The organism is Engelhardtia mirabilis (assembly GCF_007748095.1).
Taxonomy (GTDB): Bacteria; Planctomycetota; UBA1135; order UBA1135.
The window spans coordinates 288,358-749,730 of sequence record NZ_CP036287.1; the positions used below are offsets into that span (position 1 = coordinate 288,358).

Sequence of the window (461,373 nt, forward strand, 5' to 3'; positions counted from 1 at the left end):
AGTTCCATGTCGCGAAGTACCTCGGCGACGCCGTCGACAAGGTCAGACGAGAGGAGCAGCGCAGCCAGTTCGCTGAGGGTGATCGCTCGCTGGTAAGGACCAAGCATAGATGGCTACGCAATCCTGAGAGCATGGAGAAGGACGAGAGCACCTTCTTCGTACGGATGAAACGAATCGCTGTGCGGACATCCCGAGCGTGGGCTCTGAAGGAGCACGCCATGTTTCTCTGGCACTACTCCTCCCGCGCCCGGGCTCGGAAGGGCTGGCGAGCCCGGATCTCCTGGGCCAGACGATCTCGGCTGGAACCGATGAAGCGCGTCGCCGCGACCATCGCCAAGCACCTGGAAGGGATCATCAACGCCGTCGTCCTCGGTGCCACCAACGCCGCCTCGGAGTCGATCAACGCGCGGATCCAGCGCGTGAAGCGGATGGCCTCCGGCTTTCGCAACCGTGAACGCTTCCGCAACGCCATCTACTTCCACCTTGGCGGGCTCGACCTCGATCCCGCTACCCACACGAGATCCTGAAGCACCCATGACGAAGAGTACAGACGAAATGGCTGACCCGGAAGCCACAGGCATGGAGGCTCTCTTCTCCTCGAGGTTCCATGGAGCGGCCAACATCCGTGGAATCCGCTATCAGATCATCTACTCGGTTCTCCGTGCTCTGAATCTCAGAGAAGAGCGCAATGCTTCGGTTCGCCTAGAAGGCATCGAGGATGTCGATCTGATCGGATTCTATGCTTCAAACGAGTATGTCCAGGTGAAGAGCGCCAGCACGCCCTGGTCGTGGGCGCGACTGAAAGGGCCCGTGGAGGGATTCTTGAAGGCGCTCCGCACGAATCAGGACTGTCGCTTTCGCCTGGCTGTCAACTTCGAGCTTCAAAAGGACATCGGCCGCCTTGCTTCGCACTCGGACCTCAAGGCGCAAGAGAAGAAGCGTATTGCTAAAAAGTTTCGAAAGCTCTGCACTTCGGTCGGCGGGTCAGAGCAGGAAGCCGATGTCTTGATCGAAAGGATTTCGATTGAGTCCATCCCTATCGATCAAGTGGAGCAGGATGCGCGCGCTGCGATCACCGATGCATTCGGCCTTGGGGGAGCGGGCGTAAGCACCTACATGTACGTTCTCGTCTCTAGGTTCCTCGAGTGGGCAGGCGATCGAGAGGAGGTCTCCTGGCAACGGATCGAGCAAGTCAGAAGCGAAACCGGGGAAGCGCTAGCCAGGGAAGAGCAATTCCAGGCGTATGGCTCAACATTGATCGACTTGCCCTCCTGGGAGCCGGATGCCTTGGCGTCGGACTTCTTCGAGGCGAAGCAAACAAGGCCGGGTCACGTCGCGGCTGGACTGGACGTGAGGCGCCCAATCTGGCTTGAACGTATGGGCAAAGCGTTGGCAGCTTCGAAGGTCTGCGTCCTTCGGGCTTCTAGCGGGCAAGGAAAGTCGACTCTGCTGTATCGCTTCGCAATTGAGAACTGGCCCCGAAGGCACACGTTCATCGTGCAGTCCGCGGAGACGGAAGAGCAGGCGGGTCAAATCGTTGCCTTCGTGCGACATCGCGTAGATGTAGGCCTCCCGGTCTTCTTGTTCCTCGACAATGCAGGGTGGTCGACCCGTTGCTGGCCCACGATCGCAAGAGCCTGTTCCAGCCTCGGTGCGCCACTGCTTGTCTCAACTAGAACCGAGGACTGGCACCGATTCGCGCGAGAGACAGCAACCGTTTACGAAATCCTCGAACCGGGGCTCGCGGTGGACGAGGCAATAGCGATCCATGGTGTGTTCGGCCAACAGGGTCGACTCCACCCGAGCGTTGTATCGGCGGAGTGGGCGGTTGAAAGGACAGGCGAGCCACTGCTCCTCATTGAGTTTGTCTACCTGCTGACACACGGCCAGATGCTCGAAGACAGGCTGCGTGAGCAGATCAGGGAGATCACTAGGCAGAACGAAGATCGAGCGAAGGTGGAGGTTGTCAGGCGGGTAGCAGTCGCCAGTGTGCTGGGGGCGCCTGTACGCACGAAGGAGCTACTCTCGACGATCCCCCTGAGGGATGATCCCCAACAGGTATTGACGTCGCTATCGGAGGAGTACCTGACGATCAACGAGGGGCACCTGGTGGGCCTCCATTGGGTCAGATCCAATCACCTAGTGACAATTCTCCATGAAGGTGGGTTGTCTACTGACGATACGGTTCTGTCTGTTCTGGACGCGGTCCCTGACGAAGCGGTTCGGGACTTTGTGGCCAATGCGCTGTCGCGGGCTGATGCTGACCACAAGAAGCTTCTGGCCCATCTATCTGATGCATGCGAGGCAAGCTCGCTGTGGCGCGTACTTCGGTACGTTAGGGGAGCATTTGATGCGGGAGAACGCTCCTTCTTCGAGTCGCACCGGGGCTTGTTCTTGGAGGCGTACGATGCGCTCGGAAACGCGGGACCAATGCTCCTCAGCACGAAGGTGCTCCCGTCGCTACATCTTGACACCGTCGACAGGATGGCCGCACTACTTGGCGAGAAAGCACCCGGGTTTGAGAAGCTAAGAGAGATCGCCGCCAAGTTCACAGGCAAGCCTCGAGGAAGGGAGTACTGCAGTGCGCTCCTCACGAACGGCAAGATCAATCGCAAGGAAATCACCGAGATGTCCATTGCGGAGGTTGGGGAGCTCCTCGACTGGATAACGTTCTGCCGCTTGCAATTCGAGCAGTGGGATGAGTTTCGTCGACACGTTATAGACAGCGACCGGTTGTGGTCGCTCCCGTTTAAGGATGTTTGCCGAATCCTCCAGGGCATCTATCGCTACGACCGGAGTGCATACGAGCGGATCGTGGACGAGGCGGGGCAAGAGCTGATTGGATACCTGCAACTACATACGGACAGCATTTCAATCGAAATCGACACGGATAATGTCCTAACTTCGGTTTACATAGTCGATCCGGAGGATGCATCCGACGGAGGTAACGAGCAGGCAGTGTCCCGCCTCACCGCACTACGCACCGCACTCCCCGACTGCAGTCGTTATGACGCCCAAGGCATCTGGTTGCTACCGATGGGGCTTGAGCCGAGCGTTCGCAACTCTGACAAGCAGATTCCTCCAGAGAGCCTGCCGGCTCGCAGCGATGTCCTCAGAAACTCGGCGTGGCGTAAGACGGTTGAAGGCGCATTCCTGCCAGACAGCTTTTATGTCTTTCAACAGCGCTGGTCGTATCTCAGGCGAGAATCGCTCCGGTTCTTATCTGTGATCGTCTCAGGCCTTGAGCGGGCGCTCACAGGTCGGCCCGAAGACGCCACGGGACTCGAGGGAGGCGCCCTCTCAGCCCGGGTAGTTAGGGGCCTATCACGCCTGCCGGATCCTCCACCTCAAGCTCCGGCCTCCATTGGGACCGCTGTGGGCGAGGGGCCGCGAAAGTGGGCAGCGTCTCTGCAGAACTTCACCTCTCAGGTGGGAACGTTCACCAACAACCCGACGAAGAAGGAGATTGGACGGCTAGCAGCGCACAACTTCCGCGACGCGATGGAACACCTACCTGCGATGCAGGCAGCCTTTGATCAAGTATTTGCGATCTCGCCTGACTACTTCGATGCAAGGGAATTGAATCACGAAGAGAGCCGTATCTACGGGCTCATGGAAGAACTCCTTGACCCATGGCTGCTAGACCCCCTCACCGTCGCTCAGCGTGATATCTATAAGTACGTCCGGCGAAAGCGTGCAGACTCTCTGCGTAGCGAGTTGAGCAAGCTGAAAGAGGCGGTCGGTGCTCTGCCGCAGGAGGGAATCGAGGTTACTTTGCCCTCGAAGTTCTGCTGTCGGCACCCGCTTGTCTACGTTCCGCTTGGGTTCAGCGTAGCTGAGCCCCTTGCGATGGAGGCTGAGCTGGAAGCCGTCCTTCAAAGGCTGATCGGGGTCAGCGACCTTGGGGACTTCTTCTGTCTTTTACCTCTGGTCGACGGGAATCGGTTCCTTGCAGAGGGCTTCGTTCTTCCGACGTCGGATCTACCGGATATCGCTGCCGGTAGCTTTGACCGTTGGGAGATCTTGGTGCCACGTGAGCTTCCAGTGGGGGTGCTGGAGTGTCTTCCCGTGTTGGACGTCGTTCCCGACCCCCGCGTTCAGTTTCGGGATTCCAGCATAGGGTTGATCTGCTCAATCGAAGTTGCTTGTAGGTATGCCGAGCTTGTTGACGGCATTGGAGACACAACTGAAGCAGAGCGGGAGCTTCGGGAGCGGCATCTGCAACGAGTTTTCAGCCACAGAGACGCAGCCAAGACGTCGGCGAGATCCACAAAGGAGATGTTGATTTCCGGGCCTTTGTCGGAGTCTTCGCCCGCTTACCGGGATCTCATCGCTCAGCTAGATCTGATCGCGGACGGATCCTGGAGCGACGCAGAACGACTACTGGACGACGCTGGGGAGTCATTCGCACAACTAGTCAAGGCAGCCCTTGACGAGTCGCCCCGTCAATAGGGGCTGACCCTGGCATCCCATTGGCGCCCAGCTCATCGCGTTCCGAAGTCACGACGAGGCTGCTGGTTGTGCCTATAGCGTCGCGGGCTTGACAGCCGCAGCGCTGGGGGCTTCAGGATCTCGTGTGGGTGTCACAGACCGGGGTATCAGGACCACCACGAGTTCGGCCATCCGGGACCACCCGCGGTTCGGCCAAGCAGGACAGAGGTGGTCGGATCTTCGGAGCCAGCTGAGGGCCGGGATTAGCTATGCCGAGGATGCCCGGAGGCTTGGGGACTTGGCTTGGGTCGGTGGGGTCGTGATTGTCGTTGTACTGACAGCGTGCGGAGGCGGTAGGCGGGATCGGGTCCGCGGCTCTGCAACCACCCACGACCCAACCAGCTAGTCCAACCCCCGTTCCCAAGCCTCCCGACGTCCTCGGCATGGCAGATCCAGGCCCTCAGCTGGCTCCGAAGACCCGACCACCTCTCACGGCCGCTCCGGGATCAGGCGACTCCAGGGTCCCGTGGTTGGATTCTTACATGGCCCGGAGGGGTCCCCGCGGGCCTGTCGGCCCTCCCCGGCCCGCCTAACAGCGTTGTCATCTGCGTCCGGCGGGGGCGGCCTACGGTCGAGCACGGTCCACATCTCCCTACCTGGAGGTCCCCGTGTCTCTTTCGATCCCCCGCACGCTCGCTCAGCGCACGGCCGGCGGCCTGACGGTCGCCGCCCTCGGCGCTTTCGGCGTCTACCTGGCTGCCGGCCCCGCGTCCTCTTCCCCGCCCGCCCCCCCGGCCCCCGCCCAAGCCGGCGGCCCCAATCGGATCGTCGCCTGGAACGACCTGGGGATGCACTGCATCGACCCGGACTTCTCGGTCTTCGTGATCCTGCCGCCCTACAACAACATCCACACCCAGCTGATGTCCGGCGGCCAGCTCGTGACCAGCGGCATCGGCATCTCGATCACCTACGAGGCCATCGCCGACCCCCAGGGTTCGATCAACAGCACGTCGATCGGCAAGACGAACTTCTGGGACTACGAAGAGGCCGTCTTCGGCGTCGACCTGCCCCTGGACGAGGGCCTCGCGGGCTACTCGATGCCCGGGCCGAACAACGTGCCCCAGGGCATGGACTACGACCCGACCTGGGAGTGGCACGCGGCCGAGGGCATTCCGCTCACGCCCTTCGACGACGCGGGCCAGAAGAACCCCTACCCGCTGTTCCGGATCGTCGCGCGCAACACCCAGGGCCAGGTGTTGGCCTCGACGGTGACGACGGTGCCCAACTCCGAAGAGCTGAGCTGCAACCAGTGCCACGCTTCGGCCGCCAATCCCCTGGCGCGGCCCGCCGCGGGCTGGGCCTACGATCCTGACCCGCTGGTCGACGATCGCCTGAACATCATCGCCCTGCACGACGACCTGAACGCCGCCAGCGCGCTGTTCCAGTCCGCTTCGGCGGCGGTCGGCTACGACCCGGGCGGACTGCAGGCGACCTTGGCCGGGGGCACGCCGATCCTGTGTGCCTCCTGCCACGGGTCGAACGCCCTGCCCGGCACCGGCGTCGCGGGCATCACGCCCATGACCCAGGCCATGCACAACGGGCACGCCAGCGTGATGACACCTGATAGCGTGACCCTGAACGAGGTCGTCAAGCGCGACGCCTGCTACAGCTGTCACCCGGGCTTCGAGACCCAGTGTCTGCGCGGCGCGATGGGCAAGGCGGTCGGCGACGACGCCGACTTCCGCATGTCCTGCCAGAGTTGCCACGGCTCGATGGAGCTGGTCGGTGACCCCGATCGCATCGGCTGGTTCGAAGAGCCCAACTGCCAGCAGTGCCACTCGGGCACCGCGACGGACAACCTGGGCGAGATTCGCTTCGACTCGGTCTTCGACGCCATGGGCAATGTCCACGTGCCGACGAACCAGACCTTCGCGACGACGCCCGACACGCCCGCGGAAGGCTTCTCGCTGTACCGCTTCTCGACCGGCCACGGTGGGCTGCAGTGCTCGGCGTGCCACGGTTCGCCGCACGCGATCTTCCCGACGTCGGAGGCCAACGACGACATCCAGCCGACCCTGATCCAGGGCCACGGTGGGACGATCAACGAGTGCTCGTCGTGCCACGCCAGCCTGGAGGACAACCAGTTGGTCGGTCCCCACGGGATGCACCCCGCGACCGCCAGTTGGGCCAATGGCAAGCACGGCGACATCGTCGAGCAGCAGGGCTCGTCGTCCTGCAAGGCTTGTCACGGCGCGGACTCGCGTAGCACGGTGCTCTCGCAGACCCATGCCCCGCGTAGCTTCAACACCAAGTTCGGGCCGATCTCGTACTTCGACGGCGCCAACGTGACCTGCTACGGCTGCCACAACGGCCCGAACAGCGAATCCACCAACAACAACCACGCGCCCGTGGTTCCCAACCTGAACGCCGCCGGACCCACGGACCAGCCGATCACGATCGCGCTGGGAGGTTCGGATGCCGACGGGGACTCCCTGGTCGGTCGCATCGTCGACCAGCCCGACGGTGGCAAGGTCGGCCTGATCGGAACCACGGCGACCTTCATCGCCGACAAGGGCTTCCAGGGCATCACGTCGTTCACCTACGCGGCCTTCGACGGCGACGAGGACTCGAACCTCGGCACCGTCACGGTGCAGGTCGGCGCGCCGGCCTGTGCGGGCGTGATCGAGCTCGAGGGCTTCGGTTGCCCGGGTAGCGGCGGGTTCATGCCGTACCTGCAGGCGAGCGGCTGCCCGACGCCGGGCGGCTCGGTGGACCTGACCCTGTCGAACGCCGTCGGTGGCGGGCAGACCCTGTTCGCGATCGGAACCGGCCTCGGCATCTCCGAGCTGATCCCCGGTTGCATCCTGCGTACCGACCCGCTGCTGCTGCTCTCGTCGGCCTTCGGGCTCGGCGGGGCGGCGCCCGGCGACGGCTCGCTGCAGGTGACCCTGCCCTTCGGCCCGGCCGCGCCGGTCGCGACCTGGACGATCCAGGCCTGGGTCATCGACCCGGGGGCCCCGGGCTTCCTGTCGAGCTCCAACGCCGTGGTCCTGGACGTGCAGTAGGGCCGGTGGCCGGCCGCGGGAGCTGTAGGGCAGCCCGCGGCCGGCGCCGATCCCGCCTCGAGCGGTTGGCCTCGCGGCCCGCCGCGGCGCAGGTCCCGATGGGGCCACGCCGCCGCGGGCCGCGCTCGCTCAGGGCCTCGGCCCGCGCGCGGGGGGTGTGCTAGCCTTCGGCCCGGGAGGATGCCTACCGTCCGTTCGGGGCTCTCGTGAACTCTCCTTCCATGTCCAACAGCCCCGCTCGAGGAGCGGTCGGCGGCCCCGGTCGCCTGAGTCGATGGTGCCTGCGGGCAGTGCTCGTCGCCGTCTCCACGGCGGCCGGCCTGGTCGCCGTGGAGGCCTCCGCGCGCCAGATCGGCGCGCCCCCGACCCAGCTCGCGGGCCCGGACAAGACCCTGTGCCGCCCGCTCAAGGACCGCAGTGGCCTGCGCTACGAGCTGGTCCCCGCCCAACGCGCCAAGCAGGTGCTCTCCGCCTGGGGCGATCGGCCCCAGTCGACGGTGACCTACTCGGTCAACCGCTACGGCTACCGCGGCCAGGCCGTGGCGCAGCCCAAGCCCGAAGGCGAGTTTCGCATCGTGGTCATCGGCGACTCCTTCGTCTTCGGGTCGCTGGTGGACGACGACGACACCCTGCCGCAGCAGCTGGAGTGGGAGCTGGCCCGGCGTCTGGGCCACGAGCGCGTGCGCGTGGTCAACCTGGGCGTGCCCGGCTATCAGATCCGGCAGGTGCGCGAGACCCTCGAGCGGCGCACCCTGCAGCTCGAGCCGGACCTGGTCCTGATGAACCTGTTCGTCAACGACGCGGTCGACACGCCCGTCACCTACAAGGGCGAGGTCGAGGACACGGATCCGCTGCCCGAGATCCCCGAGCTGAACTGGATCGTGCGGCTGGGCCTGACCGGCGGGCAGTGGGGCGCAGAGGGCCGCACCGTCCAGGAGCGGCTGACCGGATGGTTGCGCCAGCGCTCGGTGGTGGTCGACACCCTGGCCAATCGCCTCTACCAGTCGCTGTTCGAGAGCGGGAACATCAAGCAGCACCAGCACCGCTGGCGCGAGGGCGGCGACGGCTACGGGCGCGTGCTGGCGACCATCGACCGCGGACGCGAGCTTGGCGACCAGACGGGCTTCGAGTTCCACGTCAGCATGTACCCGATCCTCGCGCACCTGGACGACTACCCCATGGCGGAGCTGCACGAGCGGCTGCGCGGCGCCTGCGAGGCGCGTGGCCTGCGCTTCCACGACTTCCTGCCGACGCTCGTGCCCTACGCGCCGCAGACACTGTGGGCTCACGAGCAGGACCACCATCCCAGCGGCTTCTGCCACGGGCTCACGGCGCGGCAGCTGGCGGACGAGCTCGCGCCGAGGATCGAGGCGCGGCTGGCCGGCGAGGGCTGAACTCGGGCGCGACGCGCGTCGCCGATCGCGCGCCGCGACCGGTGGTGGGCGGATTCGCGGGACTCAGGGTCTCGACGCGGCGGGTCCCCCGCCAACGGGGCGAGCCAAAAGGCTACTCTCCCGCGCTGTGAGGCCAGACCGCCCCGACCGCGCGCAGCCGATCGCGCCATGACCAGCGACGTCGCGCTCCTGCTGGGAGTCCTCGCGCTCACGATCTTCCTGATCGTGAGTGAACGCCTGCGGGTCGACGTGGTCGCCATGCTGGTGATGGTCACCCTGCCGTGGCTCGGGCTGCTCGAGCCCGAACAGGCCTTCAGCGGCTTCTCCCGCGGAGCGGTGGTCTCGATCATCGCGGTCATGATCATGGGCCACGGCCTGGAGCGGACCGGGATGACCAGCCTGCTCGCCGGCCCGATCCTGGACCTGGGCGGCCGCAGTCCGCGCCGGCTCCTCGCCACGCTCCTCGCCTCGATCAGTGGTGTGAGTGCGTTCATGCAGAACATCGGCGCGGCGGCCCTGTTCCTGCCGGTCGGGGTCCGCATCGGCCGCGAGGGCGCCCTGCGCACCAGCCAGCTGCTGATGCCCATGGGCTTCGCCGCGATCCTCGGCGGGACCCTGTCGATGGTCGGCTCGAGCCCGCTGATCGTCGTCAACGACCTGGTCTCGGCCAACGGTCTGGAGCGCTTCGACCTGTTCGCGGTGACGCCCATCGGTCTGGCGCTGGTGGTCGCCGGCATCGCCTTCTTCGTCGCCTTCGGCAGCGGCGTGCTGCCCGAGCGGGTGGACGCGGCCGAAGCTCGGGCACACCCGGCGCGCAGCGACGTGCTCGCCTCCTGGTCGCTGCTGGACCACGTCGAGGAGGCGATGGTGCCGGCCGACAGCTCCCTGGTGGGGCTCACGCGCAAAGAGGCGTCGCTGCTGTCGCGCTTCGGCGTGCACGTCCTGGCGGTGCGCCAGCTCGGCCGCACCGTCTTCGCGCCCGACCTGCAGACGGTCTTCGCCGCCGGTCAGCGCCTGGCCCTGATGGGCAGGCCGGCGGACATCGAGCGGATGGTCCAGGAGTGCGGCGTGCGTCCGAGGCGACACGTAGAGCGCTTCCCCGAGCTGCGCCGGAGCGACCGCGCGGGGCTCGCGGAGCTGCTCGTGGCGCCGCGTTCGGAGCTGGTCGGCAAGTCCGTGCGCGAGATCGGCATGCGCCGCAACTGGGGCGTCGAGCCCCTCTCGCTCCTGGCAGGTGGACAGAAGCTCGACCGGGACTTCGGGCAACGGCCGCTCGAGGCCGGGGATCTGCTCCTGGTCCAAGGACCCGCGCGACGGATCCGCGAGGTCCAGGAGCAGCGCGGGTTCGTGCTGCTCACGCCCCTGGGCGATGAGAGCGTCGACCATGGGCGGGGGCGGCGGGCGATCGTCTGCTTCGTGGGCGCGATCGCGCTCGGCCTGGCCGGGGTCTCGCTCCCGGTGGCCCTGTTCACCGGCGCCGTGGCGACGATCGTGCTCGGCGTCGTGACGGTCGACCAGGCCTACCAGGCCGTGAGCTGGCGGACCGTGTTCTTGCTGGCCGGGCTGATTCCCCTGGGCATCGCGATGCGCTCGACCGGTGCCGCCGACTACCTGGCCGGGCTGATGTTCCACGGCCTCGAGGGCGCGCCCGTGCTCATGGTCCTGGGCGCCGTGGCCCTCTTGGCCAGCGTCCTGTCGCTGTTCATGTCCAGTGTCGCCGCGACGATCGTCGTCGCGCCCCTGGCCATGAACCTGGGCGTGCTGTGCGGCATCGATCAACGTGCGATGGCCCTCTTGGTCGGCATCTGCGCCCAGAACTCGTTCCTGCTCCCGACCCACCAGGTCAACGCGCTGCTGATGGCCCCGGGCGGCTACCGCAACTCGGACTACCTCCGCGCGGGCGGCGCGCTGACGGTGCTGTTCCTGCCGATCGCGGTGGGCGGTGTGTGGCTGCTGTGGACTTGACGGCGACCGGGCGCCGGCGTTGCCGAGGCACGCCGGCGCCGCGATTCAGCCCATGACGTCCGCGATGGCCCGCTCGCGCCAGGCGGCGTCCGGCAGGGGGCCCACGCCGGCGGCCATGTTGTCGAGCAGGTGGTGGGGCTTGGACGTCGCGGGGATCGGGCAGGTCACCGCCGGGTGGCCGAGCAGGAACTTCAGGAAGACCTGGGCCCAACTGCGGCAACCGAGCTCGGTGGCCCAGTCCGGGACCGCGCGCTCGCCGACCTTCTCGAACAGGCCGCCGCGCTGGAACGGGCGCATGACCAGCACCGCGACCCCGTGGTCGAGGGCGGCGGGCAGCACCCGCGCCTCCACCTCGCGCTCGGCCAGGGAATAGGGGATCTGCACGAAGTCGATCTCGCCCCCGGCGATCAGCTTCTCGACCTGCTCGAAGTCGCGCATCTCGGTCACGCCGATGTAGCGCACGCGGCCCGATGCCTTCCACTCGCGCAGGGTCGCGAGCTGGACCTCGAGGTCGACCAGGTTGTGGACCTGCAGGAGGTCGAAGCGCTCCGTGCCCATGCGCTGCTCGGAGGTCTCCATCTGTTCGATCCCCGCCTCGCGCCCCTTGTCGGTCCAGACCTTGGTGGCGTGGAAGGCGTCGTCGCGACCCACGCGGCGCAAGAGCTCGCCGACGACCGACTCGGCCTGGCCGTACATGGGCGAGGAGTCGATCAGGCTGCCGCCCAGGTCGAGGAAGTCGCCCATGACCGTGACCAAGTCGGCGCTGACCGTGGCCGGGTCGACGTCGAAGGTGCGCGAGGTGCCCAGGCCGATCATCGGCAAGAGCTCGCCGCTGCGCGGGATGCGCTTGCGGCGGATCGCGACGCGGGTCGCGCTGGCTTCTTGGGCCCCGCGGCTCGAAGCGGCCAGGGCGGGCACGGCGATGGCCCCCGCGGCGAGGCCCCCCAACAGTCGTCGGCGATCGGTGTTCATGGGCGGAGGCTATCCGGCCGGGGCGACTTTGCGCGCGCTCGTCCTCGTCCGCCGAAGTCCGCCGCGCGGCGCGGGGACTCCCCGTGCCCTCTCCACGTGCGCCGTGCACCCGGCCGGGAGCCCAGACGCCGACCGGGTCTTGTTGCGGCGAGTCCCGTCCGAGCCGCGGGCGAGCTCCGCTCAGGCGCGGTCGGCCAAGCGCTGGTCGATGCGGACGAGGATGTCGCGGATCTCGTCCAGGGTCCCGCTCTCCCGCATGGGGACCGCAGGGACCGCGGCCGCGCGCTCGCTCGAATCGTCGCGCAGGGTCACGCGATCGCGCTGTTCCAGGACGCGATCGCGAAACTCCTCGGCATTGGCGACGCCGGGCAGGACCGCCTGTCCCGTGGCCGCGCCCTGCCCACCCCCGGCGGTCTCGATCGTCAGGCTGCACAGGCCCAGGTAGCGCAGGATCGGCCCTTCGTTCAGGGCCAGGTCCGTGATCTTGTCGAGCGGGATGCTCTTCTGGACCTTGAACAGCACCCCGCGTCGAACCTTGAGCGTGCGCGGCGTCAGCTCGCAGACCAAGTTCTTGTACTGCTGCTGGTGAATGCCCCGCCCCAGGATCAGCCAGAAGGGAATCAGCGGGATCATGACGAAGCTGAAGAGCATCCCGGCCAGCGCCTGCAGCATGAAGTAGCGCGGCAGGCGCGGGTCGAACTCGGCTCGGGCGAGGATCACGTCGTTCTGGGCCATGGCCTGATCCTAGTGTCCTGGATCAGAAATTCGGCGTCACTGCCCGGAGGTCCGATCGATGCTGGCTAGGCGCGTCGACGACGCGTATCCGCTGCGATACTCGGAGGAGGCGCTGGTGACGCCAGCGGCGATCGGAGCCCGGGAAGTGACGCCGAATTTCCGATCCAGGACACTAGCCCGCTTCGATCACCAGGATCCGTGGCCAGTGCGTCCAACTCGTCCGCTTCACGCCAACACAGGTGTCCGCGTCGTCAATCCACGTGCTGGTCGATCAGGATCGGGTTGCCGTCCGGATCGGTCAGCACGAAGTGGGCCGGGCCGGTGGATTCGGGATCGGCGGCCGTGGTGAGCTCGAGGCCGCGCTCCTGGGCCAGGCGCTGCAGTTCGCGCACGTCCGTGAACTCCTCCGGGTGCTGGCCGGACCTCGCCCAGCCGGGGTTGAAGGTCAAGAGGTTGCGCTCGAACATTCCCTGGAACAGGCCGACCACCGCCTCGCCGTTGCGCAGCACGATCCAGTTGTGCTCGGGGTTGCCGCCGATCTGGGCGAAGCCGAGCTTCTCGTAGAAGGCGCGGGACGCGGACAGGTCCTTGACGGCGAGGCTGACGGAGAAGGATCCGAGTTCCATGGGTTGTTCCGGTCGAGGGGTGGGCAGTTGGTCGGTGGGGGCGGCGTCCTGGCCGCCGACGAGCGGCGCGAGGGCCAGTGCCACTAGGGCGGCGTTCGCGGTTATCTTCATGCCCGAGGTGTAAGGCAGCGGCGGCGGGGCCGCTCTACGGATCTTGCGAACTGACAGCGAAACCGACCCCTCGCTCGACTACGTCCAGCGCGTCAACCGGGCCATCGACCACGTCCTGGCCCACCTGGACCAGCCCCTCTCTCTCGAGGTCGTGGCGCGGGCGGCGAGCTTCTCGCCCTTCCACTTCCACCGCGTCTTCAAGTCCCTCACCGGCGAGACCCTGAACGCCTTCATCAAGCGCGTGCGCCTCGAGCGCGCCGTCTCGATGCTCGGTCGGACCCAAGGCCGCTCGCTGACCGAGATCGCCCTGGCCTGCGGCTTCGGCTCCTCCTCCGACTTCTCGCGCAGCTTCAAGCAGCGCTTCGGCGTCCCGCCCAGCGCCTTCGACGTGCAGGCCTACCGCCGCGATCGGCGCGAGCGTTGGCAGTCGACGGTCGCCGATCCCGAGTACCGCCATCTGCTCCAACGCCTGCCACCCGGCGAGAACCCCGACGGCTTCGAGGTCGAGCTGTTGCGGCTACCCCCGCGCCGGGTGGCCTACATCCGCGTGCCCGATCCCTTCAGCAGCCTGGGCGCGGTGACCGGCGCCGCCGAGCGGCTGGTGGAGTGGGCCGAGGCGCGCGGCGTCGCGGGCGGCACCTGGTACGGCTACATGTGGGACGACCCGGAGGTCGTGGCCCACGAGGACTGCCGTTACGACGTGGCGGTCGAGGTCGACGAGGTGCGTCCCGAGGGCGAGGTGGGCCGCTTCGACTTCCCGGCCATGACCGTGGCGAAGCTCGAGATCAAAGGCGCCATCGACCTGGAGCAGCGCGCCCTCGATTGGATCTACGCCACCTGGCTGCCGCGCTCGGGAATGGTGCCGACCGATCAGCCGTGCTTCGAGGTCTGGCACGGGCGCCCCTTCGCCCACGGCTACGAGCACTTCGAGCTGGACCTGCACCTGCCGATCCGCAGCCTCCTCGCCGTCGGCACCGATCGCGGGTAGAGGCCGCTGCCGTCGAGGGACGCGGCGCCGCCCGGAATCGGTCCGCCGCCAACCGGTCCAAGCCCGCGGAGCCGGAGGGGACCGGTTGCCCGCGTCGTGCTGGTACTGCACGACGTCCGCAGGGTCGGGGTCGTTCCGGGTGGGTGTCGGCGAGCGACGAGCTTCTTCCACGTGCCAGACGATTCGGCTGGCTCCGAGCGGGTCACAGAGCACGAGCCGGGGCGTGCGAGTGCAGCGACCCGTGCTCGATCGATCTGGTCAGAGGATCTCGGCAGGCCATCGCGAGTTGATCGTGGAAGCCGAACGCCTCCGCCTTGCCGAGCAACGGGAGTGCTGCTGACCGACCGCTGACTCGCTCCAGCGGAAATCGGAGAAGGACCGGTGGAACCCGCGACGACGCACGCCGTTTCCAGGCAGAGCGGGGGATTGGCCTTCGCTTCGCGTCGCCTCCGAATCCTCGGAGCCGACCTGTACTTCCATCGGGAAACTCCCGTCCTCACGAAAGGCCAGTATGAAATCGTCGATCATCAAGCTTGGCGCTCTTGCGCTCATCTCGCTCGCCGCCACCTCGGCCACCGCCGAAACCGACAGCGACTGGGCCGGCCCGGCATGCGGCAAGCTCGTACCGGTTGACGGCGACACGGAGCTGCTCTCGGCTCAGTCCTGCCAGTGCTCGGGCGCAGTCAGCCTCACCGTCGTCGCTGGATCGCTGACGATTCAACCGACCGGACTCGTGTGCTACACGCACAAGATCTCGCCCGACTACCAGACCTTCCAATCGGGCGGCGACACGCTCCTCGACCGCGACAAGTGGGTGAGCGAGCAACTGGTCAGCCAGAACTGCAACACCAGCGACTGCAGCTGGTTCTTCGGTTGGTGGGGAACGCCCACCTGTGACCAGACGGTCCAGGACCTCAACGGCGGCGGATACGTCTATGTCGCGGTGGGCAACTGCAAGGACGGCGTGCCTATCGGGACCGACAGCGACGGCGACGGCGGCGAAGGGTGACCCGCCCGAGTGCGGATACTCGCCGGCCCCACCCTCGAGCGCGCCAACGGGCCCGAGGGTGGGGCCGGCTTCCAGGGACGCTCGGGAACGAGACCGATCTCGCTCAGACATTCGACTCCGAGACATCGACATGAAGACCGCCATCGCATCGATCATCACCGCCCTCCTCGCCTCGAGCCCTGTTCCCGCCTCCGCCTCGTGTGCCCCTCAAGACGTCACTCGCGAGCTGGTCACGGCCCACTCGGAGTACCTGTCGCCGCGAGTCCACGCCGCCTTGGTCAAGGTGCTCGCGGCCGAGGAAGAGCTCGCGCAGTTGACCTATCCCTACGACGAGGACGGCCGTCCGATCACGTATGCCGAGCAGGAGCGGCGGCTCCAGGACCCGGATTCGCCCCTGAAGCAGTACTTGGACCACCACCGTTCGCGGTTCGACTCGGGCAGCATCGAGATGGACCTCCGCAGCCTGCACGAGTGCATCCTGTTCGACGCCGCCTTCAGGGTGGCCTCGGAGCTCGTGTGGGAGCACCCCGACCTTGATCCGGCGGAGCTGCTGCGCGGATTCGACTCGGCGGTCGTCGAGGGGTCGCCGGTCTCGACCTCCGAGCTGGCGCTCGAATGCTTCGAGCGCTTCCGGGCGACGCTGAAGATCGGCCCCCTCAACAACGGCACGGCGCTGGCGAGACTGACCTGGGGAGTGCTGCAGCAGAAGGACTGGTGGCGCCAGAGCGGCCACGACCGTGGGCAATTGATCGAGGACTTGCTCGGCGTCGGGCTCACCTCTCAGAATCTGGCCTGGACCGTCGACCTGGCGCTCATGAACCCGATGCGCCCCTCGCCGGATCCAGCCCAGGACGGGCGCGGTGTCTGCGGGCCCAAGCTGCCGATCTCGCTGGACGTGGGCTACGAACACCGACACGAGGAGGTCCTGGAGGGCGGCCTCGAGCTGGTGACCTATCTGTCGGCGCTCGACGACCCGACTCACGCCCTCGATCTCGAGCCGTACAAGGTCACCTCCGAGGACGGCGGGAAGACGATCATGGTCCCCAACGACCTGGGTCACCTGCGTCGATGGGTGCCGCTGAAGCTCGAGCAGGTGCGCGACGAGCTCTACGACGGGGGCTATCGCGAGGAGCTCTACTTGGCCATGCGCCGCAGCTCGAGCCTCGAGCAGCGCTACCTCTTCTGGCAGACGCTCGCCGAGCGGTCGAGCTTCGCGGCCTTCCGGGTGCAGATGCTCGAAGAGCTCGGGGCGATCGTGGCCGGGACTGCAGACTTCCCGGAACCGCCGCGAGTGGAAGAGCTCCTGCTCCAGGCCCAGGTGCGCGCCCTCTCCCCGGACGAGGCCCGAGAGCTGCGAGCATTGCAGTTCGAGGCGCGGCGCAACGAGGATCGCTTCATTCAGACCTTGACCGAGCTGATGGTCGATCTCGGAGTCTTCGGGCAGATCGACGCCGTCGTGGCGACCCTGCGTGACGACCTGGCCGGCGTGCTCGAGCCCCTCGCGGCGGACGGCAACTCCGGAGGGGACCGCTACGAGTCCCTCCTCAACGACGGCTGGTTCCGCTTGGCCTTCTCCAAGACTCACGAGCTCAATCGAATCCTTGGACAGGCGCTCGAGGGCTCCGAGGCCGGAGTTGCCGAGCTCCCCGACGTGGCCCGCGGCAACCTGATCTGGGCCGCGACGTGCGACGGCAGCCCCGAGGCGCGCGTGAACCTCGAGCGGGTCGTGTTCGAAGGCAGCGCAACCGACCTTTCGTCCGCCGTGCTGAACCCCGCCTGGGCGGAGGATGCGATCTACTCGATCGCCATGGGCTCACTGATCGACAAGGCCTGGTCGAGCGATACCGCCAGGTCGGACCGCCTCAAGGCCGAGGCCGCGTTCAGTACCAGCCTCGCGAAGCGCCCGGTCAACGAGGTCTCGAAGCAGATCCTGCTCGACACCCTGCACGACGAGGACTGGTCGTCGCGCAAGAAGGACTCCTACTGGGGTCGCGCTTGGCAGAACCCGGCCGGCTACGTCGAGCGCCTCGACCTCGTGCGTCGGCTCTTGACCGGAGGGGAGATCGACCTGCTGACTGCCCAGGGCGTCTTGCCCGAAGGCCTCTTCTGAGAGGGGCGTGCGCCCGCAGATCGGCACGCTGCGAGAGGTGCCGCGCGCCGGTCGGAGAGTCTCCGGCCGGCGCGCGGCACCGCCTTACCGACGCGACCTCGGCCCCGCCAGCGCGTGGGCCGGACGGCCGCATCACCGCGGACGCGCGCCGGCGATCCTGTTCGAGACCGCGGACGAGGAGCTCCCGTCCCGACTCCGCTTCCGATCGACCGGCGGCCCCCACGGCCCCCCCGGCCCCCCCGGCCCCCCCGGCCCCCTCAGTCGCCTCCCGAGCCGAACGACAGGCCCAAGGTCAGGCCGGCGTAGTAGTCACCGTCCTGCTCGGCGAGCACCAGGCCCGTGCGCCAGCCGCCGTCCCAGGCGTAGTCGACCAGGTGGTGCAGGTTCTCGCCGTCCCACAGGTGCGTGCTCGTGACGCGCTCGGCCCAGCGGATGCCCAGTCCGCCGATCAGCTCCCATTCGTCCTCGAACTCGCCGAAGGCCGTGCCCACGTAGGGCGCGATCGGCAGGCCGGTCCAGTGGTCGAGGCTCTTCGAGAGGGTCGCGTAGTAGGCCCGGCCATCGGGCGTGCCGATACGGTCCGAGCTGGTGCCGACGATCATCGCCGGGCGGCGCTCGGTCTCGTCGAAGACCCGGTAGTTGACCAGCGGCCCCACGTCCCAGCCGTCGGGGTCGAGGCTGCCGTCCTCGTAGGGGTTGAGCTCGATTCCCACGCGCAGTCGCTCGGTCACCGCGTAGGTCGCGGTCAGCCGCGTGCGCGCTCGGTCGACGGGGATGCCCTCGAGCAGGCGCAGGCCGATGCTCCAGGGGCGCGATACTGTTCCGCCGGTCCCACGGACCGGCTGACCCTCACCGGGTCACAAGGGTCAGCTCGGGACGAGCGACGGGAACAGGTCGCTCGGCAGGGGCTCGCCCTCGATCTGCGCGGCGGGCGCGTCGTGAGGCTCCGCCCCGTCCTGGAAGGGGGCGGTGAGGAGCAGGCCGGAGAGGAAGCAGAGACCGGAGAGCATGGGGGCAGCATCGACCCTCGGGCCGGCCAACTCAACCGTTGATCGCGTTCGCGGCCACGACCGCGCCGAACGACAGCGAGCGGTCGGGGCCAGGGCTCGACCGCTCGCCGCGAAGTCGGACAGCGCGCCCTACTGGATCGTCAGGGTCGCCGCCGGCGTCATCGCCAGCCAGCCGGGGGCGCCGGCGTCGGGCAGGAAGGCCTGGCAGTGCAGGGTCGCTCCCACGAGGCCGGAGAGGTCGCCGCCCACGGGCAGGGTCGCCGAGCCGACTCCGGGCACGCCAGCCGTCCCACCCAGCACCATGGGCGGCAAGAGCACCATCGTGGCCGGGTTCAGGTAGATCGTTCCGCCGAGCATCGGCACCTCGGCCGGGACCAGGCTCAGGCCCAGGTAGGCCAGACCGCCCCCGATGCCGGCGCCCACGGTCAGCTCCGGCCCCCAGGCCAGGCACAGGCCGTCCTCGGCCTTCAAGGTCGGCACGATCCCGAAGGTGCCCGCCGTGCCCTGACCGTAGCTGTCGCCCAGGACGCGGCAGTCCTCTTGGCAGAGCATGTAGTCGAAGAAGGGCGCGGTGACCGGCGTGGTGTGCAGGTTCGCGCTGCCGTGGGGATAGGGCTGGTAGGTGAAGTCCTGATCGGTCTTCTGCACGATCAGCGCAGTGGTGTAGGCGTTCACGTAGGCCTGGGGCACGCAGTCGCCGACGTCACCCTGGCTGTTGCCGCGCAGGGTCCGCAGGCCGTTGTTGTTGCGCGACGTGGCCAGGAAGAAGCCGCCCTCGGGGGTCGCCTCGACGCTGGGGGACTTCTCGAAGCCACCGATCGAGTAGCGGCGCACCCACTCGACGTTGCCACTGGCGTCGAGGGCCATCACGCCGGCCGCCGGGTACGGACTGGGAAGGGAGCTGTGGAGCTGCAGGCCGATCAGCGGCCGTCCGTCCGCGCGCAGGTCGAGGCTGGAGACCGCCACCGCCTGATCGACGGTGTCGGCGATCTCGTAGCGATGGGACCACTCGATTCCGCCGGAGCCGTCGAGGCGCATCGTGAAGACCTTGGGCACTCCGTTCTGGATCCACCAGCCGCAGATCAGCAGACCGTCGTCCGCCGTGGCCTCGATCTGCATCGACGCGGCGCCGCTTCCGTTGGCGGTGTAGCGCGCGCTCCAGATCGTGTGGCCCCACTCCGTCGTGCGCACGACGACGGTGCCGGCGCTCGAGGTGTAGAGCATGAAGAGGTCGCCGTTGGCGGCCGTCGCGATGTCTCCGACGAAGTTGTTGCCGACCTCCACGCCGTAGTCGCGGAACCAGTGCAGGGTGCCCGTCGAGCCAACGGCCATGACCACCACATCGTAGGAGGGACCGTTGGTGTAATCGCCCATGGCGATGTACTGACCCAGGTGGTTGCGGGTCAACTCCGTGAGCTTGCCGCTGCCCACGAGCGAGCGTTCCCAGGTCGGGAGGCCGGTCGCGACGTTGATCGCGGCCATGTAGGGCTGGCCCTCGACCGATCCGCACACGACCAGGGTCTGCTCGTCGACGAACATTGAGTCGTAGAACGTCGCCTGGCCGCCATCGAACGACGACAGGGCGACGTGGTGGGACACCTGACCGTCCGCCTCGTAGGTCGTCAGCCCGCAGTAGCGATCGCCCGCATCGGTGCGGTAGGGGTAGATCGAGGCGAAGCGGCCTCCCTCCGAGACTGCGGCGCAGGCATTGCCGTCCATCGTGGAGATCTGAACGCCAATGTCGACGGTCCAGATCTGCGCCTGGGCGGAGGGAGCGAGTGTTGCGTGGGCGACTGCGGCGGCGCCGGCGAGCAGCAGTGAGCGGAGGACTTGCACGGTTGGTTCCTGGATGAGCGAGCGGTGTCGGAACGGGAAGGCCGGTCGTCCGGCACCCACCCGTGGCGCGAAGGGCGTCCGCCAACTGCCAGGGGCCGGGGGGATTCCTCCCTCCGGCCCCTGGTCCGTCGCCCACGAGGTCCGCGTCAGTCCACGCTGCAAAGGCGCCGCTCGGTCGCGGCCGAGACGCGCAGGCTGCCCGCGCCGTCCACGGCCAAGCCCTGCAGGGACACCACGAGGTTCACCAGCGCGGGATCGTCGGCGATCGGCGCCCGGAACCGGGCGGAGCCATCGGCGCCCGTGGCCCCCGAGAACAGCAGTTGCGCCGAGGCCACGTCGAGCAGGATCGGCTGGCCCAGGACGGGCAAGAAGCCCGCGCTCGCGGCCAGGTAGACCGCGCAGGGGCTCGAGGCGGGCCCGCCCAGGTCCACCAGCAGCTCGGTCCCCAGGCGGGTCGCGCCGACCACCAGCTCGAGGGGCTCACCCGCGATCGACGGCGCGTCCGCGTCGGCGATCGTCGCGCGGCGAGTGCGCGTCTCGGTGGACGTGTGCCCAGGCGTCGCGGCCAGGGTCAGGTCCAGGAACTCGGCGCCCTCGGGCAGTCCGTCGGCCACGGCGCCCAGGGTCACGCGGGTGAAGGACTGGCCCTGTGCGAAGCTCGCACTGGCGGGCACGCCGGAGAGATCCAGCAGCGGCGAGGCGCTGCCGCTGGTCAACAGGCCGACGTTCAGGGGCGAGCTCGCGCTGCCGGTGCGCGTCAGCACGAAGACGAGATCCTGCCCCGCCTCTACGCCGAGGGACGACTCCGAGATCAGCCCGAGCAGCGGCTGCCCGGCAACACGGTCGTCGTCGTCGATGCGGCCACTGGCCACGTGCACCGGATCGAGGGCGTAGGCATTCCCGGCCAAGAGCTCCACGACCCAAACCTCGGTCGGCTCGGCCAGGTCGTCGTCGAGGGCCGCCAGGGGCAGGTCGATCGAGGCTTGGCCGGGGGCGAGCAGCGCTTCGCCCGAGACGCGATCGTGGTCGACACCGGGCACCGCCGAACCGCGCACGCGGTAGCGCACGGTCAAGGGCGCCGCGAGCCCACCGCTGCGCGTGATCCGCGCCAGGGCTCCGTCGACCGAGCCCTCGGTCGCCACGCCGTCGACCGTGCTCACCGTCACCGTCGGGAGCAGCGGCCCGCCGTCGTCGTCGGCGATGACGAGCTCGATCGCCGTCGCCGCATGGTCGATCAGGTAGTCGGCGGAGGGCGCGATGGTCACGGTCAGGGACTCGTCGCCCTCGACCAGCCCGTCCTGAATGGGGAAGACCGGCACCGAGCGCGACGCCGAACCGGCGGGGATCACCACGCGCTGGGGCAGGGGCAGGTAGTCGCGCGCGGGCTCGGCGCTGCCGGCGGCGAAGAGCAGCACGGCCAGGTCCGCGGTGGTCGGCCCGGCCCGCTCGATCCGCAGGGCGCCGGGGCCCGCACCCTCGCCGGGCGATGAGAGCAGCTCGATGCCGACCGTCGTGTCCCGCGGAGCCAGGTGCACATCGAACCAGGCCGCCGCGTGCCCGATCCCGAAGCCCGGTCCGCCGTGCCCGCCGTCGGGGATCGCCACGAGCTCCCAATCGAGGCCGTGCACCTCGCGCGCCGTACGCCACAGGTGCTCGGACTGGTCGAAGGGCACCGAGTTGTCGGCGGTGCCGTGGATCAGCTTGAAGGGCGGATCGTCGCGGGACAGCAACTGCGTCGGGTCGGCTGTCAACGTCAACTCGGGGGCGGCTTGGATCGGCGCGCCGATCAACTTGCTCTCCGGCGAATCGAACAGGTCGTGGTCGATCATCGACGGCAGCATCGACATCCGCAGGAAGTCGGTGGGGCCGTAGTAGTCGGCCACCGCCTGCACGCGACTCGACTCGCCCAGGTGATCGCCGACCGTGCCCTCCACGTCGACGCTGACGCCGCCGACCCCGAGGGTGTCCACGCCCCCGCTGGTGCCGAGAAAGGCCGCCAAGTGCCCGCCGGCCGAGGACCCCGACGCGCCGAACCGATCGGGGTCGAGGCCGTAGGTCGCCGCATTCGCGCGCAGCCAACGCACCGCCGCCTTGCAGTCGTGCATCTGCGCCGGCCAGGGCGCAATCCCACTGACGCGGTAGTCGATGCTCGCCACCGCGTAGCCGGCCAGCACCAACGGCGCCGCCGTGCTCGGGAACTTCGAGCCCCCGGCCCAACCGCCCCCGTGGATCCAGATCACCGTCGGCAGGGGCCCGCTCGGGCTCGGCGGCAGGTAGAGGTCCAACTTCAGATCCAACTGCGCGCCGCCGACGCCGGGAACGGTGGCGTAGACCAGATCGGAGTGGGTCGGCCCGAGCTGCGTGCGCGCCGTCGTGGGTGAAGACGTGCAGCAGACGAGCGCGAGCGCGGCGACGAGGCCGCGAGGGGAAGAGTGCATGGGGAAGAGGGATCGAGGACTTCGTGGAGCGGGCGTCGGCAACATCAACGGGTCCGCGCCCGCCGGGTTCCGCGTCAAGTCGTGGCTAGGACTTCGAGGCCCCTTGTCGTGCCCCGCGGCCAGACCTCCGGCAACCCCATTCGACGTCGGGCGGGAGCTGGCCCTGAGCGGTCTCAGGATCCGGTAGCAATCCCCGCGGCCCACCGACCTCGAAGCGGACACCCGCTGACCGCCTGTCTTCGCGCGCCGGCTCGTGCTCGACGCCTCTGCGGACGGTCACGGGGATCTCTCGCAGCTCGACGGCAACCTGGACCGTGCACCCGGACCGCGGCCTCGGACCGGACCCCACTCTGCGCGGAGGGTCGGGATGCGCGGGCGATCAGGACGGCCTCGCGCCCTGGGCGATCGCGGCTCGAGATCGCTCCAACTGATCGTGTCGCCCCCGTCGATCGGCGCGAGCGATTGTTCCTCGGTCCCGTTCGCGATCCCGCGCGCGACGCTCGGAGGCCGAGCATCCGGTCACGCGGCCCCGCGCCGCCCCCCGGGCAGCGCCGCCCCTGTCCACCCGCAGGCCCCCGCGGTACCTTCTTCCCCCGTGTCCACCGACCAAGATCTCGTCGCACGCTGGGCCGTGGAGCCGGCCCCGCTGCTGCCCCTCCTGCACGCCTTCCACAACCGCGACGGCTACCTCTCCGAGGCGGCCCTGCGCGCGGTGTCCGAGGGGCTGCGGATCCCCCTGGCGGACCTCTACGGGACGGTGACCTTCTACCACCACTTCGCGCGCGAAGAGGGCGGGCACAGCCGGCCGCGGGTGTGCGACGGGCCGATCTGCAAGCTGCGCGGCTCCGACGAGTTGATGGCCGAGCTGGACGGCGCCACGCCGATGCCCTGCGCCGGGCGCTGCGACGATCCGATCCCGGTGCTGGTCGAGAACCGCTACCTGGCCGGGCGGCCCGGCGCGAAGTTGCGCGAGACCCCGGCACCCATGCCGGACGACAACCCGGGCGAGCTCGAGGAGTGCTGCTTCGCAGGCATCCGCGAGGACGGCCGCGCGACGCTGATGGGCTACTGCTCCGACGGCGGCTACGGGGCCCTGACCCGCGCGGTGCGCGAGGGCTCGCCTGCGGGTGTGATCGAGGTGGTCGAGGCCAGTGGCCTGGCCGGGCGCGGCGGCGCCGGCTTCCCCACCGGGCGCAAGTGGCGCGCGGTGGCCGAGGCGCCGGGGGGACCCAAGACGATCGTCTGCAACGCCGACGAGGGCGAGCCGGGCTGCTTCAAGGATCGAGTCCTGATGGACTACGACCCCCACGCGGTGATCGAGGGCATGGCCCTGGCGGCCTTCGCCACCGGCGCGACGCGCGGCTTCATCTACCTGCGCTACGAGTACCCGCACACCGAGCGCATCCTCGAGGACGCCATCCTCGACGCGCGCGACGCGGGGCTCCTGGGCCAGCGCATTCTCGGCAGCGACTTCAGCTTCGAGCTGTACGTGCGCCGCGGGGCGGGGGCCTACATCTGCGGCGAGGAGACCTCGCTGCTCAACAGCCTGGAGGGCAAGCACCCCTTCCCGCGCAACAAGCCGCCCTACCCGGTGACCCACGGCTTCGAGGACCTGCCCACGGTCGTCAACAACGTCGAGACCCTGGCGTCGGTGCCGCCGATCCTGGCCAAGGGCGCCGACTGGTACCGCGGCCTGGGCCTGGGCGACCACGCGGGCACCAAGATCATCAGCCTGTCGGGCGACGTGCAGCGGCCGGGCAACTACGAGGTGCCGATCGGTCTGCCGCTCGACACGTTGCTGAACGACTGGGCCGGCGGGCCGCTCGAGGGGCGCACCTTTCAGGCGGTGACCATGGCCGGCCTGTCCGGCGGGTTCCTCGGCAAGTTCGACGACGTGACCCTCGACGAGCCCTGCCTGCGCGCGCGCGGCTCGTTCCTCGGCGCCGGCGGGATCATGGTCTTCGACGACCGTCGCGACATGGTTGACCTGGCGCGCCAAGCCATGGCCTTCTTCGCCCACGAGTCCTGCGGCAAGTGCTTCCCCTGCCGCATCGGCACCCAGCGCCTGACCGAGCGCCTGGCCGGCGAGGCCGGGCCCGCGGACGCCGACGAGTGGAAGCGCGAGGTAGCCGACATCGGCACCACCATGGCCGCGGTCAGCGCCTGCGGCCTCGGCATCGCCGCCCCCCTGATCACCCAGAGTCTGTTGCGCGACTTCCCCGATGCGGTCGACGCGAACCTGGAGGCCCGCAAGTCATGAGCACGATCACCATCGACGGCCAGAGCGTCCCCTTCGAGGACGGCGAGACGATCTACGAGGTCTCGCGCCGGTTGGAGCGCGACGTCCCGACCCTGTGCTACGACGACCGGCTGGAGGCCTTCGGGGCCTGCCGCCTGTGCGTGGTCGAGCTCGAGGGCGCGCGCAACCCGGTGGCCTCCTGCACCACCATGGCCGCGGACGGCATGGTCGTGCGCACGGCGACCGAAGCCATCGAGCGCCACCGCAAGACCCTGATGGACCTGGTCGTGTCCGAGAACCCCAAGGGCGCGCGGATCGACCCCCTGCGCGGCCTGGCCAGCCAGGAGCTCGCGCACCTCGCCGTGCGCTACGAGTCGGACGGCTCGCGCTTCGTCGGCAAGCAGTCGGGGACCTCGCGGCCCGACGACACGAACCCGATGATCCTGCGCGACTACGACAACTGCATCAGTTGCTACCGCTGCGTGCGGGTCTGCGCCGAGCGCGAGGGCGACTACGCGATCAGCGTGGCGAACCGCGGCTTCGAGACCCAGATCACGACCGAGTTCGCGGGGCTGCTCGAGGACTCCGACTGCACCTTCTGCGGCCAGTGCGTGCAGACCTGCCCGACCGGCGCCCTGGGCGACCTGCGCTCGATGGAGGCCCAGGACCAGCCCGGCGAGTTTGAGAAGACGCGCTCGATCTGCCCCTACTGCGGCGTCGGTTGCAGCGTCGACATCCTGACCAAGAACGAGAAGATCGTCGGCGTGCAGCCGGCCATGGACGGCCCCGCGAACCTGGGCGCCCTGTGCGTCAAGGGGCAGTTCGGCTGGGACTGGGTCGACTCCGACGAGCGCCTGACCCAGCCCCTGGTCCGCAAGGACGGCAAGCTCGTCCCGGCCTCCTGGGAAGAGGCCTGGGAGCGCGCCGCCAAGGGCTTCAAGAGCGTCGTCGAGAAGCACGGCCGCCACGCGGTCTACGCCGTGGCCTCGGGCCGCGCGCCCCACGAATCGGCTTACAGCGTTCAGAAGTTCGTGCGCTACGGCTTCGGCACCAACTACGTGGATAACTGTAGCCGTGCCTGACACGCTCCCACGGTAGCCGGTCTGGCTGCCACCCTCGGTCGTGGTGCGATGAGCAACCCGCTCGTCGACATGGAGAAGCCCGACGTCATCTTCTGCATCGGTACGAACATGACGGAGACGCATCCCGTGGCGGCGACGCGTCTGAAGACGGCGATCCGCAACGGCGCCACGCTGATCTGCGCCGACCCGCGCAAGATCCCCCTGGCGCGCATGGCGGACCTGCACCTGCCCCTGCGGGTCGGATCCGACGTGGCGCTCCTCGGCGCCATGGCTCACGTGATCGTGCGCGACGGCCTGACCGACGAGGCCTTCATCGCCGAGCGCACCGAGGGCTACGACGCGTTGGTCAAGCACCTCGAGACGATGACGCCCGAGTGGGCCGAGGGCATCTGCGGCGTGCCCGCCGCCGACATCGAGCGCGCGGCGCACCTCTACGCGGGGGCCGAGCGCGGCGCGATCTACTACACCCTCGGCATCACCGAGCACATCTGCGGCGTGGACAACGTCCAGAGCCTCTCGAACCTGGTGCTCTTGACCGGGAACATCGGGCGCGAGGGCACGGGCATCAACCCGATGCGCGGCCAGAACAACATCCAGGGCGCCGGCGACGCGGGGGCCCTGCCCAACAACTACCCGGGCTTCCAGCCGGTCACCAACCCGGCCAACCAAGCGAAGTTCGCCCAGGCCTGGGGCCGCGAGGTCGACCTCGAGCTGGGCATCACCAAGGTGCGCGCCCTGGAGCAGTGCGGCGAGTCGATCTTCGCCATGCTGATCTGCGGCGAGAACACGGTGGTCTCCGACCCCGACCGCGCCCACTGCGAGCACGCCCTCGACGCCCTCGAGCACCTGGTCGTGATCGACATGTTCCTGACCGAGACGGCCGAGCGCGCCGACGTGGTCTTCCCCGCCGCCGGCTGGGGCGAGGTCGACGGCGTCTTCACCAACACCGAGCGCCGCGTCCAGCGCGTGCGCAAGGCGGTCGAGCCCCCCGGCTCGGCCAAGCCCGACTGGGAGATCATCGCCGGCATCGCGCGGGCCATGGGCCTGGGCGACGGCTTCCCCTACCAGTCGGCCAAGGACGTGTTCAACGAGCTGTGCCAGCTCTCCACGACCTATGCCGGCCTCGACTGGGACCGCATCGACAAGGGCGAGTACCACTGGCCGGTGCCCGACCGCGAGCACCCCGGCACGCCGATCCTGCACCTGGGCGAGTTCCCCCGCGGCCGCGGCCTGTTCGTCACGCCCGGCTACCGCGACCCGGCCGAGACGGTCAGCGACGACTACCCGATCTGGCTCACCACCGGCCGCCGCCTCGCGCACTACCACACGCGCACCATGACCGGCCGCGCCAAGGGACCGGACTGGCTGGTGCCCGAGGAGCTGCTCGAAGTCCACCCCGACGACGTCCAGCGCCTGAGCCTGGTCGACGGCGGCGTGGCCCTGATGAAGAGCCCCCGCGGCGAGGTCCTGATCAAGGTCAAGGCCACCGACCAGTCCCCGCGCGGAACGGTCTTCTGCTCCTTCAGCTTCGGCGACGTGCGCGTCAACGACCTGACCGGCGCCGGCTACGACCCGATCACCGACACGGCCGAGCTGAAGGTCTGCCCGGTGAGCGTCGAGCCGGCGGGCGCGCGGGTCTGACGCGGCGAGAGCCAGTCGCACGACAAAGCCCGCCGGTTCCGAATCGGTTGGGCCTCGGTCGGCCCCGCGGCGTACGGGACACTAGGAAGCGGCGTCCGGGAACAGAGGCTCGTCCGCCGCCAGCGTCTCGAGCGGGACGACATCCACGCGATCATCGATCGGGTAGCGCTTGCGACCGGGGTAGACGACCGCAACCCGCTCGAGCGCGAGGTCGGCGATCGCGATCCGAATGGACTTGGTCATCGTCGGCGCGTCGGCGCGCTTGCACTCGACCCCGAGAAGTCGCGACCCGCGTCGCAGAACGAGGTCGATCTCCGCACCCTGGTGTGTCGCCCAGAACCACGCGTCGTCATGCGGCACTCGGGCCAGGATCTGCTCGATCGCGAAGCCCTCCCAAGACGCGCCCAGCTTCGGGTGTTCGAGCAGTGCCATCTCCGAATCGAGCCCCAAGAGGGTGTGGAGTAGTCCGCTGTCACGGACGTAGACCTTCGGCGACTTGACCTGGCGCTTCTTCAAGTTGGCATGCCACGGCTGGAGCTGTCGGACCACGAGCGCGTCGGTCAGCAGGTCGAGGTAGCGCCTGCACGTGGCCTCGCTCACGCCCAGCGCACGCGCGGGTTCGGCGGCATTCCAGGTCTGGCCGTGGTAGTGCGCGACCATGGTCCAGAAGCGACGCAGGGCGGTCGACGGCACACGTACACCCCAGTCCGGGAGGTCGCGCTCCAGGAGCGTCCGCACGAACTGGCGCCGCCACTGGGCGCTATCCTCCTCAGTCGCCGCGAGGAAAGAACGCGGGAATCCGCCGCGTAACCAGAGCGGCCGCTGACTCTTCGGGCCCACCTCATTCAGGTCGAAGCCGCCAAGCTCTACATGCTCCGCACGACCGGCGAGGCTCTCCGAGCTCTGGCGCAAGAGCGCGCCCGACGCGCTGCCGAGGATCAGAAAGCGTGCCTCGGATCCGCGGCGATCCGCCAGCACCCGCAGGGCGGGGAAGAGGTCCGGACGGCGCTGGACCTCGTCGATGACCACCAGGCCCTCGAGCGGCCGCAGCGCGGTCATGGGCTCGTCAAGTCGTGCCAAGGAGACCGGGTCCTCGAGGTCGAAGTAGTTGACGGAATCGGGATCGGCGAACTCCCGGGCTAGAGTCGTCTTTCCGGACTGCCTGGGGCCGGTGAGTACGGTGACCGGACTCCGTCTCAGCGCCTCTTCGACCGAGCCTCGAGCCCGGGAGCGGGGGATCTGCATCGCGGCCGTGTCTACCATGAAAATACTTCATGCCGTGAGGGATTTTCATGGATGGATTGGCCCTGGCTAGGCCCAGGGCCGTCCGGCATCGTCAGGATGACCTGCCGGAGCCGCGCCGGAATCAGCCCATCCCGGGGGGGCCCCGACCCGTGCCACGGTCGAATGGTCGAGGTCTACGCGTGCGCGTAGGTCGCGACGCCCCTCGACACAGGCTAGTTCCCGCCATGCCCACCGACCCCTTCGCCCACGACCGCTACACGATCCGCCGCAAGCTGCTCAAGCTCTTCGGCGCTGGCTTCTACGTGCTCGACGTTCGCGGCGACGTGGTCGCCTACTCCGAACAGAGGGCTTTCCGGCTGAAGGAGGACATCCGTGTCTTCGCAGGCGAGGCCCAGTCCGAGCCGTTGCTGCGGATCAGGGCGCGGCAGGTGATCGACTTCGCCGCCTGTTACGACGTGGTCGACGAGCGCGACGGCAGGGTGGTCGGCGCGGCGCGGCGCCGGGGGTTGTCGTCGATCGTGCGGGACTCCTGGGAGCTGCTCGACGCCGAGGGAGGGCTGGTCGCGCGGTTGCAAGAGGACTCCCTGGGCATGGCCCTCTTGCGGCGGTTGCTGGTCAACCTGGTGCCCCAACGCTTCACCCTCGGCGAGGGCCCCGGCGCCGTCCAGTTGACCCAGCGCTTCAACCCGTTCGTCTACAAGCTCGAGGTCGCGATCCCGTCCTCGTCGACCATCGACCGCCGCCTCGTGCTGGCCCTGGCGATCCTGATCGCGGCGATCGAGGGCCGCCAGGACTGACCGGGCCCTTGCCGACGACGAGAGAGCACGGATGAAGGGAACGCTACTCACCCTGGCCTTGGTCGCCCTGGGCGCACTCCTCTACTCGGTCGCTCGAAGCGGCCGAGGGGCCGACGATCGACGCGCAGCGACGGGCGCGTCTCCAGCCGTCGAGGCGTCCGCAGAGGCGCAGGGGCCAAGGTCCTTGGCGACCGAGGTCGTTCGCGAGCGCGCTGGAGGAGACGTCTCCACGCTCGATCTGCCCCCTGCGGCGCAAGCGGCCTCGCCCTCGTCGGTGGTCGTCATTCGCGTCGTGGGCCCCGACGGATCGCCGTCCGTGGCGGAGGTCGGTGTCGTGGGTCTCTCGGCCACAGGTTTCATGACCGAGGTCGAGTTGGGCCGGACCGACGCCGACGGCATCGCTCTCACCACCCGCGAGGCGCTGACTGGCGGCGTCGAAGTCTTCGCGGGGACGGACTCACTCGTCGGTTGGACACGCATCCTCGCGGGTGAGGAGATCGCGGACGAGACCTTGGTGCAGCTTCGTGCGGCGTCCGAGCTCTCGGGCAGGGTCGTCGACCTGCGGGGCTCGCCGGTCGGCGGGGCCGAAGTCGTCGGCTACCAGTCGAACGCGCCGGCGCCCACGACGGCGGCGATCCTCGCCCAGGAGGCCGACGGCTGGGGCAACCCGCGTCGGACCACGACCGACCCCGACGGGCGCTTCCGCTTCGGCGCGGTCGACGGGCACTCGCGGTGGTGGGTTCACGGGGTGATCCGGGGTTCCCTCAGCGGCCCGTTGGCGGAGCCGGCACGACCGGGAGTCCCCGTCGAGCTCGTCCTCCGACCCCTTGCGGCGGCGATGGTGTCGGCGACGACGGACGAGGGTGCTGCACTCGCGCTCCGCGGCGGGCTGCAGGTGAAGGGTGGATGCCAAGTCGCCATCCGCCGCGGCGCGCGGGGAATGGTCGCGTCGAACCACCCGCTCCTGCCCCTGGCGGGGATCGATCCGCTCGAGGTCGATCCGACCGGGACCGGCGGCTGGCCGATCGTGTTGGAGTTCGAGGAACTCCGCGCCGACTTCGCCGCCGAGGTCGCCCTGGAGCTCGAGCTGCCGGGAACGGAGCGCGTCGAGTCCTCCCTGCGCCTCGCGCCGTTCGCCCAGGTGGGTTGGGAGCTGCTCGACGTGGTCCTGCCGACGAAGGGCGCAACACAAGAGCAGGGTTCGGTTCGTGTGCAGCTCGCTGGCGCGCGGTCGATCGTGGCTGGGCGGGCCGCCTGCTCCGACGACTGGGCGTTCACGCTCGAGGGGCTGGGCGGCGCGTCCGATCTGCTCTACGAGCTGACGGCGCTGGACGACGACCAGCTCGTCCAGCGGGTCCCCGCCGGCCGCTACCGGGCCGCCTTGCTCTCGGCGCGCGGCATCGAGATCCCGCCGACGGGCCCGCGCGAGATTCGAGTCAGGCCGGGCCCGGCCGCGCTGGTCCGCTTTGACCCGGGAGTCCTCGGCACCCTCGAGATCGAGCTCGGACCCGACTTCGTCCTCGCGGGCACCCCCGTGCTCGAGCTCGAGACGGCCCAGGGACTGACCCACTGCTCCTGGTCCGGCGCCAGCACCTGCGTCGACGGACTGCCGCTCGGCCCGTGCACGGTCCGTTGGTTCGGGTCGCCACCCGACGCGCGCCTTCTCGTGCTCGACGGCGAGCTCCCCATCGCCGAGGGAACGGGCTCCGTCTCCTTCGACATCTCGGCCGACCGACCGGTCACGTCCGTGCGGCTGACCGGGCCCGCGAAGTGACGAACACGAGAGCCGACGTCGTGCCGCAGCGGGCCGCGCGTCCGCTCACTTCAACAGGATCTGCGCGGAGTTCGTGACGAACGAGCCGCCGCCCGCGAGGGCCACCAGGGCCTGCACGTCGACCTCGATGCCGACGACGGAGGGTCCGGTTGGCGGCGTCACGATCGCGGTGGCGGGGACGTTCTGCCCCTGCAGGACGAGCAGCTCCAGCAGGAGTAGCTGGCCGAGGTCCACACGCAGGTTCTCACCCAGGTAGCTCGTCGGGAGGCTGGTGCTGGACCCGGCCGCGACCGCGACGACGGCGACGTCGCCCGGTGCACCGAACACGGTCAGCTCGCGGTCCAGATACGGATTGAGCGGGCTGGCGGGGATGGTGGGGCCGACCTGCAGGTAGGGCTCGGCGGTCGTCAACGGGGGGGTCGGCGCGTCCGAGAAGTCGACTCCGCTCCACGTGAGGTCGAGGGTTCCGCCGAGGACCTGCACCGACGGCACCTGAGTCAGCGCCGGGGCGAGCGGCGAGGAGGGATCGTAACCTCCGGCGATCTCGTGGTTCGACGAGCCACGAACCGTCAAGCTCGCCGCCCCGTCGAGGACGCGGATCGCAGGGCCCGGAGTACCGGATCCGAAGAAGAGGTCGCCGGCGTTCCCCCCGATGATCCGGGTACCCACGGCACTGACCTCCGACTCGCCCGACAGGGCCAGGCCGGCCGTGCCGTTCTTGGTTTCGGGCGCGATGCCACCGGCGATCCCGCTGCTCACCAAGCTGACCTTGGAGTCGGTCACGGTGAGCGCGGCCAACGACGATGAGAAAGCCCCGAAGCCGGCGCGTGTGAGCACGACGTCCGCGCAGCCCTCGATCTCGACGTTGTAGCAGCTCGTCGCGTCCAGCCGTACGCGCCCGGGTAGGTTGCGCAGCACGAGGTGTTCGACCTGGAGGTCGAGCAGGGTGATGGTCGTCGGCCCGCCCCCGCTGCCATCGACGACCAGACCCGGATGGACGATCTTCACGCTCTCGAAGAAACCGACCACGTAGCCGAACAGCTTCAGGTCCTTGGTGATCGTCGTACCCGTGTAGTCGCCGGGCATGAGTTGCAGGATGTCCCCGTCGCTCGCCGCTGCGACGGCGGCCGGGAGGTCGGCGAAGTCCGCGGGACCGTCGTCGTCGATGGTCCAGATCTGAGGAGCGAGGGCGAGGGATGCGAGGGCGAGCAGCATGTGAAATGGGGGTGGTCGTAGGTCGGGCTGGACCCGTGGTTGGCAGATCTGGTGTCGCACACTCTCCTGCCGATTCGCTCCGCGATGTCGGCGACACCGGCGAATCGATCTACTTCAACACGATCTGCGAGGCGTTCGTGACGAAGGATGTGCCGCCCGAGAGCGCGACCAGTGCTTGGACATCGAGCTCGATCCCGGAGAGGCTGGGGCCGGTGGGCTGGGCCACGGTCACGAAGGCCGGGACGTCCTGCCCCTGCAGGGCGAGGAGCTCGAGCACGACGAGCTGGTCGAGGTTCACCCGCAGGCTCTCACCCGAGAAGCCCGTCGGGAGACTCGTGCTGGAGCCCACTGCGATAGCGACGGCGGCGACGTCGCCGGGCGCGCCGAAGACCCTCAGGTCGCGAGTCGGATCAGGACCGAACAGCGGCGCCCCGACTGGGCCGACCTCCAGGTAGGGCTCTGCCGGACTCACCGCGGGCACCGGCGCGTCCGGGAAGTCCACCGCGCTCCACGAGAGGTCCAGGGTTCCACCGAGGATCTCCACCGATGGGGCTTGGGTGAGGACCGAGTCGAGCGACGAGAACGGATCGTGGCCCCCGTCGATGGGGTGATAGGAGGACCCGTGAACCGTCACGCTCGCCGCACCGTCGACGACCTGAATCGCCGGGCCGGGAATCAGGCTGGAGAAGACGGCATCGCCGACGTTGCCCCCGGTGAGCACACAGCCCGCGAGCCGCACGTCGGAATCGCCCCAGAGGGCCAGACCGGCCTTGCCGTCCAGGGTCGAGGCCTCCGTTCCACCTGTGATGTTGCAGGTCGTCAAGCGGACCGCGGAGTCGGTCACTTCGATCGATGCCGAGGGCAGGGCTCCGTCGCTGACGTAGGACCGCGTGACGACGACGTCCGTGCAGCTCTCGACCTGAAGTCCGGCGACGGTGGCCGTGTCCACCCGAGTTCGGGCAGTCAGGTTACGCAGCACCAAGTCGTCGACCCGCAGATCGGTCAGGGTGAAGGTCGTCGCACCGCCACCGCTGCCGTCGACGATCAGTCCCGGTGCACCGATCTTCGGAATCTCGAAGGAGGAGGGCGGGTAGCCGAGGAGCTTCAGGTTCTTGGTGATCGTCGTGCCCGTGTAGCTCCCGGGCATGAGCTGCAGGATGTCTCCGTCGCTCGCGGCGGCGACGGCTGCCGGCAGATCGGCGAAGTCCGCCGGGCCATCGTCGTCGATGGTCCAGCTCTGCTGAGCGAGGGCGAGGGTCACAAGGGTGAGCAGCATGTCAGACCGTCCAATCGTGGGCCGCGCGGCGGAGTCGGCGGTTGGCATCCCCGGGGTCGGAGAGCTAGGGGCAAGCCTACGGCGGACCGACGAGCTGTGGCGCTCGGGCGGCGGGAGAGACTCGCGTACCGGGGCGCTGGGCCCGCGGCACTGGTGCCATGCCACCGACCACGCCCCCGGGGCAGGATCTCGAGCCCGCAAGACGCCGGCCAGTCGGCCGCAGGTCCGCTCGTCGACGGCGCGCCCCGCGCCGGCCGTAGCGTGCTCGCCATGGCGACCGCGGCGGGGCGTGTCCGCGCGGTCGGCCGGACCTCGTCGCTGACGGTCGAGGCATGCGGAACGAGGTCCCAGCGACGGTTCGCGCCCTGATCGAGGTCGACAGGGACTTCGACCTCTCGTTCGTGCCCGGCGCCGGTCACGACGTGGAGGTACTGTCGACCGTCGAGCGGCGTTGCCGGGACTTCCTGGTGCGGTCGCTCATGGGTGTCGAGCCGCGTCATGGAGTCCGTCGTGGCCTGTCGAGTCGTCACTCGACCGGTAGGGAGCTCGCAAGTTCTCGATTGCTCCACCAGGAAACACGGACTGCGCGGCACATTCTCTTCGGCGCTTCCGTCGCCGCCCTGCGCACACATCGGATCGGCGTCCTCCTCCAGCCAGGTCTCAGACCAACCCTCCCATGGTTCTCCTCACCTCGTTCCTGATTGCCACTGCCCCCCTCGTCCAGGCCAAGGTCTGGGTCGTCGATCCCGGCGGCGGAGGCGACTTCGTCCAGATCCCCCAGGCCATCGCCGCCGCTGCTGACGGCGACACGATCCTCGTGCGCGGCAGCGAGGGCATGGACTTCGTCGTCGACGGCAAGGGCCTTGCGATCGTGGCCGACACCGGCCTGACTGTTCCCACGGGCGCGATCACGGTTCGCAACCTCGCCGCCGGCCAGCGCGCCGTGCTTCGGGGCCTGTCCGCATCCGCTGGCGCCGGAGCCTTCGTGCCCAGCGAGGGGCTGACCATCGAGAACTGCACCGGCAGCGTCTGGGTCGAAGACTGCGACTTCAGCGGCGACACGCCGGTCTCGCCGTTCCTCACGGCTGTCGCGGACGGCGGCTCCGTGTCCGGGTCCGACCAGGTGTCGCTCGTCGACTGCACCTTCGTCGGCAACGTCGGCGCGATCCCGACCGTGAGCACCGGCGGCGCAGGCCTGGTGGTCGAGAACTCCTCCGTGCAGGTCTACGGCGGCAGCGTGCAGGCCGGCGGCGGCTGGAACCAGTCCGCCTTCTCCGCCGACAACATCAGCGGTGGTCAGGGCGGCCAGGGTCTGGTCGCTGTCGGCAGCTTCGTGCTCTTGGATGGCGCTGTGGTGCTCGGAGGCAACGGCGGAATCGGCGCGGATGCCGGGTTCTTCCTGACCAACTGCACTGCCGGCGGCGATGGTGGGACGGCATTGGTCGCGAACGCCTCGACGGTCGTGCGCCGAGCGGTCACCCTCGCCGGTGGCGCCGGGGGCGCGGGTGGAGCGTCCGGCGCGACGAACTGCGCCGACGGGCAAGCGGGCGCGAGCGAGGACCTGACCCTCGTGCAGCGGACCGACCTGGCCGGCATCTCGCACACGATCGAAGTGAGCCCCAACCCGGTGCGCGAAGGTCAGTCGGCGACGGTCACCTTCGACGGTCAGCCCGGCGATCTGGTGCTGCTCCTGATCTCGCCGGCGCCGGCCGGCCTCTACCTGCCGAGCCTCGGCGGCTCCCTGCTGGTGGGATCGCCCCTGTTCCAGCTCGCGGGCTTCGGCGCGACCCCCGCGAGCGGGCAACTGGTGGTGCCCTTCACCCTCTCGAGCTTCGGCCCGGGCATCGAGGTGATCGGCCTCTACGAGCAGCCCCTGGTGCTCACCGTCGGCGGCCAGCTCGTGCTCGGCTCGGGTGAGTACGTGACTCACCTCGACGCCGCCTTCTGAGCTGAAGGTCAAGGCCCCGATCGCCGGCTCCTGTCGGCGGTCGGGGTCGGACGGACCCACGGCGCGGCGGCGCGAGCCGCATGGCCGGATCGCTCGCGCGGGAGCCTCGGCAGGGCAGATCGGCGCGCTATCCTTGCGCGCCCCCGATCGCCGCAGCGCCCCCGCTCTCGATGTCCGCCGTCCCGACCCCAGCCCGTTCGATCGCTCTCGCCCTCATCGCGCCGGCCCTGGCGACGGCTGCCCAGGGAGCGGGGCCGGACCAGGGCCAAGCGCCGCCGGTCACTGCGACGGTCGTGACCAGCGACGGCTCCGACTGGTTGCGCCTGGTCTCCGGCGAGTGGCTCAAGGGCGAGCTGATCGTCCTCGACCGCGGCACCGTGCAGTTCGACAGCGCGGAGCTCGACGACCTGGAGATCGACTGGGCGGACGTGGTCGAGCTGCGCACGGCGCGGGAGTTCACCCTGCTGCTGGAGGGGCGCGAGCAGCTCATCGGGCGGGTGCAGTTGCTCGATGGACGCCTGCTCGTCGAGCAGGGCGAGCGCCTGCGCGACCTGCCCCGCGAGGCCGTGGTCCGCATCGTCCCCGGCGAGCCGCGCGAGTCGAACTTCTGGTCGGGCAAGCTCACCCTGGGCTCCACCGTGCGGCGCGGCAACACCGATCAGCTCGACTTGACCACCGGCCTCTCGCTCCTGCGCCGCACCGCGCGCAGCCGGCTGACGATCGACTGGGACAGCGCCTACTCCGAGCTCGACGGAGAGAGCAACTCCGACAACCAACGCCTGCGCTCGCGCTACGACTGGTTCCTGAACTCGCGACTGTTCCTGACGCCGCTGGGGTTCGAGCTGTACCGCGACGAGTTCCAGAACATCGAGCTGCGCGCCTCGCCCTACACGGGCCTGGGCTACGCGGTCGTCGATCGGTCGACCGTGGAGTGGGACCTCTCCGCCGCCCTCGGCTATCGGGTCACCCGCTACGCCTCGGTCGAGACGGGCTCCAGCGCCCAGGACGAGAGCGCCACGGGCATCCTCGGCACGACCCTGTCCTGGAGAGCCAGCTCCACGGTCGACGTGGACTTCGCCTACTCGGCCGAGATCGGCCTGGAGGACGTGCAGGACACGAACCAGTTGGCATCGGCCGAGCTCTCGGTCGACCTGTGGTGGGACTTCGACCTGGACCTGCGCCTGCAGTGGAACCGCGTGGGCCAGCCCGCGCCGGACTCGGACGGGCAGGTGCCCAAGAAGGACGACCTGCTGCTCGCCGTCGGCCTGTCCTGGAGCTTCTGACGCCCCGCGGCCGCTTGGCCGGGAAGAAGTTCGACGCATGGGTCGTCCCACCCCGCCGTTGAAGAGTGGTCCACCTGCCCCCGAGAACCCCCGAACCATGAACTACGCAACTCGCCTCGCCCTCCTCGTGCCCGCCCTCTGCCTGCCCCTCGCCTGCCAGGGCCCTGCCGAGAGTTCCGGTGCCGGCGACGCGCCTCAGGGCGGCGGGTCCGCGGACTCGCGCGGTGATTGGACGGTGCACTGGGAGTACACCTTCGAGCACCTCGACTTCCCGAACTACGACGCCCGGCACCTGGCCAACTCCGTGCGGGTCTTCCTGGGGGACACCCAGGTTCGGATCGAGGTGCTCGACGAGCGGACCTGGAAGGTCGTGGGCACCCCTGACGAGGTCGAGCTGGCGCGCTTCCTGGCGGTGTCCTTCGACCAGCAGGTGATGAGTCGCCAGCACCGGGGCAGCGTCTACGACTTCCAGCAGGCGGACGCGCGCCAGGCCCTGGTCCGCGCACGCGGGATGCAGGGCTGGGGCGAGAACTGGATCGTCGGCGCCAAGGACTCCGCGCGCGTCTACGCGATGATCCCGCGCGAGGAGACGGACGCCTTCGACGCGATCCTGAGCGAGCTCGACGCGCCGCGTTGACGGCTCCCGCTGACGGCTCCCGCTGACGGTTACCGTCAGTCGGAAGACCTTCCCCATCGAGAATCAAGTCAGGATCGACCTGTAGACTCGCCTCCAACCGCTTGAAGAGGGAGGGCGTCTCGCAATACGTCGCGACGATTCTGCTGCTCAACTCTTCGCTCTTGATCGGCAGCCGGATGTTCCCCGCGACTTCCGGGCGTCTGGATCTCTACCGCGAAGAGGACATCGAGCGCAGATACAGCGGTCTTGGTCGAGGCGATGCGCGGATGCCAGGCGAGTGGGTCGCGTGTGTCGAGAGGCGGGTCAAGTGCTCGGCCTCGTGTCAGCTTCCGGTGGATTGCACGTCCTTCGAAGAGGGTTGGGTCTACATGTCGCCGTCGTCATCGATTACTCCAGTCGCGCCATGAGCGACCCGCACCAATCGGCGGCGGATTCCGCCGCGGAGTTCGAGATCTTCCAGGGCGCCAGGCGATTTCACTGTCGCATCAGGTCACCTGAAGGGCGCCCTGAGGGTCGCGTGCTGCTGGTGCATGGGCTGGGGGAGCACTCCGGCCGCTACGGGGGCCTGATCGAGCGCTTCACCGGGCGCAGCTTGGAGGTCGTGTCGTTCGACCTCGAAGGACACGGGCTCAGCGCCGGTCGGCGCGGTCACACGTCCTTCGAAGCGACCTATGACGCGATCGAAGAGCTGGACGGCATCGCCGTCGCGCGTCGAGGACCCTGCCCCACGTTCGTCTACGGCCACAGCCTCGGTGGTGCCATCGCCCTCGGCTTCGCCCGGGATCGTCGGCCGGAGCTCGTCGGCATGATCGCAGCCTCACCGGGTCTGGAGCCAGCGACCGCGGTTCCCGAGGCGCGCCTGTGGTTCGGTCGGCTGGCCGCGAGCGTTGCGCCGTGGTTGACCGTGAGCAACGGGCTCGATCTCGAGGGGCTCTCTCGCGATCCTGCGATCGTCGCCGCCTATCGGACCGATCGCCTGAATCACGGTCGGATCAGCGTCGGCCTGGGACTCGAGACCTTGCGTCGAGGCAAGGAGCTGCTGCGCGGCGCAGCGGCGATCGAGGTCCCGCTCCTGCTGATGCACGGATCAGCCGACGTGCTGACCAGCGCCGCCGCATCGCAGTCCTTCGCCACCACCGCTGGCTGCGACTTCAAGCTCTGGGGCGGTCTCTTCCATGAGTTGCACCACGAGCCCGAGCGGGACGAGGTGCTGACGTTCGTCTTGGAGTGGATCGAGCGTCGGATCTCGAGCGCTGTCGACCCCTGACAACCGAGGCCGTTCAGCCGGTCTCGGGATTTGCCCGTCGCTTCCGGTCAGCAGTCTCTGCCCTCACGTTCCGTGGGGTTCGCGCCCCTCGCTCCCGCGCGGCGGAGCGAGCTCCGCCGCGCGGGACAGAACGCAAGGCTGCCGACTGGACCGATCACCTGATCTTCCCGTTCGGCCTCAGTACGCGATCCGCTTCTGCCAGTCCGGGAACAGGTCGTTCAGGTCCTTGTGGGGCGACTCGACCGGGTTGCCCTCGGCGTCACTCCACGGGAAGCGCTCGACCGAGGTCCTGATGAAGGCGATGCCATCGTCCGGGCGGTCGCTGCCCAATGGGTCGTCGAGCATGTTCGTCATCCGGCATTGATCGAAGACCACCGTGGCCGGGAATGAGAGGGTCGAGAGGTTGGAGTCGACTAGGTCGAACTCGCAGCGCTCGAAGCGCGCGACGATTCCGCCTGTTCCGATGCTGAACAGCGTTCCGTAGCGGGGATGGCGCCCATAGCCACCCTCGAAGACGCTGTCGCGGGCATAGACGGCCAGCTCCTCGGTCCCGAACAGGCAGGAGGCGCCCGCACCCATGTCGAAGCCGATCGCTCGCACGTGGTCGAAGTAGACCGAGGCCGGCTCGCTGCGTAGGGCCAGCAAGTAGGCGTTGTCGGTGAAGACGGTCAGGTCCCTGAACGCGAGGTTCGACAGAGGGGCCTTGGTGCTGAGACTTCCCGCGATCAGCAAGGTTGCGCCCATGCCAGCACCTCGAATTGTCACGTCGCGGGGGAAGGGTTCGAGCTCTCGCATGAGTGCCTGGAGTTGGAAGACGCCCGCGGGCAGCATCAGGGTGGCTCCGTCGGAGAGCAGGCGGTCGGGATGCCTGATGTCGTCGAGCACGCTTACGTTCGGACCCTGCGCCAGCGGCTCGAAGAGCTGGGCGAAAGCCGTCGCGTCCGATACCAGGTCCAACTGAGCGCCGGTCATGCCCAGGTCCATCAGGGCCAAGAGCGAGAGTACCTCGCCCGACTCGGCGAGCCGATCGATGCGGTCCTGGTCCTCCGCTCGACCGCGGCCGATGTGGCCGGGCGCCACGAGTACGACTCCCTTGAAGTGCTCGATGAGCGCTTCAAGCCGTTCCGGGTCGATCTCCTCGCCCCGAACATCGCGCCAGGCCTCGGTCAGCTCTTCACGGGCATAGGCCAAGAGTGCCTCGGAGAAGAGCTCGTCGGAGTCCGTGGCCAGGGCCGCTGCTGCGCGCCGATACGTCTCTGCGTCGCCCGCGACTTCGTCCTCTTGACCCGACGGCGCCGGGGCCTCGACGGAGCCGCGGCTGACCATACCGACGGCTCCGAGCACCGCGCCCGGCTCGGACTCGGGCCACAGGATTGCGAGGGCGACCAACGGGACGGCGAGGGCGAAGAGCTTCATGGCAGGGCTGAGTGTGAGCACGGTTTGCAGGAGCGAGGCGGAAGTGGTGGTGGAGACCAGGGAGCTCTCGGTTGCGAGCAGCGGCGCGAGGCAGCGTGCCCAGGCCAGGCGCTCGCCGCCGTGGCGGGCGTCGAGTCGCTCGCGCAGGCGGTCGAGCCCGACCTTCAAGCGCCAGCGCACGGTGCCCGCCGGCGTCTGGGTGTGGGCCGCGATCTGCGCCGGGCTGCGATCCTCGAAGAAGCGCAGCAGGAGCGTCGAGCGGTAGGGCTCGTCCAACTCACGCACCAGCTCGCAAACCAACGCCCGCAGCTCGTGGCGCTCGCTGAGCTCCTCGGCCGAGGGCATCGCTGCCTCCGGCCGGGCAGCCGCTCGGTCGCGCTCGGACGTCGCGCGGTTGCGGTCGCGTTCGATGCGCTTCCAGGCCACGTTGCGAACCACCGCCCGCAGCCAGGGCCGCAGGGGGCGGTCGCTGGCCGGCGGCCGGCGCAGGGCCGCGAGGACCGCGTCCTGAACCACGTCGTCGGCGACCTGGGCGTCGCGCAGGAGCGCGAGCGCCAGGGAGCGCATCCAGCCCTGCTCCGCGAGCAGGGTCTCGATCGGAATCGTGTCGGTGGCAGCGTGCATGGGGTCTCCACGGACCGACTCCGCCCATGGGCCCGACCGTTGGGGGAATTCTCCGCGAAACCCGCAATGGCCAGGCACCCGCACGGTGCGCGCTGGCGCGCCGCGTGGGCCCCGGATCGGGAGTCGCCCCCGCTGCGGTCGGGCTCTGAGGTGTTGTGCGTCGGGTGCCGAGCCTCCGGCGGGGGGCCCGCGCCGACCTGGACCGGTCCCGGCGCGGCGCCCGATCGGCCCGATCGAGCCGCGCGCGACTACTCCAGGAGCCGGTTGAAGTAGATGACGACGCCAGCGCCTGTCGAGTTGCCCCGCGCCGAGGTCGCCACGTCGCGCGTCCCATCCCCGTCGAGGTCGTCGATCGCGATCCCGGTCAAGTCATGGGCGGAGCTGAACTTCACCGCCGGAGCGAACCCGCCGTCGCCCTCGCCAAGCAGCACCGCGATCCCGTCCCCGGTGTACGAGATGATGGCCAGGTCCGGCACCCCATCCCCATCGAGGTCGTCGACGGCCAATGCCTTGAGGTTCTCGTTCACCGCCTGGGTCTGCGCAAGAGCGAAGGTCCCGTCCCCCGCGCCCAGGTAGATCGACACTCCAGAATCTTGCAACGCGACCAGGTCCAGGTCGCCGTCTGCGTCGACGTCGTCGATTGCGACCGCGACAAGGTACTTGCCCGTATCGATCGTCAGCGCCTGCTTGAAGGAGCCGTTGCCCCACCCGAGGAGCACCGACAGGCTGCCGAGTTGGGCGCTGGCCGTCACCAGATCGAGCGCGCCGTCCCCGTTCAGGTCGCCGATCGCCACGGACCGGGGCTTGGCTCCCACGCCGTAGCCCTTCCGGGGTCCGAAGGTGCCGTCACCCACTCCCAGGAGCACCGAAACGACGCCCCAGGAGTAGTTCGCGATGGCCAAGTCGGGCGCTCCGTCCCCGTTCAGGTCACCGATTGCGACCGACTGAGCCCCGCCGCCGCCCTCGAGGACCAGCTTCGGTGCGAAGGTCCCGTCGCCCGCGCCCAGCAGCACCGACGCCGAGCTGACGGCGGGGCCGCCAGTCGTGACGGCGAGGTCCGGGATCCCGTCCCCGTTCAGGTCACCGGTCGCGATCGAGTTGGGCTTGTACCCCGCAACCCATTCCTGCGATGGCCCGAAGCTCCCATCGCCCGTTCCCAGGCGCACGTAGATGCTATTGGAGACGTCGTTAGCGACCGCGAGGTCACGGACCCCGTCCCCGTCGAAGTCGTCGATCGCGACCGCTCGGGGGTTGGGGCCCGCCGCCAAGAGCGGCGTCACGGTGAAGGTGCCGCCGCCCGCGCCGAGCAGGACCGTGACGGAAGTAGAGCCGTGGAATTTGGCGATGGCGAGATCGCGGACCCCATCGCCGTCCAGGTCGTCGACGGCGAACGCGCCGGGGTATTGGTGGACCGCCGAGACCTGCGCGGGAGCGAACGCTCCGCCACCCGCACCCAGCAGGACGGACACGTTCGACGCGTCGCGGTTCGCGAGCGCCAGGTCCGGCAGCCCGTCGCCGTTCAGGTCGTCGACCACCAGCGCGCGGGGATCGCCACCCGCCGGCAGGTTCTGGGCCGGCGAGAAGGTGCCGTCCCCCGCGCCGAACAGGACCGACACGTCTTCGGAACTCGCGTTCCCGACGGCCAGGTCCGTCGCGCCATCCCCGTCGAGGTCCGCCGCCGCGATGGCATAGGGACCATCGCCCGCCGCGCTGAACAGCGCCGGAGCGAAGGTCCCGTCGCCCGCGCCCAACAAGAGGGCGACGTCGCCCGAGAGCTCGTTGGCGACCACGAGGTCGAGCCGGCCGTCGCCGTTCAGGTCGTCGATCGTCAGCGCGCGTGGAAATCCGCCCGCCGGGAAGCTCTGCGCCGGACCGAACGTGCCATCCCCGAGCCCCAGCAGCACCGACACGTCGTCGGACGGACCGTTGGCGACGGCCAAGTCGAGCGCGCCGTCCCCGTTCAGGTCACCGACGGCCATGTCGAAGGGCGTGCTCCCGGTCGTGAAGCCGAGATGCGGACCGAACGTCCCGTCGCCCGCACCGAGGAGGACCGAGACGGTGTCGGTGCTCACGTTGGTGACGGCGACGTCGAGCGCGCCGTCCCCGTTCAGGTCCGCGAGCGCCAGGGAATCGGGTCCAAGCCCGGCCGGAAAGTTCTGGGCCGCGCCGAACGACCCGTCACCCACGCCCAAGAGCACCGACACGTCGCCCGAGCCGTAGTTGGACACGACCAGGTCGGGCACGCCGTCACCGTCCAGGTCGTCGAGGGCGACCTCCTTCGGAGACACCCCCGCCGAGTATTGCGCGAGGGGGAAGAGGGGGCCGTCGGCGCTCCCGAAGACGACGCGGAGCGCCTGGGTGAACGCGACGCCGCCCTGCGCCGCGGGGTCGGCGACGGCCGCCTGGAAGACCAGTTGCAGTCCGCACCAGGAGGGCGGCACCGCGGCCAACTGGGCGATCGGCGGCGAGTCGCCTTGGCCGTCGAGGAAGAACGCGGCCAACAACGACGGCTGCCCCGGATAGGCGGTCGCGCCGAAGGCCGGGAGCGCGAGGGCGCCCGCGACCGGGCTGAAGAAGAGCGCCCCGAAGGCGTTCGGCGCGCCGCTCGTCACCTCGAGGAGGATGGGCCCACCGAGCACCGGTAGCCCCTGCGCCTTCAGGGCCGGAACGCCGGCGGAGCCGGGGGTGCCCTGGCCCAGGGCCTCGAGGGTCGGGCCAGCGCCGCAGCCCGACTGGGCGGAGGCCAGGGCGGGGAGGGTCGCGAGCAGGGCGGCGGCGAGCGGAGTGCGGATGGTCATCGGTGCCATGGGGCGAAGGTGTCGGACGAAGCGAAAGGTGTGGACAAAGGTGTCGAGTGGACTCCCACACCATGGCAGGCCCGTCGCGCGAGCGGGGCTGGTTTCCGCACGACTTCGCCGCTCCCCGCGGGTGCGGGGCACGTTCGAGCTGTGTACGGATCCGGCGGTCGCCGCCGTCGGTGACCGACCGGCTAGGGTGTCGGAACGGGCGACCGCGAAGCGAGCGCTCGCCCCACACCCGTGACCTGCATCGACGCGATTCGGACCCTGTCGGTCCTGTTGCCCTTGGCCGCCTGCCAGCTCGGCGGTTCGGCAACCGAACCGCCGCCGCGGGAGCACACCCGGTCGGCCCACCTGTTCGGAACGCGGTTCGAGTTGCGGCTCGCCGGGCCGGATGCGGCGGCCCTCGACGCGGCGGCGAGCGCGGCCCTGGCCGAAGGCGAGCGCCTCGAGGCGCTCGTCAGTGGCTGGGTCGAGGGATCGGGGCTGATGCGGTTCAATGACTCCGCTCGGGTAGCCGGGCGCTTCGAGGTGACTCCCGAGCTGGCGCGCCTGGTCGAGCAGGCGCAGTCCTGGTGCCACGCGAGCGGTGGCGCCGTGGACCCGACGGTCGGCGCGCTGCTCGAGCTCTACGGCTACTACGACGGCGGCGGCGCGGCACCCTTGCCTGAGGAATTGGCCACGACCCTCGAGCGGGTGGGTTGCGACGCGCTGCGAGTGGAAGGGCACGCCCTCGTCACCACCGTGGACGGCGTGCGCCTGGACCTGGGTGCGGTGGCCAAGGGCTTCACCGTCGACCGCATGGCCGCGCTGCTGCGCGCGGCGGGCGTCGAGGACGCGGTGATCAGCGCCGGCGGCAGCTCGGTCTTGGCCTTTGGTGGCGAGCCCGGCGGCGTCGGCTGGCCGCTCGTGGTGGACCCCGGCGCGGGGCCCGAGATCTGGCGCCTGCGCGACGAGGCGGTGGGCATCTCCGGCCAGCTCTCCGAGCCGGTCTTCGTGGACGGCCGCCTGGTCAGCCACCTGATCGACCCGCGCAGCGGCCTGCCGGTGGACCACGACACCCTGCAGGTCGCCGTGCGCGCCGCCAACGCGACCGACGCCGACCTGGCCTCGACCGCGCTCCTCGTGCTCGGCACCGAGGCCGCCGCCGCCTGGCTGGCCGATCCCGCGGCCTGCCCATCGATCCTCGCCGTCACGCTCACCGACGTGGCACGGGCCGATCGGACTGCGCGAGAGATCGCCCGTCTGCGCGCCCGCTGACGGGGGGTCTCAGCCCCCGGTCGGCTCGGGCGCGAAGCCGACGTCCTCGAGCGTCACGCGCCGGCCCGTGCGGTAGGACTCGGCGCTCATGATCGCGGCGATGGTCGACGTGCGCGCCACCTCGAGCGGCGCCGTCGGCGTGGAGCGCTCGCGCACGCTCGTGAAGAAGTTCTCGAGGTGCAGGCGCGTGGTGTCGAAGGTGCCGTCGCTGCGGGTCGTCCCGCCGGCCCCGCGACCGGCCAGCCACAGCTCGCTGGCCTTGCCCTCCATGGCCTTGGCCGCGGCCGGATCCTTCAGGTGGATCATCGGCCTGCGCGGGTCGAGCTTGCCCTCCTCCAAGGAGTCGGCGTAGCGCTCGGAGAAGCGGTCCGGGTAGACCTCCAGCTCCCACGAAACGTGCATCGTTCCCTCGCTGCCGTAGAGCCAGGTCCCGGGCACGCCGAAGGAGTTGGAGTCGGTCTGCATGTAGTTGACGCTGATCCCGGCGTCGGGGTACTCGACGTTGGCGGACAGCACGTCCGGCGTCTCGCGCGCGCCGCCCCAGTGGTAGACGCCGCCCGAGGCCGTGGCGCTGGCGGGCAGGCCCAGACCCACCACGAACTCGATCGCGTCGACCGAGTGCGACTGGTTGTCGCCGCAGACGCCGTTGCCGTAGTCCCAGAACTTGCGCCACTCGAAGTAGCGCTCGGCGTCGTACTCGCGCTCCGGCGCGATGCCGGCCAGGAACAGCTCCCACTCCACGTCTGCGCGCTCGGGCGCCGGGCCGTACTCCAAGAGCGGATGCCGCAGCGCGCCGTTGGAGCCGTGGCGGTGGACTTCCATGCGCGCCAGGCGCACCTCGCCGATCCAGCCCCGCTCGACGATCGCCTTGGCCTGGCGGTAGAGCTCGTTCTCGCGCAGCTGGTAGCCGACCTGGACGATGCGACCGTGCTTGGCGACCGCCGCCTCGAGCGAGCGCAGCTGGTCGGCCGTGTTCGCGGCGCACTTCTCGACGTACACGTCGCAGCCGGCCTCGACCGCCGCCTGGGCGATCGGCGCGTGGGAGAAGTCGGGCGTGGCGACCACCACGGCGTCGAGATCCTCGCGCTCGAGCATCAGGCGGTAGTCGCGATACTCGGTGGGGCGGTCGTGGACCTTCGAGACCGCGTCGCTCGCGGTGCGCAGGTTGCCGAGGAAAGTGTCGCAGACGGCGACCAACTCGACCCCGCTGATGGTCTGGTCGGTGGCGTTGGCCAGCTCGCTCGGATAGCCCATGCGAGCCATCAGGTTGCTGCCCCGACGGCCGGGTCCGACGATCCCGACCCGCAGGGCGTCGTCGATGCGCCAGCGGCCGAGCTTGGGCCTCGATCCGGTCAGGACGCTCGGGAGGAACGCCGCACCGGCCAAGGAGAGACCCGCGTCGCGCAGGACGTCGCGGCGGGTGGGGGAGGGTTTCGACATCGAGGGGAGCGCGATTCGAAGTTGGATTGGGCGAGCGGTGCCGAGTCTAGCACGGCCTGGCGTCGCACCCGGCGCGACCCGCGCGGAGCCGGCTCAGTCCAGCGCGGCCGCCGCCTCACGCAGGACCGCCTCGAGGTCGGCCAGGCGGAAGGGCTTCTCGAGGAAGCCGCTCATGCCGGCGGCGCGGCAGTCGGCAGCGCCCTGCTCGGACACGTCGGCCGAGAGGGCCACGATCCGCGGGCAGTGGCAGCCGAGGCGTTCGGTCAGCTCGACCGTGGCTTCGAGCCCGTCCATCTCGGGCATGTGGATGTCCATCAGGACCAGGTCGAAGGGGCTCTCGACACAGGCGCGCAGGGCCTCGCGCCCGTTCTCGACCATGGTCGCGGTCAAGCCCAGGCGCCGCAGCATGCCGCTCGCCACCCGTTGGTTGATGGGGTTGTCTTCCGCGACGAGGACACGCAGGTGGGCGATGGCCGCGTCCAACGCCGGCTCGACCGACGCGGCTTCCGGGCCGGTGGTCGCCGCGGCCTCGGCCGGCAGACGCAGCTCGAAGGTCGAGCCGCGGCCCACGACGCTGCTGACCTCGATCGTGCCACCGAGCAGGACCGCGAGCTGGCGACTGATCGTCAGCCCCAGGCCAGTTCCGCCGTGGGTGCGCGAGATCGTCGCATCCTCCTGGCGGAAGCCGTCCCAGATGGCCGCGGTGTCGAGGATGCCCTTGCCGCTGTCGACGACGGTGAAGACCAGCTGGGCCGCTTCCCCGTCGTCGCCCAAACGAGCCCGGAGCTCGACCCGGCCCTGGTCCGTGAACTTGACCGCGTTGGAGACGAGGTTGACCAAGATCTGTCGCAGGCGGTGGGGATCGGTGACGAACCGGCGCCCGTCGTCGATTGAACTCTCGGCCACCAGGTCGACGCCCTTGTTCCGCGCCAGCTCCGTGAACAGGCTCGCGGTGGACTCGATCAACGGGCCGACGTCCGTCGGCTGCCAGTCGAGTGCCAGCTCCCCGGCTTCGATCTTGGTCAGGTCGAGGATGTCGTTGATCAACACCAGCAGGTGCTCGCCCGAGTGGGTGATCATCGACAGCAACTCGCGCTGCTCGGTGCTGAGCTCGGTGCCCTCGAGCACCTGCAACAGACCCAGCACGCCATTGAGCGGCGTGCGGATCTCGTGCGACATCGTGGCCAGGAACATGCTCTTGGCCCGCGTCGCCTCCTTGGCCTCGAGCTCGGCTCGCTTCTGCGCGGTGATGTCGGTATGCGTTCCGGTGAAGCGCACCGCGTTGCCATCGCCATCGCGGCGCACCACCTTGCCGCGGTCGAGGATGTAGACCCACGATCCGTCCTTGTGCCGCATCCGGTGGACGTTCTCGTACGCCGGGGTGCGCTCCTCGATGTGCGCCTGGATGTCGGCGAAGCAGGCATCCAGATCGTCCGGGTGCACACGGCTCTGCCACGAGCCGAGGTTGAAGGGGATCTCCGAGAGATCGTGCCCCAGCATCTGGGCCCAACGCTCGTTGAACTGGACGGCTCCGGTCTGAGGGTTCCAGTCCCACATTCCGAGCTGCGTGCCCTCCAGCACCAGCTCGAGTCGCTCGGTCTTCTGGGCCAGGGCGTACTCGGCATTGAGGGCCGCGCCCAGATCGACCGCTGTGGCGGTGCAGGTGGCCGGCCCGTCGCCGTCCGGCACGACGTGCACCGAGAGATCGAACCAGCGCGAGTCGCGCAACTCCAGGGTCAGGTCCACTTGACCGACCTGCACGGTGAACTCGGAACTGTCGCCGCCCCGGGCCAGGGCCTCGTCGACCTGTCGGCGGCCCGCGGGGGTCAACAGGTCGTCGAGCCGTAGCTCCTCGGTCTCCAGGGAGTCCGGGTCCCCGCCCAGGTGCCGCAACAGTGACGCGGCCCCCGCGGTCAAGGGTCGACCGGGAACCTCGACCCAGGCGATCCGCTCGATCGGCGGCGGCGACGTGGGGCCGGGTTCCAGGGGAAAGGGAGAGGTGCGGGACATGGAGCCGAGTCGTCGCTATCGAGCGCCGCTCCGGGCCTTCCGTAGTCCGTCCGCGGCTCGACCCCCGCGAATCTCAGCTCCGCAACAGCTGTCGCAGCAGTTCGGGGGGTTGCGCGCCCGAGAGCCCCCTCGACCCGTCGACCACGAAAGTCGGGACCGAGCCGATACCGAGCGACACCGCCCGGGCCTCGTCCCCGCGGACCTGTTCGGCGAAGGCGTCGCCGGCGAGGAGCTGCGCGACGGGCTCGGGCTCGAGGCCGACCTCCTCGGCCAGCCGCGCGAGCTCGGCGGTCTCGCCGATGGCCACGCCCTCGGTCATGTAGGCCGCCATCAGGCGCTCCTGCATCGCGCCGGCCAGGTCGCTCAGACGCGCGAGGGCCACCAGGCGGTGGGCGTCGAAGGTGTTGCCCGGCTGGATCGCGTCGAAGTCGAAGGCCAGACCCTCGGCGGCCGCGGTGTCGACCATGCGATCGATCATGCCCTGGGCCTCTTGAAGGGAGGTGTCGTACTTGCGGGCCAAGCGCTCGGCGTAGGTCCGATCGGCAGTGATCCGTCGCGGGGCCGAGGGGTCGAGCTCGAAGGCGCGCCACTGGACTTCAGGTGGCTGGTCGAGGCCGGCCAGGGCGGCTTCCAGCCGCCGTTTGCCTACGTAGCACCAGGGGCAGGCGATGTCGGACCAGACCTCGAGGGTGGGGGACTGCATGGCGCGCGGGGTTGCGGTGGCGGGGCGTCGGTGGCGCGGGGCGTACGGTGGCGCGGGACGTACGGTGGCGGGACCCTTTGTCCCACCGGCGCGCAACATCGTCGGCAAAGCCGACGGTGTTGCGCGCCGGTGGGACAAAGGGTCCCGCCACCGTACGTCCCGCGCCACCGTACGTCCCGCGCCACCGACTGCTCACAAACCACCGCGGCGCAGGGGCTTGGGCCACCACATCGGATCGCCGGCGACTCCCTTCGGGAATACTCGGTATGCATACGCGGTAATCGTCGCGGAGCAGCCCATGACGATCCGCAACAGCCTCCTGGCCCTGTTGGCCGAGCAGCCCGCCCACGGCTACGGGCTCAAGTCCGCCTTCGAGCAGCGCACGGCCGGGACCTGGTCCCTGAACGTGGGCCAGGTCTATACCACCCTCACGCGGCTCGAGCGCGACGGCCTGGTCGAGCCCGCGGCGGGCGGCGAGGGCCAGAAGCAGACCTGGCGCATCACCGACGCCGGCCGCACGGTCCTGCGCGACTGGCTCGACGCGCCGGTCCTGGCCGACCCGCCGCCGCGGGACGAGTTGGTGCTGAAGGTGCTCCTGGCCACGGCCACCGACTCGATCGACCTGGGGCCGATCCTGCACTCCCAGCGCGTCGCGACCCTCGAGCGGTTGCAGCGGCTGACGCGGCTCAAGGCCAAGGCCGATCCCGACCAGGAGCTGGCTTGGACCCTCCTGCTCGACGCGTTGGTGCTCGACGCCCAGGCCCAGATCCAGTGGCTCGACCTGTGCGAGGCGCGCATCGCGGAGCGCGACCGATGAGCGCGTCGGACGAGCCCGTGCTCGCGCTCGAGGCCCTCGAGCGCGTCCATGGCAGCGGCGAGCAGGCGGTCCGTGCGCTGGGGCCGATCGACCTGACGGTCGCGCGCGGTGAGTTCGTCGCCGTGATGGGGCCGTCGGGGTCGGGCAAGTCGACGCTCTTGGCCCTCGCCGGCGCCCTCGACGATCCCACCGGCGGCCGCGTGTGCGTGCACGGTCACGACCTTGCGCGCCTCTCGGCTCGGGACCTCGCCGCCCTGCGACGGCGCAGCATCGGCTACGTGTTCCAGGACCTGAACCTGCTGCCGGGCCTGTCCGCCCTCGAGAACGTGGCCCTGCCGCTCGAGCTCGACGGCGTGCGCCAACGGCACGCGCGCGCCGAGGCCCTCGCGACCCTGCAGCGGGTGCGCATCGACCACCTCGCCGCCCGCTTCCCCGACGACCTCTCCGGCGGCGAGCGCCAGCGGGTCGCCATCGCCCGCGCGATCGTCGGTCCGCGCACGTTGATGCTGGCTGACGAGCCCACCGGCGCCCTCGACTCGGTCACCGGCGAACGGGTCATGCGCCTGTTGCGCGGGGCCTGCGACGACGGGCGCTCGGTGGTCCTGGTGACCCACGACGCGTCCCACGCGGCCTGGGCCGACCGGGTGCTGCACCTGCGCGACGGCCTGTGGTTCGAGCCCGCCGTCGCCGACGCCGCAGCCCGCTTCGACGGAGTCGGCAGTTGAAGGCCCTGCGAGCCCTGCGCGCCCTGGCGCGGGTGGAGCTGCGCGACCTGGGCCGCCACCGCGGTCGATCGCTGCTGGTGATCCTGCTCGTGGCCGTGCCGGTCGCGGCCCTGACCGGGGCCGGCGCCCTGGTGCGGACCATGTCGCCCACCTTGGAGGAGCAGCGCGCCGCGCGCTTCGGGAGCGCCGACCTGCGCGTCGAGTACGGCTCGCCTGAACAGGCGGCCGCGATGCGAGCGAGCCTGGGACCTGGCGCGCGCACCACGACGCTCGGCTACGGCGTGCTGGCCGCCGGCCAGCGCGGGGCGAAGGTCGATGCCCTGGCTGTCGAGGCCGACCTGAACGACGGTGACCTGGGCCTGTTGACGGGGCTACTGCGGATCACCGCCGGGCGTGCGCCCGCGGCGCCGGACGAGCTGGCCCTGTCGCCCAACGTGGCGACGGCCCTGGGCGTGGCCCCCGGCGACAGCGTGGACATCGACGGCCATCGGGGACGAGTCAGTGGTCTGGTGGTCAGTCCGGAGCGCTTGGGCGACCCCATCGTCCTGCGCCCACTGCAGTCGGGTCGTGGCGGAGCGGGGACGCTCCTGGCCGCCGCGCCCGCGGCCGAACTCGACCGCGCCGTGCGCGGCCTGACCGAACTCGGTGCAAGGCCCGAGCTGCGCGGGGAGCTCGATCCCGCCGACGGCTTCGAGGCCGCCGTGCTGTTCGTCGTCGGCGGGCTCGGCTTCGTCGAAGCGGCGCTCGTGGTGGCCGCTGCCTTCGCGGTGGGTCTGCGCCGGCGTCAGCGCGAACTCGGACTGTTGGCGGCCAGCGGTGCCCCCGGTCGACTGCTCGGGCCGGGCCTGCTCGCCGCGCCGTTGGTGCTGGCCCTGCTCGGCTCGGCTGCAGGGGTCGCCGTGGGCCTCGCCGCGGCGTGGCTCGCCCATCCACTGCTCGACGGCTGGAACCAGCGCCTGAACGGTCCCTTCGAGGTATCGCTCGCGCACCTGCTGGGCGGCGTGGCGCTCGGCCTGGTGGCCGCGAGCCTGGCGGCGCTGCTCCCGATCTGGACGGCCCTGCGCGTGCCCGTGCGCACGGCCCTCTCCGGCCGTCGCCCCCCGGCCGGTCGCGCGCGGGGTTGGCTGGCCCTCGGCCTGGCGTTGGTCGTCTCGGGCGTGCTCGTGCTCGCCATCGGGCTGCGCCTCGAGGGCGCGATCAACGTTGTCGCGATCCTGGCCGGATCCGTCCTGGGGGTGCTCGGCCTGGGCTCGGCGAGTCCGTGGCTGCTCGAGGCCCTGAGCCGCAGAGCCACGCGCCTGACGCCCGCTTGGCGCCTCGCCGTACGCGACGCCGGCCGCTTCCGCGCGCGCAACGCGCCTGTGGTGACCGCGGTGCTGGCGGGCCTCTCGGCGAGCCTGTTGCTCGCGGCCCTCTCGTCGAGCGTCGAGGCCTTCGTCGGTCAGGTCGTGCCGACCCTGCGCGCGGACCAGTTGCTGGTCGAGGGCCCGGGCGCCGGTCGCGTGGCCGCCGAGCTGGCCGCGGAGCTGAACGGCGAGGCCGCGGCGCTGCAAGCAGTGGTGAGCGGCGGGCAACCGGTCATGGCGCGTCCCTCCGGCGACGGCGGTGGCGCCGGGACCTGGTTGGCCGTCGGCGACGCCGATCTGCTGCGGGCCATGGCGATCGAGGTCGCCGACTTCGCCGCTAGCGGCGTCGTGTGGCTCCGGCGTCCCGCGGGCGCAGTCGATCACCTGCCCGCCGAGCTCGAGCTGCTGGGCGGGGTCGAAGTCATCGCGCGCCTGCCCACTCGCACCCTCGACGAAGCGCAGCCGTCGCGCACGCCGCTCGCCCTCTTGCCGGTGGCGATGGTCGAGCAGCTCGGTCTGGAAGTCGGCGCGGCGCAGCGCGGGCGGCCGGCGCCCTGGATCGTGCGCGCGAGGGGGCCCGTCGACGCGGCCCGCTTCGAGCGGGCGCGCCAGCTCGCGGCCCAGGTGCCGGGCACCACCGTCGACGCCGAGCTGCTGCGCACGAACCCCACCCTCTCGACCCTCGCGATCGCCCTGGCCCTGTCCATGGCCACGGGGCTGCTGGTGATCTTCATCGCCACGGCCCTCTCCGCCGTGGAGTCCGCCGACGACGCGCGCACCCTCCAAGCGGTCGGCGCGCCGCCGGCGCTGCTGCACGGCACCCAGGCCGCGCGCGCCGCTTACCTGGCGTTGTTGGGCTCCGCCCTGGCGATCCCGGGCGGATTGCTGCCGGGATTCGGCCTGGTCGAGCTGGCCGAAGTGCCGCTCGAGTTCGCCCTGCCCTGGCGCGTGATGGCCATCGTCCTGATCGGCATGCCGACCCTCGCCTGGCTGGGCGCTTGGTCGGCGAGTCGAGTGCGTCCGCTGTTCACCGATCGTCGGCCACTCGTGGCCGCCGAGTAGCCCCGATCGAAAGTTACAGACCCATGATCGCGCCCAACCTCACGCTCCTGGCCGCCGCGGCCCTTTCAGCCTCGCCCCAGGCGTCGAATTCCTTCGGTCTCGAGCTCGAGCCCTACACGGCCTTCGGACCCGGTGGCGTCGAGCTGGTCGGGGAACGTGGACACTTCGACGTGCCCCTCGACCACGGCGACCCGGACGGCCCGACGCTCGAGCTGGCCTTCGTGCGCTTCCCCAGCACCAATCCGGATCCCGGTCCGCCGATCGTGTTCCTGGCCGGCGGCCCGGGCGCGTCGGGGATCGACTACTGCGTCGGCCCGGCCGCGGGGCGCACCCTGCGGCTCTTGGACCACGGTGACGTGATCGGCCTCGACCAGCGCGGCACCGGGCAGAGCGAGCCCGACTTCGACGCCGGACCGCAGTTCGTGGTCGAGCTGGATCCCGGGCGGGTCTACACCCGCGACGAGATCGGCGTGGCCTACGCCGAGCTCGTCGGGCGCGCCGCCGACCACTGGCGCGAAGCCGGCTTCGACCTGGCGCACTTCAACACCACCCAGAACGCCGCCGACGTGGACGCCCTGCGCCGGGCGCTGGGGCTGGAGCAGATCGTGCTCTACGGCTCGAGCTACGGCTCGCACCTGGGTCTCGAAGTCCTGCGCCGTCACCCCGACGGCGTGGCCCGCGCGCTGCTCGGCAAGGTCGAGGGTCCGGACCAGACCTACAAGCTGCCGAGCACGACCCAGCGCTTCCTGGAGCAGCTCGGTGAGCTGGTGCGCGCGGACCCGGGCGTCGCGGAGCAGATGCCGGACCTGGTGGGGACGGTCGCGAAGCTGTTGACGCAGCTAGAAGAAGAGCCGGCCCTGGTCGAGGTGGAGCGCAATGGCGAGGCGCTGCGCGTGCTGGTCAGCGCCTTGGACCTGCGCACGATGATCGCCGAGAGCCTGGGCCTGGCCTTCAGCATCGTCGAGCTGCCGGCCCAGATCGCCGCCCTGGCCGCCGGGGACTGGAGTTCGATGGGGGACTACACCCTGTCCAATCGGCGCCTCGAAGTTTGGTCACCGATGGCGATCGCCATGGACTGCGCCTCGGGCGCTTCCAAGCGCCGCGCGGCACAGATCCGGCGCGAGCGCCGCGACCCCGCCAACCTCTTGAGTGACGCGGTCAACGGTCCCTATCCGGACCTGTGTGAGTCCTGCGGTGCCGGCGACGTGGGAGACGACTTTCGCAAGGGCGCGCGGTGTGAAGTGCCGGTGCTGTTCGTCAGCGGGACCATCGACGCGCGCACGCCGCCAGCGAACGTGGAAGAGATCCTCGAGCACTTCCCCGCTGCCGTGCACGTGATCTGTCAGAACGCCGGCCACGAGCCGATCGAGATCCTCTCGCGCGAGTACGTGGACCTGGCGCGGGCGTTTCTGGACGGCGAGGCGGTCGAGAGCGTCACGCTGGAGCTACCCCAGCCGCGCTTCAAGCCGATCGAGGTCGTGCGAGAAGAGCCGTAGCGTGTCGTGGGACGTACGGTGGCTGGACGTACGGTTGGACGTACGGTGGCGGGACCATTTGTCCCACCGGGCGCAGTATCGCCGGCAAAGCCGGCGATACTGCGCGCCGGTGGGACAAATGGTCCCGCCACCGTACGTCCAACCGTACGTCCCACCACCGTGTCCCGCTGCGCTCGCTCGCCATGTCCAACCTCCTCGTGTTGGCGTCCCTCCTTACGCCGCTTGCCATTCCTTCCCCCGTTGCTCCGCCCGGCCAGGCCACGACCCTCGGTGGCGGCTGCCAATCCCAATTCACCTCGTCCGAGTACAACGGCTCGGGAGTCAACCCGGACATCCTGGACAGCGCCTTTGGGCCGTTCATCGTGCCGGGTTTCACCGGTTCTTGGGATACCTGCACCGACTTCTCAGCCTTCACGCCTGGCAGCCTGGCGATTCTCGCCGTCGGCTTCGGCGCGACTAGCGGCATCGTCCTCGACGGCGGCGAGATCCTCGTCGACCCGACGCTCCCGACGATCAATTACTTCTACTTCATCGGCGGTGCGGAGCTCGAGTGCCTGTCGCCCGGGATCACCTACGATCCCGTGCTCTGTGGGCTCGACGTCTATGCCCAGTGGGTCATCTTCGACGGGTTGCCGGCCGGCTACACGCTGACCAACGCGATTCACGGCACGATCGGCTCGGTCTGAGTCGACTTGCTATCGGGACGTACGGTGGCGTGGGACGTACGGTTGGACGTACGGTGGCGGGATCATTTGTCCCACCGGCGCGCAGTATCGCCGGCTTTGCCGGCGATACTGCGCCCGGTGGGACAAATGATCCCGCCACCGTACGTCCAACCGTACGTCCCACGCCACCGCACACGCCATGCACCTTCGGCCCTCTCCCTCGCTGCTGATCCTCTCGCTCATCGCGACCGGTTGTGCCGGCACCACTCCGGCCACCACGCCCCTCGCGCCCGAAGCCAGCGTCAAGCCGGGCATCAACACGAGCTACCTCGACCCGGACCTCGACGTGGACGCCATGGTGGCGCGCTTCGAGGTCGAGTCGCGTGAGATCGCGGCCTCGCGCGACGCGATCGCGGCGGCGGTGGGGATCGAGCCGGGCGACGCCGTGGCCGACATCGGCGCGGGCACCGGCCTGTTCCTGGCGCCCTTCGCGACCGCGGTCGGCCCACGCGGGGAGCTGTTCGCGGTCGACATCGCGGCTCCCTTCGTCGAGCACCTGACCCAGCGGGCCCGCGACGAGGGCTTCGCCAACGTGCGGGCCGTGCTCTGCACCGAGGACTCGGTCGAGCTCCCGCCGGACTCGATCGACATCGCCTTCGTGTGCGACACCTACCACCACTTCGAGTTCCCGCGCTCGACCACCACGTCGATCCACACGGCCCTGCGTCCGGGTGGCGAGTTGTTCATCGTGGACTTCGAGCGCATCCCCGGCGTTTCACGCGATTGGCTGCTCGAGCACGTGCGCGCGGGCAAGCAGACGGTGATCGAGGAGATCACCTCGTTCGGCTTCGAACTCGTCGAGGAGGTCGACGTAGCGGGGCTCGAGGAGAACTACGCCCTGCGCTTCCGGCGCCGGTGAGGCATCGCGGTCTGGGTGTAGCCTACGCCGCCGACCGGCGCGCGGATGCTCCCTGGGTCAGGGCGTAGGCGATCGGGATGACCAGCAGGGTGAACGCCGTGCTGGCGACGATGCCGAACACGAAGGACCAGGCCAGCCCTGAGAAGATCGGGTCGAACACGATCACCCAGGCGCCCATGACCGCGGCGCCGGCGGTCAGCACGATCGGGCGCAGGCGCACGGCGCCGGCTTCGATGCAGGCGTCGACGGTGGACAGGCCCAGGGCGCGGTGGGTCTCGATGAAGTCGATCAGGATGATCGAGTTGCGCACGACGATGCCGGCCAGGGCGATCACTCCGATCATGCCGGTGGCGGTGAAGAAGATCGGGTTCTCGAAGGGCCCCACCGGGTCGCCGGCGATCAGGTTGAGGATCCAGAAGCCGGGGAAGACGCCGATCATGGTCAGTGGGATGGCCAGCATCATCAGCGCGGAGAGGCCGAACGAGCGCGTCTGGGCCACGAGCAGCACGTAGATCCCGGCCAGCGCTGCGGCGAAGGCCAGGCCCAGGTCGCGGAACACGTCGACGGTCACCTGCCACTCGCCCTCGCCGGCCAGGTCGACCTCGTAGCCCTCGGGCAGGGGGCGCTCGCGCAGGTCCGCCATGAGGGCGAAGATCGCGTCGACGGGGCTCTTGCCCACGGCCTCGCCGACCACGTACTGCATGTCGCGCAGGTCCTTGCGGTAGAGCGCGCGGTCGTCCGGCCCCTCGACCCGCCGCACCAGCTCCCCCAGGGGCACCGGCGCGCCGCTGGCGGAGGGCACGGTCAGGGCCAAGAGGTCGGCCTCGGTGGAGCGCTCGGCGCGCGGCAGCTCGAGGCGGATCTCCAGGGGCAAGCGTTCGCCCGCAGCACGCAGCACGCCGGCGGAGGTCCCCGACAGGGCCACTGCGAGGGTGCGGGCCACCTCTTGCGGAGCGACCCCGCGCGCGGCGGCCTCGAGGCGATCCACCTGGAACGAGAGGCGCGGGCGCGACGCTTCGACGAAGGTGTCCACGTCGTGCAAGAAGGGCACGCGACCGAAGCGCTCGGCCACGTCGGCGGTCACGCTCGCCAGCTCGTCGGCGCTGCCGTCCAGGGGGCCGTAGACCTCCGCCACGACGCCGGCCAGGACCGGCGGGCCCGGCGGGGCCTCGACGATCGAGATCCGCACGCCGTGCTGGGCCGCCGTCGCCTCGAGCGCTGGCCGCGCGGCCAACACGATCTCGTGGGCCTGACGCCCGCGGTTGTGGCGCGGAACCAGGTTCACCCGCAGATCGGCCACCTGTGGGCCGCGGCGCAGGAAGTAGTGGCGCACCATCCCGTTGAAGTCGTGGGGCGAGGCGTGGCCCGTGTAGCCGGTCACGTCGGTGACCTCGCCGATCGCCAGGCAGTCGCGCATCAGGTCGGTCACGGCGCGGTCCATGGTCTCGAGCCCAGTGCCCTCGGGCGCGTCGACGATGACCTGGAACTCCGACTTGTTGTCGAAGGGCAGCATCTTGAGCGGCACGAAGCCGAGCGCCGCGAGGCCGATCGAGCCCAGGAACGACAGGCCCACGACGCCCAGGAGCACCAGGCTGCGCCGGCGGCTGGTCAGGAAGAAGCTGGCCAGGCGGCGGTAGCTACGGATCACCACGCCCTCGGACACCTCGTGTCCGTCACCCGGACGCACGTGGTTCTTGAGCAGGTGGTAGGTGGCCCAGGGCGTGACCGTGAACGCCACGACCAGCGACAGCAGCATCGCCACCGGGACGTTGAAGGGCATCGGCCGCATGTACGGCCCCATCATCCCCGTCACGAAGAACAGGGGCAGGAACGACACGATCACTGCCAGGGTCGCGAGGATCACCGGCGGTCGCACCTCGTCCACCGCGAACACCGTCGCCTGGCGCGGGGGCAGCTTGCCCAGAGACAGGTGGCGGTGGATGTTCTCCACGTCCACGATCGGATCGTCGACCAATAGACCCAGCGAAAGGATCAACGCGAACAGCGTCACGCGGTTGATCGAGTAGCCCACCAAGAGGTCGGCGAAGAGCGTCACCGCCAGGGTCAAGGGCACGGCCAGGGCCACGATCAACGCCGCACGCCAGCCGAGGCTCGCGCCCACCAGCACCACGATCGTCCCGACGGCGATCAACAGGTGCCCGACCAGCTCGTTGACCTTCTCGTCCGCCGTCTCGCCGTAGTTGCGCGTGACCAGCCAGTGCACGTCGTCCGGCAGCAGTTCGCCGGCCAGCTCGTCGAAGCGCGCCAGGGTCTGCTCCGCGACGACCACGGCGTTGGTGCCCTTGCGCTTGGCGACCGAGAGGGTCACCGCGGGGCGCGGGTTCCCGTCGACCCAGGCCGGCGGCACGCCCGCGCCGTGCTCGAGGGCGGCGGCGGAGGGGCCGAAGGCGAGCCGGGTGTAGGTGGTGGGCTCGGCGGGACCGTCGACGACCCGCGCCACGTCGCCCAGCAGCACCGCTCGCCCGTCGGCCATGGCCACCACGACCGACTCGAGCTCGGCGGCCGAGCTCAGGAAGGGGCCGACCTCGACCTCGCGGCTACCCTCCGGTCCGACCAGGGCTCCGACCCGCGCGTTCACGTTGTCGGCGCCCAGGGCGTCCATCACGTGGCTCGCGGTGATCCCGCGCGCGGCCAGGCGCGGCGCGTCGAGCTGCACCCGCACCGTGCGCCGATGGCCGCCGACGACCGCCACGCGCGACACGTCGGCGACCGTCTGCAGGCGCGCCGCCAGCTCGTCGGCGTAGCGCACCAGGTCGGGCGTTCCCGCGCCCTCGCCGAACAGGGTCAGGGTCAGGATCGGAACGTCGTCGAGCTCCACCGGTCGCACGATCCAGCTCGAGACCTGGGTCGGCACGCGATCCTGGTTGGACTGGATCTTGTTGTAGACGTTGACGAGGGCCTTCTCACGGTCCTCGCCGACCTCGAAGCGCACCGTGACCAGGGCCTGACCCGGCGCCGACATGGAGTAGACGTGCTCCACGCCGGAGATCTCCAGCAGCAGCCGCTCCAGGGGCTCGGCCGCCAGGGTCTTGGTCTCCTGCGCGCTGGCGCCCGGCGCCTCGATCGCCACGTCGATGAAGGGCACCACGATCTGCGGGTCCTCCTCGCGCGGCGTCGCCGTCAGGGCCACGGCGCCCATGCCCAGGCAGAGCAGGATCAGCAGGATCGAGAAGTTGCTGCCGAGGAAGGACTCGACGATGCGCGAGGTCAGGGACGCGTGCTCGGCGGGTGCGCGGTCACTCACGGGAGCACCACCTGCTCGCCCGCCGCGAGGCCGTCCAGGACCTCGACGCGCTCGCCGATGCGCTTGCCGATCCGCACCGTGACCGACTGGATGCGACCCTCGCGCACCAGGCCCACGCGCTGCACCTGCCCGATGCGCTCGACCGCGGCGGCGGGGATCAGGAGCGCCTCGCGTTCACCCACCGCCAGGCCCACTCGGCCCATGGCGCCGGGGCGCAGGTCGCCGCTGGGTTCGAGGTCCAGGTGAACGATCACCGTTCCGGTCATCGCATCGGCCGGCGGCAGGATCCGCGCCAGGCGCGCGGAGCGGCTCGGCAGGCCGTCGAAGTCCACATGCAGGTCCGCGCCGGGCTCCAGGCCCGCCACGAGTTGTTCGGGCACCGCCAGCCGCAGGCGCAGTCGATCGCCGCGATAGAGCGTCAAGAGCGCGCGACCGGGCAGCGCCAAGTCCCCGGCCTCCGCCTGTCGCTCGAGCACGCGACCGTCGAAGGGCGCCGCGAGCTGGAACCAGGTCAGCGCCGTCTCCGCCTCCGCCACAGCCTGCTCGGCGGCGACCTCCTGGGCGCGTCCCGCATCCCGCGCCGCCTGGGCACCCTCCAGATCCTGGGCGGTGATCGCGTCGCTCTCGCCCAGGGCCACGATGCGATCCAGGGCGAGTTGGGACTGGAGCGCGCGGGCCCCCGCGGCGTCGAGGGCCGCTCGGGCCTGGGCGAGCTGGGCCCTGGCGTCGCGGTCGTCGAGCGTCGCGACGATCTCGCCCGCCGCGACCCGGTCGCCCTCGCGCGCGCGCAGCTCGACCACCGTGCCCATGACCCGCGCCGCCAGCGTCGCCGGATCGACCGCCTCCACGAAGCCCGGGTAGACGCGCAGGTCGGTGATCCGCTCGCGCTGCACCGTTTGCGTGCGCGTGGTCGCGGCGACCGCCTGGCCCGCGGGAATCGAAGCCTGGACGTACTCGTGGCGCCCGATGATCCCCTGGAACCACAGCAGGGCCAGGACCAGCCCCCCGAGCAGGGCCAGGACGACGATTCTCTGGGGCCAGGACTTCATGGGGTTCGTTCTTGCGCTGTACCGAGTTGCGGCCGTTGGCGGCTCCGAGGGCTTGCGCCGCCGAGGAACCTCGACACCAGGGGGGGCGGTGCCGCATGGCCCGCACTCACGCCTGTTGGAGCCACGCTTCCGGTGGTGGTTCCCGAGCCCTCGCCGAAAGACGCGAGCCGATGCCCGACGTCCAGAGCGTGCCGCCGAGGGGCAGCAGGACCCGGCCGACGCTTGCGCCTGCGCCGGCCTGCCGGCTGCGAGGACGATCAGCGCGGCGCCAGTTTGCAGCTCAGGCGGGCCGTGGCCGGGACCGGCGGGTGGTCGAGGGACAGTCGCCAGCCGCGGAAACCCTCCGGTGCCCAACCGACCCGCTCGAAGGCTAGCTCCAGCAGCGATCGGTAGCGGTCGACATGGGGCGTCGCCGCGCCGGTCAGACCGCGGCCCAGGTCGACGACGGTCTCGTTGATCGTGATCGGGTGCGGAGGCAGACCTCCCTCGGTCGGATCGCCCCAGCCGCCGTGCAGCCGGCTGATCACCGAGGGTTCGGGCCGCTTGGGCCATCCGAGGTCGTCGGCGATGAACAGGTCGAGCTGCAGGCGCCGCACCGGGGCGAACTGGTTGCTCGTCAACTCGCAGACGTCGTCCTCGGCGGAGCCCGACGCGGGTCCGACCTGGCGCACGACCATGCCGTAGGTGCAGTCGATCGCCCCCTGTTGACCGATCGCGCCACCCTTCAATAGGAACTGAAGTCCGTTGCCGGCCTGGACGACGTCGACCTCCGGCAGGGGCGTGGAGCAGTGGGCGCGGATCAGCGCGGCGTCGGGCGGACTTCCGTCGACCGGAACCAGCGGCGCCACCACGACTCGCTCTGCGCTCGCCTCGCCCCAGCGGGCGATCCGGAACAACGGCCAGCGAATGCCCTCACGAAGGTGCTGGAAGCCGATCAGCGAGCAGATCTGCACCAGGTCGACGACTTCCGGGCGCTCGCGGTTGCGCGCCGCGATGTAGGTCGTGAGTTGGGTCTCCGCCTGGACGCCCAGCATCGAGCTCTGGGCCCGGAAGGCCTGGCGGCGGGACTCGAGCAGGACCTTGGGCTGGGCCGCGGGGTCCAGGCCCGCGACCATCGCGTGCAGGGTTCCGCGGTCGCCGGTGTGTCGCTCGACCATGGCGTCGAAGTCGTCCAGGGCGCGATCGATGCGCTGGATGGCCTGGCTCGGGGCGCCCCGCCGGCGCAGGGCGCGGGTCACCTTGGCCAGGGCGGCCCGGCCCGGGACCGAGTCGACCCACTGGTAGGGGTCCTCGCCCGAGACCACCTGGAACAGGCGCCAGGCCAGCATCTTGTCCACCTCCAGGCGGCGGGCGAGCTCCTGGGGCTGGGCCGCGAGGCTGTCGCCGGCGACCAGGCCCTCGCTGAGAGCCTCGCGCAGGGCCCGGGCCGTGCGCCCGAAGTCCTCCTGGAACTCGGCCGCGGGGGATTGACCGACCTGATCGAGCCGCATCGGCCCAGGGTGCTCCTGGAGCGGGGTGATGTCGAGGGAGAATCTCTCTTGTGGCTTCTCATGAGAACGGCCCTAATGGTCTCCGCGAGCGCGGGGAGAGCCCCGCGCCGGCCTCCTCCCAAGCGGCCCCGACCGCCGGTCGCCTAGCCAAGTCGTTCCCCAGAGCCCCCGATGAAGCCCCTTCTCGCAGCCACGCTCGCCCTGACCCTCGTCGCCCCGGCCTTCCCCCAGGCAACCGTGAACGAGCTCCAGAAGCTGTTCCCCCCCGGCGGCGCGTTCCTCGACAGTTTCGGTCGCGACGTGGCCGTGCTCGGCGACACGGCGGTGGTCGGCGCCCATGGCGACGACGGCAAGGGCAGCGTCGCCGTCCTGAAGCGTGTCGCGGGGTCCTGGACGCCCGCCGGCAAGCTCAGCGTCGCGGGCGGCAACCCCGGCGACTCCTTCGGCTGGCGCGTGGAGCTGCTCGAGGACGTGCTCTACGTGGCGGCGACCGGCACCGACGGCGGCGCCACCAACTCGGGCTCGGTGTACCGCTTCGACCGCGTGGGCGACTCCTTCGTCCCGGCCGGACAGCTGCAGTCGCCGGACCCGGGTGACTTCGGCGCCTTCGGCTTCGACATGGACGCGGCCGCTGACCTGCTGGTGGTCGGTGCGCCCGACCAGGCCGAGGTTCAGGTCCTGGCCGGCGCCGTCTACGTCTTCCGCAAGGTCGGCGCGAGCCTGGTCCTGGAGCAGAAGCTGACCGCGCCCGTGCCTTCCCTGGCGTCGGAGTTCGGCTTCGCCGTCGCCACCGACGGGCAGCGCATCGTGGTCGGCTCCGTCGGCGAGGACGCGGTCGCGAACGACGCCGGGGCGGCGTTCGTCTACGCCTGGAACGGCTCCAGTTGGCAGCTCGAGGACAGCCTGTTCGCGGCCGACGGCGGTGACAGCGACTACTTCGGCGCCGCCCTCGACATCGACGGCGACCAACTCGTCGTCGGTGCCTACAACCACGACCTCCCGACGGTCGGCGCCGGCGCTGTGTACGTCTATGGCCTGCAAGGCGGTCAATGGTCGGCCGACGCGAAGCTCGGCACCCTCACCGGCTTCAACAACGAGGCCTTCGGCTGGTCGGTCGAGCTCGACGGCCCGCGCCTGATGATCGGCGCCACCGGTCACTTCAGCGGCGCCGGCGGCGTCTTCCAGTACCACCACGACGGCAACCAGTGGGTCCAGGTCCACCGCTGGCTCGCCGCCGACCCCTTCGCCGGTGGCGGCCTCAAGCCCGGCCTCGGCTTCTGCCTGGCGCTCGACGGCGAGACGCTGTTCGCCGGCGCGCCCTTCGCCGGCGGAGCCGTGAGCAACTCGGGCGCCGCGTTCGTGTTCGAGGCCACGGACCTGGCCCTCGACGCCCTGCCGGACGACGTGGTCGGCGGGCAGGTGCTCGAGCTGCGCACCCACGGCGGTCTGGCCGGCGCGCCCATGGGCCTGGCCCTGACCGGCGTCAGCGGCCTGCCCTTCTTCGACGTGCTGTACCTCGGCAGCTTCGATCCGGCCGGGCAGGTGAGCTTCTTGCCCGTGGTCCCGCCGGCGCTCGTCGGACTCGAGCTGGACTTCCTCGCCGGCGGCTTCTGGAACCCGGCCGAGCTGGGCTTCTCGAACACGGTGACCGTGACCGTGCTCTGAGCCCCGAGCGGCTCGAGGACGAACGGCGCCGCCCCGCAGCCCACCGGCCGCGGGGCGGCGCTCTCGCTTCAGCCCTCCCAGACGTCGCTCGCCAGGACCTCGGGCGTCAGGTCCGCCTGGTCGTAGAGCGAGCGGAACAGCTCCACCTCGGGCGTCTCGTAGCGGAACAGCTCCGCGGCCCAGCGGGCGTTCAGGGTCTGGTACAGCAGGCTGGCCTCGATCGTGAGCCGCCCGGGGACGACGAGGTCCAGCTCGAAGTGGACCCGATCGCCGTCGGCCTTGAAGTCCTCGTCGCCGTCGACCCCCACCGGCGCGGTGCGGGCGGCCTCGGGGTGGTTCGGATCCCAACCGGCCGGCAGCAGGCGGTCGTCCACGTACCACTTCGCCCCGCGCATCAGGGTGTGGGTCGGCTCGCCATTCGAATCCGCCATCACGGCCTGGTAGGTGGCGACCTCGTCACCCGTACGGATCGAGTCGCGGTGGGGCTCGATCGGACCGCCCGCGAGCTCCGACCCCAGGGGCTGGCCATCGGCGCCGAGGATGCGCCCACGCGAGTCGACGTCGCCGCTGGCGAACAGCACCTGGCCGGACTCGTCGCGCACGACCACGCGCAGCCAGGCGCGGCGGGTCGGGTGCGCGCTGGGCAGCTTGTGTCCGGTCAAGTTCTGGACCGAGACGGCGAAGCTCAGCTTGTCGTCGCTGTCGCGGAGGTCGCCGATCCGCACCCGCGCGGTGCGCTCGCGGAGCTGCGCGCGGGTCGCCGCCACGCTCGCCTCGAAGGCCTCGGCCGGCGCCTCGACGCCGAGCGCCTCGGGGTGGTCGCGCAGCATCGACAGCACCAGGGTGTTGCCGCCCACGAACAGGTGCCGCCCGAACGGCTCGCGCGGCTCGATCTGCGGGAAGTCGCGGCCCATGGGGTTGCGCACGATGCGCGTGGTCAGGGGCTCGCCGTCCTCGTCGCGGGTGGGCGCGTGGCAGTCCTGGCAGCTCGCGGCGAGGGGACCGGGCTCGTCCAGCTCGTCGTTGAAGAAGGAGTTGCGCCACTCGAGATACGGCGCCTGCTCCAGGAAGACCCCGCCCACGTCGTGGCCCTGCGCGTCGAGCACCGGGGTCTCGAGGGTGTGGCAGGTGCCGCACAGGGCCGAGTCGGAGATGTGCTCGCCGTGGGTCGGTGTGAAGCCCGTGAAGCGCTGCATCGGCATCGTGAAGGGCGCCTCGTGGGGCCCGTAGAGACGCCGCTCGGGATTCAGCCGGTAGCCGGCGCTGTAGCTCTCCTGGGTCCCCAGACCCTCGGGCGAGATCCCGTGGCAGATCGTGCAGGACACGCCGTCGCGAGCCAGCTCGCCCAGGGCCGAGTCGCAGTCGAGCACGTGCATCAACGAGCCCGTGCCGTGGTCGTCGAGCCCGACCTGCTCCGCCATGGGCGAGTGGCAGCCCAGGCAGGTGGCCTCGATCTCGGCCTGGCGCGTGGGCAGCGCGGCGACCTCGGCCGAGACCACCGCGCGCCACAGGGGATCGCGCGCGGAGTTGGCCATCATCGTCCCGCGCCACAGGTCGAAGGGCGCGATCGGGCGCTGCTTCGCGTCGCGCATGGCCGTGGCCGCCGGCGCGTTCGAATGGCAGCGCGCGCAGGAGGACGAGGGCTGCACCCCCGGTCCCGGCGCGGGGGGCTCGTCGACCTGGCGCAACAGGGGCAGGGCGAAGAGGGCCAGGGGCGTCCAGACGGCGGCTCGCATCTGTGGATGTTAGTGGCGTGCAGGTGGTGAGCGGCGGAGCCGGCCGGGCAATCCCGGGCGGGCTGTCGTGGCGGAGGGGGGGCCGCGATCTGAGAGTCCTCGGGCCCACGGGGGTTCCCGCGCCATCGGACGAATCGTGGCCGCATCCGCAGCCCGCCGCGGCGCGAAGACCCCCGCACCATGCTGCAGCCCCTCGCCGCCCTCCTGACCCTCGCCGCCGTGTCCCACTTCAACGAACTCGAGACCCTGCCCCTGATGGCGTTCGACGAGTCCCCCGCAGCCGCGCTCTGGCGGCCGGTGCACGACAGCGTCATGGGTGGCGTCTCCGACGGGCAGGTGCGCGCGATCGAGGGCGCGGTCCGCATGGCGGGCGACATGTCGCTCGACAACAACGGCGGTTTCGCCTCCTTCCGGGCGGGCGTCGAGCTGCCCGACCTCGCCGCCTACCACGGCCTCGCCCTGCGGGTGCGCGGCGACGGCCAGACCTACAAGCTCAGCCTGCGGACCGACAACCGCTGGGACGGGGTCAGTTGGCAGACCTCGTTTGCGACCACCGCTGACACCTGGACCACGGTCTACCTGGCCTTCGAGCACCTCACGCCCTCCTGGCGCGGACGGCTGGTCGCCAATGCGGGGGTCTTCGATGCCTCGAGCATCGATCAAGTCGGGATCTTGATCGCCGACAAGCAACCCGGGCCCTACCAGATCGACGTGGCGGCGATCGACGCCTGGCGCGCCGCCCCTTCCGCGCAGGAGGGAGCCCCCGAAGCCCCCGCCCAGGGCACGCGACTCGCCGCCAGTGTTCGCACCTGCGTCCTCGCGGGGAGCCTGGACGCGGGGCTCGATGCGAGCGGCCTGGTCGACGCGCTGCGCTGGAGTGAGCGTGTGCTGGTGATCGCCGCGCCCGACCAGTTGGGCGCTCCGGCGTCGATCCAGATCGGCAGCCTGCTCGCCCGCGACGGCGAGCTCGCCAACCGCGAGCTGCGGATCGTGCACCTGATGGGTTCGAACGGCGGTCGCGTCGCCGGCCGCACCCTGGGGAGCGATCAGGTTCGGGGCCTGCGCGAGCAGTGGGACCTGCCCGCTGGCGAGTGGTCCGCGGTCCTGGTGGGCAAGGACGGCGGCGTCAAGGCGCGCTGGTCGGAGCCCGTCGTACCGAACGACCTCTTCGAGCTGATCGACGCCATGCCGATGCGGACCCGCGAGGTCGACACGCGGCGGCCGATCTAGAGCTTCCGCCGGATCGCGTCCGACCGCTCGGCCGATGCGATCCGGGAGCCGCCCTCGCATACTCGCCCCTTCAAGTGGTTCGAGATCGAGGCAAGGCGACTGGCGATGGCTGACACGCAGGGTGGGTTCGGTTGGCGACGGGAGGTCGGCGCACTGGGCGCGGCGCTGATGGCGTTCCTGGGGCTGTCCTCGTGCACGGCCACCGGGAGCGCGGGACCCGGCGAGGTCCGCGTCCTGACCTGGAACATCTGGCACGGGGGGCGCGAAGACGGCGCGGCCGTCGGTCCGGTGCGGGTGGCGGAGGTGATCGCGGACAGCGGCGCCGACATCGTCGCCATGCAGGAGACCTACGGCTCGGGGCCGCGCATCGCCACAGCGCTCGGATTCCACCTGCAGCTGCGCGGCACCAACGTCTCGATCCACAGTCGCTACCCGATCCTCGAGGACATCTCGGTCTTCGAGGAGTTCAAGTGCGCCGGCGCGCTGATCGAGCTGCCGGATCGCTCGCGCCTGGCCCTCTATTCGATCTGGCTGCCCTACGACGCCGAGATCTGGGAAGAGGGCACGCGCGACAGCTCCGATCCGCAGACCCTGCTCGCGGCCTGTCAGTCCTCGGCGCGCGACCTGGAGGCGATGCGGCTGGCGATCGAGGAGCGCCTCGCGGGGCCCGACTTCGCGGGCGTGCCGATCGTGATCGCGGGCGACTTCAACTCGATGTCGCACCTGGACTACGGCGAGGTGGGCTTCGACCAGTACGGGGTCGCCCTGGACTGGCCCACCAGCCGGGTCTTGACCGAGGCTGGCTTCCTCGACGCCTACCGCGAGTGCAACCCCTCCATCGACCGCGCGGCGGACAGCACCTGGACGCCGCGCTTCCCCGAGCAGGAACAGGACCGCATCGACTTCGTCTACTACCGCGCCGACGGTTGGCGTGCGGTGCAGTCGCGCATCATCCGCGAGCACCGCGAGGGCTTTCCCTCGGACCACGCCGCGTTGTTGACGGTCTTTCAGCCCACGCCGGTGCCGCTGGAGACCGACGAGCCCCTGCGCGTCGTCAGCTACAACATCCGCCACGGCGTCGGGCTGGACGACCAGCTCGATCTGGAGCGCACGGCCGGCGTCCTGCGCGACCTCGCGCCCGACTTCGTGGGCCTGCAAGAGGTCGATCTGGATTGCGAGCGCAGTGGGGGCGTGAACCAGGTCCATCAGCTCGCCGCGGAGCTCGCGATGCATCCGGCCTTCGGTGGCTTCATGGACTACCAGGGCGGGCGCTACGGGATGGGGATCCTCTCGCGCCATCCGATCGTCGACGCCTACAGCCTGCGCCTGCCCGACGGCAACGAGCCGCGCGTGGCCCTGGTCGTCGAGGCCCAGTTGCCCGGCGGGGAGCGGGTGCTCGTGGTAAGCGTCCACTTCGACTGGGTCGAGGACGACGCCTTTCGCTTCGCCCAGGCGACGGCCCTCGCCGAGTTCCTGGCTGACCTCGGCCAGCCCTACATCCTGCTCGGCGACTTCAACGACGGCCCGAACTCGCGAACCCTGGGCTTGTTCCGAGCACTCGCGACGGAGGCGGCGAAGCCCCCGAGCGACCCGCTGACCTTCCCGGCGGACGGCGCGCTGAAGGAGATCGACTTCGTCTTCTGCTCGCCGCCCGCGGACTGGTCGGTCGAGAGCGTGGACGTCATCGACGAGCCCCTGGCCTCGGATCACCGGCCCGTGCTGGCCGAGCTGCGCCTGCTGACACGCTGAGGCGCGCCACCCTCCGGTGCGGTCTATTGCAGCCAGCCGCGAATCTGCGCCAGGGTCGGCACGCCGCCCGCGTGCACGAGCTTGTCGTCGATCACGACCCCGGGGGTCGAGAGCGCGCCGAAGGCCATGATCGTGGCGATGTCGGTCTCCTTCTGGACCTCGACCTCGAGGCCGAGCTCCTGGGCCGCCTGGTTGATCAACTTCGCGGTCTGGACGCAGTTCTTGCAGCCGGGCCCGAGCACTTTGATGACGGTCATGGGTTCTCGTTGCTCCCCGTTCGAGGGGGCGAAGGTTCAAGTGAGGGCGTTGAAGGTCCAGCCGACCAGGGTCAGCGCGACCGTCAAGATCGCGGCGTACAGGGCCAACGCCGGCCAGCGGACGACCTTGCGCAGGATCAGCATCTCGGGCAGCGAGAGGGCGGCGATGCTCATCATCAGCGCCAGCACCGTCCCGATCGGCACGCCCTTGCCCAAGAGCGCCTCGGCCACCGGGACGATCCCGGTGGCGTTGGAATACAGCGGCACGCCGATCAGCACCGCGGCGGGAACCGAAAGCAGGCTGCTGTCCCGGCCGAGGTTCTCGGCGACCCAGGTTTCGGGCACGAAGCCGTGGAACAGGGCGCCGACGCCGACGCCGATCAGGATCCACAGCCAGATGCGGCCCAGGATCTCGCGCACCTCGCCCAGGGCGAAGCGGTGCCTGTCCGCGAAGCCGCGGGGCCGGGCGGGCAGGGCCGCGTCGCCGACCTGGATCTTCCAGACGTAGCCCTCGACCCAGCGCTCGGCGTGCAAGAGCTCCATCAGAACGCCGCCGACCCAGGCCACCGCGAGGCCCGCGGCGACGTAGAGCGCGGTCAGCTTCCAGCCGATGGTCCCCGCCAACACCAGCACCGCGACCTCGTTGATCATCGGGCTGGCGATCAGGAACGAGAAGGTCACCCCGACAGGGATGCCGGCCTCGACGAAGCCGATGAACAGGGGCACGGACGAACAGGAGCAGAAAGGCGTGACCGCACCGAGGGCGATGGCCAGGGCGCGCGCCAGCCAGCGCGGCTTCCCGCGCACGTAGTCGCGCACGCGCTCGGGCGACAAGAGGGCCCGCAGGAAGCCCATCGCGTACATCACCATCACCAGCAGCGCGAAGATCTTCGTCACGTCCATGACGAAGAAGTGCACCGCGCTCTCGAGGTGGCTGCCGGCCTCGAGCAGGCCGAGCTGCTCCAACTGGTGGACGCAGAAGCTGGCGAATCGATCGAACATGGTGGCGACTACCGGGGGGGCAGCACGCAGGCCGCGCGCGGCGCGAGCAGTCTGGAGGGGGTGAGCCGTTGGATGCGGCCCGAAGCAGTTTGCGCTTGTACAGTCGAGGGGGCGTCCCAAAAGGGACTTGTGGGCCCGCAGGACAATTTCGATCGGAGCGACAGGGGGAAGCCCCAGCGGGTTCGAGCGCCGCTCGCACGCTGACGGCACCTTCCGATCCACCCGTACGCCGGCAGGGCGTGAAGCCCCGTCTGCGGCGGGACGGCCCACGAGACGCCAACAGCGATCGAGCTCCGCGCCCAACAGGTGCGGGTCGACGGACCCCTCTGCCCCGCTGACGGGCCAGGCGCGGCGAGTCGCTTCAGCCGGGAGTGAAGGCCCGCAGCCCGTAGCAAGGTTACGGATCGCACGGCGGCGCCAGCGACCGATTGGCACGAGCTCGCCGCGGATGCGGGCGACCGCTGGGAGCTCCCCCAGGCCGCTGCGGGCCGCGGATCAGCTCAGCAGGTCGTCCTCGTCGTTGCTTGCCAGCTCGTGCGCGACCTGGTCGTCGATGTCGCTCTCGGGCGAGACGTCGATGGCCTCCGGTTGCGGGCCGACCTCGCGACTCTTCGGCACACCGACCGGGGTCGAGGCCGGCTCGGACGGCTGGCCTGCGCCCTGGCGATCGAGCAGGACCCGGTACTCGGGCGACGGCATCTCGATGCCCGCGGTATCGAGGGCCTCCTTGACCAGGCGGTGGGCCTCGCTGGCGACCTTGGCGAAGCTCGCGCTGCGTTGATCCACCCAGCCGTAGAACTCCAGGTTCACCGTCGAATCGCCCAGGGCCAGCACCAGCGCCGACGGCTTGGGGTCGTCGACCACGCCCTTCATCCGGTCGAGGGTGGCAATGCCGCAGGCCTGGGCCTCGTCCACGTCGACGCCGGTCCCGAGGCCGACGGCCACGACGAAGCGCCGCAGGGGGTTGCGCGTGTAATTCACGACCGTGCCGTTGAAGACCGTGGCGTTGGGCAGCCGCAGGTGGTTGCCGTCGGCATCCATCAGCGTGGTCTCACTGGTGGTCATGCGCAGAACGGTCCCCGACTGGCCGCCGACGCTGACCACGTCGCGGGCTCGGAAGGGCTGACGGATGGCCAGCAGCACACCGGCGAGGTAGTTCTCGACGATGTTCCGAAAGGCGAAGCCAAGGGCCAGTCCCAGGACGCCCGCGGCTCCGAGGATCGTGCCGATCACGGCGCCGGCATCCAGGAAGCGCAGGGCTCCCACCAACCCTGCTCCGAGGATGGCCACGAAGATGGTCTGCCGGACCAGGGCTTGCAGCAGGGTGCGTTCGCCCAGCCAGCGGTCGAGCAGGGTCGTGTCGCGCACCAGTCGAGCGAGCAGCCAGGCCGCGATCACGATCGCCAGGGCGAATCCGAACAGCGGCAGGGAGGAAACGGCGGTGCGCCCGGAGTCGATGATCTCGGCCCAGGAGTCGGCGGTGCGTGCGCGCAGGCTGCGCTCCACCCGCACCCCGTCGACCACCAGCAGGACTCCGTCCAGCTTCTCGAGCGTGCTCACCGCCAGGTCGGCGCTCCCGCGGTTGGTCGCGGTTCCCGAGAGCACCACGATGCCGGCCTCGACCTCGGCACGGACATCTTCCAGCCCGTCGATGGCAGCCAGCACGGCACGGGACCGCTGACTGAGCTTGGCCTCCTCGGAGAGGATCTCCTTGACCTCCGACTGGCCGGCCTCGTCCACCAGCCGCTGGTTCTCGGGCGATTGGATCTGCGCCGATGGGTTGTCCGTCGGCTGGGTCTCGACCGGCCCGCCGGCATCGACGTCGGCGGAGTTCACTGAATCGCCAGCGGCGGCGGGCGCGTCGTCCTGGGCCAGCGCGGCGGTCGGCGCCGAGAGAGAGAGCGCCAGAACGACCAGCGCGGTCAGCCACCGGGAGTGAGGGAAGGTCATGGGGCTCAAAGTACGCCCCCGGCACCCCGCGGCAACAGCTTCGGAGCGTCGGACTCGGCTATCATCCGCCCCCCATGAATGGCGACGACGACACCGTGACCAGCGCTCCGGGCAAGGACCCCGAGTTGCTCGAAGGTTGGGTCCGCGAGGTGCTCGAGGAGGAGCTCGACCGCGAGTACCTGGTCGAGCTCGCCCGCCTGCAGGTGGAGCTGCTCAAGCTGCAGACGCACCTCGTAGCAACCTCGCGGCGGGTGGCGATCCTGTTCGAGGGTCGCGACACGGCCGGCAAGGGCGGCACGATCCAGCGCTTCTCCCAGCGCATGATGCCGCGCCACCAACGGGTCGTGGCCCTGCCCAAGCCGACCGAGATGGAGATGGGCCAGTGGTACTTCGGGCGCTACATCGCGCAGCTACCGAACCCGGGTGAGATCGTGTTCTTCGACCGCAGTTGGTACAACCGCGCGGTCGTCGAGCCGGTGATGGGCTTTTGCACCGCGGCCCAGTACGAACGCTTCATGGAGCAGGTGGTGGTCTTCGAGCAGATGCTGCTCGAGGACGGGCTGCTGCTGGTCAAGCTGTGGTTCTCGATCGACCGGGTCGAGCAGCACGACCGGCTGGCGCGGCGCCAGACCAACCCGCTCAAGCGCTGGAAGTTGTCGACCGTGGACCTGCAGGCGCAGCAGAAGTGGGAGGCCTTCACCCGCTACAAGGAGGCCATGTTCGCGCGCACCAGCACGGCGTCCTCGCCCTGGTACGTGATCGAGGGCAACGACAAGAAGCAGGCGCGGCTGGAGAGCATCCGCCACGTGCTGGGTTGCATCGACTACCCCGACCGCGGCCAACGGGGGCTGCGGTTGGAACCGCGACCCGAGGTGGTACGGCGAGTTTGAGCCGAGCGGCGGGAGGGTTCAGCGCATGGGTCTCGAGATAGGAGTTGCGACGCCGGCGCAGCGGGCCGATTGGCTGCGCCTGCGCGGGGCCCTGTGGCCCGGCCCCGAGGACGAGCACGCGCGGGAAGTGGACAGTCTGATCGCCGGAGGCGAGGGGGATTGGCCCCAGGTCGCGCTCCTGGCCCAGGTTGGCGGCGCCGTAGTCGGGCTGGCCGAGGTCTCGGTGCGCCCCTGCGCGGAGGGCTGCGAGACGACCGACGTGGGCTACCTCGAGGGCTGGTTCGTGGTGCCTGAGTTGCGCGGCACCGGGGTCGGTCGCGCCCTGCTGGAGGCCGCCCAGGACTGGGCCCGCGAGCGTGGCTGCGCCGAATTCGCCTCCGACACCGAGCACGACAACGACCTGTCCCGCCGCGCCCATCTGGCCTGCGGCTTCGAGGACGCCGGTCTGGTGCGGTGCTTCGTCAAGTCGCTCGAGCGCCGACCGGGGTCAGTGAGAAACGTTCAACCAGGGGGTTGACGATTGGTCCGGGGCGGGAAAGCATCAACCAAATGGTTGTGGAATCTTCCGACGAGCTCGACGCCGCTTTCGGCGCCCTAGCCCACCCTACGCGGCGGGCGATGCTCGCCATGCTCGCCCAGGGCCAGCGCACCGTGGGTGAGCTGGCCGAGCCCTTCGACGTCTCCCTGGCGGCCTCATCCAAGCACCTCCAGGTGCTCGAGCGCGCCGGCTTGGTCGAGCGGGAGGTGGTCGGTCGCCGGCACACCTGCCACCTGCGCCCGGCGCGGCTCGCGGCGGTGGTCGATTGGACCGAGCGCTGCCGCGCGACCTGGGACGCGAACTTCGCGCGGCTGGACGCCGTGCTGGGCGAGTTGAAGGCGGGCACGAAGAGCTCCGCTCGTCGTCCCAAGGGCCGCAAGCGCTGAGGTCAGGTCCACACCGACCCCTGAGAATCCCCATGCAAGACTTCACCTCCACCCTCTCGATCGTCGCCCGCGGCGAGCGCGAACTCCTGATCACCCGCCAGTTCAGCGCCCCCCGCGAGCTGGTCTTCCGCGCCATGACCGATGCCGAGCTGGTCGCCCGCTGGATGACCGGCCCCGCTGGTTGGCAGATGGTGGACTCGAAGGCGAAGGTCGCGCCCGGCGGCGCCTTCCGCCACGCCTGGCGTCACGACGACGGCCGCGAGATGGCCATGGTCGGCGAGTACCGGGAGGTCGATCGGCCGGCGCGGATCGTGCGCACCGAGTGCTTCGAGTTCGGCTGCGAGGCCCAGGCGGGCGAGCAGCTCGCGACCATGACCCTGGTCCAGGTCGACGGTGTGACCGAGGTCTGCGTGGTCGTGCTCTACCCCTCGGCGGAGGCCCGCGACGGAGCCCTGGCCTCGGGTATGGAAGATGGCTTGGCCGAGAGCTACCGGATGCTCGACCTCCAACTCGCCACCGCGGCCCTGGGCTGATGGCTACGCGCCGTTCCGCGGGCGCGGGTTCCGCCGGAGCCGACGGGCTCGCCCAGGCGCTCGCTTGGCTCGAGCGCCAGGGCACCAAGGCCGAGATCGCGAAACTCGAGCGCTACGGGATCGATGCCCACCGGCCCTTCGGCGTCGCGGTCGGCGAGCTGAAGCGCTACGCCAAGTCCGTCGGGCGCGACCACGACCTGGCCCTGGGCCTGTGGGCGAGCGACCGCTACGAGGCAGGCTCCTGGCCTCGATGGTGGGCGAGCCCGAGGGCCTGGCCGCTGCCGACGACTCCACCGCGAGCTGGATCGGGCGGCACGCGGCGCGCGAGCTCGGCGGTGCTGCGGTGCGCGCGCGACTGAAGCGCTGAGGGGCGTCGTTCGCCGCCCACGAATGCGAACCGGCCCCGGGGTCCCATCGGATCCCGGGGCCGGACGATCGCGCTCGAGGCTCAGGGCGTGGTCGCCGTCACCGCGTTGGTGGCCGCGAGGCCCAGCGGACCCTGGGGATCGAGGATCCAGGCCTGGGCGACGAGCTCGGTCCCCGTCGGCACGCCGGGGGTCAGGGCGAAGCCGAGGCTCGCGCTGCCGCCGGCGTCACACTGCACGGGCACCGACCACAGAGGATTCGGAACCAGGGTCCCGCCGGCGATGGGCAGGTTCAGTTGGGACGTGCCCGCGATGATCCAGGCCGGAGCAAGGGGGCGCGCCGACGAGATGGCGAGGGTCGTCGTGACACCGGCCGCCAGGCTGCCGCTGCCGCCGAGGCCGGGCGTTCCGACCGTGCCGGCCAGGCCCTGTCCGATGTTGACCCACTGGGCGTGCATCGAGAAGGACAGGTCGTGGGGCCAGTTCTGGAACAGGGTCGTTCCAGTGCTGTAGCGGAAGTGCGAGCCGTTGCCGCCCAGGCCGGTGACGGGGCCCCAGTCGGGATAGATCGGCTGCTCGCCGACGACGCGGAACCAGTACTTCACGCCGCCCTGTAGGGTCACCGGGGTCGGCAGGGTGTAGTGGTAGTCGTAGTTGAGTTTGCCGCCGACCGACCCAACGAAGGTCTCGCCGGCGTTGCCCGAGACGTGGAAGGTGGCGATGACCGTCTCGAGCTCTTCCTTCTCGGGCAGGGCCGTGATCACCGGCTGGAAGCCCCCCGGGACCGAGTCGAAGAACGACACGCGGAAGCCGGTGACCTTGCCGTACTGGGCGTTCAGCGAGTAGCCGCCGCGCCAGCGCACCTCGGTGATCGTCTGCGTCTCGGCCAGGGTGAACTCGTCCCACGAGTAGGTGTCGGAGTCCGACCCGTCCTCCGGCACCCAGGCCGAGTTGTTGATGTCGCTGGTGCCGGCCGGCGGCTTGACGAAGACCTCACCGGCGAGGGCCGGGGCGGCCGTGCCCGCGACGACGGCGAGCAGGAGCGGGAGGCTGGAGAGCGACGCGATTCGTGTGGTGTAGCGCATGGGGATGCTCTGGTTGGCTCAGGGGTGAAAGGTGGGGTCGACGCGCAGTGGCGTCGATCGCCGTCAGGGCACGGCCTCGAAGCGCAGGCCGTCGGTCAGGGCGGCGAGGGTCCCGTCGGTCTGCAGCGGGTCGAGGGCGAAGACCTGGACGAAGAGGTCCGTGCCCACGCCGAGTCCGGCCAGGGCGGCCACTGGCACGGGGATCTGCACGGCGCCGTCGGCCAACAGCGGGTTGCCGGAGCCCGCGTCGGTCACGGTGGCGACCAACTGGAACGGCAGGCCGACCAGCAGGCTGCCGCCCAGGAAGGGCAGGTCGCCCGCGGTGGTACCCACGGCGACCCAGGCGGGCTGGTTGATCGGCAGCTCGTCAGCCAGCACCACGAAACCCGCGGCGGTCGCACTCGGAACGCCGCTCGAGCCCATGGCCGGCAGGCCACCGGCGCCGTTGACCTTGGCCAGGCCATAGCGCTCGACGATGCAGTGGGTCGCGGCGCCGTGGACCTCACCGGTGACGGCGTCGCCGGCCCAGGCGTCCAAGCGGCCGTCGGCATTGGTGTCACCCAGACCGACGCTGTAGCTCTGCACGCTGGTCGGCAGGCTGTCGGTCAAGGCGAACTGGCCGTTGCCGTCGTTGGTCAGCATCTGGATCGCCTGCGAACCGCCGCTGCACGCCACCAGGTCCAGGTCGCCGTCACCGTCGAGGTCACCACTGGCCAGGCTCTTGATGTAGTAGCCGAAGTTGGTGGAGGTCCACGGGGTCAGTGTCCCGGCGCCGTCGGACTGGAAGGTCGCGACCCAGTACTCGGAGCCGATCGCGACGTCGACGTCTCCGTTCCCGTCCCAGTCGCCGACGACCAGGCTCGAGGGGAAGGAGCCGGCGGGCAGGGTGCCCGGCGCCGGTGTGAAGACTCCGTTGCCGTCTCCGAAGGCCAGCGCCAGGGCGTTGGGGGTGGGGCCGGTCTGGAGCGCGGCCACGTCGATGTGACCGTCGCCGTTGAAGTCGCCCATGCCAGCGTCGAGGGCGACGCCCGAGAGGCTCTGGATCGGCTGGGCGGTGAGGTTCATCTGCCCGTCGCCCAGGGCCACGGCCAGGGCGCCGGTGTTGCCGATGCCGGGCACCGGGTGGCGCGCGAGGACGACCACGGCGTCGAGCAGGCCGTCGTCGTTGACGTCCTCGAGGAAGGCCGCCACGGGGTTGTCGTCGTGGGGCGGGAAGAACAGCAGCGGCTCGAAGGTCCAGCTGCCGCCACCGTTGTTGCGGTACAGGCGCAGACCGTCGCTCTGGTAGGTCCCGAGCACCAGCTTGCCTTGCAGGGCCACCAGGAGGTCCTGATCCCCGTCACCGTCAACGTCGCCGAAAGCGATCGCGGTGGGGCCGGTGCCAACGGCCAGGGTCGCTTCGCCGGCGGTGCCGCTCGGCGAGCCGAGCAGGATCCGCAGGTAGTTCGCCGACGGGCTGGCGATCCAGGTGTCGTCGATGCCGTCGCCGTTGAAGTCGGCGCAGGCGATGTCGCCCACCGGCCCCTCGGCCGACGCGGACGTGGGCTGGTAGTTGAAGGCCAGGCACTCCTGCGCAGCGCTCGCAGGATTGGCCGCGGACAACAGGCACGTGAGTCCGAGGCCGAGAGAGAGGGCAGCGGGAGAGTTGATTCGAGCAGGCATGGGACGGACCTTCGGTCGTGGGTCGGTCGCCTCAGGCTCCCCGGCGACGTCGAGCGCTGTCGTCCGAGTGGGGTCCGCTGGGACCCGTCGGGCGCGCCCGATCCATGAGTCGCGGAAGACTCGCCCAGGGCGATCTGATTGCACCCTACGCGTGAGCCTGCGAAGCCAGCGATGAAGCGTCGTTCATCCGGCGCAAGTCGAAGTGAGCCCGATCGAAGTCGACGAGCCGCTGGCTTTGGCAGCTCACGCGAGCTGCCGAATCGAAGCCTTCCGGGTCTGAATCAAGGACGCGCGCGCGCTGCCGCGGCAAAGCGCCGCACGATCTCTCCCGCCGGCTCCACCGCGTCGATCCCGGCCACGCTCTTGCCCGCCTGCCAGAAGTCCTTGGAGCCGCTTTCGTCGAGGGAGGCCCGCTTGAGCTGCCAGATCGACTTGAGGGCGTAGATGGTGCGCATCCAGTGCTTGGTTCGGCGACCGCGCAGCATCCAGCGGGCGAGCGGCCCGGCCTTCAGGCCGACGCTCTGGATGTAGGGCGTGTTGATGACCGAGACGGGGATGCCGGACAGGCGCTCGGACAGCACGATGTCGTCCGCGTCGGCCTCGACGATCGCGCGTTTGTAGGGCTCCGCCGCGCGGCACTCGTCGGTGGCGATGAAGCGCGTGCCCATCTGCACGCCCGCGTAGCCAGCGTCGAGGGCCTCGACGAAGCGCTGCTCGCTGCCCACGCCCCCGGCGCAGACGATCGGCAGGCCCAGGTCGGCGAGCTCCGCGTGCAACGCCTCCAGGGACTTCGCTCCGGCGTGGCCCCCGGCGCGGTTGTTGACGGCGATCAGCCCGTCCACGCCGCCGTCGCGGCCCTTCTGCGCCCACTTGCGCTCGGTCACGTCGTGGTAGACCACGCCGCCCACCGCATGGACCTTTTCGACCACCCAGCGGGGATTGCCGAGGGACGTGATGAAGAAGCGCACGCCCTCCTCGAGGGCGATGTCGATCCACTCCTGCATGCGCGCGTGGTAGCGCTTCGAGGACTGCTCGATCAGCGCGTTCATGCCGATCGGCTTCGACGTGAGCCGCCGCATCAGGCGAAGCCCAGCGCGGTACTCGTGCCCGTGGACGTAGGTCAACGAGATGGGCTGGAAGACGCCCAGGCCGCCGGCCTCCGAAACCGCAGCCACCAGCTCGGGATTCGAGCAGGGGTACATGGGCCCGCAGATCAGCGGCACCTCGACGCCCGCGTGGCGGGTGAAGGGCGTCGCGAGGGGGGACTGGGCACCGGCCGTCGATGTGCTTTCCACGCCGCGACGGTAGCGCACGGCGCTCGCGCGATCCTCGCCGGATGTGAGGATCAACCTCTGGTGCGCATGAGGTTCAACCTCCGGTTCGCGGCCCGGACCGCGCTCTCGGGCCCGCGAGGCGGCCGGCATGGTCCTTGCTTGAAGCCCCTTGCACCACGAGCGGGCCCTCGACGCGAAGTCCGATGGCCCGCGACGCCCCGACCCCCGACCCAGGAGGCCCCATGCTTCTTCGCACCCTATTCACCTGCGCCGCCCTCGCCCCCGCGCTGGCGGCGCAGTCTGCACCGATCCAGTTGCAAGGCCAGGACGCCGACGACCGCTTCGGTGAGTCGATCGCGTTCGTCGGCGACCTCGACGGCGATGGCCTGTCCGAGTTGGCGGTGGGCGCCCCTGGCAAGCAGTCGTCGAGCACGCAGACCGTCGGCACCGTGTCGCTCTTCTCCGGCGCCAACGGACGCGAGTTGGGCGTGGCCTTCGGCGCCCTGGCCGGCACCGGCTTCGGCGCGAGGATCGCGCCTTCCCGCGACCTCTCCGGGGACGGCGTGCCCGACCTGCTCGTCGGCGCGCCCGATGCCGATCGCGTGGTCGCCATCGACGGCGCGAGCTTCGCGGCCGGCAACCCCGCGCCCCTGTGGAGCAATGACGGCGAGCCCAACGGGCAGTTCGGTCGCGCCCTGGACTCGATCGGCGACCAGACCGGCGACGGCGTCCCGGACCTCGCGGTCGGCGCACCCTTCGGCGGCGGCGACATCGCGGGCTTCGGACCGGGCCAGGTCTGGCTCTTGTCCGGCGCGACCGGCCGCTCCTTCGGCGTGCTCTCGGCACCCGGGGCCGACAACGGCTCGTTCGGTTGGAGCCTGGCCAATGTCGGTGACGTGAACGGCGACGGTCGTGACGACTTGGCTGTCGGCGCACCGCTCGACGACGGCGTGGCTACGGCAGTGGGAGCCGTCTACCTCTTCTCGCCGGCGACCGATGCACCCCTGACCTCTTGGTTCGGGCGCAGGGCCGGCGATGACTTCGGCCACGCCCTCGAGCGCGGGCCGGACGTGAGCGGCGACGGCGTCGCGTCCCTCTTCATCGGCGCGCCCGCCAGCACGATCGCGCCCCCGACGGCGGGTTCGGTGTTGTGGCTCGAGCTGAGCAACGGTCAACGCCTGGCGCAGTTCAGCGCTCCGACCGTCGGCGGCCGCTTCGGTTGGGCCCTGGCCAGCGACGGTGCCGGCCAACTCGCGGTGGGTGAGCCCCTCGCTCCCGCGAGCATCGAATCGATCGGCATGGTCCACACCTTCGACCTTCGAACGGCCTCGAGCTCCGTGGTCGCAGGCAGCCAGGGTGAAGCCGAGTTCGGCGCGACCCTGGCCTGGAATCCCGCCGCGGACGTCTCCAGTTCCGACGTGCTCGCCATCGGTGCGCCCTTCTTCGACGTCGAGTTCGGCTCCGACGAGGGCCAGGTCGACCTCTACCTGAACTGACCGCGACGGCATCCCTCGGCCCAGGCGACCCGTCCACCCTTGAAGGTGGGCGGGTCGCCGCCGTCTCGGGCCGCAGCTACTTCAACTCGAAGCTGCCCTCGGGGACGTCCACGCCCAGCTCGGTCTGCCCGATCACGACGCGGATCTCGCCGATGATCGGATTGGCCAGCTCGATCTTGGTGGCGAAGGGCAGTTGCATGCCGGACACGTCGCGGAAGTCGCCGAACTCGGCGGACTGGCCCATGCGCCCCATGCCTGGGATCAACGCGAAGCTGTCCACCCGGCGCACCAGGCCGGTTTCGGCCTCGATGTAGAGGGTCGTGGCCGGGCCCGACGTGTCGCCGGCGCGCACGATCAGGACGTCCACGCCGTCGTCCGACAGGCGTTGGATCACGCGCAAGCTCGAGTGCCAGCGCGACAGGTCGCCGAAGTGGGCCAGGAGGTGGTCCGTGCGCGCCCATGCGGCACGTTCGCCCTCGAGCACCTCGAACTCCGTGGCCGAGGTCTCGGAGCGCAGAACCTCGCCGTCGAAGGCGACGCGTTCGAAGCTCTCGCCGGTGATGCTGTCGACCCGAAAGCGGTCGGGCCAGGCGGTCAGGGTCGTGAGTTCGCCCTCCATGTTCACGCTGGCGATCTCGATCGTCCCCGTGCGCCGCATGGGCCCCAGGTCGGCGAGCAGGTCGAGCCGGTGGGCCGCCAGCACCTTGGCAACGACCTCCTCGGCCCCCGGCAGGTCCGCGTCGGGCTCGAAGCGGTACTCGCGGTGGTCGCCAATGGCGTAGCCCGTGACCTCCCCCGCTTCGCCGCGCTGGAAGGCCAGCACCGTGCCCGGGTTCATGCGGATCTTCCACTGATCCTCACCGGCGTAGTCGAGGGCGACCACCCCGCGGCCGAGGACCTCCAGGGCCAGCTCGTCTCCGTCCTCGATGATGCCCCGGTACAGGTCCTCGTCGTTCTCGCGGTAGTAGCCCAGGTAGTCGTCGTGGGGCGGGGCCAGCTGGTTGGGATCGAAGGGCGCGCCCAGGAACAGCTCGCCCAGGGCCTCCTCCACCTGCACGCCGGTCATGGTCCCGCGCGACTGGGTGAAGTAGAGCACCATCGCGCGGCTGTCGGGGAAGACCCAGGCGTGGGTGCCGTCGGAGCCGTTGTGGCCGAAGGCGACGACCTCGCGCTCCGCTTCCGCAGCGCCCTCCGCGGCGCCCTCTTCGGGCCGCGTCCACAGCTCCATCAGGTGCCCGTAGTCGACGCGCGCGCCCGGCAGGCCGGTGCCGGCCGGCAGGGGGAAGGGCCCCGGTCGCAGGGCCTTGCGCACGTAGGCCGGCCGGATCAAGCGCTCGCGCCCCGCGCGGCCCTTGTCCAGCCACAGCTGCATGAACAGGGCGTAGTCGTCGAGGGTCGCGTAGAGACCCTGGGAGCCGAGGAAGAAGGGAAACAGGGGCGGGTCCTGCGGACTCCAGAAGCGCTTCCATTCGCCGGGCGCGCCCGCGTACTTGCTACAGGCGCGAGCCCGTAGGGCGTTGCCCTCGGTCATCAACAGCGTCGACTCCTCCATGCCCAGGGGCTCGAGGATGCGCGCGCGCACGAAGTCCGCGGCGCTGCCGCCGCTCGCCACTTCGATCACGGCGGTCAGGGTGTCGGTGCCCTGGTCGCTGTACTGGAAGGCGCTGCCGGGCTCGAAGTCGAGGGTGTAGTCGGCACCCAGGGCGGCCACGGCCTGGATGTCGCCCAGGCTGGCCAGGTCCCGTCCCACCAAGAGGGAGTAGGGAAAGCCGCCGGTGTGCGTCATCAGGTGCTCGATCGTCACGTCGCGCAGGCCCTCGGCGTCGAAGTAGGGCAGGTACTTCGAGACCGGGTCGTCGAGCTCGACCAGGTCGTCACCGATCAGCATCCACAGGGCTGTGCCGATCAACGGCTTGGTCATCGAGCGCACGCAGAACACGCTGCCGGGCTCCATGGGCGTCTCGCTCTCGCGGTCGCGCCAGCCGTAGGCCCCGTGCAGGATCGAGCGACCGTTCACGATCACCTGCAGCTCGGCGCCGACCACCTGGCCCTGGTCGACGAAGCCCCGGACCAGCGCTTCGAGTCGCGCCAGAGCTTCGGGCGACACGCCCTCGGCGATGGCCGTCGAGGCCGGGAAGGGCGACTCGTCGATCGGCTGGGCGGCGGCGACACCTCCGTCGACCTGCGGGTCCTGCGCGGCGCCGGCTTGGAGGGCGACGGTCAGGGCGACCGCGAAGGTTGCGAAGGATCTGCGATGGAGGTGCGGGGTCGGCATCTGGGGGCTCGCGGACTCGGAGTCGGAAGGTTCGGGAGACAGGGGCTCAACCGCCGACGTCGGCGGAGGGTGTTCCTTCGACCACGGCCTCGACCTCGCGCAGCAGCGCGGCGGCCTCCGTATCGAGGGCGCGATCGGCGTAGGTGGCGCGTAGCAGGGTGAGCTGCGCGGCAGCGACCTCGTCGTGGCCCAGACGCGCGTGGGCCATGGCGCGAAAGGCGTGGTCGGCGGGCGCCATCTCGGCGGCCAGGCCACCTTGGATCGAGGTGAGCGACCCGGGCAGGCGGTCGAGGAGCTCCGCGGCCGCGGCGTTGTCACCCAGGCGATAGCGCGCCACGGCCTTGGCCGTCAGCATCGCCGGGTGCGTCGGCTCTTCGACGAGCGCGCGCTCGACCGCGCCCGCGGCCAGGTCGTAGGACGCCCGCTCGAGGCCGGGCCGCAGCGCGAGCCGGTAGGCGATCACCACCAGGTTGTCGCGCAGGCTCTCGCGCTCGCCGATCGAGCGCCCCGCGTCGAGCAGCACCTGGTGGGCCTCGGCCAGGGCCTCGAGGGCGTCTTCGAGCAGGCCCCGCTCGGACATGCGCGAGGCGTAGTACTTCAGGTTCGAGGCCAGGGCGTCGGCACCCCAGATCGGCCGCGCCAACTCGATCATCTCGCGCAGCATCCGGTCCGCCTCGACGATGCTGGCCCGGTCCTTGCGCGTGCGCACGATCTGGAACAGGGCGTCGTTGGCGGCGAGGTAGTAGGTGCCGCGCGCGTGGCCGCAGGCGCGGAAGCGCTCGATCGCCTCGCGCAGGTAGGGCTCGGCCTGCTCGGCCGCGCCGCGCTGGGCCAGGTAGGACCCCAGGCTCATGGCGGAGACCGCGACGATCGGACCCTGGTCCCCATAGAAGTCGCGCGTCTCGTCGTAGATCTGGCGCAGGGTCTCGATGGCGGACGAAGAGCCGCTGTTGACCTGCACGATCAGGCGCTGCTCGAGGGTGGTCAGGATGCGCGAGCCCGAGGGCGAGGAGCCGGCGCGCAACTGCTCCAGGGCCTCGCCGAAAAGGGCGTCGGCCTCCGCGAAGTCGCCGCGGTTCGCCAACAGGTCCGCCAGCTCGATGCGCGCTTCGTAGCCGGCCAGGCCCGGCGCGTCCGAGGCGCCCTCCAGCAGGGCCAGGGACCGGCGCAGGGACTGCTCGGCCTCGTCGTCTTCGCCTTGCAGGCGCAGCAGCTGGCCCAGGTGACCGAGCCCGATCGCGACGTTGGGGTGGTCCTCGCCGTGGACGCGCTGCCAGACGCCGAGGGACTCGCGGCACAGCTCCGTGGCGCGCGTGAAGTCGCCGGCGTCGTGCAACCGCTCGACCAGGGTGTCGAGCACGGCGGCGTAGGTCGCGTCCTCTTCGCCGAAGACCGCGCGCACGGTCGCCAGGACCGCCTCGACCTCCGCCGGGTCGGAGGCGCGCGCGGCGTCGGTCATGGCCAGCACGTCCTGCAGCGAGTCGCTGATCGCCTTCGAGCGGGCCACCTCGGCGCGCGCCTCGAGGTAGCCCGAGATGGTCCCGAACAAGCCCAGGCCCACGACCGCCAGCAGCACCAGCGCCGCCGCCGCCGCCCGCCTGTGGCGCCCGGTGAACTTCCGCAGGCGGTAGAACGAGCCCGGCGGCCCGGCCTCGACCGGCTTGTGCTCCAGGTGGCGCACCACGTCCTGGGCGAAGGAGGCCGCGGTCTCGTAACGCCGCGTGCGGTCCTTCTCCAGCGCCTTCATCACGATCCAGTCGAGGTCGCCGCGGAACAGGCGCGAGAGGCTGCCCGCGTCGCTGGCGCGGCTCTTGGCGATGCCGTCCGCGTCGGCGCCGAGTTTGCTGACGCGCGTGGACGGCGCGGGCGGCTCGTCCTCGCGGATCATGCGCGTCATCTCCTCGAACCCGGCCGTGCGCAGCTCGGTGGGGTCGACCGGCGTGGTGCCCGTCAGGAGTTGGTAGAGCAGCACGCCCAGGGCGTAGATGTCGCTGCGCGTGTCCACGTCCAGGCCGCTCATCTCGGCCTGCTCGGGGCTCATGTACTCGGGCGTGCCGATGACCTGGTGGAACTCGGTGAACAGGGTGCGCTCGGTCAGGCGCTGGTTGGTGGCCTTGGCCACGCCGAAGTCGATGATCTTGGGCACCGGCTGCCCGTCGTGGGAGGTCACCAGCACGTTGGCCGGCTTGAGGTCGCGGTGGATCACGCCCTTCTGGTGGGCGTGCTGCACCGCGCGGCAGACGTCGACGAACAGGCGCAGGCGTTCGTCGGTGGGCAGCTTGTGGGTGTCGCAGTACTTGTGGATCGCGACGCCGCGCACCAGCTCCATCACGAAGTAGGGCCGCCCGGCCTCGGTGGCGCCGGCGTCGAGCACCCGCGCGATGCAGGGGTGGTCCATCATCGCCAGGGCCTGGCGCTCGGCCTCGAAGCGGGCGATCACCTGCTTGGTGTCCATGCCCAGCTTGATCACCTTGAGCGCCACCTTGCGGGTCACCGGCGAGGTCTGCTCGGCCATGTAGACCACGCCCATGCCCCCCTCGCCGATCTGCTGCAGCAGCTTGTAGGGCCCGATCCAGGCACCGGGGCCCTCGAAGCCGGGCTCCACGGCCGGGCTCTCGAGGAACTCGGCCGAGGCGTCGTGGGCCGCCAGCAGGGCGTCGACGCGGTCGCGCAGCTCGCGATCCTCGCCGCAGGCGCCGTCCAGGAAGGCCTCACGCTCGGGACCCGCCGCGCGCTCGCGGGAGGCGTGGAAGAGGGTCTCGAGGCGTTCTCGCTGTGCGGGGTCCATGGGGGTCAGCGTAGGTGCTGCGCGAACTCCTGCGCCGACCGGGGCTCGGCGGCCTCACGCATTCGGCGACAAATCTCGCGTCGGGTCCGCCCGCGCGACGGGAACGATCTGGACCTTCGCTGCTCGCCACCGCGGCTGCGGCGCCCGCTGTCGATCGTGGGGTCCCCCTCGCGCCAATCGCGGCCTACGATCGCCCCGCCGGCGCGACTCCACCCCGCGCCCGTCGCCGCAAATCCCCATGACTTTCGACCACGCTTGGACTCCCACCGCGCCGCCCTGGGGCCAGACGGAGTCGGGCGACGAGCGCCGCGTGGGCGTCGAGATCGAGTTCATCGGCCCCGATGTGGCCCAGACCAGCTCGGCATTGCTGCCGGTCCTCGGGGGCCGTCTGGACGTCGTCAGTCGCTACGAGCACGTGATCCGCGGCGACGAGGCGGGGCCCTGGAGGGTGGAGCTCGACTTCGCCTATCTCCGCGATCGGGCGCGCGACCAGGCCGCGGCCGAGCAGGCGCCGTCCCTGGCGGAGGAGTGGGCCGACGCAGCCCTACGCGCCGGCGCCGAGGCCATGGTGCCGGTCGAAGTGGTCAGCCCGCCCCTCCCCATGTCGCGCCTGGGAGAGGTCCAGGCGGTACTCGCGGCCCTGCGCGGCGCGGGCGCGGTCGGCACGCGGGCGGGGTGGACCTACGCCTTCGGGATGCAGCTCAACCCCGAGATTCCCCGCGCGGACGCCGCGACGGTGCTGGCCTACCTGCGCGCCTTCCTGTGCTTGCAGGACTGGCTGCGGCGGGAGAGCCGCGTCGACCTCACGCGACGTCTGACCGGCTACACGGCCCCCTTTCCCGACGAGTACATCCAAAGGGTCGTCGCCCCGGGCTACGCCCCGACCCTGGCCGGGCTGATGGACGACTACTTGGCGTCCAATCCCACCCGCAACCGTCCGCTCGACTTCCTGCCACTGTTCGCCGAGATCGACGAGGAACGGCTGCGCCGCGTGGTCTCCGACGAGCGCGTCAAGGCGCGCCCGGCGCTGCACTACCGACTCCCGAACTGCGAACTGGACGAGCCCGGCTGGGGCGTCCAGGTGCCGTGGGGGCAGTGGCTCGAGGTCGAGCACCTGGCCGCCGACGGGCCGCGACTCGACGAGGTCGGTCGGCACTACGCCGCGTTCCTGGATCGGCCCTTCGAGCGGCTGGTCGGAGACTGGGCCGAGGAGGTCGAGCGTTGGCTGTCGCCGCGTCCAGGCCGCTGATCGGCGTGACGGGCCCCCGCGCCGGGGCCGTCGGAGCGCGTGCGTGCATCCAACTGGGCCTGCGCTTCGCCGGCGCCAGGGTCGTGCAGTTGCGCCCCGGCGACCGGTTTGCGCACGAGGACTTCGCCGGGATCGTGATCAGCGGCGGCGACGACGTCGAACCCACCCTGTATCGCGCCGAGCGCCAGCCGCGGCGTCGCTACGACCCCGAGCGCGACGCGTTCGAAGCGGACGTGATCGATGCGGCGCTGGAGGGCGGCCGGCCGATCCTGGCCATCTGCCGCGGGATGCAACTGCTGAACGTGCGGCTGGGCGGCGACCTGATCTGGGACCTGCGACCGCACCGCAAACTGACCTCGAACCGCAGCACCCTGCTTCCGCTCAAGACCCTGGTCGTCACCGAGCCATCGCTCCTGCACCGCACCCTCGGCCGCGGTCGGACCTCGATCAACTCCCTGCACACCCAGGCGGTGGGGGCCCTGGGCCTGGGGCTGCGGAGCGTCGGACACGACCTGGACCGCATCGTCCAAGCCGTCGAGCTCGACGGTCGGGAGTTCGTGCTCGGCGTCCAGTGGCACCCGGAGTACCTGCTCTATGCGGCGGCACAGCGCCGACTCTTCGCCCGCCTGGTAGCCGTCGCTGCAGGGGAGGCCTGAGCTGGCAGCCCTCGTGACTCTCTTCGCCGTGTCCTTCCTGGCCGCGACGATCCTGCCCTTCTACTCCGAAATCGCCCTGGTCGTGCTCGCGGTCGAGGGCTACGACCCGGTGCTGTTGTGGCTCGCCGCGACCGCCGGCAACACCCTCGGCGCCGTGTTCAACTGGGCCCTGGCGCGCTACCTGCTGCGCTTCCAGGACCGCCGCTGGTTCCCCTTCGGAGCGGACCGCTTGGGGCGCGCCCAGGCCTGGTTCGAGCGCTACGGGACCTGGTCGTTGCTGCTGGCCTGGGCGCCGATCGGCGGCGATGCCCTGACGTTCGTCGCCGGGCTGATGAAGACGCCGATCGTGCGCTTCCTGATCCTGGTCGGGATCGGCAAGGGCTGCCGCTACGCGGTCGTCCTGGCGTTCATGGAGCGTCTGACCTGACCCGGCGCTCGCCGCCGCCTCACGATCCCGGGTCGCTGCCCCGCCCCTGGATCTCGTGGAACAGGAAGGCCCGCGCGAAGGCCCAGTGGCGGTCGACGGTCGCCGGGGACAGGCCCAGGGTTTGTGCGACCTGATCGAGGGTCAGCCCGGCGAAGAAGCGCAACTGCACCAACTCGGCCTTGAGCGGGTCCTCGGCGGCGAGCTTGACCAGAGCCTCGTCCAGGGCCAACAGGTCGATCGCCGCCTCGGCGTCGACGGTCTCGGCCTGCAGGGCCAGGTCGTCGAGCTCGACCCGCTGGCGGTCGCCCCCGTGCTTCAAGCGGCCCCTGCGCCGCGCCCTTTCGATCAGGATGCGCCGCATGGCCTCGGCGCAGGCCCCGAAGAAGTAACGCCGGCTCTTCCAATCGGCGCGCTCGTCGCCCACCAGACGGAGCCAGGCCTCGTGCACCAGGGCCGTGGGTTGCAGGGTGTGGCCGGGGGCTTCCTGGGCCAGCTTCGCCGCGGCCAAGGCCCGCAGCTCCGCGTAGACCACCTCCAGCAGCCGCTCCGCGGCGTGCTCGTCGCCAAGGGAGAGGCGCTCGAGGAAGTGGGTGACGTCGGTCTCGGGCATCGATCGGACCGGTCGGGGTGCGCTCGGGCTAACCTCTCATCGACCCGTTCAACCCAAGGCCAAGGCCCGTGTCCAACCGTACTCGAAACCTCCACGCCTGGAAGACCCGCACCGCCGACAACCGCAAGCGCGAGGTGCGGGCCCAGCTCTTCGGCGCCAAGTGGACGATCACCTCGCGCTGCGTCGGCGAGGACGATTGGACCACCCACGATCCGCCGGAGCTGGAGGACCTGGAGGAGCTCTACGACCTCCTGTTCCGCAAGTACCAGCGCAAGCACCTGTCCTGGGACCACCTGGTCACGGTGCAGAAGCTGATCGACGCGCGGCGGGGTTGAGGGCGCGCGCGAATCACCCCGGCCGCGGCGCGGTGCCGCGGTCGGGGTGAGCGCCGGGGTCAGAACGTCGCCAACAGGCCGTTCGACAGGACCAGGCCAAGCGGGCCCAGGGGGTCGACGGCCACCGCTTGCAGCACGAGCTTGAAGCCGGGCGGCAGGGCGGTCGGGAGCGGGCCGAGGGACAGGGCCAGGTGTCCCGCCGCGTCGGTGGCGAAGGGGAAGGTCAGGCCCACCGGGAAGGCGTGGAAGGTGCCGCCGGCGAAGGGCAGGGGGTGGTGTTCGAAGGCCACAAACAGGCTCCCGAAGGCCACGGGCGGCGCGCTCGTCAGCTCCAGGCTCAAGGGCTGGCCGACCACGGCGCCGGCGGGCACCGCGAGCTGCGGCGCGACGCCTTGGACGTCAGGCACTTGGCCGCCGAGGTCCACCACGGCGCCGAACTGCACGTCGATGCTGTCCTGGATGAACTTCACCGAGCCGTCGCCCATCAGGATCTGCATCGAGCCCTGGCCCTTGCCCTCGAACCCGAGAGCCGCGGCCAGCTCGGCGGCGCCGAGGTCGATCTCGATCACGGCCACTCCGTTCTCGGTGTAGACGTCCCGTTGGAAGGGCGGCTGGAGCAGCTCGCCGTCCGGTCCGATCGAGCTGTGACCCAGCACCAGCGAGACCAGGGCGCCGTCGACCGGGTTGCCGTCCGGGTCTCCGATGCGGACGTGCGCAGTGCCCCCGGCCGCACCGACGACGATGACGCTGTCGTAGTTCTCCGCGGTGATGAGCTTGCCGTCGATCCAGACGTCGTCCTCGAGCGAGGTGTTGGCGACGGGTGCGACCATCGCGGGATCGCCGAGCAAGAGGAAGCGCTCGCTCACCGGGCCGCCGCTGGTGTGCTGGTAGGTCTGCTCGGCCGACAGCTCGCTGGCGGTCAGGAGCTTGCCGTGGGCCAGGGCCACCGGCTGCGCGGGATACAGGCCGAGCCAGTGCCCGACCTCGTGCACCAACACGCTCTCCGTGGCGCCCACGGCGCCAAAGACGGCCACGGCGCCGCCGGCCGCGCTCATCCAGGCTTCGGCCAGGGAGTCGCTGGAGATGTCCGCCGTCGACGGCGCGAGGGCCCAGTGGATCGGGGCCAGATCGTTGTCGAGCTGCGCCAGGTCGAGCGCGGTCAGGTCGGCGCCGTTCGACGCCCAGTCGATCCAACCGGCGCTGGAGCCCTGGCCGCGGTACAGCAGGTAGCCCAGGCCCTTCTCGACGAGGTCGAGCAGTTTGGCCGTCGCATCGGGGTCCGCGCCGCCGACGACCTGGGGCACGACTTGCGAGCCGGTCGCCGCGATCTGCGCGGCGAGTTCGTTCGCCCAGGCCAGGTAGTCGACGTGGGCGTCGTGGTAGGTGTGGCAGGCGAGCCCGAGCTGCTTGAAGTTGTTCTTGGTCGAGCCGCTGCGCTCGGTCTCGACGATCTTCGCGATCTGCAGGGCCAGGTCGGCGTCGTCGTCCACCGAGAGTCGCCCGACGTGTACCCGCACTCCCGGCGCACCGGGAAGTGCCGTCCCGTAGCCCGCGTCGCTCGGCAGACCCTGGGGCGAGAGGGGCGGATGCAGGGGCAGGGTCTGCACGTCACCGACCAACAGGGCGAAGGAGCTGACCCCCGGCGCCGCGGTTGAGGCCCAGGCACCGATCGCGCTGCGGATCGACTCCGGGCTGACGTTCGGCAGGTCCGACAGGGCGCGGAACTCCACGTCGTAGCCGCAGAGCTGGCGTTGCGCGATCAGTGGCAAGAGCTCGTCGGCTTGGGCCTTCGGCGCGACGATCAAGAGCCGGTCGGGATTGCCGAGGCTCGGCGGGATGGCCGGGTAGTAGTGGTGTTCGATCTTGGTGTAGTTCAACGCCAGCTCTTCGACGAACTGGGCCGTGCCCGGCGTGACCGGAACCAGCACCGACGGCACCGGGGCCGGATGTTCGAAGGTCGCCTGGAAGTCGGCGCGGACGAGCAGGTCACCACCGTGCGGATCGAGGCTCAGCGGCCGCAGCTCGACCAGCGCAGCCTCGACGCCACCGATCAGCGGCTCGACGGGAATCTGGGCGTCCACGAGGCTGGCCGGGAAGACCTGCGAGCCGAAGTAGATCGTGGGGTTGAAGTGGAAGGCCGGCGGCACGCCCGCGGGTGTGCCGGCGTCCGGGTCGCCGTCCCAGGCGGGCTCGTGCACCGGGTAGACGAGCGGCAGGGCCGACCCGCCCGGACCCGCCTGGTCCAGATCGACCAGTACGACGGGCTCGCCCGGCGCGTCGCCGGCCTGGACCTGCGCCCCCGGCGGGACGGCCAGGCGGAAGCGCAGCACCGGCAGCTCCGGCGCGCCCAGCAGCTCCAGGGTCGAGGCCCGGCCGGGCAGGGCGAGGCGCGTGTAGGCCTGACCGTCCCCGCCCGCGACCGTCTCGGCCCAGATGCCGGGAATGCGAACGTGGACGACGGTGCGGTCGGGGCCCGAGAGTTCGTCCACGACCTCGACGGTCGGCGCGGCCCCAGCCGGGCCGGAGCCGGCCAGGGGGATCCAGGTCTTCGGGTTCTCGGTGGTCGCCGCGAGGGCGACGGCAGCAGTCAGCAGGTGCAACATCGGATGGTCTCCAGGGGTTCGAGGGCCACGGGACATCCGTCGCCTACCCCTCACGCCGAGTTGGCCCGTCCGAACCGACACCTGATTTGACACTTTTGCGGGAGTTGCCGACGGGGCCCGGCGCAGAGGCCCCCGAGAGAATCTCGAGCTTGCCGCGACGTTCTTGGCCCTGGCGGTGTCCTCCCCTGCGATGTCCGACTCGAGCGCGACGATCGACGAACTCCTGGCCCACGCGGGCTGGCTGCACGGCCTGGCCCGACGGCTGGCGGGCGAGGCGGGGGCCGACGACCTGGTCCAGGAGGTCTGGCTCAAGGCCACCCGGCGCCCGCCGCAGAACCTGGAATCGCCCCGTGGCTGGCTCCAGTCGGCCCTGCGGAGCGTGCACCTGCGTCGGCTCGATCGGGCCTCCGCGCGGCACCTGCGAGAGCGTGAGGTCGCGCCCGATGGCGAGCTGCCCTCGTCAGCCGAGCTGGCCGGTCGAGCCGAGGCCCAGCGCCTCTTGGTCGAGGCCGTGCTCGCCCTCGACGACCCCAACCGCCGTGCCTTGCTCCTGCACTTCTTCGAAGGGCACTCGGCGGCGGAGATCGCCCGGCGCGACGGCGAGCCCGCCTCGACGGTTCGCAATCGCATCGCCCGGGGCTTGGAGCAACTGCGCGAACGACTTGACCGCCGTCCGGGCGGTCGTGAGTCGTGGCTATCCGGAATGGTCCTACTCGCAACGCCGGAGCGTGGCGCCGCCAGCGTCGCCGCCGTCTCTCTCGCCACTATCGAAAGCCTCGCCGTGTGGAAGTTCGCCGTCGCCGCCGTGTCCGTGGGTCTGCTCGTTTGGTTCGGCCGCGGGCTGGTGCTGCAGGGGGCCGTGGCACCGTCCGACGAGGGCCTCGTCACCGCCGAGGTCGACGGAGCGGCGAGCAGCGAACGCCCCGGCCACACCGTCTCCGAGCCCAGGGCAGCTTCCGAGGACCAACGCCTAGCCCTCGTGAACATGCCCGTCGAGCCATCCGCTGCGCCGCTCGGACCCGTGCCGACTGGCGGGCCGGCCGTGTCCGGCCGAGTGCTCGATCCAGCCGGGCAGCCGGTGGTCGGCGCGGAGGTCTTCGAGGGCAGCCTGTCCGAGGTCTCCCTCAGCCTGCGCCGGCCCGAGACCCCGCGGCGCGCGCGCGCCGTGACGGACGCGGAGGGTCGCTATCGATTGGAGTTCGAGATTCCGTCCACCGTCATCCTCAGCGCCCGCAGCGCGGGCTTCGCCGCGAGTCCGGAGCGGCCGGTGGAGCTCGTCGCGGGCGAGCGGATCGAAGGTATCGACCACACCCTGCGAGTCGGGGCCACGGTGACCGGCGTCGCCTACGGCATCGACGGTCAGCCGGTGGCCGGGCGATCGGTGCAGGTCTCGAGTCCCGACCTGGGGGAGTTCCGCGAGCTGGTCACCGATGCGCTCGGACGCTTCGAACTCCACGCGTTGATCCCCGGCCCCTGGCGCGCAGCGACCTTTCCCGGCGACGACGAGCTGATCGCAGCGGGCGAGCCCACGGGCGGCTTGGGCGGCATGGCCTTCTTGCACCAAGCTGTGTTCGTCCTCGCCGACGGCGGCAGCGAGCACCTCGAGCTCGGCCTGGTCGACGGCGACTCCCCGCGGGTGCACGGCCGCCTGCTGCACGACGGCGAACCGATCAGCGGCCTGATGCAGTGGTACCCGGCCGCGCGCCCGACCCAGGTCAACGTGGTCCGCGCGGACGACGGGGGCGCCTTCTCGATCGAGCTGCCCGAAGCCGGCGCCTGGGTCGCCCACGCCAACGTGATGGGGCTCGCCAGCCGCGGGCAGCGCTTCGGCTTCGACCTGGCCCCGGGCGCGGTGGAGGAGATCGTGCTCGACCTGCGCGGCGCCACCCTCGCCGGCCGGGTCGTGGACGACGCCGGCGCACCGGTCGAGGACGCGCGGGTCGAGTTGCGCAGCGTGGCCGGCGCGCCGCACCAACCGGCCCCGACCCTCGGCGGCGACTCGGTCCACACCGGCGCCGACGGGCGCTTCACCTTCCACCTGCTCGCGCCCGGCAGCTACGTGGCGGTGGTCCACGGGAGCGCGCCGGACGGGACTGGCCTGCCCCAGGCGGGCACCGTGTCCGACGCGGCGACGGTGCAGGGGCCAGCGGCCGTCGACCTCGGCGACCTGGCCGTGGTCGGCGGCGCGACGGTCGAGCTGCACGCGCTCGACGCCCTCGGCCGCCCCGCGTCAGGCGCGAGCCTGTTCGTCCACGACGCCGAAGGCCGCCCCCTGAATCCCTGCACGGTGACCCGCACCTCGAGCGACGGATCGGCCGTGGCGCCCGTGCTGCCCCTGGGTCCCCTGTGGGTCACTGCTGTTCGCAACGACGGTGTGAGCGCAGCCACGGTGGTGGAAGTGGGTTCGGACGACCGGGTGGAGCTGACCCTGGGCCCCGACCGCTGGCTCGAGGTCGCATTGGAAGACGGCACCGTCGATGCGACCCGCACTCACATCGCGATCACCGACGACCGTGGCCTGCAGTGGGGCGGCCTGGTCGATATCCGCAGCCACTTCGCCGCCAAGCCCGAGCGTGAACACCCCGAGCGCCCGCTGTTCGGGCCGCTGCCCCAGGGCTTCTACACCGTCCGCGTGGAGTCTGCGGACGGTGCGCTCAAAGGCGCGGTCGAGCTGGGGCCAATCTCAACTCAGGTCTCGACGGTGGTGGTGCACTGACTCCGATCGAGATCGTCGGACCCTGGTGGGCCGTCGAGACGCGAACCCTGAGTCGTCGCGATGTCCGCGCCGAGGGTCGACGGGCAACCGACCCTGAAGGGCAGTCACCCCGGCACGCTCGGCCGTCCAGTTCTCGGTGATCGGCCCGATGTTCGACGAGACGGACGCGCGGTGCAGGTTGGCAGGTGACGGAAGCGAGAGGTCCGCAGGGGTTGCGGGTGAGCGCCGACGAGCCCCGTGGTCCATGGAGTAGGCTTGGTGTCCCGCCCAAGGCGGACCAACCGAGGCCTCCAATGAGCACGCAAGTCGCGCAGCCCCTGCGGCTGCGACGGGTGGCGATCGACACCTATCGAGAGAACGTCGCGTTCCTTCACCGCGATTGTCCCGCCTACCGAACCGAGGGCTTCCAGGCCCTGGCGAAGGTCCGCGTGTCGTCGGCGAACGGCGAGGGGCGGCGCATCGTCGCGCTGCTCAACATCGTCGACGACGCGTCCATCGTCGGCACCGGTGAGATCGGCCTCGGCGAGCAGGCCTTCGACCAGCTCGCGGCAGTCGAGGGCGCCGAGTGCAGCGTCGACCACGCCGAGCCACCGCGATCCCTCGACGCGGTCCACCGCAAGATCGCCGGGGAGCGCCTGGACTATCCCGACTTCCGCGCGATCGCGAACGACATCGTCTCGAACCGCTATTCGAAGGTGGAAATGGCCGCCTTCCTCGTGTCCTGCGGCCAAACGGGCCTGGAGCGGGAGGAGGTCCTGCACCTGACTCGAGCCATGGTCGAGACCGGCGAGCGGCTCGACTGGGGCGAGGCGCTGGTCGCCGACAAGCACTGCATCGGCGGCATTCCCGGCAACCGGACGTCGATGCTGGTGGTCCCGATCGTCGCCGCCCACGGGATGCTGATCCCCAAGACGTCCAGCCGCGCGATCACGTCGCCCGCCGGAACGGCCGACACGATGAGCGTTCTGGCGCGGGTCGACCTCCCCATGGACGAGATTCAGGCCATCGTCCGGCGCGAGCGGGGCTGCCTGGCCTGGGGCGGGACCGCGCGCCTGGCGCCCGTCGACGACTTCTTGATCTCGGTCGAACGCCCCCTGTCGATCGACTCGCCGGGCCAGATGGTGGCCTCGATCCTGTCCAAGAAGATCGCCGCGGGGGCGACCCATCTGCTGGTGGACATCCCGATGGGACCATCGGCCAAGGTCCGCGACATGGGCGCCGCCCTGCGGCTGCGCAAGCTGTTCGAGTTCGTCGGCGACCGGCTGGGTCTGCACATCGAGGTCGTCATGACCGACGGCTCGGAGCCCATCGGACGCGGCATCGGTCCCGTACTGGAGGCCCGCGACGTGATGCAGGTGCTGCAGAACGACGCCGTCGCGCCCCAGGACCTGCGCCAGAAGGCCTTGCGACTCGCTGGGCGGGTGCTCGAGTTCGACCCGGACGTGCGCGGGGGTCAGGGCTTCGCCCTGGCGCGGGACATCCTGGACTCCGGTCGCGCCCTGTCGAAGATGCGGGACATCATCGTCGCCCAGGGCGAAGTCGACGGTCCGCCCCGGCAGCCCGGGCGCCTGCGACAGGAGGTGCGCAGCGAGCGCGAAGGTGTGGTGACCGCGATCGACAATCACCAGTTGGCCCGTATCGCTCGTCTGGCCGGAGCGCCGATGGATCTCGGCGCGGGGGTCGACCTCCACAAGAAGCTCGGCGACCAAGTCGACGCCGGCGAGCTGCTCTACACCGTCTACGCCGACTTCCCCTCGGACGCGCGCTTCGCCGAAGAGCGCGTCAAGCAGAGCGTCGGCTACACCATCGAGGCGGCGAGTGCCCAGGTGGGCGCGCGTGCGGGCGGGTCGGCGCTGACGCAGGAGCTGTCGTGAGCGCGAAGGACGGGCCGACGCGGATGCTCTTCTTCGACGAGTACGCCGCGCCCGCGCGGCGCCTGGCGCGGGCCGCTGGGCTCGAAGGCTCGCAGGTCGAGGTGCACCGCTTTCCGGACGGAGAGTCGCGGCTCCGCTTGCCGGCGTCGCTGCCGAAGTCGGTCGTGCTGGTGCGTAGCCTGGACCATCCGAACGCGAAGTTGATCGAGCTGCTGCTCGCGGCTCAGACCGCACGAGAGCTCGGCGCGGAGCACCTGACCCTGGTCGCGCCGTACCTGTGCTACATGCGCCAGGACAAGGCCTTCAGGCCGGGTGAGGCGGTCAGCCAGCGGGTCATCACGCGCTTCCTGGCGGGTCAGTTCGATCGTCTGCTGACGGTCGATCCCCACCTGCACCGGACCAAGAACCTGGACCTGCTCGCCCCGGGCCTGACCACCGTGGTGCTGTCCGCGACCGGACCCATCGCGGCGTTCCTGGAGGCCCGGGTCGACCGGCCCCTGCTGGTCGGACCCGACGAGGAGTCCGAGCAGTGGGTCGCGGCGATCGCGGAGTGCTCGGGTCTCGACTACGCCGTGGGGACCAAGCGACGCCGCGGGGACGCCGACGTGGAGGTGTCCCTTCCCGCTCGGAGCTTCGCCGATCGGAACGTGGTCTTGGTCGACGACATCGCCAGCACCGGGCGATCCCTGGTCGCGGTGGCAAAGGCGGTGGCGAAGGACGGGCCGCGCAGCATCAGCGCCGTCGTCACCCACGGGATCTTCGCCGACGATGCGCTGGCCAAGCTGGCCGCGGCGGGAATCGCGAACGTCTGGACCACGGACAGCGTGTCCGGGTGTCAGGGCGAGATCGAGTTGGCGGGACTGATCGCCGACGCGCTCTGAGCGCTTCGAGCAGCGCGCGGGGGCCCGAGCGAATCAGGCGATTCGAGCGACCCAGGCAACTCGGCCGCCTGGTGCCGCCGCGCAGCGTTGCGAAGGACTCGGGCGATCGAACTCAAATCGCCTCGAAGTCGATGAAGCCCCGTCTCACGTCGGTTCGGACGAGCTCGACGCGCAGCGCGTGGCCCACGCCCAGGTGACCCCTGTGATTCACGAGCATGCCCTCCACCGGCGGGTTGGCGATGCGGACCCAGGTGCCGTGCTCGGAGTCCCCGGTGACGATCGCGTCGAACCTCTCACCCGTGCGGCCGCGCAGGAACAGGGCCGCGGCGGACTTGCGTACCCGGCGTTCGACCTTCTCGGCGTCGGCCTCCTTCTCGGTGCAGCGCTCGGCGATCCGGGAGAGCTCGCGGGGATCGTAGGGGGGCTCGTTCCCGGCCAGGGCGGCCAGCAGGATGCGCTGGTTGACCAGGTCGGGAAAGCGGCGATTGGGAGCCGTCGAGTGGGAGTAGTCGCGAACGCCGAGGGCGAAGTGACCGGACTCGCCGCCGGCCACGTACTCGCCTCGACCCAGGAGCTTGATCACCACCAGCGACAGGTCCTGGAAGGCCTCGGGTGCCGCCTGGCGCCGATTCACGAGGAACCGTGCCAGGGCGGGGCCGTCCGGCTGGCTCGGGAGCTGTTCGCCGAAGCCCGCCGCGATCTCGCGCAGGCGGGGCCAGTTCTTCGGCCGTCGCACCACCCGCTGGATCCCGGAGCTGCGTGCCGCGAGATAGCGGCCGATGACGCCGTTGGCGCCGACCATGAAGTGCTCGATCAACTTCGTCGCGTGATTCTTGTGCCCCTCGACGAAGCCGGTCACCTGGCCCTCGACGTAGACCGCGCGCGGCGCACGGGTGTCGAATTCCAGCGCGCCCTCCTCCCGGCGACGGGCTTCGAGCAGCTGCGCGGCGGCGTCCTGTAGGCGTAGTTGCTCCGCCAGGGCGGGCTCGTCGGCCAGCGGGCCGGGAGCCTCCCCCGCGCCCTCGAGCCAGGCACCGACGCCCGGGTAGGCGAGTTGCGCGCGATTGCGGACCAACGCCCGGTAGACGTCGCTGGCACCCAGGCCGCCGCGCGGGTCGACCACGAACTCGACGACCACCGCGTCGCGCTCGCAGCCCCGGTTGAGGGAGGTCCGATCCGTGCTGAGCTCGAGGGGCAGCATCGGGAACACCATCGGAGCCGTGTACACCGACGTGGTGTTGTGTCGGGCGTGCCGGTCGATGGCAGAGTCGCGAGCGACGGTGTCGGCGACGCCGGCGATTGCCACCAGAATCCGCGTCGCGCCGTCGGCCGTGCGCTCGCCGGCAGTCAACTGATCGATGTCGCGCGAGTCGTCGTTGTCGATCGAGACCCAGGGCAGGTCGCGCAGATCGCGCGCCTCGCCCGCGTGGTCGGTGCGCGAGGTGGGCGCCGCCAGCTCACCCATGACCGCGGTCGAGAAGCCGGGCAGGAAGCCCCGCTCGACCATCGCGGTCTTGGCGATGTCCTCGAGTTCGGTGCGGTGGTCGGACCGGGGTTCGCTGCGTTGGTGGCTCATGCGCGGGGATTCGAGGTTGCCGCGATCAACGCCGCAGCCGCTCGAGCATGGCGGCTTCTTGCTCGGCGGTAGGCCAGCGGCGGGCGCCTGCGCGGCGCTCCTCGGGCTGGGCCAGCCACCAGGCCTGGGTGTCCCGCGCGGTGTCCGCCAGGGAATGGTAGGTCAAGCCCGCCGCGACGGCCGCGCTGGCGTCGGTGTGCCGGTCCATGCGACCCCAGTCGAACATCGGCGTGGGGAACTTCAGCTCGTCGACGAGGTCGGCGCTGGGCCAGTGCAGGCGCGTGGGCGCGGCGCTGAAGGCGCGCAGGCCCCACATCAGCTGCTCGTTGGTCAGCTTCGAGGCGGGTCCGACGCCGTTGAACACGCCGGGCGTGTCGTTCTCCACCAGGCGGATCAGCCACGGGCACAGGTCGCGCGCGTCGATCCACTGCACCTCGTTGCCCGGCAGCGCGGGGCAGACCACGTCACCGCCGCGGTGCAACCGGTCGACCCAGTAGGTGAAGCGGTCGGTGGTGTCGCCCGGGCCGACGATGTAGCAGGGACGCACGACCGTGGCGCGCTCGCCGTAGACCGCGCGCACGATGCGATCACCCTCGGCCTTGAGCGGGCCGTAGGTCTCTCCTGTGACCGTCTCCACGTCCGGATCCGGCGCCGGCAGCAGCGGGCCGTCGCGATCGACGCTCGGCTGGGCCTCGTAGTCGTAGACGGCGACCGTGGACGTGAATAGATAGCGACCGACGCGCCCCTCGAGCAGCACCGCCGAGGCGCGCACGTGACGCGGCACGTAGCCGGAGTTGTCGATCACCGCGTCCCAGCGGCGCTCGCCCGCCAGCGCCGCGAGCCCGTCGCCCTTGTTCGGGTCGCGGTCGCCGGTCAGCTCCTCGACGCGGTCGCCGTAGAGCCCCGACTTGCTGCCGCGGTTGAACATCGTCACGCGGTGTCCGCGCTGGAGCGCGTACTCGATCTGGTGCGGACCGATGAAGCCGGTGCCGCCCAGGAAGAGCAGGTCGAGGGGCTTTCCCGACCGCGGCGCGGCCGCCAGGGGGCGCGAGAGCGCGGCCGGACCCAGGGTCGCACCAGCCAGGAGGGCGGCGCCGGCGCCCAGGAAGGATCTGCGTGTAGTCATGGTCACGGTCGAGTGTGGGGGGGCGGAGTCGCGTTCAGATCCTAGCCGGCGATCTTCGCCGGGTCTGCGTAGCGCGGAGGGCCAGGTGCTCGAGACCCCCTCGAGGGGGGCGACGGGCCCTCCGCCTGCGGGATCGACTACGGAGCGGCATGACTCAGCCACGCGCGTGGGCTGTATCGTGTTCGCCCTTGCGCCGGATCGGGGCTCGCCGCGCCCCGGTGGATCCCCTCCCGCCTCGGCCATGGTCCTCCCACCGACCCCCTCCCCATGCACCGCGAGATCCGCAGGCGACGCACCTTCGCCATCATCTCCCACCCGGACGCGGGCAAGACCACGCTGACCGAGAAGCTGCTCCTTTACGGCGGCGCCCTCGGTCTGGCCGGGTCGGTCACGGCGCGCAAGAACCAGCGCTCGACGGCCTCGGACTGGATGGAGCTCGAGCGCCAGCGCGGCATCTCGGTCAGCTCCACGGTGCTGCAGTTCGACTTCCGCGACCACGTCCTCAACCTGCTCGACACGCCGGGGCACAAGGACTTCTCCGAGGACACCTACCGCGTGCTGACCGCGGTGGACTCGGCGGTGATGGTGATCGACGCCAGCAAGGGCATCGAGGCCCAGACGCGCAAGCTGTTCGAGGTCTGCCGCCAGAGCGGCGTGCCGATCCTGACCTTCATCAACAAGCTCGACCGGCCGGCGCGGGACCCGCTGGAGCTGATGGACGAGTTGGAAGAGGTGCTCGGCATCAGCGCTTTTGCGGCCAACTGGCCGATCGGCAGCGGCGCGGCCTTCAGCGGAGTGTTGGACCGGCGCTCGGGCCTGTTGCACCACTTCGAGCGCACGCCCGGCGGGGCGTTCCGCGCACCGGTCGCCGTGGGCAGCCTCGAGGATCCTCAGGTGCGCGCCGCCTTCGCGCCGGACGTCATCGACCGTGCCATCGGTGAGCTCGAGCTGCTCGACGGCGCGTCGGCGCCCTTCGACCCCGAGCGCATCCTCGCCGGCGAGTTGACACCGGTCTACTTCGGCAGCGCCGTGCGCAACTTCGGGGTCGAGCTCCTGCTCGATGCCCTGGTCGAGCTGGCCCCGCCGCCCAAGGCGCGCCGCGCCGGCGAGCGCGTGGTCAAGCCCGACGACCCCGGCTTCTCCGCGTTCGTGTTCAAGATCCAGGCCAACATGGACCCGCGCCACCGCGACCGCCTGGCCTTCGCGCGCATCTGCTCCGGGCGCTTCGAGCGCGGCATGCCGGTGTTCCACACGCGCACCGGCGATCGCGTGCGCCTGACGAGCTCGCACCGCGTCTTCGGCCGCGAACGCGAGACGGTGGACGAGGCCTTCGCCGGGGACGTGGTCGGCATCGTCGGCCGCTCCGACTTCCAGATCGGCGACACCCTGGCCGAGGACGCCTCGCTCACCATCGACCGCATCCCGGCCTTCGCGCCGGAGCACTTCGCCTTCCTCCACGGCGACGGCGCCGCGGAGCAGAAGCGCTTCTCCAAGGGCCTGACCCAGCTACTGCAAGAGGGCGTGGTGCAGTCCTTCCTACTCGAGCGCAGCGGCCAGCGCATCCCCGTCCTGGGCGCCGTCGGCCCCCTGCAGTTCGACGTGGTGCGCCACCGCCTCGAGAGCGAGTACGGCGCGACCACGCGCCTGGAGCAATCGCCCTGGTCGGCCATGGCCTGGATCGAAGGCGATCCCCTCGACGGCTCCGTCGACCGCCAAGCCCTCGACGACCTGGCCCTGCCCACCGGCGCCGCCCTGTGTCGCGACCGCGTCGGCCGCTACGCGATCCTGTTCGAAGGCGCCTGGAGCCGCGACTTCTTCATGCAGCGCAAGTCGAGCGTGACCCTGTCCAGCACGCCGACGCGCGTCCCCGCCCACGGGTAGCACGGTTCTGAAAGTTGGGGTTTTCTGCCTGGGGTCGAGGCCGATGAACCAAAGTCCAATGGCGGGACAGAGTTGGCTGCGGATCGCCTTTGAGGTTCATCGGCGCGGCAATCCGACGCGCGGAATCTTCTGTCGCCCGATCGACCTCGGCCGGTGGACAGCGCCTTGGCAGTGGCTAGGCTGGGTGCTCGAGGTCGCGACTTTGCCTCTCCCGCGCCCTCGTCCCTTTCCGAAACTTCTACGAGGCAAAACGACATGCAGAACCTTCTTACGAGTCGATTCGCGAGGACCATGGTCCTCATCACCCTCACCACCGCCGGGATCACCGCCGGGATCACCACCGCCGGCAACGCGACTCCCGCGTTCGACCAGTCGGTCGAAACACAGGCCTGTGCGGCAGCCGTTGCTGAGTTCGCCGGACTGGCAACGATTACCACGACCGACATCCCGTCGCTGTACGGGCTCGAGTTTCCGGCCTTTTGGAGCGACGTCGAGGACGTCCTGATTCTGGTTGGTCCCTCCGGGGGCCTGATCGTCCTGCAGGACGGCGGGAACGTCGATGTCGAGGTCGATGCGGGCTCCGCGACCGTCACCAGCGGTGACCCGGCTCAGACGATCGGCTTCACGCTGACCGCCTCTTGATCTGAGGCCTGCGCGCCGGCCACTGCGGTGACCGGCGCCAGCAGTACGGAGTCGCAACAGTACGGAGTCGCAACAGTTCGTGGTTGCCGAACAGCTAGCAGGCGCCGCACATCATGTGCGGCGCCTGCTTGTTGTTCGGCAACCACGAAGTGTGCGACTCCGCATTGTTGGTCGGAATTGCCGGATGCTTGCAACGATCCGCCCATCCGCGGAATGCTGCTCTGCATGGGCTCCCGCGGATCCACGCCGGTCGCGATCGACGAACTCCTGGCGGAGGTCGGTTGGCTGCGTGCCTTGGCTCGGCGGTTGGCGCGGGACAGTGCGGCGGCTGATGACCTGACCCAGGGGACCCTCGTGGCCGCGCTCGAGCACCCGCCGAGCAGGGGCGAGCCCCTGCGGCCTTGGCTCTCGACGGTGCTGCGGAACCTGTTGCGCGCGGGTCACCGCAGCGACGATCGCCGCCGGCGACGCGAGACCGACGCCGCGCGCGCGGAAGCACTGCCGGCGCAGGTCGACGTCCTGGCGCAGTTCGAGGAGCAGCGCCGGCTGGCGGAGTTGGTCGCGGCGTTGGGCGAGCCCTACCGGTCCGTCCTGTTGCGGCACTTCTACCGGGGTGAGTCGGCCGCGCAGATCGCCCGCGTGACGGGACGCCCCGCGGCCACGGTGCGCTCGCAGCTCGCCCGCGCTCTGACGCGGTTGCGCGAGCTGCACCGCATCCAGCAGGGCGGCTCGAGCCACCGCTCGATCGCCGCCCTGGGGCTCGCCGCAGGGATCGCGCGGCCTGCCGGGCCGGCCCTGTGGATCGCCGCCTGCATCACTGGAGTAGTTGCCATGAAGACCTCGACCAAGCTCGTCGCCGCGGCCGTCGCCGCAGTCCTGGCTGTGATCGGTGCGAACCGGTTCCCTGGAGCCGAAGAAGCCGCTGGCGTCGGTGCGCCGGCGGCTCGACCGGAGACGGGGAACGTGACCGCGGCCGCGTCGCGCACCGCAACGGGGCGACGGGCCGAGGGGGCTCTCAGCGCGGGTGAAAGGAAGTCCTTGCCCGCAGTCGCCGTCGGGGCACCGGACGGATCCCAGACCGCCGCCGCCGTCGAAACGCGATCGGGCTTCACCCTGCGGGCGGTGGATCCCCAGGGCTTGCCGATCGCGGGCGCACGGCTGACGTTGGTGGGCCACGACGGCCGAACCGAGGGCCGAGCGCCCTCCGCGCCCAGCGGGGCCGACGGGCGCATCACGGCCGAGATCGACATGGCCGCCACCTACCGCTACGGGGCGGCCCCGGAGCGGCACGCGGCCCTGCGCTTGGATGCTCCACGCCACGCGGCGCGCCTGTCGATCGAGTCCGCGGTGGAAGGCTCGCTGGTCGAGCTCGGGGACCTGACCCTCGAGCTCGGCGCGGATCTTCGCGGTCGTGTGGTCGACGCGCTCGGGATCGAAGCGGCCGGGGTCGAGGTCGTGGCTGCGGCGTTGCTGTCGCAGCGTCCTTCGACGCTGATCGGCAGCGGGGCCTGGGAGCCCCATGACGGCGAGCTGTTGCTGCGGACCGAGACCGACGCTCGCGGCGAGTTCGCCCTGGACGGGCTGGAACTTCGTCCCCTGCGACTGTGGTTTCGGTTGCCCGGGCTGGGCTGGAACCTGAGCGAGCCGATCGAACTCGACGCCGGCGAGGTCCGCTCGGGCGTCGAGTTGGTGCTGCCTCCGCTCGACCGCAGCCAGTTGATAGCGGGGCGCGTCGTGCATCCGGACGGTTCCCCAGCGCCCGAAGCGCTGCTGCGCTATGGCGAGCACGGCTACTTCGGCAGCCGGGCGATCGAGCTGGACGAGGCCGGCCGCTTCCAGTTCCAGCCGCCCGTCGAGGCGCCCACCAAGTTGTTGGCGCAGGACCCGAGCGGTGCCTACTCCGCCTCCCTGGTGGCCGTCGCGAGCCCCGGTGGGGACGAGGTCGTGCTGCGGCTGACGCCCCTGCGCCGTTGTGAGGTCGCGGTGCAGAGCGAAGAGGGGGAACCGCTCGCGGGCGCCTGGATGATGATCCATGTGGGCGACGAGGGCTTTGGCTTCGTCCGCAGCCGTACCGACGACGACGGACGCTGCTCGCTGGTGCTGCCGAACGAGGTCTTCGGCTTGGAGCTTGGCTCGGACGGCTACGAGGCCCGTCGGATCGAGCCGCTTGATCCGATCGGCCTTGGCGACGAACTCGTCGTGACCTTGCTTCGCAAGCCGCACCTCGCGGGCGTGGTAATGGCCGGCGGCGACCCGGTGGCCGGCGCGACGCTGCACCTGGTCCAGGCGGTCGATGCGCGCTCGCGGGTGGTCTACAAGGGCTTCCAGTCGCGCCTGCTCGGGAACCAGACGCCGATCGAGACCGGCGCCGACGGGCGCTTCCAGGTTCCACTCTCGGAACCGGGGGATGAGTTCTGGTCCCTGCTGGTCGAGAAGCCGGGTCTGGCCCGCGCGGAGTACGCCATCGGGCAGGTCTTCGAGGCCGCCCGGGTCCCGGAGATCGTGATCGAGATGACTGCCGGTGGGACGCTCGAGGGGCGCGTGTTGCGCCCGGCGGGTCGCTCGGTCGCGGGTGTCGTGGTTGCCATCTCGCGTGCGGACGGCCGGCCCCTGGTGACGCGCACGGACGAAGACGGCGCCTTCCGATTCGAGCACCTCACGCCCGGCGGATGGTTGGTCGAGGACCGCGACGAGGTTCCCGATGGACGCATGCTGTCCATGGTTCCGGCGAGCGAGGCGCGCCTCGAGCCCAACGTAGTGATCGTCGAGGGACGCACGACGGCCTTCGAGCTCGATACCCGTTGGAAGGAAGGCTTGTCCCTGCGCGGGCACCTGCGGTTCGACGGGCGAGGTGCTGCCGGCTGGAGCGCCCACGTCTCCCACGGTGACCCGTTCGAACGTCCGGAGTCCCTGGAGCCGGTGGTGCTGACGGACGACGGTAGCTTCGAGGCACCCGCGCTCCCCGGCACGGCGACTCTGATCCTGCGCTCGCCCGAGGGCGGCGAGGTCGAGCGCTCGATCGAGGTCGAGGTGACCATCGGCCCGCGGACCGCGGAGGTGGAGCTGGACCTGGCCACCGGCGCTGTGCGGGGCTCGGCCGGGAAGCGCGGTGCAGTCCTGCAGCTGGTGCAGGAGCTGGGCGACGGAATCATCGCCCGGGCGAGGCTCACCGCCGGTGAAGGTGAAGGTGACGAGTTCGAGTTCACGGGGATTCCCGTCGGCGACCTGACCCTGATGCGCCGCGGCGAGGGCGACTGGGCGGTCGTCGCCCACCATCGGCTGGAGCCCGGCGAGCTGTGGATCGTCGACTAGTGTCCTGGATCAGGATTTCGGCGTCACTTCCCGGAGGTCCGATCGATGCTGGCCAGGCGCGCCGACGACGCGTATCCGCTGCGATACTCGGAGGAGGCGCTGGCGACGCCAGCGGCGATCGGAGCCCGGGAGGTGACGCCCAAATCCTGATCCAGGACACTAGCGATACGGGGCGCGCGACTCCGCAGCGCTCGAGGTCACTCTCGAGATGTCGGCGGGCGTGAGAAGTCGACGGTCAGCTTGGGCCGCACGACCGCGATCGCGATGACCAGCAGCAGGGTCGGAACGACGATGAGCGCCAGGGCGTAGAGGAACGCACGGCCGAGGATTCGCTCGCCGGTGCGCGCTGTGGCGTCGGAGGCGTAGTCGATCGATGCGTTGCGCTCGCTGGCGAACCATTCGAGGGTCTGTTCGCGTTCCGACTTCAGGTGCGCGAGGGTCGCCTCGCGCTGGCGGTCGATGTCCTCCAGGACGGCGACCCGTTCGGCGGAGAGGGCCTCGAGGGTCGCTAGCCGCTGGTCGTCGAGGCTGGCGATCGAAGCCTCGCGCTCGCCGCGCGCGAACTCGAGGGTGTCCAGGCGTTGGGCGTCGGCTGCCTCGACCATGGCCGCCCGCTCGGCGCTCAGGGCCGCGAGGATCACGCCGCGCTCGGCCGCGACCAGGGTCGGAACCTGCTTAGCCAGGCCGGTCAGGGCGGCGACCTCGGGGCGCCCGAGGAGCTGCTCGCCGAGCAACTCCGCCTGCCACCGCGCCTGGCGCGGCAGGGAGGCGGCGTAGATGGTGATGCGGTCCTGGGCCTCCGCCAGGCGCTCGTCGGCGGTGGCCGCGACCTCCAAGAGCCCGTCGGTCGAGGCCCGTTCTGCCAGGTCGTACACCGGCAGCTCGGCCGGCCGCACGAAGACCGGGGCGTCCAGGGGGTGCTCGCCCGCGAAGGAGCGCACCGCGGCACCCATGGCCGCCGCGCCCTCGGCGCCCTGGAGGTCCACGCCGATCGACTCGACCTCGCGCTCGAGCTGCACGGCCACCCGGCGCGCGACCGCCACCAGATCGCCGAAGTCCGCCGCCCCCTCGTCGCCCTCGAAGTAGTCGCCCATCTGGGCGACGAGGGTCCACACGTCGACGAAGCCCACCAGCGGGTCCGCGTCGAAGGCCGCGCTCTCGCAGGCCGGCACCGCGCCGGTCTTCCACAACAGGGCCCGCTCGCGCACGGCGTGGGACTCGGTCCGCGCGACGATCTCGTCCGCTGCCGTCTCGACGGCACTGGAGAAGCGCACGACGAAGTCGTAGAGGCGAATGCGAAGCTCGCGCTGGCTCAGGTGTTGGCCCTCGACCTTGGAGGACAGGCGCTGGCCCTCGGGGACGGAGACGCAGCTCGCCGCCGCAAGCGAGACCCAAAGCAGAACGGTGGTGGATGCTCGTCGTCTCATGGTGGCTGCAATCGTTGGAGCGGGTCTCCGTCCTCCGGGCACGCGGACGGTCAGCTTGGCAGGTGCGCTGATCGAGTCCCCCGCGTCCCGCATCTCCTTGATTGGAACGCCTTCCATATCCACAACGAACCCCCCGGTGCATCAAAGAAGCGCGCATTCGCCCGCACAGATTGCGGTCGCCCGGCGTTCGGGTACTGCGGCGCGGGCGTCGTCGTCGGCGTTCGCCCCTCGGTCCCGGTCGGCGACCGTCGCGATTCGAGTGCCGAGCCAGTTTCCACGCCGCGTCTGCGCGCTAACCTCGACCTCATGCAACCTCGCCTCGCCAAGGACCTGGCCGACGCCGCCATGGAGCTGCATCGGCGTCGACTGTGGGAGCCTCTACCGCTCGATGCCGTGTTCCAAGTGCGGCTCGAGGGTGACGAGCAGCCCCTCGTGGCGCAGATCCTGGGGGCCGAGGGGGGCGAGTACGGCTTGATTCTGGCGCGTGGCGAACGGGCGCTGGAGCTGTACGTGGGCGACCTGCTCGGGGTCCGGCGGGTCGCGAGCGAGATCATCGGGCGCACCAGCTTGGTGGGGGTCGCGCGCTGGTCGTCCCTCGACGCACGCCAGCGCGAGTTTCTGCGGGTCGCCGGCGTCCAGGCGCGGCGGGAGAAGCTGGTGCCCTACATCGCGGTCGACGTGCCCGAGGGCGACCCCCGGCCGCCCAACAGTGGCGAGGCCAAGCGCCTCTTGGCCGTGACCCGCGCGGTGCTCGCGGCCGCGGAGGCCGGCGAGCTCACTCCGGGGTCCGTGGACACAGCGAACAAGCTCTTGGAGCTGCAGGTGGAGGGCAGCCCGCGCGCGCCGCGCTGGCAGGTGCGCTACCTGCCGCGGCCGACGGTCCTGGACGAATTGGTGAACAACGCCCTGACGGAATCGGACTCGGACCACGACGAACTCCCCACCCTGGAAGGAGTCTTCGGCAAGCTCGAGCCGCGTCCGGACTCGACCTGGTTCGTGGCCGTGCGCCCGTTGGCGGAGATCGAGTTCGACGACGGCGGACCCGCCGACCTGTTGGTCGTGGCCGACCTGGACGAGGAGGAGCCCCTGTACGCGGACCTCGTTCCGCGCGGCAGTGCCGGCGACGTGATCATCGCCTTCCAAGCGGTCGTCGATGGGCAGCTGGAGGCCGACGAGGCGTTCGGGATCGCGGGCTGCGTCCAGTTCGACGACCCGTTCGTCGAGGCGCTGTTCGAGGAAGAGCTGGTCGGCTTCGGCGTCAGGGTCGAGTTGGTCGAGGCACCCTCGATCGTGGAGGAGATCGCGTTGGTGGCCCTGGGCATCCTCGAGCAAGAGATCGAGACGACGAGCGGCGAGATACCGCAGGACATCGACGGCTGGAAGCGGGTCGAGGGGGCCGTGATCGCGCGCTACGTCGCGCCGCTGGTGGACGAGCTCACGGATCGCGAGGCCGCGCGCTTCTTCGGTCGCCGCGACCTCGCCGAGGAGCTGCTCGAGGAGGCCGAACTCGACGAGGGGAACCCGATCCCCTTGATCGCGGTCCTGGGCTGGCTGTTCCTGGACCACCGGCCGGGCCGCCACCGCCGCACCCGCTGCGAGGCGCTTCTGGAGCGTGAGGAACTGGATCCCCGCGACCGCATCGTCCTCGAGGCCTATCGGGATGCCGTGCTATCGATCTTTCGGGTGGACGCAACCGAGCCGGGTGAGTCGATCGAGGTCGAGGACGTGCTGACCGGCGAGCGCTACGTGGTGCAGGACGAGGTCATGTCCGGCGCGGCGATCCTCGGGATCTTCATCCCCATGCGCGTGGTGCGGCTGGGCGACTGGTACGTGCCGAGCCTCGCCGGTCCTCCGCTCGGCCCGGTCCAGGTCGCGGCCTTCACCGAGACCCTCGCCAACGCGGGTCACGATCGGGACCAGGCCAGCCTGCGGGCCGGCGGGCACCTGTTCGGGACGTTGTGGCAGAGCCAGGAAGAAGAGCCACCGGTGTTGATGAACACCGACGGCGAGTTGCTCGATCCTGTCACGGCCCTGTTCCGGGTGGCCGATGGGATGGGGCTCGAGCGATCCCTGGATGCGCAGGGGGACCTCGAGCGCGATGAGAGCGGCGGCTGGTTGTGGGTCAAGCCCGCCAAGCTGCGAGGCGAGTTCGGCGAGCTGACTGTGCTCGGCCGGTTCGAGGTCTTCGGCGACGAGCTCTTGCTCGAGGTCAACTCGGCCGAACGTCTACGGGAAGCTCGCACCTGGTTGGACGAGGTCGAGGGCTTGGTCTTCGAGCGCCTGGTCGAGCCCGTCCGCGAACCCGCGACCGACGACCTGCTTCCGCAGCGACCCGAGCCGGTGTCGGAGGAGCTGGCGGCCTCGCTCCGGGCCAGCATCGAGGCCCTGTTCATGGCGAAGCTCGACGAGCAGGTGCCCATGTTCGGAGGCCAGACCCCGCGCGAGCACTGCACGACTGAGCGCGGCCGGCGGACCGTCGCCCGCTGGATTCGCACGATGATCCCGGTGAGCTCGCCCATGGGCCCGATCCACCCGCCCCGCGAGCGAATGATGGAACAGTTGGGGCTGTCAGGCTGAAGCGCGCGAGGGTGATCGCCGCTCGGCGTGGGTCCTGGGAGCGGCGGGGCGCGCGGGCATTCCCCGAGGATCGAAGGTCGGACCGAATGGAGCGGGCGCAAGCGCGTAGGTTCGCGCCGTGCTCTCACCGCCGACCGTACCCCACCCTCGCGATGCCTGGGGCGACCCCGCTCTCAACTGCGACTCACCTTCAGCTCAGGAATGACTGCCTACGAATCGAAGTCGACTGGATGGTGGCTGTTCGGGATCGCGGGCTTCTTGGTCGTGCTCGGCCTCGTACTCGCGGTCATCTTCGCCATCGGCGCCAGGCCCGAGGCCCTGATCGGCGTGGCGCTGGTTGCCCTCGGCCTGTTGGTCGCCAATTTCGGCGTCCTGACGGTGCGGGTGACCGGCGCCGTCGTGAGCTGGCATTTCGGTCGGGGACCGATTGGATGGACCGTCCCCCTGGAGCGCGTCGTGGGCGTCGAGGCACGGCGTTCGCCCTGGTACTGGGGTTGGGGCATCCGCTGGACGACCCACGGCTGGCTGTGGCGGGCCCACGGACTCGACGCGGTGTGGATCGAGCTGGACAGCGGACGGTCGGTCGGGGTCGGGACCCAGGACCCGGATGGGCTCGTGCGAGCGCTGCGGCGGGCCGTTGAATCAAGACCGTGAGCCCTCGGCGCGGGACCGAGCCCGCGCGTCCTGATCCAGGGCACCTACGGCACCAGGCGCACCGGGCACGGATTGCTGACGAAGGGTTGCGACAGCAAGGTGAAGGCGTGGTGCACGGTCAACCCCGCGAGGGCGCCGCTGATTCCGGTGGGCAGGGTCAGGCCCGCCGTCGCCGTCCCCGCGCCGTCGAGGAAGCCGATCTGACTCGAGAGGAAGGCCCCGTTGGGGTCGACCAGCGTGAGGTTGAAGTAGGGGTCGGGGTTGAGGGGCAGCGTGACCTGACCCAGGTCGAGGCCCGGCTGGGTGCCGGTGATCGTGCCCAGCAGGAAGTAGATCGCGCCGGCGTGGCTCGGGCCTGCGTCGAGGCTCAGGACCTGCGTCCCGCCGCTCCCCAGGGAGATGTCCACCAGGTCCGGCGCCAGCGACAGGGGGCAGGGTCCGGCCACGGTGTCCAGCCGCACGCGCCGGTCCGCCACCAAGGCCAGCTCGAGGTCGGTGCCGTCGGCCGAGTGCAGGATCCAATCGAAGACTCCCTGGATGACCGGGGTCGATGAGCTGCCGTTGACGTCGGTGAAGGCGATCACGAGTTCCCACGGGCCCTCCAGGTCACCGAGCACGAGTCCGTCCGTGCAGCAACCGCTCCAGTTCCAGCGCGCGGTGAACGTACTCTCGCCGGCCACGCCCGTGAAGGTGTCCGATTGGTTCGGATCGTCGAGCAGCACCAGGGCTGCCCCGTCGGCGTCGCCCGTCAGGTCGAAGCGCATCTCGGCGCGACCGCCGTCGCCGTCCCCGGGCACGTCATGCACGACGAACAGAGCCAGGCCCTCGTCGCCGGTCTGGATCAAGGCCAGGTTGGTATCGTTCTTGTCGAGAGCCAGCAATGTGCCGTTGTAGGAATCCGACGCGGGGAAGTCGTAGGAGTACAGCGAGTCGACCGCAGAGCTGGTCGGGAAGATCTCGATGTAGCCGAGGATGTTGGCGTCGAAGTCGCCGGCGCCGGGGCTCGACTCCTGGGCGACGCGCACCAGTCCGTTGCAGCCGGCGGTGGTGCTGGGGCGCTCGAAACTGAGGTCGTCGATGGCGAATCCCGGGTTCTGATTGGTGAACTCGATCTCGACCCGCGAGATGCCATCCGCGATGAGCTGGATGTAGGTCCCGACGCCGTTCCCAGTGCCTTCGTCTCCGTCGGCCACGCCAGTGCTGGCGAGCAGGCTCGAACCGCTGTCGTAGGCACGCACCTCGAGCACGTCGCCCGCGTCGATGTCGATCGCGAACATCGCCACGTTCGAGACCGGCGGGTCGAACAGGACCTCGATCGGGTGGTACTGCCCGTCGTTGGGGTCGGTGAGGGCGGAGAGGCCCGCCACTGGCGCATCGTTGCCGACGCCCTGGAACCCGACCTGGGGGCTCCCCTCGGTGCAGATGATCGGCGCCCCGACCTCGCCGAGCAGACCGAACGTGACACCGGCCGCCGCGTACTGCGTGTTGATCGCGGTCGATTCCGGGAAGCCCTCGAAGTCGATCAGCGTGATCTCGCCGGTGCACGTGTCGCACTCGTCGGGGACACCGTTCTTGTTGCAGTCGAAGCTGGTCCCGAGAACCAGATCAATGGCGTCGTCGACGCCATTCATGTTGCAGTCCTGGGCAGTCGTCGGAACCAGGGTCGCGAGAAGCAGCAGGCTCGAGGGGGAGAGCATTGGAGGGCTGTCGTAGGGTGAATGCGGGATCACGCAGGCTCTCACGACGACACGGATCAGGGCCGTCGGATCCCCCATGAATCCTGCCGCAGACATCCAGAGGCGCCACAAGTTCCGCAAATGCGAACCCTTAGGACATGGCGCCGCGGATCGGCCAGGGCCGCCGGCCCGCGGGCATCAGCTCCTTCGGTCGCCGGCCGCCGGGATGGGTCACCGCTCCGAGCGACTTCCGGATCTGCTCGGACGAGCCCCTGGAGAGGGGCGTCATCGACTGGGGATCGAGCCGTCCGCGGCGCACCGCGAGAGGGCCTCGGCCGCAATCGCCGATCGTCAGCGCGAGCCCCTCGGACTGGGCGGTGTGGAGCGGCTCGCTGCTGACGTTCCAGGGACAGCCCACCTGGCCGAGCTGACTGACGACCGGCAACTGGATCGGGCCCAGGGGATTGACCGGCAGCAGCCCGTCATCGAACCGCACCGCTGCCGGCGCGAGGCACCAGGCGATGATCGGCACGGTGCCGACGGCGGCATGGCCGAGCCCCATCAGGTCCGTCTCACCGAGAACCGGCCCAGTCTTGCAGCTGAAGACCGGCAGGCCCAGCGACCCGGGCTTGCCCGGCCCGTAGCTCAGCACGGTCGCCAGGACGTCCGCGGGAGCGAAGCCCCCAGGAAGCGAATTCGGCGTGAGCGAGAAGAACTGATCCGCGCCGGCCAGACCGAGCGCATGGGGTGCCCCGGCGAGCAAGTAGTCGCCGTCGATGGCGACGTCGGGGCGGTAGGCGTAGACCGCTCCCGGGGCCTCGGTGGGGCCGTGGGAGAACTGGGACGCACCCACGGCGCGTCGCCCGCCGTCCAGATCGAGCTGGTATTCGAACTGAGAGTCCACCTGGGTCGGATCCGGGTAGACCGTGATCGCGTGGTCTTCGGTCTACCGATCACAGTCGAGCACGGTGGCTCCCGCCTCCTCTGGCGCGATCAGAAGATTGCAACCTCCTTCGGGACGAAGCCGGTCTTCGGTCGTCGCGGCACCTCGATCCGGCGCAAGCGACGACGCAGGAGCGCGAGGCACGCGAGCACCAGGCCGAGCAGCAGGGCGGTCCAGGCAATCGGGCTCGAGGCCAAGGCCCCGTCCAGCCATCGATGGATTCGCGCGCCGAGGACCAGAAGCGCGGTCCGATCGGAGAGCGCCAGTGAGCTGATGGCGATCAGGGCAGAGATCGCCAGGGTGCCGAGTCCGTAGGTTCGCAGGCGGCGCCGCCATCGCGGGCACGTGGATGCAAGCGGTCGTGGATCACGCAGCGCGAACCAGCAGGCGCCGAACCACAGCAGGACGCCAAACAGGAACCAGCCGCCGGTGCGATTGTGGTCGCGATCGGGTAGGGGACCCCAGGGAGCGCCCTTCGGGATCCGCCAGCTCTCTTCGCCGATCGAGTCCCCGGGGTTGCACTCGGACAGGTAACGGGCGAGGACCTCGTCAGCCGAGAGCTCCAGGCCGTGGACGTCGCGCAACGCGCGCGAGAGCTGCCAGGACAGGAAGCGGACGGTGTTGTCAGGTGCGACGTCGTAGGGGTTGTAGACGAAGCTCGACACGCCCCAGAAGAGCCGGTGTCGCAGGGGCTCGCAGGTCTCGCCCCAGGGGGCGGTGACCCCGCCATCCCGTGGGTCGAGGCCGAGCGCCCACGCACGGGGCGGCACCTCGACGTGCAACCGATACTCTTCCTCCTCGACGCCGTTGGCACGCTCTATGCCGTTGTCCAACTGCACGGACGCAGCGAGGACGTCGTAGGAGAGGAAAGGGGTCGGAAAGAAGAGCCCTCGGACACCAGTTCCGAGCGCGACCGCAATCAGGGACGGGAGCATCAAGAACGGCAGCATCCGGTCCCGGGAAATCGGGAGCGCATGGAGGCCATGCAGTGGGCTCAGCCCGTGCTTCACTGAGACCATCACCATCCAGAACGGGTACCCGATCAGGAACCAGGGATTGCTGTACCCTGGGATGAACGCGCTCAGGAGAGCGACTGCCAGCATGAGCATGGGAAGTGGCCGCAGGGCGACACTGCGAAGCATCACGAAGACCAGCGGGGACAGGCCAAGTCGGGTGCCTGTTCCGGCTGGCGATCCATGGTCGACGCGCCTGGTGTCCGGTGCCGAGGGCGGATCGTCGGCTGGGATCTCCAACGGCGCGCGTCGCCGGAGATCCACGAGTACGACGGCGGCGAGCAGCCCATAGGGAATCGCGAGAAGCGGCTGGTTGAAGCCAGCTGGGAGCGCAGCGATCGCGACGCCCACGCATCCGGCCGTGATCGTGTCGGTCAGGGGCAGCCTGCGGACCGTGGGCTTCCAGCGAAAGATCAGGATGAGCGCGAGCGCGGCGCTCATCAGCAGGTTTCCACCTGCAAGGAGCAATACGCTGCGGTAGCGGGACGGGGCATCGACGGCCAAGACGGCGGTCATCACGGCGATCGGAACACCAAGTGCGAAGAGGCCCAGGCCCAGCCGCGTGAGCACCAGCTCGCGCATCGTCACCGGCAGCGCGCGCTCGAACTCACGCACTCGGGTGCGGATCGGAAGTAGCGTCGTGAACACGACGAGGCCGAGAAGGAGCGGCATTCCGATCAGCGAATAGATCTCACCGAAGTGGTCACTCGACGACCAAACGGGGCTGCCGTTGACGTCGCGCTCAGTGAGCACTGAAAGGGCTACTCTGGATTCAAACAACGCGTAGGCCGCGGCGAGGGCCGCGACGAGGGGCAGCATTCGCAGCGCCGGCTCCCGTCGCACGAGTGCAAGCCTCACCGTCGACCCTCCGCGATCTCGATGAACAGGTCCTCGAGGGAGATGGGTGTGATCCGCGCGTGTTGCGCGCCGCTCAGCCCGCCGATCTGTCCGCGCACGGACTCGGCTCCTTCGATGAAGACGCCGCGAAGTTCGCCGCCGACGACTCGTGAGGCCAGACATCCGGTGAGGCCGCGCAGGTCGTCGGCGCCACTCGCGGAAGGCAGGCTCGCTAGCACCGTCGTCTCCCGAAGCTCGTCCAGGTCGCGATCGATCAAGACCCCGCGGTCATGCAGCAGGCAGACGCGGCTGGCGATGCGCTCGACGTCTTCCATCTGGTGCGACGAGAACAGGATCGTGCTGCCCTCCGCGGCCAGGAACTGGACCGCGGTCTCCAGGAACTCGCGCCGCGCGGCCGGGTCGAGGCCGCCCGCGGGTTCGTCGAGCAACAGCAGCTCCGGACGATGGGCGATCGCACACAGCACCGCCACGCGACGCGCCTGACCCTTGCTGAGCTTGCCGACCTTCTCGCGCCCGCCGATGTCGAAGCGTTCGGCGAGCTGAGCCTCGAGGGCGCGATCCCAGGTCGGGAAGAGCGCGCGGTGCATCTCGAGTACGCCCTCGACCGTCAGGTAGGGCGGCAGGACCTGGTCCTCGGAAACGTAGCCGAGGCGGCGCTTGACCCTGACCGGGAACGCCTGTGGATCGAACCCGAAGAGCCGAACCTTGCCCGCTTGGGGCGTCAGCATCCCCAACGCGATCTGGATCAGGGTGGTCTTGCCCGCGCCGTTCTCGCCCAAGAGGCCGACCACCTCGCCAGGATCGAGGGTCAGGCTGACGTCGACCAGGACGTCGATTCCGGCCTCGTAGCAGCGGGTCACCCGTGAGAGTTCGAGTACGTGGGTCATCGGTCGTTTCCGGATTCGTTTCGGGTCCCGCGGCTCGTCCGCTGGGCCGCTCGCTCGGCCTCGAGGACCGCGCGCTCCGCTTCGATCAACGTGTTCAGCGCGGCCGGCTCGAGCCCCGCGAGCTCGGCCTCGACCAAGAGGCGCCGCAGGTGCGGCCGCAGGCGCTCGGCGCTGTCCTGCTTCGACCGCGCCGCGTCGGCCCGCACGAACGTCCCCTGCCCGCGCCGGGTCTCGATCAGGCCCTGGGCCTCGAGCTCGTCGTAGGCCTTCTTCACCGTCAGCGGCGCGACCACCAGGCGCGCGGCCAGCTCTCGCAGGGAAGGCAGTCGCTCTCCGGCGATCAGCGAGCCCGTTGCGATGCCGGACGCCACCTGCCGCACGAGCTGCCGGTACAGCGGCGCGTCGTCGCCAGGGGTCAGGTGCAGGTGGACGGGAGGGGCCATGGTTGGGGGGCGAGGGCCGCCGAGTGTTATAGAGGACTAGAACACTATTGCGGTGGGAAGGTCGGCCAAGGAATCGGAAGCCGTCCGCAAGCCGCGGAATAGCAACGCCTTGGACCACCGCTCGCTCAAACCACCTAGGGCTGAGTACCGGCAGCCGAGCCCGCCAACCGTGACTTGGCTCCCCACCAGCGGCTTCGATCCGTGGCGAGGCGCTCCAGCCCTCGCCGCGCGGCGAACCGGGGGGACCCTCGGTCTCCTTCGCCAACCCCCATCCCTGTCGTGCCCGCCCAGTGCGCCTAGAGTCTCGGCATGGCTTCTGATAGCCGAACGCACCACGAGCCCTGCCCTTGCGGCCGACCGCACGCCCTCGCTGAATGCTGCGGACCGTACCTGACCGGCGCTCGTCCCGCGCCCGACCCCGAGTCCCTGATGCGCTCGCGCTACACGGCCTTCGCGCTCGGGACTGCCGAGGCGATCGAGTACCTCGTCGCCACCCAACATCCGGACCACCGCGAGGCGAACCTGCGAGAAGGCCTGCGCGCGAGCATCGCCGGAATCGACGCTTGGGAGCGACTTCGCGTGCTCTCAGCCGAGATCGACGGCGAGCGGGGGATCGTGGAATTCGTCGCCACCTATCGAGTCGGGACGAAGCGTGGTCAGCTGCACGAGCGATCGGAGTTCGAGCGCGAGAGGGGCCATTGGCTCTACACGCGCGGCGCGATTCGCTGAGGACCTCTCGGCTGCCGATCGACCACCAGGAAGCGGCCGCGAGCGCGCGATGGAGTGGCTGGGGAATCGCCCGTCGCTCCGCGTCCGAATCGGACCGCCGTCGCTCGATCGTCGAAACGACAGGTCGCATTGAGCGGAAACCCGCCGGCACGACGAGTGCACCGTGGACGAGCCTGCTTCGACGTCCATCGAAGAGATCCCGGACCATCGGATTCGACTCCAAGAGCCCAACCTCGAGAACTCGGATCGACCCGGTCGGAGGCACCCGGCTGTGGCGTTCGGGCGCTGGTTGGCTCCAGTGGGCGTCGTCGGTATTGGCGAGAATCGAGCGGGCGCACACGCCAGCAAGTCCGACCTCGGTGCGGGCTTCCGGCTGGTAAGGGCCATCCAGAGGGAGTTTGGAGGCCATTCTGGGGACATTTGAGGGCCATAGCGCCAGACCATCAGGCGGGATCGAGCCCGCCTCTCCCGACCGCCGATTTTGCAACTTCATTGCCAGGGCTTTCTGGGCGGCGGACGATCCTCAACGCCCTCCGCCCGCTGAGCTCGGTTCGCCGCTCGAGCCTTGCCCGCTCGCCATGACGACGCCCCCTCCGTCCGGCATGCAACCCACAGCCCAATCCGCGTTCCAGCCGAGCGCGGACGCGTCCTGGGTATGGTCGCTCGCCGAGCGAGACGCGGGGCAGGTGAGGGAGCGACTCGTCGAACACGATTCGATCCACTTGCAGGCTGGGACGGCCATTCGATTGCGCGAGACGTTCCTCCTGCTCGACCCCGAACGGGTGTTCCGCCGCACCTGCGGCCGGGTCGCCATCGCCGCCGAGCGAGCCAAGGGCGACGCGCCACCCGAAGAGCAGCTCCTGGCCTGGTTCAACGCTCGGATCGACGAGGCCGCGAAAGACTGCCTGAACAAGGACGAACTCGCCCTGCGTGACGGCTTGACCTTCGCCGACGACCTCGTCCACTACGACTTCTTCGTCAAGACCTGCATGGTCATCCCCGAGAACGGCCTCTTCGTCTCGGTCAACTTCAACGGCCTGCCCGCCGACTGCCGGCAGACCTTCTTCGCCCTGTTCATCGACCACCGCTCGATCGCCGAGGCCCTCGAGATGGGACTCGGGCCCGAAGAGCGCCTGCGTCACAACGCCCAGCGCGCCCTCGATGCCGCCGCTGGCATCTCCCCTCGCTCACCAAGCTGGCGCGAAGTCCAAGACGATACGATCGGCCCCTGGTGGGCGCAGGACGACGCCTTCGACGAGCCCGCCAAGGACCAGTCATGACACCCAGCGCACAAGGCCTCAGCCCCGAGCTGCGCGAACTGCTCGGCGACATCGGTAAACAACGCGAGAGCGTCCTGCTCAACGTGTCGCGCGCAGACCTGACCAAGCTCGTCGAACGCCCCGACGAAAGAGGCATCGACCGAAGCATCGGCCGCCTGTCGAACGCGGAGAAGGAGCTACTGGACTGCCGAAAGTTCGAACTGGCATCAGCGATTCACGCGAGAGTCGTTGCGTCGGCCATGGAGGCGCCAGAGCTCTGGAGCCGAGGCTATGTCGAGTCGCGAGTTCGGAGTGCTAACGCGGCGCGTCCGATCCAGACGGAGGAGTTTCAGCTGCCCTCGGTGGTTTCGTCGGATGCACGCGCCTACGACTCGCTCGCAGAGAGCGGCCCGTTGACTCCGCAAGCGGCCAGTCGCGTGCAGTCCCTTGCAGTCAAGCTGGTCCCCACGGTCACCAATCGCGTACTCCTCGGGTATGCGCTCTGGCACGGTGGGTCGGCTGATGCGGCGCAGAGGGTTGGCCGTGGTTCTGCGGCCGACGCCGGAACGATATCCGTGGGCTCCTACGCAGCCGACCTCTTGGCGATGATCGCGTCCGAGAAGTTTGACACCGGTCGCGCTCTGGGTCTCTATCGCCGGTCGAGCATGCTGGATCCGTCCAGAACGGCGCCGCCGCTGGAGTGGATTGCGCAATCCATCTACGTCGGCGATGGCGACGAGGCTGAATCGGCAACCCGTGCAGTCCTGGAGACGGCTAGCGATGAGGTCGTGCTGGAATCCATCTCGGCAGGTCGCACTGCCGCGAAGTCCGACTCGCGTTGGGTGCTCTCCAGCGCTGCTCGCGCCGTCGCCACAAAGCTGGCCGACCATGAAGACAGCCGGATCGCGAGGGTGGCCCATGTCTTCCTTTGAACGACTGAGCGCGGCGACTGTGCTGGCGGTTCTGCTCCTTCTCGGGATGAACTTGCAGCCTCTCGCTCAGGGCGGTGGAGGCGGCCTGCCCCCCAACCTCCAAGGCATCCAACGCAGCAAGATCAAGACGATCCCCGCCGCGTCGCGTTCCAAGAGCGCGCCTCCTCCGCCGACCGTGACGACGCCGGTCGGCACTCCGAACGGCATTCCGGCTCAGCCGGGCGTTCCCTTTGGCTGACCGACGAAGCCGGTGTATGGGACCCGAGCTTGACGATCGGAGCCTTCGCGAGATATGACCGACGTTGGGCCAACTGCTGGAGCCTAGGGACGACTCCACAGGGTGGGCTGAGCAAGGTGGACATCGAGTAGCAGAGGCACGTCATGACATCTCGTGAACGCAGCGTCACGCAGACAGCATTTCTGGTAGCGACTGTTCTTGGTGCGGCGGCGCAGGCCGTCGCTCAAGGGGGCGGTGGGGAGCTCCCCCCCAACCTCGTCGGCATCCAACGCAGCAAGATCAAGACGATCCCCGCCGCGTCGCGTTCCAAGACTCCGCCGCCGCCGCCGACCGTGACGACGCCGGTGAACACGCCGAACGGCATTCCGGCCAAGCCGGGCGTTCGCTTTGGCTGATCGACGGACTTCGGTTCGGCGCGTAGGCTCTCAGGATGAGTCGCCGTGTCCTTTGGCCGGTCGTGGTCATCGTGGTTGCCGTCGTCTTGGCGGTGGTCTCTTCGCAGGGGCTCGATCGGGCCGGTGAGACGGCGGGGGGGATGGCGGCGGAAGGCTCGGGCCAGGGCGCCGCGGCCTCGAGTCTTGGAGCCTCGCCGGTCAAGGTTGGTCCAGCCTCCGCGGAGTCGTCTAGCGCGCGACAGGTGGTGGGCGCGAGTGGCGGCGACGACGTCGCGTCGGCCGTCGACGACGAGGGCTCGCCGCTCGCTGGAGCTCGGTTCGTCTTCACCGCCTGGCGGCTGTCCCATTGGGCCCACGGGCTGTACCCGACGCCCGCTTCGGTCGAGTCCCTGACCGTCGACTCCCAGTTCGCGGCGACGGGCCCCGACGGAGTGATCGAAATGGAGCCCGACCTCGCGCTGCTCTCCGAGGGTGACTACGGAGCGGCGGTCTGGGTCACGCGGCCGGGTTCGCGGGCGGTGGGGCTGGCGGCCAAGGAGGGGCAGGAGGCCTCGCTCCTGGGGCCCAAGGTCGTGCTCGAGGACGCGCCGGTTGGCACGGCCCTCGTCGTCGACGAGAGCGGCGCTCCCGTCGCGGGCGCCGGCGTCATCGCCCGAGCCCACGCCCTGCCCATCGGGTCCGCACTGGAGGTCACGCGGACGACCCACGCGCGGGCGCTCTTCTGGCTCCAGGCGATCACCGACCCCGCCGGAGAGGCTGTTCTGCCCGCTGGTCCCGGGCCGATCGCGGGGCTACCGGATGCGCTGCGAGTCTGCGCGACCACGGCTGACCGGGTCTCCTCCTGGTCCGAGCTCCCGACCGGCGGCGCGGCGCGGCTCGTGCTGCACCCCGCCTTCGAGGTGGCCGGGACGGTCACCGACTACGAGCAGCTCAGCCCGCCCGGATCGATGACCGATGCAGTAGCGATCGAGTGGCGACGGGGTCGCGAATGGGAGCGCTGCGCCGAGGGCATCCTTCGGCCGGAGGGCGGGTTCGGGCCGATCCGCGTGCCCTTCGTGGTCGACGCCGACTACCGCGCGCGCATCGACAGCCAGGCGCTCGAGCCCCGGCCGACGCCGATCGCGGAGGCCGCGCCCGGTGCGTCGATTCAGATCGAGATGCCAGGCATCGTGGGCTGGTGGCTGCGGGTCGACCCGCGCGCGGAGGGTACGGACGAGCTGCTCACGGGCGCGGTCGTCTCCGCGTCCTGGGTCGAGCAGGGCAGTCGCGTTCGCCAGCTCGCCAACGTCGACGGGCGGCTCGACGACGATGGCAAGGGCCCCTTCGCCCTGGTCTGCCTGCCCGACGTCGGGGTGGTCGACCTGCACGTCGAAGCCGAGGGCTTCGCGCCGGTCGAGGTCGCTGGCATCCGCCTTCCGGACCGGGCCTGTGAGACGTTGCGGATCGAGCTGCGGCAGTCCAGCACCTTGGAGGGTCGGGTCCTCGGCCTGGACGGCGAGGCGGACTTTGCCGTCCTGTTGATTCGATCGGCACTGGGGGGGAGGCTGGCTCGAGTCGGAGTCGACCTCGATCGCGAAGGGCGCTTCGTCACCGATCGAGCGACGGTGGGCGCGATCAAGGTCATGGCCGTGGTCGACGGCGCGTGTAGCGACGTCTCCGCCAGCGACGGCGTCGAGCCACGTTCGGTCGAACTCGTCTTCGGGCCGCCGCAAAGCCTGGTCGGCACCGCCGTCGATTCCGACTCCCGCGAGCCCGTGCCCGGGGCGACCCTGTCGCCGGTGGCCTGGTTGGGCGGAGAGGAGTTCAGCGCCGACGACAGCGTCGTCACAGCGGACGCTGCGGGACGCTTCGAGGTCCCGCATCGTCGGCCCGCCGGCAGCTCGCTCGACCTCAGGGTCGATGCGCCCGGCTATCGCGCGGCGACGGTGGCCATTCCCGTCGACAGCGGCTCCGGCGGCGAGCCCGTCGAGTTGGCCCTCGAGCGCGAAGTGAGCGGCGCGATCGTGCTCCTCTCGACGACAGGGATCGACTTCGAAGCGACCTCGTTCAGAGCTTCCGGCCCGACCGAAGTGCCCGCAGGTTGGGTCCCGGCCGACGGCATCATTGCGACCGCCGGCCTCGCGCGGGGGCAGTACGAGGGCACGTTCCACGAGATCGACGACGATCGGGTTCACACGATCTGGTTCTCGGTCGCGACCTCGGACGAACGCATCGACGTGCCGGTGGACGGACCGGGCACGATCCACTTCGCGCTCTCGGCGGAACCAGCCGACCTCGACGGGGCGCGGATCCTGATCGACGGAACGCCGGGCGCGTGCACCCAGCGGCTCAACGTCGACGTCCCCGGCACGACCGTGACGGTCCCTCGGCTGCCCCTCGGCACCTGGACGGCGACCCTCTACGACCGCAACTTCGACAAGCTCGGCGCGGCGACCGTGAGCTTGACCGCGGACGAGCCCGCGCTGCAGGTCAACCTCGCAGTCGAGCCGGCGACCTTCGTGGTCCGGGTTGTCGACGGAGCGGGAGACCCGGTCTCCGCAGCCACGGTCGTCGCCTACACCTGGCAGGGCAAGGAACGCCGCGCCTGGTCGACGACGGGGGAGAGTGGCCAGTTCACCTATCGAGGCGAGGCCGCCGACGAGATCGTCTTCGACGCCTACGCACCCGGACGTGGAGCGGTGCTCGGCGTGCCTTCGACCCGTGCGGTCGATGGCGTGCTCGAGTTGGCGCTGGCGGGCGGCGCCACCGCGGTGGTTCGTCTGGTTGACTCCAATGGCCCCGTCGCTTCGGTGGCGGTGTCCCTGGCCAACCTCAACGGCGACCTCGAGTTCCAAAGTGGCGTGCTCACGGACGCGGACGGGCGCGCCACCTTCGCCGGCCTGGCGCCGGGAAGCGTTCAGGCCACTGTCAGCGATCCGCGCTGGATGCCGACCACGATCCGGGCCGAAGCGGCGGACCCGCCCGCCGAGACCGAGGGCCGTCTCTATCGCCGAGCATCGGCGCGGATCACCGTCGTCGACGCGAGCGGCGCAGCGGTCGAGGGCGCGCGGATCGGTATCCGCAAGGACGCCATCGGCGACTTCGAGCTGCAGCTCTACGCCGCCTTCTACGGCCTCTCGTCGGTGCCCTCGGGGTTCGTGACCGGGCCCGACGGCCACCTCGTCGTCTCCGGTCTGCCGGAAGGGAAGGTCGTGGTGGGGGCCGCCGACGACACGGCTGCCGGCTCGTCGGTCGCCGAACTGGAAGCTCAGGGCGAAGTCGAAGTTCGAGTCGTCCTGGGCAGCTGAACCGGCGAGGGCGAAGGGGCTCCTCCCGCGTCGGTCTCCGGCCGGCTCGGCTCGCGCGACGTGCACGCCCGCGCGCGACGGGCCGAGGGCCCGCCCTGCGACGGTGCTCACGAGTGCGAGCCGGCTTGCCGCTCCTTCGGGGCCCCGCGCCTCAGGTCAGCAGTTGTTGCAAGTCTTCGCGGGTGAGGTCGCGCAGGCCGACGCGATTCTGGCCCAACACGGCATCGGCCAGGTCGCGCTTGGCGGCCTGCAGCTCGACGACTTTCTCCTCGACCGTGTCGCGCGCGATCAGGCGGTAGGCGATCACGGGCTTGGTGCGGCCGATGCGATGGACGCGATCGATGGCCTGGGCCTCGACGGCCGGGTTCCACCAGGGATCGAGCAGGAACACGTAGTCAGCCGCGGTCAGGTTGAGCCCTGCGCCGCCAGCCTTGATGCTGATCAGGAACAAGGGGCAATCGGGGTCGGTCTGGAAGCGTGCGACCTTCTCCTCGCGCTTGCGAGTGCGACCGTCCAGGTACTCGTAGACGATCCCCCGGCCTTGCAACCGATCGCGCACGATCGACAGCAGGCTGGTGAACTGCGAGAAGATCAGGGCCTTGTGACCCTCGGCCAGGACGTTCTCGACGTTCTCCATCAGGAGGTCGACCTTGGCCGAGCTCTCCGCCTTGCGAGCTCGGTCGATCAAGCCCGGATGGCAGGCCGCCTGGCGCAGTCGCAAGAGTGCCTCGAGAACCTGGATGCCCGCTCGCTCGATCCCGAGGTCTTCGATCTTGTCCGTGAGCGCGGCGCGGTAGTAGTCCCGCAGCTTGACGTACTCGCGGCGCTCGGCGCCGGTCAGGTCGCAGTGCAGGACCTGCTCCGTCTTCTCGGGCAGGTCGTCGAGCACTTCGGCCTTGGTGCGGCGCAGGAAGAACGGTGCGATGGCCGACGACAACCGCGCGAGGTCCGGCGCCTCGGCGCCGCGCGCTCCCTGGCCGCGGGTGAACTGCTTGAAGCCGCGCGAGCGCCCGAGCATCCCCGGGTTGAGGAACTCGAAGATCGACCAGAGTTCGCCCAGGTGGTTCTCGATCGGAGTCCCGGACAGGGCCAGGCGCTGTTCGGCGCGCAGCAGGCGCGCGGCCTTGGCCGACTGACTCTGCGGGTTCTTGATGGCCTGGGCTTCGTCCAGTACGACGTAGTCGAACTCGCGCTCGACGAGCTCCGCCGCATCCCGGCGCAGGGTGCCGTAGGTCGTCACCCACAGGTCGGCGTCGTCGGCGTCCTCCGCCCGGTCGAAACGGTCCTTGCCGGTGTAGTCGAGCACGCGCAGCTTGGGGGCGAAGCGCTCGGCCTCGGCGATCCAGTTGAAGACCACCGAGCGCGGCGCGACCACCATCGACGGGCGATCCACGCCGCCCTTGCGCCGACGACCGGCTCGGCGTGCTTCGAGCAGCGCCAGGACCTGGACCGTCTTGCCGAGGCCCATGTCGTCCGCCAGGCAGCCGCCCAGGCCCAGCTCGCGCAGGAAGGCGAACCAGCCCAGTCCCTCGCGCTGGTAGGTCCGCAGCTCGCCGCGGAAACCGCGCGGCTCGCGCTTGGGCGCTACGCCTCGGAAGCCGGCCAGCTTGCGGCGCAGTTGCGCGAAGCCCGCGTCGACGCGAACGCCCTCGCGTTCGGCGAGCAGGGCGTCCAGCAGCCAGCCCTGGTTCCGCGAGAAGCGCAGCTTGTCGCCCTTGGTCTCGCCAGCCAACTCGAGCAGGCCCCAGCTCTCGAGCCAACGCTCGGGCAGGATGCCCACCGAACCGTCGCCCAGCTCCACGGTCTGCGCGCCCTCCCGCGCAGCGGCCAGCAGGGCGGGCAGACTGACGGTGACGCCATCGCCGAAGTCGACGCCACCCTCCAGCTCGAACCAGTCGATGCCGCTCGTCACGGACACGCGGGTCCCGCTGGGCTGGCGCCATTGGTGCCCGCGCGCGTTGACGGTCCAACCCTGGCCGAGCAGGGCCAGGACCAGTTGCTGGAGCTTCGTGCCAGGGACGATGCAGCCATCGGGCTCGTCGTAGTCACCGACGGAGCGGCGGCCGCCCGCGTGCAGGAAGGCGGCGCAGGCCTCGCCCTCGGCCCCGAGGTCCCGCGGCACGAGGCGCCCGGCGCCGTCCGTGGCGAACGCCCCCGGGTGAGTCGCCGCCACGCGCGCTCCGCCATAGTCGAAGCTGATCGCGCATTGGAGATCGGCCGTGCGGCCGAAGCGCTGCTGGGCGGGCTCGACGAACAGGTGTGGGATCGGCGGGGTCTGCGGCGCGAGCTCCAGCCCTTCGATGCGCTCCGGGTCGAAGCCCGGAACCCGGGCCAGGAACTCGATCGCTGCCTTGCGCGCAGCCCACGGAACCAACACCGGTCCCTTCTGGCGCAAGCTCCGCGCGAACTCGACGGCCGCGAGCGGCTCGACGTGGGCCATGCAGCCGCGGGCGAAGAGGAAGCCACCGGGCGTCAACGCTTCGACCGCGCCCAGGTCCAACTCCTCGCCTGCGCGCACGAGCCTGCCAGCGATCTGCAGCTCCTTCCCGTCGGGCAAGGGTTCGAGGGTCGGCGTGAAGTGCCAGGTGGGCTGTTCGTCGTAGCAGTAGGGGCCCAGGCGTTTCCCCTTGCCGTCCCCGCCAGCCACGATCCAAAGCCGGCCCGTACGGGCCAACGCGGGCATCAAGGTGAGGGCGAGCTCCACACTGACCGCGTACTGTCCAGTGCTTTTGGGGGAGGACCAGTAGCGATAGACGTCGCCTCGAGAGCCTGTCAACATGCCGTGGATCCGAGCGTCGACCGGGTCGTCGAACCCTGGGTCCCGCGGCCCGCCCACCGTCGCCGGGCGACCGCCGTCCCACTCCCCGTTCCGCAATCGACGGTGTCGGAAGACAAGGACGATGAGCTCGTCATCCGCGGCTCCAACGGCCGAGACCACGTACCGGATCGTGTGCTCCTGAGCGCCTGCGGCGGTCCAGGGGTCGCGGTACGAGATCAAGGTCCGCGCCAGGGCCGGAGCCAGGGCGAGCTGTCGCGGCGCCGCCGAGCCACGGCTGCCTTCGCCGTCGGCGTCATCGGTCTCGGGTGAACCGACGGAGCCCTCGATCTCTTCCTGGGAGAGCCCGAAGTACTCCAACCACTCGAAGTCGTCATCGTCGAGCTCTTCAAGGGTCGACAAGGACTCGTAGAGAACTTCGATGCCGTCGGGCAGTGCAGGGCCTCGCCGGCGCGACTCGATCAAGAGCAACAGGGCCCAGAGGTGCTTGCACGAACCCGCACGCTCGAACGCGGGGCAGCTGCAAAAGCCGCCGATCGCACAGACCTCGGTCCCTACGATCCAGCGAAAGCCGAGTTCGTACCAGTCTGTCCCCACCATCTCGGTGCGGGCGCCGTCCGTCGAGAAGTCCAGATACTTCTCAGCGGTTCCCGAAAGGTAGTCGCTGGCCCGCTTCCTCGAGCGCGCGTTGAAGTGGTGCGCCAACTCCGATGTGAGCCGGCCCTCGACAACGTCGCTCCGCAGGGTTGGAATCTTGCGTCGACCCACAGCCATGCGGGGGAGTCTAGCGCCGACGTTGCTTCACGCGAATCCCGTACCCGAAGTCCAGAGTCGGCGCCTCCGGCGGACGTCGAGTGTCCTGCAAGTGACGAGGGCAAGCCGGGCGATCCCAGCGCGCCTGCGCGCTCGGGATGACCGCCGAGTCCTCGCAGCGGCCCTCGGGTTCCCAAGCTCGTTGCACTTCTGCCAGGAGAGCGCCCGCGACCCCGCGGGCATCAATCCGACATCGCCTCGAAGCCCGAGACGACGTCGAACAGTTCTTCATCGATGCCGCCCTGACGAAGGCGGTGGAACTCCTCGACGAACTGCTCCAAGAGCCCGTCGATGTTGCGGTCCGCTCGCTCCATGGCGGCCAGGCGACTCGCGTTCTCGCTGGCCAGGGACTCGGCGCAGGCGCGGAAGAGGGAGATGAAGAGGAACTCGTGGAACAGGGCGTGGAGGGTGACGTCGCCTCCTCCGATGACTTCCGCCAGCCCCTGGGTCGGCCACGAGACTGCGGTGCGCGCGCGGAGCCATCGTTCGTCGAGTGGCAGGAGTCGCTGGCTGACGGGTGCGTAGCCGGTCTTGGACGTCGGGCGGTTGTAGAACAGGTGCAGCTCGGCGATGGCGCCGCTGTCGTGGAGCTGCTCCGTTTGGGCCAGGATCGCGCCCACGAGGGGCACGATCGCCTGCACGGATGCGGGGACCGCAAGGTGCTCCTCGGCCGCAATGCCGGCGTCCGCGAGGCGGGCCTGGGCGCGTTCACCGACGCACCAGACCCGGGTTCGCCCAGGGAGGTCGGCGAGGGTCTGCGCGGCGAAGTCGACGACCACTTCGTTGAACTGTCCCACGAGGCCTTGGTCGGAGCCGAAGACGACGGCGCCGATCACCGCGGCGCCGCCGGGCGCCAGAGGCTCGCCGCGAGCGGACGTCGTCCCCGGCTGTCGGAAGCACACACCGAGGGCCAACTCCACCGTCCGATAGTAGTTCGCCAGTGCGACCACCGACTGCTCGTACTGTCCGATGCTCGACGCGGCCAGAGCCTTCATGGTTCGAACAACGGATTGGAGGTCACCGGAACTCTCGATCTTCTTGCGGAGGCTCTCGATGCTGTCGCTCATGAGTCGGACTCGGGCCGGAACGGTGTGAGCGCCTGCTCGGCTAGCGTCAGGATCGATTCGCGGTCGTCGTCGGCGAGACTCTCCGCGCCATCGAAGCGCTCGACCAGCTCGGCCGGGAGTCCCTGCGCGGCCTCGCGCACCGCCCGCTCGGCGGCGGGCATCTGGCCGAGCGGGACGGTGTCGAAGAGCCCAGCGCTCAAGGCGAGCAGGACCGTGATCTGGCCCGGGACGGAGACGGGAGCGAGCTCGGGCTGCTTCAGGCAGGCGCGGATGCGGCGGCCATGCTCGATGGTCTTGCGACTGCTGTCGTCCAGCTGGGCGCCGAAACGCGCGAAGGCCTCGAGCTCTTCGAACTGGGCGTAGGCGAGCTTGAGGTCGCCCGCGACGACGCGGTAGGCCGCACGTTGCGCCTTCCCGCCGACCCGGGAGACCGACTTGCCGACGTCGATCGCCGGCAGGATGCCCAGCTCGAACAGGGACGGCGAGAGGTAGATCTGGCCGTCGGTGATCGAGATCAGGTTCGTCGGAATGTAGGCCGAGATGTTCTGGGCCTCGGTCTCGATGATCGGGAGTGCGGTGAGCGATCCACCGCCGAGCTCCTCGCGCAGGTGCGTGGAGCGCTCCAGCAGGCGTGAGTGGATGTAGAAGATGTCGCCCGGGAAGGCCTCCCGTCCCGGCGGGCGCCGCAGGAGCAGCGAGAGCTCGCGGTAGGCGCGCGCATGCTGGGTGAGATCGTCGTACACGATCAAGACGTCGCGGCCAGCTTCCGCGAAGTGCTCCGCGATACTGGTCGCTGCGTAAGGCGCGATATAGGCCAGGCCGGGGGCCTGGTTGCCCTCGGCGACCATCACGACCGTGTGCGCCAGGGCGTTGTTCTCACGCAGCACGGCCACCGCCTTGGCAACGGCCGAGGCGCGCTGCCCGATCGCGCAGTAGACGCACACGACGTCACGGTCGCGCTGGTTGATGATCGCGTCGATGGCGATCGCCGTCTTGCCGGTCTGGCGATCCCCCAGGATCAACTCACGCTGCCCGCGGCCGATCGGGATCAGGGCGTCGACGACCATCAGGCCCGTCTGGAGCGGCGTCACCACGGGCGCCCGATCCATGATCGGCGTCGCCGGCCGTTCGATCGGCAGACGTCGGTCCGAGGTGACCTCGCCACGTCCGTCGAGGGGACGACCGAGCGGATCGATGACTCGCCCCAGCAGGCCCTCGCCCACTGCGACGTCCATCACTCGACCGGTGCGCTGGACCTCGTCGCCGGTGTGCAGCTGATTGTGCTCGCCGAGCAGGACCACGCCGATCTCGTCCGGGTCCACGTTGAAGGCGATCCCGAACAGGCCGCCGGGGAACTCGAGCAGCTCCTCGAAGCCGGCGCCGGGTAGGCCCGAGACCCTCGCGATGCCGGTGGAGACGGCGCTGACCACGCCGATCTCTCGTGGCCCGAGCTCGGGTGAGAATTGCTCCCGAGCGTCCCGCAGGTTCTGGAAGGTCCGCTCGAGGACCGACTGAAGCTCGTCAGGAACCATCGGCGATGGCCTTCTGCGCGGCCGGGGTCGGTAGGGCCGGGGCAGCACCATCGACAGCCACCCCGTCGAGAGCCGACTCGTCCGTGGGCAGTGCCGACCCTTCGGACTCGAGCCCCTCGTCTACGAGGTCGCCCACGCTCTTCGCCAGGGACCGCAGGTACTCCGCGATGCTCCAACCCAACTTGCATCCATTCGCGCTCAACTCGATCCCGCTCACGAGGTCGGGCGATGTCTCGAAGCGCAAGGGCACCTCCATCGAGAAGGTCACATCGAGCGCCTTCTGAATCGACGCCCGCTGGTCCGAGGACAGCTCTGCGACGGATCGAACGAGCGCAGGGGCCTCGTCCGACGCCAAGGCCTTGGCCAGCTCGTCCTTCGCTTCGCCCTCGAGCTCGCGCAGCCGGCCGATGAAGACTTCACAGATGCGCTCCTCCAGGCTCGTCGTCGCGAGGTCTGCAAGTGCCTTGCGCGCGATCGCGAAGACCTCTTGCTGTGCCTGGCGCGCGAGCGCCTGGTGCAGGCTCCGTGCCTCGCTGCGCCGTGCTGCTTGGCGCCTGACGCTCAGGGCGTCGGCCTTCGCGCGGGCCTCGGCCAGCAACCGCTCGCCCTCGGCCGAAGCGGCCTCCCGCACCTTGGCGGACCGGGCGTCACGCTCCCGGTCGAACTCGGCGTTCTTGCGGTCGAACTCCTCTCGCTCGCGGCCGGCCTCGTCCCGCTTGGTGTCGGCATCGGCCAAGACCGCGGCGACCCGCGCATCACGCTTCGCGATCGCGTTCAGGATCGGTTTGTAGAGGAAGCGCTTCATCAACCAAACGAGCAGCGCGAAGTTGACGGCCTGGGCGACGACGGTGAACCAGTCGATCAGCATGGGTCACTTCCCGGCGGCCTGGGCGACGAAGTAGTTCCAGAAGGGGTTCGCGAAGATCAGGATCATCGAGACCACGAAGCAATAGATCGCGGTCGACTCGATCATCGCCAGACCGACGAACAGGGTGCGGGTGATGGTCGCGGAGGCGTCGGGCTGCTGGGCGAGCGACGTGAGCGCCGTCGCGACGGCGCGGCCCTCGGCCAGCGCCGGGCCCATGGTCCCGAAGCCCGTGGTGATGCCCGCGATGACGATCGACGTCATTGCGATGTAAGCGCTGCTATCCATGGACGAGTCCCTCTGTGGCGATTGGTTGTTCGGGTTCGGATTGCCCCTTCGCGTCCGGCTTGCGCGCGCGGGTCGCTGCCGCGATGTAGACGGCAGCCAGGATCGCGAAGATGTAGGCCTGCACGAGCCCGGTGAGCAGGCCGAGGACCGTCATCACGACCGGGAACAGGAACGGCGTGATCGTCACCAGGATGGCGAGGATCATGGCTCCGCTCATCATGTTGCCGAACAGGCGCACGGCCAGCGCCAGGGTGCGCGAGGCCTCGCTGATGATGTTGAAGGGCAGCATGATGAAGGTCGGCTCCATGTAAGACCGCAGGTAGCCGCCGAGCCCTTGACCGCGGATACCGAACCACGGCACGGCAACGAAGACGGTCAACGCGAGGGCGACCGTAGTGGAGAGCGAAGCCGTCGGTGACTCGTAGCCGGGGATGATCGTGCAGAGAGCCGCGGTGGCGACGAACAGGAACAGAGTCCCCAGGAAGTCGAGGTAGCGCCGCGGGTCCTTCAGGCCGACCGTCTCGATCTGCTGCTCGATACCGGTGACGACGATCTCCAGCAGCGACTGCCAGCGGGAGGGCCCGACATCGTCGGTCAATCGGCGCGTGATCAGCCTCGAGCCGACTGCCAGCACCAGCATCAGGGCCCAGGTGAAGGCGATCGTCGCGTTGAGCTTGAAGACGCCGTATTGCCAGAAGACGATCTGATCGGGACTAAGTTGCAAGGCTCGCCTCCGGAAGTGCGCGCGCCGATCGGGACACGATCAACCTGGCCATGAGGAAGCCGACCATGCAGGCCAGCAGGCGCTGCCAGTGTCCGCCCGCGACGAAGTAGAAGCCCAGGAGCAAGAGCGCCGTGCGCACGATCAGGCTGCCGAGGAACCAGAGCGCCGGGTGTGTGCTGGAGAGGCCGCGCTGGATCGTCCAATAGAGCCCGGCGAAGAAACCCGCGCCGAGGGCTCCGCCCGACGCACAGGCCAGTGCGATCCCGGCGACGTCATGCATCGCGGTCACCGCGCTGTTCCGCCATGGCCCGGTCCTCTTTCGCGACCCAGTACCACGCATTCAGGCAGCCGATCATCAGACCGGCGAGCAGCATGGACAGGGTCCATGAGAAGGCACCCGGTTGGCTCCGATCGAGCCAGATGCCGAACGCCGCGCCGGCCAGGGTCGGGACGACAACCGACCATCCGACCAGGCCCATCATGCCCAGCCCGAACCAGACGTGAGACGGGTCCTGCCGGGCCTTCAACTTGAGGCGGGCCTTGGACCCGACCTGCTCGGCGAGGGTCGGGAGCTGCCTGGGCTTGTCGCGCTTCTCGTCATTCATGGCGAAACGCCCCGAAACGGTGAAGGAAGCCGGACTCCAGCCGGGCCATCGTGGCGCGGACCTCGCGTTCGCGTCGGTCGACGGTCAGGAACTCCTTGGCGACAACCTCGTGCAACCGAGCGAGGTCGGCGTCGACCACTGCCCGGCGCACGGAGACGGAGACGTTCAGCCCGGCTTTGACCAGGACGCCCTCGTCCACGGCCACGAAGACCTCGCCGCCCGCTTCGGTCTCGTAGGTCAGGATTCCCGGGACCAGCGCGGCGACGCAGTCGAGGCGTCGCGGGAGCAACCCGAAGGAGCCCGCATCGGTCTCGGCCACGATCCGCATGACGGCGGTCTCCTCGGCGAAGATGCCGAAGGGCAGCAGGAGCTCAAGATGCATCAGCGGTTGCGGCACGGGACAGCTCCTGCTGCGGCTCGGGGGCGGGAGCGTCGACGGGGGCTTGTGCTGTCTCCAAATGGGTCGCAGTCGACGCATCGGTGTTTGATTCATCGCCGTCGACGCCGGCACCCGGCGAATCGCCGGCGCCGTCGGTCGGCGGCTTCACCGCTTCCGAGATCGGCCCGATCATGTAGAGCGCGCTCTCCGGATAGTCGGCGTACTCGTCGCGTAGGATCGCCTCGCAGCCGTCCAGCGTGTCTTCGAGGCTGACCAGCCGGCCCTCGTGACCCGTGAACTGCTCCGTCGTGAAGAAGGGCTGGGTCAGGAAGCGCTCCAGCCGGCGAGCGCGACCGACGATCTTGCGATCCTCGGCCGAGATCTGCTCCAGGCCGAGCATCGCGATGATGTCCTTGAGGTCAGCGTACTGCGCCAGGGTGCGCCGCATCTGCTGTGCGAGGTCGTAGTGCCGCTCGCCGACGATCCCGGGGGTCGCCATCTTGGAATTCGATTGCAACGGATCGATGGCCGGGTAGAGCCCCTCGCTCGCGCGTTTGCGCGACAGCACGATCGATGCGGAGAGGTGCGAGAAGGTATGCACCGCAGCCGGATCGGTGAAATCGTCAGCGGGCACGTAGACCGCCTGAATCGACGTGATGGCGCCGTTCTCGGTGTTCGCGATGCGCTCCTCCAGACCCGCCAACTCCGTACCCATCGTGGGCTGATAGCCCAGCCGCGAGGGCATCTGGCCGATCAGTCCCGAGACCTCCATCCCCGCTTGGATGAAGCGGAAGATGTTGTCGATCAACAGCAGTACGTCTCGGTGTTCGTCATCCCGGAAGTACTCCGCCATGGTGAGCGCGGCGTGCCCGACGCGGAAACGGCTGCCCGGGGGCTCGTTCATCTGCCCGAAGACCATCACCATGTTCGGCAGCACGCCGGCGGCGTCCATTTCGCGGTAGAGCTCCTCACCCTCGCGACTGCGTTCGCCGATGCCGCAGAAGAGGCTGACCCCGTCGTGGTGGCCGACCATGTTGTGGATCATCTCGGTCAGGAGCACCGTCTTGCCGACGCCGGCGCCCCCGAAGAGGCCAGCCTTGCCGCCCCGCTCGAGCGGGACCAGGGCGTCGATCAACTTGATGCCGGTCTCGAAGATCTGCGATTTGGTGGAGCGGGTCGCCAGGGCCGGTGGCGCCCGATGCACCGAACGCCAGGTGACGTCGGCCAGCTCCGGTCCGCGGTCGATGACATTGCCGAACACGTCCAGCATGCGGCCCAGCACGCCCCTGCCGACCGGCGCCTCGAGCGGGCCGCCCGTGTCGATGACGACCATCCCGCGCGCCAGGCCCTGGGTGGGGGTCAGGGCGATCCCGCGCACGTGGGACCCGTCGCGCTGGGCGAGCACCTCGATCACGATCTGATCCCGCTCGCCGGCCCGGAGCAGCGCGTAGATCGGCGGCAGCGCACCGTAGAAGCGAACGTCCACGACGCTGCCACGGACGGAAACGACCGCCCCTAGGTTCGGTGCTGCCACAGACGCCGCGCTCGTCGGGGTCATGGGTGCTCGCTCCAGGTCCAGTTGCGGACTTCGGGCAGGTCCTGGCCGTGCTCCTCGATGTACCGGCGGTGCTCGACCAGCTTGTCGGCCAGGCGTCGCTGCAGGGCGGCGCCCGCCTCGCTCTTCTCCGGCAGACGATCGATCGTCTCCATCACCAGGTGGAAGCGATCCATATCGTTCAACACCGGCATGTCGAACGGCGTCGTGATGGTGCCCTCCTCCTTGTAGCCCCGGACGTGGATATTGCGGTGGTTGGTGCGGCGGTAGGTCAGGCGGTGGATCAGCCAGGGGTAGGCGTGGAAGGCGAAGATCACCGGCTTGTCGACGGTGAACAGCTCGTCGAAGTCCGCGTCGGAGAGGCCGTGCGGGTGCTCGGTCTGGGGCTGCAGCTTCATCAGGTCCACGACGTTGACCACTCGAATCCGCAGCTCGGGCAGGTGCTCGCGCAGGATGCTCACGGCCGCCAGGATCTCGAGAGTCGGGACGTCGCCGCAGCAGGCCATCACCACGTCGGTAGCCCCGGCCTGGTCGTTGCTGGCCCATTGCCAGATGCCCGCGCCGGCGGCGCAATGGGCCTCGGCGGCTTCCATCGACAACCACTGGGGTGCCGAGTGCTTGCCGGCGATCACGACGTTGACGTAGTCCCGACTGCGCAGGCAGTGGTCCATCACCGAGAGCAGGCAGTTGGCGTCCGGTGGCAGGTAGACCCGCACCACCGAGGCCTTCTTGTTCATGACGTGGTCGATGAAGCCCGGGTCCTGGTGGGTGAAGCCGTTGTGGTCTTGGCGCCAGACGTGCGAAGCCAAGAGGTAGTTGAGCGAGGCGATGCTGCGCCGCCAGGGGAGCTGGGCGCAGACCTTCAGCCACTTGGCGTGCTGGTTGAACATCGAGTCGACGATGTGCACGAAGGCCTCGTAGCAGTTGAAGACGCCGTGCCGACCGGTCAGCAAGTAGCCTTCGAGCCAGCCCTCGCACTGGTGCTCGCTGAGCATCTCGACCACGCGGCCGTTGGGCGCGAGGAACTCGTCGTTCGCGGCGGTCTCCGCGTCCCATTGGCGATTCGTCACCTCGAACAGGGCTTCGAGTCCGTTGGAGAGCGTCTCGTCGGGGCCGAACACTCGGAAGTTGCGCTGCTCGGCGTTCTTGGCCGCGACATCGCGAAGGAAGCGCCCGAGCACGTGCGTGTCGCCGATGCCCCGGGTGCCGTGCGTCGGTACCTCGATCCCGTAGTCGCGGTAGTCCGGGAACTCGAGGTTCCGCAGCAACAGCCCGCCGTTTGCGTTGGGGTTGGCGCCCATGCGTCGCTCACCCGCGGGCGCAAGCGCGGCTAGCTCCGGCAGCAGGCGGCCCTGGGCGTCGAAGAGCTCCTCGGGCCGATAGCTGCGCAGCCAGTCTTCCAGTAGGCCCAGGTGCTCGGGGTGTCCGGCCAGATCCTTGATCGGGATCTGGTGTGCGCGAAAAGTACCTTCGATCTGCAGGCCATCGACGAACTTCGGTCCCGTCCAGCCCTTGGGCGAATCGAGGACGATCATCGGCCAGGTCGGACGGGTGCGATTGCCGCCCTCGCGCGCCGCCTGCTGGATGCTTCGGATCTGGCGCGCCACCGCGTCGAGGGCGGTGGCCATCGCCTCGTGCATCAGCTCCGGCTCGTGCCCCACCACGAAGTGGGGTTGCCAACCGTAGCCCCGCAGGAGTTGCTCGAGCTCCTCCCGCGGTATGCGAGCCAGGATCGTCGGGTTGGCGATCTTGTAGCCGTTGAGGTGCAGGATCGGCAGCACCGCGCCGTCGGTCGCCGGGTCGAGGAACTTGTTGGAGTGCCAGGCAGTGGCCAGGGGCCCGGTCTCCGCCTCGCCGTCACCGATGACGCAGGCGACGATCAAGTCGGGGTTGTCGAAGACCGCACCGAAGGCGTGGCTGAGCGAGTAGCCGAGCTCACCCCCCTCGTGGATCGAACCCGGGCACTCGGGCGAAGCATGGCTGGGGATGCCGCCGGGGAAGGAGAACTGCTGGAACAGCCTCTGCAGGCCGGCCTCGTCCCGACTGATCTGCGGATAGACCTCGCTGTAGGTGCCCTCCAGATAGGTGTTGGCCACCACGGCCGGGCCACCGTGCCCGGGACCGGACACGTAGATCATGTCCAGGTCGAGCTGCTTGATGACCCGATTCAGGTGGGCGTAGATGAAGTTCTGGCCAGGTGTCGTGCCCCAATGGCCGAGCAGCATGTGCTTCACGTCGCCCAGCTCCAGCGGTCGCCGCAGGAGCGGATTGGCGTGGAGGTAGATCTGGCCCACCGAGAGGTAGTTCGCGGCGCGCCAGTAGGCGTCGAGCCGGTGCAGGTCGTCGGGCCCCAGGGTCTTGCTGGTCATGGGCGGGGACCGGGAGGCGAGTCGAGGTCGAGCACGCGAGTCACCGCGCGGGCGATCATGGCCTCCTCGTCGGTGCGGATGACCCTGACCGTCACGCGGCTGTCAGCCGACGAGATCACGGCCGCGTTCGCCGCGTTGCGTTGCGGATCGAGCTCGAGACCCAGGAAGCCGAGCCCCTGGCAAGCGCGCTCGCGCACGGCTGGCGCGTGCTCGCCGATCCCTCCGGCGAACACGAGGGTGTCGAGTCCGCCCAACGCGGCGGTGAGGGAGCCGATGCGCTTCTTGGCCTGGTAGCAGAAGTTCGCGACGGCCTCGGCGGCCCGCTGATCGGTGGCTTCCAGCTCGAGGAGCTCGCGCATGTCGGAGCTCGTCTCGGACAGACCGAGGAGGCCCGATTCCCGCTGCACGAGCTGTTGGAAGCCCTCGATCGAGCGGTCCTCGATCCGCGCGAGGTAGGCGACGAGTCCGGGGTCCAGGTCACCGGAGCGCGTCGCGCCGGGCAGGCCGGAAGCGGGCGTGAACCCCATGCTGGTGTCGATGCTGCGACCGGATAGAACGGCCGCCATGCTCGCGCCGCTGCCGAGGTGGGCCAGGACCACGCGACCGCTGGTGGCCGCGTGGTCGCCCAGTCGCCGCAGCTCCTGCATGAGGTAGGCGTAGGAGAGGCCGTGGAAGCCGTAGCGCTGGACTCCGAGCGCCTGGTAGCGCCGGGGAATCGGGAGGACGCGCGCGACGCGGGGCATCTCGGCGTGGAACTCGGTGTCGAAACAGACGACCTGCGGCAGGTCGGGTCGCCGCGCCGCGATCTCGTGGAGCAGGCTCAGTTCGAGGGGCAGGTGCTCCGGGTCCTCGGGCGCCTCGCGCTGGATCTCCGCCAGCAGATCGTCGGTTGCCCGTTGCGCCTCGCAGTGCGACATGCCGTGCACCAAGCGGTGCCCCACGGCCTGCACCGAGTCGAATGAGGCCTGCTGCTCCAGCCAGTCGATCAAGACCGCCGACGCGCTCTCGCGGACGAAGGGAGCTTCGATCTGACCTTGGGGCGGATCACTGGCCGGGTCCGTGTAGCTCAGCATCGCCCGACCTGCACCGTCCCAGGCGATCTGGCCGTAGAGCAGGCGCTGCAGCGGTGCGCCGATCTGGAACAGCGCGAACTTGATGCTCGACGAGCCGCCATTGATCGTCAGGAGCGTGGGGGCGTGGTCGCTCATGGCCGCGATCCGGGGTCGGGCGGTTCGAAGGTCGCGGGGCTCGCCCGCGTGAAGGGGCAGCCTGTGTGGAGCACCCCGCGGATCCCGACGTGCGCGATGGTCTCCAGGCGCTTCGGCGCGCTCTCGATCTTCAGCACCTGATCCGTCGGCACCTGGACGAGGGCGCATGGGGGTGTCGTGCCTACCCACTCGCACTTGCCGTGGGTCCACCCCGGGCGGAGCTGCAGTTCGCCGAGACCCAGGATCAGATCGGCGATGGGCGCGGCCGGGGGCACAACGGCCTCGACGACGACGGCTCGCGCGGCTTCCGAAGCGCACATGAACGCTCGAGATGGGTCGCGCGCCTGGGCGGCAGACACCGGAACGAACAGCGCTGGAGTCGCGGCGGTCTTCGCGCTCGAGGGCGACTCGAGGGCCGTGGGCGGGTCACAGATCGCAAGCTGCGTCGCGGTGGCGCGGTCGCAAGTGTCGGGAGCCAGCGCGGACTCGAGCCCTGAAGGGGCCGAGTGTTCGGGCTCCGCGCCCGTGTTCGGTGCAGAGACGGCTGGAGCAGGTCCTCGCCGACTTCGCGCTTCACCCGAGCCTCGAAGTGCGCCACTGCTGCGGTGTGCCGTTGCCGGTCCAAGGCTCAGCCCAAGGCTCGAGCGCCGAGTTGGCCCACGGTCAGGCGTGCGGGCGGTCCGGAGGAGAAGTGGGGGAGGTGGTTGCACGGGAGCTCGACCGGCCGGCGGCGGTCCGGGCCCTGTGCGCCTTGGATCCCGCTTCAAACCGTAGTAGGTGATGAAGGGAACTCGCCGGATCCTTGCCCGAGCGTTGGAGGCGCTCAGGGCAGCAAGAGGCGGTCACGAGCGCTCCGCTGACGGCGACCTGATGTCGGCTCCTGGCGGGAACCGCCAACAGGCACACCAGGGCATCGCCGATCGAAGCCGGTCTGGTCGCCCTGTGTCCGGGAATGCTCGCCCACGTCTATGGACGCTGGACGAGAGCCGCACAAGCGTGATCCTCCGATCCCCGCGATCATCGGCGGCGTTCGTGCGGGCGAAGGGTCGCGTGCCCGAGGTCCGAGAACCGATTCGATCAGAGAATCAGCGCTGCAGCACGATGGCCTGTCCGACGGCCAACTGTCCGACGCGGGTAACCGTGCCATAGACGCCCGCGCAGTTCTCGTTGGCGCGAACACAGGCCTTCATCACCTGGGGCGCGGAACCCGCCCCGTCGGGGTCGAGGTTGACCATCGCGCAGCGCAGGTCGCGCAGGGTGACCGAGACGGCGGGCGCGTCGTCCGTCTCGCCGAAGCCGAGCACGCCGCCGATCCACTGATCCTCCTCGAAGGGCAGCTCGCCCGTCGTGCGCACCAGGATGTTCGGACGAAAGCGACGCACGTCCGCGCTGATGCCGGCCAGCCGTCCGATCTCCCCGACGGTGGACGCGGCGATGACCGAGATGCTCGCCTCGTCGAAGATGCCGTGCTGGAGCTGCATCATCTGCACGGGGGCCCCGTGGCGGCGCGCGATCTCCTCGGCCAGGGCGTCGCTGAACAGGGGGAGCTCTTCGCCGTCGGGGGTGCGGACGTGGGTCGGTAGGCCGTCGGGCTCGGCATCCCTTCGAACGGGGGCGAACGAGATGAGTTCGGGGAGCCTGCCCGCACTCAACCAAGGATTCCCCCCACGCTCGTCCACACGCCGAAGCGCGAGCCGCCGGTCACCCTCGATCCCATGCCAGCCCAGGCTCGCAGTGTCGAGTTGCTCCCCGCCCATGGACTTCACGGGGTAGCGGTAGAGCGCTTCGATCTGTCCGATCTGGATCGTCATCAAGGTTCTTCGTTGGGTCCGCACACACGACAGCGCCGTCCGCCCACAGATGGACGGACGGCACTAACGATGGCTACGCCCGAATCGAACGATTCGAGCGCGTGCCGCTCAGAACCCGTAGTGGATCTCGAGCCCGTTCGTCTGGGTCACGAACCCCGGCGCGGCGAGGTCGACCAGGAAGAACTGGTGCGTGAAGGTGTGTCCCGCCAGGGCGGGGGATACGTTCACCGGGATGTCGATCTGGCCCTGCCCCGGGCCGGAGCCGACAAGGCTCAGGTTGACGACCGCGAGCAGTCCGATCGGATCCACCAGCGACGTCAAGCCGGGCAGGGGGAAGCCCGCCAGCTCGGCGCGGTCGGTGCCGACCGCGAGGGCGGCGATGGTCGCCCCCGGGCCGCGGCGCACGTGCAACGCCGCCTCGGTCGAGCCCACGCGCACCGGACCCGACGCCCCTAGTACAGGCACGGCCCCACCGCTGCCCGGGGTGCCGGCGCCGTACTGCTGGAGCTGGCCGTCGTCGGGCCCGTTGAAGCGCCTCGAGGCGATCAAGGCCGAACCGAGCCCATCCACGTCTCCGTCCTCGTCGATGTCGGCGAAGCCGTGGATGGTGTTGCTCAGGTACTCGATCGAGTCGGCGAATTGGAAGGCCGTGGGTAGACCGGGGTAGACCAGCACCGAGTGGCGTCCCCCGCTGTCGATCGCGCCCACCAGCAGATCGCCGAGGCCGTCGGCGTCGACGTCATCGAGGGCGATGTAGCGCAGGCCCCGCTGATCGAAAGCGAGGTTCACCGGCGCACCGAAACCCGAGGGCGTGCCCGGCAGCACGACCAGGCGCCCGTTGAAGGTCGAGAAGTTCTCGGCGAGCACCAGGTCGATCGCCGGGCTACCTCCCACGTCGCCGGCCAACACCGGCAGAGCAACGCTGGCGCCCGAGAACAGCTGGGTCGTCACGAGGCTCGGCCCAGGCTGGGGATCGACGAGCCACAGGCCGGAAGGGCTGGTGCCAGCGATCAGCAGCTCGTCCTGGCCATCGAGGTCGACATCGAGCACCTGATAGTTCGGAGAGAAGAACGCGCCCGTCGGAATGCCTGTCACCGCCAGCGGCGTCGGGAGGCCGAAGGTGCCATCGGGGAGCTGGGCCCAGACCTCTTGGTTGACCACGAGGTCGAGGTCGCCGTCCCCATCGGCGTCGAAGGCGACGATGCGGGTCAGGTTGGACGCGCCCAGGTCGACGCCCTTCGGCAGGGCGCTGCCTTGGTCGGTGAAGCCACCGAGTCCGTCGTCGAGCATCAGGTGGGCGCTGTCGAAGGCGTTGAAGGGGAACAGGGGGCTCGGCCCGAAGACCCGCACCAGGTAGTCGAGGCTGCCGTTGCCGTCGAAGTCCCCGGCGGCGCTGATCGACGAGTAGAAGTAGTCGGCGGGCAGCGGCGGGAAGACCGACTCGTAGGTGATGTGCCCGGCGCCGTCGTTGACGCCCCAGGCCGAGCCGAGCGGCACGTCCACGTCGCCGTCACCCTCCCAATCGCGAACCGGAACCGCGGGAGCGATGCTCGGCCCGCCCGACAGCCCGCCGGGGTAGAGGGTCCCGAAGGTCCCGTCGCCGAAGATCATGTGGGCCGGCGCGCCGAAGTCGAGCAAGCCGTCCCCGTCGAAGTCGGCCACGCCCGCGCCGTTGCCGGTGAAGGGCACCGCGACCGTGTGGTTCACGGGGAAGCTGAAGCCGCCCACGTTCTCGAGTTGGTGCAACTTCACGCCGTTGATGGCGGCGATGTCGTTCGCGAACAGGTCGAGGTCCCCGTCCCCGTCCCAGTCGGCCAGGAAGCCGCGGTAGGAAACCCCGTCCTGCACGACGCTCGTGGGGTGTTCGACCAGGCCCGTGGGCGTCTGCTCGAGGGCGATGACGCGGGTCTGGTTGCCCCCCAGGTCGTCCCAGGTCAGCAGGTCGCGATCGCCATCCCCGTCGAGGTCGCCCGCGGCGAGGTTCAGGTAGCTGCCGGCAGAGTGGGCCGTCGTGATCGTGAAGCCGAAGGAGAGCAGCCCACCCGGCGCGGTGAAGAAGACGTCGAGGCGGTTCTCGGAAGCCATGATCTGGTCGGCCAGACCGTCGCCATTCACGTCGAGGATCGCGTGGTCGTTCGCGCCGAAGCTGTAGTCGCCGGTGGCTTCGTCAAGAAGCACGGGCGTGCCACCGGACGCGTCGATCCAGCCCACCGCGTAGGTGGGGAAGGCCTGGCCACCGAAGAAGGCCAACTCGGGCTCGGGGTCGAGGTCGATATTGAGCGCTTCCAAGTTGGCGACCGAGCCGGTGGTCGCCACGAAGGTTCCGGGCCCGTAGCCGGAGGGTGTGCCGAGGTAGACCATCACCCCAGAGGGGTTCTGGAAGTCGCCGATCCCGACGGCCAAGTCCAGGCGCCCGTCACCGTCGAAGTCCGCGAAGACCTTGGGCGAGTAGACGTTGGTGGTGGGCAGGTCGAGGGAGGGTCCGGTGGTGAAACCGGCGGCTCCGTCGTTCACGGCCCAGGTTAGGTCGCCGACGAACTGACCGAGCAGATCCTCGTCGCCATCCCCGTCGAAGTCCGCGTGGTCGACGTAGAAGCCGGCAGCGAGGGCCTCGAGCCGAAGGGGAGCGTCGAAGAGGCGTTGTGCTGACGCCGGAAGGACGAGGGAGCCGAAGGCGAGGAGTGGGGCGGTGACCCGGAAGATGGGAGGGAAAACATTCACGTGTGGAGTCTCCTGAAGCGGAACGAGGGAGTCGAGTCGTCACGGGGAAGCGAAGGCAAAGCTAGCACCGAAAGTGAATCTCCAGGGCACTCGCTAGAGCTTCGACAGATGGCTTACGTCCCGTGTGGCATGGGGCGGCCTCGGCTCCGACGTGGGCAGCGCCGGGATCCTGCGAGCGGGGCCGCCGTCGAACGCGATCGAGGGCCACGGCCTGCCTGCCCGCGGCGGGTACGGCTGATTCGGTCAGCGCCTCGGGAGTGGCGTCCGCCATTGGAATCCCACACGCGAGGAGGTGGCTTCAGCAGTTCGCCGTTGGGCCGGTAGGGGCCGGGAAGCGCCCACTAGGGGTGCAAGAGAGGCACGGAACCGTCGTCGGCGTGGCGTGCGACCCGAGCGGGTACCGCCAGCGGACACGATGCACCCACAGGCCGCGGATCCAGGTGAGGGCCGCGGGTCGGAAGTCCTCCCGCTCGCCCGAGCCGGCGATCCAAGTGGTCGCCCTCCAGCGATGGATGGCGCAGCTCAAATCGGCCGATCTGCAACTTCGTAGCCCTCTACTCCGACCTCACGGAAGATTCGGCCCAGGCCTCGCTCGCGCTAGCCTGAGGCCCGCCCCCCCTCGCCATGCCGTCGCCCCGTCCAGCCGATCGCTCGGGCCTGCTCGAGTCCGCGTTCAAGCCGAACGCCGATGCCTCGTGGATCTGGACCCTGGCCCAGCGCGAGCCGGGGCAGGTCGCGCAGCGGCTGGCCGAGCACGACTCGATTCACCTCCAGGCGGGCACGGCCCTACGCCTGCGCGAGCGCTTCCAGATCCTCGACAGCGAGCGCGTCTTTCGCAAGGCGTGCGTGCTGGTGGCGCTGGGCGCCGCGGAGACCAGCGGCGATCCCCCGCCCGAGGAGTCGATGCGCGCCTGGTTCGAAGAGCGCATCGACGACGCGGTGCGCGACTGCCTGGACGCCGACGAGATGGCGCAGCGTGACGGTCTCCCCTGCGCCGAGGATCTGGCCCACTACGAGTTCTTCACCAAGACCTGCTTCGTCATCCCCGAGAACAGCCTCTTCGTCTCGCTCAACTTCAATCGCCTGCCCGAGGACTGCCGACGCAGCTTCTTCGCGCTGTTCATCGACCACTGCTCGGTCGCGGAGGCGCTCGAGATGGGGCTCGGGCCCGAAGACCGACTGCGCGACAACGCGCGGCGTGCCTTGGACGCAGCGGCGGGCATCGATCCCAGAGCCCCGAGCTGGCGCGACGTGCAAGACGATACTATCGGCCCGTGGTGGGCCCAGGAGGACGCCTTCGACGGCGCACCGTAGGCGATCGCGATGACATCCCCCGAACACAGCATCAGCCCGGAACTCCGCGAGCTGCTCGGCGACATCGGCCAGCAGCGCGAGTCGGTGTTGTTCAGCTTGAGCCGAAACGATCTCCACAAGGTCGTCGATCGTCCGGACCGTGCGGGAATCGATCGCACCGTGGGGAGGTTCAGCTCGGCCGAGCGCGAGCTGCTCGACGGCTATCGGCACGAAGTAGCGCGCTTGATCACGGACCGCACGGTGGCGGCGCTCCTGGACGGCACCTTCGAATCAGCGCGGGTCTACGCCGTGCCCGGCGACCGCGCGGCGACCCTCGACCGGTCGCAAGTGGAGGCGCGCGCCGAGGCACTCTCGACCCATGCCCCCGATGAGTTGGCCCAGTGCCTGCGACGCTTCTCGTCCTCAGCCGGCGAGTCCTACACCGAGCTCCAGGCGCAAGCGGTGCGCCTCGTGCCCTCGGGGCGGAACCGGTATCACTTGGCGGACGTCCTGCTGCTGAGTGGTTTCGAGACCTCGAGTACTCGGATCCTCATGAACCTCGTGGCGGAAGCCCCGAAAACGAGGATGGGTTCGGTCGCGGCAGAGTTCGCGGCCGGAATTGCGGCCGATGCGGGAGCGACCCTCGCTGCTTGCCACCTCTACAAGACGTCGACGTCGTTCGACGCGACTAGGTCGGTTCCTTGCGTGGGTTGGTTATTCCAAGCCGTGAAGTTGAGCGACCAAGTTGAGGCCGAGAGCGCCCTATCCGTTCTTGGCGGGGTAGGCGACGCAGACGTGGACGCAGTCGGACAGCAGCTTCAGTGGCGTCGAGACGCCCGAGACCGAGGCGAGTGGAGCCCATCGGAACCGTCGCGCATTCTCAGCGACAGGCTGCGAAGGGGTGCGTCAGCGATCGCCGAGGAGGTGTTCGATGTCTTCGTCTAGGATCGTTGCGCTAGCGGTGCTTGGGATCACCCTATCCATGATGGCCTCCTCTTCGGCGCAGGGAAGCGGACACACCCCCCCCCAGCAATCAATCGGCGGCCCCCATCGCGACATCGGTCAAGTGCAGCCGATTGCTCCGCCGGGCGCAGGTGGGTCTGGGGGTCGCTCTGGGTCGGGATCCGGCGCTGGGGCCGGATCTGGTTCCGGCCCCGTTCTGGTGGTGAGCAAGGTGCCGCCGATCACGCCGCCGGTTCCGCCCGGTTCTTGAAGCCCGCCCGGTTCTTGAAGCCCGCCCGGTTCTTGAAGCACCGCGCGAGCGGCTTGAGCCACAGCGCGAGCAGGCGGTCGTTCGGTCGAGGCCAAGGTCCAACACCGCGGGGATGAACGTCCGTTGAGAGCTTTCTGTGCCACTCTGTTCGCCTTAATCGCCCTGGTGGCGGTCGTGTGGCTCGCTTCGACGGCGAACGAAGGTTCCCACGCTGGTCATGGCGTCGCGTTCGAGCTGAACGGCGCCCCCGATGCCGAATCGACGAGCGGCCCGGCCCTCGATGCCGCCGCGCATGGCGCCCAGGATCCGACCTCGATTGCCGCGGGTAGCGAACCCCAGGCCGACGGCCAACTGCGAAGGCCGATCGCGTCCGATCCGGTCGGGGCCGGCCTGCGAGTGGTCGACGAGGACGGCGCGCCCATCGACGGCGCGACCGTGCGCTTCACCCCGTGGCACCCGCAGCACTGGGCGCTCGGGACCGGCGCGGCTCTGCCCGCGACAGCCGACCTCGAGTCGGCCACGGAGCTTCGAACGACCGACGAGGGCGGCTCGTGCGACGCTCCCAGCGGCAATCCGATCTACGGGTCGGCCTACTTCGGGTCCGTGGTCTGGGCTGCACGGCCCGGCTCCCGAGTCGCCGGCCGCACCGCGCCCTACCAGGACAGCTCGCCCCTGTTCGACGGTGAGCTGACCCTCGAGCGAGCGCCGCCCGCCGTCGCAACGGTCGTCGACGGCGGCCTGCAGCCCGTCCCCGACGCGCGAATCGAAGTCCGACTCCCCGCCATCACGACCCTCGGCACCGCCGATCGGCCGCGCCTCGTCCACGCGCGGTCCATGTTCCACTGGCTCGGGCAGAGCGGCCCGACCGGCGACTGCGAGCTGCCCGCGGCACCGCTCGACGACTCGGGCCTGCCGGACCTCGTGTTGGTCCGCGCGGTCCACGGCGGGTCCCTCTCCGGTTGGACCGCGGTGCGGCCGGGGGACCAGGTCACCCTCACGCTGGAAGCCGCCTTCGAACTCCAGGGGCTGGCCCCCGGTTCGCAAGACTGGCTCGGCGAGTACGCCACTCCCCCCGCCGTCGTCGTCGATTGCGACACGGGCGCGGGCTGGGAGCGGCTGACGACTTGCGCGCTGCGTCCCGACACGAGCTTCGGGCCCTTCCAGGTGCCATTCAGGGAGGGCGCCGCCTACCGCGTGTGGCTCGACGGCGACACGTGCGAGCCCGCGGAGGCGCGACTGACGAACGTGAGGCCCGGCACGCAACGGTCGATCACGCTCGAGGCGACCCTCGGCTGGCCGTTGTGGATCCAGGTGCTCGCGCGGGCCACGGGCGAGGCCCTGCTCGACGGGGACGTCAGCTTCGAGTGGCGAGGCGCCGGCGGTCGGATGGAGCGTCGGGCCTGGCTCGACGAACTCGACGGCTCGCGGTTGCACGTCGCCCGGGGCCTGCCGGAGTCGGTCCCCCTGACCGTGACGGTGCACGCCGCGGGCTACGCCGCCGCGACCCTGGACGGACTCGAGCTCCCGGCCAGCGCCTCCCAGGTCCACCAGCTCTCGCTCGACTCGGCCGCGCCCCTGCACGGTCGCGTGACGGGTCTCGATCCGCTGCCGGCCGCCATCGACCTGCTGGTCGGCCGCCACGACGCCAGGCCGGCCGTGCGACACCGCGTCGAACTCCGACCCGACGGGACCTTCGACGCCGCCGAGGCTCCCGTCGGAGAGCTCTGGTGCGCCGCCGTCACCCCGGCGGGCGGACGCTCCACGATCGCGAACGTCGGCGAGGTCCGCTTCGCCGACCTCGCCTTCGCCGACCGCATGGCGCTTGCGGGCACCGTCGTCGATCGGGAGACCGGCGTGCCGATCGACGAGGCGTGGGTCGTTCCCGCGCTGCTCGTCGGCGAGCGCAGCGTGCCCGCCGGTCGAGCGGCCCCCGTCGACGCGACCGGACGCTTCCGGATCGACTTCGGCCCGACTTCCACCGATGGCGTGGCGGTTCTGGTCGAAGCGCCGGGCTACTCGTCGGCGACCCGGGTCGTCGCGTCCAGCGCTGCACCCTTCGACCTCGGGCAGGTGCGCCTGGCGCCAGCCATCGGCGCCGTCCTGGTCTTCGAATCCGAGCTCGGCCGATCGATCCCCCGAGCGTCTTTCCGCGCGGATGGACCGTCGGTGGTCGAGCAGCGCCTGCTCGACGACACGGGGCGAGTGGAACTCGGCGACGTCGCCCTGGGCAGCTACCAGGCAACCCTCGAGGTCCCCGGCGAAGACCTCGCCAGGGGGATCAGCTTCGATGTCCGCAGGGACGACGACCAGATCCGGGTCCCCCTGGATGGCCCGGGGTCGATCGGGGTCGCGTTGCCCTCCGCGGGCACGTCGAGCGGCCGATGGCGCTGCGAGTTGAGCGCCGCGACGTCGAGGTTCGGTTTGATCCTGCAGCGCCACGTCGCGGCATCCGCGACCGCGGTCGAGTTCACCGGCCTCCCGCTGCTCGACTGGCGCGTCGACCTCGTCGACGAGGACTCCGGTTCGATCGTCGACTCGACCGCGGCGCCCCTTTCGGAGGCCGCTCCCCACGCCGACGTCAGCCTGTCCGCGTCTGCGGCGGCCTTCTGGATCCGCGTGGTCGACGCGAGCGGTGCACCGGTCGCCGGCGCCAGGGTCGTCGGACGCGACGCCTTGGCGACCAGTGCCTGGTTCCAAGCCCAAACCGACGTCAACGGACTCGCTGTCTACCGCGCCGAAGTGCCGGACGACCTCGTGCTCGACGTCGTGGGCCCCGCGGGCGGCTCGGCCCTCGCGACACCGGCGGGGCCCGACGCTCGAGCGCTGCACACGGCCTCCGAAGACCCGTTCGTCGTGCCGCTGCAGTCGAACTGCACCGCCGCCGTGCGCCTGACTGGCGTCGACGGCGAGCCACTCGAGGGAATCGAGGTCCAGTTCTTCACGGAGACCCGCACCGATCGCCTGGGCCCGCCGGTCCAGAGCGACTTGGACGGTCTCGCGAGACTCGAGGGCGTCGGCGCGGGGCGGACCCACATCGTCGTCGAGGACGCACGCTTCGTCCCGGCCCTGTGGCGCGCGACCGCCGCGCCCGAGCCCGAGGTCGCGCAGTTGACGCTCTATCGACGCTCGCCGCTCACCGTGCGCGTCCTCGACGCGGAGCTCGAGCCCGTGCCCGCGGCGACGATCTCGACGCGCTTCGAGCCCTTCGGCACCCACGCCCTCGAGGCCTTCGATTGGTACGGCATGCACTCGAGCCCCGAGGGCTACGTCACCGGCGCCGACGGAATCTGCGCCATCTCAGGCGTGCCCGAGGGGGAGCTGCGCTTGACGGTCACGGCCGGTGCAGCCGTCGCGGAGTTCGACGTGCAGGCGAGGCCGGGGGAGACGGGGGCCATCGATCTCGTGGTGCAAGGCGACTGATTCGCTTGGTCGCCGAGCGCGTGCCCACGCGGACGTCAACGGCTGCGACCAGTGGCGTTCGTCGCGGTGTTCGCGTCGAGCCTGCCCGAGGGGGTCACTGCGGCGGCCAGCGCGGATCCTGGTGGCTAGCCCTCCGCCCATCGCAGTCGATGGGTGGCCCCGATCGCCGCCACCCGGTCCTCGGGAACCCCCGCGGTCGCCGCGTGCTCGGGCCAGGCGCGCACGGCCTCGATCGTCGCGTCGAGGATCCGCCGCGCGCGACCTCGCACCAGGCCGGCGCTGCGCTCGGCCGCGGTCAGGTCGGCGAGGGTGAAGTCGTCCCGCTTTCCCGCGAGCGACATCTGGTGGCGGCCCGTCCATGTGCCGTTCGGGTTGTAGGCGTAGGTCACGTCGAAGGCGGGGGCGAGGCTCCAGCGTCCGCGGCGGTCCATCAGGAAGGCGACGTTCTTGGTGTGGTCGTCCTGGTTGCGCGCGACGACGTTGAACACGGCGCGGCGCAAGAGTTGCTCGACCTCCGCGGCGCCCAGGCCGATCCGCCGCGCCACGTCGAAGGCCTGCTCCCAGGCGTGGGCGCCAGGCAGGTTGAAGTCCAGGTGGGCCAGGGCGCACAGGGACTGCATGTGGAGCTTGGCGCCGCGCTCGGTGCGATCGAAGCGGCGCGTGGCGAAGTGCGCGCGCCCGCCCTCGATCAACAGGCGGCACTCGCTCATGGGCACACCCGCCGCGACGGCCATGCGGTGGTAGGCGTATTCGATGCGGCCGTAGCCGAGGGGCACGTCGATCTCCCGATCGGTGTCGCCGACGACGCCGTCGAGCTTGAGCAGCCAGTGGGAGAAGCCCTCCGGCGCATCGAGTTGGCCCGAGCGAACCTCGTTCGTGTCCGGGTTCCAGGCGATCACGGCCTTGGCCCGCGCGCCGCCGGCGGAGGTGCCGACGCGCAAGAGGTCGTGCACGGCGTCGGTGCGCTCGGCGTCCGCGAAGGAGGCGGCGAAGCGCGCGCGGTCGGACACCACGGCGCTGGCCAGGTCGACCAGGGCAGCGACGTCGAGGGCGGTCGTCCGCCGCCGCGGCTCGAGGATCGCCGGTGCGAACTCCAGGGCTCCCATCCCGCGCGCGCCGACGTAGCACAGGCGTTGGACCGGATCGAAGGACGCCTGGTCGCGGCCCTTCGCCGCCAGCCAGGCGTCGATCAGCGCGTTGCCGAAGCGGTCGGGCAGGGAGTCGGCCAAGAGGCCGGGCAGGCCGTGGAAGCACTCGCGCCCGAGCCCGGGGAAGCTGAACAGGTCGCGGCCCAGGGGCATGGTCAGCGGCGCGACCTCGATCCCGCTGCGGGCGAAGTCGGGGTCGTACTCGAAGCGCCCGACCGACCGCTCGGCGTCCCACGACACCGCGCCGATGCGGCTGCCCCACAACTCGACGGCGGCCGTGGTCATCCCTCGGAGGACTCCCCGTCTGCGGGTTCCTCGTCGCCCCAGCGCCAGGGCTCGTCGCCGCTGCCCGCGCGCGGCCCGCTCGCCCGCCGGCGACGGCGGCCCTCGCGCTGGAGTCGATCGAGGGGGCGGTCCTCGACCGCCGGCGCGAGGTCGGCCAGGCCCTCGCCGAGGCCGAGTGCGTCGAGGATGCGGATCAGGTTGGTGAGCTGGGTCGAGCGCCCCGCCTCGAGGCGCTTGACCGTGGCCAGGGAGACGCCCGCCGCCTCGGCCAGGGCCGCCTGGGTGAGGTTGCGAGCCAAGCGCAGGGCAGCCAGGCGGTGGCCGAGCTCGGCGATGGCGGCAGCGGGTTGGGGGGCGCGATTTTGAGCCATTGGGTTCTCAGGGAGAGCTTGTAGCTCAGAATCGACACTTTTGGCGCCCGGGGCGCAGTTTTTGGAAGCGTGGGTGCAAAAGTGGTCTCTTGGATGGCTCGCGTGTCCTTAGGGCGCATTATTGAGCCCTTGGCGGCGCGAAGCCACCGAGGTCGATGAACACGAAGTCGCCCAGGTCGAAGAGCCCGCCCACCAAGCAGGCCAGGTAGACGGCGCTGCGGTTCGCGCGCCAGACGAGAAGCGCGCACACGAACGTCACCAGGCCGGCCCAACCCAGGTTGAACCCGTGCTGGCAGAGCACGGCCCCGACAGCATCCGGATAGTCGAGCTCGAGGGTCGAGAGTTCGACCTTCGACGTGATGGCGTGGAAGGCCTCGGCGGTGCGGCCGGTGACGACACCCTTCACGGTCATCACCCCCGCCAGCAGGTGCACGAGCCCCCAGATGACCCACAGGACAGCGGAGATTCGAAGCAGGACGTTGGCACGCCGCTCGGTGGCTGCGGTCATGGTTGGTCGGCGGCGGGGAACGGGAAGGCCGAGAGGGGTGAGCATCCCGTGCGCGAGCACAGGGAACGGTCGCCGTGCGGCGAGCCACTCACGTCGGAGGTCCTCGCGCGGACGCACGGCACGAGTCCGGTGGTTCTGCGTCGCGTGCTCGCCAAGCTCAATCGAGGGGGCTGATCGAGACCCGCTCCGGCGCGGGAGGGGGTAGCGTCCTCGCGCGGCCACCGGGGAAGATTCGCCTCCGCGAGGCCTACGACGCCGTCAACGGACAGGAGGGCCTGCTCGCGCGGCATCCCGCAAGCACCTGCGACGGCATCGCCGAGATCGTCGGCGAGTACGTGAACGAGTTGTCCGATGAGGCCGAGCGCGCCCTGCTCGCGCGGCTCGACGGCGTCACGGTGGCCGAGATGGACCGTGTCGTCCGCCGCCGGATCCTGAACAGGCGACGCGGGGCGTCGGTGCGAGGCAACGCTGCGCCAGGCGGCAGATCCAAGAGCAAGAAGCGTTGAGCGCTCACGGAACTCGGCCTCGCAACCGGACATTGCGATCCGGGATCGCCCAGGCGCGTCTTGCGCGCAGAAGCAGATCGAGGCGGCGCAAGGGTGCACGGCACGGCCCTCGTCGGCTGCGACCCGAGGGTGATCGATCGGCCCCGCGCAGCCCGCTCGCCCGAGAACTGGCGCGTGTGCACAGATCAGACGCGGCTCACTCAGCGGATGTCAGGGTCCCGTGACTTCGCTGGGCCCGCCGTTCGAAGGGCGCGCCGGCACTCGTGAACGCGACGCTGCGGCGCCGAAACCGTGGATCGAGGGCGTTGTCGTGCGGGGCAGGTTGTTCGCGGCCACGCTGGAGCGGGCCATCCAGCCTCACCGCGACGACCAATGGGTGGGAATCACCGACCCGAGCTGAGTCGGCGACCGTTCGCCGTTGGAACCGAGAGTCACACCGGCGTGTCTGAATCGCAGGGCCTGACTCCCTGAGCCGTGCGTCCCTTCCCCTCGGGAATCGCTCGGCTGCTCGACTTCGGCGGGCTCCGGCGACCCCCCGCTCCCGGACACGAGGCTTGCCTCCCCGTCTCGCGAACCGCGACCCGACTCCATCGGGCGCGCATCCCCCGACCCCACCTTCTCGATGATTCGAAGCACGCTCTTCGCGTCGCTGCTGGCCACCTCCGTGGCCGTTCCGGCGCTCGCCCAGTCCTCCACGCCCTTCGCCGATGGTTCGCTCTCGGCCCAGGCGGTCAGCGATTCGCTCGGGCTGCGCCAGGCCGCCCTGGTCCAAGTCAGCCTCGCCGGCACGCCCGGAGGTCCGACCCGAGTCCAGTTCGAGTACGAGGGCGCCGACCAACTGCTCGAGCTCTACCCGCACTCGGTCCGCGCCGACGGCTTCCGCCTGATCGAGCAGCGCGCCGGCGGCGAGTACGTCGACGTGGCCAGCCAGGCGCCGGTGACCTACCGCGGTGAGGCCCCGACCATGCCGGGTGTCCAGGTCGCGGCGAGCTGGCTCGAGGACGGCATGCACGCGCGGATCCTGCTTCCGGGCGGCGAGAGCCTGTGGCTCGAGCCCCTCGAGGGCCGCGTGGCCGGGGCGAGCTACTTCGACTACGCCCTCTACCGCGACGCCGACGTGGTGGGCCAGGACGGACACGTCTGCGGCGTCGGACCCGACGAGCCGCACCGCCATCCCCTGGCCCAACCGCCCTTTGGCGGTGCTGCGAAGGGTCAGAGCCAGACCATCGGCGGCTCGCCGCTGCTGCCCGCCATGGGCGGCTTCAAGGTGGCTGAGCTCGGGGTCGACACGGACTTCGAGTACTTCCAGGACTACGGCTCGACCAACGCCACCCAGAACCAGATCGAGTCGGTGATCAACTCGATGAACGCCCAGTACGAGAGTGAGGTCGGCATTACCCACGCGATCACGACCATCATCGTGCGGACGACGTCGAACGATCCCTACACGACGAGCAGCCCGAGCACCTTCCTGAGCCAGTTCCGCAGCCACTGGCAGAGCCAGCAGCAGAGCATCCAACGGGACGTCGCCCACCTGTTCACGGGCAAGAACCTGACCAGCTCGACGATCGGCATCGCCTACCTGAGCGGCCTGTGCGGCAGCTTTGGCTACGGCCTGGTGCAGTCCGACTGCTGCGGTTCCTTCGCCTCGAAGACGGATCTCTCGGCCCACGAGCTCGGTCACAACTGGAGCGCCAACCACTGCTCCTGCACGGGCTTCACGATGAACGCGTTCCTGACCTCGGCGAACAAGTTCAACCCGAGCGCCACGATCCCCGGGATCGTCGCCTTCTCGAACCAGCTCGGTTGCCTCGGGACCGGCCCGGGCACCGGCGGCTCGATCTGCGAGAGCGACGCCTTCGGCGTCGGCGCCTCCGCCGCCAACATCGGCAATCTCTTCAGCAGCAGTGACCCCGAGATCGGCAACGAGTGGATCGCGAGCTTCAACGGCTTCAACGGCTTCTCGAACGGCCTGTTGATCGTCGCCCTGAACCAGGCCTCCCTGCCCTTCGGTGACGGCACGGTCCTGATCGACTACACCAATCCGGCCACGACGATCCCCGTCTCGACCTTCTTCGGCGCCGGCGCGGGGGTCATCTCCCTGCCCGACAACCCCGCCCTGGTCGGCCAGCAGGCCTTCGCCCAGGTCGGCATTCTCGACGGACAGTTCGCGGGCGGCTTCGCCTTCTCGAATGGCTTGGCCGTGACGCTCTGCGACTGAGCGTGGCTCGGGTCGCGCGCACTTGACGCGCGAGGCGACCAATCGGGGCCGGTCGCGATCCTGGATCGCGGCCGGCCCCGTCGCGTTCGGCGGCTCACAGCGCCTCGACGTCAGTCCCTCGGCTGCGGGTCGCAGTGCCGGAGTGGAGAGCGTCGGCCTCCCTCCAGCGCCGCGCGTCGGGTCCGTGAAACGACGCCAGCCGGCCGCCCGCGGGTCCGCTGCCGGGGCCGAGTTCGATGCGCTGGTCCGCCGCGACGATCAGCGGCGTGCGGTGTTCGGCGGCGACGATCAGGTGCCCCAGCTCGGCCAGTCGGACGAACACGCGCGCCACGCGACGCAGGTCGGACTCGTGCAGGCCGGTCGACGGCGGCGACCAGCTCCTCGCGCGGCTCGAAGCGCGCCTCGAGATCCTCCCCCGCGGGTCGCTCGCCCGCGGGGCGCTCCGCTCGAGTCCTGCGCCGCGCCTCACCACGCCAGCGCTTGGCCGCCAAGTTGCGCGCGAACCGGGCCAGCCAGCCGCGCAGCCGGCGGCCTTGATGGGGCACCGCTGGTGAGGGAGACGCTCCGGCGCACGCTGCCACACCTCCTGGGCCAGGTCGTCCGCATCCTCCCCGACGAGGTGGATAGCCAGCCGCCCCAGGAAGGCCTGGTGGACGAGCCGCTCCTGCGCGATTGTGGGGTCTTGGTGCGGCATCCGACGCGGTCCGGCAAGAAGAACACCTCGACGAGCCGATCGGATTCAGGTGTCCGTCTTAGGACCGATGTTGACGCACGCCGCGCGATCGCGAATCCGCGACCCCCAGTTGGGAAGAGAGGCGCTACGGTCGTAGCCGATTGGCCGGATCGGCCACGCGGCGCCCGACCGGCGCGCACGGGAGGCTATCGGAAGCGGTCGGCGGCCGGTCGTCGGCGCGACGGTCGCCGCTCGGAAGGCTGCCGCGCAGGCTCGCACCACTCAGAATCAGGGCAAACAGACCAAGATGACTCCCAAGACCACCCGTGACCGGATCGCCCAGATGAACTTCGCGTCCGTCTACCCGCTCTACGTGAACAAGGTCGAGAAGAAGGGCCGCACCGAAGCGGAGCTGCAGGAGGTGATCACCTGGTTGACCGGCTTCACCAAGGCGCAGATCAAGAAGCACATCGCCGCGGGAACGACTTTCGAGGAGTTCTTCAAGCAGGCGAAGCTCAACCCCAACGCCTCTCAGATCACGGGCCTGATCTGCGGCTACCGCGTCGAGGACATCGAGGACCGCCTGACCCAGGAGGTTCGCTACCTCGACAAGCTGGTCGACGAGCTGGCGCGCGGGAAGAAGATGGAGAGCATCCTGCGCTCGTAGGGCGGGCCCGATTCGAGAGCACTGACTCCGAGCGGGGCCCTCCTTCTCATTCCTTACAGGGATACGTCATACTGACGGCATGCAAGCTCGCCTGATCGCGGAGCTGGTGCGAGCAGCGACCGAGCTGCACGCCCGCCGTCTGTGGGAGCGGATCGAACCCGACGCATTCTTCGTCGTGCACCTCCCGGGCGGGGAAGATCCGCTCGCTGCGGCGGTGATGGGGCACGACGGCCGGGACTACGGCATCGTTTTCACGAGCGGTCCGGACGCGCTCGAGCAGCTGCTGCGCGTCTTGGGTGCCCAGAGTCAGGGCGGACTCGACCTCCTCGACTGCGAACTCCTGTCCGTCACCGTCGATCGCTGGAGCAGCTTGCCCCGGCGCTTTCAGGAATGGCTCCAGCGGGGCCGAGTGAAGTCACGGCGTGAGAAGCTCGTGCCCTTCGTCGGCGTCCGCCGACCCGGTGGGGACGTTCTGCACCCCCCCAGCGCGTCCGACACCCGCAAGCTCTTGGCGTCGGTGCGCGCGATCGTCGACGCCGATCGCGCCGGCGAACTGACCCCGCGACCCCTGCGGTCCGCGCGCTCGAGGGTCCTGGTCCTCAAGGTGACCGGCGAGGGCGAGCGACCCGGATGGAAGGTCCACTTCGAGCAGCTCGGCCCCAAGGCCGCGCGGAACTTGACCGATCCCCCCCGCCGCGAGCCGCCCCGACTCGCCGACCTCACGTCGATTGAGCCGACGATCGAGCTGGACCCCGACCTCGCCTGGTTCGCGGGCTGCCATGTGGCCGCGATCAACTCGGACGGCGTGTCCGACCAGGTCGACCTGGCGTTCGTTGCCGACGACGAGGGCTCGATCCTCCTCGCGTCGGATCCCATTCGGTCGGGCGACGCAGCGGGCATCCTGGCCGTGCTCCGCTCCGCCATCGCGAATTCGTCCGAGGCCTACGGTCGGCCAGTGGCGCCTGGGACCATCACCTTCGCCGACCCGGTGACGTTCGACCTGGCGGCCGAAGCGTTCCGCGCGTTCGGGGCGACGGCACGGCTGGCCCCGCCTTCGAAGGATGTCACCGAGCTCCTCGACGAGATGTCCGCGCATCTCGAGGTGGTGACCTCGGTCCTCGCACAGCTGCCGCCCGACGACGTCGAGTCGTGGAAGGCCCGCGAGCGCGCCGTGATCGCGCGCTACATCGAGCCGTGCGCGCGCGAGATCGGTCCCCGTGCCCTGCAACGATTCTTCGGCGGGACCGACGAGGCGCGCGACGCCTTCGCCGGCTACTCGCCCGGTGCCGTCGAGCCGTCCTTGATCACCTGGTTCTTCCTCGACTTCCGCGCGAATCGACACAGCCGCACGCGCTGTGAGAAGCTGCTCGCCAAGCGGGGCCTGGAGGCGATCGACCGTTCGATCCTCGAGGCGTACGAGGACTCACGGCTTTCGCTCTATCGCGTGGAAGCCGTCGTGCCCGGCGAGTCGATCGACGTCGAGGACATCCTCTTCGGCGGCCAGTACGAGGTCCAGGACGCCGCGCTCTCGGGCGGCGCGCGGGTCGGGATGGTCCTGCCCCTGCGCCTCGTCCGCTTGGGCGAATGGCTGGTGCCGATCATCAGCGGCCCCGTCGTCGGTCCTGCGCAGACTGCTCGGCTGTTGGCGACGCTCGGGGACGCCGGGCTCGACACCGATCCGAAGAGCGTGAGAGCAATCGCGCACCTGTTCGGCCGACTGTGGCTCGACGCCCGGCGGGGTTCCCCCACGCTGCAGACGACCGACGGCGACCCGCGCGAGGCCCTCGTCGCACGGTTTCACTGCGACGATCCCGCGGCCACCGAGGCGGCGCTGGTCGCCGACGAGAACGTCGTCGACGAGGGCGGCGGGCACTTCGTCTGGCTCGACGACGCGGTCCAAGGAGACGGCGGGCAAATCGTCCTGGGCCGCCTGGACCTGATCGGCGCCGAGCTGGTCGTCGAAGTCATGTCGCGCCGACGTCTCGAGCGGGCGAAGGTCTGGCTCGAGCGATCGGCGGGCGCGCGCTTCGAGGGGGCGGGGCCGCCGGTGACCGCGCCCGACGACGTGCAGCTCGAACGCGGATTCATGGTCGAGGACGCCGAAGCCGACCTCAGCGCCGTCGTCGAGCAGCTGCTCGAGCGGCAGTACCTCGAACAACTCGAGCAGCCCATCCCGGCCCTCGGGAGCCAATCGCCCCGTCAGCTGGTGCGGACGGCCGAAGGCCGCATCGTCGTGGAGCGCTGGATTCGCGCCCTGCCGACGGTCGGGACGCCCCACGGACCGGTCGAGCCGCCGCGCGAGAAGCTACGGCGGGCGCTCGGTCTCCCGTAGCGACGCGGCCGAACGAGCGAGTGCCACTCGGCCCACGCGCCGCACCGCCCACTCGAGCTCGACGCACTCGCCGAGAATCTGCAGATAGGGGTCGTGCGACGCGGCCCGGCCTCGCGGACTGCCGACAACTTCTCTTACTTGGCACGACCGTCGATGGAGGTCCACCCCCGTTCCCTTTGCTCGCGCCGCAAGGGCCTGGCGGGCGGCGCCGTACCTCGCGTGCGGTGTCGCACTGCCTGCGCAAGGAGTGCGACACCGCATGGCTCAGAGCGGGCCCGAGACCGCGATGATGCTGGAGTTGCCGCAGTCGTCCTCGTGGATGTAGGCGATGTAGTAGCCGCTGGCCCACACCGTCCCGCTGACCCAGCTGGGGCCGTTCGTGGCCCACTGCCACTGACCTGCCAAGTAGCCGTTGACCGTCGTCGGGTAGTGGTCGTACAGCGCGACGTAGTCGTTCGGTCCGGGGTTCGTGACGCTCCAGTTCAGCGTGATGTAGTAGAAGAAGACCCCAGAGTAGATCGTCATCGAGACGCTGGCTGCTGGCGGGGTCGAGCAGACCGTCGGCCCCGCCGTGTCGAGCAGCGTGCGGTTGCCGAGGGCGTCCTGCTGGACGTAGCCGGAGTAGTAGCCGGCGCCCCATGACTTGCCACTGACGAAGACCGGCCCGTCCGTGGCCCATTGCCACTGACCGATCAGGTAGTCGTCCACTGAGCCCTGCGTCGGGTCGTGGTCGTAGAGGGCGACGAAGTCACTCGCCCCGGGATCGGTGACGGACCAGGAGAAGGCGACGTAGTCGTCCAGCACTCCCGCGTACTTGGAGATCGTGACGTCCACACCGGTGACCTGGGTCGGGCCCTTGCTGGCCAGGACGGCTCGGTTGCCGTGGACGTCCTCCTGCACGTAGCCGATCCAATAGCCGGCTGCCCAAGGGGTGTTGCTGGCCCACGGCGTGGCGGAGGTGGCCCACTGCCACTGATTCACCAGGTGGGCGTCCGGGTCGCCGCCCATGGGGTCGTGGTCGTAGATGGCGACGAAGTCCCGATCGCCGGCGGTGCTGAAGTCGACAGTCCAGCCGAGCCAGACCCAGTCACCCGTGACGCCGTCGTACTTCTCGATCACGACGCTCGAGAGGGCGACCTGCGTGGGGCCGGCGGTGTGGACGATCTTGCGCACGCCGTTCAGGTCCTCGTGGATGTAGGCCATGTAGTAGCCGGCCTTCCACTTCGTGAGGCTCTCCCAGGACGGTCCCTGGGTGGCCCACTGCCACTGGAGGGGCAGGTAGCCGTCGGGTCCGACCGCGTAGGGGTCCTGGTCGAACAGTGCGACGTAGTCATTCGGCCCGGCGCCGACCCAGTCCCAGTTGAGTTGCACCCAGTTCGCGGTCACGCCGGCCGAGGCCGACATCCAGATGGGGGCGTTGGGCTTGGGGGCGTAGGGCGGCAGCTCCTGGAACGAGAGCTGGCCGTCGGTGAGCACGACCAGCCGGTCCATCAGCTTGATGCCCTCGAGCCCGTAGGAGACGGGGCTGGTCAGGCCCAGCGAGTAGGCCGAGACGGGGACGCCGAAGGCGGGCGCGGCCTGCAGGCGGCTGGTCGGGAAGCTGCCCGTACCGGGGTCCTTGAAGTCGCGGTTCGTGAACAGCCGGCCGTCGGTCAGGGTGTAGGCGAGCCAGGGCGCGGCGTTCCAGTCGGGATTGCTGCCGGCGAGCTGCATGGTCGCGACCTGGTCGTGGATGGCCACGAACGAGCCGTCGCCCGTCCGCACCGAGAGGACCTGATCGTGCCCGAGCGCAGCGACGTGGTTGCCGGCCAGCTCGAACTGCGCGACATCCGTGGCGACCTGCCCGAAGGCGCTGCCGAGGCTCCCGTCGGCGATGGAGAGGGTCCCGTCGACGAGCAGGCCGATGCGCTCGGCGTCGAGCTCGAAGCTGACGTCGATCGGTTGGGCCGGCGGGTGGAAGTCGCTCCAGACGTCGGTCCACAGGGGCGTGGGGGAGAGGGCGTCCTCGGTCACTCGCAGGCGCTCGAGCACGCGACCGCTGACGATCTGGCGGGTCAACACGCCAACCCGGTCGCCCTCGAGGCGGAACTGGTCGACGCCGACCAGTAGTTGGTGCCAGCCGTCACCGGCGCTCAGGTCCCGGACCTGCAGCACGTTGGAATAGGTCGTGGTCGGCAGGTCATCGACCGCGCCGACCGCGCCGACGAGGGCGACCAGCAGGTCACCGTCGACGTCGAAGTCGGCGATCTGGCTGCCGAGGGTCTCCCAAGCCGCCAGGGCGTTCTCGCGCAGGATGAGCTGACCGTCTTGCAGCAGGACGAGGGTGCGGTCGCCGTCCAGGGCGAACTTGGCCACGCCGTCGGACGTGGTCAGGGTCGTGGACCAGATCCCGTCGACCTCGCCGTTCAGCTCGAGCAGGCGCTGGACGCCGTTGGGGCGGCCCTCGAGAGCCACGATGCGGTTGTCCTCGAGTGCGACCTCGGAGACGTGGTCCGGACCGTCGATCCAGGCCGCGATCTCTTGGATCGCCAGGTCGCCCTCGAGCGGGTCGGAGACGGAGAACTCGACCGTCGGCCAGGGGCCGTACTGGTCGAAGACCGGGCTGTGGTCCTGCTGGAGGATCTTCCAGGTGCGGTTGATGCACTCAGCGATCGCGCGGCCGCCGTCGTCGGTGCCGCCCAGGCCGATCTTCCAGAGCACGTCCTGGTCGTAGCACCACGAGTGTTTCGCAACGATCGCCAGTGCCCACTCGTTCTGCACGTAGTCGAAGGTCGTCTCGACCGTCGATCCGAGGATCGGCCAGGGAATCGGGGTCGACCCCGGGAACGCGGTCTCGAGCACCGAGACGTCGCCCAAGAACTTCACATGGCCGACGTCGTAGGGCACGAAGGACGAGACCGGCTTGGCGGCGAAGCCGAACAGGACGTTCTCCCAGGCCAGCAGCCAGTCGAGGTCCTGATCGGTCCACTCCTGCGCCCACTCCGGCCATGGCCCGGCGACGTTCTCCGGCCAGCACTGCCGCGAGACGCGCGTGAGGAAGTAGCGGTCGAAGCGCCAGTCACCCACGATGTGGGCCATGGTCCCCAGGAAGTGCGACAGCAGGACTTCGTCACCGGGGTTCTGGCGCACCCGCTCCGCGTACTGCGTGAGGAACCAGGCCGAGTGGGCGTCGTCGGCCAGGTAGTACCAGGACGCCGGCGGGATGTTGAAGGCGTCGGGGAAGTTGACCCCGTTCAGGTAGGCGTTGAGGTTGGTCGGGTCGGCCAACAGGGCTTGCAGCCCGGCGTCCTCGATCAGGGTCAGGGCGTGGGTCGCCTGGCTCAGGTGCATGGTCGAGCCACCCGCGTCGGCGGGGGCCGCCTGGAGCAGGAGCAGCAGGCTCCCGCACAGGGTCGAGATGGTCGGGGTTCGCATGGGCTCTGTCGGTCAGGGGGTGCGACGAGGGCGAGCCGGGGGCGCAGGTCGCGGAGCGGATCCGCCTGCGAGGGTCGCCACACCTCGAATCCCGAGAGCGCGCTCCTGGACCGACATCGATCCGGCAGAAATTGCTGCATCGACGATCGAGGTACCCGTTGAAGGCCGCGTCATCGGCACAATCGAGCTCTCGACCGCGCCCCACCCTCCTGCCTCGCAACAGGATGGAGAGCATCCTGCGGTCGTAGGACGAGCGGGGCGCGGTGTCGCACACGCGGTGACGGATCCTCGTCGATCGGTAGCTGCTGCCGATCGGAGGTCTCCTGCCGCAGGGAGTGCGGGACCGGGCGCTGGTTCAGACCGCGAATGAAGAGCCGATGACCACCCGGCCGACTCTCGCCGCAGCTGGACCAAGAGGGCCGAGCCGGCTCCTAGAATCGAGCCGTTGTCCCTCCTGCTCGCCCTCCCGGCCGACGCCCCCTTCGCCATCGGTCACGTCTCCGGCGCCTGGTCCGGCCCGAGCGGCGTCGCGACCGCCGAGGTCTACTACCCCGCGACGACCGCCGGCGAGGGCACGCCCGTCGCCGCCGTGCCCGGCGGGCACCCCCTGGTCGTCTTCGGCCACGGCTTCGTGATGCCTGCCTCGGCCTACGGCTACCTGCGCGACGGGCTGGTGCCGGAGGGCTTCGTGGTCGCGATGTTGACCACCGGCGGCGAGCTGTTCCCGGACCACGGAGACTTCGCCCAGGACTTCCTCACCGTGGCCGAGGGCCTGGCCGCGGACGGGGCCGATCCGGCCTCGCTGTTCTTCGAGGCCCTGAGCGGCCGGGCCGCCGCGGCCGGGCACTCGATGGGCGGCGGCGCGAGCCTGCTGGCGGCGGCCCAGGGCGACACCTTCACCGCCGTCTGCAACCTGGCCGCGGCGGAGACCAACCCCTCGGCCCAAGCGGCGGCAGCCTCGGTCACCCAGCCGCTGCTGATGCTGTCGGGCGGCGACGACTGCGTGACCCCGCCGTCGCAGCAGCAGGCGATGTGGAGCGCCGCCGCGTCGAGCTGCAAGAGCTGGATCACCCTCCTCGGCGGATCGCACTGCCAGTTCGCGAGCGCCACCTCGGCCTGCGAGTTCGGCGAGCTGTTCTGTTCCACCTCGCTCGGCGGCGCGGAACAGCGCGCCCTCGTCCTCGACCTGCTCGTCCCCTGGCTGCGCGCGGTGCTCGCCGTCGAGCCCGCCGCGTGGAGCGAGTTCGTGGCAGTGAGCCAGACGAACCCGGGCCTTGCGACCAGCGCGGTCTGCACGACCGACCTGGCCGTCGAAGCGGTCACGGGCCTCGACGCCGCGCTCGCCGGCGGCCTCACCGTCGCGGGCGCCGGCCTCGGCTTCGTGGTCGAAGCCACCGTCGATGGCGCCGCCGTGGCCTTCGAGCCGCTCGGCCAGGGCGCGCTGGAGCTGACGGTGGGAGCCAGCGCCCCCGGCGCCTTCGACCTCGGGCTCGTCGACCTGTTCGGCTCACTCGACGCCGCCGGCGCGGCCCGCCGCTACCCCGCGCTGCTCGCCGGACCCGCGCCCCTCGGAGGGACGCTGACCCTGTCCTTCGACGCGGGCCTGGCCGGGCCCTTCGTGGTCGCCTGGTCGCTCGACCCCGGGCCGCCGATCGCGATCCCGGGCTACGCCCACGTGCTGCAGCTCGGCAGCCCGCTGGTCGTCCTCGCCTCCGGCGCGACCGACGCCGCGGGGACGGGCGCCGTCGCGCTGCCGCTTCCAACCGACCCCGCTCTCCAGGGCCTGACCGTCCGGCTGCAGGCCGTGGCCAACGCTGCGAGCGGGCCGAGCTTCACGAACCTGGTCGACGTGACGTTCGAGTAGAGGGGCCGGCTCGAGGTCGCCGTCTCCGGGAGGCGCCGACCGAGGCGGGTCGATCGAGCTGTGACTCGGGCCTGCTGGTGGTGAGCAGCCCCCGGGCCTACTCGGAGTAGCCGAGCGCCCGCAGCGCCTCCAGCTGCTCGTCGGACATCTCGGCCTCCTCGCCCGCTTCGAAGCGCGCCGCGAGGAGTTGGTGCTCTTCCCACAGACGCCACAGCCGTTGCCGCGCGTCCGCGACATGCTCGGGGTGCTGCGCCGAGACGTTGCGGATCGCCAGCGGATCGGCCTCGACGTCGTACAGCAACAGGCGCGGCACGTCGGCGAAGTCCTGGGCCGCCCAGCGCCCGCCCGCCGGCGCGGGGTGACGCCCGAGGGCCGGCGACGTCGCGGAGTCGCCCGAGCGGATCTCGAGCGACTCGCCCCAACGGCCGTCGAGGACCTCGAGGTTGCCGACCACCGAGCCGTCGCCGTCGATCCGGAACTCGTCGAAGACCACCGGCTCCGGCGTCCAGCTGTCGTCGCCCATCAGGGCGGGCACCAGCGAACGCCCTTGAGCGATCAGCGCCTCCGGGAGCCCCGCCAGCTCGAGCACCGTCGGCAGCACGTCGATCATCGACACCGGCGCGTCGACCCGGCGCCCGCCTTCGATGTGCCCCGACCAGATGAAGATCAGCGGCACGTGGGACTCGAACTCCCCGAGCAGCGCGCCCTCCCAGGCCGGCGGCTGGGGGTCGAGCTGCCCGCGCCCGAAGCGCGGGTAGCTGGCGGCGGGGTGGCCGTGGTCCGAGCCGATGATCAGCAGGGTGTTCTCCCACTCCCCGCGCGACTTCAGCTCGGCGACGAGCTCACCCAGGCGCTGGTCCTGGTACATCATCGCCTCGTCGTGGGCGTCCTGCATGGCCCGGTAGAAGGGCAGCGGGTCGATGCCCTTGCTCGCCAACTGTCCCTGCCAGTGCTCGTGCACGCTGGCGGAGGTGTGGTTGAACGGGAACCGCATGCCGAGGATCTGGCTCGCGATGGCCTCGCTCTCCGTCGCCGGGATCAAACGCCCCGCGAACGGCGCCGGCGGGTGGTGGGGCGGGTGCACGTCGGTGGTCTGGAAGTGCACCCAGTAGGGCCCGGGGTAGGCCTCGCGCCAGTCCCAGTACTGCGCGTGCAGGATCTCCGACGAGATCGCCTCGATCGGGTCGAAGGGGCTGCCCCGGTGGCCGAAGTCGCGGAACACGTCGACGGCGCGGTCGAGCCCCGAGCGGGCGCCCGCGTTGGGGTTGAAGGTGAACACGCCCGTGTGGAAGCTGGCGTCGTGGAAGTGCTCCGCCATCGTCTTGACGTTGGGCGGGATGGGGTTGGTGTCGTTCACGAGCCCGCCCAGCACGCTGTGGTGGAGCGAGGTCATGAACGACGCCGTCGACGGCATGGTCCAGGTCGCGTTGCTGTGGGCCTGCTCGAAGACGACGCCCTCGGCCGCGATGCGCTCGAGGTTGGGAGTCGTCGGCCGGTCGTAGCCGTAGAGGCTCATGTAGCCCGCGCTCGCCCCGTCGATCACGTAGAAGATGACGTTGGGCGGCTGGGGCGCGTCGGCGGGGTCCTGCTCCGCGAGGCCGGAAAGGGTGGGGGAGGCCCAGAAGGCGACGCCGGGCGCGGACGCATCGGCCGCGTCGGCCACGAGCGACAGGGTCACGTCCCGTCCCGCCCAGCGCGCGAGGTCGACCGAGCGCTGCAGCCACGGTCCGGCAGGAGCGACGGTCTCGTCGAGCAGCGTCTTGACGGTGCCCCCGTCGTCGACTTCAACGCGCATCCGCGTCGCCGCGCCGAAGGCCCCGAGCGCGAGGTCGAGCCGTGCCGAGTCCGGCAGGGCGAGGTCGTAGGCCAAACGCGTCGGCGTATGGGTGTAGAGCGTGCGCCGAGTCGGCCCGAAGTCCTCGTGGGCGGCGGAAGCGACCGGCCGCACGCCGACGCCAGCCTCGGAGTAGACCGCGCTGGCGGGGAGGAAGCTGACGGATGAGAACTCGACCGTCGCGGGCGCCTGGGAACCGAACAGGATCGCGACCTCCCGGATCGACCCGCGAATCCGACCGCCCTCACCGCTGACCGGGAAGCGATAGACGCGGACGTCGTCGGCGGGCTGCACGTCCGTGCCCGCGCCGTAGAAGACGGTCGGCCACTGCTCGTCGAGCGTGTCGCCACCGGTCTCACGCACGTTGTAGCCGACGCCCACCCACTCGACGGGCCCGGTCGCGCGCAGCTCGACCTCGACCTGGCTCCAGTCGTCGAGGTCGAAGTCGGACACGTCGACGTAGATGCCGCCGAAGAGCTGTTCGCCGGACTCCTCGGGCGCGCGGGTCGATTCCGTGAGGAGGACCGCCAAGGAGCCGTCCCGTTCCTCCACCCCCGCGGCCGCTCCGCCGGCGAAGTGGTTCGGGAGCGCCAGCCAACCCGCCGAGCCCTCTTCGAAGCTCCAGCGCAGCTCGGGCGCGAGGCCTTCGCTCACGGCGCCGCCTTCGATCGTCGCCGTATCCAGTTGGTCTTCGAGGTGGATCGCCGTCGCGACGACCTGCCGAGGGCTTTCCGCCCCAGAGCAAGCCGAGAGGCCGGCGACGAACGAAGCGCCAAGCGCCAGCGAGCGGAAGTTTCGGCGTGAGGTCATGGGAGCCAACGAGGATCGAGGACAGGACGGATATTGGCGGTCGGTCCAAACTAGCGGTCGCTGCCGCGAGCGGATTCCAGGCATTGCTGGATCCGTCGCCGCCTGAAGTCGAGCTGCCGTCAATCGACGTCGACGCCGTCTCCGAGGATCTGCAGGTAGCGGCTATAGGCGAAGACTCGACCTCGGCGCTTGCCGGTCAACTCTCGCGCGATCGGGCCGCCGGGCAGCTCCGCCGAGGAGAGTCGCTCCAGCACCGAGTTCACGGTGGGCTTGGTCAGCCCGGTCCGCTCGACCAACGACGGGCTCGACTGGACCGGCGACCGGCACAGGGCCTGGTGGACCTGAAGCGCCGAGCCAGCCGTGCGGCCGAGGCCCCGGATGCGTTCCTGGTCCCCCTCGATCAAGCGCGTCAGCTCCGTCGCGGTCGAGACAGCCGCCTCGGAGGTCTGCATCACGCCCCGCACGAAGAAGCGCAGCCACGCCTCCCAATCCCCTTCGGTGCGCACCGTCTGGAGCAGGTCGTAGTACTCGTCGCGATGCGTCTTGAGGTAGAGGCTCAGATACAGCATCGGCTCGCGCAGAATCCCCTCGCGAACCAGGAGCATCGTCGTCAAGAGTCGCCCCAATCGCCCGTTACCGTCGAGGAACGGATGGATCGTCTCGAACTGCACGTGAGCCAGGGCGGCCTTGATCAGCGGCGGCGTGCGCTCGGGCACGTCGTGCAGGAACTTCTCGAGGTCGCCCATGCACGCGGCGACGTCCTCGGGCGGCGGAGGAACGAAGGCCGCGACGCCCGGCCGCGGACCGCCGATCCAGTTCTGCGAGGTGCGGTACTGACCGGGGAGTTTCTCGCTGCCGCGCCCCGACGACAGCAGCTCGGCATGCAGCTCGAGAAGGAGCCGCCCAGCGAGTGGGAAGCCCTCCCGGACCCGACGAACGCCCAGCTCGAGGGCGCGGACGTAGCTCGACACCTCGCTGACGTCGTCGACCGGAACGCCGGGCGCCTCGTCGAGCTCGAACAACAGGAGGTCCGACAGGGACGACTGGGTCCCTTCGATCTGCGACGAGAGAACGGCTTCCTTGCGGACGTAGGTGTAGAGGAAGATCGCAGTGTCCGGCAGCAACGTCGACAGCGCGTCGAGCCGGCCGAGGGCGAGGTGGGCTTGATCGAGCAGCTCTCTGAGTTCCTCGTCGATCTCCAGGTCGGGCGAGGGCGGGAGGGGGTGGGGTACGAAGGCCCGGACGACCTCGCCGCCGAGCGAGGGCCCGGTCTTCACCACGCCTGTCGGGCCCCGCTTCACGCCCACCGCTCGCTGGTAAGGGTTCTTTCCATGGCTTGGATCTTAGTAAAGCATCGGTCGCCAACCTTTACTAGTGGGCTGTCCGACCCCCTTCCTAGCCCCCCCGGCCGCCTGCAGCCCGGCGTCCAGCTCCCCGTGGCGCCAGATCCACGCGCAACTCCTCGACCAGCTCGGCCAGGACCGCCGCCGGCACCCGCTTCGCCGCGAACGCCAACCGGCCATCCTGCCGCGGCTGGCCGAACACGATCCGGTAGAGCGCGAGCGACCGCCCCAGAGCTTCGTGGCGGATCGAGTCCTTCGACCAGGCGTGGGCGGGGACGTGGCACTCGATGCGCGCGCCGCCCTCGGCTTCCAAGACCCACAAGGGCACGTGCCCGCCGCGGACGTCGACTGTCGCCGCTCGTCGCACATCGCTTCAGCCCCAGCATCAGCCGGCTCTCGCGACCCCCCGAGAGCAGCTCCGATTCGAAAGCCCACGTGACCCGAAGTCGGGGCCACCTCCCTCTCTGTCTGGCGGCTGATCGATACAGTGCCCGCCTCGATGCCCACTCCCTTCATCGCGCTCACCGATCGCGCGTGGTTCAACTTCCTCGCGGGTTTGGCTCGCGAGCGAAACGGTCCGCTAGACGAAGTCAACTTCTGGCAGCCCCTCGCGAAGCGGCCCATGGCGAAACTGGCGCCGGGGACGCCGGTCTTCTTCCGCCTGAAGAGCCCGACCCACGCGATTGCCGGGTACGGCTTCTTCGCGTCCTTCATCTTGCTCTCACTCGACCAGGCCTGGGCGAGCTTCGGGCGCGCGAACGGCGATCCGGATCAGCTTCGCTTCCTCGAGCGAATCGGTGGCTACAGGAAGTTCGACCTGATCGGTGACGCGCGCGCACCACGTGAACCCATCGGCTGCACCCTGCTGAGGGACGCGGCCTTCTGGCCCCAGGAGCGTTGGATCCCGTGGGGGGAGGCCGAGGGCTGGGCTCCCAACATCGTCCAGGGCAAGGCCGAGCGCGACGGGAACCGGGCGAGCCGGCTTCTGGGCGAGATCCACTACGACCACCTGACGACGCCCGAGGAGCTTGCCGCGGAGACATTCACGCCCCTCGATGTGGACGACCGCGAGTTGATCGACGCGAGCAGCCGAGCCCGCGTGGGCCAAGGCACCTTCCGCTCGCGCCTCCTCGGCGCCTACGGCCGCCGCTGCGCGATCACTGGGGAGCACACCGAGATCGTGCTCGACGCGGCGCACATCCAGCCCTACCTGGGCCCGCTCTCGAACCACGTCCAGAACGGCCTGCTGCTGACCAAGGAGTTCCACACGCTCTTCGATCGCGGCTACGTGACGGTCACGCCCGAGTTGGAAGTGCGCGTGAGCACGCGACTGAAGGCCGAGTGGGACAACGGAGTCCGCTACTACGCCTATGACGCAAGGCCGCTGCGGGTGTTTCCAGGTGCCGTCCACGAGCGGCCGGCGCCCGAGGTCCTGGAGTGGCACGGGGAGAGAGTGTTCCGGGACTGAAGTCAGCGCGACCGGGGAAGGAGTGCCCTCGGGCACTCCGGCAGGCATGCCCCAACTCGGCAAACGACGCTCGCAGCAGCTAGACTCCCGCACATGACCGCTCCGATTCGTGGGCTGCACGAGGCTCTCATCACCGAGGCCATCGCGGAGAGCCTACGCAACCTCGATCCGAGCCTCGAGCTCGAGCGCGCCGGACTACGGAAGGAGGAGGCGGCAGACCGCATCGCCTTCCACATCGGCCGCGTGGTCTTCCGAGCCCTGGAAGGCCTCCCCGACAAGGAACGCGTATCCAGGGGCGTCCGCCTCGCCCGTGACCTGGTGGAGGCTATCGACCAAGCCATCGGCGGACAGGCAGCAGAAGGCGACAGTCCCATCGATCCCGGCGAGATCCTGCACGCCGTCTGCACCCGCCTCCCCGACGGCACGAAGGAGTCCTTCGACACTCCGCTGCTGCCGTTGCTGGACACGACCCTGCTCACGAACGCCCCCGACGAGCCGAGGGTTGGCCACCAGCTGCTGACGGAGATCGACTCCGCCGACCGCATCGACATCGTGATGGCCTTCATTCGCCGCACGGGGATCCGCCCGATGCTGTCGGCGCTGCGGGGGCACTGCGACGCAGGTCGAGGCCTGAGGGTGCTGACGACGACCTACACGGACTCGACGGAGTTGGCCGCCCTCGAGCAACTCGAGGACCTCGGTGCCGAGATCCGCGTCTCCTACGACAAGTCGACGAGCCGGCTGCACGCCAAGGCCTGGCTGTTCCACCGGGCGTCCGGCTTCACGACGGCCTATGTGGGGTCCTCGAACCTGACCTTCTCGGCGCAACAGTCCGGGCTCGAGTGGAACGCGCGCATCAGTGGGGCACGCAACCCGGCAGTGACGGAGAAGGTGGCCGCTGTCTTCGAGAGCTACTGGAACAGCGTCGACTTCCGCCCCTTCGATGCCGCGGAGTTCGAGGAGCAGACGGAACGGCGGGATGGGGGCTCCGAGCTCCACCTCAGCCCGATCGAGATCCACCCGTTCCCCTTCCAGGAACGGCTCTTGGAGCAAATCGCCCTGGCTCGCCAGCAGGGTCATCACCGCAACCTCTTGGTCTCCGCGACCGGGACGGGCAAGACGGTGATCGCCGCCGTCGACTACGCGCGCCTGAAGGCGGCCATGCCCCGTGCTCGCTTGCTCTTCGTCGCCCACCGCAAGGAGATCCTGGAGCAGAGTCTGGCGACCTTTCGGCACGGACTCCGTGACGCTGCGTTCGGCGAGTTGTGGGTGGGCGGAAGGCGCCCCCGAGCCTTCGAGCACCTCTTTGCCTCGATCCAGAGCCTCAACGCCGCCGGGCTCGAAGACCTTCCCCCCGATCACTTCGATGTCGTGATCGTGGACGAGTTCCACCACGCGGCTGCGGCGACCTACCGACGGCTGTTGAAGCTCGTCCGGCCCATCGAGCTCCTCGGCCTGACGGCAACCCCAGAGCGCGCCGACGGCCTCTCCGTCCTCGAGCACTTCGATGGCCGCATCGCCGCAGAACTGCGCCTGTGGCAGGCCATCGAGCAACACCGGCTCTGCCCCTTCCTCTACTACGGGATCAGCGACAACACGGACCTGCGCGAGGTGCCGTGGCGTCGGGGTCACGGCTACGACATCGAGGGCCTGAGCAATGTCCTGACCGCCAGTGACTCGTCGGCACGTCTCGTCCTCAAGCAGTTGCAGGACCACGTCGACGCCCTCTCGAGCGTCCGCTGCCTGGGATTCTGCGTCAGCATCGCGCACGCGCAGTTCATGGCCCGTGTCTTCCGCGAGTCCGGGGTCAAAGCCACCGCCATCTGGGGCGATACCCCGAAGGTCGAACGCGAGGCCGCCCTCAGAGACCTCGCCTCCGGCGCCCTGCAGGTCCTGTTCTCGGTCGACTTGTTCAACGAGGGGGTCGACCTGCCCACCATCGACACGGTGCTGTTCCTGCGCCCCACGGACAGCGCCACGCTGTTCCTGCAGCAGCTCGGTCGGGGGTTGAGGAGGAGTCCGGGGAAGACCGCTTGCACCGTCCTCGACTTCGTCGGACAGCACCGCAAGGAGTTTCGCTTCGATCGGCGCTTTGCCGGTCTGTTCGAGGGCGGCCGCAAGCGACTGATCGAGCACGTGAAACGCGGCTTCCCCTTTCTGCCGGCCGGGTGCCACATGGAGCTCGATGCAGTCGCGAGCCAGCGCGTCCTCGAGAACATCAAGGCTGCAGTGCCGAGCCGTTGGGCCGCGAAGGCCGAGGAACTTCGGCGCATCGCTGCCGCTTCTGCGGACAAGGACGTCACGCTGGGCCGGTTTCTGGAGGAGAGCGGGCTCGCGCTCGACGACGTCTATCAGGGGACCAAGTGCTGGTCGGACCTGCGCGCCGAGGCCGGTCTACCGAATCTTCCAGAGGGCCCCGTGGAGGATGTCCTTCGTCGAGCCTGTGGCCGGCTACGTCACGTCGACGACCTCGTGCGGATCGAGCGCTACCAAGCTCTCCTCGCCAACGACACTCCCCCCGAGATCGCTCCCCTCGACGAACAGGGCCGCCGGCTGCTCCGCATGCTGGTCGCCTCCATGATTGACCAAGCTGTCACTCGCTCCACAACCCTCGCCGAGGGAGCGCAGCTCCTCTGGGGGCACCCTCAGGCTCGACTGGAACTCCGGCCTCGGGGATCGGGTCAAAACCGGCCAGTTGTGATCGGGTCAAATGCGGCCAGTTGGAGCGACCGGGACGGGTGTCGGTTTAGCGGATTTCAGTCGTTCAAGGCAAGCACGGGTTGATCCGTTCTTGCGCTGGCCCGCTTCTGAGTGCGCCAGCTCTTGGGTCCACACTTCAGGACGTGCGCGTGGTGCAGCAGCCGATCGAGCAGTGCTGTGACAGCCGCGGTGTCTCCGAGGAGCTTGCCCCAGTCGTCGACAGGCCGGTTCGAGGTCAGGATGGTGCTGGTCCGCTCGTAGCGCCGGATGATGAGCTCGAGCAGATCCTCGGCCGCGGTATGCGGCAGCTTGCGCATGCCCAGGTCGTCGACGATGAGCAGTGGGACCTTCTCCATCTTGGCCAGGTACTCGCTGCGGGCGCCGTCGAGCGTCGCGTCGGCCATCTCCTCGATCAGGACGTGGGCCTCGCGGTAGGCGACGGCCCAGCCTTGCAAGATCGCAGCCTGCCCGATCGCCTGGGCGAGATGGCTCTTGCCGGTGCCGGGGGGGCCCAGGAAGAGAGCGTCCTCAGCCTTCGAGACGAAGCGAGCGGTCGCGAGGTCGAAGACCAGCCGGCGATTCATCTTCTTGTTGAAGTCGAAGTCGAAGTCGTCGAGCCTTCGATCCGCATCTCGGAAGCGGGCGTACTTGATGCGGCGCTCGATCAGTCGATCCCCTCGCCGCTCGAGCTCGTCCGAGACGAGCTGGGAGAGGAAGTCGATCGGAGGCATGCGCTCGGTCTGGGCTTCGAGCAGTCGTGTCTCCAGGGTGTTAGCCATGCCCGAGAGCCGCAGCTTCCTCAGGGCCTTGTCGATCTCGATCCTGTTCATTGGGTTCCGGTTTCGGTTCTGGAGTCGATCAGGTCGCGGTACAGCGAGAGTTCGCGGATCAGCGGATCCACCTGCCGCAGCGAGAGCGGCGCCGGTGGCTTGCGGTCGATCCACTTCTTGACGAAGCGGTAGTTGGGAGCGCCGACCTCGAGGGCGACGGCGCACGCCTTCTCGATCGGTGCGTCGCCGTACTTCTTTACGAGGGACAGCACGCCCTGGATCTGGCGCACGCCGCCCTGCTCGCGCCTCTTGTGGATCTCCTCGCACAGCGCGCCCACGGACGCACCCGCGCCGCGAGACCTGGCAAGCAGTTGCAGCGTCGTGACAGGCGTCTTCGCCGGACGATCCGACGGATGGACCGAGCGCCATCCTCGAGGCTTCTTGCGATGCTCGCGCAGGAGCTCGCCGGTCCCGAGGTCGAGCAGACGCACCCAGTTACCGCTCCACTGCACCGCGACCTCGCGACCGATCCAGCCGGGCGGCGCTCCGTAGTAAGCGGCATCGACTTCGACGCAGCCGTCCAGGTGGACCGTGCGTGCGCCGTACTGGAAGTAGCCAAAGGGCTCGACTGGCAGTGCTTGCAGCGTCGGCTGCTCCTCGGCAAACATCGCGGCGACCTGACGCTTGGTCGTACCGTGGATGCGCGTGTCGGCCCAGCGTTCCGTCCAGCGATCGAGATGAGCCTGAGCGTCCTTCAAGCTCTCGAAGCGCATCCCCTTGAGCGCCGTGTCCTGGGCGTAGCCGACTGAGCGCTCGACCTTGCCCTTGCGATCGGGATGCCGCACGCGCGCAGGCAGCGCGACGACGCCGTAGTGCGCGAGCATGTCGCGGTATAGCGGGTTCAGATCGGGGTCGTACACGTCGGGCTTCAGCACGCCTTCCTTCAGGTTGTCGAGCACGACCGTCCTCGTCGTGCCGCCGAGACGGCGGAAGGCGTCTTCGTGCAGCTCGCACCACGTCTGCGAGCTCGACTTGAAGCACAAGAGCCAAACCGCCTTGCGGCTGCACCCGAGCGTCAGCGCGAAGAGCCGTGTCCGGCGGTACTTGCCCGTCTCGGGGTGACGCACCATCGGGCCCGTGCCGTAGTCCACCTGTGCTTCCTCGCCCGCCGCGGTCACGATCGTGGGGTGGGCTTCGCGAGCGACGCTGCCCCGTAGCTTGTGCACGAAGCGCCGTACGCTCTGGTAGCCGGCCTCGAAGCCGTGCTCGTCCACCAGCTCCTGCCAGATCGATTTCGCATTACGGCCCCTCGCCACAGCCGCTTCGATCTGCTCGCGGAAGGCCTCGCACCGGCTCGCCATCGGACTCCAGCCTGGAGCCGGCGCCCGCTCGAGGTCGGTGGTCACCTGACTGGCCGCTCTTGGATCCGGCCCGGGGTCGGTGATCGGGTAACTGGCCGCATTTGAATCGGCCTCGGAGTCGGTGGTCGGGCAACCGGCCGCATTTGAATCGGCCTCCAGGCGCCGCTGACGCCGCCCCCGGACTTCGATCCCGGCCGCCTTCAGATGACGGCTCACCGTCTCACGACGCACCCCCGTCGCATCCTCGATGCGCCTCATCGACCAGCCCAGCCGGCCCAGTGCTCGGATCTGCTCTTGCTTCTCGTGCTTCAAGACGTTGCCCATCCGGCACGAAGAGCACACGCCCTCCTGCCGCGTCAACGTCCCGGGATCACCCCTTCAACTGGCCGCTTTTGACCCGATCACTACTGGCCGGTTTTGGGTGATCCCCAAGGCTCCGGCAGCTCCTCGACGTCCTGCGAGCCCAGGTGGACCACATCCACGTTCCCCTGAGCACCCACCCGGAAGCCCCGCTCCAGGTCCACGCCCGCTACACCCGCGTCGAGCTCCAGGCCGCCTTCGGCATCGGCGGGGACGGCGCGACGGTGGCCGCGTGGCAGACAGGCGTGCGCTGGGTTCCCGAGGCCAAGGCCGACCTCCTCGCCTTCACCCTCGACAAGACGAGCGGTGGGTTCTCTCCGACCACCCGGTACAAGGACTACGCGATCAGCCCGAGCCTGATCCACTGGGAGAGCCAGGGAGTTGTTCGCGCCGATTCGGACACCGGCATGCGGTATCAAGGCCACGAGAGGCTCGGGACGACGGTGCTTCTCTTCGCTCGACTGCGCGCCGATGATCGTGCTTTCTGGTTCCTCGGCACGGGCACCTATGTTGGCCACGAATCAGAACGCCCCATGCAGGTCACATGGCGGCTGACGCATCCGCTGCCAGGTGACCTGTTCGCATCGTTTGCGGCAGCTGTCGCTTAGCCGGCGGGGCGTCAATAGGCTGTGCGGTTCCCGCGTCCCTACTCTCATTGCGAAACCCAGAGCCTATTCCGAGTAGGGGGCCGGCGGAATTTGAGACCACGACCCGCCGATTTAGGATGAGGGGGCTCTGCGGTCGAAAGTGGTGGCGGGGCCAAGGGCTTGGCCGGTTCAGGGCTAGGAGCGGTAGCGAGGCGGTAGCGGAGCACTGACCTCGTGCATCCGACCACGGATCACGGCGGCCCCCTCGTCCATCCGCGCGGTGACAACGTCGGCCGGCTCGCCCCACATCTCCGCGACGCCTGCCTGCACTTCGCGAGCACCCGTGGGCTGGAGCGGTTGCCCGGAGGTGTCACGGGCGAAGGGTCCGTCCGTCTCGGGGAGCACCCGGTCACGCGGCATTCGCTCGATCAGCCCGCGCCCGCGCTTGCTCCTCAGCATCGCGGGGCCCACGGAGAACCAGCAGCCGATCTCCACCGCCAACTGAAGCTCCTTCAGGCTGCCGGAGAACCAGTGGAGGATCGGCGTCCCGGCGTCGGGGAACGCCTGGAGTCGTGCTGCCACCTCCCCAGCGGCGCGGCGAGAGTGGATCGAGAGCACGCGCCCCCCTGCCCTCGTGGCCGACGCGAGCACCGCGTCAAATAGCCTGGTCTGCGTGGGCCAGGATTGCCTCAGCTCGGGGGTCCCGTCCAGGCCAACCTCGCCGACAAACTCGGCAGCGGGGACCAGGCTCTCCATGAGGCCGAGTTCACTCGCGCGCTCGCCGGCGAGCTGCGGGTGCAGGCCGAGGCCAGTGTGCACGCCAGGTATCCCGGACCCTAGTGCTGACGTGCCGCGCCAGGCGCTGGGCGTCGTCGTCACCGACAGCACGAGGCATTCTTCGCTGCGCAGCGATCCCGCAACGATCGCCGGCTCTCGGTACAGGTCCAGGTGGCAGTGACAGTCGATCAGCACTTGAGCCCCTGACTACGAAGGAAGGATGCCACCTCGCCCAGCCCTCGCCGGCTCACGTCCACCATGAGGTCGCGTGTCGCCGCATCTTCCGGAAGTGGACCGCCCAGCATCACTGCTCGGCGCAGCGGCGTTCTTCGGCCATTCGAGCAGGCGATCATCATGGCTAGCACGTCGTCCCTGCCCGTTGGTTCCGAAAGGGCACGGCAAAGGTCTTTGTACCTGTAACCCTTCTTCGTGGTGTCCGCTATCCCGGCATGGTGGAACGCGGCTCGACGGAAGATGCAGGGGACGCACTTGCCGCACTGGATAGCCTTGCGCTGGAGCTTTCCGCACGAGATGGTCGAGCCGGCGGCGGTCGAAAGGGCTGCGGAATCCTTGCAACCCGCAACCATCTCTCCCTTGGTGGCGAACTGGTAGGGATTGCCGAGCTTCACGGGCGCGCCAACGGAGTCCAGCAGCTCTTGCAACGCACGAAGGAGGTACGGGTGCGTGGTCCTGGTGCTGAGTGACCCGATTCGCCGCGAGGTGAGGGGCGCGTTCAGGGAGATGGGGCCGTTCTCCGGAATCACGAGGTCAATGGACGTCCTGCCCACGTCTGCGGCGACCGCAGACGCCGCAACCACGCCAAGCCCGATGAAGCCAAGGCTGCGCGTGCGCATCGACACGTCCCTCGTGAAACCCCTCGGCGTTGTCGGAGCAGGGTTGAGCGCGAACTGCGGCGCCAGCGCGCCGACGTGCCGCCTCACCGCAGTCTGAGCCTGCTTGTCGAGTCTTCCTGCACTGCTCACGAGCAGGGGAGCCCGGCCCCCCGCGATCAAGTCAATCGCGCCGATCGTGCTGTCGAGCCCACCCGAGAAGAGGCATGCGGAGTCCCTGTCCCGCAGGTCGAGAACCCGGTTGCGCTTCCTCCGCCGACGCGGCTTGGGCGCATCCTGCCCACCGTCCGTAAACGACAAGCTCCAGGAGTCCCCGGACAAGAAGGCGAAGGCACGCTCTAGGTCCGCGACCAGCTCCCGCCAGGGCTCGGGGTCGCCTAGCGCAACGTCAAGCTCGAACTCACGGGCCCAACCGTCAGCGGCATCGTTCCTTGGGACGAAGGTATCGGCGGCCACGACGCCGAGGCAGATCGTCAGGAAGTCGAGCGCCACTTGGGGAACCGGCGCGCCAAGCCGGGCGACCTCATCGACGTAGTTCCGGGCGATGGCAAGCCCGCCGGGACCTCGCTCGCCTCCGCTGTACAGCAGGACGCCGACCTCCTCCGGCGAGGCGCTGGGCATTGCCGTCTTCTCGGATCGGATGACCAGCTTCACTCTTGCACCTCCGCGTCCCATTCCTCCCAGACCTCCTTGAGCGCGTCTCGCTGGAGCTTGGCGAGGTCGTCCGCTGAGAACTGACTCACGTTATCACCAAGCAGTGGGTGCAGGTGCTTGTCGACGCTTGCCTCGACCACTTCGAACAGCTCCCCCTCGCGCTTGACGTTCACCTCGGGATCCTCGGCCTTCTCGAAGGCGTGATCAGAGTCGAGAACTACCTGCTCGAACACGACCTCGGTCAGATAGTTGAGGAGCACATCGACGAGTATGTCCTCCGACAGCCCCTCAGGCTCGAATACCTCGCTCCCCTCGAGCGCTCGCGAAAGGGCCGCTTGGAGGCCGTTGATGATCCGCTCGCGATCACCATTGCTTGGAGCAATCGCGCGAGCGATTTCCTGAATCGCGTAGTCGGTCGGTGCGCTCTTGAGCCGCGAGAGGTCAACCCCAATCGACTCCTCACCAGTGCCACCGCCACGGAGGTCGGACAGGAGGCTGACGAGGCGCCCACCAGCTCCGGTCATCGAGCCGTATCGCCTGGGACCAGTGGCGGCTCCCCCTGTTGACCGACGTGCGTAGTGGCCCAGGGCCCGGCCCAAGTGGCGCCGCTCGCCGCCTCCAACGAACCGGCCAAGAGCCGTCCGGAACTCACGGAAGCGCTGCGGGTCGGGTTTGGGCAGGGGTACGTCAGGCGTGGGGTCGGCCCACGGCGGCACGAGGGGCGACCCGGAGCCAGGCCCGGAGCTGGATGTTGACGTTCCCACTTACTACTCCGCCGTGTACCAGTCTTGGTTCTTGACCAACACGTTCATCCACCCCGGCAGCTTCCCAAATTGCAGCGACTCGATGAACTGCCGAGCCATTCGTCCGCACTCGGGCGTCTCCTCCGCCAGGATCAGCAGCCCCTTGAAGCCGTCCGGGGCCGAAGACCAATCGCTGGTCCGGCGCAGCTGCGCGGTGAGCGTGGCCATTGCTTGGGCCTTCTCCTCGTCTCCGAGTGCCTTCAATGCACCCTTCGCCCCCGGTGAGTTCTTTGACTTCACGAGCAGGAGGGTCCGAACCACCTTCTCAGCGGCCGGTGAGAGCGCGCCGTCGGCCGAGGCCAGTGGAAGCGTCTCGCGGCTCAGGTAGACCAGGGGCCTCAGGTCGGCTCCGCCGAGAGCGGGTTCGAGCCGAACCCAGTCCCTGATGAAGGGGGCATGCTGCTCGCCGAACGAATCAGCGCACATTTTGACGAGGGCCTCTTCATCCTCCTCTCCTTCAAGGTCCATCAGAATCGGTGGCGCGCCAGCGTCCGCGCTGTTGATGAGGCCGTAGAGGGCTGCGGTCGCCGCGCTGTCGGTGCAGCGCTCGAACAGCGCGACCTTGGCAATTAGCGCGGCATCAACGGGCATCTTACGGCGCTGGGCGATCTCGGACCTCATCTGCACGACGTTGAGCATGCGCTTGACCGTTCGTGGGTTGCCACCAACGTGGGACGATCGGGCCAGGAGCCTCGCCATGCGCGTGGCGATCCCAAAGCCGAGCTCAAGCTTGGCTCGGGGTTCACCAGCGACCCCCTCAAGATACCTGTCAGAGCTGAACTCGTCGGTGCTCCAGCTCTCCCGCAGCGCAACTTGGAGGTTTGCTCGAATGCCCTCGTGAACATCCCTGCCGACGGCCAGCGAGGAGAACAACAGCATCATGTAGGCCCTCACCTCGGCCACACCGAGGCGTGGCACTCTGATGGGGACCTGGATAAACTTGTCCAGGTAGTCCTTCACGTGCCTCTCCCCTAGGCGGCCGTAGTGCTCGGTGACGGCGAAACGGATCATGTCCTCGTCCGCTGCGACGATGAACGCCGTCCGGTCAACGAACAAGAACAGTCGGACCGCCTCCAGAGTGTGAATCGCGTTGGTGGGCAAGCATCGGTCGAGGTTGTCGATCGAGACCACGAGCACCTTGTCGAGATTCTCCAGAATCTCGGACAGCTCTTCACGAAACGCGGCGATCTGCTTTGGCGGAGTGACCGGCTCGCCCGGCTTCACCAGGCCACTCGCAATGTCCTTGGCAGCCTTTCCAGTCTCCTTGATCTGCCCGACATCCTCCCCCGTGCCATCCCCCGAGAACATCCTTCCCAGGGCAGCACCTCCGGCCGTGAATGCGCCCAGCGTCGGTGCGCCCATCGCGGTTGCAGCCACGTCCATCCCAAGACCAAGCACGCGGAAGTAGTTGACCCGCTTGGCAAACCTCTTGACCTTCTCGCCGAGGGGTGAACCCTCCTCGACTGCCTCGACGAGCCGCGCCGAGATTGCCTCCATGAGAGCCGCTCGGGCGTCGTCGAATCCCTGGTAGAGCCAGGCGTCGAACTCGACGTGGAGGTACCTGTCGCCTTCTCTCTCGTTCAGCTCCTTGTGGACGAGCTTGAGCAGCGATGACTTTCCCGATCCCCAGCCACCGAAGATGCCAATGGAAATTGGAAGGAGCGTTCGCTGGCGAATCAGGTTCGCAGCAAGCTCGGCGACCTCGGTGTAGTTGAGGTAGTCCTGATCGGTTTCAACGTCTGACCACATGGCGAGCAGTGGGAATGGTGCGCCCGGCGGGATTCGAACCCACGACCCCCGGTTTAGGAAACCGGTGCTCTATCCTGCTGAGCTACGGGCGCTCGGGAGGGGAGGGTACCCAATCACCGGGCGTTCGAGGAGAGGGTCGGATCGGGCCAGCGCCATCCAGGGCGGCGTTTGGGGCACGGCGTCGCCGGGCGCGGCCCGGCCGACTCGGTGGCGACTCGAGCCCGGCGCGGAGAACGGCGCGCCGGATTCGCAAGCCCTCGAGCGTGGATGCTTCGCGGTCGACCCGAGCATCGTGCGCGTCGGACCCTGCCGAGTCGTGGATGGGTTTCGCGGGGGTGGCTGGCACGGCGATTCACGGCGTCGAACCGCGCAGGGTCTGGCCCGGTTGGGAGGCCCGATCGAGTCCGGCTGTGCTTGGGTAGGTCGACCTCCATCCGGTCGCGTTCGCCGGCACGTTTTTTGGGCTCCTCGCAGGCCTCGTGGATCCATTCGAGCGGTGCATCGACCGGATGGCCGGCTCAGCCGGGGCGGAGCCCTTCTGCCGAGCAGCGATCGAGGGGGCGCGTGAGAGCGCCCGCGCACCGGTGACGGCTCGTCGACCGGGCCTTGTCGGCGCTCCTATCGGCGTCGCTTCGGACAAGGCTTCCGGTAGACTGCCCGGGTGGATCGCTCTGACTACCCGACGAGGCTCAGGGGCTTGCATGACGATGACGACGCGGATGACTACCGTCGTCTGACGCCGTCGCAGCGCGTGGCCATGGTCTGGCAGCTCACGCTCGACGCGTGGGCGTTCAAGGAAGGCTCGATCGATGAACCGCGATCACATCGACATCTTGTCCGCGTTCTCCGCGGGCGGCGTTGAGTACCTGGTCGTCGGCGCGCACGCCTTGGCTGCGCACGGTCGACCTCGGGCGACAGGTGACCTCGATCTCTGGGTGAACCCGACGCCCGGCAACGCTGCCAAAGTGTGGCGGGCCCTGGCGCAGTTCGGCGCGCCGCTCGGCCAGCTCACCGTCGAGGACCTCGTCTCGATCGATGTCGTCTACCAGATTGGGCTCCCGCCCCGCCGGATCGACGTCTTGACGTCGATCGACGGCGTCGAGTTTGGCGAGGCTTGGCGCGACCGGCTGACCGTCGAGCTCGGGGCCGTGGAGGTTCCGGTGATCAGCCGCGAACACCTGATCCGGAACAAGCGGGCCGTCGGGCGGCCGCAGGACGTGGCCGACGTCGCGTGGCTCGAGAGCGACGGCACAGACTCCTAGCCTGGTTGGCCTGCACGCCGGGTGAGTCTCGAATGCGAGTTCACTCACTCTTCATCGGCGCCAGGTCCCAGGGTATCGCGAGTTCCCGGTCGCTCAGCCGCAAGACCTTCTCCGTCGCTCGAGGGCCGGCACGAGTTCGGGCGCGCATTGGATCTCGTCCAGGACCAGCGGCATGGAGTGCCGGTCGAGAAGGAGTTCGGGCTCGGCGCGCGCGTTCTCGACGTCGACCGCAGGATCGAAGACGACCTTGCACGTCGAGCGCCCGCTGCACCTCATGGCCGCCCTCGACCTCTCCGTCGACGATCGTCCGCCGTCGCCTCTTGCGGGCCCCCGGGAAGGCTGGCGTCGCCAGCCAGCGCAGCTTGCGCCCGTCGACCACCCTTTGCTCCTTCGCCTCGGCCACGTGCGTCACGCGTCCCGCGCGGTCGCGGGTGGGGAAGACCCAACCGCAGTCGTCCTGCTGAGCTACGGGCGCTCGGCCGTCCTGCTGAGCTACGGGCGCTCGGCCCGCGAGGTTACCTGATCGGCCTGCTATCGGGGAGCGTGGGGGGGAGTGGGCGGGGCAGTTCCTGGGCCTCGGGGGCGAAGGCTGGATGATCGTGTCGAGTGGGCTGGCCGGGGTCCGGTGGTGCGAGCTCTCGAGTCCCTCGATCCGGTCCTGAACCGAGCGCGGTGGTGGCTGCCGCCGCGGAGGTGGATGGTTCGGTCGTGGCTCGAAGCGGCGGGGCGGTGGGTCGGTTGCCAGGAGCAGGTCCTCGGCCGAGAAGCGTGCGGACGCCGCCCTCCGCGCTCCACCGCTTGATGGGGAGACTTCGAGGACAGCGGCCTGGTACTCGGGTTCTCGAGGTCCCCTGACGGCGGTGTGAGGGCGGCATCCTCGGCCTGGGCGGCGACTCCGAGTGGCCGTTGTGTAGTCTGGTGGCGTGATCGATCTGCTCAGCAAGAGGCTCGAAGAGGTTCGCGCGCTCTGTCGGCGCCACCGGCTCAGGCGTCTCGACCTGTTCGGTTCCGCGGCGACGGGGCGTTTTGACCCTGCCTCCAGCGACCTCGACTTCATCGTGGAGTTCGAGGACGAAGATCCGGTTGCTCGGGCCGATGCCTTCTTCGGCCTCTTGGCCGATCTCGAGGATCTCTTCGAGCGGCGTATCGACCTGGTGGTGGAATCGGCGGTGACCAATCCCTACCTCCGTGACGAGATCGACGAGACCCGCCAGCCGCTGTTTGCTGCCTGAGGTCGCCGATGGACCGAAGAGCGAGCAAGTACCTGCACGACGTGCGATCAGCGGCACAGCGGGCACTGAGTTTCACTGCCGAATGATCGCTCGAGGACTACTTGGCGGACGCGATGATGCGCTCTGCTGTTGAGCGGCAGCTCGAGATCATCGGCGAGGCGCTCAACCAGCTCCGCAAGCACGACGACTCGATCTCGGCCGAGATCACGGACCACCGGCGGATCGTTGCGTTCCGGAACATCCTGATCCACGGGTACGCGGAAGTTGATGATCGGGTGGTCTGGGGCGTGGTTTCGACGAACCTCGAACGGCTGGTAGCGGAAGTCGACGCGCTGCTCGCGCAAAGCATGTAAGCGGTGCAGCGCTTGGCGTATGGCTGCTCTCGTGCTTGTCGGCGTGTCAGCCGCGAGAGCCCGAGCTGCTGCGCTCGTGGTTCGCAGGCTATGAGCGGTGGCCGACGGGCCGCCGCCGCAGACGCTGCGAGGTCTCCTACACGCCCGCCCGCTCCACCAAGAACCCCGCCACCCGCTCCACCTCACCCCGCAGGTGCCCGACCGACGGCCGGATGTAGCCCGCCGTCACATCCCCGCCGCCGGGCAGGGCGTGGTTCATCAGGGCCTTCAGGTCCAGCGGGTGCGTCCCGCACTCATGCGCGGCGGTGGCGAAGGTGTCGCGCAGGCGGTGGGGCGAGGGCAGCCAGCGCACCTTGCGCCCGTCGACCACCCTCTGCTCCTTCGCCTCGGCCACGTGCGTCACCCGGCCCGCGTGGTCGCGGGTGGGGAAGACCCAGCCGTCGTCGTCCTCGCCGAGGAAGGTCCCGTTGCGAGCGCGCCGCCGTGCCAGGAGCACCTCGACCGCCGACGCCACGGGCACGGTGAACGCTCGATCCTCGCCGCCCTTGGGCCGCGGCCGGTGGAGCGTTGCGCCCTCCGCAGTCCAGGCCACGTCCTCCCAACGCACCGTGCGCGCGTCCAGGCTGCGCAGACCGGTCAGCAGCAGGAACCACTGCAGGTCCCGCCGCACCTCGTTCCCGAGCCCGGCCACCCGCGTCGCCCAGGCCGGCAACTCCTCCCACGGCACCGGCTCGCGTCGCCGTCGAACGCGATTGAACGTCACGGCGATGACGGGATTGACGGCCGGCAGTCCCTCGCAGCGCCGCGCCGCCGTGTTCCAGACCGCCCGCAGCTGCTGCATGACGCGGTTGGCCAGGTACGGCCCGCTACCCCCGGTCAAGAGCTCGTGCCGCTCGGCCACCTCCATGCGCCGCAGCCCGTCGAGCCGGCGCCCGAGCCAGTCCCCCAGGTGCAGGCGCAGCTCCCCCTCGAGCGTCTCGAGCGAGCGCGCACTGCACCCCTTGGCACGCATCGCGCGCAGGTGCCACCCCACGGCCTCGCCGAGGGTCGGTGCGGGATCGGCGGCGTTCACCGATGGGGGAGACGAACGGCGCTCGCGAGGGTTACAGCGAATCCTGTCCAGGCGACCTGAGTCCGGGCGACGAGGCCGCCCTCAGCCCCCCGGTGCGTCACCTCGAGGCCAGAGAGCTCCTTGCGCCAACGCCGCGCTGAAGCGCTCCAGCCCCCAAACCTCGATCCCGGCCTCGGCCACCAAGTCCCCGTCACCAGGGTGCACCGCGTGTCGCCGCACCAACCGCGGCAGCTCCGCGAGTTGGCCGGGCGCGGGTTCCGGCGGTTGTTGAGGCTCCGCTCGGGATCAGGGGACTTCTTCAGCTCTATCTTTGTCAGAAAGGTGGACTCATTTTTTGAGAAACTCGACTCGGATTTCTGAGAAAGAGCTAGGGTCTTGCTGAGCAAGATCCGACCCCGGCTCAGCCGCCATGACCTCGAACGCCCCCGACCTCAAGCGCCTCGCCTCGCAGCTCGAGATGTACTTCCCGGACCTGGGCGCACGGGTGGATCGTGGGGGCCTGTCGTTGCGCCACGGGTCGCAGACCGTCCGAATCCCCGCCGCCGACGTCGGCCGCTGGTCCAAAGCCGAGCGAGCCGTGCGACGCGAGGAAGGCCGCTCCTACGTCGACCTCCGGTCCGGCGAAGTGTTCGCGGTCGAGCCCGGTCTGGTGCTCCTGGTCCAGGTCGACCTCACCGAGGCTCGACTCACGCCATACCAGTGCGCCGTCTTGGCCGCTGTCGTCGAGTGCCGGGACTCTGGTTGGTTCGAGGAGTCGCTCGACCGCTCTCAGGTCGAGCTTATCGAGGCGCTGCGTCTCGAGACAGGCATCGCGCTGACTGCCGTCGCGGCGAGCAACCTGCTGGCGGCCCTTCGTGCGCTGAAGATCCTCGGCCAGCACGGCCTCGATCGAGCCCAAGTCGTCGAAGCGATCGTGCGCGACTTCAGGCTTGCCGGCGTCGGGCGTGCAGCGCGCTATCCCTGGCCCCGCGGGGGGCTACGCCCGATCCTCGCGCCAGACCTGGCGGCGCGGGTTGTGGACGGCGTGTCGAAGGTGCTCATGGACGAGTCCGGCGCGATCGTCGAGCCACCCGACTACCTCGTCGCTCGCGAGGACGAGGGAGCGATCGAGGCGCTGCTCGGCAAGCCGGCAGGGACCACGGAGTCCGGGCCTATGGTCGAGCTGCGAGTCGCGACGCGCGTACCGCTCAACGTGCTCGCACCTCGCCGCGGACGACTGAGTTCCTTGCTCGGCCTCGCCGAGGGCGCGCGCAGAGACTCACCGGTGGCCCGCGAGGCCGCCCTCGAAGGCATCGAAGGATGGAGGAAGCGATGGAGATCGAGCTGAAGGGGGACGTGCCCTTGTTCGTCCACCTGGCCGAGGTCGCGTCCGCCGCACAGGAGCGCGACCTCACCCTCCACCTCGTCGGCGGAGCCGCGATGATCCTGTGGGCGGGCTCGCTCGGCACACGCCGCGAAATGACGAAGGACCTCGACTGGGCCTTGGTCTCGGACGGGCTCGGCAACGAACGACGAACGATCGAGCTCGCGCAGGAGCTCCTCGGACTCATGGCGGTCCTCGGGTTCGAGCGTCCCGAGGGCTGGCGGCAGTCCCGATCGGGCCGCTTCCAATTCGTCCATGCCGACGACCCGATCGCGGTCGAGTTCCTGTGCGGTTCGCCGTCGGTGGGGCGTCAATCGCGCCGACCGCCGGCATGGGAGTTGGCCAAACTCGACGGCGGCCCTCCGCACTTCTATGCGGCTCGGACACCCTGGATCGAATTCATCGGCGAGTGGGTCGAGGTGCGCGTACTCGTCGGGAGTCGCGACGCGCTCGTTTCAATACCTGACCTGCCATCGCTCGCGCTCCTCAAGCTCAAGGCGGTTCGGGACAAGCAGGGCCGAATCGACGCGGAGAGGGACTCGGGCCGTCTCGAGTACGAGGAGAACCGACTCCGGCGACACGGTCACGACCTGGCCGATCTTGTCAGCTGGTGCCGGCGAGACGGCAGTTTCGCTCTGCTCGCGCGGCGAGTAGGTGAGCTCGACGAGATCGGTCGGACGGCGCTCGAAGCCGACAAGTGGTTCGGGCGCCGCAGCGAGATCGTCGAGCGACTGGAGCTCGAAGGGGTCGTGCGCGCTGGCCGTGAGTTAGCGTTCGCGGCAGGGCGAAGTGGAGATTCGGAGTGAGGAGGGCTCGCCGCTCGAATGTTTCCTTGCAATTGACCGCCGCGAATCCGCGATTCGTGCCGTGCTCGCCCGCCAGTGATACTGGTCTTCGCGACGTCGAGGCGAGGCTGAACTACGCAGCTCACTCGGCTGAAGCGGACCCTCTGCGGGGATTGGTGGCCCTGGTCGTTGTTGGCGCCACAGCGATCCATCCGCCAACGCCGCGCTGAAGCGCTCTAGCCCCATACCTCGATCCCGATCCTCGGTCACCAGCTCCCGCACGCCAGGGTGCGCGACCACCCGCCGCACGAACCGCGGAAGCTCGCAGATCGCCCGCAGCCCCGTGGGCTGGCCGGGATGGAACCGGTGCCGCGACTTGACCTCGATCGTGAGGAAGTCGTCGTCGCGGCGCAGGACGAAGGCGGGGGTAGTGCATCGCCTTTCTCGAGTCGTGATCACGCAGTGCAAGATCACGGCAGTGCCGTGGGGATGCACGAGGGGATCGGCCGGCGCGCCGTCGCTCCGAGTGGACTGGCGGGCCCCTCCTGGCACATTCACCGCGCAGATCGGTGGTGCCATCTCCGTTCTGCAAGCGGGCCCCTCTGCCGATGCCCACCCTTCCGCAAAAACCGGAACTTGCTCCATTCCGGATTCTGCGGAAGCGATGGAGTTCCGGGAAAGCCGGAATCGACGCCATGCTGACCATCCCGAACCTAGAGGCCCTGGCCCAGGTCCTCCGCGACGCCCGCAAGCGCTGGACCCAGACCGAGCTCGCCCGCCGAGCCGGCTGCAGCAAGTCCATGATCAGCGAGCTCGAGACCGCAAAGGCTCGCATGCGCCTGGACCGCGTGCTCGACGTGATGGGGGCTCTCGACCTCCAGCTCCACGTCGACCAGCGTCCCCACCCGCGGGCCCCTGGGAGGAGTGAGGCCGTGGCTCGACGAAAGCGGCGCCGCCTCCGTGTGGCCATGAACGGCCTCTGGGTCGGCACGCCCGCCGAGGTCCAGAACCGCGCGCTGGAGTTCGCCTACGACGACTCCTGGCTCGCGAGCGCGGGACCCGTACCGCTGTCGCTCTCGATCCCGCTGGGCGACACCGCACGACGGGACGCCGTGGTCGAGCATGGGTTCGACAATCTGCTGCCCGACGACCGCTCGATGCGCGAGCGGATGCGATCCACGGTCGGTGCGGCTTCGACCCGCGCGGTCGACCTCTTGGCGGAGGTGGGGCGTGACTGCATCGGCGCGATCCAGCTCGTGGACGAGGACGAGACGGACGTGCCCGACGTGCGTCGCATCGACGCCGAGCCACTGTCCGACAGCCAGGTCGAGGCACTGCTCGCATCCCTGCCGCGCCGCACGCACGGCATGCTTCCTGACCGCAGTGACTTCCGCATCTCGGTCGCCGGCGCGCAGGGGAAGACCGCCCTCCTGCAGCGCGACGGCCGTTGGCACCTGCCCCTCGGCGCGACGCCGACGACCCACATCCTCAAACCCGCCATCGGACGCCTCCCGAGCGGTCTCTACCTGGCTGAAAGCGTCGAGGACGAGTGGCTGTGCTCGCGAGTCTTGCGCCCATGGACTGCCGGTGGCCGAATCGCGAATCGAGGACTTCGGCGAACGGCGGGCGCTCGTGGTCATGCGTTCCGACCGCGCGCCGTCCAAGGATGGATGTTGGATCGTCCGACAGCCCCAGGAGGACCTGCTGCAGGCCCTGGGCCTGCCGCGTGAGCAGAAGTACGAAGGGGACGGCGGCCCAGGAATCGCCGCCTGCGTCCAGCTGACACGCCGGACCACGGAGCCCGTCGAAGCGGCGGAGCGCTGCTTCACGACCCGGGTCGTCTTCTGGCTGCTCGCGGCGATCGACGGCCACGCCAAGAACCTCTCGCTCCACCTCTTCGCCCGTGGCCTCAGCTCGCCGACGCCGTCATCTCGGCCTGGCCATCCGTCGCGCGGCGCGACCTGCACGAGAAGGAGCTGAAGCTGGCGATGGCGGTCACCGGTGACAAGGACCGTCACTACCACTGGGCCGAGGTTCACCGACGCCACTGGCTCACGACGGCGCGCCGAGCACCTTTCGCCGAGGACCGTGCCGCCGAGCTCGTCGAGCGATGCCTCGCGCGCGGGCGCGAGGTCGCCGACGCGGTCGCCGTGGAGCTACCGCACCGGCTTCCCGGCCACCGTCGCGGAGCCGATCCTCGCAAGGCTGCGCGCCGCACCCGACCTGAGGCGATCGGGGTAGTAGGCATGATCCGATCGGCGGCTCGAGCGCAGGCCCTCCAGCCGTCCCCAGGGACGGCTGCGCCCCGGAGTCTTCCCGTCCGCCGTTGTCCAGGAATCACTTCGCTCACTTGCTGGGTCGAATGGTCCCCACGGCTCGATCCCGCTCCCGGCTCCAACACTTCGCCGAAGCGCCCCGATCGCCCAACTCGAACATCTTGCAACTTCGTAGACGAATCCGCTGGGCGGGTCGACAATCGCCAGCGGTTGTCATTCTCCGCGGTGCATCGCTACCGTCGAGACCCGTCGATTTCCCATGACGTCGCCCCCTCCGTCAGGTCGATCAGAAGCTGCTGCGCCGGCATTCCAGCCGACTACCGACGCGTCGTGGGTCTGGGGGCTCGCACGGCGGAGTGCGGAAGAAGCGCTGGTTCGTCTGGCGGAGCACGATTCGCTTCACCTGCAGGCGGCGACGGCGGCGCGGCTCCGGACGACCTACTTCCTGCTCGATCCGGAACGGGTCTTTCGGCGCGCCTGCTCACGCATCGCGATCGCCGCGGCGGAGATGAACGGCGACATGCCGCCGGAAGAGACCCTCGCCGACTGGTTCCACGAGCGCATCGACGAGGCCACGGGTGACGTCCTGTTGAAGGACGCCCAGGCCCTGCGCGAGGGCCTCACCCACGACGAAGACCTCTCGCACTACGACTTCTTCGTGAAGGCCTGCTTCGTGGTGCCCGAGAACAGCCTCTTCGTCTCGGTCCAGTTCAACGGCCTGCCACTCGAGTGCCGCGAGACCTTCTTTGCGCTCTTCATCGAGCACCGCACGATCGCCGAGGCCCTCGCGGCCGGCCTCGGGCCCGAGGATCGCCTGCGCCAGAATGCCCAGCGCGGCCTGGACGCTGCGGCCGGCATCAATCCCCGAGCCCCCAGCTGGCGCGAGGTGGCCGACGATACCATCGGGCCCTGGTGGGCCCAGGACGACGCCTTCGACGGCGTCCCGGAGGACTCCCGATGACCTCCCAAGCAAACGACATCAGCCCCGAGCTGCGCGAGCTGCTGGGGGACATCGGCAAGCAGCGCGAGAGCGTGTTGTTGGGCGTCACGACCGCTGATGTGGACAAGCTCGTGCGGCGGCCTGATGGTGGCGCAGTGGGCCGTTCGTCTGGCTCGATGAGCGCAGCGGAGCGTGAAGTGCTCGACACGCGACGTTTCGAATTGGCGGCGGCGCTCGCGCGCTCGGGCAAGGCGCTGGTCGCGGCGGGGGTGCCCGGGTTCGAGGACGTGGCCGTCGACGGTCCGGCCATGGTCGACCCGGTGCGCCGGGACCGGACACTCCGATTGATCGATCTGCTCGACGGTGGTGACGCTCTTTGCGGCGCCGTCGCCTCGGGGGCAGCCAATGCGTCGACGGTGGAGTACCTGTTCGCGGCATCGATTCGGCTGGTCGCGAGGCCGGATGCCCAGATTGGTCTCGCCTATGCCCTGCGAGCGCAAGGCTCCGCCGACGCAGCCGGACGAGCCTTCTCGAACCTGCTCCGCGTGGACGAGACGCCTGCCGTGCAGAGCTACGCCGCAGAAGGGCTGAACATCCTCGGCGGCGATGACGGCGATGGCGCGATCAGTCTGCGATGGCTCCGACGTGCCGCCCATCTCGCGCCCGAGCGCTTTCGGCCAGCGGCGGCGTGGGCCTTTGAGAGCATCCGCTCTGCAGATGCTGCTGAGGCGCATCGAGCGATCCAGCACCTCGCGACCTTCGACGAGAGTTACATCGACGAGGCGAAAGCCTTGATGGGCCGACGCGCCGCGGCACGAGCCACGGGTGCCCTCACGCTCAGCGACGAGGCGCGGCGCCTGGCGGCGGACCTGCAATCTGACCACAACACAATCGTCGAGGAGGTCGTCCGTGCGCTCCTTTAGTCGAGCCGTCATCGTGATACTTGCGGCCTTGGCCCTTCCGGCGGATCTATCCGCGCAGGGCGGAACCGGGGGGATTCCGGCCAAGAGGGGCAACCCCGTCCAGTCTCCTGTCGCCCGCGGCACGACCAAGGCTGGGCCCCAGACCCCCCAACCCTCGCCGCCGCCGATTCCACCCTCGGCTGTGAAGAGGAACTTCGGTCAGCCGCCCTCCGGCCCTCCTTCCGGGCGCTGACGCGCTGCACCGGCGCGGCTGCTCGGCATGCGAAGGCTCCTTCATGCGCTCGTGGTTCTGGGCCTGGCGCTCACGTCCATGAACCTGCTCGAGAGAGGTGACCATGACGCACAGTCGGAGGCGCCGGGGATCGAGTCGGCGATGACCAGCGACCTCGAATCCGATGCAACTCTGGTTTTCGAGCGCGCGACCGAGCGGCTGCGGCCAGCAGTCGAGCGGGCTTGCGAAGGCAGCCGCGCCGAGGACGGCGATCAGATCGACCGCGCTCTCGGCCACCTCGCGACCTTCGACCCGGGCCATCTGGCGGAAGCCGAGGTACTCATGAAGAACCGAATCGCAGCCCGACGCAGCGGACAGTTGGTGCTCAGCGATGGGGCCCGCCGCATCGCCGCCGAGCTGCAGACCGATAGCAACCCCATCGTCTTGGAGGTCGTCCGTGCGCTCCTTTAAGCGAGCACTGATCCTCGTCATCGCTGCCCTGGCCTGCCCCGCGGAGTTGCCGGCCCAGGGCTCGACCGGCGGCATCCCCGTCCGTGTTCATTCACCGGCCAAGTCTCCGATTCCATGCCCGTCCCCGCGGGCCGCGCACGGTGGCTCGAGTGGTCAACCCGCCAGGACCGGGGGGCAAGAGGTACCGGGCCCCGCTGGCCAGGTACCGTCGGGACCGCCGCCGGGCCATTGAGCCTTCGGCAGACGTGCCCGCGCCCGCGGCTTGCAGGTCCACGGCCCTCGACCGACCAAGATGCAGCGACTCATTGCAATCCTCGCGGTCCTCGTTGCCCTCGCGGCCGGGGTCTACTGGTTCGGGGCACGGGGCTCGTCCGATCCGGCGGGCGAGCAGAGGGGCGATGCCGCTGGGCAGGTCGAGTCCGAATCCAGTGCAGGGTCGACCAACGCAACGGAGCCGAGCGGGTCGGAAGCACCGACCGCTTCGACGACGACCCCTCGATCCCCGTCACCCATCGCTTCCGCCCGCGCCGAGCAGGGAACCGGTCGCCGCTCGGCGCAGGCCGGCCTCGAAACCCCCTTCGTCATCGACGAGTCTGGCCAAGGCATCGACGGCGCCCAGGTCATCTTCCTCGCCTGGCACGCGCGCTTCTGGGCCCACGGCGCGGGGGCCACTCTCAGCCCGACCGAAGACCTGCTCGACGAGGCCGATGTCCGCGTGACGGTCGACGGCGGCTACCTCGACGCAGCGCCCGACCTCGCCAGAGCGAACGAGGCCTGGTTCGGCCCCCTGCTCTGGGCTGCCCGACCCGGGTATCGCGCCGTGGCGGTCACCGCCGACTACCAGCAAGCCGAGTCCCTCCTGGACCAGCCGGTCGTTCTCGAGCGCGCGCCGGTGGGGCGGGTCACTGTCCTCGCGCCCGATGCCTCGCCAGTCGCCGGTGCCAACGTGGAGGTCCGGCTCCCTGCGGCGATCGTGCAGGGCGGCTTCGACATTCCGATCGTCGCCCACGCCCGCGCGCTCTTCTTCTACCGCACGGTGACGGACGAGCGCGGCACTGCCGAGCTGCCCGCCGGGCCGGGCCCGATCGGCCCGCTGCTCGACGAAGTGCTCGTGCGTGCGAGTGTCCAGGACCAAGCCTCCCCGTGGCTGCGACTGGGCCTGGGTGAATCGGGAACGGTCCAGCTCGAGTCGACCTTCTACGTCGCCGGGCAGGTTCAGGGCTGGGGCGACGCGGTCGAGGAGCACACGATCCCTCCCGCAGTCGTCGTCGATCACCGCGAATCCGACGGTTGGCTCCAGCTCGCGTCCTGCGTCCCCCGCGACGACGGCGCATTCGGGCCTATGGCTGTTCCCCACCGCGCCGGCGATTACCGCGTGCGTCTGGACGGCGAGAGCATCGAGCCCCGCGCGGCCCTCTTCGACCAGGGCACGGTCGGTGGACTCGTGCGGCTCTCCCTCGAGGCCGTGTTCGGCGCAGACCTGTGGATTCTTCTTCGCGATCTCGAAACGAACGAAGACCTACGCGACGCCCACGTCGAGCTGAGTTGGGTGGGGGAGGCGGGCCGCATCGTGCGGACCGCGGATCGCGACCACAGCTCCGATTACCCGTACTTCTTGGGCGGCGCCCTGCCGAGCGGCGTCGAGCTGGACGTCGTCGCGCGCGCGCCTTCCTACGCGCCGGCCAGGCGAACCGGGCTCGTGCTGCCGGCCGACGGCGAAGAAGCGCAGATCCTGTTGCTGCGGCCCGCCGCCAGCCTCGTCGGACGCGTCGAGGGTCTGACCATGCCTCCCGCCGAGCTGGGCCTCCTGATTCGCGGCGCCGGCGCCGACGAGCCGGTTCGGGTCGAGGTCCAACTGGACGCGGAGGGTGCCTTCGCGACGGACGAGGCCCCGGCCGGAGGATTGGATTGCGTTGCGATCCTCGCGGACGGCTCGCGCTCATCGCTGGCATCGATCGGGCCCGGCGATGAGCGGTCGGTGGTGCTCGAGTTCGGCCCTCGAGTCGTGATCGGAGGGCGGGTGGTCGACAGTCGAACCGGAGATCCTCTGGACGAGGCCAGAGTGACTCCAGTCTTGAACCTCGCCGGACGAGCGACCGCGACTCTTCCCGAGCCCGTCGTCGCTGGCCCGGGGGGCCGCTTCGAACTCGCGCTCGCGATTCCCCCGCAGGGGCGGATCGATCTGCGCGCCACGGGTCCCGGGCACACGCCACTCGTGCAACAGGTGGACCTGGTGACATCGGTCGTCGAGGTCGAGCTGCGACTGATGCCCTTGGCGGACTTCATCCTGCGGTTCGAGTCCAGCCAGGGCCACGGTCTGGCCGGCGCCGAGTTCGAAGCCACCGGCCCCACGCCCATTGCTCGGCGCACGCTCGAATCCGACGAAGTGGTGCTCGAGGGCGTCGCCTTCGGCTCCTACTTCGGCCATCTGATCGAGGCCGAGGGTGACCGCCAGCGATGGTTCTGGTTCGTCGTTCAACCGAGCGTCGATAGTCAGGCGATCCAGGTCGACGGGCCAGGGAGCCTCGAGGTGTTGCTTCCAATCCAAGAGGGTCAGCCGCCGTGGACCTGGCTCGACGTCGTCCTGACGGTGGGCGATGCGGCGGCCTTCAAAGGGCTGGAGCAGACGATTCGGGTGCCCCTCGGTCCAGGGCAAGACCGCATCGTCGTGGACGGCCTGCCCCTGGGATCCTGTCGAGTCGACCTGTGGGCCGAAGAGGCCGCCGACTCGGTTGCGAGCGGCAAGACCGCAATGACCACTACCGAGCCACACGCTGTTCTCGATCTCGATAGCGGACCCAGTCCCTTCTGGGTCAGGGTCGTCGACTCCGGCGGCGAGCCAGCCGCTGGCGTCGATGTACTCGGGCGCACTCCGCGAGGTGAGCAACACCTCTTTCGTGGAACGACCGACGCTGACGGCCTGGTGGTCTACGACGGGCCGATCGACGACCAACTCGTCCTGGATGCGGTCGCCACCGATGGAGCTTCGGCATTCGGCTTCGCCGTGGTGGCACTCGAGCGCCAGTCGGCGGCCTCGCGCGAGCGGCCCCTGACGATCGAACTGCGCGACGACGCGTCCGTCAGCATCCGACTCAGCGACCCGACGGGGCCGCAGGAGGGCGTGCAGGTGACCTTCGTCAACGTCTCCAACGTTCGGTCACTCGGAGGCACCACCGTCACCGACGCAGGCGGCGTCGCCAGGCTGGACGGCGTCGGGGCGGGCTCGGTATCTGCGCGCATCAGCGACCCGCGCTGGCTTCCGATCAATGCAATCGTCGACGCAACGGTCGACGGGGACACGGTAGATCGCGAGCTGAAACGTCCCTGTGTGCTTCGGATCCAGGTGACGCACGGTGGGAGTGCCGCGCCCGAGGCCGTCGCCATCTCCGTCCGCCAGTCCGCCTTCGGTGACTACAACCTCGAGGAGTACCCGGTCTTCGGGCTCCAGTCGACCCCCGCGGGTTTTGCGACCGGCCCCGACGGAACTCTCGAGATCACCGGCGTTCCGGAGGGCGAGGTCGAGCTCGTCGCCCGCTGGGGTGATTCGCGGGCGTCGTTCTCGGTGACGGTGGCGCCGGGCCAGGCCAACGCCGTCGAGTTGCAGTTGGACTGACGCGCTCGACTCCGCGTTGCCCGTAGAGCGGAGCACGCCCTCGCTCCCATAGACTCGGGCCATGCACACCCCGCGTGTCCTCCAGCCCTTCCGGTTTCCCCGTACCGGGCACTCCATCGCCAACCGGGTCGTGCTCGCGGCCATGACCAACAAGCAGAGTCATGCCGACGGCTCCCTCTCGGACGACGAGCTGGCCTGGCTCGCGGCGCGGGCGTCGTTCGGGATCGTCACCACCTGCGCGGCGCACGTGGCGCGCGACGGTCAGGGTTGGGATGGGGAGCTGGGCGTGTTCGACGACGCCCTGCTCCCGGGGTTGACCCGTCTCGCCGAGGCCTTGAACGCTGCGGGAACCACATCCCTCGCGCAGATCTTCCACGGCGGTGTCCGGGCCCCTTCACGGCTGACGGGCCTCCAACCCTGGAGCGCCAGTGCGTTCGAGCTGGACGCTCCGAACTTCGAGCCTCCGCGGCCGGCGACCGAGCGTGATATCGAGGGCGCCATTGCGGCCTTCGCCTCCGCCGCCGTGCGCTGCGCCGCGGCGGGCTTCGACGGCGTCGAGCTCCACGGAGCCCACGGCTACCTGATCACCCAGTTCCTCGGCACCATCACGAACACCCGCGAGGACGAATGGGGCGGCTCGCTCGAGCGCCGCGCGCGCTTCGTCCGCGAGATCCTCGCAGCCGTCAAGGCTGCCGTCCCCGACACCTTCCTGGTCGGCGTGCGCCTGTCCCCCGAGGTGCCCGACATGGGCGTCACCCTCGCCGACTCGCTCCAGGTCGCGCGCTGGCTGGTGGAGGACGGCGTCGACTTCCTGCACGTCTCCAACTGGGACAGCTTCAAGCCGCCCGCCGCGCACCCGGACTCGGATCGTCCGCTCACCACATGGTTCCGCGACGCCGTCGGGCCCGAGGTCCCCGTGATCGCCACCGGAGGGGTCTGGACGCCGGCCCAGGCCGACGAGGTCCTCGCGCACGGAGCCGACATGATCGGGCTCGCGCGCGCCGCGATCGGGCACGCCCGCTGGCCGCTCGACGCCGCGACCCCGGGCTGGGAGCCGCAGCGCCCGCCCTATACCGCCGACCACCTGCGCGCGAACGCCCTGGGTGAGGCGTTCATCGACTACATGCGGCGCTGGCCCGACTTCGTGCGGTCGTAGGGGCGGGTCAGGACTACGGCGAGCGCCAACGGCGCTCACCCTCGAGGGCTACCGGAATCTGCGCCCGGTGCCTGCCGTTTGGACTCGACCGGGCGCGGATCTCGAACGCTGGGCACCGTGAGGTTCGTCGTCCCAGCTGTGCGCTGCGCCCTGGGGCTACAGCACGATCTCGAGGCCGTGGCTCAGCGCGAACCCCGCACTCTGTAGCGGATCGTCGAACGCCGCCTGGGCGAAGATCGACACCCCCGCCAACGCGGGTCCAGCGGTGTAGGCCAGGGACGCCTGGCCCGCGCCATCGGCGAGACTCGGAACCAGAACCGCGGTGCCGAGGTCGACGTACAAGGTCCCGCCCAGGAGCGGCGTCGCGCCAGCGGCCGTCGACACGGCGAACAGCCCGATCGCTCCACTGGGCGCTCCGGCCGCGTCGATGGTCGAGGGCAGCCCGCTCCCGCCACTACCGACCAGGGTCATGACGTTCGCTGTTGCGCCGGTGTCGTCGAGCTCGCCGTACGGCTTGAACGAGGCGTTCGGGTTCAAGAAGGGTCCGTAGGTCAGCTGGCACCCGAACTTGTTCGGCGATCCCGAGAAGGCGTGGCGCAGGTAGAAGACCGGGAGCTGCGGATTCACGTCGAAGTCGAAGGGGGTGGTGTTCGCAAGCACGCCAACGCAGCCATTCCAGCCGCCGGCAGTGCCCCATGAGAAAGTCCCCGAGGGGCTACTGGTGATGATGAAGCCGCTGGAGGCGCAGGGGAAGGCAATGAGGTCGAAGCTGCCGTGGACGATCTTCAGGCAGAATGACTTCGGACCGCCGGGGGTGTACGCCACCGACACGCCCGTGATCTTGTCGCAGCTGAAGAATTGGGCGTTGGCGGGCAGGGCCGTCGCTGCGAGGAGCAGTGCAGCGGGGACGATTCGCTCGAGCATGGTTGTTCTCCAGGTTGAGAGACTGAGGCATTGCACCGTCGCGCGAGGCCCGCGACGGTGGTCGATCCTACGGCTTCGCGCGCTGCGGTCGGCCCCGCGACCCGGTGCCGCGACCCGGTGCCGCGACCCGGTGCCGCGACCCGGTGCCCCAGGAGCACGCCCAGATCGCCATTCCCGCCGCGCTGTGCTCCAATCGCAGCACCAGCCATGCACCACTTCGAGTCCGAGCTCGTGGCCGGGGAGAAGGCGCCCTACGACACCTGGACCTTCGTCGTCGTGCCCGACGCGATCTATCGGGAGCTCGGGCGGGCGCGCGCGCCGGTGCGCGGCACGATCGGGGGCGTCCCGTTCCTCGGGACGGTCAGCCGCAGCGGTGGCGTGCCGCGCCTGTTGGTCCGCTCCGAGCTGCTCGGTCGAATCGGGGCCTCCCGGGGAGACAGCGTCGACGTTCAGCTCGAGCTCGACCCCGAGCCGCGCACGGTCGAGGTGCCGCCGGAGCTCGAAGCGGTCTTCGACGAGGACCGGCAGGTCGCCGAGCTCTACTCGAAGATGTCTCCGTCCATGCGAGGCGCCTGGGCCACCTACGTCGGCGAGGCGAAGCGGCCCGAGACGCGCCAGCGGCGTGCAGAGAAGGCGCGCGAAGGCATCCGGGACAAGCTCTACCCGAACCAGTAGTTGGCGCCGGTCGCGCCTCGGTGCCGTCCGTGCCGCTCCACCTCCACGGTGTGCGGCACGGGATGTGGGTCGTCAGCAAGGGGGGACGACGACCGCCGCGCTCTGGGGGAGGCGCGAGTTGGCGTTCGGAGCGGCAGGGGGCGCTCACCCACCAAGACGTAGTCCGTACCCTTCGGAGCCGCGCAAGCTGCCGATTCATCGGGACCTCGACGGCGCTTCCCGAGCGGGGCGTCGACCTGGTGCATCGGGCGCCCACCGTTGCCGAGCTCGACGAACGAGCCCACGCCCACTTCGATCCTGGGGGAATTGCCAAAGTCGTGAGCCGGTGGCCCGCGGGATCCCGCGTCGGCGGGGACACCCAACGCGGTTCGGAGCCCCCGGCGGGCCTTCCGTCGGCTACGGGACGTGGCCGCCAACCCCGACGAACTCCGACGCAGCCGACCCCATGGCGACCGCGCTCGGCTCCCCCCCGGCGCCGCGGCCCCCGGTGCCGCACACCGTGCCCCCCGGTGCCGCACACCGTGTGTCGTCTTCGATGTCGAGAAGTACCGCAAGACGACCGTGCCCCATCGACCCATGGGTCGGCTGTCCAGATATTGCTGCGGTACTCATCGGCGCCAAGAACGATGCACGGTGTGCGGCACCGGATGTCGGGCTAGTGTCCTGGATCGGAAATTCGGCGTCACTTCCCGGGCTCCGATCGCCGCTGGCGTCGCCAGCGCCTCCTCCGAGTATCGCAGCGGATACCCGTCGTCGGCGCGCCTAGCCAGCATCGATCGGACCTCCGGGCAGTGACGCCGAATTTCCGATCCAGGACACTAGTTCGGCCCGGTCGACGGCAAGAGTGGTGCGGCCGTCGGAAGTGTCGCGCCGAGAACACCACCGTGCTTGGCCGGGCCGACGGGCGGGCTCACGCCCGGACCGAGCGAGAGCACGAACGGAGCGGCCCCTTGCCAAACCGGGAACGGCGAGCAGGGCAGCACATATAGGAAGATCGGACAGGCCGATATCACTCCGCACTCGTTGCTGATCGTGAGCGTGTAGCTACCGATGTCGGCCACGGTGGCCGGGACGATGACGAGCTTCTCCTGGTTGCCGACGACGCTGACATTCCCGAAGGGGTCGACCTTGACCCAGGTGTAGGTGAGGTTGTCCCCGACGATGCCCCCCGCGCTCAGCACCGCCTTAGCGCCGATGCAGGCGATGACGTTCTTCGGGCAAGGATTCAGGAAGGCGGGGGCGGTGATTGCCTTGAAAGTCAGCTGCGTCGACAGCCCCCAACTCGGGTCGGGGTTGCTTCCATGCTCGAACTCGCTGTTGCCGCCCAGGGTCGGGTCGAGGCCAAAGAGGATCAGGCCCTCGTCGCCGCCGGAGACGAACGCGACGGTGGAGCCCACGTAGGCGGACCACGAGTAGTTGAGGCTGATGGTCTGGGAACCGGTGCCCATTATCGAGCTCGTCGCCTTCGGGGTATCGACGTTCATGAAGACGTCGTTGTCCTTGTCGTTCGTGTTGGTCTGGCCGCCGCCGCCGCCGAGATCGAGTGCCGGATGGTGCACTCCGTCGACCTTGCAAGTGACGCTCCCGAGGTCGGCGTGCGCCCAGCCCTTGTTGCCATCGTCGTAGGCGCCGAACTGACCCTTGCGCCAGTTCGTGATGTCGAGCGTCCAGCACTTGCCCGGCGCATCGATCTGAATCAGCAGGGTGTAGTCGTAGGACGCCGACAGCCCTCCCGTGCCGTCGACCCACTTGTTGTCGACCCCCAGTACGGACTGGTGGGTGAACAGGAGGCTGTTCCCAGTGGTGCCGAGTGGCGCGACGACGTCTTGAAGCCGGATCTGGCCGTTGTGAGCGTTGTTGATCGGTCCGGACCCTCCGAGCGTGGCCCCGATCGTCATCTGTGCCGTGGCAATGCCGCCGACGGAGCTGGTGGCGAGGGCCGCCAGGGCGAACGATTGCATTGCGCGGAGGAGAGTGGGAACGTCACCGAGCGGGCGACGACGAAGTCCATTGAGGCGAAGTTGCATGGCGATTTCAGGGTTGGGGCGCGACGAGGTGTTCGCGAGTCACAGGGCTCTCGGTTGCCGAGATGGCTGGGTGAGCGATCCTTCGAAACGCCTGGTTGCGGCGACGATGGTTGCCGGTCGGAGAGCACGGGCCCGTCGTCCGAAGCCCGGCTCTTGCCGCAGGGCTCCACTCGACTGCCGAGCTCCGGGGGCGGATGCGCCCGGGGACCTGGCAGGTCGGACGACGCGGGCTCCGATTGGCATCGACCGCGATCGGGTGTTCATGACCGCCCTCGTCAGTGCGCCCGGCACGAGGCCCGAACGAGAAATCCGAGAGGAGATTCGGAAGCGATGCGGCACCTCGCCGGCGGCCCTCGCCACCTGGCTGGAAATTCCATTTCGATGAGGGACCCCGGCACTGGCCTGCGTGGGCATCAGCAACCACTCGGAGCCCGTCATCCGCCATGCAGACCCTCCTCGCCTTCGCCACACTCCTGGCAACCGCCCCCCTCGCCGCCGCCCAGGACTACGCTCTCGACGCCTTCACCAACCCTACCGGTCAGTTCGGCCAGTCCTTTGCCCGCAGCGTGGACCTGTCGGGCACGACGGCGGTCGTCGGCAGCTTCCAGGGTGCTTGGATCGTCGAGCGCAACGCCTCCGGCCACTGGAAGGTCGGCGACGCGCTCGTGCCCCTCGACGGGCTGACGGGCAAGTGCTTTGGCGCCGCCGTGGCCGTCGACGGGGACCGCGCCGTGGTCTCGGCCTACTGCGACTCCTCGTCCAGCTACCAGGCCGGCTCGGTCTACGTCTTCGAGCGCGGTGCCGGCGGCTCCTGGAGCCAGACAGCCAAGCTCTTCGTGCCCTCGCCCATCGCCGAGGTCCAGTTCGGCTGGGACCTGGACCTCGAGGGGACGCGCCTCGTGGTAGGGGCCCCGCAGTCCAAGAGCCCCTTCTCCTCCGCCGTCTCCGGGGCCGTGCACGTCTTCGACCTGTTGCCCGACGGCAACTGGGCCCTGGACGCGACCCTCGCCGCCCAGAACCACTGGGAGGGGATGCAGTTCGGCTACTCGGTGGCGCTCAGTGGCGATCGCGTCCTGGTCGGCGCGCCCAGCTTCCTCAACATCTCCCACGACGGGCATGTGCGGGTCTTCGATCGCGGCGCGGGTGGCGCTTGGAGCGCTTCGGCGGTCCTGACCCCGTCCGACGTCCAGGCTGGCGACCTGACCGGCAGCTGCGTCGCGCTGGAGGGCAACACCGCGTTCACGGGCGCGGCCTTCCACGACGCCTCGAGCTTCAACGACGGTGCCGTCTGGGTCTGGGTGCGCCAGTCCAGCGGCTTCTGGAAGCAGGTGCAGAAGCTCGTGACCCCCGTCGCCCCGTCCAGCGCCCAGGCCGGAGCTTCGCTAGCGCTCGACGGCGACCACCTGCTGATCGGTGCGCGCTCGGAGCAGGTGGATGGCATCAACGTGGCTGGCGCGGCGCATCTGTGGAAGCGCGACGGCAGCGGCAAGTGGGCCTGGGCCGAGCGCATCGTCAGCCCCGAGCCCGAGTTCGCGGCCTCTGCCGGCAGCGACCTGGCTCTGGGCAACGGATGGGTGCTGCTCGCCGAGCCGGACCAGGGGCCGGGCTACGACGGACGACTCGACGTCGTCTACTCCCACGCCGCGGGTGACGTGCTGCCGACCAATAACTTCGGCCAGGGCACGGCGAGCTGCGCCAGCGCGCACACGACGTTCCTGCCCCTGCCGCCGCTGATCGGCACCGACAGCTTCCGCGTGCACGCAGCGGGCGTGCCGCCCCTGGCCTCCGGGCTGCTGGTGATCGGGTCGAGCGACGATCCGCTGGGATCCGACAAGTTCGCCCTGGGCTGCGACCTCCACGTGGACGTGCTGGGCTCGATCGCGCTGTTCGTGATTCCGGCCTTCAGCGACGCCCAGGGCCTCGGCAAGGGCAAGGTTCCGATCCCCCCGGATCCGGTGCTCGTCGGCCTGCGCCTGTTCGCCCAGACCGTTTGGCTCGGCCCACCCTGCGCCGCCCTGCCCCTGGGCCTGTCCAGCTCCGACGGCCTGGGCTTCGAGATCGGCGCGCCGTGAATGCCTGCCGGCGCTCGAGGCCTGCCGGGACGCATCGACCCGGCCCGGGCTGATCCGGTGCCGGCCCGCTCTCCTCACCCTGCAAGTCTCCGACTCGTGCCCAATCGAGGCGGATTCGCCGATTCGCTGAGGGTCCTCGACCCCCGTCTACGTGGGCAGCCCTGAATCCCTCGAAGGAACCAACCGCCATGCGTACCGCCCTCGCCCTGACCGTCTCCCTGGCCGCCGCAGCCCCCCTCGCCGCCGCCCAGGACTACGCCATCAACTCTTTCCTCAACCCCGCGGGCGAACTCGGCGAGAACTTCGGGCGCCGGGTCGGCCTCTCGGGGACCACTGCCATCGGCGCCAGCTTCAACGGCGCTTGGATCATCGATCGCACCGCCTCGGGCAAGTGGAAGGTCGGCGACCTCCTGACTCCCCTCGATCCCCACTCGCCCTCGTGCTTCGGCGCCTCGGTCGCGATCGACGGGGATCGCGCGGTGGTCTCGGACTACTGCGAGTCCTTGACCGGCTTCCAGTCCGGCTCGGTCTACGTCTTCGAGCGCGGCCCTGGCGGCTCGTGGAGTCAGACCGCCAAGCTCTTCGTTCCCGGCGCGGCCAGCCAGCCTGCGTTCGGCTGGGACCTGGACCTCGAGGGCAACCGCCTGGCGGTGGGGGCGCCGAATGGGCAGAGCCCCTTCTCCTCTGCCCTCTCCGGCGTGGTTCACGTCTTCGAGCTGCTGCCCGATGGCAACTGGGTCCTCGACGCGACCATCGCGCCGCAGACGCACTGGGACAACATGGATTTCGGCGAGTCGGTCGCGCTCAGCGGTGACCGCCTCTTGGTGGGCGCGCCCAGCTTCATCAACCACGACCACGACGCACACCTGGAGATCTTCGACCGCAACGCGGCGGGTCAATGGGTCGCCAAGGCCGTGCTCACGCCCCCGGGCGTCCAGGAGTACGACTGGACCGGACGCGCCGTCGCCCTGGAGGGGGACACGGCCGTGGCAGGCGCCGCCCTGCACGACGCGATCAGTATCAACGACGGTGTCGTCTGGGTCTGGGAGCGCCAGGCCGGCGGCGTGTGGAAGCTGGCGCAGGCCCTGGTGACGCCCGGTTCGCCCGTCGACAGCCACGCCGGCATTTCCCTCGCCCTCGACGGCGACCGCATGCTGGTCGGGGCACGCGGCGAGACGGTGGATGGCGTCGTCAAGGCCGGGGCCGCCCACCTGTGGAAGCGCAACAGCAATGGTATTTGGAACTGGCAGGAGCGCATCGTCAGCCCCGCGCCCGAGGACACGGCCTACGCTGGCACCGACGTGGCCCTGGGCAACGGCTGGGTCCTGCTCGGCGTGCCGAACTTCGGCCCCGGTTACGACGGACGAATCGACGTGACCTACTCCTTCGCGGCGGGCGACGTTCCTCCGACCGAGAACTTCGGTGCGGGCACGGCCGGCTGCGCCTCCGCGCACTCGACCTTCCTGCCCCTGCCGCCCCTGATCGGCTCCGGCGACTTCCGCGTGCTCACTGCGGGCTCGCCGCCCCTCGCCCCGGGACTGCTGGTGATCGGTTCCAGCGGAGATCCCCTGGGCTCCGACAAGTTCGCCCTGGGCTGCGACCTGCACGTGGACGTGCTCGGCTCGTCCGTGCTCCTCGTCCTGTCCGCCTTCAGCGACGGCCAAGGCCAGGGCAAGGCCACGATTCCGATCCCGGGCGACCCTGTCCTGATCGGCCTGCAACTGTTCGCCCAGACCGTCTGGATCGGTCCGGCTTGCCCCGCCCTGCCCTACGGCCTGTCCAGCTCCGACGGACTGGCCTTCGTGATCGGCGCGCCGTGATCTTCACGTCGAAGACCACGGCGAAGCGCCCCGCCAACTAGCCGCAGACCAACTCCTCTGCGATCGAGAAGGTGAAGCCGAACGCGATGGAGATCGACGCGACGATCAGCAGGTGCAGGACGTAGTAGACCAGGACGGTGATCCCCATTCCGAGCCTCTCTGGACCCTGGAGCAGATCTCGGATCTCTCCCGGTATCCGGTCGATCGCGAAGGACCGGGGGCTGTGGGTGAACTCGAGGAAGTCCGATCGTCGCTCGAGGCTTCGCATGAGCTGCGCACCCTTTTCGGTACGCGGGAAGCTCAAGGGAAACAGGACGCGCCCGGCGAAGACCGGGTCGCCGCGCTCCACGGCCCTGACCGCCGCGTCGGTGTCGAGGTAGAAGGGCGACGTGACCAGGTCGAACCGGATCGGCCGCATGTCGCCCTCCTCAGTCATCCAGTCGGGCCTGGTCTCCGAACCTGGCGTCGATCCTGAGCGACCTAGGTCCATGGTCCGGTCGACCGGTGCCTCGAACAGGCCGTAGAGCGTCTCGCGGTCCGGCTGCCACTCGACCAGGGTCTCGTGGCGCAGGACCGTGTGGGCGCCGAACAGCACCGCCGCGACGCCCCACCAGGCCAGGCCGCGCCAGTTGGCTCCTCGATCGGCTTGATCTCGTTCGCGTTTGAAGCGGAACCAGCGTCGGCGCGCCCGCCGATCGTTCTCCGCGGGTCGCGCGACCTCGTTCGGATCGTCCGCGCGGTTGCGAAGTCGGGCGAGGTGAAAGCAAGTGGCTCCGATGCCGAAGCTCAGCAGCTGAACCGCGTAACGCCATTCCGTGGGCATCCAGAGTGCGGCTCCGGAGAGCATCGCCAGTTGCTTGCCCAGGAAGTAGAGCGGTGCGAAGAACAGCACCGAGCGCCAGACCCGCGGAACGGCTGCGCGGAGATGCTCGCGGACCTGCCGGGGCAGCCTGAGGTCGCGGTCGTCGCTCACCGCGGCAGCCCCACGCGCACCAGGTCCGTACGCACCACGTCGAAGGGCTCGCTGCGCCAGCCGTCGCCGCAGCGAACGACCAGGATGTACTGGGTCTTGGTCAGTCGTGCGCTGCCCTCGCCACCGTCGAACTGGTGCTGGGCGACTTCGTCCAAGTCCGCGGTCAGGTCGGAGGTGGCGGGGCCGGGCTGCCCCTCCTCCCTGGCCGTGCGGAGCGCGATCAAGCGACGGCGCCCATCGATGTCATCCCACTTGACCCAGTAGACGATCCAGCTCCGCGCGTCGTCGACGGTCAGGGTCGCCGTGCCCGAAGCGGGCACGAGGATCGCGTCGGCGGAATCCGGCCCCGTGGAGTCGAGCGCCTTCGATCCATCGCTGCGCTCGGAGTCGATCCGGAACTGCACCACCCTCTCGTCCCCGCCATAGCTGGGACTCTTGCACGCGCCCAGTGCGAGCAGGCACAGCCCGAGGGCGATCAGGCCCGTTCGGCGCAGGTTGACCATCACTCGACCTCCAATTCGATCAGGCGCCACCAGCGCGTCAGGATCTCGTGGGCGTCCGCGCGCGTCGTCACGAAGTCGACACGGGACTTGAACTCCTTGAAGGTCAGGCTCACGCGCGCCTCATTGACTTCGGTCTCCGGGTCGTCCTTCCTGAGGGGGTCGACGAGTTCGATCGACTGAACGGCGATTCCGCTGGGCTCGAATCGATCGACGAGTAATTTCGATAGCTCGCCGGTTCCAAGCCCTGTCTTTGCATAGTCGATCAATGCGTCGCCGAGCCCTGGTCTCTTCACCTCCCACTGCGCGCCGACGATCACGTACAGATGCCCTTGATCTGTATCCGGATCGCGGAGCCCAGCGACCGCGGGGTCGCCGAGCTGCAACTGGGCGATTGGCACCCCGGACGAAGGGTAAATGCGATCGAACAGACTCTGCACGGCCTCGTCCTCGTTCCAGGAGAGGTCGATGTCGCCCTCGACCTTCCCTTCGCCCTTCAGCTTGTCGAGAGCCTGGGTCCCGGCGTCCTCGAGTGTCGACTGGATGACCTTCCAGGCCGAGTCGAAGTCGAAGGGAGGGGCGTCCGGTGCAAGTGCCCGCAGGAGCTCGAAGCGCGACGCGGTCGCGACCTTCAGGCTGCCGTCCGGAAGGTAGCCGTGGACGCGGTCGACGATTTCTTCCTGGGATACGTCGATGCCGTTGTAGCGCAGGATCATCGAAGCGCAGGCCGCCCAGCACCACACGGGCTCACGCTGCGGGGATTCGACGGCTTCGAAGCCCGTCAGCGTGACGGTCTTCATTCCGTACTCGGACTCGGTACCCGCCGGCTGCGAAAGGCTGTCCGCGTCTTGAGGCAACGACGGCTCAGGGGAGTCATCAGGCTTCGGAATTGGAGGAAGCTCGATCAGCGCACATCCCCAAAGTAGCGCGAGCGGTATCAGGGCCATGACGACGCTACGTAGGCTCGAACAGACTTTGGGCCTGGACACGAATGATCTCCAACGGGGGGGACGCGGTGGGGGGGGGGGCACGCCCGAAGCGCGGTCGGGGCAAGACTCCGCTGATCGAAGCACCCGCTTGACTGATCGGAGCCCCCTCTGGTCTGAACGTACAAGCTGTGTCAGGCAGCTCGATAAATGCCGATCTTTGTGGCGGCGCCAAATGGGAACTCCAACGGCGGCTCTTGGATACAAGGCACTTGGGTCACTCTGCATCCCTCGGCGACGAGCAGCTGGGGGGGGGCGCTGGGACAAACCTGGCACCTCGATGCTCGACCTGCCTTGCGGCGATCGTGTGCAAACGGGTCGGGATGTCGGGCGCTGGATCCGGGTCCGGGTCCTGCGCACCTCGACCTGCGGAGATCGGGAGACCTCCTCAGCGCCCCCGAGCGCCGTTCAGCGCTCCGCGCCCGGCAGGCCGCGGCGCACCATGAACTCCACCGCCGCGTTCATCTCCACGGGCACCAGGCTCACCTCGGGGTGGACGCGCGCCCAGACGCGGAGGACCTCGTCGACGAAGCCCTGGCCCACGGACTCCACACCCTTGAAGTCCAGCACGACCTCGCGGAAGCGCTCGAGCCCGTGGGTCAGGCGCTTGGCCTGGGAGCGGGAGATGAATTCGGTGCCGTACTCGAACAGGCGCAGCACGCAGCGCGTGCGGTCGAACTCGAAGTCTGTGGTGTAGCGGTCGAACAGCTCCGCCAGCTCGCGCTGCGTGTCGGCGGCCAGGCGCAGGCGCACGTCCGTGCCCGGCCGCTCGGCTTCCTGACGTACCGTCTGGTCGTCGCGCAGGTTGTCGACGACCCACACCAGGCCGTTGGCGCGCAGCTCGAAGTAGTCGACGGCCTTGGATCTGAAGAACAGCCCCTCGCCCGAGTGGCGCTCGGCCATCGTGGTGACCTTGCCCTTCGACAGCTCGTGCAGGGCGTCCAGGGCTCCGCCCAGGTGCAGGTCGCGGCGCGCCGACTCGAAAGCGCCGATCCCGTCGTCGCGGATGAGACCGACGAGGCCGCCGCCCCCGGTGGGGGGGTCCGGCCACAGTGCCACGTCGACCCGGTGGCCGTGGGAGTGGTCGATGGCGTTGTTGACCAGCTCCGTGAAGACTTAGGCGAGGATCTTGCGGCAGCGCTCGGCGCCGGCGGCGTGCAGGTCGGTCGTGGCGCCCTCGAGCTGCTCCCAGACCGAGTGCTCGTCGAGACCCTCGAGGGGATGTCGCGCCACACGACCTTCGGGCGGTTGGGGCAGGGCCGGACTCGGTGCCAGCGGTTCGGCCGCGCCAGCCACGTAGCGGGTTGCGCGCGAGCGCCCCTCGACGGAGAGTTGGCCCTCGGCCACCCGCCGCCGCAGTTGCGGATGAACCGCCTGGCGGGTGATCCCCAGCCGTCGGGCCAGGTCGGAGCTGGAGAAGCTTTCTCGGCTCTCCAGCAGCTCGGCAATGGCCTGGTCGATGGTCGGCTGCTTCACGGCTGGATTGGCGCTGGCAGTGGGCCGGCGTTCTTGCGTCAAGGCATGCAGTTGACGGAAATGCGCTCCGTCAAGCTCCAGGTTGACGAAAGTCTGCTTGCGTCAAGTCAGGTTTGACGCAAAGGACTTTCGTCAAGGTGGGTTCCCGCCTACCTCACCCCGCCGACCCCCCGCTCGCCTCCCCGATCGGTTAGAGCTGCGCCTCTCCGCCCGCCCTCGCCCCTCCAACCCCCTCCCGACCATGCCCTTCGGATGGTGGCGCAGCCGCAAGCGCCGCAAGCTCCTCGCCGAGCCCTTCCCCGCCGTCTGGCAGCGGGTCCTCGACGGGCTCGATCTGTATCGCGACCTCGACACCGGCGACCGCGCTCGGCTCGGCGACCTGGTGCGGGTCTTCGCCGAGGAGAAGCGTTGGGAGGGCTGCGGTGGGCTCGCGATGACCGATGAGGTTCGCGTGGTCATCAGCGCCCAGGCCTGCCGGATGATCCTGCGCCTGGACCATGAGTACTACCGCCGGGTGCGCTCGATCCTGGTCTACCCGGCCGCCTACCGTCAGCGCTCGGTCGGGACGCGCGGCGGCGCGGTGAACACGGACTGGAGCGCCAACGCCGGGGAGAGCTGGTCGGGCGGGCCGATCGTGCTGTCCTGGGCGGACGTCGAGCGCGGCGAGCACCACAGCCACGACGGCCGCAACCTCGTCTACCACGAGTTCGCCCACGCCCTGGACTGCCTCGACGGCTGGGCCGACGGCATCCCGCCCACCGTGCGCGGCGTGCACGCCGAGTGGGAGCGCGTCGTCGCCCGCGAGCTCGAGGCGCTGCGCGATGACGTGGCCCAGGGTCACCGCACCCTGCTCGACCCCTACGGCGCCACCAACCCGGCGGAGTTCTTCGCCGTGAGCACCGAGTGCTTCTTCGAGCGCCCCCGCGACCTGCGCCACAGGCACCCCGAGCTCTACGGACTGCTCGCGGACTTCTATCGGCAGGACCTCGCCGGCGCGGCGCAGTGAGCCCCGAGCGGGCCACCGATCGACCGCGCCGCGCCGATTCGAGTCGACCGACCGCCGCCGCTCACGACGCCATTGCGTGGCCTCGGGTGACGGCGCTCGAGCTCCCTGAGCCGGCCAACAGCCCGCGTGCCGCGTCGATGCCGCTGGTGTAGGCCGACTCGTGCACGAAGGGGCTGCGTGCCCAGGCGCCGGCGAACCAGGTGCGCCAACCGCCCTGGAGCGCCTCGAGCCGCGCCGCTGCGCGGTCATTGGCGAGGCACCCGATCGGATGCAGGAAATGCCGCTCGGCGAGGATCCGATCCGGCCGCGGCTCGCGGTGGGGGTTCATCGTGACGAAGGTGTCCGGTACCGCGTCGGCCAGGCCACCCAGTCGGTTGGGGAAGAACGAGATCGTCGGCCGCACCCGCGGCAGGCCGCCGCGCGGCACCAAGTAGTTGTAGGCGCCGAACAGGCTCGGGTCGTCGCCCACGAGCTGCTCGTCGTGGTGCACCACGACCCGCGCCGGCTGGGCGATGAAGGCGGACAGCACCGAGCGCTCGGCGGCGCTCGCGTCCTCGAGCAGGGGCAGCACTTGGCTCGGATGTCCGGCGAAGATCACCTGATCGACCCGCAGGCCGTGGCAGCGACCCTCGTCATCGGCGAGCTGCAGGCTCACCCGGCGCGCGCCCCGGCGCGCCGAGACGACGCGCGTACCGAGGCGCAGCTCGCCGCCTGCCCCCTCGAACCAACGTCGGTACGCCTCCACGTAGCGGTGCATGCCTCCGACCACGCAGCGCCGATCCCCGGGCCGGTCGGAGACGATTCCGTGAATATTCCAGAAGCGCACCAGGCTGCGCGCGTGGTAGTTCGCCGGCGCGAGGTTCGGCATGGGGAAGCTGCCCATCGCACGCGGATAGAGGTACGTGTCTCGGAACTCAGGTGAGGCACCGATGTGGTCCAGGTACCCGCCCAGGGTGCAGCGGGCGAAGCGCTCGTCGTGCAAGACCTCCAGGGCACGGGTGCGAAAGCGGTCGATCTCCGCCAGCAGTCCGGGCCGGCTCGCGGCGCCCTCGCGGAAGGTCCAGCGGCCGTCCTGACAGGCCCACAGGCTCTCGCCCGTCGGCGCGGCGAAGTGCGCGTCCCCGCAGATCGGGCGGGTCTCGAGGCCGAGCTCGTCGATCAAGCGCGCGAACTCGGTGAAGGTGACGCGATTGAAGTCCGAGACGCCCACGTCGACGGCGTGGATCGCGCCGTCCGCCCCGGGCACCTCGAGCCCCACGCAGTTGCCGCCCAGGCGCCGACCAGCCTCGACCAACACGACCTCGACCCCCGTTCGCAACAGGGTCCGCGCCGCACCCAGTCCCGCCGCCCCGCCGCCGATCACCGCCACTGCCGCCATGTCCCGTTCCCCTGGTCCGCATCGGTGCAGACCTGCAATCCCGTGCTCGGCGCGCGGCACCTGAGCCGTCGACCGGTCGTTCCTCGGGCCCGCACACGCGAGCCTCCGGGGTGCTACGCCGGAACTGCGCCCGCCGACCGACACGGAATCGGGCCGAGGCCGGTGACTCTCCGACCGAGCAGGCCCCGGGCGGCGCTGGCCGCAGACCCGGGCACCGCCATCCTGCGCCCGTCGGCGACGGGGCTACCCGAGCGTCAGGGACCGGGCTCCACGACCAGGACGTCGAGCAGAGCGGTGGCCGTACGGCCGGTGTAGACGTTGACGACCTCGAGGGTCAGCGTGGTCGGGCCAGCCGGAGTTCCCACCGGGAGCGCGGTCTGCTGCGAGGTCGAGCCCGCGCGCTATCGACCCCTACGGATCGCGAGTTCTCGGCGTGATGCCGATCCACGCCGGCCGTTGGATCAGGTCGCCGTGGGACGAAAGCGTGTCGAAGCACGGCCGTGGGGCGGTGCCATCAGTGCGTGGTGCGGTCGCAAGAGGGCGCACTCGCCGGATCGTGCAATCGCCGAGCGGGGAGGTTGGCTACCGCTGCGAGCTTGCCCGACGACTCCGGGTCGAAACGGACACTCCCCGCCTGGTCGAACGGTCCTCAGGCCGTGTTCTCCGCCGACCCTGGTGGACGCGAGACCTCGGAGCCTGGGTCGACACCGGGTTGGCCGGGCTGTTCCGCGGCGGCCAGGTGGTGCGTGATGCGCCAGGCGTGGTAGGTCGTGCGGTGCAGCCAGCGCAGGGCGTCGAGGCGGCGAATGACCTGGTCGAACTCGACTTCGGGGTCGGGGATCGTGGCCAGCATGCGCTCGCGGTAGGGGTGACGCTCGGCGCGGATCTGATCGCGGGCATCGACCAGTTGCAGCTCGCCAGCCGCCTTGTCGCCCGCGCGCATGGCCTTGGCCGAGCTCTGGAGGGCCCGCACCTCGACCGACGACAACTCGCGCAGCCGCTCGTCCTGGCGCAGCGTGCCGAGCCGCTCGCGGTCGAGGCAGCGCTCCGCCAGGCGGTCCAGGTGGTCGATCACGTGCATCGAGGACAGGAAGTAGCGCTGGGCGTCCGCGCTCATCTCGACGCCCACGATCTCGTCGGCGAAGTGACGCGCCCCGGTGAGGCCGCGCCCCACGCGCTCCAGGCGATCGGGATCGACCAGGGGCTTGGACTTGCCGTCGAGCGCTCGCGCGAGTGCCTCGAAGAGATCCGCGGAGAGGTCGCGCACCACACCGAGCAGGGTCATCGCCGCCACCGTCGACTCGCGCGCCAGGCGCGGGTCCAGCCGATCGGAGGGGTCCGAGCTGGCGTCCGACTCGGGGACCAGACGACTCATCAGGCGCGCGAACTGGCGCGTGAAGGGCAGCACCACGATCAGACCCAAGGCGTTGAAGGCCGTGTGGAAGCCGACCAGGACCAGCGGCCCGTGGGCGAGCGCGCCGCCGGGCACCAGGTGATCGATCGCCCAGAGGTAGGGCTCCAGCAGGAAGTAGGCGGCCACGCCGGTCATCAGGTTGTAGACCACGTGGGAGTAGCCCGTGCGCCGCGTGGCGGCCGAGCGGCCGATGGTCGCGATCGCCGTGGTCGAGGTGGTGCCCACGTCCATCCCGATCACCATCGCGGCTCCCTGGGCCAGGCTGATCGCGCCCCCGTCGAGGGCTGTCAGGGCCATGGCCATCCCCGCGCTCGACGATTGAGTCACCAGGGTCAGCACGATGCCGATGCCGACCAGCAGGGCTCGACCCAGGTAGCTGTCGTCAGGGAAGTTCGCCGGCGTGATCCGTCCCTCGAAGCCCGCCATGCCCGTTTGCATGGCGTCGAGACCCATGAAGATCAGGGCAAAGCCCGCCAGGGCCCAGCCCATGTGGGCCCAGTGCCCCCGCCCGAACAGGCGCAGCAGCACGCCTAGCATCAGGAGCGGCTGCACGATCTGCTCGATGTCCAGCTCGAATCCGAGCAGGGCCACCATCCAACTGGTGAGCGTCGTGCCGACGTTGGCGCCGAACAGGATCCCGAGCGCCTGTGGGAAGGCGAGGGCGCCGGCGCTCACCAGGCCCACCGTTGCGACGGTGGTGACGCTCGACGACTGGAGCACCGCGGTGACCAGCGCTCCCGTCACGGCGCCGCTGGTCGGGCTCTTCGTGAAGCGGAACAGCGCCCGGTGCAGCGCGTCACCGGCGAACTGGCGCAGCCCCTCGGTGAGCACCAACAGGCCCAGGAGGAACAGTGCCAGCCCTCCGACCGCCGCGAGCACCTGGTGGATCATTGCCAGGGTGTCTCACACCACACCGGGAGTTGTCGACGGGCCGATCCCCGAGAATCCGGAACCGCCCCGCCCTCGGCCGGTCACGGGTGCGCGCAGCCGCCCGGTCCGACTCAGGGAGTCGTGGGCACCAGACCGCCGCTGGCGGCGGGATTCCGTGCTGCGGCGCGACCTTCGACCGCGTTGTGGCCCGCGGTTGCCGCGCCGATGATCCGGGGCGCCAGGACGGGCGGCCGCCGCTCAGAGCAGCGGTCCGACGAGCCGCGCGGCGTTCTCGGTGAAGCGCCGCACGGCGCCCCGCTCGCGCCAGGTCTCGGGATCGAGTAGTTCGGACTGGGCCAGGTACCGCTGCTGTAGCGCTGACAGCTTGCGCGTGAAGCCCTCGTCGTAGACGAACAGGGAGATCTCGAAGTTGAGCCACAGACTCCGCATGTCGAGGTTGACCGACCCGAAGATGCTGAAGGCACCGTCGACGGTGACGCTCTTGGTGTGCAGCAGCCCACCTTCGAACAGGGCGATGCGCACGCCGGACGCCATCAGCTCGCCGAATTGGGCCACGCTCGCGTAGCGCACCAAGACGGAGTCGTTCCGGGCCGGGACGATCAGCGTGACCTCCAGCCCGCGCTGGGCCGCGGTCAGGAGCGCGGTCAAGACCGCTTCGTCGGGAACGAAGTAGGGCGTGGTCATGACCAGCTCGCGTTGCGCGGCGTAGATCGCCGACAGCAGCAACTGGTGCAGGGCTTCGGGGCGCAGACCGGGGCCGGTGGGGATTACCTGCACGGTGAGGCTATCGGTCCCCTCGTCCGGCGGGTTGGAGTCCTCCAGGCTCGGCGCCTCCAGGGGGCGCTCGGTCTCCACGGACCAGTCCAGGGCGAAGACCCCGTCCATGGCCGCCGCCGCCGGCCCGGTCACGCGCGCGATCGCATCGACCCATTCCCCTACGCCGGCGTCCTGCCGGAAGAAGCGTGGGTCGACCAGGTTCTGGCTGCCCGTGTAGGCGATGGCGTCGTCGATCACGACGATCTTGCGGTGGTTGCGGAGGTCGCGGCGGACGAAGAAAGAGCGCAGGGGTCCGGTCGGAAGGGCCGCGCGCAGGTCGACGCCCGCCGCGCGCAGGCGCCGCGCCGAGGCCGAGACGAGAAACGCCTCGCTGCCGACACCGTCCGCCAGGGCGCGGCACTGCACCCCCCGCTCGGCGGCGCGCACCAGGGCTTCGACCACGTCCGCGGTGCGACCGCCCTCGTGCCAGATGTAGAAGCACAGGTGGCAGTGGTGGCGAGCTGCGTCGATGTCGGCCACCAGGGCGTCGAAGACGGCCTGGAAGTCGTCGATCAGTTCCATGTGGTTGCCGGCCTGGGCAGGGAAGCGCAGGATCGCTTGGGCCTGGCGCCGGATCGGATCGAGGTGTGCCGGTACGGCCGCGCGCAGGACGGTATGGCGCCCGGCGAGTTGGTCGAGCCAGGCTCCGATCGCCGGCAGGTCGGCTGCGATCCGCCGGCCGCGCGCGCGCCCGAGACGACGCTCGCCCACCAGTAGGTAGAACACGGCTCCGGCGAAGGGCGCGCTGGCGATCACCGCGATCCAGGCCATGGAGGTGCCCGCGGGTCGTCGCAGCATGATCACGCGCACGATCAGCGCGGCCACGAACGCCCAGTGGAGTCCGAACAGGGTGGCGCTGATGAGTTGGGGACTCATGGGGTCGGCGGCGGACCGGCGTCGTCCAGCGCCCGTTGTACGGCCCGGCGGGCGATTCTCGAGAAGACCACCACGGCAGCGATCGCGGCCAGTGCCCCGAGCGCCACGAGCAGATCGCGTGTGCGGCCCGCGCTCCCGCCGCCGGCCATGCGCGCCAGCCGAACTCCGGCAGCGCCGAGCCACAGCTCGAGGGCCAGGTGGGGGATCAGGGCCAGGCAAGCGACGATGAAGCCTCGGATGGCCACTCCGGCGGCGCCCAGCAGGTAGCTCACGAGCGCCGGGTTCAAGGGGGCCAGCCGGAGCAGGACCTGGAGTCGGAGCTCGTCGTGGCCGAGGGCGCGCCGGATGGCGGCTGCCTTGGGGCGCGCCAGGACGAGGCGCTCGATCGGGCCCTGCAGCAGGTGGCGCGCCAGGAAGTACTGCAGCGTGTTGGCGAGCAACGAGCCCGTGAGCGCCGCCGCGAAGCCCTCGCCGACCCCGAACAGCGCGCCGCCCACGAGGCACAGCACCGACTCCGGCACCAGCAGGGTCGAGCCGACCACGAAGAGCAGGACGAACAGAGCCGGTCCAGTCGCTCCGAGGCCGGCGATCCAGGTTTCGAGCTGATCCAGGTGGTGGCTGACCTCGCTACCCGCGGCGATCACGGCGACCGATGCCAGGCCCGCGCAGACCAGGAGCGCGATGTGACGTGCCCCCGCGCCTCCGGGCGGCGCGGGGGGTCGGGGTCCTCGTGGCAGTGTTTGGTAGGAGGGCACGTCGGTACTCGGCCTCGGACGAGCGGCAGGCCTGCGCCCGTTCCGTTGCCCGCGGAGCTTCGAGCCGGACCCGGATCGCTGGCCCGCGCCCCGGCCAGCCTAGAATTCGCCCTTGTAGACCGTTCCCGCCTTCATCACGAAGGGCACGTCCTGGAGGGCGGTGAGGTCCTGCAGTGGGTTGGCGCGGACCGCGATGATGTCGGCCAACTTGCCGGGCTCGAGCGTGCCGACTTGATCGCCGATGCCGCACAGGTCCGCCGCGTTGACCGTGGCGCTGACCAGGCAGTCGGCCGGGGTGACTCCCGCCTCGTGCATGTACACGAACTCGAGGGCGTTGGTTCCGTGGGCGCCGACCCCGACGTCGGTGCCGAAGGCCAGCTTGACTCCTCCGCGGTAGGCGCGGCCCAGGGCGGCCTGCATCAGCGGTCCGACGGCAGCAGCCTTGGAGCGGATCTCCGGCGGGTAGTAGCCGTCGACCTGCGCCTTCTCGACCACGTACTTGCCGGCGTGAATCGTGGGCACCAGGTAGGCGCCGGTCTCGACGAACAGCGCGATGGCCTCGTCGTCCAGGTAGGTGCCGTGCTCGATCGACGAGACGCCCGCACGGAGCGCTGACTTGATGCCGTCGGCGCCGTGGGCATGGGCTGCGACCTTGCGACCCATGCGGTTCGCCGCTTCGACGATGGCGTCCAGCTCGTCCTGGAAGAACTGCTGGTCGACCCCGGCCGCGGTCATCGAAAGCACCCCGCCGGTGGCCGTGATCTTGATCAGGTCGACACCCTCGCGGACCCGTGCTCGCACGGCCTTGCGAACCTCGTCCGGTCCATCGGCGGTCATCGTCTCCGGGCCGCGCTCGGGGCGCAGGACGGGAGAGATGGAGTTGGTCCAATCCCCGTGGCCGCCGGTGACGGTGACCGAGGGACCCGAGACCAGCATCCGAGGGCCTGGAATCATGCCCGAGGCGATTCGATCGCGCAGGGCCAGACCGGTCGAGCCCTGGGAGCCCACGTTGCGAACGGTCGTGAAGCCGGCCATCAGCGTGCGTTCGGCGTAGACGACACCGTCGATGGCCGCGTGGGCCTCGGTCTCCTGCAGGGTCCGACGAATGCGTTCCTGGACGGGCACCGATTGCCCGGTGAGGTGCGTGTGGCAATCGATCAGGCCAGGTAGCACGAAGGCGTCGCGCAGGTCGATCACGTCGACCGGGGTGGCGGCCCCATCGATCTCGGTCACGTAGCCCTCGCGCACGTCGACGATGCGGTCGCCGCGCACCACGACCGTCATCCGACGCAGAGGCTCCTGGCCCGGCACGGCCAACAGGCCGCCGCAATGCAGGACTTTCGTACTTGCCGTCTCGACTTGCGACGCGGCTGGAGGGGCGATAGGGCGTGTCTCGAGCCAGGATCCGGAGCTACCTGAGAACAGCGCGGCGACGAGGGCACAGGCGGCGATCGATTCGAACATGATCGGGATGGCTCGGTTGGGAGGGTGCGGTCCGGGGGCGCTGAGCTGAGTGGAGCAGCCCGAGCGGGCTGGCCGAAGCGTCTCCTTGGATGGAGTTTCGCTCGACGGAACTCCGCGATCCGCGGAACGCGTGGGCGACGAAGGTCCGACCGCTGGATGGCGAGGCCATTCGGCCATCGAGGTGCGGGGTCAATCGAGCCTCAGTACTCGATGGAGATTCGATCAAGTGCGGTCTCTCACCGGCAACTGCGGAACGCGAACTTCTTGGAACCAGGCGCCTCCGATGACTCACTGTGTCCACGGCCGCACTTGGCCGGGCCCCCACACGATCCATGAAGCTCACAAACCTGCTGCTCCCCCTCCTGCTCGTGTCCGCTTCCGCGGCGGCCCAAGCTCCCCCCGGCTACTACGATCCGGTCGACTCGACCACGACTCAGACCCTGCGAGCGTCGTTGCACGAAGTCATCGACGACCACCAGAGGTTCCCGTACACCTCGTCCAGCACGGACACCTGGAACATCATCGAGGTCGCAGACGAGGATCCGAACAACGCCTCGCGCGTCTTGGATGTCTACAAGAACGCGAGCTATGCCAAGTTCGGTGGCGGCAACAGCTTCTACAACCGCGAGCACTCCTGGCCCAAGTCCTACGGCTTCCCCAACGACGGCTCCACCAACTACCCCTACACCGACTGCCACCACCTCTTCATCGCCGACTCGAGCTACAACAGCTCGCGCTCGAACAAGCCCTACCGGGACTCCTCCGCATCAGCTAGCGAGAAGCCGACCGAGCTCAACAACGGCAAGGGCGGTGGCACCGGGGTCTTCCCGGGCAACTCGAACTGGACCGCTGGCTCGGGCACGACCGGTGAGTGGCAGACCTGGCGCGATCGTCGGGGCGACGTGGCTCGCGCGCTGATGTACCTGGATGTGCGCTACGAAGGCGGGATCCACGGCATTACCGGCGTGGCAGAGCCCGACCTGATCCTGACGGACAACGAGTCGCTGATCGCGGCCTCGAACACCGGATCGAATGAGAGTGTGGCCTACATGGGCCTTCTGTCGACCCTGCTGGCCTGGCACGCAGCGGATCCGGTGGACGCGGTCGAGATGGCTCGCAACGACGCTGTCTACGGTTTCCAGGGCAACCGCAACCCCTTCATCGACCATCCGGAGTGGGTGGATTGCATCTTCAGCGGGACCTGCGGTGGCGGCGGTGTCGGCGGCGGAAGCGCGATCGCGTGGATCAATGAGCTGCACTACGACAACACGAGCAGCGATGTGAATGAAGGCGTCGAGGTCGCCGGCACGGCCGGGCTCGACCTGAGCGGCTGGAGCATCGTCGCCTACAACGGCAATGGAGGTGCGTCCTACGGAACGACGAGCCTGTTCGGGACCCTGGCGGACCAGGAGGGCGGACTGGGCACGGCTTGGTTCGCGATCAGCGGGCTGCAGAACGGCGCGCCCGACGGCGTGGCGCTCGTCGACGACGCTGGCGCCCTGGTGCAGTTCCTCAGCTACGAAGGCAGCTTCGCGGGGACCAACGGTGCCGCATCGGGAGTCAACAGCACGGACATTGGCGTAGCCGAGACAACCAGCACGCCGGTGGGCTGGTCGCTGCAGTTGGGCGGCACGGGAGGCGGCTACGGGTCGTTCACCTGGGAAGCGGCCGCGCCGGCGACGCCGGGTCAGCCGAACGGAGCCCAGAGTTTCTCGGGTGGGGGCGGTCCTCCGCCGGACACGACTCCCCCGGCCGCCCCCAGCGGGCTGGTGGCGAGTGCGGGCAATGGCGTGGTGGACCTGGACTGGTCGGACAACGGCGAGGGTGATCTCGATGGCTATCTGATCTATCGCAGTACCTCCGCGGGAGGCCCATTCAGCGCGCTGAACGTCGCCCCCCAGGGATCCAGCGCCTACTCCGACGCCACGGTCAGCAACGGCACCACCTACTGGTACCGAGTGACCGCCGCGGACCTGGTGGGCAACGAGAGTGGGGCGAGCTCGACGGAGAGCGCGACGCCCAGCGCGCCGCCGGCGGCAGCCCTTTGGATCAACGAGCTGCACTACGACGACTCGGGGACGGACGCCAATGAGGGCGTCGAGTTGGCCGGCACGGCCGGCCTCGATCTGTCGGGTTGGACGGTGGTGGCCTACAACGGAAACGGTGGCGGGTCCTACAAGACCGTCAATGCAACGGGGACCCTGACCAACCAGCAGGGCGGGTTCGGGACCCGTTGGATCGCGATCTCGGGCTTGCAGAACGGTGCTCCGGACGGAGTCGCCCTTGTGGCGCCGGATGGAACCGTGACGCAGTTCCTCAGCTACGAGGGCACGCTGGTGGCGACGTCGGGCCCGGCGAGCGGGATGACTTCGACCGACATCGGCGTCTCGGAGACCAGCGGCACGCCGGATGGTCAGGCGCTCCAACTGATCGGTAGCGGCTCGGCCTACGAGGACTTCAGTTGGTCAGGTCCGAGTGGGCACTCTCGGGGCTCGGTCAACGGCGGGCAGGTACTGGGTAGCTGACCGGTAGGGACCGCGGTGGCGGGTGGGCGGCGTTCGGAAGGCCCGATCGTCGCTCACCCGTCCTTGCCAGGCTGGCCAGCCGTGGTCGGTCCGTCGCCCAGCGCGGCGATCCAGTTGGCCACTCGACGGGCTGCGTCGGGATCGCCTGCGACCCGCGACTCGATCCGGTCGAGGGCCGCGCGCAAGCGGGCCTCGGCCGGCGAGTTTCTACGGACCATCCACAGCTCGAAGCGGCGGTCGAGGTCTCCGAGGATCCGCTCGCGAGCTTGCTCGTCGCCGCCTAGCTTGCCGGCCAACTCGAGTTGGGAGGCGTAGACGTCCTCGGGCGAGGTTGGCTCCCGCCAGGTATGCAGTGCCTCGAGCAGCAGGTCGCGCTCGTTGTCACCGGCGTCCTTCAGGGCGACCGCGAGCCTCTCACGGGCCGCTGGCGATGCACTGGCCACGAGGCCGCGCGCGGCCGAACGGGCGATCCAGGGCGCTGCCTCGTCGGAGTCGATGCGATCCAGCAGCCCCGCCAAGCGATCCGTGTACTGCGGAGCGATCAGGGTCTCGATCCCGGCGCGGGCCTCCGCGTTGCCGGCCAGGGCACCATCGATGGCGAGGTCGGCGTAGGGCTCCGGCGCAGTACGCGCGGCCAGGGCCCAGAGCTCGCAAGCGACTCGGTGCTCGTCCTTGGCGTCGATCAGCCAGCGGGACAGCTCCTCCGGGTCGCCATCGAACGAGTCCATTGCCGCCAAGGCGAACCAGGTGCGAATTCGTGTCAGGCCCGGAAAGCCCTCATCCGCGCCGGCGTAGGCCTCGTCCAGCAAGCTCCGAGCAGTGCCTGCAAGCGCCGATTCGCGACCCGCCTGGTCGAGCGCCTTGATCGCTGCCAGGGACTCTTGCTCGGCGCCGATCGACGTGTCTCGCCGGTCGGTCGCCAGGCCGGCGAGCCAGCCGTCGGATTGCGGGCCCTGACTGCCGGCCCAGCCGCTCGCGAGAACCAGGGCCACTCGACTCGGATCGCCCCGCTCCAGCGACGCCGCTGCGGCCTCGAGTTGCTGGACCTGCAATCCGCCTTCGAGGACGAGTTCTCGCAGGGCCGCGAGCACCGCCGGGTCCGGATCCGGGCGCACCAGGTCCAGCTCTGTCCCCAGCTCCGCTCCCAAGGTCGCGATGGCTGCGATCGCCGCCTCCGCGCGAGCGAGGGCTCCGTGCTCCGGCGGGGTCGCAGCCGAAGTCGCTTGCGATCGGCCTTCCCGCCCGGCTGGAATCGTGGCCAGCTTGCGACTCGGCTTCGAGGCAAGCAACGAGTGCTGTTCCGCCCGGGTCTCGGCAGTTGACGGTGATCCTCCGACCGCAGCGGCCACGGCCTTACCTCCCGACCGCTCGAGCAGCATCACCGTCGTGCCCGCCACGAACACGAGGGCCACGGTGAGAATCATCGGTAGGCGGCGCATCGTGTTCGTCTTCAGGGAGAATTCAGGGGATCGAGGTGGAGCGTGGGAGCCGTCCGTTCGGACAGCACTCTTCTGACTGGTTCGTGCGGGGGGCTCGTTTGCGCTGGATCATCCCAGAACCGGACACGAGCGTCGACGACCATTGGCTTCGGTACCCCATGGACGGTCGGCCTCCTCGATGGTTGCAGGCAATTCCGGTGAAACCTCCGAGCCCCTGGGTCGGTACCGTCCTCCATGAGCCATGCGCTTCGTCTGTCTCAGCGATACCCACGGCAGCCACGACCGGCTCGAGCTGCCGGCGGGAGATGTGTTGATCCATGCCGGCGACTTCACGCGCCGTGGGACGATCGACGAAGTGGCAGCGTTCGCGGCTTTCCTCCGCGGTCAGCCCCATCGCCACAAGCTCGTCGTCGCGGGCAACCACGACTTCCTGTTCCAGGAGCAGCGGACCCTGGCCCGCGAGATCCTGGGCGACGTCCACTACCTCGAGGACAGTGGCGTCGACCTGGAGGGCGTGAGCTTGTGGGGCTCGCCCTGGCAGCCTTGGTTCCACGACTGGGCCTTCAACCTGCCCCGCGGCGAAGCGCTGGAGCGGGTCTGGGCCGGTGCGCCGACGGGGGTGGACGTGCTGATCACCCATACACCGCCCCTGGGGACCCTGGATCTGACTCGCCGCGGCGAGCGGGTCGGCTGCGAGAGCCTGGCGGCGGCGCTGCCGCGCATCGCGCCGCGTTTGCACCTGTTCGGGCACATCCACGAGAGCCACGGCACGGACTGCCGGCACGGTCGACTGTCGGTCAACGCGTCCCTGTGCGGACGGGGCCTCAGCCTCGAGCACAGGCCGGTCGTGGTCGACCTGGACTCGGACGGCGCGCGCGTTGTCGATGCGCCGGCTTGATCCCGCGATACGACGTCTCCGGCGGGATACCTTCGCGACGACTCGGCCGATTCATGGGGTCTGCTCGGGCCCAAAGTCCGGATCACCCGGCATGCCGAACATCGGGGAGATCCCTTGGCGCCGGGCCGGCGACCCTTCTGGCCGTGCCGCTCCATCCGCGGCCGGCTCATTCACCGGACCATTCACTGGCCCACTCAGCGGCCCGGCCCGAGGGCTTCCCGAACGATCGCATTCGCATCCAACTCGACGCAATCCGTGCGCTCGGCGAGGGCGGCGCGCAGGCGGCCCTTGTGCCAGGCGCCGAAGGTGATCGCCACCCGCATGCCCCGGCCTCGCACACGGTCGAGGGCCGCGGCGCACAGGGCCCAGTGGGCGTCGTTGATGTTGCTCCAACCACCCAGGCCCAGGGCGTCGTTGAAGTGTCGGTCGTAGGGGCCGGTTCCGATCTTGACGATCTCGTCGTAACCGTCGGTGTGGATGGTGCGCGGGTCGTCGAGCATCCCCGCCGCCTGGTGTTCGGCTTCGATCGAGGCGAACCCCGCGTCCGTCTCGGCGGTCTCGCGGGGCTGCGTCACTTCGAGTTCGCTCAGCTTTGCACGCCGGTCATCGGCCATCTCCCGTGTCCAGGCCGCGCAGGGCACTATCTCGAAGCCCAGCTCGGCCTGCAGGGGGAACAGCACGTCGACGTACTCGGGGAACGCCCGAACGCGGGGCTCGGTGATGGTGCCCGTGGCTGCGAATTCCGCGGCGGCGGCCTCGAAGCGGTCCGGGGGGATCTCGGTCAGCACCAGGTCCGGCCGCGCAGCGCGCAGGATCGCCTCGAGCTGCTCCAGACCGTAGAGCTCACTCTCGAGGTGCCCGCTGTGGATCATCCCGAGCACGACCACTTCGGTCGGTTTGCCGCTCTTCACCTCGTTGGAGCCACTCCGACAGGCCATCGCAGCCGAGGCAACCAGGCCCAGCGCGAGTCCCTGCGACCAGATGGATGGGACACGAGGCACCTTGGAGTCACTTCGCATCCGGCCACTCGCCGTGTCGGGGAAGGTCACTCACGTGCTCGTACCACGGCGCGCGGCTGTCCCAGAAGATGCTGCGCGCCGGGCGGGCGCCCGGGTCCCCATCGACCCCGCCTGCGGGGACGACCCAATAGCGGCCCGTGGCAGACATGCTCGGCATGGATGACCCGCAGCGTTTGCAGAACGCCGTGGGAAACTGGGGGTCCGCCTCGAGCACCCAAGTGCCGACCAGATCCTCGCCCGCCATCCATTCGAGCTTGTCCGGCTTCACGAACAGGTTGGCCGCATGGGCACTGCCGGTGAATCGCCGGCAACGCGAACAGTGACAGTACTGGAAACCCTGTACCTCGCCGGTCAAGCGGTACCTCACCGCCCCGCACAGGCAGCCTCCTTCGATCGATCGGTCGCTCATGTCCCCAGTCTCCGCCGCTCGACGAAGGCTTGCACGGGTGTTCTCGGGCAGCGGCTGGTCTGCTCGAGGGATGGCCTGGGCTGCCGGCCATCTTCAAGCCCTGCTCGCCAGGATCCGGCCAAGCCCGCGCCCATCACCAGGATTCGCGCCCAGCACGCCCAAACGGCGGCCTGTGGCCGCCTCTCGCCCGCTGACCGTAGCTTGCGGTCCGAGCCGTCCTCAGGGCGGAGTGAAGCCCCGCCGAGGGGGCGCCCGGTCCACGAGGCACCGCCAGCGGACGCGTTGGACACACTGGCCGCGGATCCTTGCGACCGTAGCAGGCTAGTGTCCTGGATCAGAAATTCGGCGTCACTGTCCGGAGGTCCGATCGATGCAGGCTAGGCGCGCCGACGACGCGTATCCGCTGTGATACTCGGAGGAGGCGCTGGCGACGCCAGCGGCGATCGGAGCCCGGGAAGTGACGCCGAATTTCTGATCCAGGACACCAGGCTGGGCCCGTGGACCGATGCTTACCTGGCGCCCTACAGCTTGCCCTCCAGTCATGATCTACCCCCGTCGCCACCTCGCCCTCACACTCCCGAGCGCATCCATCGCGCTCCTTCTGTCGCTCTGGGCGTCGATCGCGACGGCTTCGATCGCGACGGCTCAGGCGACCTGGACCGTGGACGACGACGGACCCGCCGACTTCTCGAGCGTCGCCCAGGCGGTGTCTTCGGTCGCAGAGGGCGATGTCCTGTTGATCGCGCCGGGCGACTACGGATCGGTGGCCGTCGACAAGTCCCTGACTTTGTTGGGTGACCCGAAGATCGTCGAACATCCGCGCTTCGAGTACCTGCAGGTACTCGGTGCGGGTGAGATCCGGCTCGCCCAACTCGACGCGGTCAGCCTCTACCTGTCCGGGATCCCCGGGCGCAGCCAAGTGGAGAACTGCACGACATCCGCAGGGCTGGAGGCCAGGGACGTGGGCGAGTTGTTCGTGCGCGGCTGCGACTTCGACTCGAGCCTGACGTTCCAGCCCTATGCCGGCACTCCTGGTGCCTTCGTATGGAGCACGACCGGGGCTCCGGCGAGCCGCGCACAGTTCGTTGACTGCAACCTCTTGGGTGGCAGGGGCACGCCCTTCGACCTCACCTCGGGCAGTGGCGGTGCGGGTCTTTCGACCCAAGGCGCCGATGTCGTCGTGGCGCGCTGCAGGATCCGGGGTGGCGACGGAACCAACGGTCCCTTCGGCCTCGGGGTCGGCGGGGCCGGCGTGCAGACCTTTGGTGGGTCGGTGGAGGTGCGCGGTGCCCCCTCCGACTGGATCGTGAGCGGGTCCAACGACTGGCTCCAGGCCCAGGGCCAGGGGAACGCAGTCGTTGCGGGTGGCAATGGAGTGGTGACGCTCGTCTCGAGCATCTCGACGGCTGGGCCTCTAGTGGGGGAGGTCGACGTCGTGGTGCCCCGTCCGACCCTCGCCTGGGGCGGTGTGGGTGGCCCCGGATCCGCGCGCTCGTTGGAACTTCAAGGACGAGCGGGCAACACGGCCCTGTGGTTCGTCTCTGATCAAGCCGCCTACGACGAGAGCTTTGCCCCGCTCTTCGGGCTGGCGCTGATCCTCGACCCTGCCAGTTCCTTCGCCAGCGGCTTGGTCCAACTCGCCGGCCAAGGCCAATCCGTCGGGCCGGGCTTCCTGCTCCCCGCCACTTCGGCCCTCGCCGGCGTGGTGGTCTCGGCCCAAGCCGCGGTGGTCTCGACCCTGGACGGATCGGTGGCTTTCACCAACGGCGACGACCTGCTGTTGGGGTTCTGAGCGAGCGGGCCAGACCCTTCTTCTCGGTAACGTGTCTTCGATCGCTGCCCCTGATCGAGGTGGCGAGCGCTGGGTCACTCGCTCGATCCGGGCGTCCGAGTCCTCGACGCGTGGGAGGGGCTCGTCGCGGGGAATGGCCTGGTGCGGGCAACTCGACTTCGTGCTCGGGCTGCCGCATCGGTCCTCGAGCCACCGACGGCCCACGGCACTGAACCCTTTCCCGGGGCCGGAGCCTGCCCGGGGCCGGCTAACACATGGATCCGCCGGGGATCTGTCTAATGAAGCCTGTCCCCCCGACTCGAAGCGAACCCATGCGAACCACAGCTCTGATCGTCGCCCTGGGCCTCGGCCTGGCGGCCTGCCGTACCGAGGCCCCGCCCAGTACCCCCTCGCTCGAGGTCGCCGCCGGCGAGGTCACCGCCGGCCTGGTGCTCGACAAGGTCCCGTGAGGCGGTTGTGCTGCCACCGTGCGTGGCGCTCTGGAACCCCTCGCGGGAGTTGGTGACATCGACGTCCTCCCGGGCCGCAAGGAGTTCTGGGTGGCCTTCGACCCCGAGCAGGTCGACCTGGCCACGTTGCTCTCGTCCCTCGAAGCGGCGGGCGAGCCGGCCAAGCCCGCCCAGTAGGCGCGGGCCGATTCTCGCCGCGCCGGCAGCTCCACCAGGGTCGACGCCGGTGGGCGCTATTCCAGGGTCCGGCTGTCTCCGTCCGCGAGTTCGATCGTGCGAACCACCGCGGCCGGGTCCCGGGTCTGGCCGTCGCTCAGCTCGAAGCGCCACTCGGCCGGGCGGAGCGCGGCCAGCTCGAGGGTTTGTGAGGTCGTGCTGTAGTTCCAGCTTCCGCGCCAATCGGCTTCGCCCGGCGGCCGCCAGGACGCGTGGACGAACCATTCGCCGCTCCACTCCTTCGGGCGTGCAAGGCTCACGCGCGCGCCGCTGGCAAGGGTCACGAAGACTGGGGTGGCTTGCCCCGCGTGGCAACTCACCGTTGCGGTCCATGGGGGCAGGCTGCCGGACGCTCCGAACTCGCGGATCGTCAGCTCCACTTCTCCCGCCACCACGTCCAGCGCGTAGCGTCCAGGGGCCAGATGGGCCGGGCTCGCATCGCCTTCCTGGGCCAAGGCCCCCGGCGGCGTGGAGCGCCAATCCACCGACAGGCGGCGGCTGAACGGGGTGCCCTCCTCGGTGCGCACGTCGAGGTCGAGCGTCGCGGTGGCAGGAGCTGGGACCCAATCTTCGCTGTCGGCACCTTCTGGCTCGTCGAAGGCGAGGGACGGATCGAGTTCGAGCCTGACCGTGGCCACGCCCCGCGCTCCGGTTGCGGATTGAAGTGGCTCCGCGGCCCAAGGGACCTCCGCCGAGCCGGCCTTCACCGTGCCGTAGAACCCGGCGCGGGCAATCGTGCGGCCGGCCATGGGCGGGAGCATCGCGGGGTCGAGCGCGAAGCTCGCGCCGCCCGCGCCGCCGCCGACCCACTGGCCGTAGTCGACGACCTCACCGTCGAGGAAGGTCAGCTCGACCCGGAAGGTCGCTGAAGCCGATTCGACGGGCTTTCCGTCGCGCCGGTCGAAGACCTCCAGCGCTACCCCGAGCCGTTCGGCAGCCGTCCACTCGACGAAGCGCCCGTCGGCCCGCACCCGCGCGGGGCCGACGATCGACCAGCCGGGATCGAGGGATCGCAGCTCCAGATCGCCATCGGACAGCCCGCTGAGCTGCAACTCACCGCGAGCGTCGGTGACACCGATGCAGTCCTGGTACTCCGCGGACCCACCGCCGATCCTGGCCCGCAGGGCCCTCGCCACGACCCGACTCGGACTCACGTGCCCGACGCCGGCGCCGACCGGATGGGCGAGCACTTGAAGTTGCGGGACCGCGAACCCGTCCTCGTCGACGACTCGACCGACCAAGCGGTCGCCACCGGAGAGGACGACGGTCAAGCCCGTCTCCGGCCAGGACTCGAGCACACCCTGAAGGCGACGGTTCAGGTAACCGTTCGCGATGACCCCGAGCTCGAGGTCCCGGTCCACGGCTGCGAGCTCGTAGTCCTTGCGCTCGAACCGAAAGACACCCGCCTCGGTGCTGGTCGTGCTCGCCACGAACGCGGGGCCGCCGTGACCCGATGCGACCCCTGCTGCCGCCGGTGCGGGCACTAGCAAGACCGTTGCGCCGGCGACCCCGTTGCCGCCTTCATCGACGATCGCACCCGTGAGGCCTGCGTTAGCCACCTGTGCCACGGGCAGTGTTCGGGCCTCCACGACCACACGCGACGTCGCGGGGTCCACGGTGGTCAGGTCGACCGACTCGGCCGGAGCGGCGGGCTGACCGTCCAGGGCCAGGGCCGGCCCCGTCTTGTGGTCGTGCGCGGTCGTCTCCTGCGGTGGCAGGGCCAGCCACAGCGCGGTCAAGGCCAGAACGGCGGCGAGGAGCGTGGTCGTCAGCTTCATCACAGTCCAAGTTGCGAGGGAGTGGACGAGTGCCGTGCTCGCGCCGAGGCCGAGCCCAGCGCGCGGTCGGGCCAGGGGAACCAGCAGGGCACACCACGCCCGCCACTCGCGGTCGTGGCGGCTGACCAGCTCCGCACGCAGCAGCTCGAGGCCGCGCCGCACGCGCCAGCGGACCGTGTCCGCCGGCTTGCCTTCCCGTCGCGCGATCTCCTCCGGTTCGAGGCCCTCGAGGAAGCGCAGCAGGATCGTCCTGCGGAAGGGCTCCGGCAGGGCTCGCGTTGCCGCCACGACCTGCTCCGCGATCTCGGCCTGCTCCACCAACTCGGACGAGCCGGGTAGTGCCTCCTCGCGAGCGACGGCGCGCTCGCGCTCGGCGCGACGCGCCTCCCCGCGGAAGCGGCGCGCTGCCAAGTGCCGGGCAACCGCGCGCAGCCACGGCCGGCGCGGAATCCCGACGGGGCCGGGTCGCTGGAGAGCGGCGACGAGGGTCTCCTGGACCAGATCATCGGCCGCGTGGGCATCCCCCAGGAGCGCCTGGGCCAGGCCGGTGAGCCAGGTCAGGTCGGTGGCATCGAGGGGCTGGTTCTGCATGGTGTTCGCAACGGAGTTCCCGCGCTCCGGTGCCGCGCGAATGGAATGTGGGGAAACACGCCCAATGCGATGGCTACACCGTCGCGATCCGGCAGCGACGCGGTTCAACTGTGTCGCCCTCCGCTCTCGGGGCCGGCCAACGAATGTCCGACGCGACCCACGCGCCGCGCCCCTGGCACCGCCTCGCAGCGGCGGCCACCCCGGTTGGCGAAGCGCCCGGCGCTAGCGGCCCGACGCGACCTGCCGCCGCGCCTCGTCCAGGATCTCGGCCACGATCACGTTGAGGTCGATGCTCGACAGGGGATCGACCTCGCACTCACCCCGCACCACGTGGCGCAGGTAGGTCCACTCGTCGGCCCAGGCGGCGGGCAGGGGCGTGGGCGTGACCTGCTCCAGCTCGCCGTCGGGCGCGCGCCGCGCGAGGCTGTTCCACTTGCCGGCGTGGAGCGAGCCCGTCTCCGAGTGCAGGTCCATCTCCTTGTTGTCGTGGGTCCAGGCCCAGGAGGCGCCGATCACCGCGGTGGCCGTCGGGTAGCGCAGCACGATCGTCGCGTCGTCGTCGACGTCCGGATAGATCTCGGGCTTGAGCGTGGACGCCGTGGCGGTCACGGACAGGGGCCTCTCCCCATCCATCAGCCACGTGGCCAGCGCCGCGCCGTAGCAGCCGAAGTCGACCAACGCACCCCCGCCGTTCTGCTCGGGGTCGCAGAGCCAGGCCAGGAACTCCTCGTAGCAGCCGATCTCGCGCGGACCGCGGTGGCCGTGTCGGAAGACCATGCGCCGGAGCGGTGCGAAGCTGCCGTCGCGTACCAGTGCCGCCGCCGTTCGCAGCGACGGATACCAGCTCGTTTCGAAGTTGGTGAGCACCTGAACCCCGTGCTCGGTCGCCAGCTCCGCCATGCGCGCGGCAGCTGCGGCGTCGAAGGCCAGCGGCTTCTCGACCAGGGCGTGGACCCCGCGCGGCGCGCAGACCTCGATCACCGGCAAGTGGTCGGCGATGGAAGTCATCACGCTCACCGCCTCCGGCTGCACCGCGTCGAGCATCGTCGCCGTGTCGTCGAAGCGGAGCTCGTCGCCCAAGCCGTACTTCGACGCCAGGCGCGAGAAGAGCTCGCGATCGGGCTCGACCACGCCAACCAACTCCAGGTCGTCGCGCCGCGCGGCGTTCCACAACAGGCCCTCGGCGTGCTGGTGCACCAGCCCGACGACGGCGATTCGCAGGGGCGCGTCCGACTCGGGATCAACCATCGGGGTCTCAAGGGTCTGGTCGCGTGCGGCCGAGGGCGCAAGCAGCGCCAGGATCGCGAGAGCGAAGGCTCGGCTGCCCATTCAATGCTCCTCGCGGGGCAGGTCGGAGGATCCCCGCAGCTCCGCCAGCGCCAGGTCGGCGGCGGCCTCCAGGTCCGGCCAGATCCCGTGACCGGGCGCTCGGGGACTCGCTTGGACCTTCAGCCACGTGGTATCGGTCGCTTCATCCCGGGCGTCGATCACCAGCCGCAGCTGCACCGGCTCGAGGGTCACGAAGGCGTCGATCAGGTCGATCGTGCCTTCGAAGCGGCCGTCACCGACGGATCGCATCCGGACCTGCGCGGGGTCGTCGCCAACATCGGCGTCCTTGCCCTGCGCGACAGCGAAGATCAAACCGTCGTAGTAGAGCTCGAAGATCGCGGTCAACCGCGCAGCGTCCAAGCCTGACTCTTCCAACCGCAGGGCGAAGGCATAGGACCAATATTGCTCCGATGCAGCGTCGAACATACCCGGCGCGAAGAGCAACTGCTCGTCGCCGGCCGGCATGTCCGGTGCAAACCCTGGCGGGAGCGGGATCACCTCCCGCGCCCAAGAGTCGAGATCGGCGGGCTGGCGCGTCGTATCGAGAGCCGGCGTCGAACCGCAGGCGCTGAGCAGCAGCAGAATCGATGTGGGGAGGAACCTGGCCATGGTCGTTCGAGTCCTGTTCTCGCGTGCAGATCGGCGACGGGGGGAGGGCTATCCTAGTGGCCCTCCTTCACGGGGACCTACCGATGAAAGCCCTCCCGCTCCCACTCTCGACCGCCGCCTCCCTCGCAATCGGAGCCGTCGGTTTCGGGGCCATCGGATCGGGGGCGCAAGCGCGTGCCCAGGAACCCGTCGTGTTCGGCCACGATCCGCTCGCCGAGGGCTCGATCATCCTGACGGCCTTGACCGGCTGGCAGGGTTCGGACTCCGGCACGGACCTGGACCTGATCTCCGGACGCGTCGGCCTCGGCTACGCCTTCCGCGACCGCTTCGAGGTCGTGGGCGAGCTGGACGTCGGCTACTACGACCAGACCCTGGGCAGCGGTTCGCGCACGTCGATCGGACTGGGCCTCTCCGGCCTGGTGCGTTGGCACGTGCTTCGCGGCCGCGGCTGGAGCGCCTTCCTGGAGGGCGGCCTGGGCTTCGTGGCGTCCGAGGAGGCCGTGCCCTCCGGTGGGTCGCGCCTCAACGGAACCCGCCAAGCCGGAGTCGGAGTGGCCTTCGATGTGGGCGAGCGTTGGCGCTTGACCGTCGGCGTGCGCCAGGAGCACCTCTCGAACGGCGGCGGCCTCGGTCCGAACAACCCGACCTGGGACGGCTTCGGAGGCTACCTGGGCCTGGCCCTCGACCTGACGCCCGAGTACGCGCCGCCGGGGCCCCAGCGCGAGTACGGCTTGACGCCGCCCTGGGTCCGATCGACCCGCATCGAGGGACGCCTGGGTGAGGTCGGCGACGAGACCGCCGGCGGCGCCGCCGTGACCTTCGACAGCCGCTTGGTCGCCAACCTGCACGGTCAAGTGCGCGCAGGGATCGACATCGTCGACAGCGACGAGCTGCTCGAAGCCGGCGTGGCCCTCTACCTGCGGGGCGAGCGTGGGCTCTTCGGCCTAGCGCTCGACCACCAGGACCTGAACGCCTTCGAGGACGACGAGCTGACGGCCTTCACCGAGTTCTACGCCAACGACCTGGTCACGGTTACCGGAGCCCTCGGCAGCGAGTGGCGCAGCGACTCCGCCAATCGCGTGGTCGGCGGCGTGGCCCTGCGCTTCTACCTGCTCGAGGGCCTGATGCTCGAGGGCGGCATCGCGGCGCGCGATCCCCTCGAAGACCTGGGCGCCGACTCGATCGAGGTGCCCCTGGGGATCGAGTACTCGCCCCGACCCCTGCGCGAGTTGGGCCTGTCGCTCTTCGCCGAGGACGGACTGAACGACAACGCACGGGTGGTGGGCCTGCGTTGGACCCTGGGCGGTCCCTGGGGCGAGAGCGGCTCCCTGCGCGACCGCGACCGCTCGGCGGGGCCGCGCCGCACGCACTTCTAGTGTCCTGGATCAGAAATTCGGCGTCACTTCCCGGGCTCCGATCGCCGCTGGCGTCACCAGCGCCTCCTCCGAGTATCGCAGCGGATACGCGTCGTCGGCGCGCCTAGCCAGCATCGATCGGACCTCCGGGAAGTGACGCCGAATTTCTGATCCAGGACACTAGCCCGGTTCGGTCACGAGAATCCGCGCACGGCGGCGCTCGCGCGTCAGCCCAGCCCGATCAGCCCAGCCCGATCAGCGCGGCCCAATCAGCGCGGACCGAGCAGCCCCAACACGTCGACCTCGCCGCGCGCCTTGGCTTCGGTCACTACCGTCAACCGGCGCTGCGCCAGGGGCGCGTCGCTGGACGAGCCGCTATAGGGGCGCTCGCCAAAGCGCACGAAGATCGGGCCGTCGCCGGAGAGCACCAGGATCGGCTCGAACGGCTCCGAACGCCCGTTGGCCGAGGTCGACAGGACGTGCTCGCCCGGCTCCACCTGGACCGCCACGAAGTCGCCCTCGCACATGCGCGCGACGCGTTCGCCGTCGAGCTTCACGACGGTGCTGGTCGAGCGCGAGTCGAAGCTCTCGTGGTCGGGGTAGTAGACGACGATCAGCGGGCCCTGCTTGTGGCCCACGTATTCCCAGACCGACATCTCCTCGCCCGCGGCGCAGCAACCCGGGAGAGACAGGGCGAGGGCGAGCCCGAGGGGGGCGAGGCAATCGATGCTCGGGGTATGCATGGGGCCCCAAGGTTAGCGACTGGTGCGCGCCGGCGCCCCTGCCCGTAGGCTGGGCCCATGCAGCGCCGCACGGTGGGAATCCTGGTCTTCGAGGGCGTCGAGGTGCTCGACTTCGCCGGCCCCTACGAGGTCTTCTCGCGCACCCGCCTCGTGCCGGGCTTGGCCTCGCGCCGCAGCGACGAGTCGGCCCCCTTCCGGCCGCTCTTGATCGGGCCCTCGACGGACGTGGTGGTGGCCACCGGGGGCCTCAAGGTGGTCCCCGACCATGGCCTCGACGAGGCGCCCCACCTGGACCTCTTGCTGGTGCCCGGCGGCTTCGGCAGCCGCGCCCTCTTGGAGGACTCCCGCACCCTGACCTGGATCCTCGAGCGCTCCGCCGTCGCCGAACTGACCACGTCGGTCTGTAGCGGCGCGCTGGTGCTGGCGAAGCTGGGCCTGCTCAGCGGCCGACGCGCCACGACCCACCACGGGTCCTTCGACACCCTGGCGCAGATCGATCCCTCCATCGTCGTGCGCCGGGACGAGCGCGTGGTCGAGGACGGGATCATCACCTCCGCCGGCGTCGCGGCCGGGATCGACATGTCCTTCCGCGTGGTCGAACTGCTGTGTGGCGTCGAGGTGGCCGACGAGACGGCGGCGTACATCGAGTACCCGCGCCCCTGATCTCGGCGGCCGGCTGTTCCTGGCCACGCGCGGTACTCCGCCGAACAGGGCACTCCGCCGAACAGGGCACTCCGCCGAACACGACCCTCCGCCGAACACGACCCTCCGCCGAACACGATCTGCAGCCCGGCCGTCAGGGCGCACCCCTGGGGCGCGGCCGGGTCGATCGCCGCACCCTGGACGTCGTTCGCGGCACCGACCAGGGCCGGGGAGTTCGGCACCGGCCGGCTGACCTGACCCATCCGCCGGCCAGCGAGTGAGCCACCGACGAGGGCGAGCCCGACCCGTTGCAAGAGCGGCGGCGCCACGTAGCCCGTGCCCCCCAACAGCGGGTAGTTGGCGGCATTGGCCCCGACCGCGTCGAAGGCCGAGCCGCTGGGCGCCGGCGACCGGTCCGAGGCTGGTCAAGGGCATGAGACAACAGCACAGGCGCGTCGACTGCACGGGATCTCGATCGTCGATGGGGACTCGTCGCGCCGGGTGGAGCACCTGCACGGTCCATCAGCGAAGTGCCGCTGGTGTCGCGCCGAGATCCCGGGTTCCCGCGGCGCCGGGCCGGGACGGCCCCCCGGCGGATGCCCGCCGTTTGAGGTCGCCCCGGGCGTGAGACGTCGCTATGGTCCGCTCCCGAAGCGAGCTACGCGCCTTGGACAAACTGCTCCAGAACATCCTGACCCCGCCGGTCCTGTTCTTCCTGCTCGGGATCATCGCGACCCTGGTGCGGTCGGACCTCGAGATCCCGCGGCCCATCACCCGCGCCCTGTCGCTGTACCTGCTCTTCTCGATCGGGATGCACGGTGGGGCGGAGCTGAGCGCGAGTGGCATGGGGGTCGAGACCCTGACCCTCTTGGGCGCGGCGGTCCTCTTGGCCTCGGTCGTGCCGCTGCTGGTCTTCCCGATCGTGCGCAAGCGCCTCAACCGCGTGGACGCGGCGGGTTTGGCGGCGACCTACGGCTCGATCAGTGCCGTCACCTTCGTGACCGCCGTGGGCTTCCTGAACGAGCACGGCACGCCCTTCAGCGGCGCGATCGTCGCCGCCATGGCCCTGATGGAGTCGCCGGCCATCGTGATCGGGGTCGTCATGGGCCAGTCGCGCGCGGGCGACGGGACGGACGCGCCCTGGCGCGACCTTTTGCGCGACGCCTTCCTGAACGGCACCGTGATCCTGCTCTTGGGGAGCTTGGTGATCGGATTCCTGGGCGGCGACCAGGGCTGGGAGCGGGTCAAGCCCTTCGCCTACGAGCCCTTCTACGGGGTCCTGTGCCTGTTCCTGTTGGACATGGGCCTGGCTGCCGGCCGACGTCTGAGCGGCCTGCGCGAGTCGGGCGCCTTCCTGATCCTGTTCGGCCTCTTGGCGCCGCCGATCCAGGCCTGCCTGGCCATCGCCCTGGGCCTGGTCCTGGGCTTCCAGCCGGGTGACATCCTGCTGCTGGCGGTACTGGGCGGCAGCGCCAGCTACATCGCCGTCCCCGCGGCCCTGCGAATCGCCCTGCCGGCGGCGAACCCGGGCATCTACGTGCCCCTCGCGCTAGCGGTCACCTTCCCCTTCAACATCACCGTCGGCATTCCCCTGTACGACTTGATCATCCGGACCTTCACGAGCTGATGCAGTCAGTCAAACGGCTAGAGATCGTGATCGGTGCGCTGCAGTTGAAGCGCGTGGTCCAGGCGTTGCAGGCGGCGGGCGCCAAGGGCTACACCGTGATACCCGGGGCCAGCGGCGCGGGCGATCGCGGCATTCGCTGGGGCGACGATCCGGGGGGCAGCTCCGACAACCTGCTGTTGATCTGCGTGGTGGAGATCGCGGACGAGGAGCGCATCGTCGGGGCGGTGCGCCCCATGCTCGAGCGCTTCGGCGGGATCTGCCTGGTGACCGACGCCAAGTGGATCCACCACTGAGCGCCGCGTCCGCCGTCAGTTGCCGATCGTGACCCGTGCGCCGCGCTGCTCGCGCAGCCACTTCGCGGCACGCTCGGTCTGCGCGCCCTGCAAGATCACGTCCGTGCCCTCCACGCTGGCGCCGCAGCCCAGGGCCCGCTTCAGCTCGCGGGCGAGCAGCGCGAGGGCCTCTGGGTCGCCCACGAGACCGCTCACGCGGGTGACCGTCTTGCCCGCCCGCCCGCGCTTCTCGCGCTGCACCACGAGCTTCCCGCCGCCGGCCGCGGCCGGCGCTTCGTCGCCCGTCGGTTGCGGCGCCGTTTCAGGGATCGGCGCCGCACCCTGCGGCCGCAGGGCGGCGAAGGGATTGTGGACCAGGCCGTCCGGCGCGTCGTCCTGGGGTCGCTTGGGCTTCATCGCGTGGCCTGGTCGGTCGAGAGCAGGATCAACTGGTCCTCGGCCGCAAGCTCCCATGTGCGGCTGCGGTCCGGGTTGAGCTGGGGCGCGCCGTCGCCGATGAGCAGGCCCAGGGCGGTCATGCCCGCTTCTCGCGCGCGCCGTTGGACCAAGGCGAAGTCCACGCGCTCGCCGACCAAGCCGAACTCGGCGGCGGACTGCAGGTTGATCTCGGTCCCACCGGCGCAGAGCAGGGCGTCGTAGGCGCAGTGCAGCTCCGGTCGCAGGGCAACGTGGGCGATCAGATAGCTGAGCACTTGGGGAGTGACCAAGTACTCGTCGTGTTGGCGGTGGAACAGGTGCACGTTGTCCGGATCCAACAGCTCCACCAGCACCTCGGGCGGATCCTCCATGTGGTCCAGGTGCGAGCGCAGGAGCACGTAGCCGAGGATGGTGCGCGCGTCCGCGTCTTCGGACGAGTCCATCCAGTCGCTGGCGATCATCGTGATGTTGTCGAAGCTGTCGAGGTCGACCTCGAGCAGGTCACTCTCCAGGGCGTAGTCGCCGTCGAGCTGCACGATGCGGACCCGCTCCGAGTCGAACGCCACGCGCGCGAGCCAGCGCTCGCGCTCCTCGACGGGGACCCGTGACATGACGGTGACCTCGAAGTCGCGGGCACTCGACTGGCCCAGCTCCTCGGCCAAGGCGCCCAGCTTGTGGCTCCAGCCCAGGACCAGGATGCGGTGGGTCCTGCGCGTGGAACTCGGTCGCGGCGCGTGTGTGCGGACCTCGGTCCTGGGCTGGGTCGACGCGACAACGCGGGGGGCGCCCGCGTCGTAGCTTGGCGCCAGGAGCAGAAGCAAATCGTCGCGCCGGAGCTCCTCGGTCCCCGGTGGATCCAGGTGCGCGCGCCGCTCGGCGCCCTCCCCGCGCACCAGGCCCAGCACGACCGCAGTGGGGAAGGACTCGAGCAGGTCGCTCGGCCGCTGACCCGCGAGCTGGGGGAACGAGCGCAGGTAGATCGAGTTGCCGCGCCGGTGGGCCAAGAGGCCGAACAGCACCTGGGCCAGGGAGCGGTGACGCACGCTCTGTGACAGGAGGCGGCTGATGGTGCGGTCGCTCGAGATGACCTCGACGTCGCCCTCGAAGGCGTTGCGAGCCAGGTTGGCCTTGAACGGGTCGAAGATCTCGGCCACCACCGATGGCCGGTCGTCGGCGGGGACATCGCGCAGCAGGCCCGACATGGTCAAGAGGGTCTTGACCACGCGCGTGTCCGAGCCGTCCGAACCGCCCGAATCGAAGTCGGCGCCGGGGACCAGGATCACCGAGGCCCGCCTCAGGTCCAGTCGCTCCAGGTGGTCGGGTTGCAGGGGCGAGCCCGAGCGCATGAAGATCTGACTGCGATTCCAATGCTCGCCGAGGTGATCGCGCAGCTCCTGGCGCAGGACCGCGTCGACCTCCTCGACCTGGATCACGATCCGCAGCCTGCTGGCGTCGGCGCTTTCGAGGAAGCGCTTCAGCCGACCCTGCGCGTTCAGCAACTGCAGCACGATCTCGGGCGTGCGGTTGCTCCAGCCGAGGACGACCATGTGGTCGCGCATGGAGATCGGGGTCAGCCCGCTCTCGAGCTGCCGCATGGTGGTCGACAGCCACTGGGTCATGATCGCGATCAGCGAGCCCATGAAGAGCACGTAGCCGAGCACGGTCACGGTGGTCGAGATCACGCGCAGGGTCAGGCCCTCGTCGTCGCCCAGGTAGCCGGGGTCGGTCAGGCGCAGGAAGGCCCACCAGATGGCGTCGCCGGGTCCCTCGAACTGTGGGGTGGTCAGCCACGCCACGGTGCCGCCCAGGCCGGCCACCGCGACCACCAGGCAGATCATGACCATCAGTTGGTGCAGGATCCCGCGCTGGATCCAGCGCTCGAGCAGGAAGCGACTTCGACGGAGTAGATTGGCGGTCATCTGCGGTCGTCCATACCCGACGGGCGACCGGCAACCAAGCCTGGTGGCGGGGAAGGTCGCCGCGCCGAACCCCGATCGCCGCCGCCTGAAGTCAGCGCGGGCCCGCCCGTCCAGACCGCTCCTACCGTCGCCCAAGGCCCGACCATGCAGCTCCTGACCTGGCTCGGAATCGCCGTCTGCCTGCTCCATTCCGCCACCTTCTCGGGCCTCAACCTGGCCCTCTTGGGGCTCGGCCGGCTGCAGCTCGAGGTGGAGGCCGAGGGCGGCAACGCCGACGCGCGCAAGGTCATCACCCTGCGGCGCGACGCGAACTTCCTCCTGACCACCATCCTGTGGGGCAACGTCTGCGCCAACGTGCTCTTGACGCTGTTGACGGACTCCGTGCTCGCGGGCGCCTACGGCTTCCTGTTCTCGACCTTCGGCATCACCTTCTTCGGCGAGATCGTTCCCCAGGCCTGGTTCAGTCGTAAGGCCCTGAGGATGGGGGCCCTCTTGGCACCCGTCCTGCGCGTCTACCAGGTCCTGCTATGGCCCGTGGCGCGCCCGTCGGCCTGGATGCTCGACCGCTGGTTGGGCCCCGAAGGCATGGTCTACCTGCGTGAGCGCGACCTGCGGCGGGTGATCACCAAGCACATGGAGTCGGAGGACGCCGACCTGGCGGTGGCCGAGGGCCGCGGCGTGCTCAACTTCCTGGCCCTCGACGACTTGCCCCTGGGGCTGGAGGGCGAGCCGGTCGATCCGGACTCGGTGATCGAGCTGCCGGTGCAGGTGGACCTGCCGGTGATTCCGCACTGCGAGCCATCGCGCGACGACCCCTTCGTGGTCCAGGTGGAGCGCTCGGGCCACAAGTGGGTGCTGTTGTGCGACGCCGACCGCGGCCCCCTGTTGGTGCTCGACGCCGACGAGTTCGTGCGCGGCCTGTTCCTGCACAGCGAGACCTTCAATCCCTACTCCTGTTGCCACCGGCCGATCGTCGTGCGCAATCGCAAGACCACCATCGGCGAGGTCCTGCGCCGGCTGCGGGTGCGCCAGGAGAACGCGGAGGACGACGTGATCGACGAGGACCTGATCCTGCTCTGGACCGAGAACGAGCGGCGCGTGATCACCGGCGCCGACCTGCTCGGGTTCCTGTTGCGCGGGATCGTTCCGGTCGCGCCGGCGTCGCCTGCTTGAGGCGTCACGCTCGGTACCGGCTTCGCGCCTGCGGCCCTCGCGCAGGCGAGGACGCGGGTCTGGTCGGGCCCTCACCTCGCCAGGGCCGATCGACCCGCCATCCGCGGCGCGGTGGGCTCAGCGGGGCGAGCCGAGTACCAGGCGCGGCGCGCCCCACAGGCCCTGGTCGCCGCGCTCGTCGTCGGTGGACTCCATCCGCAGCTCGAGGTCGATCTCGCGGCCGCAGAACGCGCTCAGGTCGACGTCCCAGTCCTCCCAGCGAGGTTGCCCGGGCCCGTCCGGCGCGATGGTCTGGGTCCGCACGACCTGTCCGTCCGCGACCAGGCTGAAGCGCAGGCCCGTGGTCTTGCCCTCGTAGCCACGGCGGATGCCGATGCCCGTACGCAGGTGGGTGCCCTCGGGCAGGGTCACCCCGCGCCAGTTGACCGATCCGGACCAGATGCCGGCGACTCGCTGTTCGACCGGGGTCGAGATGGTCGAACGCACCTGGTTGCCGACGAAGCCGAAGCGGATGCGCTGGGTGAAGCGCGTGGCCTCGGCGTTGGACAGCTCGTCCTCCAGGGGCACTTCGGCGGGGCCCTGGCGCTCTCCGATCACCAGCTCGGCCACGTGCTCGTCGTAGTGCTCGAGGTCGGGCGTGACGGTGATGGCGAGGGCCACGCCGCGCTCCGCCGAATAGGCCTCGGCCAAGGGCCGCCAGCCCCCGGGGCGCCTGACCGTGATCAGGGCCCAACTCACACCGGGCGTCGCCAGGGGCGAAGTGCGAGCACCCAGGCGCGCGAGCTCCGCCGCCAGGTCGTCGCGCAGCTCGTCATCGCCTGCCCTGGGCCGGATCGCCCCGAAGTTGGCGAGGGCCAGGATCGTCCCCACCGGTTGGGAGTCGCAGAAGCGGATGAACTCGCCGCGCGCTTCCTGATCGCCGACCAGGTCGAAGTTCTTGTGCTCGCCGAAGACCAGGTCCGGCCCCAGCGACGCCACGCGCAGGCCGGTGCGCCGGTCGAGGAACTTCAGAATCAGGTCGTCCACCAGGATCAGGTCGTCCACGACCTCGCTGCCGCCGGGCAGGGTCACCGCCGGCAGCAGGGGGCCCTTGGCCACGGCCAGGATCGAGAGGCCGTCGGTGGGGCCGACCACCCCGCGCGCCGTGGAACTCGTGAACAGGCTCGTGACTCGCAACAGCGATGCCAACACGAGCAGGGCCAGGCCCAGTTGAAGCACCTGTCGCATGGCCTCAGATCGGCATCGCCGAGGGCACGGGGCCGTGGTCCGGATCCGAGGCCAGCACGAACTTCGAACAGCGGTCCACGAAGAACGGCAGACGGCTGAGCAGCGACTGCGCTGCCTGGTAGTCCTCGGGCGCGCACTTGGCCTCGATCACCAGCACGCGCGGGATCGGCGTCGGGTCGACGCTGGACAGGATCCAACGTCCGCGCAGGTCGACCGCGCGCAGCTCGCGGTCGATCGTGATCCGAATGCGTCCGTCGGCCGTGGTCAGGTACTCGCGTTGGTAGGCGATCCACTGAACGGGCTCGAGGCCCTCGTCGAGGGACTGTTGCCAAGGGGAGGTGACCGCCGCGCGCAGGCTGCGAATGAACGCCACGCGGTCGACGCCCTCGATGTCGAGGGGCTGCGCGAGTTTCAAAGTGTCCTTCCAGCCCAAGGTGTTCTCGCGCACCTTGCGCTCGAGCGTCGCCCGGACACCCACCGCACTGTCCCCGTACCAGCGCAGGCGGATCTTCTCCCGGTGGCTGATCCCGGCCAGGTTCTCTTCCAGGGCGCGGCCGAAGGTCGTGTCGAGGTAGATGCTCTGCACCCGCCGGGGCGGGTAGAGCACCCGCGGCGCCGTCGGGTCCAGCCGCAGGTGGGCCTGGACCTGGGAGTAGGCGCTCTCCTGGCAGGCCATCTTGAGCTCGTAGCGCAGCGAATCGGGGTAGTCGCCGATCAGGTGCGAGTGCTCCTCACTGGCCAAGGATCTTCTCCTCGTAGAGCCGGTTCACGTCCAGGTCGACCGTGGGCAGGAGCGCTCCCTCCAGCTCGACCGAGCAGCCGGACTGGACGATCGAATCGCCCAGCACCGAGTCGCGGATCGTGATGTTCGTCGCCGTCATCCGCGCCGGGCCGAACTCGGGCTTCTTGATGAAGGCCGCGAGAGCGTAGGTGCGGGCGCCCAGGATGGTCATGTCGCGCGCGTCGACGGTGGAGTCGTCCTTGGAGGCGATGCCGATCGAGACGCCGTCGGCCAGGCCGCCGCGCACCCGCACGATGCTGCGCTCACCTGCCGACACGGCCTTGTCGCCCATGTTGAGGAAGCGGCAGTCGAGGATGTCGATGTCGCTCCCACTGACGTCGACGCCGTCGGCCAGGCCGTCGCGGAAGGTGCATTCGCGCACGGTGCCCGAAACGAAGTCGCCGTCGAAGCTGTCGGAGACGCAGCCCGCAAAGGTGACCCGCTCCATCAGGAAGTCGGCGCCGAAGATGTTGGTGCCGTCCTCGGCCAAGGTGCCCTCGATCAGGCAGTCCTGCATGGTCACCGGCGAGTGGTAGAAGGTGATCCCGCCCGTCACGACCCAGCCGGCCCGGGCGACGGCGTCGGTGTTGCGGACGGTCACGTAGCGCCAGGTCGAACGCCCGTCGGCCTCCAGCACGGCCACGCCCTTCCAGCGATCGAAGCCCTCCTTCGGTTCCAGCACGATCGGACCGTCGGCGAGGCCCTCGAAGTCCAGGGGCGCGTCGGTCAAGAGCACCGCGTCCGGATCGAAGCGCAGGCGCACGATGCCGCGGGCGCGCAGGACTGTGCCGTGAGGCACGACCAGATCGCCGTCCACGTCCCAGGTGCCGTGCTGGATCACCAGCCAGCGCTCGACGGGGTCCCATTCGAGGAACGGATGGCGCTCCAGGGCCTCGGCGAGGGTCGGCGCCACGGGCCGGCCGCCCTCGTCGATCCAGGAGGCCTCGATGCGGCGCACAGTGAGCGGCTCGGAGCTGGTCGCGTCGGCGCCGATGGGGCGCGAGACGATCTCGATGTCGAGCTCCAGCTGGCCCTTCTGCTCGGACTTCTCGAGCACCGCCTGCAGCACGCCGTCGACGGTCTCGAGGTTGGCGAGGCGCTCGTCCAGCTCGAAGCGGAAGTGCACCGTGCGCCCGTCGCGCGGCAGCACCACGCCGCCGCTAGACGTCGTGCCGGCGCCCAGGGAGCCCGGCACCAGGCGCGGCTGGGCCGCGATGAAGACGCCGTTGCTGAAGCGGAAGCCCTCGACCACCACGGGGGTCTGGGTGGTGCTCCAGGCGCTCACGTTCACGAAGCCGGAGACGGGCGTCTGCTCGCCCTCGACCAGTTCGTAGGTGGCCATGCAGTTGAGCGGGTCGACCGGGTAGACCACCGTGCGCAGGAACGCGACCTGGGTGCGCAGGCGCTGCAGCATCGAGTCGACCCGGAAGGGCTCGGGCAGTGGCGCGTCCGCCATCAGCGCCGCCTCGAAGCGCTCCAGGTCGGGACGCAGTGCGTCGAAGAGCCGGTCGAGGTAGCCGGGCGCGCAGAGCTCCCCCAGGTGGCGGAAGACGCCGTTGTAGTAGGCGTCGCTGCTCACGAACTGCTTGACGATGCCCTCGGGCCGGTGCGGCACCGGCTCGCGCGCGGACGGCGTCTGCGCCATGTTGTCGAACATGATCGGCTCGAGCCGATCCACCACGGGGTCGTGGTAGAAGCGCATGTTCTGCCAATACAGCGAGTGCTCGATCTGGAACAGCGAGGCCAGGGCGTGGGCCATGGCCAAGCGGTCGACGTCCACCAACCGTTCGAGAGTCTTGCCCTTGAGGTCCTCGAGCGCCTGCATCCGGCGTTGGCGCGACTGGCGGTCGCCGCTGGCGATCACCAACCGCTGCAGGTCGCGCATCTGCTCCACGGCGCTGAAGTAGGAGCGGTTGAGCGAATCGGACGAGCCCAGTCGCTTCTCGCCGTAGGCGCGCACGAAGGCGGCCGGCACCTCGATCGCGTCCCGCGCCGACTCGGGCGTCGAGAACTCGACCTCCTTCGAGAAGACGTCGTGGGCCTGGAGCAACGAGTCCCAGTGGGTCGACTCGTCCCACAGCACGATCGGCCCCTCGCGCCGGTCCTGGGACTCGAGCAGCTCCTTGCTGAAGTGCTCTTCCAGGTAGTAGACGCCGGCCGCGTGACCGTTCACGACCAGGTTCACGAAGTCCGAGCGCGGCGCCAGCAAGCCCTCGCGGCGCGAGGCCTCGAGCACCAACCACTCCCACAGGTGACCTCGCGTGGACGGTGCTTGGACCGAGAACACGCGCATCCCGAAGGCCTTGTCGTCCTTCAACGTGATCCGCAGCGACCACTTGTCGCCGATCACGTGGTCCAGCCAATCGCCCTTGATTCGCACGTCGGCGTCCATCGGCCGTCCGTCGATGGTGATCACCGCGTCGACCGTGTCGTCGTCGGTCTGGATGATCATGCCTCGGTCCAGGGCGCGTTCGCGGACCCGTTGCAGGGTCTGCGCGGCCTCGGGCTCGATGGAGACTTCGATCGTCGCGAGCCCGTTGTCGACCGGTTCGGGCAGCCCCTCCGGCGGTCGCAGGTAGCGATGCAGGGGCAGGTCCTTGGCCGGGGCCACGTCGTCGGGGCGGGAACTCCAGCTGCTCGGGTCGAGCAGCAAGCCGATGCCGAGCCCCGTGAGCAACAGGGCGACGCCCAGCCAGAAACCCTCGGTGGGGCGATCGGTCTTGGTCAGCACGGCGTGGACTCAGGCTTCCGTCGATCAGTCGAGGGCGTTGCCCTCGACCACGCTGATGGTCGCGTCGGGCAGGGCTTCGCGGATGCGGGTGAGCAGGCTGCCCAGCTCCTTCGCGCCCACGAGGTCCAGCACCAGGTTGGCGTTGAAGGTGCGCTCGTGGATGTCCACCCGGCGGACGTCGACTTGCAGGGCTCCGCCCTCGACCTTGGCCAACAGGCGCTCGAGCAGCGCTTCGGCTTCACCGCTGGAGCCCTCGCCTGCGAGCACGGAACTCACGTGCACCAACTTGCGCGCCGGCAGCCCGTGGTTCGGTCGCCCCTGGGCCAGGGCCAGGTAGGTCAGGATGACCAGGAAGACCACGCTCGTCGCCAGGCGCTGGTCGGCGCCCAGACCGATGCCCAGACCCACGGCCAGGAACAGGTAGGCCAGCTCCTCGGGCTCCTTGATCGGCGTCCGGAAGCGGATGATCGAGAGGGCGCCGACCAGACCCAGGGAGAGGGCTAGCGAGGTCTTCACCACCGAGATGACCATCATCGTGGTCGCGGCGATGAAGACGAACATGCGCGCGAACTTGCGCTTGTTCGAGAGCACCGGCGAGAAACGCAGGTAATGCCAGGACAGGAGCTGGCCCAGGGCCAGCACCAGGGCCAGGTTGACCAGGGTCGGCACCAGACCGAGGTCCTCGAGGGCGCTCTGGCCGAGTGAGTCGAGAAACTGTTCCAAGGTGTTCATCGCGGCGGCCGTCGTTGGACGGGGGGGGCGGCGCGCGGCGCAGTTGGCGGGTAGGGGGGGAGGCCCCGAGCTGGGGAGGGCGCGGGTATTCTTGACGGGATCTTAGCCGAACCTTGTTCCTCGGGCGGGGGTCGCCCGCCAATCCGATCCTGCGATGCAGACTCCTCTCCCCAGCTCGATCTCCAGCGCCGTGCTGCTGGGACTTTCACTGATCGCGATGGCCGGCTGCGGCGCATCCGACGGCACGACGGACGCCGATTCCGGCCCCGGTTCCGGCGATGGCCGGGCGACGAGTGACTCGCTGACAGCAAGTGCGGCGGCCGGCGAGCCGAGCCCTGACGGCACCAGGGCCGAGGCGCTGCCGACCTGGCCCGAGCCGCCGGTCTCGACCTTCAACGGCCGGGCCCTGCCACAGGACGAGGTCTGGGACGACTACTCCTTCGCGATCGTCGGCCACCTGCGCGCGGGTCCCGACGACCCCTCGCCCAACCAGCGCATGCGCGACCACACCGATCGGCTGCTGGCCACCGATCCGTCCCTGGTCGTCTCCCTCGGGGACATGTACTACTCGATCTCCGAGCAGCGCCTGGCCGACTTCCGGGCCTGGGTGCAGGACGAGCTCCCGGTTCCGTTCTTCAACGCGGTCGGCAACCACGACATCCAGATCGGCGGCGATCGCCTGGCCGACGGCTCCCTGGCCAGCCGCATCTACGACGTCCAGGCCTACTGCGCGGAGTTCGGGGCCACCTACTACGAGTTCCGCCTCGGCTCGGCGCTGTTCGTGTTCCTGGACTTCGAGTCCGCCGGAGCCTTCGGCATGGACGAGGCTCAAGTGGCCTGGCTCGACGACGTCCTCGAGCGCGCGGCGCGGGACCCGCGCCTCGAGAACGTGTTCCTGTTCATGCATAAGGTGGTCTGGTCCTACAACAACCCCGATACGGAGCCGTTGTTCCGCTACCGCCACCCGGTCCCGATCTCTCCGAAGTACTCGTGGTACGCCGACGAGTTGGAGCCTCGCCTGGAGGCCCTGCCGCCGCACTTGAAGCTCTATCTCTTCTCCGGTGACATCGGCGGCGGCAACCAGCACCTGCAGATCTACTGCCGGGAGCAGGGGCGTGTCACCTTCGTCGCAGCCGGGATGGGCGCGCGCGATCGAGACGGGTTCGTGGCGGTGGACGTGAAGGGTCGTGAGGTCGACCTGCGCTACGTGACCTTGGTCGCGGGCGACGAAGCGCCGCTGACAGCCTTCGGGAACGAGTTCTGGGAACGCTTCTACAGCGAGCACCCGGACCTGGCCGCCAAGGCGATCTTCCCCAAGCCCGAGCCGCGGTGAGGTAGGCGTTCGTACGGTGCCAGGCACAAGACCGCCGTCCAACCCGAGGGCCCCGACAGGCATTGCGCCCGTGAACGACACCGGACATCCCGAGGCCGAGGCCTGGCACGAAGCCGGGCACGCGGTCGTCGCCCACCTGCTCGGCGGGCGCGTGCGCGAGCTGACCCTGGAGGCCGAGGAGGAGCACCTCGAGGGCCGCGCATCGATCGAGTGGCGCGGACTCGATGCCAGCGCCTTGGCCGTCGTCTCGGGCCAGGTCGCCCTGGGGGGGCCCTTGGCCGAGCTGCTCTTTCGCGGCGACGACTCCCTCGACGACCCCGAGCTGCTCTCGACCTGGGAACAAGATTGGTCCGAGGTCGAGCGCTGCGCCCGGGTGGTCGAGGCGAATGCAGCCCTGCGCGCGAGGCTCATCCGCACTTGGATCGATCGCGTGCAGGGGTTGCTCGCCGACGACCGAGTGGAGGAGCGGATTGCGCGCGTGGCCGATGCACTCGACGCCCACGGCACGCTCGACGAGGAGTTGTTCGAGTCGTCCCTGGTCGATTAGCGCAGGCAAGTCGGTTCGCGCTTGCGACTCGCGTTCGAGGTGAGTAAACCGCTGCTTCCCTCGCGCGCTGACGTCGGCCACGTCCACGCGCGGTGTGTCCTTCTGCCCTACCCGTCCGCCGATCGATCGCCCCCCCGATGGCTCACCCTCGACGATTGCCGCCGATCCGCGCCTTCGTGCTCTGCGTCCTCGCCAGCGCCTGCGCGGGAACACCCGAGTCGCACGTGTCCGCAGCGGGCTCCACGTCCCGCTCGCCGTCGGCCATGGTCGCACTGCGCTCCGACGCCGAGGCTGGCGACGCCGTGGCCCAGTTCGAGCTGGCTCAGGTCTACGACCTGGGCCTGGGCGTCCAGCGGGACCCGGCCGTAGCGGCCGAGTGGTACCGCCTCTCGGCCGTCAAGGGCATCTCCCAGGCCCAACACAACCTGGCCCTGCTCTACATCGCCGGCGACGGCGTGGTGCGGGACCTGCGGATGGCGCGCCATTGGTTGCTCGACGCGTCGGGCGGCGACCTGCCGGAGTCCCAGTACCTGCTCGGCTGCCTGTACCGCGAGGGTCGCGGCGGGCCGCGCGACTACCTGGAGGCCGCCGTGTGGATCAAGCGCGCCGCCGAGGCCGGCATGGTCGAGGCCCAGTCCGACCTGGGCCTGATGCTGCTGCGCGGCGAGGGCCTGACCCGCAACGAGGCCGAGGCCGGCAAGTGGCTCCGGCGGGCGGCCGAGCAGGGGGACGCCACCGCCCAGACGAACCTGGGGCTGCTCTACCAACGGGGAGTCGGCGTGGCTCCCGACCCGGTCCTGGCGGCCCAGTGGCTGGAGCGCGCGGCGGAGCAGGGCGTGGCCGTGGCCCAGGACCGGCTGGGGCTGATCTACGCCCGCGGCGAGGGCGTTCCGCGGGACGCGGCCCTGGCCGAACGCTGGCTGCGACGCGCCGCCGACCAGGGCTCGGCCTCGGCGCAGTTCAACCTCGGCCTGCTCTATCTCCAGGGCGAGGGCGTGGTGCAGAACGACCTCGAGGCCGCGCGCTGGCTGCGCCTGGCCGCCGAGCAAGGCCTCGCCGCGGCCCAGGTCAAGATCGGCGCCATGTACGAGCACGGCCGCGGCGTCGCCCGGGATCCGGTCACCGCGCTGATGTGGTACAGCCTGGCCGCCGAGTCGGGCGAGTCCACGGCGATCGAGCGTCGCGAGGTACTCTCCGGCGCCCTGACGATGGACCAGATCGAGGCCGCCGGAGCCCGCGCCCGGTCCCAGGCCGGAGTGCTCTGAGGCCGACGCCCGTGCGGCGACGCTGGGCGGCGAAGCGCAGGTTGCACCGGTCGGCTGCGGCAGTCGGCTGCGACGTGCGCTCGGCGGCGTGGGGTCAAAGCGCCCCGGGCTAGCGCGAAGGGACTCCACATCGCGCCATCCTCAGACGCCACGACGCCACGCGACCGCGGTGGACGGAGGCGCGGCGCTACTGGGCGCCAGCCCAGTCGGGACAGTTGCCGGACAGCACCTGGTCGTTCCACGCGGCGATGCGGCGGCGAACCCGGTCGCTGGCGCCCTTGAGTGCCGCGGGGTCGAGTGGCGTCGGGGCTCGCTCCTCGACGCCCGGCAGGAAGGTCACGCCGCTCGCCAGGACCTCCGAGCCCCGGGCGGCGTGAATCGCGTAGCCCATCGAGTCCTCTCCGAAGCGGAAGAAGACGACCAGTCGGCAGTTGTGGTTGAGGCCCGCCGGCGGACCCTCGAGGACCTCGGTGATGTGGTACAGCGCGGCCTGGTTGCGCGAGTCGTCCAGGACGTTGTTGAGGCCGGTCGGGTCGTAGACCGGGCCGCCGTATTCGTAGGCGGGCAGGCCGAAGGGGCTCGAGAAGAGCTCGGTCCCGGACGTGTTCGCGGCCAGCCACGCTCCAGTCGACTGACGCGCCAGGTCGGAAAGGGTGAACGGGTGCAGGTAGTCGGGTCCCCCGCCCGGCAGGACCAACTTGGTGAGGCTGCCTCGGAAGGCGAGCGCGCTCAGGACCGTGACCAGCCCGAGGCCCACGCCCGCGCGGAAGCGCTGCGGCAGGGGCGTGAGGCCGACCTCGAGCACGCGCTCCAACAGCAGCGCGGCCAGCGGGATTAGCAGCACGAGCGGCGCGACCAGGTACCAGGGGTAGGGATCACCCAGGTCGATCAGCGAGTAGGCCGCGACGTGGATCGACAGCCAGCCGCCGATGGTCAGCAGGGGGATCGAACGCGTGCGGCGGGCGAGCAGCAACAGGGTCGAGCCCGCCGCGAGGTAGAGCAGGCGCGCCGGGTGTCCTTGGGCCAGGAGCCCGTCGAGGACCCACGTGCGGTCGAAGTGCGCGCTCTCGTGCACCGCGATCTTGGTCGCTGCGGCGCCGGGTACGAGGGTGCCGAAGTTGATCCAGAGCACCGCGAAGATCGGCAGGCTGGTCGCGACGGCGACGGCGGTCGCCCGCCAGGGAAAGCGCCGCTCCGCGAGCGCGAAGGCCGCCGCGAAGGCGAGCGCCGCCGCGCCGCCGTCGACCTTGTTGGCCACCAACAACCCCAGGCACAGGCCGACCCAGACCTGCGAGCGGGAGTGCAGTGCCTGGAACAGCGCCGTCACCAGCAGAATGGTCAGCGGTGCCTCCAGACCGGTGACCAGGTGCGAGGTGAGGAAGTTGTTCGTCACCAACGCACCGAAGGCGAAGACCGCCGCGGCCGCGCAGTGGTAGCGAACCAGCGCGTGGGTCAGAAGCCCCGCGGCAGCGGCCATGCAGGTGATGCCGATGGCCTGGACCGCCATCCAGGGCGCGATCCCGAGGCGCAGTAGGCCAGCCAGGAGCAGCGTGTAGAGCGGGTTCGACGCCCCGTTGATCGCGCCCACCGGGTCGTAGTCGAAGCCCGCGCCAGTGGCGACGCGCTCCGCGTAGCGCAGGGTGATCCCGCCGTCGTCGATCAGGCCCGTGGTCCTCGCGATCGTCGCCTGGAAGGCGAAGGCCGTCACGGCTGCGACGAGCGCCCAGGCCAGGGCAGCGCGCGGAGCCGCGCCGCTCGCGGGCTGCGAGCTCTGGGGGGCGGTTTCGGGGGCAGGCATCTCTTGGGGAGCGGTGGGGCTCGGAAGCATGACATCCGCGCCCGGGACCGGGGCGTCAGCGACCCGAATCCCCGCGCTCGGCGCTCAATCGAAGCGGCCCGGCGAGCGCATGCTCGCCGGGCCGCCGCGCGCTCGGTCCGAGCCCGCGGAGCGCTCAGGTCTTCGACGCTTCGAAGATCGCGCCGATCGAGCTGTCGAGCATCCGATCGAACTCTTCCTTCGACTGCTTCGCGCTGAGGCCCTCGGACAGAGCACGGCTGAAGCTGGCGATCATGTTGTGGTTGCGTGCCAGGCGCTCGTTGGCCTCCTCGCGGCTGTAGCCGCCGGACAGGGCCACCACGCGCACCACGTTCGGGTGGTCGATGCACTCCTTGTAGAAGTTGTCGACCTCGGGCAGGGTCAGCTTCAGCATCACCATCTGGTCGGGCTTGAGCGCGTTCAGGTGCTCGAGCAGCTCGGCCTTGAGCAGCGCCTCGGCCTCGGCCTTCTTGGGGCTGTGGATGTCGACCTCGGGCTCGATGATCGGCACCAGGCCCGCCGCGACGATGCGCATGCCGATCTCGAACTGCTGATCGACCACCGCCTTGATCCCGGCCGGGTTGTCGGTCTTGATCACCGAGCGCATCTTGGTGCCGAAGATGTCCGCCGCGTTGGCGCGCGCCAACAGATCGTCCAGGTCAGGCATGGGCTTCATGACCTGCACCCCGTCAGCCTCGTCCGCCAGGCCCTTGTCGACCTTCAGGAACGGCACGACCTGCTTCTCGCTCCACAGGTAGGTCGCCGTCGGCATGCCCTGGACCTCACGGTCCATGGTGTTCTCGAACAGGATCGCGCCGAGGATGCGATCGCCGTTGAAACTCGGGCTGGTCATGATGCGCGTGCGCATCTCGTGGACCTTGGCGTACATCTCCTCGTCGCCGGAGTACTCGCTCGGCTCGACTCCGTAGAGGCCCAGGGCCTTGGGCGTAGACCCGCCGCTCTGGTCGAGGGCAGCGATGAACCCGTCCTGGGTTTTGACTTTCTGGAGTTGCTCTTGGCGGCTCATGGGGGCTCGTGGGGGATGGGGTCGGCGGGACAGCGGGCGTGCGATTCTCGCGGAGTCGGGCGAGGCGGTCAACCGGCCGGACCGGCCGCGAGGGTCGCGAGGGAGGCCAGGGGCGGAGCCGCGGGGGACGGGGCGGCCCTGGACGGGTCGTGGGAGCGTCGTCAGCCACATGGACGGCTGCCCGGGGTGCATCGAATCGTGGGGCGGCGATCGAAATCTCCGCACCGGAGTGCTCGATCGACGCGAGCCGACCTGGGGGATTGAGTCCATCCGAAGTGGGCAGATTTCGGACACACCGGCGAGGCGATTGAAGCCCGTTCCGGGACTGCATGACCCGCGCTCGAGAATCTGATCGAAGCCGGCGATTGATTCCACTTCGCAGTTCGTAACTGACGAGTTCGCCGCTCGTAACCAACCTCAGAAGGTCTTGCCACTTTCAACGGAGGTAGAGAGATGAAGCTCGCGACTCATGTTGCGCTCATCGGAGCGCTTGTCTGTTCCCTCTCACAACTCGCCGAAGCTCAGAAGAGCTACTACGACTATCCGAAGGGCTATCCATTCGGCGCCGATGGAAAACTCGGTGGGCCGGTCCATGGCTTCGACGGGTTTCCCGGAGACACGCCACCGGGGACCCCGGGAGCGCCAGCGGGCTGTCCTCCAAATGGTGGTGCCGGCGGCAATGGTTTCGGATTCGAGGGCCATGGTGGCGCCGGAGGCGATGGCGCCGTTCCCGGCGGATCGGGCGGACCCGGTGGGATGGGAGCGGGATCGGGCAATGGCGGAATGGGCGGGAAGGGCGCCAAGGGTGGTCCTGGGAGTCCTGACGGGGGCGCGGGTGGGGCTGGAGGCGCCGCAGGTTCAGGCAACCCCCCGGGGGACGGCGGGGCCGGTGGCAAAGGTGGAGCCGGCGTCGGAGATGGCGACGGTGGCGATGGCGGGACTGGCGGCAAGGGCGGGAACGGCACGCACACTCCCAGCGACGGTGGCTTCGATGGTGGCGAGGGAGGTGCGGGCGGCGCCGGTGGCGAGGCCGAAGGCTCTGGAGACGGGGGCGACGGCGGTGGCGGCGGCGACGGCGGATCGAGCATGGACGCTGATGGCGGCGACGGCGGGAAAGGCGGCGCCGGCGGCGATTCGAAGCACGGCAAGGGCGGAGACGGCGGCAAGGGCGGGAAGGGAGGGAACTCGCGCTGCAAGTCGGGCGGCGACGGCGGAGACGGCGGTGATGCCGGAGCCGGCAAGCCCTGTCCGACCTGCGGACATCCCTCCGGATCGGGGAAGGCTGGCAAGGGGGGCAACGAGGGTGAGGACCCCTGGTTGAACGACGGTACGAAGGGCAGCGCGGGGACGGTGCCGCTTTGATCGCCTCGGCTTCGCACGACAGCGACTTCTCGCGGCCCCCAGGATCGAGTCCGGCCGCGCGAGCCATGGACGGGAACTCCGCCCTCGGCGCTGACTACGCGCCCGCGACAGTCTGTCGCGACCCGCCCTACGGGACGCGCGCCCCCGTGGTCGATGCGAGGGTCGGTTCCCGAAGAGGAGCGGGAGCGCCCAATGCATAGTCGCGCCATCGCAATCGCGTTGATCGGAGCGCCGTTCCTGGTCTTGGCGATGCTCCAGGTCGGTACGGGATCGAGCGAGTCGGTTTCCGCGTTTCCGTCACCCTCTTCTTCCGCGCGAACGATCCCGGGGGTTGCAGTTCTGGATGGCGGAGCGATCCGCGTCGAGCCGCGGGTCTCACCTGGGACGAAGTTCCTCGCGAGTCACTCGGATCCAGCGGAGCCCACCGCAAGCCTGCTGGTTCGAGTCGACGTCGACGACGAACTCCAGTCCACGCTTGTCGACGCGCGCTTGCTCCTTCTGCGGCCGGAGGCTGGGCGGTGGCTCGCGGTCGGAGGTCAGGTCCTTGGATCGGACGGGACCGCGGTGTTCGACCATCTGCGAGCGGGAACCTATCTCCCGGTCCTCGAACCCGACGACCTACCTCTGGAGTTGGCAGTCCCGGCGCGTCCGGGAGTCGATGCGATCAGGTGGCTCGGCGACGAGTACTGCTACCGTCCGGTCGAAATCGATCTTCATCCGGTCGAGCACGCGATCCGGCTGAAGCGCGCCGCTGCACTGCAGGTCCACACGCCTATCGATGGCATCGGAGGCCTCGTTCGACTCGAGAGTCGCCGTGCGAGCCGGGTCTCGGACGTGCGCGACCAGCATGTCGGATCTGGAGAGGTGGCGATCTTCGAGCGAGTCCCTCCCGGGCCATTCCGCTGCAGCTTCACACCTGGCGAGTACGCCTCGGTGTGTAGCGACTCCAGCGGTCGGGCCGCGGCGCTTGCGCCCACGACGCCAAGACCGATGGACGTCGATCTCGCGCCGGGCGGGCGGCAGGACCTCTACTTCACCATCCCGAACGGTCCCTATCGACTGAGCGGGAGCGTCGTCATCGACGAGGGCGGGTCCGCGGCTGGCATTCCGCTCTTGGTCTACTACTCCCGAGAGAATTGCCCAGCAGGGGAGTCTCTGGCAGGGATGCAGGCCATCTGTCGCTGGTTGCGGACCGATGGGGAGGGGGCCTTCGCCGTCGATGGGCTGGAGTCGGGTACCTATGCGGTCCAGGTCGATCCCTACGGGTACCTGCCCTATCGACCAGCGACCGAGAATCGACTGGCCCGTCCGGCCGAGTGCGTATCGGTGACGTTGAATGGCGCCACCGGATGGGTGGTCGAGTTGGAGCCGATCACCGTGGTACCGAGCCGCCCCTGCACGCTCCGGGGGCAGGTTGTGCTCCCGTCGCACGGCACGGACCTCGATGACGTGGAGCTCACGATCTGGCTCGAGCCCAAGTCGGTCGAGGCCTACAAGATTCGGAGCGGGGCCGAGGTCGAGTTGCAGGCGGATGGCAGTTTCGAGGCCGTCGTCGAGGCCCGCTGGGAGACGGCTTGGGTCGAGGTCGACGTGCGCGGCGACCGCGCGGGTCCCCGCAGCCGGGAGGTGCAACTGGGCCAGGGCGGCCTGATCGACCTCGGACGAATCGAGACTCCCCGACGCTAGGGATTCGGTCCGATGGCAGTCGCGGGGAGGCCTGGCCCCCCGCGCTGCTATCGTGCCGGCCGCGGGGACGTGGCGAAGGCGCCGCCCCGCCGCACCCGATGACCAATCCCCACCAGATCGTGATTCTCGGCGCCAGCGGCGACCTCACCGCTCGCAAGCTGATGCCGGCACTGACCAGCCTCTCCAGCCAGGGCAAGCCCAAGCAGGGCTTCTCGGTCCTGGGCGTGTCGCGGCGGCAGAAGACCGACGAGGCCTTCCGGGCGGAGGTGCGCGAGGCCCTGCCCGAGCGGCTGCGGACCGCCTTCGACGAGCTGGCGCCGCGCGTGGGTTACCACTCCGCCGATCTGACCCGCGAGGACGACCTGGCGGGCCTGCGTGCTCGCGTCGATGCCCTCCCCGGCGGTGCGGAGGCCGGGCGGCTGGTCTACCTGGCCCTCAAGCCCGAGCTGTTCGGTCCGACGATCGAGGCCCTGTGCCGCGGCGGCTTGATCGAGCGCCACTCCAGCGCCCACGAGGCCTGGCGGCGGGTGGTCGTGGAGAAGCCCTTCGGCCACGACCTGGCCAGCGCCCAGCAGCTCAACGCGGAGCTGCACCAGCACCTGGGCGAGGAGCAGCTCTACCGCATCGATCACTACCTCGGGAAGGAGACGGTCCAGAACCTGCTCGGCTTCCGCTTCCACAACGCGATCTTCGAGCCCCTTTGGAATCGCCACCACGTGGAGCTGGTGCAGATCACCGTGGCCGAGGACCTGGGCGTGGGCGGCGGGCGCGCGGCCTACTACGACACCTCGGGCGCCGTGCGCGACATGCTGCAGAACCACATGCTGCAGATCCTCGCGCTGGTCGCCATGGAGCCGCCGGCGTCCCTTGCGCCGGACCTGATCCGCAACGAGAAGGTCGCGGTCCTGCGCGCCCTGCAGAGCATCGACCCGCAGTTCGTGAATCGGGATTCGGTGCGCGGGCGCTACGCCGCCGGTTACGTGGACACGGTCCGCGTCGACGGCTACCTGGAGGAGGAGGGCGTTGCGGCCGACTCGAAGACCGAGACCTACGTGGCCGTGCGCGCCGGGATCAACAACTGGCGCTGGAGCGGCGTGCCCTTCCTGCTGCGCCACGGCAAGCGGCTGCCCAAGAAGTCGACCGAGGTGCGCGTTCAGTTCCGGAACCCGCCGATCCAGCTCTTCAACCGGCCGGCGGACATGACCGAGCTCGAGTTCCGGCGTCAGCTGAGCGACGGCAGCCTGTGTCAGGTGCGTCCGAATGTGCTGACCCTCTCGATCCAGCCACGTGAGGCGATTTCCCTCTCCTTCGGCGTCAAGCGACCCGGCAACGCGATGGTGATGACGCCGGCGGAGCTCGACTTCGACTACCAGGAGCACTTCGGCGACGACAGCCCGGATGCCTACGAGCGCCTCTTGCTCGAAGCGCTGAAGGGCGACGCGACCCTGTTCCTGCGCTCGGACGAGATCGAGGCCAGTTGGGCCTGGGCCGATGGCCTGCTCGGCGCCTGGGCCGAGGGCGATGTGCCCGTGCACGACTACCCGGTCGGGAGCTGGGGACCCTCGTCGGCCGACGAGCTGTTCTACGGCTGCGAAGGTGGTTGGTCCCGTGGTTGAAGTCGTCACGGACGACCGGCCCCTCGAGGCGGCGGCCCAGCGCCTGGCGGCGATGCTGACCTCGGTCGAGGGCGACCCGGTGCGCCTGGCGATCCCCGGCGGCTCGGCGGCCGCGGTCGCACCCCGTGCCCTGCAGATCGCGATCGCCTACGGCTTCGATGCGGGCCGCCTGGCCCTGACCTGGGTCGACGAGCGCTGCGTGCCCGTGGCTTCCGCCGACTCCAACCGCGGCGCCGTGCGCTTCGACCCGGCCCCCGGGCTGGAGTTGCCACTGTTCGTCGACGGTGAGGCTCCCGCCGACGCGGTCGTGCGCGTGGAGGGCGCCTTCGAAACGCTGTTCGGCGGCAGTCTCGACGTGAGCCTGCTCGGCATGGGTCCGGACGGTCACGTGGCGTCGCTGTTCGTCGGCGGGCCCGAGCTCGCGGGAACGGTTGCCCACATCGCCGATAGCCCCAAACCGCCCGCCGACCGCATCACCCTCACCCGGCGTACCCTCGCCACCGCCCGGCAGACCCTCGTCTTCGCCACCGGCGAGGGCAAGCGCGAGGCGATCGAACGCCTCGTGGCCGGCGATCCGTCCCTGCCCGCCACCGGCCTGCCCGGCCTCGTGCTCGTCACCGATCTCACCCTCGGCCCAGACCTCTGATTCCAGCGATGACCTCCGCCCCCCTGTGTGACATCTGCGTCGTCGGCCTCGGCGTCATGGGCGCCAACCTGGCCCGCAACTTCGCCCGCAACGGCTTGCGCGTCCTGGCCTACAACAGAAGCCCCCAAGTCGCCCACGACCTGGCCGCGGAGCACCCCGAGGCGAAGTTCACCGTGGCGACCACCTGGGAAGAGGTCGTGGCCGGGCTCGAGCGTCCGCGGCGGATCCTGTTGATGGTGCCGGCCGGTGGGCCGGTGGACGCGGTGCTCGACGCCCTCGACCCGCTGCTCGAGGAGGGCGACGTGGTCATCGACGCCGGCAACAGCCTGTTCACCGAGACCGACGCGCGCATCGCACGGGCCGCCGGCCGTCCGTGGAACTTCGTCGGCATGGGCGTTTCCGGCGGAGCCCAGGGCGCGCTGGAGGGGCCCTCGATGATGCCCGGCGGCGAACCGCAGGCCTGGGAGCGTTTGCGCCCGGTGCTCGAGGCGGTGGCCGCCAAGTCGGAGTTCGGGCCCTGCGTGACCTACTGCGGCCGCGGCTCGGCGGGCCACTTCGTGAAGATGGTCCACAACGGCATCGAGTACGGCGACATGCAGCTCATCGCCGAGAGCGCGACGCTGCTGCGCGCGGGGCTCGGCCTCGACGGCGCCGCCGTGGCCGACACCTTCGGGGCCTGGAACCGCGGCGACCTGGACAGTTACCTGATCGAGATCACCGCGGACATCTTCCGCACGCCCGACCCGGACGTGGAGAGCGGGCTACTGGTCGACGCGATCCTCGACCGCGCCGGCCAGAAGGGCACGGGGCGTTGGACGGTGAAGGACAGCCTCGACCTGGGCGTGGCGATTCCGACCATTGCCTCGGCGGTCGACGCGCGCGTGATGAGCGCGGGGCGTGACCTGCGCGTGGCGGCGCAGGAGCGGCTCGCGCCCAGCCGCGCGACCCTCACCGGCGTGACGCCCGAAGACATCGGCCAAGCCCTCTTCGCCTCCAAGATCGCCAGCTACACCCAGGGCTTCGCGATGCTCGCGGCCGCCAGCGCCGAACGCGACTACGGCACCGACCTGGCCGAGATCGCGCGCATCTGGACCGACGGCTGCATCATCCGCGCGCGCTTTTTGGGCCAGATCGTCGAGGCCTTCCGCTCAGAGCCCCAGCCGCAGCTCCTGGTCCTCGCCCCCGACTTCGCCGCCGCCGTGCTCGAGCGCCTGCCCGCCTGGCGCCGCGTCGTCGCCGCCGCGGTCACCGCCGGTCTACCGGTCCCCGGCCTCTCCGCCAGCCTGGCCTGGTTCGACACCCTGACCACCGCCCGCGGCAGCGCCAACGTGATCCAAGCCCAACGCGACTACTTCGGCAGCCACACCTATGAGCGCGTCGACCGCCCGGGCGAGAAGTTCCACACGGAGTGGCCGCGCTTCGGGGGCTGAGGCCTTCCTGGCCTTCGGGATCGAGCAAAGGCGCAGCCCGTTCGCGATCGCCACGGCGTGCAGCGCGGAGCCTCGATCTCCGTCCTGCGCTCCCGCGCCGCCGCCGGTGAATCGCATTCGCGCGGAAGTGGAGCATCCACGCGGATCGATGGCCGCCCGCGCGCTCGAATGAGGTGGTTTGCAGAATCTACCGGCGTGAGACCACACCGTAGCGGCTGACTCCGACCCCTCGCCGCGCCTACTTCTTGGCGATGATCCAGACCGCGTGGATGATCCCGGGGATGTAGCCCAGGATGGTCAGCAGGATGTTCAGCCAGAACTGACCGCCGATACCGACTTGCAGGAACACGCCGAGGGGGGGCAGGAGAATCGCGCAGATCAGTCGGATGAGGTCCATGCGAGCCCTCGAAGCAAGGGCCGTGCCGACGGCTCTGCGCGGCATGGAATCTGCTCGGGATCGAGGATGGCGATCCTGAATCCATCGGGCCGAGCACCGCGCTCGAAGGCGGCCACGGCCGGCGAAGAGAACTCCGACCTGGTCACGGCCAGGCTGGCGCGGCTGCGCAAGTACGCCCGTCTGCTCGACTCGTCGGTCGGGCTCCCCGGGACGCGGTTCAGGGTCGGAGTGGACTCCCTGGTCGGCCTGATCCCGGGCGTCGGCGATGCGGTCGGGATGGTCCTGTCGACGCCGATCCTCTTGGAGGCGTGGCGTCTGGGCGCCCCGCGCAGGGTCCAGCGGCGCATGGTCGCCAACATCGCCCTCGAGTCCCTGGTGGGCATCATCCCGATCGCCGGCGACCTGTTCGACGCCTGGTTCAAGGCCAACCTGCGCAACATCGCGCTGCTCGAGGCCGAGCTGCGCCGATCGGCGCCCGCAACCCAGGGACGCATCATCGACGTCCCCTCCGGGGCCGGCGGCCGCGGCTCCGGCTCCGTCGCGTAGAACAGGGCCGCCCCACGGCGGGTCGACCGGACCGAACGGCGCCGCGCGGTGCTGTATCGTGGCGCCATGCGAGGATTCGGGCTGCTTCCAATCTGGGTCGGAATCCCCGTCGCCCTCTCGGCCGCATCGATGCAGGAGCGGCCCGGCGAACCCGACTTCGCCCGCGACATCGCGCCGATCCTCGAGCGGCGTTGTGTCGAGTGCCACGGGCGCTTGCAGCAGAAGGCGGGGCTGCGCCTGGACCAGCGGGCGGCGGCGCTGGCGGGGAGCGACTTCGGGGCCTATCCGGTGCTCGTCGCGGGGGATCGCGGGGCCAGTGAGCTGTGGTACCAGCTCGAGAACGGCGAGATGCCGCCGCCGGAGCGTGAGCCGCTCGGTGCGGACGAGCTCGACGCGATCGGCCGTTGGATCGACGCCGGAGCGGTGTGGCCCGACGACGGCGAGGCGGCGAGCTGGCCCACGCGGCATTGGGCCTACAGCGCGCCGGCGCGGGCGGAGGTGCCCTCGGGCAACGCTTGGTCCCAGCACGCCGTCGACGCGTTCCTGTTGGAGGCGATGGCGGCCCAGGGGCTCGCGCCCTCGCCCGAGGCGCCGGCGGAGGTGTTGTTGCGGCGCGCGGCCCTGGACCTGACCGGGCTGCCGCCCAGCGAGGCGGACTGCGCGGCCTTCATGACCGACGCGGACCCCGGCGCCTGGGAGCGCGCCGTCGACCGCCTGCTCGCCTCGCCCCACTACGGCGAGCAGCAGGCTCGGCGTTGGCTCGACCTGGCGCGCTACGCCGACTCCAACGGCTACGAGAAGGACGGCGACCGCTCCATGTGGCCCTGGCGCGATTGGGTCGTGGACGCCTTCAACGCGGACATGCCCTTCGACCAGTTCACGGTCTGGCAGCTCGCCGGGGACCTGTTGCCGGGCGCGAGCGTCGAACAGCGCCTGGCCACGGGCTTCCACCGCAACACGATGACCAACGAGGAGGGCGGCGCCGATCCGGAGGAGTTCCGCGTCGCGGCGGTCATCGATCGGGTCAACACCACGGGCGAGGTCTGGCTCGGCGCGACCATGGGCTGCGTGCAGTGCCACGACCACAAGTACGACCCCCTGACCCAGCGCGACTACTACCGCCTGTTCGCGGTCTTCGACCAGACGGCGGACGTGGGCAATGGGCCCGCGCCGGTCCTGGCCGTGCCGTCGCAGGAGCAGGCGCAGCGCACGGGCGCGATCGACGCCGAGCTGGCGCGCTTGCGTGAGCAGATGGACACGGCTTCACCCGAGGTCGCGTCCGACCTGGCCGCATGGGTCGACTCGAAGCGGGCGCTACTCGCGGGCGACGCGCCCGTCGAGCGGGCTGACGCCGTTTGGTTCGATGGCGTGATCCCGCCCGCCGCAGTTCGCGAGGGGGACTGGCGCGCGTGGTCCGCGACCGAGGGTGCCGGGCCCGACCCGGGGCGGCGCTCGCGCGTCGTCGTCCAAGCGAGCGACGCCTACGTCCAGGACGTCGTGCGCGAGACGCGCGTGCGACCGACGATCCGCGCCGGGGACCGCCTCTTCGCGGAGGTCTGGACCGATCCCGAGCGCCCGGCGCGCGAGCTGCTCCTGCAGTGGCATCGCGACGGCGGCGATTGGGAGCACCGCGCGTTCCTCGGCGCGGACCTGCAGAGTTGGGGGACGTCCGGCACGGCCAGTCGGCTGCCCCTGGGCGAGCTGCCCGAGGTCGGCGGCTGGCGACGGATCGAGGTCGATGCCGCCGCGGTCGGCTTCGCGGAAGGCGACCGCCTCGACGGTCTGGCCCTGGGCCAGTTCGGAGGCCGCGTGTGGTGGGGGCAGGCCGGGCTGGTCAGCGCCGACCCGCGGGTCTTGGTCGCGGTTCCAGACGAGGTCGCGGCGGACCTCGCCAACGCGGCAACCGGTGAGCTGCCGACCAGCGCGCGCGATTGGTTCCTCGCCACGACCCCGACCTTCGACGCGCAGCGCGCGCGCATCGCCGAGCTCGAGGCCACGCGCCCGATGCCCGCGACGGCGCTCGTCATGGAGGCCGTCGCCGAGCCGCGCACGACCCACATCCTCGAGCGCGGCTCGTTCCTCGCTCCGGGCGAAGTGGTCGAGCCCGGCGTGCCGGCCGTACTCGATCCGAAGCGGCGCGAAGGGATCGGCGACCGCCTCGACTTCGCGCGCTGGTTGACCTCGCCCGACAACCCGCTCACGGCGCGGGTGACCGTCAATCGCCTGTGGCAGTGGACCTTCGGCACGGGTCTGGTCGCCACGCCCGACGATTTCGGCACGCGCGGCGCGGCGCCGACGCACCCCGAGCTCTTGGACTGGCTGGCGGTCGAGTTCATGGAGGACGGCTGGAGCGTCAAGCGGATGTACCGGCGCCTGATGACTTCGGCCGCCTACCGCCAGTCCTCCGTGCGTTCGGCCGACGGGGCGGCGCTCGATCCGGGCAACCGGTTCTTGTCCTGGTTCCCGCGCCGGCGCCTCGACGGCGAGGAGCTGCGCGACCAGAGCCTGGCCCTGGCCGGGACCCTCGACCGGCGCATCGGCGGGCCGCCGGTCTACCCGCCCCAGCCGGCCGACATCGACAACGCCACCTACGCCGGCGACCGCTGGCGCACGTCGGAGGGCGGGGACGCTCGGCGGCGCGGCCTGTACACCTTCTGGCGGCGGACCTCGCCCTATCCGAGCTTCGTGCTCTTCGACGCGCCCAGCCGCGAGCTGACCTGCGCACGGCGCGATCGATCGAACACGCCGCTACAGGCCTTGGCGCTGCTCAACGACCCGAACTTCGTGGCGGCCGCCGAGGCCTTCGGCGAGCGGCTGTCCGAGCGCGGGCTGGCCTGGGGCTTCTCGGCCTGCACCGGCCGCGAGGCCGAGGTTGACGAACTCGAGGTCCTGGAGACCCTTCGCGCCCAAGACGGCTGGACCTCCGTGGCCCAGGTGCTGCTCAACCTCGACGAGACGGTGACGCGCCCATGAACGACCGCCGCCAATTCCTGACCGGCGCCGGCGTGGGCATCGGTTCATTGCTCCTCGGCCGGAGCGCCTTCGGGATGTTCAGGGACGAGGGCAGCGCCGCCGACGCAGCCCTGCCGCACTTCGCTCCCAGGGCCAAGCGCGTGATCTGGCTCCACATGGCCGGCAGCCCCTCGCAGATCGACCTGTGGGATCCCAAGCCGCGGCTGCGCGAGCTGGACGGCCAGCCGGTGCCGGCCTCGTTGATCGAGAACGAGCGCTTCGCCTTCATCAAGGGCACGCCCAAGCTGCTCGGCTCGCCCTACGAGTTCCGCCAGCACGGCCAGAGCGGCCAATGGATCAGTGAGCTGCTGCCGCACACGGCGCGGATCGCCGACAAGCTCTGCGTCGTGCGCTCGATGCACACGACCCAGTTCAACCACGCTCCGGCGCAGGTCTTCCTGACCAGCGGCCACAGCCTGATCGGGCGGCCGACCATGGGCGCCTGGCTGTCCCACGGTCTGGGTCCCCTCGACCCCGACCTGCCCGCCTTCGTGGTCATGACCAGCGGCAAGTTCGCGCCCAGCGCCGGCTCCGCCGCCTGGACCAACGGCTTCCTGCCGAGCGAGCACCAGGGCGTGCGCCTGATGCAGGCCGGCGACCCGGTGCTGTTTCTCTCGAACCCCGAGGGCGTGGACCGCGCCGCGCGCCGCCGCCAGCTCGACGCCATCGCGCGGCTGAACCGCCTGGCTTCCGAACAGCACGGTGACCCCGAGGCCGCCGCCCGCACCGCCCAGTACGAGCTGGCCTACCGCATGCAGGCGCGGGTGCCGGCCATCGCCGACCTCGCGACCGAGTCCCAAGCGACACTCGACCTCTACGGCGTCACCCCCGGCGAGCCCTCCTTCGCCGCCAACTGTCTGCTCTCAGCGCGCCTGGCCGAAGCCGGCGTCCGCTTCCAGCAGCTCTTCGACTGGGGCTGGGACAGCCACGGCACGAACAAAGGCGACGACATCGTCCACTCCCTGCCCGAGCAGTGCCGCCGCACCGACCGCGCCTGCGCCGCTTTGGTCACGGACCTCGAGCGCCGCGGCCTGCTCGAGGACACCCTCGTCGTCTGGGGCGGCGAGTTCGGCCGCACGCCCATGAACGAAGAGCGAGGTGGCTCCAAGTTCCTCGGCCGCGACCACCACCCCCACGCCTTCACGATCTGGATGGCCGGCGGCGGCATCCGCCCGGGGACGTCCTTCGGCAGCACCGACGAGCTGGGCTACTTCATCGAGGACGACCCCATGGACGTCCACGACCTGCACGCGACGCTCTTGCACCTGCTCGGCATCGACCACGAGCGCTTCACCTACCGCAGCCAGGGCCGCGACTTCCGCCTGACCGACGTGGCGGGGCGGGTGATGGGGGAGCTGCTGGCCTGAGAGGGCGCGGGACCCATGGCGCTCGCCGTTCGCGAATGGCGCATGTCCGTGGCCCGCGGGCTTCAGGGCCGCGTCCCCGGCCGGTCGGCTCGGCGGAGGACTCCCGAGCGACGAGTCCGGCGCGCGGCAGCATCGGTCCGAACGGGGGCGGGCCGCGACCGGCGCCCTGCGCTGGCTGCGGCCCGTCGTGGCTCGTGGGTAGGGGACCCACCCGGACTCGGATCAGTCGTTCTCAGTGACGTAGCTGATCTGCGTCGACGAGAAGCCGAGGATCGAGGTCAGGATGCCGATGACCGACGTCCAGTCGCGGGGGTTGGCGATGATCGTCTCGATCTCGCTGCCCTCGGGCACCATCGATTGGGCCTTGTCGTAGTCGTTGAAGGGAATCGACAGGCCGACGAGGTTGAAGGAGGTGGCGTAGACGGTGCCCTGCTCGCCCGCCACGCGGGTTCCCGCGCAGGCGGTGAGGGACAGGGCGAGGGACAGGGCGAGGGGCAGGGCGAGCAGCGCGGAACGGGATCGAAGCAGGCGAGTCATGGTGTTGCAGTCGGAAGGGGTCGTTGAATCGTCGGTGGCCGGTGTGCGCAGTGCGAACCGGCTCGTCCGACGCGCGGATCGCTCGGAGGTCCGGAGTCTAGTGCTGCGCTCTCGCTCGAGGCGACCGTTACCCGGTCGAAGACAGCGTTCGTCGGACCTGCGTCGACGGGTCGTGCCTGGTTTGGCCCAGCGCTGACGGGAAGCTCGGTAGGCCCGGGGTCCGCCGCGGGCTGGACGGCGCATTCACTCCTGCTGAACCGCGCGATTCGCAAGTTCGAGGTCGTCGGCGGAGCCGATGTCGAACCAGCGTCCGGTGAGCCGCGTGCCTTCCAAGGTCGCCTCGGCCGCGATCCGCGCCAACAGGTGCCCCGGCGCATCCGGGTTGCCGCCGGCAGCCAGGTGCCGGTCGATCTGGGCGGGTAGGTCGGCACCGAGCAGGTAGACGGCGATCGCGGAGAGCTTACTACGCGGGTCCGCGGGCTTCTCGCGGAACGAGGCCACGCGCTCGCCGTCGAGGGTGACCTCGCTGTAGCGGCCGGGCGGCACGGGCTCGGGGACCTCGCGCACGATCAGTTGGCCCATGCCCGAGTCGGTGAAGCGCGCAATCAGGGCGTCGACGTCGAGATCGAGCAGGTTGTCGCAGGCCAGGACCAGGTAGCCGTCGAGGTCGAGGCATTCGGGCGCCTGCTCGAGGGCGAGCTGCAGGTCGCGGATGGCGCCCAGCCGGCTGTCGTTGTCCATCGCGCCGTCGTCGACGAGGGTGAGCTCGAGCCGTGTGTCGAGCGCCTCGCGCCACTGGACGAAGTCCGCGTGAAACTTGCCGTTGGTGACCACGACGCCGTCGACGATCGCCTGCGATTGCTCGACCTGCCGCACCAACCGCGTGATCATCGCCTCGCCGCCGATCTCCAACAGCGGCTTGGCCTTGTTCAGCGTCAACGGATAGAGCCGCGTGGCGAAGCCGGCGGCCAGGAAGGCGGCGCGGATCTTCGTCATCGGGGCAGGGCCACGTTGGGCAGGTGAATGTCGACGCCGCGGGCGCCCAGGTCGGAGGCGAAGCGGCCCAGGCGGCTCATGCTCTCGCAGGCGAACAGGACCGAGCCCCCGGAGCCGGGCAACTTGGCGGCGATGCCGCGTTCCCTGGCCTCGTCGATCAGGGCGCGGTCGGCGGGCTGCAGCTCGAACAGCTCGGCTCGCAGGTCGAGGTTGCGATTGATGCAGGCGAGCAACCCGGCCGTGTCGCGGGCCTCGAGCGCGGCGCACCCCTCATCCGCATTGGCCGCGATCGCACCCATCACGCGCGTCACCTCACCGTCGCCCGCCTCGAAGCGCGCATAGATCGGCGCGTGCACGTCGCCCGACGATGCACCGGGTACGCGGTGCCAGGCGATCAGGAGCGGCGGCAGCAGCCTTGGATCCAGCCGCCGGACCGCTTCGGGCTCGAAGGGCCGCTTGAAGTCCATGGCGAGCAGCCCTTCGTGCGCCTGCACCAGCCGATCGAGCGCGCCGGCGCGGATACCGAGCTCATCGACCTCCGTGCGCCAGGCCAGGCGCGCGATGTGAGAGGGCCCCAAAGGCACTTGGAACCAATCGCACCAGGCCCTCAGCGCCGCGACCAGCAGGGCGCTCGAGCCCGACAGCCCGGCCTGGTAGGGCACGTTGCTCTGATGCGTCAGTCGGAACGGCTGCGCGTCAGGATCGACGCCGAGCTGCTCGAGCTCGGCCCGCGCCACGCGCCAGCCGGCAGCCAGGAACTCGTCCGGCAGGCTCGTCTCCGTCGCCTCCTCGACCCGCACCTCGGCCCCGAGCCCGGCCACCGCGAAGCCCAGGCCCCGGCCCCCATACAGGTCCGACGGATTCCCGAGCAGGCCCACGCGCGCCTGCGCGCGTGCGGTGACGGGCGACATCGGGACTAGGATAGCCGCCGCCGTCCGGCTCCCACCGATCCATGGTCCCCCCCGACACCGCGAGCGACGCCGCGCCATCCGACGGCGGCGCCCACCAGCCCGACGTGCGCGGGCTGCCGATGGTGCATCCGCCCGATCCCGAGCGCCTGGCGGCGGAGCGGGCCTGGCTGGCGGAGGTCGCGACGAAGCCGCGCCTCGCGCGTTGGTTCGCCTACGCCGGCAAGGGTGGCCCCGGCTACCTGCAGTCCGCCCTGACCCTGGGCGGCGGCTCGGCCTCGGCCTCGCTGCTCGCCGGCGCGGCCTTCGGCTACGACCTGCTGTGGGTCGCGCCCCTGGGCATGTTGATGGGCGGCCTGGTCCTGGCCGCCGTCGCGCACCAGACCCTCTCCACCGGCGAGCGCCCCTTCGCCGCCATGCGCCGCTACGCCGGCGGCGTCTTCGCCTGGGGCTGGGCCATCGGTGCGCTCTTGGCGAGCGTCGTCTGGCACTTCGCCCAGTACTCCCTGGCCTCGGCGGTGGTGGTCGACCTGGGCGACGCCGCGGGCGCGGAGCTGCCGCGCTTCGGCGCCGGCCTCGCGATCCTGGTCTGGGCCGTGGCCACCGCCCAGACCTTCGGCTCTGGAGGAGCCGCGAACCGGATCTTCGAGCGGCTCCTGCGCTGGATGGTGTGGATGATCGTGCTGCTCTTCGGCGTCGTCGCCGTGCGCGCCGGCTTCGACGACCCGGGGGCGATCCTGCGCGGCTTCACCAGCTTCCGCCTCCCCGCCGACCGCGGCGAGGTGGCCGCTATCGCCCTGGTGATCAGCGGCCTGGCCGCGGCGGTGGGCGTGAACATGCTGTTCCTCTACCCCTACACGCTGCTGGCGCGGGGTTGGGGGCGCGAGCATCGCGAGCTGGCCCGCGTCGACCTGGGCCTGGGCATGGTCGTGCCCTACGTCATCGCCACGGCGCTGATGACGATCACCGCCGCCAACACGATCCACGCGGACTTCTCCGGGGCCAGCATCTCGCCGGTCGAGGCGGCCCAGACCCTGGGCGGCCTCGTCGGTCCGGTCTGGGGGCGCGTGCTGTTCGACCTGGGCCTGCTCGCCATGCTGCTCACGACAATCACGCTCCACATGGTCTGCGCGGGCTTCGCATGCTCGGAGATGTTCGGACTGAAGTTCGGCAGTCGGGGCTATCGGCTCGCGCTGCTCCTGCCGACTCCCGGGGTGCTCGGCAGCCTGTTCTGGAGCGACCTGTCGGTCTGGCTGGCGGTGCCCACCGGCGTGATCACCGGCTTCCTGCTGCCCCTGGCCTACATCGGCTTCGCCAAGCTGCAACGCTCGGACGCGTACCTCGGCGCCGATCGCCCGCGCGGAGCCGCCGGCGCCGCCTGGCTCGGCGGCATCGTCCTGGCCACGATCGTGCTGCTCGTCTTCCTGGGCTGGTACCTGGTCACCAAGGGTCCCGGCTTCATCGACCGACTGCTGCTATGACGGACTCCCTTCGCGTTGGCTTGATCGGCTCGGGCTTCCTGGCTCGCACCCGCGCGCGCTGCTGGGCGCGGGTCCACGGCGTGGCGGTGGAGCGCGCCGCCGTCGCCTCCAGCGCGCGGGCCAAGGCGGACGAGTTCGCCGCGCGCACGGGCTTCGGCCGGGGCCTGTCGGTGGACGAGCTCCTGGCCGAAGAGTCGATCGACTTGGTTGACCTGTGCGTGCCCAACCGCGTGCACCGCGAGTTGACCGAGCGCGCCGCTGCCGCGGGCAAGCACGTGCTGTGCACCAAACCCCTGGCGGCCTATTGGGGACAGGGCCTGGGCGACGACGCCAGCGCCGAATCCGTGGCCGCCGTCGATCGCCAGGACATGTATCTGCGCGCTCTGGCCGACGCCAACGCCATGGTCGAGGCCTGCGGCGCGGCGGGCGTGAAGCTGTTCTACGGCGAGAACTGGATCTTCGCCCCGGCGGTGCAGCGGGCGGCGCAGCTGCAGGCCGCCTCCAACGGCCTGCTGCTCGAGATGCGCGGTTGGGAGAGCCACTCCGGCTCCCACTCGCCCTACTCGAAGGACTGGCGCCACACCGGCGGCGGGGCCCTGTTGCGCCTGGGGGCCCATCCGATCGGTGCGATGCTGTGGCTGAAGCGCCGCGAGGGCCTGCGTCGCCGCGGCACGCCGACGGTGGTTACTTCGGTCACCGCCGAGGTCGCCGATCCGACCGCAAGCGCGATCCTCGACGGCGCGCGCACGGCCGTCGCCACCGGTTGGAAGGGGGTGGAGAGCTGGGGCATGGCCGTGCTGCACTTCGACGACGGCACCCGGGGCACGGTGTTCGGCTCGGACCTGATGCTGGGCGGGATGCAGAGCCACCTGTCGCTGATGGGCAGCGACCACCGCTTCGAGTGCGCCCTGTCGCCCCACGACCAGCTGCGCGCCTACGCCCCCGATGACGGCACTTTCGGGAGCGAGTACGTGATGGAGAAGGTCGACGGCCAGGCCGGCTGGTCGACGCCCCTGCCGGACGAGGACTGGAGCTCGGGCCAACAGGGCCTGTTGCAGGCGGTGGCCGAGGACTTGACCGCGGATCGCGAGCCGCGGTGCTCCGGCGCTCTCGGCCTCGACGTCACTCGCATCGTCTACGCCGCCTATGTGAGTGCGGCGGAGGGGCGGCGGGTGGAGTTGGAAGATTGAGGGGCCCGGAGCGCAGGTCGCGAGGGAACGTCCGCCGCCACGAACCTCACCCCACGAGCCCATGACCTTGCCGATCGTCCTCGCCTCCCGACTGCTGTGTGTCGCAACCGCGATCGGAATCGCGGTGCAGGAGGCTCCGCGAGCCGTCGAGCGCCTGACCGACGCGCGCCGCGGCTTCGAATCGGTCTTGGTCGATCAGCGCCGCATCGACGAGCCCCTGGTCGCGCCGCCGGAGGACTCGTGGTCCCTGGTCGAGTACGACGCGCCGAAGGGGCGCAACGCCGCCTACCTGTTTCGCGGCGAGCCGAGCCCCGAGCCCGGTCCGGCCGTCATCTGGCTCACCGGCGGCTTTCCCCCGGCGCGCGGCGGCGGCTACGTGTGGTCGCCGGGCCCGCCGATGAACGACCAGTCGGCGAGCCCCTACCGCGAGGCGGGGATCACGATGCTGTTTCCCACGGTGCGCGGCACGGCCCGGAACCCTGGCTTGCAGGAGGGCCTGATGGGCGAGGTCGACGACGTGCTCGCGGCGGCGCGCTTCCTGTGCGAGCTGGACGGGGTCGATCCGGCGCGAGTCTATCTGGGCGGGCACAGCACCGGCGCGACCCTGGCGCTGCTCGTCGCCGAGTCCACCGACCTCTTTCGCGGCGTGTTCTGCTTCGGACCCGTGGTCGAGCTCGCCGACTACGGCGAACGCGACTGGCCCTTCGACCAGGCGGACCCGCGCGAGTTCCGCCTGCGCTCGCCGCTGCACTTCTTGGATGCCATCACGTCGCCTACCTGGGTCTTCGAGGGCGAGGACGGGAACTCGGAAGATCTAGCGAAGCTGAGCGCCGCGCTCGCGAACCCGCGGGTGCGGACTCTCGAGCTGGCGCGCGCCGACCACTTCTCGGCGCTGACGCCCGTCAACCGCCTGCTGGCCGAGCGCATCCGCGATCATCGCGAGAGCGAGTTCGACCTGGACCTCGCTCGAGTCACCGCCGCCTACGCCGACTTCTGGCACGCCCAACGCGAAGCGCGCGACCTGGAGCGCCTGGCCGAGCTGCGCCGAGCCGGAGCGCGTTGGGGCGAGCCGCACTCCCTTCGCTTCGAGGTCCGCAGCAGCTTCCCCGAGCGACTGGCGGCGCTGACCGAAGGGCTCGCGCCCCTCGGCTTCTCCGCCGGGCCCGCGCGCCAGCGTGCCGAGGGCGAGGACGGCCCGCGCTTGCGGATGACCCTCGAGCTCAACGCGCCCCTGGAGATCCATGCCGTCCTCGACGCCTCGCGCGCCGTCGCCGAGGCGGCGGCGGAGCTGAACGTGCTCGAGGAAGGCTGGACGGCCGCGCCGGCGGTCCGCTGAGGCCGGGCCGGGCCCGGACGGAAACTTGCCAATTGCGCCGAAGGATCGGGGCGTAGTCCTCCTCCAACGGCCGCCATGCAGTACGACGAACTCGAAGCCCTCGACCGCGACCTGGCCGCCGTCAGCGACCGAATGGCCCAGGCGCGGCAGGGGGAGCAGCTCGCCGCAGCCGTGCGGAAGCAGCTGCGCCGGCCGATTTGGAACCTGGGGCTGACCGCAGTCCTGGTCTGCGGGTTGGGCCTCGCGGGCCTCGCCCTGGGCCTCGACGATCGCTGGGGCCGCAGCGTCCTGGGGATCGCCGTCGCGCTGTCGTTCTTCGTCTTCCCGGGCCAGGTCCGAGCGATCTCGGACGCTCGCAGAGCAGCGGAAGCCGGCGACGCGGACCTCTTCGAGCTCGCGGCCAAGGAGATCTCCAAGCGCTTCGCCTGGCAGGTCATCGGACTGCTGTTCATGCTGCCGGCGGTCTTTGCCTTGCTGTTCCTGGCGGCGGTGGTGGAGGAGTCGGACCACCTGCTCGTCGCCGCAGCCGCGCTGCTGCTCTACCTGCCCTTGCACTTCTTCCTGCGCCTGCGTTGGACGGCCAGGGAGGTGACCGAGGCTCAGCGCTGGCGGCAGGTCGCCCGCGAGGCGGCGGGACTCGGTGCCGAGGAGTTGGAGGAGGACGACGATGACGATGACGATGACGATGACGACGATGACGATGACGATGACGATGACGATGACGATGACGATGACGATGACGATGACGATGACGATGACGATGACGGGTTCTGGGGCCTGCGCTTCCTGGGCTGGATGGCGCTCAAGTCCTTCTGGCTCTTCGTTATCTACCTCGGGCCCTTGGTGGCCCTGCGCTTGGTGATCGGCGCGCTGGTCGGCAGTGATCCCGCGCGATCCCTGATCGGCGCCGCGGTCCTCGCCGTGCTCTGGATTCTGGTTTGGAAGCTCGTCCTGCCCGAGGGCGAGGAGGGTCCTTCGTGATCGACCTCGTCGACGAGGCACGCCTGCTCACGCTGCTGCGCGGCAGAGGCGCGGAGCGCGAAGCGGCGGTGCGCGAGCTGTTCGAGCTCACCCGCACCTCCCTCTTCGGCCTCGCCCTGCGCATGACCGGCCGCCCGGACCTCGCCGACGACGCAGTCCAAGAGACCTTCGTCGACGTCCTGCGCGGCATCGCCGGCTTCCGCGGCGACGCGCGCCTGACCACCTGGCTGTTCCGCGTCGCCGTACGCGCCTCGACCCGCGTCGCCTCCCGCGCGCGGGGCCGCGAGGAGGTCCTGCCCGACGACCTCGACGCCGGCAGCCGCGACCCGTCCCACTCGGCCACGCAACGGGACTCCGCCGCGCGAATCCTGCGAGCCATCGCCGCCCTCCCCGCCCCCCTGCGCGCGGTCGTGGCCCTGTCGGCCCTCGAGGGCCTGGCGCAGACCGAGGTGGCGCAGGTCCTGGGGATCCCGTCGGGCACGGTCTACTCGAGGTTGCACGAGGCGCGGGCGCGGTTGCGGGAGGCGCTCTCGGTCTCCTAACGGATCGACGCGCCCCCGAGCGCGGGCAGGTCAGATCGACGGCGCGCGCTAGTCAGTTCCGGTCCCGGGCCTGAGCCCAGGGCACCCCAGCGCAGGGTCGAATCGCCCTGCGCCGGCGACCCAGGGGTGCGGCTCTCGAGCCCCGAGCCAATCCCATCTGGCCCCTCGCCGAGGATTTTCGGAGATTGCTGACGCCGTGGAATCCGTCGCTGCATTCGGTCCCTTGCCATGACCAACCACCAGGCGTCCCTCGAAGCCCTGCTCGTCCATGAGCGCTGGGCGCGCGCCCTCGCGCGCGACATGGTCCGCGACATCGATCGCGCTGACGAGATCGTTCAACGCGCCTACCTCGCCGCCCTGCGATGGCCGCCCGCCCCGGAGGCGAAGTTGCAGGCTTGGCTGGCGACAGTGATACGGAACATCGTGCGCTCTGACGCCCGATCAAACGCGAATCGTCGTGCCCGCGAGGAACGTCATGCTCGGCCGGAAGACGACGTCGAGGGCGCCGATGCAGCCCTGCAAGTGCGGGACGCCAGTGACAAACTTCGAGCGGCCGTCGAGGCCTTGCGCGAACCGTACCGAACGCGCATCACTGAGCGATACTTCGAGGAACTCAAGCCCGGTGAGATCGCCCGCCGAAGCGGGCTCGCGATCGACACGGTCAGGACACAACTCGCCCGCGGCTTGGCCGAGCTCAGGACCCGCATGGCCAGGGGAGCCGGGGAAGGGCGGGACGCCTGGATCCTCTCCGTCGCGCCCCTTCTGGCCGTACGGCGACGGTGGCTGCCGAGCGCCGCAGCGGCACGTGCTGCGATGTGGACGATCTTCGCCCTCGTGCCGGCGACCTGCCTGTACCTGTTCTTCGGCCGACCGCTCACAGAGCCTGCCGGCGATCTCGCTGCCACCCTCGTGGGTCCGAGCATCGTGGACGCTGCGGCAATCAGTCCTGCCGCGCCCGCCGGCGCTGAGCGAACCCCAGTCGCCCACCTCGCAAGGGCGCTCGAGGCCATCTGCGTCGACGGACTTACCCTGCGCCCCCTCGAGGGGGCGCTGATCCGAGCCTGGGCGCTGCCTGATGACCCCGCGCTGCGGGAGTCCGCGGTCCGCCGCTTGCGTTCGGGGGCACTGACCGGGACCGGGTTCGACCAGGTCACTGAATTACAGACCGACGGGAACGGCAGGTGCAAGGTCGAGACGACCGGCGGGTATCAACTCGTCACGGCAAGCTACGAATCACTTTGGGACTGGGCCGAAGTCGGACCGGAACAGGGGAGTCCGGTCCACCTCGCCCTGCGAGAGGATGACAACGTTCAGGTCCTGGTCATCGACGATCTCGGCGCGCCGCTGGAAGGCGTGCTCGTCCATTTCCGAGGATTTGACTATTGCTGGGATGTCGAGTTCTCTGATTCGCCAGTCGCGCTGACGGGTCCTGACGGGATCGCGGAGCTGGCCCACGTGGGCCACTGGCTGTGGAGCAGCGACTCGCTATGCAAGCCGGTCGCCTGCATTGAGGCCTGCGTGATTGGAAGTCAGTCCCGGTGGATCTCGGTGGATCGAGAGAACCTGCCTGAGAATCCGGTCGAAGTCCGAGTATCCGGTGAGCTAGGGCTCGTAGAGGTTCGGATTGTCGACCCTGATGGCAGCCCGATTATCGGGAACGGGCGAGTGCATGTGGATTGGATACCGGAGGGAGAGAAGGACGCACTGTCGGCGTTCAGTGCACCGCTGATCGAAGGAGCGCTGGCGTTTCATATGCCGATCGGCGGTCGTTGCGATATTGAAGTCGAGTCAGCCCTACGCGGTATTTATCACGCGACCATTGAAGGCCCGCGGGTGATCGGGGAGGTCGTTCGGTTGGATCTCGGTGAGGAAGCCGGCGACAGCGTCTTCACGGGGCAGCTCGTTGATGAAGTGGGGTTGCCAATGACCTACACCGAGTTCGAATACTCTCCGCCGAATTCGGTCGCGCGGGGCGTCACCGATGCCTCGGGACGGTTCCGGGTTCGAATTGTGGATGCCCTCTTGGACGATCTCGCCGCGTCCGTATTCCTCGGGCTGAGGGCACTGCCGGTCGGCGTCCGATCTTCGGCAATGGCGAGGGTCGAGGTCTCCTTGGTGCCAGGTGTTCGTGATCTGGGCCCGATCCAGCTCTTGGCGGAAGAGGCAAGCGTGACCGGGTTTGTCTCTGATTCCGCGGGGCAGCCGATCGCCGGGGCATCGCTCTCTGTGCAGATCCGAGACCAGGAAGAGTGGTGGGGTGAGAAGGCTGCGACGATGACCGACTCCGATGGGCGATTCGCCCTTGGGCGTAACGGGGACGATTGGGGCGGCGGAGAGCGACTGGTTGTCCGGCGCGACGGATACGCTACGGGTGAAGTAGACTTCGATTGGGGGCAGTCGGACGTCTCGATTGTCCTCGAGCCGGAGCGGGTCGTGCGAGGACGAGTCCTTGTCGATCCCACCATGGCTTCTGAATCGATCTTCATTGCATTGATGTCGGCGGATCTCAGGCCCGACGAATGGAGGCCGAGGGAGAGCGCCTCCGATCGATTCTCGAACTTCGGTGTCGAAGTCGAAAGGCTTCGGGGCGATGGTCGCTTCACGTTCAGGCGTATGTCCGATGGCCCATACCGGCTTCAGGTCATTCGGGGTGGTGGCGACGAGCTGGACGTGGTCCATGAGGCCGGGCCCTTGACATTGGCGGTTGAGGGTGACCGATATGGAGTCCTCGACGACATTGATCTGCGAGGTGCGTTTCGAGAGGTTGAGATTCTCGTCGTTGATGAAGCTGGCATGCCGATCTCAGATGCGTGGGTCTACGTCGAAGGCCTGCTCGTGGGTGAGCGCACTTCGAGCTACGACGGAGTCTCCGAGTCGTACGCAACTGATCTCGATGGGTCTGCCCAAGTGTTCGCGTCCTTGGAGGGTTCGATTGTCGAGATATCAGCGTCGGGGTACGTCGACCGATCGGTCGAGATCGAATTGGACGACGTCGTTGTCGTTCTGCGGTCGAACCCACCGCGCGAGTACTTGGTGAATCTAGATCCGCTTGAAGTGCCGAACGGATTGGTTCTAAGTCTTGGGTCGGAGAGTCGCAGCGAGCTGGGCTCGATATCGACTCACGATTGCTGGAAGCACGGCGGCGAGTTCGATGAGCGGGGCGTTCTTTGTTGCCCTGAATCGCTTACAGGTCCGGTCGAGCACTGGTTCACGCTCAGCGATGGACTCAACCGGGTCACCGTCGACGAACCGCGCCAGCTCGAGGCCCTCGATGCAAACCGGACAGGTCGCATCTACCTCGCCGCCCCGGACGCCGGTTCGTTGAGTTGTGCAGTCGATGAGCTGCACAGGCTCGCGGAAGGTGAGCAGTGAGGGCAGCCGTTCTTCCGGGTATCTGCGAGGGGGAGCGTGCCCGCGACTGCACTGGGCATACGCGCCGGGGCTGGACTGTTCAGCGGCAGATGCCTGTGGCACTTCAACCGTGGGCGGATGGGGGCTGCATTGCGGGTTCACTGCCGAAGATGTTCGGGAAGGAACATCGGTCAGGACCCGAGTTCGGCCCGGAGGTTAGCGTGCTCCCGCAGTAGTCGGCCAGCTCCGTTGGGGCCGGTCGCAGGCCGGCAGCCGCCGGTAGTGCAGTCGGCGGTGTTCGGAGGCCCAGGCGCCACGGAGGCTGCGACTGGCCGCGCGGCACTCTGGGGCACTGGGTCCGATCTGGTTCCGACCTGGACTCGAGCGCTCCTAGACCTCCGGACCGCACCCGGACAAGGCTCCCCGCGGGCCGCGTGAGGCGTCAAACTGCGGCGATGATCGCGCAACGGCTCCTGCTCCTCGGCCCGCTCGTCGTCGGCCTCGTCTCTGTCCCCGCTTCGGCCCAGACTGACGCCCAGGGCCCCCAGCCCTTGGAGTGGTATCTGCCGGCGGGCATCGCCTATGACGCGGACTTCCCTCGGCCCGAGTCCGTCCTCGGCTGGGGCGTGGGGGACTGGCACGTGCGGCACGATCAGCTCGTGGGCTGGTTCCGTGCGGTTGCTGAGGCCTCGCCGCGTTTCTCGCTCGAGACCTACGGCTACACCCACGAGCAGCGGCCGCTGCTGCTCGCCACGGTGACGAGCCCCGCGAACCTGGCGCGGATCGACGAGATCCGTGAGGCGCACGTGAATGCCGTGCTCTCCGGTGACGAAGCCTACGAAGGCCCGGAGGTCGTGTGGATGGGCTACAGCGTGCACGGCAACGAGTCGAGCGGCTCCAGCGCCGCCATGCTCTTCGCCTACCACCTGGCGGCGGCGACGGGGCCCGAGATCGAGCGCTTCCTCGAGGACACGATCGTTCTGATCGACCCCTGTCTGAACCCGGACGGCCTCAGCCGCCACGCCCAGTGGGCCAACTCCCACAAGGGGCGCAACCTTGTCGGCGATCCCGACCATCGCGAGCACCGCGAGGTTTGGCCGGGCGGGCGCACGAACCACTACTGGTTCGACTTGAACCGCGATTGGCTCCTCTTGACGCACCCCGAGTCGCGCGGGCGCCTGGCGAAGTTCCACGCGTGGATGCCCCAGGTCCTGACCGACTACCACGAGATGGGGACCAATTCGACCTACTTCTTCCAGCCGGGGATCCCCAGTCGGCAGAACCCGCTCACGCCGGAGCGCAACCTCGAGTTGACGCGCGAGATCGCGACGTACCACGCGGACGCCCTCGACGAGCTGGGGAGCCTCTACTACACCGAAGAGAGCTTCGACGACTTCTACTACGGCAAGGGCTCGACCTACCCCGACCTCCACGGCGCGATCGGGATCCTGTTCGAGCAGGCCTCATCGCGCGGGCATTTCCAGGAGAACGACTTCGGCGGGATCAGCTTCCCGTTCACGATCCGCAACCAGTTCGTGACCAGCCTGTCGACCCTGGCGGCGGTGGACGGGATGCACGACTCGCTCTCCGGCTACCAGCGCGAGTTCTATCGCACGGCGCTAGAAGAGGCGGCGGCCCACGACGTGCGCGCCTACGTCTTCGGCGCGGCGGAGGATCCGGAGCGGACCTTCCGGATGGTGGACATCCTGCGGCGGCACGGTATCGAGGTGCGACACTTGGGGCGCGACTTGGACGCCGACGATGACGACGGCACCGCCTTCAGCGCCGACGGCTCCTACGTCGTCGACCTGCAACAGCCGCAGTTCCGGCTGATTCGGGCCCTGTTCGAGACGCGCACGTCCTGGCCGGACAACACGTTCTACGACGTGTCGAGCTGGAACCTGCCCCTGTCCTTCAACGTGCCCTACCGGGCCCTGGACGCCGATGCCGCGATCGGCGAACTGATCGGGGCGCCGGCCGAGGAGGACTTCGCGCCGGGCGGTTCGGTGATCGGGGCCGAGCGGGTCGTGGCCTGGCTCTTCGAGTGGCACCACTACAACGCGCCCCGCGCCTTGAACCGCATGCTCGAGGCCGGCGTGCGCGCCCAGGTGGCGACGCGGCCGTTCAGCGTCGAGACCGGCGCGGGGCCGCGGGACTTCGACTACGGCACGATCGTCGTCCCGGTCGGCGTGCAGCGCCTGTCCCGCGACGAGCTGCGCGCCCTGGCCGACGCCGCGGCCGCCGACGGGCTCGAGGTCCACGCGGCCACGACCGGGCTGACCTTCGACGGGGTCGACCTGGGCAGCGGCTCGCTGAGTTCGCTCGAAGCGCCACAGGCGCTGATGCTGGTGGGCAGCGGCGTGTCGTCCTACGAAGCCGGCGAGGTCTGGCACTACCTGGACACGCGCGTGGACATGGGTGTTTCGATGGTCGAGAAGGAAGCCTTCGGCGGCCTCGACCTGGAGCGCTACACGCACCTCTTGCTGGTCGCCGGCGCGACCGGGGGCTGGGGCGAGCGCGAAGAGAGCCGCGTGCGCGATTGGGTGCGCGGCGGCGGCGTGCTGGTGGCGACCAAGAGCTCTGGCGAGTGGGCGGCCGAGCACCTGATGGGCAACCGCGAGGACGAGCCGGACGACGCTCCGAAGGCGAAGTCGGACGAGATCGCCGAGGGCGACGAGCCCGGCGACGACGCCACCGAGGACGAGGACGGCGAACCCGAGCCCAGCCCGCCGATCTACGCCGACTACGAGGACCAGGCTGCGGTCAGCCGCGTGGCCGGGACGATCTTCCGCGCGCAGCTCGACACGACGCACCCGCTGTGCTTCGGGTTCGTGCGCGACGAGTTGCCGGTCTTCAAGAACTCCACTGCCGTCCTGCCCGAGAGCGAGGATCCCTTCGCGGTGCCCGTGCGCTACACGGACGCGCCCCTGGTCAGCGGCTATGCGTCCGATGAGAACGCCGAGAAGATCGCCGGCACGCCGGCCGTGCGCGCCGCTCGCCTGGGGGCCGGCACGGTCGTCGCGATGATCGACGACCCCAACTTCCGCGGGGTCTGGTATGGCACCAACAAGCTCTACGCCAACGCGATCTTCTTTGGCGGGGCGATCAAGCGCACCGGTCCCCTGGACGACGCCGCCGACGACGGGGTCGACTCCCACGGCCACGGGCACTGACCCGCCGCCCCTCGACCATGGACGCTCCGCGCTTCGCCTTCCTGGTGCTCGAGGAGCACCCCTATGGCCGCGAGATGCTGCGCCGCATCCTCGCGGCCGGCTTCGCGCCGGCGGTGGTCGTGGTCGAGTCGTCGGACGTCGCCGACGAGGAGCGCGAGAAGTTCCTGGTGCGCTGCGAGGGGCGTGAACTGGCCCCGACCATCGCCGAGCAGGCGGCGCAGGGCGGCATCCCCGTGGAGAGCCTGCCGGCCCACCGCAGCGCGGCCCTGATGGGCCTGCTCGGTGACGAGCCCCTGGACCTGATGGTCCTGGGCGGCACGCGCATCATCCGCGGCGCGATCCTCGACCACCCGGCCCACGGCGTGGTCAACAGCCACCCGGGGCTCCTGCCCGATTGCCGCGGCTCGGCTTCGCCGGCCTGGTCGGTGTTCCACGACATCCCGGTCGGTGCGTCGACGCACTTCTGCGATCGGGGCATCGACACCGGCGACCTCTTGCTGCGGCGCGAGTTCCCGGTGCGGCGCGGCATGACCTACGAGGACCTGTGCCACGGAACCCTGGTGCTCGCCGGGGCGCTGATGGCCGAGGCCCTGACCGCCTACCGCGAAGACCGCTGGCCGCAGCTGCGCCGCCCCCAGGGGGAGTCGCCCTGGCCGACCTTCAAGAACGCGCCCGACGAGGTGCTCGAGGTGGTACGGACCAAGCTCGCCGACCAAACCTATGGCTGCTATGTCGACTGATTCGGGATTCCTCGGAGACGTCGTTCAGTCGGCCGGGGACTTCGACGCCGGATGGGGCGTCGAGTGGCGCGTCGAACTCGCGGCGCAGACCCATGGCTGCCATGCCGATTGACGAGCACTTCCACGGCGAGGTGGTGCTGCCCGCAGGTGACCTCGACGCCAGCCTGGCCTTCTTCACGGGCGAGCTGGGCTTCGCCCTGGACACGATCTTCCCCGCCGACGCGCCGCGCTCGGCGATCCTCGTCGGCCACGGCCTGCGGCTGCGGCTGGAGCGCGACTTCGACGGGGCGGCGGGGACGCTGCGGCTCCGTTGCGCGCCCGGAGCGGCGCGCCGCACGGTGGCGCCGGGCGGCACCGTCGTGGAGCTGGTGGAAGTCCGCGAACCCGCGCCTCCGCGCCTCGCGCCGCGGGTGCAGATCCACCGCGCGGCCGGCGACGACTGGGGCAGGGGCCGAGCCGGCATGGCCTACCGCGACCTCCTGCCCGGGCGCCTGGGCGGCGGCCTGATCGCCTCGCAGATCCGCATCGCGCAGGGTGGCCCGGTGCCCGACTACGTGCACTTCCACGAGATCGCGTTCCAGATGATCTACTGCCGCCGCGGCTGGGTGCGCGTGGCTTACGAGGACCAGGGCGAGCCCTTCGTGATGCAGGCCGGCGACGCGGTGTTGCAGCCGCCGCGCATTCGCCACCGGGTGCTCGAGTCCGGCGATGGACTGGAGGTGATCGAGCTGACCTGTCCGGCGGAGCACCCGACACGCGCCGACCGCTCGCTCGAGCTGCCCACGGACGAACTCGATCCCGAGCGCGACTTCGGAGGCCAGCGCTTCGCGCGGCACCTGGCGGCCGATTCCACTTTGCAAGCGTGGCGCGGCGGCGCCTTCGCGGCGCGAGACCTGGGCCTGGGCGCCGCCACCGGCGACGTGGTCCAGGCCGTTGTCGCGCGCAGCACCGGCGCCGCCACCCCGTCCGCTGCCTCCGACCGACACACCTTCCTCTTCGTCCTCGCCGGCTCGGCCGAGTTGCTACTCGACGGCAGTGGCCACGAGACCCTGTCCGAGGACGACGCCGTGTCCCTGCCCCCTGGCTGCGTCCATCGAGTCGTCGCCACCGCGCCCGACCTCGAGCTGCTCGAAGTGCGCCTCGCCGTGGACGGCGACGGCACCCTGCGCCCTCCGCGGCCGTGAACTCACGCCCGCCAACCGCGACCGCCATGAGCGACATCGACGCCTACGACCCCGAGGCCTTCCGCGCGGCCGGCCACCGCTTGATCGACGGCTTGGCCGACCACCTGGTGCGTGCCGGGGGTCGCGATTGCCCGGCGATCTCCAACGTCGCGCCCGAGCGCATGCTGGAGGAGCTGCCGGCGCGCTTCCCCGCGGGCCCCGGTGGGGACGTGGTCATGCGGCTGCTCGAGGTCGTCCGGCGCTCCACTGCCGTGCACCATCCCGGTTACGTCGGGCACCAGGTCTCAACGCCCCTGCCCCAGGCCGCGTTGGCGGAGCTGACCAGCGCGCTGATCAACAACGGCATGGCCATCTACGAGATGGGCCAGATGCAGACGGTGATGGAGCGCCACGTGGTCGCCTGGATGTGCGGCGTGCTCGGCTTCGGCGATGGTTCCGGCGGGATCCTGACCCACGGCGGTTCCCTGGGCAACCTGACCGCCCTGCTGGCCGCGCGCCAGGCCCGCGCCGGCCACGACATCTGGACCGAGGGCACCCAGCAACCCCTGGCGCTGCTCGCCTCCGACCAGGCGCACTACTGCATCGACCGCGCGGCGCGGATCATGGGTTGGGGCGCGGGCGGCTCGATCGCGGTGCCGACCGACGGGCGCTTCCGCATGGGGATCGACGAGCTGGAGCGCAGCCACCGGCGCGCGGTCGACGAGGGCCGGCGCGTGGTGGCCGTGGTCGCGAGCTGCTGCTCCACGGCCACGGGCAGCTTCGATCCCGTGGACGCGATCGCCGACTTCTGCGCCGAGCACGACCTGTGGCTGCACGTGGACGGTGCCCACGGCGCGTCCTTCGCCCTCTCGGAGCGCACCCGCGACCGCCTGCGCGGCGTCGAACGCGCGGACTCGGTGGTCTGGGATCTGCACAAGATGATGGCCCTGCCGTCGCTCAACACGGCGGTGTTGTTCCGCGACGGGCGGCGTTCCTACGAGGCCTTCGCCCAACAGGCCAGTTACCTGTTCGACGACACCGATCCGGGCAGCGAGTGGTTCAACGTCGGGCGGCGCACCATGGAGTGCACCAAGCGCGCGCTCGGGGTCACGGCCTACTGCATGCTCGAGGCCTACGGGACGGCGCACTTCGCGCGCCACGTCGAGCGGCTGATGGAGTTGACCCACCGGCTCGAGGCGCTGGTCGTCGCCGCGGCGGACTTCGAGCTCGCCGTCGAGCCCGAGGCCAACATCCTCTGCTTCCGGCACGTGCCCCCGGGTTTCGACCAGGATCTGGACGGACTGCAGGCCCGGATCCGTCGGCGAGTGCTGGACAATGGCCGCTACTACCTGGTGCAGACGCGCTTGCGCGGCCGGCTCTGGCTGCGGACGAGTCTGATGAACCCGAACACGACCGAGGACGACCTCGAGGGGCTCCTGGACGAAATCCGCGCCACAGCCGCGAATCGCGGCCACCGCCTAGACTGAGCGTCCACCCGTTCCCCGGACCGACCCATGCTCGCGGCCCTGCTGCTCTGCGCCCAACTCAACCAACCGCCCTGGGCGCCAGCGATCAACGAGCCGCCGGTGATCGGGCCCGCGGTCAATCCGGGCGACGTTCCGATGGAGAGCGTCTTCGCCGACCCCGACGCCGGGGACGCGCACCTGGCCAGCGATTGGGAGCTGTGGACCGTGGTGCCGTTCGCCCTGGCGTGGACCTACACGGGCGCTGCCGGTTTCGCCGCTACCAACGCTGCCCTCGGCGACGGCTCGTTCGTGGGCAGCCATGCCGGCGCCGGCACGCTGTTCGACGACACGACCTACCTGCTGCGCGTGCGCCACCGCGACGACAGCGGCGATCCGGCCACCGAGTGGAGCCCTTGGGCTTCGCGCGCCTTCACCACCGGCTCGGCCCAGGACTGGTTCCCGCTGGAGCTGAAGGACGTGCTCGACGCGCCCGGGCACCAGTGGACCCGGGCCGCGGACGGTGCGGCGGTGGACCTGCCCGGCGGGGCGGTTCCGCCGAGCCTCGCGCTCGAAGCCTCGCTCACCCTCGGGCTGCTGACGGTCACCGGCAGTGGCGGCCCAGACCTCGTCTCGAATCCCCCGCCCCTCCCAGCGGCCGGACCGGTGCGCGCGCGGCTGAACGGGGGCGCCAACGGCTTGGTCTTGCCGGAGACGGACCTCGAGCTGCACGCCCCCGGCTGCGAAAAGCACGTCCTGCTCCTGCCCGCGGTGAACCTGCAACCCTTCGAGCAGGCGATCTTCTGGTTCTCGGACGACGGCGTGTCCTTCGAGGCCACCGCCTTCCAGACCGCGCCTGTCTTCATCCAGCCCGCGCGCCTGCCGGAGCCGCCCTGGATCGTCGAGCAGTCGGGCTTCGTGGTCGAGGAGGTCGCGACCGGACTGGCCCTGCCGGTGGACATCGCCTTCGTGCCCGCGCCCGGGCCGGCGCCGGATGACGTCCTGTTCTACGTCTCCGAGCTGTACGGCACGATCCGCACCGTGACGCGCGACGGTAGCGTCGGGACCTACGCCGCGAACCTGCTCAACTACGACCCGGGTGGACTCTTCCCCGGCAGTGGGGAGCAGGGCGTGACCGGCCTGGCGGTGGATCCGATCACGGGCGACGTGTTCGCGTCGATGCTGTACGACACCGGCCTGGGCACCCCTTGGAACCCGGTGCACTACCCCAAGGTCGTGCGCTTCACGAGCCTCGACGGCGGTCGCACGGCCGCGAGCCAGCAGGCGATCCTGGACTTCGTGGGTGAGGTCCAGGGCCAGTCGCACCAGATCTCGAACCTCACCATCGCCGACGACGGGCGGCTGTTCGTGCACATGGGCGACGGCTTCGCCTCGGCCACGGCCATGGACCTGTCGTCCTTCCGCGGCAAGCTCCTGCGCGCCGAGCTCGACGGCAGCCCGGCGGCGGACAACCCCTACTTCGACGCCGGCGACGGCATCGACGCCCGCGACTACGTGTGGGCGTCCGGGGTCCGCAATCCCTTCGGCGGCGACCTGCGCTTCGCCGACGGCAACCTCTATGTGGTCGAGAACGGTCCCTGGCAGGACCGGCTGGCGCGGATCACGCCGGGCCTCGACCTGGGCTGGGACGGCAACGGCACGTCCATGGCCATCAACGCCCTGTGGAACTGGTTCCCCGCGCGCGCGCCGGTGGACATGGCCTTCGCCCAGGCGACGACCTTCGGCGGCGGCGGCTTCCCACCTGCAAAGTGGGACCGCGCCTTCGTCAGCCTGTCGGGGCCGACCTACCTGAAGGGGCCCCAGGACGGCGCGAAGCGGATCGATGAGTTCCTGCTGAACGGTGTCGGCGCGGTGGTGGGGGAGCCGGTGACGCTGGTGAGCTACGCGGGGATGGGCCACGGCTCGATCGCCGGCCTGGCCTTCGGTCCCGACGGGCTGTACTTCTCGACGCTCTATCCCGAAGCGACGGCCGCGGGGCCGACGGGGGTCGGAGCGTCGATCCTGCGCGTGCGTTACGAGGGCGTCGTCGACTGCAACGGCAACGGGCAGGCGGACGACTGCGACATCGCGTTGGGGTCGAGCGCTGACTGCAACGGCGACGGGGTGCCGGACGAGTGCCAGGTGGGGCTCGCGGTCGTGCGGTCGGGAGAGCCCGCAAACCCCGCGGCCCTCGCGGTCGGGTCGACTGGACCGCCGGTGATCGGAGGGGTTTGGCGCCCGCTGGTGGACAACGCGCTCGTGCTGCAGGGGGCGGTGACGGACGTGTTGGCCTTGACGGCGAAGGGGCTCAACGTGCCCACGCCGTTCGGGACGCTCTTGTGTGATTTGAGCGGCGCGACCCTGTCGTTCATCACAGCGCCGGGCGTGCCCTTCGCCGTGACCGTGCCGAGCGACTGCGCGCTGATCGGCGTGGGCTTGAGCGCGCAGGCAGTCGCGGTGGGGGCGCTGGGGGAGTTGGCCCTGACCAACGCGCTCGATCTGACGATTGGATCCTGACTGTGGGCGTACGGTGCCGTGGGCGTACGGTGCCGGTGGGCGTACGGTGCCGGTGGGCGTACGGTGGGCGTACGGTGCCGGGACCATTTGTCCCAACTGCGTCCCGCGGCGCTGCGATTCGCAGCGCCGCGGGACGCAGTTGGGACAAATGGTCCCGGCACCGTACGCCCACCGGCACCGTACGCCCACGGCACCGTACGCCCACACCTACCCACGGAATCTCGTCAGAAGACCACAGCGAAGCCATTCGACGCCGCCAGCAGGCTCGGCAGGCTCGCGTCGACCGTGAACCACTGCAGGCCGACGGTCCCGCTCAGCGAGCTCGGCACCGGGAGCCCCAGCGACGCGTCGCCGACTGCGTCCGTGGTGGTCGCGAGCAACAGCACCGGCGCGCCCAGGTCCAGCGCGATCAGACCGTCGCCCATCGGCAGGCTCGGTGCGAAGTCCGGCGCACCGATGGCCAGGAACGTCGCGGCGCTGGGCGGGGCCAGGTGCAGCGTCGGCCTGAAACTCGAGTTGTTCTGCCAGACGTCGGGGCCGAAGGGCTGGCTGACCAGGTACTTCGGCGGCCCCGAGTCGTAGTCGAAGGAGATCGCCGGCCGCACGGTCGAGGCCGAGGGGGTCGTGCCCAGGCCGAGGGTCACGATCTCGCCGAGGGTCTGCTGCAGCGGGAAGAAGCTCCCCGCGAAGGTCAGCACGCCGGTGTCGAGCCAGACCGCGCCGCTGCCGGAGGACACACCCGGGTCGAGGGTCAGGGCCGGCACCTTCAACCAGATCTGCGTGTCGCTCACGCTCTCGGGCACGACCGCCTGGGGGAAGCCGGGTCCGGCGAGGAGCCCGACGCTGACGCTGGCGATGCCCGCCAGGCCCGAGCCCTCGATCAGGACCAGGTCGCCCGGCGAGCCCGTCTGGGGCACCACGCGATCGACCGTCTGCAAGCCCAGCGCCGACGCGGCGCAGACGAGGTGAGGGAGCGTGAACAAGGCGAGCTGGAGTCGAAGCATGGCGAGCTGTGAGGCGGCGGCGGGCAGGACGGCTTGGGTTAGTATGCGCCCATGTCCGCATCCCTGCCGGCCGAGTTCAAGGCCTACCTCCGCGAGCGCGCGGTGGTCTGGTTGGTCGTGCTCGCGGTGGTCGTCGGCGGTCTCGTCTGGCTGGCCTGGCGCACGGCCCAGGTGCCCGAGTCGCCCTTCACCTACCAGGTCTGAGCGCCGAGGGATCGGCCGTACGACGTGAGCAACCTCGATCCGCTGGCCCAGACGCCCCTGTGGAGGCGCGCCCTCTACGCCCTGCTGCCGACCCTGGTCCTGCTCGGCCTGGTCGAGGTGATCGTGCGCGCGGCCCTGCCCGACGCCAGCGGCGTCGACCTCTCCCGCGGCTTCGGTGACGCGGCGCGCTACCTGGTGCGCGAGCCCGACGGCGGCTACCGCACGGCCATGTTCGTGCGTGACGTCGACGAGAAGGTGATCCCGCCCAAGAGCGAGACCCTGCGGGTCGTGATGCTCGGCGGCTCGAACACCGAGGGCTTCCCCAGCGGCTGGCTCGGGGAGCGGCTGACCGAGGCCGGCGCGACCCTGGGCAAGACGGTGGAAGTGATCAACCTGGGGCGCCGCGGCTACGGCTCCGGTCGGGTGCGCGTACTGCTACCCCAGGCCCTCGAGCTGGAACCGGACCTCTTGGTGGTCTACTCGGGCCACAACGAGTTCGTCGAGGCCAGCTTCCGCATGGACCTGGAGCAGGCCAGCGGCGAGGTCGAGGGCGGCTCCCTGGCCGCGGTCGATCGCATCGCGCGCAACTTGGCCAGCTACCGCTCCCTGCAAGGCTGGTTCGGCGATCGCGCCGGCCTCGAGCAGGCCGAGCGCCGTCCCCAGGAGCAGACCTTCGAGCACGAGAAGTTCCTCGGCCTCGAGTGGGAGCAGACCGTCGCCAAGTTCGAGGAGTACCGCAAGAACCTCGAGACCATGGTCGCCGACGCCCGGGCCGCCGGCGTGCCGATCCTGCTCTGCACGGTGGCCGGCAACGACTTCGCCGCGCCCTTCGTGTCGACGCCGCCGGCCGGCTTGAGCGAGGCTGAGATCGCCAAGCTGAACCAGGCCCTGACCGAGGCGCGCAAGGCCCAGCCGCGGTCCCTGTCGTACCTGATCCCGCGCGTGCCCGAGGAGCGCCTGCACTTCGAGGACTGGCTCAAGAAGGACGGCCCGACCCTCACGCCGGAGGAAACGCCGGTCTTCACCGCCCACCGCTCGCCCTTCGACCTGGCGCCCTTCTGGTGGTCGCGACCGCACACCTGGTCGAAGCGCGTGCGGCCCTTCCTGACCTACCTGCGCGCCCTGCGCGTGCGTGGCTTGTCGGAGGCGGACCAGGCCGCCGCGCGGGCGTCGATCGAGCCACTCCAGCGCGCCCTCGCCATCGCCCCCGACCACCCCGAGGCCCTCTACCGCCTGGGCCTGGTGGACTACGCCGTCGGCGACCGCGAGCGCGGGGCCAAGCTCATGCGCCGCGGCTCCGCCACCGACCGCGCCCCGCGCAAGGGCACTCAGTACTCGAACGACATCGTGCGCGAGGTCTCGGCGCGCCTCGGCGTGCCCCTGGCCGACGTGGAGCAGACCATCCGCGCCCGCTGCCCCGACGGCCTGATCGGCTTCGAGCTGATGCGCGACGAGTGCCACTTCCACCAGGCACCGCGCTACGTGGTCATGCTCGACGTGGCCGAGGCGGTGGTGCCGGTGCTCTTCCCCGCGCTGGGGGACGAGGCGCGAGCCGAGGCCAAGAAGGCCTGGGGGCAAGCGCTGCTGGACCTGATCCGCAACGCCACCACCGCCGGCGAACGCGAGCTGGTGCGCGGGGGCTGAAGGTGTGGGAGTACGGCACCGTACGCCCACCTACCCCATCCAGGGTGCCTCGTACCGCAGCCCCAGGTTCACGATCTTCTGCAGCAGCTGCGGGTACCCGTACCCCACGCGCTCGAACGACTCGGCGAAGTCCTCGCCGAAGCACAGATCCGGGTTCGGGTTCGCCTCGAGGATCCAGACCCGCTCGCGCTCGTCCATTCGCATGTCGATGCGCGCATAGCCCGACAGGCCGAGGGCCTTGTAGATGCGTCGCGCCAAGCGGGTGATCTCGTCGGTCTTGGCGGCATCCAGCTCCGCCGGCGCGGTGCGCAGGCCGATCTTCTTCTGGTAGGCGGTGTCCCACTTGACCCGCGAGGTGAAGACGTTCGGCGCCCCCGGTCGCAGGTCGTCCATGAACAGCTCGAAGATCGGCGAGGTCTCGAGGCGCTGGTTGCCGAGCACGCCGATGGTCATCTCGCGGCCCTCGATGTACTCCTCGCACAGGGCGCCGGTGCCGACGTTGCGGTGGATGAAGTCGACGCGCTCGCGCAGTTGCTCGGCGTCGCGCACGACCGAGGCCTCGGAGATGCCGACCGAGGCGTGCTCGCTGCGCGACTTGACGAAGAGCGGGAAGTCCAGGTCCTTGGGCAGGCGCGCCAGGGCCTTGCCCCGCGGCACCACCATGAAGTGCGGCGCGCGGATGCGGTGGTAGGACAGGATCTTCTTGCAGAGCGACTTGTCGTTGGCGAGCAGCAAGCCGCGCGGGTTGCAGCCGGTGTAGGGCTGCTTCTGCAGCTCGAGCCAACTGACCACGGCCGAGTCGTAGAGGCCGACGCCGTGGAAGTGCGTGAGCAGGTTGAAGGCCACGTGGGGGCGGTGCTCCCGCAGGGCGTGGCGCAGGACGCTCAGGTCGTCGTCGATGCCGACCATGGTCACCGTGTGGCCCAGGTTCTCGAGGGTCGAGACCACGTCGAACTCCTGCTTGAACTGGTTGGCCACGTCGGGCGCGAGGCCCTCGAGCGAGTCGGGCGGGACCAGGTCGGCGTGCAGCGCGACGAGAATGCGGAGCTTCTTCACGGTTGGTCCGGGCTAGCGTTGGTAGCGCGGGTGCGCGCCGTAGAGGAACTGACTCGACAGGGAGGTCAACACCACCGCCGCGTCGACCAGGGCGTCGGCCTCGGTCGACGGCAGGCGCAGCTCGCGCAGGTGACTGCGCTCGATCATCTCGCGCAGGGCGTGGTCCAGGAGGTAGCGGTGCTGGCCCGTGGCGGCCGCCACCCGGCGCACCAGGTTGCGCCGGTTGCGGCGCAGGAAGGTGCTCGCCCGCGGACCCTTGTCGAGAGCCGGGAAGACGCGCTCGAGTTGGCCGGCGAAGGCCGGAGTGCCCTCCTGGGCATAGAACTCGCGCTTCTGGGCGTAGTACTCGCGCAGGGTCGTACGCACCGAAGCGACGTTGTCCTCGCGCGCGCGGGTACGCAGGGCCGGGGGCTTGTCCGCGATCTCGGCCATCAGGACGTCCACGTACTCGAGCTTGGCCAGGGCCGGCCAGTCGGCGTAGCGCGTGCGCCAACGGGAACCCGAGCCCAGCCAAACCGCGAACGTCTCGGCCCAATCCTCGAGCGGGTGGCTCTGGCTGTACCAGTAGTCGAGGTTCAGCACGTGGGCCCGGCTGGTGGGGTCCGGCGTGTAGCTCGACTCGTAGGCGTCACCGGGCCGTCCGAACGTCTCGCGCCAACTGCGCCGGCGCCGCAGGTGGTAGGCGTTGTCGATGGCGTGGGCGGCCTCGTGGCGCAGGATCCGCAGGCACTCGTCCTGGCTGCCGCCTTCCACCTGCAACATCTGGCTGCGCTCCAGGCGCACCAGGCGCTCGTGGGCCAGGTAGAAGGGAATCGCGAAGCCGGTGGCGCCGTCGGGCGTGAACCAGTCAGTGGAGAGCCAGACGTAGGGCTTGAAGCGCAGGCCGCGTCGGGCGAGCTCCTCGTGCAGTCGCTCGACACGGCCTTCGAGCTCGGAACCCTCGATCGCCAGGCCCAGGTCGCACAATCGCCAGTCGAGCAGCTCTGCGTCGGGCAGCGTCGCCCAGCGCCCGCGGCTGGTCGTGGTCCGTTTGCGCGCCATGGAGAGAGTCTAGGGCAGAGTCACTCGATCACCCGCTCGGCCCACAGGTCTCGGTTCCCGCGGGCGGTCCCTGAGGCGAGGCGCAGACCGGCGGCGGCGACCGTCTGCGTTGATGACGCGGCCGGTCCGCTGACCTCCAGGCAGTGCTGATAGAGCTCGTCGAGTTCGACGGCCGCGTCGACGGCGGCCGCGCTGCCCGGATCCGCCAGGCCGCGCGCCTCGAGTGCCCGCGCCCGCGCGTAGACCGTGCGGCGATGATCCGGTCCGAGCTGCGCGCTGCGACCGACGGCCGCGCGCTCGAAGTTGACGCTGGCCTCGTCGAACTGCCCCAGCTCGATCTGCACCAGCCCCAACGACGCGACTGCGTCGAGAGTCTCGCTGTGATCGGGCCCCCAAAGGCGCTCGTTCATCTCCAAGCAGGCGATGCTGATGCGCTCCGACTCCTCCAGCTCGCCCAGCTCGTAGACGGCGCCCCCGAGGTTGTAGAGCAGGGTGGCCACGGTCGGGTGGTCACCGTCGAGCTCGATTTGGAGGATCGCGATGGCCTCCTCGAACAGCTCGCGGGCCTCGGCGTTGCGTCCCTTGCCGAACAGGAAGGTGCCGAGGTTGCTGGCGGCGACTCCGGCTTGGACCGAGAGCGGCCCATAGGCCCCGACGATCAGCTCGCGGGCCGAGCGGTAGGCGGCCTCGGTGGCCTCGTCGTCCCCGAGCACGCGCGTAGCGCGCGCCAGGTGGCTCGCCGCGGTGGCGGCCATGGGTGAGAACTCGGGACCGAACTCGACGAAGCGGTCCCTCGCGGCCTGGGCGTAGGGGATCGACTCCGTCAACTGCCCGGACTCCTGCAGGGCCCAGGCCAGGTCGCTGTCGATCGCGGCGAGCTCGGGATAGGTGTCGTCCAGGTAGCCGTGGGCCAAGCCACGCAGTTCGAGCAGGTCCTGGGCCGCCGCGGCGTGGTCCCCGCGCCGCCCGCGCAGGGTGGCGAGCAGGCGACTGGCGCGCACCCACTCGAAGGCCCGCTCGGGCAAGAGGTCGGCGAAGATCTGGCGCGCGCCCTCGATGTGCTCCTGGGCCGACTCGTAGCGGCCCTGGCCGTAGTAGCTGAGCCCGATCAACAGGCGCGTGTCGGCCTCGAGCACCGATTGGCCGGGAAAGGCGCGCATGACCTCGCTCGCCGCGCGGTCGAGCATCTCGCCCACCGTCGACTCGCTCGAGGTCGTCGTGGTGACGCCCAGGGGGTTCGCGCCGCGCAGCATGGTGTTCAGGAAGCGGTTGAGCATCTCGGCCCGCTCCAGGCGCTCCTCGGCCTGGGCGCGTGCGGCCTCGGCGTCGGCCCGCGCGGCCACGGCGCTGGCGCGCTCGGTCTCCAGCTCGATCCCCCGGGCCTCGAGCTCGCGTCCGCGCTCGACGCTCTTGTAGAGACCCCAGCCAGTGCCGGCGGAACCCAGTAGCAGCAGCGTCGCCGCGACCGCGCCGCCCACCACCCAGGCCCGATTGCGACGCACGAACTTGCGCGCCGCGTAGGTCGCGCTCGGCGGACCCGCGTGCAGGGGTTGGTGATCCAGGTAGCGCCCGAGCTCGTCGGCCAGGTCCTGGGCCGAGGCGTAGCGGCGGTCGGGCTCCTTCGCCATGGCGCGCGCCGTGACCCAGTCGAGCTCGCGCGACAGGCTCGGCACCAGGCGACTGGGGGGCTCGGGGTCGCGCTCGCAGACCTCCTTGGCCAGGGCCGTCCACGAGCTGGAGTCACTGATCCAAGGCGAGCGACCGGTGAGCAGGTGGTAGAGCAGGACCCCCAGGGCGTGGACGTCGGTGCGCACGTCGATGCCCTCGCTCAGACCGAGGACTTGCTCGGGACTCATGTAGCCCAGGGTTCCCAGCAGCTCGCCCCCGGCCGTGAGCGAGAGGTCCGTCTCCCCGGTCGCGCGCGCGATGCCGAAGTCGATCACCCGCACGCGCCCCTCGAGGTCCACCAGGCAGTTGTCCGGCTTCAGGTCCCGGTGGATCACGCCGCGCAGGTGACCGTGTTGGACGGCGACGCAGGCCTCGCGCAACAGCAGCAGTCGCCGCCGCAGGGGCAGCTCGCGGGCGAAGGCCGTCAGGGGTCGCGCGCCCTCGATCAACTCCATCGCGAACCACGGCCGCGGTGGCCCGCCCTCGGGGCCCTCGAGCACGCCGGAGGCCAGGACCTTGGCGATGCCCGGGTGCGACAGCCGCGCCAGGACCTGGGACTCCTCCTCGAAGCGCCGCCGCGAACGCTCGGTGCCCAGACCCGAGCGCAGGGCCTTCAAGGCCACCGAGCGCGCCGGGCTCTCCTGCCGCGCCTCCCAGACCTCACCCATGCCGCCGGCGCCGATCGGGCGCACCAGCTCGAAGCCGCCGATGTGCGCGCCCGGCTGCAGCACCACGTGGGTCTCGTGGCGGTGGGCCAGGTCGACCAGGGTCTCGGCCGAGGGCGGCTCCAGGAAGCGCTCGTCGGTGGCGTGGGCGGCGAGCATGCGCTCGGCCTCGCGGGCGAGGTCGGGGTCGTCGCGAAGGGCCGACCGCACCGCATCGACGCGCGCCTCGGCCGGCAGGGCCAGGGCGGCCTCGAACGCCTCGCGCACGCGGCGGAAGCCGCTACTGTCCATCGGCCCCCGGCGCGCCCTTTGGGCCGGCACCGTCGGGGCCCAGGCGCGAGGCCAGCCAGGCCCGGGCCGACTGCCATCCCCGCTCGACCGTGGCATGTCCCAGTTGCATCACGTCGGCGGTCTCCGCGATGGAGAGGCCGCCGAAGAAGCGTAGCTCGACGATGCGCGCCAGGCGGGCGTCGAGTTCGGCCAGGCGATCGAGCTCGTCGTTCAGTTCGAGCACGTCGGGCACGCGGTCCGCGTAGACCGCCAGGGCCTCGTCCAGGAGCACCCGCTGCCGCGAGTCGGGCCGCTTGGCCGCCGACTTGGCGCGGGCGTGGTCCACGAGGACCGAGCGCATGGCCTTGGCCGCAATGGCCAGGAAGTGGCCGCGATCACCGGGGTCCGAGCCCGCGTGGTCGAGCTTGAGCCAGGCCTCGTGGATCAGGGCCGTGGCCTGCAGGGTGTGCCCGGCCCCGGAGCCGAGCATGCGCCGCGCCCGGTCGTGCAGGTCGCCGTAGACGACCTCGAAGAGCGCTTCGCCGGCGCTCTCGTCCCCACCCTTCAAGCGCTGCAGTAGGACCGTGACGTCGCCGTGTCTCACGCGTGACTCCGCTCGCAATCGTGGGTGAGGCCCCGGCTTCCGTCAAGCCGGGGCCGCGAGTGGAGCCCATGACCGGGGATTGGTGAGGGAGCGCGGGGCCGCAATCCGTGGGCATCAGCGAGCGACGACCGCGCAGGTCGGTCGCGCGCCCATTCCTGAACACACCCGCGTCGAGCACGGCGCGGCCGCCCCAACGGCTCCCGCCATGCAATTCCGAAGCTTCGCCCCCCTGGCCGCCGGCCTGCTCGTCGCCAGCGGCCACGCCGCGGCCCAGACCTTTGACCTCGCGACCCTCTCACCCGCCGACACCGGCGTCAGCAACCTGGTCGGCTCGGCCTGCGACGTCAGCGGCACGGCTGTGATCCTGGGTGGAGCCGGCCACTCCGACGGCGGCGTCGCGGGCACGGGCGGGGCCTGGATCTTCGAGCGGAACGCCGGCGGCGCCTGGGCCGAGTCGGCCGAGCTGGTGCCCTCCGACGCCATGGTCTTCGGCCGCTTCGGCTTCGCCGTGGCGATCGACGGCGACGTGGCCATGGTGGGCGCCCACGACGACAGCAGCGTCCTGAGCGGCGCCGGCTCGGTCTACGTGTACACCCGCCAGCCCGATCAGACCTGGCTCGAGACCGACAAGCTGGCGGCCAGCGACGCCACCGTCTTCGCCCAGTTCGGCCACTCGGTCGCGATCGACGGGGACTTCGCCGTGATCGGCGCACCCACGGCCAAGTCGCCCTTCGGCACCAGCGGTGCCGGCTACGTCTTCCAGCGCCAGATGGACGACTCCTGGCTCCAGGTCGCCAAGCTGTTCGACAGCGACGCCCCGAGCGGCGTGGAGCTCGGCTTCGACGCCTCGATCTCCGGCACCCGGGTGGTGCTCGGCGCCCACAAGCAGGGCGACACGGCGCCCGTGGCGGGGGCGGCCCACGTGTTCGAGCGCCAGAACGACGGCTCCTGGCCGCGGGTCGCCAAGCTGCTCGCCAGCGACGGCGCGGCGATCGACTACTTCGGCTACTCCGTGTCGGTCTCCGGCGACAACATCGTCTGTGGCGCCTGGCAGGACGACGACTTCGGCACCGGCACCGGCTCGGCCTACGTCTTCGAGCGCCAGCCCGACACGAGCTGGACCGAGGTCGCCAAGCTGCTGCCTCCGGTAGTCCAGTCCAACGGGCACTTCGGGCAGTCGGTGTGGGTCGACGGGGACTACGCCCTGATCGGCGAGATCCACGAGATCGTCGGCTTCTACATCGATGCCGGCGGCGCCCACGGCTACGAGCGCGGAGCCGGCGACTGGGCGCATAGCGAGTCGTTCTACTACCAGGTTCCGGGCAACGACCAGAACTTCGGCCACTGCCTCGCAGTCGATGACGGAACGATCGTGATCGGCTCGTCCGAGAACGACCAGGTCGCCACCAACGGCGGACTGGCCAAGCTCTACTACTCCTACGGAGCCACGAGCGACCCGGCGCCGGTGGTCCAGGGCAACGGCAGCGACGGCTGCGACGGTCCGCAGGTGATCGGCCTGGCCCGTCCGGCCCAGATCGACTCGGCCGACTTCGGCTTCACTTGCACCAACGCGCCGGCCTCGAGCACGGGCTTCCTGCTGGTCGGCAACGTGGCCGACATCGCGGGCTCGGACCTCCTGGGGTTGGGGGTCACCCTGCACGTGAACGTGCTGTTGTCGACGCCGACGCTGCTGCTGGACTTCTTCAGCGATGCCTCGGGCGACGGCTTCGCGCCGGCGCCCTTGCCGAACTCGCCGAGTCTGGTGGGAGCCGTGCTGCACGCCCAGGGCGTGTGGGTCTGGACGAGCTGCACTCTGCCGCCGCTCAACCTGTCGAGCTCGAACCTGGTGAGCTTCACGATCTCGGCGCCCTGAAGTCGGGGCCCCGTGGCCCCGAGGGGGAGGCCGAGGGGAAGCGCCGCAAGGCGGGCGGGCCGGCGTCGCGCGAGCGGTGTCGGCCCCTTGTCGTGCCCGGCGCCTGGGTCGCAATGCCCGGTCGGTGCCGGGCTTGCGCCCAATAGGAGCCAGATTCGGGCCGATTCGCCGTGGGGCGGTGAGGGAGGCACCGGCCGCAATCCGTGCTCAACACCGAGCACCGGTCCGCAGGGCCCGGCGCCCACTTCCCCTCGAGCAATCCCGCGCCCGCGAGGCGCGGCCGGAACAGACAGGACCCCCCATGCAGCTTCGACTCCTCGTCCCACTGGCCCTCGGCCTGGCCTGCGGAGCCGGCGCCGCCGCGGCCCAGAGCTACACCCTCGCCACCCTCTCGCCCCAGGACACCAGCGCTGACGACCTGATCGGCTCCGCCTGCGACGTGAGCGGGACCACGGCGATCGTCGGTGGCTACGGCCACGACGACGGTGGAACCCCGGGCACCGGTGCCGCTTGGATCTTCGACCGCGTGGCCGGCGGCGACTGGAGTGAGTCGGTCGAGCTGCAGCCCGCCGACGGACTGCTCTCGACCCGCTTCGGCTGGGCCGTGGCGATCGACGGCGACGTGGCCATGGTCGGCGCCTACCGCGACGACACGCTCTTCAACGACGCCGGATCGGTCTACGTCTACACCCGGCAGGGCAGTGGCACATGGCTGCAGACGGGCAAGTTGGCCGCGAGCGACGCCACCGCCGGCGCCGAGTTCGGGCACGCCGTGAGCATCGACGGCAACTTCGCCGTGGTCGGCGCGCCGGGTGCGAAGTCGGGCTTCGAGACCTCCGGGGCGGGCTACGTCTTCGAGCGCCAGCCCGACGACTCCTGGCTCGAGATCGCCAAGCTCGCCAGCGACGACAACCTCGGCAACGACGAGCTGGGCTTCGACGCGTCGATCTCGGGTAGCCGCGTGGTGCTCGGCGCCCACCTGCAGGACGACAACGGAAACTCCTCGGGCGCGGCCTATGTCTACGAGCGCCAGAACGATGGCACCTGGCTCGAGACCGCCAAGCTCCTGGCCAGCGACGGCGTCGCGAGCGACTACTTCGGCTACTCGGTCGCGGTCTCCGGCGACAACATCGTCTGCGGCGCCTGGCTCGACGACGACTTCGGTAGTGGCACCGGCTCGGCCTACGTCTTCGAGCTGCAAGCCGGGAACACCTGGCTCGAGGTCGCCAAGCTGCTCCCGGGCATCAATCAGTCCAACGGTCACTTCGGTCAGTCGGTCGCGATCGACGGCGACTACGCCCTGATCGGGGCGATTCACCAGATCGTCAACTTCAAGCTCGACGCGGGCGCCGCCTACGGCTTCCGCCGCGACGGGGGAGGGGGCTGGCCGCTGGTGCAGTCGTACTTCTACGACGACATCAAGAGCGACCAGAACTTCGGTCATTGCGTCGCGCTGGACGACGGCGTCGCGGTCATCGGCTCGTCCGACAACGACGAGTTCGCCTTCAACGGCGGCCTGGCCCAGGTCTTCTACACCTACGAAGGTTCGAGCGACCCGGCGCCGGTGGTCCAGGGGGCCGGAACCCCCGGCTGCAACGGTCCCCAGGTGATCGGCCTGGCCCTTCCGGCCCAGATCGACACGGCCGGCTTCGGCTTCACATGCACCAACGCGCCGGCCTCGAGCACGGGCTTCCTGCTGGTCGGCAACGTGGCCGACATCACCGGCTCGGACATCCTCGGGTTGGGGGTGACGCTGCACGTGAACGTGCTGCTGTCGACGCCGACCCTGTTGCTCGACTTCGCGAGCGACGCGTCGGGCAACGGCCTCGCCCCGGTGCCCCTGCCGAACTCGCCGAGTCTCGTCGGCGCAGTTCTGCACGCCCAAGCGGTCTGGGCCTGGAGCAGTTGCGTCCTGCCGCCCCTGAACCTGTCGAGCTCGAACCTGGTGAGCTTCACGATCTCCGCGCCCTGATCGGGGGCAGCGGGCTTCCGACCCGCGGCGCGGGTCAACCGAGGCCGGTACCGCTCGTGCGGTGCCGGCCTTCGGCCGTTCGTTGCGATCCCCCCGGCTTCGAAGGTCGTCCTTGGTAGGGGGGCGGACTCGGTAGCGACAAGCACCCCGGGCGGTGCCAACGCGCGACGGAGCGCGTGTGTTCCGCGAAGGATCGCCGGCCCTGGGGACGGCGGTCCCACGCTTGGCGCTGGCCTGGCTTTTTCGGGAGTCAGCGGCGATTTCGTGAACGGGCGGTAACGCTGGCGATTGCTAGCGTTGCAGAGCCTCGCGCGCGAGCGCCGCGGAACCGCCGCGGGCTCGACGCAAGGAACCGAAGATGCTCGACCCTTGGCCGCTGCCCGGCCTCGGGTCGATCCTGCCCACCCCCAAGAGGACCCATGCAACTCCCCAGCCAACGCGCAGGCTTCGCCCTGTGCGCAGCTCCTCTGTTCTTCGCAGCGACCGCAACCGCGATGCAACAGAATGCGACTGTCGACCAAGGCAGCCCGCTCCGCATCGTTCCCGAGCAGAAGGCGGTCGACAGCCGCCCGACCTTCCGACCTGGGGAACTGATCATCAAGCACCACAGCCAAGCGCAGGAGCTGGCGGTGCGTGGGTTCGAGACCGAGTTCGGGCTGCGGCGCCTGCGTTCCAACGCTTCGATCGGCGCGGTGCTCTACGAGCTCCCGGAGTGGTGGACCGTGGCCGACGCCCTGCGCGCCCTGCGCGACGATCCGCGGGTCGAGTACGTCGAGCCGAACTTCCTGTCGTACCTCCACAACATCCCCAACGACGGCTTCTACGACAATTACTCGGGCGTCGCCAACGACCTGCAGAAGTGGGTCTACAACGGCATCGGTGCGGACAGCAACCTCGACGCGGAGGGGGCTTGGGACATCACCACCGGCCGTAGCGACGTGGTCATCGCGGTGATCGACACCGGCTGCGAGCTCAACCACCCGGACCTCGCGCCGAACATCTGGACCAACCCGGGTGAGATCGCCGGGAACGGTGTGGACGACGATGGCAACGGCTTCGTCGACGACGTGAACGGTTGGGACTTCCGCAACAACGACAACAACCCCAACCCGGACTACGGCGACGGCTTCGACAACGACGGCAACGGCGCCGCGGACGACGGCACCTTCCACGGGACCTTCTCGGCCTCCTGCGCCGCGGCCCGTGGCAACGACGGCAACGGCATGGCCGGCGCGGCGTGGAACTGCAAGATCATGCCGGTGAAGATCTTCACCGATGACGGCGGGGCTTCGACCTTCGACATCGCCGACGCGATCACCTACGCGGCCAACAACGGTGCGGACGTGGCCAACATGTCCTTCGGCGGCGGCTTCTCGAGCACGGTGCAGAGCGCCGTCAACTACTCCTGGGGCCAGGGGGTGGTGCAGGTCGCTTCCGCTGGCAACAGCAACTCGAGCTCGAGTGAGTACCCGGCCTCCCTGGCCCACGTGATCTCGGTCGGGGCCAGCGATTCGGGCTCGGTGCTCGGCGGCGGTTCCGGTGACCTCGACGGTCGCGCCTACTTCTCCCAGTACGGCACCGCCGCGGTCGACGTGGTCGCGCCCGGTCACCTGCTGGTCGGAGCCGCGGTCGGCACCGTGGCCGGCGGCGACGCGGGCCAGGACTACTGGATCCTCTCCTCGGGCACTTCGTTCTCAGGTCCGATCGTGGCCGGTCTCGCCGGCTTGATCGTCTCGCGCTCCAAGGACCTGGGCGCGAACCTGACCAACGACGACATCGAAGCGATCATCCAGGACACGGCCAACAACCTGCCCGATGACACGGGCGACTCGCCCAACGGCGGCTCCACCTGGGACAACCACGGTCGCGTCGACTTCCTGGCGGCGATCAATGCCGTGACCGGGGGCGGTGGGCCGACCAACAACCCGCCGGTGGCCAACGCCGGTGCGAACCAGTCCGGCACCGTCGGCAACGCGGTCAGCTTCAACGGCACGGGGTCCTTCGACCCCGACGGTGACCCGTTGACCAGCTACACCTGGAACTTCGGGGACGGCTCCGGCGGCTCGGGCGCGACCACCAGCCACACCTACTCCTCGGCGGGCAGCTACACGGTGACCCTGACCGTCAGCGACGGCCAACTCACCGACAGCGACACCGCCACGGTGAACATCACCAGCCCGCCGACGGGCGGCCCGCAGGTCTACATGGCCAGCGTGGGCTCGAACGCGGTCACGGGGCTAGGCACCGTCGCCAACGAGGACATCGTCAGTTGGGACCCGGCCACGGGTGCGATGGCCTTGGTCTTCGACGGCTCGGACGTGGGCCTGGCCTCGGCGGCGATCGACGCCCTGCACGTGATGAGCAACGGTGACTTCATCATCAGCCTCACCGCGAGCTTCTCGATCCCCGGCGTGGTCGGTGGGCCCAGTGGCACGACCGTCGACGACTCGGACCTGGTGATCTTCACCCCCTCGAGCCTCGGTGCGAACACCGCCGGGGTCTGGACCTTCCTGATGGACGGCTCCGACATCGGCCTGACCACCAATGGCGAAGACGTCGACGGGGTCTGCATGGACGCTAACGAGGACCTGCTCTTGTCCACGGTGGGTTCCGCGTCGGTGAACGGCCTCTCCGGCATCCAGGACGAGGACGTCTTCCGCTTCGTCTGGGTGACCCTGGGTTCGTCGACCTCGGGCAACTCCGTGATGCACCTGGACGGCTCCGACGTGGGCCTGTCGACCAGCTCGAGCGAGGACGTGACCGCCATCCACCAGGACGGCAACACGGCCTACATCTCGACGCTCGGCGCCTTCGGCGTCACGGGGCTCTCGGGCGGTGACGAGGACCTGTTCCGCTTCACGGGGAGCTTCGGCTCGGCCACCTCCGGCAGCTTCTCGGCCTACTTCGACGGCAGCGCCCAGGGCCTGCCCGCCGGCTGGGACGTGAACGCCGCCAGCCTGGTGCAGTGAGCCGCGCTCGACTTCGAGCTTGATCGATAGGCTCGGCATACGGCCCGGTCCGCGCGACATCGCGGGCCGGGCCGCTTCGTGTGTGGGGCGAGTCGCCGGGCCGCGCTTCTCCCCGGGCGGGGCTTCGCTGTGCGGCAGATCCGCTCGCGGCTCGCCGCTCGCGTCGTCCAGCGCGCTCGCGGATCCCAGCGCGTGGTGCTCGCAACACGCGGGTAGTGCGACGCCCGACTACAGCCGGCTTCGTCTACCGGACCGCCCAGGTTAGATTCGCCCGCGCGGAGGACTGACCATGATCGACCCCGACCATTCGACGACGAGCTGGTTCCTGTGGATCGTGGGCGTGGCCTTCCTGCTCGGGTCGGCCGTGCCCCTGTTCCTGGTGCCATTGAAATGGGGTCGGGCCTTCGGCTGGAGGCTGCCGACGGAGCAAGCCTTCACCGTCTACCTCGGCCGCTGCTTGGGTGGGGTGGCGTTGGTCCTGTCGGCCGCGACCTTCCGGGCGGCCCCCGACCCTGAGTCGCACCTGGAGTCGCTCGAGATCCTGCTCGGCTCCGCGGCGGCGCTGCTCCTGGTTCACGTCTGGGGAGCCCTGCGCCGCGAGCAGCCCTGGCAGGAGAACGTCGAGCTCCTGATGTATGCAACCATCGTCGGGTACGGTGGTTACCTCTACGCAGGTTTGCCGGGAGCGCTGCTCTAAGCCCCCCCGAGAGGTGAGTTGGGTGAGACCCGGATTCACGGTGTGACCGCGATCGGCCGGCCGGGCTAGGGTTGACGTCTGATGTGAGATCGATCTCACATCGTTTCTGCTGACTCGAGTGAGCCTGCCCCGCCCCCAGCGCCGCCCGATCCACCAACGAGGCCACCGATGAACCTGACCACCAAGCTGACCCTGTCCACCTCGCTGATCCTGTGCTCGGGAGCTCCCGCGGCCGACGCGCAGGAGGTGACCGCGACCCACGCCACGGTCATGCCCCTGGTGCTCGAGCCCTTCCAGGGCAGCATCGTCTTCGCGACGGTGCTGGCCCCCGCCGCGGGCGAGAACATCGTCCGGACCCAACTGGTGACCGACTGGACCACCAACGGAGTCCAGTCCGCGGCGCTGTTCGGCATGCACCTGTCCGCCAACCACGAGCAGGGGCATGTGGAGTGGAGCGTCACCGGCGGAGATCTCGGCTGGGGCGCGCCCGCCGGCACCTACTCGACCGCCGTGGTTACCGGCGCGCTCAACGGAACGGTCGCGGCCGGCTTCCTGCCGCTCACGACCTTCGACCTCGCCATGGAAGCCGCCGGCGGCGGTGGGCTGTGGGGGATCCTGAGCCCCGACACGAAGATCATCTACTACCACGGTCCGCGCATGGACGCCGACCAGCCGGCGGTCTCCCTGGTCTCGGGCGGTGTGCAGTCCCTGGCGCTCAACGCCGGCCCGACGGTCGGCCCGGGCCTGGCCTACATCGTGCTCGGCAGCGCGACGGCGACGGCGCCGGGGTTGGAGCTGAGCGGTGTCCACATTCCCCTGGCGGTCGACGCCTACACGAACTTCACCCTGACCAGCGCCAACCAGGGCCCGTTGGTCGGGACCCTCGGCGTCCTCGACGGCGCCGGTCGGGGTACGGCGCAGATCTCGATTCCCGCCGCTACCGATCCCGGCCTCGCGGGCACGACCCTGTACCACTCGATGCTGCTGCTCGATCTGCCGGCGGGGGCCTTGCTCTCCGCCAGCGAGGCCGTTGCACTCACCCTCGCGCCCTGATCGTCGATTTCCTCGGCAGGGCTCGACCGGCCGGCGACGGCACCCATGACTGCAGCTCGTACCGATGCTCGTACCCAAGCTCGCTCCGCGCCTTTGACCACCGGGGCGCGGGTCGACTTGGAGCGCGTGCGCAGTCAGTGCGAGCGCATCCGCGCCGAGTTCCGCCGGCTGTACGACTGGATTCCCCTGCGGCCCCTGACCGGTGAGGCCGTGGCGCGTTGGGCGGAGCTCAAGGGCCCGCTCTGCCGGCGCGTCCTGGCCGCGGTTCAGCACCGGGGCGAGCCGGCCGAGCTGGCGCGCATCCTGCCCGGCGTCGACGGCCTGGAGTTGTTCGTCGCCGCCCTCGAACGCCGCGGCTGCCCGCCCGAGCTGTGCCAAGCCGCGCGCGGGGCGGTGGCCGCCTTCGCCGAGCTGATCCACGAGGGCGGCGGGAGCCAGCGCCGCTTGGTGGCCGCCCTGCGTGAGGCGGCGGCGATTGGCCCGGGCGCAGCCGAGGGCGGTGCCGACGGGACGGCCGTGCGCGCGCGGATGCACGAGGCCGCGAGCACGTTGACGGGCTCAGCCTGCGACGCCATGGTCGTGGTCACGATCCTCTACCGCTCACGCGAGCGGTCCGGCGACCTCGATTCGATCGGCGCCCTGGGCCAGCTCGGCTATCGCGCGCGACCGGACGCGGCGCCGCTGATGGCGAAGCACTATGCACCGGTCGGGGTCGAGGACGAGACGGAGCTCGCGGGCCCGGCCGACAGCCTGCACCAGCGCTTCGGCACCCCCGACCTGGCCATCACGCGGGCGCGCATCGACGAGCGCCGGGTACTCACCACCTACGACGGGCGCCACATGGGCGAGCGGCCGATCGATGTGTGGAGCGGTCCCGTGCGGAACCGCGGGGTCTCACGGCTCGAGCCCGGCGGGGACAACGGCTACGGCACCCTGGCGGCGGTGCGCACACCGGTCCGCACGCTGGTGCACGACCTCTGGGTCGAAGCGCCCCTGGCCAACTCCAGCGTTCTGCGCGCCGGCGCCTACCGCGCCACCCCCGACGCCTTCGGGACGATCGACTACAAGCAGTGGTACGACCGGTTGCCGGGCGAGCCGCGCATCCTGCTGCCGGGGGCCGACCTGCTGGCCGGACTCGAGCGCATCCACCCGCGCCACGTCGAGGTCCTGGACCACTGCTTCGAAGCTGGCGACCTGCGGCGGGAGGGCTTCGTCTGCCACCGCTGCGTCGTCGAGTTCCCGATCTGGATGGCGATCTACCGCCTGACGCTCGAGTTTCCGCCGACGGTCGAGCCCCGCGGCTGACCGGGCGTGCAGCCCACTGCTGTCACGAGGTCGAGCGCAGCAGGAACAGCCCGAAGAACACCGACCACAGCCCGTCGCCGAGCACCATCGCCAGGGCGATCTTGGTGGCCCGGCCCTGGTGGTGCAGCACGGCGAAGGCGGCCAGGACCGTCAGCTTGCCGATGATCCCGAGCCGCACCAGCCCCGCACCGCTGCCCGGATCCAGGGCGACCAGGGCGTAGGCGACCCCGAAGACCAGGATGCCGAGGGAGACGAGTTGCTGTTGGGCGCGGCTGAGGGAGTCGTCGCGCGCGAAGCCGAAGAGGATCCGCACGCCCAGGGTCGGCTTGAACAGCGCCGGCAGGGCCAGGGCGAAGTTCCAGGCGGCCATGACCCAGAAGAACGCCGACCAGGTGGCCTCGGTCCATTCGAGGGGGTTGAGGTGGTTCAGCATGGGGCTTGGTCAGGGAGCGAGCACGTCGAGGATCGCTCTTCGGCCGGGCAGCAGGAAGTAGCCGCCGCCGCGAACCGTGACCCAACCCTTCACCCCGGCCAGGCGCCGCCGCAGGGCCCGAGGCCCGCTGCCCTGGGGGATCGTCAGGTGCCCCGCGTCGCCCGGGATCTGGTCGCCGCCGGCGATCGCGTCGACCTCGTCGAACAGGTCGGCGAACTTGGGGTGGGCCAGCCACGACTGCTGGACGAACTCGAACTGACGCGCGATGTCGCCGCACAGGGTCATGAAGAGCAGGCCCCGCTCGGCCTCGGCGTCGCCGCCGGCGGGCAGGGCCGCGCGCAGGGCTTGCGGGTACCAGTCCAGCGGAGCGTCGGCGCCGTACATGCGCCCGCGCCGATGCAGCCGGTGTAGGGCCACGATGTCGCGTGAGCGTTGAGCGTCCGCGGTGAGCGCGTCGCGCGGGTTCGAGCGGCGCACGTGGGCGCCCCGCGGGCAGTGCTCGCCATGGGGATCGTCGCCGAAGCTCGGGCCGGCGAGGATCGCGGCCTCGTCGGCGGCCGGCTCGGGGCTCGGGCTCGAGCCGCGGATCGGCATGCCATTGGGCCAGCGACCCACGGCCTTGGAGGCCAGCCACAGGGCCGAGTCCGCATCGCCCTCGGCGCATTCGAGCCAGAAGCGCCAGAAGCCGGCCACGTCCTGCTCAAGCTGACGGGCCACCAAGTACGACCCGTTCGCGGCCAGGGTCGGCACCTCTCGGACGCGCTCGACCGCGTCGCGATGACCCAACAGCACCTCCCCCGGCGGCAGGCTGTCGAGCCCCGGTCGATCGCGCCCGTCGCCGTCCCAGGCGATCCGCGTGCGCGCGATCCCGTCGCGGAAGCCGAAGGGCTCACGTCCGTGGTCCGGCAGGTGGATCGCGAGCTCGTGCAGGGGCCGCCAGCCGGGAGCCAGGCGATCGACGAGCGCAGCCGCCCGCGCCCGGGCCGAATCCGGGGTGGGGGCGTAGATCAAGAGCAGGGCGTGGGCCGCGCGGTCGCCCCAGCTCCAGCCCGCCGGATCGTTGCGGCCACGGTCGCCCAGGGCGCGGCTGCGGCGCGGCGTGACCATGCCCTGGCGGAAGGGCCGCTCGAGCTGCTCCAGTTGATCGCCGGGGGCGTCGAGGGCGCGCAGGCCCGCGGCGCTCAGGGCCAGGTGCAGCCGCGGCTCTGCGCTGCGCTCCCGTCGCCCGAACCAGACCTCGTCCTCGTAGACGAGGCCGCACAGGCCCTCGCGCGCGGCGGCCACGTCGCCCGTGGCCTCGAGCCACAGGGCGATCGACGCCGGCTGGTCCCCGTGGCCGGTGAAGACCAGGGATTGGATGTCGTCGGTCTCGACGTTCACGCGCGGCGTCTCGCCTACCGCCGCCATCAGATCCGCCGCGCCCAGGCGCGGGCCTCCTGGTCGGACAGCTCGTCGGCGAACAGGCCGTCGCGGATCGCGGCGTGGTTCAACACGTCGTTGCAGGTCAGGTCGGGGTAGGCGCTGTACCAGACCGAGGCGTCGGTCTGGTAGGTGCGGATCAGCTGCTTCCAGCCCGGACGGAAACTGGGCGGGTCGTCTTGCAGGTACAGCCAGCGCGTCTTCGGACAGCCGGCGAGGCGCGACGAGATCGGCACCACGGCGCGGTGGTTGCCGCCGATGCCGACGAAGTGATCGATGTAGGCGTCGAAGCTGCCCTCGTAGTCACTCATGAAGATCATCGAGCGGCCGCCGTCGACCTGCAGGATCCGGGCGTAGTGGATGTTGCGGGCGCCGGCCAGGGCGCCGTCGGCCCAGAAGTGCCGCGTGCCGCGCTCGGCGCCGAACAGGATCACGCGCAGCAGCACACGCGAGAGCCAGTTGTCGCGCACCGGGAACCAGACCGTGAGCTCGTTGCGCGGACGCTCGTCCTCGGCCTGCTCCAGGGCCTGGAGCTCGGCCTCAGTCGGACCGGGTGCCTCGAGGGGGCGCTCCCACAGCTCCAGGCCGCGCACGACGAGGAAGGCGACGGCGGTCGGGATCGCACCCCACAGCCACCAGATCCAGGCGCCCATGCGGGTCAGCGCGCGCTTGGGCCCCGGCTCCATGCGCCGCACGGCGTCCATCAGGTCGTAGCCGAGCACGCCGATGATCGGGAACAAGGTCAGCACCAGGGCCAGGTCGACGAGCTTCAGCGTGCGCTGGGATCGGGTCGGCCGCGGCAGCCGGCCCAGGGGGAACTCGGGGCCGGTCCACTCGGTCCGGGCGATGGCGCGCAGCTCGCGCCGCGCGGCCTCGGCGTCCAGGCTCTCCCAACGACCGCTGGCCTCCTCGCGGTCCACGCGCTCGGCCAGGGCGTCGCGCAGCCGCCGCTCGGCCTGGATCTCCTGCACGGTGCGGCCCACGGCGCCGATGTAGAGCGCGTCGTCGCGCACGCGGTGCTGCAGCAGGAAGGGCGGCAGGTCCATCGGGCGGCCGGAGGGCGCCGTGCTCCCGAGCATGTCGATCAGCACGTCGCCGGCCCGTCGGGTCAAGTCGGCCAGGTGCTCGTCCAGGGGCCGGTCGTGGATCACGTTCAGGAGCAGGCGCAGGCCTTGCCCCGTGCGCTCGTCCGCGGGCACCACGACCAGCCGCAGGAAGTGCAGGTCGCTGACCTCACCGAGCCTTTGCACCAGGTCGGGCTCCAACCTGCGCACACGATCGCGCGCGGCCGCCGGGTCCTCGCCGGGGCCGGCCCCCGAATCCAGGGGCAGCACCGTCGTCAGGCTCCGCGGCCCGCGCCAGCGCCCCCGCAGGCGATCGTTCCAGCGCTCTGCACCCGCCTGCCCCACGCTCAGACCTCGATGTTGAAGAAGGAGAGCGCGCGCAGGTCGCCCCGCTCGGCCAGGGCGTCGAGCTGGAGCACGGTGACCAGGATCGACAGGTCCTTCACCGGACAGGCGTGGAAGCCCGTCGACCAGGACAGCACCGCGTCGACCTCCGACTGCGGCCGATCCAAGCGGAACTCGTCCGGCTCGGCGAAGACCGCCGGGTCACGGTTGATGGCCACGAAGGGGTAGGCGATCTCCTCGCCGGGGTAGAGCCGCACCCGCTTGCCGCGGATGACCACCTCCTCGGGCCGCTCGAGGATGCGGTGCACGCTGGTCACGGTGGGGTACAGGCGCTGGGTCTCGATCACGAAGCGCACGCGCTCGTCGTGGGTCAGCCCGCTCCAGTCCACGTCGTACCGGCGCGCGTACTCGAGGCACTTGATCACGATCGTGCCCAGGCTGAACATCGCCGCGAACAGCACCATGTCGATCCGCAGCTCGTCGATCCCCAGGTCCTGCAGGGGTCGGTAGGCGTCGCGGCGCATGCGCTCGCGGGTGCCGAGCAGGCCCAGGACGAAGGGCGCGTAGTAGCCGAACAGGGTGTGCTCGCCGAAGCGGAAGAAGTAGGCGCGCGTGACGGCCTCGGCCTGGGCCGCCGGCAGGTCCTGGCCCGACAGCAGGCGCACCATGATCCGGGTCGAGGTGCCGCGCACGCCGAACATCGACGCCATCTGCGGCGACGCCTTCCAGTCGGCCAGGATGTCCGCGCAGCGCGCCTGCAGGGTCGGGTAGTCGGGCGAGGTCAGCCAGTCGCTGACGATCTCCCGATTCATGTGCTCGCGCAGCACCCGGCGCGCGGGCTGGGAGGTCGTGATCGGCCCCGCGTTGGTGACGAACACCCCGGGATCCCCCGCGACCATCGGCACGCCCATGAAGCGGCTGCCGCGCAGGCGGATGTGGGGGATCTCCTCCAGCGCCCGGGCGTGGCCGGTGACCATGACCGCCTTGCCGAACAGGAAGTCACCGCCGAAGAGGCGGTGGTTGATCGACATCGCGTAGTTCTGGACGTTCGCGAAGACCATCGCGAAGTCGAAGACCTGGGTCAGCTCGAGCAGCACCCAACGCAGCGGGCGCAGGGGCTGGCGGTAGGCGAAGAGCTTGAGCTGCATCGCCAGCCACATGAACGGCGGGGTGACGACGTGGGCGGCGCGGCGGATCGGGTCCAAGGTGGGGGGCTTCGCGTGCCCTTCTGGTCAGGGCGATGGGGATTCCGGTGCGGAGGGATCGTCACGGCTGACGTCGCCCTCTGCAACACTCACTCCGGTTGAGGCCGAGCGGATCGGTGCCGCGGTACGGGAGGGAGGCCGCAGCTCGACCGAGCGCAGACCCTGGGCGCGCTCGGCGCACTCGACCAGCCAGAGCGCCAGGTCCCTGCGAACGGCAGTGACGATCGGCGAGGGCAGCACCACGTGGCCACAACTGTCGAGTACGTGAAGGGACCAGCCGGGGCGACGCCGGCTGAGCTCGCCGAAGAAGCGCCGCTGCTCTTCGAGGTCGATCAGGCGGTCGCGCGCACCCAGCCAGACCCTGGCCGGCGCCTCGAGCCGGGCGAAGCGGTCGGCGAACTTCCGTGAGCGGAGCCAACCGGTGCGGCGACGAACTTGCCCGGCGGTCATGCGCCGCAGCCCTGCGAAGAACCCGTGGTCCACTCCGTCGCCGGTGGGGCCGAAGGCGAGCCTCCCCAGTCGACCGATCACCGCGCGATAGAGGAAGGTCGGGGTCACGGCCATGGCCAGGCTCGCCAGCCGAGTTCGCCCGGCCGGTAGGGCGGAGAAGGGGCTGAAGAGCACGCAGCCGTCGACGCGGGCTCCGAGCGCAGGCGCGACCACCGCCGCCAGGAGGTTGCCGAAGGATTGGCCCCACACCAGGCAGGACTCAGCCCCGCGGCGCTGCAAGTGCCCTCGGACAAGGTCGCTGCAGGTGCCGACCAAGGCCTCGAGGCTGGCGTGTCGCTCGGCGCTGAAGTCCACCACGACCAATTCGATCGTCGGCGCACCCGCGGCGATCGCCTGCTCGACGGCCGGCTGGGCCAGGTGCAGACAGCTACTTCCGTCGCCTTCCATGCCGGGGAACAGGAACAGGGGCAGGCCCTCGCCGGTGGAGCGCAGCACCACGCCGTTCGCAGCGTCCACATCCGTCCAGATCAAGGGTTCCGAGTGCATGGCGGCCTCCTGGCCTGGCTAGGCGGGCGAGAAGCGATCCAGGTGAGCGAGGATCGCGGGGTAGACGTCGCGCGAGGCGTGGGCCCCGAAAATGCAGTCGATGTGCCCGTAGCCGTCGATTAGGTGGTAGCTGTAGCGGTCCGGGCCAAAGCGCTCGACCAGGGCATCGTGGGTGCGACGGGTCGTGGCCGGCTCGAAGCAGGCGTTCTCGGAGCCGTGGATGAAGGTGATCGGCAGGTCGAGCCGGTCCAGGTGTGGCAGGTACCGCTCGGAGCCGTTGGCGCCGACCAGGTGGCCGGCTCGCACCATCCGCGCCAGGTGCGCGAAGGCGTCGATGTTGGCGACCCCGAACATCTCGCGCAGGGCCTCGTGGGTCGCTCGGTTGAGCCGGTCGTGCTCGTAGAGCGGGCCGTAGAGGAAGGCGATGCGATGGCAGACCGACGAGGAGCACCACTCCTCGGCCTCGAGCGGCTGCAGGCGCAAGAGCTTGCTGAACAGGCTGGCGCGCCAGGTGGGGTGCTCGCCCGCATAGGCCGTCAGGCTGTCGACGCCCATCAGGTCGAGCACGCCCGGCAGGTGCAGGCCGCTCTTCAAGCGGGTCATCAGCGGCGCCACCACGTGGGCCGCGGTCTGGGAGGTGACCACCGAGTGGACCCCGGTCATGCCGCTCAACAGCGCCATGAACAGGGTCGTGCCACCGAAACAGTGGCCGACCACGTCGATCTGGTCGAAGTCGGTGACCCGGCGCAGGTGGGCGATCGCGGCCGGGTAGTCGTGGTCGGCGATCTCGTCCCCGCTGAAGCGCTCGTGCGCGGCGGGCACCTCGATGCTGGTGCGGTTCTCGAGCAGCCACACGTCGTGCCCGGCCGCGCACAGGGCCTCGACCAGGTTCTGCTCGATCGTATCGATCGTGAAGATGCGACTGGAGACGCCCAGACCGTGCAGCAGCAGGAGCGGCCGGCGGTCCCCGGCCCGATAGCGCAGCAGTCGCAGCTCCACCCCGTCGGCGGTCACGAGCGGGTGCACCTCGGGCACGGGGGCGGCGATCGCCCGACGCTCCCGCGGCGGCACGTCGACCGTCAGATTCGCACTCGTACCGAGCGCACTCGGGTCCTTGCGCGTCACCGTGTTCGCACTGTCACCGGCGAAGAAGGGCGCGTACACGTCCAGCAGGGAACCGGCGAAGAGCCCCCCGAAGCGCGCCAGGGCGCCCAACCCTTCGAGCTTCGACGAAGCCCCGGTGGCCTTCATCGTCCTCAGTTGCCGGGCGAAGTCGAGGGGCTCGATCACCAGCTGCCCCGCGCCCCGGCGCGCGCCCGCGGCGTCGTCGACGTGGAAGAACAGGGTCGTCGTGTCGGCCACCACGTCGATCCCGGCGTCGTCGCGGACTTCCTTCCAACCGGTGAAGCGAAGGCTCTCGCCCTCGATCGTCTCGAGGTTCATGGAGTACTCCATGCGCCGCCGACGCACCCGGTCGTCGTCCGGAACGAAGAGCCGGAAGCGACCATCGTGCACGGTCATCGGCCCGTCCGAGAGCACCGGCGCCAGGGCGGTGCCGAACATCGTGGCCGTAGCCAGGGGGTCGCGGGAGAAGGCGCGGATGTCGTCGACGCCGACCGTGAGGGTGAATTCGAAGGCCGCGTCCACGTCCTTGCCCCGGGCGGCCGCCGCGGGTCCGGCCTCGGCCTCGGGATCGAGGTCGATCCAGCCGCGCATGGTCTCGGTGAACTCGACGCCCACGGGCCGCGGCCCGGCGGCGCCGACGGGTGTCGTCGCGTCGACCCCGCGGACGATCTGGCTCGCGTCCCAGCCCGCGTCCTGGGCCATGATCTCGCAGGCGCGCTCCGCCAGGGCCGAGATGGTCAGGAGCGGGTTCACGCCCAGGGGGCGCGGGATGATCGAGCCGTCGAGGACGTAGAGGCCCTCGTGCACCGCGCCCTCGGCGCCATCTCCGCGGAACACCCGACCTGCGTGGTCCACGACGCCGCGGCTGGCGTCGGCGCCCATGGGGCAGCCGCCCAGGGGGTGCACCGTCACCAGGCGCTCGCCCAGCATCTCGGTGCTGCCCGGGTTGCGCACGTAGGTCGCCCCCAGGGGCACGGAGGCCTGGTACAGGGTGCGGTCGACCTCTTCGAAGATCGGCTGGTCGGCATAGTCCTCCCAGTGCACGCGCACGTGGTCGCCGTCGAGCTCGAGGCGTCCGGCCCCGTCGTCGTGGCTCATGACCAGGAAGGTCTGGGTGTGATCGAGGGCCTTGCCCCCGATTCCCCACTGCCGCAATCGCTCGCCGATCGAGTCCATGAAGCCGGAGTCGGTGTCCTCGCCGTCCAGCTTCGCCGCCACGGCCAGGGCCCCGCCGAGGAAGTCCCGCGCCAGACCCGGCAACGACCCCTCCTCGATGACCATGTCGTGCGCGACGCCCTCGCGATCGCGCAGGTCGATGATCCCGGTGATGCAGGGGCCCACCGGGTGCTCGGGGTCGGGTTCGTCGTCGCCCGCGCCCACGCCGTCGATGCGCTCGTCGGCGTTGTAGGCGAAGGCCAGCACGTCCCCGTTGCCCGTGAAGCGCGCGCCCAGGCGCGGCGAGAGGGAGAGGCCCCGGGCGGCCGAGCGCAGCAGGATCTCGGTGCTGCCCAGGGCCCCCGCGCCGAGCACGACCCGGCCGGCTCGCACGAACAGCTCCTGATCGCCGAACAGCTCACGCCCCGCGCACAGGGCGTCGAAGTGCACCACCCACCCGTCGCCCTGGCGCTCCACGTGGCGCACGGAGGCCTCGGTGAAGATCTCCGCCCCGTGGCGCACGGCGTCGGGCAGGTAGTTCTGGGTCAGGGTGCCCTTGGAGCCCGTGTTGCAGCCGGTGACGCAGTCGCCGCACAGGTTGCAGGCCACCTGGGTCACCCCCGCGGCGTTGACGCGGTCCTCGAAGGCCACGTTGATCGGCGGACGGTAGAAGCAGTGGCCCGCGCCCAGGGCCTCGGCCGAGCGTTCGAGGGCGCTGAGCTTCTTCAACTCGGGCGCGCCCGCCGGGTAGGGGGTGGGCTGCAGCATGGCCTCGGCCCGCTGGAAGCCGCGTTCCAACCCTTCACCGCCGTCCTCCACCAGGGCGTCCGGCCAGGCGTCGCCCTCGAAGACCTCCGGCGTGGGCCGTAGGGCCACGTTGGCGTTGATCAGGGACGTGCCGCCCAGGCCGTTGCCCTGGAACACGTTCACGTCGTCGTTGACGCGGAAGTCGTAGAGCCCGTTGGGATTGCCGAGCCGCGCCGAGGCCTCGCGCGTGGTGAGGGTGAAGGACAACTCGTCCTTGGCCGCCCCGAGGGTCGTCGGGAAGCGATCGAACTCGCGCCCGCGCTCGAGCACGCAGACCGATTGGCCCGCACGGGCCAGTCGGCAGGCCGCAATGGCGGCGCCGTAGCCGGAACCGACCACGACCACGTCGTAACGGGGCTCGAGCGTGGCGATGTCGCGGGAGAGTCGGGTGGTCATGGGGTCAGCTTCCCGGGGCGACGCGCAGCACGCCGTCCATGTAGTGCTCGAGGTTCCAGGTCCCCGAGAGGCGTTCACCTTGCTCGGTCGCCTGGGTGTGGAACTTGTACCAGTAGCGCGCCGACTGCCAGATCGCCTCGGGGCACGAGCTGCGACTGGCGAGGCCGGGGGTCAGTTCGAAACCGCTGCTGCCCACGACGTGCTCGGCGAAGACGGCCGAGGGAACGCCCACTTCGTGCAGCAGGGGGTTGGGCGAGGCACCCACGCCCCATGAGAAGGCCAGCCAGGTGACGACCAGGTCGAGCGCATCGATCAGGCCACGGTCGTGGCTGAAGGTCTTGATCGCCGCCCTCAGCTCCGACTGGGCCACGGGCAGGCGTATCAGGGCGATGTTGGGGTAGGCCTTGCGGTCGGCGAAATCCTCGAGCCGCGCCTCGACCACGCCGTTGTTGTCGATCGCCTGCGAAGTCGCGCTCCCGGCCACCGGCACGTGGAACAGGGGAGTCTTGCCCGCATTCTTGTAGAGCTTGCCGGGCATCAGCGCCACGTGGGACCAGTTGCCGGGCGTCAGGGTCGAGCGCGCGTGGGACTGGGCGATGCGGATCCGCAAGGAGATGGTGTCCGTCCCGCCGAGCAGCAAGAGGTGTCCGCCGTCGTGATCGGGTTGCGCCTGGCACCACGCGACGTTGTCTTGCATCCGGTCGCCCTTCTTGGCGCCGGCCCTCTTCACCGTCGCGACAGCGCGCTTCGCCTCGACGAAGTCCTCGTTCGGCTTCGAGGACGTGGATCGTTGGAGGTGCATCATGGTCTTGGAGCTAGGGGCAGAGTTGGAGATCCAGGGCAGCGTCTGGAATCTCGTGCAGAGTTGTGGACCTGAGGCCAGTCGTAGATCGAAGGCCGGCTTTGGATCGAGGGCCCGTTGTGGATCGAAGGCCCGTTGTGGATCGAAGGCAGAGCCGTTGGCTCGGACCGAAGTGGATCAGGGCTGCGGCATGGGCATGTGACTGGTGAACACGGGCACCGGCGGCCCCGGTGCAACGTCGGCGGCCACGGGGAAGTAGCGCACGCTGGCGTGGATGCGGGCGCCGACGCGACGGAAGGTCAACAGGCCGAGCTGGTCCCCCCGCTGCCCTTCGAATTCCTGCTCCGGGCGAATTCCGATTCCGTCCGGCCGGAACTTCGGCCGTCGGCAGGCCCAGGTCTTGCTGACGATGTCCTGGGCGAAGTGTCGGGGTGGCGCGGCGGGGTGGGAGTGGCGCGGCCAAGGGTCGCGGGTCCCGAACAGCCCGCGGGCCCAGTTGGTCCCCTCCTTCCACCAGTCCGTCGCCACGTTCGTGACCAGGGCCATGGGCGACACGATCACCTCGTAGAGGTTGGCACCGCCGCTGGAGCGGACGGCCTCGGTCACCCGACCCCAGTGCACGTCGCCAGTGAGGCACACGATCGGATTCCGCGCGGCCAACAGGGGGCGCACAAGCTCGCCGTAGTCCTTGTAGTTGGGCAGGGTCCAATCGGCCACGCGGCCCTGCGCCCCGCCCACGGCCTCGTCGAACATCGGCTGGCCGGTGACCAAGAGCCCCACGCGACCCTTGCGGTTGAGCTCCTCGACCCAAGCGCCGAGCTCGTCGCCCAACCCGACCGGTGCGGACCGCTCGCAATTCATCTGGCGCTCGGTGCGCGTGTCGGCCAAGAAGATCGACAGCGGGTGCACGTCGATGGTCGTCGACGCACTCAGCGGCAAGGTGTCCGGCTGCGAGGCCTGAAAACCGGCGTACTGCTCCGCAGCCGCCGCCTTCCACGCCTTGCGCCCGGCCTTCGTGTAGCTGTTCTCGATGAACGGCGAGGCCTCGGGGAAGTTGTTCCAGTATTCGTGGTCGTCGGGCAGGCACAGACTCGGTCCGAACTGGAGAGCCGGCGCCAGGCCGCTTTGGTGGATCCAGTTGCGCGTGTACTCACCCTCGAAGATCTCGGCCAGACGCGCGCGGTCCTTGGGCAGGTCGCGCAGGGTCGGTAGATCGAGGTAGACCTGATCGCCCATGAGCAGCGAGAGCTGGGGTCGCCCGGGCCGGACCGCCAGACTGATCCGGTTGAGTGTCTTCTCGAGGTTGGGGGGCTGGCTCTCCTTCACGTGGAAGCAGGAGCCCAGCACCAGGTGGAACGGGTCCTTGCCGTCGGTCAGGGTCTGCTGCGGCAGGGCGCGGGTCCGCAGGCTGGCCACGTCGTCGCCCGCGCGCACCTCGACCTTCACGTCCTCGTGCGAGGCCTGGCCGTCGAAATCGAACACCCCACTGAAGGCGCGGTCGGGCGCGGCGCCTTCCGCGAAGCCGGCCCGCACGCTCCGCAGGTGGCGCACCGCTCTTGGTTGCGTCGGCACCCCGTCCACGAACCACTCGAGCTGCGGGGTCGTGCGGCGCTGGAATGCGCCGACCCAGACGCGGATCGTCCCCGGCGGCGCGCCCTTGGCGTGCAGCACCAGCGTCGCGACACCCGCGACTCTTCTCTTTGCGGTGGTGGGCAACGTGGTTCGCTCCTGGCGCCGGTAGGAGGGGGACTGGCGAGCCCGATCGGGCCTCTTCGCGGTCGCCCTGCCATGAACCAACGGAGATCGAGGGCCGGGCGAACCCTCCGGACGGCAATCGCGTGCTGCCGGCGCACCAAGGCGCCGGTGCCCGGGCCGCCTTCAGCGGCGCATGACGAATCGCCTCGCGCGGCCTTCAGCGGCGCTTGACAAATCGATAGCCGCCGGCCGCCGCGCCCCACACCTGTTCCCCGTTGGCGTCGAAGCCCCGATCCCAGCTGGACAGGGAGGTGGCGGTGATCGTCACCTCACTGGTGGCGTAGACCGCGTCGCCCAGGCTGCTGGCGCAGTCCTGACCGCGGGTCGAGCCGACCCAGCCCGTGGGGGTGCGCCGCAGCCAGATCGAGCAACCCTCGCGCCGTATCAGGTCCCGGGGCCCGAGCCCCGCCAGCCGCGCGGGGTCGCGCCAGGCGCCGGCCAGGGCCAGGGGGTCGCCGGGCAGCTCGTAGACGTCGCTACGCACGCCGGCGCCGTCGCGCACCAGGTGGTAGACGCGTTGGCGGTAGGGCCGGTCGAGGGCGGTCGCGGCGGCCTGCTCCACGTAGAGCCAGGGGCCGTCGCTGCGGTCGGTCCAGATGCGGACCGTCTCCAGGTGGATGTCGAGGTAGTCATCCGGCGCCTGGGCCGCCTGGTCGGCGCTGTCGAAGGAGCCGACCATCCAGTGGGCCAGCTCGACCGCCTTGTCGAGCACCGCTGGACTCCCCCCGCCCGGCCCCGCGCAGCCGGTGGCGGCCGCGGCCACGCCCAGAACGAGAGCCAGCGCGAATCCCCGGGCCCCCGGGCTGGTCGATCGTCGAGTCATGAGGCCCGCGAGCTTAGCCCGGCAATCCCGTCGGCGGACTCTCGGAGCGATTCCGGGGAGCGTGCCGCTGGAACCGAACGGTCGATCTGCCCAAAAGAGCGTGTGGATCGAGCCCTTCACCCGCGACGCGGGATCCCGGCGAGTGTGACGCCCGATCCCGCTCCCCGGACGCAAGTGCCGGTAGAAAACCGGTTTCCGATTTGCGGACCACGAATCGGTGTCGACCCGCGTGCGCTTCAGGTCCGCCGCGCCGCTCCCAGTCGTAGAGACAACCTGACCCCATGAGGCGCCGAGTGGTGCCTCCGCCCCAATCCGAATGGAGGCCTGAAGTGAAGAAAGCCTACGAACTCCAAGAAGCCGACAAGCTGCGCCCGCTGATCCAGTCCATCGCGCACGAGCTCGACGAGCGCTTCATGGCAGTCAAGCGGCTCGAGCGGCGCCTCCGACGAATCGAGCGAGAGGGTGGTGACGGCACCCAATCGACGATCGCCGTGGCCGCGCTCGCCGAGCACCGACGCAACCTGCGACTGAGCGTCGCCGAACTCGAGCTGCTCGGCGCCGAGGTCGAGCCCGGCCTTCCGGTGACCGTGCGACTCCCCGGCCCGGACGGCAGCTTCGAGACCGGCTACCGGGTCTCGGCCCAGGACGGCGCGGTTGCGGAACAAGCGGCCTGAGCCGGATCGGTAGACACAAGAGCGCGGGGCGAGTGGACCAGGTCCACTCGCCCCGCTGCCATTCGGCGGCGCCCGCCAGCGGACGCCACGGCGTCAGAGCTTGTAGGCCTCGTCCACCGGCTTGAGCGGGCGCTTCATGTGCAGCGGACGGCGCAGGCCGCCGGGGCCGGGGGCCGGCACGCACATGCCTTTCCACTCCTCGTAGACCGCGCGGCTCTTGGCCGTGTCCACGAACACGTCGCCGTAGCGGTCGCCCGCGTTCGCGACCTCGAGGCGCACCTTCTGGTGCCAGCAGTGCATGCCGCTGGCCGGGTCGGGCTGCACCGGGAAGGTCAGGTTCTGGTTCACGCCGGCCTCGTGCCAGTGGACCTTCGAGGTGTCGGAGTCGCGCGAGGCGAAGGGGCCGACCTGCTTCTTCTGGCGGAACAGGAAGGCGCCCGCGCGGGGCTTGGTCAGGTCGACCGTGGCCGTGGCCATGGAGTTGCCGATGCCGTCGTGCAGGCGCCAGCGCCCCACGTGGTGTGAGCAGGCCACGATGCCGGGGTGGATGCCCTCGGTGACCCACACGCGCGGCACGAAGTAGCCGATGCGCGTGTTGACGCGGATCAGGTCGCCGGTCTCCACGCCGAAGGCGCGGGCGTCCTCGGGGTGCACCCACAGGGGGTTGGTGTGGCTGATCTCCTGCAGCCACTTGGAGTTGGCCGAGCGCGTGTGGATCAGGGTCGGCAGGCGGAAGGTGGGGAGCAGCGCCCGCTCGCCGGCCTCCAGGTCCATCTGGCTCCAGTGCACCTGGCTGCGCTGGTAGGTGGGCACTTCGCCGTCCGGGAAGCCCCACTCGCGCATGGTCGACGAGTAGAACTCGAGCCGCTTGGACTGGGTCGGGAAGCCCGCGGCGCGGCTGCCGTCCTCGAGCTCGAGGCCGCCCTTGTCGACCTTCGTGGCGTAGCGCTCCTGACCGGCGTAGGGCACGGCGAAGGCGCCGTAGCGCTTCATGTAGCCCAGGGGCGTGGTGTCCTCGGCCGCCGCGGCATCGGGCAGGCCGGGCACGCCCGCGAACACGTCCGACCAGTACTCGTCCATGCCGATCGGTCGGCCGGGGTTCTGCTTGGACTCGAAGTACTTGCGGATGCCGAGCGAGCCGTCGGGATCGATGCGCCAGGTCAGGGCGATCCAGAACTCCGACTCCTCCCAGACCTCGCCGGGGTTGGTGCCGCGCGTCGTGTCGCTCTCGCGCCCCTCGAGCCGCGCGTACTCGCGACCCACGGGTTGACGGAAGCCGATCCAGGTGCCCGCGTGGGTTTCCTGGCTCATCAGGTCGTGGCGCTCCGGACCCAGGCCCATGGGCAACACGTAGTCGGCCCATTGGGCCGTCTCGTTCCAGGTCGGCGTCAACGCGACGTGGCAGCCGATGCGGCCCTCCTCCTCGAACATCTCGACCCAGGAGCAACCGTCGGGGTTGGTCCAGACCGGGTTGTAGACGCGGGTGAAGTAGACGTCGATCTTGGAGTCCTGCTCGCGCAGCAAGTGCGGCAGCAGGAAGCTCATCTCGTAGTGGGCGAGGGGCCACTCCTTGGGCCAGTGGCGCTCGTTCCAGCGCGTGATGGGCGGCGGCATCTCGCTGGGGTGCGGGTGCGCCTTGTCCCAGGAGTTGGGGTTCAGGCCGCCCTTGGTGCCGACCGAGCCCGAGAGCACGTGCAGCAGCATCAGCGCCCGCGCCACCTGCCAACCGCCCAGGTTGCCGGCGGCGGTGTTGCGCCACAGGTGGCTGGCGAAGTGACTGCCGGCCTTGGCGATCTGGTCCGCGAGGTACTCGACCGTGCCGGGCAGGATCGAGCACTCCTTCACGGCGTACTGCGGCGTGTAGTGGGCGTAGAGGTCCTTGAGCTTCTCGATGAAGCGCTCGTAGGTCCCCGGACCGCCCTCGTCGTTGGCCTCGAGGTAGGCCTGCCAGTTGGTCCAGCGCCGCACGAAGGCGTGGTCGACGCGGTCGGACTCGAGCAAGAGGCGCGCGACCGCCAGCAGCATCGCCGCCTCACTGCCGGGCCAGGGCGAGATCCAGCGGTCCGCGTGGGTGCTGGTGTTCGACAGGCGCGTGTCGACCACGGCGATCTCGGTGCCGCGCTCCTTGGCCTCGATGATGCGCTGGGCGTGGGGGTTGAAGTAGTGACCGGTCTCCAGGTGCGCCGACAGCAGCAGGATGAACTCCGCGCCGCCGTGGTCGGGCGAGGGCCGATCGGCACCGAACCACAGGCTGTAGCCCAGGCGCGCCGAAGCGCTGCACACGTTGGTGTGGCTGTTGTGCCCGTCGATGCCCCAGGCCTCGAGCATCCGCAGCACGAAGTGGTCCTCGCCGGGACGCCCCACGTGGTAGCTGACCTCGTTGTGGCGGTCCTCGTCGAACGCCTTGCGGATGCGTCCGCCAATGTCGTCCAGGGCCTCTTCCCAGGTCGTCTCCTCCCACTGGCCGCCGCCGCGCGGGCCCACGCGCTTCATCGGCTTCAGGATGCGCTCGGGATCCTGGACCTGGTTGATCGTCGCTGGCCCCTTGGCGCAGGTGCGGCCGCGGGAGCCCGGGTGGGCCGGGTTGCCCTCGAACTTGACCGTCTCGCCGGTGCCCTTATCGACGAAGGCCAGCAGCCCGCAGGCGGACTCGCAGTTGAAGCAGATCGTCGGGACGCAGCGGTAGTGCTTCTCGACGCGCTCCGGCCAGGCCTTGGGGTCCAACTCGACCCAATCGTCCCACTGGTCGGGCGGGGGCCCCACGGCCAGGTCCCAGGGGGAGGTGCGGGCGTGGGGATGGGTCGAGTCGGACATGGTGGCGTGGGGGCTCGGCGGGGCGCGGACTCAGGGCTGGCACAGGTTAGCGGCGGCGCGTCCGTCCGCCCGGCTCTGTCCGCTACTCGGTGCGCTTGACGATGTGCCAGCCGTAGGGGCTGGCCTTGGCGTCGAAGCCGGCCACGCCGAACTCGCCGACGTCCAGGCGCCAGCCGACGTTGCCGAAGGCCGGGACCATGCCGCCGCGGTTGTAGGTCGTCGGCGGGCGGCCGCCGCCGGGGACCATGGTGTAGATGCCGGGGTAGGAGTCGTCGGTGTGCTCCTTCACGAGGGCGTCGAAGTCGGCTCCGGCGAGGATCTGGGCCCAGAGGTCGGCGGCGAGGGCCTCGGCCTCTTGCTTGCTGCGCGAGGCGCGCGTCCCCGCGCCTGCGAAGGACACCAGCAGGTGCTGGACCTGAACGCGCTCCGCGTCGTGCTCGGGACTCGCGGTCAGGGCGGCCACGTGGGCCCGCAGATCCGCCACGGGGTCGCCGGTGGAGGGGGTCATCGTCGGGTCGAGGTGGACGACGGTCGCGGCGTCGCCGCCGATCGTCTCGACGGGTTGATCGGAGTGGGTCTCCGGCGTGGCGTCGGTGGTGCAGGCGGGCAGCAGGAGCAGGGCGGGGAAAGCCAGGGCGAGGAGTGATCGCATGGTGGGCAGGTCTGCGGTTGGGGGGGGCGGTCCGTGAAGGGGGGGGCTAGCCTAACGCCAGTGAGCGACGGATCTTGGCACGTCTACCTGCTGCGCTGCGCCGACGGCAGCCTGTACGCGGGGATCACCACCGATCCCGAGCGACGCCTGGCCGAGCACAACGGCGAGCGCCCGGGCGGGGCACGCTATACCCGCGCCCGGCGCCCGGTCGAGCTGGTGCGGAGCGAGACCTGCGGGGACCGCAGCGAGGCCAGTCGGCTGGAGGCTCGATTGAAGGGCTTGACGCGACCCCAGAAGGAGGCCTGGGCCCAGGGGGACTGAGCCGCGGGGTAGGCGGCGGTTTTGTGCCTGGCACCGTACGAACGCCTACCCCGCGGGATCACGACCTCGCGTCAGGAGATCGGCAGGGCCTGGCCGGCGCGCACGAACAGGTCCTCTTCGACCCACAGCCCCGCCAAGGCGATCGCCGCCGCCACCGGCCAGACCGACGCCGGACCGAGCACCAGCAACACCACTGGCAGAACCACACCGGCACCGATGCCGAGGGCCCAGTGGTGCACGGCGTAGGGGCCGTGGGTGAGCAGGTGCGATGCGCGGGCGTACTCCGACTCGCGGCCCTTCGGCGCGAGCTTGGGCTCCGCCAGGGTCAGGGCGAAGTGGACGCCCAGCCCCAGCGCCAGAACCGTCCGCAGCCCCCCGATCGCCTCGGGGTTCCAGTCCAGGACCGGGGCGGCCATCAGCACCGCCGCGCCGCCGCCGACGATGCCCTGGGCCAAGAGGTGCGGCGCGTAGAGCCGCTTCATCCACAGGACGCGACCCTTGGCCTGGGCGAACAGGAAGGCCGTGTAGCCGGCCGTGGCCGCGCCGGTCAGCAGCCCGAGCAGGGAGTAGGCGCTGGCCACGATCGGGTTGTCGAGGCCGAGCAGCCAGCCCAGGGCGCCCAGGCTCAACAGACCCCCGTAGGCGGTCAGGGCCAGCGTCCCCTTGGCCAGCCAGGAGTCCCAGTTCGGGCGGGCCAGGATGTACCAGAAGCGCTCGGGCCGCTTGAGGTCGGTGATGAGCAGCAGCGAGGTCAGCGCGAGGAAGGCCAGGGCCACCAGCGTCGGCAGGCCGAACAGGGCCCTTGAGGCGACCGCCGTCTGCCCCGTCAACAGAAAGGCCAGGGCCGCCGCCGGCACCGCGCCCGCCGAGATCGACTTGGTGAACAGGTAGCCGGTGATCTTCCAACCCCACAGCTGCTCGCGCGGCACGTCGTAGGTCGTGCGCGCCTGGCCATTGGTGGAGTCCGCGTGCGCGCGCGCCTCGAGCGCCTCCCAGGCCTGGGCGTCGGCCCGCTCGCCCGTCGGCGCGTTGGACCAGATGAAGCCCTCGGAGATGTTCGTGCGGCCCGGGTCGAGCCCCACCGCCGCGGCCTCGCGGTACAGCACGTTGGGCTTGGTGCCCGCCTCGACCTTGCGCGCGGTCAGCTCGCCCGTGGCCTTCATCTGCGACACGCGGCTGTTCGGATCGTCGAAGTCACCGGGGATGATCGCCTCGGTGGGGCAGACCACCGCGCAGGCCGGCGCCAGGCCGCGCTCGGTGCGGTGCGCGCAGAAGTGGCACTTCTCCGCCGTGCCCGTGTCGTCGTTGATGTAGAGCGCGTCGTAGGGGCAGGCGTGCATGCAGCTCTTGCAGCCGATGCAGGCCTTGGGGTCCACGTCGACGATGCCGTCGTCGCGCTTGGACAGGGCGCCCGTGGGGCAGATCGTCATGCAGGGCGCGTCGGTGCACTGGTTGCACCGCAGCACCGAGAAGTTGCGCTTGACCGCGGGGAACTGCCCCTCCTCGGTGTACTTGACCCAGGTGCGGAAGCTCCCCAGGGGCACGTCGTTCTCGGACTTGCAAGCGACGGTGCAGGCGTGGCAGCCGATGCACCGGGAGTGGTCGATGACGAATCCGAGTTGCACGTGGGGGAGGGAGCGGGGCCGGTGCGGAGCCAGGTGCGGTCGGCACCTGCGGGACGGGGGCGCCAAGCCTAACCGGACGGCCCGGTGATCGATCCAGGGCGGGGGTATCGGTCGCAGGTCCCCGCTGCGATCCCCGCCGGCCTAGACTCCAGTCCTGACCCGATCGTCGGCCCGCGCGGCGATCCTGAGGGTGCGGCCCCCTTGCCCGCGCCCTCTCTTTTGGGCCGAGCACCATCGGCCCCCCTCACTTTCCACAGCCATGCTCGACCTTCGACCCGCCCTCCTCCTCGCCCTCCCCCTGCTGACGGCAAGTCCCTCGGCCGCCCAGTGCACGGTCCAGGAGCTCCACCCAGCCAGCGGGGACTCCTACGTCTTCGGCGGCTCGCTGGCCCTCCAGGGCGACGACCTCTTCGTCGGCGACCCGGAGCACCTCTCCCAGGGGGTCTTCACCGGCGCCGTCCACCGCTTCGAGCGCATCGGTGGAGCGTGGGTCGAGGCCCAGTTGCTGACCGGCAGCGACCTCAGCTTCGCCGACAACCTCGGCGTCAGCCTCGCCCTCGACAGCGACCGGCTCGCGGTCGGTGCCTCGGGGAGCCTCTTGGACCCCTTCTCCCCGGGCGCCGTCCACATCTTCGACCGCACGCCCGGCGGTTGGGTGGAGAGCGCGGTGCTGACCGCCAGCGACGCGGAGCACAAGGCTCAGTTCGGCTCGAGCGTGGCCCTGCTCGGCGATCGCCTGCTGGTCGGCGCGCGCCAGCACCAGGGCGCGGTGGGCGCCTACGCCGGCGCGGCCTACCTGTTCGAGCTCGGTGCGGGTGGCTGGAACGAGGTGACGAAGCTGCAGCCTGGCGGCGCGGCGCCGTTGAGCCTGTTCGGCGAGAGCGTCGCTCTCGCGGGCGATCGGGCCCTGGTCGGCGCCATCGGCACCGGCGCCGGCTCCGGCAGCGGCTTCGGCGCCGTGTTCGAGTTCCAGCCCCAGGCGGGCGTGTGGACCCAGACTCAAGTGCTGACGCCCGTCCCCTCGACGGTCACGGCCCAGACCTTCGGCGCCGAGATCGCGGTCGACGCCGATCAGCTCCTGATCAGCGCCCCGCACAGCGACGGTCCGTTCCTCGACGTGGGGGCCGTCTACACCTTCGACCTGGTCGGCGGCGCTTGGACGCCGGGCGAGCTGATCCAAGCGCCCACACCCACGTACGCCGGCCTGTTCGGCACGAAGTTGGCCGTCGACGGTGACACCGCGCTGATCGACGACGTCGTGTTCGACCGCTCCCAGGCAGGTTGGCTTCCGCGCTACTCGCTCGGCGTCTCCTTCGGTCCGGCGGGCATCCGCTCGAACGCACTCCAGGGCGAGGAGATGTTCCTGGGTGGCAACAAGCAGGCGGGAGGCTCATCTCCCCCCGGCGTCGTGTTCGTCTTCGACGGCGCCGCCCCGACCCAGGCGACGTTGGTCGCCGATCTGGACCAGATCGCGATCGACCTCGGTGGGAAGCAGGAGCTCTCCCTCACGACCTGCCCGCCTCGCGTGGGTCAGCTCTACCTGATCCTGGGCTCGGCCAGCGGTCAGGCGCCCGGCTTCCTCGTCGACGGCTTGCAGGTGCCCTTGCAGCCCGACGTCTACAGCCTCTTCGCCCTGGCCCAGGTCTCGTCGCCGACCTTCGCGGGCTTCCTGGGCTTCCTCGACGAAGCGGGCCGCGCCGAGGCGACGCTGGTCCTGCCGCCCTTGGACCTGCCCGCGGCCACGGGGCTGACCCTGGATCACGCCGCGCTGGTGTTCGGCGCCGGCGGCGCGCTCGAGGTGGTGAGCAACGCCGTGAGCGTGGACTTGATCCAGTCCAACGCCACGCCCTGGTTGGTCGACCCCTCGGGCAGTGGCGACTTCACAACCATCGACGAGGCCATCGCGGCGCCCCAGGTGCAGCACGGCGACAGCCTGCTCGTGGTTCCCGGGACCTATCCCGGCTTCGCGTTGGACAAGGCCCTGGACATCCTCGCGCCGCTCGGCGGCCAGGTCAGCGTCGGGGACGTCACGATCAGCGACGTGCCCCGCTTCTCCCTGGCCGGCTTGGCCATGCGCTCGCTCACCGTCAACGAGGTGCCCGGGCACGCCGTGATCTCCGAGTGCGTGGTGTCCGCGACGGAGTTCGATCCCCAGACCTTCGCCTTCTACGGCGTGGCCCACGCCCGGGTCGACGACTGCGCCCAACTCGCCATCGGCGACTCGACCTTCGCGGGTGGCGACGCGTGCTACCCGGACGGTCCTTCGGATGCGTTCTCAGGGCTCGTGATCACGGGCTCGACGGTCTCGATCGTCGGCAGCACCTTCCACGGCGGTCAGGCCGCTCCCTCCGGCTGTGAGTTCCACTACCCGACGTCCGGCGCGGGCATCGTCGCCCTGGGCGGAAGCGACGTGACCGTCACCGCCTGCGACGCCTACGGGGGGTCGGGCACGTCGATCGAAAGCGACAGCCCGGCGATCTTCGTCGACAGCTCCACGGTGCGGGTGCTCGGCTCGTCGACGCACCGCCTGCAATCTCCCCTCTCGCCCATCGTGATCGTCGGCAGCGGTTCGCTGGCGACGGTCAGCGGCGTGACCCTCGACCCGCCGACCCTGCCCGCCGGGGTCGTCACGCCGGTGCCGGCCGAGCCCTACCTGCGCGTCGACGGCATCGCCGCGCCCGGCGGCACGGTTCAGGTCCAGGCCTTCGGGCCGGCCGGACTCGCGCTGGTGGTCCAGGGTCAGCCGGGCGGCGCCTCGCCCCTGGGGACCTCGCCCACCGGAACGCCCCTGTGGATCGACCCGAGTTCCCCGAGCGTGAGCGTGGCACTGGTCACCGTCGGCCAGGACGCCGCGGTCTCCTTCCCCCTGCCGTCGTTGGCGGATCCCGCCCTCTCGGGCACGACCACGACCCTGCAGGGCTGGGCGCCGTCGCAAGGCGGTCTCGGGCCCTACACGACCAACCCGGTCGAGATTCTGCTGCGCTGGTAAGGGCTCAGAAGACGAGCGCCAACACCAGCAGGATCAGCAACACGCCGGCGATCAGTCGCAGCGGCAGGCCGGGGCCCGTCTTCAGGCGGCGCTCCGGCTCGCTGCCGTCCCAGGGCAGGTCGAGGCCGTCGTAGAGGGTCTCGTCGGACCAGCCGGTCTCCGCGTCCGAGCCGCACTCGGGGCAGGCCAGGGCGTCCGAACGCACGTCGGCGCCGCAGTTGGGGCAGGCGAAGGTGGCGACCTGGCGGCGTCGGCGTGCGCGGCTCATGGGCCGAGCTTAGACGACCGCCGCGCGATCAGCGCGGGAACAGCCGGCGCACCTCTTCGACCATGGCGTCGGCGTCGCCGGCGTCGACGGTCATCAGCTTGGCCAGGCGCACGAGGTCGCCGCGGCGCACCGGCCGAATGCCGTCGACCGCGCTGTGGAGGGCGTCGCCTGCGGCCTTGAGGCGGCGGCGGGCCTCGATCGTCGCGTGCTCGGAGTTCTCGAGCTGCTTGCGCAGGCGCAGGGCCTCGCGGGACCAGTCCTTCGAGGCTTCCTGGGTGTCCTCCGCGTGCATGCGGGTCTCCGAGAGCTCACGCAGGGCCGTCTCGCTCATCTGACGGGCCCGATTGAGCTCGGTCTCGAGCCGCTCGTTGCGGCGCTTGAGCGCCGCGCGCTCGACCCGCTCGGCGGCCAGCTTGTCGCGTTCCTCCTGTAGCAGGCGCATCTGCACCTCGAGCGACATGCGGCGCTGCTCGGTGTCCGCGAGGCGCTCGCTCAAGGGCTCCAGCTCGGCGATCCGGCGCTGCAGGGCGGCGATCGTCTGCTGCTCGGGACCCGCGGCGCCGGATCCGACCGGGACCGCGGTCCACGGGGCAGGCAGGGGCGCGGGGGGCTCGGTAGAGTGGACCGGCTGGCGCTCGACGTGTGTGTCCGAGTCGTACAGATCCAGGGGCTGCTTCAACTCGGGGCGCTGACCACGCTCCGTCTGCCCGTCACCGGCTTCGTGCCACTCGTTCGCCACGGCTGTGCCTCCCCTTGGTGGTGATGGGCTAGCGAGACAGTTCTCCACGGTCGAACCACCGAACCGTGCGAGGTCCTCGCGGTGCCCCACTTCAGGCAGACCTATCGACTGTCGCATTACCCAGCGCTCACGAAATCCCGAGTTCACCGTTCGGTGAGCGCAGCAGACCGACGGAAAGTCTTTCGCGCTCGGCGACGCTCACGCCAAGGGCGGGAAGTAGCCGCGCTTGCGCCGGCTGCGGTCCTGCGTGCGGATCTGTTCCAGGAGGCGTCGGGCCGCCGCACGGTCAGCGGCATCGGCATCGAGCTCCTGCTGCTCGTCGACCATCAGGAGCAGTTCGGCGGGCAGCTCCGCGCCGCAGAACTCACAGGTCGGGACGCGCCGGTTGAAGACGCCCCGAGTGCAAGCGGGGCAGCGGAATGCGAGGGCCATGCACCGCAGGCTAGCTCGGGCCCCCGCGAGTTGTCGCCCCCGCATCCGAGGGAGGCCGGATCTCAGGCCGCGAGCGAAGTCGCCGGACCCGGATCCAGGGGCAGCTCGAGCACGAAGGTCGAGCCCAGGCCGACACCGGGGCTCGACGCGCACAGGCGCCCATGCAGCTCACCCGCGGCGTTCGCCGCCGAGTGCAGCCCGAAGCCGAGGCCGTCCGGCTTGGTGGTGAAGCCGTGCTGGAAGATCGTCCGCAGCCGCTCGTGCTCGATCCCGCAGCCACCGTCGCTGACCGCGATGCGCGCGCCCGTCGGTGTGTGCGAGATCGTGATCTCGATCCAGCGTTGCCCGCACTCGGTGTCCGGGTAGGACTCGACGGCGTTCCTGATCAGGTGCACCAGGATCTGCAGCAGCTTGTGCCCGTCCGACCGCGCCGCGAGCGGCTCCCAGTGGCCGCGCCGCACTTCGACGTCACCATCCTCGCCGATGGCGATCCGCAGGGCCGTCCGCGTCCGTTCCACGAGGTCGACTTGTTCCTCGAAGCCACCGGGCTCGGCCAGTTGCTGCTGGTCGAAGATCAGCGCCCCGATCTCCGCAATCTGCTCGCACAGGGCGACACACTCGATCTCGGCCGAGTCGCGCGCGCTCTCCATCTCGGCGGCCAGGACGCGCAGGAAGTTCGGCATCTGACTCCCGCCCGGGTCGGACTGTATCCAGCGCGGCAGGTCGTCGCCCAAGGCTGAAATGCGGCTTGCCAGGGAGGTCAGGTCCTCGGTCGAGATGCGCGCCACCTTGCCGCGGATCACGTCCGCGGAGACGTTCACGCTGTTGAGCATGTTGCCCACGTTGTGCAGCACGTTCGTGGCCACCTCGGACATGCCCGCTCGACGCGAGGCCTCGATCGCTTGGCGCTGGAAGTCTTGCTGGCGAGTGTAGAGCGACGTGAACTCGCGCGAGAGGTCGCCGAGCTCGTCGCTTCGATCCAGGGCCAAGGCATCGGCCTGGGCGGTGCCCTCGCGGACCTTCACCACCCGGCGGCTGAAGGACAGGAGCGGGCGGACGACGCCCCGGTGCAGCACCACGTAGAGGATCAACAGCACCAGCAGTTGCCCGGCGAAGCCGAGCAGGAAGGCCACGTCGAAGGCGTAGACCCCATGGGCGCTGACGTTGCGAGGGATCAGGGCGCTCAGCAGCAGCACATCCTGCCCGTGGATGTCGCGCATCAGCGTCGAACCGCTGAGCTCCTCGTTGCTGAGCGAGTCGAAGACCGCGTCTTCGCCCGCCTGAAGCAGCGCGAGCGTTGCTTCGAGCTGGGGGTCCGCGCTGGCCCTGTCGATCCCGACCAGTGAGAAGTTCACGTTGGTCTGCAGCCGCATCTGGGCGATGACGTCACCGTCGATGGCCCGGGCCAGGACCAGGGTGCCCCGGGGCGAGGCCCCCGGCTCCGCCGCGGGAAGTGGCCTGGCGCTGACCATCAGTGGACCCCATTCGCTGAGCAGGAAACCCTCGATGGGGCGCGGTCGGCGCGGGTCGAAGGCCAGGGGGTGGCTGCGGCCCTGCGCCGACTCGGGAATCGCCTCGAGCGAGACGTCGCCGAATCCCACCGGCGCTGCGCGCAGTGAGCGAACCACCCGACCCTGGGCGTCGAGCACCTGGACCAGCGCGAGGTCGTTCTGGCGCAAGGCCTCGATCGTGAGCTCGTCGGACGACCGGGCTCGGTCGTTGGCATCGACGATCGATGCGATCGCCTCGCGGCGGGCCCAGTTGGCAGCGGTCGCCGCCAGATGCCTGACTTCGTGCTCGAGGGCGTCCTCGGGCAGGCGCAGGTCGCTCCGGGCCAGCTCCAGCTCGAGCTCTTCGAAGCTGCCGGTGATCGCGTGTTCGAGGACCGTGGACTGCAGGTACGTCAGCAGCAGAACGATCCCGAACAGGGTCAGCGAGACTCGGGTCTTGATCGACATCCGCCGGAGTCCGATCCCGTCAGCCGGCCCTGCGGGTCGACGGCTTGCCCTCGATGTACGCTTCGACCAGGTCCGCGTCGAGCGGGTGGGAGAAGTGGTAGCCCTGACCGTAGTCGCAGCCGAGGGCCTGGAGGATCTCCAGTTGCTCGGCGGTCTCGACGCCCTCGGCGATCAGCTTGAGGCCCCTGGCGTGGGCCATCTGCACGATGGCCTGGATCGTCGCCTGGTTGGCCTCGCCGCTGGGCAGACTGCTCAGGAAGCTCGGGTCGAGCTTGAGGGCCGAGAAGGGCAGGCAGTTGAGGTAGGACAGGGACGAGAGGCCGGTTCCGAACTCGTCTACGTGGAACTGAACGCCGCGCTCCTCGAGATCGCGCAGGACCATCGCTCCGTGCCCGAAGGAGTCCATCAAGAGCGTCTCGGTCAGCTCGAGGTTGATGTCGCCCCGCTGCAGGCCGTGATTGCGCAGCGCCGACTGCACGCGGTCCGCGAAGTCCGAAGCTGCGAGTTGCTTTTTCGAGACGTTGATGTTGACCGAGAGGGCGTGGCTGAGGCCGCGACTACGCCACTCGGCCACCTGGGCGCAGGCGCGCTCGAGGACCCAGTTCCCGAGCGGCAGGATCAGACCCGTCTCCTCCGCGATCGGGACGAACTCCCTGGGCGGGATGACCACCTGGCGGTCGTTGCGCCAGCGCACCAGCGCCTCGAAGCCGAGCACGGCTCCGGTGTCGAGCTCGATGATCGGCTGGTACTGCAGGAACAGCTCGTCCTGCTCGATGCTGCGGCGCAGGTCGGACTCGATGCGCTGGCGGGCCACCGCCTGGCGGCGCAGCTCGTCGTCGAAGATCGCGACGCACGCCTTGCCACCGCGCTTGGCGCGGTAGAGGGCCGTGTCCGCGTCGCGCAAGAGGTCGACCGCGCTCCCGGCGCGGCCCCGGCCATTGACCACGCCGACGCTGACGCTGGGTCGCAGGTCGTGGCCGTCGATCTCGAACGGCGCGCCGACCGTGTCGATCAGGCGTTGGGCGACGATGCTGGAGTCGCGCTCGTCGGTCATGCCCTCGAGCAGCACCACGAACTCGTCGCCACCGAGCCGCGCGGCGACGTTCTCGTCCACCGGCGAGGCGCTGTCCGACTTGCGAATGCAGGCCTGGATGCGTGCCGCGACCTCGATCAGGAGCCGGTCGCCCACGTCGTGGCCGAGGCTATCGTTGACGACCTTGAAGTCGTCGAGGTCGAGGAACAGCACCGCATAGTTCAAGTCCGCCTCGCGGCTGGCGCGGGCCACCACGTGCTCGAGGCGATCGGAGAGCAGGGCGCGGTTGGGGAGGTCGGTCAGCGAGTCGTACAGGCTGCCGCGGATCAGCCGCTCTTCGGCTCCGCGGCGCTGCTCGATCTCGTCGGCCAGCCGCCGGTTGGCGGATTCCAGGGCGATCAGCCGATCGTCGGCTTCGCGCGTGCGGTTCCACTTGCCGACCAGGGCGTGGGCCATCTGGCAGGCGGCGATCGCGTCGAAGGGCTTCTTGAGCACCAGCAGTTGGTCGGAGGATCCCAGGCGCTCGTACATCTCGGACCAGGAGTGATCCGAGAAGGCCGTGCACAGGATGATCTGTAGGTCGGCATCGGCCTGCCACAGGCGTTCGATCGTCTCCAGGCCGTCCCAACCGGGCGGCATCCGCATGTCGACGAAGGCCACCGCGAAGCGGTCGTCGGCGGCCACGGCCTGTTGCACCGCGCGCAGGGCGTCCTCGCCCTGGAAGGCGGAGTCGAACAGCATTGCCGCGGCGACGGGGTTGGCGCGCGGTGACGCGCTCGGCTCGCCGAGCACCAGGGACCGCAGGTCGTCCAAGGCCGGATTCAGCTCGGTGCCCTGTAGGGCCTTCTTGATGTCCTCGTGGATCGCCGGATTGTCGTCGACGATGAGGATCCGAATGGGGCGCTGGGCCGGCAGGGCGTGCATTGATGGGGATTGGGCAGTGGGCTTGGTCCGGGGTCGGCCGCGCTCTGGCGAGGTATCGGCGCCGGCCTCGACCGACCTGGAGCGAGGGTCGGTTTTGCGAGGCGGAAGACTCTTCCCGGTCCTGACGGCCCCCGCGGGAGCTCGAGAGGCCGATGGCCTCGGCCTGGGATCGCGGCCGGCGATCTCTCCCTTGCACGACCCCTGCCTCTTCGTGCTCTCCGCGGCCTGGACGGGTCGCCGCTCAGGCCGCTTCGCGCTCGCTCGACTCAGCCGCCAGGCGCGCGGCGTTGCGCGCGCGCAGGGGCTCGGTGGCCTCGTTGATGACCTGGCACAGGTCCTGGAGCTGATCGCCGCGGCGCAGTCGACAGAGCTCGACCTCGCTGCCGTTCTTCAGACCCTTGAGGTACTGATCGAAGCGGTACAGGGGTCCTGCGATGCGGAAGGTGGCGGAGATGCCGACCAGCAGGATCAACGGCAATAGCAACAGACTGGAGGCGGCCAGGGTCTGGACCAGGACGCCCGGAGTCTCCTCGGCCAGGACCGGTCCCCCCGCGGGCATGCGCGCCGCGAGTTGGGCCAGGTAGGAGCCCATCAGCAGGGTCTGGAAGAGCTGGGCCAGGAGGGCGATGCCGGCGAAGATCGCGATCAGCCGCAGCTGGAAGCGCGTCTTGATCAGGCGCTGGCGCCGCTTGACGAAGGGTCGGGGTTGGGTCGTCATGGGGTCTTGTCGGGCTGGGCGAGCACGCGCTCGCGCCACAGACGGGGATCGGGGCCTAGCTGGCGTCCGGTGAGGTCGCGCAGGGTCTTCCAGGCCAGGTCGCGCACTCCGGCGTGTTCGTGGTCGAGGCAATCCACCAGGCGCGGTACGGCGCTGGTGGCTTCGAGCTGAGCCAGGGCGCTGCAGGCCAGCAGCACCAGCTCGGGATCGTCGCGATCGAGCGCCGGGATCAGGCCCTGGGCCACACGATCGACGAACAAGCGGCGCGCCGACAGCTCGCGGATGGCGTTGCCCGCATCCGCCGCGTCGCGGCCGGTCACGCGCCGAAAGGTGTCCTGGGACTCGTCCCGCCACCACTTCAACTCGCGCGAGTGCCACGCTCGCCAGGCCTCGACGTCGTCGCGCAGCCGCTGCCGGGTGATGGACTCGAGGGCGACACGGGCGGCTTTGGCGATGACCCGATCCGGGCTCTCGAGGAGGTCGATCAGCGCCGGGACGGCGTCGTCGTCGCGCGCGCCGGCGGCTGCGCGCGTGGCCAGGGTCACCGTGGCGACGGAGTTGTGGCCGTCCAGCAGGGCGCGGATGGTGCGCCGTTGCAGCTCGTCGAGCTGCAGCCGGCGGGACTCGCCCAGCCGGGCCAGCTCGAGCAGGATCAGCTCGTCGTAGCTCGCGTTGACGTGCAGCTCCGCGGCCAACAGGCGCTCCGCGTCGTCGGCCGACGCCATGGCGCGGACCAGCGGTGCCGCCAGGGACGGGTGGGCCTGACGCAGGACCGAGCCCAGTTGCGGGGAGACCTCGGGGTCGCGGGCCGCGATCTCGGCCAGGGCCGCGCTGAAGACTTGGCGTTGGTCGATCCCGACGGTCACCTGCTGCGAGTCGACGGGTGCCATGCGGGCCAAGAGGGCGACGTCGCGGCCCTCGCCGGCCGCGCCCAGGATCCCCATGGCCGCCATGCGCCGATCGACCGGCGTCGGTCCGGTGGCCAGGGACTCGAGGAACGGGCGCAGCTCGCCCAGGGGCGTGCGCACCAACGTCGTGCGCACCAGTATCCGGCGCGGTTCGTCCAGGGGCTCGCCGGCGCGGGTCGTCCCCTCGCACAGGGCCTCGAACAGGTCCGGCAGGATCGGACCGGCCAGGGCGTGCAGCGCGCCGCGCAACTTGCCGGCGTCGAAGTCGCTCTCCAAGGACTGCTCGAGCACCTCGTCCACGGTCCTCGGCTGCTGCTCGTCCGCGGACGGCGCCGCGTTCCCACGGTTGCCCACACCCGCAGTTGCGAGCAGGGCCAGGGCCGTGGGGAGCAGCAGTCGTAGTTCCATGGTGCGGGTGGGCGAGCGGTCGCCCCGGACCTACTGGGCGGCGTTGATCAGCCGCAGGTCCGCGGTGCTGAGCGGCACGCTGCGCGTGGTCACCGCCAACATGACGGGCACCGAAAGGGGCGAGTGGTCGACCAGGATCTGGCGCAGGACGGCGTCCTCGACCGCGGAGGACTCGATCGCGTTGCTGAGTACCGAGTCGGCCAGAGGGAAGTTCGCCCAGGCGAGCTTGTAGAGGTCTGCGCCCCCCAGGCGATCGGCCCGGACAGCCTGGGCGAGCACGGCCTGCCGCATCGGCGAGCTGGCGACGAAGATCTCGGTCAGCTCGCTCGACGAGAGGCTTGGGGGGCGATTCAAGGCCGAGGTGAGTTCACCAGCCGTGAGCGGCGCCGCTTCGACCAGGTAGTCGGTCAGCTCCGCGTTGCCGATGCCCGCATCGGCGACCCAGTCCGCGGGCGTGCCGGTCGGCGTGACCATCGGCGGGGTCGTCTTGGCGTCGTCCTCGACCCTGGCCTCCGTCATGCGTTCCCCGTCTCGCGAACCGCTGGTGACCTCGCTGACGTCGGTCCAGTCGAAGTCCTTCTCCCAGCCCGAGTAGCTGGAGGGCGTACCCACGTCGTTCAGGTAGTCGACGTCGAGCCACTGGTCCTCGTGGGCAGCGGAGGGACTGCGGCAGGCGGAGGGGTCGATACCCAGGGCCTTGAACGGGTCGGAGCTCGAGGCCGCCAGGGGCCCGGGCACGTCGACGACGCGCCAGTTGGCCAGTCGCGGCAGGGAGCTCTCACCCTCGGCGATGGCCAGGTCGTAGTGCAACTGCGCGCCGGGTTCGAGGCTCAGCGTGTCGGCCACGACGGCTCCGAAGAACTCCGCGCCGGCCGCCAGCGAGACCGCCGAGGAGGGCGCGTAGACAGAGCCGTGGAACACGACCGACGAGCCCAGCGACACGGCCCCGTAGGTGCCGGCGGCGGACTTGGACATCTGCACGCTGACCTGGGTCGGGTCGGCGCTGGAGTTGGTCAGGAGCGCGCCATCGGGCACGGTCAGGTCTCCGCTCACGAAGAGCTCGACCGGCCCGTCGGTCACGTCGAACTCGATCTCGGCGCCGCTGGCCAGGGTCAGGTCGCCGGTCACGATCGTCGCGGGCCCGACCACGACGATGGTCGCGCCCGCGCCAACGCTGATGTTCTCCAGCCCGCGCGTGCCGGCCGGGACGACCAGCGGTACCGGCAGGACGTGGTTCACGCCCGCGGCCATCAGCGGTGCAGGCGCGTCGGGTGCCGGAAGGGCGACCACGGAGCTGCGCGCGGCGGTGCTGCCGCTGACCGTCACCGTTCCGGTCTGACCCACCCTCTCGCCGATCCCCGGGACCACGTCGCCACGGATCGTTATCCCACCGCGACCACCATCGAGGGTCACCGCGCCCGCGCTGCCCACGTTGGCCTCCGCGTTGTTCTGACCGCTGGCGAGCTGTTCGGCGTAGGTGCCCTGGCTGGAGTCGTAGCTGTCGATCAGCGTCCCAGACTGCACGGTCAGGTCTTCGGTTCCGAAGATGCCGAGGGAGCCGACGCTCACGTCGGCCCGCTCGACGACCATGCCCAGGCAGATGCGCGCCGAGCCGGCCATGGCCGTGGCCTCGAGCTCGATCAGGTCCCCGCCCTTGTCGGTCGCCTCGACCCAGAACAGGCCCTCGCCGAAGATCGCCGGCTGGGTCTCGCTGCCGACGTTGCCGGTCTTGGCCATGCCCAGGCCCACGTAGGCCTCGGCCAGGCCGGCCTCGGCCAGGTACATGGCGCGCTTTAGATCGGCCGAGTGGGTCTGACGTTTGGTGATCGAGTGCGAGAGCTGTAGGAACACCGCGCTCATCGAGGCCACCGACATGACCGCCACCAGCGAGACCACCAGCGCCCCGCCGCGGCGCGATTCGGCGGCATTGCGGAAGTTCCGTTCCCAGATCTGTGTACCCATATCGATCTCTTCCCCCTCGTTCAATCAGGTCGGTTGCGCACGGTGACCGTCGTTTCGACGGTGCGCGTGGCGCTCTCGGGATCTGTCGGATCGGCGCCCAAGCTGATGCGAATCGTCACGCTGTTCTTGTAGAGCACGAACGAAAGCCCCTGCTCGTCCACCAAGTCGTTGCCGTTGTCGTCGATGCCGTTGGACAACTCACCCTCGAGGAAGGGGCGCACCAAGTCACTCCAGATCAGGCGTCGCTCGTCGTCCTCGTCGGGGTTCTGCTTCCAGACCACGCGGCCGTCCTCCTCGAGGCCGATCGACTCCGGGTCGCCCCAGACGATGGCCCCGTTCTCGTCGAGACCCAGACTGACGCTGTAGGCCACCGCCGAGGTGTGGAAGGGGTTCTCGAACGACGGGAACAGGGTCTCCTTGTCGGAGCCGACGATCGCCAGGGAGATGCGATCGAGGACCAGGTTGGCCTGGTCGTTCAGCAGCATGGCCTCGGTCTGCGACGAGTTCGTCGAGCGCATCATCCGCATCAGGACGGCGCCCTTCACGACCAGGATCGTGAGCAGGGTCAGGGCGATCATGACCTCCATCAAGGAGAAGCCCGAACGGGAATGCATCCTGCGCACGGGGATCAGCTCCTGCGGAAACGACAGAAGATCGTCTGGATCGCGTACTCACGGTCACCGTGCTGTCCACGCCAGCGGATCGAGACCCGCACGGGCAGGATCACGTAGTCGTCCGAGTGGTCTTCCTCGTCGATGATGCTGTCGCCGTTGAGGTCGCGCGGCGTGTCGAGCTGGGCGTTCGCGACGTCCTCGCGCAGCGCCAGGGTCGTGCCGAGCACCTCGACCTTCTGGGGCTGACCCCGGGTCGGGGGCGGTGCGTCTACGTCGACCTCGGACAGGACCTCGATCTCGATGCAGGGGAAGAAGATCTCCCCGACCAAGCCGTCGACGCTGTCCTCGGTGGGCGGCAGTGCCACCACGGCGAAGCGGTTGCCGGGCGCCGAGCCGATGCCGTTGGGGTCATCGTTCGGGTCGGCGTTGTAGAGCGCGAAGATCTGCTCGAACTCCTCGTTCTGCATGATCTCGACCATCGAGCGCGCCGCGTTGGCAGCGATCCCGTTCTCCGAGTTGACGGTGCGCTGCTGCGCCACGCCGGCGACCGTGGTGGCGAAGATCAGGAAGGCGGTCAGCATCACGCCCATCGAGATCACCAACTCCACGATGGTGAAGCCGGCGCGCCGGGGCGGGCTGGATCGACGGGGGGAGCTTTCGACCCGCATTGCGGGTCGGCCGATGGCGAGAGATGTCATGGATCCGTCGGGCGCGTGGGGGGAGCGCGTGCCTTCCGGAGCCCTTGTCGCCAGGCCTCTCGAGCCGACTACAGGTCAAACGTAAGAACTCGGTGGGTGCCGCGTGGTTGCCCTGGAAAAGGCATCGCGTTCGGCCCGGGATTCGACCCGAGCTCAGGAGCCGGGTTTCTCCTCGCTCGCGCGACGCTTGGCCGTTCGTTTGCGAGAGGGCGTCCCTTCGGCCTCGGGCGCGTCGGGGGTCTCGACCTCGTCGACGAGCTGCGCCGAATCCGCCGGCTCCGGCTCCGGTGGGCGAACCGGGGCCGTCACCTGGACCTGCGCCAGACCCTCGCCCTGATCCTCCGCCACGGCTCGCGTTCGGAAGGCGGTCTGGAAGACCTCGGCCAACTTGTCGAGGGCGACCTTCGAGAACAGGCCCGTGAGGCCCGCGAAGGCGTAGATCCCGACCAGGTTGAGGTTCGCCGACCCGCCGTCCGAGAGCCCCGAGGGGGCCAGGATCCCGACTCGCAGCACCAGGTAGACGATCACCGCCAGGGCCGCGCCCTGGATCGGTAGGAACAGGTAGTAGATCAGCCAACTCCGCTGCAGCCGGCGGTAGCCCACGTACTTGGCGAAGGACGTGAGCAGGTGGGCCAGGCCGCCCAGGGCGCCCATCCACATCACCATCTCGATCACCAGGGCTTCGCTGGGCAGGATCCGCGCGTCGCCGAACAGGCCCAGCGTGCGAGTCGCGACGTCGGACTCGGCTGCGCGCACCGCCGCGTGGGCTGCGCTGTAGGCGGCGTCCGGGGCAACGGCGGGCGGTTGACTCGAGTCGTCGGGGAAGTCGGGGGGCGCGAGGGCCCGCATCGCGCGCTCCTCCAGCGCCCGCGCCGCGCGCAGCGCGTCGACGCTCGACTCGAGCGCTTCCACCTGTGCCAGGGGCACCCGCGCGGTCGCGTCGTGCCAGCGGCCGAGGATCATCGACAGCACGGCCAAGGTCGCGACCAACATCGCGCCCGCTGCGACGAGCGTGATCCCCGGGGGCACCGGTCGCACCGAGAGGGGTCCAGCCGGGTCCAGCCCGGCGAGCTCGTCCGCCAGCTCGGTCAGTCGGCCGACCGACGCGTCGCGCTGGGTCTCGGTCAGACGACTCCACTGCTCCGCCGCGAGGGTCGTCCGGCCGCCGAGGTCCACGCCGACGATCGAGGCCACCGACGCGCGCATGCGGTCCCGGGCGCCGGCGGCGTGGGCCGACAGGCGGTTCAGGTGTTCCTCGATCCGCCGCAGCTGCGCCTCGACCTCGGCCAGGTCGACGCGATCCAATCCGTCCTTCAAGCTTCCTGTCCTCCCCTGCGATCCGGTCCCGGGGCATCCGGCCGGTGCGTCGGGGCCTAGTATGCCGCGACCCACGGAAACGGGCGACGGGACCACGATGACCCAACCGAACACGAGCGCGTCGATGCAGGCACTTCTCAACCTGCGCGAGTTGGAGCGCGCCGCCGCGGCCAGCCTCGCGCCCGAGGTGTGGGCCTACCTGCAGGGCGGCTCGGACGACATGGTGACCCTGGGCGAGAACGTGGCGGCCTTCGGGCGGCGCTTCCTGCGGCCCCGGCGGCTGGTGGACGTGAGCGCCCCCGACACGTCGCTGGAGCTCTTCGGCGAGCGCCTGGCCTCGCCGATCCTGCTGGCGCCGGTGGGATTCCAGGGCATTTTCCACCCCGAGGGCGAGCTGGCCAGCGCCCGGGCCGCGGCCGCGCGCGGCCAGCGCATGATCGTCTCGACGGTCTCGACCTACTCGGTGGCGGAGGTCGTCGCGGCCAGCGGGCAGGTGCCCTGGTTCCAGCTCTACACGACGCCCGTCCGCGCGACGACCCAGGCCCTGATCGGGCGCGCCGAGGACGCGGGCTGTCAGGTGCTGTGCCTGACCGTCGACGCGCCGGTGTTCGGCAACCGCGAGTCCCACGGCACGACCCTGCTGGAGCTCAACGCCTCCAGCCGCAAGGGCAACCTCGAAGGCCTCGACGGTGCCAGCGCGGTGGTCGACGCGAGCTTGACCTGGGAATTCGTCGATTGGCTGCGCGAGCGGACGCGGATGCGGATCGTGCTGAAGGGCATCGTCACGGCCGAGGACGCGACGCTGGCCCGCGAGCGCGGGGTCGACGGCCTGATCGTCTCCAACCACGGTGGACGCCAGCTCGACCGGGGACGGGCCTCGATCGACTGCCTGGCCGAGGTCGTGTCGGCCGTGGAGGGACACATGCCGGTGCTCTTGGACGGTGGGATCCGACGCGGCACCGACGCGATCATGGCGCTGGCCCTGGGGGCCGCCGCCGTCTGTGTCGGACGCCCCTTCGTTTGGGGCCTGGCCGCCGGCGGGCAGGCCGGGGTGGAGCGCGCGCTCGAGGTCCTGCAAGCCGAGTTGGTGCGCGGCCTGCAGTTGGTGGGGGCGCCGACCCTGGATCGACTGGACGCCAGCTTCGTCGGTCCGCGCTGAACAGGCGATCCGAGAGACTACGATTCGCGCCTCCCCGGCCAGGGTTTCTCGGGCCGAGCTGAAACTCCATGCTCCCTGACGACGCGAACCCGATCGACGCCACCGCCCGCGCAGACGCGGCCCTGGTGTCTCGGGTCATGGCTGGTGATGTCGAAGCGAGGGCCGAGTTCGAACTGCGGGCACGCTGCGTGCCCCGGATCGCGAATTGGCTCAATCGACGAATGTCCAGCCCCCTGACCGATGCCGACGTGGACGACGTGGCGCAGAGCGCGCTGCTCGTCTTGTGGCGCAAGCTGCCCGAGTACGAGGGTCGCGCGCGAATCGAGACCTGGGCCTTCACCGTGGTTCGCTTCGAGCTCCTCAACGCCGCCCGACGCCGCCAGCGCTCGCGCCTTACCGGCGCGATCGACGTGGCCGAGATCGATCGCCCCCTGGAGGCTGAAGCGGACCTCTACGACGACGACGATCGCGCCCGGCTCGGATCGGCCCTCGCCCGCCTGGACGAGTCGAAGCGCACGATCGTCGAGCTGAAGCACCTGGAAGGCTTGACCTTTCCCGAGATCGGAGAGCGATTGCAGATCTCCGAGAACACCGCCCGGACCCGATACTACCGCGGCCTCCGACAACTCAAAGCCGCGCTCGAGCCCGGTGCCGAAGCCGACCCCCACTGAAATGCTGAACCCAGCCGACGAGAAGTTGCTCGGAGAGATCCTCACGGGCCTGCGCCGGGAGGACGAACCCGAGGTGGCCCGCCGGCTCGCGGCCTCGCCCGAGCTGGCGGCCGAGTTGGCCGAGCTGCGATCGATGCAGGCGGGCCTCGACGAGCTGGGGGACGAGGTCCACCTGGCCCTGGCGGCAGCGTCCGAATCCGCGGACGACGCCCGTGAAGCCGAACTGGTGGCCCGCACCCTCGGCGGACTGCCCCTGCCGATTCGCGCTGCGGCGGGGGGGAGGCACGAAGACGACGGTGCGGACCTCCCGCGCCTCGCCGATCAACGCGGGGGAGTCCGGCCCTCGCCCCCGCGCACCCTGCGGCTGCTGGCGGCCCTGGCGGCCGCGGCGATCGTGCTGTGGTTCGGCGCGGGCCTGATGCTCGGGGGCGACGAGCGCCCGGCGGACGTGATGCTCGGTGGGGAGTTCGAGATCGAGGCCATCTTCGCCGAGGAGCACGCGGTGAACCCGATCGGGTTCGAGTGGGAATCCGTCGCAGGAGCCGCTGGCAGCTACGACGTCGCGATCTATCCTCGGGACGGCACCGAACCCGTCCTGCGGGCGATGCTGACCGAGCCGCAATGGATCCTCGAGCCCGATCAGTTGAGCCGCCTGCCGGAGGACTTCAGGCTCGAAGTCCACGGGCTGAGCGTCGGAGGAGGAGCCAGTCTGGCCGGCTGGCTCGAGTTCCGCTCGTCGTCGCGCTGATCCTGATCCTCGCGGCCGTGCCCCGGGCCCTGCCGGCAGCTCCCAGGCAGGACTCGGCCTCCGCCGAGACCCAGCCCTTCGGCGATCCGATCGCGGCGCTCGAAGCCTACGACTTCGGCTCGCCGCCACCACCCCAGCGTCAGCTCCAGTTGGTGATCGAGGTCGATCGGGCCTTGGCCGAGGGCGCGACGCTCCTCACCGAGGCCTACGAGAGCTACGCCTACCTCGTCTACGTCTGTGACACGGGGAAGCTCGACTACCCCGAGGATTGGCTCGGGCTGATCGAGCGCGCCACTCTCGCCTACGCGCGCCACGGCAACGGGACCTACCGGCGCTACTTGGAGTCGCTGCTCTTCGGGAAGGAGGGGCGGAGCTACGAGCTGCGCCGCTTGATCGCAATGAGCGACGCCCTGATCGAGGCCTACGGCGCGACCGACCCCTTGGCGTTGAAGTTGGCTTGCAAGGCCGCAGACCACGCGCGCGCAGTCGGCGATGTCGAGGATGCGCTGAGCCGAATCGACGCGGTGTTGGCCCTCGATCCGGGAGCGGCCATCCTGGCCGACGCGTACTCCCTGCGGGGCCAGACCCTGCTGGGGATCGGGCTCCCGGACGTCGCCGCTCTGGACGTGGCGAGGGCCTTCGAGCAGGCCGAGTCAGCCCTCGAACAGTCGATCGAGGCGGGGGCGCCCGACGACCAGGCGCTGGGCACCGTGTTGTTCCGCGCCGCGGACTTCTACGTGCTGATCCAGCGCTACGACGAAGCCCTCGCGGCCGTGGAGCGACTCGAGGGCCTGAAGAGTTCGGATGGCACTCGGATCGCCCTGGCCAACCTGCAGCGGGGCATTGCGATCCTGGAGCGCAATCGACGAGCGTTGGCGCGAGGCGAAGCGCGTCCGGCCGATGAGCTGGAATGGGCCCGAACTGCGTTGGAGCTCGCGTCGCGGATGGCGGAGGCCTACCCCACCACGGGAGTGCTCGCGTCCATCCTGCTGGGTGACATCGCGCTCCTGCGCGGCGACCTGGACCTCTGTCGCCGCTCGCTGGACCGCGCGCGGGTGCTCCTCGGCCGTCGGTTCGACGCCGACAGCGGCAACGGCAATCGCGCCCGACTGATCGGCTTGCTCGAGGTTGGAGAGGCTCAACTGGCCCTCGAGTCGGGCGACCCGACCAAAGTGAGCCAGGCCCTGGTTCGATTGGAGCAGGCGTACGACCAACTCCTCGCCAGCTGGGCCTCGACGCCCTTGCGGCCAGGGGGGGTGGGGTTCCTGCACGAGCGTTCGAGGCGGGTCGTTCTTACGACTCTCTGTCGCCTCGAGATCGCGGTGCATGGTGACCAGGGGGCCGGACGAGCGTTCGATGCTCTGCTGCGTGCCCAGTCCTTGAGCACCCTCGCTCGCCAACGCGGCGCGCCCTCGGTCGACCTCAGTGGATTGCGCTCCATCCTGGGCGCGGGGGAGGGCGTCGTGGCCTTCGTGCCGTCAGTCGGGTCCAGCTGGGTCTTCGCGGTCGACCGCGATCGATTGGAGGCCGAGGAAGTCGTCAGCGGAGAGCTCCTGCGCGACGAGATCGCGTTCGTCAACCAGTCCCTGCGGATCGCACCCCGGGGAGTCGTCGGTGAAATCGACGAGGTCCAACGCAGGTGCGCGGGCCTGAGGGAGAAGCTGCTGCCGTCGCGCGTCGGTGAGCTCGTGGATGGTTGGGCGTCGATCGCGTTCCTGGGTTGCGAACTCCTGGGGGACGTACCGGTCGAGTTCCTCACTGCGAATCCAGCCGAGTCCCAGCCTGCTGTCAGCCGCTGGCCCTCGGCCGCGTTGATCGCGCAGATGCGCGGCGTGGACCTAGCCGCGACCGCGCGACCGCTGGCCGTTGTCAGCTCACCCAGCACGTCGCTGGATCAGGCCAGCCGTTGGCCGTCATTGGCTCCACTGCCCCCACCCGGCGCCGAACCCGACGAGCTGGCCCGTCGCCTCGGTTTGACCGGGGATGCTTGCCGCAGCGGCGACCAGGCCCGTCTCGCGGCACTGGAAGCGGCCGGCACCGACGCGGCGGTCACAGCCCTTCTGGTCCACGGCTTGTACGACGGCTCCAGGGAGCGTCCCGCGGGACTTCTGCTGGCCGACGACCACGATCAGCGCCTCGGGGCCGTGTACTGCGCGGACTTGGACGGTCTACCGACCTCGCCGGTGGTGTTGCTGTTGACCTGCGGCGCCGCCCGCGGTCCCGGTCGGTTCGGCGACGACGGCGCGACGCATCTGGGTGGCGCCTTCATCGGCAATGGCACCCACGCGGTGGTGTTGGCCGCGGCGGAGGTGAGCCACGCCGCCAGTCTGGTCTTCGGCGAGGCACTGATCCGTGAACTGGCGGCGGGCGCCAGCGTGGCCGAGGCAGCCGCGCACGCACGCGAGAGGGTCCGCGCCACCGAAGGCTTCGCCCACCCATTCCACTGGGCGGCGTTCAGGGTGGTGGGAGACGGTGCGTTGCGCCCCTTCGCGGGCAGTGACGCGATGGCGGCCGTGCTCGGCTCACTCCCCGCTGGCGGTATCTCGGTTCAGACCTACACGATCGGGGCACTGTTCCTGCTGACGGCGGTGGTCAGCGCCATCGCGCTGAGCCGTCGTCGCAGTGCCGCCGGGGTGCCGCCGGGGTGCCAGCACCCGAGTGAACCAGTCGGTGCCGCTCGATGCGGCACCGACTGAGCGAGAGTCAGGGGGTGACGACGGTGATGGTGCCGGGGCGCGGAATCGGCGGCAGGTCGCTGCGGCTGCCGGGCGCGATCTCGCCGCCCAAGGTGCCGCCAAGGCAACTGCTGATGTCGATGTTCACGTCGATGCCGAGGGGCCAGAAGTCGTCATCGAACCAAGAGTAGTCCTCCGCATCGCCGCCGCGATTCCAGACCACGACCTCGGTCCGGCCGACGGCCGTGATGTCGGTGCCGTCGAACTCCACCGGCCGCCACTCGATGTAGTAGACCTCGTCCCACGCGCAACTGCTGGTCAGTGTCCAGGAGGCCGGGTCGACCGGCACCGAGATGAGCGCGCGGGTGTGCTCGTCCATGGCTACGACTGTGCTGCCATCGCAGGGAGTGCCCGTCGAGACCGGGAAGTCGGTGGGGTCGATGACGTAGTGGAGCACTCCGAAGTTGGAGGCCTGGACGTTCTCGCTCGCGGCCTCCCACAGGACGAGCTCGACATGGGTGGTGTCGGTCACGCCGTCGGTGAGAGTGTCCGGAACGTCGATAGCGAAGGTCAGAACGCCGCTGGTGCCCGAGGCGCCGCCGGCCATGTCTTCCACGAACTGGATGCAGTCGTTGTCGGGCACCAGGCCGACATTCTCGTAGTTCGTGCTGATGGTGCTCGAATCGACCCGCGGGCCGTCGACACCGTCGATGTAGATCAGTTGCCCGAAGGGCTGGCCGGCGAAGACGATGTCGTCCACCTTGTCCCCATCGAAGTCGGCGACCACGACCTCGGATGCAATCGTCGAGGGCGACTGAGGTCCATCGGCGTACTCCAGGGCCGAATGTGCCGCGGTTGAGGAGGTGTCCGTCAGGTCGAGAATGAAGCTGTGGTGGTTGACGTCGGTCGTGTCATTGCCCCCCTGGTTGTGGAGGACGAAGAGCGTGAACTCACCGTTGGAGTTGAAGTAGAGGTTCCGCAGGCCGTCCGACCGACGCTGTCCCCCGGCCATGTGGACGGCACTCATGCCAGTGGTGACGACCGGGTACTCGCGAAAACCCTGGCCGACGATGACCAGGAGCTGCGAACCGTTCCCGGGGTGCGTCGTAAGCCACGCGAACGCGTCGGAGACCGCGGCTCCGCCGGAGTCGACCTTCTGGTTCGGCAAGACCACGAGTTGGTCTCCAGTGCTGAGGTTGAACTCCGAATGGAGCAGCGTCCCCGAGAGGTCGTAGATCTGCAGGCCTTGGTCGGTCGCGACGGCGATCTCCGCATCGCCGGATCCGTCCCACTGGCCGGCGGCGATCGCGTCTGCCGGATCCGAGAGGGCGAAGTCGTCGAAGGTGAAGCTGCCCGCTCCATCGTCGAAGGCGAGCAGGATCGTGTAGCCGCCGTCGGCAATCGCGGCGATGTCCCAGCCGTCGCTGGAATCGAGGGGGTGGGTCACCATCTCGGTCGCGGTGGTCCAGTCACTGTCCTCGTGCAGGGTCGTGATCGGGACCAGGAAACCGTTCAGCGCGCCGGTCGAAGTGGCGTCGTGCTCGACGGTGACCAGTCCCTGTGGTCCGACGATGGCCAAGTGATCGAGGGCCGGCGCCGTGTACGGCAGCGATCCCAGATCGTCTCCGGCAAGGGCGAACTCCGCCGTGCCGCTGTAGGCGCCGATCTGCACGGCCAGGCCGACGGAACCGCCGCGGACTTGGGCCAGGTCACGGCGCTCGGTGCTCGTGAAGTGTCCCGATGCGGCGTCCGTGAAGGTGCCCGCGCCGACGGAGCTGCTCCAAGGGATGCTGCCGAGCAGGCCATTGACCGACGACGAACCCGGAGGCGGGTTGGAGCCGGTCTGGAATGCCGTAGCGGAGAGGGAGAGAACGAGCAGCGCCGCACAAGGTGCGGCCGCAATCGAGAGTCGATGGACCATGGGAATCGAAGGGGATCTCTGTGAACCCGGTCCGGGGGACGAACGGGTTCGATGACTGTGAACGAGGGACCGGGACGGATCAGGTGCGAGATCCCAGGGGAGAGGAAGAGGACGACGTTCCCGGCCGGTCGTTGCGAGCCCGCGGACTTGGGGCAACGAAATGGCAATTCATGCCGCGGAGTACCCGGCCGGGAACGTCGATCGAGGGACCTCTCCCCCGAGACCTCGTTCCGGTCGGCTCGCTAGCGTCAGGAGTGGTGCCCGAGTTTCAGGCGTTTCGAGAAAGTCGGGACGATTACGGTCTTGTGCCCCGAGGCCCCGATTTCGGCTCCTGGAGGGCCTTGGCGTCGGCTTCTCAGCCTGCGGGGCGCCGGACTTCAAGGGTGCCCGAGGTGCAGGAAGTCGGCTTCTTCCTGGGTGTCGACGTCCTCGGCCAGGCTGAGCACGTCGACGATCGGGCTGCGCAGGCCGCGGGCCGTGCCAGCGTCGCCGCGGCGGTCGTCGGTCAGGAAGGCCCGCGCCAGGCGCAGCTCGGCCTGTTCGAGACTCACCTTTCCCGAGCGGAGGGCGCGGGCGAGCCAGAAGCCACAACCGAGCACTCGCCAGGTCAGCGCCGGAGGGCGCCCGCGAGCCAGCCGCGCCAAGTCCGCGCGCAGGAGCAGCGACAGGACCCCGAGCGCCATTCGTCGACTGCGGGGTCCGACCGGGGTGTTGCGGGTGGTGTAGGCCACGTCCATCACGCCCAGGACGAGATCGAGTTGCAGGGCTGCGGGCTCCAGGACGGTGAGGTGACCGGGCAGCACGTGGATCGGCTGCGCCTCGCCGCGCACCTGGAGGTCGTAGCGCGGCTTCCACGCGAATGAGCCCAGGCGCGAATCGTCTTCAGGCCGACGGACGAGGGGGATCCAGCAGGCGCAGGGCCCACCGGCGGCGTGCAGTGCGGCGAGGTCGCGGAGTTCCTCGGCGGTCGGCAGCACATCGCAGGCCATGATGGCCACCTGACGGTGTTCGCGCTCCGCGTGGTGGCGCAGAGCCGCGCGTAGGTTCTCGGCCACGCTGGAGTCGGTGTCGATCAGGTCGGCGTCCAGCTCGAGTCGCGCGTGGATCGACGCTGGGCCGGCGATCGAGATCGGCCCGAAGCCGCCGCTGGCTCGCAACCGATCGACCAGCTCGGCCACCAGCGGTCGGTCGGCGACGCTCAGCTCGACTCCCTTGTAGGCGGCCAGCGGGTGGAGCTGTGCTTCGCCCTCGGGCATGCGGCCGGCGCGATGGTCGCTGCCAGCCAGGATCGTGATCGGAATGGACGTCGTGTCGAGCCCCCGTTGGCCTTGCCCCGCTGCATTGTCCTTGCCGCCATTCGGCAGACGCGCGCCCGGCGTCGACCGGGCGTCGCTCTTGGTTTCGCACGTCGCGCCATCGCCGGCAAGTCGCGAGCGAAGCCCCGGTCGCCGATGGGCACCTGGAAGGCCGCAGGCGCTCGCGAGCGCGCCCACGGCCGCCGCCGAGCTCCGGGGCGCCGACGAAAGTTCGTCGTCCGGACGCTACCCTCGCCCCCCCCCGTCGCCGAGCGCGACCCCGAACGGCAGATGCGAGCCTTCACGGTCGCGAGACTGCAGCTCGACGCGCTTCGGGCGATTGGGCGATTGGGGTGTAACCCCCGGGCTCGATCGACGGTCCACCAGGGTGGAAGGGCGGGGGTTGGTGGGCCAGGGCGCAGCTCGGGCGCCGATCGCCTTCGAGGGCCGAACCGCCCTTGACAGCTCGCTCAGCCGCGCGCGGGGCCCTCGTTCAACGGGGCTCCTTCGGCTGGGCCGTTGGCCCCCAAGGGCCGCGGATCCTCGTCACCGATGGTGCCTGGTGTCCTGGATCAGAAATTCGGCGTCACTGTCCGGAGGTCCGATCGATGCTGGCTAGGCGCGCCGACGACGCGTATCCGCTGCGATACTCGGAGGAGGCGCTGGCGACGCCAGCGGCGATCGGAGCCCGGGAAGTGACGCCGAATTTCTGATCCAGGACACTAGGCCGGGCGATCCCCGTCGTCGTCCTCGTCCAGCGGGAAGAACTTCGTCTTGGCGAGGGCGTCGATGTTCGAGCTGGATTCATGCCGCGAGACGCCGTCGTTCGGATCGTCCGACTCGCCCATCAGTTCGCCCATCCGCTTGGCAGCGCCCTTCGCCGCAGACCCGCGTGCGTTGAGCAGGCTGGGCAGCAGGCCGCGGATCTCGTCGAGCTTGTCTCCCTGCAGGCGCACTCGGTCTTCCAGGATGCGGCGCTCGCGTCCGACGCGTCGCAGCTCGTGCCAGCGCTCGGCGGCCACGCGGTGCCGCTCGGCAACCTTCTCGCGCGCGGTCTCCAAGCGCTGGTGCAGCTTCTCGTAGCGTTGGCGCTCCTTCTCGAGGCTCTGCTCGAGACGTTCGACCCGCTTGGTGAGGGCGGCCACGGTCAGCGCCTCCTCAGGGTCGAGGTCCGCGCCGGGTGCGGCCAGCTGGCTCTCGAGTTCGCGCACCCGCGCCTCGGCCGCCAGGCGGGCTTGCTGGGTGTCGGCCAGGGTGTCGGCCACCGTCCGCATCTTGGTCAGGTTCGACCGCAGCTCGCCAATCTGGGCGTCCTTGAGCCGCAGGGTCGCATCCTCGTCGGCGTCGGTGGCGCCGATGCTCTCGAGGAAGTCGGCGAACTCGTCGGTCTCGGGGTCGAGCTCCACCAGTCCCTCGGGAAGGGGCTCGAGCTCCTCGCCCGATTGAGCGTGGGATTGGCCCGCCAGGCTCTTGGCCAGGCGAGCAAGGACGTCGCGGAGGGGGCTCATGGCATTTGGTCGGCCTGGGACTCGGTGCGGCGTTGGATCCGGGGCCGCGGTCCACGTGGCGGGCACCTGGGGGGCTATCGGAATCACCCCCGGCCGTCCGGGAGTCGATTTGGCAGAACCGACCCCGGTCGGCGACTCAGCCGCGATCGTCGCGATCCAGGCCGGGCAAGTCCGACCGGCGGCGGTCCTCCGACCCCGGCGACGGCCCGAGAGGCGAGTTGCCCCTGCCGGTGCGCTTGCTCCATCGGGGACGGCGAGATGGTGCCGTCAGCGAACGAGTGGGCGTGTTGGCCCCGCGCCCTCGCGAGCCGAGGTAGCTAGGATTCGTACATGGACTTCCTGGGCGTCGACCACGTGCAACTGGCCATGCCGCGTGGCGAGGAGCAGCGCGCGCGCGATTTCTTCGGCGGCGTGCTCGGCATGGAAGAGCTGGCCAAGCCCGGATCGAGCGGCGGTTGTTGGTTTCGCAAGGGCCCGGTGGAGCTACACCTGGGAGTGCTCGAGCCCTTCGCGCCGGCGACCAAGGCCCATCCCGGGATCGTGGTCACGGACCTGGACGCGCTCGCGGCGCGCCTTGCCGCTGCTGGGTTCGAGATCGCCGAAGGCAAGCCCCTGGCGGGACGACGCCGGAGGTTCTCGAGCGATTGCTTCGGCAACAAGCTGGAGTGGATCCAGCTCGAGGACTAACCCGCATCGGGCACCAGCACCCGCGGCGCGCGCGGGACGGGGGATGGCACGCTCCCGGCTGCCTGGAGCGGCCAATCCGAGCCCGGCGCGCTCGCGTCGGCTGCGAGCCCTTCGATCACGATCGAGGCCAGGCGCGTGCAGAGGTCGAGGCCCGATTCGCCCAGGCCGCGCCCGTCGTCGGTGTTGATCTGTACGGTCACGGCCAAGTCGAATTCGGCGAAGTACTCGGTGAAGGTCAGGTAGCCGGGCATGAAGCCGGAGTGGCCGCGAACCGGGCCGAGGTCGCCGTCGCTGAGGATCACTCCCAGGCCGTAGCGGGTGCCGATGCCGAGCGGCGGTGAGTCGACGCCGTCCAGTAGGTCGGGCAGGTAGTCGGCGTCGATGGCGCGACCGCTCATCAGTGAGCGCGTCCAGAGCGCCAGATCGACCGGCCGCGTGGCGTAGCCGCCTCCGCACCACTCGAACTGAGGGCTGACCTGGAAGACGCCGTCCTTCAAGGAGCGGTCGGCGCCGACCATGTCGCGCGCCATGACCACATGACCCTGGGCCATGTGGGGCAGGTCCCTGCGATTCGAGGGGACGATGCCGGGGGGGCCGTCGCTGGAGCCGTCGGGTGCACCGCCGAGGCCGAGGGGGCGCAGCAGCTCCTCCTCGACGTAGTCGTAGAACCCAGTGCCGCCGGCGCGTTCGATCAAGAGGCCCACGAGCAGGTAGTTCGTGTCGGCGTAGGCCCAGCCCTGGCCGGCCTCGAACAAGGGCTCGTGGTCGAAGACGTAGGCGATGCGTTCCGGAGCGACCCACACGTGGTCGGGATCGGCCACGAGGGCTGCGCTGAAAGCCGGATCGAAGACGTAGCGCGGGATCCCGCTCTGGTGGCGCAGGAGCTGGCGCAGGGTGATGGCATCGTGGTTGGGGACGCGGGCGAACCAGGTTTGGTCGCCGAGTCGATCGGCGGCCCGCTGGTCGAGGTCGAGCTGGCCACGGGCCAGGAGCAGTTGAGCGGCGGCCGTCACGAAGAGCTTGCCGGCGCTGCCGGCGAGCAGCAGGTGCTCCGGGGTCAGCGCTTCACCGCTGTCGGCGTCGGCGAGGCCGGCTGCCAGTCCGAGCGCGGATCCATCGGGCAGGGCCAAGCCGAGGGAGATGCCGGGCAAGGCCTCGTTGGACACGAGCGAGTCGAGCACCGCCTGGCAGCGTCGGATGATTCGGTGCTGGGCCTCGTCGGGCGGGGCGGTCGCGGCGCGGTCGTTGGCATCTTCGATCGATGCCGTGCAGCCGCTGGCCACGACGGCGGCCGCGAGCCACCGAGGTCGTGGGGGGCGTAGGGGACCGATGGACACGGTCCTGGCTACGGACGCGGGACGGCGCAATTTCCGCGACGGCCAACTGGCTCGATCCAGAGCCCGGATTCGATTGCGCGAAACGCGATCGAGTTCGGCGGCCACCCATCGTCCGGGGCGCAAGCCCGGGCGACTTCGCCATCGTCCGGGGCGCAAGCCCGGGCGACTTCGCCATCGTCCGGGGCGCAAGCCCGGGCGACTTCGCCATCGTCCGGGGCGAAAGCCCGGGCGACTTCGCGGTCGCCAGCCGGGTCCCGTCCCGCGTCGCGCCCGGCCGGGTGTGCGTCGCGATCGGGCCCCGGCCGCCCCGCTTCAGCGTTCGGGTGAGTCTGTCGAAGCCCGTTGGGCGCCCGGCTTCGTAATCAGACGCTGCCCATGAAGGGCCGGTAGTAGACGCAGAAGACGGCCACGGCGATCAGGATCACGGCGATCGTGCCCCACAGGCGGCCGGCCTCGGGGCGGCGGAAGATCAGGCCGGTCATCCCGGCGAGCAGGAGCCAGCAGCCGATCTTCACGAAGACCCAGGTCTGCCACTCTCCTCCGAGGGCCTTGGAGACCAGACCGAAGCCGCCGACCAACGCGATCACGCCCAGGAGCCCCGACAGCATCAGCGCCTTCTTGCGGCGCTCCGGCGCGGGGTTGGCGATCGCGGCGAAGGTCACGCCCGCGAGGAGCAGCAGCGAGGTGACGTGGATGAAGTGGTAGAAGGTGGCGGGCACGTTGGCGGGGGCTCGAGGTGGCGGCGAGTGCGAAGGCGGATCTATCGCATGGCGGAGCCTGCATTGGAAGGGCTGTGCGACGATCCCGGCCCCCAGGGCGGTCACCTTGGACGTGATGGTCCGTAGGGCGCCCCGAGCACGCAGCGCGAGCCGCCCCGAGTCCCTCCGCGCTGTCGCCCCGGTCGGCGCCCCCCGATCGATCGTCGCGGCCGCCGACTGTCGCGGCGGAGCGCCGGATTTGTTCCGATCCGGGCGGTGCCTGCCGCTCGCGTTCGCCTTGATCGCTCCCCCGCCTCGAGATCACATGTCGAAGACCTCCGTCGCCCGCCTGGACCATCTCGCCGATCGCGAACCCGCCCACGCGCTGGTGGCCGGTGTCGACCTCGTGATCGTCCGCTACGACGACAGGGTCAGTGTGCTCTACGGGCGCTGCCTGCACCGCGGTGCGCTGCTCGCCGACGGGCATGTGCGCGGCGACGACCTGATCTGCGGCCTACACGACTGGGACTATCGACTCGACACCGGCATCTCGGCCTACAACAACGATGAGGCCCTGCCCCGTTTCGAGTCCTGGGTCGACGAGGGGCAGGTTTGGGTCAACGAAGACGAGGTCGCCGCCTTCGCCAAGGCCCACCCCCAGCCCTTCGATCGAGATGCCTACCAGGGCGCCTACCAGGACGTGCACGGTGCGGACGAAGAGCCCTATGTCTCGCTGATCAGCGAGCTGGCCGAGAACGGACTCGAGCAGACCGGCCACCACGGTCGGGTCTCGGCGATGGGCGTGCCGCGATCGGAGTTGCCCCAGTGGGAGGACCTCCAGCTGCTCACGGCGCAACTGGCGAAGCTGCCCAAGCTCGAGGACGAGTCGGTGGGCACCGACGTCGTGATCGGCCCGCGGTCGAAGAAGCCGCTGCGGCTCGAGATCCCGTTGTTCGTCTCCGACATGAGCTTCGGCGCGCTCAGTGAGGAGGCCAAGGTGGCCCTGGCGAAGGGCGCGCAGTACGCGGGCACCGGAATCTGTTCGGGCGAGGGCGGGATGCTCCCCGACGAGCAGCAGGCCAACACGCGCTACTTCTACGAGTTGGCCTCGGCTCGCTTCGGCTTCCGTGAAGAGCTTCTGACCAAGGTCCAGGCCTTCCACTTCAAGGGTGGGCAGGGGGCCAAGACCGGCACCGGCGGGCATCTCCCCGGACACAAGGTGGTGGGCAAGATTGCCCGAGTGCGGGGGCTGGAGGAAGGCCAAGCGGCGGTCTCGCCGCCGCGCTTTCCAGATTGGACGGAGCTTTCGCAATACCGCGACTTCGCGAACCACGTGCGCGAGCTGACCGGGGGGATTCCGATCGGCTACAAGCTTTCGGCACAGCACATCGAGCGGGATCTCGACGCGGCTCTCGAGGTCGGCGTCGACTACGTGATCCTCGACGGACGTGGTGGTGGCACGGGTGCGGCTCCGTTGATCTTCCGCAACAACATCTCGGTGCCCACGATTCCCGCTCTGGCACGGGCACGCCGGCACTTGGATCGCAGTGACGCGGCGGATGTCACGCTCGTGATCACCGGCGGCCTGCGAACCTCGTCCGACTACGCCAAGGCCATGGCCCTGGGCGCCGATGCGATCGCCCTGTCCAACGCCGCCTTGCAGGCCATCGGTTGCCTCGGCATGCGAGCCTGCCACACGAACAACTGCCCCGTCGGCATCGCGACCCAGAAGGAGCACCTGCGAGCACGGCTCGAGATCGAGGTCGCCGCGCGACGGCTGGAGCGCTACTTCCGAGCTTCGGTCGAGCTGATGCAGGTCTTGGCCCGAGCCTGTGGGCATGGGCACCTGCGCGAGTTCAGTCGAGACGACCTGACGACCTGGAAACGAGAGATGGCCGACCTTTCAGGGGTCGCGTACGCCGGGGTCGGCGAGGAATCGAATCGATGAGTCAGCAGCGCACAGAACTGGTTTGGCACCGCGTCGCCGATCGGGACGAACTGCCGGAGGGCCGCGTGAAGACGGTCACGGCGGGGCACAAGTCCCTCTGCCTGACCCACTTCGAGGGGCGTCATGCCGCGCTCGACAACCGCTGCCCGCACCAGGGTGGTCCTCTGGGCGAAGGCTCGATCGAGAAGGGCTTGCTGCGCTGCCCCTGGCACGGTTGGGACTACCACCCCTGCACGGGCAAGGCGCCGGGCTTCGACGATGGCGTCGAGACCTTCCAGCTCGAGGAGCGCGAGGATGGCATCTTCGTCGGCCTTCCCGCCGAGGCGTCCCACACGGCGACGGTCACGGACGTCATGGCCCAGACCATGACGGCTTGGGGCATCGACGCGGTGTTCGGAATGGTCGGGCACTCGAACCTGGGCCTGGCCGATGCCTTGCGGTTGGAGGAAGAAGCCGGGAACCTGCGATTCTTCGGTGTGCGCCACGAGGGTGCTGCGGCCTTCGCCTGCTCCGGCTACGCGAAGTTGACCGGACGCCCAGCAGCCTGTCTGACGATTGCGGGTCCTGGCGCTACCAATCTGCTGACGGGCCTGTGGGACGCCAAGGTCGACCGCGCCCCGGTCCTGGCGCTGACCGGCCAGGTGGACACGCAAGTGCTCGGCCCCGGAGCCTTCCAGGAGGTCGACCTGGCCAGCGCCTTCAGCGCTGTCACGGCCTTCAGTCAGACCGTGCTGCACGATTCGAAACACGCGGAGCTCGTGGCCCTGGCTCTGAAGACCGCCATCGTCCAGCGCGACGTGGCTCACCTGATCTTCCCCGACGAAGTCCAGACCCTGCCCGCGCCCGAGGGCGCCGAGCCCTCGGAACCGAGGGGACGAATCGCGAACGCCTCGATCGCTCCGCCCCTGGAAAGCCTCGACGCGGCCCTGGAGTTGCTCCGCGGAGCAAAGCGCCCAACGATCGTGGTCGGCCACGGCGCCCGCTTCTCGATGGACTCCGTGATCGAGCTGGCCGAGATGCTCGACGCGCCCGTACTGACGACCTTCAAGGCCAAGGGCATCATCCCCGACGACCATCCCCTGGCCTGCGGGGTCCTGGGTCGCAGCGGTACTTCCATCGCGAGCTACTTCATGAACGAGGCCGACGTGCTGCTGGTCTTCGGCGCGTCCTTCTCGAACCACACGGGCATCACGCCCAAGATCCCGACGATCCAGGTCGACTTCGATCGCATGGCCCTGGGCAAGTTCCACGCAATCGAGGTCCCGGTCTGGGGCGACATCGACGTCACCGCCCAGGCTCTGTTGACCGAGTTGGTGGACGCCGACGCTGCGAACGTCGAAGGCGCCGATGGCGGGCCATCCGGTGATAGCGAGCGCGAGGTGGAAGGTTCCGGGCACGGATCTCCCGCTGCCCCATCGGCGAGCGGAGCTCCCCTGGCGCACGGAGCCTCGTCGAAGGTCAACCCTCGCGGTGAGATCGCCGAGCGCTGGGCCATCTGGCGCGACGAGAAGGCGCGCCGGCGCGAGGACGACCGCGGACGGGGCCTGAACTCCGCCACGGTCTTCGAAGCCCTCTCCATCGCCGTGGATGAAGATGCGGTCATTGCCGTGGACGTGGGCAACAACACCTACTCGTTCGGCCGCTACTTCGAGTGCCGCAACCAATCGGTGCTGATGTCCGGCTACCTCGGATCGATCGGGTTCGGCTTCCCCGCCGCCATGGGGGCTTGGGCCGCCGAGGGTGACCGCCGCCAGATCGTCTCCGTGTCGGGTGACGGAGGATTCGGTCAGTACATGGGCGAGATCACGACCGCCGTGAAGTACGGAATGGACATCACCCACGTCCTGCTGAACAACTCCGAGCTCGGCAAGATCAGCAAGGAACAGCGCGCGGGCCAGTGGGATGTGTGGCAGACCTCCTTGCAGAACCCGAACTTCGCGGAGTTCGCCAGTGGTTGCGGTGCCCTGGGTATCCGAGTGACCAGCCCGGACGAACTCGACGGCGCCCTGCGTCAGGCGCTAGACCACGAGGGCCCGGCCCTGGTGGAGATCATCACTGACGTCGAGCTGATCTGAGGCGAAGCCAATGCTCGTCACGATAGTCGAGGGGGGATTGGTAGCCCTGGGCGTCTATCTCGCCGCGGGAGTGCTGTTCGCCGTGCCTTTCCTGCTGAACGGAGCAGGGCGCATCGACCAAGATGCGGCCGGCGGAAGCAGGGGCTTCAAGCTGCTCGTGTTCCCCGGAGTTGTCGCGCTATGGCCTCTGCTCGTCGGCCCCTGGCGGCGCTCGCGGCAACGGACGGAGCGATCACCCCATCGCGACGCAGCGATAGCCGGAGACCGGCGATGATCGCACCTCTCCGATCGAGGCACCGCAGGCTGACCCTGCTGCTAGCCGTGACCGCCCCAGTGGTGTTCGTGAGCGCCCTGGCTTCGCGGTCCCCCGTTCCTCCGATGGAAGGCAATGAACTCGCCGACCTTCAGAATCGACTCACTGCCGACGCGATCCCCGTGACGACCTACGTGCTGCCCGAGCACCTCGAGTTCGCCCGTTCCTGGTGGCCCGCTGATTCGATCAGGACCACGGGCAGCGGCACGGGCATGGGAATGGGCATGGTCGAGTGGAGGTGGGACGGGCGCTTCGTCGGTCTGCGATTGACGTTGTCGACTTCTGCCCCGGACCTGTTGGTCTACTTCGTTCCGCCGGCGGGCACGGGGGACGAGCCACGCGGTGGCGCCGAGTTACTCGCGGACGACGCCGTGCTTCTGGGATCGTTCGACGGCGTGGAGGCACAATTCTTCGAGCTACCCGCTCTCCCTGTGATGGATGGCTCCCGCGCGGTGCTCTACAGCCTGGCCCACGGCCGCATCGTCTCCAGCTGGAGTTTCGGTGGCATGGCAACGGTTGAATCGAGGGGGGACTGACCGTGGGGCACTCATACCGAGCCGTCGGCTGGAACCGACAGAAGCGCGTCTACGACCTGGCCCTGATCGCCGGGATCGTGCTGTATCTCGCCACCTTCGTCGGCGTCGGCTTCACTCTGCATCCCGGAGCAACAGCCGAGACGATGTTGATTCGAGCCCTCGGCACGGGAGCCTTCCTGCTTCTGCACCTGGTGCTTGCAATCGGCCCGCTGTGTCGAGTCGACAGTCGATTCCTGCCGCTGCTCTACAACCGTCGGCACCTGGGCGTGGCGACATTCGTCCTGGGCCTCCTGCACGGTGGCTTCGCCCTGGTGCAGTTCCACGCCCTCGGGGACCTGAATCCCTTGGTCAGCGTGTTCGTCAGCAACCCCAGGGTCGACAGTGTTGCCCAGTTTCCCTTCCAGCCCCTGGGAGTGATCGCCTTGGTGATCCTCTTCCTGATGGCTGCGACCAGCCACGACTTCTGGCTCGCGAACCTCACGGCACCCGTCTGGAAGTCCCTCCACATGCTCGTCTACCTGGCCTACCTGCTCCTGGTCGGCCACGTGTCCCTCGGCGTCCTTCAAGCCGAGACGAGCCCGGTTCTCGCGGGCGCAGTCGGGATCGGGATGGCCGGCCTGCTGGCACTCCACCTTCTCGCCGGCGCCAGTGAAGTCGCGGTCGATCGTGGCCGCGACGCTGCAACTGGCGCCGCTGGCTCGGCTGCCGGACACTCGAGCCTTGGCCTCTCGAGCCTCCGCGAAGAGGACTCCGCCTTCGTCGACGTCTGCGCCGTGAGCGAGATCGACGAGAAGCGCGCGCGGCTGGTGAGCGTGGCCGGAGATCGTGTCGCCGTCTTCCGCTACGACGGCAAGTTCTCCGCCGTTTCCAACGCTTGCCAGCACCAGAACGGCCCCCTCGGCGAGGGCTGCGTGATCGATGGCCTGATCACCTGCCCCTGGCACGGCTATCAGTACCGCCCCCTCGATGGGGCTTCGCCAGAACCGTTCACCGAGAAGGTCCCTACCTTTCGGGTGCAGATACGTTCTGGTCGAGTCCTGATCGATCCGACGCCCCTGCCCGCGGGGACGCCGGTCGAGCCTGCCCTGATTGGAGAAGGAGCGAGCGATGGGTGAGCCGGAGTTCTATGTCGGCTACCTGCCGCGCGCGCCGCGAAGGCTGGCGCGCTTTGTACGAGCCCTGGTGATCGCGCTGGTCGCGACCAGCGTCGTCTTCGCGGCCCTCATGGCGGGTTCGCAAGGAGCGTTCTCGAATGGGGCCTTCGAGTTCGGCGTGGAACGCGACTTCACTGGTTGGATCGAGACCGAGCCCTATCCGATGCTCGTGGTCGAGCGCCCCGGGGGGGGCTGGTCGACCTACTTGCTCTCGGGTGTAGGCAAGCACGGCGCGGAGTCCGAAGTCGGAAGTGGGAGTGGCTACTGGGCGAGTCTGCGCGGCTCGCTGATCTATCGAGATGGTCAGACGATGATTGAGGTCTCGCGGGGGTCGGTCGTGCCCCAGGTCGGGCCCGACAGCGGATCCTTCGGCGAGCCCGCTGGCGATGCCGGGAGCGGGTCAGCCAGCGGCGCGAAGCCGCAACCCGACCTTTCGCGAATCGAGGGCGTCGGCGGCGAGCGCACCTTTGTGGGTGAGATTGTCGACAGTAAATGTTTCCTTGGTGTCATGAAGCCAGGAGCCACGAAGCCCCACCGGGCCTGCGCGACACGCTGTATCAGCGGCGGCGTCCCTCCGGTTCTCTTGGTGCGTGATGGCGACGGCGTCGCCACCTATCTCCTGCTGGTCGACGAGACGGGTGCCTCCGTCGGTCGCCAGCTGGTGGACCGTGCTCTGATCGCCGAACCCGTTCGAGTCCACGGGAAACTCGATCAGCTAGGAGACCGATGGGTCCTGCGTGCGGATCCGAGTCGGATCGAGCGGATCGAGTAGATGCATCGTGCATTCAAGTGCATCGTGCATTGAAGTGCATCGTGCATTGAAGTGCGTCGTGCCTGGAGAGCGATCGTTCGCGCGCTGTGATTTGGACTTCGTTGTTTGGACTTCGTTGTTTGGGCTTCGTCATCTGGGCACCGGGAATCGGCTCGAGTCAGTCGGATTCCTGAGGATCGCGCTCGAATCTCCGCCGCATTGGATTCCAGGGCGATGGAGTGCTCTGGTCCGTCGGAGTTGATCTTGCGATCGTGAGTCCACATCGGACACCGCGCGTGCAAGAGAGACGGCCGGATCCGGATAGGGTTGCACCTGATCTCGGAATTTCGCCGACGAGCTTCAGCTCTTGCGCCTTGCGAGCCGCTGGACTGCGATACAGAGCTTCGAGTGATGAGGGCTCATCACCGATGCAAAGGCAGGGGCGCAGCGGACCTGGGGGTCGGCCGTGGCAGCCTCGGCTCGGGTGTTCGGCGCTGCGGCTGCATGATCCGTCGGGATTCGAGATTCGAGGTGTAACCGGCGCCGCCCCCGTTCGTCCGTCGGGCAGCGACCGAGACGTGTGTCGATCGACGTCGGACGCCGAGTGGCGTTCACGGCCGGTCGTGGCGATGGAGCTGTAGGCCCTGTCGCGCGCTCCGCGCACGGACGATCGCGAACCCGGGGGGCATCTAGCCTTGTTCGAGATTCATGGATCGAGGAGTGTCTGCGTAGCCTTGGCGAGTGGCGTGGCGATGGCTGTGCTCCCGGCGTCGGTCGTCGCTGCCGCTACGCCTGCGGTCTCCAACGCGATGCTGACTTCAGTGCCGACAGCGGTGCCGACAGCGGTGCCGACAGCGGTGCCGACAGCGGTGCCGACAGCGGTGCCGACCGTGGCGGTTGCGACGGTGTACGCGTCGGGCTGCCAAGGGGGAGAGTTCGGTCAACAGCAGTTGATGACCTTCGAGGGAGCCATGCCTGGCTGGCACTTTGGAGGGACACTTGCTGCCCTGGGGGACATCGACCACGATGGTCACGCCGACCTGGCAGTGGGCGCGCCTCAGGCCGACGTCGATGGGCCGGCCTCGGGTCTGGTGCAGTTGATCTCGGGAGCGACAGGGGAGTTCCTCTACCAATGGACCGGTGGTGCGCCGTTCCAGCAGTTCGGTTTCGCCTTGGCCGGTGGCGAGGTCGATCCGAACGGATGGGTCGAGGTCCTGGTCGGTGTGCCCAGTGGTGAGGGAGGGCTGGGGAGGGTCGACATTCGTCGAACCGACGATGGAAGCCTTCTGCAGAGTTGGATCGGGAGCGAGGTTGGGGCCCGCTTTGGCCATGCCCTGGTGGTCATCGCGGACATCGATGACGACGGATCGAACGACGTGGCCGTGGGCAGTCCGCAGTCGGACGCCGTAGCGACCAACGCGGGGTTGATCGAGTTGCGCTCAGGACGAGATGGCACCGTGCTCTGGTCCCACTCCGGTTCGGCATTCGATCAGGTGGGTGCTGCCGTCGCTCGCGTGGACGACCTGGATGGCGACGGCCTCGCCGAGGTGGTGGTCGGGGTTCCGTTCGCCGACGGAGACCCTGCCTCGGGCGGAGCCTTCAACGGTGGCGCCGTGCGGGTCTACTCCAGTGTCGACGGCGCTACACTCTGGATCACCGAGGGAACCGGGGTCGGCGATCAGCTCGGATTCGACGTGCGGGGGATCGGTGACGTGGACGGGGACGGCCTGGCCGACGTGATCGCGGCGATGCCTGGCGCGGATCTGGCGGGGATCGACTCGGGCGGTGCCTGGGTGCTGTCCGGGGCGGACGGAGCGCTCTTGCTCGAGATCCCCGGTGGGGGGGAGTCGGAGTACATGAGCGCAGTCGATGGTGCCGGCGACGTGGACGGCGACGGCCATTGTGATCTGGTGGTCGGTGCATCCAGCGCGGGGCGGGGCGAGGCTGGTCAGGTGCGTCTGATCAGCGGCGCGACGGGGGCAGTGCTGTGCGTCTTCGACGGTCCGCAACCGAACGACTGGTTCGGAGCTCGCGTGAGCACCCTCGGTGATGCCAACGGCGACGGGGTCGTCGACCTTGCCGTGGGCGCCCCCGGGTTCGAAGACGATGCCCTGTTGCCGGGGAGAGTCCACGTCATCTCGACGCTCCCGATGCCCTTGGCAGCGGATGGACACGAGATCGATGCGAGCGACGGGGGCAGTCGCGCTTTCTCCCTCGATGCCGGGCGCGGGTTCGCTGGCGCGATCTACCTCCTGCTGGGAACCTTGGGTGGGACGGACCCGCCCTTGGTGGTCGATGGTGTGCAGATCCCGCTCGCACCCGACACGGTCTACTTCCCATTGACCTTGGGCAGTCCAGGCAGCGGTCCGGTCACGGGAGCTCTCGGTATCCTCGACGGTCACGGTTCCGGCGCTGCGACGCTAGCCGTGCCTGCGGGGAGTGATCCTGCGCTGACTGGCCTCGTGACCCACCACGCGTACGTGGTCCTTGGCGCCCTGGGTTCGGTGGAGTTCGCGAGCAACGCGGTGCCCGTCACCCTGGTGCCCTAGAAGCACGCATCAGAGTTTTCCGTTGCCTGGCAATCGGTTCTTGGAGTCGTCGGGCTCGCCGGGCAAGACGCCTGCAACGGCCCTGGCGCGCAGCGCGCCAGGGCGACCCAGCATCTCGCCCAGTTCGAGCCAATGCCGCGGGCAGGCCGACGCCGAGCGGTCTACTGGTCTTGGCCGTCGCGCAACACCCGCTGAACGCCCGGATGGTCCAAGGGGTAGCGGGTGGTGCGGAAGATCGCCTGGGCCGGTGCCTTGCCCGCGTGGTCCGGGGGCACGACGTCCCCGCCCAGATCGCCGTAGTAGTCCCAGACGACCCTTCCTGCCGCCGTGACCTCGAACAGCCGTCCCGCTGCACCGCTGCAGACAAGGGTGTTTCCGCTCGGCAGCCGCTGGGCTCCCGAGATGAACGACGAATAGAAGTTGCCCGGGTCACGATAGGACCAGGCCAGTTCTGCGGGGCCGTAGGGGGCGTCGGGTGGAAGGTTGAATCCTCGTTCCCGGTCGAAGGGGATCACCAACTCCTCGACAGAGGAGAATTGCACGTCGCCATCGCCGTGCGCGCGGTTGTTGAAGACCAGCAATCGCAGCTCATCGGGCTCGTCCGAGGCGAGCCAAGTTGGATTGTGCTGATAGAACAGATGCTGGTCCTCTTCACCACCCCGGCCGTAGCGGCGGGGATTGCCCCATCGCCACAGGATCTCACCACCGTGGCCGAACCGGCCTCCGGAGTCGCTGGCGGCCTCTTCGGTGGTGGTGGAGTGGTCGAGGATCCACAGTTCGCCGAACTCGGGCGTGCTGAGCACGATCAGGTCGTGCTCGGGCAGGTAGGCCACGGCATTGGTGTGCAGCATGTCGCCCGACTCGTCGAGAAAGCTGCGGTCGGGGGTCGCGCCGTCGTCGGCGACGGGTGCGCCTGCGACGTAGCCCAGTGCCGCGAGTTGCTCGAACTGAATGCGCTCTTGCTCTCGCTCGGCTTCGGTCAGCGGTCGATCGCGCCGGTGGTCGCCGTTGATGTCGATGCGTCCCGGGTATGCCGGGACGTCGCCGTAGCCCTCGGCCTGGGGGTTGTGGTCCTGAATCAAGTGGTCCCAGGCGTGCCACTCCCACACGACCGCTGCGCCCTCCGGGAGGGTCGGCTCGAGCTCGAAGATCGCGTCCGGCCAAAGACCTGCCGCCCCCACCGCCTTGGGGTCCCGCCCGCGCGCAATGGCCTCGGCGGCGGATTTGCGTTCCCAGACGATCACCAGCAAGTTGCCGTTCGGCAGGGGCTCGATGTCGTGGTGGGAGTGCCGGTTCTCGTTCGCGATGCGGTGGGTCCAGCGCACCGTCCCGTCCGGGGCCAGCAGCTGGAGCCGGCCGCCGATTCCGCCGCCCCGAAAGTGCGGGTCGTCGTCCTCGCGGGCGCTACGAAGGAGCAGCCCGTCGTCGAGCAGATAGCACCACTCCCCCGGCGCGTGGTCGGTCTCCCATGTGTGGACGATCTCGCCGTCCAGGTCGACCAGGTGCAGGGAGCGGGAGTTGATTGGCGCGACGATCGTCAGGCCCGGGGTTGCGCCGGACTCGTGGGTGACCAGTCCGGAGCCCATCTGCCGGAACTCGGTCGGGGAGAGGTAGCCCGGAGGTTCCTCGGGAGCCTTGGCCCCTCGGCCGTCGACCGGCGCGGGGCCAGCGCCAGCCCCACTCGGGTCGGGTTGCTGGATCTGGCACCGAGCGCCGGGTTCTGCGGCGGAAGCGGAGGCGCCGGCCACCAAGAGGGCGAGCAAGATCGTCCGGGAGCGGTCGGCAATGCCTGCGACTCGGCCGGTTGTGGAGATCGAGAGCATGGGGGCAGTCTGGCCGGAATGAATCCCGACTTCATGGGGAACTCGCGGGCCACGCGTGACGTCGCAGCCGCCTCGCTCACCAGGCCGAGGTTCCGCAACCGGGACAAGGACCCGAAGGTGAAGGTTCCTGCCATCTTCGGTCCTTCCTACCCTATGCCAGTGCGCCCGATATCAATTTCCGACCTCCTAGCAGGGGTTCGAGGCTTCCTCGATCCCGTTCTCCGAAGCCCCCGCCCCGATCCTGGTCTCGCCCGTGAGGTCCGCGCTCTGTCCCAGTGGCTGAGCGCGGTCGCCAGCGAACTCGAGTCCGGTTCCCAGAGTCGATCGCCGTTCTCCCCCGGCGCCGGCACTGGTGATCGTGGTCGCGTGACTTCTCCCCACACGTCCACAGCGAGTACATCCACCACTGGCTCCGATGCCACCCAACCTCCCCGTAGGCCGGCCGAGATCACGATCGACTGGCCCGCGCGCCTTCGAATCACCGTCCAGCGATCGGCTCTGAAGTCGAGAGCCTGTGCCCTGGCCAAGGCTCGCCTCGAAGCGGGCGAAGACGTGGCTGGGAGTGACGAGGCTGACGCCCTCCTTTCGGCCGCCTCGGAGTTGCCGCGCTGCAACCTCTGGGCCTTCGATCGGCGTCGAGCGACGCCGACGGCCGAAGCCCTGGAGCTCTGCGCGCAGGCCTACGCGAACCTCTCCAAGGCCGTGGAGGTCGTGCGTTCCGTGGATCGCTGGATGGAGGGCCTCGACGCTCCGCCGGAGAAGCTCCTCTTCCTGGCGGCTGAAGCCCAGTCCTCCCTCTGGGCGGCTCTGGGGGTCGCCGGGGTCGAGAGCGATCCCGATCAACTCGACCTCTTCATCTGGGTTCGCGAGATCGGTGCCGCGCACCGGATCTTCGTCGCACGCCACATGCGGATGGAGGACCCGGCCGATCCCACCAAGTGGGCGGAGTTGGCCGAGAAGCTCGATGCATTCGGTGAGCGCATCACCTCCGAGGAGAAGCAACGCAAGGATCACGACAAGCTGCTCGGCAAGCTCGAATACGAGCTCGGCCGGCTCGAGCGCGCCCATGACGACCCCAGCAAGGTCGTGGCCTGGGACGGCGTGGTGCGGGCCCTGACCGACTGGGTCAGTGGCGGTCGACCGGCGAACAGCCGCGAGATCTGCGACCTCCTGCGCGAGCATGTGGAAGCGATGCCCGAGGGTGTCGAGCTGACCCCTGAGGCGAAGCAAGTGTTGGAGGCCGTCGAAGGCTTGGCCGGAGCCGAGGGCTAGAGCCCCGGCTGCGCGGCGATCCCACGCGGCGATCCCACGCGGCGATCCCACGCGGCGAGAGCACACCCCTTTCCACCGCGGCAAGAGCCCGCGGAACTCCCGGACGGTCCCCGCTGCGCCTACCTGGCGCAGCGGGGACCGTCCTCGTTCGGCACGAACTGCGGCGGGCTCACCCCATCGATGCCACCGCCTGCCCGGATCCGCGACCGGCGCCTGCGAGCCCCGTGGAGAATTCCGCCATTCCCCCGTGCACCCCCTCCGGGTCCGTCGCTGGGAGCGCATCACCCCTCACCCGGAGATCAACGTGCTGCTCACCAACCGACTTCAGACCCGACTGACTGCTCCCCTCACGGCCCTGGTCGCCCTCGTTGGGCTCGCCTCGAGCGCCAGCGCCCAGGGGAGCACCTGTTTCCTCCCCGACCAACTGGACGGCGCGCCCTGCTGCACGCCGGTGGACGCCAACGTGCCCCTGGTTCCGCCCGGCTCGATGCAGGGCACCGGCTTGTGCTGGGACGCCTGCGGCCTGGTCGCGCAGAGCTGCGTGCGCGTCGAGTGGGATGCCTTCATGTTCACGCCCCAGTGCAGCCACTACGAGACCAAGCTGCGGGTCTTCGACTGCGCCGGCGTGACCTTGATGGAGGGCCTGCTCAACCTCGACTACACCCGCACCTGGCAGGAGTCGACCATTGCAGGCGCCATCGACACCCAGGTCTGGCGCTACGTGGCCAAGATCGACTTCTTCGCCAGCTCGGTCGCCACCTCCGCGTGCCCCGTGCCCCCGGACTTCGCCTTCTACCCGACTTCGTTCTGGTACGGCTACTTCGACTTCACGCGGAACTGCGTCACCGGCATCTCCGAGAACGCCCTCGTGCTGTTCCACAACTGTGACGCCTTCATCCACCAGCAGCCGATCTCGTCGCAGCCGGGCACGATCCACCCGACCTCGACCTACGCCATCGTCGCTCCGGATACGGCGGCCAACCCCTTCGTCCCGGTCTCCAGCCCGCTCGCGGCCGGCATCGTCATGGGTGAGGCCATCCGCAGCACCGCCAGCCCGATCCCCGGTGCCTGCCTCGCTGAAGAGCCGATCCTGCAGGGCGCGTTCCTGCCCCTCGGCTTCGGCTGCCTCTGCCCCCTGATGCTCGGCGTCGCCACCAACACCGCGTCGACCTTCTCCGGCGCGGGCGCCTGCGGCGGCGGCTTCCAGAGCCTCAACTTCTGGCCGGTCGCCCCCTGGCTGGACTTCACCACGACCTCCATCGGCCGCTGGACCACCGGCGCCACCTACCCCGGCCCCGAGCAGGTGCACGTGGGGGAAGGCCTGTTCCTGTACCGCGAGCCCTGCGATCCGACCGGGATCGTCACCAACTCGATCGACGTCTTCTACGGCGGCATCACCGAGGGCGGCTACCCGGTCTTCGGAGGCTCCCCGATCTTCGCCTTCACCAACCGCCTGATCGACCTGGCCTCGAACTACTCCTCGAACCTGCCCGGCCCGGTGGCCCTGCCGATGGTCGGCACGGTCAAGCCCACCGAGCACCTGATCTACGTCAACTTCTGATCCTGGACGACGGACCTCGATCGAACCGGCTTCGATCGAACGGGGGCCCGCGCTCCGGGAAGAGCGACGGCCCAGGGAGAGAGAGCGGGGCGGTTGGCGCGAGCCAGCCGCCCCGCTCTTCGTTCGCGAGGTGCGGGCAGACCCCGACCGCCGAAGTGCGCGGAAGCCCGCCACGCGCGGGGGAATTGGCCACTCGGATTCCGAGATTCCCGTACAGGTGGTGACGGACCGTCGCTGGCACGCACGACCCCTTCCAATCGGAGGCTTCCCATGAAGCTCGTCTCGAACCTCGCCCCGCGCACCGTCGCAACCATGGGGCTGTTGATCCTCTCCACCGCCCTCACCCCGTCGGCCGAAGCGCAGAGCCCCTGCTTCCTCTTCGATCAACTGGAGTCGGCACCCTGCTGCGCGCCGGTCAACCTCAGCGTCCCGGCGTTCGGTCCCGGCGCCATGCCGGCCACCGGCCTGTGCTGGAACGCCTGCGGCCTGGCGGGCCAGAACTGCATCTCGGTCGACTGGGATCCGATCGCGCCGACTCCCCTGTGTGGCCACTACGTCACCAAGCTGCGTGTGACCGACTGTTCCGGCATCGTGCTCATGAGCGGTGCCCTCGAGCTCGACTACACCCGCACCTGGGAGGAGACCGCGGTCCCCGGCACGGTCGGCACCCAGGTCTGGCGCTTCGCCGCCAAGATCGACTTCGGCGGGAGCTTCACCGCGACCCCCGTCTGCCCCGTGCCGCCCGATCTGGGCCCCTACCCGACGTCCTTCTGGTACGGCTACTTCGACGTAGCGGAGGACTGCTTCGCGGGGACCGTGGAGAACGCCCTGGTGCTGTTCCACAACTGCGATGCGTTCACGCACCACCCGACCCTCTCCTCGCAGCCCGGCACCTTCCACCCGACGAGCACCTACGCCATCGTCGCGCCCGACACACCCGGCAACCCCTTCCTGCCGACCTCGGCCCCCCTGCCCGGTGGGCCCATCGTGGCCGAGGCCATGCGTCGCCTTGACCCGTCCCTGCCCCCCGGCGTGTGCCTCGCCGAAGAGCCCGTGCTCCAGGGTGGCCTGATCCCGATCGGCTCCGGTTGCCTGTGCCCCCTCTCGCTCGCGCCGGCCCAGAACACGGCCTCGACCCTCTTCGGCAACGGCGTCTGTGGCGGCAGCTTCCTGTCCCTGAACTTCTGGCCCGTGGCTCCCTGGCTCGATTTCACCACGGCGTCGATCGGCACCTGGACGACCACCGCCAGCTACCCGGGCCCCGAGCGCGTCAGCGCCGCGGAGGGCGTCTTCCTGTACCGCGACGTGTGTGACCCCACGGGCGTGCTCGCCCAGTCGATCGACGTCTTCTACGGCGCCGTGACCCAGGGCGGCTACCTGGTCCTTCCGACCTCGCCGATCGCGCCGACCACCGATCGCTTCATCGACCTGGCCTCGAACTACTCCCACACCCTCCCGGCCCCGGTGACCTTCCCGGTGTTCGGCACCGTCAAGCCGACGAAGCACCTGATCTACGTCAACTTCTGAGCCCCGCGGGCCCGCGGCGCGACGATCGTCGCCGCGGGCCCTGGCTTGCGGCCAGTGGCCGCTCACGATCGAACGTGGCGAGTAGGATCGGGTGGACCGCTCCCGACCCCGATGGACCAACCCCCCCCCGGCCACGAGACCCTCGACCTCCTGCACCAAGCCCAGGGGGGCGACCGCGCCGCCCTCGAGCAGGCGCTGGCGCGCTGCTACCCCCACGTGCGGCGCATCGTGCACGAGCGGCTGGGACCGGGTCTGCGGCGCTACGCCGAGTCCGGCGACGTGGTGCAGGAAGCCATGGGGGCCGTGGTCCGCGGCTACGACCGCTTCGAAGCCCGCGACGACGACGCCCTCGTGCGCTGGATCGCGCGGCTGGTGGAGAACCGCATCCGCGACCTGGCCAAGCACCACGGCCGGGCCAAGCGCAACGCGGGTCCCCTGGTCGCTCTGGATGGCGGCGACGGCTCCGACTCGGCACCGGGCTTCGACCCCGCGCGCTCGTCGCTGACGCCCTTGGAGAAGGTCGCGGAGGCCGAGTCCGCCGCGCGCGTGCAGCTCGCGATCACCGCGCTCGAGCCGCGCCACCGGGACGTGATCCGCGCCCGCAACGAAGGACGCACCTGGGCGGAAGTCGCCGAGCACCTGCAACTGGCCAGCGAGGGCGCGGCGCGCATGCTCCACGCCCGCGCCATGGTGGCGTTGATGGAACGCGTCGGTCACGACGACGAGTAGTGACCATGGGCATTACCCAAGACGACGGCGGTGCGATCTCGGCCGCGGAGATCTTCGCCGGCTACCTGGCCCAGCGCGAAGACGACGACGCGCCCGAGTTCGAAGCACTGATCGGCGAGCACCCCGAGCTCGACAGCGAGCTGCGCCGCATGCACGACCTGTGGTCGCGGGTCGAGCCCCACGTGGGCCGGCTGATCGGGGACCGCCCAGTGCTGCCCAGCAGCGCCGGCACACCGCCGCCGCGCGAGCGCTACGAGATCGAGGGCGAGCTCGGTCGCGGCGGCATGGGCGTCGTGCTGCGCGTGCACGACGGCGCCCTGCGCCGCGAGCTGGCGCTCAAGGTCGCGCGGCCCGACAACGGCCCCCTGGGCGACCGCCGTCGTCGGCGTTTCCTGCGCGAGGCGCGCATCACGGCCAGGCTGGCCCATCCCGGCATCCTCCCGGTGCACGAGATCCACGTGGATGACACCGGTCGGGCCGCCTACTCCATGCCGGTGGTGGGGGGCGATACCCTCGAGGTGATCCTGCGCCGCGTCGCCGAGGGCGATCCCGAGTGGTCGCGGGAGCGCGTCCTCGGCGTGCTCCAACGGGTTTGCGAAGCCTTGGCCCACGCCCACGAGCGCGGCATCGTGCACCGCGACCTGAAGCCCGCGAACATCATGGTCGGGGCCTTCGGCGAGACCTACGTGGTCGACTGGGGCCTGGCGCGCTCCGACCGCGACGGCGACTCCGCCGACGGCACCGCCCTGGATTGGACGCCCGCGCTCGACCCCGACGCGGCGCCGGGGCTGACCTCCGACGGCGACGTGGTCGGCACGCCCGCCTACATGGCGCCCGAGCAGGCCGACGGTCGCATGGACGACGTGGGCCCGGCGTCGGACACCTACGCGGTGGGGTCCATGCTCTACGAGCTGCTCGCCGGGCGGCCGCCCTACCGCGGCGGCGGCGCGCGCGAGATCGTGGACCGCGTGCGCGCCGGGCCGCCGCAGCCCCTGGAGCGCTTCGACCCTACGCCGCCGGCGGAGCTGGTGGCCATCTGCGAGCGGGCCATGGCGCGTGAGCCGCGCGAGCGCTACGCGTCGATCGGCGCCCTGGCGGACGACCTGCGCGCACACCTGGAGGGCCGCGTCGTGAGCGCCTACGCCACCGGTGGCTGGGCCGAGCTGACCAAGTGGATCCAGCGCAACCGCGGCCTGGCCGCGGCCCTGGGCACGGTGGTCCTGGTGACCCTGATCGGCCTGCTCGTGATCCTGCACCTGCAGCGCCAGCGCGCGCGCGAGGGCCTGCTCGCGGCGGATGGCTACAGACTGCGCGGCTACGTGGCCGAGGCCCAGGAGCTGTGGCCCGCGGTGCCCGCCACCATCCCCGCCATGGAGGCCTGGCTCGAGCGGGCGCGGGTCCTGGCCGGTCGTCGCGACGAACATCGCGCGCGCCTGGCCCGGACCAGCGGCGAGGGGCGCGACGAGCTGGTCGAGCTCCTGGCGGCCTTCGATGGACTCGCGGGACCCCAGCCCGACAGTGATGGCGGCCTGATCGCCGACGTCGAGCGACGCGTGGCCTTCGCACGGACTCTGGTCGAGCGCACCCTGACGCCCGTCGCCGACGGCGGGACCACCTGGGCCGACGTCCGCGCCGCCGTCGCCGCCGACCCACGCTTCGACGGTCTCGACCTCGCGCCGCAGTTGGGCCTGGTGCCGATCGGCCCGGACCCGCGCACGGGCCTGCATGAGTTCGCCCACCTCGCGAGCGGCTTGCCGCCGGTCCGCGATCGATCGGGTCAGTTGGTGCTCGAGCCCGCCTCGTCGATCGTGCTGGTGCTGATCCCCGGCGGCGAAGCGACCATGGGCGCCTGGCAACCGAGCGACGAGCACCCCGAGGGCAGCCCGCACGTGGACGCCGCGGCCAGTCCTTCCGAGTCGCCGGTGCACACGGTCTCGCTCGAGCCCTTCCTGATCGCCAAGTACGAGCTGACCCGCGCCCAGTGGCTCCGGATCACCGGCGAGCTGCCGATCCTGGACTGGGAGCGTTCCCCCGACATGCAGCTCCCGGTCTGCGGCCTCACTTGGCGCATGGCCATGGACGCGGCCAAGCGCATCGACCTGACCCTGCCCACCGAAGCCCAGTGGGAGTACGCGGCCCGCGGCGGCAATCCCGGCCGCTGGTGGGGCGACGGCGGCGACACGCCCCTGGCCGAAGCCGAGTGGTTCGGCCCCGACGGCCCCGCGCCCGTGGGCACGCACCTGCCGAACCCCTTCGGCCTGCACGACACCATGGGCAACAACTTCGAGTGGGCCCGCGAGCGGCGCGGCGACTACACCGATCCCGTGGAGCCCGGCGACGGCGCCCGCGCGCGGCCCCGGCCCAGCGTCTACCGCCTGGTGCGCGGCGGCTCCTGGGGCATTCCCGCCCACCTGGCCCGCGTGTCGATGCGAATGGTCGACGGCCCCGACTCGGCCCGCGCCGTCAACGGCGCCCGGCTGGCGCGCGCCATCCGCGCCGAACACCTGGGATCTTGAGCCGCCGGCTCGCACGGTTGCTCGGCCCCCGTCCGCGCCCGAATGCCCGCGGCGAGCGCCTGACCACCGCGAAGCTCTGGCTGACGCGAACGCACATTCGCCGCGACCGACTGCCCGCCGCGACCGACTGCCTGATGGGAACGCTCGTCCGCCGTGATCGATCGCCCGTCGCGACGGACAACCCGCCGCGACCGACGCGCGCCCTCAGCGAATCATGATGTCGGACTTGGGCCCATTCGGCTGGGCCAGGCCCGAGCCGGGGCCGAGGAACAGCACGCGGTCGGCGTTCTCGAGGCCGACCATCGCCGCGCCCATCTGGTCCTGGTTCAGGGTGCCGACCAGGGACCAGGACGCGAGGTTCGAGTCGATGCTGTAGACGTTCTTCTGGTAGACGGCCGTGCCGGTGGCCAGGTCCAGGGAGGTCAGCCCGTTGCCGAGGATGTAGTACACCCCGCCCATGCCGTCGTCGACGCAGATCAAGTGTCCGCAGCGGATCAGCGCCGGGATCGACGGCAGGCCCGACCACAGCTCGGTCAGCGCGTCGAACTTGAAGGCGTCGTTGAAGACCGTCGTCGACTGGGTGGAGAAGTCGATCGTGGTGCCGCCGGCGATCATGCCGTCGCCGTTGGCCATGCGGACGTTGCCGGTGTGGAGGCGTCCGCGGGGCAGGAAGTCGGTGGGGGCGATCTGGTCGGTCGAAGGGTCGAACAGGTAGCACTCGCCGGTCGACTGGGCGACTTGACCCGCCGCGCCGCCCTTGACGCCGCCGATGATCAGCACCTTGCCCGAGCCCAAGAGGATCGCGTCGGGCATGGTCAATGGAGCGGGCAGGAGCGGGCCCGCTGACCAAGTGCGCGTCAGCGGGCTCCAGATCTCGGTCGTGGCCTGGGGCGAGGCGACGCTCGCCGGCCAACCGATCGGGTGGGTGGTGGTGAAGTTCGAGCTGCCGCCGACCACGAGCACGCGCCCGTCGTTCAGCTTCGTCATCGTGTGCATCACCCGCGCCTGAGCCATGGGCGCGATGTTCGCGACCGTGCCGCTGGCGACGTCCACCAGGGTGACCTCAGCCGTCACGCCGCCGACGCCGATGCCGCCGCTGAGCAGAATGCGCCCGTCGTCCAGGGTCACCGCGCGGTGGCGGAAGCGCGCCGTGGGCAGGTCGAGGCCCGCGGGGCTGAAGCTCTGGGTCTGCGGGTCGAAGAACGACGAGCGCGCGGTCGGCGTGCCGACCACCAGGGGATCGACCAACACCCCGCCGAGGGCCAGCACGCGACCGTCCTTGAGCGTCGACGCCGAATGCCACGCGCGCCGGGCCACATCGGCCGTGAGGGTCGGGAACACGTCGCCGGATCCGCCCAGCACGAACGACGTGCGGTTGGAGACCTGGTCGACCAATGTCAGCAGTCCGGGCAAGCTCACGGCCTGGGCGAAGAGCGGCAGGCCGGCGAGGACTGGGCTCGCCGGCAGGCCGTAGCTGGCGCCAGCCTTGCCCGTGCCGTCGAGTCCGCCGACCGTCGCGATCGTGAAGAGGTCGAGGCCGACGCCGAGCAGGCGCGGGTCCAGGGGGTCCAGCAGGGACAGGGGCGTGGGCCCGACCTGGAACGAGGGCAGGATCACGTAGGCCGCGCCCGGCGCGCCGCCCTCGAGGGCGAAGTCGACGGCAGAGCCGAGCACGCCGTCCGAGAAGCTCAACTGGAGCTGGGCGGCGGCGGGGCTGGCGCAAAGGGCGGCGGCGGTGAGGGCGGCGAGCGGTCGCAGGGGCAGACGACCCATGGAGGACCTCCGGGAAGGGGCCACGGCGGACCTCCTGGAAGGGGGCAGGGGGGGGCGGAACGAAGTCGCCCCTAGAAGACGGGCGGGACCGCGCCCGGGTGCCTTTCGATTCTGCTTCGAGGGCGCAGTTGGCGGGGCTACCGAGTCGCTTCTGTCTTCGGAGGCGCGAGGATCACGGCCGCGACGCCCCCGAGGGTCAGGACCCCGGCCGCCAAGAGGCGCGGCGTGGTGGCCTCCCCGAGCAGGACCACGCCCCCCGCCGCTGCCACGACCGGCACCGCCAACTGCACCACCGCGGCCCGGGTGCGGGTCAGGCCGCGCAGCGCCGCGTACCAGATCACGTAGCCGACACCGGAGGTCAGGGCGCCCGAGAGGCAGGCGAGAACCAGGCCCTCGCCGTCGATGCGGCCGCTGCCGAGGGCGAACAGGCCGACACCGGGGACGCCGGCCAGGACAAAGTTGCGGGCGGTGGCGCGCACCGGCGAGGCGACCCCGCGCCCGAGCAGCGAGTAGCCGCCCCAGGCGACCCCGGCGACGACCATCAGGGCCGCGCTGACCGGAGCCGGGGCGCTGGCGCCGGGCGCCAAGAGCCAGGCCAGGCCCCCGATCGCCGCCAGGATCCCGACCGCCTGCGCGGCGCCGAGGCGCTCGCCGGCGTCGAGGCCCGCGCCGATCATCGTGATCTGGACCGACCCGAACAGCAGCAGCGCTCCGATCCCCGCGTCGAGGCCGACGTAGGCCAGGGAGAACGCCGTCGCGTAGACCAACAGGGCCACGGACGCGCCGAAGGGCCACGGGGCGCGCGGCCGCTCCCGGTCGCCGACGAAAGCCAGGGGCAGCAGCACCAGCGCGCCGCTCGCCAGGCGCAGGCCGGTGAATGCCAGGGGATCCATGGCGCCCCCGCGCAGGGCCGCGCGGCACAGGAGCGAGTTGCCGGCGAAGGCGACCAGGGTCAGGACCGTGAGCAGGATCGTCGTGGTCGGCCGCGGCTTGGGCATGGCGGCAGGTTAGCGGCTGGCCCGCACGGATCCGTGGGCCAGCGCTCGCCGCCCGGTCGCCGGGGGCGCCCTTGCGGATCCGGCGATGGGCGCGGAGGATCCAGCCTTCACCCCCGCCGTGTCCATCGACCTCCCATGAACTCCATCGCCCGCTGCGTGCTCCCCGGTCTCGCCTCCCCCGTCCTCGGCCTGCTGCTCCTGGCCTCGGGCGCCGCCGCCCAGAACTGTGGCACGGCCACGCTGCTCAAGAACGACAGCCTGCCCAACGTGCCCGCCGGCCAGGTCACGGTCTCGATCGTGCCCGGCCTGTGCGAGAACGAGGCGGCCGCGGCGGTCCTGACCCTGCCCAACCCGGGCACCTCCTACGACGTCGGTCGCGTCTCCGTCGGCTTCGGCAACCAGTTCGGCATCAACGGCAACACCGCCGTGGCCAACATCGAGATCTACGACGGGGTCAACTTCGTCGGCGCCAACGCGATCCTCGGTCCCAAGGTCTTCGACTTCGCGAGCGACGTCGGCGGCAACGTGCAGCTGACCAGCACGGGCCTCAACGAGTTCGACCTCTCGCCCTACGGCGTCACTGTGGGCGCTTCCGGCAACGCACAGATCGTGGTCGCCTGCCGCATGCTGATCAATCCCAATGGCAACTGCGCCTCGGGCTTCAGCACCAACTTCTTCACCGACAACTCCCAGGGCGGCTTCTTCGGTTGCGACCCGCTGATCACGCCCCAGGGCAAGAACCTGATCGACATCCTCGGACAGGGTTGGGTCGATCCGGCCCTGGCGACGGTCACCGGCCTGCCCCTGTGCCCGCTGTACTACTCGGGCAACTGGGCCATCCGCGCCTGCGTGACGCCGAACTCGCCCACCAACCCGCTGCAGGTGCAGGTCTCCGGCAGCCCCGCGGTCCCCGGCGGCTTCATCAACCTGACCTTCGACGCGCCCGGCTACGCCGGCGTGCCCTACGCCGCAGCGGCGTCCTTCGGCACCTTCCCGGGCATCCCGATCAGCTCGGGCGTCCCGCCGGTTCCGAACGTGGTGCCGCTCAACCCCGACGGCCTGTTCAACCTGAGCCTGACCGCGTCCGGCACCTTCGTGAACTTCTTCGGCCTGATCGGAGCCGGCGGTAGCGCACCCGGCATCGTGATCGTGCCGCCCGACCCGACCCTCAGCGGCCTGTCGTTCTACGTGGCCTTCGTGACCATCGCGACCTCGCCCGCGCCCTGGGGCGTCTCGGCTCCGGCGACCTTGGCGATCCAGTAGGCGGGGCTTCCCGGTAGACCGGGCTCCGATCCGCAGCGCGCGACGCGCTCGGGCAGCCGCTATCCTCGCGGCGTGCTCGAGCGCGTCGTGCATTCCAGCGGGCTGGTCGGCTACCGCTCCGCGGTCCTGGCGGGCCACGGTGTCCCGCACCTGTTCACCACCCGCGTCGGAGTGGGGGGCGACGAGCTCTGCGTGGGCAGCCTGTCCGATCGCGATCACCGCGCCCTGCGCGAGCTCGCCGGCGCGGACCCCGGGGTCGGCCTGGATTGGCTGCGCCAGGTCCACGGGGCGCGGGTGCAGCGGGTCGACGAGCCCGACCCCGCCGGCGACGACGCCGGCGACGCGCTGATCTCTGCGCGCCCCGAGCGCATGGTCCTGGTCTACACCGCCGACTGCGTGCCGATCCTGATCGCCTCCGACGGCGGCGCGCGGGTTGCGGCCGTGCACGCCGGTTGGCGCGGGCTGGTGGCCGGGGTCATCCCGGCGGCCCTCGATGCCTTGGGCGGCAGCGAGCCCGTGGCCGCCATCGGCCCCTGCCTCGGCGGTGCGCGGGCCGAGATGGGGCCCGAGGTGCTCGAGCAGTTCGAGCGCGCAGACCTGGGCGCGGCGCTGATCGGCGGCGAGGCGCTCCCCGCCGGGCGCGGTCGGGTGGAGCTGCGGCTGGCCGCGGAGCTGCAACTGCGCCGGGCCGGCGTGGCTTCGATCGACGTGAGCGACCGCTGCACCTGGACCCACGCGGACGAGCTGCACTCCCACCGCCGCGACGTGACCCACGGGCAGCGTCCCCGCGCCGGAAGGCTCGGCGCCATGGTGGCGCCCACGCCCAGAGGCGGCGCTCGGCCCGTGGCGGCGACCCTGGGCTGACGCTCGCCCTATCATCGGCGCCCCGGCGACGACCAGGCCGGACCCCCGACGATGCAGCAGTCCGACGAGCACGAGCGTGAGAGCCTGGCCGCCTACGGCCTCGACCTGGTGGCGGAGTTCCGCGAGGGGCGCCTTCCGCGCGCGCGGTCCGTGGACGCAACCGTCCACGCTCTGTGGGAGATCGTGCACGCGCCCACGGGGTCGCGCTCGGCGGTGCTCTTGGGCGAGTCCGGCACGGGCAAGACCGCCGTCGTCCAGGAGCTCGCCGCGCGTCTGGCCGAGCTCGAGCCCGAGCGCGACTGGATGGTCGTGCGGGTGACCAGCGGCGAGTTCCTGCTCGGCACCAAGTACATCGGCGAGTGGGAAACGCGCCTCGCGCGCTTGGTCGAGCTGGCCAGCCGGCCGCGTTCGGTGGTGGTCTACATCCCCGACGTGGAGCTGCTCGACGGCGTCGGTACCACCTCGACCAGCGACTCCAACGTGGCGAGCCTGCTCACGCCCTACCTCGAGTCGGGCCAGGTCTGCGTGGTCGGGGAGTCGACGCCCAGTGGCTTCGCCGCCGGCCTGCGCCGCGCGCCGGGCCTGCGCCGACCGCTGCAACCCCTGCGCCTGGCGCCCACCGACACGCCCCAGACCCTGCGGGTGCTCGAGGGCGTCGGCGCCGACCTGGGGCTCGAGGTCCCACGCCCGACCCTGGAGCGCCTGGTGGAGTTCGCCGACCTGTTCGGGGTCGCCGGCGAGCAGCCCGGTCGCAGCGTCGACCTCCTGCGACGCGTGGCCGAACGCGCCGACGGCCCGGTCTCGCCGCGCCTGGTGCTCGAGACCCTCTCGGCCACGACCGGCCTGCCCACGGCCCTGCTCGACGACGACCAGGCCCTGGACCCGAGCGCCGTGCGCGACTTCATGACGCGCCGGGTGATGGGGCAGCCGCGCGCGGTCGAAGCCGTGGTCGACCTGGTGACCCTGGTCAAGGCCGGCCTGACCGACCCGCGTCGGCCCCTGGGCGTGATGCTGTTCGTGGGGCCGACCGGCGTGGGCAAGACCGAGCTGGCGCGGGCCCTGGCCGAGTACCTGTTCGGCAGCCCCGAGCGCCTCCTGCGCTTCGACCTGTCCGAGTACGCCAGCTACGAGTCCTACGAGCGCCTGATCGGCGGCAGGAACGACGGCACCCTGACCGGTGCCGTGCGCGAGCGGCCCTTCTCGGTGGTGCTGCTCGACGAGGTCGAGAAGGCCCACACCAACGTCTTCGACCTGTGCCTGCAGCTCTTCGACGCCGGCCGCTTGACCGACGGCAGCGGCCGCACCGTCGACTTCCGCCGCACGATCGTGATCCTGACCAGCAACGTGGGCTCGGCCGTGCGCACCGAGGCCAGCGTGGGCTTCAGCGGCGAGAGCGGCCCGCGCGCGCCCGAGACCGAAGACGTGCAGCGCGAGCTCGAGCGCTTCTTCCGCCCCGAGTTCCTGAACCGCATCGGCCAGGTGGTGCATTTCGCGCCCCTCGACCTGGACACCGCCGAGCAGATCGCGCGGCGCGAGCTGAACGACGTGCTGGCGCGCAGCGGCATCGCCCGCCGCGGCCTGCAGGTGGACGTGGATCCGGCCCTGGTGGCGCTCTTGCTCGAGCGCGGCTACTCGGCCGCATTCGGCGCGCGCCCGCTCAAGCGCACCGTCGAACAGCAGGTGCTCTTGCCCCTGGCGCGGGTCATCGCGCGCAGCCCGCGGGTCGGTGACGAGGTGCTGCACCTGACGGTCAAGCACGGCGAGGTGGCCGTCAAGCTCGTCAGCCAACCGGCGGAGGAGGGGCGAGAGGCTCGCCTCGTGCCGGTGCCGCGCCAACGCTCGGTCGACGCCGCGCCCGAGTCCGCCAGCCTCGAGTCGGCCCGCGCGGCGGCGGCTCGGCTGGTGGCGCGGGTCGAAGACCTGGAGCGCGCCGCGCTCCCCGTGGTCGGGCTGCGCGGCGAGTTGGTCGAGCGCTCCGGCGCCCCGGACTTCTGGAGCGACCGCGACCTGGCCCTGGCGGACCTGGACGCCCTGCACCGCTGCGACGGCCTGCTGACGGAGATCGAGGGCGCGGTCGACCGCGCGCGGCGGGCGGCCGAATGGGCCCTGCGCACGACCAAGCCCCGCGACGCCCTGGCGGTGCTCGACCGCGTGGAGGACCTCGATCGGCGCACGCGGCAACTGGAGTTCCTGGTCGCCCGCGATCCGCGCTCCGAGCTGTCGGACGCCTTGGTGGAGATCTCCCTGGTACACCCGTCGGGCGAGGGCGAGGGCCTCGACGGCGTGGGGCGCGTGGGCCGCATGGTGCGCGCCTGGGCCCGGCGGCGCGGCTACGCCGTACGCGTGCTCCACGACCGCGTCGGGGGCGAGACCTACGAGGACTCGGCCGTGCTCGCCATCGACGGCGCCGGGGCCTGCGCCATGCTGCGCGGCGAGGAGGGGCTGCACCTGTTCCGCTCTCAGATCGACGGCCAACGCCCGGGCCCGCGACGTGCCCGCCGCGAGTCGGTGCGGGTGGACGTGCACCCGGCCGACCTGAGCCTGGCCGCGGATGAGGTCGGGGTGCAGTGCAGCGCCCTGCCCTCGCCCCACGGGCGCTTCGATCGGCGCCCGAGGTTGGAGGTCGTCCTGACCCACCGGGCCAGCCGCGCGCGCCTGTGCTGCTGGTTCCCGGGCGCGCGCGAGGAGGTGGGCGAGACGCTCGGGGGTCTTCTGGCCGCGCGCGTCGCCCGCATGGCGGCGGAGCGGCAGCGAGCCCAGGCGGTCGTGCGCCGCTACGACCTGGACCCCGAGCCGCGGGTCAGGGACGTGCGCACGTCCCACAGCTCCAACCAACTCGCGCGGGTGCTCGAGGGCGGCATCGACGAGTTCCTGCCGCCCTTCTGAGCCTGCGCGGCCTCAGTCGCCCTTGCCGTTGGGGTGGCAGGAGTAGCAGGCCGCGGAGTTGTAGGAATAGCCCGGAACCTCGTCGGGCTTGTGCTTCTTCTGCGTGTCGACGGCGTTGTGTTCGTGGCAGTCGATGCACGAGAACACCGCGTAGGTGGCCGGGTTCGTGTGGCACTGGGTGCAACTGAAGTTCTTGTGTGCCCCGGTCTTGATCGGGAAGTCGTGGTTGAAGACCGCGTCGTCCCAGTCCGACGTGTTGTGGCAGGCCTGACAGGTCGTGGGGTAGCCGGCCGCGATGTGATTGGGGTCGTTGGCGCCGGTGTAGTCGGAGGCGTGGCACGAGAAGCAGTCCGACGAGAGTCCCGTGAAGGTCCCCGGGCTGTGGCAGGCGGTGCAACTCGACAGGTTGTGACCGGCGGTCAGGGGGAAGAACGAGTGGTCGATGTTCGCGTCGCCCCAGTCCGAGGTGTTGTGGCACTCCTCGCAGGAGGTCGAGAAGCCCGCCGTGACGTGGTTGGGGTCGCTGGCGCCGGTGTAGTCGGAGGCGTGGCACGAGAAACAGTCGGACGACAGGCCCATGAAGGTCCCCGGGCTGTGGCAGGCCGTGCAACTGGCCAGGTTGTGCCCGGCGGTCAGCGGGAAGAACGAGTGGTCGACGTTGGCGCCCTCCCAGGTCGATGTGTTGTGGCACTCGTCGCAGGCGGTCGAGAATCCGGCCGTGACGTGGTTGGGGTCCATCGCCCCGGCGTAGTCGGAGGCGTGGCACGAGAAGCAGTCGGTCGACAGGCCGGCGAAGGTCCCCGACCCGTGGCACGCCGAGCAGTCGCTGATGCTGTGCCCCGCGGTCAGGGGGAAGAAGGCGTGGTTGAACGCAGCTCCCTCCCAGCTCTGGATGTTGTGGCACTCGTCGCAGGAGGTCGAGAAGCCCGCGGCCACGTGGTCGGGGTCGTCGGTGCCCGTGAAGTCGTCGGCGTGGCAGGAGAAGCAGTTCGTCGACAGGCCCGAGAAGACCCCGCCGGTGTGGCAGGCCGAGCAGTCGCTCAAGGCGTGTCCGCCGGTCAGCGGGAAGAAGTTGTGTACGAAAGTCCCGCCGCCCCATTGGGTCGGCTGGTGGCACTGCTCGCAGGAGGTCAGGTTGCCCGAGGCCACGTGGTCGAAGCTCTGCGCGCCCAGGGCGTCCTCGAGGTGACAGGACTCGCAACGGGTGCTGACGCCGGTGAACTGTCCCGCCTCGGCGGCCGGGTGGCAGCTGGCGCAGGCCGTGGCCAGGTGCGCGCCCTCGAGGGGGAAGCGCGTCGACTGGTGGTCGGCCAGGATGCCGCTCGGGAACCAGTCGAAGGTGTCGTGGCACTCGGTGCAGGTCGCGCCCAAGCGCCCCAGGTGCGGATCCTGGTGGCAACCGCTGCAGCCCTTGGCCGCGTACCACTGCACCGGGCCGCGGTCGTTGTGGCAGCGCAGGCACTGGGCGCCGTCGTGGGCGCCGTCGAGCTCCACGCCGGTCTCCGCCAGGTGGTCGAACTGGAAGTCGGCGCGGATCGTGCTCCAACCCTTGCCCACGTGGCACAGGGAGCAATCGGCCGGGAAGGTGTCGTGGGGCACCACGGGCCCGCGCTCGTCCCACCACCCCTGGCGCGGTCCGTCGGGCCCGCGCAGTTGCAGCCCACAGGCGACGAGCAACGCGACCAACAGGCCCGCGAAGGCCTTGGGGTGAGCGATGCGGCGGGTTGAGCTGGGAGTGTTCGAAGGATCCATGGCGGGCCGTGGGTGCTGCGGATGTCAGAAGCGCAGGGAGGCCGTGAGGCCGACGACCATCGCGTCGGTGTCGGTATCGAACACGCGATCCACGTTGGCGGACAGGCTCCAGTCGTCACCGATGCGGGTGTCGAAGCCCATTCGCACGGAGTGCTGGTCGTGGGTCTCGAGGGCCGCCTGCAGGCCCGTGGGCTCGAAGCGCAGGAAGGAATAGCCCGCGCTCAAGTTGCTGCGCTCGAAGACCGGCCAGTGGGCGTCGAGGCCCACGCCGATCTGGTCGTTGTAGCGCGTCTCGTTGGTGCGCGCCGAGATCGACAGGCCCGTGTGCCAAGCGTCCAGGTTGTTGCCGTTCGCGCGCAGGGTGTAGCCGCCGCCGGTGTCTTCCGAGTCCTGGAAGCGCTGCACCCCAGCCTCGAGGCGCCAGTGGCTCGTCGCCCGCCACCAGACGCGCCCGCCGAAACGATCGACGGGGCCCTGGCCGAGGACCAGTTGCGGGTCGCCGTACAGCTCGTTCTTCTTCAGATCGGCCAGGGAGAAGCGCGTGGCGAAGACGCCCAGGCCCACGCTCTGGCCCAGGGGGCGGTCCACGTTCAGGTAGTACTCGGTCAGGTCGAAGCCCGCCGGCGTCGAGGCCGTGGACGAGGCGTAGTAGTCGATCAGGGCGCCGCCGCGGATCATCCAACCCGCGGGGCGCGCGTCGAGCCCGACCACGATCAGGTTGCGGTCCGAGCTGCCCTGGAACCACGTCTTCTGCAGGCCGAGGGTCACGCTGCCCAGGCTGCGGTCGCCCAGGGGTTGGTCCACCGACACGGCGACCTGGGCCTCGTCCGCCTCGAACGGGGTGGCGCTGGTGTTCAGGTCCGGGATCAGACCGATCGACGCGCCCCAGCGCCGATCGCCCCCGTCGCGGTGGCTCAACTCGACGCCGTCCAATCGCCCCAGGCGCGAGAGGCCGCGCTGGGAGAAGCGCCCGACGGTCAGGGACGTGGGCCGCTCACGGTCGCCGCCGATGCTGTAGGCCAGCTCGTCCACGCGCCCGATCAGGTCGCTGTCGTCCTCCACGTCGGCGGAGTAGGCGCGCCACAGGGTCTCGGCGTCCAGGGTCAGCTCGCCGCCCTGGCCGAAGGGGTTGGTCGCGGTCAGGTCGGCCCCGAACACCAGGCGCGAGCTGTCGACGTCGGTGCCGTCGCTGGTCGCGGTCACCGCGCGCAGGCGCAGGCGGCCGGAGACCATGGGCTCGCGCTCGGCGGGCTTGGAGCCCTCGGGCTGGGCCAGGAGCGGCGCCGCCGGATCGCGCGTGCCCTCGCCTTCGGTGGCCGCCCAAGGCGGGTGGGGGACCGCCTGCACGATCGGCTGCAGCGGCGGCGCGTCGCCGTCCGAGTGCGTGCCCGCCCGTGGATCGACGACCTTCGCCTGGGGCTCGGCGCTGAAGCGCTCGCCGGGCACGAAGACCTCGCCCAGGGTGTCGCGCGGCGGCGGCTCGCCCGGGGCGAGCACGCGCGCCCGGCAGCTCGAGGCGGAGACCATCTCGATCTCGGCCTCCACCGGCGCCGCGCCAGCGGGCGAGAGGCGCACGGTGTCACCGACGCGCAGGCCGTCGTTGCGACCGGCGTTGAGGTAGACGCTCTCGGCGATGGAGTCGGTCACGCGCACCTCGACGCGGCGCTCCTCCATGCGCTCGACCGCGGGCGCTGTGCTGCCCGCCTCCGCCCCGCCCTCTGCGGCAACGGCAGGCTCGAGCCCGAAGAGGCCCAGCGCCGCGGCGACCAGCAGCCCTTGTCCCGTCATGGCCCTCATCGATCACCCACCGTCCCGTGGCAATCGGCACAACTGTGTGCGATTGGCTTGTAGCGAACGGCGCTGCCGCCGCCCTCGAGGGGCCAGGCGTCGTGACAACTGGCGCAGGCCAGGTCGCGGTGGTTGGCGTCGAGGGCGAAGCGCGCGTCCTCGGCGTGGTCGAAGGTCAAGCGCGCGTCGCCATCGTGGCAGCGCAGGCAGCTGTCGCCGCGAACGTCGCCGAACTGCGCCACGTGGGGGTCGGCGTGGCAGTCGTAGCAGCGGCTGCCGCGCACCAGACCCAGGTTGCGTGGGCCGTGGGCGCTGACGGCGGGTCGCTCGTGGCAGCCCGCGCACTCGAGGCCCGCGTGCCCGCCCTCGAGCCCGATCCCGGTCCAGCGACCGTGGTCGAAGTCAATCGTCGCGGGGGCGAAGGCCTCCGAGCCGTGGCAGGCGGAGCAGTCGGCGACGGCGCCACCGACCGGCAGCAGCGCGCCGCCGTGGGCGTCGGCGTGGCAGTCGTCGCAGCGCGTCATCGAGGCGCCGAAGAGGTCCGAGGCGCGGCCGAAGCGGCGCAGGTCGGCGTCCGCCGTCTTGGCGGGGCGGTGGCACGTCTCGCACTGGGCCTGCGCGTGGGCGCCGACGAGCGCGAAGCCGGTGCGCCCGTGATCGAAGGCGGCGCGGTCCACCTCGCTGAAGGTCGTGGCGCCGTGGCACTCGGCGCAGTCGGTCGGCGCGGCCTGGGCGTTCGAGGGGCTGGCCAGGGCCACCGCGGCCTGGGCCAGGAGCCCGTCGTGCACGTCCGTGTGGCAGGCCGCGCAGTCGTCCTGCAACCCCGCAAAGCGCAGCGGGCCGCTGTCCAGGCGCTCGGTGTGGCAGGCCGCGCAACCCACCGCGCCGTGGGCGCCGTCCAGGGCGAAGCCGGTCAGCCCGTGCTGGTCGAGTCCGAAGTGCGCCGGTCGGAAGGCGGTGTCCGAGTGGCATTCGGAGCAGCTCGCGCTCGCGAAGGGACCCCGGTCGAACTCGCCCCCGTGGGCGTCGTCGTGGCAGTCCGCGCAGCTCGTGCCCACGGCGTCGAAGCGCAGCGCCTGCTGGGGCGCGCTCGGCTCGTGGCACGCGGCGCACGCGAGGTCGGTGTGGGCGCCGTGCAGGGGGAAGTCGGTGCCTCGGTGCTCGGCCAGGCCGAAGCTGGAGGGCGCGAACTCCGAGGTGGCGTGGCAGGTGGCGCAGGCCAGGGGCCCGCGGTCCTCGAACTCGCCCCCGTGGGGGTCGGTGTGGCAGGCGGCGCAGTCCTCGCGCTCGCGGCCGGGGAAGCGCTGGCTGAAGTCGTGGGCGACGTCCGCGGCGGCGCCGTGGCAGTCGGCACAGCCCAGCTCGGTGTGGGCGCCGTCCAGCTCGAAGCCGGCCCGGGCGTGGAGCTCGGGCGTGACCCGCGCGGCCACGGGCCCGGGCGGCGCGGGCGCGAGGCGCTCCTGGGTCAGCTCACCCAAGGAGAAGCCCCCGTCGCGCGGATCGTGGCAGCCCCTGCACGAGGTCGCCGGCTCGGCCGAGAAGAAGAAGGCCGCGGCGGCGAGCAGGACGTCGGTGTGGGGCTGGTCGTGGCAGGCGTCGCAGCGCTCGGCGCGGCCCGGACCCTCGCGGTCGAAGGAACGCTCGATGCTCCAGTCGCTGCCCGGCTCGTGACAGGTGGCGCACTCGAGGCCGGCGTGGTCGCCGCCGTCGTCGAAGCTCGCGTGGGCGAAGCTCGGGGGCGGACCGAAGCTCTGGGTCTGCACGTGGCAGTCGGCGCAGGAGTTGCCCAGCTCGCCCCCGTGCACGTCCTCGTGGCAGCTCGCGCAGGAGGCGTCGAGGCCACCGAAGCGCCGGGTGCCGTGGGCGAGGACCAGCACTTCGGAGGCGGCGTGGCACTCGGAGCAGGCGATCTCGGTGTGCTTGCCGGCGAGGTCGAGGCCGACCAGCGCGTGGTCGAAGGCCATCACGTCCGCGACGCCAGCGGCGGCGAAGGCGGTGTCCGAGACCAGGCGGAACTCCGCGCCGTGGTGCTCGCTGTGGCAGGTACCGCAGGCCTGGGCGCTGGCGGGGTCGAGGGTCCCGTGCAGGCCGCGGCGCAGGTCGAGGTCGCTCTCGATCGCCTCGTGGCAGGTGAGACACGCCCCCGCGAGGCTTTCGCCGAAGCCGCCGTGGCAGCGTTTGCACGAGCCGGCGCCGTCGAGCTCGTCGAGGCTCGCGTGCACCGCGCTCAGGGGACCCGGCGAGGTCTGCTCGAGGTCGCGCGAGAAGAGCACGACCACGAAGCCGGCCGCGGCCAGGGCCAGCCAGAGCTCCGGGCGCTTCCACAGGGGCGCCCGTTTGCGTTTCGAGACCGCCATCGATCAGCCGCCGAACCGGGTGAAACGCAGGGCCACGACGATGTGCGCGATGACAGCGAGGACGCAGAACAGGGCCGCCCAGCGGTGCAGGAAGCGCCAGGACACCATCAGCCCGCGCAGGTCCTCGAAGCTGGCGGCGGAGGCGGCCGCGCGCCGCGCGCGGGCGGCGAGCTCGGTCACGCGCCGAATCTGCTCCGCGTGCAGACCCGCGTCGCGGGCCTTCAGCGTGAGGTCCTGCTCGAGCTGGCGCACTGCCCGGCGGCTGCGCAGCACCGCGGCCAGGCGCGTGAGGAAGTTGCGCCCCCCGCGGCTCTCGCGGATCGAGCGCTCGACCGCCTCCAGGACCGAGTCCCCGAAGCCGCGGTGGGTGCGGTCGAGCTCGCCGGAGAGCTGCGCCAACTCGCCGCGCACCTCGTCGAGGAGCAACTCGCGACCGTTCGCCGCCCGCGGCACGAACGAATAGAAGTAGCGACCGATCGCGCCCGTGGCCGCCAGGGCCAAGAGCGCCAGGAACGAATGCCCCCCGAGGGTGTCGCGCGGAGCCAGGGCCGCGTGCATCAGCACGAGCAGCGGCACCGAGAGCCCCGTGGCCACGTGCACCGTCATCCAAGCGCGCAGGGAGCCCCAGCGCACCGGCACCAGGGTGCTGCGGCGCAGGAGGTAGCCGAGGTTCGCCGCCATGGCCGCGAAGGCCGCGATGCCCAGGGTCAGTCCGACGGCACCGGCCGGCCGCAGCGTGGCGTGCCACGGGTGGTGGGGGCGCTCCGCCAGGGGCAGGTCGTAGTAATCGCGCAGGCCAAAGGTGGCGCCCGCGAAGACCAGGGCCAGCACGAGCACCGCGCCCAGGGAGCGGATCAAACCAGTCGAGCTGCCCTCGTCCGCCGTCGCCACCGGCCGGTCCGCCGGGTCGAAGGAGATGCCCGAGGCCTTGAGCGGCTCGATCGGTGCCTCACCGCCGGCGAAGACGAAGACCTCGTCCACGTCGAGCATCAGCTTCTCGCCGTCGCAGGCGCCCAGGCGCACGAGGTCGACCGTGTCCGTGCCGATGGCGGTGACCTGGGTCTCGAGCAGCAGCTCGACGCTGCCGTCCAGCCGCGCTTGGTCGAGGCGCTCGCGGTTGCGACTGCGCAGGCGCGAGAACTCCGCGCGCCGGTAGGACAGGCGCACGACGTTGCCCGGCTGGTCGGCCAGGCCGAGGGCCGCCTCCACCGCGCTGTCGCCGCCGCCGACCACCAGGATGCGGCGATCGGTGTAGCTCTCCGCGTCCATCAGCGAGTAGGCCACGTGGGTCGCCTCCTCGCCCGGCACCCCCAGACGACGCGGCGACCCGCGCCGGCCCAGGGCCAGGCTCACGAAGCGCGCCACCACCGGCTCGCCGTCGGTCTGGACCTCGAGCAGCCCGTCGGCGCGCTGCACCACGCGCTTGAACTTGACCGGCGTGCGGATCGGCAGTTCGAGGCCGCCGATGATGTCGGTCCACAGCTCCATCAGCTCCTCCTTGGCGTAGGAGCTGCGACCGAGGCGCCCGTGCAGGGGCAGGTCGACCGGCTGGGTCATGACCAACTTGCGGCGCGGGTAGCTGGCGACGGTGCCGCCCACCGAACCCTGCTCGAGCGTCACGAAGTCGATCCCGTGCAGCTTGGCGGCCAGGGAGCACGACAGCCCCGCCGGCCCCGCACCCACCACGCACAGCTCCAACGCGCCCTCGGGAAGGTCGCGCGGGTCGTCCTTCAGGCGCCGCGCGATCTCCTCCGCCACCGCGTTGCCGTGGGTGACGGCGGTGCGGATCAGGGCGTAGCCAGTCACTTCCCCGGCCAGGAACAGGCCGGGCACGGTGGTCGATTCCAGGTTGTCGGACAGCACGGGGATGTCCTCGCGCTGCTCGATGTCCCCCAGGGCGATCGAGATGGCCCCCGTCGGGCACTCCTCCGCGCAGCGCCCGTGCCCGACGCAGCGCGCCCCGTGGACGACCAGGGCCTGGCCGTGGATCAGGCCGAGCACCCCGTCCTCCGGACAGGCCGCCACGCAGGTCCCGCAGCCCAGGCAACGGTCCAGATCCACGTGGGGATACTGCAACCGCGCCCGATGGGACCCGGATTGCCGCGCCTCCTCCCGCTCATCCAGAGCCGCGCCCAGGCCATGCAGGCTCTGCCGCCGCTGGATCAGCGCGACGAGCAACCCGGCACAGGCCAGGGCGGGCAGTAGGAAGGTCCACCAGGTCATGGAGTTCGAGGAACGGTGCGGGCCAGGTCGAATCGGTCAGGAGGAAGGGCGGTGCGTGCGCCCGACTCGCCACCGGGGGAGCCCCGGGAACCGACCGTCCAAGGAGCGGCGGTCCACCCCTTTCGGACGACTCGATCCCCAGAAACGCCGACCGCCGCGCGAGCCCCCCAGCCCACCCGACAGACGCTCCAAGCGCGGGAGCCGCCAGCCGACGCGGACTAGTTCCACCCTCGATCGCCCTATCAATCGACCCGCATGAACATTCGTTCAGGTCTGCACGGGCTGTGTGAGGCCACGCTCTTCGACGCGCCCAGGTCCCACAGCAAGGACCGCGCCAACGTAAGAGGCGGTACCTGATGCCCCGGGGTGGGCTCCGGCGAGTCCAGCGAGAAGACCGGGGTCCAGGGTTTGGACTCGAACCTGGCGCCGGAAGGCCCGGCGCGCCGGGCCGGGGCGGGCGCCGCCCGCGGCCGCCTGCCCGTGGACCTGTGGACTCAGCAGCCGCTCAGCGAAGTGACCCGTCAATTCTCCGGCCGACTCGGGTCACCCTTCGTTTCCTCCCACGACCCCGGGGCTACCCTGCTCGGCGCCGACCCATGGCCGGCCTGCGCCAGCCGGACCCCTCGTCCGTGATGCGTTCACCAGCTTCCACCAGTCAGCTCGAGTGGGGACTCGTAGCCGCGGGGGTCGCCGCTCTATGCCTGGTGATCCTCTCCTCGCCCAACGGAACGGGCGATGCTCCCCGGGCGTTGGCCGGGGCCGGGATGACTTCGACGCGCCTTGCCCGAGACCACGTCGATGGGAGCACGGCCGCCCAGCCATTGAGTGTTTCCCCGCCAACAAGAGGGAGGCCCCCTCGCGTCCGCGCCGATTCCGGGCTGAGGGAGGAATCGACCGAGGCATTTATCGAGTTTCGCGTGGCGTCTGAGTCCGGGCTACCGCTTCAGGATCTGACTGTGCGCGGGTCCACAGGGGCAATCTCGTTCACTCGCGCCGACGCGTCGGACCATATCGCGATCGACGTCGGATCGTCGCCGGTCAACGCGACTCTGACCATCCGCGCGCGTGGGCACGTGCCCCACGAGTGCAGCCTGGTCGAGGTGCGTGGGAACGCCGCGCGCGGAGAAGCCGTCAACCTCTCGCCCGACCTGTGGCTCTCCGTTCGGCCGCGTGCGCTTTGCGATCAGATCCTCGGAGTCGAACCGGACGTGCGCTTGACAGGCTCGGACCGCGAGACGGCGCTGCAGGCCACCTCGAGTGGAGTCGTAGATGGCGCGTTGGAGGTCGTGCTCTCCGTAGCTCAACTGCGGTCCATCGGCCTCGATGAGCTCGAGGTCGGATTCGTGCTCCGTGGGATCGGGAGCTTCGTCTACCCGACCGAGCTCTCGAGCGGCCACCGCCAAGTCGTCGATCTGGAGCAGATCGCCGGTCCGCTCGGATTGCCGAAGGGCAGCATCCGCGTCCTGCTCGCAACGGAAGGTGGCAAACAGATCGAATCGAGTGTGGCTGGATGGAGGGTCGAGGCGCGACTCGCGGAGGGCTTGGCCTACGAGCCTGGCGCCGGCCAGCTGCAGTCCTTGCAGGTCCTGCCTGCCAGTCGAGTAGGGCGCGGATTCGAATTCCAGAACTTGATCGCTGGGATGCGATACCTGATCACGGCGTGTCGTGAAGGCGAGGGCAGGGTCGGCTATTGCCATGCGATCGCTGCAGAAGACGGGGCCCCCTGTCGGCTCGTGACGAACCTGGGCGCAGAAGTCTCTCTGGAATTCGACTTGGGTGAGGACCAGCTGTCCGAGGCTCAGTCCGTCTCGATCGAATGGAGCTTGAGTGCGCGAGGTGACGAAGGCGGGCACTTAGGAGGTGGTGCCGAAAGCATGGTGCTGGCTAGATCGGGCGGTGCGAAGATCGAGGTGGCTCCTGACCTGACACCACTCGTGGTGGAGCGACTCGAGCGGCTCGGCACGGGTGCGACACTCGGCCTCACCATCAGTCTCGATGGACGAGAAGTCGAGAGGCGTGAGTTGGACGTCGACTTGCTCGCAGTCGAGAGCTTCACCGTTGTCGACCCCATCGTGATCGAGCGGCTCGACGAAGGGCTCGTGGTTCGCAACTGGATTCCACTGGTCGAGAGGGCGCCTTCGCGGGCCCTGCTCTGTGGAGCGTTCGTCGAAGGGCCATACGGGACCTCGCCCGCCAGGATCGCTGCCCGCGTCGAGTTGGTCGAGGACGCAGGGGAACTACGAGTTCGCCCCGAAGTCGGGGAGAGGCGAGGCGACGGCGATGCGACCTACTCCACGATGAAGTCGAACGTCGAGATCTCCGCTTCAGCCCTGCTCCGAAGCCCGGTTCTGCTCGTGATGATCGACGAGGCCGGTGAGCCGCTCGAGCTAGCCGGATTGATGCCGGACAGCTCGGGCAGTTGGGCGTCGGCACGCCGCCAGCAGTACGACGTGGAGCTGTCGACGAGCCCCGAGTTCTCGGGTGTCTACCGCGTGAACCTGACCTGGCACGGCATCCGATACTCGATCGCGCGAGTCGTTGCCAGTGAGGTTCCATCGACCCTGACCGTCGTCGCGCCATCCGGGTCGACGCTCGACCTGACGCCCGCCGGGCCCCGGCAGGCAGGCGGACAAGAACGGCCCGTCACAAGTGTGAGCCTGGTTGGCAGTCAATCGATCGCGGTACGCATCCGCTGAGGGCTCCCCCGCGAGCGGTGTCGTACGCGTCACGGTGTTCCAATCCTAGTGCGGCACCTCCTTGCCCGATCGATCCGCAATGTGTGCGACACCGCGACGAAAGTGCTCCGCCCACCGGTCGAGGACTCGATTGTCAACCAAGGGCCAAGGCTCATCTAGGCGGGCCAAGTCGCGCTCGGCGTTCGAGCGATCCAAAAGTGGTAGGTCCCGATCGGGCACCAGATCCCTGTCGTCGCCGGCTTCGGTGGCGGCGCGCAGTCGGGTGAGCAGGGGGAAGAGGGGGTGGCTACGGTTGCCGTTGGCGGCGGTGATGGCGGCGGCGCGCCATGTCCGCTGGTCCACTAGGCGTATTGTCAGACCGCGCTCGATGGCTCGGCGGTAGAGGGCGTCGAAAGGGGTCGGGGTCGGGTGCAGCAGGTGGTAGGTGGCGCCATCGGGACGGCGGCACCGGACCAGGTGGGCGATGGCTCGGGCCAGGACGTCGACGGGGGTCACGTCGACGGGGAGGTCGATGGCCGGAGCCAGGCCGAGGGCGAAGGAGCCGCGGATGGCGCGGGCGGCGAGGTCGTCGGGGCTCCAGATGCCGGTGGTGGCGCTGCCGGCGACGCGGCCGGGGCGGTGGATCGCGACAGGGAGGCCGCGACGGCCGGCCTCGCGCACCAGGGCCTCGGCGACCCACTTGGACTGCTCGTAGCCCTCGGTGTGGCCGATGAGCTGCTCGAGGTCGCCGTCTTCGAACACCGTCGCGTCGGGGCCGAGGTTCGGGGGGGCGGCGACGCCGATGGTCGAGATGAAGTGCACGGCGGCGCCGGTGCGGCAGGCCAGGCGCAGGACCTCGAGGGTCCCGCCGACGTTGATCGGTGCCAGGGCGTCGTAGCCGCGCACGAAGTCCACCGCTGCGCCGCAGTGGACGATGGCGTCGATGGAGTCCAGGTCGGTGGAGTCGGGAAGGCGATCGGGACTGACTTGGCCGGTGTTGTCGGCGGGGCCTGTGGAACGCGAGGTCTCGGGCGACCTGGCGGCGTCGGCAGCACCGCCGCGACCGGCGCGCTCGATCCCGAGCCCCCGCGCGGCGAGGTCGCCGGCGAGGGGGTGCAGGGCGCGGTCGACCTCGGCGCTGCGCAGGCGATAGCGCTCGAGGTTGGCCTCGAGGCGACGGCGAGCGTCCGACGGACTCGAAGCCCGCACCAGGCAGTCGACGCGCTCGACCCCCGCATCGACGAGGGCCCGCAGCAGGTGGGCGCCGAGGAAGCCCGTCGCGCCGGTCAGGAGGACCCGGCGCGGGGGATGGGGCCGCAGCCCTCCCTCGGCAGGCCGCACCTCCTCGGGCAGCCGGGCCTCGGCGCGCAACCGCGCGGGGCCGACTGGTTCGCTCGCGGCGCTCTCGCCGCCGTCGACCAGGCGCGCCGCGCTCTCGATCGTCGGTGTCGCCATGAAGTCCGGCAGGGGCAGCTCCACGCCCAGCTCGTCGCGCAGCCGCACGGCCAGGTCGATGGCGGACAGGGAGCTGCCGCCCAGGTCGAAGAAGTCGGCGGTCACCCCGGGGGCCTCGACGCCGAGGACTTGGGCGAACAGCGCGGCGATGCGGCGCTCCAGGTCATTGCGCGGGGCGACCTGGGCCTCGCTCGGCACCTGGCCTTCGCGCCGGGCGAGGGCCACCAGATCGAGCTTGCCGCTGACCAGGCGCGGCAGGCGTTCGACGAGGTCCCAGCGGGCGGGGATCCACGCCTCGGGCAGGCGTCTCGCGACTTCGGCGCGCAGCCGGTCGACCTCCAGGCCCGCCCCGGCCAGGTGGGCCACCAGTTGGATCGCGCTGCCCGCCCGCCGCGCGGTCACCGCCGCCTCGCGCACGCCGGGGAGCTCGCCGAGGGCCGCCTCGATCGCCCCCGGCTCCACCCGGCGGCCGCGGACCTTCACCTCGCGATCCGCGCGCCCCACGAATTCGAGCGAGCCGTCGGCGCGCCAGCGGGCCAGGTCGCCGGTGCGGTAGCGCCGCGCTCCGCCGTCGCCGAACGGGTCGACCTCGAAGCGCTGGGCAGTCAACTCATCGCTGCCGAGATAACCGAGGCCGACGCCGCGTCCGCCCACGACCAACTCACCGACCACGCCGCGTGGAACCAACGCGCCCCTCGCGTCGATGATCGCCAGGTGCGCGCCGGGGAAGGGGCGCCCGAGGGGCGGCGGGCCGCTCTCGCTCGCTTCGCAGCGATGGAACGCCGCGTCGATGCAGCACTCCGCGGGCCCGTAGAGGTTGAACAGTTCGATCGGCCGGCCGAGCTCCGCCACGCGCCGCGGCAGCTCCGCCAGCATGGCCTCGCCGCCGCACAGGATCCGCCGCAGTCCGTCCAACTGTGCGATGCGCCCGCGATCGGCGACCAGCGCCCCGATCCAAGCCGGCACGCCGACCAGGAGCGTCACGCCGACCTGCGCCGCGCGCCGCAGGTAGGCCGCGGGGTCCGACCGCTCGGCCTCGTCCGCCAGGTGCAGCTCCGCTCCGGCGGCCAGGGGCGTGAACCACTCGAGCAGCGCCGCATCGAACACGGCTGGGATCCGGTGCAGAACCCGATCCCCCGCGCCGATCCCGTGGAGCTGCGCCGCGGCCCGCGCGTGGTGCGCGAGGGCGCGGTGGGGGATCACGGCCAACTTCGGCTCGCCGGTGGTGCCCGAGGTCGCAATCACGTAGGCCGGCGCTTCGGGGGAGCCGCGGTCGAGGTCGGCTTCGGGCGCGGGGCCCGCTGCGAGCGCGTCGACGCCCAACGAATCCAGGCGCAGGCGCACGCCCGCGCGCTCGGCCAGGCGGGCGCGGTGGGGCTCCGGATCGGCCGGGTCGAGCACCAACCAGGCGGCTCCGCACAGCCAGACGCCGAGGAAGGCCGCGATGCGCGCCGGTGTCGCCCCGCACTCGAGGGTCACGATCGCGCCCGGCCCGACCCCTCGCGCCGCGAGGCTTGCCGCGCAGCGCCGGGCGCGCTGCTCCAGCTCGGCCAGGCTCCAGGCGCCCCCGGACCAGACCACCGCGCGGGGCCGCGCCTGGCCGCCGAAGACCAAGCGATGGGCGCAGGTCTCCTCGCCCGCGGGCGCGGCGGCGCCGCGGCCCAGCTCGACCAGCTCGCGCCGCTGCGATTCGTCGAGCAACTTCAACTCGCCGATCCCCCGCTCCGGCGCCGCCAAGCCCTGCGCCAAGAGCCGCGCGAAGTGCGACCACAGGCGCTCGACCGTCGCGCGGTCGAAGACGTCGGTGGCGAACTCGATCCGCGCGGCGAGGTCCTCGCCCCGCTCGTCGATGGCGATCGCCAGGTCGAGCTTCGCGCGGGTCCCCGGGAACTCGAGCTCCGTCGCCCGCACCGATCCGAAGTCGAGCTCCACCGCCGCGGTGCCGAGGGTGTCGAAGGAGATCTGGAACAGCGGAGCGCGGGACGGATCGCGCGCCGGCGCCAGCTCCTCGACGAGCTGCTCGAACGGTAGCTCGGCGCGGGCCAGGCCGCGGCGCAGGGCGGCGGTCGCTCCGTCGACGACTCCCGCGAGCCCCTGGTCACCCCCGGCCGACAGTCGCAGGGGCACCGCGTTGACGAACAACCCCAACAGGTGCTCGGCGCCCGGCGCGTTGCGATTGGCCACCGCGGTGCCGACCACGAAGTCCCCCTCCCCGATCATGCGGTGCAGCAGCGCCGCGAAGCTACCCAACAGCACCGCGAAGGGCGTGGTCCGTCGCGCGCGCGCAAAGGCTCGCACGGCCGACGACAACTGGGCCTCGAAGCGGAACTCCAGGCTCTCGCCCCGGTGATCGCGGCGCGCCGGACGCGGACGATCGGTGGGCAGGGCCACCGTCTCCGGAGCCCCGTCCAACTCCTCGTGCGCGGCACGCAACAGGGCCCCGCGCCGTTCCTCGGTCAGCGCCCGTCGCTGGCGCGCCGCAAGCTCGCCATAGGTCGTCTGCAACGTGGGCAGACTCGAGCTCTCGCCGCCGATCGCAGCGCGGTAGTGCTCGCCCAGCTCCCGGGCCAGGATCCCGAGCGACGCCCCGTCGGTGATCGCATGGTGCTGATTCAGCACGAGCCAGTGCTGATCCGCTCCCAACGTCCACAGCTGCGCGCGCACCAGGGGGCCAGCGGCGAGATCGAACCGGTGCCGCGCCTCTGCCTCTGCGAGCGCGTGCGCCGCGGAACGGGGGTCGTACGATCCGCGCAGGTCCTCGCGGGCGACGACCAACTCGACATCACCAGCGACCACTTGAACCGGGCGCCCATCGCGCTCGACCAGGCTCGTGCGCCAGACCGAGTGGCGCGCTTGAACCGCGCGCAGCGCGGCCTGCAGGGCGACGGAGTCCACCGGCCCCTCCAGCCGCAGGCCGCCGAGCACGTTGTAGTGGGTGGAACCAGGCTCGAGCCGGTCGAGGATCCACAGGCGCTCCTGGGCGAAGGAGAGGGGCGGATCGCCGGCGAGGGGCTCATTCGGTGTCTCGGTGGTCCCGGCGGCCCCGCACTCGATCGTCCGCGCCAGCCACGACACGGTCGGCCGCTCGAAGAACGCCAAGAGGTCGACGTCGACGCCGGTCTCGTCGCGCAGGCGCGCGGCGAGCTGCGCGGCGAGCAGGGACTGACCGCCGAGGCCGAAGAAGTCGTCGTCGCGGCCGACGGCGTCGACCTCGAGCAGCTCGCCGACGAGGGTGGCGATGCGGCGCTCCAGGTCTCCGCGGGGCGGCTCGCTCGGCGCAGTCGCGGTCACCTCGATCTCCGGCAGGGCCCGCCTATCGAGCTTCTCACTCGGCGCCAGGGGCATGGCATTCACCGTGCCGATCGCCGCGGGGCACATGTGTCGCGGCAGGCGCGCCGCGAGGTAGGCCTGCAGCTCCAGCGGCAAGGTCTCCGCACCATCGGCCTGCGCCGGAATCACCCAGGCCAGCAGCCGCAGCAGCCCGCCCGGCCCCGGCCGCGCGTCGACCGCGGCCTCGCGAACTCCCGGATGCTGGGCCAGCACCGCCTCGATCTCGCCCAGCTCGATGCGCTGCCCGGCGATCTTCACCTGCTGGTCCACGCGCCCGAGGAACTCCAGCTCGCCGCCCTCGAGCCGCCGCACCAGGTCGCCGGTGCGGTACATGCGTCCGCTCCCCAGGGGATCGTCCAGGAAGCGCTCGGCCGTTCGCAGCGGGTCGCCGAGGTAGCCCCGCGCGAGCCCGGCGCCGCCGACGAGCAGCTCGCCCGACATCCCGATCGGCAGCGGCTGCATCGAACCGTCGACGACATGGGCCTCGACGTTGTGGAGTGGCCTGCCGATCGGCACCGACCCGCGCCCGCGCCGATCCCCCGGCGCGCAGGTGAACCAGGTCGCGTCGATGCAGGCCTCGGAGGGACCGTAGAGGTTGTGGAGGGCGGCGCCGGGTGGCGCGACCTCGAAGAAGCGCTCGGCCAGGTCGTGCGAGAGTCGCTCGCCGGCGCAGATCAGGTGGCGCAGGGCGGTGCAGCGCGAGAGGCCGTCGCCCTCGAGCCAGGAGCGCAGCATCGACGGCACCGCCTGCAGCACCGTGATCCCGCAGTCAGCCACGAGCTGTAGCAGGCGCCGCGGATCGCGGTGCACGCCCGGCGGCGCGACCACCAGCTCGGCGCCGCTCGTGAGCGGATGCACGATCTCCCACAGGGACGCGTCGAACGTGAACGGCGTCCGCAGCAGGAAGCGATCGTCCGTACCGAAGGCGAAGTTGACCGCCCCCGAGGCCAGGTGGTTGGCCAGGGCGCGGTGGGGCACGGCCACGCCCTTGGGTCGGCCGGTGGAGCCCGAGGTGTAGATCACGTAGGCGATCGAGGTCGGCTCGAGCTCGACCTCCAAGGGCCCATCAGGACGCGCCGCGAGCTCCGCGAGGGTGGCGTCGTCGTCGAGGACCACCCCCACGGCAGACGTTGCCGGCAGGGCCGCGCGCAGGTCGGCGTGGGTCAAGACCAGCCGCGCGTCGGCGTCCGCCAGCAAGAGGGCCGTGCGTTGGACCGGATCCTCGGGGTCCAGGGGCAGGTAGGCGCCGCCCGCCTTCCAGATCGCGAGCACGGCGACGATCGCGTCGATCGAGCGCGGCAGGAAGGTCGCCACGGGCACGTCGGCTTCGACACCCGCCGCGACCAGGTGCCCGGCGAGGCGATCGGACTGTGCGTCGAGCTCCGCGTAGGTCACCACGCGAGACCCCTCCCGCAGGGCCGTCGCGGTCGGGGCTCGGCGCGCACGCTCGCCGAACCGGCGGTGGACGGTCGCTCGCAAGTCGACGTCGAGTCGGGGGCCGCGCCCGGCTTCGAGCAGGACGCGGCGATCGGAGGCGGAGACGAGCGGCAGTTCCTCGAGGGGGCGCCTCGGCTCGCGAACCGCAGCGGCGAGCAGCTCGAGCCACGCGCGACCGATGCGCTCGATGGTCGCCCCCTCGAACAACGCCGTCCTGAAGTCGAAGCGTCCGGCCAAGCCACCCTCGCCCAGGTCCTCGACCCCGAGCGACAGGTCGAACAGGGCCAGACCGGTCTCGACGGGCACCTCGGTCGCGCGCAGCCCGTGCCACGGCGGAGTGGGCCGCGGCACACCCATGTCGAAGAAGACGTCGAACAGCGGCGTGCGCCCTGGGTCGCGCGGGGGCGACAGCTCGGCGACGAGCTGCTCGAAGGGCAGCTCTGCCACGGCCACGGCGTCGCGGAAGACGGCCTTGGTGCGCGCCAGATGGGCGCTGAAGCCCTCTCGCGCCACATGCCGTGATCGCAAGGGCAGGGTGTTCACGAAGGCGCCGACCACGCCCTCGATCTCGCGTCGATCGCGGCCCGCCCAGGGCGTGCCGACGATCAGGTCCTCCTGGCGGCAGATGCGATGCAGCAACACTTGGAAGCTCGAAAGGAGTACGACGAAGAGCGTCGTTCCCTCGGCGCGGGCGAGGCCACGCAGGCCATCGGCGACGCCGGGCGTGACCGACACCCGCCGATGGTCGCCCTCGCGCGCGACCAGGGCCGGTCGCGGGCGATCGAGCGGCAACTCCGCGCCCGTCGTCGCATCGGCCAGGGCGTGCCGCCAGTCCTGGGCGAGGGCGCGCAGGCGCAGGAGCTCGGACTCCCGCCGTTGCCAGGCGGCGTAGTCCACGTAGGTCACCGGCAGGGGCGGCGGGCCCTCGCCGCCGACCAGGGCCCGCGCGTAGAGCTGGGCCAACTCGCGCACGATGATCCGCACCGACCAACCGTCGGTGGCGATGTGGTGCATGGCCGCGGCCACCAGGTGCTCGGTCGGCGACAGCTCCAGGTGCAGGGCGCGCAGGAGCGGCGGGCGTTCGAGGTCGAAGGGTTCGAGGGCGAACCCACGCAGCCGCGCAGCGGTCCAGGCTCCCTCCGCACCGTGTGCCGTCTCGCTGACGAGCGCCACGCTGGCATCCGGCGCGACCACCTGACGCGGCACGCCCCCCTCGGCTGGGAAGCCCGTGCGCAGGGCCGCGTGGCGCGCGAGCAGCCCGTCGAAGGCCGCGCGCAGGGCGCCGCGGTCCAGCTCGCCCTCGAGGCGGACCGCGCCCGCGACGTTGTACTCGGCCGATTCGGGCTCCAGTCGCTGCAGGAACCAGAAGCGCTCCTGGGCGAAGGAGAGGGGCGCGGGACCCGCCGGTGCCTTGGGGATCGTCGCCGCCGCCTGGGCCTCTCGCTCCGCCGCGGCGCGGCGGCGGCGCAAGAGCTCCAGCCGCGCGGCGTCGAGCTGCGGACGTTCTGCGCCGTCCTCAGCCATCGGCGCGTTCCTCCGCGAGCAGGCGCGCGACCTCCTCGTCGGAGAGTTCGGCCAGCTCGGCCAACAGCGCTTCGTCGTCGGCCGCGGCGGCCGTGCGCCGCTCGTCGAGGATCCCGTTCAGGTGCGCCGCGAGGGCGGCGACATCCGGATGGTCGAGGATCAGCGTGGCGGCGAGGCTGCAGGCGAAGGTCGACTCGAGCCGATGCCGCAGGTCGACCGCGAGCAGGGAATCGAGGCCCAGGTCCACGAAGGGGGCGCGCACGTCGAGTTGTTCGGGCGACGCGAAGCCGAGCACCCGCGCGAGTTGCGCGCGCAGGGCGCTGGTCAAGAGCTCGAGCCGCTGCTCGGCCGGCGCCGCTTCGATCGCGGCGAGGGTCGCGGAGTCGTCGTCGCCCTTCGGCGCGGAGGCCTCTCCGCCCAACTCGTCGAGCAGGCCGGGCGCCTGGCCCGCGTAGCGCGCCGACCAACGCTGCCAATCGATCGAGAACGCGCCCAGGCGCGCCTCGCCGACGCGCAGGGCTGCCAACAGGAAGGCCAGCCCCATCCCCGGCGAGATCGGGCGCAGGCCGAGCTGTTCCAACTGCGCCCGGTGGCGCTCGTCCCCGCGCGAGGCCATGCCGCCGCCGCTCCAGGGTCCCCAGGCGATCGCCAGGCCGTGGGCGCCCCGCGCGCGCCGCGCGTCTGACTGGGCGTCGAGCCAGGCGTTGGCGGCCGCGTAGGCGGACTGCCCCGGCGAGCCGACCATCGCCGCCATGGACGAGAAGCTCACGAACCAATCGGCGCCGCGCCGGTCGACGGCCTGCGCGATGGTCCGCGCGCCACGGAGCTTGGGCGCGAGGACGCGTTCGAAGCGCGCCACATCGGCGCCGGTCAGGAGCCCGTCCTCGAGCACGCCGGCCGCGTGCACCGCGCCGCCCAGGGGCAGGGCGAGTCCGTCGAGGGCCTTGTCGAGCGACGTCGCGTCACCGATGTCGAAGGCGGCCGTCGCTACTTGCGCGCCGGCTGCCCGCAGGTCGTCGACTGCGCGCAAAACGTCGCCTTCGGGCGCGCGCCGTCCGACGAGCAGTAGCTCGCCGGCGCCTTGACGTGCCAGACCCCGCGCCACGTGCAAGCCCAGAGCGCCGAGTCCGCCGCTGATCAGGTAAGCCCGATCGCCGCGCACCGCCGGCGGCGCGTCGTCGCGGTCGGCGGCACCCAGGTCGATCGCGAGCTTGCCGATCGAGCGCCCCTGGGCCAGGGCGCGGAAGGCCGCCACCGTGTCGCGCGGGGCGAAGGTGCGCGTGGGGAGGGCGGTGAATTCGCCGGCCGCGAAGCCGCGGGTCAGGTCCGCCAACAGGCTCGCCTGCAGGTCCGGATCGGCGGCGAAGAGATCCGCCAGGTCGAACTGGGTGTAGCTCACATCCGGCCGCTTGGCTGCGACCCGCTCGGGAGTCCAGACCTCGAGCTTGCCGATCTCGACCAGGCGACCGCCCTTCGCCAGGCAGCGCAGCGACGGCTCGACGTGGTCGCCGGCGAGGCTGTCGAGCACGACCTCGACGCCGCGGCCGCCGGTGGCGGCGAGCAGCTCGTCCGCGTAGTCGGTCGAGCGCGAGTCGAAGAGGTGCTCCACGCCGAGCGCGCGCAGGTGCGGCCACTTGCCGCGGCTGGCGGTGGCGAAGAGCTCCGCGCCCGCGCGCCGAGCGACTTGGATCGCCGCGAGGCCCACGCCGCCCGCTGCCGCGTGGATCAGGACGCGCTCGCCCCGTCGCAGCCTTGCCGTGCGCTCGAGCGAATGCAGCGCGGTCATGAAGACCGTGGGCAGGCCCGCGGCCTCGGCGAAGGTGCAGCCCGCCGGGCGCGGCGCGACGGCGCTGGCCGGCACGACCACGTGGCTGGCCAGGGTGTCCGGCGCGCTGGCGAGCACCGCGTCGCCCGGCGCTAGGCCCCGCGCGCCCGGTCCCACGCGCACCACGCGTCCGGCGCACTCCATCCCCAGGGGTTGGTCCTGGGCGCGCTCGAGCCCCGTGAACTCGCGCAGCATTCCGAGCGCGAAGAGCACGTCCTTGAAGTTGAGGGCTGCGGCCTCCACGGCGATCTCGACCTCGCCCGCTCCGGGGGCGCGGCGCGGCGCGCTCTTGCACTCGATGCGCTCGAGCACGCCGTACTCGGTGGAGCGCAGGCGCCAGGCGTCGCCGCGGGGCGGGCGCAGGCCCTCGCGCTCGGCCTCGTCGAAGCGGACCAGGCGCGCGGCGAAGCGCTCGGTGCCGCGCCAGGCCACCTGGCGCTCGTCGCCCGCGGAGCGCAGCTCGGACAGGATCCGCTCGGCGTCGACGGCTGCGTCGCCTGCAAGGGCGCGCCGCGGATCGAGGCCCGGGTCCAGGTCCAGGCGCGTGCAGCGCCAAGCGGGTTGTTCGAGCTCCAAGGTCGCGCCGAGGCCGATCAAGGTCGCCGCGTCGTTGTCCGGCAGGCCCGCGCCGGGGCCGGCGGCCACGGCTCCGCGGGTCACGAAGACCAGGCGCGGCGGCGGTCGATCGAGGCCGTCGAGGGCCCGCGCCAGGGGCAGGGTGGGCGCGAGGAGGGGAGCGCAGAGATCGTCCTGGGCGCGCTCGCCCAGGGGCCACAGGCACAGCAGCACCTCGCACGCCGACGCCTCGAGGCGCGTGCGCCAGGCCTCGACGTCGAGGCCCGCGACGTCGCCGATGCGCTCGCACGCGGCGCCGGCGTCCTTCAACTGTCGCGCCAGCTCGGCCGCGAGTCCGGCGCCGTCCCCCGCCAACAGCCAACGCTCGGGCGGCGCCGCCGCTGCGGGCGAGCCGGGCAGGGAACGCCAGCGCAGCACGTGACCGAGGGTCTCGAGCGGTGCCTCCCGTGCGAGGAGAGCGGAGGGATCCGTACGCACCAGTCGCAGGCCGCGCACCTGCGCCACGGGGGCGCCGTGGTCGTCGACGAGGTCGAGGTCCATCGACAGGTGCGTGCCGCCCACTTCGCCCGCGGCCCGTTCAGCGCGGCACCAGACGCTGGCCGCACCGCGCCGGTGCAGCTCCAATCGATCGATGCCCACCGGCAGGTAAAGCGCGCCGGCCGCGGCGTCGTCCGTCAGTTGCCCGACCGTCTGCAGGCAACCGTCGAGCAGGGCCGGATCCAAGCCCATGGCGCGCGCGCGGCGCTCGCCGGCCCCATCCACGCTGACCCGCGCGACGCACAGGCCGTCGCCGCGGTGCAACTCGCGGATGGGGCGGAAGGCGGGCCCGTAGCCCAGGCCGCGGGCGTCGAGGTTGGCGTAGTAGCCGGCCACGTCCACGGCCTCGGTGGCGGCGGCGCGCCAGGCGTCGAGGTCGACGGTCTCGTTCGCGGCGTCCAGCGGACCGACCGTCGCCGAGGCGTGGCGCTTCCAGCCCGGCGCGTGGCTGGCGCGGGCGAAGAACTCGACGCGACGCCGCCCGGCCTCGCTCGGCGCGGCCGCGACCTGCACCGCAGTCGGCTCGTCGCCGAGGAAGAGCGGCGCTTCGATCGCGAGACCCTCGAGGCAGAGCGGGCCCTCGCCGTCCAGGGCCGCGCCCGCGGCGAGCAGCGCCTCCGCGTAGCCCGCGCCGGGGAAGACCACGCGTCCGCCGGCGCGGTGGTCGGCGATGAAGGCGGGCCGGGCGGCGCCGAGCTCGGTCTCGAACAGGGCCCGCCCGGGGTCGAGGGTCGCGAGGTCCAATCGTCGACCGAGCAGCGGGTGCTCACCGCCAGGGCGGCGCGCTCCGCGGTTCGCCGCGACCCAGAAGCGCTGGCGTTGGAAGGGGTAGGTCGGCAGGTCCACCCGCCGCGCGGGCTCTCCGCGGTCACGCCCGGACCAATCGATCGGAACGCCGGCCACGTGCAGCTGTGCCAGGGCCTCGGCGAAGGTGCGCGCGTCGGAGCGTCCCTGGCGCAGGCTGGGCACGAAGCGCTGTCCGCCGTCCTCGAGGAAGCGCCGCGCGAGGCCCAGCAGCACCGGCGTCGCGCCCAGCTCCAACAGGATCTCGACGCCGTCGGCAGCCAGGGCGCGGACGCCCGCGTGGAAGCGCACCGGCTCGCGCACGTGCCTTACCCAGTAGCTCGGGTCGGTCAGGGCCGGGCGGTCGTCGCTCGGGTCCAGGCACGAGCGGAAGCCGACCCGCGGCTCGTGCAGTTCCACGCCGCGCGCGCACTCGGCGAAGGCGGCCAACATCGGCTCCATCAACGGCGAGTGGAAGGCGTGGCTGACGTCGAGGGGCTTGTGCCGATGGCCGGCGGCGTCGAGCTCACCCGTCAAGCGCTCGATCGCGGCGGGCGTGCCCGAGACGACCACGCGCGCCTCGCAGTTGATCGCGGCGATGCCGAGGTCGGTCTCGTGGCCGGCCAGGTGTGCAGCGAGGGCCCCCGGCTCGGCCAACACCTCGACCATCGCGCCGGGCGCGGTGTGCGCGACCATCAGGCGTCCGCGCGCAGCGACGAGCGCGGCGGCAGCCTCGAGGGACATCACCCCCGCGACCACCGCGGCCGCGTACTCGCCGACGCTGTGGCCCAGGACCCAGGTGGGCTCGACGCCGACCGAGCGCCACAGCTCGGCCAACGCGACCTCGACGGCGAACAGCGCGGGCTGGGTGGCGTCGGTGCGCGCCAGGCGATCGGTGTGGTTGCCGAACAGAACTTCGCGCAGGGGCACGTCGAGGTGCGGTGCGAGGGCGACTTCGCAGCGCTCGAGGGCCGCGCGGAAGACGGGCTCGGTGGCGTGCAGCTCGCGCGCCATGCCGGCGTACTGGCTGCCCTGGCCGGTGAACAGGAAGGCCACGCGCGGCGGATGGCTGGCGGCGCGACCGACGGCTTCATGGGGGCCGTCCACGGCCAGCTCGGCCAGGCGCAGCTCGAGTTGCGCGCGGTCCTCCACTACCAGTGCGGCGCGCCAGTGGAAGTGCTCGCGACCCGTGGCCGCGGTGCGACACCAGGCCGTGAGGTCGAGGTCGTTGCCCGCGCGGATCGCCTCCAGATGCCGCGACGCGAGCTGGCGCAGGGCGGGCTCCGAGCGCGCGGACAGGCACAGCACCTCGCAGGGCCGCCGCGCCAAGATGGCGCCCGGATCGATCGCCGGCGCTTCTTCGAGCACCGCGTGGGCGTTGGTGCCGCTGAAGCCGAAGGAGCTCACCCCCGCCAGCCGCCGCCGCGCCCCGCGGGGCCAGGAGGTGGGCTCGGTGGTCACGCGGCAACAGCTGCGCTCCCAGTCGATGTGCGGGTTGGGATGCTCCAGGTGCAGGTGCCGCGGCAGTTGCTCGTGCCCGAGGGCGAGCACGAGCTTGATCAGCCCCGCCATGCCCGCGGCCGGCTCGCAGTGGCCGATGTTGGTCTTGACCGAACCCACCAAGAGCGGCCCCTCGCGCCCGGCCGCGAACACGTCGTCCAGCGCGGCGACCTCGATCGGATCGCCGAGAGACGTGCCGGTGCCGTGGGCTTCCACGTAGTCGACCTCGCCCGGCGCGACGCGTGCATCGGCCAGGGCCGCGCGTAGCACTCGCGCCTGGCCCGGGCGACTGGGCACGGTCAAGCCGCCGCTGGCCCCGTCCTGGTCGATGGCCGTTCCGCGCACCAGGGCCAGGATGCGGTCGCCGTCGGCGCGCGCGCGGGAGAGGGTCTTCAGGACGATCACGCCGCAGCCCTCGCTGCGGACATAACCGTCAGCGGCAGCGTCGAAGGTCTTGCAGCGCCCGTCGGCCGACAGCATCTGCGCCTTGCAGATCGAGATCGTGCCGAAGGGGTCGAGGACCGCGTTGACCCCGCCGACGAGCGCCGCGCCGCTCTCGCCGGCGCGCAGACTCCGCACGGCCTGGTGCAGCGCTACCAAGGACGACGAGCAGGCCGTGTCCAGGGCGAAGCACGGACCGGTCAGCCCGAGGGTGTAGCTAACGCGCCCCGCGAGGGTCGAGGCCGAGTTGCCGGTGGCGTAGTAGGAGCCGGCGTCCTCGGGGTTCCAGTCGGTCTGGCCCTGGTAGTAGTCGGCACCGCGGTTGCCGATGAACACGCCGGTGTCCGTGCCGGCCAGGGAGTCGGCCGCGATGCCGGCGTGCTCGAGCGCCTCCCAGGCGACCTCGAGCAGGATCCGCTGCTGGGGGTCGAGCTGCTCGGCCTCGCGCGGCGAGATGCCGAAGAAGGCGGCGTCGAAGCGGTCGAGCCCGTCGATCCAACCGCCCCAGCGCGTGTACATGCGCCCGGGCACATCGGGGTCGGGGTCGAAGAACTCGTCCACCGCCCAGCGCTCGGGCGGGACCTCGCCGATGGCGTCGCGACCCTCGGTCTGAAGCGCCCAGTAGGCCGCCGGGCTGTCGGCGCCGCCGGGGAAGCGGCAGGCCATGCCGACGATGGCGATCGGCTCGTGGTCGGCGGCGTCGCGGGCGCGCAGCAGCTCGGCCTGGCGTCGGGCCAGGTCGAGCAGCTGGTCGTGATCCAGCTCGGCGAGGTCGCCGGGCCGCTCGCGCGCCTCGTCGTCGGTCGCGTCGGCGGGCGGCAGATCCACGTCCACTCGCAGCACCAGCGCCAAGTAGTCGACCAGCGCCGCCGGCGTGGGGCAGTCGAACAGCAGCGTCGACTCGAGCCGGCAGTCCAGCCGCGCCTCGATCCACAGCTTGAAGTCGACCGCGCGCAGGGAGTCGAAGCCGAGGTCCGGGAAGGTCTCGTCGGGCTCGATGCGCTCGTCGGCCTCGAACTCGAGGAACGTCACCAGCTCCGCGCAGAGCCAATCGGTCAAGCGCCGACGGCGGTCCACCCGCGGCGCCCGCGCCAGCGTGTCGAGGAACCGGTCGTCCCGGCGCGCCCCCTGGGATTGGCTGCCCAAGTTCCGCTACCTAGCTATGGGAGACGTCCGGTGCGGCCGCGGCCCGGCGCTCCCGAGAGGCCGTGCCCGCGGCGCGGTCGACGATCGCCAGCGACACGTCCCCGTGGGAGTGGCCGCCCGCATCGTCGCGGAAGGAGCAGCGCGTGTGCACGAGCAGGAAGCGGCTGCGCTGCACCGCGTCGACGATCTCGACCGTGCCCTCGAAGTCGCCCGTGGCCATGGGGCGGTGGAACTTGCTCGAGAAGTCGTGGATCAACACGTCGGGCAGTTGCCGCGCGAGGTACTCGTCCAGGGTCCACGACTCGAAGGCCGGCAGCAGCCCGCCGACGACCACCTGGGCCATCAGGGCGTAGACCAGTTGGTTGTAGCAGAGGTTGAACTCCACCGAGTTGAAGTGGCCGGTGTCCTGGATGTAGCAGGACTCGCCGATGGCGAGGCGCCCGTAGATCACCGCCTGGGGATCGCCAGCGCGGGCGTGGCCGGGCAGTTCGACCACCGCCGACTTCAGATAGCGACAGTTGTCCCTGTAGGGCGTGAGCACCCTGGCCAGGAGCTCGTCGGTGACCCCGATCGATCGCGGCCCGGCGCTCACACGAGCCTCCCGCGCGGCTCGTCGGCGTAGAAGGGCCTGCCGTCGTAGACGCCGATGCGGTAGCTGACGCTGGCCTCGCCGCTCGCGCCCCCGCCGGCGCGGTGGATCACCTGGCGGTTGTCCCACAGGAGCAGGTCGCCCTTGGTCCACAGGTGGGTGTGCACCAGGTCGGCGCGTTCCACGTGCTCGAGGATCGCGTCCAGGCGCTGGCGCCCGGCCTCGATCGACAGGCCCTCGAAGCCCACCGTGAAGCCGCGGCTGACGTAGAGGCACCTGCGGCCGTTTACCGGATGGGTGATGACCGCCGGATGGCTGACCGTGGGCGTCTCCGCGCCGAATTCCTCCAGGATCTGCGTTATCGACTTGTCGACGTCGCTGGGCTGGATCTTGTAGCGCCACTTGGCCTCGTGGATCGCCCGCGCGCCGAGCACGAACTCGCGCAGGTCCGGCGGCAGCTCCTCCAGGGCGCGCTGCATGTCGACGTAGGACGTGCCGCGACTGCCCGAGGGGATCTCGATCGGCCGCACCATGGTCATCGGCAGCGGCTCGGGGAAGAACTGGTAGTCGGTGTGCCAGTAGGCCCCGGTGTTGGCCACGCCGACCTTGCGGCCGTCCATGGGCACGTTGGAGGAGACGAAGATCTCCGGGTGCCGCGGGTGGTGGTAGTTGGGCTGGAAATAGACCTGCGGCTCGCCGAGGGCGCGGGCGAAGGCGATGTACTCCGGCTCGCTCAGGTCGACGCCGCGGAAGACGACCAGCTTGTGGTCCCAGACCAGGTCGCGGATCCGCGCGGCGAGGGTCCCGTCCACCTGGCGTGGGTCGAGCCCGTGGAACTCGGCCCCGATGGCGCCGGCCGCGGGCGGATGGAACTCGGCGCCAGCCGGGAGATGCAGGTTGGGCGGCGCGCCGGTGGCTTGGTCTTGCAATGTGGATCGTCCAGAAGGATTGGCCATGGTCGGTTCCGGGCGCCGGCGCCCTGATTGGTCCCCGGCGCATGGCCGCGATGGGGGGAGCACCGCGACAGATCCGACTATAGTGGAACCTTCTCGATCCTTGGGGCGTCAGCCCGCCCCCTCCGCGATCGGAACGCAATGCATACGCAATCGCAATCGACGCCCCGTTCAGCCGGTGGGGGTGGAGGGCAGATCCTCGCCGAAACCCTACGCCGACAGGCCCATGCGTGCAGGGACCGGACGGCTTTCGTCTTCGGTGAGCGACGTACCTCCTATTCCTCGCTCGACGAACTCACCAATCGCGTGGCCCAGGCCCTGGCGGCCGCAGGTTGCGAGCCCGGGGCGCGGGCGGCAGTCCTGGCCGGGGACAGCGACCACGTCTACGAGGTGATCGGGGGCTGCGCCAAAGCGGGGGTGGTCTCCTTGGGGATCAACTGGCGCCTGGCCCCGCCGGAGATCCGTTTCATCCTCGAGGACTCGGGCGCGCGGGTGCTGTTCGTGGACGCGGAGTTCTACTCGAAGGTCGCTGCGGCGATCGGCGATCTGGAGGGCCTGGCGACGGTCGTGGTCCTGGAAGGGGCGGTCGAGGGTTTGACGGCCTATGCGGCCTGGCGCGACGCGGCGCCGGCGATCGATCCGTGCCTGACACAGAGCGCCGACGACCCGGTGGTGCAGATGTACACGAGCGGCACGACGGGCCTGCCCAAGGGCGTGGTGCTCGCGAACCGCAGCTTCTTCGCGGTCGTCGACGCCATGGCCGCCGCTGGCGATGGTTGGATCGGCTGGCGCGGCGACGACGTGAGTCTGCTGAACATCCCGTCCTTCCACATCGGCGGGCTGTGGTGGGCCATGACCGGGCTGAATGCGGGAGCGACGGGCGTGATCCTGCGCGCGTTCAACCCGGGGCAGGTGATCGACCAGGTCCAACGCCACCGCGTGACCAAGGTCTGCATGGTCCCCGCGATGATGCAGATGGTGCTGGCGGAGCCGGCGGCGGCGAGTGCGGACTGGTCGTCGCTCGAGGCGATCGTCTACGGCGGATCACCGATCCCCAGGACGCTGCTCGAGCGGGCCATGGACACCTTCGGCTGCGAGTTCGCGCAGATCTACGGCCTGACGGAGACGGGCAACACGGCGGTGTGCCTGCGCCACGCGGACCACCTGGATCCCAGCGGCGAGCGCTTGAAGGCGGCCGGCCGGCCCTATCCGGGCGTGCGGGTCGAGATCATCGACCGCGAGGGGCGCGCGCTGCCGCCCCGCGAGGTGGGCGAGATCCGCGTCCATTCGCCGGCCAACATGCTCGGCTACTGGAACCGCCCCGAGGCCACGGAGGCGACGCTGCGCGACGGTTGGGTCTACACCGGCGACGCGGGCTACCTGGACGAGCAGGGCTTCGTCTTCGTCCACGACCGCGTCAAGGACATGATCATCTACGCCGGCGAGAACGTGTACCCGGCCGAGATCGAGAGCGTCCTGTGCGCCCACCCCGACGTGGTCGAGGCCGCGGTGATCGGCGTCCCCGACGAGCGCTGGGGCGAAGCCGTCAAGGCGATCGTGGTGCGGCGCGAGGGCTCGGACCTGCGCGCGCGGGCGCTCCTCGCCCACGCCCGCGCGAGCCTGGCCGACTTCAAGGTCCCCAAGACCGTGGACTGGATCGACGCGCTCCCGCGCACCCCCAGCGGCAAGATCAAGAAGGCGCAGCTGCGCACGCCCTATTGGGAGGGGCGGGAGCGGCAGGTGAACTGAGGGCACTGCTGCCCGTACGGGCACCAGGACACTAGCGTTCGTTGAGCGGCGAGACGATGCCGGTGCCGTCGGTCGTGGCCCGCAGGAAGCAGCTCGGCTCACCGTCGAATCCCGGCGGGTAGATCAGGACGCGCGGGACTCCCCACGCCCCTCCACACGGGGTCGGCTCGCCGACGAGCAACGAGCCTTGGTCGAAGAGCTCCGGTCGAACGGCGCGCAGCGCGTCCGGCGCCTCCTCGATCGCGGTACCCAGGTAGGTTCCGACTGCGATCGGGCGTGAGCGAATTCGGTCGCGCGCCAGCTCGAGCTCTACCAGCCTCCCGGCCTCGGGGAGGCCCACGACCAATCTCCCTTCGTCGGTGTGAATCGCCCCGACGGGCCCGTCCCAGCCCGTGCGCGCGTTGGAAGCCTTGAAGGTTCCGTCGAGGGCAATCAGGGCGATCTCGACCTCGTGTTGAACTGAGTTGTCTCCATCCGTGAATCGCCGCTCGAGGAACGCGAGCACTGCCTCCTTGCCGTCGACGACAACGGTCAGGCTCCGATCGACGAGCCTCAGGTCGGCCTGCCGCTCGAAGTTCGGCAACGCGAGTCGGGCTTCGTCGACGAGTGCGAGATCCGAGCTGTAGCGCCGAACGACGACCAGTTGCTCGACGCGCGTCATCAGGCACAGGGTCTCGCCGAGCCAGTGCGCGCCGACGACTCGCTCCCACGGCAGCGCGTCCGCGAGTGGAGTGCGGACGACTTGATTCTCATACCGCTTGCCCAAGATCTCTCGCGGGCCGATCGACAGCGCCGTGAACCGCGAGTGCCGGTGCTCTTCGTTCCATTCGTGTGCGATCCCGAACAGGTCGCCTCGAGGTCCCCGCCCATCGATCAGGGTCAGTCCTCGGCCGGACGGGAACGCATCCACGATGTAACCGCCGGCGATTGGCTCGCCCGTTGCGCCGCTCACGACATTGACCCCGATCAGGTTCCACATGCCGTTGACGACCAGGAGGTCGTCCCACCCGTCTCCATCACGGTCGCTCAGACGACGCATGCCCCTGACGCCGCCGTAGGCGTAGTCGGCGTCCCGGGGGTCGTAGTGATCGTCAGCCCTCCACGTCCAGCGCAACTGCCCGTCGACTCCGAAGCCATGCACCCTGTCGAGCTGGTCGTACAGCCCCTCGGAGTATCCGTAGCAAGGTTGGCTGACGGCGATGACGCAGTCGGCGTCAGTCGTGGGTCCGGTCAAGACGGCGAGGTCTCTCCCGAACTCCGTCCGGTTCTGATCGACGTCCGGCGCGCCTTGCGCCAGCGGGGACCAGAGGCTCGGGGCTAGGGCAATCAGGATTGAGGTCAGCGGCACCAGCGGACGGTAACAGGTCGAAGGTGGGTGCCTTCGAGCCGTTACGTCTCGGTGACACTGGCCCTCCCGCGATGCGGTTGACTCCAGGTTTCGGCGAGCTCGATGTCGCGGTGACAGCCCAGCGCTGGTCCACGGGTGGGAGCCTTCCAATTCAGGTCGAATCGGAAGCCATCCGACACCTGCAGGTTTGCAGCGAGCCGGCTGCGGGCGAGCGCCAGCCTCCGACCGCTCGTGATCGGACGCCGAGCGGCCTCAGATATGCGGATTGGGCTCTAAGCTGCCCGTCGGGCAATGCTCGCTTCGACTGCGCTGGCGACCTCATCGAAGCTGACGGGTCCAGCGAGCCCTTCGAGGGCACTCAGGGAGAGCGTCTTGGCCTTGGGCTTCGCAGAGTTCAATGTCGCCGTCGAGACGACGTAGAACCTCCATTGGCTCAAATCCATGGGGTCGACGGTTGCCTTGTCCTTGTGTGCGAGTAGCGCGAAGACGTAGACGTCGGCGTGGCGTCGGACATCGGAACCGAATGTGTTTTTGTCCGGATGCCAGGCTCTTGCGGGGCGAATTGAGAAGCTAGGCTCGCTCAGGGAGTTCTGATGCCAGGACTGCAAGAAGCCCGAGGTCTTGACCTCGACCTTGAGGCCCGAGGCCGCTCTCAAGTCGTAGGTGCCCCACTCGTCGCGAACGGTCGAGGTGTCCGCGGATAGAGCGCGCGCGACGATGAACTCGGCGAACGCTGCTCTACACAAGTTCGACAGCAGGTCTGATTGGTTCCAGGCCCAGAAGTCGCGGAGAGCGAAGTCCCTAGAGCCCTGTCCATCCCTGAAGGCTTCTGAACCACTCTTCTGGGTTGCTTGGACGCGGCCGAGGTCGTTCATCTCGGATTCGTCGGAACTCGACTGGCGGAGCTTGAGAACTTCTTCTCGCCTCGTGGAGTGATTTGCTTCATCCAGGGGTGGATGCGGCGTCGCACGCCTTGCAGAGCGATTTCGGTAGGTAGTGCCGGACCGAATCGCCGTCTCTGTATCAGGTGGGGCCGCACACCGAGCGAGCGTGGTGCAACAAGAGCAAAGTTTCGCAATGGCAATCGCGGTGTGCGGCCCTCGGTTCGGTCAGGGGACCTCGAAGGCGGCTCCATCGCCTGAACGGACGTCGACTTCGCGCAGTGTCGTCCAGGTGGATGGATGCTCGAAGGCTCGGTCACCGCGGCGCAGGATTCGTCCGGGGCCGACGGGGACGGCTTCGAGGTGGATCGCGCCTTCGCCGTCGGGGCGGAAGGCCGCCAGGGTCCAGACGTCGGGGGCGGGCTCGCTGTAGTGGAAGAGGTACTCGCCCCAGTTGGCCGGGTCGTCGGTGCGGCGGCCGTTCAGCGGGGCTGTCGCGAGTTCCCAGGCGAGCTCGGTGCGGCCAGGGCTGAGCTCCACGCGAGCGTTCAGCGAAACCAGGGTGCCCCGATGAACCGCGGTGAGTCCGACCACGTGGGGCCCGGCTTCGCGGGTGGTGAGTTCGAAGTGCCCGTCCGCGTCGGTGGTCGCCGACTGGTTGGCAAAGATGTTGGCGCTGTCGGCGTGCTTGAGGGAGACCGACCAGTCTGCAGCGGGCTCGCCGTCGACCACCAGCCGTGCGGCGATGGTGCACTCGACCCCGGGCGCGCTGAGGTCGAGGTCGAAGCCGGTGGTCTGGCCCTCGACGACGATGCAGTCGAAGGGCAGCTCGCCGCCGTTCTCGGTCGGGCGGGTGCCCGGGCCGCCCAGCCCCGCGTAGGTCGCCCCGCTCGATCGCGCGACTTGCCAAGGTCCGGGCGCCAGGGCCTCGATTCGGTAGTGGCCCTGCTCGTCAGTGACCGCGTCGAACACGAGGCCGTTGCCCATCGTAGCGCCGACGGTGATGCCGGCCGGATCGCGGCCCTCGGCTGTCAGGACCACGCCCTCGATAGCGCCGCCGTGGCTCAGCTCGAGCTGTAGCTCGCGGGGTTCGTCGGGAGACGACGGGTCGAGGGCGAGGGGACCGTGGGTCAGGGCGGCCCAGACCCGATCACCTTCCCGTGGCGTGTGGGTCACCACCACGATGTAGTCGCCGGATCGCTCGAACTGCAGCGCCATGCACCCCTGGGCGTCGGTCGACCTCAGGCTGCTGAAGGGGATGCCGAAGCGGTGGATCAAGTCCAGCGCCCCACCCTCGGCGTCGGTGGCGCGCAGCCAGGGATCGTCGGACCTGGGCGCCGCGACGAGGAAGACCATGGCGTCCTCGAGGGGCTCGCCACCGGCGGTGACCTGACCGCCCAGGGTGCGCGCCGTTCGAGGGCCCAAGGCGACCGTCAGGGCGCTGGGCGCGGTGGACGGATCGAAGGGCCCCGCGATGCCGTCTTCGAAGCCCTGGGCCGACACCACGACGCGAAAGGGCTCGTCGGGCAGGGCCAGGCGCGCGACCTGCGGCGGAGCGGTCGAATCGAGGTCGACCTCCAACTCCGTTGCGCCCGAACCGGAGACCGGCGCCAGGCGCGCCGCGGGAGTCATGCCTGAGATGAGGCGCTCACCGTCGTCGTCCGCGATCAGGCGCACGTCCACCTGGCGCTCCATCGGGACCTCGCCGACCACCGGCGTGATCTCGATCCAGCGCTCCTGGCCGAGGACCAGGACCACGTCGTCACTCCCGGGCTCGACGCCGGCGAGGACCGTGGGTCGATCGTGACCGCCGGGCAGGGAGGCCTCGATGGTCCACGGCGCCTCGTGGTCCAGGCGCAGCTCGAAGGCGCCGCTGTCGTCGGTCCGCGCGCGCTGCCGCGTGTGGACGGCCATGCCCTCGGCTCCGTGCGTCAAGAGCGCATCAGCCACCGGCAGACCGTCGGCGTCGACCACGCGGCCCCGGATGGTCTGCCAGGGGGCCGGGCGCGCGAGCTCGATCGTCACTCGCGCAGGGCCGCGGGCGGGTCCAACCTCGAACAGCTCCGAGACCGCTCCGAGGAAGCCGCTGGCGTCGGCGGACACCCGCCGCATGCCGGCAGGCAGGCCGCGCAGCGCGAAGGAACCGTCGACGGCGGTCGCGGTCTCCCGGTCGGTGAGGGACGTCGGGGCGCGGAAGCCGTAGAGGCGGCCCAACTCGAGTTCTCGCGCGGTCAACTCCACCTCCGCCGGGCGCACCGTGGCCCCGGCGATCGGCAGGCCGTTCCCATCGGTCACGATCCCGCCCAGCGCTCCGCCGGGCTCGAGGGTGATCTCACCCAGTTGCACCGTCGCCGTGACCGGACAGACGATCTGCAGCGACTCGCGCGCCCAAGCGTCGTGGTCGGTGTGGGCGGCGATCGACCGGGGCCCGTCGGGCAGGAGGGGCGCGGCGCCAAGGTCGATCCGCAGGTAGCCGCCAGCGTCGCTGGTCCCGCGGACTTCGTCGTAGGGGGCCTCGAAGCGAAGCTCCACCCCGGACACGCCTCGCCCTTCGCGGTCGACCAAGCGGGCGGCGACGGCGGGACCGTCGTTGGCGGCCGCGGGCGAGTCGTCCGTGGCAATGGCGGATCGAGCGGTGCCGGCGGCAACAGCCAAGGCCTCGCGAGCCGCCGGGGGAGCGGCGTCGCCGACGGCCTGCAAGTCCGCCGTCGGTTCCGCCGCCCTTCCGCGCTGGCCGAGATTGGCGCCCGAATAGGAGCTCTGGGAAAGGACCGCAAGGCCCAGGGCGAGCACGGCGACCCCGCCGAGCACGAGTTTCGCCGTCGTATTGGCCATCAGAAATCCGAGCAAGGCGGCGAGAGCTCCCGCCGCAATCTGGGTCGACGGCGCCTGCCTCGCGAGCGCTCCCACGCTCGCGATCCACGCGCTACGGTCGCCCCCATGTTCCTGGTCGAGCCGCTTCCGCAACCGCTCGCGCGCCTCCATCAACCGCCAACGCACGGTCGCCTCGCGAATCTCCTCGTGCAGCGCGATCTCCGCCGCCGAGCGCCCTTCGTAGTAGCGCAGGAGCAGGGTGGTGCGGTACGGCTCGTCCAGCTCCAACACCGCGCCGGCGACCAGACGCTGGGTGTCCACCCGCTCGACCAGATCGGCCGTCGCCGGCAGCTCGTCTGTGGGCGCTGCGGCCCGTTCCCGCGCCGCGCGCCGCCCCTGGCCCCGCTTGGTCTGAGCCCAGAGCCGTCGCGTCACCCCCGCGAGCCACGGCCGCAGCGGCCGATCCGGGGTCGGCGGCTTCTCGAGCGCCGCCAACAGGGTTTGCTGGGCCAGGTCGTCCGCCGCCGACTCGTCGCGCACAAGGCTGCGCGCCAGGGCAAGCAGCCAGTCGCGCTCCGCGAGGAGCGCCTCGGGATGGGGGATGGAGGTGGGGAGTGCCATGCCGTCACCTACTCCTTGCCGCGGTCCGCCGGTCCGTTGGAGGAATTCTTCCGACGCGACGCGATGGGCGCGGCGCCAAGGCGGACGCACCCGCCGCTCGCCTCGGGCCTAGCGACCCTCGCCGAAGTACTTCTCCCGGATCCACTGCGGCTGCCAGGGGTCGATCACGCGCTCATGGCCAGTGAGGTCGATCTCCGCCGGGTGCTGCTCGGGCGAGGTCCAGGGTTGGTGGTCGCCGAGCAGGGTCTGTTGGGCGAGCAGTTGCTTGCGCAGCGCGGCGATGCGTTCGGACTGGTCGGGGTCGCTCCCCAGGTCGTGCAGCTCCGCCGGGTCCGACTCGAGGTCGAACAGTTGCGTCCGATCGATATCGGGATAGCGGATCAGCTTCCAACGGCCGTCGGTGATCGCGCGCATGTGGTGTTGCGAGGTGAGCACGACCTCGCGGCCGACAGGTGCGTCCTCGCCCAAGAGCGGATGCAGGTCCCTCGAATGCGTGTCCCCCTCCGCCTCGAGCCCCGCCGTCGCGAGCACGGTCGCGTAGATGTCGTGCAGGTAGGCCAAGGAGTTCGTGCGCCCGTGCGGAATCCCCGGTCCGGCGAGGATCAGCGGCGCGCGCATCGAATGCTCGTACACGCTCTGCTTGCCGAGCAGGCCGTGGCTGCCCATGGCCAGGCCGTGGTCGGCGGCGTACACGACCAGGGTGCGATCCGCGCGTCCGCTGGCCTCGAGCGCCGCCAGCACGCGCCCGACCTGCGAGTCCAGGTGCTCGATCAATGCGTAGTACTCCGCGAGCTGCTCGCGCACCAGCTCCTCCGTCCGCGGCCAGGGCCCGAGCATCTCGTCGCGGGTGGTGAGCTGCGAGTTGTCGAAGGGGTGTTGGGGCATGAAGTTCGCCGGCAGGGGCGGCCGCCGTCCGGCCATGCGCTCGCGCCACGCGATGGGCGCGTCGCGCGGGTCGTGGGGCGCGGTGAACGCCACGTAGCAGAAGAACGGCGCCTCGCCCTCCGCGGCGCGCTCCAGGAAGGCCACCGCTTGGTCGGCGAAGATCTCGCTGGAGTGGCCCTCGCCCTGGCGCACGTTCTGGAACTCGCCGCCCTCCACATCTACCAGCGGCACCTGGAAGTGGTTACTCATCCCCGCGCGCATGACGGCCCGCGCCTGGGGAAAGGCGCGCCGCAGAGCGGCATGACCGTTGTGCCACTTGCCGGTCATGAAGGTCCGGTAGCCGGCGGCGGCCATGTGCTCGGGCAGGGTCGTGCGACCGTCGAACTCGCCCAGGTCGAGCTCGAACCAGGCCCGGCCGGTCATCAGCATCGCCCGGCTCGGAATGCAGACCGCGCCGTGGGGTCCGCCCAGGCAATAGGTTCGCTCGAACGCCGTGCCCCGTTCCACGAGTGAGTCCAGGTGCGGGGTGCGGATCCCGTCGTTGCCCAGGGCGCCGATCGTGTCGGCCCGCTGGTCGTCGGCGTAGATCAACAGGACGTTGATCGGGGCCTGATCGGGGTCGGGAGCTTCGGCGGCAAGCTCTGCGGGCGTCGACTCCTGGGCGGCGGCGCCAGCGGGCGAGAACAGCAGGAACGCGAGGGGCACGGCGACATGCAGAACGGCGACATGCGAGGCAGCGGAGGGGAGGCGCATGGCGAGAGTCTAGGTCCGCGGTCCGGCGCGGGCCCGGCGGAGCGGATTGCGACCCCGCCGCGTATCAGCCCGGGTGCGGGGAGTCTCCTGTCCGTTCCCCGCTCGATTCCCATGCGCTTCAGACCCCAGCTCGACTCCAACCGCTCCGGCTCGATCCTGCGTGCCGTCGTCTGGACCCTCGCCGGCATCGCCCTGCTCGCGGCGGGCAGCGCCTTCGTCGCGGCCGAGGCCGGCGCACCGCGCAATCGGCCGGTGGGGAAGGCCCCCGAGGGCTCCGGCCTGGTCGAGCTGAACTTCGACGGGGCCCGCGGCACGCGCCTGTCAGGCTGGCGCTCCGCACAGCCCGAGGCGCGGTCACCCGAGCCCGAGTTCGTCGCCGTCCTGGCCCATCCCCTGGGAGCCGATCGCAGGGCCATGCTCGGCCGCGCCGATTGGTTCCGCCGCCGGGGAGCGGCCGTGCTCCTGTTCGATTTTCGCGGCCACGGCGCCAGCGACGCCACGCGCCTGACCTTCGGCGATGACGAGTCCGGCGACCTGATCGCGGCGGTCGACCGGGCCCGAACCCTGTGGCCCGCGACGCCGATCGTCGTGGACGGTTGGTCCCTGGGCGCGGGCGCGGCCCTGGTGGCCGGCGGCCGGCTCGACGTCGACGGCCTGGTGCTCGAGGCGGCCTTCACGGACCTGGGCTCGGCGGTGCGCGACCGCGGAGCGAACCTCCTGCCCCTGGTCGGTCCCCTGGCGGCGGAACTGTTGCTGGTCCACGAGGGGTGGCTCTTGGGAGGCGACCCCGATCGACGCAGCCCCCTGGTCGGCGCGGGCGATGTCCTCGCGCCCACGCTCTTCCTGGTCGGCGGCGACGATCGCCGAGCCCCCGTGGCGGGGGTGCGCCGCATCGCCGAGCGGGTCGCCGACTGCCGCGGCGTCGCGGTCTTCGAGGGCCGCGCCCACGTCGACCTGTTCGGCCGGGACCCCGAGCGCTTCGAGCTCACCGTCGGCCGCTTCATCGACGACCTGCGCCGAGAGTGGCGCGACGACTTGATCGCCAACCGGGCTCAGTAACCCAGCTCGCGGTCGACCACGTTCAAGAGCGGCTCGCCCGCGATGAAGCGCTCCATGTTCTCGCGCACGAGCACGTCGCGGCGTTCGACCGTGAGCTCGGCGCGGCCCGCCACGTGCGGGGTGATCGTCACGCCCTCGTGCCACCACAGCTCGTGCCCCGGCGGCAGGGGCTCGGGGTCGGTCACGTCCAGGCAGGCACCGGCCAGGTGCCCACTGTCGAGGGCCGCAAGCAGGGCATCGGTGTCGAGGATCGGTCCGCGCGCGATGTTGACGACGAAGGCCCCGGGGCGCAGCAGGTTCAGGCGCCGGGCGTCGAACATCCCGCGCGTCTCGTCGGTCAGGGGCAGGCAGATCACCAGCACGTCGGTCTGGGCCAGGAGTTCGTCGAGTCGGTCGCCGGTGGCCAGCACGTCCACGTAGTCCGGCGCCGGCCGCTCGGTGCGGACGGTGGCGAGCACGCGCATGTCGAAGGCGTGGGCGCGCTGGGCCACCTGGCTGCCGATGCCGCCCATGCCGGCGACGAGCATCGTGCGACCGGCCAGCGAGGCCGTCTCCGGCGCGGCGTCGCGGTCCCAGTTCTCGCGCACCTGGGCCTCGGCGTAGGCGTAGAGCCCGCGCAACTGGGCCAGCAGCATGGCGAACACGTGCTCCGCGATCACCGGACCGTGCACGCCCTTGGCGTTGGTCAGGACGACCTCCGGGCGGCTCGTCAGGCCGTCCAGCTCGATGTAGCGCTCGACCCCGGCGCTGTAGCTCTGCACCCAGGCCAGGTTCGGCGCGGCAGCCAGGAACTCTTCGCTGAGCAGGTGGGCGTCGATGCCGTGGGCGCGACCGGCGTAGCGCAGCACCGACTCGCGCGTCTGCTCGCCGATGATCTCGATCCGGTCCTCGCGGCCCGCGGTCAACTCGGCGATCTCGTCGTCGTCGATGGCGCTGGTCAGGTAGACCAGGGGCCCGTTCACGAAGGCCGGGTCGACGGCCACCGTGGAGCCCCGCTCGGCCCCGGGGGCGATGGTCAGAGCCTCGATCGGATCGCCGGGGGAGGCGCAGGACCCGAGGAGTAGGGCGAGGACGGCCAGCGCGCGGCCGGCATGACGAGCTTGGATCTGCATCGGTGGGGCGACGACGATAACGAGCTTGGCCGAACAGGCCCGGTGCCTTGTGGCGGGGTTGCCGTTGGAACGGTCGGGGCGCCGCGCTCGGTGGCCCGGAGCGACCCTCGGCCCAACCCGAAGCCCCTTCGCGACCCATCCAGGGCGACTCGGGGTCCCGAGATGCCCGCCCGCCGCCTTGGCAGGGTGCGCCGAGCCACCTGGCCGGATTGACAGCTTTCTGCCGCATCGGCGCGTCGTTTTGGCAGTGATGGGTCCGGTGGAGGGTCTCCGGGCAGGCCCGTGTCGGTGTGGCGCCCTCTCAGGCCGGGGTCCGCCCTTGGCACGGCCCTTGCTTCCTGGGATGCACCGGCACGGACCGGGCGACCTGGGGGCCGCCCGACCATGACCTCCGCGCGCCGCACGCCGGAGACCTGCGGCGCGCACCGACGACATCAGGAGTCACGACCCACATGAAGCACCTCATCCCTGTCACCGGCTTCGGCCCCGCCCGCGCTGACCTCGACCGACTCTTCGAGCGCTTCTTCGAAGGCGGCAACTTCAGCGGTGGCGGCGAGGGGCGTTCCCTCGTGCGCGTCGACGTCGCGGAGTTGACCGACGCCTACCAAGTGCGCGCCGAAGTTCCCGGCGTGCCCGCCGACGCGATCGAACTCAAGCTCGACGGTCGCACCCTCACCATCGCCGGCGAGAAGCCGCGCGCCTTCGACGAGCAGCCCGATCAAGTTCTGCACCGGGAGGCCGGATTCGGTGCCTTCCGGCGCGTGCTCGAGTTCCCGCTGCAGGTGGACGGCGACAGCGTCGTCGCGCGCCACGAGCAGGGCGTGCTCTACATCACCGTGCCCAAGGCCCAGGCCGCGCGCTCGCGCGTGATCGAGATCCAGCGCGAGGCCTGATCCCGCGCCGCGCCGCTGACTCCGGTTGCATCGGCCCCCGTCGCCCCCTGTGGGCGACGGGGGCCGCGCGCGTTCGGAGGGCCGAGTCGGACTGTCTCGAGCGGGTAAGCGCAGGCAGGTGGGGCACCCCAAAACTGCTCGAACATGGGCCGGGCGGGTCCCCCGCGAGCGGGGCGTTCTGATCTCGTAAACGGTCGCCACGGCTCACTGGAGTTGGTCTCAGCTCCCACTTGGCATTGAAAGTCACTGCCCTCCCCGTCGGCTCCGAAACACCCCCATGCGATCCATAGACGACCTTCTCGCCCTTGTCCGCTCCCATCGCTGCTTCCAACACCCCGTCTTCGAGCACTGGGCACAGGTCGCTCCGCAACCGGAGGTGATCGGCGCCCTGTTCCACCAGATCCAGAAATTCTGCGCCTCGACCCGTCCCGGGGGGGAGTTCCCCGCCGCTCTGGAGCAGCTCGGTCTCGACTCCGAGAGCCGCCTGATGCACGAGATCGTGGAGAGCGAGGAGGACCACGGTCCGGAGCTCGCGACCATGGCAGGCTACATCGTCAACCGTGCGGCGGGAGCGTCGACGTGCCCCGACCTGTCCGACCAGCAGGCGGTTGAAGCGGTGCTCAAGAACTACTCGGACAAGCTGCTCGGCTCCCTTCCGGGCTACGACCCCGAGTCGGGCCTGACCGCCCAGGCGCGCCGCGCGATCGAGGTCTTCGAGCGCCGCTTCGACCCGAGCCGCGAGACGACCTTCAAGAACCTGGGCACGGCCCTGGCCCTCGAGATCATCTCCAACCGCCACCTGATCCCCGGCGAGAAGCACTGTCTGATCGACAGCGGGCTGTACGGCGCGAGCCTCGAGGACACCGACATGCACTACCTGCTGGAGCACTGGGGCGAGGCCGGCGCCGAGCAGCAGCACGAGCGCAACGCGGTCGAGGCCGTGGCGTCCGTCATCGACGAGGAGACCGAACCCCTCGTGGTGCAGGGGATGTACGACTTCCTCGATTCGCTCACGGCCCTGTGGGACGTGCTCGACTCGGCCCTGTTGCAATCCGGCCATCGGGCGGACACCCAGCAAGCGGTCGGCGCGGGGGCCTGATCCCCTGGCCGGCTCCCTGCTGGACAGCGGGCGCCTGCAGTTCCGGGTGGCCGAGCCCGGCGACGAGCAGCGGATCTTCGACGCCTACGCCCACCTGTTCGAGGGCGACGTCGACGCACCCGCGCCCTCGCCGCCGACTGCGGCCACCTGGACCTGGCGCCAGGCTGCGAACCCCGCCGGGGCGCGTGTGCTGTTGGCCCTGGACGCGGACGAGGTCGTGGGCCTCGTCTGCGCCAGTGGCCAGCCCGTGCTGGTGAACGGCGAGGCCGCGCGCATCAGCCGCGTGGACGACATCCGCATCGCGCCGCGCTTCCGCCATGCCCTGGGCCGTCCGGGCCTGGTGGTGCGGATGGGCGAGGCTTGGGAGCGGGCCTTCGGCGGCATGGAGCTCGACTTGATCAGCTGGGGCTTCCCGACGCCCGCCGCCTGGCGCGTGCTCAACTGGCACGTCAAGGTCCAGGCGGTGCGCACCCAGTTCAAGCTGGTGGGTCAGCTGGAGCACCTGCGGATCGGTGAGGCGGGCGGGCTCGTGGCCGAGCCCGTCGAGCGTTTCGACGACGACGTCGAGCCCCTCTGCGCGCGTCTGGCCGAGGGCCGCGGCCTGACCCTCGCGCGCGACGTGGTCTGGCTGGACTGGCGCTTCCGCCAGCGGCCGGATCAGTCCTACGACCAGGCGGTCGTGCGCCGGGGCGGCGAGGTGGTCGGCTTGGCAGTGTTCCGCACCGGCGACTTCGACGGGGATCGGAACGTCGGTCTGGTCTGCGACTGGATCGTCGCGCCCGACGACGACGGCGCGGCGAACGCGCTCCTGGCCTGGCTGGCGGAGCGTGCCCGCGCGGCCGGTTGCGAGCGCCTGGTGCTGCTCCTGCCCGAGACCTCGCCCGACTGGCGCCCCCTGCAGGACCGCCACGGCTTCCTGGCTCTGCGCCTGGCCAAGCGCTTCCTGCTCGCCGACCGCTCCTACGCCAAGCAGATGCGGATGCACTGGCTGCACCAGTCCTGGCACTACACCTTCGCCGACACCGACTTCGCCTAAGCCAGCCGCGCCATGGACTACACCATCCGCGAGTACGCCGAGGGCGACATGCCCTCCTTGATCGAGACCTTCAACCTGGTCTTCGACGGACAGCGGACCGAGTCGGAGTGGCGCTACACCCACGAGCAGAACCCCGCGGGCCTGCGCCTGTTCGTGGCGGCGACCGAGGACGGCCAGTGCGTGTGCCAGTACTCCGCGCGCCCCTACCGCCACTGGATGGATGGCCGTGAGCGCATCTTCGCCGAGATCATCGACTCCTTCGTCCATCCCGATCACCGGGCGGGGCTGAAGTCGCCGGGCATCTTCGTTCGCACGGCACTGCCGTTCTTCCCCGCCTACGGCGCCGCCGAGCCGCCCGGGGACGTGGTGCACTACGGCTGGCCGGTGGAGAAGGCCTACCGCATCGGCCAGCTCTACCTGCACTACAACGTGTACCGATCGCAGACCGTCTTGGCACGGGCGGTGGGTGACGGCCCGACGCAGTTGCCCGCGGGCGTGCGCGTCCTCGAGCGCTTCGACGCCGAGGTGGATCGCCTCTACGAGCGACTGCGCGACGGGTGGGGCACCAGCACCATCCGCGACGCCGCGTTCCTCAACTGGCGCTTCGTCGACAACCCGCTGAACGACTACACCGTGCTCGCCGTGGACGGCGCCGACGGCCTCGCGGGCTACGCCGTCTACCGCGCCGACGATTGGCTCACGCCCGGGACCGCGCCGATCGCGGACTGGTTGGTGCCGCACAACGAGCCTGGGGTCGCGGGAGCCCTCCTCGAGGCGCTACTCGCCCGCGCGCGCTTGGACGGCAAGGCCGCCCTCGGCCTCTTCATCCCCGACTGGTCGAGCTGGTTCGAGTGGTTCCAACGCCAGGGCTTCGGCGTCTGGCCCACGCCCTACTACATGGTCGGCCGCACCTTCGACCCCAACCACAGCCTGTGGTGGCTGCGCGACCACTGGTGGTACACCCTGGCGGACTCGGACTTGGTTTGAGCCTGCCCTCGAGTTCAAAGTGAGATCGTCTGCACGGGGCTCGAATCGATCACGATGGGAGCGACGTTCAGTGGCTTTTCATTTCCCTCGCCCCGGGCGATGGTCTGGAGCGACCACAGCTCCAGCACGTACTCGCCGGGCCGCAAGGCGGGGAAGGAGATCGAGCCCTCGACGTCACGTTCGGTCCGCCAGCCGGCGATGCTGTCGTCCGCATTCCGCACCCACAGGTCCAAGATCAGAGAGCCAATTTCCGAGTGGGAGGCGAGGGGCGCGTAGGTGGAGGCCGGGAAGAGGCAGAACAGGTCTGCGCCCGGAATGGCCGTGGCGTCGTAGGTCACGGTGACGTCGGCGATGGGACTCGGAGCTAACACCATCGCCCTACCGAAGCCGTGGACTTCGATCGGCGTGGTCTGGCTTCCGTCCAGCGTCGAGGCCTCGATGGTGATGGGCTGGGTCACGGACCAGCGGTAGATCGGGACGGGGGTATTCGTCGGAAGCTCCAACTCGATGCTGCCGCTCGAGAACCAATCCGAAGAGCCGAAGTAGTCTCCCGCGAGGATGCGGACCCTGGCGCTGGCCTCCGGATTCAAGACCTCCACCGATCCGGCGAGGGGTGGGTAGGCGAGCCTGAGGGTCTGCTCCGTCGCCCGCTCGTTCCCATCGGCAATCGCCGTGAACGCCAACTGACTTGTCGCGAAGCAGCCGTCTCGGGGATCGAGCCAGATGCCGTGCTCGCTGGACCTCTGCCCGTCGTTGGTGGCGGGGAAGAACTCGACCTGCGCCCAGGCGTCGGGGTCGGGGGCGAAACGCCCGGTGCCGAAGCTGAAAGTCGCCCGTCCATCTACGACCTGAGTCGGATACGGGCCCCAGCCCGTCGACCGGCCCATGGTCGACTGGTGGACCACGAACCAACCCGCGCCGTCATAGGGCTCGTTGTCGACGTCGATGACGATTGCGGGGATCGAGGCCGTCAGCGCCGGCTCGGTCGCGCTGCGAGCGGGGTGGATCTCGATCGCCCTCCCCTGACCCGTCCAAATCGTGGTGTTCGCCGTGAGGACGACCAGGGCCACCGTGGCCAGGCGCTTGCAGAGGGGGGCGTTCATGGTGTTCGAGCTCTCCTGTCCAATCCCTAGTCCCTCGCCCGGCCGGGACTACACCGTGGCTCGCGAGGACCGAAGGCCTTCGGGGATCGACCCCTGCGCGGCCGACTGAGGTTCAGAACCCCAACTCGACCGAGTTGCTGGGAAACGTCACCGGCTGCGGGGCGCCGGGGGCCAGCAGGAGGTAGGCGTGGTCGACCGATCGATCAATCAGCACCAGGGTGCCCAGGGGGATCGCCACGCCGGCCTGGGCGCGGCCGTCGGCGTCGAGTACTCCGAGGCCCATCGTCAGCGGCGCCGCGCCCAGGGACGCCGTGCGGCGCAGGAGTCACTCGAAGTCAGAGCGGATCCCGGCGACCCGCTACGCCGGTTCGGCCTGCCGCACCGCCTCGTCCGGAAGCTCGGGCTGCCAACAACGGATGCATCGCTCCGTCGCGCGAACATGGAAAACTCGCGTCGCGCGGAGCCGGTACCCGCGGCGGCTCGAACGGCGCTGAGCTCCTCCTAGCGTTGAACACAATCTCTTCCTCGCGCCATGACCAGTGATCATTCGTCGCTCGACGACGTGAATCTCGCATACCTCGGCATGAAGGCGGAACCCGACGGTCGGCCAAGCGTGGCAAGCTCGGCCCGTCGACTTGGTGTACGGGTCGGCGTTGACGTCCATCCGGATCAGAGAGGCTTCGGCGACTACGGTGGAGGCGGGATGTCTGTTGCCCCAGATGATCTGATGCACCTGCCGCCGCACCGCAGACCCAAGGTACTTTCTGGAACTGGATTGGATCCTGTGTTCCAGGTCTCGAGTTCAGACCTCGGATCTGAACTGACCCTGCGGCGCGATCGTGCCGACCATGCGCTCGCAGAGCCGGGCGGGCGGGTGCTCCTCGGGACATTCGAACGGGCGCTCTCAGAGTCACGCAGCCAGTGGACCATCGAGTACCGAGATGACTGAAGACGTTCCGTCGAGCGCCGCCGACCGTTACCACCGCCTCGAGTCGCAACGACTCCGCGCTCAGGCGCTCGGTACGATCTCCGAGGGCCAGTTGGACGCGTGGCTCGAGAAGCTCGACGAGCTCTGGCACTACATGAACTCCGAGGAGCGGGTTGAAGCAAATCGACGCGCTAGCCAGGTTGTGAACTCGTCCCACGAGTCGGACCTCGGCCTTCGCGACGTGCCAGTCGAAGTCGGCGGATCCCGTCTCCCGAGGACAGCCGCTTGAAGCTTTTCTCGGCGCAGCGCGTCAAGAACGACGATGGCGTTGTGGGGATCAACACCTATCGGTATCACGTTGATGGCGACCGAGTCGACGGGGACGACATCGATCAACTCGGTGGGCGTGCAAGGCTCGAGATCAATCACTTCGACCTCCCTCCTGGTCGGAACCAGGTCCTGAGTTTCCTCGACGTTCTGACGCCCGACGACACCGGCCTCGAGCAGATCGCCGAGTGGATCAAGGAGGTCCATGGGGACACTGAGATCGAGGCACCTCCCATCATCCGTCGAGACGAGGAGCGTGGTGTCTTGCGACTCAATCTGGTGCGGGGCCTCGTTCCGACGTGGCGGGAGGAGTTGCGGGATCTGGCGGGTCGACTCCTGCTGCTGTTGCCGGATTGAAGGCTCGGAACAGGCTTGTTCGTGACCACGCAGACTGGTCTCGACGACCCGCCGGCCACGCCGGCCACGCCGGCCACGCCGGCCACGCCGGCCACGCCGGCCACGCCGGCCACGCCGGCCTTGCCGGCCATGCGGCCCCTGCCGGGAGTCTTCGCGCGCCTTACAGCCTCGACGACCTGACAGGGTCGTCGGCGGGGTCGGACGCGCGCAGAGCCCCGGCAGAGACCGAATAGGGGCCTCCGGCCTCACGGTGATTGGATCGTCCGAGCTCGCTGAAGGGATAGCGTCGCGACCGACTCCCGCACACGCCCGGTCTGGATGCCCTCTCTCTGCGTTGGGTTCGGGATCGCCTCGCGCGACCGAGGCGTGCCCGAAGGGAGGCCGAAGCCGCGGACGACCCGGGGCCGACGCGCTTCGAGGCAAGGGGGGCTCCGCCTGAGCCGTTCCCCGAACTCTCGAACGGGCGAGTGCGCTACCGCAGAGAGCGAGCGACGATCGACGTCGAAGCCCGACGTCGACGCGCACGCAACAGGCTCAGAACGCCAACTCGACCGCGTTGCTGGCGAAGGTCACCGGCGCTGCCGCGCCGGGGTCCAACAAGAGGTAGGCGTGGTCCACCGAGAGGTCGATCAGGGCCAGGGTGCCAGGCGGGATCGCCACGCCGGCCTGGGCGCGGCCGTCGGCGTCGAGGACGCCGAGGCCCATCGTCAGAGGCGCGGCGCCGGGGTTGGTGAGGGTGAAGTCGAAGTAGGGATCGACCGGGTTCAGGGGCAGGGTCACCGAGCCGATCGGCAGGCCCGGGGAGGTGCCGCTGAAGGAGCCGAGGATCACGTAGATCGCGCCCGCGTGGCCGGGGCCGGCGTCGAGGGTCAGCGGCTGTGTCCCGCCGCCGAAGGGGCTGAGCGAACCCGTCAGCGAGCAGAAGCTCGACCCGGCCGGGCAGATCGTGTTGCGGTGCACCAGGATGCGGTTCGTCGCGCCGTGGACGGTGACCGCGTCGTCGTAGCCGTCGCCGTCGAAGTCGGCCAGGGCCAGGTCGCGCAGGTCGCCGGCGGTGGGGTAGGGGGGGATCGAGGCCTTGGGTGCGAGCTGCTGCACGTTGGCGCCGATCACCAGCGCTCCGCTCGTCTGCGTGCCCACCAGATCGGTGCGGCCGTCGGCGTCCAGGTCCCCGGCGGCGATACGCCCCTCGGCCAGGAACAGGCCGCCGAAGGAGGGGAAGGACCCGCTGCCGTCGTTGATGAAGTAGCCGGCTTCGGTGGCCAGGAACTCGCTCTCGACCTGGGCCAGGTCCGGGTAGCCGTCGCCGGTGAAGTCGGCGACCACGCCCCAGGTGCCGGTGCCCGAGGCGATCAGGGGCGGGTCGGCGGTCAGCCCGCCCGCGCCGTCGTTGCGCACGAGCAGGAGCGCATAGGGGATGTCGATCTCGTGGTACAGGGCCAGGTCGATGTCGCCGTCCAGCTCGAAGTCCCCGGCGGCGAAGTGCAGCAGCGCCTGACCGACGACCGTGTCGACGCGCGTGGGCAGGCTCAGGTCGCCCGCGCCGAAGAGGGTCGTGATGCCCTCGAGGCCGTGGCAGGCCACCACCGCGTCGAGGTTGCCGTCGCCGTCCATGTCGAGCAGCTCGACGGTGCGCGGCGAGGCGCCCACGCTCCAGGTGCCGGCCAGGGTGAAGCTCCCCAGGCCGTCGCCGGCGAGGACGCGCACCACGCTCTCGACGCGATCGCTGACCGCCAGGTCGAGGTCGCCGTCACCGTCCAGGTCCCCCGTCGCGACGTCGAAGGGCGTGCCGCCGACGGCAACCGGGATCGGGCCGTTGAAGGTCGCGTCACCGACGCCCAGCCACAGGGAGAGCTGGCCGGTCGTGGGGTGGGTGACGAGCAGATCGAGGGTTCCGCCCGCGTCGACCTGGGCCACGGTGACCCGGTTGGGCTGGGGCGGGGAGGGCAGGAGCGAGGTCGTGAAGGGCGCCTGCTGGGCAAGGGCCATCGGGCAGAGGGCGATCGCGAGGACCGTGATCGGGCAAGCCGCGTGCTTCATGGCCCGAGACTAGCAGCCGTTGCCCGATCGCGTAGGCCATGGAGATCGCGGGTCGCGCGCCCGGTCGACACCGGCCTCAGGGTCACCAGTGCAGTGCCGTCGCGATCGGCTCGTCCCCGCCCGGACCGAACCGCAGGACCTGCCCCCCACGATAGGTCAGCACCGCGATCGAGCCGTCCGCCAGGGCGGTCAGGCACAGGATCCCCGCGCTCCCCGGTGGCGGCTCGATCCAGCGCGCGACGCTACCGTCCGCTCGAACCAGGGCGGCGATGCTCCCATCGGCGGTGACTGCTGTGACGCAGCTCAACGAGCCTTCCCCTTCTGTGGCTTGGAGGACGGTGGCGGTTCCGGCCCACCACCGAACCTTCCTGCCCGATGTGTCGAGATCCCGGCGCCCGCCTTCGCGGACGTCGACGATCGAGAGGCGGGCGCGATCGCCGACCAGCGCCTTTCCATCGGCCAAGGCACAGACGATCGAATCTCGCGCTTGCATCCAATCGACCGCCAAGAGCTCACCCGCTTCGGCGTCGAGGGACCTGTACTCGGTGATGGTCTGTCCATTGGCGGACGGGCGGACGAGACCTCGGAAGATCCACAGCCCATCGACCAGCCAGCCCTCGACGTATTGGACCCTCCAGCCCGCGGCGGCCAGGACCTCCTCGGTCACGGGAGTCGCACCGGGTGCCGCAACGAACGCGCGAGCACCGCTACCGGCGCGGCTCAACCGCCAACCCCCGCCGGCGGGAAGGGCAAGGGTCCAGCCGCCGTCGCCGATGGTGTTGAAGGGCTCCAGGTCCGCAGCGCTGAGCTCTGCGCGATCGATCGCGAGGATCTCCCCGTCCGAGCCGACGATCTCGGAGTCGCCGTCCTGCTTGTGGAGGACTCCGAACGGAAAGCGGTTGGACCTGGTCGAGACCGTCGTGTGCGCTGGCCAGAGGTCGTCGCCGAGCACGCCCGCCGCGACCGTCTCGCCCGTCTCCAGATCGATCACGACCGGGAAGCTCGGCCATTGCTCGTCCCGCAGCATCGCGAAGGCGTGGCGGCCGTCGGTGTGCAGGAACGCGCTGCGTACTTCGAGGTTCGGACTGGAGAGATCCAGAGTCGTGACGCCAGCGAGGTTCGCTCCGGCCTCGAACCACGTGGGCGCGATTCCGATCGAGCCGGCGAGGGCCACGGTGCCCGCGCGCTTCCAGGTGGCCCATTCACGCCTGGAGCCGATCGCCATGCTGGACAAGGCCGCGAGCGCACCGCCGATCAGCGCGCAGGTGAGCCACAGGCCGATCGGTGGGTCCGGTCGCAGCCGGCCCATGACGATCTCGTGCAGCGCGGCGGGGAGCGCGAGCAGGGCGAAGACGCAGGCGCCGCCGGGCGCGGCCAGGAACCCACGCGGCAGGAACGACGAGCAGGCCATGGACCACAGGGCCAGGGCCACCGTTCCGCCGAGGATCAGCCCGACCATCGGCTCGGCCTGGAGCGAGGAAGCGCCGCTCGCGAAGAGACGGCTAGCGACAGTGGCGGACTCGCTTCCGACCACGGCTGCCGCGACGAGCGCTCCGAGCAGGACCGCCAACTTGACCAACGCGACCTGACCGAGTGACACCGGCTGGCGCCGCAGCCACTCCTGCGTCCCCTCGTTGCGCTCGCGCGCGCCGATGTCGCAGCCCATGGCGATGGCGACGATCGCGGTCAGGCACACCGCCGCCGTGTGGGCGAAGGTGGCTGAGTCCACGAACAGGTCGTCCGCCAACCAGCCGGTGACGAGGCAGCCGACGATGACGAGGGCCGCGGCGACCAGGAAGGCGGGAGCCTGCTCGCGCAGCTCCTTGTGGGTCAGGGCTAGCAGACTCATGCGGCGGCTCCGTCCGGTCCGGGGGTGGTCTGGGTCAGGAGCGCGCGCAGGGCGGCGGCGCTGTGCTCGAGTTGGGCGTCGCCGACGGCCTGTTCGCGCAGGGCCCCGCCGTCCATCAACAGCGCCCGGTCGGCGATGCGCGCGGCGATGTCGAGGTCGTGGGTCGATACCAGGGTCGCGGTGTCCTCGAGGTCGACTTCGGTCAGGAAGGCGCTCAAGAGCCCGTCGCGGGCCACCGCGTCGAGGCCGGCGAAGGGCTCGTCCAGCAGCAGCAGCCGCGGCCGCGCGGCCAGGGCCAGGGCTAGCTGAACCCCCGCGGCCTGGCCGCGACTGAGCTTCGAGATGCGGCCACGCCGCGGCACCGCCAGGGCGTCGGCGGCGCGCCACAGGCGGCGGTCGTCCCAGGTCGGATAGCAGCGCCGCGCGAAGCGCGCCGCAGTGGTCAGGCTCATCCACGGCGGTAGGTCCGGCAGGCTCGGCACGAAGCCGATCGCGGCGCGGGCGGCTGCCGAGCGCGATGGGTCGGCTCCGCACACCCGCACGCTGCCACTCTCGGCCCGCAGGGTCCCCGCGAGCACCCGCATCAGCGTCGTCTTGCCCGCGCCGTTGCGACCGAGCAGCACGCACAGCTCGCCCGGCGCCAGGCCCAGTTCGAGGCCGCGCAGGACTTCGCTGCGCCCGAGTTTCACACCCACGCCGCGCAGCCGCGCGATGTCGTTCGTCTCACTCATGCTGGTCTCCTCTTCGACTCGGCCGTGCGTACCCGTTCTGACAAGTCCTCGATCGAGTGCCCCGCGCGCAGCGCCGTCTCCAGCGCCCGCTCGAAGTCGCTCCAGGTGGTCGCCGCACGTCGCTGGCGCGCGATCTGCGGGCCCGCTTCGGTCACGAACACACCCCGGCCGCCCTCGCCGCGCACGGCCCCGATCAGGTCGAGCTCGCGGTAGGCGCGGGCGACCGTGTTGTGGTTGACGAGCGCCAGGCCGGCCAAGGCACGCACGGAGGGGAGCTTGTCCCCGGGGGCAAGGTCGCCCCGGGCGATCCCGTCCAGGCAGCGCTCCACGAGCTGCTGGGAGGGCGGCTCGGGGGCCTCGGTATCCACGCGCCAATCGATCACAGCCGTACCATCGTCCTGGTACGGCGGGACGCTTTAGGCGGACGTCAGGTGCCAGGCACAAGACCGCCGCCTAAAGCGTCCCCGAATTGCGGTGACATCCTCGGTCCGCATCGGATGGACAGACTGGCCGGGCTCTCCCGACCCTCACCTCCCGGCCCTCACCTCCCTTCCCTCGATGCCCAAGCTCGCCGCGCCCCTTGCCGTCCTGTTCCTCAGCTCCGCCGCCCTGGCCCAGACGTCGTCGGGTCTGTACAGCGGCGAGCTGGTGCTCTACAGCCCCGCCCTGAATGGAGTCAGCTCCTCGTCGGGCGGTATCGCCCTGATCGACCCGCTCAGCGGCGCCATCAGCAAGCCCTACGCCTTCCACGCCACGCTCCAGTCCGACGACTGCCTCGCCTACGACCCCTACCGCGACCGACTGATCTTCGGCGCCGCCTTCAACAACGGCGATCCGATGGAGCTCTGGGCGGGGGACGCCCTCGGCAACGTGCAGAGCCTGGGATTCGTCGGGACGACGGTCCGCACGATCGCGGCGGCCGGTGACGGCCGCATCTTCCTGCACTCGACCCAGCTGCCGCCCAACTCGATCCAGTGGATCGACGCGGTCGGGCAGGTGCATCTGCTCCAGGACGCGACCGGTCAGCCGTGGCAGGGGCAGAGCAGCTGGTGGGGCCACATGGAGTACGACGCCGAGCACAACGCTCTGCTCCTGGCCTCGCGCGGCCTCACGTCGGCCTGCGGCGCACCCGACGTCTCGGTCCAGCGTCTCGACCTCTCGGCCGATGGGACGCGCGTGGTCGCCGAGACCTGCACGCACTTCCCGGTGGTCCCGACCGGCGACGGCTTCCCGGTCGGTCTCTCGAGGATCGACGGCGACTCCTGGCTCCTGAACGTCCACACCGGCAAGTCGGGGTCCCAGCCACGCATGCTGCGACTGACGGTCGAGCCGCTGGGCTTGAGCGTCTACTCCTACACCGACAATCCCAGCGCGGCCGCCAGCAACGCCGGGGTCTACAGCCACGCTCGCGGGCAGGGGGTGCTGCTGGACACCGGCGGGAACGTGCTGCGAGCCTTCGGATTCGGAGAGGGCGGGGCCGGCACCGTCTTCACGGTGGCCGACGTGCTCTCGCCGGTCGGTACGGCCAACGAGAGGGCGAGTCTGGTCGAAGTTGGACCGACGGGCGGTCCTGCGGGCCTCGTTTCCCTCGGGCTCGGCGCCATCTCCCTCGCCCAGGGTGGCTCGCAGGTCTGGACCCTCGACGCCGGCGCGGCCTTCGCCGGTCGCCCCTACGTGATCCTGGGTTCCGCCACGGGCTTCGCGCCGAGCTTCGTGCTCGACGGGACGCCGGTGCCCCTCGTGATCGACGCTTGGACGACTTTCACCCTGGTCAATGCCAACACGCCACTGCTCACCGGCACCGTCGGCTTGCTGAATGGCAGCGGCGGGGCGAGCGCCAGCTTCAACGTGCCCCCCGGAGCGCCGGCGAGCCTAGCCGGCGCCACCCTCCACCACGCCGCGATCACCTTCGGCCCGACGTTCGGCGTCGACTTCGCGAGCAACCCGGTGGCGGTGCAATTGGTCCCCTGACGCGCGGCCCAGCGGGTGAGGAAGCAGACGTCGGGCGGCGGCTGGGTGCCTGGCTCCTGACGTCCGCCCACCGAAGGTCACGGCAGCAGCGCGAGAGCGACGGGCTGGCTGGCCTGGACGAAGGCCATCACAGCCGGGTCGAAGACGATGTAGGCGTGCCAGGCGACTGATCCCGCTAGAGACGGGGCCGCTCCGGCCGGGAGCGCGAGGGTCGCCAGGGCCTGTCCGCGGTCGTCGAGGGTGCCCGCGCTCCCCGCGATCGCGGTGTTCGGGTTGGCCAGCAGGAACTGGAACCAGGGATCCACCACGAGCGGAAGCTGTAGTCCGCCGCCGAGGTCCACGCCGGGCGAGGTGCCGGTCAGCGATCCCAGCAGGAGGTAGGGCCAACCGGCGGCGTGCTCCCCCGGCAGGATGGCGAGGCCTTGGGATCCGCCGCTCGACAGGGACAGGGCGTCGGCCGAGGACAGCAGATCGGAGCTGCGATACTCGAGGATGGCTTGGGGCGACTCGAACTCAGGGGTCCGGCCGACGAGCAGCGTGTCGCCGGACACGTCCATGGCGAAGCCCCCACCGTCGGCGGCGAGCCCGTAGGGCTCGTAGCCGCCGATCTCGATCCAATCCCCGTTGGCGTCCTGCCGGTAGCGCCAGACGCGCGACAGGGGACCGTTGAAGAAAGGAAACTCGCCGCCCAGGGTCGACCCGAGAACGAACAGGTCGCCGCCTTCCAGGACCACATCGCGGGCAAATGGGCCACCGAGGCTCGTCGAGCTCGACGGAATCGACAGCGCGGCTGTGGGGTTGATCGAACCATCGGTCCCGCGCTCGAAGAGATAGACCCAGCCGAAGGAGAGCAGGCCATTGCCTTGGTAGGCCGCGATCGCGATCCGGTCGCCCTCCACGTCGACCCGAAGTCCTTCCGGGGTGAAGACGTCCAGAATCGATGTCACGCTCCAGGCTCCCGAGCCGTCGCGCTGCATCACGTAGGCGAGGCGCTCGGTCGGGTTGGACGCGACCGCGAGGTCCCCGTCGATGGCAACGTCCGCTCCGAGCTCCTGCAACGGCGGAGCCAGACTGCCTGTCAGCTTGAAGGTCACGGGCCAGGAGCCGTCCGATTGGCGTTCGCGGATGTAGACCGCGCCGTTCGCGGGCATCCCGGGCTGGAGCTCCCGGGGGTTGCCGAGGATCGCGGAATCGCCGTCCAGGTCGATCGCGGTACCGAAGTTGCTGAACGAGTCGTAATCCGCCTGCCACAGGTCCGCCGCAGTCCAGGCCCCGCTGGCATCGCGCTCGTGCAGCACCACTGCGCCCTGCAGGTACGGGCTACCGGCGATCGCGCCGTTGCCGTTGGCGCCCACCAGCAGGCGGTCGCCGTCGAGGGCAACGGCAGTGCCGAAGTTCCCCAGACCCGCAGCACCCTCGAGCTTCGCGGCGAGCTGCCATCGGCCGGTCTGGTCGCGCTCTCACAGGTGGACCCGTCCGGGAACGGCGACCCCCTGGAGACCGGGGGCGTTGATATCGCGCGACCCGATCGCGGCTCGCTGGCCGTCGACGTCGATCGACCGCCCGTCCTCGGAATTCGCCTGGGGCGGCAGGATTTGGTCGGTCGGGAAATAGGTCGGAACCTGGGGGCTCTGGGTCGGCGACAGGATGGAAAGGAACGCGATCAGCTGGTTGGAGAGCATTGGATTCGGATCTCAGGGGATGAAATGGGGAGTGGCCCTTGGGTCGAGAACACGCGCGCCACGCTCTGGGGCGTGCCAAGCGTCAAGGGATTAGTGCGTCACGGCGAGACCGTTACACTCGCGACCGAAGATTGCGCCGGCGGTGGGGGCCTCGAAAGCCCGGGCGAGCCGGCGAGTTCATTCGCCGAAGCGCCACGAACTCGCCAGCTCGCGCTCGGGGGCGCGACCGAGCAGGCTCGCGCGCAGCAGCTCGATCGGGATCGAGCCGCGCTGGAGCACGGCATCGTGGAAGGCCCGCTCCTCCCACTCGCCCTCGAGCACCAGTTCCCGGTGCAGGGCCCGGAACTGTAGCCCACCGATCATGTACGCCGCCTGGTACAGCGGACCGTAGTCGCCACCCACCGAGCGCCGCACCTCGGCCTCGGCGTTGTCGCGCTCGTGGCCGACGTTCTCGACCAGGAAGTCCACGCACTGCGGCGCGGTCATCTCGCCCAGGTGGAACGACAGGCTGAAGATCACCCGCGCGCAGCGGTGGCGGCGCCAGAAGAGCATTCCGATGCGGTCCTCGGGACCGCGCGGGAAGCCCAGATCCCATAGCCGCATCTCCCAGTAGAGCGCCCAACCCTCGACCCAGAAGGGGGTGCTGAACAGGCGCCGATGGGGCATGAAGCGTTGCTGCATGAAGCCCTGCAGGTGGTGCCCGGGGATCACCTCGTGGTGGGCGACGGCGCGGGAGAAGTGTTCGTTGTTGCCGGCCAGGGTCGCGCGCTTCTCGCCGTCGGTCATGGCGTCGGTGGGGAACGAGACCTGCATCAGCTCGCCGCCCAGGAAATAGGGCGAGACGCGCTGGCGCTCGGGGCTGAGCATGGTCATGCGCCAGGTCTCGGCGCACAGGGGCGGGACGGTGACGAGGTCGCGCTCGGTCACGAAGTCGATCGCTTCCTCGACCAGGTGACGCACCAGCTCGGGCTGAGCGCCGGGCTCCGCGTGCAGAGACTTCACGTGGGCCTGGGCTGCGCGCCAGTCGTCACCGAAGCCGAGGGCCCGGGCCGACTCGGCCATGCGCGCGTCGCACCAGGCCAGCTCGGTGCGCGCGAGCTCGATCAACTCCGCGGGGCTGTACGGGATGAACTCGCGTTCCAGGGCGGCGAGGAGTGCCTCGCGGCCGATCGGGTCGCCGACCAGCGTCGCGTCGGCGCCGTCGTCGGCCTCGATCAAGCGTTCGCGCAACGTGCGTGCCAGGTCTTCGAGGCCCTCCGCGACCCGCGACTTCGGCTGGGCCAGCCACCAGGTGAACAGCGGGTCGTAGCCCGCGCGGAAGTCGTACCACTCCCGTAGGGCCCAACCCAGATCGTCGATGCGTCCCGCGGCGCGCCCGGCGACGACCGCGGTGAGCGCGTCGAACTCGCCCGCGTCGACCGCGGCCTGCACCTCGTCGATGCGCGCGCCCACGCCGTCCACGAGGTGCGCGGTGGTGGAGCCGTCGACCGGATCGACGCGCTGGCGCGCTTCGAAGAGCGGCACGAGCCGCTCGGCGAAGGGGATCAGCTCGGCCAGCTCCGAGTCACGCCGGTGTTCGAGCTCGAGCCCGGCGAGGGAGGCGAGGGCCTCGTCCCGCAACAGGTGCCAGTCGACCCGCTGGTCCACGCCCAGGGCGTCGTAGTCGAGTGCATCGAGCTCGGCCAGCACGCCCCGCTCGAAGGCGGTCAGCCGCTCGGCCCGCTCGGTGGACAAGGGCGCCGCATACCGCCGCCACAGGGCCGAGCGGTCGGCCTCGTAGTGCTCGATCCGCGCGCGCAGGTCGATCGGCGCCGGGGCGGGGGACTGGAGTGCGGCCACGGCGAGGAGGCAGGAGATCATCGGGGCAAGCTACGGGCGGACGGGGATTCCCTGGTAGGCGTTCGTACGGTGCCAGGCACGAAACCGCCGCCTACGGCGGGATGCAGCAGCCGCCCTCGGCGGCCGCTGCATCCCGCCGTAGGCGGCGGTTTCGTGCCTGGCACCGTACGAACGCCTACCAGGGCCGGGAGGCGCCCCGGTACCGTGGGCGCTCGCGACCCATGGACATCCACGACCACAACCGTCGCGCCTGGGACCGGGCCGCGGCCGCGGGCGAGCGCTGGTCGGCGCCGGTCTCGCCCGAAGTCATCGCCGCCGCGCGGCGCGGGGATTGGGCGATCCGACTGACGCCGGACCGCGACGTACCGCGGGAGTGGTTCGGCGACCTCGCCGGGGCGCGCGTGCTCGGCTTGGCCTCCGGTGGCGGACAGCAGTGTCCCGTGCTCGCCGCGGCCGGTGCCCGCGTGGTCAGCTTCGACGCCTCCGAGGGCCAGCTCGCCCGCGACCGCGAGGTGGCCGAGCGCGAGGGCCTCGAGCTCGAGCTGGTGCGCGGCGACATGGCGGACCTGGGCGTGTTCGAGGACGGCGGCTTCGACCTGGTCTGGCACCCGGTCAGCAACGTCTTCGCGCCCGATGTCCTCCCCGTCTGGCGCGAGTGCCAGCGCGTGCTGCGCCCGGGCGGGCGGCTGCTCGCCGGCTTCATGAGTCCGGCCTACTACCTGTTCGACTTCGAGCGCGCCATGGCTACCGGTGAGTGCGTCGCGATCCACCCGGCGCCGTACTCGGACCTTCACAGCCTCGACGCCGCCGCTCGCGAGAAGCTCGTCGCCGCCGGCGAACTGCTCGAGTACGGACACAGCCTCGAGGACCAGATCGGCGGCCAGTTGCGTGCGGGCTTCCGCCTCGAGGCCTTCTTCGACGACCATTGGAGCGGCGGCCCCGAGGCCCTCGACGCCCTGATGCCGACGAGCCACGCGACCTTGGCGCGCAAACCGGAGGCGGCGACGTGAGCGTCGGCCTCACCGAGGGGCCCCACGCGGGCCAGCCCCGCGAGCAGGCGGTGCCGGAGCTGGTCGAGGCCGAGAGCGGGCGCCTGTGGAGCCTCGCGCGCCGCTTCTGCGGCAACGAGCACATGGCCGAGGACCTGGTGCAGGAGGTCTTCACCCAGGCCTGGCGCTCCTGGGACGACTTCGAGGGGCGCTCGAGCCCGCGCACTTGGCTGTACACGATCGCCTCCCGGGCCTGCGGGCGCATGAAGCGTCCGCGCTCGGGCCAGCCGGCGCGGATCGAGTCCCTGGACGAGCTCTTGCCCTTCGGCGAGACGCGCATGGCCGTGGTGCCGGACCCGGGCGAGTCGCCCCTGGACGCGGCCCAGCGGCACGAGTTCACGGCGCGGGTCGAGGCGGCGATCGTGGACCTGCCGGACGACTTCCGCCTGCCGCTGGTGCTGCGTGAGATCGCCGGGCTGTCTCTCGAGGAGGTGGGGCAAGTGCTCGACATACCGACCGCCACGATCAAGACGCGCCTGCACCGCGCGCGTCTGAAGTTGCGCCGCTCCCTGGAGGAGGTCCTGCCGCGCGCCGAGCTGCCCCCGGCCGCCTACTCGCGCCAGGTCTGCCTGGACCTGCTCAAGGCCAAGCAGGAGAGCCTCGACCACGGCGTGTCCTTCGCCCCGTCCGAGCCACTGGTCTGCGAGCGCTGCAGCGAGGTCTTCGCGAGCCTGGACCTGGTGACGGATCTGTGTCGGGACCTGGCCGCGCCTGCGGGCTCGGAGGGGTTGCGTGAGAGGCTGAGGGGACTGGTCGGGCGTCTGCAGGCCTGATCACACGCCCACGACCGAGGCCCGAAGAACCGCCCCCGTACGAACGCCTACGGGAACCCCGAGCGATTCCGTGCCTCCAACCCCGTACACCGCCCCCCCTCGGGGCCACCGCCACAGGAGACCCACCCATGCCGACCTCTACTGCCCGCTCCCTCGCCCTCACCGCAGCCCTCGGCCTCGCGGCCGCCTGCTCGAGCCCGTCCGAACCCCAGACCCAAGCCTCCGCCGCGCCCCAAGAGCACGTGGCCATCGTGACCGAGACCCTCGAGCCCTACGAGTGCGGCACGATCACCCGCCTCAACACCATGGGCGGCCTCTTCCTCGCGAGCCAACCCCAGCCCGCCGACCTCGAACAGGCCGTCAAGGGCGGGGTCAAGACCGTCATCAACCAGCGCCACGAAGACGAGAACCCCGAGTTCGACGAGCGCGCCTTCGTCGAGGGCCTGGGCCTGGCCTACTACAACCCGGGCTTCAACGGCCCCGACGAGCTGACCGACGAGGTCATCGACGAGACCCTCGAGCTGCTTCGCACGGTCGAGCGCCCGGCGATGATGCACTGCAGCTCCGCCAACCGCACCGGCGCGATCTGGCTCGCCTACCGCTCCCTCGACGGCGGGCTCGATTGGGACGCCGCCCTCGCGGAAGCCAAGGTCGTCGGCCTGCGCTCGCCGGACTACGAGTTGATCGTCAAGGACTACGTCGATCGCCACTCCGGTCGCTGACCGAACCGGCGATAGGCGTAGGATGGGCGCGCGCGGCATCCGTCCCTCCCGCGCGCTCCCATCCGTCCATCCGGCCGATCGGACGACGACCCGCTCGGCCAAGGCAAGCAACAGGAGTTCACCGTGCAAGCGGAGAGGATCCACGTCCGCGACGTGATGCAGTCCCGGGTGATCAAGTTGGACGCCAGCGCGTCCGTCACCGACGCCATCGAGAGTCTGCGCGACGCCGGCGTGCGCGGCGCGCCGGTGGTCGACGCCGCCGGAGCCCTGGTCGGCGTGGTCTCGATCACCGACCTGCTCGAAGCCAGCGCTTCGGCCGCCAGCGAGGTCGGCGGTCGCCGCCGCGAGTACTACCTGGCGGACCCGCTCGAGGAGAACTTCGACGAAGACGCCGACGATTTCGGCGCGAAGGGCGACTTCAGCCCCGAAGTCCTGGCCGACGGCCGGGTCGCCGAGTGGATGAACCCCGACGTGCTGTCGATCTCGCCCGACGCCACCCTGCGCGAGGCCTGCCGCCAGATGGCGGAGCATCGCGTCCACCGCTTGGTCGTCGTCGACGGCGGCAGCCTGGTCGGGATCCTGTCGACCTTCGACGTGGTGCGCTGCGTGGCTGAGCGCGGCTGAGGCCGTTCCAACCGTGGCCGGCGTTCAGCGGAACTCGGTCCGGTTGGTGGCGGTCAGCTCCATCCGCATCAGCTCGACGCGCGCCTGCTCGACGACCATCAGCACCGGCGATCCGGCTCGGCGCGCGTCGAACCAGTAGCGCTCGATCACCGGCTGGGCGTCTTGGCCGGGCCGGCGTACGTCGTAGCGCCAGCAGGCGAAGCGGCCGGCCGGCGTCGCGATCAACTCCTCCGTGCGCACGGTGAGGGCGGCCGGAAAGGACGCGTGGTCACGCAGCTCGTCCCAGCGCGCCGTGGTGCGTTCACTGCGGGGCTTGCCGCCGCCGTCGTTGACGAGGGTCGTCACCATCGCGCAGCCCAGGGAGTTGCACTCGGTCCACTGGATGCTCTGGGCGATCGGCGCCATGCCCGCCTGGGAGATGCGGTACTCGCAGAAGGTGCCCTCGGGATTCGAGGCGCGGATCTCCTCGGCCGTGTAGGGCTGGGGCGCGATGCCCGCGGGCGGCGGCGGGAAGGTCACGTCGTCATACCGCTGCCCGCTCGAGGGGCCGAAGCAGCCGGCGAGGCCGACGGTGAGCGCGAGGAGGATCCGGGCCAGGTGGTTGCTCATGGGGCTCATTGCGGTCGTGTCGTCGCTATCGGCTGCGCTGGGCCGCCGGGCGCGGAAAGCGGTCCTCGGGAATCTCGGTCGCGCGCCACAGGTACCAGCTCGCCACCGAGCGCAGGGGCGCCCAGTCGGCGCCGCGCGCCTCCAGCTCAGCGGGGCTCGGCCGCTCGGCCAAGCCGTCCAGGCGGCGCAGTCCCTCTTGCAGGCCCAGGTCGCCGGGCGCGAGCACGTCGAGCCGGCCCAGTTTGAACATCAGGAACATCTGCGCCGACCAGACGCCGATCCCGCGCACCTGGACCAAGCGTTCGATGACCTCCTGCTCGGAGGCGCGGGCGATGCCTTGGAGCCTCAGCGTGCCATCCCGCGACTTGAGCGCGAGGTCGCGGATCGAAGCGGTCTTGGCGCCACTCAAGCCGGCGCCGCGCAGTTGCTCGTCGGCGAGGTCGTCGATGTGCTCGGGCGCGAGCCGGCGCTTGGGCGCGAGGTCGAGCACGCGCCCCCAGATGGTCGCGGCGGCCTTGCCCGAGAGCTGCTGGGAAACGATTGCGCTGGCCAGGGACTCGAAGTGGGTGCGCCGCGCGTGGTGGCCGGTCGGAAAGCCGGGAAAGGCTGGCGCGGACTTCATCAACGCCGCCAGAGCCGGGTCGCGGCGGGCGAGGGCGCGCAGGGCCTTGGGGTCAGGGGCGTTGGCGGGCACGGCTGGCGAGCATAGCGAGCCGGCGCGCGCTACTCACGGTGGCGAAGTTCGGGGCGCACGTCCTCGGGACCGAAGGGCAGCAGTGGCTGGTCCGCGATGGAGCCCCGCGGTCCCGGCGTGCCGGCCAGGCGCGACTCGTGCTCCAAGAGGCGCCGTTTCAGGGGCAGGCCCGCGCCGAAGCCGGTCAGGCTGCCGTCCGCGCCGACCACACGGTGGCAGGGCACGACGATGATCACAGGGTTGCGGCCGTTGGCGGCGCCCACCGCGCGGGTCGCGCTCGGTCGGCCGATGGCCGCGGCCTGCTGGGCGTAGCTGCGCGTCTGGCCGAAGGGAATCGCGCACAGGGCGCGCCAGGCGGCGAGCTGGAACGGCGTGCCGACCAGGTCGAGGGGCAGGTCGAAGGTCTGACGCTTGCCGTCGAAGTACTGGGCCAACTGGTCGGTGAGGTCCGCGAAGAGCGCGAGGTCGTCGGATTCGATCGAGCCGTGGCTATTCCTGCCGGAGACCGGCGCGACCGCTTCGGCATCGCCCGGCGCCGACCACGTCAGCTCGCGCAAGCCCCGCTCGCCGGCAACGGCGCGCATGGGGCCGATCGCGCTCTCGATCGTGGTTGCGAAGAGCGTCATCGGGCCACCGGCGCCGGTTGCGCCATCCATAGGTAGGCCGCGGCCGTCGTTCGATGTGGCCGCCAGGTGTCGGCCAGCTCCCGCAACTCGCCCTCACTCAAGTCGGCAGCCCGTCCGAGCTGCCGCGCCGCTGTGCGCCGCAGACCGAGATCACTGGCGGGGAAGGCGTCGGGAGCGCCCAAGACGCGGGCGGCGATCAACTGCGCGGTCCACGGGCCGATGCCCGGCAGGGCCTGGAGCGTCGTCGTCGCCTGCTCGAGCGAGGCCATGGCTTCCAGGTCGATGTGGCCCTCGGCAACCGCGCGGGCGAAGGCCGACAGGCTGCGCGCCCGCGCGCGGGGCATGTCGAGCTCTTCGGTGCGCGCCTCCGCGAGGGCCGCGGGACTGGGGAACAGCCGCCGCAGTCCGCCGGGTAGGGGCGCGTCGATCGCCTCGCCGAAGCGCTCGGCCAGGCGTCCGGTGACGGTCGAGGCCGCCGCGACACTGACCTGTTGACCGACGATGATCCGTACCGCCGTCTCGAAGGGATCGAAGGCGCCGGGCAGACGCAGGCCGGGAGCGGAGCGCACCAGGTCGCCGATCACGTCGTCGCTGCGCAGGGTCTGCTCCGCGGCACTCGAGTCGCGATCGAGCGCGAACAGCGCACGCACACGACCGACCTGTTCGAGGATCGAGCCAAAAGCAGCCAAGTGCAGGGTCAGCTCCAGGTGCTGCCCGTCGCCGCCGTCGCGCACCTCGACCACGCCCGGCGCGCCGCAGTTGCTGGTCGTGCGTCGATAGCAGGCGTGATCGACTTGCTCCACGCCTGGAATCGCCCGTGCGGCCAGGTAGTCGATCAATCGGCGTCCGTCCAACGGTCCCGCGAACGGCAGGCGCAGCCGCAGGCCCCCGTCGACGCTGGCCAGGGGATCGCGTCGCGAACGCTTGGCGCGCAGCTCCTTGGGAGTGAAGCGGAACAGCTCCGCCATGACCCGGTTCATGGTCCGCAGGCTCGCGAAACCCGCGGCGAAGGCGATCTCGGTCACCGTCAGGTCCGACTCGTCGAGCAGCCGCCGCGCCAGGTGCGCGCGCTGGGCGCGGGCCAGGAAGTCGGGCGAGGCGCCCACGTGCTCGGCGAACAGGCGCGCGAGTTGGCGCGGGCTGTAGCCGACCCGCGCCGCGAGCTGGTCGGTGGTGGCCGAGTCGAGGAAGCCCTGGGCGATCAAGCGCAGGGCCTGGGCGACCTCGACCGCCGGCGCTTTCGGCCCGAGGTTCGGCAGACGATCGGGCCGGCAAACCAGGCACGGCCGAAAGCCCGCGGCCAAGCCCTCCGCCGCGCTGCGCAGCCCACGCACGTTCTGGCGCTTCGGCCGCGCCGCGCACTCGGCTCGGCAATAGATGCCCGTGGTCGTGACCCCTTGCAGCGCCATGGGGCCAGTATGGAGCGGCTCCGCGCGGCGGTCTGGCCAGATTCGGACAAGCGTGGAAGCCGCACGGCCTCAGTCGGCCAGCGCACCCTCCCAGAACGGCAGGTAGCCGTGCAGCCGCGGCTCGAGGCGCACGCGGTCGAGGAACACCGTCGGTACCTCGTCGACACCCAGGGCCGCGGCGGCCAGGCGGGTGCGTTGGAGGCGGTCGTCGACCAGGGCGCTGGAGCGATCGGCGAGGAAGCGCTCCACGTCGAGGCCGAGCTGTTCGGCCATGGCACGGGGATCGTGCTCTGCCTCGACCGGACTCGATGCCACCAGGGCCGTGGCCGCGTCCCAGGCGTCTTGGAGCGCCGCGGCCTCCAGGGACTTGGCGACCTCGAAGGCGGCGGGGTGGAGCTTGGTCAGCGGGTAGAGGTGGACCGAGACCTCCAGCCGGCCTTCGGCCAGGGGGAGCAGCCGCAGGTGCAGGAAGCGCTCGAAGGCGCGGCAGGCCGGGCAGTGGGGGTCGGAGAAGACCACCAACTGGTGGGCGGGCTCAGTCGCGGCGGCGAGGCGCAGGGCTTGGGGCACGAGTTGTCCGTCGAACTGCGCCGCGCGCGAGGGCTCAGCGAACGCGGTGCGCGCACCGCGGTGGATCGAGAGCAACTTGCCCGTCGACGGCCGCGTCGCGTCGATCCAAACCAGGGCCAGGACGAGGGCTAAGGGGATCGCGAGGGCGCTGCGGCGCTCGGTGCGCTCGGGTTCGGTCGCCGCGCGTCGACGGGCGAAGCTGGCGCCGAAGAGGATCAAGTTGGATCCGTGCACCACCAGGCACAGTGCACACACGATCGGCAGCTCCAACGCCGACAACACCAGATACACCCCGCTCGCCACGAGTCCGAACACCGCCGAAATCCAGGGCGCGCGCCCGGTCAATGCCGCGTGCACGAACACGATCAGGAAGTGCATGAGGCCGAGCAGCGCCACCGGCACGCGCGGCAGCTCGCCCGCCAGCGGGCCGACGCGCGGCGGAAACACCGCCCAGGGACTGGCCGCGAGGCGCGCGCAGCCGCCCGCGGGCCCGCAGGTGACCTCCACGGCCGCGGCGCCATAGCCCCAATCGATCCCCAAGAGCAGCGCCGAGGCCACCACGCCGGCGGCGGCCGCGGCGAGGATGATCAGCGTCCAGACGATTCGCATGTCCTCGGACGCCTCCGCGCCTCTAACGGTGGAACGTGTATTTGGTCCGCACCATGTCCATGTCCAGCTTGAACGAGGCTTTGATCATCCCGTAGTTGTTGAGCTGGGTGTCCGCTTCCTTGTAGTCCCCCGGGCTCTGCCAGGTGTGCGCGCGCGAGAGCATCTGGCCCACGCCGGTGCGCGGGTCCTCGACCGCGAGCAGGGCGCGGCCGGAGACCAGGATGCCGCTGTGTTTCTCGAGCCCGCGGTTGAGTTGGTGGCCGAGGAAGCCGGCCAACTCGCCGCCCTTCCCTTCAGCGACCCAGACCTGGCAGTCCTGGTCGTTCTCGCAGTAGCTCCGCGCCCACCTGGCCATCAGCTCGCCCGCGGCCTCGTGGGAGATGCTCTGGTCCAGGTGGTAGCGGTTGAGGGTGAAGCGCTTGCGCGACATCTCCGCCACCGCGTCGTGGTCGCGCGGCTCGACGGTGCGTACGACCCCGTCGAAGCCGAACTCGGCCGGATCTATCACCCCGATGCCGCGGCGTTCGGTGTCGTAGGCCATGGAGACCAGGGTCTCCATCAGGCGGAAGCCGGCGTCGGTCAGCTCGTGGTAGGCGGCGATGTCGGCGCTGTCGATCCGCACCGACACGTGGGAGTAGCCCTCGCGCTGGACCAGGTAGGGCAGGGACAGCAGCAGCGCCCGCAGCACGTCCCCGGGGTCCGGGTGGTCGGCCCGCACGAGCAGAAACGGGATGCCGCCCATGGGCCGACCGAGGAGCTCGGAGTCGTGGGACAGGTACTGGAGCATCAGCACCCCGGCCGGGCGGCCATCGGACCGGTCCCGCGCCAAGAGCCGGTGGCAGCGCTCGGCCGCGGCCGATTCCTGGGCCCGCTCGCGCAGGAAGGCCAGGGCCGCGTCGGGCGCGATCCGCCGGTGGCGGCGGTAGTCGTCGTAGGGGTGATCGCGGAGAAGTTCGCCCACGACCTCGGGTTCGAGGGCGTCGACCTCCCGCACGGTGACCAGTTGGCTCATGGCCTCAAGGTATCTTGTCACCCGCCCGGGGGGACGCCATGCTCTGGCTAATGACCGCCCCGCTGGACGCCAAACCGGGCCGAATCGTTTTGACCCGGCCCTCCGTCGGCGAGGCCGAGGAGCAGGCCGTGCTGGCCGCCCTGCGCGCCAGCCACCTGGGCGGCAACGACCAGATCGGCCGGCGGGTGCAGCACGATCTGGCGCAGATGTGCTCGGTGCACCGCGCGCTGCTCACGCCCAGCGCCACGGCGGCGATGGAGATGTCGCTGCTCGCCTGCGACATCGGCCCGGGCGACGAGGTGCTGATGCCCTCCTTCGCCTTCGTGAGCCAGGCCAACGCGATCCTGGCCCGCGGGGCGACGCCGATCTTCTGCGACATCGAGCTGGGCACGCTCAACATCTGCTCGGACGAGATCGAGCGCCGCCTGACCGCGCGGTCTCGGATGATCATGCCGGTGCACTACGCCGGCATCAGCTGCGACATGGATCGCCTGATGGCGCTCGCACGCGACCGCGGCCTGCGGCTGGTGGAGGACGCGGCCCAGGGCATCGGGTCGACCTGGCGCGGGCGGCCCCTGGGAACCGTCGGCGACATCGGCTGCATCTCCTTCCACGTGACCAAGAACCTGATCAGCGGGGAGGGCGGCGCCTTCCTGACCGACGATCCGGAGCTGGCGCGCAAGGCCGAGATCATCCAGGAGAAGGGCACCAACCGCAGCGCCTTCCTGCGCGGCGAGGTCGACAAGTACACCTGGGTCGGTCCGGGCGGTAGCTACGTGCTGTCCGACCTGTTGGCGGCCCTGCTCGAGGTCCAGCTCTCGCGCCTCGCGGAGCTGACTGAGGCCCGCCGCGCGATCTGGGAGACCTACCACGCGGGCTTGGCCGAGCTCGAGGCCGAGGGCCTCCTGACCCGGCCCGTGGTGCCCGAGGGCGCCGCCCACAACGGCCACATCTACTGGGTCCTGGCCCGCACGCCGGAGCTGCAGGACAAGGTCCTGACGCGCCTGCGCGAGGTCGGCGTCGGCGCGACCTTCCACTTCCAGCCCCTCCACAACTCGCCCTACGCCCGCGAGAAGCTGGGCGACCTGGGCGAGCTGCCCAACACCCGGCGCGCGGCCGAGTCCATCGTGCGACTGCCCCTGCACGCCGAGCTCTCGGCCGCCGACGTCGAGCGCGTGGTCGAAGAGACCCGCGCGGCCTTCCGCGCCTAGTCAGGGCGGTCGAGGAGCGCGGCTGGGCGAGGCGCCGACGCGACCCAGAACCGTTCGCGCCGACCGGATCGTGATCCCGCCCTAACCCACCGGCCCGGCCCCCACGGTCGGACCGTCCCCCCTGGTCCCCGACCCTCCGATCGCGTGCACAGCATCAACCCCGCCACGTCGCCCCTGATCTTCCTCGCGCTCGCCCTGGCCGGTTGCGCCTCCACGACGGGCTCGAACGCTCCCGGCGGGGCCGACATGGCGGCGTCGGTCGTGCCCGTCGAGGAGGCCCGGGCCTTTGCCGTCTTCGACGGCGACACCGGCGCCGAGCTGAGCTTCGAAGAGCTCCTCGAGCGCGCCGCCGGGGTGCAAGTGGTGGTGCTGGGCGAGACCCACGACGACGCCGGGGGCCACGCCTACCAGCGCGCGGTGGTCGAGGCCCTGTTCGAGCGCTTCCCCGGCAGCGCCCTGGCCCTCGAGATGCTCGAGCGCGACGAGCAGGACGCGGTCAACGACCTGGCCGCCGGGTTGGTGGACGCGGCCATGTTCGCCGGCGACACGAACTCGAGCTCCTGGGCCGGCGAGGGCTCCTGGGCCGCGTGGTACCAGCCGGTGATCGACGCCGCCCTCGAGCACGACGGTCGCGTGATCGCCGCCAACGCGCCGCGCCGCTACGTGCGGGTCGCCAGCCGCCGCGGCTACGGCCCCCTCGCCGCCGTCGACGCCCGCCGCCGCGCCTACTTCGACTTCCCCCACGGTCCCCAACCCGAGGGCTACCGCCAGCGCTTCTTCGAACTGATGGGCGGCATGGGCCACGGCGACGGCGGCATGGACGAGGAGATGGTCGCCAAGGTCTTCCGCTCCCAGTCGATGTGGGACGCGACCATGGCCGGCAGCATCGCCGCCGCCGGGCCGAGCACGAAGCACAAGGTCGCCCTGCTCGTCGGCCAGTTCCACTCGGACTTCGAGGGCGGAACCGTGGCCCAGTTGCGCCACCTGCTGCCGACGGTACGCGTGCTCGTCATCAGCCTGCAGCCCGTGGCCGCGGGCGCACTGGCCGAGGACGATCGGGGACGCGCCGACCTGGTCGTGTACACCCGCTGACGCCGAGCCGGTCGGGTCGCCGGCCCGGCGGGGCGGGGTTCGATCCGCCGCGCAACGCCGCCAGGGCCCGCCACGCAGGGCTCCGAGCCTTCGCGGAAATTTGAGGCTTCGCGCGGCGCGGCCCCGGGTTACCTATCGTCGCCATGGCCGACAGATGGCGACACCTGTCCGGGTCGTGGATCGACGACCTCGACAGCGCATTGGAGGAGCTCGTCGGCGACGACGAGTTCTTGATACACGTCGGAACGGACTCCAAGAACCGCGGCGCCCACACGGACTTCGTGACGGTCGTGGCGATCTTGCGTCCGGGGTTCGGCGCGCGCGTGCTGTACCGCAAGCAGCGCTGCCAGCGCATGGGCGCCCTGGCCCAGCGCTTGATCCAGGAGGCGCAGATGAGCATCGAGACGGCGCTGATGCTCTCCGAGCGGGTGCCCCAGGACATCGTGCTCCACATCGACGCCAACCCCGATGAGCGCCACAAGTCGTCGCGCTACGCCCGCTCCCTGGCGGGCATGGGCCTGGGCAACGGCTTCGAGGTGCGGCTCAAGCCCGACGCCTGGTGCGCCTCTTCGGTGGCGGACCACGTGGTCAATCGCAGGCACCAGCGCGTGGCCTGAGCGGCGCGAGTCACTGGCCGGAGAGCAGTCCGGCCAGTCGCTCCAAGCCGCCGCGCAGGCTCTCCATCGACGGCTCGCGGCCCAGGCAGAGGCGCACGCGGCGCGGCACCGGGCCGCCGGCGACGAAGGCTTCGGTGGGGGCCAGGCGGACGCCGCGCTCGGCGGCCGCGGCGACGAAGTCCCTCGCGTTCCACGGGTCGGGCAGGGCCAGCCACAGGTGGAAGCCGCGGGGATGGGCGGCCAAGGACCAGTCGCCGAGGGTGCGCCGGGCCAGCTCGATCCGGCTGGCGGCTTCGGTGCGGCGGCGTTCGGTGACGCGCGCGGCGGTGCCGTCGTCGATCCAGCGCGAGACCAGCTCGACCATCAGCGGCGCCACGGACCAACCGTTGTCGCGCACCAGACGCTCGAGCTCGGGCAAGCGCGCGCGGGGGGCGTGCAGGAAGCCCACGCGCAGGCCGGGGGCCAGGCTCTTGCCGGCGTTCACGACCAGGTGCCCGAGCTCGGGCAGGCGCGTGGAGATGGGCTCGACCTCGGGGCCGAACAGCGGTCCGTAGACGTCGTCCTCGACCAGGGGCACGTCCGCCTCGCGCAGCACCTGGGCGACCTCGTCGCGCCGCGCGGCCGGCATCACGGCGGTGGTCGGGTTCTGCAGGGTCGGGATGCAGTAGAGCGCTTGGGGCCGATAGCGCGCGCAGGCTTCGCGCAGGGCGTCGGGGCGCAGGCCGTACTCGTCCTGGGCCACGGCGCGGACCTGGAGTCCGAGCTGCTGGGCCAGGGTCAGGACCCCGGGGTAGGTCAGCGTCTCGGTCAGGAGCACGTCGCCCCGTCGACACAGGGCCCCGAGGGCCACCGCCAGGGCGTGCTGGCCGCCGGAGCAGACCACCAGGCGCTCGGGGTCCGTGTCCGGCGCGCGTTCGGACAGCCAACGCGCGCCGATCTCGCGGTGGCGGGCCGTGCCGCGCGCCGGCTGCAGGCGCAGGAGCGCGTCGAGTCCGCCGCCCGAGGCGATCTCCGAGAGCACCTCGGCCAGGGCCGTGTCGACCCCCGACTCGGGACCGGTGGGCGGGTGGTTGAGGGAGAGGTCGACGACGCTCTCGGGGGCCAGGCCCCGCTCGAGCCAGCCGTCGGCCTGGGCCGCGTCGACGCCGTCGCCGCGCACGAAGGCGCCGCGGCCCACGTGGGCCCGGGTCAAGCCGCGCCGCTCGGCCTCGAGGTAGGCGCGGGCCACGGTGCCGGGCGTGATCCCCAGCCGGCCGGCGAGGGCGCGCTGGGTCGGCAGCCTTTCACCGGCCGCCAACTTGCCGCGGCGCACGTCCCGCGCGATGGCGTCCGCCAGGGCCAGGTAGGCCGGTTGACCGTCGTCGAGAGTGGGGGACCAGCTCACACGTTACGGATCGCTCCCGGCCGTGAACGGATGCGGCAATCGACCGATTGCGCCCGATCTGCGTGCTCCGCGAGAACTTGCGTTGACGCAATCTTTCTGCATTGACCCTACACGACGCGATCGAGAGGCCAATGGCGATGCGCGGTGTGTTGCGGCGGGCGCCCATGCCGCGCGGGGGAGGCGCGATTGCATCGGTTCAATTCGCGCGGCGCAAACTCGAGCGCAGATCGGATCCGGCCGCGGGGCGAGGGCGAAGCGCTGGTCGAGTCGGACGAGGCGTCGCGCCTTCCTTCCCCACGTCGGTCGTGGCGAGCGCGAAGCAACGGCCGGTCTCCGCGACCACCATCCGAATCATGAAGCAGTCCCTCTTGCTCCTCGCCAGCGGCCTTCTCGCCGCGGCTCCCGCCGCCGCCCAGGGCGGCTCCCAACCCGATATCGTCGACGCCCTGGTCGCCGACGGGAACTACACCACCCTCGTCGCCGCGGTGCAGGCCGCCGGGCTCGTGAACGACCTCAAGGGTCCCGGCCCGCTGACGGTCTTCGCGCCGGACGACGCGGCCTTCGCCAAGGTGCCCGCCGCGCGCCTGAACGCGCTGATCGCGAACCCCGAGGCGCTCAAGGGCGTGCTGCTGTACCACGTGGTAGGCGGCGAGCTCTTGGCCGCCGACGTGTTGATGGGCGGCGACGCCACGACCCTGGCCGAGAAGGACGTGACCTTCACGGCGAACCAGGAGGCCTTCGTCAACGGCGCCAAGATCACGGCCGTCGACTGGAAGGTCGCCAACGGCGTGATCCACACCATCGACAATGTGCTCAACCCGGCCCAGGCGCCGATCGACATCTTCGATGCGGTCGCGGGCCAGCCCAACTTCACGACCCTGAAGACGGCCATTGAGGTCGCTGGCCTCAAGGATGCGCTCAAGGGCGACGGGCCCCTGACCCTCTTCGCGCCCACCAACCGCGCCTTCGAGAAGCTCCCGGCGGGCGTGCTGCAGAGCCTCCTGGCGAACCCGACCCAGCTCGCGGACGTCCTGCTCTACCACGTGGTGGGCGGTGAGGTCCTCAGTCCCCAGGTCGTGGCCGGCGGTACGTCGCCGACGCTGCTCGCGAACGAGAACGTGATCTTCAACGGCACGCCGCTGGGCGCCTTCGTCGACGATGCGCGCATCCTCGTGGTGGACATCCCGGTGCAGAACGGCGTGATCCACGTGATCGACGCAGTGCTCACGCCGCCCTCGCCGAACCTGGTCGAGATGCTCGTGGCCCTGCCGGACTTCGACACGCTGGTGACGGCCGTGGGGATCGCCGGCCTCGGCGACACCCTCGCGAACGGCGGGCCGTTCACCGTCTTCGCGCCGGCCGATTTCGCCTTCGACGCGGTGCGCCAGGGCTCCCTCGAGGCGCTGCTCGCCAGCCCGACCGAGCTGGCCAAGGTGCTCCAGTACCACGTGATCGCCGGTGAGTTCTTCGCCGCCGACGTGCTCGGGCTCAACTCGGCCAGCACCCTGATCGGCCAGGACGTGACCTTCTCGGTGCAGGGACCGGACGTCTTCGTCAACGGCAACAAGATCATCGGCTTCGACGTCGTGGTCGGAAACGGCGTGATCCACTTCATCGACGGGGTGCTGTTCCCCCAGTGATCTGAGGCGCAGGCAGACGCCGCGCCCGGTCGTCCGGCCCTCCGCCGGGCCGCGGCCAGCGGGGATCGATGCCACCGGGGGGTGGGGTCGGTCCCCGCACCCGTTCGAGGCTCGGCGGCTGGACCTGGCGGAGGTTCGTCGGGCATCCTGCTGCGATGACCGACCGACGCAGCACCGCCCGAGACCTGGCGCGCCGGGCACTCGCGCGCGGGGAGCCCCTGGCTTGGTTCGAGGAGCTCTACGCGGCGGCCGCCGTCGACGACTCGGTCGGCGTGCCGTGGACGGACCTCGAGCCCTCGCCGGAGTTGATCGCCTGGCTCGAGCGGGCGCGGCCCGAGGTGGACGGTCGCCGAGTGTGTGTGGTCGGCACCGGCTACGGCGACGACGCGAATCACTTGGCGAAGCTCGGCGCGAGCGTGGTGGCCTTCGACTGCGCGCCCACGGCCATCGCCCGCGCCGCCGAGCGCTTCCCCGACCAGGACATCGAGTGGCTCGTGGCCGAGCTGCGCCACCTGCCCGAGCGCCTGCGCCTGGGCTTCGACCTCGTGGTCGAGATCAACACGTTGCAAGTGCTGCCCCCGGACCTGCGCCCCGCTGCCGCAGCCGCCATCGCGGCGCTGGTCGCCCCCGGCGGCCGACTCTTCGTGGCCGCGCGCCTGCGCCTCCCCGGCGAGTCCGAGGGCCTGATGCCCTGGCCTCTGCTCGAACAGGAGCTCGGCGCTTTCGAAGCCGCCGGGCTGCACGCGCGCGAGCGCAGCGTCCTGATGGACGGCGAGGACCCGCCCGTGCGCCGCATCGTCGCGGAGTTCGAGCGGCCCGATCCGTCGCTCGGCTGATCCGCGCCGGGCGCGGATGCGTCGGGCGTTTGGCATCATGCCGCGCCCGCGAGTCCGTCGCGGCGAACCCCGAGAGCGAGCGCCCCATGGAGATTTGGCTGGAACCCGCGAGCTGGATTGCGCTCGCCACCTTGACGGCGGTCGAGATCGTGCTCGGCATCGACAACGTGGTGTTCATCGCGATCCTGGCCGACCGGCTGCCGGAGGGCGAGCGGGACAAGGCGCGCAAGCTCGGGCTTCTGGCGGCGATGGTCACGCGCATCGCGCTGCTCCTGTCGATCTCCTGGCTGGTGCAGCTCACGGCTCCGCTGTTCGGCGTCTTCGGCCACGACTTCTCTGGTCGCGACCTGATCCTGCTCCTGGGCGGCCTGTTCTTGATGGGCAAGGCGACCCTGGAGTTGCACCACATGACCGTCGACGGCGGTCAGGCTGCGCCCGAGGTGAAGGTGGCGACCATGACCGGGGTGATCACCCAGATCCTGGCCCTGGACGTGGTCTTCTCCCTGGATTCGGTGATCACGGCCGTGGGGCTGGCCGACCACGTGATCATCATGGTCCTGGCCGTCGTGATCAGCGTGGGGGTGATGATCGTCTCAGCCGGGGCGATCAGCTCCTTCCTCAAGCAACAACCGACCTTCAAGACCCTGGCGCTCAGCTTCCTGTTGATGATCGGCACCCTGCTGGTGGCCGACGGCTTCGGGCTGCACGTGCCCAAGGGCTACGTCTACTTCGCCATGGCCTTCTCGGCCTTCGTGGAGTTCATGAACTACCGACTGCGGCGCAAGCGTGGCACGGCCACGGGCTGACCGTTTGGCTGCGTCCGAAACACCTTTCAGAGCGAGACCATGAGTATTCGACTCGGCGACAACGCCCCCGACTTCACCGCCGACAGCACCGCGGGCGAGATCCACTTCCACGACTACATCAACGGCTCCTGGGCGGTGCTGTTCTCGCACCCCAAGGACTACACCCCGGTCTGCACCACCGAGCTGGGTCGCGTCGCGGCACTGAAGAGTGAGTGGGACAAGCGCGGCGTGAAGGTGCTGGGCCTGTCGGTGGACCCGATCGAGGACCACCGCGGCTGGGCCGGCGACATCGAGGAGACCCAGGGCACGGCCCTGAACTTCCCGCTCTTGGCCGACCCCACCCGCGAGGTGGCTCAGCTCTACGACATGATCCACCCCAACGAGCTCGAGACGCTGACCGTGCGCTCGGTGTTCGTGATCGGGCCGGACAAGAAGGTCAAGCTGACGATCACCTACCCCGCCAGCGTCGGTCGCAACTTCGACGAGCTGTTGCGCGTGATCGACTCGCTGCAGCTCAGTGCCAAGCACCAAGTGGCGACGCCCGTGGACTGGAAGCCCGGCGGCGACGTGATCATCTCGCCGGCGGTCTCGGACGAGGACGCGAAGAAGCGCTTCCCCGGCTACAAGACGGTCAAGCCCTACCTGCGCGTCACGAAGCAGCCGAGCTGAGAGCTAGACGGTAGCGAGAGGGAGCAATACGGTTCCGCATCGAAGGGTGCGGCACCGTATAGCCAGCACCGCATGGCCAGCACCGCATGGCCAGCACCGTATCGCTAGTGTCCTGGATCGGAATTCGGCGTCACTGCCCGGAGGTCCGATCGATGCTGGCTAGGCGCGCCGACGACGCGTATCCGCTGCGATACTCGGAGGAGGCGCAACGACGCCAGCGGCGATCGGAGCCCGGGAAGTGACGCCGAATTTCTGATCCAGGACACTAGGCCCCGCGCTGCGGCCCCGGAAAGAACGCGTTGACCCGCTTCACGTAGTCCGCGTACTTCGGCCGCCGCTCGCCGATGTCCTTCTCGAGCAGGGCGACGCCCGAGACCTTCAGGAGCAGGAGCGTCATGAACAGCGCTCCATAGGCGCTCGCCAGGGCCCAGCCACTTGCGTCCGCGGCGACCAGGTAGACGCCCCACCAGATGCAGAAGTTGCCGAAGTAGTTCGGGTGGCGGGTCTGGCCCCAAAGGCCCGTGTCGAGCACCTTGCCCTTGGAGTCCGGGTCGGTCTTGAAGCGCGCGAGCTGCCAGTCGCCGACCGCTTCGTAGAACATGCCCACGGCCCACAGGCCGACGCCCAGCCAGGCGACGATCCCGGGTGCGCCGCCGTGGGCCAGCGCCGCGAACAGCGGCGCGGCGACGATCCAGGCCAGGCCCGCTTGGAGCCAGAAGACGATCCACAGGCTCGACAAGCGGAAGGACGCCCCGCGCTTGCTCCGCATCTGCGCGTAGCGCGCGTCCTCGTCCTCGTGCTGGAACCAGCGCCAGGTCAGGTACGAGCCCAGGCGCGCAGCCCAGGCGCCGACCAGGCCCAGGGCCAGCCAACCCCGCGCGCCCACGGGGCCCTCGGCGGCCGCGGCGTAGACCCCGCCCAACAGGACGAAGGCCGGCGCCCAGAAGGGGTCGACCAGGCTCACGTCGTCGACCCTCCGGCTGAGGAGCCACAACAGGGTCATGGCGCCCACCAGGGCGGCGAGGGCGATCAGGGCCGGGCCGAGTTCGAACATGGCAGGGGGAGTTCGACGCGGAGCGACGGGCGGATGCGTTCCAGGGCAGGTCGACCCGGGAGGTGACGGGTCTCGGTCGACGCTCTAGAGTTTGGCCATGGGTCAGCACAAGGACGAAGCACTCCTGGAAGTCGACCGGGGCCCCGCCAAGCGCGCGGCCCTGTGGGTCGCCCACACCGTCCTGCACGGCCTGGAGCGCGTCATCGCGGCCTTCTCGAAGGTCGACACCTCGCCCTTCATCGACCCCGCGCCCTTCACCTGGGAGCCGGGGGTCAGCGGCGGCTGGCCGGCGATCCGGGCCGAGCTGGACACCCTGCTCGAGCGCCGCGACGAGCTGCCGAACTTCCAGGAGATCTCGCCGGACCAGGAGTTGATCACCCAGGACGACGACTGGAAGACGTTCTTCTTCTGCGCCTACGGGATGGTCGCCCAGAAGAACTGCGAGCTCTGCCCCCAGACCTGGGCCCTGATCAAGGACGTCCCCGGCCTCAAGCTGGCCATGTTCTCGATCCTGTCGCCCGGCAAGCACATCCCCGCCCACCGCGGGCCCTTCAAGGGGGTCGTGCGCTACCACTTGCCGCTGATCGTGCCCGAGCCGGCCGAGGGCTGCCGCATCAAAGTCGGCGGCGAGACCCACGTCTGGCGCGAGCGCGAGGGAGTCTTCTTCGACGATTCCTACGTGCACGAGGTCTGGAACGAGACCGACGGCCTGCGCGCCGTGCTGTTCCTCGACATCGAACGGCCGGTGGGCTTCCCGGCCTCGCTGCTCAACTCGGCCATCATCAAGGCGATCACCCTCTCGCCCCTGGTGCGCGACGTGAAGCGCAATCAGGAGCAGTGGGAGCAGCGCTTCGAGGCGGGGGCGCGGGCCTAGCCCTCATCCTCTTCCGCCGACCCGGATCCCGCGGACTCGGGTTCCGCGGACTCGGGTTCCGCCGCCGTCCGCTCCGGCACCTCGCCCGCGTCGATCTTGGCGAGCGCCGCGGCCTCCATCTCGCGGCTCATGGCGCGGCGTAGCTGGCGGTCGGCGGGCTGCTCGTCCCACCAGGCCAGGGTGTCGCGCACGGTGTCCGCGAGGGGGCGGCTGACGAGCCCGGCAGCGGCGGCCTTGCGGATGTCGATCGTGCCCATACCGGTCGACTCGCCCCCCGCGGGCATCCACACGGGCAGGTGCATCCAGGGGTAGAGCTCGAGTCGCTCCAGGGTGTCCGCGTCGACCCAACGCAGGCGCGCGTCGCTGGTGGTCGCCGCGCGGCAGCCGTAGACCAAGCCGGCGATGGTCTCGCCGTAGACCGGACCGGTGGCGTTGTAGACGCCCATGTGGTCCCGCTCCAGGCAGTCCAGGGTGAACGCCGCCAGGTCGCGCACGTCGATGTACTGCACCGGATCGTCCAGCTCACCGGGGGCGATGACCTCGCCACCCTCGCGCACGCGCACGGGCCAGTAGGTGAAGCGATCGGTGGGATCGAGCGGCCCGACGATCAGGCCCGGCCGGATGTTCGCGACGCGCCCGGGCATCAGCTCCTCGGCCTTCTCCTCGCACAGGGCCTTGAGCGGGCCGTAGGTCTCGTTGGAGAGCTGCGCGCTCTCCGGGTCGTCCAGACGCCCCACGGGTGCGGTCTCGTCCTGGTTGTCCGTGGCGAAGTCCGCGTAGACCGAGATGGTCGAGATCAGGGCGTAGCGCTCGATCCGGTCGCGCAGGAGCTCGATCGCGTCGGCGGTGCGCGCCGGCACGTAGCTGGTGGTGTCGACCACGTAATCCCACGTGCGCTCGCCCGCCAGAGCCGTCAACCCGTCCCCCCGGGTGGGGTTGCGATCCCCGACGAGCTTCTCGAGTTCCGGGAACAGATGCGCGTTGGTCTGCCCGCGATTGAACAGCGTCACCGTCCATCCGCGCGCGAGGGCCGCCTCGACCACGTGCGGTCCGAGGAACCCGGTGCCGCCGAGAATCAGCAGGGTCTTGCCGCCGTCGCCCTCGCCAGTAGCGGCGGACTTCCCCGGCACGGCTTCGGACTGGGCAGCCGCACGCGCTGCCGGCAGGCCCAAGGTCGCGAGGGCCGCGCTCGCACCGGCGAGGAGTTGACGACGATGGATCGAATGGCTGGAGCAGTGGGGGTGGCTCATCGGCGATCTCGCGGCCTGGGGGTGGCGGGACGGTTCAGGGTCGAAGCGGCGTGCGTTACAACTGTTTGGATGATCGAGTCGCAATAGCGACCGGCACCGCCGCATGGTGGCCGCGCGCCGATCTGCGAGAGACCGGGCGCGCTCGACGGCCCTACTTCGCAAGATGGCGTCGCCGATTCCCACCTCCCCGCGGAAACCATCGCCAAAGCGCCTCCCGTCCCGCGCCCATGACGCCGCCCTCCAACGCCACGGGTGCCGACGCCGAGCCCGACCGCGCCCCGCGCGGCCTCTTGGGCCTCTTCGGCGTCGACCGTTCCGACGGCCCCCTGCTCCTGGGCCTGGCGTCCATGCACTTCCTGGTGTTGTGCGCCTACTACGCCGCGCGACCCCTGCGCGACGAGGTCGGCGCCAACATCGCCTCGGAGCTGGGCAACCTGTGGACGGCGGTCTTCTTCGTCAACCTCGTGCTCTCGCCCCTCTACGCGGCTTTCGCGCGGGCCGAGACCCGTCGGCGGCTGATGGGCGGGGTGTTCCTGTTCTTCGCGCTGTGCGCGGTGCTCTTCTCCGCGGGTCTGGGCGGGCTACGCCTGGGCGACTTCGGTCCCACCGGGCTCGAGGGCAGCGGGCGCCTGTGGCTCGAGCGCGTGTTCTACGTCTGGCTCAGCGTGTTCGTGATGCTGGTGGTGAGCTCCTTCTGGAGCTACGCCTCCGACCTGTGCGACCTCAAGCGCGCCAAGCGGCTCTACGGCGTCGTGGCGGCGGCGGGCACGGTGGGGGGCATCGTCGGCGCGCGCCTGACCGGCGAGCTGTCGTCGATGGGCATCGGCCCGGGCCGCATCCTGTTGATCGTCGCGGGCCTGCTGGTCGCCGCGAGCTTCAACGTGGGCGTCGTCGAGCGCCGCGCCGAGCGGGATGCCACGGGTCCCGCGAACTCGCGCGAAGCCATCGGCGGCACCATCTGGTCCGGCTTCCAGGCGGTGGTTCGTTCGCGCTACATGCTCGCGATCGTCGGGTTCATCCTCCTGATGACCCTCTCGTCGACGATCTTCTATTACATCCAGTCCAACCTGGTGCGCGAGGTGATCGCCGATCGCGGCGAGCGGCGCGCCTACCTGGCCTCCCTGGACGAGATCACCAACTGGATCACCCTGGTGGGTCAGCTCGGTGTCGTGGGCTGGATGATGAAGCGCCTCGGGGTTGGGCTGACCCTGGCCGGCCTGCCGCTCGTGGCGCTTCTGGGGATGATCGCGGTGGGGTTCGCGTTCGCGGAAGGCGGCCCCCTGATGGCCCTCGCGTCGGCGTTCGTCCACTTCATCCAGTCGATTCTGGGGGGCGAAGTGATCGGGGATTGGCGCTCCGACGCGACCCTGCTGACGATCCTCTCTGTGGTCCTCGTGGCCCAGCGGGCGGCGCGCTACGCCTTCGCGCGACCGTCGCGCGAGACCCTCTACACGCTCGTCTCGCGCGACGAGCGCTTCAAGTCGAAGAACTTCATCGACACCGTGGTCTATCGCGGTGGCGACGTGACCTTCGGTCGGACCTTCACCTGGCTCAGCGTCGGCCTGGGCTACTCGGTGGGAGCGATCGCGCTGATGGCGGCGCCGATCATGGTCCTGTGGATCGGGCTGTCGATCTGGCTGGGCGCCCTCGCCGGGCGGCGCTCGCCGGCTGGCGACTAGTCGAGACGTGTGGCGCGGGCGGCTGCGGAGCTCTCGGCCGGGCGCGCGGGATCGAGGATTCGACCGAATCAGGCAACCGCAGCGGAAGGCCGCGACGGTACCGCTCCATGGGGCACCTCGGTTCCAGCGGTCGGAAGCCGATCCAACCCGGACCCCTTCATCCCCCTGGTCGAGGCCTATGATCCACCGCGATCCTCGAGTCCGAGCCGAGGACCTCGCCTTGGTTCCCGAGCCCCACGCCGACTTCGATCTCGTGCAACGCGCCCTGCGGCGTGAGCGGGCGGCCCTGGGCGAGCTCGCGGCGCGGCTGCGCACCGTTCCGCGGGTCCTCGCGGCTCGCAACGCGCGTTTCGGCGGGGTGCTGAGTTTCGAGGACCTGGCCGACGTCAGCCAGGACGTGCTGCTGATCGTGTGGCGCAAGCTCGACCAGTACCAGGGCTTCTCGGCCTTCGACGGCTGGCTGTACCGCATCACCGCCTTCGAGTTCATGAACGCCCTGCGTCGCAAGGGCGGTCGCTTGACCCTGGTCGACGACCAGTCCCTGGACCCCGGCGACGAGCCCGACCCCTTCGAGTTCGAGGACGTGCACCGCAGCCTGGAGCGCATCGAGACGAGCGTCGCCGACGTCGTCAGGCTCAAGCACTTCGAGGATCTGACCTTCGAGGCCATCGGCGTCCGCTTGGGTGTTTCCCCCAACACCGCCAAGGCCCGCTACTACCGCGGACTCAAATCGCTCGAGATCTTGCTCGAAGCGAGGAGGTCTACCCAGCAATGAACCCCCTTGCCCACCACGACCATGACGCCCTGCTCGAAGCCCTTACGACCGGGGAACTGGATCCCTCGGATCCGCTCGTCCGCGAGCAGCTCGAACGCTGCCCGGAATGCCGCGCGGAGGTCGAGGTGATCTTCGGCCGCATCCAGCGGCTCAATGCCGCAGCCCGCGACCAAGCCCAGGACCTCGCCGCCGCAGCACGCTTCGAAGGGGCGCCCGGCGAGCAGGAGGTCGAGCGACTGATCGAGCGCTTCAGCAGGGGCGAGTTCGCCCAACCGTCGTCGGACCGTCCACGGGCGGCGGCGCCAGCGCGGCCCGAAGAGCCCGGCGCCGACGGGGCGCACCTGGAGCCGAACCGGGCGGGTGTGTCCAAACAGCCGATCTCCGGTCCCTGGCTCCTGCGTGTTGCCACCCTCGCGGCGGCGGCCGTGCTGCTGTTGAGTCTGGGCTGGTGGCTCGGCGGATCGGGGCGAGAGTCGATCGAGTCCGGTGGGGCCGTGCCCGCGCCGATCTACATGGGAGAGGGTCTGACCCTGCTCGCGCCGACTGGCGGCGTCCGGTCGTTCGATGAGTTCCGTTGGGCCTATGATGAGCGCTCCGACGTCAGCTTCGTGCTGCGCGTCTACGACGCCGCGGCCGGTGGCGAGCCACTCATCGAGGTCGAGACCGAATGGACCCACTGGACGCCTTCGCCAGCCCAGCTCGCCGCCCTGCCACCACTGATCGACTGGGAGGTAGAGGTGCTCGGTCCCTTCGGAGAGCTACTGGCCGGGCCCGTACGGGGGCCGGCCTCGCGCTCGTCGGACTGACGCTGATCGCGCTGGGAGGCATCGGCGAGACTCGCCAGGACGCGAGCCCGCCGCCCTCGGTGGGGCAGTTGGTGTACGAGCTCGGTCCGGGTGACGACCCCGACGCATGGGGGCGCATCGGAGATCGCTGGACCGAGCTGCGGCGGGCAGGCGACGACGTCGCCGAGCAGGAGCGCGCGATCGAGTTCTTGCAGTTGGACCTGCTCTTGGCCGAGCGACCCGAGGGCGTGCTCGCGAACCTCCCGTCATCCACGGAGCTGCGCGCCGACGCGCGCGAGCGGGGCACCCTTCTGGGGGCCTACTACTCGGGCTGGTACTGCCGCACCCTGGCCGAGGGCCTGTTCGCGGCCGGTCGGCTGGACGCGGCCGATCGAGTCCTGGGCTGGTTCCTCGAGGCCTTCAAGGACGACTCGCAACTGCTGCTGGTCGCGCCCGAGGTGCACTTCGTGCGCGCCGAGGTGGCTCGCAGGTCGGGCGACTGGGGCAAGGTCGACAAGGAGCTCGTCGCCTGCGAGGAGACCCTGACGGCGATCGGCGATCCGGCGGCCATGGGCCCCGACTTCGCTCGGGGCCACTACGCCGTGCTCTCGCGCCTGCGGGCGGCCCAGGCCCAGGTCTTCCTGGAGCAGGGCCTGGTCGACCGCGCCAAGGAGCCCCTCGACGAGGCCCGCAAGCTGGCCGGGGACGTGGGCGTGCCGAGCGCTCTCGAAGCCGCGCTGCTGGTCGACATCGACCGCCTGCTGTTGATCGAGAGTTTCGATCGTGTGCGCGACCTCGTGGGCAAATCGCGCGTGGACCCCGCCTTTGGGCGCCTCGCAGGCCTGCTCACGGCGGTCGACGGACTGGCCAGTCTGGAGCTTGCGCGCGAGGGCAAGCTGCCCACCCACGAGGCGGTCGAGCTGATTCGGGAGGCCTTGGGATCCGACGAGCTCGGCATCCCCGATCGAGCGGCGCTGCAGATCCACCTGGTCGACGCGCTCATGTTGGACCAAGCCGGCGGCGCGGCGAGCGAGGACGGCGCGGCGCAGATCCGCGAGTCCCTGGCCGCGGCGCGGACCTTGGAGCAGCAGACGCGGGGAGTCGACGACCGGCCCCTCGAGGACGCCGGCCTGCTGGCTGCGCTCGAATGGCGCTACTGGCACCCGCTCAGCTGCGACGGGGACTGTCTGGGGACCTGCGACGGCGCCTGCGAGCAGCAAGCCGATGCGCGTGTGCGGCTCGACCGCGCCCTTGGCAACCTGATCGGCTCCTGGGCTTCGACCCCGCCGCGCCCCGGTGGCATCGGCTTCCTGCACTTCCACGCGCGTCGAACGCGGGTGTTGTCGGCGGCAATCGACGCGGCGCTGACCGGAACCACCGCTGAGGACGGCCACGAGGCGGCCCTGCGCGTGCTGATCGAAGTGCAGACCCTCGGCTCCCAAGCGCGGCAGCTCGGGCTGGCTGCGCCGAGCCTGGAACAGGTGCGCTCCTCCATGCTGGTCGAGGGCGAGGGCTGCCTGGTGTTCCTGCCCGCGGTCGACACGTCGCACCTCTTCGCCTTCGATCGCCAGGAACTGAAGCACTACCACCTGCCGGCCGTGGACGAGCTCCAGCCCTTGGTCGCGGAGGCCGTCCGCGCGCGGGCTCGCGCCGACGGGCCGCAAGGCGAGGCACTCAGCAAGGCCCTCTTCCCCCCCGACCTGCGCGACTGGGTCACCGACCACAGCGTCCTGACGCTGGTGGGTTTCGAGTTGATGCCGAACCTGCGCGTGGCCGAGCTGCCCGGCTGGGTCGGACTCGAGACCGGTGACGGCGAGCGCCCCGAAGCGCTGCGCCACCGGCCCTCGTCCCGGGAGCTAGGCGCCCTGCGCGCGATCAGTACCCAGCCTTCCCTGCCGGTGGGCTTCTACCTGGCCCAGCGCGCGGCCGTCGCGAGGACCCTCGCGGAACAGGCTTTGGTGCTCGCCGTGAACGCCGACCCCCAAGGCTTCTCGGCCTTGGAGGTCCTGCCCTTCGATGACGAGGCACGCGCCGAGCTCTGCGGCCCCCTGGCCGATCGCACCCGCTTGATCGAGGCCGCCACGCGCGAGGACCTCGAGGACCTCACCGGCCAGCACCACCGGATCGTGCACCTGTTCTGCCACGGGGTCTGGGACGGGAAGGAGGAGCGCGGCGCCGCCCTGGTCCTGGCGGGGGAGGACGGTCCCGAGCTGGTCCATGCGGGCGACCTTCCGGCGCTCCACACCGACCTGCTGATCCTGTGCGCCTGCGGGTCCTCCCGCGGTCCGGTGCGCCTGGGCGACGACCAGTCGGCGACCCTCGGAGGGACCTCCCTGGCCCGCGGCGCGTCCTGCGTGCTCGTCGCCGACGGTCGGGTCGAATACCGCGCGGCCCTGGTGATCCTGGGGCGGGTCACGACCGAGCTGGCCGCGGGCAGCTCCCCGGCCGAGGCCCTGCGCCTGGCGATCGCCGCCGAGCCGGTCGCAGCCCAGCGGGCGCGCTTCAGCGTGTTGGGCCTGGGCCATCGAGCGCTGTTCCCTTGAACGCAGCGAGCCGAGTGGGCGCGGCCGGCGCCCACTCGGCTCACACGTGGCGCTCGCCCGACGGCGCTCGCCCGACGGCGAGACCGCCGGGCCTCGCGACTCGAGTCGCCCGAATCACGGCTGGATCAGAGCGTCGTCGTCGCCGGGCCAACGGACACCGCCGGAAGGGTCGGGACCTGACCCGGAGGGAAGGGGGGCGTGCGTTGCATGGGGACGTACGCTCCCAAGGCCGTTCCCGCGCCCGAGCCGCCGCTGATGTCGACCTCGGTCAAGAGCGTGAACTCGCTGTCCGTGATTCCGCCCTCGGAGAGCATGTAGCTGGACAGGGCGCTGAGGCTGTACGCCGCCGGGAAGTCTTCCCACCTAATCGTCCAGCCGCCGGTGAACCAGCGACCGGGGTTCGTGATGGTGATCGTCGAGCCACTGACGTCGGCCGTGACGAAGCGGTAGCGCATGTAGTAGTGCCGCTTGTTCGTCCAGAAGTAGCCGGTCTGGATGTCCCCCGGGTCGATCACGGTGCTCCCGAGCAGGGTCTCGAGATCGCCCAGGACCAGCACCTGCGCCGAGCCCGTCGCCAGAGGATGCACGGCGTGGTAGAGCAGGTCCTCATCAACGTAGTTGTTCAGCGGGTCGTCCTGCACCGCGAGCAGCACTTCGATGTGCGTCTTGACCGGATCGGTCACCGGGACGTTGAAGGCGAACTCGAGCTGCCCGGCCTCCGGGGGGGTGGTCGTGGCGTCTCCGGGGGTGAAGCCCGACTCGGTGCGCGCGATGTCCGCTGAGCTCTCCGGTTCGCCGGTGGTCAACTGCCGTTGGAAGGGCGCGCGCAGCCAGACCTCGATCGTCCCGGTGGTCGAGACCATCTGAACGATGTCCGCACGGCCGGCGCCGTCCAGGTCCTCGAAGACGGGGATCGCCAGGTTCCCGGCGCCCGTGCCCAGCCCCGCGGAGCTGAGCGGGATCACGTCGTAGGCCAGGTCGCCAGTCGTCGTGAACCAGGGCGCCGTCCCCTGGTTGATCAGGACCACCGCGGTCTCGTTCTCCTGGTGGGTGATGAACAGGTCGTCGAGACCGTCGTCGTTGTAGTCACCGCCGGCCGAGGTCACCGGCTGGACGTCGATCGAAGTGCCGCACAGGTCGAAGTGCGCCAGGGGCCCCACGTGGACGGTGAGCAGCTCCACGACGACGACCTCCGACGCCGACTGGCCCAGCTTCGGCCGCGTCCAAGCCAGGAGGTCGAGGGCGCCACCGGTCTGGATGCGCGCGATCTGTCCGCGAAGGGCCGCGTGGGCGAAGAAGCGCACGAAGGACCCGTCGGGCTTGTAGATGGTCATGCCGTCCTCCGCCAGCACCGCGATCTCGAGCGCGGCCGGGCCCGCCAGGTTGGCCCACTCCACGGTCTCGATGTCGAGCACGTCGTCCGAGGCGGTGAAGGACGTGGCGACGGGCGAGGCGCCGTCCGCGTCGAGCATCACCAGCACGGTCACACCATCGGCAGCGAGGGCCACGACATCGTCCTGGGCGCCGTCCTGGTCGAGGTCGGCCGTATGCAGCATGGTCGCGGAGTTCCAAGCCGTGCCGACCGAGAGGGTGTCCAGCGTGTAGCTCGGCGAACCGGTGAACGTCATGCGGTGCAGGCCGTACTCGTCGGCGACGAGCAGGCTGTCCTGCCCTCCGAACATCGGGTGACGCAGGACCTCGATATCGGTCGGCGCCGCGGCCACCAGAGGGATGTCGTACATCGCCGTCTGGAAGTGCAGGCGCGGCAGATAGACCAGGTTCGTGCCGACCAGACCCACGAGGTCGATGCCGTCGGGGTCTTCGGTGCCGTCGAAGTTACCGGCGATGATGCGGGTGAAGTCCGCAGCCGCGCCCAGGCCCGAAGCCGGCCAATCGACCGAGTTGGTCGGGTAGTAGTCGAGGCAGGTCTGGGTCGGGTTGAGTCCGCCCTGTGCTGCCGCGCCGTTGATGAGTGCGAGCGCCGCAACGGCGACGGGTGCAAGACGGAGTTGGATCAAGTTCACGTCTGAATCGATGTTCGGGAGAGGTGGAGGCGAGGGAATGCAATCTCCCCCATGCCGAGGCTCGATCCTAGGCGCGCGGATCCTTCGACGCCGGGTCGCTGCAACAGGAAAGAAATCGCTCGATCGCGCAACCGAAGCGGCGCCTCGAAACGCTCGGCGAGGTCACCTGGCATCCCGGTACCGTGGGGCCCGTCGGCCCCGCGCGAGGCCGCCAACGGGCTGCCTGCAGTCGACCGACATTTCTCTGCGATCTGTGCCCCGCGCTCTTCGCGGGGCAAACCGGACGGCGGACTCGGCGTCGCGCCGTCGCCTCAGGGCTGCAGCAGCAGGTCGTCGAGCACCTCGCCCGTCGCGACCACCGAACTGCTCACGCCGTCGGGCTCGGCGGAGTCGGTCATCATCTGCGCGCCCTCGGGGTCCACCGGCGCGCCGGCCATGGCCGCCTTCCAGGCTTCCTCACTGGGCCACAGGGCGTAGGCCACGAAGCGCCCGTCGTCGGTGCGGTGCAAGCGCGAGCCGAAGCTGCCGTGCTCGCGACGGATGGCCTCGGTGACGCGGCGCCAACCGGCGCGGAAGCGCTCCTCGCGCCCGGGGATCGCCTTCCAGGCGTAGATCGCGGCGTACATGGGCCGGAGTCTGGCGCGGGCGGGTGCGGGCCACAAGGGGGGCCGTGCTATGGTCCGCCCGGCGCCGGTGGGCGCCCGGAATCCCCATGCGGACCTCCCCTCCCCACGCCAGCCCCAGGGCGGTCCGAGCGGCCGTCGCGGCGGCCCTGGCCGTCATCGTCGCGGGTCTGGTCGCTTGCTCGCCGCAATCGCCGGGGGAGGGCCGGGACGCCGCTGCGACCGCGCCGGACGGCGCGCCCAATGTGCTGCTCGTGGTGCTCGACGACGTCAGCGTCGAGGAGTTGACCACCTACGGCGTGGGTTCCGACTGCCCGTCCCTGCCGACGATCGAAGCCCTCGCCGCGCGCGGCACGGTCTTCACCCGCGCCTGGACCAATCCGGTCTGCTCGCCGACCCGCGCGACGATCCTGACCGGCCGGTACAGCCGGCGCACGGGGATCGGCCAGTCGGTCAAGCCGAACACGCCCGCCCTGGAGCCGAGTGAGGTTCTGTTGCCGGCCATGCTGCCCGAGTCCTACAGCTCGGCCATGATCGGCAAGTGGCACCTGTCGAACCGCGAGGGCGGCCTCGACGCGCCCGAGCGACACGGCTTCGACTACTTCGCCGGGCACCTCCACAACTTCACCGGCACCGACACCTACAGCAACTGGATCCGCGTCGAGTCGGGCACGCGGGCCCCGTCGACGGACTACGTCACCAGCGTGCAGGTGAGCGATGCGGCGGCCTGGATCGCTACGGCCCGCGCGCCGTGGTTGTGCGTGCTCAGCTTCACTGCCGGCCACAGCCCTTGGGACGAGTACCCGCCCGAGGGCCTGCATACCGAGCCGCCGCTCAGGACCAAGCGCAGCTACTACAAGGCTGCTCTGGAGGCTGCGGACGCGGAGCTCGGCCGGCTGCTCGAGGGGGTCGACCTGACGCGGACCCTGGTGATCGTGTTGGGCGACAACGGCACGCCCAAGGAGGTCGTCGAACGCTCCCGCGATCCCGAACAGGCCAAGGGCAGCGTCTACGAGGGCGGCATCCACGTCCCGCTGATCGTGGCCGGGCCCGGCGTCGCGGTGGGGCGCAGCTCCGCCCTGGTGCACTCGGTCGACCTGGCCGCGACCATCGTCGAGCTGTGCGGCGGCGACGCCTCGACGGCCCTCGATTCGGTCAGCTTCGCGCCCTGCCTGGCGGATCCGGCGGCCATGGGCGCCCGGCACTTCCTGTTCGCCGAGTTCTTCCGCCCCAACGGCCCCGGGCCCTACGAGGTCGAGCGCTGCGCCGTGCGCGGCGAGCGCTTCAAGTTGCTGCGCCTGGGTCTCCACGACCGACTGGTCGACCTCGAGGCGGACCCAGGCGAACGCGAGAACCTGGTCGGCGACGAGCGCTACGCCCGGGTCTTGGCCGAGCTCGGCGCGGAGCTCGATCGCCTGCGCGCGCTGCGCTGACCGACGTGGTCCAGGACACTAACTCGCCAGAGCCCGGGGCCGGCGAGCCTCGAGCGGGGTGTCGTGCAGCCGCTCGGCGCTGACTCCCGCTTGGGCCAGGAGCAGGCCCTGGCGGAAGGCGATCTCGCGCACGCGCTCCACGTGGGGGCGCAGGGCCTCGGCCTGGGCGCCGCGGCGGGCCTCGTCCTCGATCGGTGACGACGCGGCGGCCACGGCTTCCACCAGGCGTTCCAGCTCCGCCTCGCTGCCGATCATGTCGGCGGCCAGGCGCGCCCAGAAGGCCGGGTCCGCCGAGTCGAGGCCGGGCTCGATCAGGCTCGCGTCCCCGTGCTTGCGCGCCATGCGGGCGATCGACCAGCCCAGAACGCGCTGGCGCCGCGCGAAGCCCCGCACTTCGAGCTGGTGGTCGTGCCCCGCCCGGGCCTGGGGCAGGTAGCGCACGCGCAGGTTCAACTCGCGCTCCATCCGCAGGCCGAGCTCCGAGTCCTCCGCGCCGGCGAAGGGCAGCTCCCCGTCGAAGCCGCCCAGGCGCTCGAGCACCTCGCGGCGCACGGAGATGTTCCCGGTGCAGAAGGCCAGGCCCTGGTAGAGCACGCCGGCCTTCATCGCCGGTTGGGCGAAGAGCATGGTCGAGCGCTCCATCAGCTCCGCGAAGGGGTCCTGGCGGCGGCGGCCGATGAGCGGGAAGGACCCGAGCACGGCGTGGGGCACGACGTCGCCGCGTTGGGCGGCCAGGTGCGCTGCCAGGCAACCCTCGAGCGGGATCGCGTCGTCGTTGAAGAAGACCACCACCGGGGCCCGCGCCGACTCCACACCGCGGTTGCGCGCGGCGCCGGGTCCGGCGTTCTCCTGCCGCAGCCAGCGCAGCTCGAAGGGCCAGGGGCGCGCCTCGATCAGCTCTCGGGCGGGTCGCGTGGAGCCGTCGTCGACGACGATCACCTCGAAGCGATCGGCGTCCAGGCTCTGGTTGGCGAGCGCCAGCAGCAACTGCCCCAGCTCGCGCGGACGGTTGCAGGTCGGCACGACCACGGACAACTCGGGCCCGCTGCCGAGCGCCGCGCGCTGCACGGGCTCGCTCTCCCGCGCCGGCCCGAAAGTCGCGAGCCACTCCTGCGCGAGCGCCGCGCTGTCCAGCAGCTCCGTGTCGACGAAGCGCAGGAGGGCCTCGGGCTCGCCTCCGACGATGGCGGTGACGTCGATCGAGCGGCGCAGGCGCAGCCAGTCCCAACGATCGTCCAGGGGGCCACAGACCAGGTCGAACTCGACCTGGTCGCCCGCCGGGAAGTGCTCGTGGTAGGCGCGCTCCAGGGCGGCGTCGACCTGGGCTCGGTCGCCGTCCCGCGCCGGATCGAAGCGCAGCACCAGGGCCACGCGCGGATCGCGCAGGGCCGCACCGGTGATCGCGAACAGGCGCGCCAGGCTCTCGGGATCGTCGTAGCGCGGCCAGGCCAGGATTCGCCGCGGCCGCGTCGTGGTCAGGGCCACGGGCTCACCCTCGTTGTCCACGACCTGGTCGAGTCCGGTGAGCCCGGCCTCGCGCAGACCCTGGGCGGTGCCCTGCAGCCACCACTGCCGGTGCAGCTCGCGCGTCAAGTTGCCGAGGCTCGAGCAGACCTGGGCCGCGAACTCGTGCTCGTCGAAGGCCTCGAGCGCGCCCAGGTCGGTGGTCGCGAGGGTGCGAGCCGCGGCCTCCGCCGCAGCGAGCCTCGCCGCGTCCCACTGCTCGTGGGCCACCATCGCCAGGGACTCCGGCTCTCCCTCCCAACGCGCGCGCACCGCTGGGTGGCGCAGGAACAGGCGCACGAACGCCCGCGCGACCATGGCTTGGCGCCGCTTCAGGTAGTCGAAGCCGAAGCGGTCGTCGTGCCAGGCCCGCGCGCGGTCGTCGTAGAACACGCGGTAGCCCAGCTGCTCGAGGCGCACGCCCACGTCGGTGTCCTCGCAGCCGTAGTGCTGGAAGGTGCGGTCGTAGCCGCCGCATTCGCGCAGGGCCGCCAGGGGCACGCTGACGTTGCAGGTGTAGAAGTGCAGCGCGTCGGTGAACGACTGGGGCTCGAGCTGCGAGTAGCCGAAGACCTCCCAGGAGCCCTCCAGGTGGCGCAGCAGGGCGTTGTCGAGGGCGGCGGGACGCTGTTCGAATGTGCCCAGCACGCAGACGCGTTGCTCGCCCAGCCGCGCGTGGGTCCGCAGGTGCCGCTCGACCAGGTCCGGGTGGGCGATGGTGTCGTCGTTGACCAGCAGCACCAGCTCGCCCCGCGCCACGGCCAGGCCACTGTTGCGCGCCGCCGCCAGCTTGCCGTTCTCGCGGTGGACGACTCGCGCGGGGATCGGCAGCTCTAGTCCGTCGAGCAGCTCCGCCGTGCCGTCCGTCGAGCCGTCGTTGACGAGCACCAGCTCGAACGTGCCCGGCGCCAACTCCTGGCGGGCGAAGGACTCCATGCCGCGCACCAGGGTCTCGCGGCGTTGGTAGCTGCAGCACAGCACCGACAGGGCCGGAGCCGTGTCCGCGGGCAGGGCCCGCGCGTCGAGGGCCAGCAGGGCGCCGTCGGCGGCTGCCTCGGAGGCGGCGGCGCGGAAGTCACGGAGCTCGACCAGGGTCGTCGGCAGCTCCAGGTGCCCCGCCTTCGAGGTCGCGCGCGCCTGGGCCAAGAGGGCCAGCTCGGCGCGCCGGAAGGCAGCGCGCGGCGCCTGCAGGAGCAGCTCGCGGCGCAGGGTCAGGGTCGCCCACCAGAAGGCAGCGGGCACGTCACCCATCTCGCCCGGGTGCACGCGGTCGGCCAGGCGAGGGCCATCGACCAGGTAGAGGTCGGTGGTGACCAGGTCCAGCTCCGGATGGTCGCCCAGGGCCCGCGCGGCGCGGATCAGGCGGGTGGGCAGGTCGGTGCAACGCGGGTCGACCAGGGCCAACAGCTCCGCATCGGTGGCGGCGGCCGCCCGGGCCAGGGCCGCGCCGCGGCTGGGGCAGGGCTCGTGGACGACGGTCGCGCCCTCGAGTTGCAGTCCGCCCTCGAACGAGGTGTCGACGACGATCAACTCGGCCGCGACGCCGCGTTGGGCCGCGACCCGCGCGCGCAGGGCGGCCAGTCCGGCCAGGTCCGCGCCGTCGGAGAGGGCCACCGCGGCGATGTGCGGCGCCGGCGCGACAGGCGGCGTCGCCCTGGGCGTCGCGGTCGCCCGGGCTCGCAGCTCGGCCAAGAGGGCGCGGGCTTCGTCGGCCGCGGCGCCGCTCGAGTGGTCCTCCACGGCCGGCCGCGGAGCGAGGGGGTCGAGGACGTGGGTGGCCACGGCACCCGCGTGGTCCGCGAGCTGCTGGGCGCCAGCGCCGTGGATCAGCTCGTCGAGCTCCACGAAGTGCCATTCGGCCCCATCGTGCTCGGCGGCGGCGAGCAGGCCGCGGTAGGTGCGCAGCCAGTGGCCCAGGTGGTCGGCCTCGGCGTGCATCCGCTCCTGCGGATCGAAGGCGCTGGAGTCGACCAAGGCCGCGACGGTCGTCGCCGGATCGCGGAAGACCACGACCCGCAGGGCCGCCGACGGCAGCTCGCCATGCAGCGCGGGCCAGGCCGCCGCGAGGCCCGGATGGGCCAGGCAGAAGGGCTCGGCGGCGACGATCCGCGCCAGGTCGTCCCGCGCGGCTTCGTCGACGACGATCGGCCGCTCGGGCCGGCGAGGCGCGAGCCAGGCGCGACCCGCGGCGGTGCGCGGGCGAGGGGCCGCTCCGGGTCGCAGCAAGCGCTCGAGCAGTGCGTCGAGCGCCGACGAGTGGTGCACGCCCAAGGGCTGGCGCAGGCTCGGCGGCACAGGGTCCGGACCGACCGAGCGCCCCGCGCCCACCAGGGCCGCGGCGCAGGCCGCGATGCCGCTGCCGCCGCAGCCGAGCACGATCACACTACGCATGGGCCGGGACCCTCCAGTCGCGCGCGGGCTCGCGCAGTTGCGCGGTGGCGAGCGCGGGGAGCGCCAGCGACCGCAGTCGTCGTAAGCCGGTCGCGAGTTCGTCGGCGCGGGCGCAGCGCTCCAAGCCCTCCGCCCCCGCGACGGTCCGCCCGGAGGGCAGATCGAGCCACAGGGAGCAGGCGGCGGCGAGCTCGCCGACTTCGTTCGCGGCGCACTCGTGCAGGACCACGTCGAGCGCGCGGTGCGCGCCGTGCAGGGCGTCCAACATCGGCCCCAGCTCGGCCAACAGGGCGTCGGTGGGGGCCTCGTCCGGTCCGTGGGCGAAGACCAGGCAGGCGTCGCCCGAGTCCATCAGCGGCTCCGCCAGGGCAGCCAGGGTCGCGGCGTCGGTCACGGTCGACCAGTCCGGGCGACACAGCACGCGCCAGGTGAACTCCGTCAGGGGAGCCACGGGCGCGGCGCCACGCCACGCACTCACGTCGACCTCGGCGCAGCCGGCACCAGCGGCGATGTCGGCATCATCCGGGTCCGAGTCGCCCGCGGCACCGATCCAGCCGTCGCAGGCGGCGAAGACCCGGCCGACCTCGGCCCAGGGCAGCGCGGCGTCGAGCAGGGCCAGGCGCGGCGCGCGGCCGTGCTGCGCCGCGCGCGCCAGGGCCGGCGCGACGGCCTGGCGGATCGCGTCCGCGCCCGGTCCGAGGTCGCCTTGGTTCCACAGCAACAGCGTCTGGTCGTGCTCGTCCTGGCGGGCGACGAAGCGCTCGACCAGGGCCAGCCAAGCGGTCTCCCCGCGGCGCACGCGCAGAAGCACCGACGGGCCCTCGACGCCGGTCAACTCCAGGGGCACCCGCGCCAACAGATCCTCGAAGCGGTGCGCGCCCTGCTCTTCGAAGCCTTGGATGAAGCCCTTCCACCACAGGGGTCCGTTGTGGAGCTCGAAGGCGCCCTCCAGGCGATGTTCGATCTCGACCCCGAGTTGCCCCAGCTCGGGGCTCGACCGGCGCAGGGCGCCGGTGTCCAGGGCGCCGAGGCTGCGCACCACTCGACGCAGGGGATCCAAGGCGGCGACGCCTCGCTGCAGGCGGTCGCGCACGACCTTCTCGTCCGACCAGTCCATGGGCAGCCAGGGTCGGAAGGCGCGCGGATGCTTGGCGAACAGGCGCGCGTGGGCGCGGGCCACCAGCGGATTGCGCCGCGTGATCGTCGCCTCGTCGACGCGGTGGCGGTGCAGCGCGCGGCACTCGGCGCGGTAGACCAGCGGGACGCCCATGTCCTCGAGGCGCAGGCCGAGGTCGGTGTCCTCGCAGCCGTAGTGGCTGAATTCGGGGTCAAACCCGCCGATCGCGCGCACGGCGTCGAGCGGAACGCTGACGTTGCAGGTGTACAGGTTGCCGCCGCCGATCTCGGCGCCATCCTCGAAGCCCACGTAGCCGAACAGGTGCGTGGTGCGCTCGAACAGGTCGAGCAGGGCGTTGTCGAGGGCTTCGGTCGGCTGGCGGAAGTGCCCCATGATCGCCACCGGTCGGGCCAGCTCCGCGTGGGCCGCGAGGTGGCGTTCGACCAGGTCCGGGTCGGCGATGGTGTCGTCGTTGACGAACAGCACGAACCTGCCGCGGGCCAGGGGCAGGCCGAGGTTGCGCGCGTTGCCCGCGCCGCCGCCGCCCTGACGCAGCACGGTCAACTGCACCGGCAGCTCCAGCGCGCGCAGCTCGTCCACCAGCGCCAGCTCCGAGTTGTCGTCGATCACGATCAACTCGAGCGCCGAGGGCGGCAGGGTCTGGTTGCAGAAGGACTCGAGCGTCTCGAAGATCGCGTCGGGACGTCGATGGTGGGCCATCATCACCGAGACCAGGGGCGCCTCGTCGGTGTCGCGGCCCTCGAGCGACAGCCGGTGCTCCTGCGCGGCCGTCTCGGCGCGGGCGTGGGCCAGTTCCTCGCGGTCGGCGAGGGCCAGGCCTTCACCGACCAGCCCCAACTGGCCGTCGCGCGCCCAAGCACCGACCAGCTCCCGCAGGGCCGGCCGGAAGGCGCGGCGATCGATCGCCGCCAGGGCCTCCCGTCGACAGGCGAGGGTCGCGATCCACAGGGGCCAGGCGTGGTCGAGATTGGCCAGGGGATCGACGCAGGCTTGGAATTGGCCGCCGCGCCCGGTCTGTTGCAGCAGGCAACGCACCGCGCGCTTGGTCGGATCGCGCTCCAGCTCCGTCGCGCTACGCAGCAGCCGGTGGGGCAGGGCGCTGGCGCGCGGATCGACGAAGGCGATGGTGGGGGCGTCGGAGGTCTCGGCGATGTGGGCCAGGCTGGCGCCGATCGAGCGCCGCACCAGCCGCGTCACGCGCGCGCCATCGAGCTCGAGGTCCTGCAACCGCGTGGCGTCGACGACCCAGGTCTCGACCCGCACCCCGCGCTGACCGCTGAGCTGCTCGAGGGCCTGGGGCCACTGCTCGCGGTTGTCGTCGGTGGCGATGCCGACCACGGCGACGAGCGGCGCGTGCTCCGGCGCGCCCACGCGGATCGACAGGGACTGTGACTCAGGGCGGTGCCCGGCCAGGTCGCAGAGCTGCGCGTAGAGCTCGCGCAGTTCGGGACCGAGCTGCGCCGTGTCCGGCGAACGCCGCAGGCCGCGTTCGGGGAAGTCGAGGTCGACCGGCGCGTCGAGGAACTGGCCCAGGCGCTCGAGGCCGGCGCCCGACAGGGCCTGGTCGTAGTGCAGGAAGAGCAGCGTCTCGCCCGCGGCGTGCTCTTCGACCAGCCGCTGGTAGAGGTCGTGCCACAGGGCCAGGGCATCCGCCCCGTCGAAGCGCACGTCGGCCAGGTACTCGGCGCTGGCGCACTCCTCCACGATGCTGCGCGCGGTCAGCTCCGGATGGCGGAAGACGCACACCAGGCCGGCGTCGCCCAGGTGCGGCTTCCAGGCCGGCAGGGTCCAGGAGAAACGCGGGTCCTTGTAGGCGAAGGGGCGATGCGCGCAGGCGGCGGCCAGGCGCGCGTCGAGGTCGGGGCCCGAGGCCAGGCGCGCGCCCGCGGGCAGGCGCGCCAACCAGCGTTGACCGGCGCCCAGCCGCGGCGAGGCGGGCACCGCCGGAGCCATCAGCTCCTCGTTGAGCCCGTTGATCTCGGGCGCCTCGAAGAAGCCCTTGGGGTTGCAGGCGCGGGGGGCGTAGAGGTCCTGACCCAGGAAGTACCCCGACCGCGCCAGGCTCCCGGCGACCATGCTGGTGCCGCTGCGGCCCGAGCCGAGGATCAGGCAATCGCGCACGGGTCGGCTCCTTGGTCGGGTCGGTTTGCGCCCGCAGGGGTCGGACCGGCGACCCGGACCCGGCGGCGGACGGGGACCAGGGCGATCTGGGCCAGCTCTCGCTCGGCTCGCGGGGCATCGTCCATGGGCGGACGATCGACTCCCCGCGGGCTGCGCCTGAGGGGAGCGGGGGCGGGGCTCCCGCCCTTGGGTCGTCATGGCCGGGTCCCTTGCGGCGCGCCGGTGGCGCGCCCCACTCCGGGGGAGCTCGATCCCCGTGGATCCGCCTCAGGGCTGATCCCGAGGGCTCTCGGCGGGGGACGCCGCGCCGGCCCTGCCCGCTATCGCTCCACCCCGCCTTCCCAGAATTCGCCTTCCCAGAATTCGCCGTCCCACAACCCCGCCGTCCCACCGGGGACTCCCCAGGGGACCGCAGCCGACCGGCTTCCCTCGAGCCGCGCGCGACCACGCGCTCGAAGCGCCGTCGCGTGACCCTCCATCCTTCTTCCGGGGCCCGGTGCCGAATCGCGGGTTCACACGATCGGCTGCGACCACCCAGAACGCGGAAGTGGCGCGAACGAAACACGCCCCTGCCAGGTTTTGGGACCTGGATTCATAAGAGCCTCCAGCGCAGTTGGTTGCAGCGGCGGGCGATCAGCGCCGCCGGCGCAGGGTCAACACCGTTCGGCCGATCTCGGGGGCCGCGTCCGTGTCCAAGCGCGGGGAACGCAGGTCCACGCGCTCCTCCAGGGACCCGTCGAGGACCAGCAGGTGCTCGAGGACCGTGGTCTGGCGCAGGTCGGCCAGCTCCAGGGCCCCGGCGCGAACCCGTCGGGGCCGGCGGCGCTCGTCGCCGGGTC

The 461,373-nt window shown here is 70.3% G+C and carries 334 protein-coding genes, 1 tRNA gene and 3 pseudogenes (2 of these 338 cut by a window edge); 166 read left to right on the top strand and 172 right to left on the bottom strand.

Annotation, left to right across the window (positions count from 1 at the left end):
* The 5 genes from Pla133_RS01125 to Pla133_RS01145 form a co-directional block, all read left to right on the top strand.
* Positions 1–527, top strand: the 3' portion of a protein-coding gene (locus Pla133_RS01125) for a transposase (protein WP_145061522.1). 109 nt of this gene lie to the left of the window's left edge; only the last 527 of its 636 coding nucleotides appear in the window; the start codon falls outside the window, past its left edge; it ends in the stop codon at positions 525–527.
* Positions 528–534: 7 nt separating this feature from the next.
* Positions 535–4,452: a hypothetical protein gene (locus tag Pla133_RS01130; RefSeq protein ID WP_145061523.1), complete on the top strand. Its 3,918-nt coding sequence runs from the start codon at positions 535–537 to the stop codon at positions 4,450–4,452.
* Positions 4,453–5,099: 647 nt separating this feature from the next.
* A complete protein-coding gene (locus Pla133_RS25785; RefSeq protein WP_419192010.1) occupies positions 5,100–7,496 on the top strand; it encodes an Ig-like domain-containing protein in 2,397 nt (798 codons plus the stop codon).
* Positions 7,497–7,717: 221 nt separating this feature from the next.
* Positions 7,718–8,890, top strand: a complete 1,173-nt coding sequence (locus tag Pla133_RS01140; protein WP_145061524.1) for an SGNH/GDSL hydrolase family protein — start codon at positions 7,718–7,720, stop codon at positions 8,888–8,890.
* A gap of 168 nt (positions 8,891–9,058) precedes the next feature.
* The gene (locus Pla133_RS01145; protein WP_145061525.1) at positions 9,059–10,855 is read left to right on the top strand and encodes an SLC13 family permease; all 1,797 of its coding nucleotides are present in this window, start codon (positions 9,059–9,061) and stop codon (positions 10,853–10,855) included.
* A gap of 45 nt (positions 10,856–10,900) precedes the next feature.
* Here Pla133_RS01145 and Pla133_RS01150 read toward each other — a convergent pair whose 3' ends face one another.
* From Pla133_RS01150 to Pla133_RS01160, 3 genes are all read right to left on the bottom strand, one after another.
* Complete coding sequence (locus Pla133_RS01150; RefSeq protein ID WP_145061526.1) at positions 10,901–11,827, bottom strand: aldo/keto reductase; 927 nt, start codon at positions 11,825–11,827, stop codon at positions 10,901–10,903.
* A gap of 180 nt (positions 11,828–12,007) precedes the next feature.
* On the bottom strand, positions 12,008–12,562 hold the full coding sequence (locus Pla133_RS01155; protein ID WP_145061527.1) for a PH domain-containing protein: 555 nt from the start codon (positions 12,560–12,562) through the stop codon (positions 12,008–12,010).
* Between the two features lie 251 nt (positions 12,563–12,813).
* Positions 12,814–13,188 carry a VOC family protein gene (locus Pla133_RS01160; RefSeq protein ID WP_145070696.1) on the bottom strand — a complete coding sequence of 125 codons (375 nt, stop codon included), beginning with the start codon at positions 13,186–13,188 and terminating at the stop codon, positions 12,814–12,816.
* Positions 13,189–13,342: 154 nt separating this feature from the next.
* Here Pla133_RS01160 and Pla133_RS01165 point away from each other — a divergent pair, with 154 nt between their 5' ends.
* The 3 genes from Pla133_RS01165 (at position 13,343) to Pla133_RS01175 (ending at position 17,406) form a co-directional block, all read left to right on the top strand.
* Positions 13,343–14,287 (top strand): AraC family transcriptional regulator, encoded by a 945-nt coding sequence (locus Pla133_RS01165; protein ID WP_145061529.1) that lies wholly within the window; start codon positions 13,343–13,345, stop codon positions 14,285–14,287.
* Positions 14,288–14,798: 511 nt separating this feature from the next.
* Complete coding sequence (locus Pla133_RS01170; protein ID WP_145061531.1) at positions 14,799–15,296, top strand: hypothetical protein; 498 nt, start codon at positions 14,799–14,801, stop codon at positions 15,294–15,296.
* A 130-nt stretch (positions 15,297–15,426) separates the two neighbouring features.
* A complete protein-coding gene (locus Pla133_RS01175; RefSeq protein ID WP_145061533.1) occupies positions 15,427–17,406 on the top strand; it encodes a hypothetical protein in 1,980 nt (659 codons plus the stop codon).
* A 257-nt stretch (positions 17,407–17,663) separates the two neighbouring features.
* Here Pla133_RS01175 and Pla133_RS01180 read toward each other — a convergent pair whose 3' ends face one another.
* The 4 genes from Pla133_RS01180 to Pla133_RS01190 all read right to left on the bottom strand — a co-directional run bounded on the left by Pla133_RS01180 (position 17,664) and on the right by Pla133_RS01190 (position 22,690).
* Entirely contained in the window at positions 17,664–18,137 is a 474-nt protein-coding gene (locus tag Pla133_RS01180) for a hypothetical protein (RefSeq protein WP_145061535.1), read from the bottom strand.
* Between the two features lie 135 nt (positions 18,138–18,272).
* Entirely contained in the window at positions 18,273–18,416 is a 144-nt protein-coding gene (locus tag Pla133_RS25790) for a hypothetical protein (RefSeq protein WP_419192011.1), read from the bottom strand.
* A gap of 129 nt (positions 18,417–18,545) precedes the next feature.
* Entirely contained in the window at positions 18,546–20,252 is a 1,707-nt protein-coding gene (locus Pla133_RS01185) for a hypothetical protein (protein WP_145061537.1), read from the bottom strand.
* 146 nt (positions 20,253–20,398) lie between these two features.
* Positions 20,399–22,690, bottom strand: a complete 2,292-nt coding sequence (locus tag Pla133_RS01190; protein ID WP_419192012.1) for an alpha/beta hydrolase fold domain-containing protein — start codon at positions 22,688–22,690, stop codon at positions 20,399–20,401.
* 595 nt (positions 22,691–23,285) lie between these two features.
* On the opposite strand from Pla133_RS01190, the gene Pla133_RS01195 reads away from it, so the two are divergent.
* Together Pla133_RS01195 and fdhF are read left to right on the top strand one after the other, a co-directional pair.
* On the top strand, positions 23,286–24,950 hold the full coding sequence (locus tag Pla133_RS01195; protein ID WP_419192013.1) for an NADH-ubiquinone oxidoreductase-F iron-sulfur binding region domain-containing protein: 1,665 nt from the start codon (positions 23,286–23,288) through the stop codon (positions 24,948–24,950).
* Positions 24,947–27,652, top strand: coding sequence for a formate dehydrogenase subunit alpha (fdhF, locus tag Pla133_RS25795; protein WP_419192014.1), 2,706 nt, complete (start codon positions 24,947–24,949; stop codon positions 27,650–27,652). Before Pla133_RS01195 ends, fdhF begins: the two co-directional genes overlap by 4 nt.
* Positions 27,653–27,733: 81 nt before the next feature.
* Here the strand turns inward: fdhF and Pla133_RS01210 are convergent, their stop codons facing one another.
* Positions 27,734–28,897, bottom strand: coding sequence for an ATP-binding protein (locus tag Pla133_RS01210; protein WP_145061547.1), 1,164 nt, complete (start codon positions 28,895–28,897; stop codon positions 27,734–27,736).
* A gap of 224 nt (positions 28,898–29,121) precedes the next feature.
* On the opposite strand from Pla133_RS01210, the gene Pla133_RS01215 reads away from it, so the two are divergent.
* Together Pla133_RS01215 and Pla133_RS01220 are read left to right on the top strand one after the other, a co-directional pair.
* Positions 29,122–29,694, top strand: coding sequence for a hypothetical protein (locus Pla133_RS01215; protein WP_145061548.1), 573 nt, complete (start codon positions 29,122–29,124; stop codon positions 29,692–29,694).
* Between the two features lie 31 nt (positions 29,695–29,725).
* Entirely contained in the window at positions 29,726–31,468 is a 1,743-nt protein-coding gene (locus tag Pla133_RS01220; RefSeq protein WP_145061551.1) for a peptidase associated/transthyretin-like domain-containing protein, read from the top strand.
* A 45-nt stretch (positions 31,469–31,513) separates the two neighbouring features.
* Here Pla133_RS01220 and Pla133_RS01225 read toward each other — a convergent pair whose 3' ends face one another.
* Positions 31,514–32,683, bottom strand: a complete 1,170-nt coding sequence (locus Pla133_RS01225; RefSeq protein WP_145061553.1) for a hypothetical protein — start codon at positions 32,681–32,683, stop codon at positions 31,514–31,516.
* 109 nt (positions 32,684–32,792) lie between these two features.
* Positions 32,793–33,959 (bottom strand): right-handed parallel beta-helix repeat-containing protein, encoded by a 1,167-nt coding sequence (locus tag Pla133_RS01230; protein WP_145061556.1) that lies wholly within the window; start codon positions 33,957–33,959, stop codon positions 32,793–32,795.
* Between the two features lie 676 nt (positions 33,960–34,635).
* Here Pla133_RS01230 and Pla133_RS01235 point away from each other — a divergent pair.
* The 4 genes from Pla133_RS01235 to Pla133_RS01250 all read left to right on the top strand — a co-directional run bounded on the left by Pla133_RS01235 (position 34,636) and on the right by Pla133_RS01250 (position 39,094).
* Positions 34,636–35,907, top strand: coding sequence for a hypothetical protein (locus tag Pla133_RS01235; RefSeq protein WP_145061558.1), 1,272 nt, complete (start codon positions 34,636–34,638; stop codon positions 35,905–35,907).
* 170 nt (positions 35,908–36,077) lie between these two features.
* Positions 36,078–37,190 carry a DUF481 domain-containing protein gene (locus Pla133_RS01240; protein ID WP_419192015.1) on the top strand — a complete coding sequence of 371 codons (1,113 nt, stop codon included), beginning with the start codon at positions 36,078–36,080 and terminating at the stop codon, positions 37,188–37,190.
* A 97-nt stretch (positions 37,191–37,287) separates the two neighbouring features.
* A complete protein-coding gene (locus Pla133_RS01245; RefSeq protein WP_145061562.1) occupies positions 37,288–37,827 on the top strand; it encodes a hypothetical protein in 540 nt (179 codons plus the stop codon).
* Positions 37,828–38,230: 403 nt separating this feature from the next.
* Positions 38,231–39,094: an alpha/beta hydrolase gene (locus tag Pla133_RS01250; protein ID WP_145061564.1), complete on the top strand. Its 864-nt coding sequence runs from the start codon at positions 38,231–38,233 to the stop codon at positions 39,092–39,094.
* Between the two features lie 177 nt (positions 39,095–39,271).
* On the opposite strand, the gene Pla133_RS01255 is transcribed toward Pla133_RS01250, so the two are convergent.
* Together Pla133_RS01255 and Pla133_RS01260 are read right to left on the bottom strand one after the other, a co-directional pair.
* Positions 39,272–41,134: an RNA polymerase sigma factor gene (locus tag Pla133_RS01255; RefSeq protein WP_145061566.1), complete on the bottom strand. Its 1,863-nt coding sequence runs from the start codon at positions 41,132–41,134 to the stop codon at positions 39,272–39,274.
* A 248-nt stretch (positions 41,135–41,382) separates the two neighbouring features.
* Positions 41,383–43,932: an FG-GAP repeat domain-containing protein gene (locus tag Pla133_RS01260; RefSeq protein WP_145061568.1), complete on the bottom strand. Its 2,550-nt coding sequence runs from the start codon at positions 43,930–43,932 to the stop codon at positions 41,383–41,385.
* A 240-nt stretch (positions 43,933–44,172) separates the two neighbouring features.
* Between Pla133_RS01260 and Pla133_RS01265 the strand changes: the two genes are divergently transcribed.
* Entirely contained in the window at positions 44,173–45,192 is a 1,020-nt protein-coding gene (locus Pla133_RS01265; RefSeq protein WP_145061570.1) for an FAD:protein FMN transferase, read from the top strand.
* A 9-nt stretch (positions 45,193–45,201) separates the two neighbouring features.
* Here the strand turns inward: Pla133_RS01265 and Pla133_RS01270 are convergent, their stop codons facing one another.
* The 3 genes from Pla133_RS01270 to Pla133_RS01280 form a co-directional block, all read right to left on the bottom strand.
* On the bottom strand, positions 45,202–46,632 hold the full coding sequence (locus Pla133_RS01270) for a Gfo/Idh/MocA family protein (protein WP_145061572.1): 1,431 nt from the start codon (positions 46,630–46,632) through the stop codon (positions 45,202–45,204).
* 93 nt (positions 46,633–46,725) lie between these two features.
* Positions 46,726–48,642 carry a hybrid sensor histidine kinase/response regulator gene (locus tag Pla133_RS01275; RefSeq protein ID WP_145061574.1) on the bottom strand — a complete coding sequence of 639 codons (1,917 nt, stop codon included), beginning with the start codon at positions 48,640–48,642 and terminating at the stop codon, positions 46,726–46,728.
* 73 nt (positions 48,643–48,715) lie between these two features.
* Positions 48,716–49,345, bottom strand: coding sequence for a DsbA family oxidoreductase (locus Pla133_RS01280; protein ID WP_145061576.1), 630 nt, complete (start codon positions 49,343–49,345; stop codon positions 48,716–48,718).
* A 298-nt stretch (positions 49,346–49,643) separates the two neighbouring features.
* On the opposite strand from Pla133_RS01280, the gene Pla133_RS25800 reads away from it, so the two are divergent.
* The 6 genes from Pla133_RS25800 (at position 49,644) to Pla133_RS01310 (ending at position 56,375) form a co-directional block, all read left to right on the top strand.
* A complete protein-coding gene (locus Pla133_RS25800; RefSeq protein WP_419192016.1) occupies positions 49,644–50,162 on the top strand; it encodes a helix-turn-helix transcriptional regulator in 519 nt (172 codons plus the stop codon).
* Positions 50,159–50,887 carry an ABC transporter ATP-binding protein gene (locus Pla133_RS01290; protein ID WP_145061580.1) on the top strand — a complete coding sequence of 243 codons (729 nt, stop codon included), beginning with the start codon at positions 50,159–50,161 and terminating at the stop codon, positions 50,885–50,887. Before Pla133_RS25800 ends, Pla133_RS01290 begins: the two co-directional genes overlap by 4 nt.
* Positions 50,884–53,295: an FtsX-like permease family protein gene (locus Pla133_RS01295; RefSeq protein WP_145061582.1), complete on the top strand. Its 2,412-nt coding sequence runs from the start codon at positions 50,884–50,886 to the stop codon at positions 53,293–53,295. The genes Pla133_RS01290 and Pla133_RS01295 overlap by 4 nt, the downstream gene beginning before the upstream one ends.
* A gap of 23 nt (positions 53,296–53,318) precedes the next feature.
* Positions 53,319–54,791, top strand: coding sequence for an alpha/beta fold hydrolase (locus tag Pla133_RS01300; RefSeq protein ID WP_145061584.1), 1,473 nt, complete (start codon positions 53,319–53,321; stop codon positions 54,789–54,791).
* Positions 54,792–54,973: 182 nt separating this feature from the next.
* Positions 54,974–55,477 carry a hypothetical protein gene (locus Pla133_RS01305; RefSeq protein WP_145061586.1) on the top strand — a complete coding sequence of 168 codons (504 nt, stop codon included), beginning with the start codon at positions 54,974–54,976 and terminating at the stop codon, positions 55,475–55,477.
* A 178-nt stretch (positions 55,478–55,655) separates the two neighbouring features.
* Positions 55,656–56,375: a class I SAM-dependent methyltransferase gene (locus Pla133_RS01310; RefSeq protein WP_145061588.1), complete on the top strand. Its 720-nt coding sequence runs from the start codon at positions 55,656–55,658 to the stop codon at positions 56,373–56,375.
* A gap of 22 nt (positions 56,376–56,397) precedes the next feature.
* Here the strand turns inward: Pla133_RS01310 and Pla133_RS01315 are convergent, their stop codons facing one another.
* The 3 genes from Pla133_RS01315 to Pla133_RS25805 form a co-directional block, all read right to left on the bottom strand.
* Positions 56,398–59,640, bottom strand: a complete 3,243-nt coding sequence (locus Pla133_RS01315) for an efflux RND transporter permease subunit (protein ID WP_145061590.1) — start codon at positions 59,638–59,640, stop codon at positions 56,398–56,400.
* Positions 59,637–60,689 carry an efflux RND transporter periplasmic adaptor subunit gene (locus Pla133_RS01320; RefSeq protein ID WP_419192017.1) on the bottom strand — a complete coding sequence of 351 codons (1,053 nt, stop codon included), beginning with the start codon at positions 60,687–60,689 and terminating at the stop codon, positions 59,637–59,639. Before Pla133_RS01320 ends, Pla133_RS01315 begins: the two co-directional genes overlap by 4 nt.
* 257 nt (positions 60,690–60,946) lie before the next feature.
* The gene (locus tag Pla133_RS25805) at positions 60,947–62,179 is read right to left on the bottom strand and encodes a hypothetical protein (protein ID WP_419192018.1); all 1,233 of its coding nucleotides are present in this window, start codon (positions 62,177–62,179) and stop codon (positions 60,947–60,949) included.
* Between the two features lie 171 nt (positions 62,180–62,350).
* On the opposite strand from Pla133_RS25805, the gene Pla133_RS01325 reads away from it, so the two are divergent.
* A complete protein-coding gene (locus tag Pla133_RS01325; RefSeq protein ID WP_145061594.1) occupies positions 62,351–63,844 on the top strand; it encodes an FG-GAP repeat protein in 1,494 nt (497 codons plus the stop codon).
* Positions 63,845–63,912: 68 nt separating this feature from the next.
* On the opposite strand, the gene Pla133_RS01330 is transcribed toward Pla133_RS01325, so the two are convergent.
* The gene (locus Pla133_RS01330; protein WP_145061596.1) at positions 63,913–65,580 is read right to left on the bottom strand and encodes a multiheme c-type cytochrome; all 1,668 of its coding nucleotides are present in this window, start codon (positions 65,578–65,580) and stop codon (positions 63,913–63,915) included.
* A 180-nt stretch (positions 65,581–65,760) separates the two neighbouring features.
* Between Pla133_RS01330 and Pla133_RS01335 the strand changes: the two genes are divergently transcribed.
* Together Pla133_RS01335 and Pla133_RS01340 are read left to right on the top strand one after the other, a co-directional pair.
* A complete protein-coding gene (locus tag Pla133_RS01335; RefSeq protein ID WP_145061598.1) occupies positions 65,761–66,810 on the top strand; it encodes a CIA30 family protein in 1,050 nt (349 codons plus the stop codon).
* A 105-nt stretch (positions 66,811–66,915) separates the two neighbouring features.
* Positions 66,916–68,559, top strand: a complete 1,644-nt coding sequence (locus Pla133_RS01340) for an endonuclease/exonuclease/phosphatase family protein (RefSeq protein WP_145061600.1) — start codon at positions 66,916–66,918, stop codon at positions 68,557–68,559.
* Positions 68,560–68,582: 23 nt separating this feature from the next.
* Here Pla133_RS01340 and Pla133_RS01345 read toward each other — a convergent pair whose 3' ends face one another.
* The 3 genes from Pla133_RS01345 to Pla133_RS01355 form a co-directional block, all read right to left on the bottom strand.
* Positions 68,583–68,816 (bottom strand): thioredoxin family protein, encoded by a 234-nt coding sequence (locus Pla133_RS01345; protein WP_145061602.1) that lies wholly within the window; start codon positions 68,814–68,816, stop codon positions 68,583–68,585.
* Between the two features lie 36 nt (positions 68,817–68,852).
* The gene (locus Pla133_RS01350) at positions 68,853–69,818 is read right to left on the bottom strand and encodes a permease (protein WP_145061604.1); all 966 of its coding nucleotides are present in this window, start codon (positions 69,816–69,818) and stop codon (positions 68,853–68,855) included.
* Between the two features lie 495 nt (positions 69,819–70,313).
* Positions 70,314–71,768, bottom strand: a complete 1,455-nt coding sequence (locus Pla133_RS01355; protein WP_145061606.1) for a mechanosensitive ion channel family protein — start codon at positions 71,766–71,768, stop codon at positions 70,314–70,316.
* Positions 71,769–71,842: 74 nt separating this feature from the next.
* Here Pla133_RS01355 and ppk2 point away from each other — a divergent pair, with 74 nt between their 5' ends.
* The 5 genes from ppk2 to Pla133_RS01380 all read left to right on the top strand — a co-directional run bounded on the left by ppk2 (position 71,843) and on the right by Pla133_RS01380 (position 74,474).
* Complete coding sequence (gene ppk2, locus Pla133_RS01360) at positions 71,843–72,658, top strand: polyphosphate kinase 2 (protein WP_145061608.1); 816 nt, start codon at positions 71,843–71,845, stop codon at positions 72,656–72,658.
* Positions 72,659–72,683: 25 nt separating this feature from the next.
* Positions 72,684–73,175: a GNAT family N-acetyltransferase gene (locus Pla133_RS01365; RefSeq protein ID WP_145061610.1), complete on the top strand. Its 492-nt coding sequence runs from the start codon at positions 72,684–72,686 to the stop codon at positions 73,173–73,175.
* Positions 73,176–73,276: 101 nt separating this feature from the next.
* Positions 73,277–73,582 (top strand): ArsR/SmtB family transcription factor, encoded by a 306-nt coding sequence (locus Pla133_RS01370; RefSeq protein ID WP_419192019.1) that lies wholly within the window; start codon positions 73,277–73,279, stop codon positions 73,580–73,582.
* A gap of 32 nt (positions 73,583–73,614) precedes the next feature.
* Positions 73,615–74,115, top strand: coding sequence for an SRPBCC domain-containing protein (locus Pla133_RS01375; RefSeq protein ID WP_145061615.1), 501 nt, complete (start codon positions 73,615–73,617; stop codon positions 74,113–74,115).
* Complete coding sequence (locus Pla133_RS01380) at positions 74,115–74,474, top strand: DNA alkylation repair protein (RefSeq protein WP_145061617.1); 360 nt, start codon at positions 74,115–74,117, stop codon at positions 74,472–74,474. Before Pla133_RS01375 ends, Pla133_RS01380 begins: the two co-directional genes overlap by 1 nt.
* A gap of 89 nt (positions 74,475–74,563) precedes the next feature.
* On the opposite strand, the gene Pla133_RS01385 is transcribed toward Pla133_RS01380, so the two are convergent.
* From Pla133_RS01385 to Pla133_RS01395, 3 genes are all read right to left on the bottom strand, one after another.
* Positions 74,564–75,565 (bottom strand): hypothetical protein, encoded by a 1,002-nt coding sequence (locus Pla133_RS01385; protein WP_145061619.1) that lies wholly within the window; start codon positions 75,563–75,565, stop codon positions 74,564–74,566.
* 63 nt (positions 75,566–75,628) lie between these two features.
* A complete protein-coding gene (locus tag Pla133_RS01390) occupies positions 75,629–77,227 on the bottom strand; it encodes an FG-GAP repeat domain-containing protein (protein WP_145061621.1) in 1,599 nt (532 codons plus the stop codon).
* Positions 77,228–77,508: 281 nt separating this feature from the next.
* Positions 77,509–78,576 (bottom strand): NAD(P)H-dependent flavin oxidoreductase, encoded by a 1,068-nt coding sequence (locus tag Pla133_RS01395; RefSeq protein ID WP_419192020.1) that lies wholly within the window; start codon positions 78,574–78,576, stop codon positions 77,509–77,511.
* Between the two features lie 167 nt (positions 78,577–78,743).
* Here Pla133_RS01395 and Pla133_RS01400 point away from each other — a divergent pair, with 167 nt between their 5' ends.
* Entirely contained in the window at positions 78,744–79,997 is a 1,254-nt protein-coding gene (locus Pla133_RS01400; protein WP_419192021.1) for an integrin alpha, read from the top strand.
* Between the two features lie 76 nt (positions 79,998–80,073).
* Here Pla133_RS01400 and Pla133_RS01405 read toward each other — a convergent pair whose 3' ends face one another.
* Complete coding sequence (locus tag Pla133_RS01405; RefSeq protein WP_145061628.1) at positions 80,074–82,272, bottom strand: serine hydrolase domain-containing protein; 2,199 nt, start codon at positions 82,270–82,272, stop codon at positions 80,074–80,076.
* 46 nt (positions 82,273–82,318) lie between these two features.
* Complete coding sequence (locus Pla133_RS01410; protein ID WP_145061630.1) at positions 82,319–85,060, bottom strand: serine/threonine-protein kinase; 2,742 nt, start codon at positions 85,058–85,060, stop codon at positions 82,319–82,321.
* Positions 85,061–85,298: 238 nt separating this feature from the next.
* On the opposite strand from Pla133_RS01410, the gene Pla133_RS01415 reads away from it, so the two are divergent.
* From Pla133_RS01415 to Pla133_RS01425, 3 genes are read left to right on the top strand one after another with little or no spacing between them, the layout of a single operon-like run.
* Positions 85,299–86,309: an amidoligase family protein gene (locus Pla133_RS01415; RefSeq protein ID WP_419192022.1), complete on the top strand. Its 1,011-nt coding sequence runs from the start codon at positions 85,299–85,301 to the stop codon at positions 86,307–86,309.
* Entirely contained in the window at positions 86,282–86,965 is a 684-nt protein-coding gene (locus tag Pla133_RS01420) for a gamma-glutamyl-gamma-aminobutyrate hydrolase family protein (protein ID WP_145061632.1), read from the top strand. The genes Pla133_RS01415 and Pla133_RS01420 overlap by 28 nt, the downstream gene beginning before the upstream one ends.
* A gap of 13 nt (positions 86,966–86,978) precedes the next feature.
* Entirely contained in the window at positions 86,979–87,392 is a 414-nt protein-coding gene (locus Pla133_RS01425) for a YqaA family protein (RefSeq protein ID WP_419192023.1), read from the top strand.
* A gap of 19 nt (positions 87,393–87,411) precedes the next feature.
* Here Pla133_RS01425 and Pla133_RS01430 read toward each other — a convergent pair whose 3' ends face one another.
* On the bottom strand, positions 87,412–88,002 hold the full coding sequence (locus Pla133_RS01430) for an ECF-type sigma factor (RefSeq protein ID WP_145061636.1): 591 nt from the start codon (positions 88,000–88,002) through the stop codon (positions 87,412–87,414).
* 68 nt (positions 88,003–88,070) lie between these two features.
* Between Pla133_RS01430 and Pla133_RS01435 the strand changes: the two genes are divergently transcribed.
* Entirely contained in the window at positions 88,071–88,337 is a 267-nt protein-coding gene (locus Pla133_RS01435) for a hypothetical protein (RefSeq protein ID WP_145061638.1), read from the top strand.
* A 59-nt stretch (positions 88,338–88,396) separates the two neighbouring features.
* Here the strand turns inward: Pla133_RS01435 and Pla133_RS01440 are convergent, their stop codons facing one another.
* Positions 88,397–90,940, bottom strand: a complete 2,544-nt coding sequence (locus tag Pla133_RS01440; protein ID WP_145061640.1) for a C25 family cysteine peptidase — start codon at positions 90,938–90,940, stop codon at positions 88,397–88,399.
* A 190-nt stretch (positions 90,941–91,130) separates the two neighbouring features.
* Here Pla133_RS01440 and Pla133_RS01445 point away from each other — a divergent pair, with 190 nt between their 5' ends.
* The 3 genes from Pla133_RS01445 (at position 91,131) to Pla133_RS01455 (ending at position 96,411) form a co-directional block, all read left to right on the top strand.
* Complete coding sequence (locus tag Pla133_RS01445) at positions 91,131–93,656, top strand: sigma-70 family RNA polymerase sigma factor (protein ID WP_145061642.1); 2,526 nt, start codon at positions 91,131–91,133, stop codon at positions 93,654–93,656.
* A 293-nt stretch (positions 93,657–93,949) separates the two neighbouring features.
* On the top strand, positions 93,950–95,530 hold the full coding sequence (locus Pla133_RS01450; protein WP_145061644.1) for a thymidine phosphorylase family protein: 1,581 nt from the start codon (positions 93,950–93,952) through the stop codon (positions 95,528–95,530).
* Complete coding sequence (locus Pla133_RS01455) at positions 95,527–96,411, top strand: ribose-phosphate diphosphokinase (RefSeq protein WP_145061647.1); 885 nt, start codon at positions 95,527–95,529, stop codon at positions 96,409–96,411. The genes Pla133_RS01450 and Pla133_RS01455 overlap by 4 nt, the downstream gene beginning before the upstream one ends.
* A 112-nt stretch (positions 96,412–96,523) precedes the next feature.
* On the opposite strand, the gene Pla133_RS01460 is transcribed toward Pla133_RS01455, so the two are convergent.
* Both Pla133_RS01460 and Pla133_RS01465 read right to left on the bottom strand, forming a co-directional pair.
* Positions 96,524–97,987, bottom strand: coding sequence for an RNB domain-containing ribonuclease (locus Pla133_RS01460; RefSeq protein ID WP_145061649.1), 1,464 nt, complete (start codon positions 97,985–97,987; stop codon positions 96,524–96,526).
* A 25-nt stretch (positions 97,988–98,012) separates the two neighbouring features.
* Entirely contained in the window at positions 98,013–99,113 is a 1,101-nt protein-coding gene (locus tag Pla133_RS01465) for an NAD-dependent epimerase/dehydratase family protein (protein WP_419192024.1), read from the bottom strand.
* A gap of 267 nt (positions 99,114–99,380) precedes the next feature.
* Here Pla133_RS01465 and Pla133_RS01470 point away from each other — a divergent pair, with 267 nt between their 5' ends.
* The 3 genes from Pla133_RS01470 to Pla133_RS01480 all read left to right on the top strand — a co-directional run bounded on the left by Pla133_RS01470 (position 99,381) and on the right by Pla133_RS01480 (position 104,948).
* The gene (locus tag Pla133_RS01470; protein WP_145061652.1) at positions 99,381–100,994 is read left to right on the top strand and encodes a peptide chain release factor 3; all 1,614 of its coding nucleotides are present in this window, start codon (positions 99,381–99,383) and stop codon (positions 100,992–100,994) included.
* 291 nt (positions 100,995–101,285) lie between these two features.
* Complete coding sequence (locus Pla133_RS01475) at positions 101,286–101,636, top strand: hypothetical protein (RefSeq protein ID WP_145061654.1); 351 nt, start codon at positions 101,286–101,288, stop codon at positions 101,634–101,636.
* A 213-nt stretch (positions 101,637–101,849) separates the two neighbouring features.
* The gene (locus Pla133_RS01480) at positions 101,850–104,948 is read left to right on the top strand and encodes a sigma-70 family RNA polymerase sigma factor (protein ID WP_145061656.1); all 3,099 of its coding nucleotides are present in this window, start codon (positions 101,850–101,852) and stop codon (positions 104,946–104,948) included.
* A 197-nt stretch (positions 104,949–105,145) separates the two neighbouring features.
* Here the strand turns inward: Pla133_RS01480 and Pla133_RS01485 are convergent, their stop codons facing one another.
* Positions 105,146–106,375, bottom strand: coding sequence for a hypothetical protein (locus Pla133_RS01485; protein WP_145061658.1), 1,230 nt, complete (start codon positions 106,373–106,375; stop codon positions 105,146–105,148).
* Positions 106,376–106,681: 306 nt separating this feature from the next.
* Between Pla133_RS01485 and Pla133_RS01490 the strand changes: the two genes are divergently transcribed.
* Complete coding sequence (locus Pla133_RS01490; RefSeq protein WP_145061660.1) at positions 106,682–108,952, top strand: hypothetical protein; 2,271 nt, start codon at positions 106,682–106,684, stop codon at positions 108,950–108,952.
* 201 nt (positions 108,953–109,153) lie between these two features.
* The gene (locus Pla133_RS01495; protein WP_145061662.1) at positions 109,154–109,606 is read left to right on the top strand and encodes a hypothetical protein; all 453 of its coding nucleotides are present in this window, start codon (positions 109,154–109,156) and stop codon (positions 109,604–109,606) included.
* A gap of 44 nt (positions 109,607–109,650) precedes the next feature.
* On the opposite strand, the gene Pla133_RS01500 is transcribed toward Pla133_RS01495, so the two are convergent.
* From Pla133_RS01500 to Pla133_RS01520, 5 genes are all read right to left on the bottom strand, one after another.
* The gene (locus Pla133_RS01500; RefSeq protein WP_145061665.1) at positions 109,651–111,303 is read right to left on the bottom strand and encodes a hypothetical protein; all 1,653 of its coding nucleotides are present in this window, start codon (positions 111,301–111,303) and stop codon (positions 109,651–109,653) included.
* A gap of 130 nt (positions 111,304–111,433) precedes the next feature.
* Positions 111,434–112,186 (bottom strand): hypothetical protein, encoded by a 753-nt coding sequence (locus Pla133_RS01505; protein ID WP_145061667.1) that lies wholly within the window; start codon positions 112,184–112,186, stop codon positions 111,434–111,436.
* Between the two features lie 89 nt (positions 112,187–112,275).
* Positions 112,276–114,057 (bottom strand): hypothetical protein, encoded by a 1,782-nt coding sequence (locus Pla133_RS01510; protein WP_145061669.1) that lies wholly within the window; start codon positions 114,055–114,057, stop codon positions 112,276–112,278.
* 35 nt (positions 114,058–114,092) lie between these two features.
* Positions 114,093–114,983 (bottom strand): ABC transporter ATP-binding protein, encoded by an 891-nt coding sequence (locus Pla133_RS01515; protein ID WP_145061671.1) that lies wholly within the window; start codon positions 114,981–114,983, stop codon positions 114,093–114,095.
* Positions 114,980–115,426: a GntR family transcriptional regulator gene (locus tag Pla133_RS01520; RefSeq protein WP_145061673.1), complete on the bottom strand. Its 447-nt coding sequence runs from the start codon at positions 115,424–115,426 to the stop codon at positions 114,980–114,982. The genes Pla133_RS01515 and Pla133_RS01520 overlap by 4 nt, the downstream gene beginning before the upstream one ends.
* 309 nt (positions 115,427–115,735) lie before the next feature.
* Between Pla133_RS01520 and Pla133_RS01525 the strand changes: the two genes are divergently transcribed.
* The 6 genes from Pla133_RS01525 to Pla133_RS01545 all read left to right on the top strand — a co-directional run bounded on the left by Pla133_RS01525 (position 115,736) and on the right by Pla133_RS01545 (position 122,266).
* The gene (locus Pla133_RS01525; protein WP_145061675.1) at positions 115,736–116,155 is read left to right on the top strand and encodes a YchJ family protein; all 420 of its coding nucleotides are present in this window, start codon (positions 115,736–115,738) and stop codon (positions 116,153–116,155) included.
* A gap of 686 nt (positions 116,156–116,841) precedes the next feature.
* A complete protein-coding gene (locus Pla133_RS01530; RefSeq protein WP_145061677.1) occupies positions 116,842–117,435 on the top strand; it encodes a hypothetical protein in 594 nt (197 codons plus the stop codon).
* Complete coding sequence (locus Pla133_RS01535; RefSeq protein ID WP_145061679.1) at positions 117,432–118,346, top strand: hypothetical protein; 915 nt, start codon at positions 117,432–117,434, stop codon at positions 118,344–118,346. Before Pla133_RS01530 ends, Pla133_RS01535 begins: the two co-directional genes overlap by 4 nt.
* Positions 118,347–118,392: 46 nt before the next feature.
* On the top strand, positions 118,393–118,584 hold the full coding sequence (locus Pla133_RS25810; protein WP_419195418.1) for a hypothetical protein: 192 nt from the start codon (positions 118,393–118,395) through the stop codon (positions 118,582–118,584).
* Between the two features lie 143 nt (positions 118,585–118,727).
* Entirely contained in the window at positions 118,728–118,979 is a 252-nt protein-coding gene (locus tag Pla133_RS01540; RefSeq protein ID WP_145168250.1) for a hypothetical protein, read from the top strand.
* 35 nt (positions 118,980–119,014) lie between these two features.
* Positions 119,015–122,266, top strand: coding sequence for an MSCRAMM family protein (locus Pla133_RS01545; protein ID WP_145061685.1), 3,252 nt, complete (start codon positions 119,015–119,017; stop codon positions 122,264–122,266).
* 151 nt (positions 122,267–122,417) lie between these two features.
* On the opposite strand, the gene Pla133_RS01550 is transcribed toward Pla133_RS01545, so the two are convergent.
* From Pla133_RS01550 to Pla133_RS01620, 15 genes are all read right to left on the bottom strand, one after another.
* The gene (locus tag Pla133_RS01550; RefSeq protein WP_145061687.1) at positions 122,418–125,816 is read right to left on the bottom strand and encodes a DEAD/DEAH box helicase; all 3,399 of its coding nucleotides are present in this window, start codon (positions 125,814–125,816) and stop codon (positions 122,418–122,420) included.
* Positions 125,817–126,037: 221 nt separating this feature from the next.
* The gene (locus tag Pla133_RS01555; protein WP_145061689.1) at positions 126,038–126,922 is read right to left on the bottom strand and encodes a F0F1 ATP synthase subunit gamma; all 885 of its coding nucleotides are present in this window, start codon (positions 126,920–126,922) and stop codon (positions 126,038–126,040) included.
* Positions 126,919–128,454, bottom strand: coding sequence for an alternate F1F0 ATPase, F1 subunit alpha (locus tag Pla133_RS01560; RefSeq protein WP_145061691.1), 1,536 nt, complete (start codon positions 128,452–128,454; stop codon positions 126,919–126,921). The genes Pla133_RS01555 and Pla133_RS01560 overlap by 4 nt, the downstream gene beginning before the upstream one ends.
* On the bottom strand, positions 128,444–129,322 hold the full coding sequence (locus Pla133_RS01565) for a F0F1 ATP synthase subunit delta (protein WP_145061693.1): 879 nt from the start codon (positions 129,320–129,322) through the stop codon (positions 128,444–128,446). The genes Pla133_RS01560 and Pla133_RS01565 overlap by 11 nt, the downstream gene beginning before the upstream one ends.
* Before the next feature lie 3 nt (positions 129,323–129,325).
* Positions 129,326–129,607: a F0F1 ATP synthase subunit C gene (locus tag Pla133_RS01570; protein ID WP_145061695.1), complete on the bottom strand. Its 282-nt coding sequence runs from the start codon at positions 129,605–129,607 to the stop codon at positions 129,326–129,328.
* Entirely contained in the window at positions 129,600–130,331 is a 732-nt protein-coding gene (locus Pla133_RS01575; protein WP_145061697.1) for a F0F1 ATP synthase subunit A, read from the bottom strand. The genes Pla133_RS01570 and Pla133_RS01575 overlap by 8 nt, the downstream gene beginning before the upstream one ends.
* Positions 130,321–130,611 (bottom strand): ATP synthase subunit I, encoded by a 291-nt coding sequence (locus Pla133_RS01580; protein ID WP_145061699.1) that lies wholly within the window; start codon positions 130,609–130,611, stop codon positions 130,321–130,323. Before Pla133_RS01580 ends, Pla133_RS01575 begins: the two co-directional genes overlap by 11 nt.
* The gene (locus Pla133_RS01585) at positions 130,604–130,936 is read right to left on the bottom strand and encodes an AtpZ/AtpI family protein (RefSeq protein ID WP_145061701.1); all 333 of its coding nucleotides are present in this window, start codon (positions 130,934–130,936) and stop codon (positions 130,604–130,606) included. Before Pla133_RS01585 ends, Pla133_RS01580 begins: the two co-directional genes overlap by 8 nt.
* The gene (locus Pla133_RS01590) at positions 130,929–131,318 is read right to left on the bottom strand and encodes a F0F1 ATP synthase subunit epsilon (protein WP_145061703.1); all 390 of its coding nucleotides are present in this window, start codon (positions 131,316–131,318) and stop codon (positions 130,929–130,931) included. The genes Pla133_RS01585 and Pla133_RS01590 overlap by 8 nt, the downstream gene beginning before the upstream one ends.
* A complete protein-coding gene (gene atpD / locus Pla133_RS01595) occupies positions 131,308–132,873 on the bottom strand; it encodes a F0F1 ATP synthase subunit beta (RefSeq protein WP_145061705.1) in 1,566 nt (521 codons plus the stop codon). The genes Pla133_RS01590 and atpD overlap by 11 nt, the downstream gene beginning before the upstream one ends.
* A complete protein-coding gene (locus Pla133_RS01600) occupies positions 132,870–135,239 on the bottom strand; it encodes a phosphoketolase family protein (RefSeq protein ID WP_145061707.1) in 2,370 nt (789 codons plus the stop codon). Before Pla133_RS01600 ends, atpD begins: the two co-directional genes overlap by 4 nt.
* Positions 135,236–136,447 carry an acetate/propionate family kinase gene (locus Pla133_RS01605; protein ID WP_145061710.1) on the bottom strand — a complete coding sequence of 404 codons (1,212 nt, stop codon included), beginning with the start codon at positions 136,445–136,447 and terminating at the stop codon, positions 135,236–135,238. Before Pla133_RS01605 ends, Pla133_RS01600 begins: the two co-directional genes overlap by 4 nt.
* On the bottom strand, positions 136,444–136,767 hold the full coding sequence (locus tag Pla133_RS01610; protein ID WP_145061712.1) for a hypothetical protein: 324 nt from the start codon (positions 136,765–136,767) through the stop codon (positions 136,444–136,446). The genes Pla133_RS01605 and Pla133_RS01610 overlap by 4 nt, the downstream gene beginning before the upstream one ends.
* A 765-nt stretch (positions 136,768–137,532) precedes the next feature.
* On the bottom strand, positions 137,533–138,258 hold the full coding sequence (locus Pla133_RS01615) for an MOSC domain-containing protein (RefSeq protein WP_145061714.1): 726 nt from the start codon (positions 138,256–138,258) through the stop codon (positions 137,533–137,535).
* Between the two features lie 108 nt (positions 138,259–138,366).
* On the bottom strand, positions 138,367–140,979 hold the full coding sequence (locus Pla133_RS01620) for an FG-GAP repeat domain-containing protein (protein WP_145061716.1): 2,613 nt from the start codon (positions 140,977–140,979) through the stop codon (positions 138,367–138,369).
* Positions 140,980–141,603: 624 nt separating this feature from the next.
* Here Pla133_RS01620 and Pla133_RS01625 point away from each other — a divergent pair.
* From Pla133_RS01625 to Pla133_RS01635, 3 genes are all read left to right on the top strand, one after another.
* Positions 141,604–142,293, top strand: coding sequence for a hypothetical protein (locus Pla133_RS01625; RefSeq protein WP_145061718.1), 690 nt, complete (start codon positions 141,604–141,606; stop codon positions 142,291–142,293).
* 9 nt (positions 142,294–142,302) lie between these two features.
* The gene (locus Pla133_RS01630) at positions 142,303–143,217 is read left to right on the top strand and encodes a hypothetical protein (RefSeq protein WP_145061720.1); all 915 of its coding nucleotides are present in this window, start codon (positions 142,303–142,305) and stop codon (positions 143,215–143,217) included.
* A gap of 391 nt (positions 143,218–143,608) precedes the next feature.
* Positions 143,609–146,905 carry a hypothetical protein gene (locus Pla133_RS01635; RefSeq protein ID WP_145061722.1) on the top strand — a complete coding sequence of 1,099 codons (3,297 nt, stop codon included), beginning with the start codon at positions 143,609–143,611 and terminating at the stop codon, positions 146,903–146,905.
* A gap of 125 nt (positions 146,906–147,030) precedes the next feature.
* Here the strand turns inward: Pla133_RS01635 and Pla133_RS01640 are convergent, their stop codons facing one another.
* The 3 genes from Pla133_RS01640 to Pla133_RS01650 form a co-directional block, all read right to left on the bottom strand.
* Complete coding sequence (locus Pla133_RS01640; RefSeq protein ID WP_145061725.1) at positions 147,031–148,338, bottom strand: type II toxin-antitoxin system HipA family toxin; 1,308 nt, start codon at positions 148,336–148,338, stop codon at positions 147,031–147,033.
* Complete coding sequence (locus Pla133_RS01645; protein WP_145061727.1) at positions 148,335–148,709, bottom strand: helix-turn-helix transcriptional regulator; 375 nt, start codon at positions 148,707–148,709, stop codon at positions 148,335–148,337. Before Pla133_RS01645 ends, Pla133_RS01640 begins: the two co-directional genes overlap by 4 nt.
* 118 nt (positions 148,710–148,827) lie before the next feature.
* Positions 148,828–149,217, bottom strand: a complete 390-nt coding sequence (locus Pla133_RS01650; RefSeq protein ID WP_145061729.1) for a hypothetical protein — start codon at positions 149,215–149,217, stop codon at positions 148,828–148,830.
* 74 nt (positions 149,218–149,291) lie between these two features.
* Here Pla133_RS01650 and Pla133_RS01655 point away from each other — a divergent pair, with 74 nt between their 5' ends.
* Together Pla133_RS01655 and Pla133_RS01660 are read left to right on the top strand one after the other, a co-directional pair.
* Entirely contained in the window at positions 149,292–149,723 is a 432-nt protein-coding gene (locus Pla133_RS01655) for an Rrf2 family transcriptional regulator (RefSeq protein WP_145061731.1), read from the top strand.
* Positions 149,724–150,345: 622 nt separating this feature from the next.
* The gene (locus tag Pla133_RS01660) at positions 150,346–151,944 is read left to right on the top strand and encodes a M12 family metallo-peptidase (RefSeq protein WP_145061733.1); all 1,599 of its coding nucleotides are present in this window, start codon (positions 150,346–150,348) and stop codon (positions 151,942–151,944) included.
* Between the two features lie 94 nt (positions 151,945–152,038).
* On the opposite strand, the gene Pla133_RS01665 is transcribed toward Pla133_RS01660, so the two are convergent.
* Positions 152,039–152,266 (bottom strand): hypothetical protein, encoded by a 228-nt coding sequence (locus Pla133_RS01665; protein ID WP_145061735.1) that lies wholly within the window; start codon positions 152,264–152,266, stop codon positions 152,039–152,041.
* Between the two features lie 658 nt (positions 152,267–152,924).
* On the opposite strand from Pla133_RS01665, the gene Pla133_RS01670 reads away from it, so the two are divergent.
* Both Pla133_RS01670 and Pla133_RS01675 read left to right on the top strand, forming a co-directional pair.
* Positions 152,925–153,284, top strand: coding sequence for a DUF2200 domain-containing protein (locus Pla133_RS01670; protein ID WP_145061737.1), 360 nt, complete (start codon positions 152,925–152,927; stop codon positions 153,282–153,284).
* Between the two features lie 79 nt (positions 153,285–153,363).
* Positions 153,364–155,616: a DUF7986 domain-containing protein gene (locus tag Pla133_RS01675; RefSeq protein WP_145061739.1), complete on the top strand. Its 2,253-nt coding sequence runs from the start codon at positions 153,364–153,366 to the stop codon at positions 155,614–155,616.
* 264 nt (positions 155,617–155,880) lie between these two features.
* Here Pla133_RS01675 and Pla133_RS01680 read toward each other — a convergent pair whose 3' ends face one another.
* Positions 155,881–159,030 (bottom strand): hypothetical protein, encoded by a 3,150-nt coding sequence (locus Pla133_RS01680; protein WP_145061741.1) that lies wholly within the window; start codon positions 159,028–159,030, stop codon positions 155,881–155,883.
* A gap of 445 nt (positions 159,031–159,475) precedes the next feature.
* Between Pla133_RS01680 and Pla133_RS01685 the strand changes: the two genes are divergently transcribed.
* Positions 159,476–160,894 carry a poly(ethylene terephthalate) hydrolase family protein gene (locus Pla133_RS01685; protein WP_145061742.1) on the top strand — a complete coding sequence of 473 codons (1,419 nt, stop codon included), beginning with the start codon at positions 159,476–159,478 and terminating at the stop codon, positions 160,892–160,894.
* 97 nt (positions 160,895–160,991) lie between these two features.
* Here Pla133_RS01685 and Pla133_RS01690 read toward each other — a convergent pair whose 3' ends face one another.
* The 3 genes from Pla133_RS01690 to Pla133_RS01700 all read right to left on the bottom strand — a co-directional run bounded on the left by Pla133_RS01690 (position 160,992) and on the right by Pla133_RS01700 (position 165,203).
* Complete coding sequence (locus tag Pla133_RS01690; RefSeq protein ID WP_419192025.1) at positions 160,992–163,538, bottom strand: sulfatase family protein; 2,547 nt, start codon at positions 163,536–163,538, stop codon at positions 160,992–160,994.
* 119 nt (positions 163,539–163,657) lie between these two features.
* On the bottom strand, positions 163,658–164,839 hold the full coding sequence (locus tag Pla133_RS01695) for a Fic family protein (RefSeq protein WP_145070701.1): 1,182 nt from the start codon (positions 164,837–164,839) through the stop codon (positions 163,658–163,660).
* A gap of 94 nt (positions 164,840–164,933) precedes the next feature.
* Positions 164,934–165,203 (bottom strand): hypothetical protein, encoded by a 270-nt coding sequence (locus Pla133_RS01700; RefSeq protein WP_145061746.1) that lies wholly within the window; start codon positions 165,201–165,203, stop codon positions 164,934–164,936.
* A gap of 177 nt (positions 165,204–165,380) precedes the next feature.
* Here Pla133_RS01700 and Pla133_RS01705 point away from each other — a divergent pair, with 177 nt between their 5' ends.
* Positions 165,381–166,349: an HNH endonuclease gene (locus Pla133_RS01705; protein ID WP_145061749.1), complete on the top strand. Its 969-nt coding sequence runs from the start codon at positions 165,381–165,383 to the stop codon at positions 166,347–166,349.
* Positions 166,350–166,442: 93 nt separating this feature from the next.
* Positions 166,443–169,013, top strand: a pseudogene (locus Pla133_RS01710) (DEAD/DEAH box helicase family protein); the annotation flags it as partial.
* 92 nt (positions 169,014–169,105) lie between these two features.
* On the opposite strand, the gene istB reads toward Pla133_RS01710, so the two are convergent.
* Positions 169,106–169,879, bottom strand: a complete 774-nt coding sequence (gene istB, locus Pla133_RS01715; RefSeq protein WP_145061753.1) for an IS21-like element helper ATPase IstB — start codon at positions 169,877–169,879, stop codon at positions 169,106–169,108.
* Complete coding sequence (gene istA / locus Pla133_RS01720) at positions 169,876–171,504, bottom strand: IS21 family transposase (protein WP_145061410.1); 1,629 nt, start codon at positions 171,502–171,504, stop codon at positions 169,876–169,878. The genes istB and istA overlap by 4 nt, the downstream gene beginning before the upstream one ends.
* A 110-nt stretch (positions 171,505–171,614) precedes the next feature.
* Here istA and Pla133_RS01725 point away from each other — a divergent pair.
* Positions 171,615–172,148: pseudogene (locus tag Pla133_RS01725) on the top strand (DUF3427 domain-containing protein); the annotation flags it as partial.
* Positions 172,149–172,322: 174 nt separating this feature from the next.
* Here Pla133_RS01725 and qatD read toward each other — a convergent pair.
* From qatD to Pla133_RS01750, 5 genes are all read right to left on the bottom strand, one after another.
* Positions 172,323–173,099, bottom strand: coding sequence for a Qat anti-phage system TatD family nuclease QatD (qatD, locus tag Pla133_RS01730; protein WP_145061757.1), 777 nt, complete (start codon positions 173,097–173,099; stop codon positions 172,323–172,325).
* Positions 173,093–174,409 (bottom strand): Qat anti-phage system QueC-like protein QatC, encoded by a 1,317-nt coding sequence (gene qatC / locus Pla133_RS01735; RefSeq protein WP_419192026.1) that lies wholly within the window; start codon positions 174,407–174,409, stop codon positions 173,093–173,095. The genes qatD and qatC overlap by 7 nt, the downstream gene beginning before the upstream one ends.
* On the bottom strand, positions 174,406–174,933 hold the full coding sequence (locus Pla133_RS01740) for a hypothetical protein (RefSeq protein WP_145061761.1): 528 nt from the start codon (positions 174,931–174,933) through the stop codon (positions 174,406–174,408). The genes qatC and Pla133_RS01740 overlap by 4 nt, the downstream gene beginning before the upstream one ends.
* Before the next feature lie 243 nt (positions 174,934–175,176).
* Positions 175,177–176,961 carry a KAP family P-loop NTPase fold protein gene (locus tag Pla133_RS01745; RefSeq protein ID WP_145061764.1) on the bottom strand — a complete coding sequence of 595 codons (1,785 nt, stop codon included), beginning with the start codon at positions 176,959–176,961 and terminating at the stop codon, positions 175,177–175,179.
* A 15-nt stretch (positions 176,962–176,976) separates the two neighbouring features.
* A tRNA-Arg gene (locus tag Pla133_RS01750) sits at positions 176,977–177,053 on the bottom strand.
* A gap of 717 nt (positions 177,054–177,770) precedes the next feature.
* On the opposite strand from Pla133_RS01750, the gene Pla133_RS01755 reads away from it, so the two are divergent.
* The 3 genes from Pla133_RS01755 (at position 177,771) to Pla133_RS01765 (ending at position 179,808) form a co-directional block, all read left to right on the top strand.
* A complete protein-coding gene (locus Pla133_RS01755; RefSeq protein WP_145061766.1) occupies positions 177,771–178,223 on the top strand; it encodes a hypothetical protein in 453 nt (150 codons plus the stop codon).
* 923 nt (positions 178,224–179,146) lie between these two features.
* Positions 179,147–179,455: a nucleotidyltransferase family protein gene (locus tag Pla133_RS01760; RefSeq protein ID WP_145061768.1), complete on the top strand. Its 309-nt coding sequence runs from the start codon at positions 179,147–179,149 to the stop codon at positions 179,453–179,455.
* A gap of 101 nt (positions 179,456–179,556) precedes the next feature.
* The gene (locus tag Pla133_RS01765) at positions 179,557–179,808 is read left to right on the top strand and encodes a HepT-like ribonuclease domain-containing protein (RefSeq protein ID WP_419192027.1); all 252 of its coding nucleotides are present in this window, start codon (positions 179,557–179,559) and stop codon (positions 179,806–179,808) included.
* Between the two features lie 136 nt (positions 179,809–179,944).
* Here Pla133_RS01765 and Pla133_RS01770 read toward each other — a convergent pair whose 3' ends face one another.
* Positions 179,945–180,880, bottom strand: coding sequence for a tyrosine-type recombinase/integrase (locus Pla133_RS01770; protein WP_145061771.1), 936 nt, complete (start codon positions 180,878–180,880; stop codon positions 179,945–179,947).
* 409 nt (positions 180,881–181,289) lie between these two features.
* Here Pla133_RS01770 and Pla133_RS01775 point away from each other — a divergent pair, with 409 nt between their 5' ends.
* The 9 genes from Pla133_RS01775 to Pla133_RS01815 all read left to right on the top strand — a co-directional run bounded on the left by Pla133_RS01775 (position 181,290) and on the right by Pla133_RS01815 (position 192,618).
* Entirely contained in the window at positions 181,290–182,207 is a 918-nt protein-coding gene (locus Pla133_RS01775) for a hypothetical protein (protein WP_145061772.1), read from the top strand.
* Positions 182,192–183,049 (top strand): hypothetical protein, encoded by an 858-nt coding sequence (locus tag Pla133_RS01780; protein ID WP_145061774.1) that lies wholly within the window; start codon positions 182,192–182,194, stop codon positions 183,047–183,049. Before Pla133_RS01775 ends, Pla133_RS01780 begins: the two co-directional genes overlap by 16 nt.
* Positions 183,050–183,723: 674 nt before the next feature.
* Positions 183,724–184,758: a HipA N-terminal domain-containing protein gene (locus tag Pla133_RS01785; RefSeq protein WP_419192028.1), complete on the top strand. Its 1,035-nt coding sequence runs from the start codon at positions 183,724–183,726 to the stop codon at positions 184,756–184,758.
* A complete protein-coding gene (locus Pla133_RS01790) occupies positions 184,661–185,008 on the top strand; it encodes a HipA domain-containing protein (protein WP_419192029.1) in 348 nt (115 codons plus the stop codon). The genes Pla133_RS01785 and Pla133_RS01790 overlap by 98 nt, the downstream gene beginning before the upstream one ends.
* A 555-nt stretch (positions 185,009–185,563) precedes the next feature.
* Positions 185,564–186,265 carry a hypothetical protein gene (locus Pla133_RS01795; RefSeq protein ID WP_145061780.1) on the top strand — a complete coding sequence of 234 codons (702 nt, stop codon included), beginning with the start codon at positions 185,564–185,566 and terminating at the stop codon, positions 186,263–186,265.
* Positions 186,262–187,167 carry a hypothetical protein gene (locus Pla133_RS01800; protein WP_145061782.1) on the top strand — a complete coding sequence of 302 codons (906 nt, stop codon included), beginning with the start codon at positions 186,262–186,264 and terminating at the stop codon, positions 187,165–187,167. Before Pla133_RS01795 ends, Pla133_RS01800 begins: the two co-directional genes overlap by 4 nt.
* 259 nt (positions 187,168–187,426) lie before the next feature.
* On the top strand, positions 187,427–187,849 hold the full coding sequence (locus tag Pla133_RS01805) for a hypothetical protein (RefSeq protein WP_145061784.1): 423 nt from the start codon (positions 187,427–187,429) through the stop codon (positions 187,847–187,849).
* Between the two features lie 292 nt (positions 187,850–188,141).
* Positions 188,142–191,462: a hypothetical protein gene (locus tag Pla133_RS01810; RefSeq protein ID WP_145061786.1), complete on the top strand. Its 3,321-nt coding sequence runs from the start codon at positions 188,142–188,144 to the stop codon at positions 191,460–191,462.
* Between the two features lie 61 nt (positions 191,463–191,523).
* Positions 191,524–192,618, top strand: coding sequence for an NADH:flavin oxidoreductase (locus Pla133_RS01815; RefSeq protein WP_145061788.1), 1,095 nt, complete (start codon positions 191,524–191,526; stop codon positions 192,616–192,618).
* 156 nt (positions 192,619–192,774) lie between these two features.
* On the opposite strand, the gene Pla133_RS01820 is transcribed toward Pla133_RS01815, so the two are convergent.
* Positions 192,775–193,542 (bottom strand): hypothetical protein, encoded by a 768-nt coding sequence (locus Pla133_RS01820; protein ID WP_145061790.1) that lies wholly within the window; start codon positions 193,540–193,542, stop codon positions 192,775–192,777.
* A gap of 207 nt (positions 193,543–193,749) precedes the next feature.
* Here Pla133_RS01820 and Pla133_RS01825 point away from each other — a divergent pair, with 207 nt between their 5' ends.
* Positions 193,750–194,217: a YdeI/OmpD-associated family protein gene (locus Pla133_RS01825; RefSeq protein WP_145061792.1), complete on the top strand. Its 468-nt coding sequence runs from the start codon at positions 193,750–193,752 to the stop codon at positions 194,215–194,217.
* An 818-nt stretch (positions 194,218–195,035) separates the two neighbouring features.
* Here Pla133_RS01825 and Pla133_RS01830 read toward each other — a convergent pair.
* Positions 195,036–196,178 (bottom strand): hypothetical protein, encoded by a 1,143-nt coding sequence (locus Pla133_RS01830; RefSeq protein WP_145061794.1) that lies wholly within the window; start codon positions 196,176–196,178, stop codon positions 195,036–195,038.
* A 509-nt stretch (positions 196,179–196,687) separates the two neighbouring features.
* Between Pla133_RS01830 and Pla133_RS01835 the strand changes: the two genes are divergently transcribed.
* Positions 196,688–198,316, top strand: a complete 1,629-nt coding sequence (locus Pla133_RS01835; protein WP_145061797.1) for a hypothetical protein — start codon at positions 196,688–196,690, stop codon at positions 198,314–198,316.
* Positions 198,317–198,504: 188 nt separating this feature from the next.
* Positions 198,505–200,136: a hypothetical protein gene (locus Pla133_RS01840; RefSeq protein WP_145061799.1), complete on the top strand. Its 1,632-nt coding sequence runs from the start codon at positions 198,505–198,507 to the stop codon at positions 200,134–200,136.
* 37 nt (positions 200,137–200,173) lie between these two features.
* On the opposite strand, the gene Pla133_RS01845 is transcribed toward Pla133_RS01840, so the two are convergent.
* The 5 genes from Pla133_RS01845 to Pla133_RS01865 form a co-directional block, all read right to left on the bottom strand.
* On the bottom strand, positions 200,174–201,109 hold the full coding sequence (locus Pla133_RS01845; RefSeq protein ID WP_145061801.1) for a hypothetical protein: 936 nt from the start codon (positions 201,107–201,109) through the stop codon (positions 200,174–200,176).
* On the bottom strand, positions 201,106–201,612 hold the full coding sequence (locus tag Pla133_RS01850; RefSeq protein WP_145061803.1) for a hypothetical protein: 507 nt from the start codon (positions 201,610–201,612) through the stop codon (positions 201,106–201,108). The genes Pla133_RS01845 and Pla133_RS01850 overlap by 4 nt, the downstream gene beginning before the upstream one ends.
* Positions 201,612–202,556 (bottom strand): cysteine peptidase family C39 domain-containing protein, encoded by a 945-nt coding sequence (locus Pla133_RS01855; protein WP_419192030.1) that lies wholly within the window; start codon positions 202,554–202,556, stop codon positions 201,612–201,614. The genes Pla133_RS01850 and Pla133_RS01855 overlap by 1 nt, the downstream gene beginning before the upstream one ends.
* 447 nt (positions 202,557–203,003) lie before the next feature.
* The gene (locus tag Pla133_RS01860) at positions 203,004–203,654 is read right to left on the bottom strand and encodes an STAS-like domain-containing protein (protein WP_145061807.1); all 651 of its coding nucleotides are present in this window, start codon (positions 203,652–203,654) and stop codon (positions 203,004–203,006) included.
* Positions 203,655–203,711: 57 nt separating this feature from the next.
* Entirely contained in the window at positions 203,712–204,071 is a 360-nt protein-coding gene (locus Pla133_RS01865; RefSeq protein WP_419192031.1) for a hypothetical protein, read from the bottom strand.
* 241 nt (positions 204,072–204,312) lie between these two features.
* On the opposite strand from Pla133_RS01865, the gene Pla133_RS01870 reads away from it, so the two are divergent.
* Complete coding sequence (locus Pla133_RS01870; RefSeq protein ID WP_145061811.1) at positions 204,313–205,077, top strand: M90 family metallopeptidase; 765 nt, start codon at positions 204,313–204,315, stop codon at positions 205,075–205,077.
* 61 nt (positions 205,078–205,138) lie between these two features.
* Here Pla133_RS01870 and Pla133_RS01875 read toward each other — a convergent pair whose 3' ends face one another.
* From Pla133_RS01875 to Pla133_RS01895, 5 genes are all read right to left on the bottom strand, one after another.
* The gene (locus Pla133_RS01875) at positions 205,139–206,455 is read right to left on the bottom strand and encodes an FAD-dependent oxidoreductase (RefSeq protein ID WP_145061813.1); all 1,317 of its coding nucleotides are present in this window, start codon (positions 206,453–206,455) and stop codon (positions 205,139–205,141) included.
* Between the two features lie 649 nt (positions 206,456–207,104).
* Positions 207,105–208,760: a Na/Pi cotransporter family protein gene (locus Pla133_RS01880; protein ID WP_145061815.1), complete on the bottom strand. Its 1,656-nt coding sequence runs from the start codon at positions 208,758–208,760 to the stop codon at positions 207,105–207,107.
* Between the two features lie 237 nt (positions 208,761–208,997).
* The gene (gene cls, locus Pla133_RS01885) at positions 208,998–210,452 is read right to left on the bottom strand and encodes a cardiolipin synthase (RefSeq protein WP_145061817.1); all 1,455 of its coding nucleotides are present in this window, start codon (positions 210,450–210,452) and stop codon (positions 208,998–209,000) included.
* On the bottom strand, positions 210,449–211,207 hold the full coding sequence (locus tag Pla133_RS01890) for a TVP38/TMEM64 family protein (protein ID WP_145061819.1): 759 nt from the start codon (positions 211,205–211,207) through the stop codon (positions 210,449–210,451). Before Pla133_RS01890 ends, cls begins: the two co-directional genes overlap by 4 nt.
* Positions 211,208–211,306: 99 nt before the next feature.
* A complete protein-coding gene (locus Pla133_RS01895) occupies positions 211,307–212,671 on the bottom strand; it encodes a metal-dependent hydrolase family protein (RefSeq protein ID WP_145061822.1) in 1,365 nt (454 codons plus the stop codon).
* A 332-nt stretch (positions 212,672–213,003) separates the two neighbouring features.
* Here Pla133_RS01895 and Pla133_RS25815 point away from each other — a divergent pair, with 332 nt between their 5' ends.
* Positions 213,004–215,196 carry an endonuclease gene (locus Pla133_RS25815; RefSeq protein WP_419192033.1) on the top strand — a complete coding sequence of 731 codons (2,193 nt, stop codon included), beginning with the start codon at positions 213,004–213,006 and terminating at the stop codon, positions 215,194–215,196.
* Between the two features lie 53 nt (positions 215,197–215,249).
* Here the strand turns inward: Pla133_RS25815 and Pla133_RS01905 are convergent, their stop codons facing one another.
* Positions 215,250–216,635 carry a hypothetical protein gene (locus Pla133_RS01905; protein WP_145061823.1) on the bottom strand — a complete coding sequence of 462 codons (1,386 nt, stop codon included), beginning with the start codon at positions 216,633–216,635 and terminating at the stop codon, positions 215,250–215,252.
* A gap of 241 nt (positions 216,636–216,876) precedes the next feature.
* Between Pla133_RS01905 and Pla133_RS01910 the strand changes: the two genes are divergently transcribed.
* Positions 216,877–217,533, top strand: coding sequence for a metallophosphatase domain-containing protein (locus Pla133_RS01910; RefSeq protein ID WP_145061825.1), 657 nt, complete (start codon positions 216,877–216,879; stop codon positions 217,531–217,533).
* A 194-nt stretch (positions 217,534–217,727) separates the two neighbouring features.
* Here the strand turns inward: Pla133_RS01910 and Pla133_RS01915 are convergent, their stop codons facing one another.
* Together Pla133_RS01915 and Pla133_RS01920 are read right to left on the bottom strand one after the other, a co-directional pair.
* A complete protein-coding gene (locus tag Pla133_RS01915; protein WP_145061827.1) occupies positions 217,728–218,444 on the bottom strand; it encodes a hypothetical protein in 717 nt (238 codons plus the stop codon).
* 97 nt (positions 218,445–218,541) lie between these two features.
* Entirely contained in the window at positions 218,542–218,961 is a 420-nt protein-coding gene (locus Pla133_RS01920; protein WP_145061829.1) for a GFA family protein, read from the bottom strand.
* 541 nt (positions 218,962–219,502) lie between these two features.
* Here Pla133_RS01920 and Pla133_RS01925 point away from each other — a divergent pair.
* The 3 genes and pseudogenes from Pla133_RS01925 to Pla133_RS25825 form a co-directional block, all read left to right on the top strand.
* Entirely contained in the window at positions 219,503–220,753 is a 1,251-nt protein-coding gene (locus Pla133_RS01925) for a right-handed parallel beta-helix repeat-containing protein (RefSeq protein ID WP_145061831.1), read from the top strand.
* Positions 220,754–221,064: 311 nt separating this feature from the next.
* Positions 221,065–221,202: a hypothetical protein gene (locus tag Pla133_RS25820; RefSeq protein WP_419192034.1), complete on the top strand. Its 138-nt coding sequence runs from the start codon at positions 221,065–221,067 to the stop codon at positions 221,200–221,202.
* 12 nt (positions 221,203–221,214) lie between these two features.
* Positions 221,215–221,379, top strand: a pseudogene (locus Pla133_RS25825) (heavy-metal-associated domain-containing protein); the annotation flags it as partial.
* Between the two features lie 56 nt (positions 221,380–221,435).
* Here the strand turns inward: Pla133_RS25825 and Pla133_RS01930 are convergent.
* The 3 genes from Pla133_RS01930 to Pla133_RS01940 form a co-directional block, all read right to left on the bottom strand.
* Positions 221,436–223,787, bottom strand: coding sequence for an RNA polymerase sigma factor (locus tag Pla133_RS01930; protein WP_145061833.1), 2,352 nt, complete (start codon positions 223,785–223,787; stop codon positions 221,436–221,438).
* Between the two features lie 222 nt (positions 223,788–224,009).
* Entirely contained in the window at positions 224,010–225,035 is a 1,026-nt protein-coding gene (locus Pla133_RS01935) for a Gfo/Idh/MocA family protein (RefSeq protein WP_419192035.1), read from the bottom strand.
* 81 nt (positions 225,036–225,116) lie between these two features.
* The gene (locus Pla133_RS01940) at positions 225,117–225,725 is read right to left on the bottom strand and encodes a hypothetical protein (protein WP_145061837.1); all 609 of its coding nucleotides are present in this window, start codon (positions 225,723–225,725) and stop codon (positions 225,117–225,119) included.
* An 83-nt stretch (positions 225,726–225,808) separates the two neighbouring features.
* On the opposite strand from Pla133_RS01940, the gene Pla133_RS01945 reads away from it, so the two are divergent.
* The gene (locus Pla133_RS01945) at positions 225,809–227,101 is read left to right on the top strand and encodes an acyloxyacyl hydrolase (RefSeq protein WP_419192036.1); all 1,293 of its coding nucleotides are present in this window, start codon (positions 225,809–225,811) and stop codon (positions 227,099–227,101) included.
* Between the two features lie 248 nt (positions 227,102–227,349).
* Here Pla133_RS01945 and Pla133_RS01950 read toward each other — a convergent pair whose 3' ends face one another.
* Positions 227,350–227,823 carry a hypothetical protein gene (locus tag Pla133_RS01950; protein WP_145061841.1) on the bottom strand — a complete coding sequence of 158 codons (474 nt, stop codon included), beginning with the start codon at positions 227,821–227,823 and terminating at the stop codon, positions 227,350–227,352.
* 57 nt (positions 227,824–227,880) lie between these two features.
* Here Pla133_RS01950 and Pla133_RS01955 point away from each other — a divergent pair, with 57 nt between their 5' ends.
* The 3 genes from Pla133_RS01955 to Pla133_RS01965 all read left to right on the top strand — a co-directional run bounded on the left by Pla133_RS01955 (position 227,881) and on the right by Pla133_RS01965 (position 230,385).
* Positions 227,881–228,486: a DJ-1/PfpI family protein gene (locus Pla133_RS01955; RefSeq protein ID WP_145061843.1), complete on the top strand. Its 606-nt coding sequence runs from the start codon at positions 227,881–227,883 to the stop codon at positions 228,484–228,486.
* Positions 228,487–229,132: 646 nt separating this feature from the next.
* Complete coding sequence (locus Pla133_RS01960; RefSeq protein WP_419192037.1) at positions 229,133–230,092, top strand: sodium-dependent bicarbonate transport family permease; 960 nt, start codon at positions 229,133–229,135, stop codon at positions 230,090–230,092.
* Positions 230,092–230,385, top strand: a complete 294-nt coding sequence (locus Pla133_RS01965; RefSeq protein ID WP_145061848.1) for a P-II family nitrogen regulator — start codon at positions 230,092–230,094, stop codon at positions 230,383–230,385. The genes Pla133_RS01960 and Pla133_RS01965 overlap by 1 nt, the downstream gene beginning before the upstream one ends.
* Before the next feature lie 15 nt (positions 230,386–230,400).
* Here the strand turns inward: Pla133_RS01965 and Pla133_RS01970 are convergent, their stop codons facing one another.
* Positions 230,401–230,781 carry a translation initiation factor gene (locus tag Pla133_RS01970; protein ID WP_419192038.1) on the bottom strand — a complete coding sequence of 127 codons (381 nt, stop codon included), beginning with the start codon at positions 230,779–230,781 and terminating at the stop codon, positions 230,401–230,403.
* Positions 230,778–232,721 carry a CASTOR/POLLUX-related putative ion channel gene (locus tag Pla133_RS01975; protein ID WP_419192039.1) on the bottom strand — a complete coding sequence of 648 codons (1,944 nt, stop codon included), beginning with the start codon at positions 232,719–232,721 and terminating at the stop codon, positions 230,778–230,780. Before Pla133_RS01975 ends, Pla133_RS01970 begins: the two co-directional genes overlap by 4 nt.
* 144 nt (positions 232,722–232,865) lie before the next feature.
* On the opposite strand from Pla133_RS01975, the gene Pla133_RS01980 reads away from it, so the two are divergent.
* On the top strand, positions 232,866–233,894 hold the full coding sequence (locus tag Pla133_RS01980) for a DUF21 domain-containing protein (RefSeq protein ID WP_145061854.1): 1,029 nt from the start codon (positions 232,866–232,868) through the stop codon (positions 233,892–233,894).
* A gap of 117 nt (positions 233,895–234,011) precedes the next feature.
* Here Pla133_RS01980 and Pla133_RS01985 read toward each other — a convergent pair whose 3' ends face one another.
* Genes Pla133_RS01985 through Pla133_RS02000 form a run of 4 tightly spaced genes read right to left on the bottom strand, consistent with a single transcriptional unit; the run spans position 234,012 to position 239,365 of the window.
* Positions 234,012–235,121 (bottom strand): hypothetical protein, encoded by a 1,110-nt coding sequence (locus Pla133_RS01985; protein ID WP_145061856.1) that lies wholly within the window; start codon positions 235,119–235,121, stop codon positions 234,012–234,014.
* Positions 235,122–235,125: 4 nt separating this feature from the next.
* Positions 235,126–235,863 (bottom strand): VTC domain-containing protein, encoded by a 738-nt coding sequence (locus Pla133_RS01990; RefSeq protein WP_145061858.1) that lies wholly within the window; start codon positions 235,861–235,863, stop codon positions 235,126–235,128.
* Entirely contained in the window at positions 235,853–238,633 is a 2,781-nt protein-coding gene (locus Pla133_RS01995) for a CotH family protein (protein WP_145061860.1), read from the bottom strand. The genes Pla133_RS01990 and Pla133_RS01995 overlap by 11 nt, the downstream gene beginning before the upstream one ends.
* 24 nt (positions 238,634–238,657) lie before the next feature.
* The gene (locus Pla133_RS02000) at positions 238,658–239,365 is read right to left on the bottom strand and encodes a DUF4956 domain-containing protein (RefSeq protein ID WP_145061862.1); all 708 of its coding nucleotides are present in this window, start codon (positions 239,363–239,365) and stop codon (positions 238,658–238,660) included.
* A 154-nt stretch (positions 239,366–239,519) separates the two neighbouring features.
* Between Pla133_RS02000 and Pla133_RS02005 the strand changes: the two genes are divergently transcribed.
* From Pla133_RS02005 to Pla133_RS02015, 3 genes are all read left to right on the top strand, one after another.
* Entirely contained in the window at positions 239,520–240,698 is a 1,179-nt protein-coding gene (locus Pla133_RS02005) for a metallophosphoesterase family protein (RefSeq protein ID WP_145061864.1), read from the top strand.
* 70 nt (positions 240,699–240,768) lie between these two features.
* Positions 240,769–241,245, top strand: a complete 477-nt coding sequence (locus Pla133_RS02010; protein ID WP_145061866.1) for a hypothetical protein — start codon at positions 240,769–240,771, stop codon at positions 241,243–241,245.
* 137 nt (positions 241,246–241,382) lie between these two features.
* Positions 241,383–242,510, top strand: a complete 1,128-nt coding sequence (locus Pla133_RS02015; protein WP_145061868.1) for an SEL1-like repeat protein — start codon at positions 241,383–241,385, stop codon at positions 242,508–242,510.
* A 187-nt stretch (positions 242,511–242,697) separates the two neighbouring features.
* Here the strand turns inward: Pla133_RS02015 and Pla133_RS02020 are convergent, their stop codons facing one another.
* The 3 genes from Pla133_RS02020 to Pla133_RS02030 form a co-directional block, all read right to left on the bottom strand.
* Positions 242,698–244,308: a hypothetical protein gene (locus Pla133_RS02020; RefSeq protein WP_145061870.1), complete on the bottom strand. Its 1,611-nt coding sequence runs from the start codon at positions 244,306–244,308 to the stop codon at positions 242,698–242,700.
* A gap of 154 nt (positions 244,309–244,462) precedes the next feature.
* On the bottom strand, positions 244,463–245,353 hold the full coding sequence (locus tag Pla133_RS02025) for a fructose bisphosphate aldolase (RefSeq protein ID WP_145061872.1): 891 nt from the start codon (positions 245,351–245,353) through the stop codon (positions 244,463–244,465).
* A gap of 858 nt (positions 245,354–246,211) precedes the next feature.
* Positions 246,212–246,496 carry a hypothetical protein gene (locus Pla133_RS02030; protein ID WP_145061875.1) on the bottom strand — a complete coding sequence of 95 codons (285 nt, stop codon included), beginning with the start codon at positions 246,494–246,496 and terminating at the stop codon, positions 246,212–246,214.
* 372 nt (positions 246,497–246,868) lie between these two features.
* Between Pla133_RS02030 and Pla133_RS02035 the strand changes: the two genes are divergently transcribed.
* The 4 genes from Pla133_RS02035 (at position 246,869) to gndA (ending at position 252,093) form a co-directional block, all read left to right on the top strand.
* Positions 246,869–248,401, top strand: a complete 1,533-nt coding sequence (locus Pla133_RS02035; protein WP_145061877.1) for a collagen binding domain-containing protein — start codon at positions 246,869–246,871, stop codon at positions 248,399–248,401.
* A gap of 98 nt (positions 248,402–248,499) precedes the next feature.
* On the top strand, positions 248,500–250,017 hold the full coding sequence (gene zwf / locus Pla133_RS02040) for a glucose-6-phosphate dehydrogenase (RefSeq protein ID WP_145061879.1): 1,518 nt from the start codon (positions 248,500–248,502) through the stop codon (positions 250,015–250,017).
* Positions 250,010–250,663: a 6-phosphogluconolactonase gene (locus tag Pla133_RS02045; RefSeq protein ID WP_419192040.1), complete on the top strand. Its 654-nt coding sequence runs from the start codon at positions 250,010–250,012 to the stop codon at positions 250,661–250,663. Before zwf ends, Pla133_RS02045 begins: the two co-directional genes overlap by 8 nt.
* Before the next feature lie 8 nt (positions 250,664–250,671).
* Positions 250,672–252,093, top strand: coding sequence for an NADP-dependent phosphogluconate dehydrogenase (gndA, locus tag Pla133_RS02050; protein ID WP_145061883.1), 1,422 nt, complete (start codon positions 250,672–250,674; stop codon positions 252,091–252,093).
* A gap of 238 nt (positions 252,094–252,331) precedes the next feature.
* Here the strand turns inward: gndA and Pla133_RS02055 are convergent, their stop codons facing one another.
* Positions 252,332–252,490 (bottom strand): YqaE/Pmp3 family membrane protein, encoded by a 159-nt coding sequence (locus Pla133_RS02055; protein WP_145061885.1) that lies wholly within the window; start codon positions 252,488–252,490, stop codon positions 252,332–252,334.
* A 66-nt stretch (positions 252,491–252,556) separates the two neighbouring features.
* Here Pla133_RS02055 and Pla133_RS02060 point away from each other — a divergent pair, with 66 nt between their 5' ends.
* From Pla133_RS02060 to Pla133_RS02070, 3 genes are all read left to right on the top strand, one after another.
* Positions 252,557–253,036 (top strand): DUF4112 domain-containing protein, encoded by a 480-nt coding sequence (locus tag Pla133_RS02060; protein WP_145061887.1) that lies wholly within the window; start codon positions 252,557–252,559, stop codon positions 253,034–253,036.
* A 129-nt stretch (positions 253,037–253,165) separates the two neighbouring features.
* Complete coding sequence (locus Pla133_RS02065; RefSeq protein ID WP_419192041.1) at positions 253,166–256,009, top strand: PSD1 and planctomycete cytochrome C domain-containing protein; 2,844 nt, start codon at positions 253,166–253,168, stop codon at positions 256,007–256,009.
* Positions 256,006–257,415 (top strand): DUF1501 domain-containing protein, encoded by a 1,410-nt coding sequence (locus tag Pla133_RS02070; RefSeq protein ID WP_145061892.1) that lies wholly within the window; start codon positions 256,006–256,008, stop codon positions 257,413–257,415. The genes Pla133_RS02065 and Pla133_RS02070 overlap by 4 nt, the downstream gene beginning before the upstream one ends.
* Before the next feature lie 222 nt (positions 257,416–257,637).
* Here Pla133_RS02070 and Pla133_RS02075 read toward each other — a convergent pair whose 3' ends face one another.
* From Pla133_RS02075 to Pla133_RS02085, 3 genes are all read right to left on the bottom strand, one after another.
* Positions 257,638–257,952, bottom strand: a complete 315-nt coding sequence (locus tag Pla133_RS02075; protein WP_145061894.1) for a hypothetical protein — start codon at positions 257,950–257,952, stop codon at positions 257,638–257,640.
* Between the two features lie 243 nt (positions 257,953–258,195).
* Positions 258,196–258,948 (bottom strand): nucleotidyltransferase family protein, encoded by a 753-nt coding sequence (locus tag Pla133_RS02080; protein WP_145061896.1) that lies wholly within the window; start codon positions 258,946–258,948, stop codon positions 258,196–258,198.
* Entirely contained in the window at positions 258,945–259,859 is a 915-nt protein-coding gene (locus tag Pla133_RS02085) for a mevalonate kinase family protein (protein ID WP_419192042.1), read from the bottom strand. The genes Pla133_RS02080 and Pla133_RS02085 overlap by 4 nt, the downstream gene beginning before the upstream one ends.
* A 41-nt stretch (positions 259,860–259,900) precedes the next feature.
* Here Pla133_RS02085 and Pla133_RS02090 point away from each other — a divergent pair, with 41 nt between their 5' ends.
* The 11 genes from Pla133_RS02090 (at position 259,901) to Pla133_RS02140 (ending at position 277,793) form a co-directional block, all read left to right on the top strand.
* Positions 259,901–261,337: a divalent metal cation transporter gene (locus Pla133_RS02090; protein ID WP_145061900.1), complete on the top strand. Its 1,437-nt coding sequence runs from the start codon at positions 259,901–259,903 to the stop codon at positions 261,335–261,337.
* Positions 261,334–262,527: a Gfo/Idh/MocA family protein gene (locus Pla133_RS02095; RefSeq protein WP_145061903.1), complete on the top strand. Its 1,194-nt coding sequence runs from the start codon at positions 261,334–261,336 to the stop codon at positions 262,525–262,527. The genes Pla133_RS02090 and Pla133_RS02095 overlap by 4 nt, the downstream gene beginning before the upstream one ends.
* Positions 262,528–262,588: 61 nt before the next feature.
* Positions 262,589–263,863: an alpha/beta hydrolase family protein gene (locus Pla133_RS02100; protein WP_145061905.1), complete on the top strand. Its 1,275-nt coding sequence runs from the start codon at positions 262,589–262,591 to the stop codon at positions 263,861–263,863.
* Between the two features lie 75 nt (positions 263,864–263,938).
* Positions 263,939–264,844: a hypothetical protein gene (locus Pla133_RS25830; protein ID WP_419192043.1), complete on the top strand. Its 906-nt coding sequence runs from the start codon at positions 263,939–263,941 to the stop codon at positions 264,842–264,844.
* A complete protein-coding gene (locus tag Pla133_RS02110) occupies positions 264,841–265,386 on the top strand; it encodes an RNA polymerase sigma factor (protein ID WP_419192044.1) in 546 nt (181 codons plus the stop codon). Before Pla133_RS25830 ends, Pla133_RS02110 begins: the two co-directional genes overlap by 4 nt.
* A 228-nt stretch (positions 265,387–265,614) precedes the next feature.
* Positions 265,615–268,758, top strand: a complete 3,144-nt coding sequence (locus tag Pla133_RS02115) for a sigma-70 family RNA polymerase sigma factor (protein ID WP_145061909.1) — start codon at positions 265,615–265,617, stop codon at positions 268,756–268,758.
* A 434-nt stretch (positions 268,759–269,192) separates the two neighbouring features.
* Positions 269,193–271,910 (top strand): M14 metallopeptidase family protein, encoded by a 2,718-nt coding sequence (locus tag Pla133_RS02120; protein ID WP_145061911.1) that lies wholly within the window; start codon positions 269,193–269,195, stop codon positions 271,908–271,910.
* A 17-nt stretch (positions 271,911–271,927) separates the two neighbouring features.
* On the top strand, positions 271,928–272,650 hold the full coding sequence (locus Pla133_RS02125) for a formyltransferase family protein (RefSeq protein WP_145061913.1): 723 nt from the start codon (positions 271,928–271,930) through the stop codon (positions 272,648–272,650).
* Positions 272,651–272,751: 101 nt separating this feature from the next.
* A complete protein-coding gene (locus Pla133_RS02130) occupies positions 272,752–273,834 on the top strand; it encodes a cupin (protein WP_419192045.1) in 1,083 nt (360 codons plus the stop codon).
* A 26-nt stretch (positions 273,835–273,860) separates the two neighbouring features.
* Positions 273,861–275,300, top strand: a complete 1,440-nt coding sequence (locus Pla133_RS02135; RefSeq protein WP_145061915.1) for a pyridoxal phosphate-dependent decarboxylase family protein — start codon at positions 273,861–273,863, stop codon at positions 275,298–275,300.
* A gap of 27 nt (positions 275,301–275,327) precedes the next feature.
* The gene (locus Pla133_RS02140; RefSeq protein WP_145061917.1) at positions 275,328–277,793 is read left to right on the top strand and encodes a PQQ-dependent sugar dehydrogenase; all 2,466 of its coding nucleotides are present in this window, start codon (positions 275,328–275,330) and stop codon (positions 277,791–277,793) included.
* 224 nt (positions 277,794–278,017) lie between these two features.
* Here the strand turns inward: Pla133_RS02140 and Pla133_RS02145 are convergent, their stop codons facing one another.
* A complete protein-coding gene (locus tag Pla133_RS02145) occupies positions 278,018–278,797 on the bottom strand; it encodes an IPT/TIG domain-containing protein (protein WP_145061919.1) in 780 nt (259 codons plus the stop codon).
* A 51-nt stretch (positions 278,798–278,848) separates the two neighbouring features.
* Here Pla133_RS02145 and Pla133_RS25835 point away from each other — a divergent pair, with 51 nt between their 5' ends.
* Together Pla133_RS25835 and Pla133_RS02150 are read left to right on the top strand one after the other, a co-directional pair.
* Positions 278,849–279,001 (top strand): hypothetical protein, encoded by a 153-nt coding sequence (locus Pla133_RS25835; protein WP_419192046.1) that lies wholly within the window; start codon positions 278,849–278,851, stop codon positions 278,999–279,001.
* Between the two features lie 24 nt (positions 279,002–279,025).
* Entirely contained in the window at positions 279,026–280,645 is a 1,620-nt protein-coding gene (locus Pla133_RS02150; RefSeq protein WP_145061921.1) for a GDSL-type esterase/lipase family protein, read from the top strand.
* A gap of 30 nt (positions 280,646–280,675) precedes the next feature.
* Here the strand turns inward: Pla133_RS02150 and Pla133_RS02155 are convergent, their stop codons facing one another.
* The 4 genes from Pla133_RS02155 to Pla133_RS02170 are packed head-to-tail and all read right to left on the bottom strand — an operon-like array spanning position 280,676 to position 285,949.
* A complete protein-coding gene (locus Pla133_RS02155; protein WP_145061923.1) occupies positions 280,676–281,701 on the bottom strand; it encodes a D-alanine--D-alanine ligase family protein in 1,026 nt (341 codons plus the stop codon).
* 12 nt (positions 281,702–281,713) lie between these two features.
* On the bottom strand, positions 281,714–282,742 hold the full coding sequence (locus tag Pla133_RS02160; RefSeq protein ID WP_145061925.1) for a hypothetical protein: 1,029 nt from the start codon (positions 282,740–282,742) through the stop codon (positions 281,714–281,716).
* 20 nt (positions 282,743–282,762) lie between these two features.
* Positions 282,763–285,366: a serine/threonine-protein kinase gene (locus Pla133_RS02165; protein WP_419192047.1), complete on the bottom strand. Its 2,604-nt coding sequence runs from the start codon at positions 285,364–285,366 to the stop codon at positions 282,763–282,765.
* On the bottom strand, positions 285,356–285,949 hold the full coding sequence (locus Pla133_RS02170) for an ECF-type sigma factor (RefSeq protein ID WP_145061928.1): 594 nt from the start codon (positions 285,947–285,949) through the stop codon (positions 285,356–285,358). Before Pla133_RS02170 ends, Pla133_RS02165 begins: the two co-directional genes overlap by 11 nt.
* A gap of 205 nt (positions 285,950–286,154) precedes the next feature.
* Between Pla133_RS02170 and Pla133_RS02175 the strand changes: the two genes are divergently transcribed.
* The 6 genes from Pla133_RS02175 to Pla133_RS02200 all read left to right on the top strand — a co-directional run bounded on the left by Pla133_RS02175 (position 286,155) and on the right by Pla133_RS02200 (position 295,818).
* Positions 286,155–287,822 (top strand): FG-GAP repeat protein, encoded by a 1,668-nt coding sequence (locus Pla133_RS02175; protein WP_145061930.1) that lies wholly within the window; start codon positions 286,155–286,157, stop codon positions 287,820–287,822.
* A gap of 301 nt (positions 287,823–288,123) precedes the next feature.
* Positions 288,124–289,794, top strand: a complete 1,671-nt coding sequence (locus Pla133_RS02180) for an FG-GAP repeat protein (RefSeq protein ID WP_145061932.1) — start codon at positions 288,124–288,126, stop codon at positions 289,792–289,794.
* 419 nt (positions 289,795–290,213) lie between these two features.
* Positions 290,214–292,763, top strand: a complete 2,550-nt coding sequence (locus Pla133_RS02185; protein ID WP_145061934.1) for a S8 family serine peptidase — start codon at positions 290,214–290,216, stop codon at positions 292,761–292,763.
* A gap of 289 nt (positions 292,764–293,052) precedes the next feature.
* Positions 293,053–293,460, top strand: coding sequence for a hypothetical protein (locus tag Pla133_RS02190; RefSeq protein ID WP_145061936.1), 408 nt, complete (start codon positions 293,053–293,055; stop codon positions 293,458–293,460).
* 168 nt (positions 293,461–293,628) lie between these two features.
* A complete protein-coding gene (locus Pla133_RS02195) occupies positions 293,629–294,513 on the top strand; it encodes a hypothetical protein (protein ID WP_145061938.1) in 885 nt (294 codons plus the stop codon).
* Between the two features lie 45 nt (positions 294,514–294,558).
* On the top strand, positions 294,559–295,818 hold the full coding sequence (locus Pla133_RS02200) for a hypothetical protein (RefSeq protein WP_145061940.1): 1,260 nt from the start codon (positions 294,559–294,561) through the stop codon (positions 295,816–295,818).
* Positions 295,819–295,840: 22 nt separating this feature from the next.
* On the opposite strand, the gene Pla133_RS02205 is transcribed toward Pla133_RS02200, so the two are convergent.
* The 9 genes from Pla133_RS02205 to Pla133_RS02245 all read right to left on the bottom strand — a co-directional run bounded on the left by Pla133_RS02205 (position 295,841) and on the right by Pla133_RS02245 (position 308,143).
* Entirely contained in the window at positions 295,841–296,251 is a 411-nt protein-coding gene (locus Pla133_RS02205; protein ID WP_145061942.1) for a hypothetical protein, read from the bottom strand.
* Positions 296,252–296,260: 9 nt separating this feature from the next.
* The gene (locus tag Pla133_RS02210; protein WP_145061943.1) at positions 296,261–297,631 is read right to left on the bottom strand and encodes a Dyp-type peroxidase; all 1,371 of its coding nucleotides are present in this window, start codon (positions 297,629–297,631) and stop codon (positions 296,261–296,263) included.
* 26 nt (positions 297,632–297,657) lie between these two features.
* Entirely contained in the window at positions 297,658–299,004 is a 1,347-nt protein-coding gene (locus tag Pla133_RS02215) for a hypothetical protein (RefSeq protein WP_145168256.1), read from the bottom strand.
* Positions 299,005–299,081: 77 nt separating this feature from the next.
* Positions 299,082–300,284, bottom strand: coding sequence for a cytochrome P450 (locus tag Pla133_RS02220; protein WP_145061947.1), 1,203 nt, complete (start codon positions 300,282–300,284; stop codon positions 299,082–299,084).
* Positions 300,285–300,311: 27 nt separating this feature from the next.
* Positions 300,312–301,280: an alpha/beta hydrolase gene (locus tag Pla133_RS02225; protein ID WP_145061949.1), complete on the bottom strand. Its 969-nt coding sequence runs from the start codon at positions 301,278–301,280 to the stop codon at positions 300,312–300,314.
* 18 nt (positions 301,281–301,298) lie between these two features.
* Positions 301,299–304,763, bottom strand: a complete 3,465-nt coding sequence (locus Pla133_RS02230) for an alpha/beta fold hydrolase (RefSeq protein WP_145061951.1) — start codon at positions 304,761–304,763, stop codon at positions 301,299–301,301.
* A gap of 4 nt (positions 304,764–304,767) precedes the next feature.
* Positions 304,768–305,568, bottom strand: a complete 801-nt coding sequence (locus Pla133_RS02235) for a hypothetical protein (RefSeq protein WP_145061953.1) — start codon at positions 305,566–305,568, stop codon at positions 304,768–304,770.
* A gap of 174 nt (positions 305,569–305,742) precedes the next feature.
* Positions 305,743–307,281 carry a metallophosphoesterase family protein gene (locus Pla133_RS02240; protein ID WP_145061954.1) on the bottom strand — a complete coding sequence of 513 codons (1,539 nt, stop codon included), beginning with the start codon at positions 307,279–307,281 and terminating at the stop codon, positions 305,743–305,745.
* A gap of 196 nt (positions 307,282–307,477) precedes the next feature.
* Positions 307,478–308,143, bottom strand: a complete 666-nt coding sequence (locus tag Pla133_RS02245; protein ID WP_145061956.1) for a chromophore lyase CpcT/CpeT — start codon at positions 308,141–308,143, stop codon at positions 307,478–307,480.
* A 329-nt stretch (positions 308,144–308,472) separates the two neighbouring features.
* Between Pla133_RS02245 and Pla133_RS02250 the strand changes: the two genes are divergently transcribed.
* A complete protein-coding gene (locus tag Pla133_RS02250; RefSeq protein ID WP_145061958.1) occupies positions 308,473–308,817 on the top strand; it encodes a hypothetical protein in 345 nt (114 codons plus the stop codon).
* 93 nt (positions 308,818–308,910) lie between these two features.
* Here Pla133_RS02250 and Pla133_RS02255 read toward each other — a convergent pair whose 3' ends face one another.
* Both Pla133_RS02255 and Pla133_RS02260 read right to left on the bottom strand, forming a co-directional pair.
* The gene (locus tag Pla133_RS02255; protein ID WP_145061960.1) at positions 308,911–311,631 is read right to left on the bottom strand and encodes a molybdopterin dinucleotide binding domain-containing protein; all 2,721 of its coding nucleotides are present in this window, start codon (positions 311,629–311,631) and stop codon (positions 308,911–308,913) included.
* A gap of 82 nt (positions 311,632–311,713) precedes the next feature.
* Positions 311,714–312,283, bottom strand: a complete 570-nt coding sequence (locus Pla133_RS02260) for a peptidylprolyl isomerase (protein WP_145061962.1) — start codon at positions 312,281–312,283, stop codon at positions 311,714–311,716.
* Positions 312,284–312,343: 60 nt separating this feature from the next.
* Between Pla133_RS02260 and Pla133_RS02265 the strand changes: the two genes are divergently transcribed.
* Entirely contained in the window at positions 312,344–312,604 is a 261-nt protein-coding gene (locus tag Pla133_RS02265) for a GIY-YIG nuclease family protein (RefSeq protein WP_145061964.1), read from the top strand.
* 71 nt (positions 312,605–312,675) lie between these two features.
* Here the strand turns inward: Pla133_RS02265 and Pla133_RS02270 are convergent, their stop codons facing one another.
* Positions 312,676–314,229, bottom strand: coding sequence for a 4Fe-4S dicluster domain-containing protein (locus tag Pla133_RS02270; RefSeq protein WP_145061966.1), 1,554 nt, complete (start codon positions 314,227–314,229; stop codon positions 312,676–312,678).
* Positions 314,230–314,488: 259 nt separating this feature from the next.
* On the opposite strand from Pla133_RS02270, the gene Pla133_RS02275 reads away from it, so the two are divergent.
* On the top strand, positions 314,489–317,218 hold the full coding sequence (locus Pla133_RS02275; protein WP_145061969.1) for an FG-GAP repeat protein: 2,730 nt from the start codon (positions 314,489–314,491) through the stop codon (positions 317,216–317,218).
* Between the two features lie 4 nt (positions 317,219–317,222).
* Here the strand turns inward: Pla133_RS02275 and Pla133_RS02280 are convergent, their stop codons facing one another.
* The 11 genes from Pla133_RS02280 to Pla133_RS02330 all read right to left on the bottom strand — a co-directional run bounded on the left by Pla133_RS02280 (position 317,223) and on the right by Pla133_RS02330 (position 329,197).
* Positions 317,223–317,486: a zinc ribbon domain-containing protein gene (locus Pla133_RS02280; RefSeq protein WP_145061971.1), complete on the bottom strand. Its 264-nt coding sequence runs from the start codon at positions 317,484–317,486 to the stop codon at positions 317,223–317,225.
* A gap of 28 nt (positions 317,487–317,514) precedes the next feature.
* Positions 317,515–318,225, bottom strand: coding sequence for a hypothetical protein (locus Pla133_RS02285; protein WP_145061973.1), 711 nt, complete (start codon positions 318,223–318,225; stop codon positions 317,515–317,517).
* A gap of 198 nt (positions 318,226–318,423) precedes the next feature.
* Positions 318,424–318,657, bottom strand: a complete 234-nt coding sequence (locus Pla133_RS02290; protein WP_145061975.1) for a hypothetical protein — start codon at positions 318,655–318,657, stop codon at positions 318,424–318,426.
* 62 nt (positions 318,658–318,719) lie between these two features.
* The gene (locus Pla133_RS02295; protein ID WP_145061977.1) at positions 318,720–320,615 is read right to left on the bottom strand and encodes a CHASE4 domain-containing protein; all 1,896 of its coding nucleotides are present in this window, start codon (positions 320,613–320,615) and stop codon (positions 318,720–318,722) included.
* Between the two features lie 19 nt (positions 320,616–320,634).
* Positions 320,635–322,572: a putative bifunctional diguanylate cyclase/phosphodiesterase gene (locus Pla133_RS02300; RefSeq protein WP_145061979.1), complete on the bottom strand. Its 1,938-nt coding sequence runs from the start codon at positions 322,570–322,572 to the stop codon at positions 320,635–320,637.
* Positions 322,573–322,813: 241 nt separating this feature from the next.
* Positions 322,814–323,290: a hypothetical protein gene (locus tag Pla133_RS02305; RefSeq protein WP_145061981.1), complete on the bottom strand. Its 477-nt coding sequence runs from the start codon at positions 323,288–323,290 to the stop codon at positions 322,814–322,816.
* Positions 323,287–324,606 carry a HEAT repeat domain-containing protein gene (locus Pla133_RS02310; RefSeq protein ID WP_145061983.1) on the bottom strand — a complete coding sequence of 440 codons (1,320 nt, stop codon included), beginning with the start codon at positions 324,604–324,606 and terminating at the stop codon, positions 323,287–323,289. The genes Pla133_RS02305 and Pla133_RS02310 overlap by 4 nt, the downstream gene beginning before the upstream one ends.
* Positions 324,607–324,636: 30 nt before the next feature.
* Positions 324,637–326,568 carry a DUF7305 domain-containing protein gene (locus tag Pla133_RS02315; RefSeq protein WP_145061985.1) on the bottom strand — a complete coding sequence of 644 codons (1,932 nt, stop codon included), beginning with the start codon at positions 326,566–326,568 and terminating at the stop codon, positions 324,637–324,639.
* A 20-nt stretch (positions 326,569–326,588) separates the two neighbouring features.
* Positions 326,589–327,182 carry a PilW family protein gene (locus Pla133_RS02320; protein ID WP_145061987.1) on the bottom strand — a complete coding sequence of 198 codons (594 nt, stop codon included), beginning with the start codon at positions 327,180–327,182 and terminating at the stop codon, positions 326,589–326,591.
* Between the two features lie 14 nt (positions 327,183–327,196).
* Positions 327,197–327,880, bottom strand: coding sequence for a type IV pilus modification PilV family protein (locus Pla133_RS02325; RefSeq protein WP_145061989.1), 684 nt, complete (start codon positions 327,878–327,880; stop codon positions 327,197–327,199).
* A gap of 153 nt (positions 327,881–328,033) precedes the next feature.
* Positions 328,034–329,197: a hypothetical protein gene (locus Pla133_RS02330; protein ID WP_145061991.1), complete on the bottom strand. Its 1,164-nt coding sequence runs from the start codon at positions 329,195–329,197 to the stop codon at positions 328,034–328,036.
* A 124-nt stretch (positions 329,198–329,321) separates the two neighbouring features.
* Here Pla133_RS02330 and Pla133_RS02335 point away from each other — a divergent pair, with 124 nt between their 5' ends.
* The 4 genes from Pla133_RS02335 (at position 329,322) to Pla133_RS02350 (ending at position 334,471) form a co-directional block, all read left to right on the top strand.
* Positions 329,322–330,356 carry an alpha-hydroxy acid oxidase gene (locus Pla133_RS02335; RefSeq protein ID WP_145061993.1) on the top strand — a complete coding sequence of 345 codons (1,035 nt, stop codon included), beginning with the start codon at positions 329,322–329,324 and terminating at the stop codon, positions 330,354–330,356.
* 68 nt (positions 330,357–330,424) lie between these two features.
* Positions 330,425–331,027: an RNA polymerase sigma factor gene (locus tag Pla133_RS02340; RefSeq protein ID WP_145061995.1), complete on the top strand. Its 603-nt coding sequence runs from the start codon at positions 330,425–330,427 to the stop codon at positions 331,025–331,027.
* 1 nt (position 331,028) lies between these two features.
* Positions 331,029–331,775: a hypothetical protein gene (locus Pla133_RS02345; RefSeq protein WP_145061997.1), complete on the top strand. Its 747-nt coding sequence runs from the start codon at positions 331,029–331,031 to the stop codon at positions 331,773–331,775.
* Between the two features lie 17 nt (positions 331,776–331,792).
* Positions 331,793–334,471 (top strand): CHAT domain-containing protein, encoded by a 2,679-nt coding sequence (locus tag Pla133_RS02350; RefSeq protein ID WP_145061999.1) that lies wholly within the window; start codon positions 331,793–331,795, stop codon positions 334,469–334,471.
* Between the two features lie 7 nt (positions 334,472–334,478).
* Here Pla133_RS02350 and Pla133_RS02355 read toward each other — a convergent pair whose 3' ends face one another.
* The 3 genes from Pla133_RS02355 to Pla133_RS02365 all read right to left on the bottom strand — a co-directional run bounded on the left by Pla133_RS02355 (position 334,479) and on the right by Pla133_RS02365 (position 339,174).
* A complete protein-coding gene (locus Pla133_RS02355; RefSeq protein WP_145062001.1) occupies positions 334,479–336,371 on the bottom strand; it encodes a hypothetical protein in 1,893 nt (630 codons plus the stop codon).
* Positions 336,372–336,748: 377 nt separating this feature from the next.
* Positions 336,749–337,627, bottom strand: a complete 879-nt coding sequence (locus tag Pla133_RS02360; RefSeq protein WP_145062004.1) for a hypothetical protein — start codon at positions 337,625–337,627, stop codon at positions 336,749–336,751.
* 761 nt (positions 337,628–338,388) lie between these two features.
* A complete protein-coding gene (locus Pla133_RS02365) occupies positions 338,389–339,174 on the bottom strand; it encodes a GumC domain-containing protein (protein ID WP_145062006.1) in 786 nt (261 codons plus the stop codon).
* Positions 339,175–339,504: 330 nt separating this feature from the next.
* Between Pla133_RS02365 and Pla133_RS02370 the strand changes: the two genes are divergently transcribed.
* The gene (locus Pla133_RS02370; protein WP_145062008.1) at positions 339,505–339,861 is read left to right on the top strand and encodes a VOC family protein; all 357 of its coding nucleotides are present in this window, start codon (positions 339,505–339,507) and stop codon (positions 339,859–339,861) included.
* Here the strand turns inward: Pla133_RS02370 and Pla133_RS02375 are convergent.
* Both Pla133_RS02375 and Pla133_RS02380 read right to left on the bottom strand, forming a co-directional pair.
* Positions 339,858–341,042 carry a serine hydrolase domain-containing protein gene (locus tag Pla133_RS02375; protein ID WP_419192048.1) on the bottom strand — a complete coding sequence of 395 codons (1,185 nt, stop codon included), beginning with the start codon at positions 341,040–341,042 and terminating at the stop codon, positions 339,858–339,860. The genes Pla133_RS02370 and Pla133_RS02375 overlap by 4 nt on opposite strands.
* A 518-nt stretch (positions 341,043–341,560) precedes the next feature.
* Positions 341,561–341,917, bottom strand: coding sequence for a hypothetical protein (locus tag Pla133_RS02380; protein ID WP_145062012.1), 357 nt, complete (start codon positions 341,915–341,917; stop codon positions 341,561–341,563).
* 304 nt (positions 341,918–342,221) lie between these two features.
* Here Pla133_RS02380 and Pla133_RS02385 point away from each other — a divergent pair, with 304 nt between their 5' ends.
* The 6 genes from Pla133_RS02385 (at position 342,222) to Pla133_RS02415 (ending at position 351,222) form a co-directional block, all read left to right on the top strand.
* Positions 342,222–343,844: a glutamate synthase-related protein gene (locus tag Pla133_RS02385; RefSeq protein ID WP_145062014.1), complete on the top strand. Its 1,623-nt coding sequence runs from the start codon at positions 342,222–342,224 to the stop codon at positions 343,842–343,844.
* Positions 343,841–345,919, top strand: a complete 2,079-nt coding sequence (locus tag Pla133_RS25840) for a thiamine pyrophosphate-dependent enzyme (RefSeq protein WP_419192049.1) — start codon at positions 343,841–343,843, stop codon at positions 345,917–345,919. Before Pla133_RS02385 ends, Pla133_RS25840 begins: the two co-directional genes overlap by 4 nt.
* Before the next feature lie 378 nt (positions 345,920–346,297).
* On the top strand, positions 346,298–346,768 hold the full coding sequence (locus Pla133_RS02400; RefSeq protein ID WP_145062016.1) for a hypothetical protein: 471 nt from the start codon (positions 346,298–346,300) through the stop codon (positions 346,766–346,768).
* Positions 346,769–346,770: 2 nt separating this feature from the next.
* Complete coding sequence (locus Pla133_RS02405; protein WP_145062018.1) at positions 346,771–347,883, top strand: Rieske 2Fe-2S domain-containing protein; 1,113 nt, start codon at positions 346,771–346,773, stop codon at positions 347,881–347,883.
* Positions 347,876–348,694: a hypothetical protein gene (locus Pla133_RS02410; RefSeq protein WP_145062020.1), complete on the top strand. Its 819-nt coding sequence runs from the start codon at positions 347,876–347,878 to the stop codon at positions 348,692–348,694. Before Pla133_RS02405 ends, Pla133_RS02410 begins: the two co-directional genes overlap by 8 nt.
* Positions 348,695–349,482: 788 nt before the next feature.
* On the top strand, positions 349,483–351,222 hold the full coding sequence (locus Pla133_RS02415; protein ID WP_145062022.1) for an FG-GAP repeat protein: 1,740 nt from the start codon (positions 349,483–349,485) through the stop codon (positions 351,220–351,222).
* Positions 351,223–351,383: 161 nt separating this feature from the next.
* Here Pla133_RS02415 and Pla133_RS02420 read toward each other — a convergent pair whose 3' ends face one another.
* Positions 351,384–353,045 (bottom strand): aryl-sulfate sulfotransferase, encoded by a 1,662-nt coding sequence (locus Pla133_RS02420; RefSeq protein WP_145062024.1) that lies wholly within the window; start codon positions 353,043–353,045, stop codon positions 351,384–351,386.
* Between the two features lie 552 nt (positions 353,046–353,597).
* On the opposite strand from Pla133_RS02420, the gene Pla133_RS02425 reads away from it, so the two are divergent.
* The 5 genes from Pla133_RS02425 to Pla133_RS02445 all read left to right on the top strand — a co-directional run bounded on the left by Pla133_RS02425 (position 353,598) and on the right by Pla133_RS02445 (position 360,650).
* Positions 353,598–354,317 carry a hypothetical protein gene (locus Pla133_RS02425; RefSeq protein WP_145062026.1) on the top strand — a complete coding sequence of 240 codons (720 nt, stop codon included), beginning with the start codon at positions 353,598–353,600 and terminating at the stop codon, positions 354,315–354,317.
* Between the two features lie 247 nt (positions 354,318–354,564).
* The gene (locus tag Pla133_RS02430) at positions 354,565–355,878 is read left to right on the top strand and encodes a hypothetical protein (RefSeq protein ID WP_145062028.1); all 1,314 of its coding nucleotides are present in this window, start codon (positions 354,565–354,567) and stop codon (positions 355,876–355,878) included.
* Positions 355,879–356,148: 270 nt separating this feature from the next.
* Positions 356,149–357,405 carry a hypothetical protein gene (locus Pla133_RS02435; protein WP_145062030.1) on the top strand — a complete coding sequence of 419 codons (1,257 nt, stop codon included), beginning with the start codon at positions 356,149–356,151 and terminating at the stop codon, positions 357,403–357,405.
* Positions 357,406–357,516: 111 nt separating this feature from the next.
* A complete protein-coding gene (locus Pla133_RS02440; protein ID WP_145062032.1) occupies positions 357,517–358,134 on the top strand; it encodes an RNA polymerase sigma factor in 618 nt (205 codons plus the stop codon).
* 5 nt (positions 358,135–358,139) lie between these two features.
* Positions 358,140–360,650 carry a bifunctional serine/threonine-protein kinase/formylglycine-generating enzyme family protein gene (locus Pla133_RS02445; RefSeq protein WP_145062035.1) on the top strand — a complete coding sequence of 837 codons (2,511 nt, stop codon included), beginning with the start codon at positions 358,140–358,142 and terminating at the stop codon, positions 360,648–360,650.
* Positions 360,651–360,854: 204 nt separating this feature from the next.
* Here Pla133_RS02445 and Pla133_RS02450 read toward each other — a convergent pair whose 3' ends face one another.
* Positions 360,855–362,423: a Kelch repeat-containing protein gene (locus Pla133_RS02450; protein WP_145062037.1), complete on the bottom strand. Its 1,569-nt coding sequence runs from the start codon at positions 362,421–362,423 to the stop codon at positions 360,855–360,857.
* Positions 362,424–362,560: 137 nt separating this feature from the next.
* Positions 362,561–363,421: a DMT family transporter gene (locus Pla133_RS02455; protein ID WP_145062039.1), complete on the bottom strand. Its 861-nt coding sequence runs from the start codon at positions 363,419–363,421 to the stop codon at positions 362,561–362,563.
* Between the two features lie 135 nt (positions 363,422–363,556).
* Here Pla133_RS02455 and Pla133_RS02460 point away from each other — a divergent pair, with 135 nt between their 5' ends.
* The 3 genes from Pla133_RS02460 (at position 363,557) to Pla133_RS02470 (ending at position 368,434) form a co-directional block, all read left to right on the top strand.
* Entirely contained in the window at positions 363,557–364,684 is a 1,128-nt protein-coding gene (locus tag Pla133_RS02460; RefSeq protein ID WP_145062041.1) for a hypothetical protein, read from the top strand.
* 72 nt (positions 364,685–364,756) lie between these two features.
* A complete protein-coding gene (locus Pla133_RS02465; RefSeq protein ID WP_145062043.1) occupies positions 364,757–365,548 on the top strand; it encodes a purine nucleoside phosphorylase YfiH/LACC1 family protein in 792 nt (263 codons plus the stop codon).
* A gap of 51 nt (positions 365,549–365,599) precedes the next feature.
* A complete protein-coding gene (locus Pla133_RS02470; protein WP_145062045.1) occupies positions 365,600–368,434 on the top strand; it encodes an AAA family ATPase in 2,835 nt (944 codons plus the stop codon).
* A 12-nt stretch (positions 368,435–368,446) separates the two neighbouring features.
* On the opposite strand, the gene Pla133_RS02475 is transcribed toward Pla133_RS02470, so the two are convergent.
* The 4 genes from Pla133_RS02475 to Pla133_RS02490 are packed head-to-tail and all read right to left on the bottom strand — an operon-like array spanning position 368,447 to position 376,554.
* Entirely contained in the window at positions 368,447–370,186 is a 1,740-nt protein-coding gene (locus tag Pla133_RS02475; RefSeq protein WP_145062047.1) for a hypothetical protein, read from the bottom strand.
* A gap of 24 nt (positions 370,187–370,210) precedes the next feature.
* Positions 370,211–371,974 carry a hypothetical protein gene (locus Pla133_RS02480; protein ID WP_145062049.1) on the bottom strand — a complete coding sequence of 588 codons (1,764 nt, stop codon included), beginning with the start codon at positions 371,972–371,974 and terminating at the stop codon, positions 370,211–370,213.
* Between the two features lie 5 nt (positions 371,975–371,979).
* A complete protein-coding gene (locus Pla133_RS02485) occupies positions 371,980–374,331 on the bottom strand; it encodes a cytochrome c3 family protein (RefSeq protein WP_145062051.1) in 2,352 nt (783 codons plus the stop codon).
* A gap of 3 nt (positions 374,332–374,334) precedes the next feature.
* Positions 374,335–376,554: an NAD(P)-binding domain-containing protein gene (locus Pla133_RS02490; protein WP_145062053.1), complete on the bottom strand. Its 2,220-nt coding sequence runs from the start codon at positions 376,552–376,554 to the stop codon at positions 374,335–374,337.
* A gap of 704 nt (positions 376,555–377,258) precedes the next feature.
* Between Pla133_RS02490 and Pla133_RS02495 the strand changes: the two genes are divergently transcribed.
* Entirely contained in the window at positions 377,259–379,250 is a 1,992-nt protein-coding gene (locus Pla133_RS02495; RefSeq protein ID WP_145168258.1) for a hypothetical protein, read from the top strand.
* 45 nt (positions 379,251–379,295) lie between these two features.
* Here the strand turns inward: Pla133_RS02495 and Pla133_RS02500 are convergent, their stop codons facing one another.
* From Pla133_RS02500 to Pla133_RS02515, 4 genes are read right to left on the bottom strand one after another with little or no spacing between them, the layout of a single operon-like run.
* On the bottom strand, positions 379,296–386,975 hold the full coding sequence (locus Pla133_RS02500; protein WP_145062057.1) for a non-ribosomal peptide synthetase: 7,680 nt from the start codon (positions 386,973–386,975) through the stop codon (positions 379,296–379,298).
* Positions 386,968–393,783 (bottom strand): type I polyketide synthase, encoded by a 6,816-nt coding sequence (locus Pla133_RS02505; protein ID WP_145062059.1) that lies wholly within the window; start codon positions 393,781–393,783, stop codon positions 386,968–386,970. The genes Pla133_RS02500 and Pla133_RS02505 overlap by 8 nt, the downstream gene beginning before the upstream one ends.
* Positions 393,784–393,793: 10 nt before the next feature.
* Positions 393,794–394,375, bottom strand: coding sequence for an FcoT family thioesterase (locus Pla133_RS02510; RefSeq protein ID WP_419192050.1), 582 nt, complete (start codon positions 394,373–394,375; stop codon positions 393,794–393,796).
* Positions 394,372–395,301 carry a TauD/TfdA dioxygenase family protein gene (locus Pla133_RS02515; RefSeq protein ID WP_419192051.1) on the bottom strand — a complete coding sequence of 310 codons (930 nt, stop codon included), beginning with the start codon at positions 395,299–395,301 and terminating at the stop codon, positions 394,372–394,374. Before Pla133_RS02515 ends, Pla133_RS02510 begins: the two co-directional genes overlap by 4 nt.
* 165 nt (positions 395,302–395,466) lie before the next feature.
* On the opposite strand from Pla133_RS02515, the gene Pla133_RS02520 reads away from it, so the two are divergent.
* Entirely contained in the window at positions 395,467–397,074 is a 1,608-nt protein-coding gene (locus Pla133_RS02520) for a long-chain-fatty-acid--CoA ligase (RefSeq protein WP_145062065.1), read from the top strand.
* A gap of 31 nt (positions 397,075–397,105) precedes the next feature.
* On the opposite strand, the gene Pla133_RS02525 is transcribed toward Pla133_RS02520, so the two are convergent.
* The 4 genes from Pla133_RS02525 to Pla133_RS02540 form a co-directional block, all read right to left on the bottom strand.
* Positions 397,106–398,308: a hypothetical protein gene (locus Pla133_RS02525; protein ID WP_145062067.1), complete on the bottom strand. Its 1,203-nt coding sequence runs from the start codon at positions 398,306–398,308 to the stop codon at positions 397,106–397,108.
* A 386-nt stretch (positions 398,309–398,694) separates the two neighbouring features.
* Complete coding sequence (locus tag Pla133_RS02530; RefSeq protein WP_145062069.1) at positions 398,695–399,297, bottom strand: hypothetical protein; 603 nt, start codon at positions 399,295–399,297, stop codon at positions 398,695–398,697.
* 234 nt (positions 399,298–399,531) lie between these two features.
* A complete protein-coding gene (locus Pla133_RS02535; RefSeq protein WP_145062071.1) occupies positions 399,532–402,738 on the bottom strand; it encodes a sigma-70 family RNA polymerase sigma factor in 3,207 nt (1,068 codons plus the stop codon).
* A gap of 108 nt (positions 402,739–402,846) precedes the next feature.
* Entirely contained in the window at positions 402,847–404,376 is a 1,530-nt protein-coding gene (locus Pla133_RS02540; RefSeq protein WP_145062073.1) for a sulfatase family protein, read from the bottom strand.
* A gap of 111 nt (positions 404,377–404,487) precedes the next feature.
* On the opposite strand from Pla133_RS02540, the gene Pla133_RS02545 reads away from it, so the two are divergent.
* Positions 404,488–405,435 carry an alpha/beta hydrolase gene (locus tag Pla133_RS02545; protein WP_419192052.1) on the top strand — a complete coding sequence of 316 codons (948 nt, stop codon included), beginning with the start codon at positions 404,488–404,490 and terminating at the stop codon, positions 405,433–405,435.
* Here the strand turns inward: Pla133_RS02545 and Pla133_RS02550 are convergent.
* Complete coding sequence (locus Pla133_RS02550; protein WP_419192053.1) at positions 405,429–406,547, bottom strand: D-2-hydroxyacid dehydrogenase; 1,119 nt, start codon at positions 406,545–406,547, stop codon at positions 405,429–405,431. The genes Pla133_RS02545 and Pla133_RS02550 overlap by 7 nt on opposite strands.
* A gap of 452 nt (positions 406,548–406,999) precedes the next feature.
* Between Pla133_RS02550 and Pla133_RS02555 the strand changes: the two genes are divergently transcribed.
* From Pla133_RS02555 to Pla133_RS02570, 4 genes are all read left to right on the top strand, one after another.
* A complete protein-coding gene (locus tag Pla133_RS02555) occupies positions 407,000–407,440 on the top strand; it encodes an Hsp20/alpha crystallin family protein (RefSeq protein WP_145062079.1) in 441 nt (146 codons plus the stop codon).
* 277 nt (positions 407,441–407,717) lie between these two features.
* Positions 407,718–408,539 carry a hypothetical protein gene (locus Pla133_RS02560; RefSeq protein ID WP_145062080.1) on the top strand — a complete coding sequence of 274 codons (822 nt, stop codon included), beginning with the start codon at positions 407,718–407,720 and terminating at the stop codon, positions 408,537–408,539.
* 46 nt (positions 408,540–408,585) lie between these two features.
* A complete protein-coding gene (locus Pla133_RS02565; RefSeq protein ID WP_145062081.1) occupies positions 408,586–409,575 on the top strand; it encodes a GNAT family N-acetyltransferase in 990 nt (329 codons plus the stop codon).
* A gap of 12 nt (positions 409,576–409,587) precedes the next feature.
* Entirely contained in the window at positions 409,588–410,562 is a 975-nt protein-coding gene (locus tag Pla133_RS02570; RefSeq protein WP_145062082.1) for a GNAT family N-acetyltransferase, read from the top strand.
* A gap of 14 nt (positions 410,563–410,576) precedes the next feature.
* On the opposite strand, the gene Pla133_RS02575 is transcribed toward Pla133_RS02570, so the two are convergent.
* Both Pla133_RS02575 and Pla133_RS25845 read right to left on the bottom strand, forming a co-directional pair.
* On the bottom strand, positions 410,577–411,665 hold the full coding sequence (locus Pla133_RS02575) for a hypothetical protein (protein WP_145062084.1): 1,089 nt from the start codon (positions 411,663–411,665) through the stop codon (positions 410,577–410,579).
* Between the two features lie 112 nt (positions 411,666–411,777).
* Positions 411,778–411,948 carry a hypothetical protein gene (locus Pla133_RS25845; RefSeq protein ID WP_419192054.1) on the bottom strand — a complete coding sequence of 57 codons (171 nt, stop codon included), beginning with the start codon at positions 411,946–411,948 and terminating at the stop codon, positions 411,778–411,780.
* A 249-nt stretch (positions 411,949–412,197) separates the two neighbouring features.
* Between Pla133_RS25845 and Pla133_RS02580 the strand changes: the two genes are divergently transcribed.
* The 3 genes from Pla133_RS02580 (at position 412,198) to Pla133_RS25855 (ending at position 413,457) form a co-directional block, all read left to right on the top strand.
* The gene (locus Pla133_RS02580) at positions 412,198–412,614 is read left to right on the top strand and encodes a hypothetical protein (protein WP_145062086.1); all 417 of its coding nucleotides are present in this window, start codon (positions 412,198–412,200) and stop codon (positions 412,612–412,614) included.
* A gap of 264 nt (positions 412,615–412,878) precedes the next feature.
* The gene (locus tag Pla133_RS25850; RefSeq protein ID WP_419192055.1) at positions 412,879–413,277 is read left to right on the top strand and encodes a hypothetical protein; all 399 of its coding nucleotides are present in this window, start codon (positions 412,879–412,881) and stop codon (positions 413,275–413,277) included.
* Between the two features lie 21 nt (positions 413,278–413,298).
* The gene (locus Pla133_RS25855; RefSeq protein WP_419192056.1) at positions 413,299–413,457 is read left to right on the top strand and encodes a hypothetical protein; all 159 of its coding nucleotides are present in this window, start codon (positions 413,299–413,301) and stop codon (positions 413,455–413,457) included.
* A 354-nt stretch (positions 413,458–413,811) separates the two neighbouring features.
* Here Pla133_RS25855 and Pla133_RS02590 read toward each other — a convergent pair whose 3' ends face one another.
* The 4 genes from Pla133_RS02590 to Pla133_RS02605 form a co-directional block, all read right to left on the bottom strand.
* Positions 413,812–415,317: an FG-GAP repeat domain-containing protein gene (locus tag Pla133_RS02590; protein ID WP_145062088.1), complete on the bottom strand. Its 1,506-nt coding sequence runs from the start codon at positions 415,315–415,317 to the stop codon at positions 413,812–413,814.
* Positions 415,318–415,399: 82 nt separating this feature from the next.
* Positions 415,400–417,166 carry an ABC transporter permease gene (locus tag Pla133_RS02595; protein ID WP_145062090.1) on the bottom strand — a complete coding sequence of 589 codons (1,767 nt, stop codon included), beginning with the start codon at positions 417,164–417,166 and terminating at the stop codon, positions 415,400–415,402.
* Positions 417,163–417,897 carry an ATP-binding cassette domain-containing protein gene (locus Pla133_RS02600; RefSeq protein ID WP_145062092.1) on the bottom strand — a complete coding sequence of 245 codons (735 nt, stop codon included), beginning with the start codon at positions 417,895–417,897 and terminating at the stop codon, positions 417,163–417,165. The genes Pla133_RS02595 and Pla133_RS02600 overlap by 4 nt, the downstream gene beginning before the upstream one ends.
* On the bottom strand, positions 417,894–418,265 hold the full coding sequence (locus Pla133_RS02605; RefSeq protein WP_419192057.1) for a GntR family transcriptional regulator: 372 nt from the start codon (positions 418,263–418,265) through the stop codon (positions 417,894–417,896). Before Pla133_RS02605 ends, Pla133_RS02600 begins: the two co-directional genes overlap by 4 nt.
* Positions 418,266–418,455: 190 nt before the next feature.
* On the opposite strand from Pla133_RS02605, the gene Pla133_RS02610 reads away from it, so the two are divergent.
* Positions 418,456–419,868 (top strand): hypothetical protein, encoded by a 1,413-nt coding sequence (locus Pla133_RS02610; protein ID WP_145062096.1) that lies wholly within the window; start codon positions 418,456–418,458, stop codon positions 419,866–419,868.
* Between the two features lie 77 nt (positions 419,869–419,945).
* Here Pla133_RS02610 and Pla133_RS02615 read toward each other — a convergent pair whose 3' ends face one another.
* From Pla133_RS02615 to Pla133_RS02625, 3 genes are all read right to left on the bottom strand, one after another.
* Positions 419,946–421,223, bottom strand: coding sequence for a hypothetical protein (locus Pla133_RS02615; protein WP_145062098.1), 1,278 nt, complete (start codon positions 421,221–421,223; stop codon positions 419,946–419,948).
* Between the two features lie 105 nt (positions 421,224–421,328).
* Positions 421,329–421,550: a hypothetical protein gene (locus Pla133_RS02620; RefSeq protein ID WP_145062100.1), complete on the bottom strand. Its 222-nt coding sequence runs from the start codon at positions 421,548–421,550 to the stop codon at positions 421,329–421,331.
* A gap of 177 nt (positions 421,551–421,727) precedes the next feature.
* Positions 421,728–423,410 (bottom strand): DUF885 family protein, encoded by a 1,683-nt coding sequence (locus Pla133_RS02625; RefSeq protein ID WP_145062103.1) that lies wholly within the window; start codon positions 423,408–423,410, stop codon positions 421,728–421,730.
* A gap of 200 nt (positions 423,411–423,610) precedes the next feature.
* Between Pla133_RS02625 and Pla133_RS02630 the strand changes: the two genes are divergently transcribed.
* The 4 genes from Pla133_RS02630 to Pla133_RS02645 all read left to right on the top strand — a co-directional run bounded on the left by Pla133_RS02630 (position 423,611) and on the right by Pla133_RS02645 (position 426,557).
* Entirely contained in the window at positions 423,611–424,399 is a 789-nt protein-coding gene (locus tag Pla133_RS02630; protein ID WP_145062105.1) for a class I SAM-dependent methyltransferase, read from the top strand.
* A complete protein-coding gene (locus Pla133_RS02635) occupies positions 424,396–425,211 on the top strand; it encodes an RNA polymerase sigma factor (RefSeq protein ID WP_419192058.1) in 816 nt (271 codons plus the stop codon). The genes Pla133_RS02630 and Pla133_RS02635 overlap by 4 nt, the downstream gene beginning before the upstream one ends.
* 128 nt (positions 425,212–425,339) lie before the next feature.
* Complete coding sequence (locus Pla133_RS02640) at positions 425,340–425,933, top strand: protein tyrosine phosphatase family protein (RefSeq protein WP_145062108.1); 594 nt, start codon at positions 425,340–425,342, stop codon at positions 425,931–425,933.
* 123 nt (positions 425,934–426,056) lie between these two features.
* A complete protein-coding gene (locus Pla133_RS02645) occupies positions 426,057–426,557 on the top strand; it encodes a CBS domain-containing protein (RefSeq protein WP_145062110.1) in 501 nt (166 codons plus the stop codon).
* A 24-nt stretch (positions 426,558–426,581) separates the two neighbouring features.
* Here Pla133_RS02645 and Pla133_RS02650 read toward each other — a convergent pair whose 3' ends face one another.
* The 6 genes from Pla133_RS02650 to Pla133_RS02675 all read right to left on the bottom strand — a co-directional run bounded on the left by Pla133_RS02650 (position 426,582) and on the right by Pla133_RS02675 (position 432,086).
* Positions 426,582–427,166 (bottom strand): hypothetical protein, encoded by a 585-nt coding sequence (locus Pla133_RS02650; RefSeq protein WP_145062113.1) that lies wholly within the window; start codon positions 427,164–427,166, stop codon positions 426,582–426,584.
* Between the two features lie 25 nt (positions 427,167–427,191).
* On the bottom strand, positions 427,192–427,860 hold the full coding sequence (locus Pla133_RS02655) for a DNA-3-methyladenine glycosylase family protein (protein WP_145062115.1): 669 nt from the start codon (positions 427,858–427,860) through the stop codon (positions 427,192–427,194).
* A 29-nt stretch (positions 427,861–427,889) separates the two neighbouring features.
* Positions 427,890–428,486, bottom strand: a complete 597-nt coding sequence (locus tag Pla133_RS02660; protein ID WP_145062117.1) for a methylated-DNA--[protein]-cysteine S-methyltransferase — start codon at positions 428,484–428,486, stop codon at positions 427,890–427,892.
* Positions 428,483–429,895, bottom strand: a complete 1,413-nt coding sequence (locus Pla133_RS02665) for a DNA-3-methyladenine glycosylase 2 (RefSeq protein WP_145062120.1) — start codon at positions 429,893–429,895, stop codon at positions 428,483–428,485. The genes Pla133_RS02660 and Pla133_RS02665 overlap by 4 nt, the downstream gene beginning before the upstream one ends.
* A gap of 69 nt (positions 429,896–429,964) precedes the next feature.
* Entirely contained in the window at positions 429,965–431,074 is a 1,110-nt protein-coding gene (locus tag Pla133_RS02670; RefSeq protein WP_145062122.1) for a vitamin K epoxide reductase family protein, read from the bottom strand.
* 22 nt (positions 431,075–431,096) lie between these two features.
* Positions 431,097–432,086 (bottom strand): hypothetical protein, encoded by a 990-nt coding sequence (locus Pla133_RS02675; RefSeq protein ID WP_145062124.1) that lies wholly within the window; start codon positions 432,084–432,086, stop codon positions 431,097–431,099.
* 50 nt (positions 432,087–432,136) lie between these two features.
* Here Pla133_RS02675 and rffA point away from each other — a divergent pair, with 50 nt between their 5' ends.
* The 3 genes from rffA to Pla133_RS02690 all read left to right on the top strand — a co-directional run bounded on the left by rffA (position 432,137) and on the right by Pla133_RS02690 (position 435,006).
* Positions 432,137–433,297: a dTDP-4-amino-4,6-dideoxygalactose transaminase gene (gene rffA, locus Pla133_RS02680; RefSeq protein WP_419192059.1), complete on the top strand. Its 1,161-nt coding sequence runs from the start codon at positions 432,137–432,139 to the stop codon at positions 433,295–433,297.
* A 144-nt stretch (positions 433,298–433,441) separates the two neighbouring features.
* Positions 433,442–434,389, top strand: a complete 948-nt coding sequence (locus Pla133_RS02685; RefSeq protein WP_145062153.1) for a ChaN family lipoprotein — start codon at positions 433,442–433,444, stop codon at positions 434,387–434,389.
* Positions 434,390–434,532: 143 nt separating this feature from the next.
* A complete protein-coding gene (locus Pla133_RS02690; protein ID WP_145062155.1) occupies positions 434,533–435,006 on the top strand; it encodes a ribonuclease H-like YkuK family protein in 474 nt (157 codons plus the stop codon).
* A 10-nt stretch (positions 435,007–435,016) separates the two neighbouring features.
* Here Pla133_RS02690 and Pla133_RS02695 read toward each other — a convergent pair whose 3' ends face one another.
* Complete coding sequence (locus Pla133_RS02695) at positions 435,017–436,390, bottom strand: aminotransferase-like domain-containing protein (RefSeq protein ID WP_145062158.1); 1,374 nt, start codon at positions 436,388–436,390, stop codon at positions 435,017–435,019.
* 353 nt (positions 436,391–436,743) lie between these two features.
* Between Pla133_RS02695 and Pla133_RS02700 the strand changes: the two genes are divergently transcribed.
* From Pla133_RS02700 to Pla133_RS02715, 4 genes are all read left to right on the top strand, one after another.
* Complete coding sequence (locus Pla133_RS02700) at positions 436,744–438,030, top strand: fasciclin domain-containing protein (RefSeq protein WP_419192060.1); 1,287 nt, start codon at positions 436,744–436,746, stop codon at positions 438,028–438,030.
* A gap of 155 nt (positions 438,031–438,185) precedes the next feature.
* The gene (locus tag Pla133_RS02705) at positions 438,186–438,866 is read left to right on the top strand and encodes a class I SAM-dependent methyltransferase (protein WP_419192061.1); all 681 of its coding nucleotides are present in this window, start codon (positions 438,186–438,188) and stop codon (positions 438,864–438,866) included.
* An 86-nt stretch (positions 438,867–438,952) separates the two neighbouring features.
* Positions 438,953–439,672 carry a TerC family protein gene (locus Pla133_RS02710; RefSeq protein ID WP_145062164.1) on the top strand — a complete coding sequence of 240 codons (720 nt, stop codon included), beginning with the start codon at positions 438,953–438,955 and terminating at the stop codon, positions 439,670–439,672.
* Positions 439,673–439,711: 39 nt separating this feature from the next.
* Entirely contained in the window at positions 439,712–440,341 is a 630-nt protein-coding gene (locus Pla133_RS02715) for a peroxiredoxin (protein ID WP_145062166.1), read from the top strand.
* Between the two features lie 265 nt (positions 440,342–440,606).
* On the opposite strand, the gene Pla133_RS02720 is transcribed toward Pla133_RS02715, so the two are convergent.
* The gene (locus tag Pla133_RS02720) at positions 440,607–441,395 is read right to left on the bottom strand and encodes a DUF1295 domain-containing protein (RefSeq protein ID WP_145062168.1); all 789 of its coding nucleotides are present in this window, start codon (positions 441,393–441,395) and stop codon (positions 440,607–440,609) included.
* 97 nt (positions 441,396–441,492) lie between these two features.
* Between Pla133_RS02720 and Pla133_RS02725 the strand changes: the two genes are divergently transcribed.
* Positions 441,493–442,269, top strand: a complete 777-nt coding sequence (locus Pla133_RS02725; protein ID WP_145062170.1) for an aspartyl/asparaginyl beta-hydroxylase domain-containing protein — start codon at positions 441,493–441,495, stop codon at positions 442,267–442,269.
* Here the strand turns inward: Pla133_RS02725 and Pla133_RS02730 are convergent.
* On the bottom strand, positions 442,266–443,519 hold the full coding sequence (locus Pla133_RS02730; protein ID WP_145062172.1) for an NAD-dependent epimerase/dehydratase family protein: 1,254 nt from the start codon (positions 443,517–443,519) through the stop codon (positions 442,266–442,268). The genes Pla133_RS02725 and Pla133_RS02730 overlap by 4 nt on opposite strands.
* A 227-nt stretch (positions 443,520–443,746) precedes the next feature.
* Here Pla133_RS02730 and Pla133_RS02735 point away from each other — a divergent pair, with 227 nt between their 5' ends.
* From Pla133_RS02735 to Pla133_RS02750, 4 genes are all read left to right on the top strand, one after another.
* Positions 443,747–445,198 carry an NTP/NDP exchange transporter gene (locus tag Pla133_RS02735; protein ID WP_145062174.1) on the top strand — a complete coding sequence of 484 codons (1,452 nt, stop codon included), beginning with the start codon at positions 443,747–443,749 and terminating at the stop codon, positions 445,196–445,198.
* Positions 445,199–445,418: 220 nt separating this feature from the next.
* Positions 445,419–445,973 carry an RNA polymerase sigma factor gene (locus Pla133_RS02740; RefSeq protein ID WP_419192062.1) on the top strand — a complete coding sequence of 185 codons (555 nt, stop codon included), beginning with the start codon at positions 445,419–445,421 and terminating at the stop codon, positions 445,971–445,973.
* A complete protein-coding gene (locus Pla133_RS02745; protein WP_145062178.1) occupies positions 445,970–446,779 on the top strand; it encodes a hypothetical protein in 810 nt (269 codons plus the stop codon). The genes Pla133_RS02740 and Pla133_RS02745 overlap by 4 nt, the downstream gene beginning before the upstream one ends.
* Positions 446,780–446,838: 59 nt before the next feature.
* Positions 446,839–449,301: a CHAT domain-containing protein gene (locus Pla133_RS02750; RefSeq protein ID WP_145062180.1), complete on the top strand. Its 2,463-nt coding sequence runs from the start codon at positions 446,839–446,841 to the stop codon at positions 449,299–449,301.
* A gap of 125 nt (positions 449,302–449,426) precedes the next feature.
* Here the strand turns inward: Pla133_RS02750 and Pla133_RS02755 are convergent, their stop codons facing one another.
* Positions 449,427–451,325: a hypothetical protein gene (locus Pla133_RS02755; protein ID WP_145062182.1), complete on the bottom strand. Its 1,899-nt coding sequence runs from the start codon at positions 451,323–451,325 to the stop codon at positions 449,427–449,429.
* A gap of 311 nt (positions 451,326–451,636) precedes the next feature.
* Complete coding sequence (locus tag Pla133_RS02760) at positions 451,637–451,951, bottom strand: putative quinol monooxygenase (RefSeq protein WP_145062184.1); 315 nt, start codon at positions 451,949–451,951, stop codon at positions 451,637–451,639.
* Between the two features lie 86 nt (positions 451,952–452,037).
* Here Pla133_RS02760 and Pla133_RS02765 point away from each other — a divergent pair, with 86 nt between their 5' ends.
* Positions 452,038–453,381 carry a sulfatase-like hydrolase/transferase gene (locus Pla133_RS02765; protein ID WP_145062186.1) on the top strand — a complete coding sequence of 448 codons (1,344 nt, stop codon included), beginning with the start codon at positions 452,038–452,040 and terminating at the stop codon, positions 453,379–453,381.
* Positions 453,382–453,399: 18 nt separating this feature from the next.
* Here the strand turns inward: Pla133_RS02765 and Pla133_RS02770 are convergent, their stop codons facing one another.
* The 3 genes from Pla133_RS02770 to Pla133_RS02780 form a co-directional block, all read right to left on the bottom strand.
* Positions 453,400–457,275 (bottom strand): glycosyltransferase family 2 protein, encoded by a 3,876-nt coding sequence (locus Pla133_RS02770; protein ID WP_145062188.1) that lies wholly within the window; start codon positions 457,273–457,275, stop codon positions 453,400–453,402.
* The gene (locus tag Pla133_RS02775) at positions 457,268–460,534 is read right to left on the bottom strand and encodes a glycosyltransferase (RefSeq protein WP_145062191.1); all 3,267 of its coding nucleotides are present in this window, start codon (positions 460,532–460,534) and stop codon (positions 457,268–457,270) included. The genes Pla133_RS02770 and Pla133_RS02775 overlap by 8 nt, the downstream gene beginning before the upstream one ends.
* A gap of 633 nt (positions 460,535–461,167) precedes the next feature.
* Positions 461,168–461,373, bottom strand: partial view of a DUF748 domain-containing protein gene (locus tag Pla133_RS02780; RefSeq protein WP_145062193.1) — the end only. The gene runs 5,584 nt beyond the window's last position; the window shows 206 of its 5,790 coding nt (coding positions 5,585–5,790); its start codon lies beyond the right edge, outside the window — the gene reads right to left on this strand; the stop codon is at positions 461,168–461,170.

Bases quoted from the DNA above. Each gene is read 5' to 3' on its own strand.
- Pla133_RS01260 (WP_145061568.1), bottom strand. From the start codon at position 43,932: ATGACCATCCGCACTCCGCTCGCCGCCGCCCTGCTCGCGACCCTCCCC.
- Pla133_RS02190 (WP_145061936.1), top strand. From the start codon at position 293,053: ATGATCGACCCCGACCATTCGACGACGAGCTGGTTCCTGTGGATCGTG.
- Pla133_RS01780 (WP_145061774.1), top strand. From the start codon at position 182,192: ATGGAGATCGAGCTGAAGGGGGACGTGCCCTTGTTCGTCCACCTGGCC.
- Pla133_RS01515 (WP_145061671.1), bottom strand. From the start codon at position 114,983: ATGACCCACGTACTCGAACTCTCACGGGTGACCCGCTGCTACGAGGCC.
- Pla133_RS01440 (WP_145061640.1), bottom strand. From the start codon at position 90,940: ATGTTGCACCTGCTGACTGCTGCCGTCGCCCTCGCGGCGACCACCGAG.
- Pla133_RS02275 (WP_145061969.1), top strand. From the start codon at position 314,489: ATGCTCGACCTTCGACCCGCCCTCCTCCTCGCCCTCCCCCTGCTGACG.
- Pla133_RS01605 (WP_145061710.1), bottom strand. From the start codon at position 136,447: ATGAGCGACCACGCCCCCACGCTCCTGACGATCAATGGCGGCTCGTCG.
- Pla133_RS01705 (WP_145061749.1), top strand. From the start codon at position 165,381: ATGCCCACTCCCTTCATCGCGCTCACCGATCGCGCGTGGTTCAACTTC.
- Pla133_RS02185 (WP_145061934.1), top strand. From the start codon at position 290,214: ATGCAACTCCCCAGCCAACGCGCAGGCTTCGCCCTGTGCGCAGCTCCT.
- Pla133_RS01600 (WP_145061707.1), bottom strand. From the start codon at position 135,239: ATGACCAGCAAGACCCTGGGGCCCGACGACCTGCACCGGCTCGACGCC.
- Pla133_RS01640 (WP_145061725.1), bottom strand. From the start codon at position 148,338: ATGACCACGGCCGCCGTCGAGTTGTGGGGCAGCCGCATCGGCGCGGTG.
- Pla133_RS01535 (WP_145061679.1), top strand. From the start codon at position 117,432: ATGACACCCAGCGCACAAGGCCTCAGCCCCGAGCTGCGCGAACTGCTC.
- Pla133_RS02460 (WP_145062041.1), top strand. From the start codon at position 363,557: ATGAACTCCATCGCCCGCTGCGTGCTCCCCGGTCTCGCCTCCCCCGTC.
- Pla133_RS01775 (WP_145061772.1), top strand. From the start codon at position 181,290: ATGACCTCGAACGCCCCCGACCTCAAGCGCCTCGCCTCGCAGCTCGAG.
- Pla133_RS02090 (WP_145061900.1), top strand. From the start codon at position 259,901: ATGGTCCCCCCCGACACCGCGAGCGACGCCGCGCCATCCGACGGCGGC.
- Pla133_RS02435 (WP_145062030.1), top strand. From the start codon at position 356,149: ATGAAGCTCGTCTCGAACCTCGCCCCGCGCACCGTCGCAACCATGGGG.
- zwf (WP_145061879.1), top strand. From the start codon at position 248,500: ATGACCAATCCCCACCAGATCGTGATTCTCGGCGCCAGCGGCGACCTC.
- Pla133_RS01405 (WP_145061628.1), bottom strand. From the start codon at position 82,272: ATGCCGACCCCGCACCTCCATCGCAGATCCTTCGCAACCTTCGCGGTC.
- Pla133_RS01630 (WP_145061720.1), top strand. From the start codon at position 142,303: ATGACATCCCCCGAACACAGCATCAGCCCGGAACTCCGCGAGCTGCTC.
- Pla133_RS01980 (WP_145061854.1), top strand. From the start codon at position 232,866: ATGCAGCTCCTGACCTGGCTCGGAATCGCCGTCTGCCTGCTCCATTCC.
- Pla133_RS02690 (WP_145062155.1), top strand. From the start codon at position 434,533: ATGGCCGACAGATGGCGACACCTGTCCGGGTCGTGGATCGACGACCTC.
- Pla133_RS01545 (WP_145061685.1), top strand. From the start codon at position 119,015: ATGAGTCGCCGTGTCCTTTGGCCGGTCGTGGTCATCGTGGTTGCCGTC.
- Pla133_RS25790 (WP_419192011.1), bottom strand. From the start codon at position 18,416: ATGCTCTCCGGTCTCTGCTTCCTCTCCGGCCTGCTCCTCACCGCCCCC.
- Pla133_RS02365 (WP_145062006.1), bottom strand. From the start codon at position 339,174: ATGAGCCCCCTCCGCGACGTCCTTGCTCGCCTGGCCAAGAGCCTGGCG.
- Pla133_RS02440 (WP_145062032.1), top strand. From the start codon at position 357,517: ATGGACCAACCCCCCCCCGGCCACGAGACCCTCGACCTCCTGCACCAA.
- Pla133_RS01255 (WP_145061566.1), bottom strand. From the start codon at position 41,134: ATGCACGCTGCCACCGACACGATTCCGATCGAGACCCTGCTCGCGGAG.
- Pla133_RS01580 (WP_145061699.1), bottom strand. From the start codon at position 130,611: ATGCATGACGTCGCCGGGATCGCACTGGCCTGTGCGTCGGGCGGAGCC.
- Pla133_RS01680 (WP_145061741.1), bottom strand. From the start codon at position 159,030: ATGCGAACCCCGACCATCTCGACCCTGTGCGGGAGCCTGCTGCTCCTG.
- Pla133_RS02260 (WP_145061962.1), bottom strand. From the start codon at position 312,283: ATGCGATCACTCCTCGCCCTGGCTTTCCCCGCCCTGCTCCTGCTGCCC.
- Pla133_RS02235 (WP_145061953.1), bottom strand. From the start codon at position 305,568: ATGATGCACCTCCAACGATCCACGTCCTCGAAGCCGAACGAGGACTTC.
- Pla133_RS02625 (WP_145062103.1), bottom strand. From the start codon at position 423,410: ATGATCTCCTGCCTCCTCGCCGTGGCCGCACTCCAGTCCCCCGCCCCG.
- Pla133_RS02700 (WP_419192060.1), top strand. From the start codon at position 436,744: ATGAAGCAGTCCCTCTTGCTCCTCGCCAGCGGCCTTCTCGCCGCGGCT.
- Pla133_RS02315 (WP_145061985.1), bottom strand. From the start codon at position 326,568: ATGGGTACACAGATCTGGGAACGGAACTTCCGCAATGCCGCCGAATCG.
- Pla133_RS02675 (WP_145062124.1), bottom strand. From the start codon at position 432,086: ATGAGCCAACTGGTCACCGTGCGGGAGGTCGACGCCCTCGAACCCGAG.
- Pla133_RS02490 (WP_145062053.1), bottom strand. From the start codon at position 376,554: ATGACCTGGTGGACCTTCCTACTGCCCGCCCTGGCCTGTGCCGGGTTG.
- Pla133_RS01270 (WP_145061572.1), bottom strand. From the start codon at position 46,632: ATGTCGAAACCCTCCCCCACCCGCCGCGACGTCCTGCGCGACGCGGGT.
- Pla133_RS02415 (WP_145062022.1), top strand. From the start codon at position 349,483: ATGCTGACTTCAGTGCCGACAGCGGTGCCGACAGCGGTGCCGACAGCG.
- Pla133_RS02540 (WP_145062073.1), bottom strand. From the start codon at position 404,376: ATGCGCCTCCCCTCCGCTGCCTCGCATGTCGCCGTTCTGCATGTCGCC.
- Pla133_RS01820 (WP_145061790.1), bottom strand. From the start codon at position 193,542: ATGCTCGAGCGAATCGTCCCCGCTGCACTGCTCCTCGCAGCGACGGCC.
- Pla133_RS02075 (WP_145061894.1), bottom strand. From the start codon at position 257,952: ATGACTCGCCTGCTTCGATCCCGTTCCGCGCTGCTCGCCCTGCCCCTC.
- Pla133_RS02320 (WP_145061987.1), bottom strand. From the start codon at position 327,182: ATGCATTCCCGTTCGGGCTTCTCCTTGATGGAGGTCATGATCGCCCTG.
- Pla133_RS02175 (WP_145061930.1), top strand. From the start codon at position 286,155: ATGCAATTCCGAAGCTTCGCCCCCCTGGCCGCCGGCCTGCTCGTCGCC.
- Pla133_RS01560 (WP_145061691.1), bottom strand. From the start codon at position 128,454: ATGGTTCCTGACGAGCTTCAGTCGGTCCTCGAGCGGACCTTCCAGAAC.
- Pla133_RS01800 (WP_145061782.1), top strand. From the start codon at position 186,262: ATGACCTCCCAAGCAAACGACATCAGCCCCGAGCTGCGCGAGCTGCTG.
- Pla133_RS02025 (WP_145061872.1), bottom strand. From the start codon at position 245,353: ATGAGCCGCCAAGAGCAACTCCAGAAAGTCAAAACCCAGGACGGGTTC.
- Pla133_RS02620 (WP_145062100.1), bottom strand. From the start codon at position 421,550: ATGCTCTCCAACCAGCTGATCGCGTTCCTTTCCATCCTGTCGCCGACC.
- Pla133_RS01275 (WP_145061574.1), bottom strand. From the start codon at position 48,642: ATGTCCCGCACCTCTCCCTTTCCCCTGGAACCCGGCCCCACGTCGCCG.
- Pla133_RS01805 (WP_145061784.1), top strand. From the start codon at position 187,427: ATGCGAAGGCTCCTTCATGCGCTCGTGGTTCTGGGCCTGGCGCTCACG.
- Pla133_RS02400 (WP_145062016.1), top strand. From the start codon at position 346,298: ATGGAAGGCAATGAACTCGCCGACCTTCAGAATCGACTCACTGCCGAC.
- Pla133_RS25845 (WP_419192054.1), bottom strand. From the start codon at position 411,948: ATGGGCCTCGGAGTACTCGACGCCGACGGCCGCGCCCAGGCCGGCGTG.
- Pla133_RS01835 (WP_145061797.1), top strand. From the start codon at position 196,688: ATGCAGACCCTCCTCGCCTTCGCCACACTCCTGGCAACCGCCCCCCTC.
- Pla133_RS02640 (WP_145062108.1), top strand. From the start codon at position 425,340: ATGCCGACCTCTACTGCCCGCTCCCTCGCCCTCACCGCAGCCCTCGGC.
- Pla133_RS01795 (WP_145061780.1), top strand. From the start codon at position 185,564: ATGACGTCGCCCCCTCCGTCAGGTCGATCAGAAGCTGCTGCGCCGGCA.
- Pla133_RS02480 (WP_145062049.1), bottom strand. From the start codon at position 371,974: ATGACGGGACAAGGGCTGCTGGTCGCCGCGGCGCTGGGCCTCTTCGGG.
- Pla133_RS02325 (WP_145061989.1), bottom strand. From the start codon at position 327,880: ATGACATCTCTCGCCATCGGCCGACCCGCAATGCGGGTCGAAAGCTCC.
- Pla133_RS02015 (WP_145061868.1), top strand. From the start codon at position 241,383: ATGGCTCACCCTCGACGATTGCCGCCGATCCGCGCCTTCGTGCTCTGC.
- Pla133_RS02115 (WP_145061909.1), top strand. From the start codon at position 265,615: ATGACCAACCACCAGGCGTCCCTCGAAGCCCTGCTCGTCCATGAGCGC.
- Pla133_RS01930 (WP_145061833.1), bottom strand. From the start codon at position 223,787: ATGCAGAACCAGCCCCTCGATGCCACCGACCTGACCTGGCTCACCGGC.
- Pla133_RS01355 (WP_145061606.1), bottom strand. From the start codon at position 71,768: ATGACCTTCCCTCACTCCCGGTGGCTGACCGCGCTGGTCGTTCTGGCG.
- Pla133_RS01280 (WP_145061576.1), bottom strand. From the start codon at position 49,345: ATGCAGTCCCCCACCCTCGAGGTCTGGTCCGACATCGCCTGCCCCTGG.
- Pla133_RS01540 (WP_145168250.1), top strand. From the start codon at position 118,728: ATGACATCTCGTGAACGCAGCGTCACGCAGACAGCATTTCTGGTAGCG.
- Pla133_RS01785 (WP_419192028.1), top strand. From the start codon at position 183,724: ATGCTGACCATCCCGAACCTAGAGGCCCTGGCCCAGGTCCTCCGCGAC.
- Pla133_RS01935 (WP_419192035.1), bottom strand. From the start codon at position 225,035: ATGGTTGATCCCGAGTCGGACGCGCCCCTGCGAATCGCCGTCGTCGGG.
- Pla133_RS01220 (WP_145061551.1), top strand. From the start codon at position 29,726: ATGAAGGGAACGCTACTCACCCTGGCCTTGGTCGCCCTGGGCGCACTC.
- Pla133_RS02660 (WP_145062117.1), bottom strand. From the start codon at position 428,486: ATGACGCTCTTCGCAACCACGATCGAGAGCGCGATCGGCCCCATGCGC.
- Pla133_RS25840 (WP_419192049.1), top strand. From the start codon at position 343,841: ATGAGTCAGCAGCGCACAGAACTGGTTTGGCACCGCGTCGCCGATCGG.
- Pla133_RS01475 (WP_145061654.1), top strand. From the start codon at position 101,286: ATGGTCCTCATCACCCTCACCACCGCCGGGATCACCGCCGGGATCACC.
- Pla133_RS02595 (WP_145062090.1), bottom strand. From the start codon at position 417,166: ATGAGTCTGCTAGCCCTGACCCACAAGGAGCTGCGCGAGCAGGCTCCC.
- Pla133_RS01350 (WP_145061604.1), bottom strand. From the start codon at position 69,818: ATGTTCGATCGATTCGCCAGCTTCTGCGTCCACCAGTTGGAGCAGCTC.
- Pla133_RS01470 (WP_145061652.1), top strand. From the start codon at position 99,381: ATGCACCGCGAGATCCGCAGGCGACGCACCTTCGCCATCATCTCCCAC.
- Pla133_RS02370 (WP_145062008.1), top strand. From the start codon at position 339,505: ATGGACTTCCTGGGCGTCGACCACGTGCAACTGGCCATGCCGCGTGGC.
- Pla133_RS01570 (WP_145061695.1), bottom strand. From the start codon at position 129,607: ATGGATAGCAGCGCTTACATCGCAATGACGTCGATCGTCATCGCGGGC.
- Pla133_RS02470 (WP_145062045.1), top strand. From the start codon at position 365,600: ATGCAGCAGTCCGACGAGCACGAGCGTGAGAGCCTGGCCGCCTACGGC.
- Pla133_RS01145 (WP_145061525.1), top strand. From the start codon at position 9,059: ATGACCAGCGACGTCGCGCTCCTGCTGGGAGTCCTCGCGCTCACGATC.
- Pla133_RS01335 (WP_145061598.1), top strand. From the start codon at position 65,761: ATGCTGCAGCCCCTCGCCGCCCTCCTGACCCTCGCCGCCGTGTCCCAC.
- Pla133_RS02195 (WP_145061938.1), top strand. From the start codon at position 293,629: ATGAACCTGACCACCAAGCTGACCCTGTCCACCTCGCTGATCCTGTGC.
- rffA (WP_419192059.1), top strand. From the start codon at position 432,137: ATGACCGCCCCGCTGGACGCCAAACCGGGCCGAATCGTTTTGACCCGG.
- Pla133_RS25835 (WP_419192046.1), top strand. From the start codon at position 278,849: ATGTCCGCATCCCTGCCGGCCGAGTTCAAGGCCTACCTCCGCGAGCGC.
- Pla133_RS01940 (WP_145061837.1), bottom strand. From the start codon at position 225,725: ATGGCCAGGTTCCTCCCCACATCGATTCTGCTGCTGCTCAGCGCCTGC.
- Pla133_RS01235 (WP_145061558.1), top strand. From the start codon at position 34,636: ATGGTTCTCCTCACCTCGTTCCTGATTGCCACTGCCCCCCTCGTCCAG.
- Pla133_RS02530 (WP_145062069.1), bottom strand. From the start codon at position 399,297: ATGAACGACCTCGGCCGCGTCCAAGCAACCCAGAAGAGTGGTTCAGAA.
- Pla133_RS02610 (WP_145062096.1), top strand. From the start codon at position 418,456: ATGCCCAAGCTCGCCGCGCCCCTTGCCGTCCTGTTCCTCAGCTCCGCC.
- Pla133_RS01320 (WP_419192017.1), bottom strand. From the start codon at position 60,689: ATGAAGTCCTGGCCCCAGAGAATCGTCGTCCTGGCCCTGCTCGGGGGG.
- Pla133_RS02225 (WP_145061949.1), bottom strand. From the start codon at position 301,280: ATGCACTCGGAACCCTTGATCTGGACGGATGTGGACGCTGCGAACGGC.
- Pla133_RS01290 (WP_145061580.1), top strand. From the start codon at position 50,159: ATGAGCGCGTCGGACGAGCCCGTGCTCGCGCTCGAGGCCCTCGAGCGC.
- Pla133_RS01210 (WP_145061547.1), bottom strand. From the start codon at position 28,897: ATGCAGATCCCCCGCTCCCGGGCTCGAGGCTCGGTCGAAGAGGCGCTG.
- Pla133_RS01870 (WP_145061811.1), top strand. From the start codon at position 204,313: ATGCCCTTCGGATGGTGGCGCAGCCGCAAGCGCCGCAAGCTCCTCGCC.
- Pla133_RS01365 (WP_145061610.1), top strand. From the start codon at position 72,684: ATGGGTCTCGAGATAGGAGTTGCGACGCCGGCGCAGCGGGCCGATTGG.
- Pla133_RS02120 (WP_145061911.1), top strand. From the start codon at position 269,193: ATGATCGCGCAACGGCTCCTGCTCCTCGGCCCGCTCGTCGTCGGCCTC.
- Pla133_RS01250 (WP_145061564.1), top strand. From the start codon at position 38,231: ATGAGCGACCCGCACCAATCGGCGGCGGATTCCGCCGCGGAGTTCGAG.
- Pla133_RS01745 (WP_145061764.1), bottom strand. From the start codon at position 176,961: ATGTGGTCAGACGTTGAAACCGATCAGGACTACCTCAACTACACCGAG.
- Pla133_RS01590 (WP_145061703.1), bottom strand. From the start codon at position 131,318: ATGCATCTTGAGCTCCTGCTGCCCTTCGGCATCTTCGCCGAGGAGACC.
- Pla133_RS02520 (WP_145062065.1), top strand. From the start codon at position 395,467: ATGCATACGCAATCGCAATCGACGCCCCGTTCAGCCGGTGGGGGTGGA.
- Pla133_RS01310 (WP_145061588.1), top strand. From the start codon at position 55,656: ATGCACCTTCGGCCCTCTCCCTCGCTGCTGATCCTCTCGCTCATCGCG.
- Pla133_RS02560 (WP_145062080.1), top strand. From the start codon at position 407,718: ATGCGATCCATAGACGACCTTCTCGCCCTTGTCCGCTCCCATCGCTGC.
- gndA (WP_145061883.1), top strand. From the start codon at position 250,672: ATGACCTCCGCCCCCCTGTGTGACATCTGCGTCGTCGGCCTCGGCGTC.
- Pla133_RS25810 (WP_419195418.1), top strand. From the start codon at position 118,393: ATGAACTTGCAGCCTCTCGCTCAGGGCGGTGGAGGCGGCCTGCCCCCC.
- Pla133_RS01495 (WP_145061662.1), top strand. From the start codon at position 109,154: ATGACTGCCTACGAATCGAAGTCGACTGGATGGTGGCTGTTCGGGATC.
- Pla133_RS02570 (WP_145062082.1), top strand. From the start codon at position 409,588: ATGGACTACACCATCCGCGAGTACGCCGAGGGCGACATGCCCTCCTTG.
- Pla133_RS01910 (WP_145061825.1), top strand. From the start codon at position 216,877: ATGCGCTTCGTCTGTCTCAGCGATACCCACGGCAGCCACGACCGGCTC.
- Pla133_RS02420 (WP_145062024.1), bottom strand. From the start codon at position 353,045: ATGCTCTCGATCTCCACAACCGGCCGAGTCGCAGGCATTGCCGACCGC.
- Pla133_RS01945 (WP_419192036.1), top strand. From the start codon at position 225,809: ATGAAAGCCCTCCCGCTCCCACTCTCGACCGCCGCCTCCCTCGCAATC.
- Pla133_RS02080 (WP_145061896.1), bottom strand. From the start codon at position 258,948: ATGACGAAGATCCGCGCCGCCTTCCTGGCCGCCGGCTTCGCCACGCGG.
- Pla133_RS01300 (WP_145061584.1), top strand. From the start codon at position 53,319: ATGATCGCGCCCAACCTCACGCTCCTGGCCGCCGCGGCCCTTTCAGCC.
- Pla133_RS02725 (WP_145062170.1), top strand. From the start codon at position 441,493: ATGGGTCAGCACAAGGACGAAGCACTCCTGGAAGTCGACCGGGGCCCC.
- Pla133_RS02160 (WP_145061925.1), bottom strand. From the start codon at position 282,742: ATGGCGCGCAAACGGACCACGACCAGCCGCGGGCGCTGGGCGACGCTG.
- Pla133_RS02355 (WP_145062001.1), bottom strand. From the start codon at position 336,371: ATGGTCCATCGACTCTCGATTGCGGCCGCACCTTGTGCGGCGCTGCTC.
- Pla133_RS01510 (WP_145061669.1), bottom strand. From the start codon at position 114,057: ATGCTGCCCCTCGTCGCGGCCCTCGCCGCGGCCTACGCGTTGTTTGAA.
- Pla133_RS01895 (WP_145061822.1), bottom strand. From the start codon at position 212,671: ATGTTCGAATCGATCGCCGCCTGTGCCCTCGTCGCCGCGCTGTTCTCA.
- Pla133_RS25805 (WP_419192018.1), bottom strand. From the start codon at position 62,179: ATGCGGCTCGATCAGGTCGGTCAATCCCCCGCGGCCGAGTTCCAGGAG.
- Pla133_RS01240 (WP_419192015.1), top strand. From the start codon at position 36,078: ATGTCCGCCGTCCCGACCCCAGCCCGTTCGATCGCTCTCGCCCTCATC.
- Pla133_RS02230 (WP_145061951.1), bottom strand. From the start codon at position 304,763: ATGACCACCCGACTCTCCCGCGACATCGCCACGCTCGAGCCCCGTTAC.
- Pla133_RS02705 (WP_419192061.1), top strand. From the start codon at position 438,186: ATGACCGACCGACGCAGCACCGCCCGAGACCTGGCGCGCCGGGCACTC.
- Pla133_RS02245 (WP_145061956.1), bottom strand. From the start codon at position 308,143: ATGACTCGACGATCGACCAGCCCGGGGGCCCGGGGATTCGCGCTGGCT.
- Pla133_RS02710 (WP_145062164.1), top strand. From the start codon at position 438,953: ATGGAGATTTGGCTGGAACCCGCGAGCTGGATTGCGCTCGCCACCTTG.
- Pla133_RS01345 (WP_145061602.1), bottom strand. From the start codon at position 68,816: ATGACCGTCATCAAAGTGCTCGGGCCCGGCTGCAAGAACTGCGTCCAG.
- Pla133_RS01450 (WP_145061644.1), top strand. From the start codon at position 93,950: ATGAGCACGCAAGTCGCGCAGCCCCTGCGGCTGCGACGGGTGGCGATC.
- Pla133_RS02410 (WP_145062020.1), top strand. From the start codon at position 347,876: ATGGGTGAGCCGGAGTTCTATGTCGGCTACCTGCCGCGCGCGCCGCGA.
- Pla133_RS01340 (WP_145061600.1), top strand. From the start codon at position 66,916: ATGGCTGACACGCAGGGTGGGTTCGGTTGGCGACGGGAGGTCGGCGCA.
- Pla133_RS01615 (WP_145061714.1), bottom strand. From the start codon at position 138,258: ATGACGATCCAGATCGGACAGATCGAAGCGCTCTACCGCTACCCCGTG.
- Pla133_RS01170 (WP_145061531.1), top strand. From the start codon at position 14,799: ATGAAATCGTCGATCATCAAGCTTGGCGCTCTTGCGCTCATCTCGCTC.
- Pla133_RS01445 (WP_145061642.1), top strand. From the start codon at position 91,131: ATGTCCGACTCGAGCGCGACGATCGACGAACTCCTGGCCCACGCGGGC.
- Pla133_RS02485 (WP_145062051.1), bottom strand. From the start codon at position 374,331: ATGGCGGTCTCGAAACGCAAACGGGCGCCCCTGTGGAAGCGCCCGGAG.
- Pla133_RS02205 (WP_145061942.1), bottom strand. From the start codon at position 296,251: ATGCTGAACCACCTCAACCCCCTCGAATGGACCGAGGCCACCTGGTCG.
- Pla133_RS02545 (WP_419192052.1), top strand. From the start codon at position 404,488: ATGCGCTTCAGACCCCAGCTCGACTCCAACCGCTCCGGCTCGATCCTG.
- Pla133_RS01755 (WP_145061766.1), top strand. From the start codon at position 177,771: ATGAACCGCGATCACATCGACATCTTGTCCGCGTTCTCCGCGGGCGGC.
- Pla133_RS02555 (WP_145062079.1), top strand. From the start codon at position 407,000: ATGAAGCACCTCATCCCTGTCACCGGCTTCGGCCCCGCCCGCGCTGAC.
- istB (WP_145061753.1), bottom strand. From the start codon at position 169,879: ATGAACAGGATCGAGATCGACAAGGCCCTGAGGAAGCTGCGGCTCTCG.
- Pla133_RS02600 (WP_145062092.1), bottom strand. From the start codon at position 417,897: ATGAGTGAGACGAACGACATCGCGCGGCTGCGCGGCGTGGGTGTGAAA.
- Pla133_RS01325 (WP_145061594.1), top strand. From the start codon at position 62,351: ATGAAGCCCCTTCTCGCAGCCACGCTCGCCCTGACCCTCGTCGCCCCG.
- Pla133_RS01410 (WP_145061630.1), bottom strand. From the start codon at position 85,060: ATGGACCCCGCACAGCGAGAACGCCTCGAGACCCTCTTCCACGCCTCC.
- Pla133_RS25815 (WP_419192033.1), top strand. From the start codon at position 213,004: ATGAAGCTCACAAACCTGCTGCTCCCCCTCCTGCTCGTGTCCGCTTCC.
- Pla133_RS01175 (WP_145061533.1), top strand. From the start codon at position 15,427: ATGAAGACCGCCATCGCATCGATCATCACCGCCCTCCTCGCCTCGAGC.
- Pla133_RS25800 (WP_419192016.1), top strand. From the start codon at position 49,644: ATGACGATCCGCAACAGCCTCCTGGCCCTGTTGGCCGAGCAGCCCGCC.
- Pla133_RS01225 (WP_145061553.1), bottom strand. From the start codon at position 32,683: ATGCTGCTCGCCCTCGCATCCCTCGCCCTCGCTCCTCAGATCTGGACC.
- Pla133_RS01500 (WP_145061665.1), bottom strand. From the start codon at position 111,303: ATGCTCTCCCCCTCGAGCCTGCTGCTTCTCGCGACCCTGGTTCCGACG.
- Pla133_RS01430 (WP_145061636.1), bottom strand. From the start codon at position 88,002: ATGCCCGAGACCGACGTCACCCACTTCCTCGAGCGCCTCTCCCTTGGC.
- Pla133_RS02280 (WP_145061971.1), bottom strand. From the start codon at position 317,486: ATGAGCCGCGCACGCCGACGCCGCCAGGTCGCCACCTTCGCCTGCCCC.
- Pla133_RS01490 (WP_145061660.1), top strand. From the start codon at position 106,682: ATGCAACCTCGCCTCGCCAAGGACCTGGCCGACGCCGCCATGGAGCTG.
- Pla133_RS25830 (WP_419192043.1), top strand. From the start codon at position 263,939: ATGCAGTACGACGAACTCGAAGCCCTCGACCGCGACCTGGCCGCCGTC.
- Pla133_RS02165 (WP_419192047.1), bottom strand. From the start codon at position 285,366: ATGGACAGTAGCGGCTTCCGCCGCGTGCGCGAGGCGTTCGAGGCCGCC.
- Pla133_RS01465 (WP_419192024.1), bottom strand. From the start codon at position 99,113: ATGACTACACGCAGATCCTTCCTGGGCGCCGGCGCCGCCCTCCTGGCT.
- ppk2 (WP_145061608.1), top strand. From the start codon at position 71,843: ATGAATGGCGACGACGACACCGTGACCAGCGCTCCGGGCAAGGACCCC.
- Pla133_RS01385 (WP_145061619.1), bottom strand. From the start codon at position 75,565: ATGCGCTACACCACACGAATCGCGTCGCTCTCCAGCCTCCCGCTCCTG.
- Pla133_RS02055 (WP_145061885.1), bottom strand. From the start codon at position 252,490: ATGGACCTCATCCGACTGATCTGCGCGATTCTCCTGCCCCCCCTCGGC.
- Pla133_RS01645 (WP_145061727.1), bottom strand. From the start codon at position 148,709: ATGGCTCAAAATCGCGCCCCCCAACCCGCTGCCGCCATCGCCGAGCTC.
- Pla133_RS02255 (WP_145061960.1), bottom strand. From the start codon at position 311,631: ATGTCCGACTCGACCCATCCCCACGCCCGCACCTCCCCCTGGGACCTG.
- istA (WP_145061410.1), bottom strand. From the start codon at position 171,504: ATGGGCAACGTCTTGAAGCACGAGAAGCAAGAGCAGATCCGAGCACTG.
- Pla133_RS02650 (WP_145062113.1), bottom strand. From the start codon at position 427,166: ATGAGCAACCACCTGGCCCGGATCCTCCTCGCGCTCACCGTCGGCCTC.
- Pla133_RS02070 (WP_145061892.1), top strand. From the start codon at position 256,006: ATGAACGACCGCCGCCAATTCCTGACCGGCGCCGGCGTGGGCATCGGT.
- Pla133_RS02135 (WP_145061915.1), top strand. From the start codon at position 273,861: ATGAGCGACATCGACGCCTACGACCCCGAGGCCTTCCGCGCGGCCGGC.
- Pla133_RS02770 (WP_145062188.1), bottom strand. From the start codon at position 457,275: ATGCGTAGTGTGATCGTGCTCGGCTGCGGCGGCAGCGGCATCGCGGCC.
- Pla133_RS02670 (WP_145062122.1), bottom strand. From the start codon at position 431,074: ATGCGAATCGTCTGGACGCTGATCATCCTCGCCGCGGCCGCCGCCGGC.
- Pla133_RS02095 (WP_145061903.1), top strand. From the start codon at position 261,334: ATGACGGACTCCCTTCGCGTTGGCTTGATCGGCTCGGGCTTCCTGGCT.
- Pla133_RS02020 (WP_145061870.1), bottom strand. From the start codon at position 244,308: ATGCCTGCCCCCGAAACCGCCCCCCAGAGCTCGCAGCCCGCGAGCGGC.
- Pla133_RS02535 (WP_145062071.1), bottom strand. From the start codon at position 402,738: ATGGCACTCCCCACCTCCATCCCCCATCCCGAGGCGCTCCTCGCGGAG.
- Pla133_RS01965 (WP_145061848.1), top strand. From the start codon at position 230,092: ATGCAGTCAGTCAAACGGCTAGAGATCGTGATCGGTGCGCTGCAGTTG.
- Pla133_RS02145 (WP_145061919.1), bottom strand. From the start codon at position 278,797: ATGCTTCGACTCCAGCTCGCCTTGTTCACGCTCCCTCACCTCGTCTGC.
- Pla133_RS02305 (WP_145061981.1), bottom strand. From the start codon at position 323,290: ATGACGACCCAACCCCGACCCTTCGTCAAGCGGCGCCAGCGCCTGATC.
- Pla133_RS02590 (WP_145062088.1), bottom strand. From the start codon at position 415,317: ATGAAGCACGCGGCTTGCCCGATCACGGTCCTCGCGATCGCCCTCTGC.
- atpD (WP_145061705.1), bottom strand. From the start codon at position 132,873: ATGACCCCGACGAGCGCGGCGTCTGTGGCAGCACCGAACCTAGGGGCG.
- Pla133_RS01610 (WP_145061712.1), bottom strand. From the start codon at position 136,767: ATGTGCGCTTCGGAAGCCGCGCGAGCCGTCGTCGTCGAGGCCGTTGTG.
- Pla133_RS02300 (WP_145061979.1), bottom strand. From the start codon at position 322,572: ATGCACGCCCTGCCGGCCCAGCGCCCCATTCGGATCCTCATCGTCGAC.
- Pla133_RS01810 (WP_145061786.1), top strand. From the start codon at position 188,142: ATGCAGCGACTCATTGCAATCCTCGCGGTCCTCGTTGCCCTCGCGGCC.
- Pla133_RS01305 (WP_145061586.1), top strand. From the start codon at position 54,974: ATGTCCAACCTCCTCGTGTTGGCGTCCCTCCTTACGCCGCTTGCCATT.
- Pla133_RS01830 (WP_145061794.1), bottom strand. From the start codon at position 196,178: ATGCAATCGTTCGCCCTGGCGGCCCTCGCCACCAGCTCCGTCGGCGGC.
- Pla133_RS02665 (WP_145062120.1), bottom strand. From the start codon at position 429,895: ATGGCGCTGCAAGGGGTCACGACCACGGGCATCTATTGCCGAGCCGAG.
- Pla133_RS02140 (WP_145061917.1), top strand. From the start codon at position 275,328: ATGCTCGCGGCCCTGCTGCTCTGCGCCCAACTCAACCAACCGCCCTGG.
- Pla133_RS02550 (WP_419192053.1), bottom strand. From the start codon at position 406,547: ATGCAGATCCAAGCTCGTCATGCCGGCCGCGCGCTGGCCGTCCTCGCC.
- Pla133_RS01920 (WP_145061829.1), bottom strand. From the start codon at position 218,961: ATGAGCGACCGATCGATCGAAGGAGGCTGCCTGTGCGGGGCGGTGAGG.
- Pla133_RS02450 (WP_145062037.1), bottom strand. From the start codon at position 362,423: ATGGGTCGTCTGCCCCTGCGACCGCTCGCCGCCCTCACCGCCGCCGCC.
- Pla133_RS02580 (WP_145062086.1), top strand. From the start codon at position 412,198: ATGACCAGTGATCATTCGTCGCTCGACGACGTGAATCTCGCATACCTC.
- Pla133_RS01815 (WP_145061788.1), top strand. From the start codon at position 191,524: ATGCACACCCCGCGTGTCCTCCAGCCCTTCCGGTTTCCCCGTACCGGG.
- Pla133_RS01190 (WP_419192012.1), bottom strand. From the start codon at position 22,690: ATGCACTCTTCCCCTCGCGGCCTCGTCGCCGCGCTCGCGCTCGTCTGC.
- Pla133_RS01740 (WP_145061761.1), bottom strand. From the start codon at position 174,933: ATGACCGGAGCTGGTGGGCGCCTCGTCAGCCTCCTGTCCGACCTCCGT.
- Pla133_RS01550 (WP_145061687.1), bottom strand. From the start codon at position 125,816: ATGGCTGTGGGTCGACGCAAGATTCCAACCCTGCGGAGCGACGTTGTC.
- Pla133_RS01330 (WP_145061596.1), bottom strand. From the start codon at position 65,580: ATGCGAGCCGCCGTCTGGACGCCCCTGGCCCTCTTCGCCCTGCCCCTG.
- Pla133_RS01375 (WP_145061615.1), top strand. From the start codon at position 73,615: ATGCAAGACTTCACCTCCACCCTCTCGATCGTCGCCCGCGGCGAGCGC.
- Pla133_RS02035 (WP_145061877.1), top strand. From the start codon at position 246,869: ATGCGAGGGTCGGTTCCCGAAGAGGAGCGGGAGCGCCCAATGCATAGT.
- Pla133_RS01955 (WP_145061843.1), top strand. From the start codon at position 227,881: ATGCAGCGCCGCACGGTGGGAATCCTGGTCTTCGAGGGCGTCGAGGTG.
- Pla133_RS01380 (WP_145061617.1), top strand. From the start codon at position 74,115: ATGGCTACGCGCCGTTCCGCGGGCGCGGGTTCCGCCGGAGCCGACGGG.
- Pla133_RS02200 (WP_145061940.1), top strand. From the start codon at position 294,559: ATGACTGCAGCTCGTACCGATGCTCGTACCCAAGCTCGCTCCGCGCCT.
- Pla133_RS02730 (WP_145062172.1), bottom strand. From the start codon at position 443,519: ATGAGCCACCCCCACTGCTCCAGCCATTCGATCCATCGTCGTCAACTC.
- Pla133_RS01660 (WP_145061733.1), top strand. From the start codon at position 150,346: ATGATTCGAAGCACGCTCTTCGCGTCGCTGCTGGCCACCTCCGTGGCC.
- Pla133_RS01390 (WP_145061621.1), bottom strand. From the start codon at position 77,227: ATGCCTGCTCGAATCAACTCTCCCGCTGCCCTCTCTCTCGGCCTCGGA.
- Pla133_RS01155 (WP_145061527.1), bottom strand. From the start codon at position 12,562: ATGGCCCAGAACGACGTGATCCTCGCCCGAGCCGAGTTCGACCCGCGC.
- Pla133_RS02735 (WP_145062174.1), top strand. From the start codon at position 443,747: ATGACGCCGCCCTCCAACGCCACGGGTGCCGACGCCGAGCCCGACCGC.
- Pla133_RS01880 (WP_145061815.1), bottom strand. From the start codon at position 208,760: ATGATCCACCAGGTGCTCGCGGCGGTCGGAGGGCTGGCACTGTTCCTC.
- Pla133_RS01525 (WP_145061675.1), top strand. From the start codon at position 115,736: ATGGCTTCTGATAGCCGAACGCACCACGAGCCCTGCCCTTGCGGCCGA.
- Pla133_RS01140 (WP_145061524.1), top strand. From the start codon at position 7,718: ATGTCCAACAGCCCCGCTCGAGGAGCGGTCGGCGGCCCCGGTCGCCTG.
- Pla133_RS02345 (WP_145061997.1), top strand. From the start codon at position 331,029: ATGCTGAACCCAGCCGACGAGAAGTTGCTCGGAGAGATCCTCACGGGC.
- cls (WP_145061817.1), bottom strand. From the start codon at position 210,452: ATGAGTCCCCAACTCATCAGCGCCACCCTGTTCGGACTCCACTGGGCG.
- Pla133_RS01245 (WP_145061562.1), top strand. From the start codon at position 37,288: ATGAACTACGCAACTCGCCTCGCCCTCCTCGTGCCCGCCCTCTGCCTG.
- Pla133_RS01925 (WP_145061831.1), top strand. From the start codon at position 219,503: ATGATCTACCCCCGTCGCCACCTCGCCCTCACACTCCCGAGCGCATCC.
- Pla133_RS01585 (WP_145061701.1), bottom strand. From the start codon at position 130,936: ATGAATGACGAGAAGCGCGACAAGCCCAGGCAGCTCCCGACCCTCGCC.
- Pla133_RS01230 (WP_145061556.1), bottom strand. From the start codon at position 33,959: ATGCTGCTCACCCTTGTGACCCTCGCCCTCGCTCAGCAGAGCTGGACC.
- Pla133_RS01970 (WP_419192038.1), bottom strand. From the start codon at position 230,781: ATGAAGCCCAAGCGACCCCAGGACGACGCGCCGGACGGCCTGGTCCAC.
- Pla133_RS02475 (WP_145062047.1), bottom strand. From the start codon at position 370,186: ATGGATCCTTCGAACACTCCCAGCTCAACCCGCCGCATCGCTCACCCC.
- Pla133_RS02385 (WP_145062014.1), top strand. From the start codon at position 342,222: ATGTCGAAGACCTCCGTCGCCCGCCTGGACCATCTCGCCGATCGCGAA.
- Pla133_RS01905 (WP_145061823.1), bottom strand. From the start codon at position 216,635: ATGCGCCGCCTACCGATGATTCTCACCGTGGCCCTCGTGTTCGTGGCG.
- Pla133_RS02760 (WP_145062184.1), bottom strand. From the start codon at position 451,951: ATGTACGCCGCGATCTACGCCTGGAAGGCGATCCCCGGGCGCGAGGAG.
- Pla133_RS02100 (WP_145061905.1), top strand. From the start codon at position 262,589: ATGACCTTGCCGATCGTCCTCGCCTCCCGACTGCTGTGTGTCGCAACC.
- Pla133_RS01675 (WP_145061739.1), top strand. From the start codon at position 153,364: ATGCAAGCTCGCCTGATCGCGGAGCTGGTGCGAGCAGCGACCGAGCTG.
- Pla133_RS01690 (WP_419192025.1), bottom strand. From the start codon at position 163,538: ATGACCTCACGCCGAAACTTCCGCTCGCTGGCGCTTGGCGCTTCGTTC.
- Pla133_RS01555 (WP_145061689.1), bottom strand. From the start codon at position 126,922: ATGAGCGACAGCATCGAGAGCCTCCGCAAGAAGATCGAGAGTTCCGGT.
- Pla133_RS02455 (WP_145062039.1), bottom strand. From the start codon at position 363,421: ATGCCCAAGCCGCGGCCGACCACGACGATCCTGCTCACGGTCCTGACC.
- Pla133_RS01480 (WP_145061656.1), top strand. From the start codon at position 101,850: ATGCTGCTCTGCATGGGCTCCCGCGGATCCACGCCGGTCGCGATCGAC.
- Pla133_RS01215 (WP_145061548.1), top strand. From the start codon at position 29,122: ATGCCCACCGACCCCTTCGCCCACGACCGCTACACGATCCGCCGCAAG.
- Pla133_RS02765 (WP_145062186.1), top strand. From the start codon at position 452,038: ATGCGGACCTCCCCTCCCCACGCCAGCCCCAGGGCGGTCCGAGCGGCC.
- Pla133_RS01460 (WP_145061649.1), bottom strand. From the start codon at position 97,987: ATGAGCCACCAACGCAGCGAACCCCGGTCCGACCACCGCACCGAACTC.
- Pla133_RS02125 (WP_145061913.1), top strand. From the start codon at position 271,928: ATGGACGCTCCGCGCTTCGCCTTCCTGGTGCTCGAGGAGCACCCCTAT.
- Pla133_RS01950 (WP_145061841.1), bottom strand. From the start codon at position 227,823: ATGCATACCCCGAGCATCGATTGCCTCGCCCCCCTCGGGCTCGCCCTC.
- Pla133_RS01840 (WP_145061799.1), top strand. From the start codon at position 198,505: ATGCGTACCGCCCTCGCCCTGACCGTCTCCCTGGCCGCCGCAGCCCCC.
- Pla133_RS02720 (WP_145062168.1), bottom strand. From the start codon at position 441,395: ATGTTCGAACTCGGCCCGGCCCTGATCGCCCTCGCCGCCCTGGTGGGC.
- Pla133_RS02445 (WP_145062035.1), top strand. From the start codon at position 358,140: ATGGGCATTACCCAAGACGACGGCGGTGCGATCTCGGCCGCGGAGATC.
- Pla133_RS02005 (WP_145061864.1), top strand. From the start codon at position 239,520: ATGCAGACTCCTCTCCCCAGCTCGATCTCCAGCGCCGTGCTGCTGGGA.
- Pla133_RS02500 (WP_145062057.1), bottom strand. From the start codon at position 386,975: ATGGCTGAGGACGGCGCAGAACGTCCGCAGCTCGACGCCGCGCGGCTG.
- Pla133_RS02310 (WP_145061983.1), bottom strand. From the start codon at position 324,606: ATGGAACTACGACTGCTGCTCCCCACGGCCCTGGCCCTGCTCGCAACT.
- Pla133_RS02290 (WP_145061975.1), bottom strand. From the start codon at position 318,657: ATGGCCCTCGCATTCCGCTGCCCCGCTTGCACTCGGGGCGTCTTCAAC.
- Pla133_RS01400 (WP_419192021.1), top strand. From the start codon at position 78,744: ATGCTTCTTCGCACCCTATTCACCTGCGCCGCCCTCGCCCCCGCGCTG.
- Pla133_RS01855 (WP_419192030.1), bottom strand. From the start codon at position 202,556: ATGGCCCTGATACCGCTCGCGCTACTTTGGGGATGTGCGCTGATCGAG.
- Pla133_RS01370 (WP_419192019.1), top strand. From the start codon at position 73,277: ATGCTCGCCATGCTCGCCCAGGGCCAGCGCACCGTGGGTGAGCTGGCC.
- Pla133_RS25820 (WP_419192034.1), top strand. From the start codon at position 221,065: ATGCGAACCACAGCTCTGATCGTCGCCCTGGGCCTCGGCCTGGCGGCC.
- Pla133_RS02630 (WP_145062105.1), top strand. From the start codon at position 423,611: ATGGACATCCACGACCACAACCGTCGCGCCTGGGACCGGGCCGCGGCC.
- Pla133_RS02745 (WP_145062178.1), top strand. From the start codon at position 445,970: ATGAACCCCCTTGCCCACCACGACCATGACGCCCTGCTCGAAGCCCTT.
- Pla133_RS01985 (WP_145061856.1), bottom strand. From the start codon at position 235,121: ATGCGACAGGTGCTTCAACTGGGCCTGGCCCTGCTCGTGTTGGCATCG.
- Pla133_RS02295 (WP_145061977.1), bottom strand. From the start codon at position 320,615: ATGTCGATCAAGACCCGAGTCTCGCTGACCCTGTTCGGGATCGTTCTG.
- Pla133_RS02340 (WP_145061995.1), top strand. From the start codon at position 330,425: ATGCTCCCTGACGACGCGAACCCGATCGACGCCACCGCCCGCGCAGAC.
- Pla133_RS02000 (WP_145061862.1), bottom strand. From the start codon at position 239,365: ATGAACACCTTGGAACAGTTTCTCGACTCACTCGGCCAGAGCGCCCTC.
- Pla133_RS01850 (WP_145061803.1), bottom strand. From the start codon at position 201,612: ATGGTCAACCTGCGCCGAACGGGCCTGATCGCCCTCGGGCTGTGCCTG.
- Pla133_RS02715 (WP_145062166.1), top strand. From the start codon at position 439,712: ATGAGTATTCGACTCGGCGACAACGCCCCCGACTTCACCGCCGACAGC.
- Pla133_RS02065 (WP_419192041.1), top strand. From the start codon at position 253,166: ATGCAGGAGCGGCCCGGCGAACCCGACTTCGCCCGCGACATCGCGCCG.
- Pla133_RS01160 (WP_145070696.1), bottom strand. From the start codon at position 13,188: ATGGAACTCGGATCCTTCTCCGTCAGCCTCGCCGTCAAGGACCTGTCC.
- Pla133_RS02360 (WP_145062004.1), bottom strand. From the start codon at position 337,627: ATGCCCGAGGGCGAAGCACAGCTCCACCCGCTGGCCGCCTACAAGGGA.
- Pla133_RS01565 (WP_145061693.1), bottom strand. From the start codon at position 129,322: ATGCTGATCGACTGGTTCACCGTCGTCGCCCAGGCCGTCAACTTCGCG.
- Pla133_RS02085 (WP_419192042.1), bottom strand. From the start codon at position 259,859: ATGTCGCCCGTCACCGCACGCGCGCAGGCGCGCGTGGGCCTGCTCGGG.
- Pla133_RS02180 (WP_145061932.1), top strand. From the start codon at position 288,124: ATGCAGCTTCGACTCCTCGTCCCACTGGCCCTCGGCCTGGCCTGCGGA.
- Pla133_RS01825 (WP_145061792.1), top strand. From the start codon at position 193,750: ATGCACCACTTCGAGTCCGAGCTCGTGGCCGGGGAGAAGGCGCCCTAC.
- Pla133_RS01670 (WP_145061737.1), top strand. From the start codon at position 152,925: ATGACTCCCAAGACCACCCGTGACCGGATCGCCCAGATGAACTTCGCG.
- Pla133_RS01415 (WP_419192022.1), top strand. From the start codon at position 85,299: ATGACTTTCGACCACGCTTGGACTCCCACCGCGCCGCCCTGGGGCCAG.
- Pla133_RS01650 (WP_145061729.1), bottom strand. From the start codon at position 149,217: ATGACCGCAGCCACCGAGCGGCGTGCCAACGTCCTGCTTCGAATCTCC.
- Pla133_RS01520 (WP_145061673.1), bottom strand. From the start codon at position 115,426: ATGGCCCCTCCCGTCCACCTGCACCTGACCCCTGGCGACGACGCGCCG.
- Pla133_RS02575 (WP_145062084.1), bottom strand. From the start codon at position 411,665: ATGAACGCCCCCCTCTGCAAGCGCCTGGCCACGGTGGCCCTGGTCGTC.
- Pla133_RS01485 (WP_145061658.1), bottom strand. From the start codon at position 106,375: ATGAGACGACGAGCATCCACCACCGTTCTGCTTTGGGTCTCGCTTGCG.
- Pla133_RS01150 (WP_145061526.1), bottom strand. From the start codon at position 11,827: ATGAACACCGATCGCCGACGACTGTTGGGGGGCCTCGCCGCGGGGGCC.
- Pla133_RS02335 (WP_145061993.1), top strand. From the start codon at position 329,322: ATGCAGGCACTTCTCAACCTGCGCGAGTTGGAGCGCGCCGCCGCGGCC.
- Pla133_RS01130 (WP_145061523.1), top strand. From the start codon at position 535: ATGACGAAGAGTACAGACGAAATGGCTGACCCGGAAGCCACAGGCATG.
- Pla133_RS02060 (WP_145061887.1), top strand. From the start codon at position 252,557: ATGGCGATCCTGAATCCATCGGGCCGAGCACCGCGCTCGAAGGCGGCC.
- Pla133_RS01875 (WP_145061813.1), bottom strand. From the start codon at position 206,455: ATGGCGGCAGTGGCGGTGATCGGCGGCGGGGCGGCGGGACTGGGTGCG.
- Pla133_RS01975 (WP_419192039.1), bottom strand. From the start codon at position 232,721: ATGACCGCCAATCTACTCCGTCGAAGTCGCTTCCTGCTCGAGCGCTGG.
- Pla133_RS01625 (WP_145061718.1), top strand. From the start codon at position 141,604: ATGCCGTCGCCCCGTCCAGCCGATCGCTCGGGCCTGCTCGAGTCCGCG.
- Pla133_RS02130 (WP_419192045.1), top strand. From the start codon at position 272,752: ATGCCGATTGACGAGCACTTCCACGGCGAGGTGGTGCTGCCCGCAGGT.